At 73.5% G+C, this 454,535-nt stretch carries 398 protein-coding genes, 1 tRNA gene and 3 pseudogenes (2 of these 402 running past the window's edge); 186 read left to right on the top strand and 216 right to left on the bottom strand.

Features of this window, described 5'->3' with window-relative positions:
• Positions 1 to 705: the final stretch of an asparagine synthase (glutamine-hydrolyzing) gene (gene asnB / locus ACFPCY_RS20260; RefSeq protein ID WP_378257347.1), read on the top strand. 1,119 nt of this gene lie to the left of the window's left edge; only the last 705 of its 1,824 coding nucleotides appear in the window; its start codon lies off the left edge, out of view; it ends in the stop codon at positions 703 to 705.
• A 90-nt stretch (positions 706 to 795) separates the two neighbouring features.
• On the opposite strand, the gene ACFPCY_RS20255 is transcribed toward asnB, so the two are convergent.
• Positions 796 to 2,436 (bottom strand): AMP-binding protein, encoded by a 1,641-nt coding sequence (locus ACFPCY_RS20255; RefSeq protein WP_378257345.1) that lies wholly within the window; start codon positions 2,434 to 2,436, stop codon positions 796 to 798.
• A gap of 197 nt (positions 2,437 to 2,633) precedes the next feature.
• On the opposite strand from ACFPCY_RS20255, the gene ACFPCY_RS20250 reads away from it, so the two are divergent.
• The gene (locus tag ACFPCY_RS20250) at positions 2,634 to 4,064 is read left to right on the top strand and encodes an MFS transporter (protein ID WP_378257343.1); all 1,431 of its coding nucleotides are present in this window, start codon (positions 2,634 to 2,636) and stop codon (positions 4,062 to 4,064) included.
• On the opposite strand, the gene ACFPCY_RS20245 is transcribed toward ACFPCY_RS20250, so the two are convergent.
• Positions 4,037 to 6,397 (bottom strand): lantibiotic dehydratase, encoded by a 2,361-nt coding sequence (locus ACFPCY_RS20245; RefSeq protein WP_378257341.1) that lies wholly within the window; start codon positions 6,395 to 6,397, stop codon positions 4,037 to 4,039. The genes ACFPCY_RS20250 and ACFPCY_RS20245 overlap by 28 nt on opposite strands.
• A gap of 96 nt (positions 6,398 to 6,493) precedes the next feature.
• Between ACFPCY_RS20245 and ACFPCY_RS20240 the strand changes: the two genes are divergently transcribed.
• From ACFPCY_RS20240 to ACFPCY_RS20190, 11 genes are all read left to right on the top strand, one after another.
• Entirely contained in the window at positions 6,494 to 7,531 is a 1,038-nt protein-coding gene (locus ACFPCY_RS20240; RefSeq protein WP_378257339.1) for a ketoacyl-ACP synthase III family protein, read from the top strand.
• A 139-nt stretch (positions 7,532 to 7,670) separates the two neighbouring features.
• Positions 7,671 to 8,558, top strand: coding sequence for a sulfotransferase (locus tag ACFPCY_RS20235; RefSeq protein ID WP_378257337.1), 888 nt, complete (start codon positions 7,671 to 7,673; stop codon positions 8,556 to 8,558).
• A gap of 20 nt (positions 8,559 to 8,578) precedes the next feature.
• Complete coding sequence (locus ACFPCY_RS20230) at positions 8,579 to 9,352, top strand: SDR family NAD(P)-dependent oxidoreductase (protein ID WP_378257335.1); 774 nt, start codon at positions 8,579 to 8,581, stop codon at positions 9,350 to 9,352.
• Between the two features lie 3 nt (positions 9,353 to 9,355).
• On the top strand, positions 9,356 to 10,192 hold the full coding sequence (locus ACFPCY_RS20225; RefSeq protein ID WP_378257333.1) for a family 3 encapsulin nanocompartment shell protein: 837 nt from the start codon (positions 9,356 to 9,358) through the stop codon (positions 10,190 to 10,192).
• A complete protein-coding gene (locus ACFPCY_RS20220; RefSeq protein ID WP_378257332.1) occupies positions 10,192 to 11,037 on the top strand; it encodes a transketolase in 846 nt (281 codons plus the stop codon). The genes ACFPCY_RS20225 and ACFPCY_RS20220 overlap by 1 nt, the downstream gene beginning before the upstream one ends.
• Positions 11,034 to 12,131: a transketolase family protein gene (locus ACFPCY_RS20215; RefSeq protein ID WP_378257330.1), complete on the top strand. Its 1,098-nt coding sequence runs from the start codon at positions 11,034 to 11,036 to the stop codon at positions 12,129 to 12,131. The genes ACFPCY_RS20220 and ACFPCY_RS20215 overlap by 4 nt, the downstream gene beginning before the upstream one ends.
• Complete coding sequence (gene lysW / locus ACFPCY_RS20210; RefSeq protein ID WP_378257328.1) at positions 12,106 to 12,273, top strand: lysine biosynthesis protein LysW; 168 nt, start codon at positions 12,106 to 12,108, stop codon at positions 12,271 to 12,273. The genes ACFPCY_RS20215 and lysW overlap by 26 nt, the downstream gene beginning before the upstream one ends.
• Positions 12,270 to 13,241, top strand: a complete 972-nt coding sequence (lysX, locus tag ACFPCY_RS20205) for a lysine biosynthesis protein LysX (protein WP_378257326.1) — start codon at positions 12,270 to 12,272, stop codon at positions 13,239 to 13,241. The genes lysW and lysX overlap by 4 nt, the downstream gene beginning before the upstream one ends.
• Complete coding sequence (gene argC, locus ACFPCY_RS20200; RefSeq protein WP_378257325.1) at positions 13,238 to 14,245, top strand: N-acetyl-gamma-glutamyl-phosphate reductase; 1,008 nt, start codon at positions 13,238 to 13,240, stop codon at positions 14,243 to 14,245. The genes lysX and argC overlap by 4 nt, the downstream gene beginning before the upstream one ends.
• Entirely contained in the window at positions 14,245 to 15,045 is an 801-nt protein-coding gene (locus ACFPCY_RS20195) for a [LysW]-aminoadipate kinase (RefSeq protein ID WP_378257323.1), read from the top strand. Before argC ends, ACFPCY_RS20195 begins: the two co-directional genes overlap by 1 nt.
• Entirely contained in the window at positions 15,042 to 16,073 is a 1,032-nt protein-coding gene (locus ACFPCY_RS20190) for a M20/M25/M40 family metallo-hydrolase (protein ID WP_378257321.1), read from the top strand. The genes ACFPCY_RS20195 and ACFPCY_RS20190 overlap by 4 nt, the downstream gene beginning before the upstream one ends.
• Positions 16,074 to 16,085: 12 nt before the next feature.
• Here ACFPCY_RS20190 and ACFPCY_RS20185 read toward each other — a convergent pair whose 3' ends face one another.
• A complete protein-coding gene (locus ACFPCY_RS20185; RefSeq protein WP_378257319.1) occupies positions 16,086 to 18,509 on the bottom strand; it encodes an ATP-binding protein in 2,424 nt (807 codons plus the stop codon).
• Positions 18,510 to 18,764: 255 nt separating this feature from the next.
• A complete protein-coding gene (locus ACFPCY_RS20180; RefSeq protein WP_378257318.1) occupies positions 18,765 to 19,619 on the bottom strand; it encodes a dienelactone hydrolase family protein in 855 nt (284 codons plus the stop codon).
• Between the two features lie 265 nt (positions 19,620 to 19,884).
• Between ACFPCY_RS20180 and ACFPCY_RS20175 the strand changes: the two genes are divergently transcribed.
• A complete protein-coding gene (locus ACFPCY_RS20175) occupies positions 19,885 to 20,466 on the top strand; it encodes an RNA polymerase sigma factor (RefSeq protein ID WP_378257316.1) in 582 nt (193 codons plus the stop codon).
• Positions 20,467 to 20,515: 49 nt separating this feature from the next.
• Here ACFPCY_RS20175 and ACFPCY_RS20170 read toward each other — a convergent pair whose 3' ends face one another.
• Positions 20,516 to 21,094: a TetR/AcrR family transcriptional regulator gene (locus ACFPCY_RS20170; RefSeq protein ID WP_378257313.1), complete on the bottom strand. Its 579-nt coding sequence runs from the start codon at positions 21,092 to 21,094 to the stop codon at positions 20,516 to 20,518.
• Positions 21,095 to 21,166: 72 nt separating this feature from the next.
• On the opposite strand from ACFPCY_RS20170, the gene ACFPCY_RS20165 reads away from it, so the two are divergent.
• The gene (locus ACFPCY_RS20165; protein WP_378257311.1) at positions 21,167 to 21,664 is read left to right on the top strand and encodes an FBP domain-containing protein; all 498 of its coding nucleotides are present in this window, start codon (positions 21,167 to 21,169) and stop codon (positions 21,662 to 21,664) included.
• Between the two features lie 78 nt (positions 21,665 to 21,742).
• Here the strand turns inward: ACFPCY_RS20165 and ACFPCY_RS20160 are convergent, their stop codons facing one another.
• The 4 genes from ACFPCY_RS20160 to ACFPCY_RS20145 form a co-directional block, all read right to left on the bottom strand.
• Positions 21,743 to 23,335 (bottom strand): beta-N-acetylhexosaminidase, encoded by a 1,593-nt coding sequence (locus ACFPCY_RS20160; protein ID WP_378257309.1) that lies wholly within the window; start codon positions 23,333 to 23,335, stop codon positions 21,743 to 21,745.
• A gap of 275 nt (positions 23,336 to 23,610) precedes the next feature.
• Positions 23,611 to 24,165 carry a DUF5709 domain-containing protein gene (locus ACFPCY_RS20155; protein ID WP_378257307.1) on the bottom strand — a complete coding sequence of 185 codons (555 nt, stop codon included), beginning with the start codon at positions 24,163 to 24,165 and terminating at the stop codon, positions 23,611 to 23,613.
• 24 nt (positions 24,166 to 24,189) lie between these two features.
• Entirely contained in the window at positions 24,190 to 25,239 is a 1,050-nt protein-coding gene (locus ACFPCY_RS20150) for an NAD-dependent epimerase/dehydratase family protein (RefSeq protein ID WP_378257306.1), read from the bottom strand.
• 199 nt (positions 25,240 to 25,438) lie between these two features.
• The gene (locus tag ACFPCY_RS20145) at positions 25,439 to 25,999 is read right to left on the bottom strand and encodes a DUF4142 domain-containing protein (RefSeq protein ID WP_378257304.1); all 561 of its coding nucleotides are present in this window, start codon (positions 25,997 to 25,999) and stop codon (positions 25,439 to 25,441) included.
• Between the two features lie 187 nt (positions 26,000 to 26,186).
• Between ACFPCY_RS20145 and ACFPCY_RS20140 the strand changes: the two genes are divergently transcribed.
• Complete coding sequence (locus ACFPCY_RS20140; RefSeq protein WP_378257302.1) at positions 26,187 to 27,440, top strand: PP2C family protein-serine/threonine phosphatase; 1,254 nt, start codon at positions 26,187 to 26,189, stop codon at positions 27,438 to 27,440.
• 67 nt (positions 27,441 to 27,507) lie between these two features.
• On the top strand, positions 27,508 to 27,954 hold the full coding sequence (locus ACFPCY_RS20135; RefSeq protein ID WP_378257300.1) for a YybH family protein: 447 nt from the start codon (positions 27,508 to 27,510) through the stop codon (positions 27,952 to 27,954).
• Between the two features lie 36 nt (positions 27,955 to 27,990).
• Here the strand turns inward: ACFPCY_RS20135 and ACFPCY_RS20130 are convergent, their stop codons facing one another.
• On the bottom strand, positions 27,991 to 28,374 hold the full coding sequence (locus ACFPCY_RS20130) for a DUF2255 family protein (RefSeq protein WP_378257299.1): 384 nt from the start codon (positions 28,372 to 28,374) through the stop codon (positions 27,991 to 27,993).
• Positions 28,375 to 28,480: 106 nt separating this feature from the next.
• On the opposite strand from ACFPCY_RS20130, the pseudogene ACFPCY_RS20125 reads away from it, so the two are divergent.
• A pseudogene (locus ACFPCY_RS20125) lies at positions 28,481 to 28,666 on the top strand (TetR/AcrR family transcriptional regulator); the annotation flags it as partial.
• A gap of 372 nt (positions 28,667 to 29,038) precedes the next feature.
• Here ACFPCY_RS20125 and ACFPCY_RS20120 read toward each other — a convergent pair.
• A complete protein-coding gene (locus ACFPCY_RS20120) occupies positions 29,039 to 29,614 on the bottom strand; it encodes a TetR/AcrR family transcriptional regulator (protein WP_378257298.1) in 576 nt (191 codons plus the stop codon).
• A gap of 417 nt (positions 29,615 to 30,031) precedes the next feature.
• Between ACFPCY_RS20120 and ACFPCY_RS20115 the strand changes: the two genes are divergently transcribed.
• Complete coding sequence (locus ACFPCY_RS20115; protein ID WP_378257297.1) at positions 30,032 to 31,297, top strand: hypothetical protein; 1,266 nt, start codon at positions 30,032 to 30,034, stop codon at positions 31,295 to 31,297.
• A 10-nt stretch (positions 31,298 to 31,307) separates the two neighbouring features.
• A complete protein-coding gene (locus ACFPCY_RS20110; RefSeq protein ID WP_378257295.1) occupies positions 31,308 to 33,974 on the top strand; it encodes an AfsR/SARP family transcriptional regulator in 2,667 nt (888 codons plus the stop codon).
• A 24-nt stretch (positions 33,975 to 33,998) separates the two neighbouring features.
• On the opposite strand, the gene ACFPCY_RS20105 is transcribed toward ACFPCY_RS20110, so the two are convergent.
• From ACFPCY_RS20105 to ACFPCY_RS20070, 8 genes are all read right to left on the bottom strand, one after another.
• Positions 33,999 to 35,327, bottom strand: a complete 1,329-nt coding sequence (locus tag ACFPCY_RS20105) for a discoidin domain-containing protein (RefSeq protein ID WP_378257293.1) — start codon at positions 35,325 to 35,327, stop codon at positions 33,999 to 34,001.
• Complete coding sequence (locus ACFPCY_RS20100; protein ID WP_378257291.1) at positions 35,324 to 35,911, bottom strand: phage tail protein; 588 nt, start codon at positions 35,909 to 35,911, stop codon at positions 35,324 to 35,326. The genes ACFPCY_RS20105 and ACFPCY_RS20100 overlap by 4 nt, the downstream gene beginning before the upstream one ends.
• Before the next feature lie 8 nt (positions 35,912 to 35,919).
• Complete coding sequence (locus ACFPCY_RS20095) at positions 35,920 to 37,872, bottom strand: putative baseplate assembly protein (RefSeq protein ID WP_378257289.1); 1,953 nt, start codon at positions 37,870 to 37,872, stop codon at positions 35,920 to 35,922.
• Entirely contained in the window at positions 37,872 to 38,315 is a 444-nt protein-coding gene (locus tag ACFPCY_RS20090; protein WP_378257288.1) for a GPW/gp25 family protein, read from the bottom strand. The genes ACFPCY_RS20095 and ACFPCY_RS20090 overlap by 1 nt, the downstream gene beginning before the upstream one ends.
• Positions 38,316 to 38,407: 92 nt before the next feature.
• Entirely contained in the window at positions 38,408 to 40,186 is a 1,779-nt protein-coding gene (locus ACFPCY_RS20085) for a VgrG-related protein (protein ID WP_378257286.1), read from the bottom strand.
• A 12-nt stretch (positions 40,187 to 40,198) separates the two neighbouring features.
• Entirely contained in the window at positions 40,199 to 40,906 is a 708-nt protein-coding gene (locus ACFPCY_RS20080) for a CIS tube protein (RefSeq protein ID WP_378257285.1), read from the bottom strand.
• Positions 40,906 to 41,343, bottom strand: a complete 438-nt coding sequence (locus ACFPCY_RS20075) for a phage tail protein (RefSeq protein ID WP_378257284.1) — start codon at positions 41,341 to 41,343, stop codon at positions 40,906 to 40,908. Before ACFPCY_RS20075 ends, ACFPCY_RS20080 begins: the two co-directional genes overlap by 1 nt.
• A gap of 33 nt (positions 41,344 to 41,376) precedes the next feature.
• Positions 41,377 to 41,574: a hypothetical protein gene (locus ACFPCY_RS20070; protein WP_378257283.1), complete on the bottom strand. Its 198-nt coding sequence runs from the start codon at positions 41,572 to 41,574 to the stop codon at positions 41,377 to 41,379.
• Between the two features lie 187 nt (positions 41,575 to 41,761).
• Here ACFPCY_RS20070 and ACFPCY_RS20065 point away from each other — a divergent pair, with 187 nt between their 5' ends.
• Together ACFPCY_RS20065 and ACFPCY_RS20060 are read left to right on the top strand one after the other, a co-directional pair.
• Positions 41,762 to 42,136, top strand: coding sequence for a hypothetical protein (locus ACFPCY_RS20065; protein ID WP_378257281.1), 375 nt, complete (start codon positions 41,762 to 41,764; stop codon positions 42,134 to 42,136).
• Positions 42,137 to 42,196: 60 nt separating this feature from the next.
• A complete protein-coding gene (locus ACFPCY_RS20060; protein ID WP_378257279.1) occupies positions 42,197 to 42,334 on the top strand; it encodes a hypothetical protein in 138 nt (45 codons plus the stop codon).
• A 2,972-nt stretch (positions 42,335 to 45,306) separates the two neighbouring features.
• Here ACFPCY_RS20060 and ACFPCY_RS20055 read toward each other — a convergent pair.
• From ACFPCY_RS20055 to ACFPCY_RS20030, 6 genes are all read right to left on the bottom strand, one after another.
• Positions 45,307 to 45,477 carry a DUF6760 family protein gene (locus ACFPCY_RS20055; protein WP_378257277.1) on the bottom strand — a complete coding sequence of 57 codons (171 nt, stop codon included), beginning with the start codon at positions 45,475 to 45,477 and terminating at the stop codon, positions 45,307 to 45,309.
• A complete protein-coding gene (locus tag ACFPCY_RS20050; protein ID WP_378257275.1) occupies positions 45,474 to 45,971 on the bottom strand; it encodes a hypothetical protein in 498 nt (165 codons plus the stop codon). The genes ACFPCY_RS20055 and ACFPCY_RS20050 overlap by 4 nt, the downstream gene beginning before the upstream one ends.
• Positions 45,971 to 46,414, bottom strand: a complete 444-nt coding sequence (locus ACFPCY_RS20045) for a phage tail protein (RefSeq protein ID WP_253882524.1) — start codon at positions 46,412 to 46,414, stop codon at positions 45,971 to 45,973. Before ACFPCY_RS20045 ends, ACFPCY_RS20050 begins: the two co-directional genes overlap by 1 nt.
• A 66-nt stretch (positions 46,415 to 46,480) precedes the next feature.
• Positions 46,481 to 48,112 (bottom strand): phage tail sheath family protein, encoded by a 1,632-nt coding sequence (locus ACFPCY_RS20040; protein ID WP_378257272.1) that lies wholly within the window; start codon positions 48,110 to 48,112, stop codon positions 46,481 to 46,483.
• A gap of 198 nt (positions 48,113 to 48,310) precedes the next feature.
• On the bottom strand, positions 48,311 to 49,003 hold the full coding sequence (locus tag ACFPCY_RS20035; RefSeq protein ID WP_378257270.1) for a hypothetical protein: 693 nt from the start codon (positions 49,001 to 49,003) through the stop codon (positions 48,311 to 48,313).
• A gap of 207 nt (positions 49,004 to 49,210) precedes the next feature.
• The gene (locus tag ACFPCY_RS20030) at positions 49,211 to 51,454 is read right to left on the bottom strand and encodes an eCIS core domain-containing protein (protein WP_378257268.1); all 2,244 of its coding nucleotides are present in this window, start codon (positions 51,452 to 51,454) and stop codon (positions 49,211 to 49,213) included.
• Between the two features lie 271 nt (positions 51,455 to 51,725).
• On the opposite strand from ACFPCY_RS20030, the gene ACFPCY_RS20025 reads away from it, so the two are divergent.
• Positions 51,726 to 53,042, top strand: coding sequence for a ricin-type beta-trefoil lectin domain protein (locus ACFPCY_RS20025; RefSeq protein ID WP_378257266.1), 1,317 nt, complete (start codon positions 51,726 to 51,728; stop codon positions 53,040 to 53,042).
• Between the two features lie 64 nt (positions 53,043 to 53,106).
• Here the strand turns inward: ACFPCY_RS20025 and ACFPCY_RS20020 are convergent, their stop codons facing one another.
• From ACFPCY_RS20020 to ACFPCY_RS19995, 6 genes are all read right to left on the bottom strand, one after another.
• Complete coding sequence (locus ACFPCY_RS20020) at positions 53,107 to 55,509, bottom strand: ATP-binding protein (protein WP_378257264.1); 2,403 nt, start codon at positions 55,507 to 55,509, stop codon at positions 53,107 to 53,109.
• Positions 55,506 to 56,132 carry a Pvc16 family protein gene (locus tag ACFPCY_RS20015; RefSeq protein WP_378257262.1) on the bottom strand — a complete coding sequence of 209 codons (627 nt, stop codon included), beginning with the start codon at positions 56,130 to 56,132 and terminating at the stop codon, positions 55,506 to 55,508. Before ACFPCY_RS20015 ends, ACFPCY_RS20020 begins: the two co-directional genes overlap by 4 nt.
• Positions 56,133 to 56,759, bottom strand: coding sequence for a helix-turn-helix transcriptional regulator (locus ACFPCY_RS20010; RefSeq protein ID WP_378257260.1), 627 nt, complete (start codon positions 56,757 to 56,759; stop codon positions 56,133 to 56,135). It abuts the gene before it with no gap.
• A complete protein-coding gene (locus ACFPCY_RS20005; RefSeq protein ID WP_378257258.1) occupies positions 56,756 to 58,672 on the bottom strand; it encodes a peptidase inhibitor family I36 protein in 1,917 nt (638 codons plus the stop codon). Before ACFPCY_RS20005 ends, ACFPCY_RS20010 begins: the two co-directional genes overlap by 4 nt.
• A gap of 241 nt (positions 58,673 to 58,913) precedes the next feature.
• Positions 58,914 to 59,945, bottom strand: a complete 1,032-nt coding sequence (locus ACFPCY_RS20000) for a medium chain dehydrogenase/reductase family protein (protein ID WP_378257256.1) — start codon at positions 59,943 to 59,945, stop codon at positions 58,914 to 58,916.
• A 348-nt stretch (positions 59,946 to 60,293) separates the two neighbouring features.
• Positions 60,294 to 60,881, bottom strand: a complete 588-nt coding sequence (locus ACFPCY_RS19995) for a TetR/AcrR family transcriptional regulator (protein ID WP_378257254.1) — start codon at positions 60,879 to 60,881, stop codon at positions 60,294 to 60,296.
• A gap of 104 nt (positions 60,882 to 60,985) precedes the next feature.
• Here ACFPCY_RS19995 and ACFPCY_RS19990 point away from each other — a divergent pair, with 104 nt between their 5' ends.
• From ACFPCY_RS19990 to qcrB, 5 genes are all read left to right on the top strand, one after another.
• Positions 60,986 to 61,885: an alpha/beta fold hydrolase gene (locus ACFPCY_RS19990; protein ID WP_378257253.1), complete on the top strand. Its 900-nt coding sequence runs from the start codon at positions 60,986 to 60,988 to the stop codon at positions 61,883 to 61,885.
• A 131-nt stretch (positions 61,886 to 62,016) separates the two neighbouring features.
• Positions 62,017 to 65,280, top strand: a complete 3,264-nt coding sequence (gene fdh / locus ACFPCY_RS19985) for a formate dehydrogenase (protein ID WP_378257251.1) — start codon at positions 62,017 to 62,019, stop codon at positions 65,278 to 65,280.
• A gap of 86 nt (positions 65,281 to 65,366) precedes the next feature.
• A complete protein-coding gene (locus ACFPCY_RS19980) occupies positions 65,367 to 66,185 on the top strand; it encodes a 4Fe-4S dicluster domain-containing protein (RefSeq protein ID WP_378257523.1) in 819 nt (272 codons plus the stop codon).
• Entirely contained in the window at positions 66,182 to 67,276 is a 1,095-nt protein-coding gene (nrfD, locus tag ACFPCY_RS19975; RefSeq protein WP_378257249.1) for an NrfD/PsrC family molybdoenzyme membrane anchor subunit, read from the top strand. Before ACFPCY_RS19980 ends, nrfD begins: the two co-directional genes overlap by 4 nt.
• The gene (gene qcrB, locus ACFPCY_RS19970; protein ID WP_378257247.1) at positions 67,263 to 68,954 is read left to right on the top strand and encodes a cytochrome bc1 complex cytochrome b subunit; all 1,692 of its coding nucleotides are present in this window, start codon (positions 67,263 to 67,265) and stop codon (positions 68,952 to 68,954) included. Before nrfD ends, qcrB begins: the two co-directional genes overlap by 14 nt.
• A gap of 6 nt (positions 68,955 to 68,960) precedes the next feature.
• On the opposite strand, the gene ctaD is transcribed toward qcrB, so the two are convergent.
• From ctaD to ACFPCY_RS19935, 7 genes are all read right to left on the bottom strand, one after another.
• A complete protein-coding gene (ctaD, locus tag ACFPCY_RS19965; protein ID WP_378257246.1) occupies positions 68,961 to 70,652 on the bottom strand; it encodes an aa3-type cytochrome oxidase subunit I in 1,692 nt (563 codons plus the stop codon).
• 81 nt (positions 70,653 to 70,733) lie between these two features.
• Positions 70,734 to 71,294: a hypothetical protein gene (locus ACFPCY_RS19960; RefSeq protein ID WP_378257244.1), complete on the bottom strand. Its 561-nt coding sequence runs from the start codon at positions 71,292 to 71,294 to the stop codon at positions 70,734 to 70,736.
• On the bottom strand, positions 71,291 to 72,709 hold the full coding sequence (locus ACFPCY_RS19955; protein WP_378257242.1) for a sensor histidine kinase: 1,419 nt from the start codon (positions 72,707 to 72,709) through the stop codon (positions 71,291 to 71,293). Before ACFPCY_RS19955 ends, ACFPCY_RS19960 begins: the two co-directional genes overlap by 4 nt.
• An 86-nt stretch (positions 72,710 to 72,795) precedes the next feature.
• Positions 72,796 to 74,268 (bottom strand): pyridoxal phosphate-dependent decarboxylase family protein, encoded by a 1,473-nt coding sequence (locus tag ACFPCY_RS19950; RefSeq protein ID WP_378257240.1) that lies wholly within the window; start codon positions 74,266 to 74,268, stop codon positions 72,796 to 72,798.
• Positions 74,258 to 75,628 carry an MFS transporter gene (locus ACFPCY_RS19945; RefSeq protein ID WP_378257239.1) on the bottom strand — a complete coding sequence of 457 codons (1,371 nt, stop codon included), beginning with the start codon at positions 75,626 to 75,628 and terminating at the stop codon, positions 74,258 to 74,260. Before ACFPCY_RS19945 ends, ACFPCY_RS19950 begins: the two co-directional genes overlap by 11 nt.
• A complete protein-coding gene (locus ACFPCY_RS19940; RefSeq protein WP_378257237.1) occupies positions 75,625 to 76,218 on the bottom strand; it encodes a TetR/AcrR family transcriptional regulator in 594 nt (197 codons plus the stop codon). The genes ACFPCY_RS19945 and ACFPCY_RS19940 overlap by 4 nt, the downstream gene beginning before the upstream one ends.
• 92 nt (positions 76,219 to 76,310) lie before the next feature.
• Positions 76,311 to 77,174, bottom strand: a complete 864-nt coding sequence (locus ACFPCY_RS19935) for a helix-turn-helix transcriptional regulator (RefSeq protein WP_378257235.1) — start codon at positions 77,172 to 77,174, stop codon at positions 76,311 to 76,313.
• 138 nt (positions 77,175 to 77,312) lie between these two features.
• On the opposite strand from ACFPCY_RS19935, the gene ACFPCY_RS19930 reads away from it, so the two are divergent.
• The gene (locus tag ACFPCY_RS19930) at positions 77,313 to 78,221 is read left to right on the top strand and encodes an NADP-dependent oxidoreductase (protein WP_378257233.1); all 909 of its coding nucleotides are present in this window, start codon (positions 77,313 to 77,315) and stop codon (positions 78,219 to 78,221) included.
• A gap of 86 nt (positions 78,222 to 78,307) precedes the next feature.
• On the opposite strand, the gene ACFPCY_RS19925 is transcribed toward ACFPCY_RS19930, so the two are convergent.
• Positions 78,308 to 78,694 (bottom strand): VOC family protein, encoded by a 387-nt coding sequence (locus ACFPCY_RS19925; RefSeq protein ID WP_378257231.1) that lies wholly within the window; start codon positions 78,692 to 78,694, stop codon positions 78,308 to 78,310.
• 116 nt (positions 78,695 to 78,810) lie between these two features.
• On the opposite strand from ACFPCY_RS19925, the gene ACFPCY_RS19920 reads away from it, so the two are divergent.
• Positions 78,811 to 79,923 carry an FUSC family protein gene (locus tag ACFPCY_RS19920; protein WP_378257230.1) on the top strand — a complete coding sequence of 371 codons (1,113 nt, stop codon included), beginning with the start codon at positions 78,811 to 78,813 and terminating at the stop codon, positions 79,921 to 79,923.
• Positions 79,924 to 79,956: 33 nt separating this feature from the next.
• A complete protein-coding gene (locus ACFPCY_RS19915) occupies positions 79,957 to 80,556 on the top strand; it encodes a cation efflux transmembrane domain-containing protein (RefSeq protein WP_378257229.1) in 600 nt (199 codons plus the stop codon).
• 50 nt (positions 80,557 to 80,606) lie between these two features.
• Here ACFPCY_RS19915 and ACFPCY_RS19910 read toward each other — a convergent pair whose 3' ends face one another.
• Positions 80,607 to 81,353: an NADPH-dependent F420 reductase gene (locus ACFPCY_RS19910; protein WP_378257227.1), complete on the bottom strand. Its 747-nt coding sequence runs from the start codon at positions 81,351 to 81,353 to the stop codon at positions 80,607 to 80,609.
• 150 nt (positions 81,354 to 81,503) lie between these two features.
• Here ACFPCY_RS19910 and ACFPCY_RS19905 point away from each other — a divergent pair, with 150 nt between their 5' ends.
• Positions 81,504 to 82,334: a helix-turn-helix transcriptional regulator gene (locus ACFPCY_RS19905; RefSeq protein WP_378257225.1), complete on the top strand. Its 831-nt coding sequence runs from the start codon at positions 81,504 to 81,506 to the stop codon at positions 82,332 to 82,334.
• A 45-nt stretch (positions 82,335 to 82,379) separates the two neighbouring features.
• Here ACFPCY_RS19905 and ACFPCY_RS19900 read toward each other — a convergent pair whose 3' ends face one another.
• Both ACFPCY_RS19900 and ACFPCY_RS19895 read right to left on the bottom strand, forming a co-directional pair.
• Entirely contained in the window at positions 82,380 to 84,446 is a 2,067-nt protein-coding gene (locus ACFPCY_RS19900) for a hypothetical protein (RefSeq protein WP_378257223.1), read from the bottom strand.
• Positions 84,447 to 84,494: 48 nt separating this feature from the next.
• Entirely contained in the window at positions 84,495 to 84,908 is a 414-nt protein-coding gene (locus tag ACFPCY_RS19895; RefSeq protein ID WP_378257221.1) for a hypothetical protein, read from the bottom strand.
• Between the two features lie 235 nt (positions 84,909 to 85,143).
• Here ACFPCY_RS19895 and ACFPCY_RS19890 point away from each other — a divergent pair, with 235 nt between their 5' ends.
• A complete protein-coding gene (locus tag ACFPCY_RS19890) occupies positions 85,144 to 86,268 on the top strand; it encodes an SMI1/KNR4 family protein (RefSeq protein WP_378257219.1) in 1,125 nt (374 codons plus the stop codon).
• 22 nt (positions 86,269 to 86,290) lie between these two features.
• On the top strand, positions 86,291 to 87,100 hold the full coding sequence (locus tag ACFPCY_RS19885) for a hypothetical protein (protein WP_378257217.1): 810 nt from the start codon (positions 86,291 to 86,293) through the stop codon (positions 87,098 to 87,100).
• Between the two features lie 25 nt (positions 87,101 to 87,125).
• Here the strand turns inward: ACFPCY_RS19885 and ACFPCY_RS19880 are convergent, their stop codons facing one another.
• Complete coding sequence (locus tag ACFPCY_RS19880; protein ID WP_378257215.1) at positions 87,126 to 87,617, bottom strand: winged helix-turn-helix transcriptional regulator; 492 nt, start codon at positions 87,615 to 87,617, stop codon at positions 87,126 to 87,128.
• 92 nt (positions 87,618 to 87,709) lie between these two features.
• On the opposite strand from ACFPCY_RS19880, the gene ACFPCY_RS19875 reads away from it, so the two are divergent.
• From ACFPCY_RS19875 to ACFPCY_RS19865, 3 genes are all read left to right on the top strand, one after another.
• Positions 87,710 to 89,215 carry an MFS transporter gene (locus tag ACFPCY_RS19875; RefSeq protein ID WP_378257214.1) on the top strand — a complete coding sequence of 502 codons (1,506 nt, stop codon included), beginning with the start codon at positions 87,710 to 87,712 and terminating at the stop codon, positions 89,213 to 89,215.
• Positions 89,216 to 89,385: 170 nt separating this feature from the next.
• Positions 89,386 to 90,417 (top strand): hypothetical protein, encoded by a 1,032-nt coding sequence (locus tag ACFPCY_RS19870; protein WP_378257212.1) that lies wholly within the window; start codon positions 89,386 to 89,388, stop codon positions 90,415 to 90,417.
• A 415-nt stretch (positions 90,418 to 90,832) separates the two neighbouring features.
• Complete coding sequence (locus tag ACFPCY_RS19865; protein WP_378257209.1) at positions 90,833 to 92,110, top strand: cytochrome P450; 1,278 nt, start codon at positions 90,833 to 90,835, stop codon at positions 92,108 to 92,110.
• A 118-nt stretch (positions 92,111 to 92,228) separates the two neighbouring features.
• On the opposite strand, the gene ACFPCY_RS19860 is transcribed toward ACFPCY_RS19865, so the two are convergent.
• Both ACFPCY_RS19860 and ACFPCY_RS19855 read right to left on the bottom strand, forming a co-directional pair.
• Complete coding sequence (locus ACFPCY_RS19860) at positions 92,229 to 92,786, bottom strand: hypothetical protein (protein ID WP_378257208.1); 558 nt, start codon at positions 92,784 to 92,786, stop codon at positions 92,229 to 92,231.
• A gap of 130 nt (positions 92,787 to 92,916) precedes the next feature.
• Positions 92,917 to 94,080 carry a lipase gene (locus ACFPCY_RS19855; protein WP_378257206.1) on the bottom strand — a complete coding sequence of 388 codons (1,164 nt, stop codon included), beginning with the start codon at positions 94,078 to 94,080 and terminating at the stop codon, positions 92,917 to 92,919.
• Positions 94,081 to 94,193: 113 nt separating this feature from the next.
• Here ACFPCY_RS19855 and ACFPCY_RS19850 point away from each other — a divergent pair, with 113 nt between their 5' ends.
• Positions 94,194 to 94,817, top strand: coding sequence for a TetR/AcrR family transcriptional regulator (locus ACFPCY_RS19850; RefSeq protein WP_378257205.1), 624 nt, complete (start codon positions 94,194 to 94,196; stop codon positions 94,815 to 94,817).
• A gap of 57 nt (positions 94,818 to 94,874) precedes the next feature.
• Here ACFPCY_RS19850 and ACFPCY_RS19845 read toward each other — a convergent pair whose 3' ends face one another.
• Positions 94,875 to 95,888, bottom strand: a complete 1,014-nt coding sequence (locus ACFPCY_RS19845) for a phytanoyl-CoA dioxygenase family protein (RefSeq protein WP_378257203.1) — start codon at positions 95,886 to 95,888, stop codon at positions 94,875 to 94,877.
• Positions 95,889 to 96,065: 177 nt separating this feature from the next.
• Here ACFPCY_RS19845 and ACFPCY_RS19840 point away from each other — a divergent pair, with 177 nt between their 5' ends.
• Together ACFPCY_RS19840 and ACFPCY_RS19835 are read left to right on the top strand one after the other, a co-directional pair.
• Positions 96,066 to 96,938, top strand: a complete 873-nt coding sequence (locus ACFPCY_RS19840; protein ID WP_378257201.1) for a response regulator transcription factor — start codon at positions 96,066 to 96,068, stop codon at positions 96,936 to 96,938.
• Positions 96,939 to 96,941: 3 nt separating this feature from the next.
• Positions 96,942 to 98,690 carry a sensor histidine kinase gene (locus ACFPCY_RS19835; protein WP_378257200.1) on the top strand — a complete coding sequence of 583 codons (1,749 nt, stop codon included), beginning with the start codon at positions 96,942 to 96,944 and terminating at the stop codon, positions 98,688 to 98,690.
• A gap of 16 nt (positions 98,691 to 98,706) precedes the next feature.
• Here the strand turns inward: ACFPCY_RS19835 and ACFPCY_RS19830 are convergent, their stop codons facing one another.
• The 4 genes from ACFPCY_RS19830 to ACFPCY_RS19815 are packed head-to-tail and all read right to left on the bottom strand — an operon-like array spanning position 98,707 to position 102,248.
• Complete coding sequence (locus ACFPCY_RS19830; RefSeq protein ID WP_378257198.1) at positions 98,707 to 99,162, bottom strand: SRPBCC family protein; 456 nt, start codon at positions 99,160 to 99,162, stop codon at positions 98,707 to 98,709.
• Positions 99,162 to 100,397, bottom strand: coding sequence for an epoxide hydrolase family protein (locus tag ACFPCY_RS19825; protein ID WP_378257196.1), 1,236 nt, complete (start codon positions 100,395 to 100,397; stop codon positions 99,162 to 99,164). The genes ACFPCY_RS19830 and ACFPCY_RS19825 overlap by 1 nt, the downstream gene beginning before the upstream one ends.
• A 60-nt stretch (positions 100,398 to 100,457) precedes the next feature.
• Positions 100,458 to 101,348, bottom strand: coding sequence for a helix-turn-helix domain-containing protein (locus ACFPCY_RS19820; RefSeq protein WP_378257195.1), 891 nt, complete (start codon positions 101,346 to 101,348; stop codon positions 100,458 to 100,460).
• 39 nt (positions 101,349 to 101,387) lie between these two features.
• Positions 101,388 to 102,248, bottom strand: coding sequence for a class I SAM-dependent methyltransferase (locus tag ACFPCY_RS19815; protein WP_378257193.1), 861 nt, complete (start codon positions 102,246 to 102,248; stop codon positions 101,388 to 101,390).
• A 126-nt stretch (positions 102,249 to 102,374) separates the two neighbouring features.
• Here ACFPCY_RS19815 and ACFPCY_RS19810 point away from each other — a divergent pair, with 126 nt between their 5' ends.
• Positions 102,375 to 103,190, top strand: a complete 816-nt coding sequence (locus tag ACFPCY_RS19810; protein ID WP_378257191.1) for a DUF6544 family protein — start codon at positions 102,375 to 102,377, stop codon at positions 103,188 to 103,190.
• A gap of 138 nt (positions 103,191 to 103,328) precedes the next feature.
• Complete coding sequence (locus ACFPCY_RS19805) at positions 103,329 to 104,243, top strand: carbamate kinase (protein WP_378257190.1); 915 nt, start codon at positions 103,329 to 103,331, stop codon at positions 104,241 to 104,243.
• On the opposite strand, the gene ACFPCY_RS19800 is transcribed toward ACFPCY_RS19805, so the two are convergent.
• Complete coding sequence (locus ACFPCY_RS19800) at positions 104,240 to 106,303, bottom strand: heavy metal translocating P-type ATPase (RefSeq protein WP_378257189.1); 2,064 nt, start codon at positions 106,301 to 106,303, stop codon at positions 104,240 to 104,242. The two genes, ACFPCY_RS19805 and ACFPCY_RS19800, sit on opposite strands and share 4 nt — an antisense overlap.
• 111 nt (positions 106,304 to 106,414) lie before the next feature.
• Between ACFPCY_RS19800 and ACFPCY_RS19795 the strand changes: the two genes are divergently transcribed.
• From ACFPCY_RS19795 to ACFPCY_RS19785, 3 genes are all read left to right on the top strand, one after another.
• Complete coding sequence (locus ACFPCY_RS19795; RefSeq protein WP_378257188.1) at positions 106,415 to 106,858, top strand: ArsR/SmtB family transcription factor; 444 nt, start codon at positions 106,415 to 106,417, stop codon at positions 106,856 to 106,858.
• Positions 106,859 to 107,068: 210 nt separating this feature from the next.
• Positions 107,069 to 107,860, top strand: coding sequence for an SRPBCC family protein (locus tag ACFPCY_RS19790; protein WP_378257186.1), 792 nt, complete (start codon positions 107,069 to 107,071; stop codon positions 107,858 to 107,860).
• A gap of 38 nt (positions 107,861 to 107,898) precedes the next feature.
• Positions 107,899 to 108,978 (top strand): SRPBCC family protein, encoded by a 1,080-nt coding sequence (locus ACFPCY_RS19785; RefSeq protein WP_378257185.1) that lies wholly within the window; start codon positions 107,899 to 107,901, stop codon positions 108,976 to 108,978.
• Positions 108,979 to 109,090: 112 nt separating this feature from the next.
• Here the strand turns inward: ACFPCY_RS19785 and ACFPCY_RS19780 are convergent, their stop codons facing one another.
• A complete protein-coding gene (locus ACFPCY_RS19780; protein WP_378257183.1) occupies positions 109,091 to 109,564 on the bottom strand; it encodes an STAS domain-containing protein in 474 nt (157 codons plus the stop codon).
• A 475-nt stretch (positions 109,565 to 110,039) separates the two neighbouring features.
• Here ACFPCY_RS19780 and ACFPCY_RS19775 point away from each other — a divergent pair, with 475 nt between their 5' ends.
• Entirely contained in the window at positions 110,040 to 110,774 is a 735-nt protein-coding gene (locus ACFPCY_RS19775; RefSeq protein ID WP_378257181.1) for a serine/threonine-protein kinase, read from the top strand.
• A complete protein-coding gene (locus ACFPCY_RS19770; RefSeq protein WP_378257179.1) occupies positions 110,735 to 110,893 on the top strand; it encodes a hypothetical protein in 159 nt (52 codons plus the stop codon). The genes ACFPCY_RS19775 and ACFPCY_RS19770 overlap by 40 nt, the downstream gene beginning before the upstream one ends.
• A 213-nt stretch (positions 110,894 to 111,106) precedes the next feature.
• Here ACFPCY_RS19770 and ACFPCY_RS19765 read toward each other — a convergent pair whose 3' ends face one another.
• Positions 111,107 to 111,475: an STAS domain-containing protein gene (locus tag ACFPCY_RS19765; RefSeq protein WP_378257177.1), complete on the bottom strand. Its 369-nt coding sequence runs from the start codon at positions 111,473 to 111,475 to the stop codon at positions 111,107 to 111,109.
• A 635-nt stretch (positions 111,476 to 112,110) separates the two neighbouring features.
• Here ACFPCY_RS19765 and ACFPCY_RS19760 point away from each other — a divergent pair.
• Positions 112,111 to 112,845 (top strand): ANTAR domain-containing protein, encoded by a 735-nt coding sequence (locus tag ACFPCY_RS19760; protein WP_378257175.1) that lies wholly within the window; start codon positions 112,111 to 112,113, stop codon positions 112,843 to 112,845.
• Between the two features lie 218 nt (positions 112,846 to 113,063).
• On the opposite strand, the gene ACFPCY_RS19755 is transcribed toward ACFPCY_RS19760, so the two are convergent.
• The gene (locus ACFPCY_RS19755; RefSeq protein ID WP_378257174.1) at positions 113,064 to 113,681 is read right to left on the bottom strand and encodes a TetR/AcrR family transcriptional regulator; all 618 of its coding nucleotides are present in this window, start codon (positions 113,679 to 113,681) and stop codon (positions 113,064 to 113,066) included.
• Positions 113,682 to 113,795: 114 nt separating this feature from the next.
• On the opposite strand from ACFPCY_RS19755, the gene ACFPCY_RS19750 reads away from it, so the two are divergent.
• Complete coding sequence (locus ACFPCY_RS19750) at positions 113,796 to 115,274, top strand: carotenoid oxygenase family protein (RefSeq protein WP_378257172.1); 1,479 nt, start codon at positions 113,796 to 113,798, stop codon at positions 115,272 to 115,274.
• Positions 115,275 to 115,353: 79 nt separating this feature from the next.
• Here ACFPCY_RS19750 and ACFPCY_RS19745 read toward each other — a convergent pair whose 3' ends face one another.
• Complete coding sequence (locus ACFPCY_RS19745) at positions 115,354 to 116,340, bottom strand: hypothetical protein (RefSeq protein WP_378257170.1); 987 nt, start codon at positions 116,338 to 116,340, stop codon at positions 115,354 to 115,356.
• A 244-nt stretch (positions 116,341 to 116,584) separates the two neighbouring features.
• Between ACFPCY_RS19745 and ACFPCY_RS19740 the strand changes: the two genes are divergently transcribed.
• The 7 genes from ACFPCY_RS19740 to ACFPCY_RS19710 all read left to right on the top strand — a co-directional run bounded on the left by ACFPCY_RS19740 (position 116,585) and on the right by ACFPCY_RS19710 (position 128,933).
• On the top strand, positions 116,585 to 117,859 hold the full coding sequence (locus tag ACFPCY_RS19740) for a serine hydrolase domain-containing protein (RefSeq protein ID WP_378257168.1): 1,275 nt from the start codon (positions 116,585 to 116,587) through the stop codon (positions 117,857 to 117,859).
• 246 nt (positions 117,860 to 118,105) lie between these two features.
• Complete coding sequence (locus ACFPCY_RS19735; protein ID WP_378257167.1) at positions 118,106 to 118,936, top strand: fumarylacetoacetate hydrolase family protein; 831 nt, start codon at positions 118,106 to 118,108, stop codon at positions 118,934 to 118,936.
• Positions 118,933 to 120,495: a bifunctional 3-(3-hydroxy-phenyl)propionate/3-hydroxycinnamic acid hydroxylase gene (locus ACFPCY_RS19730; RefSeq protein ID WP_378257165.1), complete on the top strand. Its 1,563-nt coding sequence runs from the start codon at positions 118,933 to 118,935 to the stop codon at positions 120,493 to 120,495. Before ACFPCY_RS19735 ends, ACFPCY_RS19730 begins: the two co-directional genes overlap by 4 nt.
• Before the next feature lie 208 nt (positions 120,496 to 120,703).
• The gene (locus ACFPCY_RS19725; RefSeq protein WP_378257164.1) at positions 120,704 to 121,717 is read left to right on the top strand and encodes a poly(ethylene terephthalate) hydrolase family protein; all 1,014 of its coding nucleotides are present in this window, start codon (positions 120,704 to 120,706) and stop codon (positions 121,715 to 121,717) included.
• A 100-nt stretch (positions 121,718 to 121,817) separates the two neighbouring features.
• Entirely contained in the window at positions 121,818 to 124,163 is a 2,346-nt protein-coding gene (locus tag ACFPCY_RS19720) for a helix-turn-helix transcriptional regulator (RefSeq protein WP_378257163.1), read from the top strand.
• A gap of 225 nt (positions 124,164 to 124,388) precedes the next feature.
• Positions 124,389 to 126,305 carry a hypothetical protein gene (locus tag ACFPCY_RS19715; RefSeq protein WP_378257161.1) on the top strand — a complete coding sequence of 639 codons (1,917 nt, stop codon included), beginning with the start codon at positions 124,389 to 124,391 and terminating at the stop codon, positions 126,303 to 126,305.
• A gap of 498 nt (positions 126,306 to 126,803) precedes the next feature.
• Entirely contained in the window at positions 126,804 to 128,933 is a 2,130-nt protein-coding gene (locus tag ACFPCY_RS19710) for a prealbumin-like fold domain-containing protein (protein ID WP_378257159.1), read from the top strand.
• Positions 128,934 to 129,046: 113 nt separating this feature from the next.
• On the opposite strand, the gene ACFPCY_RS19705 is transcribed toward ACFPCY_RS19710, so the two are convergent.
• Both ACFPCY_RS19705 and ACFPCY_RS19700 read right to left on the bottom strand, forming a co-directional pair.
• On the bottom strand, positions 129,047 to 129,538 hold the full coding sequence (locus ACFPCY_RS19705; protein WP_378257157.1) for a CAP family protein: 492 nt from the start codon (positions 129,536 to 129,538) through the stop codon (positions 129,047 to 129,049).
• Between the two features lie 416 nt (positions 129,539 to 129,954).
• The gene (locus ACFPCY_RS19700) at positions 129,955 to 131,343 is read right to left on the bottom strand and encodes a phosphoribosyltransferase family protein (RefSeq protein ID WP_378257155.1); all 1,389 of its coding nucleotides are present in this window, start codon (positions 131,341 to 131,343) and stop codon (positions 129,955 to 129,957) included.
• Between the two features lie 416 nt (positions 131,344 to 131,759).
• Between ACFPCY_RS19700 and ACFPCY_RS19695 the strand changes: the two genes are divergently transcribed.
• The 3 genes from ACFPCY_RS19695 to ACFPCY_RS19685 all read left to right on the top strand — a co-directional run bounded on the left by ACFPCY_RS19695 (position 131,760) and on the right by ACFPCY_RS19685 (position 133,800).
• Entirely contained in the window at positions 131,760 to 132,152 is a 393-nt protein-coding gene (locus ACFPCY_RS19695) for a hypothetical protein (RefSeq protein ID WP_378257154.1), read from the top strand.
• A 210-nt stretch (positions 132,153 to 132,362) separates the two neighbouring features.
• The gene (locus tag ACFPCY_RS19690) at positions 132,363 to 133,457 is read left to right on the top strand and encodes a universal stress protein (protein WP_378257153.1); all 1,095 of its coding nucleotides are present in this window, start codon (positions 132,363 to 132,365) and stop codon (positions 133,455 to 133,457) included.
• A gap of 121 nt (positions 133,458 to 133,578) precedes the next feature.
• Positions 133,579 to 133,800 carry a hypothetical protein gene (locus tag ACFPCY_RS19685; protein ID WP_378257152.1) on the top strand — a complete coding sequence of 74 codons (222 nt, stop codon included), beginning with the start codon at positions 133,579 to 133,581 and terminating at the stop codon, positions 133,798 to 133,800.
• A gap of 270 nt (positions 133,801 to 134,070) precedes the next feature.
• On the opposite strand, the gene ACFPCY_RS19680 is transcribed toward ACFPCY_RS19685, so the two are convergent.
• The 3 genes from ACFPCY_RS19680 to ACFPCY_RS19670 all read right to left on the bottom strand — a co-directional run bounded on the left by ACFPCY_RS19680 (position 134,071) and on the right by ACFPCY_RS19670 (position 138,285).
• Entirely contained in the window at positions 134,071 to 134,367 is a 297-nt protein-coding gene (locus tag ACFPCY_RS19680) for a hypothetical protein (protein ID WP_378257150.1), read from the bottom strand.
• 219 nt (positions 134,368 to 134,586) lie between these two features.
• Positions 134,587 to 137,511, bottom strand: a complete 2,925-nt coding sequence (locus ACFPCY_RS19675; protein ID WP_378257149.1) for an ABC transporter permease — start codon at positions 137,509 to 137,511, stop codon at positions 134,587 to 134,589.
• A 9-nt stretch (positions 137,512 to 137,520) separates the two neighbouring features.
• On the bottom strand, positions 137,521 to 138,285 hold the full coding sequence (locus ACFPCY_RS19670) for an ABC transporter ATP-binding protein (protein WP_378257147.1): 765 nt from the start codon (positions 138,283 to 138,285) through the stop codon (positions 137,521 to 137,523).
• 263 nt (positions 138,286 to 138,548) lie between these two features.
• Between ACFPCY_RS19670 and ACFPCY_RS19665 the strand changes: the two genes are divergently transcribed.
• The 4 genes from ACFPCY_RS19665 to ACFPCY_RS19650 all read left to right on the top strand — a co-directional run bounded on the left by ACFPCY_RS19665 (position 138,549) and on the right by ACFPCY_RS19650 (position 144,973).
• The gene (locus ACFPCY_RS19665; protein WP_378257145.1) at positions 138,549 to 141,161 is read left to right on the top strand and encodes a glycoside hydrolase family 65 protein; all 2,613 of its coding nucleotides are present in this window, start codon (positions 138,549 to 138,551) and stop codon (positions 141,159 to 141,161) included.
• A gap of 190 nt (positions 141,162 to 141,351) precedes the next feature.
• Positions 141,352 to 142,446, top strand: coding sequence for a site-2 protease family protein (locus tag ACFPCY_RS19660; protein WP_378257143.1), 1,095 nt, complete (start codon positions 141,352 to 141,354; stop codon positions 142,444 to 142,446).
• Positions 142,447 to 142,663: 217 nt separating this feature from the next.
• Entirely contained in the window at positions 142,664 to 143,449 is a 786-nt protein-coding gene (locus ACFPCY_RS19655) for an ANTAR domain-containing protein (protein ID WP_378257142.1), read from the top strand.
• Positions 143,450 to 143,680: 231 nt separating this feature from the next.
• Positions 143,681 to 144,973: a chymotrypsin family serine protease gene (locus tag ACFPCY_RS19650; RefSeq protein ID WP_378257141.1), complete on the top strand. Its 1,293-nt coding sequence runs from the start codon at positions 143,681 to 143,683 to the stop codon at positions 144,971 to 144,973.
• A 16-nt stretch (positions 144,974 to 144,989) separates the two neighbouring features.
• Here the strand turns inward: ACFPCY_RS19650 and ACFPCY_RS19645 are convergent, their stop codons facing one another.
• The 3 genes from ACFPCY_RS19645 to ACFPCY_RS19635 all read right to left on the bottom strand — a co-directional run bounded on the left by ACFPCY_RS19645 (position 144,990) and on the right by ACFPCY_RS19635 (position 146,869).
• The gene (locus ACFPCY_RS19645) at positions 144,990 to 145,499 is read right to left on the bottom strand and encodes a hypothetical protein (protein WP_378257139.1); all 510 of its coding nucleotides are present in this window, start codon (positions 145,497 to 145,499) and stop codon (positions 144,990 to 144,992) included.
• Between the two features lie 105 nt (positions 145,500 to 145,604).
• Positions 145,605 to 146,054, bottom strand: a complete 450-nt coding sequence (locus ACFPCY_RS19640; RefSeq protein WP_378257137.1) for a nucleoside deaminase — start codon at positions 146,052 to 146,054, stop codon at positions 145,605 to 145,607.
• Complete coding sequence (locus ACFPCY_RS19635) at positions 146,051 to 146,869, bottom strand: LLM class flavin-dependent oxidoreductase (protein WP_378257135.1); 819 nt, start codon at positions 146,867 to 146,869, stop codon at positions 146,051 to 146,053. Before ACFPCY_RS19635 ends, ACFPCY_RS19640 begins: the two co-directional genes overlap by 4 nt.
• A gap of 93 nt (positions 146,870 to 146,962) precedes the next feature.
• Here ACFPCY_RS19635 and ACFPCY_RS19630 point away from each other — a divergent pair, with 93 nt between their 5' ends.
• Positions 146,963 to 147,409 (top strand): Lrp/AsnC family transcriptional regulator, encoded by a 447-nt coding sequence (locus ACFPCY_RS19630; RefSeq protein WP_378257133.1) that lies wholly within the window; start codon positions 146,963 to 146,965, stop codon positions 147,407 to 147,409.
• Positions 147,410 to 147,420: 11 nt separating this feature from the next.
• On the opposite strand, the gene ACFPCY_RS19625 is transcribed toward ACFPCY_RS19630, so the two are convergent.
• The 5 genes from ACFPCY_RS19625 to ACFPCY_RS19605 all read right to left on the bottom strand — a co-directional run bounded on the left by ACFPCY_RS19625 (position 147,421) and on the right by ACFPCY_RS19605 (position 153,109).
• Positions 147,421 to 148,260, bottom strand: coding sequence for a DUF1206 domain-containing protein (locus tag ACFPCY_RS19625; protein WP_378257131.1), 840 nt, complete (start codon positions 148,258 to 148,260; stop codon positions 147,421 to 147,423).
• 292 nt (positions 148,261 to 148,552) lie between these two features.
• The gene (locus ACFPCY_RS19620; protein ID WP_378257129.1) at positions 148,553 to 149,950 is read right to left on the bottom strand and encodes an MFS transporter; all 1,398 of its coding nucleotides are present in this window, start codon (positions 149,948 to 149,950) and stop codon (positions 148,553 to 148,555) included.
• Positions 149,943 to 151,919 carry a glycoside hydrolase family 15 protein gene (locus tag ACFPCY_RS19615; RefSeq protein ID WP_378257127.1) on the bottom strand — a complete coding sequence of 659 codons (1,977 nt, stop codon included), beginning with the start codon at positions 151,917 to 151,919 and terminating at the stop codon, positions 149,943 to 149,945. Before ACFPCY_RS19615 ends, ACFPCY_RS19620 begins: the two co-directional genes overlap by 8 nt.
• 165 nt (positions 151,920 to 152,084) lie before the next feature.
• A complete protein-coding gene (locus ACFPCY_RS19610) occupies positions 152,085 to 152,666 on the bottom strand; it encodes a DUF7144 family membrane protein (protein WP_378257125.1) in 582 nt (193 codons plus the stop codon).
• Positions 152,667 to 152,707: 41 nt separating this feature from the next.
• The gene (locus ACFPCY_RS19605; RefSeq protein WP_378257123.1) at positions 152,708 to 153,109 is read right to left on the bottom strand and encodes a DUF7144 family membrane protein; all 402 of its coding nucleotides are present in this window, start codon (positions 153,107 to 153,109) and stop codon (positions 152,708 to 152,710) included.
• A gap of 107 nt (positions 153,110 to 153,216) precedes the next feature.
• Here ACFPCY_RS19605 and ACFPCY_RS19600 point away from each other — a divergent pair, with 107 nt between their 5' ends.
• Genes ACFPCY_RS19600 through ACFPCY_RS19590 form a run of 3 tightly spaced genes read left to right on the top strand, consistent with a single transcriptional unit; the run spans position 153,217 to position 157,989 of the window.
• Positions 153,217 to 155,901, top strand: a complete 2,685-nt coding sequence (locus tag ACFPCY_RS19600; RefSeq protein ID WP_378257121.1) for an MGH1-like glycoside hydrolase domain-containing protein — start codon at positions 153,217 to 153,219, stop codon at positions 155,899 to 155,901.
• Positions 155,898 to 157,418, top strand: a complete 1,521-nt coding sequence (locus ACFPCY_RS19595; RefSeq protein WP_378257120.1) for an alpha-amylase family protein — start codon at positions 155,898 to 155,900, stop codon at positions 157,416 to 157,418. Before ACFPCY_RS19600 ends, ACFPCY_RS19595 begins: the two co-directional genes overlap by 4 nt.
• Before the next feature lie 16 nt (positions 157,419 to 157,434).
• Positions 157,435 to 157,989 (top strand): DUF6069 family protein, encoded by a 555-nt coding sequence (locus ACFPCY_RS19590; RefSeq protein WP_378257118.1) that lies wholly within the window; start codon positions 157,435 to 157,437, stop codon positions 157,987 to 157,989.
• 80 nt (positions 157,990 to 158,069) lie between these two features.
• Here the strand turns inward: ACFPCY_RS19590 and ACFPCY_RS19585 are convergent, their stop codons facing one another.
• The 5 genes from ACFPCY_RS19585 to ACFPCY_RS19565 all read right to left on the bottom strand — a co-directional run bounded on the left by ACFPCY_RS19585 (position 158,070) and on the right by ACFPCY_RS19565 (position 163,558).
• Entirely contained in the window at positions 158,070 to 158,504 is a 435-nt protein-coding gene (locus ACFPCY_RS19585) for a DUF7144 family membrane protein (protein WP_378257116.1), read from the bottom strand.
• Positions 158,505 to 158,644: 140 nt separating this feature from the next.
• Positions 158,645 to 159,307 carry a GAP family protein gene (locus ACFPCY_RS19580; protein WP_378257114.1) on the bottom strand — a complete coding sequence of 221 codons (663 nt, stop codon included), beginning with the start codon at positions 159,305 to 159,307 and terminating at the stop codon, positions 158,645 to 158,647.
• A gap of 51 nt (positions 159,308 to 159,358) precedes the next feature.
• Positions 159,359 to 161,083 carry a SulP family inorganic anion transporter gene (locus ACFPCY_RS19575; RefSeq protein WP_378257112.1) on the bottom strand — a complete coding sequence of 575 codons (1,725 nt, stop codon included), beginning with the start codon at positions 161,081 to 161,083 and terminating at the stop codon, positions 159,359 to 159,361.
• Positions 161,080 to 162,189: a polyphosphate kinase 2 family protein gene (locus tag ACFPCY_RS19570; RefSeq protein ID WP_378257110.1), complete on the bottom strand. Its 1,110-nt coding sequence runs from the start codon at positions 162,187 to 162,189 to the stop codon at positions 161,080 to 161,082. Before ACFPCY_RS19570 ends, ACFPCY_RS19575 begins: the two co-directional genes overlap by 4 nt.
• 25 nt (positions 162,190 to 162,214) lie before the next feature.
• A complete protein-coding gene (locus tag ACFPCY_RS19565; RefSeq protein ID WP_378257109.1) occupies positions 162,215 to 163,558 on the bottom strand; it encodes a diacylglycerol/lipid kinase family protein in 1,344 nt (447 codons plus the stop codon).
• A gap of 114 nt (positions 163,559 to 163,672) precedes the next feature.
• On the opposite strand from ACFPCY_RS19565, the gene ACFPCY_RS19560 reads away from it, so the two are divergent.
• Positions 163,673 to 165,139 (top strand): DUF2252 domain-containing protein, encoded by a 1,467-nt coding sequence (locus tag ACFPCY_RS19560; protein ID WP_378257107.1) that lies wholly within the window; start codon positions 163,673 to 163,675, stop codon positions 165,137 to 165,139.
• 37 nt (positions 165,140 to 165,176) lie between these two features.
• Here ACFPCY_RS19560 and ACFPCY_RS19555 read toward each other — a convergent pair whose 3' ends face one another.
• Complete coding sequence (locus tag ACFPCY_RS19555; protein WP_378257105.1) at positions 165,177 to 165,668, bottom strand: hypothetical protein; 492 nt, start codon at positions 165,666 to 165,668, stop codon at positions 165,177 to 165,179.
• 231 nt (positions 165,669 to 165,899) lie between these two features.
• Here ACFPCY_RS19555 and ACFPCY_RS19550 point away from each other — a divergent pair, with 231 nt between their 5' ends.
• Positions 165,900 to 167,435: a hypothetical protein gene (locus tag ACFPCY_RS19550; protein WP_378257103.1), complete on the top strand. Its 1,536-nt coding sequence runs from the start codon at positions 165,900 to 165,902 to the stop codon at positions 167,433 to 167,435.
• Positions 167,436 to 167,588: 153 nt separating this feature from the next.
• Positions 167,589 to 168,137, top strand: coding sequence for a hypothetical protein (locus ACFPCY_RS19545; protein ID WP_378257102.1), 549 nt, complete (start codon positions 167,589 to 167,591; stop codon positions 168,135 to 168,137).
• Positions 168,138 to 168,367: 230 nt separating this feature from the next.
• Here ACFPCY_RS19545 and ACFPCY_RS19540 read toward each other — a convergent pair whose 3' ends face one another.
• Positions 168,368 to 168,895, bottom strand: a complete 528-nt coding sequence (locus tag ACFPCY_RS19540) for a DUF1269 domain-containing protein (protein ID WP_378257100.1) — start codon at positions 168,893 to 168,895, stop codon at positions 168,368 to 168,370.
• Positions 168,896 to 169,173: 278 nt separating this feature from the next.
• The gene (locus ACFPCY_RS19535; RefSeq protein WP_378257098.1) at positions 169,174 to 169,614 is read right to left on the bottom strand and encodes a DUF7144 family membrane protein; all 441 of its coding nucleotides are present in this window, start codon (positions 169,612 to 169,614) and stop codon (positions 169,174 to 169,176) included.
• Positions 169,615 to 169,848: 234 nt separating this feature from the next.
• Here ACFPCY_RS19535 and ACFPCY_RS19530 point away from each other — a divergent pair, with 234 nt between their 5' ends.
• Both ACFPCY_RS19530 and ACFPCY_RS19525 read left to right on the top strand, forming a co-directional pair.
• The gene (locus tag ACFPCY_RS19530; protein WP_378257096.1) at positions 169,849 to 170,463 is read left to right on the top strand and encodes an HdeD family acid-resistance protein; all 615 of its coding nucleotides are present in this window, start codon (positions 169,849 to 169,851) and stop codon (positions 170,461 to 170,463) included.
• Between the two features lie 163 nt (positions 170,464 to 170,626).
• Entirely contained in the window at positions 170,627 to 172,858 is a 2,232-nt protein-coding gene (locus tag ACFPCY_RS19525) for a winged helix-turn-helix domain-containing protein (protein ID WP_378257095.1), read from the top strand.
• An 81-nt stretch (positions 172,859 to 172,939) separates the two neighbouring features.
• On the opposite strand, the gene ACFPCY_RS19520 is transcribed toward ACFPCY_RS19525, so the two are convergent.
• Together ACFPCY_RS19520 and ACFPCY_RS19515 are read right to left on the bottom strand one after the other, a co-directional pair.
• Positions 172,940 to 175,939, bottom strand: a complete 3,000-nt coding sequence (locus tag ACFPCY_RS19520) for a winged helix-turn-helix domain-containing protein (protein ID WP_378257094.1) — start codon at positions 175,937 to 175,939, stop codon at positions 172,940 to 172,942.
• An 80-nt stretch (positions 175,940 to 176,019) separates the two neighbouring features.
• Positions 176,020 to 177,006, bottom strand: coding sequence for a universal stress protein (locus ACFPCY_RS19515; protein WP_378257092.1), 987 nt, complete (start codon positions 177,004 to 177,006; stop codon positions 176,020 to 176,022).
• 788 nt (positions 177,007 to 177,794) lie between these two features.
• Between ACFPCY_RS19515 and ACFPCY_RS19510 the strand changes: the two genes are divergently transcribed.
• Both ACFPCY_RS19510 and ACFPCY_RS19505 read left to right on the top strand, forming a co-directional pair.
• Positions 177,795 to 178,586, top strand: coding sequence for a GAF and ANTAR domain-containing protein (locus ACFPCY_RS19510; protein ID WP_378257091.1), 792 nt, complete (start codon positions 177,795 to 177,797; stop codon positions 178,584 to 178,586).
• 14 nt (positions 178,587 to 178,600) lie between these two features.
• Positions 178,601 to 179,341, top strand: coding sequence for a GAF and ANTAR domain-containing protein (locus tag ACFPCY_RS19505; RefSeq protein WP_378257089.1), 741 nt, complete (start codon positions 178,601 to 178,603; stop codon positions 179,339 to 179,341).
• 116 nt (positions 179,342 to 179,457) lie between these two features.
• Here the strand turns inward: ACFPCY_RS19505 and ACFPCY_RS19500 are convergent, their stop codons facing one another.
• Entirely contained in the window at positions 179,458 to 179,778 is a 321-nt protein-coding gene (locus ACFPCY_RS19500) for an STAS domain-containing protein (RefSeq protein WP_378257087.1), read from the bottom strand.
• A gap of 419 nt (positions 179,779 to 180,197) precedes the next feature.
• Between ACFPCY_RS19500 and ACFPCY_RS19495 the strand changes: the two genes are divergently transcribed.
• Together ACFPCY_RS19495 and ACFPCY_RS19490 are read left to right on the top strand one after the other, a co-directional pair.
• The gene (locus ACFPCY_RS19495) at positions 180,198 to 180,923 is read left to right on the top strand and encodes a PAS domain-containing protein (RefSeq protein WP_378257086.1); all 726 of its coding nucleotides are present in this window, start codon (positions 180,198 to 180,200) and stop codon (positions 180,921 to 180,923) included.
• 103 nt (positions 180,924 to 181,026) lie between these two features.
• A complete protein-coding gene (locus ACFPCY_RS19490) occupies positions 181,027 to 181,935 on the top strand; it encodes an SMP-30/gluconolactonase/LRE family protein (protein ID WP_378257084.1) in 909 nt (302 codons plus the stop codon).
• A 146-nt stretch (positions 181,936 to 182,081) separates the two neighbouring features.
• Here the strand turns inward: ACFPCY_RS19490 and ACFPCY_RS19485 are convergent, their stop codons facing one another.
• On the bottom strand, positions 182,082 to 182,309 hold the full coding sequence (locus tag ACFPCY_RS19485) for a hypothetical protein (protein ID WP_378257083.1): 228 nt from the start codon (positions 182,307 to 182,309) through the stop codon (positions 182,082 to 182,084).
• Positions 182,310 to 182,562: 253 nt separating this feature from the next.
• Here ACFPCY_RS19485 and ACFPCY_RS19480 point away from each other — a divergent pair, with 253 nt between their 5' ends.
• Positions 182,563 to 182,766: a cold-shock protein gene (locus tag ACFPCY_RS19480; RefSeq protein WP_378257081.1), complete on the top strand. Its 204-nt coding sequence runs from the start codon at positions 182,563 to 182,565 to the stop codon at positions 182,764 to 182,766.
• Positions 182,767 to 182,932: 166 nt separating this feature from the next.
• On the opposite strand, the gene ACFPCY_RS19475 is transcribed toward ACFPCY_RS19480, so the two are convergent.
• Positions 182,933 to 184,162: an MFS transporter gene (locus ACFPCY_RS19475; RefSeq protein WP_378257079.1), complete on the bottom strand. Its 1,230-nt coding sequence runs from the start codon at positions 184,160 to 184,162 to the stop codon at positions 182,933 to 182,935.
• A gap of 72 nt (positions 184,163 to 184,234) precedes the next feature.
• Between ACFPCY_RS19475 and ACFPCY_RS19470 the strand changes: the two genes are divergently transcribed.
• Positions 184,235 to 185,077, top strand: coding sequence for a LysR family transcriptional regulator (locus ACFPCY_RS19470; RefSeq protein ID WP_378257077.1), 843 nt, complete (start codon positions 184,235 to 184,237; stop codon positions 185,075 to 185,077).
• A 178-nt stretch (positions 185,078 to 185,255) separates the two neighbouring features.
• On the opposite strand, the gene ACFPCY_RS19465 is transcribed toward ACFPCY_RS19470, so the two are convergent.
• Positions 185,256 to 186,035: an SGNH/GDSL hydrolase family protein gene (locus tag ACFPCY_RS19465; RefSeq protein ID WP_378257076.1), complete on the bottom strand. Its 780-nt coding sequence runs from the start codon at positions 186,033 to 186,035 to the stop codon at positions 185,256 to 185,258.
• Positions 186,036 to 186,088: 53 nt separating this feature from the next.
• On the bottom strand, positions 186,089 to 186,643 hold the full coding sequence (locus ACFPCY_RS19460) for a NuoB/complex I 20 kDa subunit family protein (RefSeq protein WP_378257073.1): 555 nt from the start codon (positions 186,641 to 186,643) through the stop codon (positions 186,089 to 186,091).
• Between the two features lie 84 nt (positions 186,644 to 186,727).
• Here ACFPCY_RS19460 and ACFPCY_RS19455 point away from each other — a divergent pair, with 84 nt between their 5' ends.
• On the top strand, positions 186,728 to 187,600 hold the full coding sequence (locus tag ACFPCY_RS19455) for a LysR family transcriptional regulator (RefSeq protein ID WP_378257071.1): 873 nt from the start codon (positions 186,728 to 186,730) through the stop codon (positions 187,598 to 187,600).
• A gap of 71 nt (positions 187,601 to 187,671) precedes the next feature.
• On the opposite strand, the gene ACFPCY_RS19450 is transcribed toward ACFPCY_RS19455, so the two are convergent.
• Together ACFPCY_RS19450 and ACFPCY_RS19445 are read right to left on the bottom strand one after the other, a co-directional pair.
• Positions 187,672 to 188,748: a DUF2207 domain-containing protein gene (locus ACFPCY_RS19450; RefSeq protein WP_378257069.1), complete on the bottom strand. Its 1,077-nt coding sequence runs from the start codon at positions 188,746 to 188,748 to the stop codon at positions 187,672 to 187,674.
• 134 nt (positions 188,749 to 188,882) lie between these two features.
• Entirely contained in the window at positions 188,883 to 190,697 is a 1,815-nt protein-coding gene (locus ACFPCY_RS19445) for an asparagine synthase-related protein (RefSeq protein WP_378257068.1), read from the bottom strand.
• A 243-nt stretch (positions 190,698 to 190,940) separates the two neighbouring features.
• On the opposite strand from ACFPCY_RS19445, the gene ACFPCY_RS19440 reads away from it, so the two are divergent.
• Positions 190,941 to 191,375, top strand: coding sequence for a hypothetical protein (locus ACFPCY_RS19440; protein ID WP_378257066.1), 435 nt, complete (start codon positions 190,941 to 190,943; stop codon positions 191,373 to 191,375).
• A gap of 30 nt (positions 191,376 to 191,405) precedes the next feature.
• On the opposite strand, the gene ACFPCY_RS19435 is transcribed toward ACFPCY_RS19440, so the two are convergent.
• Entirely contained in the window at positions 191,406 to 192,539 is a 1,134-nt protein-coding gene (locus tag ACFPCY_RS19435; RefSeq protein ID WP_378257064.1) for a beta propeller repeat protein, read from the bottom strand.
• 208 nt (positions 192,540 to 192,747) lie between these two features.
• Between ACFPCY_RS19435 and ACFPCY_RS19430 the strand changes: the two genes are divergently transcribed.
• Together ACFPCY_RS19430 and ACFPCY_RS19425 are read left to right on the top strand one after the other, a co-directional pair.
• Positions 192,748 to 193,797 (top strand): hypothetical protein, encoded by a 1,050-nt coding sequence (locus ACFPCY_RS19430; protein ID WP_378257062.1) that lies wholly within the window; start codon positions 192,748 to 192,750, stop codon positions 193,795 to 193,797.
• A gap of 155 nt (positions 193,798 to 193,952) precedes the next feature.
• Complete coding sequence (locus ACFPCY_RS19425; RefSeq protein WP_378257060.1) at positions 193,953 to 194,480, top strand: pyridoxamine 5'-phosphate oxidase family protein; 528 nt, start codon at positions 193,953 to 193,955, stop codon at positions 194,478 to 194,480.
• 101 nt (positions 194,481 to 194,581) lie between these two features.
• On the opposite strand, the gene ACFPCY_RS19420 is transcribed toward ACFPCY_RS19425, so the two are convergent.
• Complete coding sequence (locus ACFPCY_RS19420; protein WP_378257058.1) at positions 194,582 to 195,343, bottom strand: LysR family substrate-binding domain-containing protein; 762 nt, start codon at positions 195,341 to 195,343, stop codon at positions 194,582 to 194,584.
• Between the two features lie 55 nt (positions 195,344 to 195,398).
• Here ACFPCY_RS19420 and ACFPCY_RS19415 point away from each other — a divergent pair, with 55 nt between their 5' ends.
• Positions 195,399 to 195,782, top strand: coding sequence for a DUF5997 family protein (locus ACFPCY_RS19415; RefSeq protein WP_378257057.1), 384 nt, complete (start codon positions 195,399 to 195,401; stop codon positions 195,780 to 195,782).
• A gap of 137 nt (positions 195,783 to 195,919) precedes the next feature.
• Here ACFPCY_RS19415 and ACFPCY_RS19410 read toward each other — a convergent pair whose 3' ends face one another.
• Positions 195,920 to 196,342 (bottom strand): YdeI/OmpD-associated family protein, encoded by a 423-nt coding sequence (locus ACFPCY_RS19410; protein WP_378257055.1) that lies wholly within the window; start codon positions 196,340 to 196,342, stop codon positions 195,920 to 195,922.
• A 92-nt stretch (positions 196,343 to 196,434) separates the two neighbouring features.
• Here ACFPCY_RS19410 and ACFPCY_RS19405 point away from each other — a divergent pair, with 92 nt between their 5' ends.
• Positions 196,435 to 197,364, top strand: a complete 930-nt coding sequence (locus ACFPCY_RS19405) for a helix-turn-helix transcriptional regulator (RefSeq protein ID WP_378257053.1) — start codon at positions 196,435 to 196,437, stop codon at positions 197,362 to 197,364.
• A 391-nt stretch (positions 197,365 to 197,755) separates the two neighbouring features.
• Here the strand turns inward: ACFPCY_RS19405 and ACFPCY_RS19400 are convergent, their stop codons facing one another.
• Complete coding sequence (locus ACFPCY_RS19400; protein ID WP_378257052.1) at positions 197,756 to 199,201, bottom strand: MFS transporter; 1,446 nt, start codon at positions 199,199 to 199,201, stop codon at positions 197,756 to 197,758.
• Between the two features lie 26 nt (positions 199,202 to 199,227).
• Here ACFPCY_RS19400 and ACFPCY_RS19395 point away from each other — a divergent pair, with 26 nt between their 5' ends.
• Complete coding sequence (locus tag ACFPCY_RS19395; protein WP_378257051.1) at positions 199,228 to 199,764, top strand: CGNR zinc finger domain-containing protein; 537 nt, start codon at positions 199,228 to 199,230, stop codon at positions 199,762 to 199,764.
• 49 nt (positions 199,765 to 199,813) lie between these two features.
• Here ACFPCY_RS19395 and ACFPCY_RS19390 read toward each other — a convergent pair whose 3' ends face one another.
• Positions 199,814 to 200,758, bottom strand: coding sequence for an NADP-dependent oxidoreductase (locus ACFPCY_RS19390; RefSeq protein ID WP_378257049.1), 945 nt, complete (start codon positions 200,756 to 200,758; stop codon positions 199,814 to 199,816).
• 117 nt (positions 200,759 to 200,875) lie between these two features.
• On the opposite strand from ACFPCY_RS19390, the gene ACFPCY_RS19385 reads away from it, so the two are divergent.
• A complete protein-coding gene (locus ACFPCY_RS19385) occupies positions 200,876 to 201,490 on the top strand; it encodes a MarR family winged helix-turn-helix transcriptional regulator (RefSeq protein WP_378257047.1) in 615 nt (204 codons plus the stop codon).
• A gap of 706 nt (positions 201,491 to 202,196) precedes the next feature.
• Here the strand turns inward: ACFPCY_RS19385 and ACFPCY_RS19380 are convergent.
• Complete coding sequence (locus ACFPCY_RS19380; RefSeq protein WP_378257045.1) at positions 202,197 to 203,303, bottom strand: hypothetical protein; 1,107 nt, start codon at positions 203,301 to 203,303, stop codon at positions 202,197 to 202,199.
• On the opposite strand from ACFPCY_RS19380, the gene ACFPCY_RS19375 reads away from it, so the two are divergent.
• From ACFPCY_RS19375 to ACFPCY_RS19365, 3 genes are all read left to right on the top strand, one after another.
• Entirely contained in the window at positions 203,293 to 203,649 is a 357-nt protein-coding gene (locus ACFPCY_RS19375) for a hypothetical protein (protein ID WP_378257044.1), read from the top strand. The two genes, ACFPCY_RS19380 and ACFPCY_RS19375, sit on opposite strands and share 11 nt — an antisense overlap.
• 138 nt (positions 203,650 to 203,787) lie before the next feature.
• Positions 203,788 to 204,735: an ATP-dependent DNA ligase gene (locus tag ACFPCY_RS19370; protein ID WP_378257042.1), complete on the top strand. Its 948-nt coding sequence runs from the start codon at positions 203,788 to 203,790 to the stop codon at positions 204,733 to 204,735.
• A 117-nt stretch (positions 204,736 to 204,852) separates the two neighbouring features.
• A complete protein-coding gene (locus tag ACFPCY_RS19365; protein WP_378257040.1) occupies positions 204,853 to 205,224 on the top strand; it encodes an OsmC family protein in 372 nt (123 codons plus the stop codon).
• Positions 205,225 to 205,331: 107 nt separating this feature from the next.
• Here the strand turns inward: ACFPCY_RS19365 and ACFPCY_RS19360 are convergent, their stop codons facing one another.
• Positions 205,332 to 206,195, bottom strand: a complete 864-nt coding sequence (locus ACFPCY_RS19360; RefSeq protein ID WP_378257038.1) for an NAD(+)/NADH kinase — start codon at positions 206,193 to 206,195, stop codon at positions 205,332 to 205,334.
• A 375-nt stretch (positions 206,196 to 206,570) separates the two neighbouring features.
• On the opposite strand from ACFPCY_RS19360, the gene ACFPCY_RS19355 reads away from it, so the two are divergent.
• Positions 206,571 to 207,365 carry a hypothetical protein gene (locus tag ACFPCY_RS19355; RefSeq protein ID WP_378257036.1) on the top strand — a complete coding sequence of 265 codons (795 nt, stop codon included), beginning with the start codon at positions 206,571 to 206,573 and terminating at the stop codon, positions 207,363 to 207,365.
• A gap of 55 nt (positions 207,366 to 207,420) precedes the next feature.
• Here the strand turns inward: ACFPCY_RS19355 and ACFPCY_RS19350 are convergent, their stop codons facing one another.
• Positions 207,421 to 207,759 (bottom strand): YciI family protein, encoded by a 339-nt coding sequence (locus ACFPCY_RS19350; RefSeq protein ID WP_378257034.1) that lies wholly within the window; start codon positions 207,757 to 207,759, stop codon positions 207,421 to 207,423.
• Between the two features lie 211 nt (positions 207,760 to 207,970).
• Between ACFPCY_RS19350 and ACFPCY_RS19345 the strand changes: the two genes are divergently transcribed.
• Positions 207,971 to 208,381, top strand: a complete 411-nt coding sequence (locus ACFPCY_RS19345) for a hypothetical protein (RefSeq protein ID WP_378257033.1) — start codon at positions 207,971 to 207,973, stop codon at positions 208,379 to 208,381.
• A 211-nt stretch (positions 208,382 to 208,592) separates the two neighbouring features.
• On the opposite strand, the gene ACFPCY_RS19340 is transcribed toward ACFPCY_RS19345, so the two are convergent.
• Complete coding sequence (locus ACFPCY_RS19340) at positions 208,593 to 208,928, bottom strand: antibiotic biosynthesis monooxygenase family protein (protein ID WP_378257031.1); 336 nt, start codon at positions 208,926 to 208,928, stop codon at positions 208,593 to 208,595.
• Positions 208,929 to 209,118: 190 nt separating this feature from the next.
• On the opposite strand from ACFPCY_RS19340, the gene ACFPCY_RS19335 reads away from it, so the two are divergent.
• The 5 genes from ACFPCY_RS19335 to ACFPCY_RS19315 all read left to right on the top strand — a co-directional run bounded on the left by ACFPCY_RS19335 (position 209,119) and on the right by ACFPCY_RS19315 (position 213,960).
• Complete coding sequence (locus ACFPCY_RS19335) at positions 209,119 to 210,087, top strand: glycosyltransferase family 2 protein (RefSeq protein WP_378257030.1); 969 nt, start codon at positions 209,119 to 209,121, stop codon at positions 210,085 to 210,087.
• A 69-nt stretch (positions 210,088 to 210,156) separates the two neighbouring features.
• Complete coding sequence (locus tag ACFPCY_RS19330) at positions 210,157 to 211,179, top strand: SDR family oxidoreductase (RefSeq protein WP_378257029.1); 1,023 nt, start codon at positions 210,157 to 210,159, stop codon at positions 211,177 to 211,179.
• Between the two features lie 118 nt (positions 211,180 to 211,297).
• Positions 211,298 to 211,855 carry a vitamin K epoxide reductase family protein gene (locus ACFPCY_RS19325; RefSeq protein WP_378257027.1) on the top strand — a complete coding sequence of 186 codons (558 nt, stop codon included), beginning with the start codon at positions 211,298 to 211,300 and terminating at the stop codon, positions 211,853 to 211,855.
• A gap of 134 nt (positions 211,856 to 211,989) precedes the next feature.
• Complete coding sequence (locus ACFPCY_RS19320) at positions 211,990 to 212,814, top strand: SCO6745 family protein (protein ID WP_378257025.1); 825 nt, start codon at positions 211,990 to 211,992, stop codon at positions 212,812 to 212,814.
• 450 nt (positions 212,815 to 213,264) lie between these two features.
• Positions 213,265 to 213,960 (top strand): Crp/Fnr family transcriptional regulator, encoded by a 696-nt coding sequence (locus tag ACFPCY_RS19315; protein ID WP_378257023.1) that lies wholly within the window; start codon positions 213,265 to 213,267, stop codon positions 213,958 to 213,960.
• Between the two features lie 130 nt (positions 213,961 to 214,090).
• Here the strand turns inward: ACFPCY_RS19315 and ACFPCY_RS19310 are convergent, their stop codons facing one another.
• The 9 genes from ACFPCY_RS19310 to ACFPCY_RS19270 all read right to left on the bottom strand — a co-directional run bounded on the left by ACFPCY_RS19310 (position 214,091) and on the right by ACFPCY_RS19270 (position 223,160).
• Positions 214,091 to 214,744, bottom strand: a complete 654-nt coding sequence (locus ACFPCY_RS19310) for a biliverdin-producing heme oxygenase (protein ID WP_378257021.1) — start codon at positions 214,742 to 214,744, stop codon at positions 214,091 to 214,093.
• A 216-nt stretch (positions 214,745 to 214,960) separates the two neighbouring features.
• Positions 214,961 to 215,857 carry a COG4705 family protein gene (locus tag ACFPCY_RS19305; protein WP_378257019.1) on the bottom strand — a complete coding sequence of 299 codons (897 nt, stop codon included), beginning with the start codon at positions 215,855 to 215,857 and terminating at the stop codon, positions 214,961 to 214,963.
• 132 nt (positions 215,858 to 215,989) lie between these two features.
• Positions 215,990 to 216,253, bottom strand: a complete 264-nt coding sequence (locus ACFPCY_RS19300; protein ID WP_378257521.1) for a DUF2470 domain-containing protein — start codon at positions 216,251 to 216,253, stop codon at positions 215,990 to 215,992.
• 149 nt (positions 216,254 to 216,402) lie between these two features.
• Positions 216,403 to 219,168 (bottom strand): DEAD/DEAH box helicase, encoded by a 2,766-nt coding sequence (locus tag ACFPCY_RS19295; protein WP_378257018.1) that lies wholly within the window; start codon positions 219,166 to 219,168, stop codon positions 216,403 to 216,405.
• Positions 219,169 to 219,439: 271 nt separating this feature from the next.
• Positions 219,440 to 220,306, bottom strand: a complete 867-nt coding sequence (gene tatC / locus ACFPCY_RS19290) for a twin-arginine translocase subunit TatC (RefSeq protein WP_378257016.1) — start codon at positions 220,304 to 220,306, stop codon at positions 219,440 to 219,442.
• 69 nt (positions 220,307 to 220,375) lie between these two features.
• On the bottom strand, positions 220,376 to 220,756 hold the full coding sequence (tatA, locus tag ACFPCY_RS19285; RefSeq protein ID WP_378257014.1) for a Sec-independent protein translocase subunit TatA: 381 nt from the start codon (positions 220,754 to 220,756) through the stop codon (positions 220,376 to 220,378).
• A gap of 25 nt (positions 220,757 to 220,781) precedes the next feature.
• Complete coding sequence (locus ACFPCY_RS19280; protein ID WP_378257012.1) at positions 220,782 to 221,003, bottom strand: hypothetical protein; 222 nt, start codon at positions 221,001 to 221,003, stop codon at positions 220,782 to 220,784.
• A gap of 22 nt (positions 221,004 to 221,025) precedes the next feature.
• Positions 221,026 to 222,072: a helix-turn-helix transcriptional regulator gene (locus ACFPCY_RS19275; RefSeq protein ID WP_378257010.1), complete on the bottom strand. Its 1,047-nt coding sequence runs from the start codon at positions 222,070 to 222,072 to the stop codon at positions 221,026 to 221,028.
• Entirely contained in the window at positions 222,069 to 223,160 is a 1,092-nt protein-coding gene (locus ACFPCY_RS19270) for a helix-turn-helix transcriptional regulator (protein ID WP_378257008.1), read from the bottom strand. Before ACFPCY_RS19270 ends, ACFPCY_RS19275 begins: the two co-directional genes overlap by 4 nt.
• A 215-nt stretch (positions 223,161 to 223,375) precedes the next feature.
• Here ACFPCY_RS19270 and ACFPCY_RS19265 point away from each other — a divergent pair, with 215 nt between their 5' ends.
• Entirely contained in the window at positions 223,376 to 224,395 is a 1,020-nt protein-coding gene (locus ACFPCY_RS19265; protein WP_378257006.1) for a DUF3866 family protein, read from the top strand.
• A gap of 65 nt (positions 224,396 to 224,460) precedes the next feature.
• Here ACFPCY_RS19265 and ACFPCY_RS19260 read toward each other — a convergent pair whose 3' ends face one another.
• From ACFPCY_RS19260 to ACFPCY_RS19215, 10 genes are all read right to left on the bottom strand, one after another.
• On the bottom strand, positions 224,461 to 225,393 hold the full coding sequence (locus ACFPCY_RS19260; protein WP_378257004.1) for an FKBP-type peptidyl-prolyl cis-trans isomerase: 933 nt from the start codon (positions 225,391 to 225,393) through the stop codon (positions 224,461 to 224,463).
• 296 nt (positions 225,394 to 225,689) lie between these two features.
• The gene (gene pafA / locus ACFPCY_RS19255; RefSeq protein WP_026412979.1) at positions 225,690 to 227,048 is read right to left on the bottom strand and encodes a Pup--protein ligase; all 1,359 of its coding nucleotides are present in this window, start codon (positions 227,046 to 227,048) and stop codon (positions 225,690 to 225,692) included.
• Between the two features lie 239 nt (positions 227,049 to 227,287).
• A complete protein-coding gene (prcA, locus tag ACFPCY_RS19250) occupies positions 227,288 to 228,013 on the bottom strand; it encodes a proteasome subunit alpha (RefSeq protein ID WP_378257003.1) in 726 nt (241 codons plus the stop codon).
• A gap of 21 nt (positions 228,014 to 228,034) precedes the next feature.
• Complete coding sequence (gene prcB / locus ACFPCY_RS19245; protein WP_378257002.1) at positions 228,035 to 228,883, bottom strand: proteasome subunit beta; 849 nt, start codon at positions 228,881 to 228,883, stop codon at positions 228,035 to 228,037.
• A 73-nt stretch (positions 228,884 to 228,956) separates the two neighbouring features.
• The gene (locus ACFPCY_RS19240) at positions 228,957 to 229,943 is read right to left on the bottom strand and encodes an endonuclease VII domain-containing protein (protein ID WP_378257001.1); all 987 of its coding nucleotides are present in this window, start codon (positions 229,941 to 229,943) and stop codon (positions 228,957 to 228,959) included.
• A 375-nt stretch (positions 229,944 to 230,318) separates the two neighbouring features.
• Positions 230,319 to 230,528, bottom strand: coding sequence for a ubiquitin-like protein Pup (locus ACFPCY_RS19235; RefSeq protein ID WP_122198202.1), 210 nt, complete (start codon positions 230,526 to 230,528; stop codon positions 230,319 to 230,321).
• Positions 230,529 to 230,807: 279 nt separating this feature from the next.
• Positions 230,808 to 232,325, bottom strand: a complete 1,518-nt coding sequence (dop, locus tag ACFPCY_RS19230; protein WP_378256999.1) for a depupylase/deamidase Dop — start codon at positions 232,323 to 232,325, stop codon at positions 230,808 to 230,810.
• Positions 232,326 to 232,637: 312 nt separating this feature from the next.
• On the bottom strand, positions 232,638 to 234,401 hold the full coding sequence (gene arc, locus ACFPCY_RS19225; RefSeq protein ID WP_378256997.1) for a proteasome ATPase: 1,764 nt from the start codon (positions 234,399 to 234,401) through the stop codon (positions 232,638 to 232,640).
• A 281-nt stretch (positions 234,402 to 234,682) separates the two neighbouring features.
• Positions 234,683 to 235,687: a tRNA (adenine-N1)-methyltransferase gene (locus ACFPCY_RS19220; RefSeq protein ID WP_378256995.1), complete on the bottom strand. Its 1,005-nt coding sequence runs from the start codon at positions 235,685 to 235,687 to the stop codon at positions 234,683 to 234,685.
• Positions 235,688 to 236,272: 585 nt separating this feature from the next.
• Positions 236,273 to 237,355, bottom strand: coding sequence for a site-2 protease family protein (locus tag ACFPCY_RS19215; protein ID WP_378256994.1), 1,083 nt, complete (start codon positions 237,353 to 237,355; stop codon positions 236,273 to 236,275).
• Between the two features lie 540 nt (positions 237,356 to 237,895).
• Between ACFPCY_RS19215 and ACFPCY_RS19210 the strand changes: the two genes are divergently transcribed.
• The 5 genes from ACFPCY_RS19210 to ACFPCY_RS19190 all read left to right on the top strand — a co-directional run bounded on the left by ACFPCY_RS19210 (position 237,896) and on the right by ACFPCY_RS19190 (position 245,244).
• Positions 237,896 to 238,966 (top strand): RecB family exonuclease, encoded by a 1,071-nt coding sequence (locus ACFPCY_RS19210; RefSeq protein ID WP_378256992.1) that lies wholly within the window; start codon positions 237,896 to 237,898, stop codon positions 238,964 to 238,966.
• A gap of 328 nt (positions 238,967 to 239,294) precedes the next feature.
• Positions 239,295 to 240,473: a sensor histidine kinase gene (locus ACFPCY_RS19205; RefSeq protein ID WP_378256990.1), complete on the top strand. Its 1,179-nt coding sequence runs from the start codon at positions 239,295 to 239,297 to the stop codon at positions 240,471 to 240,473.
• 304 nt (positions 240,474 to 240,777) lie between these two features.
• Complete coding sequence (locus ACFPCY_RS19200) at positions 240,778 to 241,458, top strand: response regulator (RefSeq protein WP_378256988.1); 681 nt, start codon at positions 240,778 to 240,780, stop codon at positions 241,456 to 241,458.
• 484 nt (positions 241,459 to 241,942) lie between these two features.
• Positions 241,943 to 242,737: an ABC transporter ATP-binding protein gene (locus ACFPCY_RS19195; RefSeq protein WP_378256986.1), complete on the top strand. Its 795-nt coding sequence runs from the start codon at positions 241,943 to 241,945 to the stop codon at positions 242,735 to 242,737.
• Between the two features lie 11 nt (positions 242,738 to 242,748).
• A complete protein-coding gene (locus ACFPCY_RS19190) occupies positions 242,749 to 245,244 on the top strand; it encodes an ABC transporter permease (protein WP_378256984.1) in 2,496 nt (831 codons plus the stop codon).
• 356 nt (positions 245,245 to 245,600) lie between these two features.
• On the opposite strand, the gene ACFPCY_RS19185 is transcribed toward ACFPCY_RS19190, so the two are convergent.
• The 8 genes from ACFPCY_RS19185 to metH form a co-directional block, all read right to left on the bottom strand.
• Positions 245,601 to 246,668 (bottom strand): ABC transporter ATP-binding protein, encoded by a 1,068-nt coding sequence (locus ACFPCY_RS19185; protein ID WP_378257519.1) that lies wholly within the window; start codon positions 246,666 to 246,668, stop codon positions 245,601 to 245,603.
• A 148-nt stretch (positions 246,669 to 246,816) separates the two neighbouring features.
• Positions 246,817 to 247,908: an ABC transporter ATP-binding protein gene (locus ACFPCY_RS19180; protein ID WP_378256982.1), complete on the bottom strand. Its 1,092-nt coding sequence runs from the start codon at positions 247,906 to 247,908 to the stop codon at positions 246,817 to 246,819.
• Positions 247,908 to 248,921 (bottom strand): ABC transporter permease, encoded by a 1,014-nt coding sequence (locus tag ACFPCY_RS19175; protein WP_378256980.1) that lies wholly within the window; start codon positions 248,919 to 248,921, stop codon positions 247,908 to 247,910. The genes ACFPCY_RS19180 and ACFPCY_RS19175 overlap by 1 nt, the downstream gene beginning before the upstream one ends.
• A gap of 103 nt (positions 248,922 to 249,024) precedes the next feature.
• Complete coding sequence (locus tag ACFPCY_RS19170; RefSeq protein WP_378256978.1) at positions 249,025 to 250,791, bottom strand: ABC transporter substrate-binding protein; 1,767 nt, start codon at positions 250,789 to 250,791, stop codon at positions 249,025 to 249,027.
• Positions 250,792 to 250,830: 39 nt separating this feature from the next.
• On the bottom strand, positions 250,831 to 251,826 hold the full coding sequence (locus ACFPCY_RS19165) for an ABC transporter permease (RefSeq protein WP_378256976.1): 996 nt from the start codon (positions 251,824 to 251,826) through the stop codon (positions 250,831 to 250,833).
• 513 nt (positions 251,827 to 252,339) lie between these two features.
• On the bottom strand, positions 252,340 to 252,771 hold the full coding sequence (locus tag ACFPCY_RS19160) for a hypothetical protein (protein ID WP_378256974.1): 432 nt from the start codon (positions 252,769 to 252,771) through the stop codon (positions 252,340 to 252,342).
• A gap of 256 nt (positions 252,772 to 253,027) precedes the next feature.
• Positions 253,028 to 253,693, bottom strand: a complete 666-nt coding sequence (locus tag ACFPCY_RS19155) for an HAD family hydrolase (RefSeq protein WP_378256972.1) — start codon at positions 253,691 to 253,693, stop codon at positions 253,028 to 253,030.
• Positions 253,694 to 253,831: 138 nt separating this feature from the next.
• Positions 253,832 to 257,311, bottom strand: a complete 3,480-nt coding sequence (metH, locus tag ACFPCY_RS19150) for a methionine synthase (RefSeq protein WP_378256970.1) — start codon at positions 257,309 to 257,311, stop codon at positions 253,832 to 253,834.
• A 189-nt stretch (positions 257,312 to 257,500) separates the two neighbouring features.
• Here metH and ACFPCY_RS19145 point away from each other — a divergent pair, with 189 nt between their 5' ends.
• The 3 genes from ACFPCY_RS19145 (at position 257,501) to ACFPCY_RS19135 (ending at position 260,072) form a co-directional block, all read left to right on the top strand.
• On the top strand, positions 257,501 to 257,959 hold the full coding sequence (locus ACFPCY_RS19145; RefSeq protein WP_378256968.1) for a universal stress protein: 459 nt from the start codon (positions 257,501 to 257,503) through the stop codon (positions 257,957 to 257,959).
• Between the two features lie 181 nt (positions 257,960 to 258,140).
• Positions 258,141 to 258,983 carry a PAC2 family protein gene (locus tag ACFPCY_RS19140; protein ID WP_378256966.1) on the top strand — a complete coding sequence of 281 codons (843 nt, stop codon included), beginning with the start codon at positions 258,141 to 258,143 and terminating at the stop codon, positions 258,981 to 258,983.
• Positions 258,984 to 259,235: 252 nt separating this feature from the next.
• The gene (locus ACFPCY_RS19135; protein ID WP_378256964.1) at positions 259,236 to 260,072 is read left to right on the top strand and encodes an oxygenase MpaB family protein; all 837 of its coding nucleotides are present in this window, start codon (positions 259,236 to 259,238) and stop codon (positions 260,070 to 260,072) included.
• Positions 260,073 to 260,127: 55 nt separating this feature from the next.
• Here the strand turns inward: ACFPCY_RS19135 and mshC are convergent, their stop codons facing one another.
• Positions 260,128 to 261,369, bottom strand: coding sequence for a cysteine--1-D-myo-inosityl 2-amino-2-deoxy-alpha-D-glucopyranoside ligase (gene mshC / locus ACFPCY_RS19130; protein ID WP_378256962.1), 1,242 nt, complete (start codon positions 261,367 to 261,369; stop codon positions 260,128 to 260,130).
• A gap of 110 nt (positions 261,370 to 261,479) precedes the next feature.
• Here mshC and ACFPCY_RS19125 point away from each other — a divergent pair, with 110 nt between their 5' ends.
• Positions 261,480 to 262,433: an alpha/beta hydrolase gene (locus tag ACFPCY_RS19125; RefSeq protein ID WP_378256960.1), complete on the top strand. Its 954-nt coding sequence runs from the start codon at positions 261,480 to 261,482 to the stop codon at positions 262,431 to 262,433.
• Positions 262,434 to 262,484: 51 nt separating this feature from the next.
• Here the strand turns inward: ACFPCY_RS19125 and ACFPCY_RS19120 are convergent, their stop codons facing one another.
• From ACFPCY_RS19120 to ACFPCY_RS19075, 10 genes are all read right to left on the bottom strand, one after another.
• Positions 262,485 to 263,429, bottom strand: coding sequence for an ABC transporter permease (locus ACFPCY_RS19120; RefSeq protein WP_378256958.1), 945 nt, complete (start codon positions 263,427 to 263,429; stop codon positions 262,485 to 262,487).
• Positions 263,430 to 263,432: 3 nt separating this feature from the next.
• On the bottom strand, positions 263,433 to 264,398 hold the full coding sequence (locus ACFPCY_RS19115; protein WP_378256956.1) for an ABC transporter permease: 966 nt from the start codon (positions 264,396 to 264,398) through the stop codon (positions 263,433 to 263,435).
• A complete protein-coding gene (locus ACFPCY_RS19110) occupies positions 264,395 to 265,477 on the bottom strand; it encodes an ABC transporter ATP-binding protein (protein WP_417281566.1) in 1,083 nt (360 codons plus the stop codon). The genes ACFPCY_RS19115 and ACFPCY_RS19110 overlap by 4 nt, the downstream gene beginning before the upstream one ends.
• On the bottom strand, positions 265,474 to 266,859 hold the full coding sequence (locus tag ACFPCY_RS19105; RefSeq protein WP_378256954.1) for an ABC transporter ATP-binding protein: 1,386 nt from the start codon (positions 266,857 to 266,859) through the stop codon (positions 265,474 to 265,476). The genes ACFPCY_RS19110 and ACFPCY_RS19105 overlap by 4 nt, the downstream gene beginning before the upstream one ends.
• Positions 266,856 to 267,011: a hypothetical protein gene (locus ACFPCY_RS19100; RefSeq protein WP_378256952.1), complete on the bottom strand. Its 156-nt coding sequence runs from the start codon at positions 267,009 to 267,011 to the stop codon at positions 266,856 to 266,858. The genes ACFPCY_RS19105 and ACFPCY_RS19100 overlap by 4 nt, the downstream gene beginning before the upstream one ends.
• A complete protein-coding gene (locus ACFPCY_RS19095; protein WP_378256950.1) occupies positions 267,008 to 268,780 on the bottom strand; it encodes an ABC transporter substrate-binding protein in 1,773 nt (590 codons plus the stop codon). Before ACFPCY_RS19095 ends, ACFPCY_RS19100 begins: the two co-directional genes overlap by 4 nt.
• Positions 268,781 to 269,087: 307 nt before the next feature.
• A complete protein-coding gene (locus ACFPCY_RS19090; protein ID WP_378256948.1) occupies positions 269,088 to 269,849 on the bottom strand; it encodes an NRDE family protein in 762 nt (253 codons plus the stop codon).
• Positions 269,850 to 269,881: 32 nt separating this feature from the next.
• On the bottom strand, positions 269,882 to 270,658 hold the full coding sequence (locus tag ACFPCY_RS19085; RefSeq protein WP_378256946.1) for an SCO1664 family protein: 777 nt from the start codon (positions 270,656 to 270,658) through the stop codon (positions 269,882 to 269,884).
• Between the two features lie 136 nt (positions 270,659 to 270,794).
• On the bottom strand, positions 270,795 to 271,346 hold the full coding sequence (locus ACFPCY_RS19080) for a DUF3090 domain-containing protein (protein WP_378256945.1): 552 nt from the start codon (positions 271,344 to 271,346) through the stop codon (positions 270,795 to 270,797).
• A gap of 11 nt (positions 271,347 to 271,357) precedes the next feature.
• Positions 271,358 to 272,053: a histidine phosphatase family protein gene (locus ACFPCY_RS19075; protein ID WP_378256943.1), complete on the bottom strand. Its 696-nt coding sequence runs from the start codon at positions 272,051 to 272,053 to the stop codon at positions 271,358 to 271,360.
• Between the two features lie 75 nt (positions 272,054 to 272,128).
• On the opposite strand from ACFPCY_RS19075, the gene corA reads away from it, so the two are divergent.
• The 3 genes from corA (at position 272,129) to ACFPCY_RS19060 (ending at position 274,132) form a co-directional block, all read left to right on the top strand.
• Positions 272,129 to 273,100 carry a magnesium/cobalt transporter CorA gene (corA, locus tag ACFPCY_RS19070; protein ID WP_378256941.1) on the top strand — a complete coding sequence of 324 codons (972 nt, stop codon included), beginning with the start codon at positions 272,129 to 272,131 and terminating at the stop codon, positions 273,098 to 273,100.
• Positions 273,101 to 273,249: 149 nt separating this feature from the next.
• Positions 273,250 to 273,624: a hypothetical protein gene (locus tag ACFPCY_RS19065; RefSeq protein ID WP_378256939.1), complete on the top strand. Its 375-nt coding sequence runs from the start codon at positions 273,250 to 273,252 to the stop codon at positions 273,622 to 273,624.
• A gap of 100 nt (positions 273,625 to 273,724) precedes the next feature.
• Positions 273,725 to 274,132 (top strand): hypothetical protein, encoded by a 408-nt coding sequence (locus ACFPCY_RS19060; RefSeq protein WP_378256937.1) that lies wholly within the window; start codon positions 273,725 to 273,727, stop codon positions 274,130 to 274,132.
• 159 nt (positions 274,133 to 274,291) lie between these two features.
• Here ACFPCY_RS19060 and ACFPCY_RS19055 read toward each other — a convergent pair whose 3' ends face one another.
• Both ACFPCY_RS19055 and ACFPCY_RS19050 read right to left on the bottom strand, forming a co-directional pair.
• Complete coding sequence (locus ACFPCY_RS19055; protein WP_378256935.1) at positions 274,292 to 274,897, bottom strand: hypothetical protein; 606 nt, start codon at positions 274,895 to 274,897, stop codon at positions 274,292 to 274,294.
• Between the two features lie 190 nt (positions 274,898 to 275,087).
• Positions 275,088 to 275,906: an undecaprenyl-diphosphate phosphatase gene (locus ACFPCY_RS19050; RefSeq protein WP_378256933.1), complete on the bottom strand. Its 819-nt coding sequence runs from the start codon at positions 275,904 to 275,906 to the stop codon at positions 275,088 to 275,090.
• Positions 275,907 to 276,055: 149 nt separating this feature from the next.
• Between ACFPCY_RS19050 and ACFPCY_RS19045 the strand changes: the two genes are divergently transcribed.
• The 3 genes from ACFPCY_RS19045 to ACFPCY_RS19035 all read left to right on the top strand — a co-directional run bounded on the left by ACFPCY_RS19045 (position 276,056) and on the right by ACFPCY_RS19035 (position 279,998).
• The gene (locus ACFPCY_RS19045; protein WP_378256931.1) at positions 276,056 to 277,006 is read left to right on the top strand and encodes an aldo/keto reductase; all 951 of its coding nucleotides are present in this window, start codon (positions 276,056 to 276,058) and stop codon (positions 277,004 to 277,006) included.
• A 129-nt stretch (positions 277,007 to 277,135) separates the two neighbouring features.
• A complete protein-coding gene (locus tag ACFPCY_RS19040; RefSeq protein ID WP_378256929.1) occupies positions 277,136 to 278,923 on the top strand; it encodes a helix-hairpin-helix domain-containing protein in 1,788 nt (595 codons plus the stop codon).
• A gap of 382 nt (positions 278,924 to 279,305) precedes the next feature.
• The gene (locus ACFPCY_RS19035) at positions 279,306 to 279,998 is read left to right on the top strand and encodes a hypothetical protein (RefSeq protein WP_378256927.1); all 693 of its coding nucleotides are present in this window, start codon (positions 279,306 to 279,308) and stop codon (positions 279,996 to 279,998) included.
• An 85-nt stretch (positions 279,999 to 280,083) separates the two neighbouring features.
• Here the strand turns inward: ACFPCY_RS19035 and fabI are convergent, their stop codons facing one another.
• Positions 280,084 to 280,872 (bottom strand): enoyl-ACP reductase FabI, encoded by a 789-nt coding sequence (gene fabI / locus ACFPCY_RS19030; protein ID WP_378256925.1) that lies wholly within the window; start codon positions 280,870 to 280,872, stop codon positions 280,084 to 280,086.
• A gap of 5 nt (positions 280,873 to 280,877) precedes the next feature.
• Positions 280,878 to 281,582, bottom strand: a complete 705-nt coding sequence (fabG, locus tag ACFPCY_RS19025) for a 3-oxoacyl-[acyl-carrier-protein] reductase (protein ID WP_378256923.1) — start codon at positions 281,580 to 281,582, stop codon at positions 280,878 to 280,880.
• Positions 281,583 to 281,959: 377 nt separating this feature from the next.
• Here fabG and ACFPCY_RS19020 point away from each other — a divergent pair, with 377 nt between their 5' ends.
• The gene (locus ACFPCY_RS19020; RefSeq protein WP_378256921.1) at positions 281,960 to 283,459 is read left to right on the top strand and encodes a TldD/PmbA family protein; all 1,500 of its coding nucleotides are present in this window, start codon (positions 281,960 to 281,962) and stop codon (positions 283,457 to 283,459) included.
• On the top strand, positions 283,456 to 284,838 hold the full coding sequence (locus tag ACFPCY_RS19015) for a metallopeptidase TldD-related protein (protein WP_378256919.1): 1,383 nt from the start codon (positions 283,456 to 283,458) through the stop codon (positions 284,836 to 284,838). The genes ACFPCY_RS19020 and ACFPCY_RS19015 overlap by 4 nt, the downstream gene beginning before the upstream one ends.
• Positions 284,839 to 285,079: 241 nt before the next feature.
• Here the strand turns inward: ACFPCY_RS19015 and ACFPCY_RS19010 are convergent, their stop codons facing one another.
• A complete protein-coding gene (locus tag ACFPCY_RS19010; RefSeq protein WP_378256918.1) occupies positions 285,080 to 286,045 on the bottom strand; it encodes a LacI family DNA-binding transcriptional regulator in 966 nt (321 codons plus the stop codon).
• Positions 286,046 to 286,601: 556 nt separating this feature from the next.
• Here ACFPCY_RS19010 and ACFPCY_RS19005 point away from each other — a divergent pair.
• The 13 genes from ACFPCY_RS19005 (at position 286,602) to ACFPCY_RS18945 (ending at position 302,908) form a co-directional block, all read left to right on the top strand.
• Positions 286,602 to 288,200: a cellulase family glycosylhydrolase gene (locus ACFPCY_RS19005; RefSeq protein WP_378256916.1), complete on the top strand. Its 1,599-nt coding sequence runs from the start codon at positions 286,602 to 286,604 to the stop codon at positions 288,198 to 288,200.
• Positions 288,201 to 288,319: 119 nt separating this feature from the next.
• On the top strand, positions 288,320 to 290,026 hold the full coding sequence (locus ACFPCY_RS19000; protein ID WP_378256915.1) for a glycoside hydrolase family 6 protein: 1,707 nt from the start codon (positions 288,320 to 288,322) through the stop codon (positions 290,024 to 290,026).
• Positions 290,027 to 290,344: 318 nt separating this feature from the next.
• A complete protein-coding gene (locus tag ACFPCY_RS18995; RefSeq protein ID WP_378256914.1) occupies positions 290,345 to 291,403 on the top strand; it encodes a LacI family DNA-binding transcriptional regulator in 1,059 nt (352 codons plus the stop codon).
• A gap of 211 nt (positions 291,404 to 291,614) precedes the next feature.
• The gene (locus tag ACFPCY_RS18990) at positions 291,615 to 292,775 is read left to right on the top strand and encodes a mandelate racemase/muconate lactonizing enzyme family protein (protein ID WP_378256912.1); all 1,161 of its coding nucleotides are present in this window, start codon (positions 291,615 to 291,617) and stop codon (positions 292,773 to 292,775) included.
• Positions 292,772 to 294,043, top strand: a complete 1,272-nt coding sequence (locus ACFPCY_RS18985) for a zinc-dependent alcohol dehydrogenase (protein WP_378256910.1) — start codon at positions 292,772 to 292,774, stop codon at positions 294,041 to 294,043. Before ACFPCY_RS18990 ends, ACFPCY_RS18985 begins: the two co-directional genes overlap by 4 nt.
• Positions 294,040 to 295,053, top strand: coding sequence for a hypothetical protein (locus ACFPCY_RS18980; RefSeq protein WP_378256908.1), 1,014 nt, complete (start codon positions 294,040 to 294,042; stop codon positions 295,051 to 295,053). The genes ACFPCY_RS18985 and ACFPCY_RS18980 overlap by 4 nt, the downstream gene beginning before the upstream one ends.
• Before the next feature lie 30 nt (positions 295,054 to 295,083).
• Positions 295,084 to 296,214, top strand: coding sequence for a multiple monosaccharide ABC transporter substrate-binding protein (chvE, locus tag ACFPCY_RS18975; protein ID WP_378256907.1), 1,131 nt, complete (start codon positions 295,084 to 295,086; stop codon positions 296,212 to 296,214).
• A gap of 85 nt (positions 296,215 to 296,299) precedes the next feature.
• Positions 296,300 to 297,847, top strand: a complete 1,548-nt coding sequence (gene mmsA, locus ACFPCY_RS18970; protein WP_378257516.1) for a multiple monosaccharide ABC transporter ATP-binding protein — start codon at positions 296,300 to 296,302, stop codon at positions 297,845 to 297,847.
• On the top strand, positions 297,844 to 299,097 hold the full coding sequence (gene mmsB, locus ACFPCY_RS18965; protein WP_378256905.1) for a multiple monosaccharide ABC transporter permease: 1,254 nt from the start codon (positions 297,844 to 297,846) through the stop codon (positions 299,095 to 299,097). Before mmsA ends, mmsB begins: the two co-directional genes overlap by 4 nt.
• 55 nt (positions 299,098 to 299,152) lie before the next feature.
• A complete protein-coding gene (locus ACFPCY_RS18960) occupies positions 299,153 to 300,538 on the top strand; it encodes an aldehyde dehydrogenase (NADP(+)) (RefSeq protein ID WP_378256903.1) in 1,386 nt (461 codons plus the stop codon).
• Positions 300,535 to 301,371, top strand: coding sequence for an SMP-30/gluconolactonase/LRE family protein (locus ACFPCY_RS18955; protein WP_378256901.1), 837 nt, complete (start codon positions 300,535 to 300,537; stop codon positions 301,369 to 301,371). Before ACFPCY_RS18960 ends, ACFPCY_RS18955 begins: the two co-directional genes overlap by 4 nt.
• A 278-nt stretch (positions 301,372 to 301,649) precedes the next feature.
• On the top strand, positions 301,650 to 302,003 hold the full coding sequence (locus tag ACFPCY_RS18950; RefSeq protein ID WP_378256899.1) for a DUF3099 domain-containing protein: 354 nt from the start codon (positions 301,650 to 301,652) through the stop codon (positions 302,001 to 302,003).
• Between the two features lie 479 nt (positions 302,004 to 302,482).
• On the top strand, positions 302,483 to 302,908 hold the full coding sequence (locus ACFPCY_RS18945) for a DUF1003 domain-containing protein (protein WP_378256897.1): 426 nt from the start codon (positions 302,483 to 302,485) through the stop codon (positions 302,906 to 302,908).
• Here the strand turns inward: ACFPCY_RS18945 and ACFPCY_RS18940 are convergent.
• The 4 genes from ACFPCY_RS18940 to ACFPCY_RS18925 all read right to left on the bottom strand — a co-directional run bounded on the left by ACFPCY_RS18940 (position 302,898) and on the right by ACFPCY_RS18925 (position 307,232).
• The gene (locus ACFPCY_RS18940; RefSeq protein ID WP_378256895.1) at positions 302,898 to 303,998 is read right to left on the bottom strand and encodes a calcium:cation antiporter; all 1,101 of its coding nucleotides are present in this window, start codon (positions 303,996 to 303,998) and stop codon (positions 302,898 to 302,900) included. The two genes, ACFPCY_RS18945 and ACFPCY_RS18940, sit on opposite strands and share 11 nt — an antisense overlap.
• A 114-nt stretch (positions 303,999 to 304,112) precedes the next feature.
• Positions 304,113 to 304,886 carry an NAD-dependent epimerase/dehydratase family protein gene (locus ACFPCY_RS18935; RefSeq protein WP_378256893.1) on the bottom strand — a complete coding sequence of 258 codons (774 nt, stop codon included), beginning with the start codon at positions 304,884 to 304,886 and terminating at the stop codon, positions 304,113 to 304,115.
• Positions 304,887 to 304,959: 73 nt separating this feature from the next.
• Positions 304,960 to 306,228 carry a glucarate dehydratase family protein gene (locus ACFPCY_RS18930; RefSeq protein ID WP_378256891.1) on the bottom strand — a complete coding sequence of 423 codons (1,269 nt, stop codon included), beginning with the start codon at positions 306,226 to 306,228 and terminating at the stop codon, positions 304,960 to 304,962.
• Positions 306,225 to 307,232, bottom strand: a complete 1,008-nt coding sequence (locus ACFPCY_RS18925) for a 5-dehydro-4-deoxyglucarate dehydratase (RefSeq protein WP_378256889.1) — start codon at positions 307,230 to 307,232, stop codon at positions 306,225 to 306,227. The genes ACFPCY_RS18930 and ACFPCY_RS18925 overlap by 4 nt, the downstream gene beginning before the upstream one ends.
• 238 nt (positions 307,233 to 307,470) lie before the next feature.
• Between ACFPCY_RS18925 and ACFPCY_RS18920 the strand changes: the two genes are divergently transcribed.
• Positions 307,471 to 308,622: an acyl-CoA dehydrogenase family protein gene (locus ACFPCY_RS18920; RefSeq protein WP_378256887.1), complete on the top strand. Its 1,152-nt coding sequence runs from the start codon at positions 307,471 to 307,473 to the stop codon at positions 308,620 to 308,622.
• A 3-nt stretch (positions 308,623 to 308,625) separates the two neighbouring features.
• Complete coding sequence (locus tag ACFPCY_RS18915) at positions 308,626 to 309,351, top strand: TetR/AcrR family transcriptional regulator (protein WP_378256885.1); 726 nt, start codon at positions 308,626 to 308,628, stop codon at positions 309,349 to 309,351.
• 88 nt (positions 309,352 to 309,439) lie between these two features.
• On the opposite strand, the gene ACFPCY_RS18910 is transcribed toward ACFPCY_RS18915, so the two are convergent.
• Genes ACFPCY_RS18910 through icmF form a run of 3 tightly spaced genes read right to left on the bottom strand, consistent with a single transcriptional unit; the run spans position 309,440 to position 315,701 of the window.
• Complete coding sequence (locus ACFPCY_RS18910; protein WP_378256883.1) at positions 309,440 to 311,713, bottom strand: TerD family protein; 2,274 nt, start codon at positions 311,711 to 311,713, stop codon at positions 309,440 to 309,442.
• Positions 311,714 to 311,740: 27 nt separating this feature from the next.
• Positions 311,741 to 312,460: a helical backbone metal receptor gene (locus ACFPCY_RS18905; RefSeq protein WP_378256881.1), complete on the bottom strand. Its 720-nt coding sequence runs from the start codon at positions 312,458 to 312,460 to the stop codon at positions 311,741 to 311,743.
• Between the two features lie 28 nt (positions 312,461 to 312,488).
• Entirely contained in the window at positions 312,489 to 315,701 is a 3,213-nt protein-coding gene (icmF, locus tag ACFPCY_RS18900; protein WP_378256880.1) for a fused isobutyryl-CoA mutase/GTPase IcmF, read from the bottom strand.
• Between the two features lie 45 nt (positions 315,702 to 315,746).
• On the opposite strand from icmF, the gene ACFPCY_RS18895 reads away from it, so the two are divergent.
• Both ACFPCY_RS18895 and ACFPCY_RS18890 read left to right on the top strand, forming a co-directional pair.
• Positions 315,747 to 316,355 (top strand): MarR family transcriptional regulator, encoded by a 609-nt coding sequence (locus ACFPCY_RS18895; RefSeq protein WP_378256878.1) that lies wholly within the window; start codon positions 315,747 to 315,749, stop codon positions 316,353 to 316,355.
• Positions 316,356 to 316,374: 19 nt separating this feature from the next.
• Positions 316,375 to 317,151, top strand: a complete 777-nt coding sequence (locus ACFPCY_RS18890; protein WP_378256876.1) for a methylenetetrahydrofolate reductase — start codon at positions 316,375 to 316,377, stop codon at positions 317,149 to 317,151.
• Here ACFPCY_RS18890 and ACFPCY_RS18885 read toward each other — a convergent pair.
• The 4 genes from ACFPCY_RS18885 to ACFPCY_RS18870 form a co-directional block, all read right to left on the bottom strand.
• Positions 317,126 to 317,959, bottom strand: coding sequence for a phosphoribosylaminoimidazolesuccinocarboxamide synthase (locus ACFPCY_RS18885; protein WP_378256874.1), 834 nt, complete (start codon positions 317,957 to 317,959; stop codon positions 317,126 to 317,128). The genes ACFPCY_RS18890 and ACFPCY_RS18885 overlap by 26 nt on opposite strands.
• 158 nt (positions 317,960 to 318,117) lie before the next feature.
• Positions 318,118 to 318,609 (bottom strand): hypothetical protein, encoded by a 492-nt coding sequence (locus tag ACFPCY_RS18880; protein ID WP_378256872.1) that lies wholly within the window; start codon positions 318,607 to 318,609, stop codon positions 318,118 to 318,120.
• 141 nt (positions 318,610 to 318,750) lie between these two features.
• Positions 318,751 to 319,719, bottom strand: a complete 969-nt coding sequence (locus ACFPCY_RS18875) for a CU044_5270 family protein (protein WP_378256870.1) — start codon at positions 319,717 to 319,719, stop codon at positions 318,751 to 318,753.
• A complete protein-coding gene (locus ACFPCY_RS18870) occupies positions 319,712 to 320,320 on the bottom strand; it encodes an RNA polymerase sigma factor (RefSeq protein ID WP_378256868.1) in 609 nt (202 codons plus the stop codon). Before ACFPCY_RS18870 ends, ACFPCY_RS18875 begins: the two co-directional genes overlap by 8 nt.
• Before the next feature lie 320 nt (positions 320,321 to 320,640).
• Here ACFPCY_RS18870 and ACFPCY_RS18865 point away from each other — a divergent pair, with 320 nt between their 5' ends.
• Together ACFPCY_RS18865 and ACFPCY_RS18860 are read left to right on the top strand one after the other, a co-directional pair.
• On the top strand, positions 320,641 to 321,447 hold the full coding sequence (locus ACFPCY_RS18865; RefSeq protein WP_378256867.1) for a tryptophan 2,3-dioxygenase: 807 nt from the start codon (positions 320,641 to 320,643) through the stop codon (positions 321,445 to 321,447).
• Entirely contained in the window at positions 321,437 to 322,861 is a 1,425-nt protein-coding gene (locus ACFPCY_RS18860) for an FAD-dependent oxidoreductase (protein WP_378256865.1), read from the top strand. The genes ACFPCY_RS18865 and ACFPCY_RS18860 overlap by 11 nt, the downstream gene beginning before the upstream one ends.
• A gap of 102 nt (positions 322,862 to 322,963) precedes the next feature.
• On the opposite strand, the gene ACFPCY_RS18855 is transcribed toward ACFPCY_RS18860, so the two are convergent.
• Positions 322,964 to 324,409, bottom strand: coding sequence for an MFS transporter (locus ACFPCY_RS18855; RefSeq protein WP_378256864.1), 1,446 nt, complete (start codon positions 324,407 to 324,409; stop codon positions 322,964 to 322,966).
• Between the two features lie 130 nt (positions 324,410 to 324,539).
• Between ACFPCY_RS18855 and ACFPCY_RS18850 the strand changes: the two genes are divergently transcribed.
• Positions 324,540 to 324,779, top strand: a complete 240-nt coding sequence (locus tag ACFPCY_RS18850; protein ID WP_378256863.1) for a hypothetical protein — start codon at positions 324,540 to 324,542, stop codon at positions 324,777 to 324,779.
• Positions 324,780 to 325,025: 246 nt separating this feature from the next.
• Here the strand turns inward: ACFPCY_RS18850 and ACFPCY_RS18845 are convergent, their stop codons facing one another.
• The 3 genes from ACFPCY_RS18845 to moaA form a co-directional block, all read right to left on the bottom strand.
• Complete coding sequence (locus ACFPCY_RS18845) at positions 325,026 to 325,910, bottom strand: NTP transferase domain-containing protein (protein ID WP_378256861.1); 885 nt, start codon at positions 325,908 to 325,910, stop codon at positions 325,026 to 325,028.
• Positions 325,903 to 326,211, bottom strand: coding sequence for a DUF3467 domain-containing protein (locus tag ACFPCY_RS18840; RefSeq protein ID WP_378256859.1), 309 nt, complete (start codon positions 326,209 to 326,211; stop codon positions 325,903 to 325,905). The genes ACFPCY_RS18845 and ACFPCY_RS18840 overlap by 8 nt, the downstream gene beginning before the upstream one ends.
• A gap of 125 nt (positions 326,212 to 326,336) precedes the next feature.
• Positions 326,337 to 327,326, bottom strand: a complete 990-nt coding sequence (gene moaA, locus ACFPCY_RS18835; RefSeq protein WP_378256857.1) for a GTP 3',8-cyclase MoaA — start codon at positions 327,324 to 327,326, stop codon at positions 326,337 to 326,339.
• A 148-nt stretch (positions 327,327 to 327,474) separates the two neighbouring features.
• Here moaA and ACFPCY_RS18830 point away from each other — a divergent pair, with 148 nt between their 5' ends.
• Positions 327,475 to 328,425, top strand: coding sequence for an alpha/beta hydrolase (locus tag ACFPCY_RS18830; protein WP_378256855.1), 951 nt, complete (start codon positions 327,475 to 327,477; stop codon positions 328,423 to 328,425).
• A gap of 78 nt (positions 328,426 to 328,503) precedes the next feature.
• Positions 328,504 to 329,316 carry a MerR family transcriptional regulator gene (locus tag ACFPCY_RS18825; protein ID WP_378256853.1) on the top strand — a complete coding sequence of 271 codons (813 nt, stop codon included), beginning with the start codon at positions 328,504 to 328,506 and terminating at the stop codon, positions 329,314 to 329,316.
• Positions 329,317 to 329,380: 64 nt separating this feature from the next.
• Here ACFPCY_RS18825 and ACFPCY_RS18820 read toward each other — a convergent pair whose 3' ends face one another.
• Complete coding sequence (locus tag ACFPCY_RS18820) at positions 329,381 to 330,214, bottom strand: hypothetical protein (RefSeq protein WP_378256851.1); 834 nt, start codon at positions 330,212 to 330,214, stop codon at positions 329,381 to 329,383.
• Positions 330,215 to 330,216: 2 nt separating this feature from the next.
• Positions 330,217 to 331,410 carry an RtcB family protein gene (locus tag ACFPCY_RS18815; protein ID WP_378256850.1) on the bottom strand — a complete coding sequence of 398 codons (1,194 nt, stop codon included), beginning with the start codon at positions 331,408 to 331,410 and terminating at the stop codon, positions 330,217 to 330,219.
• 237 nt (positions 331,411 to 331,647) lie between these two features.
• On the opposite strand from ACFPCY_RS18815, the gene ACFPCY_RS18810 reads away from it, so the two are divergent.
• Complete coding sequence (locus ACFPCY_RS18810) at positions 331,648 to 332,619, top strand: LAGLIDADG family homing endonuclease (RefSeq protein WP_378256848.1); 972 nt, start codon at positions 331,648 to 331,650, stop codon at positions 332,617 to 332,619.
• Between the two features lie 21 nt (positions 332,620 to 332,640).
• On the opposite strand, the gene ACFPCY_RS18805 is transcribed toward ACFPCY_RS18810, so the two are convergent.
• From ACFPCY_RS18805 to ACFPCY_RS18785, 5 genes are all read right to left on the bottom strand, one after another.
• Entirely contained in the window at positions 332,641 to 333,027 is a 387-nt protein-coding gene (locus ACFPCY_RS18805) for a VOC family protein (protein WP_378256846.1), read from the bottom strand.
• Positions 333,024 to 333,317, bottom strand: coding sequence for an ArsR/SmtB family transcription factor (locus ACFPCY_RS18800; RefSeq protein WP_378256844.1), 294 nt, complete (start codon positions 333,315 to 333,317; stop codon positions 333,024 to 333,026). The genes ACFPCY_RS18805 and ACFPCY_RS18800 overlap by 4 nt, the downstream gene beginning before the upstream one ends.
• An 82-nt stretch (positions 333,318 to 333,399) precedes the next feature.
• Positions 333,400 to 335,166, bottom strand: a complete 1,767-nt coding sequence (gene selB / locus ACFPCY_RS18795; RefSeq protein WP_378256842.1) for a selenocysteine-specific translation elongation factor — start codon at positions 335,164 to 335,166, stop codon at positions 333,400 to 333,402.
• Entirely contained in the window at positions 335,166 to 336,842 is a 1,677-nt protein-coding gene (selA, locus tag ACFPCY_RS18790; protein WP_378256840.1) for an L-seryl-tRNA(Sec) selenium transferase, read from the bottom strand. Before selA ends, selB begins: the two co-directional genes overlap by 1 nt.
• 145 nt (positions 336,843 to 336,987) lie before the next feature.
• Positions 336,988 to 337,542 carry a MarR family winged helix-turn-helix transcriptional regulator gene (locus tag ACFPCY_RS18785; protein WP_378256838.1) on the bottom strand — a complete coding sequence of 185 codons (555 nt, stop codon included), beginning with the start codon at positions 337,540 to 337,542 and terminating at the stop codon, positions 336,988 to 336,990.
• A 284-nt stretch (positions 337,543 to 337,826) separates the two neighbouring features.
• On the opposite strand from ACFPCY_RS18785, the gene ACFPCY_RS18780 reads away from it, so the two are divergent.
• Together ACFPCY_RS18780 and ACFPCY_RS18775 are read left to right on the top strand one after the other, a co-directional pair.
• Entirely contained in the window at positions 337,827 to 339,308 is a 1,482-nt protein-coding gene (locus ACFPCY_RS18780; protein WP_378256836.1) for an MFS transporter, read from the top strand.
• 669 nt (positions 339,309 to 339,977) lie between these two features.
• The gene (locus ACFPCY_RS18775) at positions 339,978 to 341,873 is read left to right on the top strand and encodes a propionyl-CoA synthetase (RefSeq protein ID WP_378256834.1); all 1,896 of its coding nucleotides are present in this window, start codon (positions 339,978 to 339,980) and stop codon (positions 341,871 to 341,873) included.
• Positions 341,874 to 341,891: 18 nt separating this feature from the next.
• Here the strand turns inward: ACFPCY_RS18775 and ACFPCY_RS18770 are convergent, their stop codons facing one another.
• Both ACFPCY_RS18770 and ACFPCY_RS18765 read right to left on the bottom strand, forming a co-directional pair.
• Entirely contained in the window at positions 341,892 to 342,158 is a 267-nt protein-coding gene (locus tag ACFPCY_RS18770; protein WP_378256832.1) for a GlsB/YeaQ/YmgE family stress response membrane protein, read from the bottom strand.
• Positions 342,159 to 342,451: 293 nt separating this feature from the next.
• On the bottom strand, positions 342,452 to 343,954 hold the full coding sequence (locus ACFPCY_RS18765; RefSeq protein ID WP_378256830.1) for a peptide MFS transporter: 1,503 nt from the start codon (positions 343,952 to 343,954) through the stop codon (positions 342,452 to 342,454).
• Between the two features lie 181 nt (positions 343,955 to 344,135).
• Between ACFPCY_RS18765 and ACFPCY_RS18760 the strand changes: the two genes are divergently transcribed.
• Positions 344,136 to 345,932, top strand: a complete 1,797-nt coding sequence (locus ACFPCY_RS18760; RefSeq protein ID WP_378256829.1) for an AMP-dependent synthetase/ligase — start codon at positions 344,136 to 344,138, stop codon at positions 345,930 to 345,932.
• Positions 345,933 to 345,946: 14 nt separating this feature from the next.
• Positions 345,947 to 346,043 (top strand) — tRNA-Sec (locus ACFPCY_RS18755).
• A 251-nt stretch (positions 346,044 to 346,294) separates the two neighbouring features.
• Here ACFPCY_RS18755 and ACFPCY_RS18750 read toward each other — a convergent pair.
• From ACFPCY_RS18750 to ACFPCY_RS18730, 5 genes and pseudogenes are all read right to left on the bottom strand, one after another.
• A pseudogene (locus ACFPCY_RS18750) lies at positions 346,295 to 346,911 on the bottom strand (transposase).
• 228 nt (positions 346,912 to 347,139) lie between these two features.
• Positions 347,140 to 347,502, bottom strand: coding sequence for a hypothetical protein (locus ACFPCY_RS18745; RefSeq protein ID WP_378256827.1), 363 nt, complete (start codon positions 347,500 to 347,502; stop codon positions 347,140 to 347,142).
• Between the two features lie 293 nt (positions 347,503 to 347,795).
• The gene (locus ACFPCY_RS18740; RefSeq protein WP_378256825.1) at positions 347,796 to 347,942 is read right to left on the bottom strand and encodes a hypothetical protein; all 147 of its coding nucleotides are present in this window, start codon (positions 347,940 to 347,942) and stop codon (positions 347,796 to 347,798) included.
• Positions 347,943 to 348,273: 331 nt separating this feature from the next.
• Complete coding sequence (locus tag ACFPCY_RS18735; protein ID WP_378256823.1) at positions 348,274 to 348,447, bottom strand: helix-turn-helix domain-containing protein; 174 nt, start codon at positions 348,445 to 348,447, stop codon at positions 348,274 to 348,276.
• Positions 348,448 to 348,535: 88 nt separating this feature from the next.
• Complete coding sequence (locus ACFPCY_RS18730; protein ID WP_378257515.1) at positions 348,536 to 348,751, bottom strand: recombinase family protein; 216 nt, start codon at positions 348,749 to 348,751, stop codon at positions 348,536 to 348,538.
• Between the two features lie 376 nt (positions 348,752 to 349,127).
• Here ACFPCY_RS18730 and ACFPCY_RS18725 point away from each other — a divergent pair, with 376 nt between their 5' ends.
• Positions 349,128 to 350,783 carry a serine/threonine-protein kinase gene (locus ACFPCY_RS18725; protein WP_378256821.1) on the top strand — a complete coding sequence of 552 codons (1,656 nt, stop codon included), beginning with the start codon at positions 349,128 to 349,130 and terminating at the stop codon, positions 350,781 to 350,783.
• Positions 350,784 to 351,430: 647 nt separating this feature from the next.
• Here ACFPCY_RS18725 and ACFPCY_RS18720 read toward each other — a convergent pair.
• The 5 genes from ACFPCY_RS18720 to ACFPCY_RS18700 form a co-directional block, all read right to left on the bottom strand.
• Positions 351,431 to 351,886: a competence protein CoiA family protein gene (locus ACFPCY_RS18720; RefSeq protein ID WP_378256820.1), complete on the bottom strand. Its 456-nt coding sequence runs from the start codon at positions 351,884 to 351,886 to the stop codon at positions 351,431 to 351,433.
• 264 nt (positions 351,887 to 352,150) lie between these two features.
• Entirely contained in the window at positions 352,151 to 352,408 is a 258-nt protein-coding gene (locus ACFPCY_RS18715) for a hypothetical protein (protein ID WP_378256818.1), read from the bottom strand.
• Positions 352,409 to 352,634: 226 nt separating this feature from the next.
• Positions 352,635 to 353,744, bottom strand: coding sequence for a CHAP domain-containing protein (locus tag ACFPCY_RS18710; protein WP_378256817.1), 1,110 nt, complete (start codon positions 353,742 to 353,744; stop codon positions 352,635 to 352,637).
• A 275-nt stretch (positions 353,745 to 354,019) separates the two neighbouring features.
• The gene (locus ACFPCY_RS18705) at positions 354,020 to 354,205 is read right to left on the bottom strand and encodes a transposase (protein ID WP_378257512.1); all 186 of its coding nucleotides are present in this window, start codon (positions 354,203 to 354,205) and stop codon (positions 354,020 to 354,022) included.
• Between the two features lie 31 nt (positions 354,206 to 354,236).
• Complete coding sequence (locus ACFPCY_RS18700) at positions 354,237 to 354,380, bottom strand: hypothetical protein (RefSeq protein WP_378256815.1); 144 nt, start codon at positions 354,378 to 354,380, stop codon at positions 354,237 to 354,239.
• A 461-nt stretch (positions 354,381 to 354,841) separates the two neighbouring features.
• Between ACFPCY_RS18700 and ACFPCY_RS18695 the strand changes: the two genes are divergently transcribed.
• The 6 genes from ACFPCY_RS18695 (at position 354,842) to ACFPCY_RS18670 (ending at position 362,593) form a co-directional block, all read left to right on the top strand.
• Positions 354,842 to 356,866 (top strand): serine/threonine-protein kinase, encoded by a 2,025-nt coding sequence (locus ACFPCY_RS18695; protein ID WP_378256813.1) that lies wholly within the window; start codon positions 354,842 to 354,844, stop codon positions 356,864 to 356,866.
• Between the two features lie 139 nt (positions 356,867 to 357,005).
• The gene (locus tag ACFPCY_RS18690) at positions 357,006 to 358,517 is read left to right on the top strand and encodes a hypothetical protein (protein ID WP_378256811.1); all 1,512 of its coding nucleotides are present in this window, start codon (positions 357,006 to 357,008) and stop codon (positions 358,515 to 358,517) included.
• A gap of 304 nt (positions 358,518 to 358,821) precedes the next feature.
• On the top strand, positions 358,822 to 359,550 hold the full coding sequence (locus ACFPCY_RS18685; RefSeq protein ID WP_378256809.1) for a YwqG family protein: 729 nt from the start codon (positions 358,822 to 358,824) through the stop codon (positions 359,548 to 359,550).
• Positions 359,551 to 359,888: 338 nt separating this feature from the next.
• Positions 359,889 to 360,554, top strand: coding sequence for a CatB-related O-acetyltransferase (locus ACFPCY_RS18680; protein WP_378257510.1), 666 nt, complete (start codon positions 359,889 to 359,891; stop codon positions 360,552 to 360,554).
• A 138-nt stretch (positions 360,555 to 360,692) separates the two neighbouring features.
• Entirely contained in the window at positions 360,693 to 362,045 is a 1,353-nt protein-coding gene (locus tag ACFPCY_RS18675; RefSeq protein WP_378256807.1) for an SMI1/KNR4 family protein, read from the top strand.
• 125 nt (positions 362,046 to 362,170) lie between these two features.
• Positions 362,171 to 362,593 carry a hypothetical protein gene (locus tag ACFPCY_RS18670; protein ID WP_378256806.1) on the top strand — a complete coding sequence of 141 codons (423 nt, stop codon included), beginning with the start codon at positions 362,171 to 362,173 and terminating at the stop codon, positions 362,591 to 362,593.
• A gap of 692 nt (positions 362,594 to 363,285) precedes the next feature.
• Here ACFPCY_RS18670 and ACFPCY_RS18665 read toward each other — a convergent pair.
• Positions 363,286 to 364,029 (bottom strand): SDR family oxidoreductase, encoded by a 744-nt coding sequence (locus tag ACFPCY_RS18665; protein ID WP_378256804.1) that lies wholly within the window; start codon positions 364,027 to 364,029, stop codon positions 363,286 to 363,288.
• Between the two features lie 70 nt (positions 364,030 to 364,099).
• Here ACFPCY_RS18665 and ACFPCY_RS18660 point away from each other — a divergent pair, with 70 nt between their 5' ends.
• The gene (locus ACFPCY_RS18660; RefSeq protein WP_378256802.1) at positions 364,100 to 365,002 is read left to right on the top strand and encodes a LysR family transcriptional regulator; all 903 of its coding nucleotides are present in this window, start codon (positions 364,100 to 364,102) and stop codon (positions 365,000 to 365,002) included.
• Between the two features lie 199 nt (positions 365,003 to 365,201).
• Here the strand turns inward: ACFPCY_RS18660 and ACFPCY_RS18655 are convergent, their stop codons facing one another.
• Both ACFPCY_RS18655 and ACFPCY_RS18650 read right to left on the bottom strand, forming a co-directional pair.
• A complete protein-coding gene (locus ACFPCY_RS18655) occupies positions 365,202 to 368,030 on the bottom strand; it encodes a family 20 glycosylhydrolase (protein ID WP_378256800.1) in 2,829 nt (942 codons plus the stop codon).
• A gap of 78 nt (positions 368,031 to 368,108) precedes the next feature.
• Positions 368,109 to 368,600 (bottom strand): hypothetical protein, encoded by a 492-nt coding sequence (locus tag ACFPCY_RS18650; protein WP_378256798.1) that lies wholly within the window; start codon positions 368,598 to 368,600, stop codon positions 368,109 to 368,111.
• Positions 368,601 to 368,831: 231 nt separating this feature from the next.
• Between ACFPCY_RS18650 and ACFPCY_RS18645 the strand changes: the two genes are divergently transcribed.
• Positions 368,832 to 371,816, top strand: coding sequence for a glycoside hydrolase family 2 TIM barrel-domain containing protein (locus tag ACFPCY_RS18645; RefSeq protein ID WP_378256796.1), 2,985 nt, complete (start codon positions 368,832 to 368,834; stop codon positions 371,814 to 371,816).
• A 102-nt stretch (positions 371,817 to 371,918) separates the two neighbouring features.
• Positions 371,919 to 374,207, top strand: coding sequence for a galactose-binding domain-containing protein (locus ACFPCY_RS18640; RefSeq protein ID WP_378256794.1), 2,289 nt, complete (start codon positions 371,919 to 371,921; stop codon positions 374,205 to 374,207).
• Positions 374,208 to 374,414: 207 nt separating this feature from the next.
• On the opposite strand, the gene ACFPCY_RS18635 is transcribed toward ACFPCY_RS18640, so the two are convergent.
• Complete coding sequence (locus ACFPCY_RS18635) at positions 374,415 to 375,677, bottom strand: SGNH/GDSL hydrolase family protein (RefSeq protein WP_378256791.1); 1,263 nt, start codon at positions 375,675 to 375,677, stop codon at positions 374,415 to 374,417.
• 357 nt (positions 375,678 to 376,034) lie between these two features.
• Between ACFPCY_RS18635 and rdmE the strand changes: the two genes are divergently transcribed.
• The 5 genes from rdmE to ACFPCY_RS18610 all read left to right on the top strand — a co-directional run bounded on the left by rdmE (position 376,035) and on the right by ACFPCY_RS18610 (position 380,397).
• The gene (gene rdmE / locus ACFPCY_RS18630; RefSeq protein WP_378256789.1) at positions 376,035 to 377,663 is read left to right on the top strand and encodes an aklavinone 12-hydroxylase RdmE; all 1,629 of its coding nucleotides are present in this window, start codon (positions 376,035 to 376,037) and stop codon (positions 377,661 to 377,663) included.
• Between the two features lie 91 nt (positions 377,664 to 377,754).
• Entirely contained in the window at positions 377,755 to 378,549 is a 795-nt protein-coding gene (locus tag ACFPCY_RS18625) for an SDR family NAD(P)-dependent oxidoreductase (RefSeq protein WP_378256787.1), read from the top strand.
• Between the two features lie 127 nt (positions 378,550 to 378,676).
• Complete coding sequence (locus ACFPCY_RS18620) at positions 378,677 to 379,123, top strand: Hsp20/alpha crystallin family protein (RefSeq protein WP_378256785.1); 447 nt, start codon at positions 378,677 to 378,679, stop codon at positions 379,121 to 379,123.
• A gap of 154 nt (positions 379,124 to 379,277) precedes the next feature.
• Positions 379,278 to 379,601, top strand: coding sequence for a MerR family transcriptional regulator (locus ACFPCY_RS18615; protein WP_378256783.1), 324 nt, complete (start codon positions 379,278 to 379,280; stop codon positions 379,599 to 379,601).
• 268 nt (positions 379,602 to 379,869) lie between these two features.
• Complete coding sequence (locus ACFPCY_RS18610; RefSeq protein WP_378256781.1) at positions 379,870 to 380,397, top strand: hypothetical protein; 528 nt, start codon at positions 379,870 to 379,872, stop codon at positions 380,395 to 380,397.
• Positions 380,398 to 380,498: 101 nt separating this feature from the next.
• Here ACFPCY_RS18610 and ACFPCY_RS18605 read toward each other — a convergent pair whose 3' ends face one another.
• The 3 genes from ACFPCY_RS18605 to ACFPCY_RS18595 all read right to left on the bottom strand — a co-directional run bounded on the left by ACFPCY_RS18605 (position 380,499) and on the right by ACFPCY_RS18595 (position 383,486).
• Positions 380,499 to 380,693 (bottom strand): CsbD family protein, encoded by a 195-nt coding sequence (locus ACFPCY_RS18605; RefSeq protein WP_378256779.1) that lies wholly within the window; start codon positions 380,691 to 380,693, stop codon positions 380,499 to 380,501.
• A gap of 152 nt (positions 380,694 to 380,845) precedes the next feature.
• The gene (locus ACFPCY_RS18600; protein WP_378256776.1) at positions 380,846 to 382,159 is read right to left on the bottom strand and encodes an alkyl sulfatase dimerization domain-containing protein; all 1,314 of its coding nucleotides are present in this window, start codon (positions 382,157 to 382,159) and stop codon (positions 380,846 to 380,848) included.
• Positions 382,160 to 382,178: 19 nt separating this feature from the next.
• Positions 382,179 to 383,486, bottom strand: coding sequence for an MFS transporter (locus ACFPCY_RS18595; protein ID WP_378256774.1), 1,308 nt, complete (start codon positions 383,484 to 383,486; stop codon positions 382,179 to 382,181).
• Between the two features lie 119 nt (positions 383,487 to 383,605).
• Between ACFPCY_RS18595 and ACFPCY_RS18590 the strand changes: the two genes are divergently transcribed.
• The 6 genes from ACFPCY_RS18590 (at position 383,606) to ACFPCY_RS18565 (ending at position 389,904) form a co-directional block, all read left to right on the top strand.
• Positions 383,606 to 384,853, top strand: coding sequence for a PucR family transcriptional regulator (locus ACFPCY_RS18590; RefSeq protein ID WP_378256772.1), 1,248 nt, complete (start codon positions 383,606 to 383,608; stop codon positions 384,851 to 384,853).
• A 189-nt stretch (positions 384,854 to 385,042) separates the two neighbouring features.
• Positions 385,043 to 385,576 (top strand): PadR family transcriptional regulator, encoded by a 534-nt coding sequence (locus tag ACFPCY_RS18585; RefSeq protein WP_378256770.1) that lies wholly within the window; start codon positions 385,043 to 385,045, stop codon positions 385,574 to 385,576.
• Positions 385,573 to 386,313 (top strand): ABC transporter ATP-binding protein, encoded by a 741-nt coding sequence (locus tag ACFPCY_RS18580; protein WP_378256768.1) that lies wholly within the window; start codon positions 385,573 to 385,575, stop codon positions 386,311 to 386,313. Before ACFPCY_RS18585 ends, ACFPCY_RS18580 begins: the two co-directional genes overlap by 4 nt.
• Before the next feature lie 5 nt (positions 386,314 to 386,318).
• A complete protein-coding gene (locus ACFPCY_RS18575) occupies positions 386,319 to 388,133 on the top strand; it encodes an ABC transporter permease (protein WP_378256766.1) in 1,815 nt (604 codons plus the stop codon).
• 237 nt (positions 388,134 to 388,370) lie between these two features.
• Entirely contained in the window at positions 388,371 to 388,529 is a 159-nt protein-coding gene (locus tag ACFPCY_RS18570) for a hypothetical protein (protein ID WP_378256764.1), read from the top strand.
• Positions 388,519 to 389,904 (top strand): glycosyltransferase family 2 protein, encoded by a 1,386-nt coding sequence (locus tag ACFPCY_RS18565; RefSeq protein WP_378256762.1) that lies wholly within the window; start codon positions 388,519 to 388,521, stop codon positions 389,902 to 389,904. Before ACFPCY_RS18570 ends, ACFPCY_RS18565 begins: the two co-directional genes overlap by 11 nt.
• Before the next feature lie 305 nt (positions 389,905 to 390,209).
• Here ACFPCY_RS18565 and ACFPCY_RS18560 read toward each other — a convergent pair whose 3' ends face one another.
• On the bottom strand, positions 390,210 to 390,500 hold the full coding sequence (locus tag ACFPCY_RS18560) for a hypothetical protein (protein WP_378256759.1): 291 nt from the start codon (positions 390,498 to 390,500) through the stop codon (positions 390,210 to 390,212).
• A 386-nt stretch (positions 390,501 to 390,886) separates the two neighbouring features.
• Complete coding sequence (locus ACFPCY_RS18555) at positions 390,887 to 391,708, bottom strand: hypothetical protein (protein WP_378256757.1); 822 nt, start codon at positions 391,706 to 391,708, stop codon at positions 390,887 to 390,889.
• A 64-nt stretch (positions 391,709 to 391,772) separates the two neighbouring features.
• On the opposite strand from ACFPCY_RS18555, the gene ACFPCY_RS18550 reads away from it, so the two are divergent.
• Positions 391,773 to 392,255, top strand: coding sequence for a hypothetical protein (locus ACFPCY_RS18550; protein ID WP_378256755.1), 483 nt, complete (start codon positions 391,773 to 391,775; stop codon positions 392,253 to 392,255).
• Between the two features lie 326 nt (positions 392,256 to 392,581).
• Here ACFPCY_RS18550 and ACFPCY_RS18545 read toward each other — a convergent pair whose 3' ends face one another.
• The gene (locus tag ACFPCY_RS18545) at positions 392,582 to 393,754 is read right to left on the bottom strand and encodes an FAD-dependent monooxygenase (protein ID WP_378256753.1); all 1,173 of its coding nucleotides are present in this window, start codon (positions 393,752 to 393,754) and stop codon (positions 392,582 to 392,584) included.
• A 70-nt stretch (positions 393,755 to 393,824) separates the two neighbouring features.
• Between ACFPCY_RS18545 and ACFPCY_RS18540 the strand changes: the two genes are divergently transcribed.
• Together ACFPCY_RS18540 and ACFPCY_RS18535 are read left to right on the top strand one after the other, a co-directional pair.
• Positions 393,825 to 394,433 (top strand): TetR/AcrR family transcriptional regulator, encoded by a 609-nt coding sequence (locus tag ACFPCY_RS18540; RefSeq protein WP_378256751.1) that lies wholly within the window; start codon positions 393,825 to 393,827, stop codon positions 394,431 to 394,433.
• A 57-nt stretch (positions 394,434 to 394,490) separates the two neighbouring features.
• On the top strand, positions 394,491 to 395,513 hold the full coding sequence (locus tag ACFPCY_RS18535; protein WP_378256749.1) for an aminotransferase class V-fold PLP-dependent enzyme: 1,023 nt from the start codon (positions 394,491 to 394,493) through the stop codon (positions 395,511 to 395,513).
• A gap of 15 nt (positions 395,514 to 395,528) precedes the next feature.
• On the opposite strand, the gene ACFPCY_RS18530 is transcribed toward ACFPCY_RS18535, so the two are convergent.
• The gene (locus ACFPCY_RS18530) at positions 395,529 to 396,296 is read right to left on the bottom strand and encodes a hypothetical protein (RefSeq protein WP_378256747.1); all 768 of its coding nucleotides are present in this window, start codon (positions 396,294 to 396,296) and stop codon (positions 395,529 to 395,531) included.
• Between the two features lie 260 nt (positions 396,297 to 396,556).
• Positions 396,557 to 397,360, bottom strand: coding sequence for a hypothetical protein (locus tag ACFPCY_RS18525; protein WP_378256745.1), 804 nt, complete (start codon positions 397,358 to 397,360; stop codon positions 396,557 to 396,559).
• A gap of 343 nt (positions 397,361 to 397,703) precedes the next feature.
• On the opposite strand from ACFPCY_RS18525, the gene ACFPCY_RS18520 reads away from it, so the two are divergent.
• The 3 genes from ACFPCY_RS18520 (at position 397,704) to ACFPCY_RS18510 (ending at position 400,808) form a co-directional block, all read left to right on the top strand.
• Positions 397,704 to 398,936 carry a cytochrome P450 gene (locus ACFPCY_RS18520; RefSeq protein WP_378256743.1) on the top strand — a complete coding sequence of 411 codons (1,233 nt, stop codon included), beginning with the start codon at positions 397,704 to 397,706 and terminating at the stop codon, positions 398,934 to 398,936.
• A gap of 53 nt (positions 398,937 to 398,989) precedes the next feature.
• On the top strand, positions 398,990 to 399,628 hold the full coding sequence (locus ACFPCY_RS18515; RefSeq protein WP_378256740.1) for a GNAT family N-acetyltransferase: 639 nt from the start codon (positions 398,990 to 398,992) through the stop codon (positions 399,626 to 399,628).
• 163 nt (positions 399,629 to 399,791) lie between these two features.
• Positions 399,792 to 400,808 carry a hypothetical protein gene (locus ACFPCY_RS18510; protein ID WP_378256738.1) on the top strand — a complete coding sequence of 339 codons (1,017 nt, stop codon included), beginning with the start codon at positions 399,792 to 399,794 and terminating at the stop codon, positions 400,806 to 400,808.
• Between the two features lie 52 nt (positions 400,809 to 400,860).
• On the opposite strand, the gene ACFPCY_RS18505 is transcribed toward ACFPCY_RS18510, so the two are convergent.
• The 3 genes from ACFPCY_RS18505 to ACFPCY_RS18495 form a co-directional block, all read right to left on the bottom strand.
• The gene (locus ACFPCY_RS18505) at positions 400,861 to 401,319 is read right to left on the bottom strand and encodes a cupin domain-containing protein (RefSeq protein ID WP_378256736.1); all 459 of its coding nucleotides are present in this window, start codon (positions 401,317 to 401,319) and stop codon (positions 400,861 to 400,863) included.
• 172 nt (positions 401,320 to 401,491) lie between these two features.
• Positions 401,492 to 402,136: a DUF3159 domain-containing protein gene (locus ACFPCY_RS18500; protein ID WP_378256734.1), complete on the bottom strand. Its 645-nt coding sequence runs from the start codon at positions 402,134 to 402,136 to the stop codon at positions 401,492 to 401,494.
• A 25-nt stretch (positions 402,137 to 402,161) separates the two neighbouring features.
• A complete protein-coding gene (locus ACFPCY_RS18495; protein ID WP_378256732.1) occupies positions 402,162 to 402,830 on the bottom strand; it encodes a DJ-1/PfpI family protein in 669 nt (222 codons plus the stop codon).
• A 177-nt stretch (positions 402,831 to 403,007) separates the two neighbouring features.
• On the opposite strand from ACFPCY_RS18495, the gene ACFPCY_RS18490 reads away from it, so the two are divergent.
• The 4 genes from ACFPCY_RS18490 (at position 403,008) to ACFPCY_RS18475 (ending at position 406,480) form a co-directional block, all read left to right on the top strand.
• Positions 403,008 to 404,132 (top strand): GlxA family transcriptional regulator, encoded by a 1,125-nt coding sequence (locus ACFPCY_RS18490; RefSeq protein ID WP_378256730.1) that lies wholly within the window; start codon positions 403,008 to 403,010, stop codon positions 404,130 to 404,132.
• Entirely contained in the window at positions 404,095 to 404,817 is a 723-nt protein-coding gene (locus tag ACFPCY_RS18485; RefSeq protein ID WP_378256728.1) for a Crp/Fnr family transcriptional regulator, read from the top strand. Before ACFPCY_RS18490 ends, ACFPCY_RS18485 begins: the two co-directional genes overlap by 38 nt.
• Before the next feature lie 112 nt (positions 404,818 to 404,929).
• A complete protein-coding gene (locus ACFPCY_RS18480) occupies positions 404,930 to 406,117 on the top strand; it encodes a hypothetical protein (RefSeq protein WP_378256726.1) in 1,188 nt (395 codons plus the stop codon).
• A 138-nt stretch (positions 406,118 to 406,255) separates the two neighbouring features.
• The gene (locus ACFPCY_RS18475) at positions 406,256 to 406,480 is read left to right on the top strand and encodes a three-helix bundle dimerization domain-containing protein (protein ID WP_378256724.1); all 225 of its coding nucleotides are present in this window, start codon (positions 406,256 to 406,258) and stop codon (positions 406,478 to 406,480) included.
• Between the two features lie 115 nt (positions 406,481 to 406,595).
• Here ACFPCY_RS18475 and ACFPCY_RS18470 read toward each other — a convergent pair whose 3' ends face one another.
• The 5 genes from ACFPCY_RS18470 to ACFPCY_RS18450 all read right to left on the bottom strand — a co-directional run bounded on the left by ACFPCY_RS18470 (position 406,596) and on the right by ACFPCY_RS18450 (position 413,392).
• Positions 406,596 to 406,934, bottom strand: a complete 339-nt coding sequence (locus tag ACFPCY_RS18470) for a HEAT repeat domain-containing protein (RefSeq protein ID WP_378256722.1) — start codon at positions 406,932 to 406,934, stop codon at positions 406,596 to 406,598.
• A gap of 263 nt (positions 406,935 to 407,197) precedes the next feature.
• Positions 407,198 to 408,628, bottom strand: a complete 1,431-nt coding sequence (locus tag ACFPCY_RS18465) for a glutamate decarboxylase (RefSeq protein WP_378256720.1) — start codon at positions 408,626 to 408,628, stop codon at positions 407,198 to 407,200.
• 89 nt (positions 408,629 to 408,717) lie between these two features.
• Positions 408,718 to 409,668, bottom strand: a complete 951-nt coding sequence (locus ACFPCY_RS18460) for a hypothetical protein (RefSeq protein WP_378256718.1) — start codon at positions 409,666 to 409,668, stop codon at positions 408,718 to 408,720.
• A complete protein-coding gene (locus ACFPCY_RS18455; RefSeq protein WP_378256716.1) occupies positions 409,656 to 411,977 on the bottom strand; it encodes a terpene synthase family protein in 2,322 nt (773 codons plus the stop codon). Before ACFPCY_RS18455 ends, ACFPCY_RS18460 begins: the two co-directional genes overlap by 13 nt.
• A gap of 11 nt (positions 411,978 to 411,988) precedes the next feature.
• Entirely contained in the window at positions 411,989 to 413,392 is a 1,404-nt protein-coding gene (locus ACFPCY_RS18450) for a family 2B encapsulin nanocompartment shell protein (RefSeq protein ID WP_378256714.1), read from the bottom strand.
• Positions 413,393 to 413,650: 258 nt separating this feature from the next.
• Here ACFPCY_RS18450 and ACFPCY_RS18445 point away from each other — a divergent pair, with 258 nt between their 5' ends.
• Positions 413,651 to 414,787, top strand: a complete 1,137-nt coding sequence (locus ACFPCY_RS18445) for a polyprenyl synthetase family protein (protein ID WP_378256711.1) — start codon at positions 413,651 to 413,653, stop codon at positions 414,785 to 414,787.
• A 108-nt stretch (positions 414,788 to 414,895) separates the two neighbouring features.
• Here the strand turns inward: ACFPCY_RS18445 and ACFPCY_RS18440 are convergent, their stop codons facing one another.
• Positions 414,896 to 415,255, bottom strand: coding sequence for a PLAT/LH2 domain-containing protein (locus ACFPCY_RS18440; RefSeq protein ID WP_378256709.1), 360 nt, complete (start codon positions 415,253 to 415,255; stop codon positions 414,896 to 414,898).
• A 174-nt stretch (positions 415,256 to 415,429) separates the two neighbouring features.
• Between ACFPCY_RS18440 and ACFPCY_RS18435 the strand changes: the two are divergent.
• Positions 415,430 to 416,293: pseudogene (locus ACFPCY_RS18435) on the top strand (DMT family transporter); the annotation flags it as partial.
• A 24-nt stretch (positions 416,294 to 416,317) separates the two neighbouring features.
• Here ACFPCY_RS18435 and ACFPCY_RS18430 read toward each other — a convergent pair.
• The 11 genes from ACFPCY_RS18430 to ACFPCY_RS18380 form a co-directional block, all read right to left on the bottom strand.
• Entirely contained in the window at positions 416,318 to 418,453 is a 2,136-nt protein-coding gene (locus tag ACFPCY_RS18430) for an MMPL family transporter (RefSeq protein ID WP_378256707.1), read from the bottom strand.
• Between the two features lie 121 nt (positions 418,454 to 418,574).
• Positions 418,575 to 418,847, bottom strand: coding sequence for a hypothetical protein (locus ACFPCY_RS18425; RefSeq protein ID WP_378256705.1), 273 nt, complete (start codon positions 418,845 to 418,847; stop codon positions 418,575 to 418,577).
• Positions 418,844 to 419,188: an ArsR/SmtB family transcription factor gene (locus tag ACFPCY_RS18420; protein ID WP_378256703.1), complete on the bottom strand. Its 345-nt coding sequence runs from the start codon at positions 419,186 to 419,188 to the stop codon at positions 418,844 to 418,846. The genes ACFPCY_RS18425 and ACFPCY_RS18420 overlap by 4 nt, the downstream gene beginning before the upstream one ends.
• Positions 419,189 to 419,336: 148 nt before the next feature.
• A complete protein-coding gene (locus ACFPCY_RS18415) occupies positions 419,337 to 419,939 on the bottom strand; it encodes an isochorismatase family protein (protein WP_378256701.1) in 603 nt (200 codons plus the stop codon).
• Positions 419,940 to 420,036: 97 nt separating this feature from the next.
• The gene (locus ACFPCY_RS18410) at positions 420,037 to 421,014 is read right to left on the bottom strand and encodes a GlxA family transcriptional regulator (protein ID WP_378256699.1); all 978 of its coding nucleotides are present in this window, start codon (positions 421,012 to 421,014) and stop codon (positions 420,037 to 420,039) included.
• 98 nt (positions 421,015 to 421,112) lie between these two features.
• Positions 421,113 to 422,033: an NADP-dependent oxidoreductase gene (locus tag ACFPCY_RS18405; RefSeq protein ID WP_378256697.1), complete on the bottom strand. Its 921-nt coding sequence runs from the start codon at positions 422,031 to 422,033 to the stop codon at positions 421,113 to 421,115.
• 24 nt (positions 422,034 to 422,057) lie between these two features.
• Entirely contained in the window at positions 422,058 to 423,566 is a 1,509-nt protein-coding gene (locus tag ACFPCY_RS18400) for an MFS transporter (RefSeq protein WP_378256695.1), read from the bottom strand.
• 124 nt (positions 423,567 to 423,690) lie between these two features.
• Entirely contained in the window at positions 423,691 to 424,059 is a 369-nt protein-coding gene (gene crcB, locus ACFPCY_RS18395) for a fluoride efflux transporter CrcB (RefSeq protein WP_378256693.1), read from the bottom strand.
• Positions 424,056 to 424,589: a fluoride efflux transporter FluC gene (locus ACFPCY_RS18390; RefSeq protein ID WP_378256691.1), complete on the bottom strand. Its 534-nt coding sequence runs from the start codon at positions 424,587 to 424,589 to the stop codon at positions 424,056 to 424,058. Before ACFPCY_RS18390 ends, crcB begins: the two co-directional genes overlap by 4 nt.
• Before the next feature lie 289 nt (positions 424,590 to 424,878).
• Positions 424,879 to 426,447 carry a sialidase family protein gene (locus ACFPCY_RS18385; protein ID WP_378256689.1) on the bottom strand — a complete coding sequence of 523 codons (1,569 nt, stop codon included), beginning with the start codon at positions 426,445 to 426,447 and terminating at the stop codon, positions 424,879 to 424,881.
• 24 nt (positions 426,448 to 426,471) lie between these two features.
• Positions 426,472 to 428,361 carry a sialidase family protein gene (locus ACFPCY_RS18380; protein WP_378256687.1) on the bottom strand — a complete coding sequence of 630 codons (1,890 nt, stop codon included), beginning with the start codon at positions 428,359 to 428,361 and terminating at the stop codon, positions 426,472 to 426,474.
• A gap of 470 nt (positions 428,362 to 428,831) precedes the next feature.
• Here ACFPCY_RS18380 and ACFPCY_RS18375 point away from each other — a divergent pair, with 470 nt between their 5' ends.
• Positions 428,832 to 429,824 carry a LacI family DNA-binding transcriptional regulator gene (locus tag ACFPCY_RS18375; protein ID WP_378256685.1) on the top strand — a complete coding sequence of 331 codons (993 nt, stop codon included), beginning with the start codon at positions 428,832 to 428,834 and terminating at the stop codon, positions 429,822 to 429,824.
• Here ACFPCY_RS18375 and ACFPCY_RS18370 read toward each other — a convergent pair.
• The 3 genes from ACFPCY_RS18370 to ACFPCY_RS18360 all read right to left on the bottom strand — a co-directional run bounded on the left by ACFPCY_RS18370 (position 429,821) and on the right by ACFPCY_RS18360 (position 433,016).
• Positions 429,821 to 430,663 (bottom strand): sugar phosphate isomerase/epimerase family protein, encoded by an 843-nt coding sequence (locus tag ACFPCY_RS18370; RefSeq protein ID WP_378256683.1) that lies wholly within the window; start codon positions 430,661 to 430,663, stop codon positions 429,821 to 429,823. The genes ACFPCY_RS18375 and ACFPCY_RS18370 overlap by 4 nt on opposite strands.
• The gene (locus ACFPCY_RS18365) at positions 430,660 to 431,763 is read right to left on the bottom strand and encodes a DUF993 family protein (protein ID WP_378257508.1); all 1,104 of its coding nucleotides are present in this window, start codon (positions 431,761 to 431,763) and stop codon (positions 430,660 to 430,662) included. The genes ACFPCY_RS18370 and ACFPCY_RS18365 overlap by 4 nt, the downstream gene beginning before the upstream one ends.
• Positions 431,764 to 431,867: 104 nt before the next feature.
• Entirely contained in the window at positions 431,868 to 433,016 is a 1,149-nt protein-coding gene (locus tag ACFPCY_RS18360; protein ID WP_378256681.1) for a Gfo/Idh/MocA family protein, read from the bottom strand.
• Between the two features lie 188 nt (positions 433,017 to 433,204).
• Between ACFPCY_RS18360 and ACFPCY_RS18355 the strand changes: the two genes are divergently transcribed.
• The 6 genes from ACFPCY_RS18355 to ACFPCY_RS18330 all read left to right on the top strand — a co-directional run bounded on the left by ACFPCY_RS18355 (position 433,205) and on the right by ACFPCY_RS18330 (position 438,646).
• On the top strand, positions 433,205 to 433,387 hold the full coding sequence (locus ACFPCY_RS18355; protein WP_378256679.1) for a DUF3099 domain-containing protein: 183 nt from the start codon (positions 433,205 to 433,207) through the stop codon (positions 433,385 to 433,387).
• Between the two features lie 25 nt (positions 433,388 to 433,412).
• Entirely contained in the window at positions 433,413 to 434,039 is a 627-nt protein-coding gene (locus ACFPCY_RS18350) for a trimeric intracellular cation channel family protein (protein WP_378256677.1), read from the top strand.
• A 90-nt stretch (positions 434,040 to 434,129) separates the two neighbouring features.
• Positions 434,130 to 434,942 (top strand): formate dehydrogenase accessory sulfurtransferase FdhD, encoded by an 813-nt coding sequence (gene fdhD / locus ACFPCY_RS18345; protein ID WP_378256675.1) that lies wholly within the window; start codon positions 434,130 to 434,132, stop codon positions 434,940 to 434,942.
• Between the two features lie 82 nt (positions 434,943 to 435,024).
• Complete coding sequence (locus ACFPCY_RS18340; RefSeq protein ID WP_378256673.1) at positions 435,025 to 435,960, top strand: metal-dependent hydrolase; 936 nt, start codon at positions 435,025 to 435,027, stop codon at positions 435,958 to 435,960.
• Between the two features lie 83 nt (positions 435,961 to 436,043).
• Entirely contained in the window at positions 436,044 to 436,889 is an 846-nt protein-coding gene (locus ACFPCY_RS18335; RefSeq protein WP_378256672.1) for a M24 family metallopeptidase, read from the top strand.
• Entirely contained in the window at positions 436,886 to 438,646 is a 1,761-nt protein-coding gene (locus ACFPCY_RS18330) for an SDR family oxidoreductase (RefSeq protein WP_378256670.1), read from the top strand. The genes ACFPCY_RS18335 and ACFPCY_RS18330 overlap by 4 nt, the downstream gene beginning before the upstream one ends.
• A 60-nt stretch (positions 438,647 to 438,706) precedes the next feature.
• Here the strand turns inward: ACFPCY_RS18330 and ACFPCY_RS18325 are convergent, their stop codons facing one another.
• On the bottom strand, positions 438,707 to 440,020 hold the full coding sequence (locus ACFPCY_RS18325; RefSeq protein ID WP_378256668.1) for an NAD(P)/FAD-dependent oxidoreductase: 1,314 nt from the start codon (positions 440,018 to 440,020) through the stop codon (positions 438,707 to 438,709).
• A gap of 228 nt (positions 440,021 to 440,248) precedes the next feature.
• Between ACFPCY_RS18325 and ACFPCY_RS18320 the strand changes: the two genes are divergently transcribed.
• Positions 440,249 to 440,683 carry a CBS domain-containing protein gene (locus ACFPCY_RS18320; RefSeq protein WP_378256666.1) on the top strand — a complete coding sequence of 145 codons (435 nt, stop codon included), beginning with the start codon at positions 440,249 to 440,251 and terminating at the stop codon, positions 440,681 to 440,683.
• Between the two features lie 86 nt (positions 440,684 to 440,769).
• Here the strand turns inward: ACFPCY_RS18320 and yczR are convergent, their stop codons facing one another.
• Positions 440,770 to 442,269: a MocR-like transcription factor YczR gene (gene yczR / locus ACFPCY_RS18315; protein WP_378256665.1), complete on the bottom strand. Its 1,500-nt coding sequence runs from the start codon at positions 442,267 to 442,269 to the stop codon at positions 440,770 to 440,772.
• Between the two features lie 62 nt (positions 442,270 to 442,331).
• On the opposite strand from yczR, the gene yczE reads away from it, so the two are divergent.
• Positions 442,332 to 442,991, top strand: coding sequence for a membrane protein YczE (yczE, locus tag ACFPCY_RS18310; protein WP_378256663.1), 660 nt, complete (start codon positions 442,332 to 442,334; stop codon positions 442,989 to 442,991).
• A 37-nt stretch (positions 442,992 to 443,028) separates the two neighbouring features.
• On the opposite strand, the gene ACFPCY_RS18305 is transcribed toward yczE, so the two are convergent.
• The 4 genes from ACFPCY_RS18305 to ACFPCY_RS18290 form a co-directional block, all read right to left on the bottom strand.
• Positions 443,029 to 444,711: an alkaline phosphatase D family protein gene (locus tag ACFPCY_RS18305; RefSeq protein WP_378256662.1), complete on the bottom strand. Its 1,683-nt coding sequence runs from the start codon at positions 444,709 to 444,711 to the stop codon at positions 443,029 to 443,031.
• 143 nt (positions 444,712 to 444,854) lie between these two features.
• Entirely contained in the window at positions 444,855 to 445,763 is a 909-nt protein-coding gene (locus tag ACFPCY_RS18300; RefSeq protein ID WP_378256661.1) for a DUF1444 domain-containing protein, read from the bottom strand.
• A complete protein-coding gene (locus ACFPCY_RS18295; protein WP_378256659.1) occupies positions 445,760 to 446,677 on the bottom strand; it encodes a S66 peptidase family protein in 918 nt (305 codons plus the stop codon). The genes ACFPCY_RS18300 and ACFPCY_RS18295 overlap by 4 nt, the downstream gene beginning before the upstream one ends.
• A 216-nt stretch (positions 446,678 to 446,893) precedes the next feature.
• On the bottom strand, positions 446,894 to 447,781 hold the full coding sequence (locus ACFPCY_RS18290; RefSeq protein ID WP_378256657.1) for an SIR2 family NAD-dependent protein deacylase: 888 nt from the start codon (positions 447,779 to 447,781) through the stop codon (positions 446,894 to 446,896).
• A gap of 165 nt (positions 447,782 to 447,946) precedes the next feature.
• Here ACFPCY_RS18290 and ACFPCY_RS18285 point away from each other — a divergent pair, with 165 nt between their 5' ends.
• A complete protein-coding gene (locus ACFPCY_RS18285) occupies positions 447,947 to 448,924 on the top strand; it encodes a sulfotransferase (protein WP_378256655.1) in 978 nt (325 codons plus the stop codon).
• A 35-nt stretch (positions 448,925 to 448,959) separates the two neighbouring features.
• On the opposite strand, the gene ACFPCY_RS18280 is transcribed toward ACFPCY_RS18285, so the two are convergent.
• A complete protein-coding gene (locus tag ACFPCY_RS18280; RefSeq protein ID WP_378256653.1) occupies positions 448,960 to 449,112 on the bottom strand; it encodes a hypothetical protein in 153 nt (50 codons plus the stop codon).
• Between the two features lie 188 nt (positions 449,113 to 449,300).
• Positions 449,301 to 449,534: a hypothetical protein gene (locus ACFPCY_RS18275; protein ID WP_378256651.1), complete on the bottom strand. Its 234-nt coding sequence runs from the start codon at positions 449,532 to 449,534 to the stop codon at positions 449,301 to 449,303.
• Between the two features lie 22 nt (positions 449,535 to 449,556).
• Between ACFPCY_RS18275 and ACFPCY_RS18270 the strand changes: the two genes are divergently transcribed.
• Entirely contained in the window at positions 449,557 to 450,051 is a 495-nt protein-coding gene (locus ACFPCY_RS18270; RefSeq protein ID WP_378256649.1) for a hypothetical protein, read from the top strand.
• 68 nt (positions 450,052 to 450,119) lie between these two features.
• On the opposite strand, the gene ACFPCY_RS18265 is transcribed toward ACFPCY_RS18270, so the two are convergent.
• Entirely contained in the window at positions 450,120 to 452,033 is a 1,914-nt protein-coding gene (locus ACFPCY_RS18265) for an ABC transporter ATP-binding protein (RefSeq protein ID WP_378257506.1), read from the bottom strand.
• 280 nt (positions 452,034 to 452,313) lie between these two features.
• On the opposite strand from ACFPCY_RS18265, the gene ACFPCY_RS18260 reads away from it, so the two are divergent.
• Positions 452,314 to 454,239, top strand: a complete 1,926-nt coding sequence (locus ACFPCY_RS18260; protein WP_378256647.1) for a Xaa-Pro dipeptidyl-peptidase — start codon at positions 452,314 to 452,316, stop codon at positions 454,237 to 454,239.
• A 165-nt stretch (positions 454,240 to 454,404) separates the two neighbouring features.
• Here ACFPCY_RS18260 and ACFPCY_RS18255 read toward each other — a convergent pair whose 3' ends face one another.
• Positions 454,405 to 454,535, bottom strand: the final stretch of a protein-coding gene (locus ACFPCY_RS18255) for an enoyl-CoA hydratase/isomerase family protein (RefSeq protein WP_378257504.1). It continues 691 nt past the right edge of the window; only the last 131 of its 822 coding nucleotides appear in the window; its start codon lies off the right edge, out of view — the gene reads right to left on this strand; the stop codon is at positions 454,405 to 454,407.

Below are 454,535 nucleotides of genomic sequence, written 5' to 3'. Positions count from 1 at the left end.
GGCGAGTCCGCGGACGAGATGTTCGGCGGCTACGCCTGGCAGATCGACGAGCGGTTCGTCGGCCACCCGTCCTTCCCGTGGATGTACGGGCGCCGCCAGCCGCAGCACCTGCTGCGCGAGGAGGTCAGGCGCGCGATCGGGCCGGAGGAGTACGAGGCCGACCGCTACCGCGACGCGCTGGCCGAGGTCCCCCGGCTGGACGGCGAGGACGCCGCCCGGCGCAGGGAGCGCGAGGTCTTCCACCTCGGCCTCACCCGCTGGCTGGGCGCGCTGCTCGACCGCAAGGACCGGATGAGCATGGCCGTCGGCCTGGAGGTGCGCGTCCCGTTCGCCGACCACCGGCTCGCCGAGTACCTGTTCAACGTGCCGGCGGAGCTGAAGGCGGCCGGCGGGACGGAGAAGGCGCTGCTGCGGCGCGCCTGCGCCGACCTGCTGCCCGACGAGATCGTCAACCGCCCGAAGAGCGCCTACCCGGCCAGCCGGGACCCGGCCTACGTGAGCCGCCTGAAAGGCCTGGTCCTCGATCTCCTGGACGAACCGGACGCCCCGCTGTTCGACCTCATGGACCGGCGGAAGGTCCGCACGGCGGTGACGTCCGAGCTGGACACGCTGCCCGGGCCGATCACCGCCAGGACGTCCGCGATCGGCCTCTCCTACCTGCTGGAACTGAACCGCTGGCTGACCCGCGTCCGCGTCGTGACCTGACCCGCGCGCCCGCCTCGCCCGCCGCCGCGCGCCCGCCTCGCGCCTCGCCGCGCGCCCGCCTCGCCCCTCGCCCCCGCCTCGCTCCGCCGCTCAGGACGGCGGGGCGGGGAGGGCGTAGCGGCTGCGGAGGGCGGACTTGCGGATCTTGCCGGTGGCGGTGCGCGGCATGTCGTCCAGCAGTTCGAGGCGGCGGGGCCAGTAGGCCTTGGTCATGCCGGCCTCGTCCAGGGACCGCTGGAGCTCCTCCAGCGTCACCGCCGCGCCCGGACGGGCCGGGGTGACCACGGCGCAGATCGTCTCGTCCTCGCGCTCGTCGCGCAGGCCGATGACCGCGACGTCGCCGACGGCCGGGTGCCGTCCGATGATCGCCTCCAGGTCGGTGACCGGCGCGATGTTGGCGTTGCGCAGGATCATGTCCTTGGCGCGGCCGGTGATGCGGATGCCGCCCCGGCCGTCCGGACGGGCCAGGTCCCCAGTGTCGAACCAGCCGTCGCCGTCCAGCTCGGCGGCGTACAGGTCGTCCCGGCGGTAGTAGCCGAGGCACTGCGTCGGGCCCCTGATCCACAGCACGCCCTCGCCGTCGGTGCGCTCCGAGACCGGGTCGATGCGCAGCTCGGTGTCGGCGATCGGGCTGCCGTCGCTGTGCGCGGCCCAGTCCTCGGGGTCGGTCGCGCGGGTGATCGTCGCCGGGCCGTTCTCGGTCATCCCCCACAGCGAGTACAGCCGCAGCCCGAAGACCTCGCGGACGTCGTCGATGAAGTACGGCGGGATCGGGGCCGAGCCGCTGACGAGCCAGGTCAGCGACGGGACGGCGCGCGGCTCCGCCCGCTGCGTCTCGATCATGCTCAGCAGGTAGAACGGCGCGCAGTAGAAGAACGTGACGCCGTGCTCCGCGATCAGGTCGAGGGCGTCGCCGGGGTCCTTGGCGTCCTGGAAGGCCATCGTCCCACCGAGCATCAGCGGCATCAGCATGCCCTGCACGACGCCGGTGTAGTGGGTGTACAGCGCGGTGGTGTACATGACGAGCGAGGAGTCGAGCCCGAAGGCGTCGGCCTCGCCGCGCACGGCCGCGTAGAGCGTGTTCAGGCTGTGCAGGACGCCCTTGGGCTCGCTCGTCGTGCCCGAGGTGAACAGGACCAGGTACGGGTCGTCCGGGCCGAGCTCGCGGGCGTCGAGCTCGCGGCCGTGCCGCTCCTCCCAGGGCGTGCCGAAGAAGAACGACTCGAACTCCTCGGTGCCGTCCGGTCCGGGGCCGTCGGCGACGAAGACCCGCTCCAGGGACGGCAGCTCGGCGGCGAACTCCGCGCCGAGCTCGCCGAGCCGGTCGCCGTCGTCCTCGGCCATCGTGACCAGGACGCGGGCCTCGGTGACGCGCAGCATGACGTCCAGCTCGCGCCGCCGGTAGGTCTTCATGAGGGGGCAGTACACGACCCCGGCGCGCATGCAGGCGAGGGTGAGCGCGGCGAGCTCCCAGCGGTCGGTGAGCTGGGCCGCGATGACGTCGCCGGGCCGCAGCCCCAGCTCGACCAGGGCGCTCGCGCACCGGTCGGTGGCCGCCGCGAGCCGCGCGTAGTCGAGCCGGAACGTGCGGCCGTCGGACTGGCGCCGGGTGACGACGGCCGTCTTGCCCGGCGTGTCGCGCACGTGCCGCCGCAGGTCGTCGAGGAAGGTCTCGTCCCGCCACCAGCCGCGCTCGCGGAAGCCCGCGGACGTCTCGGAGGTCTCGGTCATCTCTGCTCTCCCGTTCTGTTCTCTCCGGTGAGAACCCGGTGTGGTCGAGCGGATCGTCGGTTCCGTCCTGGTGCGAAGATCCACGATCTTGCCCGGATTGTCCAGGCCCCCACCGGACCGGCCCTGGTATCGGCCGGTCCGGTCGGTTACCGTCCGGCCGAGCCCCTGGACGCGGCACCGGACCCGTGAGGACCCCCATGCTCCACGCGCGCACGGCCGAGGACGACCTCGACGACGACCGTCGCGGCGGCCGGCGCGGACGGCTCGCGCTGGGCGTGCTGGCGGCCTGCCAGCTCGTGCTCGTGGTGGACGCGTCGATCGTGAACATCGCGCTGCCCAGCGTCCAGCGGGGGCTGGGCTTCTCCGACGCCGGGCTGTCGTGGGTGGTCAACGCCTACACGCTCGCCTTCGGCGGGCTGCTCCTGCTCGGCGGACGCGCCGGGGACCTGCTCGGCCACCGGCGGACGTTCGTCGCGGGCGTCGCGCTGTTCACCGCCGCCTCGTTCGCCGGAGGGCTGGCCGGCGCGCCCGCCGCGCTGCTGGCGGCGCGGGCCGCGCAGGGCGCCAGCGCCGCGCTCGCCGGCCCCGGATCCCTCGCGCTGATCGCCACCACCTTCCCGGACGGGCCGCGCCGGAGCCGGGCGCTCGCGGTGTTCGCGATCGCGGCGAGCGGGGGCATGGTCGTCGGGCTCGTGCTCGGCGGGCTGCTGACGGCGTGGGCGTCCTGGCGGGCGGTGATGTTCGTGAACGTGCCGGTCGGGGCCGCGATCGTGCTCCTCGCGCCGCGGGCGCTGCGCGAGTCCCCGCGCCGCCGGGCGCGCTTCGACCTCGGCGGGGCGCTCACCTGCACGCTCGGCTCGGTGCTGCTGGTCTACGGGCTGATCCGCGCCGCCGGGCACGGCTGGGGCGAGGTCCGGACAGTCGGCGCGCTGTGCGCCGCCGCCGTCCTGCTCGGGCTGTTCCCCCTGGTCGAGGCGCGCGCCGCGCAGCCCGTGATGCCGTTGGGGTTGTGGAGCGAGCGCGACCGGGTCGGGGCGTTCGCGATGCGGCTGCTGCTCACGGCCGCGATGAGCGGGATGATGTTCTTCCTGACCCTCTTCGTGCAGGGCGTCCTCCGGTACGGGCCGCTGGCGACCGGATTCGGGTTCCTGCCGACGACGGTCGTGCTGGTCGCGGTCAGCCGGGCGGTGCCGCGCCTGCTGCCCCGGTACGGCGCGCGGCCGCTCATGGTGGCGGGGTCGGTCCTGTGCGTCGCCGGGATGGCGTGGCTGACGCAGGTCTCGGCGGACGGCTCCTACCTCTCGCTGATCCTCGGCCCGGTCCTGCTGTTCGGCGCGGGAAGCGGGATGGTGTCGGTGTCGGCCACGTTCGCGGCGATGGCGTCGGTGCCGTCCGGGGAGGCGGGCGCGGCGTCGGCGGTGTTGCAGAGCATGCAGCAGGTCGGCGGGTCGCTGGGCGTGGCCGTCCTGGTCACGGTGGACGACGCGACCCGCGGCGCCACCCCGGCGGACGGTATGCGCGGAGCGTTCACCGCCGGGCTCGTCCTCACCGTCGCGATGACGGCGGTCGCGGCGTTCGGGTTCCGGCGCGGCGCCGAGGATCAGGGACGCTCCGGGTCGCAGAACTGAAGCCGCAGTTCGGAGGAGTAGCGCCGGCCTCGCGCGTCCCGGAGCCAGGCGTCCTCGGGGCCGGGCAGCAACTCGCTGAACACCACCGGGACGTCCGGGCCGGACGACTCGCGCGCCGCGCGCAGCATCGCGGCGAACGCCGACACGTAGCGGGGACCGGTGAAGTCCACGTACACGGGCTTCACCTCGGTGCCGACCTTGGCGAACACGCGCTCGGGAAGCCCGAGAGAGGCGCGCAGGCGGCGCGCGGCCAGGTACTCCCGGACGGCCCCGGTCGCCGGGACGAGCCCGGTGCCGCCGACGGTCGTCCGCCAGGTCTCGCGGGTGACGACCAGGCGGTCCAGGGTGATGCGCGGGTGGTGCGGGCCCGCGCCGACGAGCTTGAACACCTCGGCCCCCACGAACCCGAACAGCAGGGCGAACACCTCGCGCACCGGACGGCGGAGACCGCCGGGCCCGGTGACCTCCAGCCTCCCGTCCCGCTCGGTCACGGTGAGCGCGACGGTCGGCAGGACCCGGCCGGGGTCGGCGCCCGACGCGGCCGTGAACGCGAGCTGCCGGTCGGTGACGCCCAGCACCGGGGCGATGCGCGCGGTGTACTGCGGCCACCAGGTCGGGTACAGCGGCCGGAACTGCGGGCCGATGTCGGCGGCAGCGGCGGCGCGCAGCCGCTCGGGGTCGGGATGCCGGTCGGCGAACACCGCGCAGTCGAGCGTGGGCCAGGCGGTGTGCATCTCGCCGAGCACCAGGGTGAAGTCGCCCGCGGCGAGCGCCTCGACGCTCGGCGCGCAGAGGTGGATGTCGGGGCTGTGGATGCGCCCGCCCGCCCAGCCCGGACGGTCGGCGGCGAACAGCTCGGCGGCCCGCCTGGCGAGATCGGCGCTGCGCAGGTCCAGGCGGCTCGCGGCCGCGGTGGCGGCGTCCAGGCCGAACAGCTCGCTCCAGCGGCGCGCGAACTCGGCGACGACGGCGTCCGCCGGACGGTCCGGACCCGCCAGCAGCGGCTGGGCCGCGCGCCAGAACACCGGCATCGGCACGCCACCGTCGCGCGGACCGCCCAACCGTCTGTACAGGGCCTTGAAACCGGCGTCGTAGGCGTCGGCCAAGGCCGCCGAGACCCACCGCGCGGCGGGTAGCAGGACGTTCCCGAACGGCTCGGAGAGGGCCTCCAGAATCGGACGGCCGAAGGTGAGGTCCAGGTCGCGGACGGTGTCCTCGTAGCAGACGCGGCGGCCCGCGTACATCTGGCCGTCCCGGCGCTGCGGCTCGGCCCCGGTCACGGCCGTGAACTCGGCGTCCAGCCCGGCCAGCGCCGCCGCGAGCGCGTCGGGATCGCCGGCCGCCGCGGCCACGGCGGCCAGCGCCAGGTCGAGGCGCTCAAGGCCGGCCAGAGCGCGCTTCCGGGCCTCCGGGTCGGGGATGTCGTTGAGGGCCTTGCGCAGGACGCTCTCGGCACGCGGGTTGTACGGCATGTCCACGCCCCGCCAGACGACACCGGCGTCCACCAGCCGCTCCAGCGCGGCGCTCTCGGGCGGTTCGGACGCGATCTGAACTACGGGAGTCACACCGTCGCAGCGTGCGAGGACGGCCTGTTCCGGTTCGTCCAGTGGGAGTGGTTCATCGCCGGGACGCAGGACGCGTCCGTCCTGGACGACCACGTGCGGCTGGACGCCGGCGGGCAGCCACGGAGCCACCTCCGGGTCGGCGAGCAGCGCGGTGACGTACGCCTCCAGCGCCCAGAACTCCAGGGCGACGTGCCGGTCCCGCACGAGCCCTTCACCAGGCCGGGCCACGACCGCCGGAGCGAGATCGGGATCGATCGTGCCCCACGCGACCGGCCCGAAGAACCCGACGGTGTCGTTCTTTCCGCAGTACCGCTGCCAGTACCGGACCAGCGTGTTCTCCCGCGCGCGCCACTTGTGCCCCGTCCGGCGGACCGGTGTCTCCGAGCCGGGCGGCGACGCGGACGCCAGCTCCGCGACGCGACGGGCCGCGGCGGGGTTCTGCCAGGTCAGCGCCTCGCGGAAGAGCGGATCGGCGGCCACCTCGGCGGCGGCTCGCGAGGCGTCCGCGAGCGCGGCGTCCAGGGCGCGGGTCAGCTCGTCCTCGCTCGCCCGGCCGTCCAGGAACGCGTCGGCGACGGCCGCGCAGCCGGGAGCGCCGAACAGCGCGAGGCCCTCCGCCGGGAACCCGGTCGAGCGCAGCACCACGTCCTTCCAGACCGACCACGCGGTCCCCGGAAGCCCGATCGCATGACCCTTCCGCTCGATCGAATGACCCCTCCGCTCGATCGAATGACCACTGCGCTCGATCGAATGACCACTGTCGCTCACCGCGGCCTCCCGCCGGCGCCGGAAACGCCGCTCGCCCCTCGACGGGGATCACCCTAATGTGGTGATCGTCCGCCGTCACCGGCCCCGGAGGTGCGCATGCGCTGCGACGGCCTGTTCCTCGCCGGCCTGGCCCACCACCTCCCGCCGCCCGTGGACGTCGCGGGCGCGGTCGCGGACGGCCGGTACGACGCGTCCGACCGGGCCGCCGACGAGTACCTCTCGGTCACCGTCGCGACCGGCGAGGCACCGCCGGAGATGGCCGTCGCCGCCGCGCGGCGCGCGCTGCGCCGGGCCGGGACGCCGCCCTCGGAGATCGCGCTGCTGCTGCACGCCTCGGCGTGGTTCCAGGGCGTCGACTACTGGCCGGCCGCGTCCTACGTCCACCGGGAGGTGCTCGGCGAGGCCGGACGGCACGCGCCCGCGATGGACGTCCAGCAGATGTGCGCGGGCGCCCTCGGCGCGCTGGAACTGGCGGCCTCGTACCTGGCGGCCGACGCGTCGCGCGGCTCCGCCCTGGTCACGACCGCCGACCGGTTCGGCGGGCCGGGCTTCGACCGCTGGCGCGCGGACCTGTCCGGCCTGGTCTACGGAGACGGCGCGGCGGCGGTCGTGCTCGCCCGCGCGGGGTTCGCCCGGTTGCTGGCGGTCTCGACGGTCGTGGACACCGAGCTGGAGGGCATGTACCGGGGCGACGAGCCGTTCGCCGCCGCCCCGGGCCGTCCGGTGGACGTGCGGACGCGCCGGGCCGCGTTCGCCGCGGGCGCGGGACGGCGGGTCGGGAGCGTCGCCGAGCGGACCACCGCGGGCCTGACCGAGGCCGTTGACCGGACGCTGGCCGACGCCGGGCTGAAGATCGGCGACATCGACCGGTTCGTCTTCCCGAACGTGGGCCTGCGCGTCCTGCGCACCCGCTACGCCGAACCGCTCGGCCTGGACGTCGCGCGCACCGCCTGGGAGTGGGGCCGCCGCACCGGGCACGTCGGCGCGGCCGACCAGCTCACCGGCCTGGCGTGGCTGGCCGAGTCCGGCGGCCTCGGTCCGGGCGGCCGGGCGCTGCTGGTCGGCATCGGCGCCGGGTTCGCCTGGACCTGCGCCGCCGTCGAGCTCACCGCCCGCCCCGACTGGCCGTCCTGACTTCGCCGGACGCGGCCGATCCGGAGCGCGGCGACCCGTTCGCAACCGGTCTCAGGCGGACGGTTCCCTTCTTCGGAAGATCATGTTTTCATGCAGACTGACCAACTCGCGCCGGTCATCCCGGGAGTCGTGGTTGTCGATGAGGGTGCTCTACATCACCGGTTGGTGCCGTAGCGGAAGCACGGTGCTCGGCAACGTCCTCGCCGAGGCCCCCGGCGTCGTCCACGTCGGCGAGCTGCGGTTCCTGTGGCGCAACGGCGTCCTCGGCACCGGCAGCAACGGGCGGTGCGGGTGCGGGGAGCCCCTTCGCGAGTGCCCGGTCTGGAGCCGGGTGCTGGAGGCCGTCCGGCCGGACGGGCGGTCCCTCGCCGACCACGCGGCCGAGGTCGTCGCCTGGCAGGACGCCTGCCGCACCCGCCACACCTGGCGGACGCTCCGCACCCCGCCCCGCAACGGCTGGCCCGCCACGCTCGCCGCCACCTACCGCGCGATCACCGACGTCTGCGGCGCCCACACGGTCGTCGACAGCTCCAAGTACGCGTCGGACGCCGCGCTGCTGGCGGGGATGCCGGGGATCGACGCGTCCTACGTGCACCTGATCCGCGATCCGCGCGCGGTCGCCTGGTCGTGGATGCAGCCGAAGGCGTACACGGGCCGCCGCTCCGCGCTCGACAGCACGCTGCACTGGACGGGCTTCAACCTCGCCGCCGAGGCCGTCGGGCGCGCCCACCGCGCGGACACGCTGCACCTGCGCTACGAGGACCTGGTGCGCCGGCCGCGGGCGGCGGTCGCGAGCATCCTGGAGCTGATCGGGCACGCCGGGCCCAACCCCGTCGCCCCGGACGGGACGGTCGAGCTGGGCGGCAACCACACCGTCACCGGCAACCCGAACCGGTTCGGACGCGGCCGGACGCCCATCGACGAGGACCGCAGGTGGCTCACCGGCCTGCCCCGCCCACACCGGGCCGCGACCACGCTGCTGGCGCTGCCCCTGCTGCGCCGGTACGGCTACGAGACGAGGGTGTGACGTGGAGACGAGGGTGTGACGTGGATCTGGGACTGGACGGCAAGGTCGCGCTGGTGTCGGGCGGCTCGGCGGGCATCGGGTTCGCGATCGCGCGCGAGCTGCTGCGCGAGGGCGCCACGGTGTCGATCGCGGGCCGCGATCCCGGCCGGCTCGCCGAGGCCCGCGACCGGCTCGCCGCCGAGTCCGGCACCGAGGTCGGCACCCGCGCCCTGGACCTGCGCGACACCGAGGCGGCGCGGGCCTGGGTGGACGACACCGCCGCCGAGCACGGCGCGGCGCACATCGTGGTCAGCAACGCGGGCGGGCCGCCCGCCGGGCCGACCGGCGCGTTCGGTCCCGACGGCTACCGCGCCGCCTTCGACCTGGCGATGGTCGCGCACGTCGGGCTCGTCCAGGCCGCGCTGCCGCACCTGCGCGAGGCCGGATGGGGACGGGTCCTGATCGTCGCCAGCGAGACGATCCGCGACCTCATCCCGAAGTACGCGCTGTCGGGGATCGCGCGGGCCGGGCTGGCCGCCTACGCCAAGACCCTCGTGCACGAGCTGGGACCGGGCGACATCACCGTCAACGTCCTCGCGCCCGGCTACACCGCCACCGACGCGCTGCTCGGCGGCCTCGAAGGGGACGTGGAGGCCGGGACCGCCCGCGTCGCGGCGGAGGCGGGCATCCCGCTCGGGCGGGTGGCCCGTCCCGAGGAGGTCGCGGCGGCCGGAACGTTCCTGCTGAGCGCCCGCGCGAGCTTCGTCACCGGAACCGTCCAGGTCGTCGACGGCGGCCGCTCCCTGGGGATGTGATCCATGTCCGACGTGCGCATGATGCTGGACGACCCGGAGCTGACCCACCGCAGCCCCGGCGAGGAGTTCGCGCTCGCCCACGCCCGGCACGGGCCGAAGGCGGCGGTGGAGCTGCGCGCCTCGATCAGCGACCTGTTCCCGCCCGCGAAGCGGCGGCCGAGGCTGACCGTCCGGCACCTGCTGCGCAAGGCGGTCGTGGACGCCGACGAGGTCACCGTGTTCACCGAGCGCGCCGAGAACGTCGCGGCGGACGACGCCGCGCCCGAGTGGGAGTTCCAGGTCGGGGCGCGGACCGTCCGGACCGAGACGATCCGCGCGGCCGTGCGGGTGCCCGCCGAGGTGCTCGCCGACCCGGCCGCGCTCGCCGCGTTCGTCGACTACCGGCTGCTCGTCCGGCTCGGGACGGCCGAGAACGACGCGCTGCTGAACGGCTCGGGCGGCATCGAGGGCCTGCTGCGCACGCCGGGCGTCCGGCGCCGCGAGCCCCGCGCCACCGACCGGACGGCCGCCTCGACGCTGCTGGCCACGGCCGCCCTGTGCGAGTGGTACGGCGGGTCCGCGGACGGGATCGTCCTGCATCCGGACGACTGGTGGCCGCTGGTCGAGGACGGCGCGTTCCTGGAGCGCCTCGCCACGCAGGGCGTCAAGGTCGGCCGCACCCGCATGGTCCCGCCCGGCACGGCCCTGGTCGGCGACTTCACCGCCGCGGCGACCCTGCTCGACCGGCGCTCGTCCACGATCCGCCTGGCCGGGGACGAGCTGGTCGCCGAGATCCGGGAGGGGCTCGCGGTCCACCTGCCGGGCCACTTCGTGCTCGCCACGCTCCCGGGCCGACGCTGATGGACCCCCACGGCCCGCCCCCGACCAGCGTGGACCTGGCGGCCACGGCGCACCGGGTGCGCGAGCACGTCGTCGGCATGTGCGCCGGGCCGGAGGGCGGCCACCTCGGCGGGTCGATGTCGCTGGTGGAGATCCTCACGCTGCTGTACTTCGACGTCCTGAACGTCGATCCGGCGCGGCCGGACGCGCCCGACCGGGACATCCTCGTCCTGAGCAAGGGGCACGGGGCGATCTGCCTGTACGCGGTGCTGGCCGAGCGCGGCTTCTTCCCGGTCGGGGAGCTCGCCGAGTACGCCCGTCCGGGCAGCCGGCTGATGGGGCATCCCGTGCGCGCCGTCCCGGGCGTGGAGATGCCGACCGGATCGCTCGGGCACGGGCTGGCGCTCGCCACCGGTTTCGCCGTCGCCTCCCCGGCGCGGCGCTGCTTCGCCGTGATGGGAGACGGCGAGTTGCAGGAGGGATCGGTCTGGGAGGCGGCGATGAGCGCCGCCTCGCTCGGGCTGGGCAACCTGACGGCCGTCATCGACCGCAACCGCTTGCAGCTCAACGGGCCCACCGAGGACACCGTCGCGCTCGAACCGCTCGCCGACCGCTGGCGCGGCTTCGGCTGGACGGTCCGGGAGGCCGACGGGCACGATTTCGGCGCGCTGCGCTCGGCGCTCACGCCTGGTGCGACGGGCCGTCCGACGGGCCGTCCGATGGTGGTGATCGCGCACACCGTGAAGGGACGCGGGCTGCCGTCGATCGAGGGGCGCGTTCGCTCCCATTACGCGACCCTGGGCGGGCGGCAGGCCGAACGCGCCCTGGCCGTCCTGCGCGCCCGGCACCGAAGGGCGACCTCGTGACCGCCGGCCCGGAACGCTCCGCAGAGCGGCGGCCGGCGCAGCGGTCGGCGCGGGAGGTCTATCGCGACCTGCTGCCGGAGCTGATGCTGGCCGACGAGCGGCTGTACTGCCTGGACAGCGACACCGGGCTGTTCGATCCGGACGCGTTCGCGGACTTCCCCGGCCGCTACCTGAACCTCGGCATCGCCGAGCAGGCGCTGATGGGGACGGCGGCGGGCCTGGCCGCGAGCGGCAAGATCCCCTTCGTCACGACCATGGCGACCTTCGCGACGACCCGCGCGCTGGAGGCCGTCAAGATCGACATCGTCTACAACGCGCTTCCCGTCCGGATCGTGGCGACGCACGGCGGGCTGGCCGCCGGGCACCTCGGCCCGACCCACCACGCCCTGGAGGACCTCGCGGTCACGCGGACGCTGCCGGGGCTCACCGTGGTCGTCCCCGCGGACGCCGCGCAGGCCGAGGCCGCGATCCGGCAGGCCGCGGCGCTGCCCGGCCCGCTCTACGTCCGGCTCGGCCGCAAGGCCACCCCGGACGTGGCGAGCGCCCTGAACGTGGCGGGCGGCGGCTCGAACGCGGACGGCGGCTCGAACGCGGGCGGCGGCGCGAACGCGGACGGCGGCTCGGACGCGGGCGGCGGCGCGTTCGAGATCGGCCGCGCGCAGCGGCTGCGCCCCGGCCGCGACCTCGCGATCATCGCGTGCGGCCCGCACCCGGTGCTGGCCGCGCTGGACGCCGCCGACCGCCTCGCCGAGCACGGTGTCCGGGCCGCCGTGCTCAACCTGCACACGCTGCGCCCGCTCGACGCGGACGCCGTCGTCGGCGCCGTCGCGGGCACCGCCGGCGCCGTCACGGTCGAGGAGCACTGGCGGTCGGGCGGGCTCGGCGGCGCGGTCGCCGAGACGCTCGCCGAGCACGCGCCCGCCCGCGTCGTCCGCGTGGGGATGCCCGACACGTTCGCCGAGCGGGCGGGCGGCCAGCGCGACCTGCTCGACCGGTACGGCATCACCGCGGACGCGGTCGTCGCGGCGGCGACCGACCTGATCGGCCGAATCCCTGGAGGTGGCACGGATGATCCCGACCTGTCCCGAGTGTGAGGCCCCCGTCGAGCTCGCCGAGCCGGTGCGGCTGAGCGAGATCGCGCAGTGCGCCGACTGCTCCAGCGAGCTGGAGGTGGTCGGCCTGGACCCGGTCGCGCTGGCGCTCGCCCCCGAGATCGAGGAGGACTGGGGCGAGTGAGGCCGCTGGCCGTACTCGCCTCCCGGGTGCGGTACGAGGAGAAGCGCGTCCTCGCCGCCCTGGAACGGCGCGGGGTGCCGTACGTCCACCTCGACACCCGCCGGTTCAGCGCCGAGCTGGGCGGCCGGGACCCCGGCGGCGCCGAGCCCGGCGGCGCGGCGGAGCCGCCCTGCGCGGAACCGCCCTACGCGGAACCGCCCTGCGCGGAACCGCCCTACGCGGCGGCGCTGAACCGGGAGATCTCGCAGAGCCGCGGCCTGTACGCGTCGCTGCTGCTGGAGGCGCGGGGCGTCCCGGCGGTCAACCGGTCCGAGGTGATCGGCGTGTGCGGCGACAAGCTGCGCACGTCGCTGGCGTTGGAACGTGCCGGAGTGCCCGCGCCGCGCACGGCGGTCGCGCTCGCCCCCGAGGAGGGCGCCGGCGCCGCCGAGCGGCTCGGCTACCCGGTGGTGATCAAGCCGCTCGCGGGCTCCTGGGGACGGCTCGTGGCGGTGGCCCGCGACCGCGCGGCCGCCGAGGCCCTGCTGGAGCACCGCGCGGCCCTGCCGTCCCCGCAGCAGCACATCGTCTACCTCCAGGAGTTCGTCGAGAAGCCGGGACGCGACATCCGCGTCATCGTCGCCGGGGACGAGGTCGTCGGCGCGACCTACCGCTACGCGGACGGCTGGCGCACCAACGCGGCCCGGGGCGCCCGGTCCGAGCCGTGCCCGCTCGTCCCGGAGGTGACGGACCTCGCGCTGGCCGCCGCCGAGGCCGTGGGCGGCGGCGTCCTGGGCGTCGATCTGATCGAGGGCCCGGATCGCCTGCTCGTGCTCGAAGTCAACCACGCCGTCGAGTTCCAGAGCTTCCAGACCGCCCACGGCGACTCCCTGGACGTGGCGGACGCGATCGTCTCCCATGCCCTCGCGGTGGCACGAAGTCATGAACGGCCGGCGCCGCCTCCGTCCGGACTGCGGGAGGCGCGATGATCCGCGTCGCGGTCATGGGAGCCGCCGGATACCTGGGCGGCGAGCTGCTGCGGCTGCTCCTCGGGCATCCCGGGGTCGAGATCGGCCAGGCGCTCTCCACGCGGTTCCCCGGCCGCCGGATCGACACCGTCCACCCCAACCTGCGCGCCCAGACCGACCTGGCGTTCAGGGCGCCGGACGACCTGGCCGACTGCGACGTCCTGTTCACCGCGACTCCGCACCGCACCACCATGACTCTGCTCCCCCGCGTGCGGGAGCGGGCCGGAACGGTCATCGATCTGTCGGGCGACTTCCGGCTCCCCGACCCCGAGGTCTACGAGCGGTACTACGGCGTCCCGCACGCCGCGCCCGAACTGCTCGGCTCGTTCGTCCCCGGCGTCCCCGAGCTGTTCCGGGACGAGCTGGCCACGGCCGACCTGATCAGCGTGCCGGGGTGCATGGCCACCGCCGCGATCCTCGCGCTGCGCCCGCTCGCCGGGCTGGTCGCGCCGGACGTCCAGATCGACGCCCGCACCGGCTCCAGCGGCTCCGGCGCGCTCGCCGGGGACGGCAACCTGCACGCCGAGCGCAGCGGCGCGATGCGGGTGTTCGCCCCGGTCCGGCACCGGCACGAGGCCGAGGTGTCCCGGCTGACCGGGCTGCGCGCGCGGATGACCGCGACCGGCGTCGAGGCCGTCCGCGGCGTGCAGGTCGTGTGCCACGCGACGGGCGACGCGGACGAGAAGGCCGTCCGGCGCGCCTACCGGGAGCACTACGCGGACGAGCCGTTCGTCCGGATCGTCGCGCACCGCCGGGGCACGCACCGGCTGCCCGACCCGAAGCTGCTGTCCGGTTCCAACTACTGCGACGTCGGGTTCGCGGCGGACGGCGGCCGGATCACCGCGATCGCCGCGCTGGACAACCTGGTCAAGGGCGGCGCGGGCGCGGCGGTGCAGTGCCTCAACGTCCGCACCGGCCAGCCCGAGCCCCTCGGCCTGGGGTTCCCCGGCCTGCACCCGATCTGATGGGGCTCACCGTGGTGAAGTGCGGCGGCGCGGTGCCGCCCGAGCCGGTCTGCGCCGACCTCGCCGGACGCGCCGGCGAGGTCGTCCTGGTCCACGGCGGCGCGCCGGAGATCGAGCGGCTGTCCGCCGAGCTGGGGGTGCCCGCGCGCACGCTCGTCTCCCCCAGCGGCGTGACCAGCCGCCACACCGACCCCGCGATGCTCGACGTGGTCACCCTCGCCCTCACCGGACGCGCCAAACCGCGGCTGCTGCGCGCCCTCGCCGCCCACGACGTCCCGGCCGTGGGACTGACCGGGCTGGACGGCGGCCTCCTGCGCGCCCGGCGCAAGACAGCGCAGCGCGCCGTCCGGGACGGCCGGACGGTCATCGTCCGCGACGACCACAGCGGGCGCGTCACGGGCGTCCGGCCCGAGCTGCTGCGCACCCTGCTCGGCGCCGGGTTCGTCCCGGTGCTGTCGCCGCCCGCCACCGGCGAGGACGGCGCGCCCGTCAACGTGGACGCCGACCGCGCCGCCGCGGCGGTGGCGGTCGCGCTCGGCGCCGCGCGGCTCGTCCTGCTGACCTCGGCGCCGGGCGTCCTGCGCGACGCGTCCGACGACGCCAGCCTGCTCGCCCGCTGCGCGCTGCCGCGCGAGGGGCCGGTGCCGCACGCGGCCAGCGGCGGCATGCACCGCAAGCTGATCGCCGCCCGCGAGGCGCTGCTCGGCGGCGTTCCGCGGGTGTCGGTCTCCGACGGGCGGCTCCCCCGTCCGGTCACCGCCGCCCTGGGCGGCGCAGGCACCACCCTGGAGATCACATGAGCACCCCGGTCGACCTGCTGCTCGGCATGCTCGCCATCCCCTCGCCGTCCGGGCGGGAGGGCGAGCTCGCGCGGTTCCTGGAGAAGGCCATGGACGACCTCGGCCTCGCCGCGCGCCGCGACGAGGCGGGCAACGTGATCGGCGACGTCGGCGCGGGCGGCGGCCCCGTCGTGATGCTCCTCAGCCACCTCGACACCGTGGACCGGCCGCTGCCGGTGCGCCGCGAGGCCGGCCGCCTGGTCGGGCGCGGCGCGGTCGACGCCAAGGGCCCGCTCGCCGCGATGATCAGCGCGGCGGCGGCCCGGCCGTCCTTCCCCGGCACGATCCGGGTGGTCGGCGCGGTGGAGGAGGAGCGGCTGTCGCGCGGCGGCGAGCACCTCGCCCGGACCGTCCCGGCGCCGGACGCGCTGCTGGTCGGCGAGCCGAGCGGCTGGTCGCGGGTGGTGCTCGGCTACAAGGGCAAGATCGACGTCGGTTACCGGGTGACCCGGCCCGCCACCCACTCCACCAACCCGGCCGCCAAGGCCACCGACGTCGCGCTCGGCTTCTGGCACGACCTGCTGGACGCGCTCGGTCCCGAACGCGACCACGCGGCGTTCGGCCGCCCCGCCGCCACGCTGCGCGGGATGCGCGGCGATCCGGTCGAGGCCGAACTCGACATCGACTGCCGGATCCCGGTCGGCTTCGACGTCACGGCGTTCGCGGCGCGCCTGGACGCCTGCGCGAACGGCGGCGAGGTCACGATCGTCCGGCACGTCCCGGCCGTGCGCAGCCCGCGCTCCGACCCGGTCGTGCGCGCGGTCTCGGCCGCGATCCGGCGGGAGGGCGGCGAGCCCCGGCCCACGCTGAAGACCGGCACGTCCGACATGAACACCGTCGCCCCGCACTGGACCATGCCCATGGCCGCCTACGGCCCCGGCGACGGCTCCCTGGACCACGGCGACGACGAGCACATCGAGATCGCCGAGTACCTGCGCGGCGTCGCCGTCCTCACCGGCGCGCTCGACGAACTCGCCGCCACCCTGTGACCGGCGGCGTCCTCACGGCTCGCGCGCGTCGCCGCGGACGACCCACGCGGCGATCTGCGCGCGGTTCGCGAACCCCATCTTCGTCAGGACGTTCTGGACGTGCGTGTCCACCGTCCGCGTGGAGATCGTCAGCTTCTCGGCGATGGCCCGGCTGGTGAGCCCCTCGGCCACGAGCGCGGCGATCTGCCGCTCGCGGCCGGTCAGCGGGCTCTCGACCGCTTCGGCCGCCGATCCGGGTCCGGGCCGGGGTCCTTGCCGGGGACCGGGTTCGGGTTCCGGATCGGCGAGGGCGAAGCGCAGGGCCTCTTCGCGGGACAGGGCGCGTCCGGCGGCGAACGCCGCGTCGAAACGGTCGTCGCCGAGCGCCGCGCGGGTGCGGCCGATGTGCGTCCGGTGCGGCAGGCCGGCGACGAGATCGGCGGTCGTTCCGATGCGGTCCCAGAAAGCGGCGGAGATCCCGAACAGCGTCGCGGCGCGCGCGTGCTCGCCCTGCCGGTCGGCGATCCAGGCCAGGGCGTCCACCCGGTAGGCGAGGCCGTGCTCGTCGCCGGTCCGCAGGTCGAGCCGGAGCGCGGCGACGGCGGCCTCCCGCGCGACCGCCGCATCACCGAACTCGACCTCGACGACGGCCCGCCCGAACAGCGACATCGCCTGGTAGAACAGCTCCCCGGCGTCCGCGCAGACCTGGTGCATCCGGGCCAGGGACCGGCGCGCGGCGACCGGCTCGCCGTCCCGGTAGGCGAGCGCGACCCCGTGGACGAACAGCGGATGCAGCTCGGCCCGCACCTCGCCGTGGGCGCGGAACGCCGCGCACGCCGCGGCGGCGAGATCGACCGCCCCGGGCTGCTGGGTCAGCAGCGCCGCGAACGCCCGCACGTGCGCGATCGTCGCGGTCAGGATGTCGCCACGGCCGTCCGAGGTGCCGTCCGCGTCGTCGGCGTCGGCGTCGTCAGGGCCGAGAGTTTCGGCCTGGGACAGCATGCGGGCCATCCCGTCGAGGTCGCCCAGCCAGAGGGCGTAGAGGGCGCACCTGGCCAGGGCGAGCGCGCGGTCCGGATGATCGGGCGGGGCCGCGGCCAGGGCACGCTCCAGCCAGGTCCGGGCCTCGCCCGCGAGGCCGCGCAGCGTCCAGTACTCGACGAGGCGGGTGGCCATGCGCAGCGCGGTCCCCGCCTCGCCGGGCCGCGAGAGCGACCAGTCCAGCGCGGCGCGCAGGTCGGCGTGCTCCTCGCGCAGGCGCCCGATCAGTTCGAGCTGGCGGTCGCTCACCCAGTCCCGCTCGGCCGCCTCGGTCAGCTCGTCGTACCACCGCCGGTGCCGGCGGGCCACGCGCTCGTGCTCGCCGTCGCGGCACGACCGCTCCCGCCCGTACTCGCGGACGGTCTGGAGCATCCGGTACCGCACCCCGCCCGCGTGCTCCCGGCGGACGAGGATCGACTTGTCCAGCAGGCTGTCGATGAGCCCCAGGACGTTCTCGACGGCGATCCTTCCGGGGACCTCGCCGTCGGAGGCGTCGTCGGCGTCGGCGTCGGCGTCGGCGTCGTCGGCGTAAGCGTCGTCGGCGCAGATCCGTTCGGCGGCTTCCAGGCCGAACGAGCCGGTGAACACCGAAAGCCGCGCCCAGGCGCGCTGCTCGGACGGCGTGCAGAGGTCGAAGCTCCAGTCCAGCGTCGCGCGCAGCGTGCGCTGACGCGGCGGCAGGGTGCGCGGGCCGGACGTCAGCAGACGGAAGCGGTCCGCCAGGCGCTCGACGATCTGCTCGGGCGACAGCGAGCGGACGCGGGCGGCGGCCAGCTCGATCGCGAGCGGCAGCCCGTCGAGCCGCCGGCAGAGCTCGACCAGCACGTCCCGGTCACCCGGGCCGTCCGCGCCGCCGAAGCCGTCGGGGTCGCCAGGGCCGTCCGCGGAGGCGGGGGCGTCCACCGAGCCGGGCCACACGGCCGCCGCCCGTTCGCGGAACAGCCGGACCGCGTCGTCCACCGGGAGCGGCTCGACCGGCAGCACCCACTCCCCCGGCACCCGCAGCGTCTGGCGGCCGGTGCACAGCAGCACGAGGCGGTGGCAGCCGGTGAGCAGCGCGGTCGCGAGCTCGGCGCAGGCGTCGACGAGGTGCTCGCAGTTGTCGAGCACGATCAGGGTCTCCCGGTCGCGCAGGTGCTCGACGAGCGCGCGGGTGATCGACGCGTCCGCCAGGTGGTGCAGCCCGAGCCGGTCGGCGACGAGGTGGGGCAGCAGCGCCGGGTCGCGCAGCTCGGCCAGCTCCACGAACGCCACGCCGCCCGGGAACGCGTCCGCCTGCCGGTGGGCGATCCGGGCGGCCAGGCGCGACTTGCCGACCCCGCCGGGGCCGGTGAGCGTGATCAGCCGCGCCCTGCCGAGCAGCCGCCGCGCCTCGGCGGTCTCCCGCTCGCGGCCGACGAAGCCCGTCACCGCCACCGGCGGCGCCGCGATCATGAAAGCGGGCCCGCCGCCGCGCCGGCCCGGCCGTTCCGCCTGTCCGTCCGCATCCACACCACCCGATCAGCACCGCCCGATCAGCACCGCCCGATCAGCACCACCAGCACGGTCGTGACGCGGGCTCACGCTAGTGGACGGCGCGAGGCCGCCGCCAGCCATGACGGCGGCCTCACCCGATCGGGAGGGGGCGCGGACGGGCGGCTCAGCCGGGAGCCGGGGGCGCCGCGCGTCCGGTCAGAGCGGGCAGGTGTCGGTGAAGGTGGCGACGGCCGGGTCGCCCGCCGGAGCCGGGCAGAGGAACCGGTCGTAGCGGGTGTCGTCGTCCACGAACCGCTTCAGCCAGGCGATCGAGTACTTCGCGACGGTGGTGTCGGGCCGGATGAAGGTGAGGTGGTCGCCTCCGTTCAGCTCGACCAGCGCCTTGTCGCGGCCCGCCGCGTTCCGGTAGAAGCGCTCGGCGAAGGAGCCGACCGACGCGACGCGGTCCCCGGTCGCGCCGATGATCATGGTCGGGGACGTCCCGGACGGGTTGCCCAGGTCCCACGGCGCGAGCGCGACCGCGGCCTTGAGCGACGGCTGCGCGGCCTCGGCCTCCAGGATCCCGCCGCCGCCCATCGAGTGGCCCATCACCGCCAGGCGGGCGGGGTCGACGCGCCCGCGCACGGCGGACGACCCCGTCAGGTACCGCAGCGCGGCCAGCAGTTGCCGGCCGCGCTGGGCGGGCTGGTCCCAGGGGGAGATGCTGTCCAGGGTCATGACCACGAACCCCTGCGACGCCAGGCGCGGCCCGTACCAGGCGACGGACGCCTGCGGCCCGTTGAAGCCCGGCATGACCGCGACCGCCCCGAACCTGCCCCGGGACGTGTCGGTCGGGTAGTAGATCGTCCCGTCGTTGAACCCGGCGCCGCTGCGGGACGGCACCTTGACCTGCGCGATCGCGAACGGCCCGCGCTCGGCGGTGATGCTCTCCTGCGTCGGGGCCGGGCCGCGCTCGTACGGATTGGCGCCGGCGTCGGCGGGCGCGGCCAGGCAGAACGCCGCGGCCAGCGCCGCTCCGGCGGCCGACGTCCTGGTCCAGGTCGGTTTCATGGCGGCTCCTAGGGCTCGGGGCGGGCGGAAGGAGCCTGCCGGAAGCGGGCGGTCCCGGCCATCGGACGAATCACGTATCCGCCGTCCCGGGCCCCGCCTGCGGAATTCTACGGATGCACCGGGGCGGCCCGCGTGCCTACCGTGCTCCGAGCCGCGGGCCCGGCATGGCGCAGGTCACGTCCGGCGCCGGGGGGACGTGCTCGCCGAGCGGGCCGGCCGCCTCCCGTCCGCACCGCGCTCGCGGCGGGAAGGATGGCGAGCACGAGTGGAGGAACGCGCGCGGGGCGTCCGGGGCCTACCGGACGCCGACTTGGTGGCCGCGGTGCGTGCGGGCGACGTGGACGCGTCGGGCGAGCTGTTCGCCCGGCACCATCGGTCGGTGCTGGCGTACGCGCGCGGCCTCGCCCACGACGAGCACACCGCCCAGGACCTGACCAGCGAGGCGTTCACGCGGACGCTCGCGGCGCTGCGGTCGGGCGGCGGCCCGGTCGCGGGTCCGCGCCCCTACCTGTACGCGGTCGTGCGGAACGCGGCGGTCGACTGGGCCAGGAAGGCCCGGCGGACGGTCGTCACCGACGAGCTCGCCGCCTGGGCCGAGCGGTCCGGCGACGCCGCCGGGACGGACGCCCTCGGCGACCCGGCCGAGAACGCGGCGGTGGCGCGGGCCTTCCGCTCGCTGCCGCGCCGCTGGCAGGTCGTCCTGTGGCACACCGTGGTCGAGGACGAGGCCGTCCGCGAGGTGGCGGGCGCGCTGGGCCTGAAACCGGGCGCGGTGACGCAGCTGTCGTTCCGCGCCCGCGAAGGGCTCCGCCGCGCTTACCTGAAGGCGGGCTCGGCCCCGCCGTGAACCCCGCCCGCCTCCGCGCGATCAGACCGCGCCGGGAGTCAGGCAGGGCTCAGGCGGGTGGTGCGGGCGTCGGCCAGTGGCGTAGGGCGACGTCCAGGGCGTCCAGGGTCCTGCGCCAGGAGGTCTCCGATTCGCCGGAGTGCTCGAAGCCGCCGGTCGCCTCCAGGCTGACGAAGCCGTGGAACGTGCTGCCCAGCAGCCGGACGGCGTGGGTCTGCTCCTCCTCCGGGACGCCGTAGCCGCGCAGGATCGCCCGCGCCATCGCCGAGTGGCGGGGGCCGGCGCTGCGGAGGGCCGTCTCCGTGTCGAGGCGCATCCTGGTGGCGGCGTAGCGGCCGGGATGCTCGCGCGCGTAGGCGCGGTAGGCGTCGGCGAACGCGACCAGGGCGTCCTTGCCGGCGCGTCCGGACACCGCGTCCGAGACCCGGTCGGCCAGCTCCGCGAGGGCGAGCAGCGCCACCCGGACGCGCAGGTCGTGGGCGTTGGCGACGTGGGAGTACAGGCTCGCCACCGTCACGTCGAACCTGCGCGCGACCGCCGAGGCGGTCACCTTGTCGAAGCCGACCTCGTCGGCCAGTTCCGCCCCCGCGCGCGCCAGGCGCTCGACGGTCACTCCGGCCCGTGCCATGAGCCCCCTCTCAGAAAACTAAAGGCTTTAATAATTTGCATGGTACTCCTAGGAGGACCTACCGTCGAGGTCATGAACCCGCTCACCGAACACGACATCCGCACGTCCTTCGTCAACTGCTCCAAGGGCGAGGCGAAGCGGCTGCACCTGCCCCGGGACTTCGCCGACCTGCCATGGGACGACCTGGACTTCCTCGGCTGGCGCGACCCGGCCGCGCCCGACCGCGCCTACCTGGTCGCCGAGCACGGCGGACGGCTCGTCGGCCTCGCGCTGCGCGCCACCGCCGGAGCGTCCCGCGGCTTCACCTCGCGCAGCATGTGCTCGCTCTGCCTCACCACCCGGACCGGCGGCGGCGTGGCGCTGCTGACCGCGCGCCGCACCGGCGAGGAGGGCCGCCAGGGCAACTCGGTCGGCCGCTACATGTGCTCCGACCTGGCCTGCTCCCTGTTCGTCCGGGGCCGGAAGGAGTCGGCCAGCGCCCGCGAGATGGACGAGACCCTCACCCTCGACGAGAAGATCGCCCGCACCCGCGCCAACCTGCGCGACCTGCTGGACACGGTCATCCGCTGACGCGGCGGATCCGCACGCACGTGGACACGGTCATCCGTTGGCGCGGCGGATCCGCGGACGAGGTTCCGTGAACGAGGGTCAGGACCAGGGGACCTTCGGCGAGCGGTAGTAGTCGATGCCGAGCGCCTCGAAGCGGGGGCCTTGGGCGGCGAGGCGCGTCCGGTAGGCGTTCCAGTCGTGCGTGGACGCCGGAGACCAGCCGAGCTCGGCGATCCCGGGCAGCCTCGGGAACGCCATGTACTCGATGTCCGCGCTGGTCTTCAGGGTCTCCGTCCAGATGGGGGCCTCGACGCCCAGGATCGCGGCCGGCGGCGCGCCGGGCAGGTAGGCGCCGGGGTTCCAGTCGTAGGAGCGGTCGACCTCCACGTATCCGGCCCAAGCCTGGCCGAGCGGCGTCCGGGCGTCGTACTTCATGTCCAGGTAGGCGCGGTCGGCGGGCGACAGCACCAGCTTCGCGCCATGGACGGCGGCGTCGGCGACCTGCTTCCGCTCGGCCTGCCCGGTGAAGTCGCCGCCCCAGTACTGGAGGACGGCCCCCGGCGCCGGATGGCCGCTCGCGAGCTGGTGCCAGGCCATCACCGTCCTGCCGTGCCGCGCCACGATGGGCTGCGCCTTGTCCATGTAGGTGACGTACTGGTCGTGCGGGGTCGAGTGCGCCTCGTCCCCGCCGATGTGGAAGTACCTGCTCGGCGACATCGCGGCGATCTCCCGCACCACGTCGTCCACGAACCGGTAGGTGATCTGCTTGGGCACGCACAGGGAGCTGAAGCCCACGTCGGTGCCCGTGTAGAGCGGCGGCGCGACGCCGTTGCAGTTGAGGTCGGCGTAGGACGCGAGCGCGGCGTTCGTGTGCCCCGGCGTGTCGATCTCGGGGACGACCTGCATGTACCGGGACGCCGCGTGCGCGACGATCTCCCGGAACTGCGCCTTGGTGTAGTGGCCGCCCTTGCCGCCGCCGACCTCGGTCGATCCGCCGTAGCTCGCCAGCCGGGGCCAGGAGTCGATCGCGATCCGCCAGCCCTGGTCGTCCGACAGGTGCAGGTGCAGCGTGTTGATCTTGTAGAGGGCGAGCTCGTCGATGTACCGCTCGACCTGCCGGACGGTGAAGAAGTGGCGGCTGACGTCGAGCATCGCGCCGCGGTAGGCGTAGCGCGGCGCGTCCCGGACCGTCCCGCCCGCGATCCGCCATGGCCCGCGCTGCCGGGACCGGCGCTCGACCGCGGCGGGCAGCAGCTGGCGCAGCGTCTGGACGCCGTGGAACAGCCCGGCGGGCCGCCGCGCGGTGATCGTGACCCCGCTCCGGCCCGCGCTGAGCCGGTAGCCCTCCTCGCCCAGCGCGCGGTCGGACGCGGCGAGCCGCAGCGCGATCGCGTTCCCGCCGTGCCCGGTGGTGACCGGCAGCCGGTACCCGGTGGACGGCCTCAGCACCCCCGCCAGGTACGCGCCGAGGGCCCGGACCTGCGGCGAGGCGTCCACGCGGATCGCCGTCCCGGCGTTCAGCGTGAACGGCGCGCCGCCGGGCGCGACCGACGCGGGAGCGGGCACGATCTGACCGAGCGGACGCGGCGGCGGCGCCGTCGCGCCGGTGGCGACCGGCGCGGCCGAGACGCTCGCCGCCGCGCCGAGCAGCAGCGTTCCGATGATCGCGGGCAGGGGCAGGTTCCGTCGCACGGGCGCGTCCTTCCGCCGGGGAGCTCGCGATCATCGTCGGCTCCCCGCCCCCTCCGGTCAACCGGCAATCATCGCCGAAATTCCGCCCCGGACGTCACTCCCGTGCCCCGGGCCGGCGGGTCGCACCCCGCGGCCGGAGCCCGGCGGGTCGCTTCCGCGCCCGAGCCCGGCGTGTCGCTTCCGCGCGGGAGCCCGGCGTGTCGCTTCCGCGCCGGAGGCCGGCGTGTCGCTTCCGCGCCGGAGGCTGGCGGGGCGCTTCCGCGCGGGAGCGCGGGTCATTCCGGCTCGACGTGCATGGCGTCCTCTTCGGCGGTGAAGCCGCCCGCGTCGGGGCCGACCTCGGTCGCGGTCTCGTCCGGGTCCCTTACCGGGTGGGCCCCTTCGTCCGGGGCCACGAGCCTGCCCGCCGGGCGCGGCTCGTCCCAGAACTCGCCGGACGGCTCCCCAGGCTGGGCCGGGTTCTCCTCGGGGAGGCCCTCGGACGGCTCGTGCCTGGTGTCCAGGTCCGCGCCGACGCCGAGACCGCCCTCGTCGGTCAGCGGCGGGCTCAGCACCTCGTCGTCGTCCTCGCGCGGGACCGGCTCGTCGGCGCCGAAGAACGCCTGCTCCTCGGGCTCCTCGCGCTGGAGCCGGAGCGCGGCCGGTTCGCCCTGCGCCTGCTCGTCGGCCGTGGTGCCGAACTCGTCCAGCGTGAGCGAGCGCTCGCCGGGCAGCGTCTCCTCCTGCGGGTCGACCGCCTGCTGCTGGCCGGGAGTGCCCTTCTGGAGGTCGGGGATCCCCTCGTCCTCCATCCGCGAGCGGGGGTCGGGTTCCGGAACGTGATGAGACATGGTTTCGCTCCCTTCTCGAAGTGGTCAGGGCCTGCCGCCGACGCCGGTGAGGAACTCGCGGATCCGCAGCGGCCCGCCGGTGGACGGGGACAGCGGCGGCGTCGGCAGCCCCGCGCCGTCGCGCAGCCCTTGGAGGAACTCCCCGATCGCCTCGACGGAGGTCCGGGTCGGGGTCCAGCCGAGCTTGGCGCGGGCCCGCGCGGTGTCCATGATCGGGACACGCAGGGCCAGGTCCAGAAGCTGCGGCGACGCGGGGACCATCCGCAGCGTCCAGGCCGCCGCCAGCGCGGCCCGCACCGCCGGGACCGGCAGCCGGACCTTGCGCGCGCCCAGCATCTCCGCCAGCACGTCGGGATCGACGACCGGGTCGGCCGCCAGGTTGAACGCGCCCCGGACGTCACGCAGGACGGCCAGCCGGAACGCCTCCCCCGCGTCCGCCGAGTGGAGCGCCTGGAAGCGCAGGCCCGGCAGGTCGGGGACGATCGGGATCAGGTCGGGCCGGGCGAGGCGCCCCGGCAGCAGCGGCCCGGCGAACAGGCGCCGCTGGCCGGACGCCGCCTCGCGCTCGAAGATGAAGCCGGGCCGCATCCGCACCACCCGGCAGCCGGGGTGCTCGGCCTCGAACGCGTCGAGCGTCCGCTCGACGTACGCCTTCTCGCGCCCGTAGGACGCCGTGGGCCAGCCGTGCGTGGGCCAGCTCTCGTCCACGGCCCGGTCCTGGGGGCCGGGCGAGTACGCGCCGACCGACGACGAGTAGACCAGCGCCGGCACCTTCGCCTCGGCCACGGCGCGGAACACCCGGGCGCTGCCGACCGCGTTGGCCCGCCAGGTCACCGTCGGGTCGTGCGTCGGCTGGAACAGCCAGGCCAGGTGGACGACCGCGTCGGCGCCGCGCAGGAGCGGGACCAGATCGGAACCGGCCACGTCCGCCTCCGCCCACTCCGTCTTGCCGATCGTCCATTCGGGCCGCCGGCGCGCCACCCCGAGGATCGACGTGACGTCCGGGTCCGCGCTGAGCGCCCGCACGGTGCTCGTGCCGACGTTGCCGGTGGCCCCGATGACGACAATCCGCATGCCTCTGCTCCCCCTCGGCCGCCCGTCCGGACGGGCGGACGGCCCTCAGTCGCCGGCGGGACGGGCCGTCACCGGCAGCACCCAGAAACGCCGGTCACGCCCCGGCCCGCCTCCCTCCGGGTTCGGAGAGGACAGGCCCTACCCCGCCACCGGGCGCCAAACGGCTGCGTCGGCGCCCCGAGGGAGGCGATATGCGTCACTAGTGCTGTTCCTGCTTCAGCATCGTCAGGTGCTTCTGCATGGTGGGCAGCGCCTGGCGGGCCATCCCGACCACGGTCGGGTCGGAGCCGTGGTCCACCTCGTACTGCGCCATCCCGATCGCCTGCTCGTGGTCGGTGATCAGCCCGGCGATCAGCTCGTTGTCGAACGCCGAGCCGGTGAGGCCGCCGATCTCCTGGCGCTGCGCGGCCTCCGCCGCGGTGGGGCCGGTCGGCAGGCCGACGTTCAGCCGGTGCGCCGTGTCGACGACCGCCTGGTCCATCCCCGTGTGGTCGCTCATCAGCGTCGCGCTCTCGGACTGGATCTGCCGGCTGCCGCTCTTGCCGCGCGCCAGCTCGCCCAGCTCGCCCTCGGCGACGTTGCCCTGGTGGGCCTGGCCGAGCCAGGTCCGGTCCTGGGCGCTGAGCCGCTCGGCGGGCGCCGGCGAGGCGGGCGGGGACGTGGGACGCGCGGCCGGGGAGGACGAGCCGTAGTGGCACCCCCCGGCCGCCAGCACGGTCGCGGCGGCCACCGCCGCCACCGGCCCTCGGATGATCGACATGATCAGGTCTCCTCACTCGCCGCCAAGCCGCTGCCGTCCCTCCTCTCCCGGCTTCCTGTCCCGCACGCGGGCGCTAAACCCGCGCCGCCCGCGGCGGGCCGCCACCGGGCCTTCGCGGGGTGTGACCAGGAGCCTCACGTGCGACGATCACGTAGTCTCACCTCCCGGCTGGCCTTACAGTTGGCGCGTGAACAATCCGACCAGCCGCCTGGACGACGCGACGCGGAAGCTCGAGAACATCCAGGCGTTCACCGACGAGGCGTTCGCCCACATGGACGTCGAGGAGTTTTTGGACACGCTGCTGGATCGGGTCCGCGACATCCTCGCGGTGGACACCGCCGTCGTGCTGCTCCTGGAGCGGCCGGGGCGGTTCCTCGTGGCGACGGCCGCGAAGGGGCTGGAAGAGGAGGTCGTCCAGGCCGCCCGCGTCCCCGTCGGGCAGGGCTTCGCCGGACGGGTCGCCGCCGAGCGGCGGCCGGTCTACATCGAGGACGTGCCCAGCGCCAACGTGTTCAACCCGCTGCTCGTCCAGCGGGGCCTGCGCGCGCTGCTCGGCGTCCCGCTCATCGCCGCGGGCTCCGTGCTCGGCGTCCTGCACGTCGGGACGACCACGCCGCGCCGGTTCACCACCGAGGAGGTGGAGCTGCTCCAGTTCGCGGCGAGCCGCGCGGCGAGCGCCGTGCAGGCCCTGCTCGGCCGCGCCGAGCGCGCGGGCGCCATGGAACTCCAGCGCAGCCTCGTCCCGGCCGCGCTCCCGGCGCTGCCGGGCATCGAGATGGCCGCCCGCTACCGGCCGGGCGCGGCCAGCGTCGGCGGCGACTGGTACGACGTGTTCACCCTGCCGTCCGGGCACGTCGGCATCGTCATGGGCGACGTGGCCGGGCACGGCCTCGGCGCCGCCGTGGTGATGGGCCGGATGCGCAGCGCCCTGCGCGCCTACGCGCTGGAGACGACCGACCCGGCCGAGGTGCTGGGCAAGCTCGACCGCAAGATCCAGCATTTCGAGCCGGCCGCGACCGCGACCGTGCTGTACGCGGTGTGCGATCCCGACCGGAACCGGCTGCGGATCTCCTCGGCCGGCCACTACCCGCCGGTCATGGCCGTCCCCGGGGAGCCCGCCCGCGCCGCCGGCGTGCCGAGCGACCTCCTGATCGGCCTGGACGACGACGTCCCCCGCCGCACCACGACCGTGGAGCTGCCGCCCGGCGCGGTGCTGTGCTTCTACACCGACGGCCTGGTCGAGCGCCGGGACGGCACGGTCGACACCGGCATCGCCCGCCTGTGCGAGGTGGCGTACGCGGGCCCGTCGGAGCAGGTCGGCGCGGCCGTGATGGCGGCGATGATCGGGCGGCACCAGGCCGAGGACGACGTCGCCCTGCTCGTCATGCGCCGCGTCCCCGCCGACGAGCCGGGCGACGGCGGGGACGGGACCGCCGCCTGACGTTCCGGCCGTCCGCGTCGTCGTAGGTGCGAGAGACCAAGGAATCGCACCTGCGGAGGGAACGACCATGACGACGACGACGCGGCGCGCCGGGGAAGAGACCGGGCTCCGGGCGCACATCGACAAGCTGATCGCGGGGATCGGGGCCAAGGACGTCGAGGCGCTGCGCGGCCTCTACGCGCCGGACGTGGTGTCGTTCGACGTCGAGCCGCCGCTCCAGCACGTCGGGGCGGACGCCAAGATGGCGAACTGGACCCGGGCGTTCGCGTTCTTCCGGGACCTGTCCTACGAGGTCCGCGACCTGGCCTTCACCGTGGGCGGCGACGTCGCGTTCGGCCACTGCTTCGGCCGCCTCGCCGGCACCCTGCCGGACGGCACGGCCACCGCGGGCATGTGGGTCCGCGCCACCTTCTGCTTCGAGCGGCGCGACGGCGCCTGGCTGATCGTCCACGACCAGGCGTCCGTGCCGTTCGACATCGCCACCGGCAAGGGCGTGAGCGACCTCGAACCGTGACCCGTCTCCCGTCCGCGGGCCGCGGGCCGCGGGCCGTCACGCCTCCGCGGTCGCGGGGAGGACGCGCAGGGTGGTGCCGCGCGGGCCGGGCCGGGTCATCGGCTCGGCCCACGGGGTGCTGCCGTACTTGGCCAGGTAGGCGGCGTCGATCTCGTCGTTGACGACGGGGTCGGTGGTGTTGACGAACGACACGTCCCGGGCCAGGCCGGCCGCCTCGATGCGGCCCCGGTGGGTGCTCTCGGCGGCGCGGTACCAGTGGCCCTCGGGGCCGTTGGCCGACCGGACGTACAGGTCGTCGCCGTTGCGGACGACCCAGATCGTGGTGGGGCGGCGCAGCGCGCCGTCCCGGTTCCGCGGCGCGATCCTGATCTCGGTCGCGTCGCCGATCGTGCTGAGGTCGTCGGAGTTCCAGGCGCTCATGCTGCGGTGATTCCCCGCCGGGACGGCGAGGCGCGCGGTTTGGCGGGAAGTTGACGCTGTCCAAAACCGCAGGAGGGGCGTCCGAGGGGGACGGTAGGTTGCCGTCATGGCGGGGAAGGCGCGGCGCGGGCCGTATTCGAAGGGGATCGCCCGGCGGGCGGAGATCCTCCGTGTGGCGCTGGAGGCGTACCAGGCGTCCGGACGGCCGGGGCCGTCGCTGAGGTCCATCGCCGACGCGGCCGGGCTCACCGAGGCGGGCGTCCTGCACTACTTCGGCAGCAAGGACGAGCTGCTCGTCGAGATCCTCGTCGCGCGGGACCGCGACTACGCCGAGAAGTACGACCTGTCGGCGCCGGGCGACGTCTGGGCGCTGCTCGCGCACACCGAGCGGACACCGGGGCTGGTCAAGCTGTTCGTGGACATGTCCGCGGCCTCGGCCGACCCGGCGCACCCGGCGCACGCGTTCATGCGGCGGCGGACGCGCTTCATCCTCGACCTGATCGAGAGCTGGGCCGGTCCGGGCCGGGAGTGGGAGGCGCGGGCGCTGCTCGCCGCCGCCGAGGGGCTCCAGATCCAGTGGCTGCGCGACCCGTCCGTCGACATCGTGGGCCATCTCCAGCGGCTGTCGGCGGTCCTCGGGCTGCTGCCGGCGGGCTCCGGGCCCCTACCGGACGCCGAGGTCGGCGAGGAAGCGCCGGGCGAGCCGCAGGACGTCGAGCCGGCCCGGGTCGCGTCCGCTGAGGACCCAGAAGAACGCCGGGCCGACGAGGGCGGCGGTCGCCTGGTCCATCGGGACGGGTAGCGCGGCCCGTCCGAGGACGCGTTCGATCACCGGCCGGGCGCTGTCGCCGAGCAGGTCACGCGAGGCGAGCAGCCGGGCGACGGCGGCGTCGTGCTGGGCCTCGCCGACCAGGGCGCGGTAGGCCGCCCCGGCCGGTGAGCGCACCAGGAACCGGACCAGCGCCTCCAGGTACGCCGCGACGTCGGCGACCGGCGCGCCGGTGGGACGGACGGCCAGCTCCTCCAGGGCGTCCTCGACGCAGGCCTCGAACAGGATCTCGGCCTTGGTCGCCCACCAGCGGTACACCGTCTGCCGGGAGACGCCGGCGCGCTCGGCGATGCCCTTCATGGTCATCGCCGCGTAGCCGACCTCCACGAGCAGATCGTCCACCGCGTGCAGGACGGCCGACCTGGCGAGTTCACTCCGCGGACGGCCGATCCGGCGAGTCTTGACGTCCATCGCCCGCACCCTACCGGGAGGCCGTCCCGCCGTCCGGCGCTCCGCCGGCCCCGCCGTCCGCTCCCCGGTTCCCGCCGCTCGGCCGGGGCGCGTCCCGTACCAGGGCACGTCATCCGCCGGACCGCTTCACTTATTGGACATCGTGCACCGTTTCTCACTACGGTTCCAGGGCACGCCGCCCGCGAGCCGCGTCGCTCCCCGCCGCCTTTACCCCGCGAGACCGCCGATCGTGACGGAGGTCTCGGCCGGACCATAAACCTAGCGTCGCAAGGTTTTTGATTTTAGGGTGAGCGGGCCGCGCCGCGAACCATCGGGCGCGTCGGTTCATCCCAGAAACGGGAGCCCCTTCCGCACCGGCGGCCGGGGCTCGCGCACGAACAGCGCATGTGGCCGGACGAGCAGGCTGGAAGTGGGCGTATGACGCGCAGCGACACCGAACGCCTCCGCGGTGCGGAGACCTCCCGGCGCCGGCTGCTCGCCGTGTCCGGGGGCGCCGCGCTGGCGGCTCTGGGCCTGGCGGGCTGCGGCACCGAGCACGACGGGGGCGGCGGCCGCCTCGCCTCCGCACGGGCGCAGGCGTCCGCACGGGCGCAGGGGAAGGTCAACGCGCCGCCCGCGCGGGGCGTCCTGGCCGCCAACGTCAACCAGGCCCTGGACAGGATCGACTTCGCCGAGCTGGCGGCGGTAGGCGGCACCTGGATCCGCGGTTTCTACGTCATGACGGACGCCGACCGAGGCGACCCGGCCTCCCAGGCGGGGCTGGCCAGGCTCCTCAACGCGTCCGCGCGCGGGTACGGCACCGTCCTGTCGACCAAGTTCCAGTACCGCGACCAGCCGATCCCCGCGCCGGGGAGTCCGGCCATGAAGACGGCCCTGGCGCGGCTGACCAAGGTGCTCGCCGCGACGCTCGGCAAGGTCGACATCCTGACGATCGGCAACGAGCCGTTCTTCGAGACGCGCCAGGCCGACCGGGCCACCGCCCGCATCAACGCCTTCTACGAGGCGCTCGCCGCGCACGCCGTCCAGTACCGGCAGGCGCATTTCGGGGCGCGCTGCAAGACCGAGCTCTACATGGGAGCGCTCAACGCGCTCGACCAGCCCGGTGGGCAGACCGCCCAGACCCGCCGCTGGATGACCTTCACCGCGCGCACTCCGGGCATCGCGGGCGTGGACGTCCACCCGCACGTGGCGAGCCTCGCGGCGGCGCAGAAGTACCTCGACTACGTGCTGCCGTTCCTCCGCGCCGACCAGCGGTTCCTCGCCACCGAGTTCTCGCTCGTCCAGCTCTGGAAGCAGCACATGACCGACCCGGTGAACCCGGCGTTCGCCCGCCGCCACGGCATCGCCGTGGGCACGCCGGTCTGGCAGGTCGTGAAGGGCGCGACGCAGCACCACATGGACGAGCAGACCTGGAACGACTTCCTGCTGTCCAACCAGTGGTTCGCCGCCGACCGGAACTTCCTGGCCGAGCAGATGCGGCGCTTCCGGGCGACCGGCAAGCTCGCGGTCGCCGGGTACGGCATCACCCAGGACGCGGCGATGGCGGCGAACGTCGGTCCGCACACCCCGCCCTGGCTGCTCAACAGCCTTTTCTGCCCCTACACCTGCAAGCCGGGACCGCAGGGCCTGCCGGGTCGCAACCGCACCTGGGCCGCCGAGTTCCGCGCCGCGCAGCAACGCTGAGAAACCCGTGATGTATCAAGTTCAGCTTCTCGGAGCCCTCCGGGTCACCCGCGACGGACGCGAGCTGCGTCCGGGCGGTCCGCTGCAGCAGGCCGTCCTCGCCATGCTGGCGCTGCGGGTCGGACGCCGCTGCGGCCCGGACGAGCTCGTGGACGGCCTGTGGGGCGAGGCTCCCCCGAACCACGCCGTCGGCACCCTGCGCAACTACGCCTACCGGCTCCGCGCCGCCCTCGGGAAGGACCAGGACGTCCTGGTCTCCGTCCAGGGCGGATACCTCCTGGACCTCCCGCCCGAGGCCGTGGACCTGGTCCGGTTCGAGCGTCTCGTCAAGGACGCCGAGCGCGCCCGCGCCGACGGGGCGATCGCCGAGGCCCGCCGGATCTACGACCAGGCGCTGCCGCTGTGGCGCGGCGTCCCGCTGGCCGGGGTGGCCGGTCCGCACGCCGAGCGCCAGCGCGACCGGCTCATGCACCTCCATCTGGACACCCGGCTCGCGGCGCTGCGCTGCATCGACGACCTGGGCGACCACGCCCGCGTCGCCGCCGACCTGGAACCGCTGATCGCCGCCCATCCGCTCCGCGAGGACCTGCGCGCCCTCCGCATGCGGGCGCTCTACCGCGCCGGGCGCACCGCCGACGCCCTGGCCGCCTACACCGAGGCGCGGAACGTGCTGACCGACGAGCTGGGGCTGGATCCGGGGCAGGAGCTCACCGAGCTGCGGGCCCAGATCCTCGCGGGCGAGAGCCTCGGCGACGGGACGCGGCAGGGCGCGGCGCCGCCGTCCGTCCGGGCCGGGAACGTCCCGCCGCCGCGCCAGCTCCCGCCGGTCCCGGCCGACCTCACCGGACGCGACAAGCTGCGCGAGGCGATCGTCGAGGCGCTCGCCCCGGACGAGGGCCACGTCCCGGTCGCGGTGCTGACCGGCATCGGCGGCGTCGGCAAGACCACGCTCGCCCTCGACGCGGGCCACCGGCGGCGCGCCGACTACCCCGACGGGCAGCTCTACGCCGACCTGCGCGGCGCGGGCCCGGACCCGGTCGCCCCCGAGACCGTCCTGCTGGACTTCCTGCTCGCTCTCGGGATGCCCGCCGCCGACATCCCGGCCTCGCTGCCGGCGCGCGCCGCGTCCTACCGCTCGCTGCTGGCGGACCGCAGGGTGCTGGTGGTGCTGGACAACGTCGCGGGCACCGCGCAGATCCAGCCGCTGCTGCCCGCCACGCCCGGCACCGCCGCGCTGGTGACCTCCCGCCGCCGCATCCTGCCCGTCGCGGGCGCGCGGCGGTTCGAGGTCGGGCTGCCGCCGCGGACCGAGGCGGTCGCGATGCTGTCCCGCTTCGCGGGCGCCGAGCAGGTCGCGGCGGCTCCCGAGCAGGCGGCCGCGCTGGCGCGGCTCTGCGGCTGGCTGCCGCTGGCGCTGCGCATCGTCGGGGCGCGGATCGCGGCCCGGCCCGAGCGCGGCCTCGCCGCCATGCTCGCCCGGATGGACGACGCCGGACGCAGGCTCGCCGAACTGCGGGCCGGTGACCTGTCGGTCGAGTCGTCGCTGAGCCTCGGCTACTCGGCGCTGGCGCCCGACCAGGCGCACGCGCTGCGCCGCTGCGCGCTGCTGCCCGGCTCGGGCTTCACCGTCCCGGTCGCCGCCGCCCTCCTCGACCTGCCCGAATGCCAGGCCGAGGACCTGCTGGAGCAGCTCGTGGACGCCGGCCTGCTCGAACCGCACGGCGCCGACCGGTTCCGCCTGCACGACCTCGTGCGGCTGTTCGCCCACCGGCGCGGCGAGCTGGAGGACAGCCCGGGCGACCGCGACGCGGCCCTGCTCCGGGTCGTCGCCTTCCTGCTGGACACCCTGGGGCGGGCGATGTCGGCGCCGACGAGCGGCTCGGCGGTCGTCGCGCGGCTGTTCGTCACCGTCCGTCCCGACCCCCGTCCCGGCCTGGTTCCCAGTGCCGGGCCGGGTCCGGGCGCCGGGCCGGGTGTGAGTGCCGGGCCGGGTGTGAGTGCCGGGCCGGGCGTGAGTGCCGGGCCGGGCGTGAGTGCCGGGCCGGGTGCGGGGGACGGGGCGGCGGCGCGGGCCTGGCTGCTCGCCGAGCACGACCTGCTCTGCTCGACGCTGGAGCTCGTGCTCAAGACCGTCCCGGCGGGGCTGCGGCAAGTCGTGGACGCGCTGGCGATGCTCGGCATCAGCGGCCTGTTCGAGGGACGCGCCCACCAGACGACCGTCGAGCAGCTCGTGGACCGGGCCGTCCAGGTGGCCCGGACCGCGGGCGACCCGACCGCCGAGTCCCGCGCGCTGCACACGCGGGCCTGGCTGTCCTACCTGAACCGCGACCTGACCGAGGCGGAGGCGGACCTGCGCGCCGCGCTGCGCCAGGCGACCGAGCACCGCGTCCCGCTCATCCCGCACGTCTCGGGCGTCCTGCTCACGGTGATGCTCGCGGAGCTCGGACGCGCGGACGAGGCGGGCCTGGCGTTCGCCGAGGCGTCCCGCCACACCTGCGCTCTCCCACCCGCTCCCGTCCCGGCGTCCGCCGCGCCGTCTCCCGGTCCCGCTTCCGCGCACGGTTCCGGCGCGTTCCGGCAGCCGGACCGCCGGTCCGCGCCGCCGGCGACGCTGCGCTGGTGGCCGCGCGGCTGCCGGGACGACACCGGCCCGCAGCCGTGCGGCACGCGGGTCTGAGCGCCCGCGCGCCGTCCGGACCGGTCACTGGCTCCGGGCCAGCGACCGGCCGAAGAACTCGACCTCGGTGATGCCCACCTGGACGGTCGGCCCCGCGCCGTAGGCCGCCTTCAGCGTCAGCCGGACGGTGACCACCTTGCGGCCCCGCAGCCGCAGCTTCTGCGGTCCGGGGGCGTCGTCCAGGTTCAGCGTCCGGATGACGCTCCTGCCGTCCGACGAGGTCAGCTTCGCCTCGATGACCTGCGGACGGGCCTGCTTGGCGTACTGGTCCGGCTGCTTCGACACGCCCGGCGTGATGATCACGTTGAGCAGGTCGCGGGGCTGGCCGAAGGACGCCTCCAGGTACTGGCCCGCGCCGTTGCCGCCGTACCCGTCGCCCCAGAACGTGTCGTTCAGCCCGTCGAACGCAAGCTGCGGGCCGTGCACGGGATCGGAGTGCGACGCCTTGGCGGAGCTCGCGGTGATCGGCGCGCGCTTGGCGAAGTGGGCCACCACGCCGTTCACGGCGTCGTCGGCGTAGGCGGCGCCGGTGCCGACCACGCCCACCCCCACCGCCCCGACGGTCACCATGCCGAGCGTGCGGTTGAGCCCGCGCCGGAGACGCGGCCGCTCCCCCGCCCACGGCGTCTCCCTGTCGCCGGGCTCCAGGATGCGCCGCCACCAGGAGCGCGTCCGCGAACCCGCGGGGTCGGCCGCGGCCAGGCTCATCGCGCACTTGCGGCAGAAGTGCCGGTCGCGCGGGTTGGGGGTGTCGCACCAGGGGCAGACGATGCCGCCGATGACGGGCTGGTCCTCGACCATCCGCACCTGCGGCCGGGCGGGTTCGGGCCGTCCGGGCAGGACGGGCGCGACGTGCGGGTCGCGCTGCGCGGCCGGACGCTGCTCCTCCAGCGGGATCAGCAACCGCCGCGCCCGCTCGGCGGCGTCCGATCCCGGCTGCGACTCCGCGCCGGGAACCTGCGCCGAGGCTCCAGCAGACGGCGCGCCGAACGACGCGCCGGACGGTGACCCGAACGACGCCGCGGGCGGCGCCGTGGGCAGCCGTTCCTGGCGAGTGGGGGCCGGGTCGCGGCTGCCTTGCGCCGCGTCCTGGCCGCCGGGTGCGGGGTGCTGGACGGCGGGTGCGGTCCTGGGCTGGTCGCCTCCGGAGAGCGCGCGGGCGATGGCCGATTCGCCGGGTGCGTGATCCTCGGACGGGCCCGGCAGCGTCGGGGCCTCGCTCTCCGGCCCGGCGAGGGACGGCTGCGGCGGGTCGGAACGGTCGCCCCAGTCCAGCACCGCGCCGCAGATGTCGCAGAACGACCCGGACTGCCGGGTCGCTCCGCACTCGGGGCAGATCTCCCTGGAACTCATCGGCCGTCCTCCTCGCCGGTCGGGCTCGCCTTCGGATCGCGTCGCGGGGTCGGGGCGTCCAGCGGGAGGACCCGGACGCGGTAGGGCACGTGCGCGGGCCGCGCGGCGGCCACCAGGTCCTCCAGCCGGCGGACGTCCACCGAGCCGGGGTCGGCCACCTTGAGGAAGACCTCCAGGCGCGGTTCCGGCTCGCCCGGGATGACCCCGAGCGGGCGGCCCGACCAGGCCGCCCCGCCGCTCTCGATGATCTCCGGCTCGACCCCGAACGCGAGCTGGATCGCGGCGGCCAGGCCGCGCCGGGTGCCGCGCAGCCGGTGCAGCCGGGCGGCCATCGCGACCGTCCCGCGCGCCTGGAGGTCCGGCTCGTCGCCCGACAGCTCGGCCCCGACCCAGCCGCCGAGCCAGGTGACGAAGTCGGGCGGCGCCAGGTGCGGCGAGAAGTACGCCTCCAGGCAGTCCAGCACCGACAGGACGGGCGCGAACACCTCGTCCAGCCCGGCGGTGAAGCGCTGCGCCAGGTCGTCCTCGGCGAACACGCCGGGCAGGTGCGCGGCCAGCGGCCAGGGCGTCTCCAGGCCGTCCACGCCCGCCCTCACTGCTTGCCCCCCAGCACGCGGACCTTGTGGTCGTGGGAGAACAGCAGCGCGGCGGGCGACAGGTCGATGCGGTCCACGGCCTCGCCGCGCTTGCCGGTCAGCGGGTCGGCGGCGTGCAGGCGCACCTCGTCCACCAGCTCGACGCCGGGGACGCGCTGCAGCGCCGCGAACACCTCCCCGGCCTGGAGCGGGCGCCCGAACGGCCAGCCGCGGCCGTCCGCGCCGCCGGTCAGCGGGTCGAGGTGGGCGTACAGGGCGGCGAGCGCGGCGGCGCGGACCTTCTCGGCCTCGGCGGCGGCGAACGCGTGCAGCGTGGCGACCACCGTGACGCCCTGGTAGAACGGCGGCCCGACGGCCAGCCGGACCCCGATCGGACGCCGGTCGTCCAGGTAGCGGGTGATGCGGGCGAGCAGGTCGTCCTCCGGGACGAGGTGCTCGAACCGCAGCCGTCCGCCGGAGTCGGGGACGGCCTGCGGCACGACCAGCACCCGCACCGCGCCGACGCCGGCCTCGTCCACCGGGAGGCAGCGCAGCCGGGCCGCCTCGGGCGCGGCGCGGCGGGCGAGCTCCTCGTAGTCGCGCGGGGTGACCGCGCGGTCCTGGGCGCGCAGCGTGATCGGGGCGCGGCGGCGCGCCTCGTCGAGGGTCTCGGCGTCCACGCCGCCGCGCGCCGCCTCCCGGTTGGTGACGCGGGCGACGTACGGGATGGAGCTGCGCAGCACGCACAGCGCTCCGCGCGCGACGTTGCCCGCGTGCCCGCCGCCGGTGCGGTAGGAGCGGGCGCGCAGCAGCGCGCCCTTCGGCGGGACGGCCCCGTACTGCCGCAGCCCGCCGTCCGGGAGCCGGACGGCCGGGCCGAACGCCACCTCGCCGGTCGCCGAGTCGAGGCGGACGTGCCGGTCGTCCGGGCCGGAAGCGGCGAAGTGGTCCACGACCTCCCAGGTGTCCCAGCCGTCCCCGGCCGACGACTCCAGGACGAGCGGCGGCGTGCCGTCCACGACGGGCGTGCGGGACAGCTCGAACCGCTGCCCCGGCACCCCGGCCGACTCGCCGAGCACCTCGTCGGTGATGAGCTCGGCGTGCACGGCGCCCGTCGTCCCGCCGATCGTGGCGGCCTCGGCCGACCGGACGGTCGGCGACACCGAGTAGAACGGCTGTCCGGGGCGCGGTTCGAGCACGCGGCAGCGGATCCAGGCGGCCTCGTGCGCGCCGAGCCGCGACGTCTGGTGCCCGGCGGGCACGTGCAGGACGATCTCGCCGGGCCGGTTCAGTCCGCCGGTTCCGTCGCCGTCCACCTCGCACTCGCGCCAGCCGGAACCGGTCCACGCCTCCCACACCAGCGGCGGCTGGCGCGGGTCGACGCCGACGCCGTCCACCCGGCTGTCGAGCCGCAGCAGCACCGCGCAGGACGGCACCGCCGCCGACAGCCCGAACGCCAGCACGTCGCCGGGACGCGGCGGCGAGCCGAAGCAGTCGACGTCCTTGCCCTCCAGCAGGTCGGCGGTGCGGTCGGCGAGCGGTCCGTCGTGCTGCTGCGCGCCGAGCCGCACCAGCTCGCACGGGACCACGTCCAGCGCGGTCTCGGTGGCGAACACCGTCGACTCCTCGGTCTCGGTGCGCGCGGTCGCGACCTCCGTGTGCGGCGGCAGGGTGACCGTGAGCTCCTGCGGCGCCGACAGCCAGAACGTCACGTCGGTGCGGGCCGCGGACGGCGGCAGCAGCGTGATGCCGAGCAGGTCCAGGAACGCCAGGTAGTTCTTGTCGGGGACGCGGTTCAGCCGGTACACGATCTGGTCGGCCATGTGCGCCACGGCCTCGATCAGCGTCACGCCCGGATCGGACACGTTGTGGTCGGTCCACTCCGGGGCGCGCCGCTGGATGTAGCGCTTGGCGTCGTCGACGAACTGCTGGAAGTGCCGGTCGTCGAGGTTGGGCGAGGGCAGCGCCATCAGCCGGCCGCCCTCTCCCCGGCGTCCCGCCGGTCGTCGCCGGGCTCGTCGTGCCGCGGGATCACGTAGAAGGGGAAGACCAGGTTGCGCGGGTTGTTGGTGCCGCGGATCCGGTACCGGACGTCGATGTAGAGGACGCCGGCGTCCTCGACGTCGGCGGTGACCTGGACGTCCTCGACGTCGATGCGCGGCTCCCAGCGGTCCAGGCTGGTCCGCACCTCGTACCCGATGCGGCCCGCCGTCTCCTCGTTGACCGGGGCGAACACCATGTCGTGGATGGCGCAGCCGAACTCCGGACGGGTGGGACGCTCGCCGGGCGCGGTCGCCAGCACCAGGCGCATCGCCTCCTCGATCTCCCGTTCCCCGGTCACCAGCGCGATGCCGCCCGAGGCGCTGACGCGCATCGGGAAGGCCCAACCCGCGCCGACGAACTGTTCCCCCATCGTTTCCTCTCGAATGGTCCCTGCCGTTCCGTCGTCCTACGCCGCGCGCCGCGTCCGGCCGCCCGGGGCGTCCGGACGCGGCGGGGGCGCGGTCACGCCGGAATCACCATGACCGGCATCTCGTTCTGCTGGAGCAGGCCGACGACGTTGACCTTGCCCTGGACCTCCACCATGCCGGTGATCTTGAGCATGGCGGCCTCCATGCCGATCTCCGCGCCCTTGATGTCGATCGCCGCGCCGTTCACCTGGACCGTCGCGCCGCCGTCCACGGTCACGCCGCGGGCGCCGTGGATCTCCACCGTGCCGTCGCTGTGCACCTTCACCCGGGTGCCGAGCTCGTTCAGCTCGACCGACATCCGGTCGTCGCCGCTCGACACCGTCACGCCCCGCTTGGCGGGCGCGTCCAGCAGCTCGATCCGCTGGCCGCTGCGGGACGCCAGCGCCCGCCAGTTCACCTTGCCGCCCGCGCCGACCAGCGGGCTGCGCTCGTAGCGGGGCAGCCGGTCGACGCCGTTGTACAGGCCGCCGAGCACGTACGGGTGGTCGAGCGCGCCGCGGTCGAACGCGACGAGCACCTCGTCGTTCACCTCGGGCATGATCAGCGAGCCGCCGCCGCGCCCGCCGAACTGGACGACCCGGGCCCAGTCGCTGACGTACTTGTCGTCCAGCCACGGGAAGCGCAGCCGGACGCGGCCCTGCCGCTGCGGGTCCTGCACGTCGGTGACGATCGCGATCGCCACGCCGTCCATCCGGGGCGCGGGCTGGCCGCCGCCCGAGGCGAGCCCGAACAGCGAGCGGTGCTGGCGTCCGGTCACCGTCACGTGCGACTCGTAGCGCTCCCCTCCGGCGAACACGTGCCGGACGGTCGTCACGGTGTACTTGCCCTCGAACGGCTTGCCGATCCCGTTCAGCGCCACCGGCAGCCCCGGCCGCAGCTTCGGGTCGCCGCGCACGACGGCCTCCAGCTCGGCGAACGCGGCGCTGACGTCGGCGGCGAGCGCGTCGGCCGCGCCCTTCACCTCGGCCTGCCGGTCGTAGGGGACCGAGGTCTCCACCAGCGTCGCCGGGCCGAACTTGCCGATCGCGGCGCCGCCGGTCGTGCCGATCTTCAGCTCGGGGTTGCTCGTCGCGGGCGACCGCGAGGTGAGCGGCTGCTTGCCCGCCACGTCCCAGCCCCGGACCTCGACCTCCTTGACCTGGTCGGACGCGGTCACGCCGGTCCGCACGCGCAGCAGGTTGACGCCGAACTCCAGGACGTAGTGGCTGTCCTTGGCGTGCGTGCCCGCGCCCGGCGCCGCGGCGGCGTCGGTCGGCTTGACGAACCGGAACTTCCCCTCGTCGTCGAACGACATCTCCACGTCGTTCTCCTGCGCGAGCCGGGTCAGGAAGTCCCAGTCGGTCACGTTCGGCTGCGTGATCAGCTCGTACACGGTCGTGGTCGAGTCGATCTTCCCGATCTTCAGGCCGTCCCGTCCGGCCAGCCGGCGCGCGATGTCGGAGGCGGTCATGTTGACGTACCCCTCGACGCGGCGCTGCCGCAGCAGCCGGTGGCCGGGGTCGTGGCCGCGGATCACGCTGTACTTGCCGGTGCCGTCGCAGTCGGCCTCCAGCGCGGTGACCTCGCCGGTGAACAGCGGCTTGCCGCCGTCCCGGCCGACCGCGAGCGCGCGCAGCACCACCTTGGAGCCGATCGTCACGCCGAGCCGGTTCAGCACCCGCTGGTGCGGGTCGCGGAAGGTCAGCTGGAACGCCGCCGGCACGTTCACCGACGCGTCCACCCAGCCCTCGACCAGCAGCGGCTTGATCGTCGCCGGGAGCGGCGCGCCGTCGATCGTGACGGCGAGCAGGTTGGTATAGGTTCCCTCGGACATGTGACCCCGGTTCTAGGCGTGGATCTCGTCGGCGGCGGGCAGCAGCAGTTCGCGGCCGGGCCGCAGCCGCATCGGGTCGTCGATGCCGTTGGCCTCGGCGATCACCCGCCAGGCGGTCGCGTCGCCGTACTCGCGCCAGGCCAGCGAGGCCAGCGTGTCCCCCGCCACCAGCCGGTGCACCCGGCGCGCCGACAGCGCCCCGGACGTCGGGTTCTGCCCGGCGGTCAGCTGCGGGATCTCCGCCAGGCTCACCCGGCAGGTCGCGCGGATCGGCTCGCCCGTCGCGTCGAACAACGTGTAGGACGCGCTGACCTGCTGCACATAGGCGACGAACCGGACCGTGTCGAACTTCCCCCACTCGAAGATCACCCAGGGCGGGGACGGCCGGTCCGGCAGACTGGACGGCGTCACCCGCAGGCAGGAGAACAGCGTCTCCACCGCCTTGCGGACCTTGGAGTCGCCCGGCTTGTCGGAGCTGTCGAGGAACATCTCCAGGTCCAGGCTCTGCTGGTCGGAGCCGAGGAACTCGGCCTTGCCCGCCACCCGGGACGCCACCGTCGGCGTGTAGCGCCACTGCGCGGACCGGGTGATCTCCAGCTGCGCCGGGTTGAACTGGAACGGGATCTTCTTGATCACGCCGCCCGGGGTGGTGGAGTCCCCCGCGGGCGGCTCGTGCACGCTGAGCGTCGCCTTGACGTGGCTGGTGCGCCCGCCGGCCATCAGGAACCCCCCGCCCCGGTGAAGCCGTGGTGCGCCAGCTCCAGCACCTCGGTCGCGACGGTGTTGGAACTCGGGTCGAGCGTCGGGCCCGTCCAGGTCACGGGCAGCACGTCGAGCAGGCCCCAGCGCGCGACGAGCTCGCCGTTGGCGCGCAGCGCCTCGATCTGCGCGGTCGGCCGCCGGATGCCGGTCGACACCGACGAGATCCAGGTCATCACCTTCACGGTGTCCTCGTTGATCGGGCGGGTCAGCCGGACGTTGGAGTGCCGCACGCGGGTGGGCAGCTGCCACACGTGGCCGTTGTTGCCGCCCTCCTCGCGCAGCTCCACGTCCACCTGCGCCGCCAGGCCGTCGCAGCCGTTCCAGTTCCCCAGCGACTCGCCGTCGATGGACAGCCGGAAATACAGGCTCGACCCCGGATCCTTGGTCGTGCTCATCGTTCCCTTCCCTCGGCCGACACGGCCGGGCCGTCAGCGCCGCGGATCACGCAGCCGCCCCATCCGCTCGCGGTCCAGCCGCAGTTCCGTGCGCAGCAGCCGGGACAGCGGCCCGACCAGGCGCCGCGCCAGCTCGTCCAGATCGGGCTCCCGCCCCTCACCCGGCGTCCGCGCCGGTTTGCTTCCGCCACCGTCGTTTCTCCGGTCCGGGGAGGACGCGACGTTCGTCACCGTCCGCGGTCCTGCCGTCCCTCCGCCTCCGCCTCCGCCGGGCGGGCGCACGACCGGCGCGGACGGCCGGACCGGCTCCTGCGCCGGGGCGGTGCGCTGAACGGTCACGGGCACGGGTGGGGGCGCACTCGGACCGCTGCTCGCGGTCTCCCGTCCTGCCGCTCGCTGCACCGGGAGGCCGGCGGAGGTGGGCACCGTCGGCAACGGCTGCGGCGCGTCGGACGTCCCGGCGTTTCCGGACGCGTCGGACCCCGCGCTCGCCAGCGGCAACGCGCCGACCGCCGGGACAGAACCGGTGGCCGCTCGCTGCACCGCCGTGCCGGGGCCGCTCGGCCGCAGCGGGACGACCGCCGGTGCCGCCGTCTTGGCCGCCTCCTTCGGACGCCGCAGCCGCACCGGCTGCGCGGATGCCTCAACACCGCCGGGCATGTCGCCGATGACCTGCGGAAATGCGGGCGAAGCGGGCGCCGCCGGTGCGTCGTTGTCGCGCAGTCTGGGCCGGACGACAGCCCTCTGGACCGGCGTTCCGGCCGCTGGCGGCGGGCTGGGAACGCTCGGCTGAGCGGTGTTCCCTCGGGCGACCTCGGCCGCGAGAGGCGCGCTCGCTTCGATCGTCCGCTGGATGGGCTGGCGTCGCGACGCGATGGGCACGACGCGAATGTCCTGCGAAGCCCTGTGGCCCGCGCCGCCGGACGGCGATGTCCCGCCGCCGGTCAGCGCACGTCCGGTGACCGGCCGCGCCGCGACGGTCGCCCGCTGAACGGGCACGGGCGCGTCCGCGACGTGGGCGTCCGCAGCGTTCGTCTGGGATGCCGCGCCGGCGCCCGAACTGCCGGGTTCTGGTGCAGCGGCACTCCGCTGGACGGGAAGCGCCGCACCGAGAGACGTCCCGGCGGACGAACCGGGCCGTACCTGTCCCAGCGGCTCCGCCGAAGGCGGCATGGAGCGCAGCGGCGCGCCGAGCCCTCCGCGTGCGGGCGCGGGACCCTCCGCCGGGCGCACACCAGCCGAGGGCTTGGCCGCGTCCCTCGCAGGCGCTACCCCCGAAGTGCCGCCGGCTTCCGCCGCCTCAGGCGCAGCCGCGCGTCCGGCGGTTACCCCGTGACCCGCGTGCGGACCAGACGGCGCAGCGGGCTCTCCCGCGCGCCTGACACCGGACGCGCCGTCCAGAGGCGCCCCCAGCCCGAGCCGTGGAGGCTTGGAGCCATCGCTTCCGCTTCGGGATCCGCGCGCGACCCGCTGCACGGGCAGCCCGCCTGCCACGCCGCCCTTGGCCGCGGAGCTCGGCGCGCCAGACGCAGGCGTCCCAGGGGCGGACGCGCTCGATCCACGCGCATCGGCCCCAGACGCGCCCGACGCGCGCGACCCGGATGCCGGACCGCCGGACGGGGGCGTACCCAGACCAGGAATCCCGGACGCAGACGTGCTGCTCCCAGACGTGCCCAGAGCCCCCGTGCCGGACGTAGGGGCACCGGGCGCGGAGCCACCAGCCGCAGGTCCGCTTGAACCTGGGGTAGCGGACGCGGATGCACCGGGCACAGGCGTGCTCGACGCGCGCGCACCCGCTCCGGAGGCTCCCGACGCAGGGCCGCCGGGCGCGGGCATTCCCGTACCGCGTGCGCCAACCCCGGACGCACCAGAAACGGGCGCTCCGGGCGTGGACTGCCTCGACGCGTGAGCACCGGGTGCGGAAGCGCTCGACGCAGACGCGCTTGACGTCCGCGCACCGGACGCCGATGTCCCAGACCCAGGACTACTGGACGCGGACGCGCCAGTCGCGGACGCCCCGGTCACGGGACTGCTCGGCGCGGGCGTGCCGGACGTGGATACTCCGGACGCGGGAATGCCTGGCACGGGTGTGCCCGACCGGGCCGCGCCAGAGGCAGGCGTTGCGGGCGTGGACTGCCTCGACGCCGAGCCGCCGGGCGCACCGCTGCTCGACGTGCGCGCACCGGGTCCGGACGCACCTGAAGTGCGTCCGTCCCGCGTAGGCGAACCCGAGTTGGACGTCCTGGCCCCAGGCGTGCCCGAAGGGAGCGCTCCGGCCGCAGGCGTGGCAGAGCTGGCCGTCCCGCGCCCCGGCGCGCCCGAGGAGTGCGCGCCAGGCGCAGGCGCGGCGGACTCGGGCGCGCCGCTCCCCCGCGTTCCCGACGTGTGCGCGCCAGGCGCAGGGACAGAAGGCTTGGGAGTGCCGTTCCCAGGCGTTCCCGTCGTGGGCGTGCCAGGCGCAGGCGCAGCAGGCCGGGGCGTGCCGCTTCCCCGCGTTGCCGACGTGTGCGCGCCCGGCGCAGGTGTTGCGGGCTTGGGCGTGCTGGTGTCGGGCGTCCCCGAAACGCGTGTGCCGGACGCGCCCGCGCCAGACGCAGGTGCGCCTGACGCGGGTCCGCTGGGGCTCTGCGGGCTCGACGCGGGACTGCCGGACGCGGAGGTGTTCCGCGCGGGCTTGCCGGACGCGGGAACGCTAGATCCTGGCGTGGTCGGCGCGGACGTGCCGGATGCGGGCTTTCCTGGAGTGGGCGTGCGGGAAGTTGGTGCGACGGGGGCGGGAGCCGTGCTGCTGCTGGTTTTGCGGGCAGCGCGTTGCACGGGCGTGTTGTCCGTCGCGCTGGGCGCGGGCGGGGTGGGCTTCAGCGGACGGCTCGGCGGGGTCGTCCCGCTGAGAGGCGCCCCCAGGGCGGGACGGGCGGGGGCGGTGAAGTCGGGCGCGTGCGTAGGCTGCGCGGCGTCGGCTTCGGGCGCCTGAGGCGTGGGAGTCGTCCCGCCTACGGGCGCACCGAGGCCAGGGCGTCGGGCAGGAGGTTGCGCGGTGTTGGACGTCGCCTTGCGTTGCACTGGCGCCGCGGTGCTCGGAGGTGGAGTGGCCGGTGCGGAGGCGGTTCGGCCGGATGACGAGGGCTCCGTAGCGCCCGTCGCGGAGCGGGGAGCAGGCGCGGCGGGCGCGGGGCCCGGTGAGACGCGAGGCGGGGTTGCCGGGCGGACGCGGCGCAGCGGAGGCTGGCTCACTCTCGCCGTGGTCAGAGGTGAGCCCGTCGCCCGCACCGGACGGGCCGGACCCGCAGAACGCCCCGAGGCCGCACCGTCAGGAGCAGCCGTCGGCGCGTCCAAGGGAGCGGGCGGTGTCATGCTGCGCGGAGCCGGAGCCGGAGCCGGGGCCGCGGCCGGACGGCTGGGAGACGTCCGAGCGGGCGAAGGCGCGGGGCTCGCGCCGCCCACGTGGCGCAGCGGAACGACCGCCGGGCGTGGCGCCCATGCGGCACCGCCCTCGGCCTCGCCCGTCGTCGCCTCGGGACGCGCCGGACGGACCACCGGCAGGGACGACCCCGGCGCGCCGAGCGCGATGGGGCCGCCGACCGGACGCGCCATGCCGCGCACCAGCCCGGACGGCGCCTCCGGCCGGACGAGATGGGTGAGTTCGCCCGACAGCATCGGACGCTGCCACGTGGACAGCGCCGAGCCGAAGCCCGGATCCGCCACCGGACGCAGCGGACGGACCGGAGCGGGCACCGGGAGCCCCGTCCAGCCCGGATCGTCCCCACGCCCAGAAGCCGCACCACCAGACGCCGCACCGGCGGACGCCGCGCCAGCAGACGCCCCGCCGGGCGACGCCGCACCCGGAGACCCGGCACCCGGAGATCCCGCGGCCGGGGTCCCGGGTGCGGCGGTCGGCGGAGTCGCGGGTTCGGCGCCGTCCGCGCCGGGCGAGCGGCGGAACAGGTCACGGATGGCCATGGGTCACCCGTCCGCCTGCGCCGCGGCATTCGCGCGGTTCACGAAGCCGACGATGTGCGACAGGTAGCGCCGCCGGTCGAGGTGCTCCAGGTCGAGGATCTCCGCGCGCGACCAGTGGAAGTGGTAGGCGATGTACGCGACCTCCTCGTGCAGCCGATCGGGCGCGTACGTCACGATTCCCCCAGGCGGCTCCCGCCGAGGTCCACCTCGAACGCCTCGTCGCAGGACGGGCAGGTCACCTCGGCGCGGGTGTGCCCCTCGGCGTTGATCTGCCGGTAGAAGTCCTGCAGGAACGCGAGGTCGGAGGCGAACATGTTCTCCACGATCCCGTCGTGCACCATCGGCAGCGTGCCCAGCCGGGTGATGACCCGGCCGAGCAGCACGACCGACAGGTACGGCGGGTTCTCGCGGACCCGCACGTCCTGCAGCGGGACGAGCTCGTCGCGGGCGGTGGCGAGCCGCATGGCGCCGTGCCGGTGCACGGCGCCGTTCTCGTCCACGTAGCCGCGGGGCAGCTCGAACTCGAACTCGGTGCGCATCGGCTCGTCCCGGCCCGGCGGCGCCGTCGCGGAGAGCGGGGGTGGCGCCACGCCGTCGGCCGGGGCGGGCCGGGACGAGGTCTGGCCGCCCGGAACGGCGTCCGGGACGACGGGGGCGGAGCGGCGCATCACTCGATCGTCAGCTCTTCGAAGGTGATGGTGACCGTCTCGGTGAGCGCGGCGTTGCCGCCCGCCTCGAGCTGGCTCGCCTCGATCTTGCTGCACCACGCGTTGCGCATGTGGTACCGCTTCACCGGGTTGTTCTGGTAGTCCATCACGATGATGCTGGCGTTCTTGCGCGCCGAGCCCATGTTGCCCTTGATGGAGTCCTTGATCCAGGTGGTGAACGCCTGGCTCTCGGTCTGGCCGCGGACCACGGTGCACTCGCCCGCCTGCGCGACGCCGGGCATCTTCTTGGTGACCGGCTTGCCCTGCGCCGAGTTCTGCTTGAACTCGATGACGTCCTGGGAGTAGGTCAGTCCCGTGACGCTCTGGAGGTACTCCACCATCACGCCGTCGATCTGCAGGCCGAAGTTGTGCGACGCGACGGCGTCGCCACCCTGGAAGCCCATCGTTCCTCTTTCAGGTCAGGAAGGTTCGAACGGGGAGGGGCCGCGCGGGCGCGCGCGGCCCGCGGGTCACTCCTCCAGTTCGCCGCCGCCGGAGATCTGCGCCAGCCGGAACACCACGAACTCGGCGGGCTTGACCGGCGCGACGCCGATCTCGCAGACGACGCGGCCGAGGTCCACCGACTCCGGCGGGTTGGTCTCGGCGTCGCACTTGACGTAGAACGCCTCCTCCGGGCTGGACCCGAACAGCGCGCCCGAGCGCCACTCGGTGACCAGGAACGCCGAGAGGTTGCGGCGGATCCGCGCCCACAGCGCCTCGTCGTTCGGCTCGAACACCACCCACTGGGTGCCGATCAGGATCGACTCCTCCAGGTAGTTGAAGTAGCGCCGGACGTTGAGGTAGCGCCACGCCGGGTCGGACGACAGCGTCCGCGCGCCCCAGACCCGCACGCCGCGGCCGGGGAAGGCCCGGATGCAGTTGACGCCGATCGGGTTGAGCAGGTCCTGCTCGCCCTTGGTGATCTGGAGGCCGAGGTCGACCGCGCCGCGCACGACCTCGTTCGCGGGGGCCTTGTGGACGCCGCGCTCGGAGTCGCTGCGCGCCCAGATCCCGGCCATGTGCCCGGACGGCGGCATCATCGAGGACTTGCCGGTGGACGGGTCGAACGCCTTGATCCACGGGTAGTACAGCGCGGCGTAGCGCGAGTCGTACCCGGCGGTCTCCATCCGCCACTCGCGGATCTGCTTGGCGTTCATGCCGGGCGGCGGGTCGATGATCGCCACCCGGTCGCCCATCAGCTCGCAGTGCGCGATCATGCCGAGCTGGACGGCCTTGACGCCCTCCATGTCGATCGCGCCGCGCTCGTAGGCGCTCATCAGGTCGGGGCAGGCCACCATCGTGACGGCGTCGAGGGCCTCCAGGCCGCCGAACCCGGTGCGGTCGGCGGTGTCGCCGAGGTAGTGCTCGGGGCTGACGGGCTCGCGTCCGGACACCGGCGCGGCGGGCGCGGCCGGGCGGGCGACCTCCAGCGTCTGGTTCTCCGGGCGGGCGAGCTGCCCGGCGCCGACGGCCTCGGTCACGGTGATGAGCTTGGACCGCTCCTTGACCTGCGTGACCAGGTAGGCGCGGGTGTTCTTGCGGGTGGAGACCAGGAAGCTCTCGACCGGGTCGCCGTCCACCTTGACGATCAGGCGGAAGCGGTCGTCGGAGCCCTTGTCGGCGGCCTTGTCCCCGGGCTTGTCCGGGCCGGCCTTGTCGCCGTCCTTCGCGTCGCCCTTGGCGTCCGCGGCGGGCCCGTCGGCGTCGGCGACCTCGACGGTGATCTCGCCGGCGACCGCGGCCGAGGGCAGCGCGGCGATGTGGAAGCCGCCGAGCCGCGCGGGCTCGGCGGAACCGAGGGCCTTGGGCGCGGCGCCGTCGCCGCCGTCACCGGCCGGGGCGCCGCCGACGCGCACCACGTAGCAGGTGGTGCCGCCGTTGTTGAAGAACCCGTAGACCGAGTGCGCCAGGTAGTAGCCGTCGGTGAAGTCGCCGAAGGAGGCGACGTACTGGGACCAGTTGGTCACGAGCACCGGCTCGTTCAGCGGCCCCTCGGGCGCGAACCCGACGAAGGCGGCGACGGAGGTGCCGACCCCCTCGATGGGACGTGACCCGCTGGCCACCTCCTCCACATAGACGCCCGGCGACAGGTACGAAGGCATGCTCGGCTACTCCCCCAACAGGACGGACCTTGTGACCCTTCGAGCCTCCCGCCCCCCGGTCCGCGCTCACACGTCCGAACGGACCGTCTGGCGGGCAGAGCACCCTGCCCCTTCGTCCCGGTCGTCCCTGCTGGGACGGGCGGAGGGCCGACGGCCCCCGGCTACCGGTGGATCCCCGCGCTCAGGGGATCTCGGCGCTCAGTGGATCTCGGCGGGGAAGCCCCGGGGCGCGCCGCCGACAAGGGTGGTCGTGCCGTCCGCCTTGTCCTTCTGGACGTAGTGGGCGGTGTACTCGAAGCCCTCGGCCACGACGCCCCGCGAGATCCGCGTGAAGTCCGCGCGGTCGGCGGGATCGGGAACCTCGTCGAAGACCCCGTCCTTGCGGACGTCGAAGCGGACGCCGTACCAGACCGGATGGCCGGGCTCGCTGCGGGCCTGCCGCGCGCAGGCGTCGAGCATGCGCTTGAGGGGCTCCTCGAAGTCGGAGTTGAACCTGCCGTTGGTGCGTCCGGTCATCGGGGTGAGGTTCTCGCTGACGCCCGGGCCGCCGAGGTTGTCGTTCCAGAGGTGGCCCTTGATCCAGCGCTCCCAGCCGCACTGGGCGTTCAGCTCGTCCACGATGGTGCAGGCGTCGCGCCGCGGCCTGCTGCCCGCGTAGGTCGAGCCGGGCGCCCGCATGCCGGGGCCGAGCGTGACGCGGACCGACGTGCCGCCCGTGCGGGGCGTGTGCGGGCCGTAGTCCGCGGGGGCCCAGATCTTCTGCCGCTCCCAGGAGCCGTGCGTGGCCAGGCGCGCCGGACGTTCGTCCTCGTCCACGGCGCGCTGGACGGCCGTCCCGGCCATTGCTCGCGCGACGGCCGCGTTGCCGGCGGTGCGTTGCAGAACGTCCACGGGCAGCGGAAGCGCCCCATGCCGCCCCTGCCCCTGCGCGTGTGGCTGGTTCGCCGCAGGCGTCCGCCGGGAGTGGGCCCGGCCGCGCTGCTGGTCCTTCTCCGCTTCCCTGGTGTGCGCGTGCACAGAGCCCCCCTGCCGGCGATGTCCGTGTGCTGATGCTCGGACGCCGGCCCCTCGTGGTCGTCGGTCGTCAGTCGTCGGTCGTCAGGACGCGAGCTTGGCGGCGATGAGTTCGACCGCCGCGTCGCGCCCGTTCTCGGCCTTCAGCTCCTTCCAGTCGAGCCCGAGGCCGTGCAGGATCCCCTTCGCGCTGAGGATCTCCTGGCCCTCCACGACCGGCGCGTTCTCGGCGTTCTCGGCCCTGCGCCCGGTGTCCTCCTCGCGGGCGAGGTCGAACAGCGTCCGGGCGACCACCTCGCGCTTGCTCGGGCCGAGCTTGCGGAAGACGTTGATCGTGAGCAGCAGCCGCTCGCCGGCCGGACGCTCGTTGCCCTCCTCGTCGACCTTCGCCGCCTTCCAGCGCTTGGTGAGGAACTTGCTGGTCTTGTAGGCGGCGAGCACCAGCCCGAGGCTCGCGGCGAGGCCCGCGAAGGCCCAGCCGACCGGCGTCGCGGCGAGGGCTCCGGCGCCGGCGACCGCGCCGGTCGCGACCGCGATCGACGCGGCCAGCCCGGCGGCCCCGCCCATGGCGGCGGAGAACGCGCTCGCCGCGGACAGGCCCTTCTTCCACACGCCGCGCCTGTTCTTCTTGTGCGCGTACTCGGCCATCGACTGCAGCAGCGCCTCGCGGCACTCCTCCTGCGTCCGCAGCGCCTCGGCGCGCTTGGTCTCGAACGCCTTCAGCTCCGCCTCGGCCTGGGTCAGCTCGTCGCGCAGCCGGAACAGCGCCTCGATCGTCTGCGCCGACTGCGGGTCCATGTCCAGGCCGGGACGCGGCGCGAAGTCCGGGGCGTCGACCAGCCTGTTCACCTTCGCGAGCAGGTCGGCGATCTCGTCGCGCGTCTTGATCTGCTGCTCGATGAGCTCCGCCAGCACGGCCGCGGTGTTCTTCGCGCCCTGGAGGATGTCGATGCGCTTGCGGATGTCGTCGGCGCCGGTGACGTCCCGGTCGCCGAGCAGCTTCGCCAGCGCGTCCGCGCGCCGGCGCGCCCTGTCCGCCTTGCGGCTGTCCCGGACGCCCTGGACGAGCGAGGCGACCAGCGTGAACGCGCCGCCGCCCGCCGCCGACTTCGCCACCACGGCGGACGAGACGCCCAGCAGGCTCTGGACCGCGCCCGCGAGGTTGGTCGCGTTGCCCACGGTGTTGGCGGCGTTCTGGCCGAACTCGCCCCCGGCCGCGTTCCGCTCGCGCCGGGCGCGGTGGTGCTGGGCGGTACCTTCGAGCGCTCCGGCCATGTCGCGGCGGGCGCCGTAGAGCTTCGATCCGCTGGAGACCGCTCCGGCGACGGCGCCGCCGAGGCTGAGCACCGCCCCGCCGACGGCGCCGTTCGTGCCGGCGACGGTGCTGGCGTCCGGGTCGCGGAAGTCCTGCGCGACGGTGGACGCGGTCGGCATCGTGGTGGCCTGGCCGGGCAGGTCCAGCATGTCCTTGGCGTTGCCACCGACGTCGCGCCAGTTCGTCCGAACCCCGGTCTTCGCCGCCCGCTGCACCGGCCGGGTGCGGGCCGTCGCCGCGACCCGCTGAACCGCACCGGCCCCGGCCGAGCCATGCGCCCGCGCCCCATGCGCCCCCGGCCCGTGCGCGTCCTGCGCTCCGTGCGCCGGCGCGCCGATCGTGTGCTGCGCGGTGGTGTCCTGGGCCGGCGCGTCGTGAACCGGCGCGTCGTGAACCGGCGCGTCCTGGACGGGCGTGGCCGACATCGCGCGGATCGCGTTGGCCTCGGCCTCGCGCTCGAACCGGTCGGACGGGTCGCTGACCTTGAGGCCGTCGCCCGAGTCCGTCCCCGCCACCGGGCCGGAGCGCTGCTGGATCACGTGCGTCAGCTCGTGCGCGAGCATCGTCCGTCCGGCGGACGAGGCGGTGTCGTAGCGGCCCTGCTGGAAGACGATGTGCGAGCCGGAGGTGAAGGCGTGCGCGTCCACCGCCGAGGCGGCGGCGTGCCCCACCGCGTCGGTGTGCACCCGCACGTCGGAGAAGTCGGCGCCGAGCCGGGACTCCATCTCGGTCCGGACGCCGGGGTCGAGGGCGCGGCCCGGACGCCGCAGCGCCTCGTCGACGGCGGCGCGCTGCACCTGGTGCCCGCATCCGGAGTCGTGGACGTGGGCGTCCTGCTCGCCGGTCTCGACGACGCGGGCGACCGCCCGGTTGCCCGCCGCGCGCTGCAACGCCAGGAGCCGCTCGGCCGCCGGGCCGCCGGTGCCCGCGCCGGAGGCCGCCTGGCGTGCCTGCGCCTGCGGCACCGCCCGGGGGCTGCGCTCGACGTTCTGCGGACGGCCGTGGTCGCGCACGATGTCGACTCCTCCGGATCTCAGACAGGTGGTCCCGCCATGCTGCGCGGCCGTGCCGGAGATTGTCCAGGGACGTCCGGATGCACGCGGGGGCAACGTTCGCTGCCCGCGCGTCCCCGCGTCCGGAAGGCCCGCCGGACCGCGGTCGGCGGGGTCACGGCCTCCCCGCCCGGACGGCCGCACCCGCGGGACCAAGGGGCACGGCGGTCTGCCCGCGCGTGTGCCCGGCGGGGCATTCCGGCCGCGTCCGGGCCTGCTTAGAGTGCGGGCGGTGAGTATTTGGACGTCCCTCGAACCCGCCTCGATCACCGTGGATCCCGGTGCGGCCGGTTCGGTCACGCTGCGCCTGCGCAACACCACCGACCTGGTGGAGGAGTACCGCATCACCGTCGCCGGCGAGACCGGACGGTGGGCCCGCGTGGAACCGGGAGTCGTCCGGCTCTACCCCGGCACGACCGGCACCGCGGAGATCACCTTCGCGCCGCCGCGCAGCCCGGACGCCGCGGCCGGGTCGCACCCGTTCGCGGTCGAGGTCACGCCCACCGAGCAGCACCAGCTCAAGACGGTGGTCGAGGGCACCCTGACGCTCACGCCGTTCACCGAGCTGCGGGCCGAGCTGCTCCCGCAGACCGTGCGCGGACGGTTCGGCGCGCGGCCCAGGTTCGCCGTGGACAACTTCGGCAACACCAAGGTCACCGCGTCGCTGCTCGGCAAGGACAACGGCGGGCAGCTCAGCTTCACGCTCCAGCCCGCCCACGTGCAGATCGAGCCGGGCCGCGCCGCCTGGGTGAAGGGCCGGGTCCGCCCGCCGCGCGTGTCGTGGTTCGGCTCGCGCGAGTCGCACCCCTACAGCATCGACGTCCAGCGGTCGGGCAGCGACCCGCTGTCGGTGCCGGGGACCTACGTCCAGCTGGCCGTCCTGCCGCGCTGGCTGCTGGGGCTGTTCTCGCTGCTGTTCGCCGGGGTGCTGGCGTTCGTCGCGGCCTGGTTCGCCTTCATCCCGCGCTTCGACTCGCGCGCCCGCGAGGGCTACCAGGCGCTCAACCCGACCGGCAACCAGGTCACCATGCCGACCCCGACGCCGAACACGCCGACGAACCAGCCGACCGACGAGCCGAAGGACAAGCCGTCCAGCAAGCCCTCGGACGACGACAAGGGCGGCGGGGGTGGTGGTGACGGAGGCGGCGGCAACAAGAAGCGCAAGCCCGCCGTCGCGTGGATCCACGTGGTGAACTCCCGCAACGGCGGCTGCCTGGACAACGCCAGCGACGGGCACTCGGTGTACGTCATGCAGTGCAACGACGGCGACAACCAGCGCTGGGCCTGGGTCAAGACCGGCGGCGACTGGCGGCTGCGCAACAAGAAGAACGGGCTGTGCCTCAGCACGTCCGACCAGACCGGCTACCTGAAGTACTCCTACGCCGCGATCATGGTCGAGTGCCGCGACTCCGACATCTGGACGCGCACGCCCGACTGCGTCCGCAACCCGAAGCGGAACGCCTGCCTCGACAACGCCGACGACGGCCACGCCGTCTACGTCTTCGTCCCGAACCAGGGCGACAACCAGAAGTGGCGCAACGTCAACTGACCCCGCCCCCGGCCCGTCCGGGCCGTCCGGCCCGTCCGCCGGACGCCCGGAGGCAGGGGCCGGGTCAGTACTCCATGTCACCGGGGAGAAGGCGGCCGATCTTGCGGTACTCGCGGCGCGCGCCGGCCAGGACGTCCTCCATCGAGACCGGACGGTCCGCGCCCGCCGCCAGGTAGGCGGCGGTGGTCGCGGCACCGCGGATCGAGCCGCCCGCCAGCTCGAACTCGCGGGCGCAGCGGTCCAGGTCGATGTCGTCGCCGCAGGGCACGGGCGGGGCCAGCGCGTGCTCCCACAGCGCCCGCCGCTGCCGCGCGTCCGGGAACGGGAAGTCGACGACGAGGTCGAGCCGCCGGGTGAACGCGTCGTCGATGTTGGCGCGCAGGTTCGTGGTGAGGATCGCGATCCCGTCGAACGATTCGAGGCGTTGCAGCAGGTAGGCGCTCTCCAGGTTGGCGTAGCGGTCGTGGGAGTCCTTGACCTCCGACCGCTTGCCGAACACCGCGTCGGCCTCGTCGAACAGCAGCACCGCGTCGAGGCGGCCCGCCTCGGTGAAGATCTTCTCCAGGTTCTTCTCGGTCTCGCCGACGTACTTGTCGACGACGGCCGACAGCTCCACCACGTACAGGTCGAGGCCGAGGTCGGCGGCGACGACCTCGCTCGACATGGTCTTGCCGGTGCCCGACTCGCCCGCGAACATCGCCACGACGCCGCGTCCGCGCCCGCCGCCCGCGCGCAGGCGCCAGTCCCCCAGCACCCGGTCCCGGTTCCGCGCCCGCGAGACGAGTTCGAGGAGCTGGCCGCGCTGCTCGTCCGGCAGGACGAGGTCGTCCCAGCCCACCGCCGGACGGATCCGGCGCGCGTGCTTCTGGAGCCCGGTGGCGTTCTGGAGCCGCGCGCCCCGGTGCAGGTGGACGGGCGCGAGCGGCACGTCCTCGACGACGGCGTAGTCGACCGCCGCGCGGACGGCGCCGCGGATCTGCGGCACGTCGAACCGGTACGTCGCGGTCGCGGCGGCGAGGTCGAAACCGAGGCCCTCGACGTCCACGCCCGCCCGCGCGAGCTCCGCCTCCCAGGCGCCCGCCGCCGTCCGCGCCGAGATCTCCAGCACCAGCGGCTGCGCCTGCGACCAGGACGGTTCGAACGGCTGAGCCCCCGCCAACACCACCGGCACCCGCCAACCCCCCACCGCCCCGGACGCGCGAACCGCGCCACCCGCGTCTTGCACGTCATCCGCGCCGTTCGCGAAACCCGCACCGCCGCGCACACCGAACGCCCCGCCCGCGCGACCCGCGCCACCCGCGTCTTCCGCGTCTTCCGCGCCGTTCGCGAAACCCGCACCGCCGCGCACACCGAACGCCCCGCCCGCGCGAACCGCGCCACCCGCGTCTTCCGCGTCTTCCGCGCCGTTCGCGAAGCCCGCGCCGCCGCGCCCACCGAACGCGCCGCCCGCGCGACCCGCGCTGAGCGTGTGGTCTGCGCCGAAGGCTCGGACGAGTGCGCCTGCGGCCGTCGAGCCGTCCAGGGGTCCGACGACCACGCCCGCGCCTCGGAGGCGGGCCTCGCGAAGGAGGACCGGGACCTTGTCCGCGTCCAGGCCGCCGGGCTCGGCGCGCAGCACCGGCGTGCCCGCGGCGCCCAGCGCACGACAGGCCGCCGTGACTCCCGCGCCCGGACGCTCCTCACGCAGGTAGACGAGCCCCGAGCCGTCGCCGGCCAGCCACCGGGTCAGGCCCGCCAGGTCGTCGCCGTCAACGCCGGTCCCACCAGAAGGCCCCCGCTCAGCGCCCGACTCGTCGGAACGCGGTCGGTCGGAGCCGGGTTGCGTGGGACGCCGCGGTTCAGAGGGCGCGGGTTCGAGGGTCGCCACTCCGACGAGGTCGCCGTCCAGGGTGTCGCCGCCGAGGAGGTGGTCGGTGACGCGGTCGGGGACGCGCAGGGAGCGGCCCAGGAACGGCCGTTCGGCCTCCTCCACGATCAGGAGGCGGCTCGCGACCAGCGGCGCGCCGGACGCGAACCGCGCCCGAGCGGCGGCCGACCCCGCCGGGCATCCGCACAGGTCGAGGACGAGCCCGACCGTCGCGCGCCGGCGGCTCACGTCGTCGTTCAGGTAGCCGTACAGCGACTCGAAGGAACGGTCGATGTCGGGGGCGGCGGCGACGAGCAGGATCTCGACGTCCAGTTCGTCCAGCCCGAAGGCGGCGGCCAGCTCGCGGAGCCGCCCGTCGCCTTCCCCGAGGTCCTCGACGGCCCGGTCGTGGACGGCGTCGCGGTACGGAAGCGGCGATCCCTGCTCGGCCAGCCACGCCGCCGTCTCCGGCGCGAGGTACAGCCCGCGGAACGGGTCCTCGGCGGTCGGGTCGCCGGCGCTGCGCCGCTCCACCAGCAGGCGCACCCGCTCGCGCAGCAGGCCGAGCCGCTGCTCGATGTAGGTCGCCGTCCGGTCGTCGTGGTCCAGTTGCACGGTCACTTGTCGAACCTGCTCGTCCGGAGCGGCGGGTCGGGCAGCCGTCCGTCGATGTCGCCGACCGTGACCGCGATGCTGTCGGTGACCGCCGGGCCGACCTCGTACTCGGGCGACACGGGCATCGGCGCGATGACCACCACGTCCAGGGACGGCTTCAGCTCGCCGCCGAGCGCCGACCAGATGTCGGCGATCGACCGCGACTCCGGCGGCGGGACGGCCGCGGTCACCGGCACCACGAGTCCGAGCTCGGCCAGCACCCCGCCGGGCGGCAGCGCGTCGGCGGGCAGGGTCTCGTGCCGCAGCAGGCACGCCAGCACCGCCGACAGCAGCCGGTGCTCGTCCTCGGGACGCTTCGTCCAGGCCGTGACCAGGTAGGACAGCCGGAAGTAGCGGGGCGGCTGGCGGCGCGCGACCACCCGCCCGTTCTCGCCGTACACCGGCACCGCGCCGCGCTCGCGCCGCGACACGTCCTCCCGGATGTCGTACAGGTAGGCGTTCACCGTCGGCGTGTTCCGCGCCGCCGCCCACTCGCGGTTGGGCGCCTCGAACGCGACCCGCACCTCGCCGGACGGCAGCGCCCGCTCGGTGATGACCGCGCGCAGCGCCTCGTCCACCTCGTGGATCATCTAGAGGTACCCCTCCCGGATCGCGTAGGCGACCGCGTGCGCCCGGTTCCGCAGGTGCAGCCTGCTCATCAACCCGTGCAGGACGTTCTTGACGGTGCGCTCGGAGTAGGACAGCTTCGCCGCGATCTCCGCGGTGTCCATGCCCTCGGCGACGAGCCCGAGCACCTCCAGCTCGCGCTCGGCGAGCCCGGCGGAGGTGAACCCCTGCGCGTGCAGGACGCCGCGCTGCAGCCGTCCGACCTGCTTGAGCAGCCGTCCGAGCAGGTCGGGCGGGAGGTCGGCGCCGCCGCGCGCGGCGGCCAGCACCGCGCGCGACAGCGCGTCCGCGCCCGCCTCGCGCCGCCAGAGGATCGCCACGACGCCCGCTTCCACGGCGTCCAGGAGCTGCGCCTCCTTGATGTCGGACACGACCAGGACGGTCCGCGCCTGCCCGGTCCGCGCGGCGCGGCGCAGCAGGCCGCGCGCCGTCTCGTCCATCGTGTCGGCGACGACGACCCGCACCTCGGCGTCGTCGTCCGCGGCGAGGTTCAGCTCGGGCCGCCCGCGCAGGCCGGAGGTCACCCCGGCCAGCGAGATCGGATCGGGCGCGTGCACCGCCACCCGTACCGCACTTACCGTCGTCGTCACTTGCCGCTCCCCTTCTCGGCCCCTGAGGGCCCCCCGTGCGCGGATGACTCTCCCCGCGCCGGCGGCTCGCCTTGCCCGGACGCCTTGCCCTGCCCGAAGGACACGTCGCCTGCCTCGAACGGCAGCTCTCGCGCGGCGCCCTTGCTCTCCTCGAACGGATCGACCCGCGCGGCCCCGCCGTCCTGCGCGAACGGATCTTCTGCCTTGGCGTCGGAAGCCGCCGCGCTCCGTCCGTTCGACGCGGAGGCGTCTCCTCGTCCGACCGGCTGAGCGCTTCCCGATCCCGACCGCTGACCATCCGCGACCGCAGACCGCTGCTCATCTACGACCGGAGATCCCTGACCGCCCGCGACCGAAGATCGCTGCTCATCCGTGACCGGAGTTCGCTGACCACCCGCGACTGGAGTTCGCTGATCGTTCGCGGCCGGAGTCGGCTGATCGCCCGGGAAGGCGGATTGCTGCTCGTTCGCGGACGCGTCGCCGGGCTCCGGGGCGCCTTCCGGTGTTCCGGCTTCGCGGCCGGAAAGGACGGGTTCGGCGTCCCGGACGGTGCCGTCGGCGCGGACGGACCAGCGCGTCCCCGAGCCGCTGACCTCGCCGAGCGCGACGATCGCGCCGCCGGGCGGGGCCTCGCGCGGGGCGCGCATGTCGTCGGCGATGAACACCACGCGGCCGTGTTCGGGCGTGCCGTCGCCGGTCCCGGTCTCCGGCTCGGCCGCGCTGCCGATGTCGACCGTCCCGACCGTCCGGATGCGCACGCCGGTGCTCCACGGGCCCTGGCGCAGGCCCTCGGCGAGGCCGCGGGCGCTCTTGCGGACGGCGGAGCGGGAACCGGCCAGCGACACCGGGCCGGGCACGGCGAGCAGGTTCACCCACGTCCCCGGCTCGACGGGCACCAGCAGCGGGAACGGCGCGGGCGCGTTGCGGACGTCGTCGGTCAGCTCGGTGATCTCGCTGACGGGCAGCCGCCAGGTCGTGCCGTCCGCGGCGGCCTTCCACGGGGTCGGGGCGTCGCTGCTCGGCTCGGCCGGGACCACGACGAGCTCGGCGTCGCGGAGGGCGACGGCGCGCACGCGCGGCAGCGGCTTGTTCAGGTCCGCGCAGTCCACGGCGAGGAGCCGCAGCCCGCGGTCGACGGCCCGCAGATCCTCCGGGCCGATGGCGACCCGGCGCGGACGGCTGACGGGCCCCCGCTTGCGCCGCGCCACCAGCAGGCCCGCGACCAGCAGCCCGAGCAGCACGACCGCCGCGCCAGCGCCGACGATCGCCACCACCGTGGCGGTGTTGTCCTTCTTCTCGTGGCTCTCCGGACCGGTCGCGGCCACCGGCACCTGGCCCTTGGCCTGGTCACCCTGGGCCACCTGCGGCAGCGGCAGGACGGACGCGCTGGGCTGGGTGCTCGGCGGGAGCGTCGGGCCGTCGCTCGGCACCTGAACCTTGTCGGTGTCCTTCGGCGACGGGCTCTTCGCCTGCTTGTCCTCGGTGGTCTTCTTGTGAGGGGTCGTCGGCGGGGCCTTGTGCGGCGTCTTCTTCGGCGCCGCCCCGCAGGCCGCGACCCGGCTCGGGTGGTACCGGATGCCGGTGACCACGCCGAACGGGATGTGGTAGTTCCGCGTCCCGGGCGGGAGGCACGCGACCAGCCCCTGGTACGGCGAGTCCCGGTAGAGGCCCATGTAGCCGCTGCCCCGGTTGACCGCCGACCGCGTCCGGTCGTTCCACGCCTCACCGGCCATGTCGTGGTCGTAGTCGCCGTTGTTGGTGGCCCACAACCCGTCCTGCTCGCCGTTGTCGCCGAACACGCAGGACCAGCCCGGCGAGCACACCGAGAACGCCTCGGCGGGCGGGCCGAGCATCCCCAACGCCACGGCGAGCGCGAGCACACACCCGACCGGCACCTTCCACGACCTGCTCAATCCCGCTCCCCGCTGGTTCACCCGGACAGTCTTGAGGGCAGTGATCAACAACCGATAAGCAACCGATCACCGGGCCGTCCGGCCTCTCTCACCTGCCCTGGAGGACACCCGGGAGGAGCGCGCGACCTGTGCCGACGTCCCGCGGCCCCCGTCCCCTCGCCGAGGAGCGGAGGCCCGCGACGTCCCCTTCGCCTGCTTTGGACGTCCGAAAAAGGTGATCGGTTGGGAGACCGCCACCGGTTCATCCCGTCAGGACGACCTTGCCGGTGACGGTGCCCGACTCGGCCAGGCGCAGGGCCTCGGCCGCGCTGGTGAGCGGCAGCTCGGCGCCGATGGGCGCCGAGAGGTCGCCGCGTTCCAGCGCGGCGAAGACCTCGGTGAGGTCAGCGCGCAGCCGAGCCCGGAACTGCTCCGTGCGCAGCTTCCGGCCGGCCCAGATGTTGAAGAAGTGCGCACGGCGTCCGTTGGGCAGCGCGTTCCACACCATGGTCCTCGCGAGGATCTTCAACACCGGCCACTGCTTGGAACCACTGTCGTCCCGCGTGGACGCCGTGCCATAGGACACCAGCGTGCCGCCGCGCGCGAGCAGGTGCCACGAGTCGATGACGCTGCGCCCGCCGACATGGTCGAACACGGCGTCCACTCCCCCGGGAGCCAGCTCGCGAACCCGCGCGGGCACGTCCCCGGCGCGGTAGTCCACCGGCGTGACGCCCAGCTCCCGCAACGCGTCGTGATGCCGAGCCGAGGCCGTCCCGATCACCTTCACACCCGCCGCGCGAGCGAGCTGCACCAGGATCAGCCCCACTCCGCCCCCGGCCCCGTGCACCAGGACGGTCCGCCCCGCCGTCACCCGAGCCGTGCGATGCAGCATCTGCCAGGCGGTGATGCCGTTGACGACGACGGTCTCGGCCTGCGCCGCGCTCACCCCGCCGGGCACCTCGACCACGTCCGCCGCGTCGACGACCACGTGGCTGGCCCACCCGCCGACCTTGACCAGCGCCGCGACCCGCCGTCCCACGAGCCCCGCGTCAACTCCCCGACCGGCCGAAGCAACGCGTCCGACCAGGTCATAACCGGGCACGAACGGGAACGGCGGCTGATCGTAGTACCGCCCCCTCCGCATCTGCTGCTCCGCGAACGACACCCCGGTCGCCTCCATGGCGATCACGACCTGCCCCTCCCCGGCCACCGGCACCGTCCCCCGCCGAACCTGAAGCCCTTCCGGCTCCACGACCCCCGGCAGAACGACCTCCACCAGCCCCTGACCGTTCATGGCGACTCTCCCGTTCACTAGCGTCCTTCGCTTCCGTTAGAAGCTATAACGCAATCGCGCGACAGTCAATCTCAAACGCAAGACCCTCTAACAAAACCAACCCCCTCTGCCTGGGACATGAACGCGCAGCCCAAGGCCCGCCCACGAGCCCTGACCAGCCCCCGAGCGCGCGTCGATCTGCTGAACGCAGCCGATGTCATGGCACGGGCCCTGGGCCGTCCACCTCGCGGACCAACCCGTGGTGCTGTGGTTCCTAACGAGGGCCGGGGTGACCGTGCCACCGTCGGCGGGACAGTCGCGGCCTACACGGGCCTGGCAGGTTCAGTACTCGATCGCGACCGGCGGTCGTCAGCCCAGTCCGAGGGCGCGGGTCAGGTGGGTGGTCCACCAGCGGAGTTGAGCGGAGGCGTCGTCGGGGAGGCCGGCGCTGCGGCGGAACTCGCGGCCGTAGAGGGGGTCCAGGGCGAGGGCCTGGTGGAGGGCGGCGACGGCCAGGCGGGTGTCCTCGACGGGGACGTGCGCGGCGTCGGGACGGAGGGCGTGGAGCGCTTCGACGACCGGGGTGAGCATGCCGCTCCCCTCGTCGCGCCACCCGGCGGCGTGCAGGGCCGCGGCCAGTTCGCCGTAGCCGCTGCGGTAGAAGGCCGCCAGGGTTTCGACGAGCTTGGCCAGGTCGGGAGGACCGTCCAGCCAGGAGTCGAGGAGTTCTCCCACCCCTGCGCGGAGTTTGCGGCCGCCGTGGCGCAGGAGGGCTTGGAGGAGGCCGTCGCGACCGCCGAAGTGGTGGTTGACGCCCGCGTCGGTCATGCCGGCGCGGGCGGCCACGGCCCGCACCTGGACGGCGGCCACCCCGCCCCTGAGCAGGAGTTCCTCGGCGGCTTCCAGGATCACGCGCCGCGCCTCGTCCGGACCGCGGCGCACACGTGGGCCCGTCACGCCGTCCAGTTTACCTTGACCGGCCAAGGCAAGATCCCTAGGTTTTACCTCGATGCCTCAAGGCAGGCCACGAGGGCCGTCGCCCGGCATCGCGAGGAGGCACGGTGACGGGTCAGGCACTCCCCCGGACGCGGCTCATCGCGCGGCCGGACGCTGTACTGCGGGGCCACGAGATCGGCGCCGGACCGGGAATCCTGCTGCTCCACGCCGGCGGAGAGCGCCGCCAAGTGTGGGATCCGGTCACCCGCGTCCTGGCCGACGCGGGTTTTCGGTGTGTCGCCTTCGATCAGCGTGGCCACGGTGAGAGCACCGGCTCGGCACGGACGCTGGACGCCGTCGCGGGCGACGTCCGCGCCATGCTGGACACCGAACCGGGCGCGTGCGTGGTGGTCGGCGCGTCCCTCGGCGGCCTCGCCGCCCTCGCCGCGCTGGAGAGTCGGCAAAGTCTGCCCGACCCACGCCGCCCGCCCAACGCGGACAGCACCCGCGGGACGGACGCCCCTCACGGCGCGGGCGGGCCGTATAGCGCGGAGGGGCGGGATGGCGCGGAGGGGCGGGATGGCGCTAGTTGTCCGGGTGTCGAAGGTGGGGTCGTCGGGCTGGTTCTTGTGGACGTCGTTCCCGACCCTGATCCCGAGCGGGTGCGGCGTTTCCTTGCCGCGCGCGACCCGCTCCAGGTCTTCAAGCCGCTCGTGGACGACATCCTCGACCAGGCGCCCCGGCTCCGGAAGGCGGCGGCCGAACTCGACGTGCCGGTTCTCCTCGTCCGCGGCGGCGAGCGGTCGGCGCTCAGCGGCGAGGACGTCCAGCGATTCTTAAGCCTTGTTCCTCATGCAACGACCGCTAGCGTTCCGGGCGCCGGGCATCTCATCGCGCGGGACGAGCCGGACGCCCTCGCCGCGATCATCGTCGCCGCCGCCACCGAATGGACGGGACGGCCGCACTCGTCCCACCCGACTTCGCGCCGGGCCGATGATCCCTCCGGAGTGCCGAAAACGCCCTGACCAGCGGCGTTCCGGCCACTCCCGCAGATCATCCGATTCCGATCACCGCGCCGGGACGAGGTGTAGGAGGCGTTTTTCCGGGGACGTGGCCGCGGTCACACCTTCATCCATCCGGAGGACGCGAGGTCGCCATGGGAGTGCGTGCCTGGTTCGAGGGCTGGCCGGTCTACCGCCAGCTCGCGGGGGACGATCCGCTCGACCGGGGGGCGGCGGCGATGTCGCCGCGCACGCGCGCGCTCGCGCCCCGGACGGCGACGGCCGACAAGGTCGTCAAGTCCGTCTGCCCGTACTGCGCGGTCGGCTGCGCGCAGAACGTCTACGTCAAGGACAACGAGATCGTCCAGATCGAGGGCGACCCGGACTCCCCGGTCAGCCGCGGTCGGCTGTGCCCCAAGGGCTCGGCGAGCCTCCAGCTCACCACGGGTGAGGCGCGGCGGCACGAGGTGCTGTACCGCCGCCCGTACGGCACCGAGTGGGAGCGGCTGGACCTCGACACCGCGATGGACATGGTCGCCGACCGGGTCCTCGCCACCCGGCGCGCGACCTGGCAGGACGAGCAGGACGGCATGCGCGTCAACCGGACGCTCGGGATCGCGAGCCTCGGCGGCGCGACGCTGGACAACGAGGAGAACTACCTCATCAAGAAGCTGTTCACCGCGCTCGGCGTCGTCCAGATCGAGAACCAGGCGCGGGTGTGCCACAGCTCCACGGTGGCCGGGCTCGGCACCTCGTTCGGGCGCGGCGGCGCGACGACCTTCCTCCAGGACATGCAGAACGCCGACTGCATCGTCATCGAGGGGTCGAACTTCGCCGAGTGCCATCCGGTGGGGTTCCAGTGGGCGATGGAGGCGAAGGCGCGCGGCGCGAAGATCATCCATGTGGACCCGCGGTTCACCCGGACGAGCGCGGTCGCCGACCTGCACGTGCCGATCCGGGCGGGCACCGACATCGCGTTCCTCGGCGGGATCGTCAACCACGTGCTGTCCACCGGGTCGGACTTCCGCGAGTACGTGCTCAACTACACCAACGCGGCCACGATCGTCGGCGAGGACTTCGAGGACACCGAGGACCTCGACGGCGTGTTCTCCGGCCTGGACGCCGACTCGCGCCACTACGACGTCACGACCTGGCAGTACGAGGGGACGGAGATCCAGGCCGCCTCGGGCGAGCGGGACGAGCTGTACGAGGAGCGCGCCGGCAACAAGTCCGACGTGGTGTCGTCCGGACGGTCGGAGTCGCACGGGTCGGGCGGCGCGGCCTACCACGGCGAGCCGAAGGCCGACCCGACGCTCCAGCATCCCCGCTGCGTCTACCAGGTCCTCAAGCGTCACTTCGCGCGCTACACCCCGGAGATGGTCGAGGAGACCTGCGGCATCTCCCAGGACGCCTTCCGCGCCGTGTGCGACGCGCTGGTGGAGAACTCCGGGCCCGACCGGACGAGCGAGTTCGTCTACGCGGTCGGCTGGACGCAGCACAGCACCGGCGCGCAGTACATCCGAACGGCGTGCATCCTGCAGCTCCTGCTGGGCAACATCGGCCGTCCGGGCGGCGGGATCCAGGCGCTGCGCGGGCACGCGTCCATCCAGGGGTCGAGCGACATCCCGACGCTTTTCAACCTTTTGCCCGGTTACATCCCGATGCCGCACGCGCACTCCCATGAGAGCCTCGACGACTTCATCGGGGCGGTGAGCACCGACAAGGGCTTCTGGGCGAACATGCGCTCCTACGTCGTCAGCCTCCTCAAGGCGTACTGGGGCGAGAACGCGACCGCCGACAACGACTTCTGCTTCGGCCACCTTCCGCGGCTGACCGGCTCGCACAGCACGTACGAGACCGTCCTGGCGCAGCTCGACGGCACCTGCAAGGGCTACTTCCTGCTCGGCGAGAACCCGGCGGTCGGCTCGGCCAACGCCCGGATGCAGCGCCTCGGCATGGCGAAGCTGGACTGGCTGGTCGTCCGCGACTTCTCGCTCATCGAGTCCGCCACCTGGTGGAAGGACGGCCCGGAGATCGAGACCGGCGAGCTGCGGACCGAGGACATCGGCACCGAGGTGTTCTTCTTCCCCGCCGCCGCGCACGTCGAGAAGGCCGGGTCGTTCACCAACACCAACCGCATGATCCAGTGGCACTTCGCCGCGAAGGAGCCGGACGGTGAGGCCCGCAGCGACCTGTGGTTCATGTACCACCTCGGACGGCGCGTCCGGCGGCGGCTGGCCGGCTCCGACGACCCGAGGGACCGGCCCGTCCTGGACCTCACCTGGGACTATCCGACCGAGGGGACGATCGAGGAGCCGAACGCCGAGGCCGTCCTCGCCGAGATCAACGGCCGCCGGGCCGGGGGCGGCCCGCTCAGCGCCTACACCGAGCTCAAGGACGACGGCTCCACCTCCTGCGGCTGCTGGATCTACTGCGGCGTCTACGCCGACGGCGTCAACCAGGCGGCCCGCCGCAAGCCCTACACCGAGCAGGAGTGGACGGCGCGGGAGTGGGCGTGGGCCTGGCCGGCCAACCGCCGCATCCTCTACAACCGGGCCTCGGCCGCGCCGGACGGGCAGCCGTGGAGCGACCGCAAGGCCCTGGTCTGGTGGGACGCCGAAAAAGGCACCTGGACCGGGCACGACGTCCCGGACTTCGTCGCCGACCGGCCGCCGTCCTACCGTCCGCCCGAGGGCGCGGAGGGCGTGGACGCCATCAGCGGCATCGACCCGTTCATCATGCAGGCCGACGGCAAGGGCTGGCTGTACGCCCCCGCGGGCCTGGTGGACGGGCCGCTGCCCACGCACTACGAGCCGCAGGACTCGCCCGTCCGCAACCCGCTGTACCGGGGGCAGCAGCGCAACCCGGTCCGGCAGGTGTTCTCCCGCGAGGACAACCGGTTCCATCCGGGGCCGGAGGAGTCCGGCGCGGACGTCTTCCCGTACGTCGTCACGACCTACCGGCTCACCGAGCACTTCACCGCGGGCGGCATGACCCGCTGGTCGCCCTACCTCGCCGAGCTCCAGCCGGAGTTCTTCTGCGAGGTGTCGCCCGCGCTGGCCGCCGAGCGCGGCCTGGAGCACGGCGGCTGGGCGCACCTGGTCAGCGCCCGCGGCGTGGTGGAGGCGCGGGTCCTGGTGACCGACCGGATCAGGCCGCTGACGGTCGGCGGGCACACCGTCCACCAGATCGGCGTGCCCTACCACTGGGGGCCGAACGGCTACACCACCGGCGACGCGGCCAACGACCTCACCGCGATCGCCCTGGACCCGAACGTGCACATCCAGGAGGTCAAGGCCCTCAGCGCCGACATCCGGCCGGGCCGCCGCCCGCGCGGACCGGCGGTGCCGCGGCTGCTGGCCGAGTACCGCCGCCGCGCGGGGATCACCGAGCGGACCGGGATGGAGGTCAGGGGATGACCGGCTCACTGGTGGGACGCAACCTGCTCGCGGGCGCCGAGCCGGACCCGGCGGGCGACGCCGGGCACCGCGACGCGCCGCCGCGGATGGGCTTCTTCACCGACACCTCGGTCTGCATCGGCTGCAAGGCGTGCGAGGTGGCGTGCAAGGAGTGGAACGCCGTCCCCGAGGACGGCCTGGACTTCACCGGCATGTCCTACGACAACACCCAGGGCCTCGGCGCCTCGACGTGGCGGCACGTCGCGTTCGTCGAGCAGAGCAAGCCGCTCGGCAACGCCGCGGCCGAGGGCGACGGCGACCTGCGCTGGCTGATGGCCTCGGACGTGTGCAAGCACTGCACGCACGCCGCCTGCCTGGACGTGTGCCCGACCGGCGCGCTGATCCGCACCGAGTTCGGGACGGTGGTCGTCCAGGAGGACGTCTGCAACGGCTGCGGCTACTGCGTGCCCGCCTGCCCGTACGGGGTCATCGACCAGCGTCCGGACGACGGGCGGGTGTGGAAGTGCACGCTCTGCTACGACCGGATCGGCGCCGGGCAGGAACCCGCCTGCGCCAAGGCGTGCCCGACCGACTCCATCCAGTACGGCCCGCTCGACGAGCTGCGCGAGCGGGCCGCCGCGCGGGTGGAGGAACTGCACGAGGTCGGCGTCGAGGACGCGCGCCTCTACGGCCACGACCCCGAGGACGGCGTCGGCGGCGACGGCGCGTTCTTCCTGCTGCTGGACGAGCCGGAGGTCTACGGCCTGCCGCCGGACCCGGTCGTCACCACCCGGGACCTGCCGTCCATGTGGCGGCACGCGGGACTGGCCGCGCTCACGGCGGCGAGCGCGGTGGTCGCGGTGTTCGCCGCGCACGGACGCACCGGATCGGGCCGGCGGGCCGGACGGCGAGGAGGTCGGCGATGAGCACATCGGACGTCACCAAGGACGGCATCGAGGGCGAACGGCAGGGCCGGTCCGCGCTGGTCGGCCAGGGACTGGACGGCCACCGCACCAGGCGCGGGCGGCGCAGCGGGCGCAACGGGCGCAACGGGCGCGGCGGGCGGCGCGGCGAGCGGCCGGTCGTGCCCGAGGCGGAGTTCACCTCCTACTACGGCAAGCCGATCCTCAACCAGATCACCTGGGAGCCGCGCGACATCGCGGGCTACTTCTTCCTCGGCGGCCTCGCCGGAGCCGGGTCGATGCTGGCCGCGGGCGCGCAGCTCACCGGACGCGCCCGGATGGCGCGCGCGATGAAGGTCTCCTCGCTCGTCGCGATCGCCGGGTCCACCGCCGCCCTGATCCACGACCTCGGACGGCCCGAACGCTTCCACCACATGCTGCGGGTCGCCAAGCTCACCTCGCCGATGAGCGTCGGCTCGTGGCTGCTCGCGGCGTACGGCCCGGCGGCGGGCGCCGCCGTCGTGGCGCAGGAGGCGCGGCGTCAGCGGTGGCTCGGACGGCGGCTCGTCTCGGCGGCGACCGTCCTGGACCGGGCCGCGACCGCGGCGGCGGCCGGGCTCGGGCCGGGCGTGCTCACCTACACCGCCGTCCTGGCCTGCGACACCGCCGTCCCGTCCTGGCACGAGGGATACCGGCAGATGCCGTTCCTGTTCGCCGGTTCGGGCCTCGCCGCCGCGTCCGGGATGGCCCTGGCCGTCTCCCCCACCGCCCAGAACGGCCCGGCGCGCTCGGCCGCGCTGGCGGGCGGGCTGCTCGAAATCGCCTCGGCGAAAGTGATGGAGCACCGGCTCGGGCTCGTCGGCGAACCGTACAGCGAAGGCCAGGCCGGACGGTACATGCGCGCCGCCGAGGCGCTCACCGTGGCGGGGACGGCCACGGCCGTCCTGCTCGCCGGACGCAGCCGTCCGGCCGCCGTGGCGAGCGGCGCGGCACTGCTGGCCGCCTCCGCCTGCACCCGCTTCGGCGTCTTCCACGCCGGACGCCAGTCCGCCGAGGACCCGCGCTACACGGTCATCCCCCAGCGACGCCGAGGCGAGAGCGATGCCGCACGATAAGACGGAGGACGAGCCCAAGCGAGCAGGAGGCGAAGCGAAACGGCCGAACGGACGGGCCGGACGCGCCGTCCTCACGACCGTGCGGGCGGCGGACGAGCGGCTCGGCACGGCCGCGTTCCTCGACCGGAACCTGGGCAAGGCGTTCCCCAAGCACTGGTCGTTCCTGCTCGGCGAGATCGCGCTGTACACCTTCGTCGTCCTGCTGCTGACCGGGACGTACCTGACGCTGTTCTTCCATCCCGGCGACGCCAAGGTGATCTACGACGGCTCGTACACGCCGCTGCGCGGCCTCCGGATGAGCGAGGCGTACGCCTCCACGCTCCGCATCTCGTTCGACGTGCGCGGCGGGCTGCTCATCCGGCAGATCCACCACTGGGCGGCGCTGGTGTTCATCGGGGCGATCTGCGCGCACCTGCTGCGGATCTTCTTCACCGGCGCGTTCCGCAAACCGCGCGAGCTGAACTGGCTGATCGGCGTGACGATGTTCGCCCTCGCCCTGGCCGAGGGGTTCGCCGGATACTCGCTGCCGGACGACCTGCTCTCCGGCACCGGCCTGCGGATCATGCAGGGCATCGTGCTGTCGATCCCGGTCGCCGGGACGTACCTCGCCATGTTCGTGTTCGGCGGCGAGTTCCCGGGCGAGGAGATCGTCTCCCGCCTGTTCCCGGTGCACGTCCTGCTGATCCCGGGGCTGCTGCTCGCGCTGGTCACCGCGCACCTGATGATCCTGTGGCACCAGACCCACACCCAGTGGCCCGGCCGCGGGCGGCGCGAGCCCCTGGTGTCGGGCGAACCGGCGTACCCGGCGTTCGCGGCCCAGAGCGGCGCGTTCTTCCTGACCGTGTTCGGCGTCCTGGCGGCCATGGGGGCGCTCCTCCAGATCAACCCGGTCTGGCTGTACGGGCCGTACGAGCCCGACCAGGACTCGATCGGCTCCCAGCCCGACTGGTACGTCGGGTTCCTGGAGGGCGCGCTGCGGATCATGCCCCGGCTGTCCACCACCCTGTGGGGCCACACGGTCTCGTGGAACGTGTTCGTGCCCGCCGTGGCGCTGCCGGGGGTCTTCCTGACCGTCCTGGCGCTGTACCCGTTCATCGAGCGCCTGGCGACCGGGGACCGGCGCGTCCACCACCTGCTCGACCGCCCGCGCAACGCCGCGACGCGCACCGCGCTCGGCGCCGCCGGGATCGCCTGGTACGGCAACCTGTGGGCGGCCGGAGGCGACGACGTGCTCGCCGACACCTTCCGGCTGCCGCTCTACACGACCGTGTGGTTCTTCCGCGTCGGGTTCTTCCTGTTCCCGATCCTGGCGTTCGTCATCACCCGCCGGATCTGCCTCAGCCTGCAACGCAGCGACCTGCGCAAGCGCCAGGAGGGCGTGGAGAGCGGCCTCATCACCCGGACGCCGGACGGCGGCTTCAGCGAGCGGCACGACGTGCCGTCCGCCGACACCGTCGCGCTGCTCCGCGCCCGCCAGCCGCGCGAACTGGTCCGCCCCTACCCCGACCACATCATCCCGCTGCCCACGCCCGGCCGGATCAGGGCGCAGATCCGCACCCGCACCAACCGCTTCTACCTCGACTACCAGAGCGAGGTCCACGGGGGCGGCCAGGGCAGGACGGACCGTCCGCCGTCCACGCCGTCCGCGCCGTCCACGACCGAGAAGCTCGACGACTGAGCGCCGTCAGTCCTCGCCGTCGCGCGCGGACGGCGTGGCGATCTCGGCCTTCTGCGGCGGCGCCTCGGTCGGGTAGCGCAGGTCGAAGGCCGGACGGTTCGACCGGATCGCGGGCATCGCCTCGAAGTTGTGCCGGGGCGGCGGGCACGAGGTGACCCACTCCAGGGAGTTGCCGCCCTCCCACGGGTCGGCGGCCTCGATCCGCTCGCCGTGCCGGTGCGTCCGCCAGATGTTCCACAGGAACGCGAACGTGGACGCGCCGAGCACGAACGACCCGATCGACGAGACGAGATTGAGCGTCGCGAGATGGTCGGGATAGTCGGCGATGCGGCGCGCCATCCCCTGGACGCCGAGCACGTGCTGGACCAGGAACGTGGTCTGGAAGCCGGCGAACAGCGTCCAGAAATGGATCCTGCCCCAGGTCTCGTCGAGCCGCCGGCCGGTCATCTTCGGCCACCAGAAGTAGAACCCGGCGAAGGTGGCGAACACGATCGTCCCGAACAGCACGTAGTGCAGGTGCCCGACCACGAAGTAGGTGTCGGTGAGGTCGAAGTCCAGCGGCGGGGACGCCAGGATCACGCCGGTCAGCCCGCCGAACAGGAACGTCACCAGGAATCCGACCGCGAACAGCATGGGCGTGTCGAGGCGGATCCGGCCGCGCCACATCGTGCCGATCCAGTTGAAGAACTTCACCCCGGTCGGCACCGCGATCATGAACGACATGAGGGAGAAGAACGGCAGCAGCACCCGTCCGGTGGCGAACATGTGGTGCGCCCACACCGTCATCGACAGGCCGGTGATGGCGATGGTCGCCGCCACCATCCCGAAGTAGCCGAAGACGGGCTTGCGGGAGAACACCGGGATGACCTCGGTGACGATCCCGAAGAAGGGCAGCGCGACGATGTAGACCTCCGGATGCCCGAAGAACCAGAACAGGTGCTGCCAGAGGATCGCGCCGCCGTGCGAGGCGTCGTAGACGTGCGCGCCGAGCTTGCGGTCGGCCTCCAGCGCCAGCAGCGCGGCGGTCAGGACCGGGAACGCCATCAGCACCATCACCGAGGTCAGCAGCACGTTCCAGGTGAAGATCGGCATCCGGAACATGATCATGCCGGGGGCGCGCATGGCGGCGATGGTGGTGATGAGGTTGACCGAGGTCAGGATCGTCCCGAAGCCGGACAGCACCAGCCCCATGATCCACAAGTCCGGGCCGGCGCCGGGCGAGTGCGCCGCCGACGACAGCGGCGCGTAGCCCGTCCAGCCGAACGCCGCCCCGCCGCCCGGCGCACCGAAGCCGCCGAGCACCAGCAGCGAGCCGAACAGGAAGAGGTAGTAACTGAGGGTGTTCAGGCGCGGGAACGCCACGTCCGGCGAGCCGATCTGGAGCGGGACGAGCACGTTCGCGAACCCCGCGAACGTCGGGGTCGCGAACAGCAGCAGCATGATCGTGCCGTGCATGGTGAGCAGCTGGTCGTACCGCTCGGCCGACACCACCTGGAGCCCCGGCCGGAGCAGCTCGGCGCGCATCACCATGGCCATCAGGCCCGCGATCAGGAACAGCGTGAACGCCGTCGCCAGGTACAGGTAGCCGACGACCTTGTGGTCGGTCGTCGCCAGGACGTCCCCGACCCGCGTCCCCTTGCGGTGCGACGCCAGCGCCCGCTCGACGCTGTCGTCGGCCCGGTCCTCCAGAGTGGTCATGCCGCCTCCGCCTGTGCGCACCCCCGCTCAGGCGTTAACCGGTGGAGCCGGTCCCAAACCTCTCATGATCGTTAACTGGCGCTATCCGGGACCGGAGTTGAGCAGGTCGCGGAAGTCGTCGCAGCGGACCACCAGCCCGGGACGCCCGTCGAAGATGTTCAGCTCGACCTTCCGGACACCGGGGATCGCCTCGGCGGTGCAGGCGATCTGGGCCTTCCACTCGCGCGGCCACCGCTCCGGGCGGATCGTGGTCTGGAGCGCCACGGTCACCGTGCCCGAATCCTGGTCGGCCGGGGGCGGCGCCTCGGGCGGGGCGTCCGGCGCGGGCACCTGGTGGAGGGACGAGTCGGGCAGTCCGGTCGCGATGCCCACGCCCGGCAGCGTGCTGGTGAACCCGGCCTTGCGCTCGTTGTCGGTGACCCCGTAGCCGAGCTGCCACAGCGGCATCAGCGGTGAGCCCGGCAGTCCGGGTCGCAGGACCGGCACCAGGCCGCCGCCCTTTACAAAGTAGATCTTATTTGTGACGACCGGTCCCTGGGCGGCGGGCAGCTGTGCCACTCCCGAGACGCCGGTGGGCTGGATGCCGCACCCGCCCAGGGCTATCAGGGCCGCCACCGGGGCGAGGAGGCGTGCCGGCCTCATTCCGCCGCCTCCAGCGGCAGCCACAGCGTGAACGTCGTGCCCTCCCCCGGTTCGGAGGCGGCCTCCAGCGTCCCGCCGTGCAACTGCGCGTTCTCCCGCGCGATCGCCAGCCCCAGTCCGCTCCCCTCGCTCCGCGAGCGGGCCGCCTCCGCCTTGACGAACCGGTCGAAGATCAGCGGCAGCAGCTCGGCGGGGATGCCCGGACCCTCGTCCGTGACCGACAGCTCGAACCCCGGAACGCCGCCGCGCGCCAGCCGCCGGGCCTCCAGGCGCACCGGCGGACGGCCGTGCCGCAGGGCGTTCCCGACCAGGTTCGCCACGATGACGTCGAACCGGCGCGGGTCGATGCGCGCCATCAGGTCGCCCGGCACGGCCACCTCCACCCGGCCGGTCCAGCCGCGCGCGCCGAGGCCGGCCGCGACCGCCTCGGCCACCGCCACGTCGTCGAGGACGAGCGCGGCGGCGCCCGCGTCGAACCGGCTGATCTCGATCAGGTGCTCCACCAGCGTGCCGAGCCGCCGCGTCTCGGCCACGACCAGGCGGGCCGCCGTCCCGTCCGGGTCCTCCTCCAGGACGCCCGTGAGCGCGGTCATCGAGGTGAGCGGCGTCCGCAGCTCGTGCGACACGTCCGCGACGAACCGGCGCGCGGCGGCCTCCATCGCGCGCAGCTCGGAGACGGTCGTGTCCAGGGCCTCGGCCGCCCGGTTGAACGTGCGGCCCAGGTCGGCCAGCTCGTCCCGGCCCCGGACGGGCACCCGCGTCGACAGGTCCCCTTCGGCCAGCGCCCGCGCGCCGCGGCCGAGCCGGCGCACCGGGCGCAGCACGCCGCGGGCGGCCAGCAGCGCCAGGAGGAGCGCGAACAGCAGCGCGGCGGCGTCGGCCAGGGCCATCGCCCGGGTGAACGAGCGCAGGTCGGCGGCCTCGCGGCCGAGGCTGACGCTGACCAGGACGATCGGCGGGGTCGTCCGCTGCGGGTCGGTCGCCGCCGTGACGTATCCGGTCACGAACGTGCCGACCAGCAGGTAGGGCCGTCCCCGGTACCGCACCCGCTGGGCGACCGTCTCGCGCGTGGCGCGGGTGACGAACGCGGCGGGCACCGGCACGTGCAGGCGTCCCGCCGGGACGGCCCGCACCGGCGTGGTCAGCGGCAGCGGGAAGGCGTAGGCGCGCTGCCGTCCGTCCGGCGTGCCGAGCGCCCGCTCCAGGTTCCCCGACAGCGTGCGGCCCGCGTCGGCGGGCATCTGGACGGGCACCTGCCGCGCGACGGCCTGCCGGACCTGCGTCACCACCGCGTCCTGCGTGCGTTCCAGCATGGCCCGGCGGACCAGGACGTACCCGACCCCGGACGCCAGGACGGACGCGAGCAGCGCGACGGCGGCGAACGCCGCCGCCATCCGCACGCGCAGGCCGGTCATCACCGGCCCAGTATGCAGCCAATGTCGATCATGTCGCCGTCACGTCACGAGATCCGGACATCTCCCCCGGACGGGGCGCCACCGGGTCACGGGGCGCCGGAGTACAGCACCGACAGGAACCGGATCAGCAGGCCCTCCCGGATCTCGGGCGGCAGAGCGTCCAGCACGGTGTTCACGAAGGCCATCTCCGGCTCGCCGCCGCCGTCCAGGTCGACGCCGACCGCCTGGAGCAGGCCCGCGAAGTCGGCGTCGGTCATGCCGTCCAGGTCGAGGGCCCGGAGCGCGTCCACCAGGTCGGACGGCACGTCGGGCGGACCCGCCTCGCGGGCGGCCTCGGCGGCGCCCGCGAGTGCCTCCAGCAGCGCCTCCACGTCGGTGACGCCGGTGAGCGTGAAGTGCAGGTTGGGCGGAATGCCCTGGTAGCTGAGCTGCGGCTGGAAGAACCAGCCGCGCGCGCGGGCCTCGTCGGCGAGGACGAAGACGTCCACCGCGGGATCGTCGGAGGCCACCGCGACGAGCGGGACGGCCGGGTCGCCGAGCACCCGCAGGCCGGGGATCCCCGCGACGCCCTCGCGCAGCCGGTCGGCCGCCGCCGTCGCGGTCGCGGCCAGCTCGCGGTAGCCGTCCGCGCCGAGCGCGCGCAGCGTCGCCCAGGCGGCGGCGAGCGGACCCGCGCTCCGGCTGCTCTGCACGGTCGCGTTGATCACCGTGTAGCCGGGCCATTCGGCGGACGCGTAGTAGGCGCGGCGGCGCAGCGCCTCGTCGGCGAACAGCACCACCGACGCGCCCTTCGGGGCGTACCCGTACTTGTGCAGGTCGCAGGAGAGCGACGTGACGCCCGGCACGGACAGGTCGAACGGCGGCACGTCCCGTCTCGCCTCGCGCAGCCACGGCAGCACCCAGCCGCCCACGCACGCGTCCACGTGGCAGAGCACGCCCGCCTCGGCGGCGACCGCGGCGATCTCCGCGACCGGGTCCATGACACCTTGCGGGTAGGACGGCGCGGAGCACACCACCAGGACGGTCCGCGGCGTGAGCGCGGCGCGGACGGCGTCCGGATCGGCGCGGTAGGTGTCCGGATCGACCGGAACGGTCACCGCCTCCACGCCCAGGTAGTGCGCGGCCTTGCGGAACGCGGGGTGCGCGGTCGCGGGCAGGACGAGCTGCGGCCGTCCATCGACCGGACGGGCGTCCCGCGCCGCCTTCACCGCCAGCATGATCGACTCGGTGCCGCCGCTGGTGAACACGCCGGGCGTGGCCGCGCCGCCCCCGAGCCGCTCCGCGACCGCCGCGACGACCGACCGCTCCAGCGCGACGATGCTGGGGAAGGCGGTCGGGTCGAGGCAGTTCACCTCCAGCAGCTCGCGGTGCGCGGTGGCGGCGAGGTCGTGCACGGCGTCGCGTCCGGTGTCGTACACGTACGCGGTGACCTTGCCGCCGCGCACGGGCAGGTCCCCTTCGCGCAGGCGCGCGAGCTCGGCGAGCACCTCGGCGGCCGGACGCCCGGTCTCGGGCAGCGCGCTTCGGGCGGTGGCGGGTGAGGCGGTTTCAGGCGGCATGGGGTTGCGGCTCTCCGGTGGGTCGGTGGGCGGCGGCCAGCCCGCGATAGGCCAGCAGCATCGGGACGCTCAGCAGCAGGAGCGCGGCCGGGACGAGCGTGTACCCGGCCGTCAGCCCGGTCAGCGCCGGGCCCGGCTGCCGGACGGGAACGTCCAGGTCGGACGAGCGGAACGAGGTGACCGCGAGGATCAGCGCGAACACGCCGGGCCCGAGGGCCATCGCGCCGGTCTCCGCGGCCGTCCAGATGCCGGTGAACGCGCCCGGCTGCGCCTGCCCGGTGCGTCCGGCGTCGGCGCGGACGGTCTCGGGCAGCAGCGACAGCGGCAGCAGTTGCAGCGCCGCGTAGCAGACGCCGACGAGCGCCGTCAGCGCCAGGACGATCCCGGTGGACCCGGCCGTGACGGCGGGCATCAGCGCCGCGTCCGCGACCGCGAACAGCACCACGGCGGCGAGGTAGCAGGCGACGTGGCCGTAGCGCGCGGCCAGCCGCCGCCACAGCGGGACGGCGACCGCGCTCGGCCCGACCATGCACACGAACATCACCGAGGTCAGGCCGTGGTCGTCCAGCCGGTACACCGCGACGTAGGGGGCGCCCGCCAGCATCACCGCGACGGCGAGCGACTGCAACGCGAACGCGCCGAGCAGCGCGAAGAACGGGCGGTTGCCGCGCGCGGCGCGCAGCGCGGCGGCCAGGCCGAGCGGGCGCGGGCCGGGCCGCGCGGGAATCCAGCGGGTCGCGAGCGCGCTGGCCAGCATCGCCGCGCCCATGATCAGCCCGACGGCTACGCCCATGACGGCGTGGCCGGCGCGGCCTCCCCCGGCGGCGTCCGACAGCGCGGGCGCGAGGCCGCCCGCGAGCAGGATCCCGGCCGTGAGGCAGACGATCCGCCACGCCATCGCGCGGCCGCGCTCGGCCGGGACCTCGGAGATCTCGGCCGGCAGCGCCACGTAGGGCACCTGGAAGCAGGCGAACGCGCTCGCCGCCAGCAGGAACGCCGCGCCGCACCAGACCGCCGCGAAGCCGGGCCGGTCCACCGGGACGGCGAACATCGCCGCGAACAGCACGGGCAGCGCGACCGCGCCGCTGACCAGCAGCCGGGTCCGCCGCCCGGTGCGGACGGCCTCCCGGTCGCTCGCCGCCCCGACGACCGGGTTGAGCAGGACGTCCCAGGCCTTCGGGACGACCAGCACCGCCCCGGCCACGCCCGCCGCGACGCCCATGACATCGGTCAGGTAGTACAGGAGCAGCAGGCCGGGCACGGCGGAGAACACGCCCGTCCCGACCGAGCCGATCCCGTAGCCGAGCAGCGCCCGCCGCGGCAGGCGCGACGGCCGCGACGGCCGCGACGGGGCGGTCACGTCGAGAGTCCGAGGGTGGCGGTCACCATCCGCCGCATGTGGGCGCGGAAGCGGATCAGCGCGCTCGGGTCGTCCATCCGGTGCCGCTCGCCGTCACCGCGCAGGACGCCGCCGCGCGCGAACCCGTGGGTGCACCAGATGACGCTCCACACCAGGTACTCGACGTCCACGTCGTCCCCGGCGGCCTTGGCGACGGCGTCCGCGACCATCTCCATCAGGGGCTGGACGTAGGCGTTCTCCAGGTGCGCGACGTCGGAGGCGTCCGACAGCCACCGGTGCACCCACAGCGCGGGGATGTCGGGGTTGGCCGCGCAGAAGTCGACGTAGCGGTCCAGGAGCCGCAGCACGCCCGCGGCGTCCGGGGTGAGGTCGGCCGTCGCCTCCTCCAGCGCGGCGCGCTCGCGCTGGTGCGCCCGTTCCATGACCGCCAGGTACAGGTCGCGCTTGTTGCCGACGTGGTAGGCGACCGTGGCGATGTTCAGCCCGGCCGCCTCGGCGATCAGCCGCGTGGACGTCCCGTCGTAGCCCAGCTCGGCGAAGAGCCGCGTGGCCACGTCGAGGATCCGCCCGCGCGGGGAGTCACCGCTCATGGCGCCGACCCTAGGGGCGTCCCGTCCTCTCCGTCAATCACTTGATGGAGACGGCCGGTCGCCGCCCGGCCGGACCTCCCCCGCCCGGGCGGTCAGCGCTGGGCGGGGGCGGCGGGGCCGAAGGCGTCGTGGCCGAGGACGCGCAGCAGGCTGAGGTGTTCGCCGGCCGGGGTCCCGGGCGCGGGGGTGAAGATGGTCAGGCGCTGGTCCTCGGCCGGGCTGAGCAGGACTTCGAGGTCCAGGTCGAGGGGGCCGACGGCCGGATGATCGACCCGCAGGCGGCCCGAGCGCCTCACCGCGACCTCGTGCAGCCGCCAGAGCTCGTCGAACTCCTCGCTGGCGGCCCGCAGCCGGGCGACCAGGCGGGTGGACGGCTCGTCCCCGCCGCGCCGGACGCACGCCGCGCGCAGGTCGGCCACGTGCGCGCGGCTGTGCTCGGCCCGCTGCTCCGGGTCGTACACCGCGCGGATCGTCGGGTCGGTGAACCAGCGCCAGACGTAGTTGCGGTCCTGCTCGCGGACCGAGCAGATGCACCCGAGCAGCGCCTCGGCCATGGTGTTGCGCGCCAGCAGGTCGCCGATGTCGTTGGTGATGTGCGCCGGGGTCTCGGTCAGCTGGTCCAGCAGGTGCAGCAGGCCGGGCCGGACGTGCGCGCCGGCGAAGCGCCCGGCGGGCGGGTGGTGCCCGGCCAGCAGGTACAGGTGGTCGCGCTCGTCCTCGGTGAGCCGCAGCGCGCGGGCCAGGGCCGCGAGGATCTGCACCGAGGGCTGCGGGCTGCGCGCCTGCTCCAGCCGCATGAAGTAGTCGGCCGACATCCCGGCGAGCTGCGCGACCTCCTCGCGGCGCAGGCCGGGCGTGCGGCGGCGCGGCCCGGCGGCGAGGCCGACCTCGTGCGGGCGCAGCCGCTCCCGGGACCGGCGCAGGAAGTCGGCCAGCTGGGCCCGATCCATGTCCATGGCCCCATCATCGCGGCATTCCGGCAGCGTCCGGACACCTCAGCCTGGGATCGCCGGTCCTAGGGACACCGGTCCGATTCCGCCCGCCGCCGCCCACCGGCACCGTGGACGGCAAAGCGAGCGAAACAGGAGGACGACATGCCGAAGGCAGTGCGTTTCGACGAGTACGGTCCGATCGACGTCCTGCGGGTGGCCGAGGTGGAGCGCCCGGTCGCCGGGCCCGGCCAGGTGCTGGTGAAGGTCGTGGCCGCCTCGATCAACCCCGGCGAGGCGCACATCCGGGTCGGTGCGCTGCACGACAGGTGGCCCGCGACCTTCCCGTCCGGCGAGGGCAGCGACCTGGCCGGGATCGTGGTCGAGGACGCCGCCGGGTTCACCGCGGGCGAGGAGGTGTACGGGTTCACCGACAACCGCGCCAGCCACGCCGAGTACGTCGTGGCCGAGGCGACCGAGCTGGCCCGCCGCCCGGCGGACCTGCCCTGGGAGCAGGCCGGGTCGCTGTACGTCGCGGGGACGACGGCCTACGCGGCGGTCCGGGCGGTGGACCCGCGTCCGGGCGACACGGTCGTCGTCTCCGGCGCGGCGGGCGGCGTCGGCTCGATCGCCGTCCAGCTCGCGCGGCGGGCCGGGGCGACGGTGATCGGCCTGGCGAGCGAGCACAACCACGCGTGGCTGCGGGACCACGGCGTGATCCCGGTCACCTACGGCGAGGGCGCGGCCGACCGGATCAAGGCCGCCGCGGGCCAGGTGGACGCCTTCATCGACACCCACGGCGACGGCTACGTGGACCTCGCGATCGACCTCGGCGTCGCCCCCGAGCGGATCAACACCTTCGTGGACTACGCGGCGGCGGCCAGGTACGGGACCAGGACCGCGGGGAACGCCGAGGCGGCGCGCATCGAGGTCGTCGTCGAGCTGGGCGACCTCGTCCGGGCCGGGGAGCTGGACATCCCGATCGCCGCGACCTACCCGCTGGACCGCGTCCGCGACGCCTACCGCGAGCTGGAGCGGGGCCACACCCGAGGCAAGATCGTCCTCAAGCCCTGACGCCCCCTCCTTCGACGGCCGGGACCGTGGCGGGCGGGGTGCGCCTGCCACGTCCCCGGTCCCGGTCCCGGCACCGCCTCCGGGGGTCAGCCGGAGCCGGTCAGGTAGTGGGCCCGCCCCTCGTCGTCGAGCTCGACCGGGCCCTTGGGGATGACGCAGAACTCGTTCCCCTCCGGATCGGCCATCACCAGGAAGCCGCCGGGGTCGTACTCGGTCAGCCGCCGTCCGCCCAGCGCCTCGATCCGCGCCTGCTCGGCCTCCGGGTCCTCGGATTCCAGATCGAGGTGGAGCCGGTTCTTCTTCGCCCCGGCGGCCTGGCCGGCGCGCTGGAAGCCGACGCCCAGGCCGTTCCGGCGTTCGAGCCACACGTACGGGCCGCCGCGTCCCACCACCGGACGCCTCAGCAGTTCGCTCCAGAACGCCGCCAACCGCTCCGGATCGGCCGCGTCGACGATCACGCAGTTGATGTCCATCCCTCCACGCTGCCAGGAACCGCTCCGCACCCGGAAGAGGCGGACATCACCTCCCGGGTCTCCGGAGACGGCATTTCCCTCTGCATAGTCTCAGCGGCCGGGGATACGACGGGTGAATGCTCAAAGCTCAGTGGCACGCGTTCCTCGTTTCCGGATGGGCGCGCCTGTCGCACCGTCCCCCCGAGCAGTGGCGGGAGCGGGCGCAGCTCATCGTGAAAGCGGTCGTCGCGGCCGTGCTGGCCTGGCTCGCCGCCCGGTTCCTGGTGGGACACCGCCAGCCGTACTTCGCGCCGCTGGCCGCGCTGCTGGGCGTCTACCCGACGGTGGCGCGCTCGTTCCGCGAGAGCTTCGCCTACGCCGCGAGTTTCGTCGTCGCCGCGCTGCTGGCCCTGGGCGTCGGCGCGTTCGCCGGTCCGGGGCCGCTCGGGATCGCCGCGGTGGTGAGCGTGGGACTCACGATCTCGGACGCGCGGTGGTTCGCCGCGCAGGGCTCGCAGATCCCGTTCATCGCGCTGTTCGCGCTGCTCATCGGCGGCGAGGACGTCCTCGGGTACGTGGAGCCGCGCATGTCGGACGTGGCGGTCGGCCTGGCCGTGGGACTCGCCGTCAACGCCCTGATCCTGCCCCCACTGCACCTTGGAACGGCGTACCGGGCCCTGCGCGAGCTGCAAGGCGAGATCGTCGCGGCCCTCGGCGCGCTGGCCGGGGCGCTGGACGACGACGCCACGCTTCCCGACGGATGGGACAGGCGGGAGCGGCGGCTCCTGGACGCCCAGGGGGACGCGCGCCGCGCCCAGCTCCGCGGCGAGGCGAGCCTGCGCTTCAACCCGCGCGTCGCCCTCCGCCGCTACCGGCGGCGCGAGGTGCTCACGTCCCGGACGAGCGGACGGCTGCTCACCTGCTTGGAGCAGGCGGCCGTCCACGTGCACGCGATCGCGAGCACCCTCCGCGACGCCGAGTCGGCGGACGCCGGTTCGGCGCTGTCCGACGGCCACCTCCGGGGCACCTACGCCGAGCACCTGCGCTGCGTCTCGGAGCTGATCGAGCAGCTGCCCGCCCCGGCGCGGCCGGAGGAGTTCGACAAGTGCCTGGCCCGGCAGGACGAGCTGGAGGCGCCCCACCAGCGGGCGGGCACCGACGTGCCCGGCATCTGGGACCCCCGGCAGGAACTGCTGAGGTTCAGCAGGTCGCTCCTCGACGACGTCCGCCCGCTCGTCGAGGAGGAGTGACCGCCGCGGCCCGCGTCTGGCAGGATCCGGAGGATGACCAGCCTGGACGGCGGCGCGCGGGCCGCGCTCCTGCGGCGGGGATTCGTCCTCGAAGGCCTCACCCTCGCCTGGAACGCGGCCGGGATCGTCGTGCTGGCGGTGACGGCGTGGACCGCCCGTTCGGTGGCGCTCGCGGGGTTCGGGCTGGACTCGGCGATCGAGATCGGCGCGTCCACCGTGGTGATCTGGGAGCTGTCGGGCACCGGGGAGCGGCGGCGCCGCCGGGCGCTGCGCCTGATCGGCGCGGCGTTCGCGGGACTCGCGGCGTATCTGCTGGTCCAGTCCACGTGGGTGCTGGCCGCGGGCCATCACCCGCGCCACTCGGCGGGCGGCATCGTGTGGACGGCGCTGACGGCGGCGGCCATGTTCGCGCTGGCGGCGGGCAAGGCCCGCACCGGCGCCGCCCTGGACGATCCCGTGCTCCGGACCGAGGGCCGGGTCACCCTGATCGACGGGCTGCTGGCCGCCGCCGTGCTGCTGGGGCTGGTGCTCAACGCCGCCCTCGCCTGGTGGTGGGCGGACCCGCTCGCCGGCTACGTGCTGGTCTACTACGCCCTCAAGGAAGCCAGAGAGATCTTCTTCGGCGCGCACTGAGCGGTTCGCTTCGTTCGGGCGGCGCGGCGGCGGGCCCTCGTCGCGCCTGGTCAGTTCTCGCTGGGAAGTCTCGTCTCGCCCGCGCGCTGGCGCTCGGCGGTCTCGACGAGCTTCGCGATCCGTGCTGCCGGGACGGGGATGCCGTTGATGGTGAACGTCCAGCGGAGGAAGTCCTCGACGTTCATGGCGAGCACCTCGCCGAGATACGGCAGGACGAACACCGGGGTGTTCGGTTCGCTGCGCCAGCTGTCGGCGAGCGTCCCGACGTCCACCGCGTCGTAGCCCAGGTCGTCCAGCAGGCGGACGGCCTCCGCCTTGGCAGAGGCGTCGTCGCCCGCGACGGGCAGCGCGCTGCGGTCGGGCGCGTTCGCCGGACGGGCCAGGGCGACGAGCTGGTGCGGCGTGATCGTGTTGAAGGCCTTCACCACCCGCGACGCCGGGAGACGGCGTTGCAGCAGCTCGCTGGAGGTCAGTTCGGCCTCGTCCAGCTCGGCGAGGTGCCCGTCCCGCTCGGGGTAGTAGTTCGCGGTGTCCAGCACGACCTTGCCGGCCAGCGCCTCGGCGGGCAGGTGCGGGAAGGCCGCCAGCGGGACGGCCGCGACCACGAGGTCCGCCGCCCGCGCCGCGCCGGCGGCGGTGGCCGCCCGCGCGCCCGCGCCGAGTTCGGCGACGAGGTCGAGGAGCGTCTCCGGGCCGCGCGAGTTGCTGAGCACGACCTCCATTCCGGCCGCGAGGGCCAGCCGGGCCACCGAGGTGCCGATCATTCCGCTGCCGATGAGTCCGAGAGTCCGGGACACGGCTTCTCCGTTCCACAAGGAGCGCGCGGGCGCGCTTCGTCCGTCGGTCCGCCTGACAGCCTGCGGTGGACGCGAGCGCCCGGCCAGGTCCGGGTCCCGGGTACGCACGGCATGATCACCCACGCCCCCGTCCGGACGTAGGGTGGGCGCGTGGACGACCGGACCGAGCTGAGCGAGTTCCTCAAGTCCCGCCGGGCCCGGCTGCGCCCGCACGACGTCGGCCTGCCCGACTACGGCCGCGTGCGCCGGGTCGCGGGCCTGCGGCGCGAGGAGCTGGCCCGCGTGGCGGGCGTGAGCATCGCCCACTACACCCGGCTGGAGCAGGGCCGGAGCGACAGCGTCTCGGACGAGATCCTGGACGCCGTCGGCACCGCCCTGCGCCTGGACGCCGACGAGCGGGCCTACCTGCACGAGATCGCCCGGCCGGCGCCGCGGTGCGAGCGCCCGGCCGCGTCGCCGCAGGTGCCCCCGAGCTTCCGGTACCTGCTGGAGTCGTTCGCGATGACCCCGGCGATGGCGGTCGGCCCGCACACCCAGATCATCGGCTGGAACCGGCTGGCCGTGGCGGTGTTCGGCGACTTCCCCGCGCTGCCGGACGACCGCCGCACCCTGTCGCACCTCGTGTTCACCGAGCCGTCCCTGCGCGCGCTGTACGGCGCGGGCTGGGAGGACGTGGCGCGCGAGCACGTGGCGCAGCTCCGCGTCCTGTTCGGACGGCACCGCGGCGATGCCGCCTTCCTCGCGCACTTGGACGGGATGCGCGAGCTGAGCGCGGACTTCGCGCGCATGTGGGACGAACGTCCGATCGGACGGATCCGCTCACGCGTCCACGTCCTCTACCACCCGGTCGTCGGCGAACTCACCCTGCACCGCGAACTGGTCACCCCGCCCGAGCAGCCGTCGTGCTGCGGCCTGGACCTCTTCGCGGCCGAACCGGGCTCCCCGTCCGAGAAGGCCCTCCGCCGGCTCGGCGAGCCGTAGCGCCCACCTGCCTCGCAGCGGGACCGCGCGCGGCGCCTCCCGGCGTCATCTCCGGGTCACCGTGACGGTCCAGGCCGCGTCTCCGGCCCGGCAGACGCCGAAGGCGGGAGACGAGGTCGTCAACCGCCCGGCGAGCGTGTTCGGCTGCCTGGTGTCGCCTCGGCCGGGCCGCCAGGACGTGACCGTGAGAGTGAGCGCGAGCCGGCCCGGACGATGCCTGCCCCCGCAGATGTTGAAGCGACCGTCGGGACCGGCGGCCGTCATCGTGTCGCCGTCCAGCGTGAGCGGGAGCCGCTCGATGCCGTCCCCGGTCAGCACGCAGTTGTCGCCCGCGCAGCCGATCCGGAGCGTGAGCGGCTCCTTGTAGCAGATCTCGAACGTGCAGGAGACCAGTCTGCGGCTCATCGTGTAGGTCCCGCGGACATCGGCCGCCGGGGGCGCGGGCGACGGGACGGGAGTCGGACTCGTCTCCGTGGGGGTGACGTCCGGCGGACTCGTGTCCGGAGGGCTCGAATCCGTGGGAGACGTGTCCGTGGGAGACGTCGGCGTGATCACCGGTGGGGGCTGCACGATCGTGATGGACGCCGACGTCGAACCCGCCGCCACCGGGTTCGACGGGGCGGGGTTGCCGGTGAGGACATAGCCGACGGCGCCGACCAGGCCCGCTATCGCGGCGGCCGCGGCCGTGCCGACGGCGGCCGGCGAGGTCAGGCAGCCCTTGGGGCCGGCGGACGTTCCCTTCTTCGCGCCCGCTGCTCCGGCCCGTCCCGCCCAGAAGGCCACCCCGGCGGCCGCACCGGCGAGAGCGCCCTTGCCGAGGGCCGCGCGGCGGTTCTTGTCTTCGTGTTCGAAGTACGCCCGGTCGTCCGCCGATCCGAGCGCGTGAGAAGCCTGTCCTCCCAGCGCCAGGGCCTGCCGCCAAGCGCCCCAGCGCAGCGTCAGGCACAGCGCCGGTGCGACGGCGCGGGCGAGGGTCCGCGTCTGAAGGTGGGCCTGGTCGGCGAGCGCGGCGGCCAGCACGCTGACGATCAGCGCGGCGACGGCGGCGATCCGCTCGGCCGGGGCGTCGGCGGCCCAGGCGGCCAGCCGTTGCGCGTAACCGCCGGGATCGGGCACCGGCTCGGCGGCCCTCGCGACGAGATGCCCGATCGGTTGCGCGACCCGGAAGCCCTCCGGCTCGCGCGTCACCACCCCGCTCCCCACGAGCTGGTCGAGGGCCTCCTCGGCGTCGGCCAGTTTCGCGACGTGCTCGCCGGGGACGGGCACGGGATCGACGGTCAGCAGCAGGGCCAGAACGGCACGCGCCCGCTCGTCCAGGCCGGTGGCCAGCGCGGTCGCGAGCGCCTGCCGGTCGGGGAGGACGGCGCGGTCGGCGGCGGACCGGATCGCCCGCGCCGCCTGGACCAGCGCGAGCGGGTGCCCCGCCGCGTCCCGGCGGAACGTCTCGACCAGGTCGCGCTCGTCCGCCGACAGGGACCGGCCCAGCTCCCGCCGCACCAGTGACAGCGCGTCCTCTTCCCCGAGCCCGGCCGGCTCGACGGTCCGTCCCTCGCCTCCCAGGCAGCCGCGGAGCGAGGCGATGAGCAGGCTCGATGACGGCACCGCGTCCAGGAGCACCGCGATCTCGTCCGGCGTGGCGAGGACGTCGTCGACGACGAGCACGGCGCGGACCGCCCCCATCAGGCGGCGCACATGCGCCGTGTCCGGCTTGTAGCCCTCGGTCTCGTAGCAGGCCTGGAAGAGCTCCTGCACGATGTCCTCGACCGGCAGCCCGGCCGCGGGCAGGAACACCACCTCGGTCCCGGCCGCGCCGCATTCGGCGGCCACGGCGCGCAGCAGCAGCGACTTGCCGATGCCGGGAGGGCCGACCACCTCGACTGGGACCCGTTGGTCGAGGGCGTCCCTGATCTCGCGCAGTTCCGCGTCCCGGCCGATCGGCTCCGGGCCGGGACGCGGCGACGCGAATCCGAGCGGCCGTCGCGGCACGGGCCTCGGTGGCGGCCCTTCGCGGGCCGCCACCTCCGAGAGGCCCGACCGGACGATGACGTTGTGGTCGCCGACGATGACCGTCCCCGAGACGGAACCGCCGACCGAGATGCCGACATCGGCCATGACCGCCCCCAGCAGGCGTCGCCTGTCCGCGTGATCGCGCGCAGGAGGTCAGGCGCCGAGGTGGCGCCGGGCTTCGGCGGCGAGATCGTCACCGGCGGCCGTCGCCAGCGTGGTCGCCAGCGGGCTCACAATGATCTTCCCTACCGCGCCCGCGAGCTCGGGCGCCCTCTCGCGGAACCAGTCGCGAACGCGCCGCATCCTTCCGGGATCGGGCCGTTCGGCCGAGAGGGCGTCCTCGAGGTCCGCCAGCCGCTCCGAGCCTTCCGCCGCCACGTCGCCGGGTTGCGCGGCCAGCGCCGCGCGCAGTTGCGCGATCAGCGCGCGCAGTTCGGCGGGATCCGAAACGTTCGCCGCGCGCTTCTCCAATCCCGCGACGAGCTTGTTGCGATCCCCGATCACCACCTGACCGGAAAGGTCTCCCCCGACTTCGACGTTGACGCGATCAATGGACTCATCGGCCATGACCCACCCCCGAGTCACTCTTCGGAATTCCCCCTCATCATGCGCCGCCTCGTAGCCGCTGTCATGAAGTCGCCGAAGTTTCGCAACACGACGGCACCGCATGGACTCGGCGTTCGAAAACGGCAGCTCATGACCGCTTGTGGCGGTGTCGGCCGGAGCGGGCAGGACGGTCAGGAGGGGGTCACGCTGGCAGGGGTGCCCGAGTTCTGTCCTAGGGGCTCGGGATAGTGCTCGCATGGACTGGAGACCGTGGCTTGAGCGGTGGAGCGAAGAGTGGATTCGCGCCGCCGACGAAACGGAAAAGCTCGAACCGGACGTCGTCCGCGACCGCTGGCTCGGTTACGCCCCGGCGACGCGGGCGACGGTCGAGGCGGCGGAGGAGCGGCTCGGTGTGCGGCTGCCGCCGTCCTACCGGGAGTTCCTGCTGACGACGGACGGCTGGCGTGACGCGGGCATCTTCGTCTGGCGCATGTCCCATGCCTCCGAGCTGGGATGGGTCCGCGATCTCCAGTCCTACTGGACGGAGTGGGACGACCTGACCGACGCCGAGGACGGTGAGACCGGCCCCGTGACGCGCGGGCTGCTGATCTCGGCGGAGGCCGACGCGGGCATTCTCTTCCTCGATCCGGGCGACATCGACGAGGACGGTGAATGGGCGGCCTACTCCCTGTTCTCCTGGCGCGCCGCGCCGCCCGTGCGCCATGCGTCCTTCCGCGCGTTGATGGAGAGCCTTTACGCCGAATTCCACCTCATGCGCCAGCCGGACGGTCCGACGCATGACGAGTGGGTGGCGAAGGTCGAGCAGGCTCGCATCGACGCTCTCGCCGGAGCCGTGGACGAGGCCGAAGCCGTTTTCAGGCGGGCCGAGGAGTTCGGCATCACCAGGGCTCGGCTGCTGCACGCGCAACTCCTGTGCTTCATGGGGCGGGACGGCGAGGCCGTGGGGGCTTTCGCCGGTCTTCTCGGGGAGGAGGGAGTGTCCGCACGGGCGCTTTTCGCCGAGGAATTCCTGCCGCTGATGTTCCTCGACCACGAACGCCGGTACCACACCTGGCGTTCGGCGCTTCAAAGCGTCGTCGCGGCGGACGACCCGGAGCTGGTCCTGCTCGTCGCCGAGCACCACGCGCGGCGCCGTCGGGGCGAGGCGGTCCTGTCGAGCTTCGGCAACGCCGCGTTCGACACGGCCGTCCACGACGCGCTCGACCGGCACGCAGGCGACCCGGCGGCGCTGCGGCGGGCCGTCCTCGACGCGCTTCCGTTGTGGACGCCGCGCACCCCCGACCACATCGCCCCCGTCGCGCTGCTCGCCGAACCCGCCCTGGCCGCCGCGTTCGAGGGGGACCACGGCGTGACCTGCTGACCCGTCCGCGAGGTGCCCGATGATGCCCTTCCCGACCCGGGAGGACGCCGCCGCCGACGCGATCGTCCGCGAGTGCGGGAACCGGCACGACTTCCCCGACACCGACCCGCTGACGCCCACCGGGACGGGAGTCCACCCGGACGGCCGGACGTTCAACGTGCGGCGGATCCCCTGCCGCAGATGCGGCACGGTCCAGGTGCGCAGCTGGACGCCGCCCGATACGCACGCGTCCGCTCAGACCATCCTGGCCCTCTCGACGCACGAGCCGCCGGAGCCGGGGGACGTGCCCGGCGTCGTGGAGCGCGCGGCACGCCTGACCGACGAGGAGTACGCCGCCCACCTCGCCGCACGCGGCTTCCCCGGCGGCGTCCCGGCCGGCTTCCCGCCCGACCGGCGGGCCACCGCGGCGCGCGAGACGCTCGACCTCGTGCTGCGGATCCGCGCCGGCCAGCTCGCCCTGCTCCGGCCCGGCCGGACGCTCGGCGACATCATCCCGGTCCCGGCCCGCGCCGACTCCGCGGGCGATCTGATCGACGCCGCCGACCAGGCGATCCTGTTCTGGCCGGACGTCCAGGACGGCGACCTCCGCCTGACCGTCGTCATCGACACCGCCGACCCCGGCCCGGACGCGTCCTACCGCCGCGTGGCCGAGGTGAGCCGCCGCTTCCACGGCGCCGTCGAGCTCCGCGAGGTCGCCGGACGCACCGTCGAGCTCCCGCCCCTGCCCGCCGGATACGCCGACTACCGGTTCCGGTTCCACTCCTCCGGCGACCGCGGCCTGCTCCAGATCTGGAACCATCCCCGCACCAGGCCGCGCGTCCTGGCGCCCTGAGCACGCCCCGGCGGTTTTTTGGGAGTCAGGACGCGGGGCGCCGCCAGGACGGGTTGCGCCGGACGCCGAGTTCCTCCAGTTCGACGGGTTCGCCCTCGTCGCTGCGCAGTCCGACCCGCACCGGGGAGCCGGTGCCGTGGTCGACGTACAGCAGCGGCGGCCCGCCGTCCTGGAGGTGCTTGTCGGCCCACTGCATGAGGCCGAGGACGACCGGGAGCAGGTCGCGGCCCATCTCGGTGAGCACGTACTCGTCGCGCGTCCGGCCGCCCTCGTCGCGGTAGGGCCGCTTCGCGAGCAGGCCGGCCTCGGTGAGGTGGCGCAGCTGGCGGGCGGCGACCGTCTCGGTGATGCCGATCCGCCGGGCGAAGGCGCTGAAGCGCGTCGTGCCGTAGTACGCCTCCCGCAGGATCAGCAGCGACGACTTCGTCCCGACGATCTCCAGGGCCTTGACGAGCGAGCAGTGCTCGGTCGTCCACGAGCTGAGGTCCGCGAGCGGACCCTCCATCACGGCGGGCATGCGCCCATGCTATCCGCCGGTGGCTACACCCCTGTATAGTCAGCCGCTGGCTACACAAATGTGTAGTCAGCCATCGACAGGGGAGTCTCCTCGTGCAGCAAGCGACACAGCCGGCCGGAACGCGACGAGCGCGGCGGGAGCGGCCGGCGGGGCCGGACCGTCCGACCGCGATCGTGGTGGTGCTCTGCCTGGCCGCGTTCATGGCCATGCTCGACGTCTTCGTGGTCAACGTCGCCTTCACCGACATCGGCGCGAGCTTCCACGGCCCCTCGCTGGCCGATCTGAGCTGGGTGCTCAACGCCTACACGATCGTCTACGCCGCGCTGCTCATCCCGGCCGGACGGCTGGCGGACCGGCACGGGCGCAGAGCCGGCTTCCTCGCCGGGCTCGCCGTGTTCACCCTGGCCAGCGCGGGCTGCGCGGCGGCGCCGGGGCTCTGGTGGCTGGTCGCGTTCCGCGTGCTCCAGGCCGCGGGCGCCGCGCTGCTCACGCCGACCAGCCTCGGCCTGCTGCTCACCGCGCTGCCCGCCGAACGGCGCGCGGGCGCGGTGAAGGTCTGGGCCACCACCAGCTCGTTCGCCGCCGCGCTCGGCCCGGTGGTCGGCGGCGCGCTGGTGCAGCTGTCCTGGCACTGGGTGTTCCTCATCAACCTGCCGGTCGGCGTCGTCGCCTTCGCCGCGGCGCTCCGGCTCGTCCCCGAGTCCCGGGACGGCTCGGTCTCGCGGGACGGCTCGGTCTCGCGGGGCGGCTCGGTCTCGCGGGACGGCTCGGTCTCGCCGGACGGGTCGGTCTCGCGGCTGCCCGATCCGGTCGGCACCCTCATGCTCACCGTCGCGATCGGCGCGCTCGCGCTCGGTCTGGTGAAGGGCGACGGGTGGGGCTGGACGAGCGCGACCACGCTGGGCGTCTTCGGGGCCGCGGTGCTCGGCGCCGCGGTCCTGGTCGTCCGGGTGCTGCGGCATCCCGCGCCCATCGTCGACCCGGCGCTGTGGCGGGTGCCGACGTTCGTCTGGGCCAACGTCACCGCCCTGGTGTTCTGCGCGGCGTTCGGGGCGCTGTTCCCGAGCGTCGTCCTGTGGCTGGAGAGCAGCGCCGGGTACAGCGCCCTCGCCACCGGCGTCGCGATCCTGCCCGGCCCGCTGATGGTCCCGGTCTTCGCGGTGGTGGGCCAGCGGCTGACCCGCCGCGTCCCGGTCGGCGCGCTCGTCGCCGCGGGCAACCTGGTGTTCTGCGCGGGCGCGGCGATGCTGGCCCTGAACGCCTCCGCGCACGCGCGGTTCGCCACCGACGTCCTGCCCGGATGGATCGTCACCGGCGTCGGCATCGGGCTCGCGCTGCCCAGCATGATCGCCGCCGCGACCGCGGACCTGCCGCCCGCGCGGGCCGCCACCGGCAGCGCCGTCGTCAACACCGGACGCCAGCTCGGCTACGTCCTCGGCGTGGCCGTCCTGGTCGCGGTCCTCGGCACGCTCGACACCTCGCCGCACGGGGCGGTCGCGGGCTACCGGCACGCCTGGTGGTTCATCGCCGCCGCCACCGCCCTCGCCGCGGTCACCTCCCTCGGCCTCACCCGCCGCAACGCGCCCGCCGACGCCTGACCGCCCGGACGCGCCCGGGCCTCCAGACGCGTCCGGGGGCGCGTCCGGGCGCGTCCGGGCGCGTCCGGGCGCGTCCGGGCGCGTCCGGCGAGGAGTTTCACCCGGCGGAGGGAGGCGGATCCCCCGGACGGTCGATGCCCCGCGGCGGCGTCCGGTGCGACGTTCGGACCATGAACGATCATGGACAGGCGCTGCGGACGAACTGGCATGCGTGGTGGCAGGGATGGCCGCACTGGGTGAGCCGCGCCGCGGTGCTCTGGGCGCTGGCCTACGGCGCCTTCGGCCTGGGCTCCGCCGTGAGGGGGACGCCGCTCTTCCACGGCGGGAGCGTCCGGGGACCCGTCGCGCTCGACTGGGCCGTGGTCGCGGTGGCCGCGCTCGCGGTCCCGGCCTGCGGGCGGGCGATGCGCCACCGGCCGGGCCCGGCGCTCCGGGCGCTGCTCCGGGCGCTCTGCGGCCTGACCGCGGTCGCCGCGTTCAGCCTGCTGATGGACGTGATCACCATGCTGACCGGCCAGGGCGTGGACGACGGACCGGCGGCGGCGCATCGCCTGCTGGCCGCCGTCGGCGCGCTGCTGCTCGGGGCGACCGCCCGCGCCGACCGCCGGCCGGCCGGCCACGCGATCGCCCCGGCGCCGTCCCGTGCCTCCGCGCGCACCCAGATCGCCGCCTGCGCCGGCACCGCGGCGTTCGTCCCGTACGTCGCGATGAAGATGGTCTGGGTGTCCGGTGGGACCTTCGCCGGGGTGAGCGGGGAGGAGATGCTGGCCATCTCCAAGCGCAACGGCGCCTCGGGGATCTGGCTCACGCTGGAGTCCTGGGGACTGGACGTCACGGTGCTGCTGGCGCTGATCGGCACGTTCCTGCTGTGGGGGCTGGTCCGCCCGTGGGGCCAGGTCTTCCCCAGGTGGACGCCGGCACTGCGGGGCCGCCGCGTTCCGCGCTGGCTCCCGCTGGCTCCGGCGCTGCTCGGCGCGGCCACCCTCGCCCCCTACGGACTGTTCGGGCTCGCGTACTGCGCCCTCGCGACGACCGGTGCCGTGACGATGCGGCAAGGGGACGTCTCCTCCGCCGACGAGTTGCTGATGGGATGGATCGGCATGGTCGCCTTTGCCGGCTACGGCGTCGCCCTGACCCTCGCGGCCCGCTCCTACTGGCTCCGGACCCGTCCGATCCACCGGACGCCCGTTCCCGCCGAATGACCCGCCCTCCGCTACCGGTTCCTCACAGCGGGACACTTTCGCGAATCGGCCGAGAGGCGAACTCATTCCAATTCAACCGGTAATGGTGCAGGTAGTGTCGCCGGAAGGCGAATAAGGTCCAGGCCGGCGACCAGAAAAGGACCCGGATGCCGTTGCCCGTTCCGGCGGCGTGTGTCTAGATGAGCGCACGCCTCCCGCATGAGCGGGAACCGCGCGATCCGAAAGGACGGTGGCCATGGCCAGGCTGGTCAAGCGTGCCCTCGGCATGCACAAGGCACAGATGAAGGGCCGTTACGTCATCTACCGCCTCCGCTAGCGGACACCGCGGCGCGGTGCCGGGCCAGACGGTTCGCCGAACCGGCACCGCGTCTTTTCGTGCGTGCCACCCGGCGGTGGCGGAAGGGCGGTGGTTCACGTGCCCCAGCGTGTGAAAGAGACGATTCCCGGGCCGCGCGGCGGCATTCTCGGGCGCCATCTGACGGCCTACGAGGCCGATCCGGCGGGCTTTCTCGAGGACTGCCGGCGCCGTTACGGCGACGTGTTCCGGTTCGACACCGGCGTGGTCGTGGTGACCGATCCGGAGCTGGTCGCCGAGGTGCTGGCGCGCACCAACCGCGACTCGGTGCCGAACGCCAACCCGCTCCAGGGCGGCCGGTTCCCGACCGCCGAGCAGACCCGCCGCTGGATGGACGCCCGGCAGCTCGCCGCGCCGATGTTCCGGTCGGCGGCGCTGCCCGCGCGGCTGCCCGTCGTCCGCGACGCGCTCGCCGCCGACCTGGACGCCCTCGCCGGCGCCTGGTTCGACCCGGCGGACGAGTGCTGGGCGATCTGCGTCCGGGCGCTGCTGCCGCTCTACCTCCCGGACGAGTCCCCCGCGCTGGTCGACGCCGTGCTCGGCGCGTTCGACGCGGCGCGCGGAGCGGCCGAGGCCGCCGTGCGCGTCCCGTCCTGGATGCCGTCGCGGCTGCGGCGCCGGGTACGCGACGCCGACCAGCGCGTCCGCGACACCATCGCCCCGATGCTCGACGCGGGCCCCGCGGGACGGCCCGACACCCTCCTCGAACACATCCGCGCGCAGTCCGGGGAGGTTCCCGGCGACATCGCCATGGGCGCGATGGGGTTCACGCTGCTCGGCGCCATCGGCACCATGGGCGCCGCGTGGTGCTGGGTCCTCTACCACCTGGCCGCCCACCCGGACATCGCGGACCGCGTCCGCGAGGAGACGGCCGCCGCGACCGGCATCACCGACGACCCGGCGCGAGCGCTCCCCTACACCTGGGCGTTCGCGCAGGAGGTGCTGCGCGTCCGGCCGCCCGCGTGGCTGCTCGGCCGGGACGCCGTCACCGCCGTCACGCTGGGCGACGTCGAGGTGCCCGCCGGGACCGCCATCATGTTCAGCCCCTACCTGCTGCACCACGACGAGCGCTGGTGGCCGCACGACCCGCGGCGCTTCGCGCCCGAACGCTGGCTCGACACCGCCCGTCCGCACGCGCCCGGCGCGTACCTGCCGTTCGCGTCCGGGCCGCGCGGCTGCCTCGGCGCGCACCTCGGCCTCGCCGTCCTCGCCCTCACCGCCGCCCACATCACCACGCGCCACCGCCTGGACGTCCCGGACCTCGACGCGATCACCACCTACTTCGGCCCGTCCACACTCACCCCGTCCGGAATGCGAGCCCGCCTCACACCGAGGTGAGCCGACCGTCGTCGGCGGTACGGCGGTCTGGACGTGCCCGAAGGATCCCGATCACTACACCCGTCCGATCCTGCCGTGACGGACCACAGCACGGCTGAAGTCGCGGGCCTTTCCGAGTTCAGCGGGTGGGGCGGCGGCGGTGGTGGTAGGCGGCGGCTAGGGCCAGGACGGTGGGGCCCCAGATGATCGTGGGGGCGGTGCAGACGAGGGCCAGCGTCCGCCAGGCTTGGTTGGCGTAGCCGACGTCGTGGACGGTGCCGAGCAGTGTCAGGCGGCGGCCGTCGCCGATCGGGACGGCGGTGAACAGCAGGGTGAGGATCGAGCCGCCCAGGACGGCCGGGACCACCGCCGCGAGGGGCCGAACCCGCCTGCCGCCGAGGAAGGGGACGCGGCCGGGGACGGTCTCGCCCCAGCCGCGCACCAGGCCGAGGCACAGGAACGCGATGACCTCGGAGAGGACGCTGAGCCCGAACACGTACGGGATGCTGATCCACCTTGAAGGCAGGCCGCCGGTGTCCACCTGGCCCATCTCGAACCCGAACGCGAAGGGCAGCCGCCACAGGCAGGAGGGCAGCAGGAGCAGCGGGAGCGCGTAGGCGGTACGCATCGCCCAGCGCGGGGCCGGACGCTCGGTGTCGCCGTGCTGCGGGGGCTTGTGGAAGACGCTGAGTGCCATGCCCACAGCCTGGCCGGACGGCGTGGACGAGAGATCACCCGCGGGGGTGGGGCCGCTCCCCCGCGAGGGCGAGACCGGGCCGGGCGCCGAGCTGGTCCTCGCGGGAGACCGGCGGCGCCCGGCCGGGGGATCAGCGGCCGAAGAGGCGGGCGACGAACGGGACGGTGTCGGCCTGGGACCTGATCAGGGTGCCGCTGTGGTCGCTCGGGTAGGTCTTGAAGGTCAGCGGCTGGTGGTTGGCGAGCAGGGCGGCCACGTAGGGCGCGGTCAGGGCGTACGGGACGTCGGTGTCGAGGAGCCCGTGGCCCATGAAGAACGGCTTGTCGAAGCCGCTTTCGGGCATCGCGAGGTAGTCCTGCGCGACGGCGGCGAAGCGCGGCAGCGTCATGACCGGCTTGCTGAAGAAGCCGGTGACGGAGACGCCCTTGAGGGCGGTCTCGAACTCGTCGACGCACGCGGTCTCGGCCATGGCGAGGTACTTGCGTCCGGTCGGGGTGAGGATGCGGTCGATGCCCAGTTCGGGGTGGACGGAGCGAAGCGCCGCGAAGATGTACGACAGGTAGGCGGTCGTGCCGGGGCCAAGGGACGGCGGGAACTGCGGCCCGACCAGGTCCACGATCTTCTCGATGTAGGCGGGCGTCCCGGTTCCGACGGCGCCCCGGTAGTTCAGCTCCCGGCCGCCGAACCGGGTGGCGTACCGCGCGGTGTAGATGGCGGCCCCGGCGCCCTGGGACTGGCCGATGACCGCCCAGTCGCGCGACAGCCGCTCGCGGACGGGCAGCTTCCGCGCCGCGAACCCGCGTCCGGCCTTGACCATGTCCACGACGTTGTGCGCGGTGGACCGTCCGTTGAGGTAGGCGGGCAGGCCCGGCGTGCCGAGCCCGGCGTAGTCGCTCGCCACGATCGCGTAGCCCTGCTTCATCCAGGTGGCGAGGTAGGGGAAGTCGCGCTCGGGCAGCGCGGGGCCCTTCACCGACGGCGCGCAGGAGTCGCCGAGCCCGGAGGTGCCGTGCGCCCAGGAGAGGACCGGCCAGCCGCCCGCCGGCGCGGTGCCCTTCGGGATGAAGACCTCGCCGGTGCTCCGCGCCGGACGGCCGTGGGCGTCGGTGGTCCGGTAGGTGAGGCGGAACGCCTTCGCGGTCGTGCCGGGCACCCACAGCTTGGCGGGCAGCGGCGCGGAGGCGAGGACGGTGCCGGGCGCGGGCGCGTCCGCCCGCGCCGAGACGGCCGGTGCGAGCGCGGCCGGAAGGGTGAGCGCGGCCAGCGCCGCGGCGCGGCGGCGGGTTCGTGACACGGGGGGCCTCCAGGGGGGTGGGAGGGATGATCGGCGGGCATTAGGTCTACCATTCGGTAGATCTAAACGCCAGAGTGGACCGGACGCCGGTCCTCCCCTACGATCCGGGCGCTATGGCCGAGCAGCGAGTCGACGGGCGCACCGTCCGCTACCAGCACCGACGCGGGGAGCTCCTCGCCGCGGTCATGGCCTACGTCCTGGAGCACGGCGTCACCGACCTGTCGTTCCGCCCGCTCGCGCAGGCGGTCGGGGTGTCCCACGTGACGCTCCGCCACCACTTCGGGTCCAAGGAGGAGCTGGTCGGCGAGATCTTCGGGGCGATCCGCCGGCAGGAGGCGCCGCCTCCGGGTCCCGTGGACGGCGACGGCGCCGAGGCGTTCATCCGGGAGCTGTGGTCGCGCTGGCTCACGCCGTCCGGCGAACGCACCTTCCGCCTGCTCTTTCAGGCCGTCGGCCAGGCGCTCATGCATCCCGACCGCTATCCGCGCCTCCTCTCCAGCGTCGTCACCGACTGGATCGACATCATCGCCCGCCTCGCCGTCGAGTCGGGCTGCCCGCCCGAGGACGCTCCCCGCTTCGCGACCCTCCTGCTCGCCCAGGTCCGCGGCCTCCAGCTCGACCTCCTCATCACCGGCGACCATGACCGTGTCGACGCCGCCCTCGACACGGCGCTGGACGCCCTCCGCGACCGCATCGACTCCTGGCCCCGCCGCGCGGAGACCACCGATCCCCGCTAGGCGCCCCGGCCGCGCGGGGCGCCCGGCCGGGGACGGCGGCTCAGGGATCGGACGGCGTCAGCGGAGGTAGTGGCGGCTCCGGTCGAGGAGGCCGCGCCGCTTGAGCTCGGCGCGCAGCGGGATGCCGTCGTCCCACACGCCCGATTCGAGGGTGAAGCCGAAGTGGCTGGCGGCCTCGTCGCCGTCGCCGAGGAGCTGGCGGCGCAGCGGGCTCAGCGAGCGCCACCACGGGCCGCGCCGGTCGACGGCGACGTCGTCCCGCCAGCGGATCCAGCGGTAGGTGTAGCAGAGGAAGACCATCTTGCGGGTGACGGTGGACTGGTTGGGCGAGCGCGAGTGCCACAGCCGACGGTCGAACAGGAAGGCGTCGCCGGGGTTCGCGGTGATCTCGACGGTTCCCGGCGGTCGCGGGTACACGCCGTCCGGGCCGGGCTCGGTGCGGTCCAAAGTGTTGCTGTACTGGCTGCCCGGCAGGACGAGGGTGCCCCCGCGCCCCTCCTCCGACAGGTCGCTCAGCACGTACGCCACCTTGATCGAGAACATCGGGCGCGGCTCCATGTCCAGGTCGGCGTTCTGCCGGTAGCCGTCCTGGTGCCAGGCCCACACCGGGGCCGGCGGTTCGAGCGCGGGCGGGTTGACGTCGATGTGGCTGTGGTGGACGTAGATGTTCCAGCCGAGATGGCCCCACAGGTGCGGGAACGTGGTGGGCAGGTCCAGCAGCTCGCCGAACGCCTCGTCGCGGAACACCGCCCCGAGCACGTGCATCGCGCCGTTGGGTCCGAGGCGTCCGGCGCGGCCCTCGGCGTCGTGGACGCGGTCGACGGCGGCCTCGATCCGGGTCCGCGCCGGCTCGTCCAGGGCGTTGCGGATCAGCAGGTACCCCTGCTCGGTGAAGGTGCGGCGGCTCTCGGCGTCGATGGGCGCGAACCGGGCGTCCGGCGCCTGGCCCGGCGCCGCGCCCTCCGGCTGGCCCTCCGGCTGGCCCGCCGTCTGTCTCGGTGCCTGGCTCAGCGCCTGGCTCGGCGCCTGGCCGTCCGTGTGGCTCGGCGCCTGGTTCAGGGTGTCGGGCATGAACGTCTCCCCGCGGACGGGTCGGTGGCGGCGTCCCCGTGACGCCGCCGGACGAGGCGTCACTCAAGCCGAGGGCCGTGAAGATCCTGTGAAGAACCCGTCCGGAAACGATCTTCTTCCGCCGGACGGCCGGGATGTCCGGGACGCCCGCTCCGTCCGGTCGGTATGTTTCCGATCATGTGGACGGCCGCCCGGATCCTGCTCGCCGAAGACGATCCCAAACAGGCCCGCCTCATCCGGGTCTACCTGGAGCGGGAGGGGCATCGCGTCACCGCGGTCGGCGACGGCCGCCAGGCGCTGGAGCAGGCCCGCGCGCTCCGTCCCGACCTGCTCGTCCTGGACGTGATGATGCCCGGCGTGGACGGCCTGGACGTCTGCCGCGTCCTGCGCGCCGAGTCGTCCGTCCCGATCCTGCTGCTGACGGCCCGCTCCACCGAGGACGACCAGCTCCTCGGCCTGGACCTCGGCGCCGACGACTACCTGACCAAGCCGTTCAGCCCCCGGGTGCTGACCGCCCGCGTCCGGGCGCTGCTGCGCCGCGCGGGCGTCGGCAGGGGGGCCGAGTCGCCCGGCGAGGTCCTGCGCGTCGGGGACCTGGAGATCGACCCCGACCGGTTCGAGGCGCGCGTCGCCGGACGCCGCGTGGAGCTGACCGCCAAGGAGTTCGGCATCCTCCAGACGCTCGCCGCCGAGCCGCAGCGGGTGTTCACCCGCGCGCACATCCTGGAGCGCGCGTTCGGGTTCGACCACCACGTCCTGGAGCGGACGGTCGACGCCCACGTGATGAACCTGCGCCGCAAGATCGAGACCGACCCGGCCGACCCGGTGTACGTCCAGACGGTCTACGGCCGCGGCTACCGCCTCGGCCCGCTCGCCCACCGGACCGCCCCGGAACCGGTCGGCGCGGGCCCGGAGCCGTCCGCCACCGCCGCCGAGCCGTCCGGCGCCGCCCCCGAGCCGTCCGCCTCCGACACGGAGCCGTCAGCCTCCGGCACGGCGCCGGGCGGTGCCGGCGTCGGGGGTGCGGACACGGGCGAGCGGTCGGGCTGAACCGTGCCCTGGCGCTTCCGCACGCGCGTCTTCGTCGTCGTCGCCCTGGTCGCCGCCGCGGCGGTGAGCGCGACGGCGTGGCTGACCGTCCGGGCGACCCGCGCGGAGTTCGCCGAGTCGGCGGCGGTCGAGAAGCGGGTGGTCGACGACATCTACGACACGCTGAACGGCTACGCGCTCCAGCACGGCACGTGGGAGGGCGTGGTGCGGCCGGTCGTGCGGCTCGGGCGGAGCACCGGCCAGCGGATCCGCCTGACCACCCTGACCGGCGAGGTGATCGTCGACACCGACACCGAGGCGGCCCGGACGGCGCGTCCGGTCACCCGGCGTCCCACCGGCGTGCTCGACGCCCGGCAGGTCATCGCGCGCACCGAGTCCGAGAGCGGATCTGAGAACGGGTCAGGGAACGGCCCCGATCCGGCGCGCAGCGGCGTTCCCCCGGCCGCCGACACGCCCGCGGCCCGCATCGACTTCTACCGGCGGTCGCTTCGGCTCCGCGCCTGCTTCACCCGCCGCGGCGTCGATCTGAACCCGACGCGGCCGGCCCGCTGGCCGAAGGACCCGCTGCCGGCGGAGCTGCGCGGCGTGCAGCGGGAACTGCTCGCCTTCTGCCTGGGCTCCGCCGCGAGCAGCACCACCGAGACCACCGGCGACCAGCGGGCGTGGCAGGACTGCCTCGCCCAGCTCAAGAAGGGGCGGGCGGGCGGCTCGCCGGTCTCCCGTCCCGCCGGAGAGCCGACCCCGTCGGTGCGCTCGTGCGCCGAGCAGACGCTGCAGCAGCGGCTCACGGACGTCGCGCCCGAACCCCTGCTGCTGTGGCTCGGCTACGGGCGCGGGACGGCCGACGCCCCGAGGTTCCAGCCGTTCCGCGTGATCACCGCCGCCGTCGTGGTCGCCGTCCTCGTGATCGGCTGCACGCTGCTGCTGAGCCGCCGGGTGCTCGCCCCGATCGGGGCGCTCGCCGCCGCCGCGCGCAGGCTCGGCGCGGGGAACCTGTCCGAACGCGTGGACGTGCGCGGCCGCGACGAGATCGCCGAGCTGGCCCGCAGCTTCAACCGGATGGCCGACTCCCTCCAGCGCAGCGAGGAGGCGCAGCACCGGATGGTCAGCGACATCGCGCACGAGCTGCGCACGCCGCTGGCCAACATCCGCGGCTACCTGGAGGCCCTCCACGACGGGGTGCTGGAGCCCGATCCCGAGCTGCTCTCGTCACTGCTGGAGGAGGCCGTCCTGCAGCAGCGCCTCATCGACGACCTCCAGGACCTCGCGCTGGCCGAGTCGGGCGCGCTGCGGATGCTGCGCACGCCCCTGGACGTCCGGGAACTGCTGGAGACCAGCCGCGTCGCGCACCGGGCGGTCGCCGAGTCGCACGGCGTCCGCCTGGACGTCGAGGCGGACGCCGTGCCGCCCCTCGACGCCGATCCCGACCGGCTGCGCCAGGTCATCGGCAACCTGGTGACCAACGCCCTGGCCGCGACCCCGCCCGGCGGGACGATCACGCTGCGCGCCGCCGCCGCGGGCGACGCCGTGCGGATCCAGGTCGCCGACACCGGCCGCGGCATCGCGCCCGACGAGCTCCGGAACGTGTTCGACCGCTTCTGGCGGGCCGACTCGTCCCGCACCCGCGCCACGGGCGGCCGCGGGCTCGGCCTGTCGATCGCCCAGGGCATCGTCCAGGCGCACGGCGGCGTCCTCACCGCCGAGAGCGAACCCGGGCGGGGCTCGACCTTCACCATCACCATCCCCCTCTGACCATCCTCCGCGGAGGTCAGTTCACGGTCCGGTCGTGGAGTGCGGCGGCGTGCGACGCCAGGCCCTGGGCCATCCTCGCCATGAACTTGCGCATGTAGCGCGGCAGGAACCAGCTCGCCGGCCAGGACGCCTCGTACTCGCCGTGCCAGCGGATGCGGGTGCCGCCGTCCGGTTCCCGGTGGAGCTCGATCCGGGCGCGGTAGTTGCGCAAGGCCGCGGCGTGGACGCCCTCGTAGGCGAAAAGGCGTTCCTCGCGGAGTTCGGTCAGGCGCTCGGTCGTCACCGTCCGGCCGGTGCGGTAGGCGCGGACGGTCCCGACGCCGTCGCGGCCGTCGGAGGAGAGGCCGAGCGAGCGTTCGCGGACGAGCGCGTCCACCGGTGACCAGGTCGGCCAGGTCCCGGCGTCGAGGAGAAGTTTCCAGACGACGTCCGGAGGGGCCGTCGTGGAGACGGTCACGTCGTAAGCGGGCATCAGTGGCTCCGATCGGAGGGCCGCGAGGCCTCGGGAGAGGACGCGGCGGGGCGGGTGCGGCGGAAGGCGTCGCGGATCTCCGACGCCAGGAGGGACGGTTGCTCCAGTCCCGGGAAGTGGCCGCCCCGGTCGAGCTCGTGCCACGAGCGCAGGTCGCGGTAGCGCCGCGCGGCCCAGCGGCGCGCGGTCGGCCAGGGGTCGGCCGGGAACAGCGAGCAGGCGGTGGGGACGGTCACGGGCAGGGCGTTCTCCTCCTCCGCGCTACGCGGCACCCACCGCATCGCCTCCCAGTACCAGCGGGACGACGACGCCCCGGTTCCGGTCAGCCAGTACAGGGCGATGCCGTCGATCTGCTGCGCCACGCTCACGCCGCCACCGGCCTCCGGCCGGGTGTCGGAGTAGGCGGCGAACTTCTTCCCCAGCCAGGCGGCCAGTCCCGCGGGCGAGTCGACGAGGGAGTAGCCGAGCGTCTGCGGACGGGTGCCCATCAGCAGGCCGAAGCCGTAGCCGTCCGCCATGTGGTGATCGCGGCGCTCCAGCATGCGCCGCTCCGCCGGATCGGCGGAGGCACGGTCCTCAGGCAGCGGAGAGGCCAGCGGCATCGTCAGGTGCAGACCGCGGACGCGGTCGGGTGCCAGCCGCGCCAGCTCGGTGCTGACGTAAGCACCCCAATCCCCGCCGTGCGCACCGAACCGGTCATATCCGAGAACGGTCATCAGCTCGGCCCAGGCCCGTGCGACGCGTCCCGGGTTCCAGCCCGGCTCGCGCGGACGGTCGCTGAAACCGAACCCCGGCAGCGACGGGACGACGACGTGGAACGCGTCGCGCGCCGATCCGCCGTGGGCGACCGGATCGGTGAGCGGTCCGATGACGTCCTCGAACTCCAGCATCGAGCCGGGCCAGCCGTGCGTGAGCAGCAGCGGCAGCGCGCCCGGCTCCGGCGAGCGGACGTGCCAGAACGCGATGCGCAGGCCGTCGAGAAGCACGCGGTACAGCGGGATCGCGTTCCACCGGGCCTCCCGCGCACGCCAGTCGTGCTCGCGCCACGCGTCCAGCAAGGCCGTCAGGCGCTCGCGCTCGATGCCCTGCGACGCGTCCGGCACGGTCTCGCGCTCGGGCAGCCGGACGCGCTCCAGGCGGGCGCGCAGATCTTCCAGGTCGTCCTCGGGGACGTGGACGGTGAACGGCTCGACTTCCGGGAGCTTCACCGCATCGTCCGTACGAACGTCGGTCATGACCGAAACCCTAGGAACGCGCCCGGCGCCGATCCCATGCGCGAGGTTGCGGCGTAGCGGTCAGGAATTGCGGTACGCGGACGGACGCATCCCGGTGTGCCGCACGAACGCGGTCGACAGGGCGCCCGGACTGCCGAAGCCGCAGCGCGCCGCGATCCGGGCGATCGGCAGGCCGGTGCCGCGCAGCAGGCGTTTCGCCTCCTCGATCCGCAGCCGGGTGAGGTGGCGGTACGGGGTCGTCCCCGTCGCGTCCCTGAAGACGCGGACGAGGTGGTAGACGCTGAGGTGCACCTCGTCCGCGATGTCGGCGAGGGTGATCGGGTCGGCCAGCCGCTCGCGCATCATCGCGACGGCGGCGCGGACGCGGGCGTCCTCGCGCGCCGGCGTCCGGGGGGCCGCCAGCCCGGCGTGCCGGGTGAGCAGGTGGACGGCCAGGAAGGCGGCCGCGGACTCGGCGTACAGGTCGTCGGCCGCGCCCATGGCGTCGATCGTCCGGACGGCCTCCTCGACCAGCGGGTCACCCGCGGCGAGGGACTCCGCCATGGCCTCGTAGTCGGGCGCGGTGCCGCCCAGCCGCCCGGCGGTCGCCTCGACGGTGCCGCGCGGGATGTGGACCTGCACGCTCCGCATGGCCCCGTCGGCGTGGTAGCCGCGGACGACCGGCTGGTCCGGGACGCCGAGCGCGAGCCGTCCCGGCTCCCACACGGTTCGGCTCGTCCGGCCCCCGCTGCGCGTCCGCAGGACCGCCCGTCCCCCGACCGGCAGCACCAGATGGAGGTCGGCCGTGCCGGGCAGGGCCATGTCCTCGACCACCGGCACGTGCTCGAACCGCTGGACCAGCAGGGACCGCCACCCGGCGTTCTCCCAGCTGCAATACGTCCGCCGGACGTACCGGTCCATGTCGAACCCCGCGTACGGCTGGAGGTCGAAGAGCGCGGAAGGGAAGACCACGTTCTTGAGGCTACCGACCGGAACGTCCGTTCAGGCGGGTCAGGGGCGACGGGCGGTGACGATCCAGGCGCGGGAGTCGAAGTACACGCCGTCGCCGGTGTCGTGCGCGGCGAGGACGGCGCGCAGGCGCGCACGCCTCTGCTCGGCCGTCGCGGCGTCGAGGCCGGTGAGCGACTCCTTGACCTGCCACAGATGGCCCACCGCGTCGAAGGCTGATGCGGCGTCCGGGCCGTAGTAGACGGGCTCGTGCACGTCGGTGAAGCCGACGTCCGTGAAGCCCGCCCCTGTCAGGACGCCTTCGGTGACGGCCGGATTCGCGAGCGAGAACGGATCCGGGCCGCTCGCCGGAGCGGTAGGCGCGGACGGCTCGGCGCTCAATGCCTGCTGGATCGCGGACGCCCATTCATTGCGGTCGGAGCTCTGCCACACCAACAGGACCAGCCGCGCTCCGGGACGCAGGGCCCGTCCGATGTTGCTGAACGCGGCGTGCGGATCGGCGAAGAACATCGTCCCGAACCTGCTGATGCACAGGTCGAAATGCGACGGCGGGAAGCGGTGCGCCTGGGCGTCCGCCTGCTCGTACGTGATGTTGGAGAATCCCAGCTCGTCAGTGATCCGGCGCGCTCGTTCGAGCATCCGCTCCGAGATGTCGACGCCCACCGCGTTTCCCTCGACGGCGACGGCCGCGGCCTCCCGCGTGGTCTGCCCGGTGCCGCAGCCGATGTCGAGCACCCGGTCGCGCGGCCCGACGCGGGCGGCGGCCCGGAAGTGTTCGTTGTGCAGCCGCAACTCGGCGTCATAGTCGAACGAACCGCCCGGCCCGTCCTCGTCCGCACCCGTGACCGTCCCGGCGCTGCCGCCCCCGGCCTGCTCCTCGCCAAGGGGAAGATGATCGCTCATGGAGGCGACGCTAGCCCGACCTTCCCGTCAGAGGCACGTCCGTTCCCGCATGGAATGGCCTAACGGCGGGCGCGGACGGGTCCTTCGCCTCTCTTCCGCCGGGCGTCGCCAGCGCAGGGTGGAGGTATGCGCGAAGCAGCGACGCGGCCTCTGGCGCCGTCCTCGGGCGAGGCTCCGTTCCGGACGCCTCGGCTCAGCGGGGACGCGCTGGACGACTGGGCTCGGCTCGCCGCGCCGAGCGGACCGGTCGGGTTGTTCACGCCGGAACACGCCCAGCGGCTCCCGACCGCAGCCCGGCGCTGGCTTCTGCACGCCATCGCTCCGGGGACGCCGTTGCTCAGCGCGGCGCACCTGGCGATGCACGGCCGGATCCGGATCGGCGGACGCTGGTGGCCGTTCGAGGCCGAGCAGGTCCTCAAGCCGTTCCAGGGGTTCGTCTGGACGGCGACCGCGCGGCTGGCGGGCCTGCCCGTCACCGGGTTCGACCGGTACCGGGACGGGCGAGGCGAGATGCGCTGGCGGATGCTCGGCCGGCTCCCGCTCCTCTCGGCGTCCGGCCCGGACGTGTCGCGCAGCGCGGCCGGGCGGCTCGCGGCCGAGTTCGTCCTCGCGCCGGCGGCGGCGCTGTCCCCGGCGATCCAGTGGGAAGAGGTCGACCAGCTACGGGCGATCGCGCACGTCTCGGTCGATCCGGGCGTCCATCCCGTGACGCTCACCGTGCATCCGTGCGGGACGCTGGTGTCGGTGACCACGCCGCGCTGGGGCGATCCCGGCGGGGACGGCTACGGCGAGCACGTGTTCGGGGTGCGCGTCCGGCAGGAACGCACCTTCGGCGGCTTCACCGTCCCGGCGCTGGCCCGAGCGGGCTGGGGCCATGGCACGACCGACTGGCACGACGGCGACTTCTTCCGCTTCTCCATCGACCACGCGCAGTACCGCTGAGCCGCCGCCGGACCGGGACGGGGAGCCGTGCCCGACGGTCGCGGCCGTCGGGGTGGTCGGGGCGAGGCGAGTAGAAAGGCATGAGCGGGCCCGGCCCAGGACGGTCGGGCGGGTTCCGGTGAGATTCCGGGAGGACGGATGAGACTCGTCATCGCGCTCGGCGGCAACGCGCTGCTGCGCCGGACCGAACGGCCGGACGCGCGGATCCAGGCGTCCCACGTGCGCGAGGCGGTGTCGTCGCTCGCCCCGCTGCTCGACGCGCACGAGGTCCTCGTCGCGCACGGCAACGGGCCGCAGGTCGGGCTGCTGGCGGTCGAGAGCGCCGAGGACCCGCAGCTGGCCGAGCCCTACCCGCTCGACGTCCTCGGCGCCGAGACGCAGGGCATGATCGGTTACTGGCTGGTCCGGGAGCTGCGGCACGCCCGGCCGCGGCGGGAGGTGGCCGGTCTGCTGACCGAGATCGTCGTGGACGCCGATGATCCGGCGTTCGACCGTCCGACCAAGTTCGTCGGACGCGGGTACGGCGAGCGCGACGCCGCGGGCCTGCGCGACGAGCGCGGCTGGACGCTGTGCCCGGACGGCTCGGCCTGGCGGCGGGTGGTGCCCTCCCCCGAACCGCGCGACGTGCCCGAGCTCCCGACGCTCCGGCGGCTGCTCGGCGACGGCTGCGTGGTGGTCGCGGCGGGCGGCGGCGGCACGCCGGTCGTGATGACGCCGGACGGCCCGTCCGGCGTCGAGGCGGTCGTGGACAAGGACCTGACCGCCGCGCTGCTGGCCGAGCGGCTCGACGCGGACGCGCTGCTGATGCTCACCGACGTGTCCGCGGTGATGCGCGGCTTCGGCACCCCGCGGGCCGCTCCGGTGCGGCGGGCGACACCCGCCGAGCTGCGCGCCCTGGACCTGCCCGCCGGTTCCATGGCTCCCAAGGCCGAGGCCGCCTGCCGCTTCGCCGAGCACCGGCCCGGCGCCTTCGCCGCGATCGGCGCCCTGAGCGATGCGGTCGCCCTCGTGGACGGGCGCGCCGGAACCCGAGTGCAGGCGAAGTTCGATTAGACGCGGGCGTCCGCGCGGGTGCCGGATGGTGCGGCCTCCACCGCTCGCGGGGCGGCGCGGCGCCAGGCTCCTTCGGCAAGGAGGCGCAGGCCGTTGAGGCCGACGATGACGGTGGAGCCCTCGTGCCCGGCGACGCCGAGCGGGAGCGGCAGCGTGCCCACCAGGTCCCAGATGACCAGGACGGTGATGAACGCGGCGGCGATGGCCAGGTTCTGGACGACCAGGCGGCGCGCCCGGCGCGACAGGCCGACGACGGCCGGGACGGTGGCCAGCTCGTCGCGGACGATGACCGCGTCGGCGGTCTCCAGCGCCAGGTCGGATCCGGCGCGTCCCATGGCCAGGCCGGTGTGGGCGGCGGCGAGCGCGGGCGCGTCGTTCACGCCGTCCCCGACGACCAGGACCCGGTGACCGGAGCGTTCCAGCTCCCGGACGGCCGCGACCTTGTCGTGCGGCAGCAGGCCCGCGCGGACGTCGCCGATGCCCGTCTCGGCGGCCAGCCGCGCGGCGGCGCGCGGGTTGTCGCCGGTGACCAGGATCGGACGGGTTCCGGTCAGGACGGTCAGCGCGGCGACGGTCGCGGCGGCGTCCGGACGCAGCCGGTCGGTGATGCCGAGCACGCCGGCCGGAGTTCCGTCGATCTCGACCAGCACGGCGGTTCGGCCCTGCTCTTCCAGCCGTCCCGCCAACTCAGCAGCGGCAGCGACGGCCTCGGCCTCGGCGGCGGCATCGCCAGCGAAAGCCTCGGCCTCGGCGGCGGCGGGGGCGGTGGTGTGCAGGCGGGTGGGGCTGCCGACCGCGACGCGGTGTCCGCCGACGCTGGCGATGACGCCGACGCCGGGAGTGGAGGCGAAGCCGGACGCGACCGGGACGCGCAGACCACGGGAGCGGGCCGCCTCCACGACGGCGCGCGCCAGCGGGTGCTCGCTCGGATGCTCGGCCGCCGCCGCGAGCGCCAGCAGGTCGTCCTCCGACAGCCCCGATGATTCGAGCGGGACGATGTCGGCGACCTGCGGGACGCCTTCGGTAAGCGTGCCGGTCTTGTCGAGGGCGACCCGGTCGGCCTGCCCGAGCCGCTCCATCACCACCGCCGACTTGACGAGCACGCCGTGGCGTCCGGCGTTGGCGATGGCCGACAGCAGCGGCGGCATGGTGGCCAGGACGACCGCGCACGGCGAGGCGACGATCATGAAGGTCATCGCGCGCAGCAGCGAGGCGGTCAGGTCCGCGCCGAAGGCGAGCGGGACGGCGAACACCGCGAGCGTCGCCGCGACCATCCCGACGCTGTAGCGCTGCTCGACCTTCTCGATGAACAGCTGGGTCGGGGCCTTGGTCTCCGACGCCTCCTCCACCATCGCCACGATGCGCGCGATGACCGAGTCGGACGGGTCGCGCTCGACCTTCACCCGCAGCGCGCCGGTGCCGTTGAGCGTCCCGGCGAACACCTCGTCGCCGGGCCCCTTGGCGACCGGCAGCGGCTCGCCGGTGATGGTCGCCTGGTCGACCTCGCCCGCCCCGGACAGGACGCGGCCGTCGGCGCCGACCCGCTCGCCGGGCCGCACGAGGATCACGTCGCCGACGGCCAGCCGGTCGGTGGGGACGGCGTCCTCGGTCCCGTCGTCGGCCAGGCGGGTGGCGGTCGCGGGGGCCAGGTCGAGCAGGCCGCGCACCGAGTCGGCGGTACGGGCGGTGGCGACGGCCTCCAGCGCGCCGGACGTGGCGAAGATGACGATGAGCAGCGCGCCGTCCAGGACCTGGCCGATCGCCGCCGCGCCCAGCGCCGCGACGACCATCAGCAGGTCCACGTCCAGGGTGCGGTCCTTGAGCGCCTTCACCCCCTCCCAGCCCGGCTCCCATCCGCCGGTGGCGTAGGTGGCGGCGAACAGCGCGCCCCAGGCCCAGGCCGGGCCGTCCAGCAGGTAGACCGGCAGGCCGATGGCGAACAGCAGCAGCGCGACCGCCGCCCACCGGGCCTCGGGCAGCGCCAGGATCCGGGTACGACGCCGCGGCGCCACGGCCTCGGCCGCGGCGGGCGGCGCCGGACGGGTCAGGGTCGAAGACATCGGGCGCGGTCCTCCACATAAGGGCGGTCGGGGATGAATGCGGGAGTCCGCCACGATAGCAGGAATACATGAACATGAATTCATGCGTCCGTCCCGGCGTAGCATGGCCGCATGGGTCATGGAGCGCCGCAACCGTCCGGTGGGACGCCGCGCACGCGGCTGGACGCCGCGGGCGCCGCCCGGGTGGCCACCACGCTCCAGGCGCTGGCCACCCCGTCCCGGCTGCTGATCCTCGCCCGGCTGCGCGAGGGCCCGCTGCCCGCCACCGAGCTGGCCGCCGAGGTCGGCATGGAGCAGTCCGCCTGCTCCCACCAGCTCCGGCTGCTGCGCAACCTCGGCCTGGTCGTGGGCACCCGCCGGGGCCGCTCGGTGGTGTACGCCCTGTACGACGACCACGTCGCCGCGCTGCTCGACCAGGCGCTGTACCACGTCGAGCACCTCAACCTCGGGTTGAGCGACGCCGTCCCGGCGGCGTCCGTGCCGTCCGAACCCGTGCCGTCCGAACCCGTGCCGGCGGACGCGTCCGGCCTCGACACCGCCGGCCAGTCGTCCTGACGACGCGTCCCCACTGAGAACACCGGGCTGACGGCGCCTCCGGATCGGCGGGGCTTCCGCCGTCGGTAGCCGCGGCACGGGAGTGCCCTGCCGGGCCGCGTCGGCGGGAGCGGCGGGGCGTCCGTCCGGCCTGGCCTGCGGTCTGTTTTGTCCGTTCTTATGCGGGTAGCCCGCCGCGCGACTCCAAGTGGACGGCGAGGTGACGAGGACATGAACTTCCGGACGGGACTGGCCGTCGGCGCGGCGGGTCTCCTCGCCGCGCACGCCGCCGGCCGCGCCGCCCGCCGGATCACCGGCCGGGTCGTCGCCCGGTACGAGGCGAAGCTCGACCGCTCCGTCCGGCGGCTGACGGTGCGGGCCGAGAACGGCGGCCCCATGGTCAAGGCGGCGCTCGCCGGAGCGCGGGCGCTGTACGACGGGAAGTCCGCGGCGCGGGCGGTGCTCAGCGCCGGGTGGACGGCGCTGAAGGAGACGCTCAAGCGGCTGTTCGGCGGCGGTGGCGGGCGCGGGAAGATGACCAACATCGTCGAGCAGATCGACGTCGGCGCGCCCTGCCGGCTGGTCTACGACCAGTGGACGCGGTTCGAGGACTTCCCGTCCTTCATGAAGAAGGTCGAGAGCGTCGTCCAGGAGTCCGACGAGAAGCTGAACTGGCAGGCGAAGATCTTCTGGTCCCGGCGGAGCTGGCGGTCGACGATCGTCGAGCAGGTCCCGGACCGGCACATCGCCTGGCGGTCGCAGGCCGCGAAGGGACGGGTGGACGGGACGGTCAGCTTCCACGAGCTGGCCCCGGACCTCACCCGCGTCCTGCTCGTCCTGGAATACCGCCCCGGCGGGCTGTTCGAGCGGACCGGCAACCTGTGGCGCGCGCAGGGCCGCCGGGTCCGGCTGGAGCTCAAGCACTTCCGGCGGCACGTCATGTCCCGCGCGCTGACCGCCCCCGAGGGGGTCGAGGGCTGGCGCGGCGAGATCCATGACGGCGAGGTCGTCCGGGCCTCGTGATCCGAACCCCACCATCGACACGTGCGGAGGAACGCACCATGCGAAGCGGAACCAAGGTGGGCCCGGTGCCCATCGGCAAGATCGGCAAGCGGCTCCCGATCGGCGGGCGCAGGCGCGGCGGGCTGGGCGGCGTCGTCCAGAACCTGCCGAGCGGCGTCCCCGGCGGCAAGGCGCTCGGCACGGCGGGCGGCCTGCTGCTCGGCGCGGGCGCGGCGGCAGCCGCCGGACGCGCGCTCAGCCGCCGCAACGGCCGCGGCGAGGACGAGTCCAACGAGCAGCAGGCCGGCGGCGGCCGCTCCGGCGGCGGTACCTCCGGCGAGAAGCAGAACGCCAAGGCCACCGACGCCGCCAAGGGCGAGAAGAAGGACGGCGGCGACTCCGGCAAGCCGGCCGAGCAGGCCAAGGGCGTGTTCGGGCGGCTCAAGGACTCCGTCGGCGGCCTGCTGAAGAAGGGCGGCGGCAAGGGCGGCGGCGGCAAGAAGGTGAAGGTCACCAGCATCATCGAGCACGTCGACATCGGTGCGCCGCGCCGCCTGGTCTACGACCAGTTCACGCAGTTCCAGGAGTTCCCGTCCTTCATGAAGAAGGTCATCAGCGTGGACCAGGCGGACGACGAGAAGCTGAACTGGCAGGCGAAGATCTTCTGGTCCAAGCGGAGCTGGGAGGCGACGATCGTCGAGCAGGTCCCGGACGAGCACATCGTCTGGCGCTCGAAGGGCGCGAAGGGCCACGTGGACGGCACCATCAGCTTCCACGAGCTCGCGCCGAACCTGACCCGCGTCCTGGTCGTCCTCGAGTACCACCCGCAGGGCCTGTTCGAGCGGACCGGCAACATCTGGCGCGCGCAGGGACGCCGCGTCCGGCTGGAGCTCAAGCACTTCCGCCGCCACGTGATGACGCAGACGCTGACCCATCCGGACGACGTCGAGGGCTGGCGCGGCGAGATCCGCGACAGCGAGGTCGTCAAGACCCACGAGGAGGCGCTGAAGGAGGAGGGCAGGTCCGGCGACGGCGAGAAGGCCAAGCGGGACTCGGGTTCCGGTTCCGGCTCCGGCTCCAAGAACTCGCGGGGCGCCAAGCACGGCAAGGACAAGGAGTACGAGAAGGCCTCCCGGTAACCGGGCGACCCGCGAACCGGGACCGTCCGGGAGAGGCGCTGCGACGCCGGGCACGCACGCTCGCCCGGACGGGCTGGCACGCTGTGTCCGCGGCCCGTTCAGGACCGAGGGGTCAGCGGACGGGTTCGGGCGGCCCTTCGGCCGCGCTGGAGTCCGGGTCGGGCGGCGGAAGGGTGGCGTGGGCGAGGGCCTCGGGCAGGGTCTCGACGACGGGGATGCGCCGGTCGACGCCGGTGATCTTCAGGACGTGGCGGCAGCGGCCCGTGGCCCGGGCGATCACCAGCCGTCCGCCCTGGAGCTGCGCCGCCTTCCAGACCGCGACCAGCGTGCCCAGCCCGGACGAGTCGAAGAAGTCGACGCGGTCGAGATCGACGACCATGCACCGCGGCCGGTCGTCCCGCACCGCCTGGAGCAGGCTCTCGCGGACGCCGGGGGCGGTGCGGTAGTCGATCTCGCCCTCCACCCGGGCGACCGTGCAGCCGTCCCGCCGCTCGACCTCGACGCGGGCGCGGGGGTCGGCTCCGTCCCGACGTCCGCCCGCGCCCCCCGCGGGGTCGGGGAGATCACGGAACGCGCCGCCACTCACGACATCCACCCTGCCTTTCCGAAGCCGCCTCATTCACTCTAGCCCTGCGCCACCCCGCGTCCCAGCGACGGCCGGCCGACGGCGGGCAAAAGATGAGACGGCATCGCCGCGCCCGGCGAAATGGAGCCGTCCTCGAATACCGGAAAGTTCCACGCCGATGGACGCTCGGTCACCGTTCGCGCAGCGGTGCGGGCCACCGGCCGATACCGGCCCGCTCCCTGCGGTTCACCTGCAACGTCGCAGGTGAGCCGCGGCCGGCGCGGCGACGCCGGATTTTCCCGGCTCGTCGCGCCCGGACGAGGTTGAGATCGCGTTCGCCCCGGGGCGCCTTCGCCGCGAGGACGGCGCGGTCGAGGGATAAACGGGGTCATTGGCGCAGCGTCCGCGTTCTTGTCAGGATTGTCCCGCCGGATCCGTCGAGGCCGTTGTGGCCCATGGGAACAGCGGTCCCGGTATGGCGGTCGAGGAGGCGGGGATGCGTCCCGGAGAAGTGATCGCGGACCGGCTGGTCCTGCGCGAGCCGCTCGGCGCGGGCGGGTTCGGCGAGGTGTGGCGGGCGACCGACACCGTCCTCGGCCGGGACGTCGCGGTGAAGCTCATGCTGCCCGCCCGCACCGGCCCGGCGGACCGCGCCCGGTTCGTCCGCGAGGCCCGCACCGCCGGGGCGCTGCGGCACCGGCACATCGTCGTCGTGCACGACCTCGGGCAGGCGGTGCACGAGCGGCGTCCCGTCCTCTATCTGGTGATGGAACTGCTGGAAGGCCGGACGCTCGGCGCTGTGCTGGCCGAGGGGCCGCCGCCGCTGCCGCTCGCGCTCCGCTGGGCCGTCCAGACCTGCGACGCGCTCGCCGCCGCGCACCGCGCGGGCGTGGTCCACCGCGACGTCAAGCCGGACAACATCATGGTCACGCCGGACGGCGAGGTGAAGGTCGTCGACTTCGGCATCGCCAAGGCCGCCGCCGAACTGGGCGCCCCCGCGACCTCGCAGGTGATCGGCTCGCCGCCCTACGTCGCCCCCCGAGGACGGCGGGACTCCGCGCACCAGGTGGCGGCCCGTCGCCGCGCCGGCCGGCGCGCGACCCCTCGACCGGCAGGGAGGGCGCCGCCGCACGGTTCCCCTACACCGTGGGCGCGGACGACCCCGACGACTTCCTCCTGCACCTCACCGGCGTGCCCGCCTGGGGGACGGTCCACTTCGCGCTCGTCCTGAGCCGGCTCGCGGACGGACGTCCCGGCACGACCCGCCAGGACGTCGACTTCGTCACCGCGCTCGGCCCCGGCGTCCAGCCCTACCTGGAACAGAACGGCCGCCTCACTCCCGGCTCCTGACGCGTCCCACCGCACCTGCGACGACCCCGCTCCGCGGCCACGCGGACGTGACCACGACAGTGCTCCACGCCCCGTAGTCACTGCTGTGAACCCAGACCCCACGAGGCGGAACACCCTGAACCGGCCCGCTCTCCCCACCAGACCCAGATCCCACCAACCCCGCCAAATCACCCCGCACCGCTCGCCTCGCGCGCGTGGCTGACGGGTGGGCGGTCAGGGTTGGGGGGCGGGGGGCTTCGGAGGGTCGGCGGACAGGGCGGCGGTCAGGGCGTCCTCGACCGTGGGGTGCAGCGGCATTCGGGCTTCCGCCGGGACGCCGTCCAGCGCCTCGGCGATCCCGCTTCCCACCGCGGCGAGGCGCACGGCGGCGTGGTGGGAGAGCGCGTCCAGGTGGGCGTCGATGAGCACGCGCAGGCCGCTGCCGTCGATGCGGGTGACCTCGGTCAGGTCCAGCACGAGCTGCTCCTCCGGGCTGCGCCGGACGCCGTGGAGGTAGCGGGCCAGGTGCCCGGCGTTGCGCGAGTCGCACACGCCGGCCACCGCGATCAGAGTGACCCCGTCCGGCAGGTGCCGGTGCGTCAACCACAATCCCGACACGCCTACCGACCTCATGAGGCGGCTGCTCGCCTCACTCGAAGGGCTCGGGGCCGCCGTTGCGGCCCCCGGGCCGACACGACTCGCAGTTTAGCCCTGGCCAGCCGTTTTCGCACCGGGTGTCCGCGTCGGGGCCGGATCCACGGCCCGAGCCGGCGGCTTCTCCCGCACCTCGACTTCACCAATTCTGCCTTCCCTGCGGCTTTACCACAGCCGCACCATCCCGCGACCCGCCGACCGAAGCCGCCGAGCGCGACGCCTCCTTTAGAGGAGCGTCCGTAACCCCCGTAATGTCACAGAGGCCGGCCGGTTTTCCGGCGAGCACCAATCGAAAGATCGGGCCGGGGTCTCCGTCCGTCGCCGCCGAGCCCGCCTCGGCCTTGCGCATTGCGCAAAGCCGCACGTCAAAGCATCACAGCGCGGCGTCCGGCAGAGTGAATCCCTCTCTCGCACCCTCGCTACGCGGAGCTGGAGCGCGGGGTTTTGAAAGGCCCGTTTTCCACCTGCGGTCGACCGGCCGCGCCGGATCCTTCTAGGCTGGATAACCCCGGGTCGGATCAAGTTCGTCGTGCAGATGTCAATCGCCGAGTCAGCTGACGTGCCGCCGCGTTCGGAGGTGCCGCATGAACTCGATTCTCAAAGAACACCGGCGCGCCGAGGCATTCCGGGTTTCGGACGCGCCGTTGCTGGTCATCGACACCGACGTGGTGATCCGCGATGTGAACCCCGCGTATCTGAAGGCCACTTCCCGCAGCTACGAAGAGCTGGTCGGAACCCCGCTGTTCGAGGCGTTCCCCGACAATCCCGACGATCCCCGCGCCGATGGCGTGGCGACGCTCAGCGCGTCGTTCGAACGGGTCTTCCGCGAAGGCGGACGCGACCAGTTGCCGCTCCAGCGCTACGACATCCCCGCCGGTGACATCCTCACCAGCGGCACCCGCAAGGAGTTCGTCCCGCGCGTGTGGCTCCCGGTCACCACGGCGCTGCGCGACGAGGCCGGACGCGTCGTCGGCGCGCTGCACCACGCCGAGGACGTCACGGCCATCACCCGCGCCGTCCAGGATCTCGGGACGCCGTCCTCGACCGACCTGAGCCGCGACCAGCGCGCCTGGACCGCGCTCGTCCTCGCCCTCGCCCGCGAGACCCACGGCCACCAGCAGGCCCGCATGACCGTCGCGCAACTCCAGCACGCGCTGGACTCGCGCATCGTCATCGAGCAGGCCAAAGGGGTCGTGGCCGCCCGCGAAGGCATCGGGATCGACGCTGCCTTCGACCGCCTGCGCCGCTACAGCCGCAACCACTGCCGGCGCCTCCACGAGGTCGCCCGCGCCGTGGTCGAGGACGGCCTCACGGTGTGACGCCCCCTCCCCAGTTCCAGACGGCCGGAGTTCGACCGCGGGCTCAGCACCGGGCCGCCACCGGCGCATTCCACGTACTCGCTTCGGCGCGGCGCCAGCCGCAGGTCGCCCTGCGCATCGATGACGAACGTGACACCACCCCGCGAACGTAACCCGTCCAGCCGTCCGGTCGCCTCGGGATTGGTTCCGTCCGGACGGACGGGTGGAGCCTTCGGCGCTCATGCGTCGGTGGTCGCGTCCGGGGCGGTCGGGTTTCGGGGGCGGAGGCCGTCGAAGAGGAGGTCCAGGATGGTCTCGACCTGGTCGGGCGTGACGGGGCGGGTGCCCAGGAGCAGGCGGTAGTAGAGGGGGGCGTAGAGGAGTTCGACGACGTCGTCCAGCGCGGCGTCGGGCCGGATCTCGCCCTGCTGCCGTGCGCGCTCCAGCCGCCGCCGGCAGCCCTCGACGCGGGGGCCGACCAGCGTGGCGAGGATCGCCTGCGCGGTGTTCGGATCGGACTGCGCGGCTCCGATGATCTCCCGGTAGGTCGAGGACTGGTCCGTCCCGAAGTACCGCGCGACGGCGACCATGTGGTGGCGCAGATCGGCGAGGACGTCGCCGGTCTCGGGGAAGTCGACGGACGGCGCGCTCGCCCGGTCGATCGCCTCCACGAGCACCGCGGCCTTGGACGGCCACCACCGGTAGATCGTCTGCTTGCCCACGCCCGCCTCCTTGGCGATGGCGTCGACGCTCGTCTTCGCGAACCCCTGCTCCAGGCACAGTTTCAGCGCGGCGTCGAGGATCGCCTGGTGGGAGCGCTCACTCCGGTAGCGCGGGTTCGCCGATTCGGTGGTCATGGCCAGCGATGATACCTGGAACGAGACGACTCGTCTTGACCGGGACGCCCGCTCGCGCCTAGCCTCGCGTGGAACGAGACGTCTTGTCTCGTCCCCCTACGGAGGTGTTGAACGATGTTCCAGCAGTTCTCCCGCCGGCACGCACTGGCCGCGGGCCTCGCCGCCGGCACGGCGGTCGCGGTCGGCACGGCGGCGCGGGCGGGCGCGGCCCCGCCGGCGGCCGCCGCACCGCGCGGATCCAGCGGCGGCGATCCCTTCCTCGAAGGCGAGTTCGCGCCGGTGCCCTTCGAGGTGACCGCGTTCGACCTGCCGGTCAGCGGCACGATTCCCCGGGACCTGACCGGACGCCTGCTCCGCAACGGCCCGAACGTGCTGGGACTGGAGGACCCGGTCGCCCATCACTGGCTCGCCGGCGACGGGATGGTTCACGGCGTCCAGCTACGCGACGGCAAGGCCGAGTGGTACCGCAGCCGCTGGGTCCGCGCCAAGGGGACCGCCGAGAAGCTCGGCGAACCGGTGCGCGGAGTCCCCGCCGAGACCGACTTCCCCTCGAACATCAACGTGATCGGGTTTCGCGGCAAGACCCTCGCGCTCCAGGAGGGCACCGCCCGCCCGCAGGAACTCACCAACGAGCTGTACACCGTCGGGCCGTGCGACTTCGACGGCACGTGGGCCGGGACGATGTCGGCGCACACCAAGCTCGACCCGGACACCGGAGAGCTGCACTCGGTGAGCTACGACGAGAGCACCGACTACGTGCAGTACGTCGTGGTCAGCGCGGCCGGCAAGGTGAAGGCGAGCCGCAAGATCCCCATGGGCGGGACGCTGCTGATGCACGACTTCGGCCTCACCGAGAAGTACGTCGTGCTGTACGACCAGCCGATCCTGTTCGACCTGGACGCGATGAAGCACGGGCAGAAGATCCCGTGGGTGTGGGACGAGAAGCGCCCCAACCGGGTCGGCTGCTTCCCGCGGGCGGGCGGCCCGGTCACCTGGATCACGGTGCCGGCGTCCTACATCTCGCACACGCTCAACGCCTACGACGACGGCGGCGACATCGTGGTCGACTTCGTGGAGTTCCCCGCGCCGTTCAGCGCCGACCGGCTGTCGACGAGCGCGCCGCCCTCGCTGGTGCGCTGGACGATCGACCGGGCCCGCGGCACCGTCCGGCGCACCCGGCTGGACGACCGTCCGCAGGAGTTCCCCCGCGTTCCGGACGCGCGGGTCGGCCGCAAGCACAGGTACGGCTACACCGCCGCGACCGCCGACTTCCTGAAGGCGTACGGGCACGGCTCGACGCCGGACTCGGCGTTCAGCAACGGCCTGGTCAAGCACGACCTCGGTACCGGCCGCTCGCAGTTCCACCAGTTCCCGCGGCACGCCAGCGCGAGCGAGCCCGTTTTCGTCCCGCGCGGCGACGCCCGCGGCGAAGACGACGGCTACGTGATGTCGTACGTGCACAACCCCGACCGCAACGCCTCGGACCTGGTGATCCTCTCGGCGCAGGACTTCACCGGGAAGCCGATCGCCCGGATCCACCTGCCGAGCCGGATTCCGCTCGGCCTGCACGGAAGCTGGATCGCGGGCACCTGACCCGTCCCGCGTGTGGTGGCCTCCCGCCGGTCACCACACGGCTCGCGGCCCGGCGGTCAGGACCTCGCCGGGGCCGTCCCTAAGCCTTCTTGGAGACGACGTTCTTCGCGAGGAGCTTGTTCATCTCGTCGTAGGCGCGGGAGGACTTCGCGTTGGCGGTGTCGTGGAACCGCAGGAGGTACTGGTACATCACGCCGACGCACTTGTCCCGGCTGGTGTACGGGGCGTCCTCGACCAGGGTGAAGTCGGCGGCGATTTCCTTGATCTTGTTGTCCGGGGTCGTGTAGAGCGGGTGCCAGACGAGCCTCACGTCCGGGTTCAGGCGCTGGACGATCCGGAGCTGCGGAATCTCCTGCGCCATCAGGACGCTCTCCGGGTCGTACGCGCGCAGGTAGATGTGCACCGGGACGGTGGCGCGCTGCACGAACGCGGTGGACAGGACGTTCCACAGCGGGGCCTGGAGCTTCCAGTTCGAGTTCAGCTCCAGCTGATCGCAGATCCTGCCGAGCCGGGTGGCCTCCAGCGGCGTGTGGCCCTTGCCCTCGGCGTACCGGCTGACGTCGATGCCGCCCGACCACAGGGCCATCGACGGCTTGCCGGCGCGCAGGCTGTCGCCCAGGAGCGCGATGAACTCCCGGTACCAGGTGTTGGACGAGCGGTGAGCGCGGCGACCGGCGTCGTCGAGGCCGCTCGCGGCGGCCTCCCGGTTCAGCCTCCCCTGCTCGGAGAGGCCGCCCATGAGCAACTGCCAGGCGATCTCCGTGATGTCGGACGGGAAGCCGCTGGACCGCATCAGCCCCTCGAACCTCGCCCATTCCGGATGGTCCGCCGGCCGGTCGGCGAACAGCTCACTCGGGGCCGTCCCGGACGGCATCGCCCGCTGCACCACCCGGGTCGTCGCCGCGTTGCCCGCGGTGCGCTGGAGCGCGAGGAAGTCGGTCGGCCGGAGGTCGGCAGAGCGGTTGAGCGCGGCCTCGGCACCAGGCGCTTCCTGCTTCTTCCGCGAAGCGGCTCCCGTGGCCCCGGCTTGTGGACCCTTCCGGACAGCCTTCTTCAGCTCGGCCACGGATGAACCACTCCTCAGGGGCGTCCGGCCACAACGTGATCATCCTAGGGCTCCAGGCCCCACGCGCGAGGCCATGTCCCTGCCCCGCACTCCCCCAGAGTCGCGGGACATTCGAACGCTCACCTGTATCGCGGGCGTATCGAAAAACGCATACGTCGGCGCAACCGCCTGTCGTCTTCGGTGAACGGACGGAGTTCAGCGCATCGACGGCCGGATCGCCGCCGATGGGAGAAGGACGGTGGGCATGGTCTCGGAGTTCGCAGAGGGTGTCGGACGGCGGCGGCTGCTCGGGTGGGGCGGCCTGGCGGTCGTCGGCGCGGCGACCGCCGGCATGCAGCCGGCGGGCGTCCGTCCCGCTCGCGCCGACGAGGAACGTGCCGACGGGGATCCGACCGGTTCCGGCGAGATTCCGCCGGACACTCGGCCCGGCGGGGCCTACGACCGGTACGTGGCCGAGCTGGCCGCGGACGGGAGGTTCTCCGGCGTGGTGCTGCTGTCGCACCGGGGCCGGACGGTGTTGTCGCGCAGTTACGGCATGGCCGACGAGGCGAGAGGAATCCGCAACGGCGAGGACGTGGCGTTCAGCCTCAGTTCCGCGGGCAAGCCGTTCGGCGCGGTGGCGATCCTGCAACTGGCGCAGCAGGGCGGGCTGAAGCTGACGGACACGGTGGGCACGCACCTGACGGGGTTCGGCAAGGAGATCGCCGAGCAGGTGACCATCCATCACATGCTCTCCGGCACGTCCGGGATGAACACTCCGGACGAGGACGTGCAACACGTCTTCCAGAGCCGGGAAGAGGTGCGGGAGTACTACGCGAAGTGGGCGCGGCAGTCGAAGCTCGTGGCCGCTCCCGGCACGCCCACCACGTGGCACTCCGGCGCCGAGGTCGCCATCACCGCCCTGATCGTGGAGGCGGTGGCCGGCACGACGTACTGGGACCACGTCCAGAAGAACGTGTTCGACCGCTGCGGCATGAGCGGCTCCGGCTTCTTCGCGCGGCCGCAGTGGCTCACCGATCAGCACATCGCCCACCCGTACATGACGCTCGCCGACGGCAGCCAGGTGGACGCCGTCCGCAACCTGGACAAGGGCAGCCCGCACCCGTACGAGTTCGGCAAGAATCCCGGACGGAGTTTCATCGACGCGCCCGGCGACGGCGGTTTCGCCACCGCGCCGGATCTCGTCCGGTTCGCGCACGCGCTGAACGACGGGACGCTGCTGCAGCGCCCCTACGCCGATCTGCTCACCGCACCCAAGTTCCCTCTCGTCCCCCAAGGGGGCGGATTCGCCGAAGAGACCGTCGCCGCCGACGCGTCGTTCGCCGCGTACATGCTGCCGGTCTCCATCACCAACGGGCAGTGGGTGTGGAACCGCGCCGGCGCGAATCCCGGCGTCGGCGCCAGCTGGACCATTTTCCCGAACACCGGATGGGTCGGCGTCATCCTCGCCAACCGCGACGGCGCCGACCTGCAGGATCTCGTCATGCGGCAGATCCGGGCCGTCACCGGCCGACGCTGACGCTACGCGTCAGCCGGACGCGCGCGCCCCGGGTACGGCGGTCAGGGCTCAGGCACGCGGGGCGAGGGCCCCTTGTGAACCGACCTGGTGACTTGCATAATTCAGGACTAGCTTCCTACAAAATAGGACGCCGACGGGTAGAGGGGGCGGGGTGACGCTTCGCCTTCACGGCTTGGGGGGTTGTCCACCGCGGTGCCGCTGCTCGGCGCATGACATGACGAACGACGTGGACACCAGGAGGATGCGATGAGGCTCGTCGCCTACAGGGACGGGAACGGCGCGGAGGCGCTCGGCCGGGTCGAGGACGGGACGGTCCGCCGTCTCAAGGGTGTCGACCGGATCGACCGGACGGTCGCGTCCGCCGCCGTGCTGGACGCCGAGGCGGAGACCGGCGGCGTCGCGCTGGACGATCTGACGCTGCTGCCCGTCGCCCGGCCCGAGAAGATCTTCTGCGTCGGGCTGAACTACCGGTCCCACGTGGCGGAGACCGAGCGGGAGCTGCCGAGCTATCCGGTGCTGTTCCCGAAGTTCGCCTCGAACCTGATCGGGGCGGGGGCGGACATCGTCCTGCCGCCGGAGTCGAAGCAGGTCGACTACGAGGCGGAGCTGGCCGTGGTCATCGGCCGGTCCGGCCGCCGGATCGACCGGAAGAACGCGCTCGGCCACGTGCTGGGCTACACGATCTGCAACGACGTGACCATGCGCGACTTCCAGTACAAGTCCCACCAGTGGATGCAGGGCAAGGCGTGGGACGACTCGACTCCCCTCGGCCCCGTGCTGGTCACCGCCGACGAGATCGATCCGGGCGCGCTCGACATCGGCCTGCGGCTGAACGGCGCGGAGATGCAGTCGTCCAGCACCGACCGCATGATCTTCGACGTCGCCGAGCTGATCGCCGTGACCTCGCAGTTCACGCGGCTGGAGGTGGGGGACGTCATCCTCACCGGCACGCCCGGCGGGGTCGGGTTCCGCCGCGACCCGCAGGTGTTCCTCGCCGACGGCGACGTCGTCGAGGTGGAGATCGGCGGGATCGGGACGCTCCGCAACACCGTCCGGGCCGAGGGCGAGGCGCGGTGACCCACCCGCCCGTCCTCGTCGTGGGCGCCGGGCCGGTCGGCCTCACCACCGCGAACCTGCTCGCGGCGCGCGGCGTCCCGGTCGTCCTCGTCGAGCGCAACGCCACCACCAGCGACGAGGCCAAGGCCATCAGCCTGGACGACGAGTCGCTCCGCACCTTCCAGGCCGCCGGCCTCGCCGACGCGATCCTCGGCGTCGTCGTCCCCGGCACCGGCACCCGCTACTACGACCGCAAGGGGCGTCCGCTCTTCCATGCCCGCGGACCCGAGCCCTACCGGCTCGGGTACCCGTTCAAGAACCAGTTCGCCCAGCCCGAGCTGGAGCACGTCCTGCTCGAAGCGCTCAAGGGCAGGGACGTGGACGTCCGCTTCTCCACCGAGCTGGTCGGGATCGACGACACCGGCGACGCGGTGACCGTCCGGCTGCGGTCGGGCGGGCGGGAGGTGCCGCTGACGGCGAGCTGGGTGCTGGGCTGCGACGGCGGGCGCAGCACCGTGCGGGAGCTGCGGGGCATCGGCATGACCGGCGTCAGCCACAGGGACGTCTGGCTCGTCGCCGACACCCTCGGCGACCATCACGACGAGCGGTACGGCATGCACCTGGGACGGCCCGACCGTCCCACCGTCATCGTCGCCGGGCGCGACGGCCGCTGCCGGTACGAGTTCCGGCTCAGGCCCGGCGAGGGCACGGCGGGGACCAAACCCGACTTCGCGACGATCGAGCGGCTCGTCGGCCGCTACCGGAGCATCGAGCCCGGCCAGGTCGAGCGGTGCACGAACTACACCTTCAACGGCGTCATCGCCGACGCCTGGCGCGACGGGCGCTGCTTCCTGCTCGGCGACGCCGCGCACATGATGCCGCCCTTCGCCGGCCAGGGCCTCAACTCCGGCGTCCGCGACGCCGTCAACCTCGCCTGGAAGATCGCCGAGGTGTGGCACGGCCGGATGCGTCCCGGCCTGCTGGACACCTACGAGGCCGAGCGGCGCCCGCACGCCACCGCCATGGTCCGCTTCTCCGAGCGGCTCGGCGAGATCGTCATGACGACCGATCCCGCGCGGGCCCTCGTCAGGGACGCCGTGGTGAGGGCGCTGCTGCTGACGCCCGCCGGACGCCGCTACCTCAGCGAGATGCGGTTCCGGCCGCGCGCCGTCCACTCCGCCGGCCTCCGCGCGGGCGACCACCCCCTGACCGGAACGCAGCTCCCGCAGCCGCGCGTCCTCGTCCCGCCGAGCCTGCATCCCCGGCTCCTGGACGACGTGCTCGGCCAAGGGCTCGTCCTGCTGGGGGTGAACGTCCGTCCGGACGACTGGGCGAGAGTTCCGTCGCTGCCGCTGACGCGGATCGACGTCGCGCTGGGCGACCGGCTTCCGTCATCCCGCGCCGAACGCCAGGCCGTCGCCGACGCCGACGGACGGCTGGAGGCGGCGCTGGCTCCGGCCGACGGCTGCTTCGTCCTAGTGAAACCGGACCGGTACATCGGAGCCGTCGTCCCGCCCGCGCGGGCCGGTCTCCTCGACGCCCTGCTGAGCCGTCACCTGACCGTCGAGGTCACGCATTAGCGGATGAAGCGGTGGCCCGCCGATCCCGGTCGGCGGGCCACGGCCGGGTGACGGGCTCCGGTCGCCGCCGGGGCGGAGACGAAACCTTCTCGCGTTGTCAGTTCCGGGCAAGAGAACGCCGCTTCTTCGTCGCCGACTGCATTGGGTTCGCACGTCGCCCCTGCCACTGTGTCGTGCGCCGAAGCGTCCCCCGTGGAAAGGCCGTCCGATGAACGACGTACTGCGCAGATGTTGTCGAGGATCGGCCTTGGCCATCGGGATGGCGGCGGCGCTGGTGGCGACCGCCGTTCCGGGGCGCGCGGCCCCCGGCGCCTCCCCCGCCACCGGCCGCGCTCCGGTCGCCGGCCGCGCATCGGTCGCCGACCGCGCGTCGGTCGCCGAGGGCGCTTCGGTGGCCGGCCGCGCTCCTGGCGCCGGGCAGGCGCGGACGTTCACGAATCCGTATCAGCGCGGGCCCGACCCGACCGAGGCGTCCGTCACCGCAGAGACCGGGCCCTTCAGGACCGCCTCGGTCGTCGTGCCCGCCAACGCCGACCCCGGGTTCGGCGGCGGCACGATCTACTACCCGACCGACGGCGGCCAGGGCACGTTCGCGCCGATCGTCATCACCCCCGGCTTCACCGGCCCGCAGTTCTCGGTCGCCTGGTACGGCCCGCGGCTGGCGTCCCAGGGCTTCGTGGTGATGACGATCGACACCCTCAACCCGTTCGACGTCGTGGACCAGCGCGGCGAGGAGATGCTGGCCGCGCTCGACTACCTCACGAAGCAGAGCAGCGTGAAGGACCGGATCGACCCGGCCAGGCCCGGACTGATCGGGCACTCGATGGGCGGCGGAGGAGTCGTCCGGGCGGCGGCGGAGCGGCCCGGCATCAAGGCCGTCATCCCGCTCGCCCCGTGGGACCCCAACTCCGGCTTCGCCTGGAACGTGAAGGCCGACACCCTCGTCGTGGGCGCCGACAACGACCTCATCGCCCCGGTCGCCACGTTCGCCGAGCCCATCTACAAGGACCTGCGCAGCGCGCCGGAGAAGGCCTATCTGGAACTCGGCAACGCCGAGCACGTCTTCTCGTTCGTCCTTCCCAACACCCTCATCGCCAAGTACTCCATTTCCTGGATGAAGCGTTTCCTCGACGACGACACGCGCTATGACCGGTTCCTCTGCCCGCCGCCCGCGCCCGGCGGCGGCATCAAGCAGTACTGGGACACCTGCCCCGACTCCTGAGCCCGCCTCGCCGGTCCGCAGGGGCAGCGGTTCGGTCGAAGGGGGTGCCGAGGGGCGGGCGAGGTGAGACGCTGCGTGCGTGACGCGATGGAGCGGTGACGTGACGCAGTGGGGTTGGGTTCGGGCCGGCGCGCGGCACGAGCCGACCGAGTTCATCGGACGCGGCGCGGAGCTGGCGGCCGTCCGCCGGGCCGTGACGCAGGGACGCGTCGTCACGCTCACCGGTCCGGGCGGGGTCGGCAAGACGCGGATCGCGCTGCGCGCCGCGCAGCAGGTGCGGGGCGACTTCCCCGACGGCGTGAGCCTCACCGAGCTGAGCGGCCTGCGCGACGGCGAGTTCCTGCCGAACGCCGTGGCGGCGGCGGTGGGATTACCCGAGGCCGCCGCGCGGCAGCCGATGGACCAGCTCATCGAGTACTTCGCCGGCCGGCGGGCGCTGCTGGTGCTGGACACCTGCGAGCACCTGATCAACGCGATGGCGATGTTCGCCGACATCCTGGTGCGCAACTCGGCCCACCTGGTGCTGATGCTGACCAGCCGCCAGCCGCTGGCGCTGCCCGGCGAGCACGTCCTGCCGGTGCCGCCGATGCCCGCGCCGGCCACCGGCGCGGGCGCGGCGGCCAACGACAGCCTGGCCCTGTTCACCGCCCGCGCCCGGGCCGCCGAGGCGTCGTTCGCGCTGACCGGCGACAACCGGGCCGAGGTGATCGCGCTGTGCCGGCGGCTGGACGGCATCCCGCTGGCGATCGAGCTGGCCGCCGTCCACCTGCGGACGATGCCCCTGGAGCAGATCCTGCGCCGCGTCGACGACCGGTTCCGGCTGCTGGCGGGCGCGCGGTCGGCGCAGGCCCGCCACCAGACGCTGCACGCCACGATCGGCTGGAGCCACGAGCTGTGCTCGCCGCCCGAGCGCGAGCTGTGGGCGCGGCTGTCGGTGTTCGCCGGGGGCTTCACCCCGGAGGCCGTGGAGGAGGTCTGCTCCGGCGGCGAGCTGGACGGCCTGGACGTGATCGGCCTGCTCATCTCGCTGGTGGACAAGTCCGTGGTGCGGCGCGTCCCGGGGGTGGAGGAGCAGCGCTACCGGATGCTCGACACGATCCGCGAGTACGGCGCGGAGCAGTTGCAGGCCGCCGGGCGCACCGAGCTGTACGCGCGGCGGCACCAGGACTTCTTCCTGCGGACGGCGACCCGGGCGGGCCAGGAGTGGCTCGGCGACGACCAGGTCCGCTGGAGCATGCGCCTGGCCGACGACCTGGACGACTTCCGCGTCGCGCTGGACTGCGCCACCGCGCATCCCGGCGAGGAGGCCGCGCTGCGGCTGGTGAACGGCCTGTGGGGGCTGTGGCTGGGCCGCAACCGGCTCACCGAGGCCCGCCGCTGGATCGACAAGGCGCTCGCCGCCGAGCCCGTGCTGACCCCGGAGCACGGCAGGGCCCTGTGGTCCGGCGCCTACTACGGGCTGCTGCAGGCCGACCCGACCGCACGGGAGATGGTCGCGCGCTGCCGGACGGCCGCCGAACGGCTCGACGACGACTTCCTGCGCGCCCGCGCCGCCTACCTGGAGGGCTTCGAGCTGACCATCTGGGGCGAGGATCCACCGCGCGCGCTGGCGGCGATCACGCGGGCGCGCGCGCAGGCGATCGAGACCGAGGACCTCTACGTTCGGGCCACCAGCCGCCTCCAGGCCGCCGCGCTGCTCACCGGCGGCGGCGACCCGGCCGGTGCCGTGACCGAGGTGGAGGAGGGCCTGCGGGAGCTGGCGCACATCCCGCGCGAGCGGTTCGTGCGCAACTACCTGCTGACGTTCCAGGTGCCGTCCCTGTGGGCGCTGGGCGACCTGGACCGCAGCCGCGAGCTGGGCCGCGCCTCGCTGGCCTGCGCCCTGGAGCAGGGCGAGACGATGTGCGCCGCCGCCGCGGTCGAGTACCTGTCCTGGACGGCGTGCGGCCTGAAGGAGCACGACCTCGCCGCGACGCTGCTGGGCGGCGCCGGGATGCTCTGGGGCAAGGTCGGCCGGCCCCTGTGGGGCGTCCGGGGCCTGGTCGATCTGCACACCGGCGTCGAGAAGACCCTGATGCTCGGCCTCGGCGCGGAGCGTTTCACCGCGGCGTACGGCCGCGGCGCGCAGCTCGCCACCGCCGAGCTGATCGCCCTGGCCAACGGGCTCGTCGCCGACGGGGAGCAGGGCGCGCCGCTCCCGGACGCCGGGGAGGGCAGCCCGCTCGGTCCCCTCACGCCGCGCGAGCGCGAGGTCGCCCACCTCATCGCCGAAGGGCTGTCCAACCGACAGGTCGCCGAACGCCTGGTCATCTCCAAGCGCACGGCCGACGCCCACGTCGAGCACATCTTCACCAAGCTCGGTTTCAACTCCCGCACCCAGGTCGCCGCCATGATCTGCACGCTCAAGCAGGAGCCTCCGGCGGACCGAGCCGCGTCCGCGTCCTGAGAGAGCGCTCTGCCGCCGCGCCTCCGCCGCCGCATTCCTGCCGCCGCGCCTCGACCGCCGCGCCTCTGCCGGGTTTCCGCCGGTGGGTAAAGAATATGTGACTCTGAGTGACTGTGGGGTGCTCGGGTCGCCAGCCACCTGCCACTACTCCGCATCGTTACTGATCCTCACCGAGGGTAGTCAGGGAGGGATCGGACATTCCCCCGATGCAGAGGAGAACCCCCCATGGCGGCACCGCAGAACCCCACCAAGGACAGGCGTCCCAAGCAGGTGAAGCTGGTCAACGGCAGCTTCGAGGAACCGCGGATCGACCCCAAGGACATCGACTTCCGGCCGGACGCCACCAGCACCGACGAGAAGAAGAGGGTGCCGGGCTGGATCGCCCAACCCGTCAAGTCGGGCGACACGCCCGACCACCTCATCGAGCTCTGGCCCAGCGGGCACGAGGGCGTCACCGCCCGCGCGGACGCCGGCACCCAGTTCGCCGAGCTCAACGCCAAGCAGGAGTCCACCCTGTACCAGGACCTGGACACCGAGAACGCGGGCACCCTGTACTGGAGCCTGCTGCACCGCGGCCGCAACGGCGAGGACGCGATGGCCGTGGACATCGGCCCGCCGGACAAGGTGGTCGAGCAGCGCGTCCTGCGGGACGGCAAGGAGTGGGGCGCGCACAAGGGCGTCTACACCGTCCCGGCCGACCAGAAGGTGACCCGGTTCGCCTTCCGGTCCGTGTCGGCCTACGGCGGCAACAAGACCATCGGCAACTTCCTGGACCAGATCGAGTTCGGCACCCCGCCGTACGTGGTGCTGGAGAAGTCCGCCACCCCGGGCGGCCAGTCCGGGATCGGCAAGACCATCACCTACCAGGTGAACGCCACCAACTACGGCGGCGTCGCGGCCGAGGACTTCGTGCTGTCGGACCCGGTCCCCGCGGGGACCAAGTACGTGCCCGGCAGCGCGAAGATCGTCAAGGGGCCGGGCGCGGGCACCGCGCTGCCGGACGTCCAGGCCGACATCGCGGCGGGCACGCTGCGGTTCTACCTGGGCGCCGGCGCCAAGGCCGACGGCAGGAAGGGCGGCCGGCTGGAGCACACCGGCGTGACCGGCAGCGCCGAGGGGCTCACCGTCGAGTTCCAGGTCACCGTGACCGGGGCCGGGGCGGGTCCCGGCGGCCAGATCGAGAACCAGGCCACCGCCGCCTACACCAACCCCATGGCGACGCCGGCCGCGGCGATGACGTCCACGTCCAACGCGGTGACCACGCCGGTCGCCGTCACGGCGAAGCTCGGGCTGCTCAAGGCGGCCGACCGCGTCCAGCTCACCGTCGGCGAGCTGGTCTCCTTCACCCTGCGGGTCACCAACGCGGGGCCCAGCGGCGCCACCGGCGTCAAGGTCACCGACAGGCTCCCCAAGGAGCTGGAACCGGTCTCCGCGCGCGCCTCCGCCGGCGCCTACAACGCCGCCACCGGCCTGTGGACGATCGACAATCTCGCCGTCCGCGCGAGCGAGACCCTCACCGTCCAGGCCAAGGTCACCCGGCCCGGCGTCATCCGCAACATCGCCACCGCGACCGCCAACGAGTCCGGGACGTCCACTCCAGGCGGGCCGCCCGCCGGTCCCGCGGCCAAGGCGTGGGTGACGCTGTGCGCCTCCCGCCTCGCCTGCCCGCCCGGAGGCGGCGGGTCCGGCGGCGGCTGGCCGGGCGGCTGGCCGGGCGGCGGCGGCTGGCCGGGCGGCTGGCCCGGCGGCGGCTGGCCCGGCGGCTATGACGGGTGCGACTGCGAACCCGAGCCCGAACCCGACCCGCGGCCGTCCTGCCCGGACGCCGCCGCCTGCGGCCTGACCGGCTCCGGCGGCACCGCGCCCGGCGCCGGCTGGGAGCGGCACGACGACGGCACCATCAAGATCTGGGTCGACACCTCGGCCGCCGGGTTCACCGCCACGCCGTCCTACACGGCCTCGGTGCGCAGCACCACCGGCGACCACTTCAAGGTGCTCGGCGCCCAGGACGTCCACCAGGCCTCGGCCAAGTGGTTCCTGCTCTACCTGTACTGGCCGGACGGCAGGCCCCTCACGCCCGACACCGCCAAGGACCAGGGTTGGTACGTGACGTGGATCGGGCACCAGCCGCCCACGTCCTGAGTCCGACCGTCCGCGCAGGCGGGGAGAGAACGAGAGGCCCTCGCCACCTTGACGGTGGCGAGGGCCTCGTGTCCCTGCGACAGCCTTCCGGTCTCCCGGGCTTCGGCGGTCGCCCGGTCGCGGGCGTCACCGCCGGCGCGCCTTCTCCTTGGCCTTGGCCGCACGCCGCGCGGCCCTGGCCTCCGAGCGACGGGCGGATACGCGCTGCTGAGCGATTCCCTGGGCGAACGAGTGGTGGTACATGGTGCCTGGCTCCCTTTTCGGTCCGTCGGCCGGGTTCCCTGCCGACACCTAAAGGTTCGTCCTAAGACCCCACCCGGCACATGGGGACGACGCCTTATTCGCAGGCCCTAAGCACGTCCTAGTACGCGCCGCGTCTCAGCCATACCGATGCGCACGTTCCCGAGTACGCGACGCCCGAGCGGTTCCCGGCCAGAGTTGATCATGACTTGAACCGGGCTTGGCCGTGGAGCGCGCGGCGGCGGGAACGGCATGATCATGACTTGGAGGCTGGGCGCCGCGCTGGGCGGCGCGGTGACGTCGCTGATGTTGCTGGCGGGTCTGACGTCGGGAGTGCACGCGGCGGCGCGGCCGGCCGGCGCGAACGCTCGGGCGGCGTCCGGAGCGACCGCGGGTTCGCGGGCGGCGGACGGGCCGTTGAAGGTGACGCTGGCGGCGCGGCAGTGCCCGGAGTACACCGACATCATGGCCAACCTGGCCCGCAACAACATCCAGGAGTCGCTCCGCGACCTCGGCAAGAACACCGTGTACACGCAGGGCGAGCCGATCGACCCGGCGATCGACGATCCCAATGATCCCGACTGCGAGCCGCTCGTCGGCTGGAAGTTCACCTGGGGCGACGGCGTGGACGGCAAGACCGACCTGCTCAGCACGGTGAGCGGGCCGGCGGGAGAGACCCCCGCCACCAAGGCCTCGACGCCGTGGCTGGACCCCCGGGGCAACCCGACCGGGAGGTCCCTGCCGGGCGCGGTCACGGTCACCCTGGATCAGAAGCAGCTGGACCTGCTCCGGCGCGGCCGGCTCTGGGTGCAGGGCGGCACGCCGTCCGACCCGCTGATGAACGGGGTCTTCGGACGCGGCAAGTACGGCTTCGGCGCGCTGCGGTGCTCCGTCGACAACCTCAACGGCGACAACGTCGAGACCGTCGCGTTCCCCTCCGGCCGGACGCACGTCTTCTGCTACTACTACGCCGTCACACCGCCGCCGGGAGCGGGCAAGATCATCGTCCGCAAGCAGCTGGAGGGCGGCGGCGACCAGTCCTACACCTTCGGCTTCAACGGGAACGTCTCCTACGTCCCCGGCGGCGACTTCCAGGTCGAGGCCCGGCCGGGGCGGCCGGGCGAGATGTCCTTCGACCGCGGCGAGACCCGCGCGGGCGACGAACCGTGGAACTTCACCGAGAACGTCCCGGACGGGTGGCGTCTGGACTCGCTGAAATGCGACTCCGACACCGGTGAGAGCAGCACCGACATCAGCGGGGCGAGCGTCCAGGTGACGCTCGCGGCGGGCGACACCGTCACCTGCACCTACGTGGACGAGCGGGTGTTCGCCAGGGGCGTCTCCATCTACAAGCGGACCATCGGCGGCACCGGAGGGCCGTTCGACTTCAGCGTGTCGCCCAGGCCGATCAGCGCCGGCGGCGGCTCGGTGACCACCGATCAGGAGGGCGTCCCCGAGTTCGTGGGCGTCGTCGAGGACGCCCCGGCCGGCACCTACACCATCAGCGAGAACCTGCCCGCGCCGACCGCCGCCGGACGCTGGCGCCCGGTGGGCGCCGAGTGCGTCGAGGAGGACGGCGCCGTCCGCCGGGTACGCGGCCGCCTCACCCGCGCCGGGGACGTCGAGCACGTCGTCACGCTCACCGACAGGCCCACGCAGTGCGTCTTCACCAACCGCTGGGAGCCCGCCGGGGAGCTGACGATCCAGAAGCGCACGATCGGCGGGTACGGTCGCGCCGACTTCCAGATCCGCTCCACGCCGTCGCGCGGCGCCGTCCCCGCCCCGGGGCGCGGACCGGACCGGCTGAGCGTGACCACCTCTCCCGGCCACGACCCGGCGTCGGTCACCCTCGCGCCGCTGCCGCACGGCTCCTACTTCATCACCGAGCTCGCCGGCCCCGGCGCCCCCGGCGAGTGGAAGCTGACCGGCATCGTCTGCGACGGCGTCGCCATCGACCCGGGGTCGGCCACCGCGGCGTTCTTCGTCACCGACAGCAGGCCCAAGCACACCTGCACCTTCACCGACGAACGCGTCCGCCGCGGCGAGCTGCGCGTGGAGAAGCTCATCCGCGACCCGAGGGGGTTGCGCACCGGCCCGGTCACCATCGACGTCACCTGCCGGGACGGGCAGCGCGCCCACTACCGGATCAAGCGCCACCGCACCGGCCTGATCAGGTTGCCCGGGCCCCTGACGTTCACCCGCCCGACCCGCTGCCGGATCCGGGAGACGTCGAGCGGAGCGGAAGGTCCGGTGAGAGTCACGACCCAGCACACCGTCGACGGCGGCCGGCCGGCCGGAGGCGGCACGTTCGAGGTGGCCGTCTCCGGCACGCGCACCACCACGGTCCGCCTCATCGACACCTACACCACCAAGGCGCCCATGAAGTGACGGCGGGCCGGAGCGCGCCGAGCCGCGTCATCGCCCGGCGGCCCCGCCCCCCGAGGAGGGACGGGACCGCCGGGCGATGGGGCTTGCCGGGCGCTCTGTCGCGCCTCTCGTGTCTAGATGCGCAGGACGTTGTCGGCGAACTCGCCCTCCATGTTCCCCGGCGGCTCGAAGACGAAGACGATGTAGGTCTCGTAGAACTCCGGGCCCTGGCCGGAGACGCGGCCGATGCCGACCCTGGTGCTGCTCTTCCAGACGAGCTGGGTGAAATGGCCCGCGTTCGGGCTGAACTGCGCCTTGTCGAAGTCGTAGTTGCCGATCTCGTCGTACCAGGACTTCACCGCGTCCGAGCCGGGCCGGGGTTCGCCGGACGAACCGCCCCAGAAGATGTTCTCGCCCGTGCCGTCGCGCAGGCCGCTGTGCCCGGCGCTGAGCTTCTCGGACTGCGAGCGGGAGGCGGCCCGCTCCATGGCGTACTTGCTGAGGTCGGAGTCCAGGACCAGCGCGGGCGCGTGGTGCCTGGCCCGGTCGGCGTTGGCGGCGGCGAGCGCCTCGGCCTGGAACGCGTCGGTCGTGCTGTCGGGCAGGGCAGCGCGGGTCGTGCTCATGGAACACCTTCTCGGGGGTGGGGACGAGGCTCCCTCCGGCCGTCCCGGGTGCGCCAAGGCTTCATCCGGGACGGGGGCGCCGCAAGGACGGGGAACCTCGACCGGGTCGGGAGGACCGGACTGAAATGGTTCCGGGCGGTGGCGTGCGCGCAGGACGGCCGCTCCGATTCCCGTTCCGGACGGAACGCGAGGTGCCGCCGCGCGATCCCCTGGCCTGAGGAAGGCGAGGGACGGGAACCGGACCGGAGTCGGCCAGGCCGCACGTCGCCGGCCCGAAACGGTCCATCCGATCCCCCGGCCGCCGGGGCCTTCCGACCCGAGGGGAAGCGTTGTTCTTTCGCGGTTCCTTCGCGGTTCCTTCGCGGTCCCTCGCAGTCCCTCGCAGTCCGTTGCGGTCCCTCGCGGTCCCTCGCGGGTCAGTCGGCGGAGCGGCCCGGTTCTCCGGACGGGAGCCGCTGGTCGCCGAGCGTGTCCCGGAGCGCGCGGTCCAGGTGGATGAGGAACCAGTCGCGGGCGTGCTCGGCGGCGCGCCGGAGCGTGCCGGGCTCCTCGAACAGGTGGCCCGCGCCGGGGACGACGAGCAGCTCGCGCTCGCAGTTCATGCGGCGCAGGGCGGTGCGGTTCAGTTCGAGGACGGTCTCGTCCCGGCCGCCGACGATCAGCAGCGTCGGCGGGCGGACCCGCGCCAGGCGCACCCCGGCGAGGTCGGGCCGTCCGCCGCGGGACACGACCGCGGCGACCTCGGCCGCCCCCTCCGCCGCCGCCCACAGCGCGGCGGCGGCCCCGGTGCTGGCGCCGAAGTAGCCGACCGGCAGGCCGTCCAGTTCGGGCCGCGCGCGCGACCAGGACGTCGCGGCGGTCAGCCGGTTCGCGAGCGTCCGGATGTCGAACACGTAGGTGCGGTCGCGCTCCTCCTCGGCGGTGAGCAGGTCGAACAGGAGCGTGGCGAGACCGGCCTCGTTCAGGAGCCGCGCGACGTACCGGTTGCGCGGGCTGTGGCGGCCGCTGCCGCTGCCGTGGACGAACAGCACGACGCCGGTGGCGTTCTCGGGGACGGTCAGCCGCCCGGCCAGCTCCGTCCGGCCGCCGTCCACCCGGACGTCCCCGTCCACGAGCGGCGGATCGTCCGCCGCGGCCTCCGGCGGGCCGGAACCGGGCGGGCGGGTGGCGGGCGCGCGGGTCAGGAGATCGCTCACCTCGGTGTCCGGGACGGGCGAGAAGTCGAGGTAGTAGCCGCCGATCGCCTCGAAGTAGCCCGGGGACAGCGGGCAGACCACGGCGTCGACGCCGGGATCGGCGCGCAGCGCCTCCACCGCGCCGGGCGCGCCCACCGGGACGGCGAGGACGACCTTGCGCGCGCCCCGGGCCCGGGCCACCCGGCAGGCGGCGCGGGCCGTCGCGCCGGTGGCGATGCCGTCGTCCACCACGATCGCGGTCCGGCCGTCCAGCGGCACCGGCGCGCGGCCGGACCGCAGCCGCCCGAGCCGCTCCTCCAGCTCCGCGCGCTCGCGCCGCTCGACCGCCGCCACGTCCGCGTCCCCGACGCGGCCCCGGCGGATGACGTCCTCGTTCAGCACCCGCACGCCGTCCTCGCCGACCGCGCCCATGGCCAGCTCCGGCTGGAACGGCACGCCCAGCTTGCGCACCACCAGCACGTCCAGCGGCGCCCGCAGCCCGCGGGCCACCTCGGCGGCGACCGGGACGCCGCCGCGCGGCAGCCCGAGCACCACCGTGTCCGGGCCCGCCCAGCACGCCAGCACCGCCGCCAGCCGCGCTCCCGCCTCCGTCCGGTCGGTGTACACCATCACCGGCCTCCCTCCTGGTCGAGCCCGCGTCCCTCGCGAGATCCGTTCCGCGACGGCGCCAGCGCCTCGCCACGGGACGATCCGGTCGCCGCTCCGCACGACGCCGGCGGGGCCGGCCCGCTGCCTGCACGCTCCCTCGGCGCCCCGGTGGCCGAGGGCGGCGGGTGATCCGGCGGGTCGGCGTGACCCGCCGCCGTGTCGCGGAGTGCGTCCTCCCGAGGGCACCTCGCGCGACGGCGGGTCCGCCTCCCAGCATCGGCCGGACGGCAGCGCTCCGGCAGGGACCTTCGGCCCGGATGCGCAGGCCGGTGGCCCTTTCGCGGACGGGGCGGAACGCGGGGCTTTCGGCGGTGCCGCGGCCGCCCGCCCCGTCCCAGCATGGAGGGGAGGAAACCACTCACCAGGAGGTGAGGGTCATGACCTGGGTGAGCGCCGTCACGACCGGCCGGGCGCCGGCCGCGATGATGCGGGACGTCGAGCTCTCGCTGAAGACCACCCTCTCCGAGATCGATCCCGCCGGGCACCTGACGGCGGTCGTCTCGGTCGTGACGCGGTCCGAGGCGGACCTGTCGCGGTTCACCGCCGGGACGCCCGGCTACCGGGCCGCCGGCCCGCGGCGCGGCGGGCGCGCGGGCCCGGACGGCGAACCGTCCGGCTCGCGGGTGGAGAGCGTCACCGTCGGCGTGTCCGGCTGGGTGAGGGGCGAGTCCTTCGCCGCTTCGGGCACCGGTCCGACCGTCGGCACCGCGCTGGTCCCGATCAGGCGGGCGCTGTGGCGCCGGAGCCTGCTCTCGCCCCTCGGCCGGTGATCCGGGCGACGGGCGCCGGGTGCCGGGCGCGGACGCCGGGCGCCGGGCGCCGGGAGGACCAACGTCCTTTTCGGCGGGCACTGCGTCCCTTCCCCGGCCGGTGGGCTCGTGCTGCGCTGGATGGCGCACGTGGTCCCCGCCTCGCGGGAGCCCGGCCCCGGAGCCGGGCTCCCGGCGCCGGCGGGCGTCGAGCGGCTGAGGAGTCAGGACATGGCCGGATCAGTTGAGCACGGGCCGGTTCAGCACGGCCCGGACGAGCACGCGCCGGTCGAGCAAGCGCCGGCCGAGCCCGGACCGGCCGAGCCCGGACCGGTTCGGCGCGCGTCGGTCGAGCCCGGACCGGTCGAGCACGGGCCGGTTCGGCGCGCGTCGGTCGAGCCCGGACCGGTCGAGCGCGGGCCGGTTCGGCGCGCGTCGGTCGAGCCTGCGCCGGTCGAGCACGCGCCGGTCGAGCCCGGCTCGGTCGAGCCCGTCCTCGTCGGCACGGACGGTTCGCCCGCGGCCGACCGCGCGGTCCGCTGGGCCGCCGACGACGCGGCCCGGCACCGGCGGCCGCTGCTCGTCGCCCACGTGGTCGAACCCTGGCTGCACGACTGGCCGTCCGCCGGGCCGCCCGGGCGGGACGACGTCGCCGCCGAGCGGGGGCGCGCCCTGCTGGCGCGCGCCCGCGACCTGGCCCGCGAGCGCCACCCGGAGCTCGCCGTGGACGTCCGGCTGGTCCGCGAGAGCAGCGCCCATCACGGGATCCGCTCGCTGGCGGACGGCACCTACGAGGTCGTCCTCGGGCATCGCGGGCTGGGCGGGTTCGCCGGGCTCGTGCTCGGCTCCACCAGCCTGCACCTGGCCGGGGACCTGCGCGGGCCGGTCGTGGTCGTCCGCGGCGCCGCCGACCCGGGGGCGGACGAGATCGTCGCGGGCCTCGGGCTCCGCGAGTCCCCGATGTCGGTGCTGGCGTACGCGTTCGAGGCCGCCGCGGCGCGCCGGGCCCGGCTCCGGGTCGTCCACGCGTGGTGGCCGACGCGTCCGGACCTGGAGGCGGGCGCCGACCTGGACGGCGCGCAGGCGGCCTTCCGCGACCACGTGACCGCCGCGCTGGAACCGTGGCGGAACCGCCGTCCCGAGGTGAAGGTCGTCGAGGACGTCTTCCGCGGCCATCCGGTCGAGGCGCTCCTCACCCGGTCCGCCGAGGCCGACCTCGTGGTGGTCGGCCGCCGGACCCGCACCGGCCCGCATCTCGGCTCGGTGAGCCACGGCCTGATCCAGCAGGCCCGCTGCCCGGTCGCCGTCGTCCGCCCGCGCCGCTGAGCCCGCCCTTGCGGCCGTCCTCGCCGAGGACCAAAGCCCTCCGTGACAGAGGACTGCGCCTCTGCGCCCGGACGCCGACGCGGGCTGTACTGAGGGCAGGACGAGTCTCCGGGAGGGCGTCATGAGCAGACAGTTCGGCATCGGTCAGCAACCGCTGTCCGTCCCGGCGCTGGAGGATCGGATCCGGGCCCTCGAAATGCGGCTCGCCCTGCTGAGCGAGGCCGTCGGAGTGATGGCCGCCGGGCTGGAGGGCACACCGCTGGACGAGCCCGGCGACGAGGCGATGGCCCGCGCCGCTCGGCGCGCCCACGAGCTGGCGATCAACGCGCGCACCCGGTCATGACCTCCGCGCCCGCGGCCCGGGCGTCACGGAGCGCCGCCGGCCCTCCGGTCGGCGGCGAGCAGCCGGCGCCCGGGCGCCGGCACGCCGAGCCGCGAACCCGCACGCCGAGCCACGAACCGCACGATGAGCCGCGAACCGCACGATGAGCCGCGGGAATCGCACGGTGAATTCGCCGGTATTTGACCATTGAACTGAGACGTTCGCCGACGCGTTGCCGAACTCTCGCGCGGAATTCGCCGGTTCGGCGCGCGGTTCGACGCGCCCGGGAAGTCAATTCCGGCGGGATCGGGCGGCCTCGTCCCAGCGGGTCCGGTACAGGAGGCGCCGGATCTCGGCGATCGAGTCGTCGAGTTCGGCGAGGGCGTGTTCGAGGTGGGCGGCGTCCGCCGTGCCGTCGGTCGGCGTCCGCAGGGCCGCCAGGTCGAGGCCGACCGCGTACAGGCGGCAGATGACCGCCTGCCCCATCGCGACCGCGGTGCCGGACGGCCCGAACTCTCCTCCCAGGGAGCGCCACGCGGCCTCCGGCTCGGTGGTCGCGTCGTACGGAACGCCACGCTCATCGCCCATGACCGGCCTCTCCCACGCCTGTGCGCGACACGCCGGGGGCCGGGGCGCGGGGCTCACCACCAGAGGAATTCACCGAGTCTATGTCGCCCCGGCCGCCGGTCAACCCCGCCGCCCGGAATGGACGTCTGCAAACGCTCGGAAAACAGGTCGGCACGGCCTCCGGTGTCCGAAATCCACCGCCCGCGCCCGCATTCCCGCCCCGGATTTCCGGGGTGGCCGTCAATCCGCGATGCGGAGGGCGACGGCGGGGCGGATGCGGGCCGCGCGTCGGGCGGGGCCGACGGTGGCCAGCAGCGACGCGACCAGCGTCGCGCCGACGGTGAGGAGCACCTGCGTCCACGCGATCGGGTAGGGGGCGTCCAGGCTGCCGAACGTCGGGCTGTTGAGGTACAGGAGCCAGGTCGTCAGCACGCCCAGGACCGTGCCGATGACCACGCCCTCCAGCGCCACGAACGTGCTCTCCGCGTAGAACGCGCGCCGGACGACGCGGGACTGGACGCCCAGGGCGCGCAGCACCGCGACGGTGCGGCGGCGCTCCCGGACGGCGCGGATCATCACCACGCCGAGGCCGACGACGCCGACCAGCAGGCCGAGCGCGAGGTAGCCGCGCATGAGCGTGAAGAACTGCCGGCTCGCCGTCCAGTTGTCGCGGACGGTCTGCTGCAGGTCGGAGACGACGAGGCCGCGTGTCAGGTGCCGGGCCTGGAGGCCGGCGCGCACGGCGGCGCTGTCGGCGCCGGGCGCCAGCCGCAGCATCACGCTGGAGGGCCGCGCCTGGACGCCGAACAGACGCGTGGCGGCGGGCCGGCTCATAAGCACCGGGAACCGCGCCTCGCCGCCGACGTAGTAGAAGGCGATGCCGTCGGCCAGCACTCCGGCGACGGTCAGCGCGGTGCGGCGTCCGGTGAGCGGGTCGGCGACCGACAGCTTCGAGCCCGCACCGGGCGGCTTGCCCTGCGGTCCGCCGACGGCGCCGTAGTTCGCGTCGATCAGCACGTAGGACGGGTCGCGCAGGACGAGCCGCCAGGCCGCGGCGTCGTCGGGCAGGCCGGCCAGCCGGCGGGTGAGCGCCGGAGGGCGCGCGCCCAGCTCGGGCGGGATCCCGATGGCGCGGACGGGCAGGTCCTTGGTGGTGCGCCGCAGCGGGTCGTCCGCCGTGGCGGAGGTGGTGGTCAGGACGGCGGCCTCGGCCACCGGACCGCCCGCCAGGTCGCGCGCCGGATCGGCCCAGGCCGCGTCGGGGTTGTAGTCGGCGCGCAGCTGCCAGCCCGCGGTGGCCTTGACCACCTCGTGCGACACGCCCGCGCTGATGATCGCCTGGATCTGCGTCAGCAGCACGATGACGAACACGACGATGCAGTACATCGCCAGCGTCGCGCCCGTCTGGAAGCGCTTGGCGGACGGGTAGGCGATCGCCAGGCGGGTCGCCAGGCCGTTGCCGGTGGGACGCCGCAGCAGCGGCCGGAGCGGGCGCAGCAGCAGGTCCTGCTGCTGGGTGACCAGCAGCACGGCCGCGAAGGTCAGCATGGCGCCCATGACGATGAACGCCCCGGTGGAGGCGCTGTCGAACAGGCGGGGACGGACCAGGTGCGCGCCCAGCCCCCACGCCGTCAGGGCCAGGCCGACGCCGGTGTGGACCGTCCGGGACGACCAGAACCGGCGCAGCAGCGGCACGGCGGCAAGGACGGTCAGCGCCGGCAGCAGGTAGACGTTCATGCCGACACCGCGCGCGAGCACGGGCACGCTCGCGGCGGCGAGCAGGACGGTCGCGACCGCCGACACCACGACCAGCCGGCGGCGCGCGCCGCGCCGCGGCGGGGCGTCGAGGTCGCGGATGGCGGCGATGATGTTGGTCCGGGCGATCCGGACGCTGGTCACCGCCACCGCCGCCAGCGCCATCAGGAACCCGGCGGCCATGCCGTTGACGACGCTGACGGGTGTCACGGCGAACACCACCGAGAACCGGTTGCCCGCCGTGTTCGCGCCGTTGAAGATCCGCATCGCGAGGATCACGACCACCCGTCCGACGCCGACGCCCACCAGGCCGCCGGCCAGCGTGGCCCCCGCGGTGTAGAGCGCGCCCTCGACGACCAGCTCGTGCGAGACGCGGCGGCGGCGCATGCCGATCGCGCGGAGCACCCCGAGCTGGCCCCGGCGCTCCTGGATGAGCATGACGAAGATGTTCACGATCAGCAGCAGCCCGGCGATGATGCCGAAACTGGCGATGAACAGGAACAGCGAGCCCAGCGAGTCGCCGGTCTTGCGGGCCTGGTCCAGCACGTCGCGCTTGGGCGTGTCCACGCCGCCGCCGTGCGCGGCGGTCAGCGACCCGAGCAGCGCCCGCATCCGCCCCGCGACCTGGTCGGTGCGTCCGGCGCCCTGCTCGACGCCGCCCCGGTTGGAGACGTAGGTCGTGGACGTGACGTCCTGCCGGGCCGAGGCGGCCATCGCCCGCAGCGTGCCGGACGGGAAGAACGCGTCGGGGTTGACGAGCATGCCGAGCCCGATCCCGGCCAGCCCGCGCGCCGGGACGACCCTCGCGACGGTCGCGGTCACCCGGCCGCCGTACGCGTGGAAGGTCACGCGGTCACCGGGCCGGACGCCGAGCGACCGAGCGAGGTGCTCGTTCACCACCACGTGCCCGGGGCCCGGATCCGGCACCGCCAGCCCGGACGGGTGCGGGGCCCCGAACCGCGCGGCGGAGGCGAAGTCGACGTCCCAGGCCAGCACCCGCGGCTCGGCCCTCGGCGCGCCGCGGCCGTCGAACGTGGCGGCGGCGTACCCGCCGTCCATGGTGAGCACGCCGTCCACGTCCGGGTCCTGGCGCAGCGCCGACAGCCGGAACGCGGCCTCGTCGCCGAGGGACGCCGTGGGCGAGCGGACGTACTCGTCCACCGGGCCGAGCGTGTCGTAGGCCGCCTGCCGCACCGAGCGGTTCAGCGAGTCCCCGACGGTCAGGCTCGCCACGATCAGCGCCGTCCCCAGCAGCGAGCCGACCACGACCAGCACCAGCTCGGCGGGCCTGCGGGTGACCTGCCGCACCGCCAGCCGCCGCAGCACCGGCCGGAACACCACCAGGTACAGGACGAACGCGACGGCGAGCACGAGGGCGACGACCAGCGGGAAGGTCAGCTCGGGATACACGGCGCCCGCCTAACCGGCCGGACGCGCCGCCGGCGCGCCGCCCCCGCCGCCGCCCGGCGCGGGCACGCCGGTCGGGGCGTCCTCGACGAGCCGGCCGTCCCGCATGCGGATCAGCCGGCCGGCCGAGGCGCCGATCGCCGGGTCGTGGGTGACCAGCACGATCGTCTGCCCGTCCGTGCGGTTGAGCTCCCGCAGGAGGTCCATGATCTGGACGGCCATCGCGGTGTCGAGGTTGCCGGTGGGCTCGTCGGCCCACACGATCGCGGGCCGCGCGACCAGCGCCCGCGCGACCGTGACCCGCTGCTGCTCGCCGCCCGACATCTGGTTGGGACGGTGCGCCGCGCGCTCGCCGAGCCCGACGCGGCCGAGCATCTCCAGCGCCCGCTCGCGCGCCTCCGCCGGGTCCGTCCCGACGAGCAGCAGCGGCAGCTCCACGTTCTCCACCGCGCTGAACACCGGGATCAGGTTGTAGGACTGGAAGACGAACCCCATCGTCCGCGCCCGGTGCTCGGTGCGCTCGTGGTCGCTCATGGCGAACAGGTCGCGGCCGCCGACCAGCACCCGGCCGCCGTCGATGTCGTCCAGCCCCGACAGGCAGTTGAGCAGCGTGGTCTTGCCGGACCCGGACGGCCCCATCACCGCCACCAGCTCGCCCGCCCGCACCGTCAGGTCCAGGTCGTCGAGCGCCAGGACGCTCACCTCCCCGCTGCGGTACACCTTGCGGACGCCCTCGGCGACCAGCAGCGGGGCGCGTGGATCGCTCGCGTTCGTCACGGCTTTCCCCTCACCTGAGCTGTCCGGCCATCATCGGAGCCCCGCCCGCCGCGGAGAAGGTGGCGAACGTCCCCTTCGGCCCGGACCAAGGCCCCTCCGTGGCCAAGGTCCCGGCGGACGGGGCCTTTCGACCCGATGCCGGGACCCGGTCGCGCGGCGACGATGGGCCGGGTCGGAGCAGGCTCGCGTCGGAGGCGCGTCATGACCGTGGAGTCGCCCACCGCACCGGCCCCGCTCGTCCTCGCGGAGGGGGGCACGGCGCCATGAGCCGCTGGACTCTGGTCTACGACGGTCACGATCCCGCGACCGAGGGGACCCGGGAAGCGCTCTGCACGCTCGGGAACGGCTACTTCGCCACGCGCGGCGCCGACCCGGAGTCGTCCGCCGACGGCGTGCACTATCCGGGGACGTACGTCGCCGGGTGCTACGACCGGCTGACCTCGCACGTCGCGGGGCGCGACGTCGACAACGAGGACCTGGTCAACGCGCCCAACTGGCTTCCGCTGCGGTTCCGGATCGGCGACGGGCCGTGGCTGGACGCCGGGGCGCTCGTGTCCTGCCGCCGCGAACTCGACCTGCACCGGGGCGTGCTGACCCGCATGGCCCGCTTCGCCGACCCCGGCGGACGCGTCCTGGCGATGACGCAGCGGCGGCTCGTCTCGATGGACGATCCGCACGTCGCCGCGCTGGAGACGACGTTCACGGCGGAGAACTGGTCCGGCCCGCTGCTGGTGCGCTCGGCGCTGGACGGCACGGTCGCCAACACCGGCGTCGCGCGGTACCGCGACCTGGCCGGCGGCCACCTCGTCCCCGGCGCGGTCGGCGAGGACCACGCGAACGGCGCCGTCAGCGCGGCCAGCGGCCTCAGCGCGGCCAGCGGAGTCAGCGCGGCCAGCGGCGTCAGCGCGGCCGGACAAGCCGGCGCGGACGGCCAAGCCGGCGCGGACGGCGAAGCGTGCGAAGGGGGCGCAGGCGGCGAAGGCAGCGCGGAGGGCGAGGGCGGCGCGGGTCAAGCGGACGTCGTCTGGCTGTCGTGCTCGACCGTCTCGTCCCGCATCGGGATCGCCCTGGCCGCGCGGACACGCGTACGCGACGGAAGCCCGGCACGGCGGACGACCCGCAGCGAACCGGCGTGGATCGCCCACGACCTGCTGCTGGACGCCGAGGAGGGCGTGCCGGTGACGGTCGAGAAGGTGGTCACGCTGTTCACCTCGCGGGACCGCGCCGTCGAGGAGCCCCTGGCCGCGGCGCGGTCCCGGCTGCGCCGGACCGCCGGGTTCGACGGGCTGCTGGAGCGGCACGTCCTGGTCTGGAACCGGCTGTGGCGGCGCTGCCAGCTCAGCGTGGACCGCGAGGACGTCCAGCGCGTGCTGAACCTGCACATGTTCCACCTGCTCCAGACGGTGTCCGAGCACACGGTGGACCTCGACGCCGGCGTCCCGGCACGCGGCCTGCACGGCGAGGCCTACCGGGGGCACGTGTTCTGGGACGAGCTGTTCGTCCTGCCGTTCCTGAGCCTGCGGTTCCCCGAGATCGCGCGGGCGCTGCTGATGTACCGGTGGCGGCGGCTGCCCGAGGCGCGCTGGGCCGCGCGCGCCGCCGGGCACCGGGGCGCGATGTTCCCCTGGCAGAGCGGCGCCGACGGGCGGGAGGACGCCCAGCGGCTGCACCTGAACCCGCGCTCGGGCCACTGGACGGAGGACCGCACCCACCTCCAGCGGCACGTGGGGCTGGCCGTCGCGTACAACGTCTGGCGGTTCTACGAGGCCGGCGGCGACGAGGACTTCCTCGCCGAGTACGGCGCGGAGCTGATCCTGGAGGTCGCCCGGTTCTTCACCGGCCTCGCCCGCTACGACCGCGCCACCGACCGGTACCGCATCCGCGGCGTCATGGGCCCGGACGAGTACCACGACGGCTACCTCGGCCGCGCCGGACCGGGACTGGACGACAACGCCTACACCAACGTCCTCACGGCCTGGGTGCTGTGCCGGGCCCTGGAGACGCTCGCCGTCCTCCCCCGCACGCGCGCCGAGGAGCTGCGCGACCGGCTCGGGCTGGACGGCGAGGAGCTGAGCCGCATGGAGGACGTCAGCCGCAGGCTGCGGGTCCCCCTCCACGACGGGGTGATCAGCCAGTTCGAGGGCTACGGCGACCTCGCGGAGCTCGACTGGGCCGGCTACCGCGAGCGCTACGGCGACATCCGGCGGCTGGACCGGATCCTGGAGGCCGAGGGGGACACCGTCAACCGCTACAAGGCGTCCAAGCAGGCGGACGTCCTCATGCTGGCCTACCTGCTGTCCCCGTCGGAGCTGCGGGACGTGCTGGCGCGGCTCGGCCTGTCCGGCGACCCGGACCTGCTCCCGCGCACGATCGCCTACTACCTCCCGCGCACCTGCAACGGCTCCACGCTCAGCTCGCTCGTGCACGCCTGGCTCCTGGCCCGGACGGACGGCGAGGCGGCGTGGGGCGCGTTCCTGGAGACGCTGCGCGGCGACCTCGACGACGTCCAGCGCGGCACCACCGCCGAGGGCGTCCACCTCGGGGCGATGGCCGGAAGCGTCGACCTCGTCCAGCGGTGCTACGCGGGCGTCTCCACCCACGGCGGCACGCTCCGGCTGGAACCGCGGCTGCCGTCCGGCATCACCGAGCTGCGCCTCGGCCTGCGCTACCGCGGGCACTGGGGCGCCGACCTGACGGTGCGCCGCGACCGGCTGCGCGTCGCGCTCCGTCCGGGCGCCGCCTCGCCCGTCGAGGTGGTCTTCCAGGGCCGCTCCGTCATCGTGGAGGCGGGCGGCTCGTGGTCGACGCCGCTGGCCGACGGGCGGCCACCGGCCCGTCCGAGCCCCGCGTCCCCGGCCGAGGCCGCGCGCCGCTGACGGCCGCGCCGCTGACGGCCGCGCCGCGGCGTGCGCCGTTGGTCCCTTTGACGACGGGACGTCGGCCTCTGGCCCGGCGGCGGCCACCGCGCGACGGTCGAAGCGACATGGTCGGGAGCGAGGCGGTTCCGATGAGGCGTGGTTCGCGATGAGGCAGAGCATCCGCTTGGGGAGGATCGCCGGCGTTCCGGTGGGTCTACACTGGTCGGTGCTGGTGATCCTGGCGCTGGTCACGGTGGAGCTGGCCTACGGCGTGCTGCCCGCGGCCCGCCCGGGGCTCACGGCCGGGGTCTACCTGCTGGCCGCCCTGCCCGTCGCCGTGGCGTTCTTCGCGTGCCTGCTGGCGCACGAGCTGGCCCACTGCGTCCTCGCGCGGCGCGCCGGCCTGCGCGTCAAGGCCGTCACGCTGTGGATGCTGGGCGGCGTCTCCGAGCTCGGCGGCGAGGCGCCCACCCCGCGGGACGACCTGCGGATCGCCGTCGCGGGTCCCGCGACCAGCCTGCTGCTCGGCCTGGTCACCGGCGCGGTCGCCGCGTCCGCCGCGGACGCGCCCCGGCTGCTCTCCTACGACCTGAGCTGGCTCGCGTGGATGAACGTGTTCCTCGCCGCCTTCAACCTGCTGCCGGGCGCGCCGCTGGACGGCGGCCGGGTGCTGCGCGCCCTGCTGTGGCGGCGCCACGGCGACCGCGCCCGCGCGGATCGCGCCGCCACCACCACGGGCCGCGTCATCGGCACGGTGGTGATGGGCGCGGGCCTGGCCGAGGTGCTGCTCGGGAGCGCCGCCGGGATCTGGCTGCTGCTGCTCGGCTGGTTCCTGACGCAGGCGTCCCGGACGGAGTCGATGGCCCGCGAGTTCGGCGCGCTGCTCCAGGGCGTCCGGGCCGGCGACGTGATGACGGCGGGCCCCGAGACGGCCGCCGCCTGGACGACGGTGGCCGACTTCGCCCGCGACGTGCTGAGCACCTCGCACCAGACCGTCTTCCCCGTGGTGGACGCGGACGCCCGTCCGGTCGGCGCGGTCGACCTGGCGCTGCTCGACCGGCTCCTCGCGCTCCGCCGCGCGTCCTCGCGCCTGGACGCGGTCGCCACGCCGGTCCCCTCGGAGTACCAGGTCTCCGCCGCCGTCCCGGCCCGCGCCCTGCTGGAGCGCCGTCCCCTCGCCGGCGGCCTGCTGGCCCTGGTCGTCAGCGACGGCCGCCTCGTCGGCATGGTCACCGTCGAGGACGTCAACCGCGCGCTGCGCCGCCGGCGCCTCAGCACCGCGCTCCCCCAGCCGACCCCCTGACGGGCCGGACCGCAGGCCCGACGGTTTTCCGCTCCTCCGTCCCGGCATTCAGGGGGAATAGAGAATCGTCCACCCGCCGAACGCCCGCCCGCTCCAATAGGGGCGTCCATTACCCCGGTTATGTCGCGTGGTGCTCCGGTGTCCGGTGAGGTGCGAACTGCGAGTTCTCGGCGATTTCGCACTGCCACTGACTCGCCGACCATATCCCTCTAGGCTGATGGCGGACGTCAAGCCATCTCGCCGGGCGACGACATTCGGAGGTGCCCCGATCAGTTCGGTCTTCAAAGAGCGCGAGCGCGCCGAAGCGTTCCACGCGACGGACGCGCCCCTCCTGGTCGTCGACACCGACCTGGTGATCCGCGACGTCAACCCCGCCTATCTCCACGCCACGTTCCGCAGCTACGACGAGCTGGTCGGAACGCCCCTGTTCGAGGCGTTCCCCCGCAACCCGAACGATCCGACGTCCGCCGACGCCGTCGCGGACCTCACCGCCTCCTTCGAGCGCGTCTTCCGCAGCGGCGGCCGGGACCACCTGCCCCTGCAGCGCTACGACATCCCCTCCGGCGACATCTTCGCCGGGAACGCCGCGACGACTTACGTGCGCAAGGTGTGGCTTCCGGTCAACACCGCGCTGCACGACGAGACCGGACGCGTCGTCGGCGCGCTCCACCACGCCAGGGACGTCACCCCCGTCGCCGACGCCGTCCACGCCTTCGGGACGTCCTCCGCCGAGGCGGGCGGCGACGAGCGCGCCTGGGCCTCGCTCATCATGGCCCTGGCCCACGAGACGCACGGCCACCAGGAGGCCCGCACCACCATCGGGCAACTCCAGAGCGCGCTGAACTCCCGCATCATCATCGAACAGGCCAAAGGCGTGATCGCCAGCCGCGCGGGCGTCACCATGGACGAGGCGTTCGCCCGCCTGCGCCACTACAGCCGGAGCCACAACCTCCGCATCCACGACGTCGCCCACGACGTCGTCGAAAAGGGCCTCCCGGTCTGATCCGCCCGATCAGTTCTCCTGACCGAAAAGCCACCCGATCCCCGCGCCGCAAGCTGCGCGGAAAAGCTCGTCGAATACACCTTTCTTCCGTAACTGGGCGGTGGGGGCGGCCATGTGTGGTCGTGCGGGCGGGGTGGCATTGTCAGGGCGGGAGGGGCGGCGTAGAACCGGGTGGGCGATCAGCGCTCCCGGGACGCCGCCTTCGTCCCCACTGATCGCGCGCGGAGCGGCATGATGATCCGACGTTGGACAGTGATGGTGGCCGCCGTCGCGGCGGCGCTGGCGGTGGCGGGCCTTCCGGTGGGCCGGGCGACGGCGGGGCCGTCCGCGGTGGCCGTCCCCGCCGATGTCAGGGAGTCGGTCGCCTACCTCACCCGCACCTACCACGTGCCGGCCGCCGAGGCGCTGCGCAGGCTGGACCTCCAGCGCACGTCGGCGGACCTGGCGCCCGCGCTGGCGCGGCGCGACCCGGCGTACGCGGGGATGTGGCTCGACCAGGACCACGGCGGCGTCCTCGTGGTCGGCTCCGTCGATCCCGAGCGGACGGCGCGGGCGCTCGCCGGGACGGCCGACCGAGGCCACATCCGGATCGCGCGGGTGGCCCACAGCCGTGCCGAGCTCGTCCGGGCGGCGGACGCGGTCGCCGCGACCATGCCCGCCGACCCGCAGGCGGTCACCATCGACGACGTCCACGACCAGGTCTCCGTGTCGCCGGCGGAGACCGCGCCGCTGACGGCACAGACGAACACCGCGATCGGACGGTTCCCCGGACTCGTCCAGGTGCATCGCGCCCCGCGCGGCACGCCGGGGTCCTGCTCCATGTCGGCCTGCCCGCCGCCGCTGCGCGGCGGGCTGAAGCTCGACCTGTACAACAACGCGAACCAGGGCGTGGGGAACTGCACGCTCGGCTTCAACGTCCGGGGCAGCAACGGCTGGCTCTACACCATCACCGCCGGCCACTGCCTGTCCCAGAACGGCGCGCACATGACCGCGCACAACTACTCGTGGGTCGGGTACGACACCGGTTCGACCTTCGTCCTGGCGACCGCCTACGGCAACGACTTCACCCTGATGCCGTTCGCCGTGCTGGGCGGCACCAACTACGCGGCGTACTGGAACCCCGCGCCCTGGGTCTTCTCCGGCTGCTTCCACTCGCCGCAGCCCTGCACCGACAACACCGCGTTCCCGATCACGTACGGGAGCAACGGCGGGATCCGCACCTACGGGGAGATCCAGGTGGGGTGGGTCGCCTGCGCCGGGGGCTGGACCGACGACACGCAGTGCGGGCACGTCACCGGCAAGAGCAACGGCATCATCATGGACATCTGCCGTTACCACGGTGACAGCGGCGGGCCGCTGTACAGCCAGGTCGACCACTCCGGGTACGGCATCTTCGACAACTTCTTCCAGCCCGACGGGAGCCCCTGCCCGTACGCCGGCGCGTCCTCGGAGTACACGGCGCTCAGCTCCGCGTTCACCTGGGCGAACCACTTTACGGGCCTGACCTACGCCGTGAAGTTCTGAGGGCCGCCCCCCTCCGTCAGGCGCGGGGGAAGGCGGTCTTCAGGGCACGGCTCCGGGTGAGGACGGCGACACCCGCCAGGGCCAGGGCCGAAAGCCCCTGGAGCACGGCGTACCACGGCGGGCAGAGGCCGGGCACGAGGTCGACGGCGACGATCGCGATCGGCAGGACGGTGGACAGCGTCCGCACGCGCTCGAACGCCTTGGCCGCCCCCTCCGACGCGCGGACGGCCAGCCGGTGGATCAGCGGGGCGGCCGCGAGCAGGACCGCTCCCCTGATCCACATGAACGGGCTCGCCTCGTGCCCGGTGGACGCCATCACGGCGACCGTCCCGAGGACGACGCCGCCGACGACCCCGAACAACGTCACGCACTTCCGCACCGTCGCGAAGATCTCCTGCACGCGGGCGTCCCCGGCCCGGCCCGGCGCCGCGGTGCCGCCGTCCGCCGTCGTGCTGTCATCCGCCGTGGTGCTGTCGTGCGCCGTCGTGCTGTCGTCCGCTGCGGTGATGTCGCTGGTGTTCGGCATGATCCCTCGCTTCGTTCCGTTGGGATCTCCAAGCTAGGAAGCGCCGGCGAGGGCCGGTATGGGTCTGGCCGCACGACCGGGTGGGTCTGGCCCCACCCCTCGCCCTCAGCCTCCCGCCTGCGTCGGCCGGTAGTAGGTCTCGATGGGGACGCGCGCCTCGTCGAACAGCGCCGGGCCGTCCTGCGGGACGGTGGGCCAGGCGCCCGAGGACGGGTTGAGCTCGACGAGCTGCTCGGTGGCCAGCGCGTAGACGACCCGGCCGAGACCGGAGCGGACGATGCCCCCGGCGCACATGCCGCAGGGCTGGCAGCTCGTGTACATGGTGGTGCGCGCGGCGGTGCCGGGGTCGAGTTCGCGGGCGGCCCAGCGGGCGAGCTTCAGCTCGGGATGCGCGGTGATGTCGTCGTCGCGCCGGACGGTGTTGTGGGCCTCGACGAGGACCGCGCCGTCCGGACCGGCGAGCAGGGAGCCGTAGGGCGCGTCGCCCAGGGTGACGGCGCGGGCCGCGACGGCGATCGCGCGCCGCAGCAGGATCTCGTCGGCGGGGGTGATCATGATGCGGTCCTCCAGTGCGTCGCGACGGCCGTGAGCGCCTGCCACGCGGCCCGCGGCCGGCGCGTCTCCTCCGGGTCCCCGTGGTAGGGGTCGAGCAGGACGGTCCCGGCGCCGAGCTCGCGGAGCCGGTCGAGGTCGTCGAGGATCTGCTCCAGGGTGCCCGTCCCGGCGAGCCGGTCCGGGGAGTCGATCGGCGCGGTGGTCATCCGCAGCGCGATCCGGGGCGCGAACCCCGGGGTGGAGTGCTCGGCCAGCGTCGAGCGCAGCCAGGGCAGGGTGCCGCGCAGGGGATGCCAGGCGTCGCCGTACTCGGCGGCCCTCCTGATCGCGGCGGCGCTGTTGCCGCCGACCCAGATCGGCGGCGGTGCCACGCCGTCCGGCGGGTCCTCGCGCCAGACGGTCCGCAGGGTCTTCAGGGCCTCGTCGGTGAGCCTGCCGCGCGCGGAGAACGGGACGCCGAGCGCGTCGTACTCCCGGCGCGACCAGCCGACCCCGACGCCGAGGACGAGACGCCCGCCGCTGAGCTGCTGGAGGTTGGCGGCCATGCGCGCCACCAGCAGCGGATGCCGGTAGGGCAGCACGAGCACCGTGGTGCCCAGCCGCAAGCGCGTCGTCACGCCCGCCAGCCAGGACAGGGTGGTGAACGGCTCGTAGAACGGTTCGGGGTACCGTTCGGCCACGTCCGGGGTGACGGCCACGTGGTCCGACACCATGAGAAGGTCGTAGCCGAGCCCCTCGGTGATCCCCGCCCATTCGCGGAGCACGCCCGGGTCGGTCCCGGGGCCGAAGTTCGGCACGTTGACGCCAAGTCGCATGCGCCGAGGCTATCGGGGAGATCGGGACGGACTGAACCCATTCTTCCTGGTCGTCGCCGCCTTTTGCCAAGAAATCGCCGGTAGTATCGCCGAGTGTCCGTGAATCTCGACGACATCGACTGGGCGATCATCGAGCAGCTCCAGCAGGAGGCCCGCATCTCGCTCAGCGAGCTGGGACGGCGGGTCAAGCTCAGCCCGTCGGCCACCACCGAACGCGTGCGGAACCTGGAGTCGCTCGGCGTCATCACCGGCTACCGGGCCGTGGTCGACCTGGCCAAGGTCGGGTATCCGGTGCTGGCCGTCGTCCGGCTGAAGTACCCCGGCAACCGGCACCAGCCGCTGCGCCGCCTGCTCGACGAGCGGCGGGAGATCCTGGAGTGCCTGCGCACCACCGGCGACGACTGCTACACGCTGAAGGTCGCCGCGACCTCCATGGAGCATCTGGAGACGCTCATGGACGAGCTGGCCGGTCTCGGAAGCACGACGACCAACGTCGTCTACAGCCAGACGCTCCCCTACCGCGGCCCCGAGCGCCCCTGACCCCGTTGCGGTCAGCTTCCCGTGCCGGGGACGCGCGGCCGGTACCAGCGGGCCTGGCAGCAGGAGAACAGGCCGAAGGTGACCAGGCCGGACGCGACGCCGAGCAGGATCCAGGAGCCGTGCGGCGCGGTGGCCAGCTTGCGCAGCGTCCCGTCCAGGCCCTCCGCCTTGCCGGGGTCGAACGTCGCGGCCGCGGTGACGAGGAAGAAGCCGACCGCGCCGAAGACGACGCCCCGCGCGATCTCGCCGACCACGCCCAGCGTCAGCACCGCCCGGCGGGCGCCGGTGCGCAGGCCGCCGAGGTCCATGTCGTCGTCGGGTCCGCCGCGCACCGCCCGGACGATGATGACGACGGCCGCCACGGCGACGGCGACGCCGACCGCGCCGACCAGGAACCTGCCTCCGACGTGGCTCATCGCCCGCGCCGTGAGGCCCTTGGACTGGGCGTTGTCGTTGCCGTGCGCCGCGCCGTGCAGGATGAAGGTGACGGTCGCGACGCTCGTCGCGGCGCAGGCCACCGCGCCGAGCAGCGCGGGTCCCCGCTCGCCGATCGCCCACCCGTCCGAGCGCGGCACCGCCGTCTCCACCAGACGGCCCACGGCCAGCGCCGCGAAGCCGGCCGCAAGCAGCCACAGCACGGCGGCCCCGCCCGCGTGCCGGGACACCGCGCGCAGCGCCCCGGACCGGTCGGCCTCCTCCTGCCGGTCCCCCAGCGCGACCTGGACCGCGAGGATCCCGACCAGCGCGTAGTTGAAGCCGCGCGCCACCAGGCCGATGCGGGTGAGCTGCCCGAGCCGGCGGCCGACGCGCTCGGCGTCCCACCGCCCGGGCCGGCACGCGTTCCTCGCCATGACTCTCCATGCGAACGACACGCCGAGCCAGTGCCCTCCCAGCCGCGACCTATGCGGGCCGCGCGGGGTGACGCGCGTCCCCGGCAAGTCGCGCGGAGTGACGCGCGTCCCCGGCGGGCCACGCGGGGTGACGCGCATCCCCGGCGGGACGGGGAGCCCGGACCACGCAAGGGGCGGGTGGGGACCGCCCCTGGGAGGGGGGTCGAAGGGCGGTCCCCGGCGAGCCGGGCTCCCCGCCGCGCGATCTCTGCCCTGCGCACGGTGACCAAACGGCGGCGAGGTTTTCGGTCAGTTACGGACCGGCGGATCCGGCGACGGCGCGCGGCAGCCGCGCGGCGGCGGCGAGACCGACGAGGCCGATGACCGCCAGGGTGGTCATGGCGGCGGCGTAGCCGCCCCTGGACAGGCCGGCGACGAGGATGGTCCCGGCGATGGCCGTGCCGAAGGAGGAGCCGAGGTTGGAGACGCTGCGCGACAGGCCGGAGATCTCGCCCTGCTGCTCCTCGGGGAAGCTGGACTGGACGACGTTGACCGACGGCGTCAGCCCGAGCCCGAGCCCGAGGCCCATCAGCAGCAGGCCGGGAACGTAGGCCCACGCCGTCTTGTAGGCGGCGCCCAGGGCGATCAGCACGACGATGCCGGCGATGGCGAGCGCGAAGCCGACGACGATCAGCCTGCGCTGGGGGTGCCGCCGGGTGAAGCGTCCGGCGAACAGCGACGTGACGAGCAGCCCGGCGGTGGCGGCGGTGAAGATCGCCCCGGTCTGGATCGCGTTGTAGTGGCGGACGACCTGGAGGTACGCCGCCACCGTGAACGAGGACCCCATGAGCAGCAGCCACTGCACGTTCTGGGTGACGAGTCCCAGATTGGACGTGCGGTTGCGGAACAGCTCGATCGGCAGGAGCGGCTCCCGCCCCGCCCGCTCCATGGCGCGGCTCCGCAGGAAGAACCACAGCAGCACCAGCGCGCCCAGCCCCAGCAGGAGGGCCATCAGCCACAGGTGGTTGTCGGCGGCCAGGATGCCCATCACCACCAGGACGAGGCCGGCCGACGACAGGATCGCCCCGATGACGTCGAAGCTCCGGGTGGGGTCGGGCGGCAGCGGGTCGTCGAGGCGCCGGCTGAGCAGCACGATCATCCCGACCACCACGGCCTGGAACACGAACGCGGCCCGCCAGCTGATCGCCTCGGTGATGAGGCCGCCGATCAGCGGGCCCGCCGCCGCGCCGATGCCGCCGAGCGCCATGACGACGCCGAACGCGCGGGCCCTGGACGTGACGTCCTGGAAGAGCAGCGTGGTGAGGATGTAGACCGGCGGGATGAGCAGCGCGGTGCCGATGCCCTCCAGGATCGAGTTGCCCAGGATGAGCACGCCGAGGCCGGGGGCGGCGGCGCTGAGCAGCGCCCCGGCGGCGTAGACGATCAGGCCGCCGAGGAAGCAGCGCTTGCGCCCGTACCGCTCGGTGAGCTTCCCGCACGGGATCATCAGGGCCGCCATGACCAGCAGGAACACGGTGATGGCGACCTGGACGCCCTGCACCGTGGTGTGCAGGTCGCGGCTGATGTCGTTGATCATCACGTTCATGTTGGAGCCGGCGAAGCTGCAGATGAACTGCGCGAGGGCGAGGGCCGCGAGGACGCGCCGGTGGGACGCCGGCGGCGCCTGCGCGGCCGCCTCGGTCTCAGCCACGTGACTCGCCCCCGTCGTCCCCGTCGTCCCCGTCGCCCCCGTCGCCCCCGTCGTCCGCGTTGGCCCCGGACGGCGCGGTCAGCCCGTGGGCGGCGGCCCGCGGACGGTCGCCCGCCACCGGCGTGCCGTCCTGCGCCCGGTGCTCCGCCGGTTCCTCGGCCAGCTTCTCGTCCAGGGCCATGGCGGCGGCGACCAGCGCGAGGTGCGTGAACGCCTGCGGAAAGTTGCCGAGCTGCTCCCCGGTCGGGCCGATCTCCTCGGCGAACAGGCCGACGTGGTTGGCGTAGGTGAGCATCTTGTCGAAGGCGTACCGGGCCTGGCCCAGCCGTCCGCTGCGGGCGAGCGCCTCGACGTAGAGGAAGCTGCACAGGTTGAAGGTGCCCTCGGAGCCGCGCAGGCCGTCGGGCGAGGCCTGCGGGTCGTAGCGGTAGACGAGGCTGTCGCTGACCAGCTCGCCGTCCATGGCGTCCAGGGTGCTCAGCCAGTCCTCGTCGTGCGGGGACAGGAAGCCGACGCGGGGCATGAGCAGCAGCGAGGCGTCCAGCACGTCGGTGTCGTAGTGCTGCACGAAGGCGCGCCGCTTGTCGTGCCAGCCGCGCTCGACGATCTGGCGGAAGACCGTGTCACGGACGGCCGTCCAGCGCGCGACGTCGGCGGGCCGCGAGAAGGCGTTCGCCGCGTGGACGCCGCGGTCGAACGCCACCCAGGTCATCAGGCGGCTGTAGGTGAAGTCCCGGCGCCCGCCGCGGGTCTCCCAGATGCCCTCGTCCGGCCGGTCCCAGTGGTCGGCGAGCCAGTCCAGGACGCCGGCCAGCGCCTTCCAGCCCCGGATCGCGCCGACGTCCCCGCCCACGATGAGGGCGTCGGACGCCTCGCCGTAGATGTCGAGCTGGAGCTGGTCGGCGGCGGCGTTCCCGGCCCGGACGGGGCGCGAGCCCCGGTAGCCCTCCAGGTGGTCGAGAATCTCTTCGGTCAGGTAGGGGTCGCCGTCGATCCGGTACATGATCTGCAGCGGATCGCCCGAGGCGGCCCCTCCCCGCTCGATGCGGTCGCGCAGCCAGCGGCGGAAGGCGTGCGCCTCGTCCCGGAAGCCGAGGTCGATCAGGGTGCGGACGGACAGCGCCGCGTCCCGGATCCAGGTGTAGCGGTAGTCCCAGTTGCGCTCGCCGCCGACCTGCTCCGGCAGGCCCATCGTCGCCGCGGCGATGGGCGCGCCCGTGGGGGCGTAGGTGAGCAGCTTCAGCGTGATCGCCGACCGGTTCACGATGTCCTGCCAGCGCCCGCGGTAGGTGCAGGTGCGCAGCCAGCGGTGCCAGAAGGCCCGGCACCCCTCCAGCCGCTCGGCGACCTCGTCCAGCGACGGGACGGGCGGGGCGGTGTCGCCGCCCGCGGTGCTGGTCAGCACGACGGCGACGGCCTGGCCCGCCGACAGGGTGAACCGGGCGGTGACGTCGTCGCCGTCCGCCCGCAGGACGGCGCCGGCCGTGGCCTGGACGTGCAGGTCGGTGCCGGGCCCGCGCAGCACCATGGCGCGGTCGCCGGTCCGGGTGAGGGTGTGGGACGCGCGCCCGTAGTCGAACCGCGGACGGCAGGCGAAGGCGAACGGCAGGCTCCCCCGGACGACCCGGGCGACCCTGACGAGGCTGTGCCGGTCCGTCGCGGCGGCCCCGCCGAGCGGGACCATGAAGTCGGCCACCTCGCCGACCCCGCCCGGCGCCATGAACCGGGTGACGAGGACGGCGGTGTCCGACAGGTAGAGCTGCCGCACCGTCATCCCGTCCCCGGCGCCGAGGTCGGCGGCCAGGCGGCAGTGCCCGCCGCGCTCGGCGTCCAGGAGCGAGGCGAACAGGCTGGGAGAGTCGAAGCGCGGTGTGCACCACCAGTCGACGGTTCCCTCGGACGACACCAGCGCGGCGGTCTGGAGGTCCCCGACCATGCCGTGCTCCGCGATCGGCGGGTACTGGTTCACGCGCACTCCTCCCACGCTCCGGCGCCGACCGGCGGGAACGGGCGGACCCGCCGCCGATCGGCGCCCCCGGCCTCCGCCGGGACCATCACCCTTCGCCGGAACCGGCACCGGCTCTTCCCCCGCCGCGGGTGAGAGCCGGCCGGGGACGCGCCGGGCCGGGACGGCTCAGGAGGCGCGCTCGCGCTCGACCTCGGCCCGCCCGCGCACGCACAGCGCCCAGATCACCGCGACCTGCAACCCGATCATCAGGACGCTCCAGATCGGGTAGTGCGGCAGGTACAGGAACTGGTCGACGACGCTGACCACCGCCAGGGCGATGCCGATCACCCGGCCCCACAGGCGGCCGGCGAACACGCCGAAGCCGGCCGCCGCGATCGCGGCCCCGAGGACGATGTGCACCCACCCCCACGCCGTGACGTCGAAGGAGTACAGGTAGTGGCGGGTGGTGACGTAGAACTCGTCCTTGGCGACGGCGGCCACGCCCTGGACGATCTGGAAGCCGCCGACCAGCAGCATCATCACCCCCGCGAAGTAGGCGAGGCCGAGCACCCAGCGGTAGGTGGCGTTCTCGTCGATCGGTCCGGGCTCGGACCGCCAGGCGCGGCCCGGCGCCGTCCGCTCCGACGCCTCCGGCTCTTCCGCTTCCCGCCGCGGCGCCTCCGCCTCCCCGGCTTCCTGCCGCGGCGCCTCCTGCTCCGGTGCCCGCGGCGCTGCGGTCCGCTCTTCCGGCGCGTGCTTCTCCACCATGGCGAATCTCCCTCGCGGACCGGCGCGACCGCCGGCCCGGATCAGTCCTTGTAGGGGTTCATGTAGACCGCGAGCGCCCAGATGACCACGGCGTCCAGCGCGATGATGAGGACGGACCAGACCGGGTAGTTGGGGATGTCGAGGAAGTTGACGAAGGCGCTCAGCCCGGCCGTGACCATGCCGACGACACGCGCCCAGGTCAGCCCGCCGAGGACGCCGAAGGCGGCGGCCGCCACGACGATCCCCGCGATCAGGTGCACCCAGCCCCAGGCGGTGGCGTCCCAGGTGAACAGGTAGTGGGGCGTCGCCACGTAGAACTCGTTCCGCAGGATCGCCGCGAAGCCGGCGACCGCGTGCAGGATGCCGACCAGCATCATCATGATCCCGGCGAAGACGGCCATCCCTAGCGCGAAGCTCTCCTTGCCGTGCCGTTCGGTGGCCATGCGCGCGCTCCTCTCGTCCGGGGAGTCCAGGGTCACCGCTGGCCGCGGGCCTGGAATCACCCGTCAGGGATGACCGCGGGACCCGCGCGCGGGCGCATGCTGCGCGCATGGACGCCGAACGAGAGCGGCTGCGCCGGGCGCGGGCCGCGGAGGCCCCGTGGCGCATGTGGGGCCCGTACCTGAGCGAGCGGCAGTGGGGAACGGTCCGCGAGGACTACAGCGGGGACGGCGAGGCGTGGACCTACCTCCCCCATGACCACGCCCGCTCGCGCGCCTACCGCTGGGGCGAGGACGGCCTCGGCGGCATCTGCGACGACCGCCAGCTGCTGTGCCTGTCGGTGGCGCTGTGGAACGGCCGCGACCCGATCCTCAAGGAGCGGCCGTTCGGGCTCACCAACGGCGAGGGCAACCACGGCGAGGACGTCAAGGAGTACTACTTCTACCTCGACAACACGCCGACGCACTCGTCCATGCGGTTCCTGTACAAGTATCCGCAGGCCGAGTTCCCCTACGGCCGCCTGGTGGCCGAGAACGGCGCCCGCGACCGGCGCGCCTTCGAGTACGAGCTGCTCGACACCGGGATCTTCGACGACGACCGGTACTTCGACGTCCTCGTCGAGTACGCGAAGGCCGATCCGACCGACCTCGCCGTCCGGGTGACGGTGTCCAACCGGGGGCCGGACGAGGCGGTGCTGCACGTGCTGCCGACGCTGTGGTTCCGCAACACCTGGTCGTGGCCCGGCGGGACGGCCAAGCCCGCGATGCGCGCGGCGGCGGCCGGGTGCGTGGAGGCCGAGCATCCCGAGCTCGGCACCTACCGGCTCTACTGCGAGGACGCCGACGGCGGCGCGCCTCCCCTGCTGTTCACCGAGAACGAGACGAACAACCGGCGGCTGTTCGGCTCGGACAACGCGTCCCCCTACGTGAAGGACGGCATCGACCGGTACGTCGTCCAGGGCGAGCAGGACGCCGTCAACCCGGACGGCACCGGCACCAAGGCCGCGGCGCACTGCGTCGTGACGGTGCCCGCCGGAGGCGAGCGGACGGTGTCGTGCCGCCTCACCGCCGCCCCGGCGCGCTCGCCGTTCGGGCGGTCCTTCGACAAGGCGCTGCGCGACCGCCGGTCCGAGGCCGACGCGTTCTACGCCGGGATCACCCCGGCCGGCGCGACCGAGGACGAGGCGCTGGTGCTCCGGCAGGCGCTCGCGGGCCTGCTGTGGAGCAAGCAGTACTACCGCTTCGACGTCGAACGCTGGCTCACCGAGCACGGCCTCGAACCGTGGAGCGGCTCGGACCGGCGCGACCACGGCTGGTTCGACCTGACGGCCGAGGACGTCATCCTCATGCCGGACAAGTGGGAGTACCCGTGGTTCGCCGCCTGGGACCTGGCGTTCCACGCGGTCGCGCTCGCGGTGGTCGACCCGGACCTCGCCAAGCAGCAGGTCGAGCTGCTGCTCGGCGAGCGCTACCTGCACGCCAGCGGCCAGATCCCCGCCTACGAGTGGGACTTCAGCGACGTCAACCCGCCCGTGCACGCCTGGGCCGCGCACTTCGTCCACCTGCTCGAACAGCGGCTGACCGGGGTCGACGACCGGGACTTCCTGGAGCGCGTCTTCCAGAAGCTGCTGCTGAACTACACCTGGTGGGTCAACCGCAAGGACCCCGACGGGCGCAACGTCTTCCAGGGCGGCTTCCTCGGCCTGGACAACATCGGCGTGTTCGACCGCAGCGCGGCCCTGCCGACCGGCGGCACGCTGGACCAGGCCGACGGCACGGCGTGGATGGCGTTCTACGCCCAGACGATGCTGCAGATCGCGGCGACCCTGTCGGAGCGCGACCCGGCCTACGAGGACCTGGCCGTCCGGTTCGCCCAGCACTTCCTGCGCGTCTCGGCGTCGATGGACCGGGTCGGCGACGTCAAGGACGAGATGTGGGACGAGGAGGACGGCTTCTTCTACGACGTGCTCCGCCTGCCCGACGGCGACGCCACCCGGCTGAAGGTCCGCTCGCTGGTCGGGCTGCTGCCGCTGATCGCCTCGTCGGTGTTCGTCCCGCGCGCCGAGGGCGACGACCCGCGGCTGCTCAACCGGGTCCGCGAGTTCGCCCGCCGCCACCCGCAGGTGGCTCAGGGCATGTCGGCGGCCGACACCGCCGGCGTCGGCGGACGCCGCCTGCTGTCCCTGCTGGACGAGCACAAGCTGCGGCGCGTCCTGGAGCGGATGCTGGACGAGACCGAGTTCCTCAGCCCGCACGGCGTCCGCGCGCTGTCGCGGTTCCACGCCGAGCACCCCTACGAGTTCTGGGTCAACGGGCAGCGCTACCAGGTCGGCTACCTGCCCGCCGAGTCCGACAGCGGCATGTTCGGAGGCAACTCCAACTGGCGCGGCCCGGTGTGGTTCCCCATGAACGCGCTGATCGTCCGCGCGCTGCTGAACCTCTACGCCTTCCACGGCGACGACTTCACCGTCGAGTGCCCCACCGGGTCGGGCGAGCGGATGAACCTGTACGAGGTGGGCGAGGAGCTCGTGCGCCGGCTGACCCGCCTGTTCCTGCGCGACGGCGAGGGGCGGCGGCCGGTCTACGGCGGGCTGGACAAGTTCCAGCACGACCCGCACTGGCGCGACCTCGTCAGCTTCCACGAGTACTTCCACGGCGACAACGGGGCCGGGATCGGCGCGGCCCACCAGACCGGCTGGACGGCCCTGGTCGCCCCTCTGATGATCCTGTACGGCAACCTCTCGTCCGCCGACGTGCTCGCCGGTGGCGGAGTCGCGGAAAGGGCGAGGCCATGAGCGGCAGCGAACCGGCGCACGGCACCGGGCGGACGGCCGCCGGATGCCGGCCCGAGCCGGTCGTCTACGAGGTCAACACCCTCGTCTGGCTGGGCGAGATGGAACGCCGGTACGGCCGCCGGATGCGGCTCCAGGACCTGCCCAAGGACGCCTGGGACGACCTCGCCGTCCCGGGGGCCGACGTCGTGTGGCTGATGGGCGTCTGGCGGCGCAGCCCGGCCGGGCTGGAGATCGCGCTGCGCTCGCGCGGCCTGGTCGGCTCGTTCACCGAGGCCCTGCCCGGCCTGTCGATGACCGAGGACGTCGCCGGATCCCCGTACTGCGTGCGCGAGTACGTGGCCGACGACCGGCTCGGCGGCCCCGAGGGGATCGCCGTCGCCCGCGCCGAGCTGGACCGCCGCGGCCTCGGGCTGTTCCTGGACTACGTCCCCAACCACGTCGCCCCGGACCATCCCTGGCTGCGCGAGCGGCCCGGCTGCTTCGTCCGCGGGACGCGGCGGGACCTCGACCGCGACCCGGCCGCCTTCGTGGAGCTCGACGGCCGGATCTACGCGCGCGGCCGCGACCCCAACTTCCCGCCGTGGCCGGACGTCGTCCAGCTCGACGCCTTCGCCCCCGAGACCCGCGCGGCCACCGCCGAGGTGCTGTCGGTGATCGGCGAGCAGTGCGACGGCGTGCGCTGCGACATGGCGATGCTGCTGATGAACGACGTGTTCGCGCGCACCTGGGGCGAGTTCGCCGGGGCGCCGCCCACCGAGGAGTTCTGGCCGGACGTCCTCGCCCGGGTCCGCGACCGGCATCCGGCGATGGTCTTCGTCGCCGAGGCGTACTGGGACCTCGAATGGTCGCTCCAGCGGCAGGGCTTCGACTACTGCTACGACAAGCGGCTGTACGACCGGATCGTCCACGGGGACGCCGAGTCGGTCCGCGCGCACCTGCGCGCCGACCCCGGCTACCAGCGCGGGCTCGTCCGCTTCCTGGAGAACCACGACGAGGCGCGGGCGGCGCGCGCCCTCGGCCCGGGCAAGGAGCGCGCCGCCGCGGTGATGATCGCGACCCTGCCGGGGGCGACGCTGTGGCACGAGGGCCAGTTCGAGGGCCGCGAGGTGCGGGTGCCGGTCTTCCTGGCCCGGCGTCCCGACGAGCCGTCCGACGCCGGGACGCGCCGGTTCCACGAGCGCCTGCTGGCCGCGGTGCGCGACAGCGGCCTGCGCGAGGGCGACTGGCGGCTGCTCGACTGCCGCGGCTGGCCGGACAACCTGTCCTCGCTCGACCTGGTGGCCTGGTCCCGGTCGGCGGGCCGGCGGCGGCACGTCGTGGTCGTCAACCTCAGCGGACGTCCGGCGCAGGCCCGCGTCCCGCTCCCCTGGACCGACCTGGCGGGCCGCGAGCACGACCTGCACGACCTGCTGACCGGCGCGTCCTACCGGCACCCGGGCGCGGAGCTGCGCGACCCCGGCCTGTACGTCGCGCTCCCCGCGTGGGGCGCGCACCTGCTCGCACTGGACGAGCGATGACCCGAGGAAGGACATGATGTCCGAACCAGCACGGTACCCCGCCCGGGGCGGGAACGGCCCGGCCTACGACCGCGGCCCCGGTCACGACGGCGGCCCGGCCTACGACCGCGGGTCGCCGCCGCCCGTCCCGCCCGCGGCCCCGCCCGCTTCGGTGTCCCTGGACGCCGGGCGGCTGTGGCGGGGCGGCCTGGCGACCATGGCGGTGGCGGCCCTGGTGGCCTTCGTCGGGGTCCTCATCGCCCGCGGGGTGTTCGGCGTCGAGCTGCTCGCCCCGAAGCGGGCCGGGACGATCGGGGACTCGGAGGTCGGCGGGTACGTGTTCCTCGCGGGCGCCGGGGCGCTCGTCGCCACGCTGATCCTCCAGGTCCTGGCCCTGCTGACGCCGGAGCCGCTGTCCTTCTTCTCGTGGATCGTCGGCCTGATCACGCTGATCTTCGCCGTCGCGCCGTTCACCACCGACGCCGCGCTGTCCAGCCAGTTCGCCACCGGCCTGATCAACCTGTGCGTGGGGCTGACGATCCTGAGCCTGCTGCCGCGCAGCGGCTACGCCTCGCGCGCGCCGTCCGGCTGAGAGGCACCGGCGGACGCCTCCGGCCGGGCCCCGGGCCGGAGGCGTCCGCCGGGTCGGTCCCCCTCGAACCGGATCGCGGGTCAGTACCGCTCGGAGTGGCGCTCGGCGACGTCCCGCGAGTACAGGCACAGGCCCCAGATCGCCAGCAGGTCGGCGCCGATGATCAGCAGCGCCCAGACCGGGTAGTACGGGATGAACATGAAGTTGATCAGGGCGCTGGCGAACAGCATGACGATGCCGACGATCCGGGCCCACAGGGAGCCGGTGAGCGCGACGAACCCGGCGACCATGACGACGAGCCCGACGATCAGGTGGACCCAGCCCCACCCGGTCGCGTCGGTCGCGAACGCGTAGTGCGAGGACGGCACGTAGAACGCGTGCCGCACCACCGCGACGAAGCCCTCCAGGGCCTGGAACCCGCCGCCGATGATCATCATGACGGCGCCGAAGACCGCCGCCCCGACGGCCCACCGGCCGGGGTCGGACGAGGCGCGCCCCACCTGCTGATCGGTCATCTCCGCCACTCCTTCCCTGGAGGCGTCACCGGGGCGTCCGCGCCGGTCGCGGCCGTGTCGCCCCGCACCGTCCAGGGAAGCCGACGGCGCGCGCGGCGGGATCACCCGTCAGGGATGAGCCGGGCAGGGCGCCGGACGCGTCATCCGACGACCAGCCCCAGCAGGCCCTTGGCGACGAGCAGCGCGGCGATGAGGGCGGTCATGGAGTAGCCGAGCGCGCGCCGGTTGGCGAGCAGCCACTCCCGCCACCGCTCGGTGATCGCCGCCGCGTCGTCCGGCCGGACGAGGGGCAGCACCACCGGCAGCGCCACCCCGGCGGACGCCACCACCACGAACAGCAGCATCACCACCACCTTGCCCGCGCCGCTCCACCCGGTGAGCAGCAGCTGGTTCACGGCCGCGGCGATCAGCAGGTAGCTCGGCATGAAGACGCCCAGCACGAACGCGACCAGCGCCGACATCGAGTCGATCTTGCGCACCCAGCCGGGCGTCCGCTCGGACTCGGCGCGCGGACGGCGCCAGCCCCACGCCATCGCGAACGCGAGCACCAGGCCGAGGGCGAGGTCCATCCCGGCGTAGGGAGTGATCGTCGACCGGTGGCGCGTCGAGTGGTAGGCGGGCAGCATCTGGACGGCCAGCGCGCCCACCAGCGCCAGCGCCGTCACCCACCCGGCGAGGAACGCCGTGGCCTTCAGCCGTCCGCGCCGGGCGGCGGCGAGCAGGATCCCGGTCAGGATCGGCCACGGCTTCAGCGTGAGCGCGAGCGCCAGCAGCGCCAGCACGACCAACGCCTCGAACTCCATTGGGCTCCCCCTCCTAGGTGGCCACGGCCCTGAGGATGTCCATCGGTCCTCCTAGGGGAAGGCGCTCCAGCGGGCGCCGGTCAGCGTCCGGTAGGTGTCGACCGCGGCGTCCAGGGTGGGGAACAGGCGCCGGGCGTCGAGGCGGTCGAGGAGCCCGTAGCGTTCGAGCCTGTCGCGCACCGGGTCCTTGAGCTCGGCGAACGCGAGGGTGACGCCCTTGGCGTCCAGTTCCCCGTGGAGCTGCCGGAGCATGTCCGCGGCGGTGGTGTCCACGTCGGTCATCGGCTCGGCGGCGATGACGATCCAGGCGGGCGGCGGGGGACCGCTCGCGAGCCGGGTGACCGCCGCCCGGAACGTCCGGGCGTTGGCGAAGAACAGCGGCGCGTCGAAGCGGTAGATCACCAGGCCGGGGAGCTGCTCGGCGGCGGGATGCGAGCGGACGTCGTGGTAGCCCGGCAGCCCCTCGGTGCGTCCGAGCACGGTCTCGTACGGCCACCAGGCGCGGCGGAAGACGTTGAGGATCGACAGGCCCACGGCGACGGCGATCCCGGGCAGCACGCCGAGCAGGGCCACGCCGAGGAAGGCCGCGAGCGAGAGCGCGAACTCGGTGCGGCGCAGGCGGAACAGCCGCGCCGTCGCGGGGAGGTCGGCCAGCGACCAGGCCGCGGTGATGACCACCGCCGCCAGCGCGGGCTGCGGCAGGTTCCGGAACAGCCCCGGCAGCAGCACGATCATCAGTATGATCAGGATCGCGCCGACGAGCCCGGTGAGCTGCGTCCGGGCTCCCGACCGCGCCGCGACGGCGGTGCGCGACCCGCTGGTGCTGACCGGGAACCCCTGGAACAGCCCCGCCGCCAGGTTCGCCGCCCCGATGCCGACCATCTCCCGGTCCCCGCGCACCTCCTGCCCGGTGCGGGCGCCGAACGCCAGCGCGGTGGAGATCGTGTCGGCGAGCGAGACCAGGGCGATGCCGAGGGCGCCGGCGAACAGCGTGCCGAGGTCGTCCAGCCGGACGTGCGGGAACGTCAGCGGCGGGAAACCGCGCGGCAGGCGGCCTACCAGCGAGACCCCGTGCTCCCCCAGGTCCAGGACGGCCGTCGCGGCGATCGCCAGCACCACCATCGTCAGCACGGCCGGGACCTTGGGCAGCCACCGCTGGAGCACCACGATGAGCACGATCCCCGTGACCCCCACGGCCGCCGCGGCGAGGACGGCCTCGCCCTCGGCCAGCCCGCGGACCAGGGCCGCGCACTCGGCGAGCAGTCCGTCCGCCTCGACCTTGAAGCCGAGCAGCTTCGGCAGCTGCCCGACGACGATCGTCAGCGCCAGCCCGTTCAGGTAGCCGACCATCGTCGGCTTGGAGATCAGGTCGGCGACGAAGCCCAGCCCCGCGACCGCCGCGAGGATCATGACGGCGCCGACCATGAGCGCGAGCATCGACGCCAGCGCGACCGCCCGCGCCGGGTCGCCGCCCGCCAGCGGCACGACCGCCGCGGCGATCATCGGCCCGAGCGAGGAGTCCGGCCCCAGCACGAGGACGCGCGAGGGCCCGAACGCGGCGTACCCGAGCAGGCACATGATCGTGGCGTACAGGCCAGTGATCGGCGGCAGCCCCGCCAGCTCGGCGTAGGCCATGCCCTGGGGCACGAGCAGCGTGGTGAGCACCGTCCCGGCGACCAGGTCCCGGACGAGCCACGCCCGCCGGTACGAGGCGGCCTGCCCGACCCCCGGCACCAGGCGCGGCAGGGCGCGCATCCCGCGCCCGACCGCCGTCATCGCGCGCGGCCCTCGCCCCGGCGGGCCGCCGCGGGCCGGCCGGGGCCCGGCGCCTGCCGCTCCAGCTCGCGCCGCGCCCTGGCCAGCTCGCGGCGGGCCGCCACGCTCACCCGCGGGTACCGGGGGTCGATCTCGATCAGGGTGTGCGCGAGCACCGCGCCCGCGCAGATGCGCGCGAACCACTTCCGGTCGGCCGGGACGACGTACCAGGGCGCCCACGGAGTGCTCGTCGCCGACAGCATCTCGGAGAACGCGTCCTGGTAGGCGTCCCAGTAGGCGCGCTCGCGGGCGTCGGCGGCCGAGAACTTCCAGTTCCGCTCCGGCACGTCGATGCGCTTCAGGAACCGCCGGCGCTGCTCCTCCGCCGACAGGTTGAGCAGAAGCTTCACGATCCGGAAGCCGTTGCCCGCCAGGTAGCGCTCCCAGTCGTTGATCTCCCGGTACCGGCGCTCCCAGACGTCCCCGTCGGTCCCCGCCACGGCGTCGCCGGGCAGCCGCTGGCGCGCGAGGACCTCGGGGTGCACCCGGACGACCAGGACCTCCTCGTAGTGCGACCGGTTGAAGATCGCGATCTCGCCGCGCGCGGGCAGCCGCCGCGCGTACCGCCACAGGTAGTCGTGGCCCAGCTCCTCCGCGGACGGCACCTTGAAGTTGTGCACCCGCACGCCCTGCGGGTTGACGCCGCTCATGACGTGCCGGATCGTGCCGTCCTTGCCGCCCGCGTCCATCGCCTGGAGGCACACGAGCACCCCGTGCGTGGCCTGCGCCGCCAGCCGGCGCTGGTAGTCGGCGAGCAGTTCCACGCCGGTGCGGAGCAGTTCCACGCCGTCGCGCTTGCGGTCGATGCCCGACCTGGAGGCGGGGTCGAAGTCCTCGGGCAGGTTCACCTTCGTCCCGGGCACGACCCGCAACTGCTCGATGAACGCCTCGATCCGGGCGGCCCGCGCGGCCATGCCACCACCGGTCGCGCCGTCGGCCATGCCGTCGGCCATGCCACCGCCGCCTGTACCGCCATCGGCTGTGCCGCCGGCGGTTCCGGCGCCGGCGGTTCTGGCGTCGGCGGTTCTGGCGTCGGCGGTTCTGCCGCCGGTCTCGTCAGCGGGCATCGTGCACTCCCTTCCCGCCCCACCGTCAGGAGCGCGCCGTGCGGGTGAAGGCGAGGCGGAGCAGGCGGCCCGGATCCAGCGACGGCCTGGCCCAGGGAGCCTCGCGGCGGTGGCGGGGGACGCGGATCCGCAGCGCGCCCGGACGGATCCGGCAGCGGACCGGGGTCGGCAGGACGAGCGCCTCGCCGTCCACGCCGACCGGGATCTCGGGACGGTCGGCCTCGACGACGACCTCCTCGGCCGTCAGCGCCGTGAGCCCGGAACCGTGGCGTCCCCGCAGCATCCCGGCCGCCTGGACGGCGCTGTCCACCTTCACGCCGAGCACGCCGAGCCGCCCCGAGTCGAGCCGCTCCCGCCGTCCCAGCCCGGCCGGGTCGCCGCCCTGGTAGGGGTTGTTGCTCACCAGGACGGCCTGCGGGGAGCTGATCACGGTGTCCCCGGCGCGGACGGTCAGCCGCGCGCCGCTCTGGTGCGTCAGCAGGTCCGGCAGCATCCGCAGCGTGGTGCGGGCCTTGTCGGCGCGGTAGGCGGGGCTCTGCACCACGGCCGCGTACGCGCCGAAGGAGGCGTTGTTCACGAACACCCGGTCGCCGACGAGGCCGAGGTCGCCGCGCACCTCGACGCCGTCGGTCAGCGCGTCCAGGCAGCGGGACGGGTCGTCGCGGTCCAGGCCGAGGTCGAGCGCGAAGTGGTTGCGGGTGCCCGCCGAGATGACCATGAACGGCACGTCGTGGCGCGCGGCGACGTCCGCGACCAGGGCCTGGGTGCCGTCGCCGCCCGCGACGCCGAGCAGGTCCGCGCCGCAGGCGAGGGCCTCGCGCGCCAGCTCGGCGATGTCGCGCGGATGGGCGGGGTCGAGCACCACGACGTCCGCGCCGAGAGCGCGCGCCTTCCGCTCCAGCCCGAACCGGCCGACCTTGCCGCCGCCCGAGCGCGGATTCATGATCAGGAACGGGTGCCGCGGCGGCGGGACGGGACTCCCCTCCCGGGCGTCCGGACGGTCCTCGGGGGCCAGCGCGAACCGCGCGGCCCACAGCGCCAGGAACACGAGCGCCAGGAACACGAGCACCGCCCACAGCAGGCCGACCATCATGTAGCGCACCAGCACGGCCAGCGGGGCGAGGACGGCCAGCGCGACGGCGAGGACGCGCAGCACGCCCCGGCGGGTCAGCGCCCACCAGAGGCCGGCCGCCGAGACGGCGAGCCCGGCGATCCCGAGCGCCAGCAGCGTGATGCTCCGCAGGCCGGCGAACAGCAGGAGCGGCAGCGCGCCCGCCACCAGGGCGGCGATGGACAGGCGCGCGAGGCCGTGCCGTCCCGGACGGCCGTGCCCGCGGCCCGCCCCGGGGACGTTGAGAGATCTCGACACGCGTCCATCGCAGTACACGGGCGCGGACGCCACATCACCTCGTCCGGGTGATGCCGCCCGGCGGGCCGGCCGCCGACAGTGGGGCGACGCGAGGTGGACGGCGAGGAGGCCGTGATGGCGAAGGCACGTGCCGCCGCGAGCGAGAGGACGCGCCTCTCGGCCGGCGGCGGACACCCGACCCCGGACGAACGCGCGGAGCTCGGCCGGGCGGCGCGCGCCGCGGTGCCGCGCTCCGAGCACGCGGTGTACGAACCGGACGCCAAGCGGCCCGACCCCGTGGACGTCCTGGAGGCGCAGTCCGCGACCCGCGTGCCCGAGCTGGTGCCGATCCGCTACGGCCGGATGCTGGAGTCGCCCTTCCGGTTCTACCGGGGAGCCGCCGCGATCATGGCCGCCGACCTCGGCACCGCGCCGCACACCGGGATCGCCGCGCAGCTCTGCGGGGACGCGCACCTGCTGAACTTCCGGCTGCTCGCCTCGCCCGAGCGGCACCTGATCTTCGACATCAACGACTTCGACGAGACGCTGCCCGGCCCCTGGGAGTGGGACGTCAAGCGGCTCGCCACCAGCCTGGTGATCGCCGGGCGGGCCAACGGCTTCCCCCGGCGGACGCGCCGGACGATCGTCCGGGCGGCGGTCGCCGGGTACCGGGAGCGGACGCACGAGCTCGCGGCCATGCGCACGCTGGACGTCTGGTACGCCATGGACGACGCCGGACGGCTGGACGCGATCCGCTCCGACCGGCTCGGCCGCGCCGCCCGGCGCCGCGCGTCGCAGGCGGCGTCGCAGGCGCGCCGCCGCACGAGCATGCAGGCGTACCGCAAGCTCACCGTCGTGGACGGCGGCAGACGGCGGATCGCCCCCGACCCGCCGCTGATCGTGCCGATCCGCGACCTGCTCCCCGGCACGGCCGAGGCCGAGCTGGAGCAGTCCCTGCGGCGGCTGGTGGACACCTACGCCGAGAGCCTCACCCTCGACCACCGCCGCCTGCTGCGGCGCTTCCAGATCGTGGACATGGCGCGCAAGGTCGTCGGCGTCGGCAGCGTGGGCACCCGGTGCTGGATCATCCTCCTGCTGGGCCGGGACGGCGACGACCCGCTGCTGCTCCAGGCCAAGGAGGCCGGCGAGTCGGTCCTGGCCCCGTTCACCACCGCGTTCGCCGGAGCCGGACGGGAGGAGAACGGACGGGAGGAGAACCAGGGCCGGCGGGTGGTCGCCGGGCAGCGGCTGATGCAGGCGGCCAGCGACATCTTCCTGGGCTGGGAGCGGGCCGAGGGCTTCGACGGGCGGCGGCGCGACTTCTACGTGCGGCAGCTCCGCGACTGGAAGGGCATCGCCCAGCCGGAGAGCATGTCCCCCGCGCTCATGACGGCGTTCGGGCGGCTGTGCGGCGCGTCCCTGGCCCGCGCGCACGCCCGGTCCGGCGACGCGATCGCCGTCGCGGCCTACCTCGGCCGCGCCGACGTCTTCGACCGCGCCTGCGCCGAGTTCGCCGAGGCGTACGCCGACCAGAACGAGCGCGACCACCGCGCGCTGCGCACCGCCGTCCTGGAGGGCCGCGTCATCGCCGAATCCGCCTGACGGATCGCCCGGGGCGGCTGCCCTCTCGGCGCGTGCCTCAGCAGGTGTTGGAGGCGGCCGTGCGCAGCGAGTCGAGCGACGCGCCCAGCCGCTTGATGGACGACCCGACCGACGCGAGCGATCCGCGGGTCCGCGCCGTCCGGGCGGACGAGATGCTCGCCTTCACCTGGTCGTACGCCTGGTTCACCGCGTCGAGCTGGGGACGGAGCTGCTGCCCGGCGGTGCTCTGGACCGCCTTCAGGTCGCTCCCCACCTTGGACAGCTGGGCGGAGAGCTGGTCGAGCGTGTCCGTGCTCAGCCTGATGTTCCTCAGCTCGCCGACCGAGGTTTGGAGGCGGGTGAGGTCGGCGCAGACCGGGGGCTTGCTCGACGCGCTCGACGTGCTCGATGCGCTCGACGTGGCCTTGCCGCTGGACGTGGACTTGCCGCTCGACCCGTTCGAGCCGCACGAGGACGGGAGAAGCGTCACCGCGACCGCGAGGGCCAGCGCGAAGGCGGTCCGTGAAGCCGCCGCACGGGAATCTCTCATGCCGTCAGACTTCGGCCGTCCGTCGCCGATCACATCACCCGTCCGGGAGGAGAACCGGCCGCGCACAGTGGCGGGCGCGCAGTGGCGGGGGCGCAGTGGCGACGCGCGGTGTTCACCTTTGCCGGGTGAGGAGGGCGGACGGCGCGCGCTCTTATGCTGCTCGGCCCACCGGCATCACCGAAGGCTCCGGAGCACCGGTGCGTCCCGTCCCGGCCGGTGGTGGGAGGGCCCATGAACGCGTCCGGCCCGTCCGGCAACTCCGACAACACTGACAACACCGGCGTCCCTGACGCCGGTGCCCCCGACACCGGCGCCGCCGAACTGGAGCGGCTGCGGGCCGAGGTGGCGGACCTGCGGGCCCGGCTCGCCGAACGCCCCGCCGCTCGGGCCGGGCCCGCCGCGCCGCGCGCGCGAGGCGGGAACTGGGTGCTCGGCCTGCGCAAGGCCGTCGCCATCGTGCTGATCTCGCTGGCCGCCTTCGGCGCGGTCGCGTCCGTCATCGGCGTCTGGGGCGCGCGCACCGCGCTGAACACCGACCGGTGGGTGGCCACCGTCGCGCCGCTGCCCAACCACCCCGAGGTCAACGCGGCGATGGCCACCTACCTCACCGGCCAGGTCTTCCAGGAGCTGAACGTGCAGCAGCGGCTGACCGAGGCGCTGCCGCCGAAGGCCGCGTTCCTGGCGGGGCCGACGACCGACGCCGTCCAGACCTTCGTGCGCGAGCGCATCCAGAGGTTCATGGCGACCGAGGAGTTCCGGACGCTGTGGGAGAACGCCAACCGGAACGCGCACACGGCGATCGTCGCCGTCCTGGAGAACCGCAGCGCGACCGTCGCCGTCCAGAACGGGACGGTGACGCTCAACCTGCTGCCGATCGTCAACAACGTCCTGGTGACCGTGGAGCGGCAGCTCCCCACCCTGTTCGGCAAGAAGCTCGATCTGCCGGAACTGACGTCCGGCCAGATCCCGCCCGGGCTGCAACAGCGGATCCAGAACGCGCTGGGCATCACGCTCCCCGCCGACTTCGCGCAGATCAAGCTGTACCACCACGACCAGCTCGGCCAGGTGCAGCGCGCGGTGGTCCTGTTCAAGCGCTCGGTCGTGCTGCTCGTGGTCTCGACGCTCCTGTGCCTGGTGCTGGCGGTGGCGGTCTCCCCCAACCGGCGGCGGACGCTGCTGCAGTTCGGCGTGGGCCTGGCGATCGCGGTGGTCGTGCTGACCGTGGCGCTCCGGGCCGTCCGCGACCGGCTGCTCGAACAGGTCCCCGACGGGCTGTACCGGCAGGCCGCCACGGTCACGGTGCACGAGGTGTTCCGGACGCTCCGCACGCGCGGCGACCAGCTCCTGTGGCTCGGGCTCGTCATCGCCGTGGTCGCCTACCTGGCGGGACCGGGACGCGTCCCCCGCTGGCTCCGGCACATGACCGTCGCCGGCAGCAGGCAGGCCGTCCGGGCGACCCGCGAAGCCTGGCGTAACGACGCGATCCGCGAGTGGCTCGCGCGGAACCAGGACCCGGTGCGGATCGGCGCCGCCGCGGTCGCCGTCCTGGCGGCCCTGCTCGTCTCCTCCTGGCTCGCGCTCCTGATCATCGCCGTGCTGCTCATCGGGTTCGAGGTGCTGGTCACCCTGGTCGGACGCCAGGTCCGCAGCCGTGCCGCGTCCGGACCGGCGACGGCGCCGCCGCCCGCGCCCCCGCCGTCCGCGACCCCGCCGTCCGGGCCGTCCGCGACCCCGCCGTCCGCTCCGGGGACCGCGGCGCCGGTCTGAGCGCCGGACGCCGCCCCGGACCGGACGCCGGACGACGTTCCCCGGAGCATGTCACCCAGAGAAGGTGATACGCCGACCGGCCCGGAGCGCGCACGCTGCGCGGACAGGGAACCGCACGAGGCCGGTCCGCGCGACCGGCCGGAAGGGGCCGTCATGGCGATCGGACCTGTCCAGCTCATCGTCCTGGGCTTCGACCACCCGGACTTCCGCGGCGAGATCATCGCCGAGCTGGAGCGGTTGCGGCGGAGCGACACGGTGCGCGTCATCGACTCGCTCGCCGTGTACAAGGACAAGCACGGAGAGATGGAGGTGGAGCACCTCAGCAACCTGACGCGCGAGGAGGCCGTCGAGCTCGGCAGCAAGGTCGGCGCGCTCATCGGCCTCGGCATCGAGGGCGACAAGGGCATGCGCGAGGGCGCCGAGGCGGGTGCCGCCGCAGCGGCCTCGGGCGCGCGCGTCTTCGACGAGGACGAGGCGTGGGACGTGCTGGCCGAGCTGCCCGCCGACTCCGCCGCCGCGCTCATCCTGGTGGAGCACCACTGGGCGGTCCCGCTGCGCGACGCGATCATGCGCGCCAACGGCTACCGGATCGGCGACGCCTTCATCAGCCCGTTCGACCTCGTCGAGATCGGGCTGTGCACCGCCGAGGAGGCCAGGCGGATGGCGGCCATGGAGAGCGCCGGCAAGCCCCGCCGCAAGTGACCGCGGCACCGCGGGTGACCGCGACCGGGAGACGACCGACCGGAGGACAGGAGAGACCACGATGTTCGGCAGCCGCAGAGTAGCCCGCCGCACCGCACGCCGGACCGCGCGCCGCGTGGCCCGCCGCAGGGGCTAGCCCCCGGAACCGTCCGGCCCACGACTGAGGCCCCGGCAGCTCGACCGGCCTGCCGGGGCCTCTCCTTGCGCTTCCGCTTATCCTTCGTGCTCGGTCAGCGCCTGGACGACCTGCCCTGCGACGACTCGCCCTGGGGCTTCTGGCCGTGCAGGGCCTCCTGGAGCTCCCGCTCCGTCGACTCCGACAGCGACGTCTTCAGGACCGTCCCGCCGTACCGGCTCAGCGCCGACACGGCCTTGTCCGGCGTCACCTTGTGGACGACCAGGAACAGCGCCGAGGTGCCTGGCTTGAGCATCCCCCGCACCTGCTCCTGGAACTGCTTGTCGATGCCGCCCTTCTCGATCTTGCCCATCAGCGCGCCGAGCCCGGCGCCGATCGCCATCCCGAAGAACGGGACGAAGAACAGCAGCCCGAACAGGAAGCCCCAGAACATGCCCCAGGTCGCCCCGCCGCCGACGGCGTGGTGGTTGGTCTTGACCTGGAACTTGCCCTCCTCGTCGCGCACGATGACCGCCACCGCGTCGGGCTCGATGACCAGGTCGCGGGCGAGCCGCTTGACCTCGGCCTCGGCCTCCGCCGCGGTCGTCTCGTCCGGGTAGCCGATCGCGATCAGTTCCGCCATGTCTTCCTCCTGCGTGCTCGGGGCCGCACCGGGCGGGGGCGGCGTGGCGCCCCGGCCCCGGCGCGGTCGTGGTCGGTTCCGCCGCCGTCAGGATCGGGCCGGCGGGCCGCGCGGGGCTCACCCGCGACGGATGAACCGCGCGCGCCGCGGCGCGCGTGCGCGGCCACCTCGGCCCCACCCGCACGGGTCTCACTCACACCGGTCTCACGCTCACCGGTCTCACGCTCACCGGTCTCACGCTCACCGGTCTCACGCTCACCGGTCTCACGCTCACCGCCTCACTCGCGCCAGCCGCTCTCGGCGGCCTGCCGCGAGTAGACCGCCAGCGCCCAGATCACCGCCGCGTCCAGCGCGACGATCGTCAGGGACCAGACGGGGTAGTAGGGGATGAAGGCGAAGTTCACGATGCCGCTGACGACCGCGCAGGCGATGCCGATGACGCGCGCCCACAGCCGCCCGTAGAGCACGTAGAACCCGGCCACCGCGACCAGGATCCCGATGACCATGTGGATCCAGCCCCACGCGGTGACGTCGAACTTGAACACGTAGTCGCCGCGCAGCACGTAGACGTCGTCGTTGAGGATGGCCGCCAGGCCCTGGATCGCCCCGAACGTGCCGGTCATCACCATCATGATCCCGGCGAACAGGGCCAGCCCCCGGGCCCACTTGACCGCCGCTCCTCCGCTGCCCCGTCCTCGGGGATGCGTTCCCTCTGCCATGTCGGCCGCTCCTGTCACCTCACGATGCGTACTGGTCGGGCCCACCTTCGGTCCGCGAGGACGGGACGGGATCACCCCCAGCGGATGAGAAACCCGGCCCCGCGCGCCGCGCCGCAGGGAATCGGCGGGTCACTCGCCGGGGAGGATGCGGCGCCCGTCCGGACGCGGTGCCATCGGCCGGACGGAACGCCGCCGGCCCGCCGGCGGTGTGCGGACACCGGGAGGCAGAGCGGCATGAGCACGACAACTCCGGGATCGGCCGGGGCGACCGGCCACCCTCCCGAGGAGACCTTCGTGGCGCGGTACGCCAAGGAGTCCTGGCGCGTCGGGACGGCGGCCGGGGTCCTCACCACGGTGCTGGGCGTGGTCCTCGTGGCGTGGCCGAAGGCGACCGTGTCCGTCGTCGCGGTCGTCTTCGGCATCCTGCTGCTGGTGAACGGCGTCCTGCAGCTCGTGCGGGCCGTCGCGGCCGACGAGGCCGCCGCCGGGGCGCGGGTGCTGTACACGCTGCTGGGCATCCTCTCGATCATCGTGGGACTGCTCGCGCTGCGCTCGCCGTTCCAGACCGTCACGGTCCTCGCCGTGCTCGCCGGGCTGTTCTGGCTCGTCGGCGGGATCATCGAGCTGATGGTGGTCGTCTCGGACCGGAACCGGCCGCACCGCGGCTGGGCCGCCGCGCTCGCCGGGCTGTCGGCGCTCGCGGGGCTGGTCGTGCTGGCCTATCCCGACATCACCCTGGTCGCGCTGACCTGGCTGCTGGGACTGTGGCTGATCACCTGGGGCCTGCTCAGCACCGCGCTCATCCTGTGGATCCGGCACCGCGTCAAGGCCGAAGGTCACCTCTCCTAGCCGCGTCCGGCGCACCGGACGCCCCGGCGCGGCCCCCCGTTGACTCGTCCCCGTCCGCGACGAACAATCTCGGCACGCGACGAGAGGCACGGCCATGCCACGAGATCGCTGGAGAAGGCGGAAGGGCGGGACGGCCGGCGGCGCGTCACCCGACGGCATCGCGGTGACGAAGGTACGGGCGCCCGAGCCCCGCGACGAATGGATCAGCCGGTCCCGGCTCGTGCACCGCCTGATCGACGCCCGGTCGCAGCGGCTGGTGGTCGTCGCGGCCCCCGCCGGTTACGGCAAGACCGCCCTCGCCACGCTGTGGCGCACCGATCCGGACGAGACCCGCCGGTGCGCCTGGGTCACCCTGGACGCCGGCGACAACGACCCGCCCCTGCTCTGGGCGTCGATCCTGCGGGCGCTGGCCCAGAGCGCGGCCGTCACCGGGACCGAGGCCGCCGCGCACGCCCTGGAGGACCGGACGGCCGAGATCGGCGACGCGTTCCTCGGGGAGATCGTCAACCGGCTCGCCGAGCACGGCGACGGCGTGGTGCTCGTCCTGGACGACTGCCACCGGGTGCGCGACGCCGACTGCGTCCGGCAGCTCGAGGCGCTCATCACCCGGCTGCCGGCGGACTCGCAGGTCATCCTGCTGACCCGGACGGCGCCGCCGCTGCCGCTGGCCCGCTTCCGCGCGTCCGGCGACCTGGTGGAGCTCGGCCCGGACGACCTGCGGTTCACCGCCGAGGAGACCGGCCGGTCCGTCCGGCGGATCGGCAACGCCCAGCTGTGCGACGACGTGCTGGACGTCCTCGTCGAGCGGACCGAGGGCTGGCCCGCCGGCGTCCAGTTCGCGGCGCGGGGCATGCGCGGACACCGGGACCCGGCCGCGTTCGTCCGCGCCTTCGACGGTTCGCACCGCTACGTCATGGACTACTTCTGCGAGGAGGTCCTCGCCCCGCTGCCCGACGAGCTGTACCGCTTCGCCGTGCGGCTGTCGGTGCTGGACTCGTTCTGCGCCCCGCTGGCCGCGGCCGTGACGCACGACGCGTCCGCCGGGGCGCTGATCGCCGAGATGACGCAGGCGAACCTGTTCGTCGTCCCGCTGGACGACACGCGCCGCTGGTACCGCTACCACCGGCTGTTCCGGGACGTCCTGCACCGGCTGCTGACGTCCGACGAGCCTCCCGTCGCGCCGCTGCTGCACCGGCGCGCGAGCGGCTGGCACGAACAGCACGGGCGGATCGGCGCCGCGGTCGAGCACGCCCTCGCGGCGGGCGACCCCGATCGCGCCGTCGGCGCGGTCACCGCCCACTGGGCGACCCTGGCCTTCGCCACGGACGCCCCCGCGCCGGACGGCGACGGGAGCACGACGCTCGAACGCTGGGCCGCCTCGGTCGGCCCCGAACGGCTGGCGGAGGATCCGGTCGCCGCCCTCTGCGCGGCCTGGATCGCGGCGCTGGCGGGCGACCACGCGCTGAGCGCGCGCCGGCTGGAGACGGCGCGCGGGCTCGGGCACACCGGCCCGCTGCCGGACGGCGCGGCGACGCTGGAGTCGTCGGCGGCGATGCTGGAGAGCACGCTGGGCACCGCGGGCGCGCACGGCATGCTCGCCTCGGCGCGCACCGCGGTGGCCCTCGAACGCGATCCCGCCACGCCCTGGTACGCGATGGCGCGCTGCAACCTCGGCTGCGCGCACTACCTCGCCGGGGCGTACGCCGAGGCCGCCGACCCGCTCCGGGAGGCCGCCGCGAGCAGCACCGCCTTCGCGGTCACCCGCGTGCGCGCGCTCGCGACGCACTCCATGGTGGCCGCCGAGGTCGGCTGGGAGGCGCAGGCCGCCGACCTCGCCGAGGCGGCGACGGCCCTCGCGGACCGGCACTGGCCCGCCGGATCACCGCACGCCGCCCCCGCCGGCACGGCCAAGGGCGCGCTGCTCATGCGGCTGGGCCGTCCCGCGGAGGCGAGCGAGCTGCTGGCCCGCGTCCAGAGCTCCTACCGGCGCTCCCCGCTGCTCGCGGGCTGGCCGGTGCTGGAGAACCTGCAGCTGCTCGTCGGCGCCCTGCTCGACCTCGGCCGCGAGCAGGAGGCGCAGGCGCTGGCCGCCGAGGCCGCCGACCTGCTGGCGTCGCTGCCCGCCGACACCGACCGGCTGCGGGTGCGGCACGCGCGGATCCAGCGGCAGCTGAGCACCCTCACCGACACGACCGTGCCGCTGGAGCCGCTGACCGCGCGCGAGGTCGCCGTGCTGCGGCTGCTGCGCAGCGACCTGTCGCTGCGCGAGGTCGGCGCGCGGCTGTACGTCTCGCAGAACACCGTCAAGACGCACACGCGGGCCATCTACCGCAAGCTGGAGGTCGGCTCGCGCGAGGAGGCGCTGCGCCGCGCCCAGGAGGTCGGGCTCCTCTGAGCCGTCCGCGCCGCTCCGCACGTCGTCCAGGCGTGCCGCTCAGGCGCATGTTCACGCGCACGTCGTTCAGGCAGGCGTCGTTCAGGCGCGTTCGGCGAGGAGGCCGAGGCTTCGGGCGCGGCGCACCGCCTCGCCCCTGCGGGTCACTCCCAGCTTCCGGTAGATGCTCTTCAGGTGCGTCTTGATGGTGTTGACCGACAGGCAGAGGTCGTCGGCGACCTCCTCGGTCGTCATCATCCGCGCCACCCGGGACAGGACGTCCAGCTCGCGCGGGCTCAGCTCGCCGACCGCGGGCGCCTCCCCCGCGTCCGGCGGACGCGCCGGCGGCGCGAGCCGCAGCGGCCCGAGCAGCCGCCCGTGCGACCGCGCCAGCTCCGGCTCGCGGAACAGGACGGGCCGGAGCCAGGGCGCGGCCAGCGCGAACGGCAGCCTGATCTGGTCCCGGTTCGCGAGCCGCAGCGCGCGGTACAGGCCCCGGCGTCCCTCCGACGCGTTCCCGGCCCCGTAGGCGAACCGGGCCGCCAGCAGCCACGCCGCGACGCGCAGCCCCACCGCGCCTCCCGCGGACGCCACCAGTGCCCGGCGGACGGACTCGGCCGCGACGGCGGCCACGGCCGGGTCGTCACCGCACGCCTCGGCGCACGCCAGCGCGAGGGCCGAGGCCGGAGTGCCCGCCCCGCCCGCCCGTTCCGCCGCGTCCCGCGCGGCGGCGGACGCACCGGACATCACGTGCGCCTCGGCCGCCGCCAGCCGCAACCGGCGTTCCAGCCAGGGCACGCGCGCCGCCGGGCCGCGTCCGTCCGATGCCGCGAGCAGTTCCAGCGCGCGGCCGGGCCGTCCTTCCGCCGTCTCCCAGCGCGCCTCGGCGAGCCGGTGCACCAGCGACAGCAGCGCGTCCGGGCGGGCGCGCAGGGCGGCGCCGGCCGCGTCCAGCTCCTCCCGCATCGCCGGAAGCGCCCAGCGTTCCAGGTGCACCAGGGCCGCCGCGAGGTGGACGGCCGCGACGCGCCGTCCGGGCGGTCGCACCGAGACCTCGGGGAACTGCGAGGCCCGCGCGACGAGCGCGGACGCGACGCCGACGCGGCCGAGCAGCACCGCGCAGAGCGCCTGGTAGCCGACCGCGAGCCGCCGCTGGTGGTCGCCTCCCGCCCGGTCGGCGGCGGCGCGGGCCTTCTCGAACGACCGCGCGGCCTCGGCCAGCCGCCCGCCGCGCAGGTGCGCGGCGGCCTGGACCGAGGTGAACAGCGCCCGCAGCTCCGGGTTGTCCTCCAGCGCGCGGTCCCGGCTGCCGAACGGAAGCGCGTCCGGGTCGCCGGCGGCCCTCCCCGCCCCCGTCACGAGCGAGTCGAGGGAGCGGTCGCGGGCGAGGCGGACCGCCTCCGCGCAGAACCGCGCCGCCCGTCCCTCCCCGGCCGGCAGGGACGCCAGCACGCGCCCGGCGTGCTGCAACGTCACCGCGCAGCGGCGCTCGTCACCGTCCGCCACGGCCACCGCCGCGGCGACCACCGCGGGTTCCGGCTCGGCGCGGGAGAACGCCAGATCCCTCGGCATCCCGCGGAACAGGCCGGTGAGCGGATCGTCGGGGCGCAGCCCGATCACCCGGCCGACGGCGAGCCGGTCGACCGCGATCCACGCCGCGTAGCGCCAGTCCCCGGCCAGTCCGGCGTGGCGGACGGCCTCGGCCAGGTGTCCCGCGCGGTCGAACCAGGCCGCCGCGCGCCGGTGCAGCACGGCGTACCTGCCCGGCGACTCCTGGAGCAGCATCGTCCGGAACGCCTCGCGGAACACCCGGTGCGGCCGGAACCAGCCGTCCCCCGCGGGCCGGAAGAAGCAGTTGCGGCGCACCCGCTCGGCGAAGACCGCGCCGAAGGCCTTCCCGTCCCCCGCCTCGCCCGGGGCGGCCGTGTCCTCGCCGAGCAGGACGGCCGCCAGCTCGGCGTTCACCTGGTCCAGGACGCTCGTCCCGAGCAGGAACCGCCGGACGTCGGCCGGTTGCGCGTCCAGGACCTCGTCGTCCAGGAACTCCACGATCGCCGGGTCGCCGCCGCCGTACCGCTCGGCGAACGAGTCCGGATCGGGGTGGCCGCGCATCGCGAACGCGGCGAACCGCACCGCGGCGGCCCATCCCCCGGTGCGTTCGGTGAGAGCGCGCAGCGCGGACGGCCCGAGCGACACCCCGTGCTGGGCCAGCACCGCGGCGACCTCGCGCTCCCCGAACGCCAGGTCCGCCATGCCGACCTCCGTCAGGCGGCCGGCGAGGGCGAGGCGGCGCAGCGGCAGCGGCGGGGCCGCCGAGCAGACGACGATGACGCCGAGGGTGTCGCGCGCGTGGTCCAGCAGGTACGTCACGCACCGCGCGGTCACCGAGTCCCGCTCCGGCGGGAAGTCCTCCAGGACCAGCGTCACCGGCGCCTCCAGACCGGCCAGGACGGCGGCCAGCGCGCTCAGCGCGTCGACCCGCCGCAGGTCCCGGCGGGTCTCCCGCCGGAGCTCCCACCCGGTTTCGCGCCGCAGCTCCCGCCCGGGCTCACGCCGCAGCTCCCGTCCGGCCTCCCGCCGCAGGTCACGTCCGGGCTCACGACGCAGATCGCGCCCGGATTCCCGCCGCAGATCGCGACCGGGCTCACGACGCAGATCGCGCCCGGATTCCCGCCGCAGATCGCGTCCGGGCTCACGTCGCAGTTCGCGGCCGGATTCCCGCCGCGGCTCCCGTCCGGGCTCGCGACGCACTTCACGCCGGGGCCGCCATCGGGCGACGCCGCCCGGTTTGACGCCCGCGTCCGCCAGCTCCGCCGCGAAGCCCGCGCAGAACTCCCCGACCGTCCGCGCCGGGCGTCCCGGCCGCATCCACACGACGGGCCGGTCCCGCCGGACGGCGGCCCACGACTCCACGGCCGCGCTCTTGCCCGAGCCCGGAGGCGCGGCGACGACGGTGAGCGTGCCGGCGGCCGCGCCGCCGATCCGCTCGATCAGGCGGGGCCGCGCCAGGATCTCGTCCGGTGCGGGCGAGGCCGCGGCGTCCCTCGTCGGCACCCGGCGAACCGGTGCCTTCGGGACCTCCAGTTCCGAAGGAGCGCTCACGATCGCCTCCGTCCGCGAGAGGACTCGGTGCCCAGGTCTCCTACGCAGGGAGGCGACCCGGCAACCCTCGGTGCCCCGCCTCATCCGGGTGAGAACGCCTCACCCGGATGAGGCGGACCGTGCCCGCCGACGTCCGCCGGCGTCCAGCGGGCGGCGGGAACGAGCGCGACCGGGCACGGGAGGGCCTGGAGCATCGCCTGGCTCGTCGAGCCGATCCGCCGCGGCGGCGCCCCTCCGGGCGTCCGGTCGCCCAGCACCAGCAGCTGGGCGCCCTCGGCGGTGCGGGGCAGGAACCGGCGAGGCGGCTCGTCGAGGAGCGTGGTCCGCACGGCGACGGTGGGGTGCCGTTCGCGGCAGTGCTCGACGGCCTCGATCACGCCCACGTGCCCGAGCACGTTCCGTTGGGCGAGCTCTGCCGCGAGCTCTCCCGCGAGCACTCCCGCGACCTTTCCCGCAGGCTCTTCCGCGAAGTCTCCGGGGAGGCCTCCGGCGCGGTCCTCCGCGAGCTCCTCGACCGTCGCTGCCGCGCCGTTGCCGTGCACCACGTGCACGCGCCATCCCTGCAACGCCGCCTCCTCGAATCCGAACTCCAGCGCGGCCGTCCCGGCCGCCGAGCCGTCGAACCCGACGACCACCCGCCCGTCCCCGGCGGGCGCCTCGCGGACGACGATCACGGGACGGTGCGCGCGGGCGGCCATGCGGAGGGCCGTCCCGCCGAGCGGCGGGTCGTCGTGCCCGTTCGCGCCCACCACCACCAGCGCGGCCCAGAGCGACTCGCGCAGCAGTTCCACCGCGACCGGCCCCTCCAGCAGCCGGCCCTCGACCTCGGTCCTCGGGGCCAGCTCCCGCGCGATCTCGACACCGCGGTCCAGCGCCTGCCGGGCGGTGTCGCGGAGGGCGTCCAGGACCTCCGGCTCGGCCTTGAGATCGGGATACGGCCACTGCCAGACATGGCAGACGAGCAGCCCGCCACGGCGGCGGCGGGCCTCGTCCACCGCCCACCGCAACGCGCGTTCCCCTTCGCGCAGGCCGTCATAACCGACCAGGACGTACGGAGCCGTGACCATTCCAACTCCTTTGCCGACTCCCTTTCCATGACATGCCGGGCCTCGGGCGAGAGCAAGGGACCTTCGTCTCCCCACCCGTTCGCCGCGCCCGCCCTCCACCACCCGGCCCTGCCACGCCTCACCCCGAGGGGGCCCGCTGAGCTGGGTGAACGGTCACCGCTCCGCGCGTCCACCCGCGCCGGCGCCCGGTCGGCGACGGCGCCGAGAAACGGTCCGGCGGGATTTCGGCCGCACTTTCGGCGGCCCTTCCGGAGCCGGGCCGGAACACCGCAGCCCGCTTCATCTGCTCTTTCCCGCTCACCTCCGGGACCGTTCGATAGGAGATTGAACGCCGTCCGATCGCCCATTCGGCCGAAAAAGGGACGAAAGTCCTCCCATCCGGCTCCCGCCTCACCGGCCGTGGCCGTCACGGAAGGGTCGGCTTCGCGGCCAAGTCGCACCGGGGGGTCTAGACTCGGAGACAACCGATACCGTGCGGCCATGCGCCACGGTGGACGGTGACGCCGCTCCAGACCCCGGCGGCTCGCGGAGATGTCCGAGCCTCGGGAGCGATCGTCATGACCACCATGACACGGCGCCGTTCCCGGCCGCCCGGCACGCGCTCGCCCGTCCCCTCCGGGATCCTCGCGTCGTGCCCGCCGCCGACCGGACCCCCGGCGCGCCGCACGTCCGGCGGCGACACGGTCCCGCGGCGCCCCGAGACGCGCGGGAGCCCGACGGCTCCGGCGGAAGCGGCCCCCCGCCCTGCGGCGGCCGAGCCGGCAGGGCCCGAGCAGGGACGGTGCACCGTGGACGACCAGCACAGCGGCCGGGTGTGGGCGGCGATCAACGCCGTCGCGCGCCAGCACGACGCGCCGGTGTCGGTGCTGCACGCGGTGATCGCGTGTGCCCGGGAGCTGGCGGCGCTGGGCGCCGGGCTGTCGATGAACCGCGACGGCCAGCCGCGCGAGCCGGTGCTGGCCACCGGCCCGCGCGCCGAGCAACTGGAAGAGCTCCAGTTCACCCTGGGAGAGGGCCCGTGCAGCGACACCGTGGTGCAGCACGGTCCGATCCTGGTCTCCGACCTGACCGCGCCCGAGGCCGAGGTCCGCTGGCCCGCTTTCGCGCCCGCCGCCGCAGGCCAGGGCGCGCGGGGCATGTTCTGCTTCCCCGTCGCCGCCGGCGCCGCCCAGCTCGGCGTCCTGGACCTGTACCGGTCGGCGCCCGGCCCGCTGGAGCGGCACGAGCTGCTGCAGGCGCTGCTGTTCGCCGACGCCGTCCTGGTGCTGGCCCTGGACGAGCGCGGCGGCCTGCACCCCGACCTGGAGCGCGTGATCGACGGCGCGTTCGCCAGCCGCCGCGCCGAGGTCCACCAGGCGACCGGGATGGTCGCGGTCGACCTCGGCGTGGACATCACCGACGCGCTGACCGCGCTGCGCGCGCACGCCTACGCCACCGGACGGCGCCTGAACGACGTCGCCGCCGACATCCTCGCCGGCCGCCTGCGCCTGGGCGGAGGCCCCGGGCCCGCCCGCGGGCGCCGGCCCTCCCGCCCGCCGCCGCGCGACGGCCAGTCCCCTCCCCCCGACACCGACCAGTAGCAGGAGCACCAGCGATGGCCGCGTCCGAGCACCGGGTGCAAGAGGTCTTCATCGAACTGACCGACACCCTCGTCGCCGATTTCGACATCATCGAGTACCTCGACCGGCTCGCCGCCCGCTGCGTCGAGATCCTGGGCGTCGACGCCTGCGGCATCCTGCTGGTCGACCACCACGGCGCCCTCAACCTGGTCGCCGCCTCCACCGAGGCCGCCCGCCTGGTCGAGCTGACCCAGCTGCAGAACTCCGAAGGCCCCTGCCTGGACGCCTTCCGCACCGGCCGTCCCGTCCAGGGACCCGGCCTCGACGGGCCCGCCTCCCCCTGGCCCCGGTTCGCCGCCGCCGCCGTGGCCGCCGGATACACCTCCGTCCAGGCCCTGCCCATGCGGCTGCGCCAGACCATGCTCGGCGCGCTCAACCTGTTCAGCGTCACCTCCGGCCCGGTCTCCCCGGCCACCGTCGCGCTCGGCCAGGCCCTCGCCGACACCGCCACCATCGGCCTGGTCCACCAGCGCGCCCTGGCGCGCCAGGAGGTCATCACCGAGCAGCTCCAGACCGCCCTCAACAGCCGCGTCATCATCGAGCAGGCCAAGGGCTACCTCGCCCGCCACCACGACATCAGCGTCCAGGACGCCTTCCTCGCCCTGCGCCGCCACGCCCGCACCACCGGCCGCCTGCTCACCGTCGTCGCCGCCGACGTCGTCCACGGCAACCTGGACATCGCCGTGCCTCCGGCCGACCCGTCGGCCACGATCTGACCGCCCGGCCACCCGACCGGCGATCACGCCGCCCGGCGACCGCGCCGCCCGGCGTCCGTGCCGCCCGGCGTCCGTGCCGCCCGGCGTCCGTGCCGGCCGTCCGCTCCGGGGCCGCGTCAGCGGCGCGGGCGGGGCGCGAACAGCTCCTCGGTGTCCGTCAGCCGCAGCAGGCGCCGGACCGGGGGTGCGGGCGCGCGCAGGGACAGGGTCCGGCCGCGGGCGCGGGCCACGCGCCGGACGTGCAGCAGGACGGCCAGCCCGCAGCAGTCGATGAACTCCACCGACGACAGATCCAGGACGACCCGCCCGCCGGGAGCGTCCACGATCTCCCGCAGCCGGTGTTTCAGGACGGGCGCGGAGAGCAGGTCCAGGTCCCCCGCGATGGTGACCAGCCGGTCGGTCCGCTCTTCCATGACGTCCACGTCGAACCGCTTCACGAGACCCCTTTCGGCGGCGCGGCAGTTGACGAGCCCGTTCCGCGAGCGGGGGCTCCTGCTGTCCGGGCCGGAACACCACACCGCCGGGGTCTGGAGCAGCACGGCCGCGCGCCGGCTCGGCGGAGCCGATCCGGGGGGCCGGGAGAGCGTGTCCCGAACAATCCCTCCGTAGTCTAGTGACCACGCTCCGGGATCGACAGTGGCTTTCTTTCATTCGGCACCGGCCCTCGCCGGCCGCCGCCCGATGGCAGACTGGAAGAGGGGGGATCGGCGGCGCGTGGCCGAACGAGTCGTCTCATGCCGTGAAGTGCTCTCATGGCGTGAAGCGTTCGCCGCCATGGCGTCCGGCGCGGATCCCGACATCTGTGGGTCGCGAGGGGCGGGCCGACGCGCACGCCCGCGCTTTCGGAGGTGCCACGATGGGACCGTTGCTGGGGGATGACGAGCGCGCCGCGGCCTTCTGCGCGGCGGACACGCCGCTTCTGATCGTGGACACCGGCCTGGTGATCCGCGACGTGAACCGGGCCTATCTGACCGCCACCGGACGCGACCATGACGAGCTGGTCGGCACTCCGATGTTCGAGGCGTTCCCCGACAATCCCGCCGACCCGGCGGCCGACGGCGTCGCCAAGGTCAGCGCCTCGTTCGAGCGGGTGTTCCGGCACGGCCGCCGCGACCACATGGTCCTTCAGCGCTACGACATCCCGCCCCGCGGAGACGGGGACGCCTTCCTGCGCCGGTACTGGACGCGGGTGAACAGTCCCCTGCGCGACCGCGACGGGCGCCTCATCGGCGCGATCCATCACGTCGAGGACGTCACCGGCGTCGTGGACGCCGTCCGGGGGCTGGACCCGTCCGCCGAGCCCGAGGGCGAGCCGCCGCTGGACGCCCGCGCCTGGACGGCCCTGATCAGAGCCCTGGCCCGCGAGACGCACATGCTCCGGCGGGACGGCTCGGACCGCGACCGGATCGGACGCGCGCTCGGAACCCACGTCCTGGTCGAGCAGGCCCGGGGCGTCATCGCGGGCCGCGACGACATCAGCGTCGACCAGGCCCTGAGCCGCCTGCGCCAGTACGCGCGCCGCGAGGGCCTCCCCCTCGGCGCGGTCGCCCGAGCCGTGGTCGAGGACGGCCTGGCGATCTGACCCGCCGCCCTCTCCGGCGGGCGGCGTCACCCCTTCCCGGGAGAGTTTCGGCCCGCGCCGCCTGGAGATCCTCACTGAGGGTGATCACTCGGGAGGAACGACGGTGTGGAACGAACTGCTGGCTTTGCGAGCCGTGCCGGGGCAGGTGCTGAGGGTGAGCATCCCCGACGGGCGGGTGTCGACGCTCGTCGAGGACGCGGGTCCCTTCCCGGACGGCCTGATCGTCGAGTCAGGCACCGTGTGCTGGACGACCATGGGCGCCCCGGAGACCGATCCCGCCAAGGGCAGGTCCGAGGCCGCCCTGGACTTCTCCGCCCGCAACGGCGGCGTCCACGCGGTCTCCCTGGACGGGAGCGGCAGGCGTGACGTCGTCCCCGCAGGATCGGTCACGACCGGCAAGCAGCTCGCCTCGGACGGCCGCGGCACCCTGTACTGGGGGGACCGCGAGGGCTGCCGGGTCAGCCGCGCGCGGACGGACGGCACCGGACTGACCGACCTGGTCGTCAACGACCCCGGCGAGGGGATCGCGGCCCAGTGCGTCGGCGTCGCGGTGGACCCGGCGCGCGGGCACCTGTACTGGACGCAGAAAGGCCCGGCCAAGGGCGGCAAGGGCCGGATCTTCCGCGCCGGGCTGGACCTTCCCCCGGGTGAGAGCGCCGAGCGGCGCTCCGACGTCGAACTGCTCTGGGACGGCCTTCCCGAGCCGATCGACCTGGACGTCCACGAGGGACGGCTCTACTGGACGGACCGGGGCGCGCCGCCCGGCGGCAACACGCTCAACCGCGCGCCGCTGCCCCCGTCCGGCCGGACGGGCGACGCGCCCGAGATCCTCGCGTCCGGTTTCGCCGAGGCCATCGGCCTCGCCCTGGACGCCGGGGCGGGCGTCGCCTACGTCTCCGATCTCGGCGGCCATGTCCGCGCGGTGCCGCTCCCCGGCGGCCCGGCCTCCGGGGAGGGGGAACGGGAGATCGCCGCCCTGCCCTTCCCCGTGAACGGCATCACCGGCCTCTGACCCGGCGGGACGTCCCGACCCGGCGAGAGGTGGATTTCACGGCGCGCCGCCCGGTATCGGCCGTCCGGCAAATTTCCGGTCAACAATCCGGGACGGCCGGACGAACCGGCGATTCGGCGCCGTCCGGCGCGGTCCGCGCGCGGTTTTCAGAGTTTCGAGAGCTTCGGGTAGGGCGAGAGGATCTTGACCTTCTCGGTACCGAAATCGATCAGGACGGCGCGGCCCGGCTCGACCCCGACGACCTGCCCGAGCCCGTACTTGTCGTGCGTGACCCGGTCGTCGAGCGCGAACTCCTGGACCGGCGGAGCGGCGGGCGGAGGCGGGAAAGGGCTGGTGGGCAGGTGCCGCCGCCCGGCGGGTTTAGAGGATTTCACTCTTGCAGTATGCGCCCCGGACCCGCCGTGACGGGACCCCTCCCCGACACCTGATGCCAAAATCACAGGTCACCGGGCCGGAACTCGTTCATGTGCTACTGTGCGAAGAGTTGCGGTTCCCATAGACATGTGCACGCGCCTGTTGGATGTGACGTCAGGCGCGTTTTTTGTTGTTCTGGATCTTCCGGATGGGCCATCGCGGCATCCTCGCCCGCGCACGGTGTGCGGGCGGGACCGACCAGAGGAGACCAGTATGGCCACCGGCACCGTCAAGTGGTTCAACGCGGAGAAGGGCTTCGGCTTCATCGAGCAGGACGGCGGCGGCTCCGACGTCTTCGCCCACTTCTCCAACATCGCCGGGCAGGGATTCCGCGAGCTCCAGGAGGGCCAGAAGGTGTCCTTCGACGTCACGCAGGGCCAGAAGGGCCTGCAGGCGGAGAACATCATCCCGGCCTGACCGCCGACCCCGCTGCGGGGCGCCCTCCCGGGCGCCCCGCAGCACCCCCGCGCCGGGGCCCGCCGAGCCGATCGGCGGGCCCCGGCGCGCGTCCGCCCTCTCGGGTCGAGCAGGCGCTTCTTCGGCGGCGTCGACGCCCGGCACCTCCTCGACGGCCCCGACGCGGTCATCCGGGGCGACCGGGTGCTGCACCTGAAGTACAGGGTGCGGCGCTGACCCGCCGGGGCGGGCGCGGACGGGCCGGTGCGCGCCGGGACAGCAGGTAGCCGGTCAGCGCGGTGGCGACTCCGGCCAGGCCGGCGGCCGCGAAGCCGCCGCCCGGCAGCGAGGCGTCGATCGCGGCTCCGACGACCGGGGTCCCGAGCGCGAAGCCCGCGCTGAGCGCCGACGACTGCAGGCCCGTCGCCTCCCCGCGGACGCCGACCGGCGCCAGGCGGCTCACGCCGTCGGCGATCGCCGAGAGGGTCGGCGCGGTGAGCAGTCCCGCGCCGGCGCCGGCCACGCACAGCCACTGCCAGCCGTCCGCCAGCCCGGCCGGGACGGTCGCCAGCCCGAGCAGGCCGAGCAGCAGCCACGTCGGCAGCGGACGGCGGAACGTGCCGTACACCAGCCCGCCGGTGATGGACGCGATCCCGTACACCGCGACGACCCCGGCAGCCCAGGACACCTGGCCGGCCTCCTTGAGGGTGGCGACGATCGCGAGATCCGTACCACCGAGCAGCATCGTGGCGCCGAACGCCATCAGCAGCAGCGCGACCATGCGCGGGCCCAGCCACTCGCGGCGGCGGGGGCGGACGGCCTGCGCGGCGTCCGCCTCGTGCTCGGCGCGCAGCGGCGGGTCCAGCAGCGCGAGGCCCGCCCCGCCCGCCACGATCGCGGCGCCGAGGCCCCACGCGACGAGGTTCGGGGACGTCTTCGCCGCGAGCAGGATCACGATCGGCGGGCCGGTCATGTAGGAGAGCTCGCCCTGCACCGATTCCAGCGCGAACGCGGTTCGGCGCTGCGCCGCCGTCGTCATCGCGGCGATCGCCTGCCGCGTCACCAGCGGGACGGGCACCATCCCCAGCCCCGCCGCGAACGCCGCGCCGAGCAGGACCGCGTACGGCAGCACCGGGACGCTCAGCCAGAACACCGCCTGCAGGACGACCGTGCCCACCAGGACGCCGCGCGCGCCCCGTCCGTCGATCAGGCGGCCGAGCAGCGGCCCGCCGAGCGCCATCCCGGTGGCCATGGCCGCCGAGACGCCGCCCGCGGCCGCGTAGTTCATGCGCAGGCCGAGCACGACGTACATCGTCAGCGCGGTCACGTCGGCCGTGATCGCGGCGCGGGCGAGCAGCGAGACGCCGAGCAGCGGCGCCATCCCCGGCACCGCGAGGACCTGTCGATAGCGGAACACCCGGACGACGCTAGATCGTCCGTCCGGCCATAGCTAGTGGTTAATTCGTTGCCCCCGGCATAATGAACGCTTATGGCCAGGGATCTGGAGACCGCGCTGCTGCGGTCGTTCGTCACCGCCGTGCGGGCGGGCAGCATCAGCCGCGCCGCCACCGCGCTCGGCCAGACCCAGCCCGCGCTCAGCCAGCAGCTGCGCAGGCTGGAGGGCACCGTCGGACGGCCGCTGCTGCACCGGTCGCCGTCCGGCGTGGCGCCGACCCGGGCGGGCGAGGAACTGCTGCCGTACGCCGAGCGCATCCTGTCGCTGTCGGCGCAGGCGCTCAGCGAGTCCGGACGCGCGCTCACCGGCCACTGCGGCGTCGGGATGCTGGAGGACCTCGCCGCGTCCCAGCTCCCGCAGGCCCTCGCCGACCTCGCCCGGCTGCATCCGGGCGCGACGCTGGAGGTGCTCAGCCTCTCCACGGCCGGGATGCGCGACGCCTACCGGGCGGGCCGCGTGCAGCTCGTCCTGGACGCGGTGCCGGACCTGCCCGCGCCGCCGCGCTGGACGGTCCGCCGCCCGCTCGCCTGGGCGGTCGGGCAGGGCGTGGACGTGACCGCCGACCCGCTGCCGGTGGTGCTGTTCTCGAGCCCGTGCGTCTGGCGGACGTCCCTGCTGGAAGCGCTGGAGCGCGCCGGCCGGCGCTGGCGGGTGGCGTTCGAGAGCAACAGCCTGGCGGGCGTGCTCGCCGCGCTCCGGGCCGGGCTCGGCGTCGCCGCGCTCATGCCCGCGAACCTCGAACCGGCCATGGCCTGCCACGACGCGGGCGCCCTGCCCGCCATGGCGGACGTCGAGCTCGGCCTCGTCCGGCACCCGCCGACCGAGGGCGATCCCCTCGTCGACGCCGTGGAGACCGCCCTGCGCCGCATGACCTGAGGCCGCGAGCGGCCCCTCGAACACGCAGGGGCCGTCGAACGTGCGGGGTCCGTCGGATGTGCGGGGTCCGTCGGGCGTGCAGGGTCCGTCGGACGTGCGGGGTCCGTCGAACGTGCGGGGTCCGTCGAACGTTCAGGGTCCGTCGGACGTGCGGGGTCGATCGGATGTGCGGGGTCCGTCAGATGTGCAGGGTCTTGCGGACGACGTCGACCGTGGCGGCGGAGATCTGCTGATGCCCGGCGGCGTTCGGATGGTCGCCGTCGTCGGAGAGGTAGTGGGTCTCGTCGTAGGCGTAGTCCGGGCCCTTGAACGCCTCGCGCAGGTCCACGTACGCCGAGCCGCTGTCGGTCGCGGTCTTCCGGATGATCTCGTTGACCTGCGCGGTCATCGCGGTCGCGGCGTCGGCGTAGGGCTTGCCCTGCTCCGCGGCGTACCGTCCGCCCAGCCACACGCTCCAGTAGTCCAGCAGGACGACCAGTACCTTGCGCCCGGCCGTCAGCTCGTGCACCCGCCGGACGATCTCCGACAGGTTCTGCTGCAGGCCGGGGATCCGCTTCTCGTAGCAGGCGGTCGAGGTGCCGCACGACTCGTCGAAGGACACGTCGTTGGCGCCGACCTCGATGTCCACCGCGTCGGCCTTCTCGACGCTCCTACTGGCCTTGGACGTGCTCGCGCGCAGCTGCGCGAGCACGTCCGCGCTCGTGTAGCCGCCGACGGCCTCGTTGGTCGTCGTCACCTGCCGGGTGCCCGGCACGGTCAGCGCCTTGGCGCTCAGCTCGGGGTAGGGATCGCAGCCGCAGTTGGCGCCCTCCGGCACCGAGTCGCCCAGGGCCACCACCGACCGGTCCACCTCGTGGCTCGGCGCGGCGGACTGCGAACCGCCGGAACCGCTCGAGCAGCCCGCGGTCACGACCGCGCACGCGACCGCGACCAGCGCGGCGCGTGGACTCACGCCCATGGCCCCAGACTACGCCCTGCAACGAGATTCCGACTGACCGCATCCGGAAACGCTCACTCGGCGCCGGAACGGAGGTCGATCAGCGGCAGCCGCGTGCGGCGGGCCTTCTCCTCCGCGGCGATCTCGGCGCGGCGGTGCGCGCCGAGCTTGGTCTGCCGGACCTTGTCGTGCAGCTTGACGATGGCGTCGAGCAGCATCTCCGGACGGGGCGGGCAGCCGGGCAGGTAGACGTCCACCGGGACGATGTGGTCCACGCCCTGGACGACGGCGTAGTTGTTGAACATGCCGCCGGACGAGGCGCACACGCCCATCGCGATGACCCATTTCGGCTCGGCCATCTGGTCGTAGAGCCGGCGCAGGGCCGGGGCCATCTTCTGGCTCACCCGTCCGGCCACGATCATCAGGTCCGCCTGCCGGGGCGTCGCCGAGGCGCGCTCCATGCCGAACCGCGCGAAGTCGTGCCGCGGGTCGCCGACCGCCATCAGCTCCATGCCGCAGCAGGCCAGCCCGAACGTCATCGGCCACATCGACGAGCTGCGCGCCAGGCCGGCCATCGTCTCGACGGTCGTGAGCAGGAAGTCGCCGGGGAGGTGTTCTTCGAGTCCCATAGTCCTTCCAGGCTGGCCGGGCCCGGGAGGGTGATCAATCGCCGATCCCGCCATGATCGTTAAGGCGCGCGACACAATGGGCGCATGGAGATGCGCGAGATCGAGGCGTTCCTGGAGGTCGCCCGCGAGCTGCACTTCGGCCGCGCGGCGCGGCGGCTGCGCACGTCCACGCCGCGCGTCAGCCAGGCGGTGCGCGCGCTCGAACGCCGGGTCGGGGCGCCGCTGTTCGAGCGGACGACCCGGCGGGTGCGGCTGACTCCGCTCGGCGAGCGGCTGCGCGCGGAGCTCGAGCCCGCGCACGACCGGATGGAACGGGCGCTCGCCGAGGCGCGCGGCAGCGCCGCCACCACCGTGCTGCGCGTCGGCGTCGCGACCAGCCTGCCCGCCGCGGCGGTCGAGGGCAGGATCCGGGAGTTCGAACGGTCGCGCCCGGACTGCGCGGTGGTCCGTTCCGCGCATCCGAACACCGAACCGTCCCGCTGGGCGGACGACTGGCCGGTGGACGTCTTCGTCGGCTGGCTGCCCGGCGACCCCGCGCCGATGGAGGCCAACGGCTTCCGCGTGGGGCGGGCGTGGCGCCGCGAGGACCGGGCCGTCCTGGTGGCGGCGGGGCACCCGCTCGGACGCCGCGCCGCGATCGACGCCGAGGAGCTCGCCGGCCACGACGTCCTGTACCCGAGCAGCATGCCGCCGGACCTCGCCGACCTGTGGATCCCGCCCGCCACGCCCGGCGGCGCGCCGCTGCGCCGGGTGGCCCGGCACCGGTCCGCGTCGCTCGAGGAGGCGGTCATGCTGGTCGCCCGGGGCGACGTGATCCACCTGACGGTCGCCTCGGTGCGCCCGGACGACCCGCGCGTCGTCACGGTGCCGGTGTCCGGCCTGCCGCCGATGGTCTGCGCGCCGGTCTGGCCCGCCGGCACGGGCGGCGACGCCCTCCGCGACTTCGTGGGCCGCTGACCGTTCCCGCCGTCCGGCCGGGGAAGGCGTCACCGGGAGCCGCCTACCAGAAGCCGCCTGCAAGGAGCCGTTTACCAGGAGCCGCCGTGACCGCCGCCGTCCGCTCCCCCGCCGTGGCCGCCGCCGTGGCCATGACCGCCGCCGCTGTCGAAGCCGCCGCCGCCGTCGCCGTGGCCGCCGCCCGCGAACCCGCCCGACGTCGCGCGGCTACGGGCCGGACGGCCCGACGGCGAGCGGACGTACGCCGGACGCGGATAACCGCCCTTGAACATCCCGCCCAGCGCGACGAAGCGTTCCTTCAGCGCTTCGTCCGCTCCGCCGAACGAGTACCAGCCGGCGTCCCGGACGTGCTCGCCGGCGTACCACTCCAGCCAGTGGTACTGGTTGAGCGAGAAGGCGTACGGCAGGTTCTCGTGCGGTCGCTTCCGGACGGCCGCCGAGTAGCCGAACATCCCGGTGTAGTCGTCGATCACCCGGTCGAGCGTGCCGTGGCACAGCTCGTCCAGCCGCAGTCGCCGCGCCAGCGCCACGAGCCCGAGAGCGAACACCGCCACACCGGCCATCGCGAGACTGCCGAACGTCTCCCGGACGAGCAGATCGACGGCCGCGAGCAGCACGCCGGCGGCGCCCAGGCAGGCGGCGGCGAACGAGTGCGTGCCGCAGGCGTCCCGGTAGGACGAGTCGGGCCAGACCGGGTGCATGTACGTCCGCACCCAGGGCAGCTTTCTCACTTCCTCGTGCGTCGCCAGGTACACGAGCCGGTGAAGCCGGTCGCCGAGTTCCTCGGACGGAACCGCCTCGTCCCCGAGAACCTCCAGGAACTCCGCCTCGTACGGGCGCAGGTCCGCCGGATCGGCGTCGCGGACGCGCCGGATCACCACCGGCTCGTCCTTCCCGCCCGGATCGTGGATGCGCAGATGCCCCCGGACGGCCAGCTCGATCGTGATGACGGCCGCCGGGTCGTGCATGAACGTTCCGCGCAGCCGGTCCAGCTGGTAGGGGCCGAGGTCGCGGTTCGGAGGACGGCCTGGAAGGGTGTCCCAGATCCGCCGGTCGTGCCTGCGCACGGCCGCGTCGACGGCGGCGACCGCGACGGCCACCGCGAGGCAGCACCAGCCCCACCATCCGACCGACCACCAAGCGTGCATCCGCACCCGTCCCTTCCCCACCGGATGCCGCTATGAAAGCACCCCGCGCGCCCCTTTCGCCGCCCCGCGTCGGCTGAGCGGACACCGGCGTCCTGATGCGAGAGTTCGGCGCGGCCGGCGCGACGGGCTGCGGGTCAGCCCGGGATCGGGATGCTGACCTGAGGGAGCTCCGGGAGCGGCTTCCGCCATTCCCCCGAGATCAGGACGCTCAGCGTGTAGACGTGCCAGATCTGCTTGGCCCACCGTCCGGGAGCGTCCCGCAGCGCGTCCCGGACGGCGGCCCGGTCGACGATGCCGAACAGCTCCTGCGGGCCGTCCATGATCTGTTCCTGGAGGAGGTCGCGGAACGCCGGGTCGTAGGAGACCCGCCAGTTGAAACCCGCCGTGCGTCCCTCGGGCACCAGCGCCTCGCGGGCCTTCCACGCCCTTCGTCCGATCAGCCGGGGCGGACGGTCGCGGTCGAAGCGCCAGCGCTTGCCCTCGGGCGGGATGGACGCGAGGGCCGGAGCCAAGGTCTCCAGCAGATGGAAGAGCGGGTACTCGCTGCATCGCCACTTGGGCGACAGCGCCACCGCCTCGCGCACGACCCGATTGTCGAAGAAGGGGTGGTAATAGGGCGAGTTCATGAGGGTCGCGGTGTGGGAGCCGACGATCCACCGTCCGGTGCGGAAGTACAGGTAGAGCTTGTCGAGGACGTCGAACCCGTCCACGTCCGCCCGCTCGGCCCACGGACGGTGGTCGGCCGCCGCGCGCTCGTCGGCCTCCGGCGTCATGATCCGCTCGGCGGCGTGGAAGATCAGGCGGACGCGCCCGCGCATCCCGTCGGGCGTGATGTCGTCCTGGTCGTAGAGGAAGCCCCCGCGCAGCGTCTCGCCGCCCGAGCCCGACGTCTTCGGGACCACCTCGAACGGCCGGTAGCGGTTGACGCTCTCGTAGGCGGAGTTCATCCCCTCGCACATGCGGATGAGGTCGTGCGCGCGGGCGAACGGATGCTGGACGGCCACGGCGTCGCGCCCGCGGTCCGGAACGGTGAGATCGACGGTGTGCTCGATCCCCAGCGCCGCCGCCACCCGCTCGGCTAGGACGACGTCCGGATCGTCGGCGAAACCGTGCGTGGTGGCGGTGAACGGGACCCCGGCGGCCTTGAGCACGGCGGCCATCAACCGGCTGTCGCGTCCGCCGGACAGCGCCAGGTTCACCGGGACGCCGTGACGCGCCAGCGGCGCCGCGGCGGCGACGAGCGCGCCGGCCAGCGGCTTGATCAGCTCCACGCCGTCCTTGCCGCGGCCCTCGCGCGGGTCCGGCTCGGGTGGCCGCCGGACGACCGTGCCGTCCCCGCGCGTCGCACGCAGCACCGAACCCGCCGGCAGCGCGCGCACGCCCCTGAACGGGGTGTCGTCGTTGGTGAAGAAGCCGTGCCGGACGAGCGGGTGGAGCGCCTCCAGATCCAGGTCGACCGCCGGATCGGCCCGCCCGGTCAGGGCGGCGCGCGCCACCAGGTGCACGAGCAGGGCGCGGCTGCCCACGATCCGGACGCCACCGGCCTCGGCGTGGTAGACCGGGCAGACGCGTGCCATCGCGGTGGCCGCCTCGACGCCGTCGGCGTCCGCTCGGAAGACGGAGAAGACGCCGCCGAGCCCGGCCGTGGTGGCCAGGAGGTCGTCCTTGGCGAGCAGCGGTTCCTCGTCCTCGCGGTCGGCGAGATATCCGCAGTAGCCGGCGTGCCGTCCTTCGCGCGCCTGCATGACGGGCGGCAGCAGCGGCGCTTTCGGCTCGTTCGACCAGCCCAGCAGCGCGACCCCACCGTCCGGTGCGACCCATTCCACCGCTTCGAGCGCCTCGGGGGGAACGGGCACGGCCTCCTCGACCGCCCGGCGCGCGACGGCCAGGACGAGCGGGTCGATGCGTCCACGACGCTCCTTGCCGGCCATCGCGAGATAGACGCGCACGCGCGCTCCACTGATTGAGGAAACGTGGCGGATGCGACAGATCACCAGTGGCCGCGGGCGTTGCCCTGACACCCGAATGAACGCCGCGGGTCAGGAAGGAGAACTCCGCCTGCTTCTACCACTGGGAAAGCGCGATTACGCCATCGCGCTGGGCGGTCTCAACGCCGACTCGACGTCCAACTGAGTTCGGCTCGGCTTCTACACGTTCGCCACCGACGGGACGGTCTCGGAACGGTATTGGCAATGGTCCCAGCGGACGCGCGTACGAAGGACCGACACGCGTCGTGGAACTCCCGAATCCCCGCCTCGACCATCGCGTCCGCCGACCGGTCGCAATTCGTGCACACCTACTTCCTGTGGAAGACGAACCGCGACGCGACCGGCTACCACGGCTACATCGACCGCGGCGACGGAACCATTCGGACTGCCTACTACGTCGCCCCGGCGAGTTCGCCCCCCACCCACCGCCGGGACACCCTCTGGCATTGGCACACCGATCTCGCCGACGCCCGCAACGAGACCTGCTACACCGGCAACTCGCACGTCAAGCCCATGATCCAGGTCGTGGACGACAACGGCGCCTTCCGCGGCTGGGTCGGCGTCGAGGTGTCCCTCAACGAGACGACCCCGGCCGGCGCTTACGACGACGACATCGGCGTCTTCCGCATCACGAGCTGAACCCGCACGTCCTCCGATCCCCGGCGACGGTCAGGGTCGGTTCGGCGGCTGGTAGGTCAGGACCGCACCGCGCCTGGCGCTCTCGCCGGCGGCGAGGAGGCGGGTCGTTCCGGGCAGCCGGGCCAGCGTCCTCAGCTCGGCGACAGGACTGATCTTGCTGCGCGTCCACGAGCCGGTGGACGAGCGGTGCACGAGGGCGGACTCGTAGCCGTTCACGTCGGTGGAGCCGAGGAACCACAGGCCGCCCTTGCCGTCGGGTACGGGCGGCACGTCCTCGCCCCAGCGGCCCACCTTGGACCAGAGCCGCTCGGTGTGCCAGCGGCCCTTGGGGTCGAGGTGGAGCAGGACCGAGTCGGTGACGGGCCTGCGGACGCCGTTCACCGAGTCGGTGATCCAGACGCCCCGCGCGTCGGCCGTGACGCCCATCAGGGCATGGAGTTCGTCCGGCCCCGCAGGTTCGGGCAGGGGGACGGTGCGCCAGGTCCTGCCGTCGTAGTGCGCCAGGATCGGACGGGAGGAGAAGCCGCCGGTCCCGGTGGCGAAACCGATCGCCCACATGTCGCGCGGCGAGCGCGCACTCGCCTGGAGGACGTTGAACGGGAGGACGGCCTTGCTCCAGCCCCGGCTTGTGTGACGCCAGGCCACGCTGGTGCGGCCGGCGGCGGTGCTGGTGAAGGTCCAGACGTCGCCGGGTCCGGCGGCCTCGACGTCGGTGACGAAGGCGGACCGGGGCAGGCGCTTGGCGACGTCCCACCTGCCGCCGTTCCAGCGCATCACCAGCGCCGGGGACGACGGGCTGCCGCCGGTTCCGGCCCACACGTCCTTCGCGGAGGCGACGGCCACACCGTTGACCGGTCCGCCGCGCGGCGCCGGGAAGGCGACGCGCTGCCAGCGTCCGCGCTCCCAGCGGAAAGCGGTGGGGGCCACGGTGCCGCCGGCGACGGTGACGCCGCCGAAGGCCCACGCGCTGTCGCGGTCCACCACCGCGAGGTGGCCGAAGAAGCGCATGGACGGCGCGTTCAGCACCGGTCGCCACGTGATCGCACCGGAAGCGGCCCCTGCTGGACCGGCCGCCGCCGGGCCGGCCACTGCCGGACCGGCCGCCGTCACCAGCGCGGCGGCGGCCGAGGCCGCGCACCAGATCGTCTGCTGTCGTCGTTTCATGATCGACGATTCTGGCGGACGGTCGGCCGCGCGTTCGTGGGGTGAAGTACTCAGGCCGGAGTGAGTACCTTCCGCTCGCGTCCCCCGGGGGCGTCCGCACCTGGCCGGGGATTCGGGCCTGAACCGGACGCCGGAGTCGCGGGAATCGCGGTACACAGGGGAGGCGGACCTGCCGGTCCCGGCTCGGTGGCGGCGGGAGGAGCGGGGCATGGTGGCGGTGGAGCTCGCGGTCGCCCTGACCGCGATCGGGGCCAAGGCGGCCGTGACGGAGCTCGTCCGGGGCGGGGCGTGGAGCGGCTCGGACTGGGCGCTGGTCGCCACGCAGGTGGTGGACGCCGTCGTCGCGTCCCCGAACCGTCCCGACCCGGCGCTCCAGCGGATCGAGCAGGGGATCGGGCGGATCGAGCTGCGGCTGGACGTCCTGGGCGAGAAGATCGACGCCCTGCCGGCGCGGAGCAGGGCGCAGGAGTTCGAGATCCACATGGCGGCGGGCCGCCGGTACATGCGGGACCTGCGGGACGAGTGGCGCGGCGACCGGGACCGGCGCCGGCTCGTCGAGCAGGCGCAGCACGAGTTCGTCCGGGCGTTCGGGATCGCCGAGACGATGGCGGACCCGTTGCGGCAGGCGGTCGCGGACGTCGCGATCGCGGCGTGCTGGCTGTGGGTGCCGTCCCTGCGGGACGTGCAGAAGACGATCGGGGCCGCCCGGACCGTCCTCGAACGCGAGCTGCTCTTCGGCACGACGCGGCCCGTCGACGCCTATGTCAGCGTGGTCAGGCTCTGCAAGGCGTACGGGGAGCGTCCGAAACACACCCGCGTCCCCGGACCGCAGACCCCCGGCGCGCGGCTGGCCGTGCAGGCCAAGTACGGCAAGTGGGTCGAGTGCGCCGGCATCGAGGTCCGCGTCGCGCGCGCGAAGGCGGGCGGCGAGGACGATGACCGGAAGCCCGTCACGGCGGTCCCCGATCCCAGGGGAGGCATCATCCTGGTGCGCACGCTCGCCGCCCTCGGGGAGCAAGGGGCTTCCGGGCATCCGGTGAAGGTCACGGTCCGCAACCGGCGGGCCGAATGGGTCTCGGTGTCGAGGACGTGGCCGGCCGTGATCGTCGAGCTTCCGCTGCACGACCGGCTGCCGAGTGAGAACCGGATCGCGCCCGGCGCGGCGGCCACCCTCGACCTGCCCGCCCCGACGCAGCCGGTCCCCGCCTCGGCCACGGGGGCGAGGCCCACGATCGGGTTCGTCCTGCCTCAGCCGTAGGCCCCGGCCGGCATCTCGCAGCGGCGGCGCTGCTGCTGTTCGCATTGCCGCGGTGCCTGACGCAGGGTGTCAGTTATTCGCGCGAGCATGAGCGGCACAGGTCGGCGCCGACGGCAAGGGCGTGCGCCGGCTCCTACGGACGACAAGGACCGCGAATGCGCGAAACACGAGAAGACCTCGAAGAGCTCCAGGCGCTGCTGGACGCCTCGCTCTCCCGTTCCGGGTCGCACCTCCGCTCGATCATCACCACCGAGCGCACGCTCACCGCGGAGCAGCTCACCGGCGTCCTCACGGGGATGTGCACGCTGGCGCTCTCCACCGTGACGGCCAAGGGCGAGCCGCGGATCAGCGGCGCGGACGGTCACTTCCTGCGCGGCAAGTGGCATTTCGGGACGGCCCGGAACGCCGTCAAGGCCCGCCATCTGGCCGCCCGTCCCGCCGCGAGCGCCGCGCACCTGCGCGGCGAGGATCTGGGCGTGTTCACCCACGGCACCGTCGAGATCCTCAACCCCGCGGACGGCGAACCGGCGGCCGACTGGCCGGAGCTGCTCGCGTACTTCAAGGACTTCTACGGCGACGACGCCTTCGACTGGGACGACGACGTCGTCTTCTACCGGCTGCATCCGCACTGGATGAGCGTCTTCGCCCCCGACCTGGCGAAGCTGGAGGGCGCGCACCGCTGAGGCGCCGACGGCCGATCCGTCCGGGTCCGCCCCTTCCGTACCGGCAGGCAGTCGAAGATGATCATGCCGTTGATGATCATCTCCCCGCTGAAGGAGACCGGTCAGCGGCGGCGGCGTTTGGAGTTGGGGTGTTTCTGCTGGGTCTTCTTGCGCGCGGGCTTCTTGGGCGCGCGACCGCCGGACTTCGCGGATTTGGCCGTGTTGGTGGCCTTGGCGGTGTTGGTGGCCTTGGCGGTTTCGGCGGTTTTGGCGGGGTTGGCGGGGTTGCGGCCTCGGGAGCTGTTGGCGGTACGGCCGCGGACGATGCCGATGAGCTCCTCCATGAGGTCGGAGGTCTCGCCGTCCAGCCAGGCCAGGCCGATCTGGGACTGGGGGGCGTCGGTCACGGGCCGGTAGGTGAGGTCCTTGCGGTGGTGCAGGCGGGCCAGCGACTGCGGGACGAGCAGCACGCCCGCCTCCGACGCCACCAGCTCGACCGCGCCCGCCGTGGTCCCGGGACGGGTGAAAGCCGGTTCGCCGGGCCGCTCGTCCCAGGTCAGGACGTCGTCCAGCGGCTCGAACACGTCCTCTTCGGCCAGATCGGCGAGGGTCATCTCGTCGGCCGCAGCCACCGGGTGCTCCTTGGGCACGACCACGACGGTCGCCTCCACGTACAGCGGGATGACGTGCAGGCCCTCGCGATCGACGGGCAGGCGCACGAACGCGGCGTCGGCTCCGCCGTCCCGCAGGAGGGGGACGGCCTCGGCGGCGGGCACCTGGATCAGCCGGAGCGGCGTGTCCCGCACGCGCTCGCCCCAGACTCCGGCCCATTTCGCCGGCGTCACTCCCGGCGCGTACGCCAGCCGGAACTCCCCCTCGTCCACCTTCCCAGCCTAGTGGCGTCCGGACGGCTCCCTTCCGCTGGCTACCCTTGAGGCCATGAGCCCGTCCAAGACGAAGACCCCCCAGACCATGAAGCCCGCGACCGCGGCCCGGAAGCTGGGGATCCTGCTGTCGGCGGCGCCCGCCGAGTTCCAGGAGGGCGTCGTCTCCCGGGACGAGCTGAACGCCCTCCAGGCCGACCCGCCGGCCTGGCTCGCCGAGCTGCGCCGCGAGGGGCCGCACCCGAAGCAGGTGGTCGCCGTCAAGCTCCGCGTCTCCACCTCGGGCCTGGCCCGCGGCGGCATCGACGGGCCGCTCACCACCGCCCAGATCGAGGCGCTGAAGGCCGAGCGGCCCGAATGGCTGGAGCGCGAGCAGGCCGTCCAGGCCGAGGTCCGCAGGGAGGCCCTGCGCCTCAAGCAGCAGCGCGCCAAGTCCTGACCCACGGCGCCCGGACCACCTGACCCACGGCGCCCGGACGGCCTGACCCACGGCGCCCGGACGGGCTGACTCCGGCCGTGCGGACGGCCTGTCCCACGGCGTGCGACGACCTGACCCATGGCGTGCGACGGCCTGATTCACGGCGCGTGACGGCCTGATTCACGGTGTACGGACGGCCCGCATGGGGTGGGCCAGCGGCCGTCCCCCTTCGCGGCCTCGATCGCGGCACGGCCCGCCGGACGCATCCGTCCGGCGGCGGTCAGCGCCTCGGCCTTCGCGGCGTTGATCGCCGACCATGGGCTCCGGCGGGTGCGCGGCGAGTAGCGCTGGAGGTAGTGGTCGCCGTCGAACGCCCTGCGGTGGCTGTCGATCCAGCCGTGGCACAGCGCCTCGTCCAGGGCCTCGGCGATCGTCACGGTCCTCGCCCCGCCGTTCTTCGTGGCGATCAGCAGCCAGACCTCGCGGGCCGTCCCGTGGTGCTCGGCGAGCCAGGCCCGCCAGGCGGCGGCGTCTTCGAAGATCAGCGCGTTCCCGGTCGTCGTGGTGAGTCCGCTCGGCATGTCGGTCCGCCTTCCGTTCGGTGGCCCTGCGGATTCGATGCTTCCAGCCAAAGTGCTCACCGAATGAGCACTTTTCCTGGCATCGTCGGGACATGAGAGCGGATCGCCTGGTGGCCGTCCTGCTGCTGATGCAGTCGCGCGGCCGGGTCACGGCGGCGGAGATCGCCGCCGAGTTGGAGGTCTCGGTCGCCACGGCCCGCCGCGACCTGGAGGCCCTGTCGGCCGCGGGCGTCCCGGTCTACCCGCAGCCGGGACGCGGCGGCGGCTGGTCGCTGGTCGGCGGCGCCCGCACCGACCTGTCCGGGCTCAGCTCGTCCGAGGCGAGGGCGCTGTTCCTGCTGCTCGGACCGGCCGCCGCGCTCGCACCGGAGGCGAGGACGGCGCTGCGCAAGCTCCTTCGCGCCCTGCCCTCGACGTTCCGGCCGGAGGCCGAGGCGGCGGCGGACGCGGTCGTGGTCGACCCGTCCCGCTGGGGCGGGCACCGGCGCGCGCGGCCCGTCCTCGTGGACCTGCTGGAGGTGGCGGTGGTCCGGCGCCGGAAGGTGCGGTTCACCTACTCGGGCCGGGAGCGCCTCGCCGCCCCGCTCGGCCTCGTCAGCAAGGACGGCGTCTGGTACCTGATCGCCGGAACCTCCGGCGGGCGGCGGACCTTCCGGGTCGACCGGATGGCCGACGCGGAGGTCACCGCGGAACCGTCCGAGCGTCCGGCGGGCTTCGACCTCGCCGCGGCCTGGGACGAGGTCGTCACCGCCATGGAGGCGCGGCGCGCGACGACGACGGCCGTCGCCACCCTCGACGTCCGGTACCTGCCCGTCCTGCGGGACCGCTTCGGCCGCCACTGCGAGGTGATCGCCCACGGCGACCGCGTCCGGGTCGCGCTCACCGCGCCGACCGCCCTCGACCTCGCCCGTCAGCTCGCGGGCTGGGGCGATCTCGTCATCGTGGAGGAGCCGCGGACCGTCCGGGACGAGCTGGCGAAGCTGGCCGCCCAGCTCACCACCGTGTACGGCCGGCCGGACTAGGACTCCGAGCCGCGATTTCCACCTTGCCACCCGCCCGGCTCGGCTCAGGACCTCCTCCAGTGTGCGGGCGAAGCAGTCGCCGGTGCACTGTCCTGCCAGGAGATCATCGCGATGAACGCGGCCATGCCCGCGTTCCAGCGACCGGTCCCGCGCCCAGCGCCCCGATGACGGCGTGGACGTCGGCCGCCTGCCACTCGGGCGGTGCTCGGTGCGCCCGTCCTTGCGGACGCCGCGTCCCAGACCGCGCGGGTCGTAGGTGACCACGGTCCGGTCAGGGGGACGCCAGGGCGCGGAAGCCGCCCGCGCACATCGGCTGGCCGATCATGAACAGCGGCGGGTGAGAACTCATCGTTCCCGTCGCGGGCCCGAACCAAGCCTCCGGCGCATGGGATCAATGTTCGGCGAGCTGAGAGGGGGCGGTCGTGCGGTGGCGAAGGAGGAGCACGGCGATGGCCCCCGTCAGCGTCGCGAGCAGGCCGCACAGGACGAGCGCCGACCGGACGCCCGCGGCGTGGACGGTATGGGTGAAGATGCCGCAGATCGCCACGCCGAGGGTGAGGCCGAACTGCCGGGCGGCGTTGGCCGCGGCGCCGGCCGTTCCCGCGTAGCGGGCGGGGACGGACGCCATGGCGACGGCGGGGAGGACCGGGGAGACGATCCCCGCCCCGACGCCGCTGAGGACGAGGAAGGGCAGGAGCGCCGGCCAGCCCGATCCCGCGTCGAGGGCGATGCCGGTCAGCGCGCCGGCGCCGATCACGACGGTGCCGGCGCCCAGCGTCCAGTGCGGGCTCAGCCGCTGGAGCCGGTTGCTGACCAGCCCGGAGACGGCGATGAAGACCAGCAGTTGGGCCACGAGCACGAGCGAGGTGGCGAGCGCGCCGAGGCCGGCGTCCGCCTGGAGCCAGGCCGACAGGCTCGGCAACGCGCCGAAGGCGGCGAAGTAGTACCCGAACGCCACCAGCAGGACGCCGACGAAGCCGGGGGTGGTGAACAGGGCGGGCGGCAGGATCGGGCGGGCGGTGGCGCGCTCGAACAGGACGAACGCGGTGAGCGCGGCGCCCGCGGCGAGCCCGCCGGCGATCGTGCCCGGCGCCGTCCAGCCGGACTCGCCCGCGGCGATGACGGCGTAGGTCGACGCGGTCACCGCCACCGTGATCGTCGCGATGCCCGGCCAGTCGAGCCCCCTCGCCCCCCGGTCCCCCCGCGAGCCGCGGTCCGCTGGTGGGAGGAAGCGCGCGGCGATGGCCAGCGCGAGCGCGCACAGCGGCACCGCGCCGAGGAAGATCCATCGCCATCCGGCGTACTCGGCCAGCACTCCCCCGCCGACCGTGCCGACCGCGGACGCCGCGCCCGCGACCGCGCCCCAGATCGCGAACGCGGTCGCCTTGTCTCGGCCGGCGTAGGCCGATCCGATCAGCGGGAGGATGGAGGCGAACATGGCGGCCCCGGCCGTCCCCTGGACGGCGCGGGCGGCGATCAGCCAGGACGGGGACGCCGCCGCCCCGCAGGCCAGCGTCGCCAGGGTGAACAGCGCCAGCCCGGCCAGGTAGAGGCGGCGGGCGCCCAGCGCGTCGCTGAGCGCCCCGGCGCCGAGCAGCAGCCCGGCCAGCGCCAGCGTGTACACGTCGATGATCCATTGCCGGGCTCCGAACGCCGCGCCCAGGTCGGCGCCCAGGCTCGGCAGGGCGACGGTGACGACCGAGGTGTAGAGCAGCAGCAGGAAGGTGCCGAGGCAGCACGCGGCCAGCGGCAGCCAGCGCGCCGGCCGGCGCCCCGCGTCGCCGCTCCGCTCGGACGGGACGAAGGACGAAGTGTTCGCGACAGAGTTCGTGGTCACGCCCATCACGGTGATGTAATGAGCTTGTGCCTGTAAATCCTTACGGCAGGACGCTGCTGTGCGCCGTCATCGACCTGCTCAACCGCCCGCCGGACAGCCCCGGCGAGCTCGCCGACCGGTGGGCCGCCACCGGCATGCCGCTGGAGAGCGATCCGGGCCCGGACGACCTCGCGACCGTGCGCGGTTACCTCGCCGCGTGGTCCCGGCTGGTCGGCGCCACGACCGACACCGAGCGGGTCGCCCTGCTCAACGAGATGCTCGCCCGCTACGCGACGCCGCCGACGATCACCGACCACGACGGCAGCGGATGGCACATCCACTACCGCCGGGACGACGCGAGCTTCGGCGGCATCCTCACCGCCGCCACCACCGTCGCCGCCGCCCAGCACCTCACCGGCAACGGCATGCACCGGCTCGGCTTCTGCGCTCTGCCCGAATGCACCAACGCCTACGTCGACTTCAGCCGTCCGGGGCGGCAGCGCTACTGCTCGCATCCCTGTTCCAACCGGGACGCCGTCCGGCGGCACCGCACCGCGCGAAAGGCGCGGACGGGCGGCCGATGACTCCGCCGCCCGTCCGCGCCTTCGCGGTCTGATCCGCCCGGCCGGCAGGTCATTCGGCGGTCGGCAGGATGACGACCTTGCCCGCGAGCGTCCCTTCGGCCGCGCGGGCGTGCACCGACGCCAGGTCGGCCAGCGGGACGCGCTCCGCGACGTCCACGGTCAGCTCGCCGCGGTCGACCCGCGCCACCAGTTCGGCCAGTTGCCCGGCGTCGCTGCGGACGAAGATGTCGATGCCCCGCACGCCACGAGCCTCGTCGGACGGCGCGGTCATCCACACGGTGGTGCTGACCACGACGCCTCCGTCGCGGACGAGACCGGCCAGCGCGGCGAACTCGTCGGGGTCGATCGGCGCGAGGTTCAGCAGGACGTCCACCGGCTCCGTCACCGCGCCGGTCACCGGCGTGGCGGAGTGGTCGATCACCTCGTCGGCACCGGCCGCCCTGACCTGCTCGATGCTGCGCGGGCTGCCGGTGGCGATCACGTAGGCGCCCGCCGCTCCGGCCAGCTGGACCGCGTAACCGCCGACGGCGCCACCGGCGCCGTTGATCAGGATCCGTTGCCCGGCCTTCAGACCGGCGTGGTCGAAGAGCGCCTGCCAGGCGGTGAGCCCGACCAACGGCAGCGCCGCCGCGTCGGCGAGCGGGATGGAGGTCGGTGCCGCCGCCAGGCTCTCGGCGGGCGCGAGGACGTACTCCGCCGAGGCGCCGTCCACGACGAACGGCAGGAACCCGACGACCCGGTCACCGACCGCGAAACCGGTCACGCCCTCGCCGAGAGCGTCGATCGTCCCCGCGACGTCCAGGCCGGGGATGTGCGGCAGCGTCAGAGGCATCGGGCCCTGCATCAGCCCCGCGCGGATGTTGCCGTCGACGCCGTTGAACGTCGTGGCGGCGACGCGCACCCGCACCTGCCCGGCGCCCGGCACCGGCTGCTCGACGTCCTCGTAGCGCAGGACGCCGGGGGTGCCGTACTCGTGGAATCGCACTGCCTTCATGGTGGCCTCACTCCGCTCTCCAACGTGCTTCGAATTTGAAGCACATGGAGGATCGTAGCTCTGTTTCGAATTTGAAGCAAGTGCTTCGAAGATGAAGCATCCGCTAGGCTGGGGCACATGGTCGACACGCCCGCCGAGCCCCGCACGCCCGCCGAGCCCCGCACGCCCGCCGAGCCACGGTCGCCCGCCGAGCCCGAGGGAGCGCCGCCCCTGGACGCCGTCCAGCTGGGCGCGTACTTCGCCCTCATGGAGGTGGCGGGCCTGCTCCGGCACGCGGTCGAGCAGCAGCTGCGCGAGGCGGGCGACCTCAGTTACGTGCAGTTCCAGCTCCTGGCCCGCCTCGGCCTCGACTCGCCGAGCGGCAGCGAGCGCATGACCGACCTCGCCGACGGCGTGGTGTACAGCCGCAGCGGCCTCACCTACCAGGCCGGGCTGCTGGAGAAGGCGGGCCTGGTCACGCGGACGCGCTCCGCGGACGACGACCGGGGCGTCGTGGTCACGATCACCGACGCCGGACGGGCGCTGCTCGCCAAGGTGCTCCCCGGCCACACCGAGGTCGTCGGCCGGCAGCTCTTCCAGCCGCTGTCGCGCAGCGACACCAAAACCCTGGCCGACCTGCTGTCCCCGGTGCGCGACCACATGCGCGCGGCACCACCTCGCTCCGCGGCGCCACGCTCCGCGACCTCCCGCTCCGCTACCTCCCGCTCCGCGACGCCCCGCCGCGAGCGATAACACCGCACTCGCGCTCGGGGTGGCACGTCCATAGCTCGGTGCTGCCGGACGGGCGCTGAGGCCCTTAAGCAGTTGTCAAGCGGTTGCGGTTGCTGACACGCGTCTAAGGGGTGCGCGCCTAACGTCACCGGCGTCCAGCATTTCCGGTGGCTCCCCCGCGCGGCGGCATCGGCCGGGAATGCGCCTGTGTCCGGCGTGGCGCGCCGCATTCGTCGACCGAGCTATGGAGGTCGTCATCAACAGCGATTCGGGGCGTCCGGGGGCAGCGGCGCAGCCGCCGGAGAACGGGCCTCGACGGTTCGCCCCGGTGGAAGCGGCGGCGCGGGCCGTCCGGAGGCGGGCGGCGGCGCGGGCGGTAACGCAGGCAACGGCGTCGGCGCTAACGCAGGCAGCGGCGTCGGTAGTAAGGCGGGCGGTGGGGCGGGCCGTCCGGGAGCGGCCGTCACCTGGCCGTGCGAGTTCTGCCGCCGGCCGTCTTCGATGAGCAACACACTCGCCGCGCGCCCAGCATAAGCCGTCCAGATGGGTCCTTACTGCGCAAACGAGCAGCTAAGCCCTTAAGCCGGTGTTAAGGCGTTCCTGACGCGAACCTAAGGGGTCCGCACGTAGTGTCACCGCCATTCAGCAATTCCGGAGAATTTCCGAACGGGCGCGGTGTCGGCGCGGGGATATGGCCTGTTCTGCGCGCCTCGTCCTGTTCGCTGCTTCATTTTTGGAGGTCGTCATCAACGCTGATGCGGGTATTGCGGGGCCGGTACCGTCCGCCCGCTGGATGAAGCGCTCCGGCATCGCGCTCGCCGGAGGGGCCGCCCTGCTGGGTGCGGCGTTCGTTCCGGCCGGGTCCGCGATCGCCGACACCGCTCCGGCGGCCGGGACGCCCGCGACGATGAGCGCGGACCCGCTGCCGACCTGGCAGGTGAACGGCGTGGTGTGGAGCATGGCGACCGTGGGCGACACGGTGTATGCGACCGGCAGTTTCACCAAGGCGCGTCCGCCGGGCACCAAGCCGGGCGACAAGAAGGAGGTGGCGCGGCAGAACCTGCTGGCGTTCAGCCTCAGCACCGGCAACCTGGTCGCCTCCTTCAACCACAAGCTGAACGGGCAGGGGCTGCGGGTGGTGGCCTCGCCGGACGGCAAGCGGGTCTATGTGGGCGGCGAGTTCACCACGGTGGACGGCAAGCCGCACACGCGGCTGGCGGCGTTCGACGCCAAGACCGGCAAGCTGGTGGACGCGTTCAAGCCGGTGGTGTCCAACAAGGTCCGCGCGATCGCCGCGACCAACAACACCGTCTACTTCGGCGGCAACTTCTTCAATGTCAACGGCAAGCCGCGCACCCGGCTCGCCGCGGTCAGGGCGTCCGACGGCTCGAACCTGCCGTGGGCGCCGCAGGCCGATGACGACGAGGTGTTCGCGCTGGCCGTCGCGCCGAAGGGCGGAGTGCTGGTCGGCGGGCGGTTCCAGACGATCAACGGCGAGCCGCAGGCGGGCGTCGGTGAGGTCGATCCGACCTCCGGCGCGACCCTGCCGTTCGAGGCGCGTCCCGTTCTGGCGAGGCAGGGTTCGGACTTTTCCTACGTCACCGACCTTCAGGTGCAGGGCGACACGGTGTTCGGCGCGGCGGACGGCGAGGGCCGCCACTGGTTCGACGGCCGTTTCGCGGCGAAGGCCGACGACGGCAAGCTGGTCTGGCTGGACAACTGCTACGGCGCGACCTACTCGATCCTGCCGCTGGGCAAGGCGGTCTACAGCGTGTCGCACCGGCAACGCCGACTGCATCGCGCTCGGCGGCGAGTTCCCCTCGGTGAACGGCAAGGCGCAGCAGGGCCTGGTCCGCTTCGCCGCGAAGGCCAAGGCGCCGAACAAGTCGGGCCCCCTCAACCTCGCGGCACCACGCGCGACCGTGTCCGCGGGGAAGGTGACCGTCCGCTGGACGTCCACCTGGGACATGGACAACGCCAACCTCACCTACGAGGTCCTGCGCGACAACCGGACGAAGGCGATCGGCACGCTGACCAAGCCGTCCACCTTCTGGAGCACCCCGGCGCTCACCTACACCGATACGTCCGCGCCCAAGGGGCGGCACACCTACAAGATCCGGGTCAAGGACCCGCTGAAGAACACCGTCACCTCCCCGGCGTCCACCGCCGTCTCCCGCTGACGGCCACGATTAGGTGGGTTGAGCTGGGGGTATTCGAGGGGTCATGGGGGCGGTGGCCGGTCTGCGCCGGTCGGCGGACGGCGGCTCGCGCGGGGTGCGCGGGCCGTCGCGGTGATCCTCTCCTGGCCGATTCCCCCGATGCTGGCCCAATCCACCGATCACCTGCCCGCCCCGGCGCCGAAGCGGGAACTGCGGTACGAGCCGAAATGGGACGGCTTCCGCTGCCTGGCCTTCCGCGCCGACGGCGGGCAGGTGCGGTTGCAGTCGCGGCAGCTCCGGCCACTGGACGCCGCGTTCCCCGAGGTGGTCAAGGCGGTCGCGGCGACGGTTCCGCCCGGGACGATCCTGGACGGGGAGATCGTCCGCTGGCACGACGGGCGGCTGGACTTCGACGCGTTGCAGCGCCGGAACACCGGCCCGCGCCGCAACGCCGAGCTGGCGCGGCGCGAGCCGTGCCATCTGATCGTCTGGGACGTGCTGGAGACCGGCGGAACGGCGCTGCTGTCCCGGCCGCTGAGCGAGCGCCGCCTCGTCCTGGCCGAGGTCCTGGCGGACGCGCCGCCCGCCGGGCTGGTCGTGCTGTGCCCGCAGATCGGCGACGTCGGCGAGGCGCGGCTGTGGGCGGAGGTGCTCGCGCCCCAGGGCGTGGAGGGCATGGTGGCCAAGAGCGCGTCCGGGGCGTACCGTCCCGGCCGTCGCGGCTGGTGGAAGTGGAAGCGCCGCCGGACGACCGAGGCGATCGTCGGCGGGATCACCGGGACGCTCGCCCGTCCGGGCGCGCTGATCCTCGGCCGGATGGACGCTGAGGGGGAACTGCATGTCGTGGGCCGGACGGTGCCGGTCACCGCGCCCGCGCGCGAGCGGATCGCCCGCCTGCTGCGCCCGCCGGCCGGCCCCCACCCCTGGCCGCCGCGCCTGCCGGTCGGCTGGCGCGGCGGCACTGCCGAGTACGTCCAGGTCGAACCGGAACTGGTGGTCGAGGTCGAGGTGGACGCCGCGGTCTGGCGGCACCCGGCCCGCATCGTCCGCCCGCGTCCCGACCTGACGATCGAGGACGTCGCCCGCGGCCGAGCGATCGACGACTAGCCCCCGCGCATGGCCGCCGACCCCGCCATCATGTCCATTATCTGGACACTATTTCTCACATTATGAGCTGAGCGCTACGATCCGCGCAGATGAGTTCTGGTAGAGGCGGGTGAGAGCATGGTCGAGGCTGCGGCGCTTCCGGCGCCTTGGCAGGTCAGGTTCCAGGCGGACGGCAACGAGGGAGTCGCGGACACGCGCAAGGGCGGCGTCGGTGGTTCGGCGGGAATGCGACCACACGAACTCCTCGAAGCCTCCCTGGCCGCTTGCATGACCATTTCGGCGCGAATGGCGCTGGCCGACCTCGGCGTTCCCGACGCCGAGGTGAGAGTGCGGGTCGGCCTTGAGCGCGAGGAGTCGGCGACGCGGTTCCGGTACGAACTCCTGCTCGCTCCGGAGCTCGAGATTCACCGTCCCGCGATCGCCGAGCGCATCGCCTGCTCGCCGGTGCTTTCCACGCTGAGCAAACCGTTGGATTTCGTCCCGGCCTGACGGCGAAACCAATCTGGCGCTTTTCCCTCCCGATTTACCGGGGGGCCGATCCCGGAATCGTTTGACGGGTCGGCGCGAGAACACGCCGCCGTCGTCGGCGGGACGGGTCAGTCGGCTTCGGCACTGCCGCTGACGCGCAGCTTGCGGCGGGCGCGTTCGTAGAAGGTGGTGCCGCCGAGCCGGACGACCCGCGCGGCGGCGCGGGCCGCCGTCACCGTGATCCGGTCGCCCGGTTCGAGCTGGGCGGCGACCGCGCCGTCCACCTCCACCGCGAGCGTGCCGCAGGTCGGCAGCAGTTCCAGCGTGACGGTCTCGTCCGCGGAGAGCATGAGGGCGCGGTTGAACGTCGAGTGCGCCGCGGCCGGGATCACGAGGAACCCCTCCACCGCGGGTGACACGATCGGGCCGCCGGCCGAGTAGCTGTAGGCCGTCGAGCCGGTCGAGGTGGCGACGATCACCGCGTCCCCGGCGTACCGGACGAACGGCTGGCCCTCCACGATGACCTGGACGGCCGCGAGCCCGTCCCCCGGGACGCGCACCAGCGCGACGTCGTTGAACGCGGTGACGGCCTGCCCGCCCGGCAGCAGGGCCGTCACCGACATGCGCGGCTCGACCTCGTAGCGGTGCGCGTCGATGCTGGACAGCGCGCCGGGCAGGTCGTCGACGTCGATCTCGGCCAGGAACCCGAGGCGGCCCAGGTTCACCCCCAGCACCGGAGTGGCGCCCCCGGACGCCAGCCGCATGCAGCGCAGCATCGTGCCGTCGCCGCCGAGGCTGACCAGCAGGTCGGCGCGCTCGACCAGGGCCTCGGCCGGCACCGGGACCGCGCTGCAGTCGATGCGCCCGATCTCGTCCGGCAGCCCGAGGACGGTCCCGCTGCGGCCCGCCGCCCAGCCGATGATCGTGTCCACCGCGACCCTGGAGTCGCGCTGCGGATGCAGGACCAGCCCGACCGTGTCCACCATGCCCATCCCCGCACGCTACTGCCCCGAGCCCACCCCCGGCACCTGCCGCCCGCTCCCCGGAACCGCCTTTTCTTCCTTTGTGAAGTGTGAGAGACAGGAGTACGAGCGTTGCGGACGGTGCATGATGCGAGGACTTCGAGCATTCGCTTTTCGTGACCGAGAGACCACGGAAGGAACGCTGTGCGCGTTGGAAGCCGGCTCAGGCCGCCGGTCCGCGGCCTTGTCGCATTCTCGCTGCTTTTCACCGCGGTATCGGCCGTCCCCCAGGCGGCGTCGGCGCGGGCCGCGACCGGCATCACCGGCGGAGGGCACGGATACCTGCGGGAGCCCGACGGCCGGTTCACCGCAGTCGACGTGCCGGGATCGACCGGGACCATGCCCATGAGCATCAACGACCGGGAGGAGATCGTCGGCACCTACGACGACGCCTCTGGACGCAGCCACGGATTCCTGCGGTCGAACGGCCGATATTCGACGATCGACCACCCGAAGGCCACCGGCGAGGCGAACTCCGAGGGCCTTTCCGGCACTTTCGCCTCGGGCGTCAACGATCGCGGTGAGATCGTCGGAAGCTATGTCGGCGCCCACGGCGTCATCCATGGATTCCGCTACGCGCGGGGCGGGTTCACTGCCGTCGACGTCGCCGGCGCCCGGGAGACCTGGCCGTTCGGGATCGACGATCGTGGGCGGATGACCGTCCAGACCGTCCGCCCGGACGGCTCCCAGCCCCAGTACCTGCTGGACGGCGGCGAGTACACCCCGGTCGCCTTTCCGGGAGCCGGCCTTTCCATCGTGCACCGCCTCACCGACCATGGGGTGATCGTCGGCGTCTACCTGGACAGTCCCGAAGCGACCCGGCAGCACGCCTTCCTGCTGGACCGCGGCGCCTACACGCGCTTCGACGTCCCCGGCGCGCAGTACACCGGCCTCAACGCGGCCACCGACGGCGGCGTCCTGACCGGCTACTACGTTCCCGAGGGCTCGACGACCGGCCACGGATTCCTCACCCGCGGCGGAAGGATCACCTCCTTCGACGCCCCCGGCGCCGCCGGCACCACCGCCTACGACATCAATGACCACGGCCAGATCGTCGGCAGCGGCTTCCCGCCCACCGGCGACGGCCCGCGCTCATCGTCCCTGCGGATTCCGGCGGGCCATGCCGTCAGAGCCTCATAGCCGCGGGAGAGACGGCGGCCGTATAGCCGACCTGCCGCCCCCCACCTGCCACCGGTCAGGTGGGGAGGGCGTCGCCTGGGAAGCTGCGGACCGGATGGACCTCGAAGGTGAACAGCCCCGCGCGGACGCCGGGGTCGTCCTGCATGAGCTCACGGGTCCGCTCGACCGACGCGTTGAAGATGCCCACGCCGCACAGGTCGGTGTCGTCCAGCACCGGGCAGACGATCGGCAGGAGGCCCTCGGCGCGGAGCTGGAAGTTGCGCCGTCCGTGCTCCCAGACGACAGGATCGGCGCGGTCTAACGCCTGCCCTTCGGCCGCCTTCAGCAGGACGACCGAGTACTCGCGGGTCCGGGACATCAGCGCGCGCATCTGCTCGTCTGTGATGTCGGGCATGTCGGGCATATCAATACCTCCGCGGCCGCTGGGTCCGATGCTATCCGCCCGCCTGCGTCCGGACGGGCGGGCTCCGCCGCACGCGATCGGCACCGTGTCCGGGACGTCATCGAAGGGCGGCTCGCGGCGGCGCGGGCGTCGACCAAAGTCGAGGGCGGACCCGTCCTTGGCAGGCTGCGACGTGCCGGTGACGGTGGGCAGGGTGGGCGTCATGAGCGAGATCGACGCGCCGCTGGCGCAGGCACCGTACATCGGATGCACGACCGTGGAGCTGCGGAGCCGCCGGAGGGGCGACCGGATCGCCGCCGGCGTGGACCAGAGCGTGCTCTTCCCCCGGCGCGGCGAGGTGGAGCTCCACGCGGACCGGCTCGTCCTGCGGGGGTGGGGGGACGGCGGCGCGCTGGTGCTGCGGCCGTCGGACGTGACCTCCGTGGCCAACGAGTACACCGAGCTGTACGGCCGGTTCGTCGGCGGGCTCCTCAACGCGGGCAGGCCGCTGATCCTCGGGACCGTCCCGGCCGGCGAGATCTACCTGATGATCGATCACCGGACGTTCATGGAGACCACCGACAACCGCCGATGGGCGAAGCTGATCAGGAAGTGGCTCGACGACGCCGCGTGAAAGGACGCGGTGACCGGTTCGCGCAAGGGAGGCGTGCCGCGCACGCCTCGCGATGCGCGCCGGTGGTGACCGGTGACGTCTTCGGGACGGATCCCTCCGGCAGGACCTGCGGCATGTGCAGCTGGGCGATCTGCCTGGATCGTCCATGGGCTCGACGCTAGGGACCGGCCCACCCGTCCCGCAGCCCGCCGAAGACGGCTCCGGCACCGACTTAGGTAGCGAACCTGTGGGCGCGCTCGACCTTGGCGACGTGCAGTGCGTACGAGGCATACCAGTGCTCGCGGCCGTACTCGCGCGCCAGGGCGTGCTCCGCGTGGTCCCGCCAGGCGGCGATCGACTCCTCGTCCTTCCAGTACGACACCACGATCCCGAGGCCGTCGGCGCCGGCGGCCGCATCGACGCCGAGGAATCCGGGCTGCTCGGCGGCCAGTTTCATCAGCCGCTCGTCGGTCTCCTGGAAGCCGTCGTCTCCGGCGGTCCGGACGGAGGTGAACACCACGGCGTAGTAGGGCGGCGAGGGCAGCGCGGCGGGCGCGGGATCGGTCACGCGGGTCCTCCAACGGACGGCACCGGCAGGATCGTCCTCAACGATCTCGCGCGATCCCGGAACTCACAACCTTCCCCCCGCGCTCCCCAAACATTTCCCAGGCGATGCATGGCCGCGTTCCAGCGGGTAGCGGGAGCGTGAGCCCCCCCAGAGGCCAGTGGCGCGAAGAAGATCGAGGAGGCCCTCAGAGGTGGCTGACGGGGACCGGGGATCGGCTCGGGCCGGGGACGGACGGAACGCGTCCGGCCTCGTCCGTGCGACGGCTCCGCTGAACGGCGGCCGGCCGGGACGGGAGCGCGCCGACGTGACGGTGGTCATCGCCACGCGGGACCGGCGCGACCAGTTGCTCCGGACGCTCGGGCGCCTTTGCGAGCTGCCCGAACGTCCGCCGATCATCGTGGTGGACAACGCGTCGCGGGACGGCGGCCCGGACGCGGTCCGCCGCCGCTTCCCCGAGGTGCGGGTGGTCGAGCTGCCCGCCAACCGCGGGGCCTGCGCGCGCAACGTCGGCGTCCGCCGCGCCGGAACGCCGTACGTGGCCTTCAGCGACGACGACTCGTGGTGGGAGGCCGGCGCGCTGGACACCGCCGCCCGCGCCCTGGACGCCCATCCCCGGCTCGCCCTGCTCGTCGGCCGGATCCGCCTCGCGCCCGACGGCCGTCCGGATCCGGTCTCCCGGAAGATGGGCACCGCGCCGCTCGGGCGCGAGGACGATCTGCCCGGGCCGTCGGTCCTGGGTTTCCCGGCCTGCGGGGCGGTCGTGCGGCGCGACGCGTTCCTGGCCGTGGGCGGTTTCGACGACCTGCTGTTCTTCGGCGGCGAGGAGACGCTCCTCGCCCTCGACCTCGCCGCGGGAGACCGCGGCCTGGCCTATCTGGACACCGTCCACGCCTGGCACGACCCGCACGGCGCCGGGCACCAGTCACCCGAACGCTGGGCGTTGCAGCAGCGCAACGACGTCCTCGTCACCTGGATGCGCCTGTCGCCCGGGCGGACCGCCGCCCGCACGTGGCGCCTGGCGCGTGCCGCCGTGACCGATCCCGCCGCCCGCGGCGCGCTGACCGCTCTCCTGCGCCGCCTCCCCGCCGCCCTGGCACGCAGGCGGAGGGTCCCCCGGGCCCTGGAGAAGCAGATCGCGGTCCTCCACGAGCTCCAGTGACCGCGGCATGAAATCCGCTGTGGGGGTACTGCGCGAGAGCGCCCGGTCCCATCAGGGAGGAGAGTCGCGGTGGAGCAGAAGATCGGCAAGGACACCGTCGTCGTCGTGACGGGAGCCAGCGGCGGGATCGGCCGCGCCACGGCGGTGGCGTTCGCGCGGCGCGGCGCCCGCGTCGCGCTCGTCGCGCGCGGGGAGAAGGGCCTGGACGGCGCGGCGCGCGACGTCGAGAAGGCGGGCGGCAGGCCGCTGGTCGTCGCCGCCGACATGGCCGACCACGCGAGCGTGGAAGCAGCGGCCGACCGGATCGAACGGGAGCTGGGGCCGATCGATGCGTGGGTGAACGTCGCCTTCACCTCCGTGTTCGCGCCGTTCACGCAGATCGAGCCGGACGAGTTCGAGCGCGTCACCCAGGTCACCTATCTGGGCTTCGTTCACGGCACCAGGGCGGCGCTGAAGCGGATGCTGCCGCGCGACAAGGGCGTCATCGTGCAGACCGGCTCCGCCCTGGCCTACCGGGGCATCCCCCTGCAGAGCGCCTACTCCGGAGCCAAGCACGCGATCCAGGGCTTCACCGAGTCGCTGCGCTGCGAGCTGATGCACGACCGCAGCAACGTCAAGATCACCATGGTGCAGATGCCGGCGGTGAACACCCCGCAGTTCGACTGGGTGCTGTCCCGGCTCCCCCGGCACGCGCAGCCGGTCCCGCCCATCTACCAGCCGGAGGTGGCGGCGGAGGCCCTGGTGTTCGCCGCGGAGCATCCGGCGCGGCGGGAGTACTGGGTCGGGGAGACGACCGCGGCGACGCTGCTGGCCAACAAGGTCGCGCCCGGGCTGCTGGACCGGTACCTGGCCAGAACGGGCTACGGCTCGCAGCAGACCGAGCAGCTCCGCGATCCCGACCAGCCCGCCAACCTCTGGGAACCCGCCGACGACCCGGGCGGCCGCGACTTCGGCGCGCACGGGGACTTCGACCGGCAGGCGCACGGCGCCAGCCCCCAGCTGTGGGCGTCCCAGCACGAGCGTCCGCTGCTCGTCGCCGCGGGCGCGACCGCCGCGCTCGCGCTGGGCGCGTTCCTGCTGCGCCGCCGGTGACGGCCGCCCGGACACGCTGGTGCAGGTCAACACGGCCTTGGACGTGGAGCAACGGGACGGCCCCTCGGGACGGCATCCGGCGACGGCGATCCGGAACGGGAGCGGGAGGTGAACCATCGTGACCGGGCGTGATCGAAATCCGTCCGCTCCCGCGCAGCGCCTGCCCGTGGTCGTGCTCGCGCTGGCGGGCTGCGCCGTCTCCACCTATCTGGCGCTCTACCAGTACGAGGTCCTCGGCTCGGTCTGGGACCCGTTCTTCGGCGACGGCAGCCGGAAGGTGCTCACCTCGGCGCTCTCTCGCAGCCTCCCGGTCCGGGACGCGGCCCTGGGCGCCGCCGCCTACCTGTTCGAGGCGGTGCTCGAAGCCTCCGGAGGACGCCATCGCCGGCGGGAACGCCCGTGGCTCGTCCTGCTCGTCGGCGCCGTGGCCGCCGCGCTGGCCGTGACCGGAATCGTCCTGACGGTCGCCCAGCCCGTGCTGACCGGCACGTTCTGCACGCTGTGCCTGAGCTCCGCCGCGATCTCGATTCTCGTCGCGGTCCTGGTCGGCCGCGAAGCCGGCCCGACCCTGCACCTGACGCTGCGGCAGATGCGCGACGGCACCCCGCTCCGCCAAGCGGTCCAAGGCCCGGGACGGGCGTCCGCCGGCAGGTCCGGCGACGCGGTGCCGCGCTGAGCGGGGTCCCGCCCGTCCCGGCCCGGCCGCCCGGAAAAAAGATTTGAGCGGTGTTGTCGGATCGGGGGCGGACGGTTCGTAGCCATGGTGAGAGGCCGCCCACCGGGGCGCCGCAACCACAGGAGAAGCCGACCATGTCGCACCCGCAGGCGAAGATCCACCGCATGTCCGAGCTCGTCGAGCCGATCGGCACGATCACGTTCTCCGAGGGGCCGAATGAAGCGTTCCTCGCCCTCGGCATGCGGAACTACTGGGACGGGTACTTCGCGGGCCGGGCCGCGCCGCTCGGGCTCGCGCCGGCCGAGGTGGTGCACGCGGTCTTCTACAACTTCGCCGAGGGCGAGGTGGCGCGCCACATCCCGTGGGTCTGGGGGAAGACCACCCCGCAGGAGGCGATCGCCGTGCGCGAGCGGAGCAGCGCCGCCGCGCTGCGGCGGCTGATCGGTGATCTGGCCGACTCCTCCGGCCTCGCGCGCGTCGCCGACCTCGCCACCCGGGCGGCGGTCAGCGCGCCGACCGAGGGCCGCGCGCTGTACGCCGGGCTCCGGGCGCTCGACGTCCCCGAGGAGCCGGTGGCCAGGCTCTGGCACGCGGCGACGCTGCTGCGCGAGCACCGCGGGGACGGCCACAACGCCGTCCTCCTCGCCCACGGCGTCGGCGGCACCGAGGCGCACGTCCTGGTCGCCCTCTCCCTCGGGATGAAGGCGGAGCAGTTCGGCCGCGTCCACCACCTGCCCGAGGCGCGGCTCGCCGCCGTCATCGACGGACTGCGCGACCGCGGCCTCGTGGACGCCGACGGCGGGTTCACCGAGGCCGGCCGCAGGACCAGGGAGCAGATCGAGTCCCGCACCGACGAACTGGCGGCCCCCGCCTACGACGTCCTCAGCCCCGCCGAACTCGACGAGCTGATCGCAGGGCTCGAACCCGTCGCCGCCGCCCTCCAGGCCGCCGACCACTGACCCCCGGCCACCTCGCGTCGGCAGCCTGACGGACGGGCCGCACAAGGCGTCGGCGCCGTGCGGCGCGTCCGTCAACGGAGCGGCTTGACGGAAAGTAGCGGCCGCTGTGAGTCAGAGGACGCAGACGGGATGGGTCGCGGGGTGCAGCATGGCAGAGGGGCGGAGTGTCTGCTGGAGGGAGCGGACGTCCCGGAAGGGGCGCCCCGTGGTCGCCGAGGGTCGCGTGGGAGGTCGGCTGGCAGTCGCGAGGAGCGCGCAGTGGCGCGGCACGCAGGGTCACCGGCGGCGCCGCGGCGACCGGCAGAAGCGACCGGCGCCCGCGGCTCGGGCCTCATCGCCCCACTCCCCCCATCCGCCGCGGGCGCCGGTCTCCCCGTCCCGACACCGCGAGCCCCCTTCCCCGGGGAGGCTCGGAGAACGGAACCCCCGTTGATCGAGAGGAAACTTCCGGTGCGTCCCGACGACTTCTGGGGCGCGTTGACGGCCGCCGAGCGGGACGCGCTGCGGGCGGTGGCACGGCCGCGGACGTTCGCCGCCCGCACCCCGCTGTGCCTGCAGGGCGACGAGTCGGACCACATCATCGTGATCGAGTCCGGGTGGGTGAAGGTCGCCTCGTCCACCGAGGACGGGACGGCCGTGGTGCTCGCCGTGCGGGGGCCCGGCGACCTGGTGTGCGAGAGCGCGGTGCTGGGCGCCCGGCACCGGTCGGCGACGATCACGGCGCTGTCGGCGGTGCGGGCGCGGGTGGTGCCGGCGGCCCGGTTCACGGCGTTCCTGGACGCCAACCCGCGGGTGTGGCGGCTGGTGAGCGGCACCTTCGTGCGGCGGCTGGACGACGCCGACCAGCGGGCCCGCGCGCACGTGGCGGTGCGCGGGGACCAGCGGCTGGCGCTGCTGCTGGCGCACCTGGCGGAGCTGTCGGCCCGGCACGCGCCCCCTGCGCCGGACGGCGGCGTCGACATCGCCCCGCCCCTGTCGCAGCAGGAGCTGGGGTCGTGGATGGACGCCTCGCGCGAGACGGTCGCGCGCGGGCTGAACCGGCTGCGCCAGGAGGGCCTGGTCCGGACGGGCTGGCGGCGCATCACGGTGGTGGACCTGCCGGGCCTGATCGAGTTCGCGCACCGCCCGGCGGACGAGGAGGAGTGACCGGCGGCCGAGCCTCGCGGCAGCGCTCAGCCGCCGGGGCTCGCGGTGGAAAGCAGTCGCCGAGCCTCGCGACAGCGCTCAGGCGCAGAGGCTTCCGGTGGAGCTCGTCCGCCGAACCTCGCGGTAATGCTCAGGCGCCGAGGCTGGCGCTGAGGTCGGCGTTGAGGCGGTAGGCGCGCCGGACCTCGGCGACGACGCGGGCGCGTTCGGCGGCGCTCCACGGAGCGCGGTCGAGCAGCGTCCGGTAACGGTCCTTGTAGGACTTCGGCTTGTGGGGGAAGGCGTAGAACAGCACGCCCGGCTCCCCCGCCGCGAGGTGGAACGCCTTGCGGACCTGGAGGCCGATGTACTGACCGCCCGACAGGTCGCCGAGGTAGCGGGTGTAGTGGTGGGCGACGAACCCGCCCGGACGGTCGTTTCCGGCGGACCGGATCGCCGCGACGTAGCGGCGGGTCGCGGGGGTCGGGGCACACGGCTCGGCGTGCCCCTGGAAGTGCGCGAGGTCGGCGCGCAGCGCCTCGCGGCGGCGCAGGCCCGGCAGGTCGAACGCGGCGGCGACCGGGTCGTCCGCCCAGCGGTCGGCGACGGTCTCCAGGGCGTCGTAGACGTGGAGGAGCTGCCCGAGGAACCGGACGTAGCCGGCGCGGTCGATCCGTCCCTCGGCGAGGTCGGTCATGAACGCCGAGCTCTCGTTCTCGCCGTGGCCGCTCCAGGTCGCGGCGCGCAGCTCGGCGGCGAACCCGACCTGCTCGGCCTTGCGGGCGGTCGCGTGGTCGGTGCCCATGTCGTCCCCTTCCGGCGTGGCCGTCCCACCATGACTGAGGCTAGCCTTACCTAACTCACTCGTGAAGGGGACGGACGCATCTTCCCGACGTGACGTAGGCTACTTTCCCTACGTCCCGTCGGCATACACCTGATGCGTCCACCACGTCCCCGCGCCGCCTTCACTCGCACGAGACGCCCCGAGCGAGACGCATCGCCGTTCCGGGACGGGCGTTCCCTACGAGGTGTAGGCGGAGTGGTCGGCGGGCGGGGCGATGAGCGCCCCGTTGGGGGTCTGCGGCCGTCCGGTGCGGCGGTCGATCGGGAGGGGCAGCGGCGCGAGTGGACGGCGGCGGAGGTCCCGCGCCTGGTGGGCGGCCAGCGCGACGAGCAGGCCGAGCAGCGCGGCCGAGCCGCCGAGGGTTCCCCAACCGAGGCCGCCCTCGCCGGCCGGCTTGGTCAGCGCGTCCCCGCCCGCGGCGCCGAGCGGACGGGTGAGGACGAACGCCGTCCAGAACAGCAGCGTCCCGCTGACGCCGGTGAGGTAGTGCGCGGCGACGAGGACGACCATGGCGGCGGCGATGATCAGGAACGCGGCGCGGAAGCCGAGCCCGGTGTCGTCGGAGAGCCAGTCGCCGCTCGCGGTGCCCAGCGTGTTGGACACCAGGATCGCCGCCCAGTACAGCGCCTCGCCGCTGCGGCTGGAGATGCGCTCGACGTCGCGGCTCTGCCCGGTGCGCCACCACGCCGCGAACACGGCCGCGAGCAGCGCCGAGAGGACCAGCGCGCCCCACCCGTAGCCGAGACCGTCGGCGGCGGCGCCGTGCCCGGGACCGCGGTCGAGGAAGTCCGACACCTCCGTGCCGACCATGCTCGTGCCGAGCACGACGGCCCAGAACAGCCACGGGCGGAACCGGGACGCGAGCAGCTGGAGCGCCAGGACGGCCAGGAAGAACCCCAGGAACACCAGCCCGGTGGCGACGTACCCGACGCCGAGGGTGATCCCGAACAGGTCGCCGGCCGTCTCGCCCAGCGTGACGGCGACGATCTTGAGTAGCCAGAACAGCGCCGTGACGTGCGGCAGCTTCCGGGCCACCAGCAGCTCGGCCGGGGCACCGGCGGTCCTCGCGGGCATGCGCACTCCGATCGGGGACGTGTTCACGCCTCGCGCCGAGACGACTACGTACCGCAACCGAAGCTAACAGGCCGGAACGCCTCCGGCCTCGAATTCTCTACATGCCTGTAGAAGAATTCTGGGCGCCGGAGGTCAGGAGGGGTGGGCGCGGGGCGGTTCCAGGCCGAGGCGGGCGCGGGCCTCCTCGGCCATGCGGACGGCCTCGGCGCGCAGCTGCGCCCGCTCGGTCGGCGGCGCGGCGAACGGGACGCGGACCGGGACCTCGGCGCCGGCGACCGTCGCGGCGAACTCGAACGCCTCCCCGGTCAGCCCGGTCATCCGCGCGGCGGTGGCGGACGGGACGCCGCCGAGCGCCCGGCAGATCGCCAGGCAGTCGGCGGCGTGGTCGTCGTTCATGTGCCGCGTGACCGCCTCCACCACGTCCTGCGGGAACGGCCCGTCCGGCGACGACGAGCCGGTCGGAGAGGACGAGCCGGCCGGGGAGGGCGTGTCGGGCGGGGTGGACGGCTCGTCCGGCATGGTCGGTCCCTTCGGTCGGCTCCGGGTCAGGCGACGGAGGTGTAGGCGACCACGCCGCGGCGCATGGCGTCCATGGCGCGGCGGGCGGTCTTGCGGATGTGGCTGTTGGGTTCGGCGGCGTCGGCGACCTGGCCGAGCAGGTCCAGGAGCTGCTTGACGGCCCGGACGAAGTCGCCGGCGGTCATGTCGCCGTCCATGAGGACCTCGTCCAGCTCGTCGCCCTTGGCCCAGCGGTAGGCGGTCCAGGCGAACCCGAGGTCGGGTTCGCGGAGGAACGCGACCTGGTTGTCCTTCTCGACGCCGTCCAGCTCGCCCCACAGCCGGATCATGCGGGCCAGCGCGTCCTGCGCGGCGCCGCCCGGGACGCGGGGCGCGGACGCGTCGTCCGGCTGCCGCGACTCGTACACCAGCGCCGACACGCACGCGGCCAGCTCGGCCGGGTCGAGCCTCTCCCACAGGCCCTCGCGCAGCGACTCGGCGGTCAGCAGGTCCAGCTCGTTGTAGATGCGGCCGAGGCGGCGGCCCTCGTCGGTGACCTCCCCGCCGTCGAGGTAGCCGAGCTGCTGCAGGACGGCGCAGACCCGGTCGAACGTGCGGGCGATCACCTGCGAGCGGCCCTCGACGCGGCGGCGGAGCTGCTCGGTCTCGCGCTCCAGCCGGAAGAACCGCTCGGCCCAGCGGGCGTGGTCCTCGCGCTGGTCGCAGCCGTGCACCGGGTGCGCGCGCAGCTCGGCGCGCAGCCGCGCGATCTCCGCGTCGTCCCCGGTGGGCGTGTCACGCACGCGCTTGCGGTCGCGGACGTCCCCGGCGACCTTGTTCCGCAGCGTGGACGCCAGGTCGCGGCGCATCTGCGGGTTGCGGGGGCTGAACGACTTCGGCACGCGGATCCGGTCGACCGGCTCCACCGGGCGCGGGAAGTCGTGGATCGACAGGCGCTGCACCGACGCCCCCGCGGTCAGCACCAGCGGCGCGGCACCGTCCGAGCGGCGTCCGAGGCCCGGATCCAGCACGACGGCGAGGCCCGAGCGGCGTCCGGACGGCACGAGGATCACGTCACCGGGACGCAGGTGCTCCAGCGACCGGGCCGCCTCGGCGCGCCGCGACGCCGACCGCTCCCGCGACAGCTCGGCCTCCCGGTCCGACAGGCGGCGGCGCAGCGCCGCGTACTCCATGAAGTCGCCGAGATGGCACTCGGCGGCCTTGGCGTACCCGCGCAGCGCCTCCTCGTTCTTGCGGACCTGCCGGGCCAGCCCGACCACGGCCCGGTCGGCCTGGAACTGAGCGAACGACTGCTCCAGCAGGTTCCGGGCGCGTTCGATGCCGACCGCGCCGACCAGGTTCACCGCCATGTTGTAGGACGGCCGGAAGCTGGAGTTCAGCGGGTAGGTGCGGGCGCCGGCGAGGCCCGCGACCGACGCGGGCTCCACGTTCGGACCCCAGATCACCACCGCGTGGCCCTCCACGTCGATGCCTCGCCGCCCGGCGCGCCCGGTGAGCTGGGTGTACTCGCCGGGGGTGAGGTCGACGTGCGCCTCGCCGTTCCACTTGTCCAGCTTCTCGATCACCACGGTGCGGGCGGGCATGTTGATGCCGAGCGCCAGCGTCTCGGTCGCGAACACCGCCTTGATCAGCCCGCGGGTGAACAGCTCCTCGACGATCTCCTTGAACGTCGGCAGCATCCCGGCGTGGTGCGCGGCGATGCCCCGCTCCAACGCCGACAGGAAGTCGTGGTAGCCGAGGACGTGCAGGTCGGCGGGGTCGAGGTCGGCGGTGCGCAGCTCCACGTGCGCCCGGATCTCCTCGGCCTCCTCGCGGGAGGTCAGCCGCAGCCCCGCGTGCAGGCACTGCAGGACGGCCGTGTCGCAGCCGTTGCGGGAGAAGATGAACGTGATCGCGGGCAGCAGCCCGGCGCGTTCCAGCCGCTCCACGACGTCCGGGCGCAGCGGCGGACGGTACCGCTGCGGGCGCGGCGCGCGGCGGCGGCCCGTGCGGCGGCCCTGGTTGACCTTGGCGCGCCGGACCTCCTCCACCGCCATCCGCGTGAGCTGCGGGTTCAGCTTCGCCTTGCGGCCCTCGCCCCGGCCCTGCTCGACGAACAGGTCGTACAGGCGGGTGCCGACCATCATGTGCTGGAACAGCGGGACGGGCCGGTGCTCGTCGACGATCACGGCCGTGTCGCCGCGGACCTCCTGCAGCCACTCGCCGAACTCCTCGGCGTTGGACACCGTCGCCGACAGCGCCACGATCCGCACCGAGTCCGGCACGTGGATGATCACTTCCTCCCAGACCGCGCCGCGGAACCGGTCGGCGAGGTAGTGCACCTCGTCCATCACCACGAACGCCAGCCCGGCGAGGGTCTGCGACCCCGCGTACAGCATGTTGCGGAGCACCTCGGTGGTCATCACCACGATCGGCGCCTCGCCGTTGACGCTGTTGTCGCCGGTCAGCAGCCCGACCTTCTCGGGCCCGTAGCGGCGGACGAGGTCGGCGTACTTCTGGTTCGACAGCGCCTTGATCGGCGTGGTGTAGAAGCACTTGCCGCCGCCGAGCAGCGCCAGGTGCACCGCGAACTCACCGACGAGGGTCTTGCCGGATCCGGTGGGCGCGGCGACCAGGACGGCGCTGCCGCCCTCCAGCGCCCGGCACGCCTCGATCTGGAACGCGTCCAGCTCGAAGTCGTACAGGGTCTGGAAGTCCAGCAGCGCGGGCCCGTTCCCCGCGGTCCGGGACCGGTAGGCGCGGTACCGTTCCGCCGGGGACGGCTCGACCGACTGCGTGTCGGGGGTGCTCATGCCTCCGAGCCTACGGTTTCGCCCGCCCGGATTCCCAATTCGGGGCCGATGACTTTCCCGGACGGTCGATCCGGCGCGTCCGGGACGGATCGGCTGGACAAGGACGGGTCACGGCCCGCTCAGGAGCGGCCTCGGAAGTACCCGGGCGGCTTCGGAAGGGCCCGGGCGGCCCCGAAAGGACCGGGCGGCCCCGGCAGGGACCGGGCGGGCCGGTAAGCGGACGGGCAGGTCCGGAAGGGGGCGGGCTGGTCCGGAAGGAGGCGGGGGCGGGTCAGCGGTTGCGGCCTCGGCCGCCGCCTTCGAGCTCGGCGTCGATGCGGTCCAGGTCGAGCGGGGCGGCCTCGTCGTCCGACAGGCCCTCGTACGGGTCGGGCGCGCTCGCCCGCCGCCGGTCGTTCAGGTACGCCAGCACCTCGGCCACCTCGAAGAGCACCACCGTGGGGATCGCGAGGGCCAGCATGGTGAACGGGTCCTGGCTGGGGGTGGCGACCGCCGCGAACACGAAGATCCCGAAGATCATCATGCGCCGGAACCGGCGGATCGCGCTGTGCGGCAGCACCCCGGCCATGTTCAGGATCACCACGAACAGCGGCAGCTCGAACGCCAGGCCGAAGATCAGCAGCATCGCCTGCGCGTAGCCGAGGTAGGACTCCACGCCCACCAGCACCGTGGAGCTGCCCGGCGCGAGCCCGATCAGGATCTTCAGGCCCTTGTCCATCGTCACGTACGCCAGGGCCGCGCCCGCCACGAACAGCGGCACCGCCGCGACGATGAAGGTGTAGGTCCAGCGCTTCTCCCGCCGGTACAGCCCAGGCGCGACGAACGCCCACAGCTGGTACAGCCAGACCGGCGAGGAGATCACCGCGCCCGCCAGCAGCGCGACCTTCATGTGGATGAAGAACCCGTCGAAGATCCCGTGGACGACCAGGTCGCACTTGTGGTTGATGCAGTGCTCGGGCGGGATCCGCGTGAACGGCTCGGTCACGAACCGCCAGATCGGATTGAAGAACAGCCAGCCGACGCCGGTGCCGACCGCCAGGCCGAGCATCGCCTTGATCAGGCGATTGCGCAGCTCGCGGAGGTGGTCCATGAGCGGCATCCGGCCCTCGGGGTCGACGGGCCGCCTCTTCATCTTCATGGTGGGCAATCAGGGGTCGGGGAGCGGCGCGCGGCCGGTCCGTGCGGAAAGCCTCGGGGGGACGGGCCGTCAGCCGTTGGCGCGGTACTGGCCGCGCTCGACCGGCACGCCCTCGATCGCCTCACCCGACGCCAGCGCTCCGGGACGCCGGTCGGCCGCCGCGGCCTCACGCTCCAGCCGCGCGGCCTCCTCGCGCAGCCGCGCCGCGCGCTCGCGGGCGTCCTCGCCCCCGGACGGCGCCGGAGCCGCGGCCGGAGCCGGAGCGGCCTGCGCCTGCGCGGCCGTCTGCGGCTTGTCGTCGTCGTCCTCGACCAGGCCCTTGGTCTCGGCCTTCAGGATCCGCGCGGACTTGCCGAGGGACCGCGCCAGCTGCGGCAGCTTCGCCGAGCCGAAGATCAGCACGACGATCAGCAGCAGGATCAGAATTTCGGAGGTGCCCAGTCCAGCCATGTCAGTCCTTCTCAGCAGGTGGTACTCACGTCGATCGTACGCCCTCACCGGGCTCGGCAGGGGCGCGGCCGTCCCGCAGATCCCTGACTTCATCACGCAGCGCGGACTGTTTCGGTTCGAGTCTCCGGCGCGTCCGCTCCAGTTCACGCGCCAGCCCGCGCACGCCCAGCCACACCCGGAAGGAGCACCAGGCCAGCACCGCCACTCCGGCGAACCCGAGGGTCACCGCCACCACCGGCCACGTCATGCCCGCCACGGTAGCCGACCCCTCACGCCACGTCGTACAGGGCCAGCGCCCGCGCCGCGTCGTCCCGGACGGCCCCGGCCAGCGCCGCGGGCGACACGACCCGCCCCTGGTCGCCCAGGCGCAGCGCCAGCGCCCGCACCCACCGGGTGTCCGGTGTGCGCAGCACCACCCGCAGCCGCCCCTCGCCCAGCTCGGTCACCGACTCGCACGGGTAGGAGTCGGCGACCCACCGGCCGCGCGGCGTCAGCTCCAGCGTGACCGCCTCGTCCTGCGGGGACGGCCGGAACAGGCCCGCGTCCACGTCGATCGGCTCGGCGCCGTCCGGCACGTCGGCGGGGACGTCCAGCACCGCCAGGTCGGTGATCCGGTCCAGCCGGAACAGCCGCACCGCCTCGGCCCGGCGGCACCAGCCCTCCAGGTAGGTCGTGCCCTCCACCACCAGCAGGCGCATCGGATCCACGTCCCGCTCGGTGTTCTCGTCCCGCGTCGGCACGTAGTACGTCAGGTGGACGCGCCGCCGCCCGTCCACCGCCGCGCGCAGCCGCGCCAGGGTGTCGCCGCGGGTCTCCACGACCTCCACCGCGACCTTCCCCGCCGCCTGCGCCGCCGCGCCCGCCGCGGCCTCCAGCTTCGCGATCAGCCGGGACAGCGCGTCCCGGTCGTGCAGCTCCGGCAGGCCCGCCAGCATCCGCAGCGCCACCAGCAGCGCCGCCGCCTCGTCCGCCTTCAGCCGCAGCGGCCGCGCGATCGACTCGGCCTCGGTGACCGTGATCTCCCCGCCCTCGTAGGACAGGTCGATCGGGCAGTACGGGTCGGGCGCGCGCAGCTCCACGCACCACAGCATGTTCAGGTCGTCGATCAGCTGCTTCTCGGTCACCCCGAACGCCGCGGCCGCCTCGTCCAGCGCCACCGCGTCCCGGTTCACCACGTACGGCACCAGCGCCAGCAGCCGGGCCAGCCGCCCGGTCGAGGTCGCGCCGGGCTTCTTCGCCGCGTCCCTACCCGCGTCCCTACCGGGGTCGCGTCCCGCGTCGCGGCCGGGTTCGGTCGCCGTGTCCATGTCGCTCATCGCGTCTCCCCCGTCCCGTCGCCCACCGGCACGCCGCCCGCGGCGGCCGGGGCCGTGCCGGACGCGGCCGCACCTGCCGCGTCGCTGGCGTCGTTGGCGTCGTTGGCGTCGTTGGCGTCGTTGGCGTCGTTGGCGGCGAGGACGGCCTTCAGGTGGCCGATCACCGCGTCCCGCAGGTCCGGCGGGTCGAGGACGACCACGTCCCCCGCGAACCGCGCCAGGTACGGCGCGAACCGGTCCACGCCGCGGAACGTCAGCACCGCCTCGTCCCAGCCGTCGCCGACCGGCCGCACGTCGCGCGCCCACCGGCGCGGGCCCTGCGCCGCCCCGGCCCGCAGCCGCACCGTCGCGGGACGCGGCTCGGCCGACGGATCGTCCAGCCCGAACGCGATCGCCCGCACGTCCGCGCCCTCCGGCACGGTCACGCTGCCCGCCGGCCCGTCCGGACGGACCGCGCCCGTGATCCGCGACAGCCGGAACACCCGCGGCTCGCCGCGGTCCCGGTCGTGCCCGACCACGTACCAGCGGCCCCGGCGGCTCACCACGCCCCACGGCTCCAGATGCCGCCGCGCGCCGTGCGTGCGGCCCACGCCCTGGTACTCGAACGTCACCGGACGCCCGTCGCGCACCGCCTCCCACAGCGGCGCGAACGCCGGATCGCCGGTGTCCACGCGCGGCTCCACGCCGACCGCGGTCGGCACGTCCGTCTCGACGCCGGCCGCGCGCAGCTTCAGCAGCGCCCCCGACGCCGCGTCGGCCATGCTCGCCCGCTGCCACACCCGCGCCGCCAGGCCCAGCACCGCCGCCTCGTCCGGCGACAGGTGGATCTCCGGCAGCTCGTAGGCCTGCGGCGGGATCCGGTACCCGATCTCCTCGCCGCCCCCGCCGGACGCGTCGCTGCCGACCTCCAGGGGCACGCCGAGCTCGCGCAGCTCCTCCTTGTCGCGCTCGAACATCCGCTTGAACGCCTCGTCGCCGTCCGGGTACCCCGGCACGGCCCGCCGGATCTGCTCGGCCGTCAGGTAGCGCCGCGTGGCCAGCAGGCAGACCACCAGGTTGAGCAGGCGCTCGGTCTTGCGCCGCGACACTTCGCCACCACCTCTTCCGCGTCCGAACCCGTCGGCGTCCGACATTCCGCACCGGCCGGGGCGCGGTCCGCCCGCGCCGCCGGCGGCCCGATCGCCCGCCGTGGAGCGCGCCGCCTCGTCGCCGCCCCCAGGAGGACGCTACCGTCTCCCGTGTGATCCGATGGCGCGAAGGCACAGTACGAGGCATCCGGCGCGAATGGTCCGGAGCGGTCGAATTGGACGTCACGATCGGGGACGACGGCGACCGCCGCGCCCTCGCCTACCCCGCGCTGGTGGGCAGGCCCGAACCGGGCGACACCGTCCTGCTCAACACTACGGCCTTGGCGATGGGTCTGGGCACCGGAGGCTACGCGATGGTCGTGGCCGTCCCCGACCGCCTCCCCCCCGACCCGACCGGACCCGGCCACCTCGTCAAGGCCCGCTACTCGCCGCTCCAGGCCACCGTCCTCGGCGTGGACGAGCAGGACTCGCCCCACCACGCCCTGCTCGCCGACGCCGACTCCCTCACCGGCATGCCGGTGATCATCGCCGACCTGCACTCCGCGCTCCCGCCGATCCTCGCCGGCCTGCTCGGCGACCGGCCCGGCACCCGCGTCGTCTACGTCATGCCCGACGGCGGCGCCCTGCCCGCCTGGTTCTCCCGGACCGCCGCCCGCCTCCGCGAGGCCGACGCGCTCGCCGCCACCATCACCGTCGGGCAGGCGTTCGGCGGCGACCTGGAGGCCGTCACCCTCCACACCGGCCTGCTCGCCGCCCGCCTCGTCCTCGGCGCCGAGGTCGCCATCGTCGCCCAGGGCCCCGGCAACCTCGGCACCGGCACGCGCTGGGGCTTCTCCGGCGTCGGCGCCGGCGAGGCCGTCAACGCCGTCTCCGTCCTGTCCGGACGGCCCGTCGCGTCCCTGCGCGTCAGCGAGGGCGACGAGCGCGGACGCCACCACGGCGTCTCCCACCACAGCCTCACCGCCTACGGCCGCGTCGCGCTCGCCCGCGCCGAGGTGCCCGTCCCCGAACTCGGCGGCCCCTTCGGGGAGCGCGTCGCCGCCCAGGCCGCCGCCCTCGGCGACCGGCACGACCTCGTCCCCGTCGGCGTCACCGGGCTCCAGGACGTCCTCACCGCCGCCGAGCAGGACTGGTGCGTCCGCATGTCCACCATGGGCCGCAGCCTCGACGAGGACCTCGCCTACTTCCTCACGGCCGCCGCCGCCGGACGCCACACCGCGACCCTGCTGGCCTGACCGGGTCCCCCCCTTCCCCTCCGGACCGTTCCGGAGGGGAAGGAGCAGGCCTCCGGTCGGGCCGCTCAGAACGCGCCGAGGATGTCCACGACGAACACCAGGCTGTCGTCGGCGCGGATCCCCGCCTGCGGCAGGCCCCCCAGCGGCTTGTACGCCAGCTCCGGCGGGACGACCAGCAGCATCCGGCTGCCCACTTTCTGCCCCACCAGCGCCTGGTCCCAGCCCTTGATCACCTGACCGGTGCCGATCGTCGCCGCGTGCGGGTGCTTCGCCGTCCAGGACGAGTCGAACTCCTGCCCGTTCCGCCAGAACACGCCCTTGTACTGGAGCGCCAGCAGCTGCCCCTTGCGGACCTGCGGACCGTCCCCCTGCACCAGCGTCCGCACCTGGAGCGTCTTCGGCGCCGGACGCTTCGGCACCGTGATCGACGGCGCCTGACCCGCGCCGCCGTCCCCCACCTGCGGCAGCGCCGGATCGCTCACCGGCTGGCTCCGGCCCCGCGCCATCGCCGACGGCCCGAACACCCCCCGCACGTCCAGCACGTACACCAGCGTGTCGTCCGGGCCGATCTGACGGCCCGCGTCCCCGGCGTCCCCGTACCCCTGCTTCGGCGGGATCTTCGCCACGACCCGCGCGCCCGGCCGCGCCCCCTCGAACGCCTTCGCCAGCCCCGGCACCACGTCCCACGTCGGGAACGCCTCCGGCTGCCCCGTCATGTAGCTCGACGCCAGCAGCTTGCTGCCGTCCTTGCTCCACCGGTACCCCACATAGTCGGCGACCACCAGATCGCCCTTCCGCGCGCCCTGCCCCTTGCCCTTGGCCAGCGTCCTCGTCGCGAACCCGTCCTTCGGCGCCCCCTTCGGGATCTTCACCTCGGGACGCTGCCCCGCCGCGCCCTTCACCGACACCTGCACGTCGGAACCGCCGCACCCGGCGGCGAGGAACAGCGGGACGGCCAGCACGAAAGCCGCGGACGCGGCGGAAACACGACGGCGCATACAGGGGGTCCTTCACGGGGGCGTCACGACATCCTGACTGGGCGCTCACCCTACCGGCCGGTCACCCCCCGGCAAGCGCCGCCGCACCGCTCCGACTTCCCGAAACACCGCCGAAGCCCGCCCAACCCACCACGAACCCCCGCCCGGTGACGGCACGACCGCCCTTCCAGGACGGCACCAAAGACGCTTGGAGCACAGTGCGTAAAGCGAACGCAGGGCCGCTCCGCTCCAGACGGCGGCAAACGGCCCGCGGCCCCGCTTCCGCAGCGGAACCGCGGGCCGTCACACGCCCGGCATCACATCCCGGCGATGAGCTTGTCCACGCGCTCGTCCACCGAACGGAACGGGTCCTTGCACAGCACCGTCCGCTGCGCCTGGTCGTTCAGCTTCAGATGCACCCAGTCGACCGTGAAGTCGCGCCGCTTCTCCTGCGCCCGCCGGATGAACTCCCCGCGCAACCGCGCCCGCGTCGTCTGCGGCGGCACCGACTTCGCCTCGAAGATCTCCACGTCCCGCGCCACCCGCGCCACCGACCCCCGCTTCTCCAGCAGGTAGTACAGCCCGCGCTCCCGATGCACGTCGTGGTACGCCAGATCGAGCTGCGCCACCCGCGGCGAACTCAACGGCAGATCGTACTTGCGCCGGTACCGCTCGATCAGCTTGTACTTCGTCACCCAGTCGATCTCCCGGCCGACCAGATCCAGATCGCCCGTCTCCACCGCCCGCAGCGTCCGCTCCCACAGGTCCAGCACCCGCTTGGCCACCGGATCGCCGCCACGCCGGTCCACGAAGTCCTTCGCCTTGCCGAAGTACTCCTTCTGGATCTCCAGCGAACTCGCCTCCCGGCCGTTCGCCAGCCGCACCTTCCGCCGCCCCGTCATGTCATGGCTGACCTCGCGGATCGCCCGGATCGGGTTCTCCAGCGTCAGATCGCGCATCACCACACCGGCCTCGACCATCCGCAGCACCAGATCGGTCGCGCCGACCTTCAGCAGCATCGTCGACTCCGACATGTTCGAGTCACCGACGATCACGTGCAGCCGCCGGAACCGCTCCGCGTCCGCGTGCGGCTCGTCCCGCGTGTTGATGATCGGACGCGACCGCGTCGTCGCCGACGACACGCCCTCCCAGATGTGCTCGGCCCGCTGCGACACGCAGTACACCGCACCCCGCGGCGTCTGCAGCACCTTCCCCGCGCCGCAGATGATCTGCCGCGTCACCAGGTACGGGATCAGGACGTCCGCCAGCCGCCCGAACTCCCCGTGCCGTCCCACCAGATAGTTCTCGTGGCACCCGTAGGAGTTCCCGGCCGAATCGGTGTTGTTCTTGAACAGGTAGATGTCGCCGGCGATGCCCTCCTCGCGCAGCCGCCGCTCGGCGTCCACGAGGAGCTCCTCGAGGATCCGCTCACCGGCCTTGTCGTGCGTCACCAGATCGACGACGCTGTCGCACTCCGGCGTGGCGTACTCGGGGTGGCTGCCCACATCGAGGTAGAGCCGCGCGCCGTTGCGCAGGAACACGTTGCTGCTGCGGCCCCACGACACGACCCTGCGGAACAGGTAGCGGGCCACCTCATCGGGTGACAACCGCCGCTGACCGCGGAACGTGCAGGTGACGCCGTACTCGTTCTCAAGCCCGAAGATGCGCCTGTCCACACCAGGAGCCTATGCGTCCGGACGCCGACTTGGCAGTCTCCGCCGCCTCCAGTTTCCTCGGACCGCGCGCGGCTCCGCGGTCATCCCGGCACGCGCCTTCACCTTGTAGATCACCAAGAACGGGCAGAAAAGGGGCCCGCCACGACATGCCGCAGCGGACCCCTTCACACCCCTCAACGCCCCAGGTCAGAAACCCCGCAGGCCACCAACCTTCAGAGCGCGCACACCAGCCGGCTCCCTCAGGACTCGGACGACTCCTCGCCATCCCCACCCGACGCCGCCGGCTCCTCCGACAGCAGCGACGACACCCGCGCCTCCGGCAACCGCTTGAACAGCCGATGCTCCCGGTTACGGTCCAGCACCGCCACCTCCAGCGACCGAGCCTCCAACCGCCGCTCGCTGTCCTGCGCCTCCAGACTCCGCACCGCCACCCGCAGCGCCTCCGCCAGCGGCAACCCCTCCCGGAACCGCTCCTTCAACGCCTGCGACACCGCGTCCGCCTGACCGCCCATCGCCAGATAACCGTGCTCATCGGCCACCGAACCGTCGAACGTCAACCGGTAGATCTGGTCCAGCTCGGCCGTCTCACCGACCTCCGCCACCACCAGCTCCACCTCGTACGGCTTGTTCGTCTCGGTGAAGATCGTCCCCAGCGACTGCGCGTACACGTTCGCCAGCCCCCGCGCCGTCACATCCCGGCGGTCGTACTGGTACCCGTTCACATCCGCGTACCGGACACCGCCCAGCCGCAGATTCTCGAACTCGTTGTACTTCCCCACCGCCGCGAACGCGATCCGGTCATAGATCTCACTGATCTTGTGCAGCGCCCGCGACGGATTGTCCGCCACGAACAGAATCCCCTCCGCGTACTGAAGGACCACCACACTGCGACCCCGCGCGATACCCTTCCGCGCGTAGTCCGCCTTGTCCTTCATCTGCTGTTCGGGCGACACGTAGAACGGCATGGACACCGGTCTGCATCCCTTCTATCGCAGCGGGGCGGTCGGACCGCCCGGCGCCTCGTAACGACCCTCGACGACGCTGCGCGCGATCGCGCCCACCTCGTCCTCGCCCAGCCTCCGGAACCCGTCCGCCGTCACCGACGCCACCACCGGGAAGATCCCGCGCGTCAGATCCGGACCACCCGTCGCCGAATCATCGTCCGCCGCGTCGTACAACGCCTGCACGCACACCAGCGCCGCGTCCTCCGCCGACAGATCCGCCCGGAACAGCTTCTTCAACGACCCCCGCGCGAACGGCGACCCCGACCCGATCGTGTGGAACTCCCGCTCCTCGTACCGGCCACCCGCCGGGTCATAGGAGAAGATCCGCCCCCGATCCTCCACCTCGTCATAACCCGCGAACAACGGCACCACCGCGAGACCCTGCATCGCCATGCCCAGGTTCCCGCGCACCATCGACGCCAACCGGTTCGCCTTACCCTCGATCGAGAGCGTCCGCCCCTCACGCTTCTCGTAATGCTCCAGCTCCACCTGGAACAACCGGGTCAGCTCGATGCCGATCCCCGCCGTCCCCGCGATCGCGATCGCCGAGAACTCGTCCGCCCGGAACACCTTCTCGATGTCCCGCTGCGCGATCACGTGCCCCGCGGTCGCCCGCCGGTCCCCCGCCATCACCACACCACCGGGGAACGTCACCGCCACGATCGTCGTCCCGTGCGGAATCTCCTCCGCACTCACGCCCACCTGCGGCAGCACCCGCCGCCCCGGCAGCGCGTCCGGCGCGTACCCGGCCAGGAACTCCGTGAACGACGAGGTGTCCGGACTCCCGAACAACCCGGGCAGACGCCCGCCATGCGCATCCTGCGACGCCACGCGACTCCTTCCCTCCAGCACGGCACCGGCTCAAGCCCCGCTAAACGACCTCACCGGCGCGGACACTAAGACCCTACTGTTCACCCCGCGCCCACCGCATACCGTGCACGCCCCCACCCGCTCCGCCCATGGCGAACCCGTCCACCACGGCACGCGCGAACGGATCGGCGAAAGGCCCGCCGAAACACCACTCCGCCTCCCACGCCGCATCACGCAGCGCCTTCCGATGCCGCACGTCCTCGCCCCGCACCCGCTCCCACCCGTCCCCACCCACCGACGCGGGATCGACGTCCGGAACCGTGAACGACAACCGCGTCCCTCCCCCGGCCACCGGAACGGCGGTCACCAGCGAACCGTCCAGATACGCGGCCGCGCGACGAAGCGTGCCCGCATCATCACCGAGCAGCCCCATCCCCGAGTTGCACCCCACGCACAACGCACCCCGCACCGCCTGCGACTCGTGACAGTGATCGATGTGCTCCGGCTCCCGATCCCCGCAGACCGCGCACAGCCCGCCCTGGATCTCCGCCAACGCGTCCGCCTCGGCTTCGGTGAGGCCGTAACGCTCACGAAGCTTGTAGTGGCGCAGCGAACCCAGCCCCGACGCGCGCCGTACCCCGCGCAGCGTCTCCAAGTGACGCCGCGAGCGTCCTGGGATGGTCGGGGTGTCGAACTCCAGCCACAGGCTCCGCGAGTGCGAACTGCGCCCCTCCAGGTAGTCGGCCGCCTCTTCCAGCCGCCACACCTCGTCCCCGAACTGCCCCAGGCCGTTGTTGCACTTGAAGCAGAGCATTCCCCGGACCAGTCCGGTGTCGTGATCGTGGTCCACATGCGACGCGGGAGCGCGGAGGCAGATCACACACATCCCGCCCTGCGCCGCCAAGAGCCGGTCGGCCTGCTGCTCGGTGATGCCGTAACGCAACTTCAGCCGATAGTTCCGGGCGCTGCCGTGGTTACGCGCCCGGTTCTCAGCGCACACCGCGGCGTGACAGGGCTTGCAGTAGGTCGAGACGCCCGACTTCCTGGATCGATTGCGCGCGAACTCCTCCAGCGGCTTCACCTCGCCGCAGCGAGGACAGTGCTTCGTGCCGGGGGGATCGGAACGGCGCTGACTGTAAGGCCGGGCCTCCTCCCCCCGGACCGCCTTCCTGCCCCTGTAGCACTCCGCGTTCCGGAGTCCGAAACACTCCCTGCAGTAGAGCGCGAGTCCGTCGGGCGAAGCCGTCCGCTTCCAGAAGTCGCCCCTGGGCGTCCTCTGCCCACAGTCACGACATTCCTTGAAATTTTGCACCACACCCACCCACCCCCGGGAACGCTCCCGGCATCGAAGGCGCGAGCCGCTTCATTCTCGATTCAAAGAATAACGACTCGAGCGTTCGACGACATCGGTTTCGCTGTTCGAATGGCCAGCGGTTCGCGATGTCCGATTTGCCCCTTATTGTCCGCCTTTCTGCACGAACCCACGGACGAATTCCTCTGCGTTCTCTTCGAGAACTTCGTCAATTTCATCCAGAATTGCGTCGACGTCGTCGGAAAGCTTTTCCTGCCTTTCCTGGACGTCGGATTCCGGGGCCGCCTGGGTCTCCTCGACCTCTTCGGTCCGGTGGGTGGTCTGCTTCTGACCGCCCGTGTCCTTCGTGGCCATGTCCCGTACCTCCACTCTGCCGGTACCCCCAACCCTATCCCCGATCACTGGCGGCGAGCGGGCACCGACGCCCAGGTCAGCCGGGCGGACGGCGCGGGGGGCCTGGTGGGGTTATCGCCCGTCCGTCAACCCCTGAAACGGGCATTGCGGTCACGAATGCGCGACCGCGGGGAGCGTTCGGTGACGGCGCGCGCAGTGCGGGACGAAACGCCTGACAGAGGGCGTGGAAAGGCCCTCCCGGGAATTCCCGGGAGGGCCGGTGAAGCGGGTGCGGCGGGGTCAGCGCTGGCCGGTGAGGGTCGCCACGAGGTCGGAGGCGGTGCGGCAGCGGTCGAGCAGGGCGCCGACGTGCTGCCGGGTGCCGCGCAGGGGTTCCAGGGTGGGGACGCGCTGGAGGGACTCGCGGCCGGGGACGTCGAAGATGACCGAGTCCCAGGAGGCGGCGGCGACGGAGTCGGCGTACTGGCGGAGGCAGCGTCCGCGGAAGTAGGCGCGGGTGTCCTCCGGGGGCTCCTCGACGGCGTGCTGGACGCGTTCCTCGGTGAGGAGGCGTTCGACGCGTCCGCGGCCGGCGAGGCGGTTGTAGAGGCCCTTGCCGGGGCGGATGTCGGTGTACTGGAGGTCGACGAGCTGGAGGCGGGGGTGGGACCAGTCGAGGCCGTCGCGGTTGCGGTAGCCCTCGAGGAGTTCGAGTTTGGCGACCCAGTCGAGTTCGCGGGAGAGCTGCATGGGGTCGTCGCCGAGGCGGTGGAGGACCGATTCCCAGCGGTCGAGGACGTCCTTGGTCATGTCGTCGACGTCGGCGCCGAAGCGGTCCTCGACGTACTTGCGGGACTGTTCGAGGTATTCCATCTGGAGCTGGACGGCGGTCATCTTGCGTCCGTCCCGCAGGGTGAGCAGGTGTTTGCAGGACGGGTCGTGGGAGACGGCGCGGAGGGCGGCGACGGGCATGTCGACGGAGAGGTCGACGGTGAGGAAGCCGTCCTCGATCATGGCGAGGACGAGCGCGGTGGTGCCGAGCTTGAGGTAGGTGGAGATCTCGCTCATGTTGGCGTCGCCGATGATGACGTGGAGGCGCCGGTATTTCTCGGGGTCGGCGTGGGGTTCGTCGCGGGTGTTGATGATGGGGCGCTTGAGGGTGGTCTCGAGGCCGACCTCGACTTCGAAGAAGTCGGCGCGCTGGCTGATCTGGAAGCCGTCGCCGCGGCCGTCGACGCCGATGCCGACGCGGCCGGCGCCGGTGACGACCTGGCGGGAGACGAAGAAGGGGGTGAGGTGCCGGACGATGTCGGCGAAGGGGGTCTCCCGCTTCATGAGGTAGTTCTCGTGGCAGCCGTAGGAGGCGCCCTTGTTGTCGGTGTTGTTCTTGTAGAGCTGGATGGGGTGGGTGCCGGGGATCATGGCGGCGCGCTGGGCGGCGTCGGCCATGACGCGTTCGCCGGCCTTGTCCCAGAGGACGGCGTCGAGGGGGTTGGTGGTCTCGGGCGCGGAGTACTCGGGGTGGGCGTGGTCGACGTAGAGCCGGGCGCCGTTGGTGAGGATGACGTTGGCGAGGCCGAGGTCCTCGTCGGTGAGCTGGGTGGGGTCGGCGACCTCGCGGGCGAGGTCGAAGCCGCGGGCGTCGCGGAGGGGGTTCTCCTCTTCGAAGTCCCAGCGCGCTCTTCTGGCGCGTGCCGCCGATGCCGCGAGGTAGGCGTTGACGACCTGGCTGGAGGTCACCATCGCGTTGGCCCCTGGTTGGCCGGGTACGGAGATGCCGTACTCGGTCTCGATGCCCATCACCCGCCGAACACTCATATCGTCGAGCCTATCGGGGCGGGCGGGGTGGAGCCATGGGGCCCGGGTCCGGTGTTGCGGTGTGGTGGGTTTCGGTCGGCCCAAGTGTGGTGGTCGGGTCATGGCCCGGGTGGGGTCGTCCTCGGTCGGGGCGGGTCGGTCCGGGGCGGACGCGGGCGCGAACGCGTCGACGGGGCGGGCGTGGACGGGGACGCGCCGACGGGGCGGGGCGTCGACGGGGCGGGCGTCGACGGGGCGGGCGTGGACGTGGACGCGCCGACGGCGCGGTCCCGGTGGGTCCGCGCCGTCGGTGGGTGGTGCGTGGTGCCGTGGTTACAGGTATTGGCCGGTGTTGGCGACGGTGTCGATGGAGCGTCCGGCCTCGGCGCCCTGCTTCCCGGAGACGAGGGTGCGGATGTAGACGATCCGCTCGCCCTTCTTTCCGGAGATGCGGGCCCAGTCGTCGGGGTTGGTGGTGTTGGGCAGGTCCTCGTTCTCGCTGAACTCGTCGACGCAGGCGGCGAGGAGGTGGGCGACGCGGAGGCCCTTCTGGCCGGTGTCGAGGAACTGCTTGATGGCCATCTTCTTGGCCCGGTCCACGATGTTCTGGATCATGGCGCCGGAGTTGAAGTCCTTGAAGTAGAGGACTTCCTTGTCGCCGTTGGCGTAGGTCACCTCGAGGAAGCGGTTCTCCTCGCTCTCGGTGTACATCCGCTCGACGACGCGCTGGATCATGGCGGCGACGGTGGCCTCGGGGCTGTCGTCGTGTTCGGCCCGGTCGTCGGGGTGCAGGGGCAGGGTCGGCAGGATGTACTTGGAGAAGATGTCCTTGGCGGCCTCGGCGTCGGGCCGTTCGATCTTGATCTTGACGTCCAGGCGGCCGGGCCGCAGGATCGCGGGGTCGATCATGTCCTCGCGGTTGGAGGCGCCGATGACGATGACGTTCTCCAGGCCCTCGACGCCGTCGATCTCGCTGAGGAGCTGGGGGACGATGGTGTTCTCGACGTCGGACGAGACGCCGGATCCGCGGGTGCGGAAGATGGAGTCCATCTCGTCGAAGAAGACGATGACGGGGGTTCCGGCGGAGGCCTTCTCGCGCGCTCGCTGGAAGACGAGGCGGATGTGGCGTTCGGTTTCTCCGACGTACTTGTTGAGGAGTTCGGGGCCCTTGATGTTGAGGAAGAAGCTCTTGCCCTCCTGGCCGGTCTTCTCGGCGACCTGTTTGGCCAGCGAGTTGGCGACGGCCTTGGCGATGAGGGTCTTTCCGCAGCCGGGGGGGCCGTAGAGCAGGACTCCCTTGGGGGGCCGCAGGTGGTGTTCGCGGAAGAGGTCGGCGTGCAGGTAGGGCAGTTCCACGGCGTCGCGGATCTGCTCGATCTGGGGGCCGAGCCCGCCGATCTCCTCGTAGGAGATGTCGGGGACCTCTTCGAGGACGAGTTCTTCGACCTCGGCCTTGTGGATCTTCTCGTAGGCGTATCCGCTGCGGGACTCGAGCATGAGCGAGTCGCCCGGGCGCAGGGGGACGCCGCGGAGGGGTTCGGCGAGTTTGATGACGCGTTCCTCGTCGGCGTGCGCGATGACGAGGGCGCGTTCTCCGTCGTCGAACAGTTCCTTGAGCATGACGACTTCGCCCTGCTCTTCGAATTCGAGGGCCTCGACGACGTTGAGGGCCTCGTTGAGCATCACTTCCTGGCCGCGCTGGAGTTCGTCGACCTCCACCGCGGGACTGACGTTGACACGGAGTTTGCGTCCGCCGGTGAAGATGTCGACGGTTCCGTCGTCGCGGGCTTCGAGGAAGACGCCGAATCCGGACGGTGGTTGTGCGAGCCGGTCGACCTCCTCCTTGAGCGCCACGATCTGTTCGCGGGCTTCCTTGAGGGTCGCCACGAGCCGTTCGTTCTGGCCTGTCACTGCGGCCAGGTTCGCCTGTGCCTCGTGGAGACGTTCTTCCAGTACCCGTACTTGGCGCGGGGATTCCGCGAGCTTGCGGCGCAGCACGGAGATCTCCTCCTCCAGGAAGGACACCTGCGTTTGGAGGTCTCTAACCTCCTTGTCGTGCTGCGCCCTGCGCGCCCCAGCATCGTCACGAGCGGCCACGCCCCGTCACCTCCTCACGAAGAGCCGACGACCTACTGAGACCCTACCTATCTGGAGGGCTTCCGTAACCTGCCCATTCGGTGTTCGTGTCGTGCGGGGGTCTTCCGGGCGGCGGGGCGGGGCCGCGGGGCGGGGTGCGGCGGGGCGCCGGGCGGGCCGGCGGGGCGGGTGTTGCGGGGGCCGGTGCGGGTGTTTGCCGAGTTCGGCGGGTGTGCGGGTGGGATGGGGCGGGAGAGGTGGGGTGCGGGTGGCGAATGGGGCGCCGGTGATCTGATTGTGATCTAGGACTCGCCGTCGCCCGGCGCGTCGGGGGCGGGCGTGTCGCCGGTGCCGTCGGGTCCGTCGGGGGCGGGGGTGCCGGCGGCGAGGGCGGCGGCGTCGAGCTGGGCGCCCTTGGCGGGACGGCGGCGGCGGAGCGGCGGGGTGACGCCGTCGGCGAGGCGGCGGGCGGTGACGAGGAAGCCGGTGTGGCCGACCATGCGGTGGTCGGGGCGGACGGCGAGGCCCTCGACGTGCCAGGAGCGCAGGAGCGTCTCGAAGGCGTAGGGCTCGGCGAAGGCGCCGTGGCCGCGGAGTTCCTCGACGACGCGGGACATCTGGGTGGTGGTGGCGACGTAGGCGCAGACGAGGCCGCCGGGGATGAGGGCCTTGGCGACGGCGTCGACGGTCTCCCAGGGGGCGAGCATGTCGAGGACGACGCGGTCGACCTCGGTCTCGGCGAGGGAGTCCTCCAGGGAGCCGACGGTGAGCTTCCAGGAGGGGTGGGGGCCGCCGAAGAACTTCTCGACGTTGGCGCGGGCGATGTCGGCGAAGTCGGGGCGGCGCTCGTAGGAGGAGACGAGGCCGTGCTCGCCGACGGCGCGCAGGAGGAAGCAGCTGAGGGCGCCGGATCCGGCGCCGGCCTCGACGACGCGGGCGCCGGGGAAGATGTCGGCCTGGGCGACGATCTGGGCGGCGTCCTTGGGGTAGACGACGGCGGCGCCGCGCGGCATGCGGACGGCGAAGTCGGACAGCAGGGGGCGGAAGGCGAGGTACTCGGTGCCGCCGCTGGAGCGGAAGACGGTGCCTTCGGGGCTGCCGATGACGGTGTCGTGCTCGATGCTGCCCTTGTGGGAGTGGTACTGCTTGCCGGGCTGCAGGGTGATGGTGTTGATGCGGCCCTTGGGGTCGGTGAGCTGAACCTGGTCGCCGGGGCGGAAGGGGCCGTGCGGGATCCGGCCGGTCGCCGGGGCCTGCGCGGGGGTGGTGCTGGTGTCGCCGGCGGTCGGCGGCGTGGGTTCGCTCATGGGGGTCAAGGTTATCGGGCTCGCGGGACCGCTCGGGGCGTCCGGTGGGCTGCCCGTCCGGCGGCGCCGAGGCCGACCCGGCAGGCAGCGCTCTGCGCGACGACGCGCGGCGCGCGGGCGCGTTACGGGCATGCGCGCCGTGCGACGGCGGGCGGGCGCGTTGGAGACAGGCGCGCGGGGCGACGGCCCGCAGCGGGCGCGCGCGGCGGGCAGGCGCACCGGACGACGGCGCGCGGCAGGCGGGGCGCGTTGCGGGCAGGCGCACGGGACGACGCGCGGCGCGCGGGCGCGTTACGGGCATGCGCGCCGTGCGACGGCGCGCGGGCGCGTTGGAGACAGGCGCGCGAGGCGACGGCGCGCGGCAGGCGGGGCGCGCGGCGCGCGGGCGCGTTACGGGCATGCGCGCCGTGCGACGGCGCGCGGGCGCGTTGGAGACAGGCGCGCGAGGCGACGGCGCGCGGCAGGCGGGGCGCGTTGCGGGCAGGCGCACGGGACGAGGGGCGCGTTGCGGCATGCGTGCGGGGCGACGGCGGGCGGGCGGGCGCCGCGGCGGCGCGCAGGGGGCGGGCGCGGGTTGGGGGCGGGTCAGATGCCGGCGAAGGCGCGGTCGACGTCGGAGATGGCGAGGACGCCGAAGACGCCGCCGTCCGGTTCTACGAGGAGGTACTCGGTGGCGGGGGCGCGGCGCAGGGCGTTGAGGAGGTCCTCGCCGGTGAGGTCGGCGGGGAGGGCGAGGTCGGGTTCGAGGCCGCGGGAGAGGTCGCCGACGCTGACCCAGGGGCGGCGCTGTTCGGGGGTGGCGGTGACGGCCTTCTCGCTGACGAGGCCGAGGGGGCGGCCGTCGTGGTCGGTGACGACGAGCGCGCCGGAGCGGGCCTCGTGCGCGCGGCGGACGGCTTCGGCGAGGGGGGTGTCGGCGGTGACGAGGGTGGCGCGGCGGGCGAGACGGCGGGCGGACAGCAGCGGGATGCGGTCGCGGACGCGTTCGGCGCGCAGGGCGTGGGTGGCGCCGATCCAGATGGTGGAGGCGACCATGGCGGACCAGAGGAGGGCGAGCCAGCCGAAGCCGCGTCCGGGCAGGGTCGCGAGCCAGACGCCGGTGAGCAGGCACGCGACGGCGACGCCGCGGCCGATCCAGGCGGCGGCGACCGCGCCGCTGCGGGAGTGGCCGGTGATCTTCCAGACGGCGGCGCGGACGAGGCGCCCGCCGTCCAGGGGCAGGCCGGGCAGCAGGTTGAACACGCCGACCAGGAGGTTGGCGATGGTGAGGGCGTCGATGAGCAGGCTCGCGACGGGCGGCGTCGGGAGCAGGTAGTGGGCGGCGATGCCGGCGGCGGCGAGGACGAAGTTGACGAGCGGCCCGGCGAAGGCGATGAGGAACTCGCGGCCGGGGGTGGGGGCCTCGCGTTCGATGGAGGTCTCGCCGCCGAGGATGTTGAGGGTGACCGACCGGACGGGCAGGCCGAGGCGGCGGGCGGTGACGGCGTGGCTGAGTTCGTGGACGAACACCGATCCGTACAGCAGCAGCGCGTAGGTGAACGCGACGAGGTAGCTGGCGGGGCGTCCGATGGCGTCGTTGACCTGGCCTTCGAACATGATGGTGACGAGCAGGGCGATGGGGAACCAGCTCGGCGAGACGAAGACGGGCACGCCGAACGGGCGTCCCATGGGGATTCCGGGCGGTCGCGTCCCGGACGGCCCGCCCGGGGACCCGCCCTGAGTGCCGCTCGAGGACCCGCCGGGGGAAGCGCCCGAAGTCCCGCTCGGAGATCCGCTCGGAGATCCGCTCGAGGTCCCGCTCGGGGATGCGCCCAGAGTTCCGCTCGGGGACTCGCCGGACGGTTCGCCTCCCGAGGGGCCGGGGCCGTCCGAGGGGCCGGGGCCGTCCGAGGGGCCGGGGCCGTCCGAGGGGCCGGTGGGGGTGGGGTGGCCGGAAGGGGTGGACGGCGCGTCCGCGGGCTCGGGGCCGCCGGACGGCTCGGGGTTGCCGCCTGACGTGGCGCCGGTGGGGCGGCCGTCGGGGCGTCCGGAGCCGGTGGGGCCGTCGGTCACGGGTGCGCTGTCTGTCACGTTGTCGATGCTACGGCCCCGAGGTGGGGGTTTCGCTCTCCCGGCCCGTCCGGGAGGTGCCGGGGAGCGACGGCCTGGGGCGGGGGGCGCGGTGGCGGGTGCGGGATTTCGTCGGCGGGGTCGCCTACCCTGCTGGGCATGACGACGACCGGGACCGGCAGTGATGCGGCGAACGCGGCGGGGGCGGTGAGCGCGGCGGAACCGGCGGAGATGGCAGGGCGGACCGATCCGAAGGCGGCGGCCGGGCCGATCGACGCGAAGGCGGCCGGGCCGGTCGAGCCGAAGGCAGGCGGGTCGGTCGAGCCGAAGGCGGCCGGGCCGACCGAGGCGAAGGCGGCCGGGGCGGTCGATCCGGAGGTGACCGGGTCGCTGTCGCCGTCGCGGGCGGGAGATTTCATGACCTGTCCGCTGCTGTACCGCTTCCGGGTGATCGACCGGATTCCGGAGAAGCCGAGTCCGGCGGCGGTGCGCGGGACGCTGGTGCACGCGGTGCTGGAGCGGCTGTACGACATTCCGACGGCGGAGCGGACGCCGGCGGCGGCGTTGCGGCTGCTGGGGCCGGAGTGGGAGCGGCTGTGCGCCGAGGAGCCGGAGCTGGCGAAGCTGTTCGAGGCCGACGCGGCGGGTGACGCCGAGCGGGAGGGCTGGCTGGCCGAGGCGCGGCGGATGGTGGAGTCGTACTTCTCGCTGGAGGATCCGCGCCGGCTGGAGCCCGCCGAGCGGGAGCTGTTCGTGGAGACGGTGCTCGAGTCGGGGCTGCGGTTGCGCGGGTACATCGACCGGGTGGACGTCGCGCCGACCGGTGAGGTCCGGATCGTGGACTACAAGACGGGGTCGGCGCCGCGCGCGGACTTCGAGGCGCGGGCGCTTTTCCAGATGAAGTTCTACGCGCTGGTGATGTGGCGGTTGCGGGGTGAGGTGCCGCGGCTGCTGCAGCTGATGTACCTGGGGAACGGCGAGGTGCTGCGGTACGCGCCGGACGAGGCGGATCTGCGGGCGACGCAGCGAAAGGTCGAGGCGTTGTGGCTGGCGATCCGGCGGGCGACGGAGTCGGGTGAGTGGCGTCCGCGTCCGTCGCGGCTGTGCGACTGGTGCGATCACAAGCAGCGGTGTCCGGAGTTCGGCGGGACGCCGCCGCCGCTGCCGACGGTGCCGGTGAGGCGGGACGCGGTCGTCCCCGAGCCCGCTCCGGGACTCGACGACCTCTAGGCCCGCAAGGCCGCGGCCAGGACCGGTAGGCCCGCGAGGCCGGGGCCAGGGCCCGGCCAGAGCCGGACCGAGGCCGAGCCAGGGCCGGACCGGGGCCGGACCGGGGCCAGGGCCGACCTTGCTCTGAGGACGACGGCTGGTCCGGTTCGTGGTGGTTCGGGGCGGGCGCGCCGAGGCGGTGCGCCCGGACGGTGTAGGCGCGGGACGAGGCCCTCCTTCTTGGGGAGGAGTGCGTTTCCCCGCTCAGGAGGGCATCGCACCTGGCGCGACCTCCTAGGGTTGAGGCGTGTCACCCCGCATCCGTGGTCTTCGCACGTTCCGTGCCTGGTTGGCGGCGCGGCCGCAGGCGGCCGACGCCGTGCTGGCGCTCGCGCTGCTGGCGGTGGGGTTGCCGGAGCTGTTCCTGTCGCACCGGTCGGCGGAGGAGGTGCGGTACTTCGCCGCTCCGGACGTCCGGCAGGCGGTGCTGGTGTCGGCGGTGACGTTGACTCTGGCGCTGCGGCAGCGGTTCCCGCTGGCGACGCTGTGGATCGTGCTGGCCGGGGAGTGCCTGCTGTCGGCGTGGAAGTACGTGCCGTCGATCCCGGATCTGGTGGCGTTCCTGGTCGCGGTGTACAGCGTGGCGGCGCACCGGGCGCTGGCGCACAGCGCGCTCGGCGGGATGGTGGCGCTGGCGGGTTTCAACGCGCTGATGATCGTCTTCCCGATCCGTCCGACGCTGCTGAACTTCCTGACCAACAACGCGCTGGTCGTCGGGGTGTGGGTGCTGGGCCGCAACCTGCGGATGCGGCGGGCGTACTTCGCCGAGCTGGAGGACCGGGCGGCGCGGCTGGAGCGGGCGCGGGGGTCGGACGCGCGGGCGGCGCGGATCGAGGAGCGGTCGCGGATCGCGCGGGAGCTGCACGATGTGGTGGCGCACCACGTGAGCGTGATGACGGTGCAGGCGGGCGCGGCGCGGCGGATCATCGACCGGGATCCGGGGGGCGCGCGGGAGGCGATGTCCACGATCGAGGAGGTCGGCCGGACGGCGCTGAGCGAGATGCGGCGGATCGTCGGCGTCCTGCGGACCGACCGGGACGAGCAGGCGGCGCGGGGCGAGCTGGCGCCGCAGCCGGGCCTCGGCGACCTGGGCGAGCTGCTGGATCATGTGCGCGAGACGGGACTGTCGGTGCAGCTGTGGATCGAGGGCGAGGCGCGGACGCCGTCGCCGGGGGTGGACGTGGCGGCGTTCCGGCTGATCCAGGAGGCGCTGACGAACACGCTGAAGCACGCGGGCCCGCAGGCGCGGGCGTGGGTGCGGCTGCGGTACACCGCCGAGGACCTGACGGTCGAGATCGAGGACGACGGGCGGGGCACCGCGACGATCGTGGCGGACAACGGGGACAAGCCGGGGCACGGCCTGGTCGGGATGTACGAGCGGGTGGCGCTGTACGGGGGCGAGCTGCGGATCGGGCCGCGGGTCGGCGGCGGCTTCGGGGTGCGGGCCCGGTTTCCGCTCTCGGCCTGAGGCCGAGCAGGACGAGCGGGCCGAGCGGGCCGAGCGGGCCAAGCGGAACGGGCGGGTGAACGGGACAAGCAAGGCGAGCGGGCCGAGCAGGACGAGCGGGCCGAGCAGGGCTGGACAGGCAGGTCGATGGTGGAGGGGCAGGGGCGATGAGCGGCGCGGTGGCGTGCCCGGCGGGCGGTCCGGTCCGGGCGGCGGTGAGCTGGGCGGACGGCCCGGCCCGGACGGTCGTGGCCGTCCGGTGCGGGGAGCGGCGTAGGGTGGCCGGTGGATCGTGGAATGCGTGGACGGACGGGACGGTGGCGGCTTGAGCACGGTGCGGGTGCTGCTGGTGGACGACCAGCCGCTGCTGCGGACGGGGTTCCGGCTCATCCTGGAGGCCGAGCCCGACCTGGCGGTGGTCGGCGAGGCGGGCGACGGCGCGGCGGCGGTGGAGCTGACGCGGTCGCTGCTGCCGGACGTGGTGCTGATGGACATCCGGATGCCGGGTGTGGACGGGATCGAGGCGACCCGGCGGATCATCCGGGACGGGGCGGCGTCGCACGACCCGAAGGTGCTGATCCTGACGACGTTCGATCTCGACGAGTACGTGATCGAGGCGGTGCGGGCCGGGGCGAGCGGGTTCCTGCTGAAGGACTCGCCGCCGGAGGACCTGGTGCAGGCGATCCGGATCGTCGCGGCCGGGGACGCGATCGTCGCGCCGAGCGTGACGCGGCGGCTGCTGGACCGGTTCGCGACGCGGCTGCCGGCGGTGCGGGACGCGGCTCCCCCGCCGGGCCTGGACACGCTGACGGAGCGGGAGCGCGAGGTGCTGGCGCACGTGGCGCGGGGGCAGTCGAACGCAGAGATCGCCGCCGACCTGGTGGTGAGCGAGACGACGGTGAAGACGCACGTGGGGAACGTGCTGGCGAAGCTCGGGCTGCGGGACCGGGTGCAGGCGGTGGTGTACGCCTACGAGACGGGGCTGAGCCGTCCGGGCCAGCAGTAGCCGAACCGCTCCCCCGATCCGACTGCCGCCACCGGCCGCGCGCACCAACCGCGCCACCAACCAAGTGCCACCCACCAAGCGCCACCGGCCGGACGTGGCGGTCGGCTGCCTGCTGCGATCTACCGCGTGCCGGCGGCTGCGTGCTACCGGTCGTACCGGAGTGGTAGCGGTGGGTGGTGGACCGAGGTGGTAGCCCGTCCGGGGCGGCCGCGGTGGTTCGCGCTTCCGGCAGGTGTCCTTTTCGTCCGGCTGTGGCGTCCCTGATCGGTTTCCCGGAGAGGGCGTCAGGGGTGGCCTACTCCCAGCGGACGACGGCGCGCCGGGCTCTCCTGCCGTGGGTGGAGTCGAAAGTCCGTTCCCACGGGTCATCCGTCGCGACGCGCGGTCTTTTACTGTTTCGTGTGGGCCGGATCACCGTCGCCGGCGCCGGCCAGCGCAGACCGCAGAGGACCGCCTCCGCCGTCCGACTCAGAGGGAGTGTCACGTGACTGATTCCGCCCGCTCGACAAGCGACGCGGCACCCGCGCCCGGGGCGGGCGACTTCGCCGCGCGCGCCCACCGGATCTCGAAGGTGTACGGGTCGGGCGACGCCCGCGTGATCGCGCTGGACGGGGTGACGGTCGGGATCCCGCGCGGCCGGTTCACCGCGGTGATGGGTCCGTCGGGGTCGGGGAAGTCGACGCTGATGCACTGCATGGCGGGGCTGGACTCGGTGACCGACGGGGAGGTGTTCATCGGCGACACCGACCTGACGAAGCTGAAGGACAAGGCGCTGACGCGGCTGCGCCGCGACCAGATCGGGTTCATCTTCCAGGCGTTCAACCTGGTGCCGACGCTGACGGCGCTGGAGAACATCACGCTGCCGATGGACATCGCGGGCCGCCGTCCGGATCCGGACTGGCTGGACCGGGTGATCGACACGGTCGGGCTGCGGTCGCGGCTGAAGCACCGGCCGAGCGAGCTGTCGGGCGGCCAGCAGCAGCGGGTGGCGTGCGCGCGGGCGCTGGCGTCCCGCCCGGCGATCATCTTCGCGGACGAGCCGACCGGGAACCTGGACTCGCGGTCCGGCGCGGAGGTGCTGGGGTTCCTGCGCGACTCGGTGCGGGAGATGGGGCAGACGATCGTGATGGTGACCCATGACCCGTCCGCGGCGGCGTACGCCGACCAGGTGCTGTTCCTGAGCGACGGGCAGATCGTCGACACGATGCAGCAGCCGACGGCCGAGCGGGTCCTGGAGCGGATGAAGGGCTTCGAGCTGCCGGGGGTCTCGGCGCGATGAGTGCGGTTCCGATGGCACGGGTCACCCTGCGCAACCTCGCCGCGCACAAGATCCGGCTGGTGCTGACGGCGGTCGCGGTGATCCTCGGCGTGGCGTTCGTCGCGGGGACGCTGGTGTTCACCGACACGATGAACAAGCGGTTCGACGACCTGTTCGACCGGGTCGGGCAGAACGTGGCGGTGGACGTCCGGTCGGTGAAGGTCGTGGACTCCGGCGGTCCGGACGACTCGGCGCGGCCCCCCTTGCGGGAGTCGGTGCTGGCGACGGTGAAGAACGTCCCCGGCGTGAAGGACCCGGTCGGCACGGTCGACGGGTACGCGGCGCTGGTCGGCAAGAACGGGAAGGTCGTCGGGACGGGCCAGAACGGTCCCCCGCAGCTCGGCACGAACTGGACCGGCGACGGGATCGCGCGGCTGGCGTCGGGGCGTGCTCCGGCCGCGCCGGGCGAGGTCGTGGTCGACAAGGCGTCGGCGAAGAAGGCCGGGTACGCCATCGGTGACGGCGTGACGGTGCTGGTGAAGTCGGGGCCGCAGCGCGCGACGCTCGTCGGCACCGCCGACATCGGCGACATGATGGGCGCGACGCTGGTCGCGTTCGACACGACGACGGCGCAGCGGCTGCTGCTGAAGCCCGGCTACTACAGCGAGATCCGGATGGGCTCGACCGGCCCGGACGAGGCGACGCTGCGCGACCGGGTCGCCAAGGCGCTGCCGTCCGGGACGGAGGCGGTGACCGGCGCGAAGCTGCGCGACGAGAACAAGTCCGCGATCGCGTCGATCATGAGCTTCTTCCGGACGTTCCTGCTGGTGTTCGCGCTCATCTCGATCTTCGTCGGGGCGTTCATCATCTTCAACACGTTCTCGATGCTGGTCGCGCAGCGCACCCGCGAGCTGGCGCTGCTGCGCGCGATCGGCGCGGCCCGGGCGCAGGTGACGCGGGCGGTGATCGGCGAGGCGGTCGCGGTCGGGTTCGTCGGGTCGACGCTCGGGCTGCTCGCCGGGATCGGCCTGGCCGAGCTGCTCCAGTCGACGACCGGTTCGGGCGGGTCGCTGACGTTCACCGCGACGCCGGTGATCTGGTCGTACGCGGTCGGGATCGTCGTGACGGTCGTGTCGGCGTACTTCCCGGCGCGGCGCGCGGCGAAGGTCCCGCCGGTCGCGGCGATGCGCGACGACGTGGCGCTGCCGCAGCGGTCGATGCGGATCCGGCTGGGCGTCGGGTCGCTGCTGACGCTGGCGGGCGCGGCGCTGATGGGCCTCGGCCTGTTCGGGCACGTGTCGAACCCGGCGGTGCCGGTCGGCGCGGGCGCGTTCGCGGTGTTCCTCGGCGTGGCGCTGCTCGCCCCGGTGATCAGCAAGCCGGTGGTGCGGGTGCTGGGCTGGCCGTTCGCGCGGCTGCTGCGCACGCCGGGCCGGCTCGCGCGGCAGAACGCGCTGCGCAACCCGCGCCGGACCGCGGCGACGGCGTCCGCGCTGATGATCGGCCTGGCGCTGATCACGGCGGTGAACGTGCTCGGTTCGTCGATGCGGTCGTCGGTGGAGTCGCAGGTCGACAAGCAGTTCGGCGCCGACTACGTGATCGAGCCGACCGGCGGGGGCGGCCTGTCGCCCGAGCTGGTCGCGAAGGTGAAGAAGACCGACGGGGTCACGGCCGCGGGCGCGGTGTACGCGGGGAACGGGAAGGTCTCCGGCAAGCGCGTGGCGTACTCGGCGGGCGACACCGCCGAGATGCTGTCGGGCACCCGCGCGAAGGTCGTGGCCGGGTCGGCGGCGCTCCCCCGCGACGGCATGCTGGTGGACGAGGACACCGCCAAGCACAACGCCTGGTCGGTGGGGTCATCCGTGCCGATGCTCTTCCCGGACGGCAGGACCGAGACCCTGAAGATCGCGGGGATCTACGCCAAGAACGACTTCCTCGGCCCGCGCGTGATCTCCGAGGGCGCCTACCTGGCGCACACCGCGAACCCGTCCGTCGAGGTCATCATCGTGACCGCGCACAAGGCGGACGCGGCGACCAAGCACGCCCTGGAGCAGAGCCTGTCGGCGCGTCCCGACGTCAAGGTGCAGGACCAGGCGGGCCTCAAGGCCGACGCCCGCAAGCAGGTGGACGGGTTCGTCACGTTCCTGACGATCCTGCTGGTGATGTCGGTGATCATCGCGGCGGTCGGCGTCATCAACACCCTCGCCCTGTCGGTGATCGAGCGGACCCGCGAGATCGGGCTGCTCCGCGCGATCGGCATCAGCCGCCGGCAGCTGCGCCGCATGATCCGCGCCGAGTCGGTGGTGATCGCGGTGTTCGGCGCCGTCCTCGGGATCGGCATCGGCGTCGCGTTCGGCGCGGCGCTCCAGCACGCGCTGCGCAAGGAGGGCCTGAACGTGCTGAGCATCCCGGTCGGCACGCTGGTGACCTACCTGGTCGTCGCCGCGGTCATCGGCGTCCTCGCCGCCCTCTGGCCCGCCTGGCGCGCCGGCCGCATGGACGTCCTCAAGGCCATCTCCACCGAGTGACCCCCGACCCGACGACCGGATGACCCGCCCCGCCAACTGACGGCGGATAACGCACACGGCGGACGGCCCGGGAGGATCTCCTCCCGGGCCGTCCGCCGTCGCGCAACCCCGCGCCACTCCCCCGTAACCGCTGTTTCCCCCGTAACCGCTGCATCCCGCGCAGCCAATGCATCCGCCGTAATGCTGCTTCCCGTAGGCGCTGGTCTCTGGAGGTGTGCTTCCGGGGAGTGACGTCCTGCCCGGGGAGTTCGGGAAGGCGAACGGCCCGCGCGGACGGGGTCCGTGCGGGCCGTTCGGTCAGCGGCGCGTGCTCGGCGGGACGGGACGAGCTCCCGGTCGTCCCGTCCCGGCCGGGCTCAGTCGACCTCCGGGGAGACCGCGGCCTTGGCGACCACGTCGGTCTCCGACACCGTGGTGTTCTCCGGGAAGTGGCAGGCGGCCATGTGGCCGGGCGACAGCTCGACCAGCGGCGGCTCGACCTGCTTGCAGATGTCCTGCGCCTTCCAGCAGCGGGTGTGGAAGCGGCAGGCGGGCGGCGGGTCGAGCGGGCTCGGCACGTCGCCCTGCAGGCGGATCCGCTCCCGGCCCTCGCGCTGGGCGGGGTCGGGGATCGGCACCGCCGACAGCAGCGCGTTGGTGTAGGGGTGCATGGGACGCTCGTACAGGTCGTCCCGGTCGGCGATCTCGACGAGCTTGCCGAGGTACATGACCGCGACCCGGTCGGAGATGTGCCGGACGACCGACAGGTCGTGCGCGATCACCACGTAGGTGAGGTCGAGCTCGTCCTGGAGGTCCTCCAGCAGGTTCACGACCTGGGCCTGCACCGACACGTCCAGCGCCGACACCGGCTCGTCCGCGACGATCAGCTTCGGCTTGAGCGCCAGCGTGCGGGCGATGCCGATGCGCTGCCGCTGGCCGCCGGAGAACTCGTGCGGGTAGCGGTTGTAGTGCTCGGGGTTGAGCCCGACCAGCTCCAGCAGCTCCTGGACGGCCTTCTTGACGCCGTTCTCGGTCTGGATGTTCTGCAGCCGGAACGGGGCCCCGACGATCGCGCCGACCGTCTTGCGGGGGTTCAGCGACGAGTACGGGTCCTGGAAGATCATCTGGATGTCCCGCCGCAGCGGGCGCATCCGGCCCTGGGAGTACTTGGTGATGTCCTGGCCCTCGAACGTGATCTTGCCCGACGTCGAGTCCAGCAACTTCATGATCATCCGGCCGGTGGTGGTCTTGCCGCAGCCGGACTCCCCCACCAGGCCGAGCGTCTCGCCCTTGCGGACCGAGAAGCTCACCCCGTCGACCGCCTTGACGGTCGCGACCTGCCGGCGCAGCAGCCCGGCGGTCACCGGGAAGTGCTTGCGCAGGTCGGTCACTTCCAGGAGGGTCTCACCCGTCCGCCCGGCGCCGCCGGCGGAGGGCGAGGCCACGGTGTCCTCGGCGCCCGCCGGGCTCTGCGATGTGCTCACGATGTCTCCGCGATCTTGCTAGGGGGGAGCGGGTCCCCCGGGTGTGCGCCGGTCTCCACGGGCAGGGCACGCCGGGCCGGTCCGGCCACGGCGTGCGGCACGCGCGCGGTCACAGCTTCGGCCGGATCTCGTCGGTGAAGATCTGCCGCCGCCGGTCCGCGGGCAGGTGGCAGGCCACCAGGTGCCCGGCCGTGGTCTCCCGCAGCTCCGGACGCTCGGTGTTGCTGCGCCCGTCGGTCTGGTCGGCGTACGGGCAGCGCGGGTTGAACGCGCATCCCGACGGCAGGTTGATCAGGCTCGGCGGGGATCCGGGGATCGGCTGCAGCCGCTCGCTGCGGAGCCGGTCCAGCCGCGGCATGGAACCGAGCAGGCCCCAGGTGTAGGGGTGCTCGGGCGAGTGGAACACCTCGTTCGCGGTGCCCCGCTCGATGCAGCGGCCGCCGTACATGACCAGCACGTCGTCGCTCAGCTCCGCGGTCACGCCCAGGTCGTGGGTGATCATGATGATCGCGGAGTTGAACTCCTGCTGCAGGTCCCGGATGAGGTCCAGGATCTGCGCCTGCACGGTCACGTCCAGGGCGGTGGTCGGCTCGTCGGCGATGAGCAGCTCCGGGTCGCAGGACAGCGCCATCGCGATCATGGCGCGCTGCCGCATGCCGCCGGAGAACTGGTGCGGGTAGTCGTCCACCCGCTTGTCCGGCTTCGGGATGCCGACGCGGCCGAGCATGTCGATGGCGTGCTTGCGCGCCACCGACTTCGACACGTCGTTGTGCACCCGGTACGCCTCGATGATCTGCGCGCCGACGGTGTAGAAGGGGTGCATCGCCGACAGCGGATCCTGGAAGATCATCGCCATGTTCCGGCCGCGCAGCCGGCGCACCTGCTCCTCCGACGCCGACACCAGCTCGGTGCCGTCCAGCCAGATCTCGCCCGACACCCTGGCGTTGCGCCGGTTGTGCAGGCCGAGGATGCCGAGGCTGGTGACCGACTTGCCGGAGCCGGACTCGCCGACGATGCCGAGGGTCTTGCCCCGCTCCAGCTTGAACGACAGTCCGTCCACGGACTTGACCAGGCCGTCGTCGGTCGGGAAGTGGATCTTCAGGTCGCGCAGCTCGAGGAACGCCGTCGAGGGGGCGGACCCGGCCTGCACCTCCGCCGGGCCGCCGTTCAGGGTCTCGGCAGGACGCTTGGCGTCACTCATCAGCCCAGCCTCACTCTCGGGTCGATGACCGCGTACAGCAGGTCCACGACAAGGTTCGCCACCACGATGAACAGCGCGGCGACCAGGGTCACGCCGAGCACCACGGGCAGGTCGTTGCCGGTGATGCCGTCGATGGACAGCTGGCCGAGGCCCGGGATGCCGAAGGTGTGCTCGGTCAGCACCGCGCCGCCGAGCAGCAGGCCCAGGTCCATGCCGAAGATCGTGAGGATGGGGGTCAGGGTGGAGCGCAGCGCGTGCTTGGCGATGACCGTCCGCTCCGCCAGGCCCTTGGCGCGCGCGGTGCGGATGTAGTCCTCACCGAGGGTCTCGAGCATGCCGGCGCGGGTGAGCCGCGCGTACGTCGCCGCGTACAGGAACGCCAGCGTGATCCACGGGAGGACCAGCGAGCGGAACCACGTCGCGGGGTCCTGGGAGAACGGCACGTAGCTGCCGCCGCCCGGGAGCATGTCGAGCTTGTAGGAGAAGATCTGCATGGAGAGCAGGCCGGTGAAGTAGATCGGCAGCGACACGCCCGCCAGCGCGATCACCATCGCCGCGCGGTCCCAGATGCTGCCGCGCTTCAGCGCCGACAGCACGCCGGTCGCGACGCCCGACAGCAGCCAGATGATCGCGGCCCCGGCCGCCAGCGACAGGGTGGCGGGGGCGCGGTCCTCCAGCTGGGGCAGGACGGCCTGGTTGTTCTTGAACGAATAGCCGAAGCACGGCGCGGAGCAGTGCTCCTTGGACGGGCCGTTGTTGAAGTCCTGGCCCGCGACGACGCTCTGGACCCACTTGCCGTACTGCACCCAGATCGGCTTGTCCAGGTTGAGCCGGTGCTTGGTCTGCGCGATGGCCTCGGCCGTCGGGGCCTTGCCGACGAAGGAGGCGGCCAACTGGTCGTTGGTCTGCCCGACGAGCTTCGGGATGCCGAAGAAGATGCCGAACACCACCACGCTGACGATCACCAGCATGATGACGGCCCCGATGAGGCGCCTGATGAGATATGCGAACACTATGCGCGGCATCGCCCGCCGACCGGAGTTGACCGGTGGGTCTCCTCCGGTCGGCGGGCGTCGCCTTCACCTGCCTTCAGGACTTCGAGTAGCGGGGCCGCTACTACTTCTTGACACCCATGTTCAGGTAGTCGTACATGCCGCCGTAGCCCTGGGTGATGCCGACGTTGGTGACGTTCGGCGGACGGTAGAGCAGCGCCTTGGCGTAGATGATCGGCACGTCGACGGCGTCGTCCATGGCGATCTGGTCGATCTGGCCGTAGATCTTGGCGCGGGCGTCCTTGTCGGTGTTCCCGATCGCCTGGTCGAACAGCTGGTTGATCTGCTTGTTGTCCTCTTCCGGCAGGTTGTTGCCGCCGGACGGCTTGATCGCGCGGCCGTCGAGGATCTGCGACAGGAAGCCGTAGCCCGTGGGCCAGTCGGCGGACCACGCCATCAGCATGATGCCGATGCCGTTGTCGTGCACGAACTTCGGAGCGCCGACGTACTTGTTGAAGTAGTCACCGGCCGGGTACTGCACGATCTCGGTGTTGATGCCGACCTGCTTCAGGCCCTGCTGCATGGCCTGCGCCATGGCGACTTCCTTCGGCCGGTCGGACCGGGCCGAGATCTTGGTCTTGAAGCCCTGCGGCTGGCCGCACTGCTGCAGCTCGGACTTGGCCTTGGCGAGCGTGGCCTCGTCCAGGCCGCCGCCCTGCTTGTAGGTCTGCGGGTACTTGTCGAACTTCTGGTACCCGACGATGCCCGGGGGCAGGATGGTCGTGGCGACCTCGCCGCCGGCCAGCGGACCGCCGTAGGCGGACTGCATGGCGACCTTGTCGGTGGCGTACTGCACCGCGCGGCGGCAGTGGACGTTGTCCAGCGGCTTGACGTGGAGGTTCATCGACGCGAACCGCAGGTAGCCCTGCAGCGGGTTGTCGGTGTTGGCCTTCTTGGTCTGGTCGCTGAGCAGCTTGCCCTGGGTGCCGGACTGGACGCCGACGCCCGCGGCGTCCATGTCGACGGAACCGGCGAGCAGGCGGTTGTCGATGTCGTCACCGGACTGCTTGAGCTGCAGCTCGATCCGGTCCGGCAGCGCCTTGCGGATCGGGTCGGTGCTCTGGTCCCAGTTCGGGTTGCGGGACAGGATCATCGACTTGCCGCGCTCGTAGGAGTCGACCTTGTACGGGCCGGACGAGACGATCTTCTGCTCGTACTTCAGGCCGGTGTCCTTGGCCTGCGGCACGGGGATCGTCTGCGCCATCGCGACCAGGTAGTCGAACTCCGCGAACGGCTTGGACAGGTGGAAGACGATGGTGCTGTCGTCCGGGGTCTCGATGGACTTCAGGCCCTGCGGGCTCTTGTCCTTGTAGGGACCCTTGTAGGCCGGGGTGTTGTCCTGGAGGTAGGCCTTGAAGTACTTCGGGCCGAGCTGGAGCTCGTCGGTGAAGTTCGAACGCTCGACGGCGTACTTGACGTCCTTGGACGTGACGGGCGTGCCGTCGTCGAACTTCACCCCCGAACGCAGCTTGTAGGTCCAGGTCTTGCCGTTGTCGTTGGTCTGGCCGGGGCCCTGCGCGAGGTCCGGGATGACCTGGTTGCTGTCCGGGCCGGCGGCCGGCTTGAAGGTCAGCAGGCCGCGGCCGTACAGGCGGACGAAGTTCTGCGACCAGGCGTAGTAGGTGTTGCCCGGGTCCGGCGAGTCGAAGTCGTCGGAGATGGCGAAACGGAGCGTCCCGCCCTTCTTGTCCGACTGGTTGATGACCTTGTCGACGGCCGCGTTGTACCCGGCTCCCTTGGAGGAGCCCCCGGAACCGCCACCGCATGCGGCCAGGCCGGTGGTGGCGACCAGGCCGGCAGCCAGTGCCGCTAGTGGTCTGATCTTTTTCATGTGCAGGCGCACCCCTTCACTTGAGGGTAAAACCCGAGGTCACTTAGCCCGGGGGTCGAGAGCGTCCCGGAGCCCGTCACCCAGGAGGTTGAAGGCCAGGACGGTGATGAAGATGGCCATGCCGGGCACGACCATGAACCACGGGTCCGCGGTGTAGATCGGCACCGCGTCGGACAGCATGTGGCCCCACGAGGCGGTCGGCGGGTTGATGCCGACGCCGAGGAACGACAGCGCCGCCTCGAACAGGATGTTGGTCGGGATCAGCAGGGTCGAGTAGACCAGGATCGGCGCGACCAGGTTGGGCAGCAGCTCCTTGAACAGGATGTAGCCCGGCTTGGCGCCCATGCTGCGCGCCGCGTCGACGAACTCCCGCTCGCGCAGCGACAGCGTCTGCCCGCGGATGATGCGGCCGATGTACGGCCAGTTGAAGAAGCCGATCACGAAGATCAGCACGCCGATGCGCAGGTCGTTGCCCTCGAGCCCGAACGCCGAGCCGGTGCCGACGACGCCGACCAGGGCGATCGCGAACAGCAGCAGCGGGAAGGCGAGGAAGATGTCCATCGCCCGGCTGATGAGGGTGTCGACCCAGCCGCCGAAGTAGCCGGCGGTGACGCCGAGGATCGTGCCGATCACCACCGACAGGACGGTGGCGAGGAACGCGACCAGCAGCGAGATGCGCGCCCCGTACACGATGCGGGACAGCATGTCGCGGCCGTTGCCCGGCTCGACGCCGAGCCAGTGGTCGGCGCTGATGCCGGAGTGCCAGATGCCGCCCTTGGGGCGGTTGTACGTCGGGTCGACCAGTCCCTGGTGGTAGGCCAGGGGGTCCTGCACCAGGAAGGGCCCGAAGATCGCGATCAGGATGAGCAGGACGATGACGACCCCGCCCGCCAGTGCGACCTTGTCTCGCTTGAGCCGCAGCCAGGCGATCTGCCCGAGCGAGCGACCCTGGATCGCCTTGCCTTCGACGCCGGCGAGGACGGCATCCGGCTGGGCCTCCTGTTGCGCCCCGGTCGCCTCGATCGGTGCGGTCACGCTCCGTACCTCCTACTTTTGGGCCACACGCCTGCGGCGGGCGCCGCTCGGCAGCGGAGATCGTCCGCTGTTCGTGCCCGTTACACCGCGTTTGCTGGAGGGAAAACTAGTGCTTCGGCCACGACTGTCCATCCGTGAAGCCGCCGATGCCAGTACCCGTATCTGACTTGTGATCTCGTCGTCATCTAGGGCACACGTGAGATGGACAACACATCGGACAAAGTGCCCAGATCGTACGATTCTCCACACCGGGGCAGGCAAGCGGAACGCGGCTCCGACCGGCAAGCTTTATCGGACCGAGTCCGTTTTGAGATGAATCGTCCGCGCCCTCGGGCGCCGGGACGCGAAAACGGCGGGGCGCGCTCCCCTCGGAGCGCGCCCCGCCGCGAACCCGCAGGTCACTCGGGTAACGGCCGCCACGAACGGCACGGCCGCCGGATCACCGCGCGACCGGACGCCGGGGACGCCCCCGGACCCGGCGGCACGCCCCCCGGACTCGGCGGCGCGCGCCGGCTACTTGATGCCGCGGTTGCGGAGGATGTCCTCGATCTCGGCGAGATCCGGGTCCACCGCCGTCGGCGCGGGACCCCCGACCGCGCCCTTCGGGGCCTTGCCCGGCCCCGCCTGCTTGGCCTTGGGCGCCTTGCGCGCGGCCCTGGAGTCCTCACCCTCGGTGACCGAGCGGCGGCTCAAGGCCGCGCCGGACGCCAGGTAGAGCACGACGGCCAGCCCCGCGACCGCCACGCCCGCCCACTTCATCGGACTGAACACCAGGTCGGTGAGGAACCTGGTCACCCCGGTCATCGCCGCGGCCAGCGGGATCAGCGACAGCGCCGCCCCGCGCGCTCCCGACGCCGCGCCGCGCCGTCGGTACACCCCCCAGCTGGCGACCAGGCCGACGAGCGTCACCCCCAGGCTGATCGCGAAGATTGCTGCGTCGCTCATGACGGCCCCCAGGCTCGGTCGTGCTGCTCTCGGCTCCCATATTCACACGCCGGACGGCGCATGGGTCTCCTCCGCTCGGACGGTTTGCCCCCGTCCGCCCCTCCTCCTCGGGCGTGATCCGTCCCCGAGCCCGGTCAGGGATCTCCCCCAGCTCTCCGAGCTCCCGAGCCCACGGCGCGGAGGGGCTGAGAGCGGCGCTCGCGGCGTGGACGGCGGTCAGGCGAACTCGGGGACAAGTCCGGGTGAAAGACGCGTGTCAGGCGAACAGGGCGCGCAGGAAGGGCACGTCCACGTCGCCGAGGGACGACACGACCGTGCGGCCCGGGGCGTCGCCGAGCGAGACGACGCAGGGGACGGCGATCGTCCGGCAGCCCGCCGCCTCCGCCGAGGCGAGCCCGTTCGGCGAGTCCTCCAGCACGACGCACCGCGCCGGGTCCGCGCCGAGCCGCGCGCACGCGGTCAGGTAGGGCTCCGGGTCGGGCTTGGTGCGCCCCACCTCGTCCCCGGCGAGGGTCAGGTCGAAATGGTCCCGGCCGATGCCGTCGAGGGCGGGCTCCAGCAGCGCACGGTGGGTGGAGGTGACCAGCGCGGTCGGGAAGCCCGCCGCGCGGACCTCGGTGAGCAGCTCCTTCGCGCCCGGCAGCAGCGGCACGTTGGTCCGCATCCGCTCGATCATGCCGGCCATCAGCCACCGCCCGACCTGCTCGGCCGGGACGTCGGAACCGGCGCGGCGGACCATGTAGTCCGAGGCGACCGCCAGGTTCCCGCCGACGAGCTTCTCCTGGTCGGCGGGCGACCACTTACCGCCGAGGCGCGCCATCACCTCGTTCTCGGCCTCGAACCACAACCGCTCGGAATCGATGAGGGTGCCGTCCATGTCGAACAGCACCGCCTGCGGATCACCCTGCACGCCGCGCGTCACGCCGCCTGACCTCCCCTTCGGACCGATCGTCCAGGTTAGGCCAGGCGGCGCGGCGCGCCGAACCGCGCAGGCGCCGACCGGCGCCGACCGCGGCCGACCGGGCGGCGGAGCGCACCGGTCGGGCGCCGGAAGCGCCGATCAGGTGTTGAAGTACTTCGCCTCGGGGTGGTGGACGACCAGCGCGTCCGCCGACTGCTCGGGGACGAGCTGGAGCTCCTCCGACAGCGACACGCCGATCCGCTCCGGCCGGAGCAGGCGGACGAGCTTGGCGCGGTCCTCCAGGTCGGGGCAGGCGGCGTAGCCGAAGGAGTAGCGGGCGCCCCGGTAGCCGAGCTTGAAGAAGTCCTCGATGTCGCCGGAGTCCTCGCCGCCGAAGCCCATCTCGGCCCGGATCCGCGCGTGCCAGTACTCCATCAGCGCCTCGGTGAGCTGCACCGACAGGCCGTGCAGCTCCAGGTAGTCGCGGTAGGCGTTCTTGGCGAACAGCTCCGCGGTCGCCTCGGCGATCTTCGAGCCGACGGTGACGAGCTGGAACGCCGCCACGTCGGTCTCGCCCGACTCGCGGGAGCGGAAGAAGTCGGCCAGGCACAGGTGCCGGTCGCGGCGCTGGCGCGGGAAGGTGAACCGCTCGCGGTCCGAGCCGTCCTCGTTGAGGATGACCAGGTCGTTGCCCTCGGACACGGCCGGGAAGTACCCGTACACGACTGCGGCCTCGATCAGGCCCTCGGTCTGGATCCGGTCGAGCCACATCCGCAGCCGCGGCCGGCCCTCGGTCTCGACGAGCTCCTCGTAGGACGGCCCGTCCCCGCCGCGCGCGGGCTTCAGGCCCCACTGGCCCATGAAGGTGGCGCGCTCGTCGAGGAACGCCGCGTAGTCGGCGAGGGCGATGCCCTTGACGATGCGGTCTCCGCCGAACGGCGGCTTCGGCAGCGGGTTGTCGGCGGCGACGTCGGACCGGGAGGGCATGTCCTCCGGCTCGGTGACCTGGAGCGTCGCGCCCTTCTTCACCCGGCGCTCGCGCAGCGGCGGCAGGGTAGCGCCCTCCTCGCCGCGCTTGACCGCCATGAACGCGTCCATGAGCCGGAGCCCCTCGAACGCGTCGCGGGCGTAGCGGACCTGCCCGTCGAACAGCTCGGCGAGGTCCTGCTCGACGTAGGCGCGGGTGAGCGCCGCGCCGCCGAGCAGCACCGGCCAGTTCTGCGCCAGGCCGCGGCTGTTCAGCTCCTGCAGGTTCTCCTTCATGATCACCGTGGACTTGACCAGCAGGCCGGACATGCCGATCACGTCGGCGCGGTGCTCGCGCGCGGCGTCGAGGATCGCCGACATCGGCTGCTTGATGCCGATGTTCACCACCTCGTAGCCGTTGTTCGACAGGATGATGTCGACGAGGTTCTTGCCGATGTCGTGGACGTCGCCCTTGACGGTCGCGAGCACGATGCGGCCCTTGCCGCCGTCGCCCTCGACCTTCTCCATGTGCGGTTCGAGGTAGGCGACCGCGGTCTTCATCACCTCGGCGGACTGGAGCACGAACGGCAGCTGCATCTGGCCGGAGCCGAACAGCTCGCCGACGGTCTTCATGCCGTCCAGCAGGACGTCGTTGACGATCTCCAGGGCGGGCCGCTGGGTGAGCGCCTCGTCCAGGTCGGCGTTCAGGCCGTCGAGCTCGCCGTCGACGATGCGGCGCTTGAGCCGCTCCCACAGCGGCAGCGCGAGCAGCTCGGCGGCGCGGTCGGCCTTCATCGCGGCGGTGTCGACGCCCTCGAACAGCTCCATGAACCGGTGCAGCGGGTCGTAGCCCTCCGAGCGCCGGTCGTAGATCAGGTCGAGCGCGACCTTGCGCTGCTCCTCCGGGATCCGGTTCATCGGCAGGATCTTGGAGGCGTGCACGATCGCCGAGTCGAGCCCGGCGTCGACGCACTCGTGCAGGAACACCGAGTTCAGCACGATGCGGGCGGCCGGGTTCAGGCCGAACGACACGTTCGACAGGCCGAGGGTGGTCTGGACGTCGGGGTAGCGGCGCTTCAGCTCCCGGATCGCCTCGATGGTCTCCACCGCGTCGCGGCGGGACTCCTCCTGGCCGGTGCCGATCGTGAAGGTCAGCGCGTCGATGATGATGTCGCCGACGTCCATGCCCCACCGCGACGTCAGGTACTCGATCAGCCGGACGGCGATCTCGACCTTCTTGTCGGCGGTGCGGGCCTGGCCCTGCTCGTCGATGGTGAGGGCGACGACGCTCGCGCCGTGCTCGCGGACCGACGGCATGAGCCGCGCCATCCGCGAGTCGGGGCCGTCGCCGTCCTCGAAGTTCACCGAGTTGATCACGGCGCGGCCGCCGAGCATCTCCAGCCCGGCGATGATCACGTCGACCTCGGTGGAGTCGAGCACGATCGGCAGGGTGGAGGCGGTGGCGAACCGGAACGCCAGCTCCTTCATGTCCGCGACGCCGTCCCGGCCGACGTAGTCGACGCACAGGTCGAGCATGTGCGCGCCGTCGCGGGCCTGGTCGCGGGCGATCTTCACGCAGTCGTCCCAGCGGCGCTCCAGCATCGCCTCGCGGAACGCCTTGGAGCCGTTGGCGTTGGTGCGCTCGCCGATCGCGAGGTAGGAGGTGTCCTGGCGGAACGGGACGTGCTGGTACAGCGACGCCGCGCCCGCCTCGTGCCGGGGGCGGCGCGCGGCGACCTCGCGGCCCCGGACCCGCTCGACGACCCGGGCGAGGTGCTCGGGGGTGGTGCCGCAGCAGCCGCCGACCAGCGACAGGCCGAACTCGCGGGTGAAGGTGTCGTGCGCGTCGGCGAGCTCGTCCGGGCTCAGCGGGTAGCGGGCGCCGTCGGACGTCAGCTCCGGCAGGCCCGCGTTCGGCATGCAGCTCACCCCGATCCGCGCGTGGCGGGCCAGGTAGCGCAGGTGCTCGCTCATCTCGGCGGGGCCGGTCGCGCAGTTCAGGCCGATCAGGTCCAGCTCCATCGGCTCCAGCGCCGTGAGCGCCGCGCCGATCTCCGAGCCCATCAGCATCGCGCCGTTCTGCTCGATGGTGACCTGGCCGATGAGGACGGTGTCGGTGCCGGCGGCGGCGATGGCGCGCTTGGCGCCGATGAGGGCGGCCTTGGCCTGGAGGAGGTCCTGGCAGGTCTCGACGAGGATGGCGTCCGCGCCGCCCTCGATGAGGCCGGCGGCGTTGAGCTGGTAGGCGTCGCGCAGCTCGCCGAACGACACGTGCCCGAGGGTGGGCAGCTTGGTGCCGGGGCCGACCGAGCCGATCACCCAGCGGGGGCGGTCGGGGGTGCTGTAGGAGTCGGCGACCTCGCGGGCGAGCCGCGCGCCGGCCTCGGCCAGCTCGTGGATGCGCTCGGTGATGCCGTACTCGCCGAGGTTGCCGAGGTTCGCGCCGAAGGTGTTGGTCTCGACGCAGTCGACGCCCGCCTCGAAGTAGGCGCTGTGGACCGACCGGACGATGTCGGGACGGGTCACGTTGAGGATCTCGTTGCAACCCTCGTGCCCCTGGAAGTCGTCCAGCGTGGGACCGGCGTCCTGGAGCATCGTCCCCATGCCCCCGTCGGCCACGACGACGCGTTCTTTCAGGGCCTGGCGCAGGGAAGCCGCGGTGGGAGTGCTCATGGGGACCCACTCTATCGGGCGGGCGCCCGGTGCCCACCGGCCGTCCCCGTGACGGATGGGTGATCGGAACGCTAACGTTCGGCCAGCGCCTACCAACGGGTAACGCGCGCCCCGGACGCCCGGGGCCGCGCGCCCGGACGACCACCGCCCGGACGACGCGCGTGCGGGCCACGACAACAGGGAGCGGCCGTGAGCGCCTACCGCACCATCCTCGTCGGCACCGACGGGTCGGACTCCTCGTTCCGCGCGGTCGACCGCGCCGCGCAGCTCGCCGCCGCCACCGGCGCGACGCTGCTGCTCGCGACCGCCTACACGCCGATGCCCGAGCGGGAGCGGCTGTCGGCGGCCGACCAGCTCGGCGACCTGGCCTACAAGGTGCAGGGCTCCACCCCCGCCGACGACGCGCTGCGCGCCGCCCGGGAGCGGGCCGTCGCGCAGGGCGCCACCGACATCGACCAGGCCGCGGTCGAGGGCGACGCGGTCGACGTGATCTCGCGGCTCGCCCGGGACCGCGAGGCCGACCTGGTCGTGGTCGGCAACCGCGGGCTCAACAGCCTGGCCGGGCGGCTGCTCGGATCGGTGCCGGCGAACCTGTCGCACCGCTCCCCCGTGGACGTGCTGATCGTGCACACCACCGACGGGAAGTGATCCGATCGTGACCCGGCCGGACCCGCCGGGCGACCCCCGGCGAGGTCTGGACCGTCGAGGGGTGGGGTAGTTCTCGGTCAGGACGTAGGCTGACAGCCCACCGATCATGATCGGGGCCCCCGACCCCGGGAATGGACGGTCCCCCGGTGACGCTGTACCGGGCGTCGGAAGGAGGCATCGCGTGATCGAGCTTGAAGGCGTGCCGGAACTGGTCGATCCGGTCGTCGTGGCCGCCTTTGAGGGGTGGAACGACGCCGGGGAGGCGGCCAGCGGGGTGATCACCCACCTGGAGGGCGTCTGGGACGCGGCACCGATCGCCGAACTCGACCCCGACGACTACTACGACTTCCAGGTCACCCGTCCGATGGTCGAGATGATCGACGGCGAGACCCGCGGCATCTCCTGGCCCACCACCCGCGTCTCCCGCGCCCGGCTGCCGTCCGGGCGGGACGTGGTGCTGATCCACGGGATCGAGCCGAACATGCGGTGGCGGTCGTTCTGCCGCGAGATCGTCGACAAGATCGGCGAGCTGGGCGCGCGGCAGGTGGTGCTGCTCGGCGCGCTGCTGGCCGACGCGCCGCACACCCGGCCCGTCCCGGTGACGGGCGCCGCGAACGACTCGGCGACGGTCGAGCGGCTCAACCTGGAGCCCGCCCGCTACGAGGGCCCGACCGGGATCCTCGGCGTGCTCCAGGACGCCTGCGCCAAGGCCGAGCTGCCGACGGTGTCGCTGTGGGCGGCCGTGCCGCACTACGTGGCGCAACCCCCGTCGCCGAAGGCCACGCTGGCGCTGCTGCGCCGCGTCGAGGACCTGCTGGACGTGGCCGTCCCGCTGGGTGAGCTGCCCGAGGAGGCGCGCGCCTGGGAGAACGGGGTGAACGAGCTGGCCGAGGAGGACTCCGAGGTCGCCGAGTACGTCCGGACGCTGGAGGAGCAGAAGGACGCCACCGAGCTGCCCGAGGCCAGCGGCGACGCGATCGCCCGCGAGTTTGAGCGCTACCTGCGCCGTCGAGACGCGGGCTGACCTCATCGGGCGGCGAGAGCGCGGACCGCGCGGATGACGCGGACCGCGCGGATGACGCGGACCGCGCGGATGACGCGGCTCAGGGGGCGGAAAACGGGGGCGTAGGGAGCGCGGGGGCCCTTGCCGGCGGGATGCCGGCAAGGGCTTGCCAGCCGCCGCCGAAGTGCGCAAGCATTCACTTACCGGCCGTCCGGACGCCGTGCCCGGACGGGCCGCCCGCCCCGCCCCGCTCCCTCGGCGGAAGGAACCCGCGTGACCCCCCAGGCCCCCGCCGGCGTCCGCGACCGCACCGCGCTGCGGCTGCTCGCCGCCGAACCCGCCGTGATGCTCGCCGCCGGCCGCGCCCTGCTCCTCCAGGTCGCCCACCCGAAGATCGCGCAGGGCGTCGCCGACCACAGCGACCTGCGGGAACGTCCCCTCGACCGGCTGTTCGGCACGCTGGACTTCCTCACCATCGTCGCGTTCGGCACCGACGAGGAGGCCCGGCGCCTCGGCGACGGGCTGCGCCGCCTGCACGACCGGATCACCGGGCCCGGCTACTCCGGCAACGACCCCGAACTCCAGGCCTGGGTGAACGCCACCCTCACCGACGCCGCCCTGTACGTGTACGAGGAGATCCTCCGCCGCCCCAGCGGCGATCTCGGCGCGGCCTACGTGGACCAGGCCCGGTACGTCGCCGAGGTGCTCGGCTGCCCGGCGGACGCGCAGCCCGCCGACCGCGAGGAGTTCCGCCGCTACTTCGACGGCATGGTCGCCTCGCTGGAGGTGTCCGACGCGGGCCGCGAGGTCATGCGCGAGGTGCTCTGGTCGCGGAAGCTGCGCTGGCTGTGGCCGGCGATGTGGCTCAACCGGTTCATCACCGCCGGGCTGCTGCCCGAGCCGGTCCGCGTCCAGTACGGGCTGCCGTGGGGGCCGCGCCGCGACCGGGTGCTGTGGTTCCTGCTCCGCACCGGCGCGTTCTCCTACCGGCTCGTCCCCGGACGGCTCCGCCGCGCGGGCGTCCCCCTGGTGCTCTGGCGCTCCCGCCGCCGCATCGCCCGCAAAGCCGAACGGGCCCGGCGAACGCGTCCGCAGCCCTCGAGTGAATGAGCGAAGCCCCGTCCGGGTGAGGACGGGGCTTCGGCGGGTTCAGGCTTTCGCGGCCTTACAGCTCGACGCCCAGCAGGGCGTCGGCGACGGCGCGGACCTGCGCCGGGGCCTTGGCGTCGTCGCCGTTCCCGGCGAGCGCGGCGTCGGCCCAGGCGTCGATCGCGGCGAGCGCGCCCGGCGCGTCCAGGTCGTCGTCGAGACGCGCCCGGACGGTCTCCAGCACGCCGTCCGCGGACGGCCCGGCGGGCGCGGCGACCGCGGCGCGCCAGCGCTCCAGCCGCGCGGTCGCGGCGTCGAGCTGCCCGGCCGTCCACTCCCAGTCGGCGCGGTAGTGGTGCGCGAGCAGCGCCAGCCGGATCGCCATCGGGTCGGCGCCGGCCCGGCGCAGCTTCGACACGAACACGAGGTTGCCGCGCGACTTGGACATCTTCTCGCCGTCCAGGCCGACCATGCCCGCGTGCACGTACGCCCGGGCGTGCGGGCGCTCGCCGGTCGCGACCTGGGCGTGCGACGCGCCCATCTCGTGGTGCGGGAACGCCAGGTCCGACCCGCCGCCCTCCACGTCGAACGCCATGCCGAGATGCTCGACGGAGATCGCCGCGCACTCGATGTGCCAGCCCGGACGTCCCTTGCCGAACGGCGAGTCCCAGCCCGGCTCGCCCGGCCGCTGGGCCAGCCACAGCAGCGCGTCCAGCGGGTCGCGCTTGCCCGGCCGGTCCGGGTCGCCGCCGCGCTCGGCGAACAGCGGCCGCATCTCGTCCCGGCCGAGCCGGCTGACCTCCCCGAACGACGCGTCGGCGGCGACGGGGAAGTACAGGTCGCCGTCCACCTCGTACACCGCGTCCCGGGCCCGCAGCTCCTCGATCATCTTCACCACGAGCGGGATCGCCTCGACCGCGCCGACGTACTGGTCCGGCGGGAGGATCCGCAGCGCGGCCATGTCCTCGCGGAACAGCTCGATCTCCCGGTCGGCCAGCTCGCGCCAGTCCACCCCGTCCCGCTCGGCGCGTTCCAGGAGCGGATCGTCGACGTCGGTGGCATTCTGCACGTAGTGGACCCGGCGGCCCTGGTCGCGCCAGACCCGGTTCACCAGGTCGAACGCGAGGTAGGTGTTGGCGTGGCCCAGGTGCGTGGCGTCGTAGGGCGTGATCCCGCAGACGTAGATCCGCGCGGTCGGCCCCGGATCGGTGGGCCGCGCCTCCCCCGCGCCGGTGTCGTGCAGGCGCAGCGGCCCGGACGCGCCGGCCAGGCCGAGATCGGGGAGACTGGGTACTTCTGGAGCGGGCCACGATCGCATGATTGAACCTTATCCGTGCGCTCCGGATAGCTTGACACCGAGATCGTCCCGACCGTCCCGCACGTCCCGAACGACCCCAGCCCCGGGTGGAACGGAGTCCGACCGAGTCCATGGCACGCCATCGCAAGTCGCGTGATCGGCGCGGGCTGCCCCGCGCGGCGCACGGCGGCCTCGCCGTCCTGGTCGCGCTGCTGCTCACCGCCACGATCATGATCGGGATCGTCCGGGTCCGGCACGGCCTCGCCACCGGCGGGCACAGCGCCGCCGAGCCCGCCGAGCCGCCGCCCGCCCTGCCCGCGCACGTCGGCGCCTACACCTCCAAGGTGCGGCTGCCCGGCGAGAAGTCCTCCCACGACCTGGTGGTGTACCGGCCGAACGTGCCCGACTCCTCCAGGCTCCCGGTGGTGTACTTCCTGCACGGCGTGCCCGGCGACCCCAAGTCGCTCGTGGACGACGGGCTGCTGGACGAGGTGAAGAAGTACCTCGCCAAGGGCGGGCAGCCGTTCGTGCTGGCCGTCCCGGACGGCAACGGCGACCACCACGACGACACCGAGTGGGCCGACGCCGCCGACGGGTCGGACATGGTCGAGAGCCGCCTGCTGAAGGCCGTCATCCCGGCCGTCGAGGGGGACCGCCCCCGCGACGCCGCGCACCGCGCCATCGCCGGGTTCTCCATGGGCGGGTTCGGCGCGCTGAACCTCGGGCTGCGCCACCCCGACCTGTTCGGGCAGGTCGTCTCCCTCGCCGGGTACTACGGCGTGGACGACCCGGACCACATGTTCGCCGGCCGCGAGGACCTGGAGGCCGCCAACAGCCCCGACCGGCACCTCGACGCCGCCCGCCAGGTGCGGATCTTCATGGCCGTCGGGCAGGACGACGGGAACCCCGTCGTCGAGGGCAGCTCCCAGCAGTTCAAGAAGATCCTCGACGCCGCGCACGTGCCCGCGACCCTCCAGGTGCTGCCCGGGGAGCACGACTGGGACTTCGTCACCCGCGCGCTCCCCGCCGGGTTCGACTTCCTGCGGCAGGGCTGGGCGCAGAACGGCGCCGCGTCCGGCCGCTGACGCGAACCGGCCCGGGACGGCCGGACGCGCCGTGCGCCGGTGCGGACCGGGTCAGGAGAGCCGGACGCGCGGGTCGAGGAGCGAGTAGCCGAGGTCCACGATCAGGTTCGCGATCACCACGAACAGCGTCACCATCAGCGTCACGCCGATGATGACCGGGGTGTCGCCGAGGTTGATCGACTGGTACACCAGCTGCCCGACGCCCTGCAGGCCGAACACCCGCTCGATCACGATCGTCGAGCCGATCAGCGCGCCGACGTCGATGCCGAACTGGGTCACCACCGGCGTCAGCGCCGACCGCAGCCCGTGCCGGAACACCACTCGGCGCTCGGTGACGCCTTTGGACCGCGCGGTGCGGATGTAGTCCTCGCCCATCACGTCCAGCATCGAGCCGCGGGTCAAGCGCGTGTAGGTCGCGACCATCAGGAACGCCAGGCCGATCCACGGCAGCAGCATCCGCTGGAAGAAGTGCTCCTGGAGCGGCGGTCCCGCCTCGAAGTAGCGGAAGCCCGCCTCGCCCAGCTTGGTCGAGAAGACGTACAGCAGCACCAGCGCCATGACGAACGACGGCAGCGACAGCCCGACCAGCACGATCACCGTGATGACCCGGTCGGCTACCGACCGCGGGTGCGTCGCGGAGTACACGCCCGACGCGACGCCCCCGATGAACCAGATGACCGCCGCGCCCGCCACCAGCCACAGCGTCGTCGGCAGCCGGTTCTCGATGATGGACGCCACCGACGTCCCGTTCAGGTAGGACTGGCCGAGGTCGCCGCGGACCAGCTTCCCCAGCCAGGAGAAGTACTGGACCAGCACCGGCCTGTCCAGGCCGAGGTTCTGCCGGATCTGGTTCAGCGTCTCGGTGCTGGCGCGCGGGCCGCCGATCGTCCGCTCGACCGACGTCGGCGACAGGTGCAGGAACGCGAACACCAGCGTCGACACCAGCCACAGCACGAGGACCGCGTACAGCAGGCGGCGGATGACGTAGCGGACCATGGCTCACTTCCCCCCGGACTGCCGGTCGCCGCGCGGATCCATCGCGTCCCGGACCGCGTCGCCGAGCAGGTTGAACGACAGGGTGGTCAGCAGCAGCAGGACGGCCGGGACCACCAGCAGCCACCACGCGGTCTGGAACACCTCGCTGCCCTCGCCGAGCATCGCGCCCCAGCTCGGCATCGGCGGGCGCACCCCGACGCCGAGGAACGACAGCGTCGACTCGAACACGATCGAGGTCGGGATCAGCAGCGAGGTCAGCACCGTGATCTGCGCGACCAGGTTCGGCAGCACGTCCACGAACATGATCCGCCAGCGGTTCGCGCCGAGCGACCGGGCCGCCTCGATGAACTCCTTCTGCTTGATCGACATGACCTGGCCGCGGATGATCCGGCCGAACGCGGCGAACGAGAAGAACGCGATCACCACGATCGTCATCGTCAGGCTCGCCGCGACCGACTGCACCTGGAACGTCACCGCCAGCGTGATCGCGATCAGCAGGTACGGCAGCGCGAGCGTGATGTCCATCACCCGGGCGAGGACCGTGTCCAGGACGCCGCCGACGTACCCGGCGAGGGTGCCGACCACCACGCCGACCACCGACGCCAGCACCGCCGCGGCGATGCCGACCAGCAGCGAGATCCGCGCGCCGTAGGCGGAGCGGACCAGCACGTCCCGGCCGAGCTGGTCGGCGCCGAGCCAGAAGTCCCCGGACGGCCCGATCGGCTGCCCGTTCTCGTCCAGGCCCGTCTTGGGGAAGGTCGCCGAGTACGGGTGGCCCGTCCAGGACGCCCACAGCGGCGCGGTCAGCGCGAACACCACGATCAGCAGCAGGACGACCAGGAACACCAGCGCGACCTTGTCGCGCCGGAACCGGGCCCAGGCGAGCTGCAGCGGCGTGCGGCCCTTCACCCGCGGGTTCTCGGCGTCCGGCGGGACGGTCTCCGGCTGGAGTTCGGACAGGCTGGTCACGTGCTCGCCTCCGGCAGGTCCGGTTCGGTGGAGACCTGGGCGATGGCGGCGGACTCGCGCGCCAGGTTCTCGCCGCGCTCCACCGGGAAGTGACAGGCGGTCAGATGGTCGGGGGCGTCGCCCGGGCGGACGATCAGCGGCGGGTCGTCCACGGTGCAGCGGTCCCGCGCCTTCGGGCAGCGCGGATGGAACCGGCAGCCGCTCGGCGGGTCGATCGGGGACGGCACGTCCCCCGACAGGACGATCCGCTCGGCGCGCTCGGCCTCGTCCGGGTCGGCGATCGACGCCGCCGACAGCAGCGCCGCCGCGTACGGGTGCCGCGGGCCCGCGTACAGCTCGTCCTCGGTGGCGCTCTCCACCACCCGGCCGAGGTACATCACCGCGACCCGGTCCGACACGTACCGCACGACCGACAGGTCGTGGGCGATGAACACGTAGGTCAGGCCCATCTCGTCCTGCAGGTCCTTCAGCAGGTTGATGACCTGGGCCTGGATCGACACGTCCAGCGCCGACACCGGCTCGTCGCAGATGATCATCTTGGGTCTGAGCGCGAGCGCGCGGGCGATGCCGATGCGCTGCCGCTGCCCGCCGGAGAACTCGGCGGGGAACCGGTTGAAGTGCTCGGGGTTCAGCCCGACCAGCTCCATCAGCTCCTGCACGCGCCGCTTGCGCTCGGCGCCGCCCGCGATGCCGTGGATCGCGAACGGGTCGCCGATGATCGACCCGACCCGGCGGCGCGGGTTCAGCGACCCGTACGGGTCCTGGAAGATCATCTGGACGTCCCGGCGGAACGCCTTCAGGCCCGCCCCCGACAGTTTGGTGACGTCCTGGCCCTCGAACACGATCCGGCCCCGCGTGACCGGGTGCAGCGCGGCCAGGCAGCGCGCCAGCGTCGACTTGCCGCAGCCCGACTCGCCGACGACGCCGAGCGTCTCCCCGCGCCGGACGGTCAGGTCCACGCCGTCCACCGCGTGGACGCGCGCGATCTCCTTCTTGAAGACGATGCCCTGCCGGATCGGGAAGTGCTTGAAGACGCCCTCCACCGACATCAGCACGTCCCGGTCGCCGGTCGCCGTCACGCGTTCCCCCCGTCCGCCGTGCCCGGACCGTCACCCGTGCCCGGACCGTCACCCGTGCCCGTGCCATCAGCCGTGCCCGGACCGTCACCCGTGCCCGTGCCATCAGCCGTGCCCGTGCCCGTGCCGCCAGCCGTGCCCGGGCCGTCGGCCGTGCCCGGCCTCGGGCCGTCAGCCATGCGTGGGCCGTCGGCCATGCCCGGGCCGTCCGCCGGTCCCGGCCTCGGGGCCGGCTCCGGCCCTGGTCCCGGTCCCGGTCCCGGTTCGGGTCGTCGGCCGGGCTCTTCCTCCGGGGGTCGCGCGTGCCCGGAGGGCTTGCCGCGGCCCCGGCGGCCCGCCTCGCGGGCGGCCTCGGCGGCGGCGAGGCGGCGGGCCTGCGCGTCCTCGCCGAGGCCGACGGCGTCGAGCGGGAGCCAGCAGGCCGACACGTGCGACGGGTCGTGGCCGTCCGCGCCCGGCGGCGGCCCGGCGTGCTCCAGGACCGGCTCGTCGGTGCGGCAGTGCGGCATCGCGAACTCGCAGCGGGGGTGGAACACGCAGCCGGACGGCAGGTTGATCAGGCTCGGCGGCTGGCCCGGGATCGGCCGCAGCCGGTCCGCGCCGCCCGCCGCCGTCGGCACCGACCGCAGCAGCCCCATCGTGTAGGGGTGGTGGCCGCGGTAGTACAGGGTGCGGCGCGCGGCCCGCTCGGCGGGCTTGCCGCCGTACATCACCAGCACGTCGTCGGCCATGTCCGCGATCACGCCGAGGTCGTGGGTGATCATGATGAGCGCGGTGTCGAACTCGGCCTGGAGCCGCCGCATCAGGTCCAGGATCTGCGCCTGGACGGTCGCGTCGAGCGCGGTCGTCGGCTCGTCGGCGATGATCAGCTTGGGGTTCAGCGCCAGCGCCATCGCGATCATCACGCGCTGCCGCATGCCGCCGGAGAACTGGTGCGGGTAGTCGTCCACCCGGCGGTCCGGTTTCGGGATGCCGACCAGCCCGAGCATCTCGACCGCGCGCTTGCGCGCCTGGTCCCTGCCGACCTGCCGGTCGTGCGCGCGGATCATCTCCTCGATCTGCCAGCCGACCTTGTACAGCGGGTGCAGGCTGGACAGCGGGTCCTGGAAGATCATCGCGATCTCGGCGCCGCGCAGCTCGCGCATCCGGTCGTCGCTCGCGGTCAGCAGGTCCCGCCCCTCGAACAGGGCCCGGCCCGACACCCGCGCGCCGGGGGTCAGCCGCATCAGCGTCTGCGTGGACACGCTCTTGCCCGACCCGGACTCCCCCACGATGCCGAGGGTGCGGCCGCGGTCCACGCTGAACGACATCCCGCGCACGGCGTGGACCTCGCCGTCGGCGGTGTGGAAGGAGACCTGGAGGTCGGTCACCTCGAGAAGACTCATCGACGCCCCTTCGCGCCCGTGCCGCGCCGGACCGGACGGTCCGCCCGGACGCCGCGCCCCGTCCCGGACGCCTCGCGCCGTCCCGGGCGGCCCGCCGCGCCCGCGTCCCGGCCGGGCCCGCGCGGCGCGGCCCCGGCCGGGACGGCGGTCACGAGAGCTTGATCAGGTTGTAGTCGTAGCCCTGGTACTGCGGCAGGTACTTGGCGTTCTTCACCCGGGACGAGTGGAAGATCGGATACTTCTGGTTCATCAGCGGCACGACCGCGGCGTCCTGCATGATCTGCTTGTCGGCCTGCGCCCAGAAGCCGGCGGCGGCGTTGGCGTCCTTGGCCTCCAGCGCCTGGTCGATGAGCTTGTTCACGGCCGGGTTGTTGTAGCCGCCGTAGTTGGTGGAGTTCGGGCCGTAGTGCCGCCCGTCGAACAGCGGGACGATGTTGGTGCGGCCGTTGTTGCCGTACCAGTCCGGCACCCAGCCCGGACCGGCGATGTCCCACTTGCCGGCCTTGGCGTCCTCGGGGGTCACCAGCGTTTTGGCGTAGAAGGTGCCGTTGGTGTCCGGGGTGAGGTTCGCCTTGATGCCGCACTTGGCCAGGTTCGCCTGCACCGACTGGGCGATCTTGGGGTGGTTGCTGGAGACCCGGTAGGGGAACTTCAGCGTCAGCCCGGACGGGTACCCCGCGGCGCTCAGCATCTGCTTGCACTTGTTCGGGTCGCCGCTGTTGCCCGGCGTCGGGTACAGGTTGAACTGCTGGTAGCCGACGCTGCGCGGCGGGATCACCTGGTTCAGCACCTCGCTGACGTCCGGGCCGCCGTAGATCTGCACGGTCGCGGTCTTGTCGATCGCGTACTCGATCGCCTGCCGCACCGCCACCTTGCCCAGCGCCCCGCCGTTGTTCGGGCTGAGGGTGTTGAACACGATGTAGGGGTTGCTGGTCGAGCCGTCCATGATCTTGAAGTTCGGGTTCGACTTCAGGCTCGGGATCTGCCCGGTCGGGACGGTCTGGTCCCAGGACAGGTCCGCCGCGCCCGACTCCATCTGCTGCTGGACGGTCTCCGGCGAGTCCTGCCCCATCGTGATCTGGATCCCGTCGGGGTTCTGCTCGCGGACCGGGTCCGACTCGGCCTTCCAGGCGGCGTTCTTCGCCAGCGTGATCGACTTGTTCGCCTGGTAGCTGGTGATCTTGTACGGGCCGTCGGAGAGGGTGTGGGTGCGGAACTCGGGGCTGTCGGGGACGTACCTGTCGTACTCCGCCGGGGCCGCCGCCGAGAAGCTCAGGCCGAGGATGTTGGTGAAGTCGCTGGCCGGCCGGTTCAGCTTGATGACGAGCGTCTTGTCGTCCTTGGCCTGGAGGCCGGGCACCTGGTGCCCGTTCTGGTAGGCCGCGATCGCCCCGGCGTTCGTCGCGCTCACCTTGCCGAAGCCGTCGCAGAACGCGCTGAAGCCCTGGATCGTGTCGGTGTAGTACCCGAGGCCGCCGGACGGCTTGGCCGGGTTGCAGATCCGCTTGATGCCGCGCACGAAGTCGCCCGCGACGACCGGGCGCACCGGGTTGGTGTCCCACTGCATCCCGTCGCGCAGCTTGATCGTGTAGGTCTTGCCGTCCTTGCTGATCCCGCCGTTCTCGGTGGTCGGGACCTCGGCGGCGGCGTCGGCGACGACCTTGACGGCCTCGTCGAAGCCGTCCGCGGCCTTGACGTTGAACAGCGTGCGCGCGAACTGCCGTGCGAGCAGGTTGCCCCAGGTGGTGTAGACGCTGGAGGTGTCGAGGTGGTCCACGTCGGACGAGCCGACCACCTTCAGCGTCCCGCCGGCGGACCCTCCTCCGCCGCCGCCACCGCTCCCGCCGCCGCACGCGGCCAGTGCGAGGGCGGCCGCGCCGAGCCCCGCGGCGACCACCGTCCCCCGTCGTCGTGCTGCCATCTGCACTTCCCCCGCTCTGCGTGATGCCCTGAGCGCGTCCCCGCACGGCGGCGGCGCCGGGCGCGCCCGACGAAGATCGCGCTAGGTAGCGAAGTTAGCACCCAGAGTCATACGGCCGCGCGCACGACCCCCGAAAAGGTCACGCGCGCCGCCGAGCGCGCCACGGAACGCGACGACCGGCGCGACGGTGGCGGCGTATCGGCCGGGACCGCAGCGCGACCGCGGCGGGCCGGCGGCGGAGGAACGGCGAGAAGGCGACGGCCCGGAAGACGGGAGAGTCGCGGGGCGAGGGGCGCGAAGGCGGCGGTCAGAGGACGGTCGTCCAGGCGGACGGGTCGCCGGGGCGCGCGGAGAAGTCGTAGCGGACGGTGTCCGGGCCGAGCGCGACGAGGCTGACCGAGGTGGTGCCCCAGACGCGGCCGGGCTCGAACTCGTGCAGCGGCAGCAGCGTGCGCCGGTCGGAGCGGTCCAGGCCGCCGCCCTCCAGCTCGGCGAGCCAGGACGACCAGTCGCGCACGTCCCCGCCGGGGCGCGGCTCGGGGCGCGGCGCGGCGGCGAGCAGGGGCCGCAGGTGGGCCAGGCGGGCGGCCATGAAGGCGTCCTCGACGACGCCCTCGCGGTGGCCCTCGCCGTTCAGGCCGTTGTTGACGACGATGTGCAGGCCGGGGCCGAGCTCGCGGTCGGCGAGGTCCGCGCCGTCCCAGCTCCACATGCGGGCGCCGTCCGGCCGGACGCCGAGCAGGAAGAACGGGTCGTAGTCCTTGACGTCCAGCGCGGCGGGGGCACCGCCGGAGGCGACCAGGAGCGGGAGCTCGCCGCGGGAGCGCCGCCGGTCCTCGGGGACGAGCGGGCCGCGCCCGTTCAGCACCGTCGCGGCGCGGCGGGCGGCGGGGTCGACGGCGAGCCAGGTGCCGCCCGCCCGCAGGTCGCGCCCGCCGACCAGCGCGGGACGGTCCGGCCAGTGTCGTCCGGGCGGCTCCCAGGAGCGGGCGAGGAACTCGTCCCGGACGCCCACCAGGAGCACCGGGACCGGGGAGGCGGGGTCCACGCTGACGATCGCCGTACACATGGCGCTATTGCAGCATTCGCGGCAAACCCGGATTAAAGCGGGGGCCACGGAATCGCGGGCCAGTCCTCCGGCGGGTACGGGTGGATGCGGTGCTTCAGCATCAGCTCGACGCGGCGGCGCGTGGCGTCCACCTCCTCGGCGGTGAGCAGCGCGCCGAGCCGGTCGCGCAGCCGCCCGGACCGCAGCGACGCCTCCACCCGGCCGAGCGCCTCCAGCGCCTCGGCGGTCAGCGGCTTGCCGCGCCACTGCCACAGCACCGTGCGCAGCTTGTAGTCGACCGAGAAGCACACGCCGTGGTCGCAGCCGTAGACGTGGCCGTCGCCCGGCGGCAGCAGGTGGCCGATCTTGCGGTCGGCGTTGTTGACGACCGCGTCGAACACCGCCATCCGGCGGATCGCCTCGGCGTCGGAGCGGGACAGCGCCACGGCGTCGACGTCCGGGTCCGGCTCGACCCACAGCTGCACCATGCCGACCCCGTACGGGCCGTCGCGGTGCACCGTCGGCGGGACGATGCGCCACCCCATCGCCTGCGACACCTCGTAGGCGGCGACCTCGCGCTCGGCGAGCGTGCCGTCCGGGAAGTCCCACAGCGGACGCTCCCCCGCGACCGGCTTGTAGACGCACGCGGCGCGCACCCCGTCCCGCTCGACCGTGCAGTACAGGGTCGCGTTGGACGCCTGGACGAGCCGTCCCTCGACGGTCAGCTCGCCCTCGGTGAGCAGCCGCTCGGCCGCCGCGGTGTCGCGCGGGGACACGCCCTGCTCGCGCCCGTCGTCGGCCGGGATGCGCCCCCGTGAAGCCTGCGTCATGCGCCCATTCTCCCGTCCCCGGCCGCCATGATCCAGCAGGGGCTCCGCCGGGGCCGCCGCCGGCCCCCGGCGGGGACGCCGAGCCGGGCGGGAGCGGGGGCGGAGGCGGAGGCGGGGGCGGAGGCGGGGGTTCCGGTCATCCGAGGTAGCCGTTCTGGCGAGGGCACACGTGGCCTTCGGCCGACAGCGGCAGGCCGCACAGCGGGCACGGCGGACGGCCCGCGGCGACGACCTTCAGCGCGCGCTCGGCGAACGCGCGGGCCTGCGCGGCGGTGACCCGCACCCGCAGCACCGCGATCGCCGGGTCGCGCTCGCCGACCTCGGCCGCCTCGTCCTCGTCCTCGGTGGCCTCCTGGGCCTCGATCACGACGCGCTCGTCGTCCGGATCCCAGGCGAGCGCCATCGTGCCGACCCGGAACTCCTCCTCGACCGGCTCGTCCAGCGGCTCGTCGTCGCGGAGCTCGGCGGGGGTGACGGCGGGCACGTGCGCCGCGCCGCCGCTGCGCCGCAGCACCTCGTCCAGCAGCTCCGAGAGCCGCTCGGCGAGCAGGCTGACCTGGAACTTCTCCAGCGCGACGCTGGTGAGGCGGCGGCCCTCGCGGGCCTGGAGGTAGAACGCGCGCTCGCCGGGCTCGCCGACCGTCCCGGCGACGAAGCGGTCCGGCAGTTCGTAGGAGATGACCGGCATGACACCAGACCCTACGCGCCACCGCCGACCGGCGCGTCACCCTCCCTGCCTGGCGCGTCGTCCGCGGGCTCCGGCAGCAGCGAGGCGACCTCCCCGCCGCTGTCGTTGAGGCGCACCAGGAACGGCCGCAGCTCGGTGTAGCGGATGGCGGTCAGCGACGCGGGATCGGCCTGGATCCGCTGGAACTGGTCCAGGTGCAGGCCGAGCGCGTCGGCGACGATCGCCTTGATGATGTCGCCGTGGCTGCACACCAGGTACAGCGCGTCCGGGCCGTGCTCGGCGGCGACGCGCGCGTTCCAGTCGCGGACGGCCGCGACCGCGCGGCGCTGCGCGTCGGCGAGCGCCTCGCCCGCCTCGCCCGGGAACACCGCCGCGCTCGGATGCGCCTGGACGACCCGCCACAGCGGCTCCTCGGCCAGCTCCTTCAGCGGACGGCCCGTCCAGTCGCCGTACCGGACCTCGCCGAACCGGTCGTCCACCTCGATCTTCTCGGTCCCGGTGCGCGCGGCGACGGCCTCGGCGGTCTGGAGGCAGCGGTCGAGCGGGCTGGAGACCACGGCCGCCAGCGGCGTCCCCTCCAGCCGTCCGGCCAGGTCACGGGCCTGCGCGCGGCCGTGCTCGTCCAGCCCGAGCCCGGGCGTCCATCCGGCCAGCACCGGTCCGGTCAGCGCGGTGCGGCCGTGCCGCACGAGCAGAAGCGTCGTCACAGCCAGCACTCTACGAGAGGCGGGTTTTCCGGCGAAGACCGCATATTCTTCAGCGATTGCGCAACAATGCCCGGCATGATTGTGGACAAGGCCATCTACGCCGACGGCATTCGGACCGACATCGACGGCGACATCAGCGACGCGTTCGACGCCGCCCGCGCCCGCGGCCACTGCTTCGTCTGGATCGGCCTGTTCGAGCCGAGCGCCGAGGAGTTCGAGCTCGTCCGGGACGAGCTGAAGCTGCACCCCCTCGCCGCCGAGGACGCGGTGTCGGCGCACCAGCGCCCCAAGCTGGAGCGCTACGACGACACCCTCTTCGTCGTCGTGAAGACGCTCTCCTACACCGAGGCGACCTCCGACATCGACGTCGGCGAGATCATGCTGTTCATCGGCCACGACTTCGTGGTGACCGTCCGGCACGGCGCGGGCAACCCGCTGGGGCCGGTGCGCAAGCGCCTGGAGTCCACGCCCGAGATGCTCGACCACGGCCCGACCGCCGTGCTGTACGCCGTCTGCGACGAGATCGTCGACCGCTACGGCATCGTCGCCCACGAGGTCGAGCGCGACATCATCGACCTCGAACGCGCCGTGTTCGACCCGCAGGCCGACGACGTCACCGAGGACATCTACCGCCTCAAGCGCGAGGTCCTGGAGTTCCGCAGCGCCGAGGACCCGCTCGTCCCCGTCATGCAGGAGATCAGCCGCGGCCGCGTCACCGAGTGCCACGGCGTCCAGGAGTACTTCCGCGACGTCCTGGACCACCTGCTGCGCGTCGACGCCCAGGTGGACGCGCACAACGAACTGCTCAACAGCGTCCTGAACGCCCACCTCGCCCTGCTCGGCCAGCGCCAGAACGACGACATGCGGAAGATCTCCGCGTGGGCCGCCATCGTCGCCGTCCCGACGGCCATCGCCGGCATCTACGGCATGAACTTCGACCACATGTGGGAGCTGCACACGCGCTGGGGGTACCCGATCGCCCTCGCGGTGATGGCGATCATCTGCCTGGTCCTCTTCCGGATCCTGCGCCGCAACCGCTGGCTCTGACCGTCCTGGGCGGGCTCCCCCGGCCTGACCGTTCCAGGACTTTTCCGACGGCCGGACGCCGGGTAAGGATTGTTGTTTCCGCTCTCCGCGCCGCGTGTCCGGGCGGACGCGGACGGGGACCATTGCTGTAGGCGCACCGAGGAGTGGCCATGGCGGGTCCTGTGGAGACCAAGGTGACGGCGGCGACGGGCGCGAGCCTGCTGGCCGGATTCGTGGTGGGGTGGCTGGTTCTCAAGCTGCCCGCCCTCTCGTCGATGGCGGCGCCGCTGCAGGCGTTCGTCACGGCGCTCATCACGGCGGGGTTCACGTTCGCGGCGGGATGGATCGCGAAGCACACGCCGAGGGTCGCGGACCCCGCGCCGGCCGGGACGCCGTCCCCGGCCGCGGGAACGCAGTCCCCGGCGGGCACGCAGCCGCAGGCGGGTACGCAGCCGCAGGCGGGTACGCAGCCGCAGGCGCAGGCGGGCGCACAGCCGCCCGCTGCGGGCACGCAGCCGCCGTCGGCGGCTCCGCCCGCGGGATGAGGACCGCATCGGGAGCGGTGGCCGGAAGTGGCCACACAAAGTGATCACCTGACTACGCTTGGTAGGAACGCTCCGTCCAACCTTTCACAGGAGGAGCGTCATGCTCACCAAGCTCATAGTCACCACGGCCGCGGCGGGCGCGCTGGTCGGCGGTCTCACCGCCGGTCCGGCGCTCGCCACGGCCGGGCCGGTGCCCGCGTCCGAGCACACGTTCAAGCACACGGCCGAGCACGCGTCCAAGCACGCGTTCAAGCACACGGCCGAGCACGCGCACCTGCCCGGACGGCCGGCGCACCACGTGCCGGCGCACGTGGTGGCCCACAGGCCCGGGCGGCTCGCCGCCTGCCGGCCGCACAAGGCGCTCGGGCACGGGTACTGGTCGTGCGTGGTCCCGGCCGCGGCCTGCCCGGTGATCGCGCACGGGCACCTGGGCTACGGCGGCAAGGGGACGACGCGGTTCCGCTGCGTCCGGGACGTCCGGGGCCTATGGCACTGGAAGCGCGTCTGAGCCGGTGAAGTGCGCCCCGCCCTTCCCAGGGGTCGGCTTCGGGGAGGGGCGGGGCTCTCAGGCGCGGCGCTTCAGGTGCGGCGCACCACGCAGCGCTTCCCGCGGCGCTTACGCGGCGGCTCAGGCGCGGCGCACCAGGCGGGGTTCAAGCGCAACGCTTCAAGGGCGGCGGGGCGGGGCGAGCAGCGCGGTCCACAGGAAGGACGGCGCGCCGCCGGACTCCAGGCGGCGGCGGACCGCCTCGATCCGGGCCGTGGTCGGAACGGTCAGCCACACCAGGATCGGGTAGCCGACGGCGAACGCGAAGACGAAGATCCAGACGCTGCGTCCGACCATCGCCAGCGGCAGGCCCACCAGGATGGTCGCCTCCGACAGGGCGTACCGGAACATGATCGCCTGCCGGAACAGCAGGCCGGCCCGGCGGACCGCCGCCTCGCCCGTCCCGCCCGGCGGCAGCGGGCGCGGCGCGCGCGGGCCGAACACCAGCGCGGCGGCGCCCAGCGCGAGGACCGGGAGGCACAGCAGCGGGCCGAGCCCGTCCAGCCTGCCCTGCCCGGCCGGGACGATCAGCGGGCTGATCGCCAGGATCAGCACCGGCGCCGCGACCAGAGCCGCCACCGTCGTCCGCAACTGCCCGAGCACCGTCGAGGACGAGCGGACGGACGCCAGGTAACCGGGATCGTCGGCCGCGGACGCCTCGTAGAGATCGGACGGCCCGGACGGGCCGTCGTCCGGGCCGGACAGGGGGAACTGCACGCTCGCCATGGCCAGGCACTCTAGCCCCGGGAACCCCCGGAGGACCGCCCTCGCGGCGAACAAAAACCGGCGCCGGACGGCGCGTCCGCGCGCACAGACACGCGCAGGGGCGCGAACGAGGGCGGCAGGAGCGCGGGCAGGGATGCGGCAGAAGCGCGAGCAGGGGCGCGGACAAGGGCCGCAGGAGCGCGGGCAGGGATCAGGTGGCGGAGATCGAGCCGGCGGCGAGCAGGCCGATGAGGATGCCGCCGAGCGCCACCCGGTAGTACACGAAGATCATCATCGAGTGCCGGGTGAGGTACTTGAGCAGCCAGGCGATGCAGGCGTAGCCGACCACGAACGAGACCACCGTCGCGATGATCGTCGGCCCCCAGGAGAGCCCGCCGTCGAACGCCTTGCGCAGCTCGAACAGGCCGGACAGCACCACCGCCGGGATGGACAGCAGGAACGAGTAGCGGGCCGCGGCCTCGCGGGTGTAGCCGAGGAACAGCGCGCCGGTCATCGTCGAGCCCGAGCGGGACGAGCCCGGGATCAGCGACAGGCATTGGAACGCTCCGATGAGCAGTCCGTCGCGCAGGTTGAGGTCGGCGACCTCGCGCTTGCGCGCCCCCGCCCACTCGGCGACCATCAGCAGCAGGCCCATGATGATCAGCGACGACGCGTTCAGCCAGAGGTTGCGCGCGCCCTTCTCCACGAAGTCCTTGGAGGCCAGGCCGATCACCGAGATCGGGATGGTGCCGAGGCCGATGTACCAGCCCATCCGCGCGTCCATCGTGGGCCGCAGGTCCGGCGTCCAGAGGCTCTTGGTCCAGGTGGTGACGATGTTCACCAGGTCGCGCCAGAAGTAGATGATGACCGCGGCCATGGTGCCGAGCTGGATCACCGCGGTGAAGGCCGCGCCCGGGTCCCCCCAGCCGAGCAGCTTGGGGACGATCAGCAGGTGGCCGGAGCTGGAGATCGGCAGGAACTCCGTCAGGCCCTGGACGATGCCGAGCACGGTCGCTTCGACGACGTTCACGGTCGGTGGTTTCCCCTCGGGACGAGCGCGGGATGGCGGGATTCCGGGTCCCCGCGGGACCCCGGGCCCGTGGTCGGGCCCCACCGAAGGTTAGCGGTCGTCCGGGCCGGGACGGCCGGTGCGCCGCCGAACGGCTACTCTCACCCAACATGAAGGAGCGTCACGTCGGGCGGAGCGGTCTGGTCGTCTCCCGCCTCGGGCTGGGCACCATGACCTGGGGGCAGGACACCGAGCCCGACGACGCGGCGGCGCAGCTGACCGCGTTCGCGGACGCCGGGGGGAGCCTCGTCGACACCGCCGACGTCTACAGCGACGGCGACGCCGAGCGGATCCTCGGGCACCTCATGCGCGAGACGGTGGACCGCGACGAGCTGGTCGTCTCGACCAAGGCCGCGATCCGCCCGGACGGGCGCTACGACGGTTCCCGGCGGCACCTGCTGTCCGCGCTCGACGCGTCCCTCGACCGGCTCGGCGTCGAGTACGTGGACCTGTGGCAGCTGCACGTGTACGACCCGGCCACGCCGCTGGAGGAGACCCTCACCGCGCTGGACGAGGCCGTCGCGTCCGGCCGCGCCCGCTACGTCGGGGTGGCGAACTTCACCGGCTGGCAGACGGCCAAGGCCGCCGCCTGGCAGCGCGCGTGGCCGGGCCGCGCGCCGGTCGTGGCCGTCCAGGCCGAGTACTCGCTGCTGAGCCGCGACCCGGAGCGCGAGCTGCTCCCGGCGCTGCGCGACGCCGAGGCCGGGCTGCTGCCGTGGTCGCCGCTCGGGCGCGGGGTGCTGACCGGCAAGTACCGCACCGGCATCCCCGCCGACTCCCGCGCCGCGACGCCGCACTTCGCCGAGTTCGTCCAGCCGTTCCTGGACGAGGAGTGCGCCCGGATCGTCGAGTCGGTGGTGACCGCCGCCGAGGGGCTCGGCACCACGCCGCTCGCGGTCGCGCTGAGCTGGGTCCGGGACCGTCCGGGCGTCGCCGCGCCGATCGTCGGCGCCCGCACCGTCGCCCAGCTCACCCAGGCCCTGGCGAGCGAGGCCCTCACCCTCCCCCGGGAGATCCGCCGCGCCCTGGACGACGTCTCCGACATGACCGCCCCCCACTGACCCACCCACCCGGTTCGGGTGGTCGGTTCGGCGTGGGTCGGTTCGCGCGGACGGGGCCGTCGTGGCACGCTCGGGTGCGGCCGCAAAACGCGGCGGTGAGAACACGCTGACCAGCCATCCGGGAAGACCGTGACCGAGAGCTCCGCCGAGACGACCGAGACCGCCGGATCCGCCGCGCCCGACGCGCCGGACGAGATCGCGGCCCTGACCGCCCTGTTCGAGGAGGCGGGCGTCCCCGCCTCGCTCGCGCCGCGCGCCGCCGCGCGCCTCGGCGCCGGAGCCGCCGCGCGGCTGCGCGAGGACCCGTGGCGGCTGCTGCGGGTGCCGGGCGTCCGGCCCCGGCAGGCCGACCACTTCGCGCGGCGGGTGCTCGGCGACGCCGCCCGCCCGGACGACCCGAGGCGCGGCCGGGCGATCGTCGTGGCGCTGCTGGCGGAGGCGGCCGTGCGCGGCCACACCGTCACGCCGCTGCCGGACGTCCTGACGGCGCTGGAGAAGGAGCGCGTCGCCGAGCCCCGGCGGGCCGTGGAGGGCGCGCTCGACGAGGGCGAGGTGCTCGGCCTCAGCGAGGAACCGGAGTTCGACGAGGAGTCCTTCGACGAGGACGCCGACCTTCCCGAGCCCGAGGAGACGCTCGGGCTGGCGCGCTGGGCGCTGAGCGAGGAGGCGGCGGCCGAGGGGTTCCAGCGGCTGAACGCGACCGCCGTGCCGCTGCTGGACGATCCGGCCGTCAAGGAGCTGCGTTCCGGCCTGCCCGAAGACCGCTCGCTCGCGTTCACCGCCGCGCTGCGCACCGGCGTGACGCTGTGGCGCGGCTCCGCGAACGACCTGGCGGACACGGCCGCCGCGCTCGTCACCGCCGCCGCGTCCAGGGGCGTGCGGGCCGCGCTGGTGACGCCGACCGACCGCGCCGCGGCCGACCTCGCCGCCGCGCATCCCGAGCTGCCCGAGGGCGCGGCGGTCGGCCTGCACCGGCTGCTCGACCCGGCCGACGAGCCCGGCACCGCGCCCGGCTCGGTGCTGTACCGGCGCGGCGAGCAGCGCCCGTTCGAGCTGGACCTGCTCGTCCTGCCGGACGCGTCGGGCCTGGACGTCGAGCTGTCCGCGGTCCTGGTCGAGGCGTGCCCCGACGGCGCGCACCTGGTGCTCGGCGGTGAGCCCGGCGCGGCCCCGCCCGCCGCGCCCGGACGCGTCCTGGAGGACCTGGAGGCGTCCGAGACCGTCCCGGTGGTGGAGCTGGAGCCGCAGGCGCCCGGCGGGCCGCTGGACGAGCTGACGGCCGCGGTCCGGGGCGGCGAGCTGACCTCGGTCGCCGCGCCGAACAAGGAGGTCGTGATCGTCCCTGCGATGGGCGAGGAGGAGGCGGTGCACCGCGCGGTGCAGCTCGTCACCGACTCGATCCCGCGCGTGCTGGACATCCCGGCCGGCGAGGTGCAGGTCGTGGCGCTCGCCCCGGCGGGCGCGGCGGCCGCGGGCGCGCTCAACACGGCGCTCAAGGCGAAGCTGAACCCCGGCCCCGGACGGTTCGGCGGCTTCGACGTCGGCGACCGGGTCGTGGTCGCCGCGCCGCTCCCCCAGGCCGCCGTCGGCGAGACCGGCACGGTCGAGGGCGCGGGTCCCGAAGGGCTGAGCATCGCGTTCGCGGGCGGGACGGCCGTGGTCCCGCCCTCGTCGGCGGCGCGGCTGCGGCACGGCTGGGCGCTGCCGCTCGCGCTCGCGCGCGGCGCCCGCCGGGACGCCGTCGTCGCCGTCGTCGCCGGATCGGCCCTGTCCCGGCCCGCCGTCGCGACCGCGTTCGGCCTCGCGCGCCGCCACCTCTCGGTCGTGCAGGCGGCCGGGCCCGGACTGGCCCGCGCCGTCCGCGAGACCGGCGCGCCCGAACGCCGCACCCGCCTGGCCCGCCTGGTCCTCGGCTGACCCGCCCGCCTCCTGGCTGATCCGCCCGCGTCCCGGGTGGGTCCGCCCGTGTCCCGGATGGTCCGCCCGCGCCCTGAGTGGTCCGCCCGCGGCCGGGTGATCCGCCCGCGTCCCGGGCGGTCCGCCCGCGTCCCGGGTGGTCCGGCCGCGTCCGGTTATCCGCCCGCCTCCGGGGCGGTCCGACTGCGTCCGGGTGAGCCGGGCGGGCGGGGTGGGTCGGGCGGGCGGGTGGGGGCCGCGGGTTCGCGGGGACGGGGGAAACCGTCGTGTCGGTGTTTACCGGAGGGGCGCGGTACGGCACGATTTGATCACGAAGGCGCGAACCCGGCGCGATCGTCCCGGCCGGCCTCACCGGACGGGACGTCGACAGCGAAGGAGGGACATGCCCCAGCAGCAACGCTTCCTGCGGCTCGGGTCCGCGGCGACGGCGGTCTCCGCCACCGCCCTGGTCATGGCCGCGTTCGGCGCTCCGGCGGCGTCCGCGGAGACGGCGGGCGCGACGAGCGCCAAGCCGTGCAAGAAGGGCACCGACCCGAAGAGCACGATCGACAACTGGAAGTGCCAGCTCGACAACCTGCGCGACCACTTCGACCACCACAACACGCCGTCCCCGACGCCGACCAAGTCGCATGACAAGGACGGCGACGCTCCCGGCGGCGACGGGAACGGCAGCGGAGGCGGCAAGAAGGACGACGGCGGCGGAGGCAAGGCGCCCAAGGGCGGCGGGAACGGCAACGGCGGCGGGCCGCGCACGAGCGTCCCCACCGGCAACGGGCCCACGCTCATGGACGATCAGGCTCCGCGCCCCTTCTCGTCCAGCACGCCGACCGGACAGCAGCAGAACTTCACCGGGCTGCTGCCGGCGCCGCAGGTGGCCGGGCCCAACGGCGTGCCGCAGGCGGGCGGGCAGCCCGTCCCGCAGACGCACCTGGTGTCGCCGGTCGCCGCGTCCGAGCGGACCGGGGACGGCCAGATGCTGTGGGTCGCGGGAGCCGCCGCGGTCGTCGGCGCCGCCGCCGCGCTGAACCTCAGCCACATCGGACGGCAGATCCGCCGCCGTCCCGGCCGCCGCTGACCGACCGCGCGAACGTCGAGAAACGCCGGACGGCGGACGGCACCGAATCCCGGTGCCGTCCGCCGTCCGGCGTTCTGGAAGCGCGTTACGCGGGCGGCGCGCCGACGGCGTGCAGGCCGCCGTCCACGTGCAGGATCTCGCCCGTCGTCGCGGGGAACCAGTCCGACAGCAGCGCAACGATCGCCTTCGCGGTCGGCTCGCTGTCCTTGATGTCCCAGCCGAGCGGCGCGGTGCGGGGCCACAGGTCGGTCATGGCCTGGAAGCCGGGGATGCTCTTGGCCGCCATCGTCCCGAGCGGCCCGGCCGCGACGAGGTTCACCCGCACGTTCTGCGGGCCGAGGTACTTGGCGAGGTAGCGGCAGGTGGACTCCAGGCCCGCCTTCGCCACGCCCATCCAGTCGTAGACCGGCCACGCCTTCGTCGCGTCGAAGTCGAGGCCGACGACCGAGCCGCCGTCCTTCATCAGCGGCAGGCACGCCATCGTCAGCGACTTCAGCGAGTACGCCGAGGAGTGCACGGCGACCGCGACGTCCTCCCACGGCGTGTCGAGGAAGTTGCCGCCGAGCGCGGTCTGCGGCGCGAACCCGATGGAGTGGACGACCCCGTCGAGCCGGTCGAAGCCCGCGTCGGTGAGGTTCCCGGCGAGCGCGTCGAGCTGCTCGGCGTTGGTGACGTCCAGCTCGATGACCGGCGGGACGTCGTCCGGGCCGGACGGCAGCCGCTTGGCGGTCCGCGTCGTCAGCGTCGGGCGCGGGTAGGCGGTCAGCGCGACGCGCGCGCCCTCCTGCTGCGCGACCCGCGCGACGTGGAAGCCGATCGAGGCGTCGGTGAGGACGCCGGTGACCAGGATGTTCTTGCCCTCGAGGATGCCCATCGCGCTCAGTGCCCCATTCCCAGGCCGCCGTCCACCGGGATGACCGCGCCGGTGATGTAGGCGGCGTCGTCCGACGCCAGGAACCCGACGGCCTTGGCGATCTCCTCGGGCCGGGCGGTGCGGCCGAGCGGGATGACGCCCTTGATGGCCTTCTGCTGGTCCTCCGACAGCGCGGCGGTCATGTCGGTGTCGACGAAACCGGGCGCGACGACGTTCACGGTGATCCCGCGCGAGCCGAGCTCGCGGGCCAGCGACCGGGCGAACCCGACCATCCCGGCCTTGGACGCGGCGTAGTTGGCCTGACCGGCCGACCCGAGCATCCCGACCACCGAGGAGACCAGGACGATGCGTCCCTTCCGGGCGCGCATCATGCTCTTCACCGACCGCTTGGCGACCCGGAACGCGCCGGTGAGGTTGGTGTCCAGGACGGAGGTGAACGCCTCCTCGCTCATGATGGCGAGGAGCGTGTCCTTGGTGATCCCGGCGTTGGCGACCAGCACCTCGACCGGTCCCTGCTCCGCCTCGACCTTCCCGAACGCGGCGTCCACGTCCTCCGTGCTGGTCACGTCGCAGCGCACGCCGAACAGCCCCTCCGGGGGCTCGCCGGAGCGGTAGGTGACGGCGACCTTGTCACCGGCGGCGGCCAGCTCGCGCGCGATCGCCAGGCCGATGCCCCGGTTCCCGCCCGTCACCAGGACAGAGCGACTCATCTCATGCCTTCCGTTGTCCGCATCACATCGGGGTCGAGCGTATCGACCGGCGGCCCGCCGGGGAGATGTGCCTTCCCGACAAGATCCGGCAACGACCTTTGTTCCGCGCGCCCCCTCACACCACCGTTCCGCCCGGCCCGTCACGGCGCTCGCGTCCGGTCCCTCACGGCACACGCATCCGTCCCTCACGGCGCACGCGTCCGTCCCTCACGGCGCTCGCGTCTGGTCCCTTACGGCGCACGCGTCCGTATCTCACGGCGCTCGCGTCCGGTCGCCCGCGCCGTCGTCCGCGCCGTCGTCCCGCCCGTCGCCTCCGTCCCGCGACACCCGCGCCGTCGGCATGATCGACGGGACCGCGGCGGGGTAGGTTGGGCAGGGTGCATGACATTGATCCCGCCTTCACCGCACTGCCGCTGCGGGCGCTCGCCGACGCCGCGCTGAGCCGGGCTCGCGAGCTCGGGGCCGAGCACGCCGACGTCCGGGTGGAGCGCATCCGCACCCAGAGCCTCCGGCTGCGCGACGCCGTCCTGGAGACCGCCGCCGACGGCAGCGACCTCGGCCTGTCGGTCCGGGTCGTCGCCGGGGGCACCTGGGGCTTCGCCGCCGGAATCGACCTCACCCCGGACGGCGCGGCCGCGCTCGCCGAGCGGGCGGTCGAGGTCGCGCACGTCGCCGCCCCGGTCAACCGCGAGCCGATCGAGCTGGCGCCCGAGCCGTCGCACGGCGACGTGACCTGGGTGTCGTCCTACGAGATCGACCCGTTCACCGTGTCCACGCAGGACAAGGTCGGGCTGCTGGCCGACTGGAGCCGCCGGCTGCTCGGCGACCCCCGCGTCGACCACGTGGACGCCGCGCTGCTCCAGGTGCGCGAGAACAAGTTCTACGCCGACCTGAACGGGACGATCACCACGCAGCAGCGCGTCCGGGTGCACCCCGTCGTGAACGCGACCGGCATCACCGAGTCTGCGTTCGACACGATGCGCACGCTGGCGCCGCCGGTCGGGCGCGGCTGGGAGTTCCTGGTCGGCGACGTCTACGACTGGGACGGCGAGCTCGGCCGCATCCCCGAACTGCTCGCCGAGAAGCTCGCCGCGCCGTCGGTCGAGGCCGGACGGTACGACCTGGTGGTCGACCCGTCCAACCTGTGGCTGACGATCCACGAGTCGATCGGGCACGCGACCGAGCTGGACCGGGCGCTCGGCTACGAGGCCGCCTACGCGGGCACCTCGTTCGCCACGCCGGACAAGCTCGGCACGCTGCGGTACGGCTCGAAGGTCATGAACGTGACCGGCGACCGCACCGCCGAGCACGGCCTCGCCACGATCGGGTACGACGACGAGGGCGTCGAGACGCAGTCGTTCGACATCATCACCGGCGGCCTGTTCACCGGCTACCAGCTCGACCGGCGCATCGCGCGGCTGACCGGGGCCGAGCGGTCCAACGGCTGCGCGTTCGCCGACTCCGCGCACAGCACGCCCATCCAGCGGATGGCGAACGTGTCGCTCCAGGCCGACCCGGACGGCCCCGGCACCGAGGGTCTCATCGCGGGCGTCGAGGACGGCGTGTACGTCGTCGGCGACAAGTCCTGGTCGATCGACATGCAGCGGCACAACTTCCAGTTCACCGGGCAGCGCTTCTACCGGATCCGCAACGGGCGCCTGGCCGGGCAGCTCCGGGACGTCGCCTACCAGGCCAGCACCACCGAGTTCTGGAACTCGATGGAGGCGGTGGGCGGGCCGTCCACCTACGTGCTCGGCGGCGCGTTCAACTGCGGCAAGGGCCAGCCGGGGCAGGTCGCGCCGGTCAGCCACGGCTGCCCGGCCGCGGTGTTCCGCGGCGTCAACATCCTCAACACGCGCAAGGAGGCGGGCCAGTGAGCGCACTCTCCCCGCAGGACGCCGTGGAGCGGGCGCTCGCGCTGTCCCGCGCCGACGACTGCGTCGTCATCGCGGACGAGTCCAGCACCGCGAACCTCCGGTGGGCGGGCAACACCCTCACCACCAACGGCGTGACCCGCTCGAACCAGCTCACCGTGATCGCGCTGCGCCGGTCCGGCGACGGCGTCGCCGCGGGCGTGGTGTCGCGCTCAGCCGTGGGGCCGGACGACGTCGAGGACCTGGTGCGCGCCGCCGAGGCCGACGCCGCGTCCAACGAGCCCGCCGAGGACGCCGCGCCGCTGCTGTCCGGGGAGTTCGGCGACTGGGCCGCCGCGCCCGCCGACACGGGCATCGGCGTCTACCGGGACGTCGCGCCCGCGCTCGGCGCGGCGTTCGCCGAGGCGGCGGCGCGCGACCAGAAGCTGTACGGGTTCGCCAACCACATGGTCACCTCCACCTACGTCGGGTCGTCGGCGGGGCTGCGCGCCCGGCACGACCAGCCGACCGGGCTGCTGGAGCTGAACGCCAAGGGCGCGGGCGGCTCGGCCTGGACCGGCGTCGGCACCCGCGACTTCGCCGACGTGGACGTCCCGGCCATGGCCGCCGACCTGACCCGGCGGCTGGCCTGGGGCGAGCGCCGGATCGACCTGCCCGCCGGACGGTACGAGACCGTCCTGCCGCCGTCCGCGGTGGCCGACCTGATGATCTACCTGTACTGGTCGGCGGGCGCGCGGGACGCGGCCGACGGCGCGACCGTGTTCAGCGCGCCCGGCGGCGGCACCCGCGTCGGGGAGAAGCTCGCGAGCCTGCCGGTGCGGCTGTTCAGCGACCCGTCCGCGGCCGGGATCGAGTCCGCGCCGTTCGTCGTCGCGCACGCCTCGGGCCGCACCCAGTCGGTGTTCGACAACGGGCTGCCGCTCGGCGCGACCGACTGGATCTCGGACGGAACGCTGACCGCGCTGACGCAGACGCGGCGCTCGGCGGAGGTCACCGGCCTGCCGGTCACCCCAGCGATCGACAACCTGCTCATGACCGGCCCGGAGGGCGCGGACGCCACGCTGGACGACATGGTCGCCCGCACCGGCCGCGGCCTGCTGCTGACCTGCCTCTGGTACATCCGCGAGGTGGACCCGCAGTCGCTGCTGCTGACCGGCCTCACCCGCGACGGCGTCTACCTCGTCGAGGACGGCGAGGTCGTCGGCGCGGTGAACAACTTCCGGTTCAACGAGAGCCCGGTGGACCTCCTCGGCCGCCTCACCGAGGTCGGCGCGACGCGTCCGACGCTGGCCCGCGAATGGTCGGACTACTTCCAGCGTTCGGCGATGCCGCCCGTTCGCGTGCCGGACTTCAACATGTCCACGGTGTCTCAGGCGTCCTGAGCACCCCGCCGCCGGGTGCCGGACACCGTCCCGGCCCCGGCGGCACCCAGCGGCGCGCGGCCAACCACACGCGCACGATCAACCGCAAGCGCACGGCCAACCGCAAGCGCACGGCCAGCCGCAAGCGCGCGGCCAACCGCAGGCCCGCGGCCAACCGCAAGCGCACGGCCAACCGCAAGCGCACGGCCAACCGCAGGCCCGCGGCCAACCGCAAGCGCGCGGGGAGCCGTCAGGCGCGCGGTCAGCCGGAGGCGCGGACGACGAGCCGCGTGCGGAGGAGGACGGCGCGGTCGGTGGACGTCCGGCCGTCCATGCGGGCGCGCAGTTCGCGGGCGAGGCGGACGCCCAGCTCCTCGGCGGGCCGCCGGACGGTCGTCAGCGGCGGCCGGGTGCGGCGCGCGATCGGCGCGTCGTCGAAGCCGACGACCGCCACGTCGTCCGGCACCCGGCGGCCCGCGCGGCGCAGGGCCCGCAGCGCGCCCGCCGCCATCGCGTCGGACGCGGCGAGCACGGCGTCGGCGTCCGGCCTGCGCGCCAGCAGCGCCCGCATCGCCAGCTCGCCGGAGCGCGCGCCGAAGTCGCCGCGCCCGACCAGGCCGCTGGTGTCCATCCCGGCCGCCCCGGCGGCCTCGCGGTAGCCGTCCAGGCGGTCCGCGCCGGACGCCCGGTCGGCCGGGCCCGCGATGGTGGCGACCCGGCGGCGGCCCGACTCCAGCAGGTGCCGGGTCGCGTCGCGCGCGCCGCCCCGGTCGTCCACGCCCACATACGGCAGCGCGGTCCCGGCGGGCGGACGCTCGGCCAGCACGACCGGCGCGCCGCACACGGCCCTCGCGATCTCCCCCGGCCCTTCGTGCGCGCCGACCAGCAGGACGCCCTCGACGCGTCCGCCGCGCAGGTACTCGGCGGCGGCGTGCAGCTCGTCCGGCGACGACGTCATGAGGACGAGCACGGGCGCGACGCCGGACAGTTCGCGCCTCACGCCCCACAGCATCCGCGCGTGGAACGCGTCGCCGACGAGGCGGGCGCCGTCCTCCCGGATCACGACCGCCACCGCCCCCGGCAGGGGCCGCGCGGCGGAGTTTCGACGGACGTATCCGAGCTGCTCCACGGCGTCCTCGACCCGGCGGCGGGCCGCGCGGCTGACCCGCGCCGATCCCGTGAGCACGCGGGACGCCGTCGCCGGTGACACCCCGGCGAGCCGCCCCACCTCCGCAAGCGTCGGCGCGCGCCGGACGTCTGCCGGAGCGGACGCCGGAGCGGGTGCAGGAATGGGCGCCGGAGTGGACGCCCGGGCGGGCGGAGCGGACGCCGGGGAGGGCGCGGGAACGGGTGGCGGAGCGGACGCGGGAACGGGGGGCGGAGCGGACGCTGGGGTGGGCGCGGGAACGGGGAACGGGGCGGAGTCGTGCTCGCGGGGAGGTTCGGGGCTTGCGGGGGGCGGGGGCTGGGAGGGGGACGGCATGCTTGCACTCCCTTCGGGGGAACCCGGCGAGTCGGGGGCAGGCCGGGACGGGAGTAGTGGGAGCGCTCCCAAGAATCGGAGCCGCGTTCCCCTCTGTCAAGGTCTCCGCGGTCACCAGTTGCGGGGGCCGTCAACTTCGCCCCGGCGGCTGCCGCGAGTCGCGCCGAGCCGAGTTCCGAGGCCGTGCCGCTGATGCGTGAAAAGCGTGGAAGGAGGGTTCCCAGGGGCACGACGCCGGGTTACGTTCCTCGCGATCAGGAGTGGGAGCGCTCCCATCACCTCTCGTCCGTCCGGAGGTCCCATGTCTCACTTCACCTCGCGGCTTCGACGCGCGGCCCGCCCCCGTCCTCCCGACCGCGTTCCCCGTTCGGACGGGCGGCTCCGGGACTCGCGCGGCGGGGTGCCGTCCGGCCGGCTCCTGGCGTGGAGCGCCGCCGCGGCCGTGTGCCTCGGCGCGGCCTGGGGCGGGGTCGGGGTCGTCGCTCCGGTGGGAGCGCACGCCGCCTCGTCCTGCCAGGTCGCGTACGCCGAGAACGACTGGGGCACGGGCTTCACGGCGACCGTCACGCTCACCGACCGCGGCGCGGCGTGGAGCGGCTGGAAGCTGGAGTTCGCGTTCAGCGGCGACCAGAGGCTCGGCAACGGCTGGAACGGCCGGTGGTCGCAGTCCGGCAGGACGGTCACGGTCGTGAACGAGAGCTGGAACGGGAACGTCGCGTCCGGCGCGTCGGTGCAGGTCGGCGCCAACTTCGGCTACAGCGGCGCCAACACCGGTCCGAGCGCGTTCAGCGTGAACGGCGTCGCGTGCGACACTCCCGGCGGGCCCACGACACCGCCCACGACACCGCCCACGACACCGCCGACGACGCCGCCCGCTGGTGCCGCGCCGTCGCTGAAGGTGTCGGGGAACCGGCTGGTGGACGCGTCGGGCGCCACCGTCCGGCTGCGCGGCGTCAACCGCTCCGGCGGCGAGTTCTCGTGCATGCAGCAGAAGGGCATGTGGGACGGCCCGATGGACGCGGCGTCCGTCGAGGCCATCCGTGGATGGAACGCCAACGCCGTCCGGGTGCCGCTGAACGAGGACTGCTGGCTCGGCCTGCCCGACGCGGACGCCGGCGCGCGCGGCGCCGCCTACCAGGCCGCCGTGAAGGACTATGTCGCGCTGCTCGTGCAGCACGGCCTGACGCCCGTCCTCGATCTGCACTGGTCGAACGGGTTGTGGGCGGGAAGCGACTCGCACTGCCAGACGGCCGACGCGAAATGCCAGAAGCCGATGCCGGACGCGCAGTACGCCGTCCCGTTCTGGACGCAGGTCGCCGGCGCGTTCAAGGACGACCCGGCCGTGGTGTTCGACCTGTTCAACGAGCCGTACCCGAACAACCTCCAGGTCATGGACTACGCGCAGTCCTGGAAGTGCTGGCGGGACGGCGGCGCGGCGTGCCCGGGCCTGACCTACCGGGCCGCCGGGATGCAGACGCTCGTGGACGCGGTGCGCGGCGCCGGCGCGGCCAACGTGATCCTCGCCGGCGGCGACAGCTACTCCAACGACCTGTCGGGCTGGCTCGCGAACGAGCCGGACGACCCGTCCGGCAACCTCGCCGCCGCCTGGCACTCCTACAACTTCAACTGGTGCGCGTCCACGTCGTGCTGGGACCAGCAGCTCGGACCGGTCGCGGCCAGGGTCCCGCTGGTCGCCGGGGAGATCGGCGAGAACGACTGCGCGCACGGCTACCTCGACCAGGTGACGGGCTGGCTGGACGCGCACGGCGCGTCCTACCTCGGCTGGACCTGGAACACCTGGGACTGCTCGTCCGGGCCATCCCTGATCAGCGCCTACGACGGCACGCCGACCGCGTTCGGCGCGGGCCTGCGCGACCACCTGCGCGCCACCGCCCCCTGACCGTCCCCGCACCCCTGACCGTCCCCGCCCCCTGGCCGTCCGGACCCCGCTCACCCGCAGGGAGCGGGCGCGGGCCCTTCCCACCCCCACCCCCACCCCCACCTCCGAGGAGGACGTCCATGAGGAACACTCCGCTACGCCGGGGAGCCGCCGCCGGCACCGCCGCGCTGCTGCTCGCCGGAGGCGCGGTCGCCCTGGCGCAGGCGCAGGCGCGGGCCGCCGCGGGCTGCAAGGTCGACTACGCCGTCAACCAGTGGAACAGCGGGTTCACCGCGACCGTCAACGTCACCAACCTCGGTGACGCGCTCAACGGCTGGACGCTCGAATGGGACTTCGCGGGCGACCAGAAGGTCACGAGCGGCTGGAACGGCTCGTTCGGCCAGGGCGGCACGCACGTCACCGTCAAGAACGCCGACTGGAACGGCTCGCTGGCGTCCGGCGCGACGGTCTCCCCCGGATTCCAGGCGACCTACTCGGGGACGAACGCGAAGCCGGCCGTGTTCAAGCTGAACGGCGTCGTCTGCGACGGGACGACCGGCGGCGGCACGACCCCGCCCACCACACCGCCCACGACGCCGCCGGGCGGACGCGTCGACAACCCGTACGCGGGCGTCAAGGCGTACGTGAACCCCGAGTGGTCGGCGCACGCCGCCGCCGAGCCGGGCGGTTCGGCGGTCGCGAACCAGCCGACCGGGGTGTGGCTCGACCGGATCGCCGCCATCAACGGCGCGAACGGCGGCATGGGCCTGCGCGACCACCTCGACAAGGCGGTCGCGCAGGGCGCGGGCCTCGTCCAGCTCGTCGTGTACGACCTGCCCGGACGGGACTGTGCGGCGCTCGCGTCCAACGGGGAGCTCGGTCCGACCGAGATCGACAAGTACAAGACGCAGTTCATCGACCCGATCGCGGACATCCTGAAGGACCCGAAGTACGCGGGCCTGCGGATCGTCACGGTCGTCGAGATCGACTCGCTGCCGAACCTGGTCACCAACACCAGCGGGCGCTCGACCGACGTCCCGGCCTGCGACACCATGAAGGCGAACGGGAACTACGTCAACGGCATCGCCTACGCGCTGAACAGGTTCGGCGCGATCCCGAACGTCTACAACTACCTGGACCTCGGCCACCACGGGTGGCTCGGCTGGGACACCAACATGGACCCGGCCGTCCAGCTGCTGGCGCAGACCGCGCAGGCGTCCGGGTCGATGTCCAACGTGCACGGGTTCATCACCAACACCGCCAACTACGGGGCCACGAAGGAGCCCTACTTCGCCATCGGCGACAGCGTGAACGGCACGTCGGTGCGGCAGTCCAAGTGGGTGGACTGGAACTGGTACGTGGACGAGACGACCTACGCGCAGGCGATGCGGCAGAAGCTCGTCGCCGCCGGGTTCGACGCGAACATCGGCATTCTGATCGACACCAGCCGCAACGGGTGGGGCGGCGCGAACCGGCCGTCCGGTCCGGGGCCGAAGACCAGCGTGGACGACTACGTCAACGGCGGCCGGATCGACCGGCGCATCCACCTCGGCAACTGGTGCAACCAGTCCGGAGCGGGCCTCGGGGAACGCCCGAAGGCCGCGCCGGAGGCGGGCATCGACGCCTACGTGTGGATGAAGCCGCCGGGTGAGTCGGACGGCTCCAGCACCGAGATCCCCAACGACGAGGGCAAGGGCTTCGACCGGATGTGCGACCCGACCTACGGCGGGAACGCGCGCAACGGCAACAACCCGTCCGGCGCGCTGCCCAACGCGCCGCTGGCCGGTCACTGGTTCTCGGCGCAGTTCCAGGAGCTGCTGAAGAACGCCTACCCGCCCGTCCAGTGACCGACCCGTCCGCCCAGTGACGGACGCGGCGAAGCGCCGCGTCCGGGCGCCGCGTCTCGCGGCGTCGCCGAGGCCGAGCCCGTGAAGCCCGCCGCTTCACGGGCTCGGCTGTGGTCGCGGTCCCGAGACGTCCGGCCGTAGGGTTCCGTTGCGGACGGGCCTGGCCTCACCGGGGTCTTTCCGGCGCTGGCCTGGAAGTTTCGCGTCACGGGCGGCCGACGGTGAATGTTTGCGCTAACACGGCCGGGCGCAGGGTCTTGACACCCGGAAGTGTTAGCGCAAACATCTTCTGCACCACCCCGATGTGCAGGAGATCACATGACCCCGGTCACACCCGCGTCCCCGTCCGGTCCGCCGGACGAGCGGCCGCGTCCGGCCGTGATGGGGGACGTGGCCGCGCGCGCCGGGGTCTCGCAGATGACGGTGTCGCGGGTGCTCAACGCGCCCGAGAAGGTCCGCGCGGCGACCCGCGCGCGCGTGCTCGCCGCCATGCGCGAGCTGGACTACCGGCCGAACAGCGCGGCCCGCGTGCTGGCGTCCGGACGGTCCGGTGTGCTGGGCGTGGTCAGCTTCGACACGACGCTGTACGGCCCGGCGTCCACGCTCTACGGCATCGAGGTCGCGGCGCGGGCGGCCGGGTACGGCGTGACGATCGCCAGCCTCGGCCTGCTCACCAGGCACTCGATCGAGGAGGGCGTGGAGCGGCTGCGCGGCCAGTCGGTGGACGGCATCATCATCATCGCGCCGCACGCGTCCGCCGCCGGGAGCCTGCGCGGGCTGCCGCCCGACCTGCCGGTCGTCGCGGTCGGGGTGCACGAGCCGGTGCCCGTCCCGGTCGCGACCGTGGACCACCGCGCGGGCGCGGTCCGGGTGACCCGGCACCTGCTGAGCCTCGGCCACCGCACCGTCCACCACATCTCCGGCCCTGCCGACTGGGTGGACTCCACCGCGCGCGTGGACGGCTGGCGCGCGACGCTGGAGTCGGCCGGATGCGCCGTCCACGAGCCGCTCGCGGGCGACTGGAGCGCGCGGTCCGGCTACGAGCAGGGCCGCCGCCTGGCGCTCGACCCCCGCGTCACCGCCGTCTTCGCCGCCAACGACCCGATGGCGCTCGGCCTGCTGCGCGCGCTGCGCGAGGCGGGCCGCCGCGTCCCCGAGGACGTGAGCGTGGCGGGCTTCGACGACATCCCCGAGGCCCCCTACCTCGCGCCGCCCCTGACCAGCGTCCGCCAGCCGTTCGACGCGGTGGGCCGCGAGGCGTTCCGCCTGCTGCTCGACCGCGTGGACGGCGCGGACGGCCCGCCTCCACGCCGCGTCGTCGAACCCGAGCTCGTCGTCCGGGAGAGCACCGCCGCTCCCCCGCCGGCCCGTCCCTGACCCGCTTGTCCCTGACCCGCACGCCCTGAACCGACCCGTTCCACAACTGACCCGACCCGCCCCTGACCTTCCCTGAGCCGTGCCGGCTCCGGCGGACCCCGCCGGGACCGGCCCGCTCCCACCGTCCGTCCGAACCCTGCCGGGAGCGCTCCCAGCAGCCGAATGTTAGCGCTACCACAAGCAAGCAATAGCTTGGCAAAGGAAGCTTCACGTGCGCATCAGCAAGATCGAGACCCATGTGGTGGGGACGCCCTGGCGCAACCTCACCTTCGTCACCGTCCACACCGACGAGGGCCTGACCGGCGTCGGCGAGACGCGGATGCTCGGGCACACCGACGCGCTGCTCGGCTACCTCGCCGAGGCCGCGCGGCGGCACATCGTGGGCACCGACCCGTTCGACATGGAGGACCTCGTCCACCGGATGAAGTACGGCGACTACGGCCGCGCGGGCGAGATCGTGATGTCCGGGATCGCGTGCGTCGAGATGGCGTGCTGGGACATCGTGGGCAAGGCGCTCGGCCAGCCGGTGTGGCGGCTGCTCGGCGGCCGCACGCGCGACCGCGTGAAGGCCTACGCCAATGGCTGGTACACCGTGGACCGCACGCCCGAGGAGTTCCACGCCGCCGCCCGCCGGGTCGTCGCCGCCGGATACGACGCGCTGAAGCTCGACCCGTTCGGCACCGGCCGCTTCGAGCTGGACCACGCCGAGACGGTGCGGTCGATCTCGCTGGTGGAGGCCGTCCGCGACGCGATCGGCCCCGAGCGGGAGCTGATGGTCGAGATGCACGGCCGCTTCTCCCCCGCCACCGCGATCCGGCTGGCCAGGCTGCTGGAGCCGTACGACCCGGCGTGGCTGGAGGAGCCCGTCCCGCCGGAGAACCTGAAGGCGCTGGCGAAGGTGTCGCAGCACACCGGGCTGCCGATCGCGACCGGCGAGCGCATCCACGACCGCATCGAGTTCCGCGAGCTGTTCGAGTCGCAGGCGGCGGACATCCTCCAGGCGGACGTCGGGCACTTCGGCGGCATCGGCGAGTTCCGCAAGCTCGCCGCGACGGCCGAGACGCACTACATGCTCGTCGCCCCGCACAACGTCGGCGGCCCGGTGCTCACCGCCGCGAGCCTGCACCTGGGCGTCGCGGTGCCCAACTTCAAGATCCTGGAGCACTTCAACGACTTCGCCGACGCCGGCGTCAAGGCGGTCGCCCCCGGCGTCCCCGAGGTGGTGGACGGCCACTTCGCCGCCCCGACCGCCCCCGGCCTCGGCGTCGAGCTGGACCTGGACGCGATCGCCGACTTCCCGCAGCAGAACGCCGACTTCGACCTCTTCGCCGAGGACTGGCACTTCCGGCGCGGAACGGGCGTCCACCGGTGACCGACCAGTTCCGGCGTCCCGCCTCCACGGCGTCCGCCGAAGCCCCCGCCGGCACGGACGCGACCGTCCTCGGCGAACCGATCGCGACCGCCGGGACGGCCGTCACCCGCGCGCCCGGAGCCGCCGGTTCGGCGGGCGTCTCCCGGGCGCTGGTGCTGGAACGGCCCGGGACGATCCGGCTCCAGGACATGCCGATTCCCGTGCCGGGGCATGGCGAGGTGCTCGTCCAGGTCGCCGCGGCCGGCGTCTGCGGAAGCGACCGGGAGCTGTACGAGGGCGCGCGGCCCGACGGGTTCGCCTCGTACCCGGTGGTGCCGGGGCACGAGTGGTCGGGGACGGTCGCGGCGGTCGGCGACGGCGTGGACGCGGCGCTGGTCGGCGCGTCCGTCGTCGGCGAGGGCTACCGGGGCTGCGGGACGTGCGCCGCGTGCCGGGACGGGATGCCGAACCTCTGCGCGTCCGGTTACGACGAGACCGGGTTCACCCGGCCCGGCGCGTTCGCCGAGCACCTCGTGGTCCCGGCGCGGCTGCTGCACGTGCTCGCGCCGGACGCCGACCTGCGGGCGGCGGCGCTGCTGGAGCCCGCGGCCGTGGTCGCCGCCGCCGTCCGGCGGGCCGCGCCGCGTCCGGGCGAGTCCGCGGCCGTGGTCGGCGCGGGGACGCTGGGCGTCCTGGCGCTGCAACTGCTCGCCGCCGCGTCGCCGGGACGGCTGGCCGCGATCGACGCGCGGCCGGAACGGGCGGGCGCGGCGTTCGCGGCCGGCGCGGGCGCGTTCCACCCGCCGGGCGAGGCGCCCGAGGCGTCCTTCGACGTGGTCGTGGAGACGGCCGGGGCACCGGGGACCGCGCGCGGCGCCGTCGCGCTCGCCCGGCGCGGCGGACGCGTCGTCCTCACCGGCATCCCCGGAGACCCCGCCGACGCCGTCCCGACCGGGCTGCTCGTCACGCGCGCGCTGACGCTCGCGACGGTGTTCGGGGCGGGGCCCGCCGACTGGGCGTACGCCGTCCGGGCGTTCACCGCGGGCCTGCTGCGCCCCGGCGACCTCGTGACGCACGAGCTGCCGCTGACCGCGTCCGCGTTCGAGACCGCGGTCGGCCTCGGCGCCTCTCCCGGAGCGGGCAAGGTCCTGCTCCGTCCGTCCACCACCGGCCCGACCGCCGGCCCGACCACCACTGGCCCGACCGCCGCCGGCCCGATCCTCACCGGCCCGACCACCACCGATCCGACCACTAGCGACCCGAGCACTGACGAGCGGAGAAGTCGATGAGCGAGTACCCGGGCGAGCGGGCGCTGGCCGCCCTGGGGTTCCCGGAACGGGACCGCGGCCCGGCGGGTTCGGCGCACCGGTTCCCCGACGGCGGGACGTGGCGCACCGAGCTGCCGTCCTGCGAGGGGCCCGCCGTCCTCGAGGCCGTCCTGGCGGAGAGCGAGCGGCTGGAGGTGCCGCTGCACCGGATCAGCCAGGGCAGCGGCGTGTGGATGCTGACCGACGCCGAGATCGGCGAGATGGTCGCGGCGTGCGCGGAGCGCGGCGTCGAGCTGTGCCTGTTCCTCGGGCCGCGCGGCACCTGGGAGCCGGGCGGCGGGGCGCGCACGTACGCGGGTTCGGGCCCCCGGGCGCGCGGGCGCGACCAGCTCGCGCAGTGCGTCGCGGAGGCCGAGCGCGCGGTCGCGCTGGGCGTCCGGTCGCTGCTGGTCGCCGACGAGGGCGTGCTGTGGACGCTGCACCGGATGCGGACGGCCGGCGCGCTCCCGCGGGACGTGACGTTCAAGGTGTCCGCGCTGGTCGGGCCGGTCAACCCCGCGTCGTTCGCGGTGTGGGAGGGGCTCGGCGCGGACTCGGTCAACGTGCCGTCCGACCTGACCCTGCACCAGTACGCCGAGATCCGGGCGGTCAGCGGCACCGCGCTGGACCTGTACGTCGAGGCCCCCGACGACCTCGGCGGGCACGTGCGCATGTACGAGGCGGCCGAGCTGGTCCGCTGCGCCGCGCCGCTCTACCTGAAGTTCGGGCTCCGCAACGCCGCGCCGATCTACCCGGTCGGCGCGCACCTGCGGGCCCTGGCCGTCGAGTCGGGCCGCGAGCGGGTCCGGCGCGGACGGCTCGTCCTCGACATGCTCGCCCGCCTGGACGCGGCGGACGGCATGTCGCCCCTCGGTTCCCGCGTCCTGCCCCCGCCGCGCCGCTTCCCCGCACCGGAGGCCGCGGCGGGCACCCCCGACGCCGCCGGCGCCGCCCCGGCGGCGACGGCCGGCGACCTCGCGTCGACGTCCTGAACCACCCCCCCACCCCTTGAGGAAACGACCATGAAGATCGGACGCCTCGTCCCCGCCCTGTCCGCCGCCGCGCTCGCGGTGTCGCTGTCGGCGTGCGGGTCCAGCCAGAAGACCATCGACAAGCAGGCCGGTTCCGGCGACGTGAAGGGCGCGCTGGTCGGCGTGACGATGCCGACCAAGCAGTCCGAGCGCTGGATCCGGGACGGCCAGAACGTCAAGGCCGGCCTGGAGAAGCTCGGCTACAAGGTGGACCTCCAGTACGCCGAGAACGACATCCCCACCCAGGTCAGCCAGATCGAGAACCAGATCACCAAGGGCGCGCGGCTGCTGGTGGTGGCGTCCATCGACGGGACGGCGCTGACCACGCAGCTCCAGGAGGCCGCCGACAAGCACATCCCGGTGATCTCCTACGACCGGTTGCTGCGCAACTCCAAGAACGTCGACTACTACGCGACGTTCGACAACTACAAGGTCGGCGTCCAGCAGGCGACGTCGCTGCTCGTCGGGCTCAAGGTGAAGAGCGCCGACGGGACGGGCGAGGGCACGGCGAAGGGCCCGTTCAACATCGAGCTGTTCGCGGGCTCCCCCGACGACAACAACGCGACGTTCTTCTACAACGGCGCGATGTCGGTGCTGAAGCCGTACATCGAGAAGGGCGTGCTGAAGGTCGTCAGCGGCCAGACGGACTTCAAGACGATCGCGATCCTGCGGTGGGAGCCGTCCACGGCGCAGAAGCGCATGGAGGACCTGCTGACGAAGTACTACAAGGGCGGGACGAAGGTCCAGGGCGTCCTGTCGCCCTACGACGGGCTGTCGATCGGCATCCTGTCGGCGCTGAAGAGCAACGGCTACGGCACGCCGGGCCAGCCCTACCCGGTGGTGACCGGCCAGGACGCCGAGGTCGCGTCGGTCAAGTCGATCCTGGCGGGCGAGCAGTACTCGACCATCTTCAAGGACACCCGCAAGCTCGCCGCCGAGACGGTGACGATGGCCGACGACGTGCTGCACAAGAAGCAGCCGCAGGTGAACAACACCACCGACTACAACAACGGCGCGAAGGTCGTCCCGTCGGAGCTGCTGCAGCCGGTGATCGTGGTGAAGGACAACGTCAAGTCCTCGCTCGTCGACTCGGGCTACTACAACCAGTCGCAGCTGGGGTAGCGCGATGACGGCAGCAGACGACATGACGGCGGCAGACGACACGACGGCAGCAGACGACACGACGGCGGCAGACGACATCCTGACGATGCGCGGCATCGGCAAGTCGTTCCCCGGCGTGCACGCGCTCAGCGACGTCCACCTGGGCGTGCGGCGCGGCGAGATCCACGCGATCTGCGGGGAGAACGGCGCGGGCAAGTCGACGCTGATGAAGGTGCTGTCCGGCGTGTACCCGCACGGCTCCTACGAGGGCGAGTTCGCCTTCGACGGGGAGCCGTGCCGGTTCACCGGCGTCCGGGACAGCGAGCGGCGCGGCATCGTGATCATCCACCAGGAGCTGGCGCTGTGCCCGCAGCTGTCGATCGCCGAGAACGTGTTCCTCGGCAACGAGCGGGCGGCGCGCGGCTGGGTGGACTGGAACCGCACCAACCACGAGGCGGGGCGGCTGCTGGAGCGGGTCGGCCTGGCCGAGAACCCGGTCACGCCGGTCGCCGCGCTCGGCGTCGGCAAGCAGCAGCTCGTCGAGATCGCCAAGGCGCTGGCCAAGCGCGTGCGGCTGCTCATCCTGGACGAGCCGACCGCCGCGCTGAACGACGCCGACTCCGCGCACCTGCTGGAGCTGATGCGCGGGCTCCGCGACGACGGCATCACCTGCGTGATCATCTCGCACAAGCTGAACGAGGTGACGGCGATCGCCGACCGCATCTCCATCCTGCGGGACGGCCGGCTCGTCGAGACGATGGACCCGGCCGAGACCGAGGTCACCGAGGACCGCATCATCGCGGGCATGGTCGGCCGCGACCTGGAGCACCGGTACCCGCCGCGCGAGCCGGACATCGGCGAGGAGGTGCTGCGGATCGAGGACTGGACGGTGCACAGCCCGACCCAGCCCGACCGGGCCGTGGTGTCCGGCGCGAACCTCACCCTGCGGCGCGGCGAGATCGTCGGGCTGGCCGGGCTGATGGGCGCGGGCCGCACCGAGCTGGCGATGAGCGTGTTCGGCCGCTCCTACGGCGTCGGGATCTCCGGACGCGTCGTCAAGGACGGCCGCCCGATCCGGGTCCGGAGCGTCCGGGAGACGGTCCGGCACGGCATCGCCTACGCCACCGAGGACCGCAAGCGGTACGGGCTGAACCTCATCGACGACGTCCGGCGCAACGTGTCGGCGGCGGCGCTCGGGAAGCTCTCGCGGCGCGGCTGGGTGAACGGGCACGAGGAGATCCGGGTCGCCGAGTCCTACCGCGCCGACCTGAACATCAAGGCGCCGAGCGTGCTCGCCGCGACCGGCGGGCTGAGCGGCGGCAACCAGCAGAAGGTCGTGCTGGCCAAGTGGATCCACACCGACCCGGACGTCCTGATCCTGGACGAGCCGACGCGCGGGATCGACGTCGGCGCCAAGTACGAGATCTACACGATCGTGAACCGGCTCGCGGCGCGCGGGACGGCGATCCTGCTGATCTCGTCGGAGCTGCCGGAGCTGCTCGGCATGTGCGACCGGATCTACACGATGGCGGCGGGCCGGATCACCGCCGAGGTCCCGCGCGCCGAGGCGACCCAGGAGACGTTGATGCGGCACATGACCCGCGTCGTCCCGGACGGCCGGGCCGGCGGCGGACGGAAGGAGCAGGCGGGATGAGCCAGACGACCTCCCCGGCGGCGGCGTCGGCCGCGCCGGAGGCGGCCCGCCGGACCGGCCTGCGGGCCGCCGGGCTGCCGTTCAACCTGCGGCAGAGCGGCATCTACGTCGCGCTGGCGCTGATCGTGGCGCTGTTCTCGGTGCTGACCGGCGGCGACCTGCTGCAACCGCAGAACATCTCGAACATCGTCGTGCAGAACTCCTACGTGCTGATCCTCGCGATCGGCATGATCCTGATCATCATCTCCGGGCACATCGACCTGTCGGTCGGGTCGGTGGTCGGCGTGACCGGCGCGGTCGCGGCGGTGCTGATGGTGAACCACCACGTCCCCTGGCCGCTGGCGCTGCTGGTGACGCTGGTGGTCGGCGCGGTGATCGGCGCGTGGCAGGGGTACTGGACGGCGTTCTTCGGGCTGCCGTCGTTCATCGTGACGCTCGCCGGGATGCTGATCTTCCGGGCGCTCACCATGACCGTCCTCGGCAACCAGGGCATCGGCCCGTTCCCGGACGCGGTGCGGACCCTGTCCAACGGGTTCACCTCCGGCTACCTCGGCAACGTCGGGCTCGGCGCGCTCGGGGGCGCGGACCTGTTCAGCCTGCTCGCCGGGGTCGCGACGGTCGCCGCGCTCGCGCTGTCGCAGTGGCGGACGCGGGTCGCGCGGCTCGGCTACGGCCAGGCCGTGGACCCGCTGCCGGTGTTCGGCGCGCGGATCCTGGCGGCGGGCGCGCTGATCATGGCGATCACGGTGCAGCTCGCCCGGTTCCACAACCTGCCGTGGGTGCTGGTGCTGCTGGCCGCGCTCGTCCTCGGCTACTCGCTGCTCACCGGCCGGACCGTGTTCGGACGGCACGTCTACGCGGTCGGCGGGAACCTCCAGGCGGCGATGCTGTCCGGCGTCCGGGCGCGCGCGGTGGTGTTCTGGCTGTTCGTCAACATGGGCGTGCTCGCCGCGCTGGCCGGGGTGATCTTCGCCGGGCGGCTGAACCAGGCCGGGCCGACGGCGGGCAACCAGTTCGAGCTGGACGCCATCGCCGCCGCGTTCATCGGCGGCGCGGCCGTGCAGGGCGGCGTCGGCAAGGTGGTCGGCGCGATCACCGGCGGCCTCATCATGGCTGTGATCAACAACGGCATGTCGCTCATCGGCGCGCCGAGCGAACGCGTCATGCTCGTCAAGGGACTGGTGCTGCTGGCCGCCGTCGCGTTCGACGTGTGGACCAAGCGCCGCGCCGGGGCACCGCTCCTGCGCTGACGCCGGCCGCTCCGGTCCCGTGCCCCTCGACGCCCCTTCGGAAAGGAAGCCCTCCATGGTCGACACCCCCTCCGCCGAGGTCGCCGCGCGCTGCGCGGCGGCCGGAGCCGCCGCCGTCCGCCTCGCCGATCCGGAGGCGTTCCCGCTGGCGACGCGGGCGCGGTGGCTGCGCGCGATCGCGGACGCGCTGGACGCCGACGGCGAGGGACTGGTCGCGCTCGCCGCCGACGAGACCGGCCTCGCCGAGGCGCGGCTGACCGCCGAGCTGGCCCGCACCACCGGCCAGCTCCGGCTGTTCGCGGAGGTCGCCGGACGCGGCGACTTCCTGGACGTCGTGATCGAGCCCGCCACCGGCGCCACGCCCGAGGTCCGGCGGATGAACGTGCCGATCGGGCCGGTCGCGATGTACGCGGCGAGCAACTTCCCGTTCGCGATCTCGGTCGCGGGCGGGGACACCGCCGCCGCGCTCGCCGCGGGCTGCCCGGTCGTGGCGAAGGCGCATCCGGGCCATCCCCGGCTGTCCCGGCGGACCGCCGGGCTGGTCGCCGAGGCCCTCGCGGACGCGCCGGACGGCACGTTCGCCCTGGTGGAGGGGTTCGAGGCAGGCAAGGCGCTGGTCACCGCGCCGGAGATCCGCGCGGCGGCGTTCACCGGCTCCGCGCGCGGCGGGCGGGCGCTGTACGACCTGGCCGCCTCGCGTCCCGACCCGATCCCGTTCTACGGCGAGCTCGGCAGCGTGAACCCGGTGTTCGTGACCCGCGCGGCGGTGGCGGCGCGCGGCGCGGAGATCGCCGCCGGGTTCGCGGCGTCGTTCACCGGGTCGGCGGGCCAGCTGTGCACCAAGCCCGGCCTGCTGTTCCTGCCGGCCGGGCACGGACTCGGCGAGCCGCTGGCGCGGGCGGTCGCCGCCGTGGGGCCGCATCCGCTGCTGACGCCGGGCATCGGTGAGGCGTACGCGAAGGAGCTGGCGCGGCGGGCGTCGGCGCTGACCGTCCTCGCCGGGCCCGCCGACGCCGGCGGCGGCGAGGCCGCGCCGACGCTGCTCGCCGTCCGCGCGGACCAGCTGACCGCCGACCTGTGGGACGAGCTGTTCGGGCCGTCCGCGATCGTCGTGGAGTACGACTCGGAGGACGAGCTGCGCACCGCCGCCGAGGCGATGCCCGGTTCGCTCACCGCGTCCGTGCACGCCGAGGAGGACGACGACGCGCTCGTCCGGGACCTGCTGGCGCTGGCGGCGCGGCGGGCCGGGCGGCTCGTCGTCAACGGCTGGCCGACCGGCGTCGCGATCAACACCGCGACGCACCACGGCGGCCCGTGGCCCGCGACGACGTTCGCCGGGGCGACCTCGATGGGCACCGCCGCGATCCGCCGGTTCCTCGTCCCGGTCGCCTACCAGAACGTGCCCGAGCGGCTGCTTCCGCCGCCGCTGCGCAGCGCATGACGCCCGAGATCGCGCTCCGTGCAGCCGCCCTGCTCGGCGAGGGACCCACGTGGGACCCCGCGGCGGGGCGGCTGCTGTGGGTGGACATCCTGCGGTCCGAGATCCACCGGTACGACCCGTCCGGCGGACGGGACGAGGTGCTGGACGTCCCGCAGCACGTCGGCGCGGCCAAGCCGTGCCGCGGCGGCGGGCTCGTCCTCAACCTGCGGGACGGCGTCGCGCTGCGCTCCCCCGCCGGCGACCTGACGTGGCTGTCCCGCTTCCCGGACGACCCGGACGTCCGGGGGAACGACGCGACCGTGGGCCCGGACGGCGCCTTCTGGGCGGGCACGATGCGCTACGACGAGGCGGCCGGCGGCGGCGCGCTCCGCCGCGTCACCCCGGACGGCGCGACCACCACGGTCTTCCCGGACGTGACCGTCAGCAACGGCCTCGCGTGGAGCCCCGACCGGACCCTCGCCTACTACGTGGACTCGCCGACCGGCCGCGTCGACGTGTTCCCGGCCGAAGCGCCCGAACGCCGCGCGCCGTTCGTCCGGATCCCGCCGCCGGGCTTCCCGGACGGCCTGACCGTGGACGCGGACGGCTGCGTCTGGGTCGCCATGTGGAGCGGCGGCCGGGTGCACCGCTTCACGCCCGACGCGCGCCTGGACCGTACGATCGAGCTGCCCGCCGCGCAGACCACGTCCTGCGCGTTCGGCGGCGAGGGGCTGCGTGATCTCTACGTCACGTCCGCCACGGCGAAGGCCCCGCCGGGCGACGCCCTGGCGGGCTCGCTGTTCGTGATCCCGGACGCCGGCCAGGGACTTCCTCCGCTTCCCTTCCCCGCCTGACGACGGCAGGGCCGCGGTGCGGCGCCCGGGCGGTCGAGGCCGCTCAGGCGCCCTACCGCGGCCCGAAGCTCCTCAAGACGTCTCGGGACACTTCCGGGCACCTTCCGGACGTCTCAGGACGCTTCGGGACGCTCTCAGGACGTCCCGGGAGCCTGGAAGCCGTCCCGCCGGCACGGCCGGCGCGTCTCCGGAACGCCATCCGCCCCCTCCGGTAGCGGCCACGTGGTTCGGTCCGACCTGGTGTCGCCGATCGGCCCCCGGGGGACTACCGTTAAGTTGTGAAGGTCAAGCACCAGCGCGGGCACGCCGGGCGCGAGCACGGTGATCACGTGGTGTACACGGTCACCAACGCCCCCCGGCCCCTGTCGGAGGACATCAGCCGGCGGCAGAAGCGGTACCTGCTGTCGATGGGCATCCGCACGGTCTGCTTCCTCGGCGCGGTCTTCAGCGGCATGGGCGGGGCCCCGCTGTGGGTGGTGGGCCTGTTCGTCGTGGGCGCGGTGTTCCTGCCCTACATCAGCGTGGTGGTCGCCAACGGCGGCCGCGAACCGGTGTCCCGGGCGCGGTTCGACGGCCCGGAAGGCCCAGACCGGAAAGAGATTTCCGGACATCGACCAGAAATCGGGTCGTGACATTCTCTTGACTCGGGCCGGGGGGTTTCGGTGTACGATTTGTACCGGCGCTCTGGTCCCCCGTCGGGGCGCCCGTGCCGGTGTTCCGGGCCCCCGTCGGAACACCGATGATGCGACGCCGGGTGGATTGCCCCCGTATCCACCCGGCGTCGCTTTTACTTTCTCCGGGCCCCACAGCGCCGTGGCCGTGGCTTCTCCTTGACGAACGAGCAGGCCTTCCCCGTGCCCTTCCGCGTGCTCTTCCGCGTCCCGGACGGCCTCAGCAGGTCGGGCCGTTTCCGTAGCCGCCGCCGGGCCTGATCGCAAGGCCCGGGCGTGGCCGGATGCGGCCAGGGACCGAAACCCCCTCCGCCCGAACTTCCCGCGCGCCCGGGTCGTCCTGCTCCGTCCCGAGACGGCCGGTACCCATTGCCCGCCGGCGGCCGGGACCCTAGCGTGAGGGGCTGACCGACGCCGTCGCGAGAGAGGCCGGGCCGTCGATGGGAACCAAGCGCGCACCGTCCGGGCACCCCGCCCGGCTCGCCGTCGAGAGGGAGCGGGCCGAGGACCTGCAGCTGCGGGTCGCCGACGGGATCACCCGGTTCGCGGGCTCGATGGCGTTCGTCTACCTCCACGCGGCGCTGTTCGCCGTCTGGATGGTCTTCTTCGAGAAGAGCCCCTGGCAGACGCTGACGCTCATCGTCTCGCTCGAAGCGATCTTCCTGTCCACGTTCGTGATGATCGGCCAGAACCGGCAGGCGGAGTTCGCCCGCCGCAAGGCCGACCACGACTACGAGGCGCAGGAACTCGAACTGCACCACAACACCGAGGTGACCGAGCTGATCCACACGCTGACCCGGGAGATCCACGCGGCCGTCCGGGACGGCCGGCCGGACGGGTGGCGGGACGGCCGGGTCAGGGGCTGACGACGAGGAACAGGAAGCTGACGAAGACCACCAGGTGCAGCCCGGCCTGGAGGAGGGTCGCCCGGCCCGGGACCACGGTCAGGATGGAGACCGCGACCGTGATCGCGAGGAGCACCGTGTGCACCGGCTCCAGCCCCAGCTTCAGCGGCCCGGACAGCCAGACCGACGCGACCGCGATCGCCGGGATGGTGAGGCCGATGCTCGCCATCGCCGAGCCGAGCGCGAGGTTCAGGCTGGTCTGGAGCCGGTCGCGGGCGGCGGCGCGGACGGCCGCGATCGTCTCGGGCAGCAGCACCAGCAGCGCGATCACCACGCCGACGACGGCCTGCGGCAGGTCCGCCGAGGCGACCGCGGACTCGATGGTCGGCGACTCGACCTTCGCGAGCCCGACCACGCCGACCAGCGCGACCAGCAGGAACGCCAGGCTGAGCAGCGCCGTGCGCAGGGACGGCCGCTCCGCGTGCCCGTCCTCGTCGATGACGCCGCCGCTGCGGTCCACCGGCAGGAAGTAGTCGCGGTGCCGGACGGTCTGGGTCAGCACGAACAGCCCGTACAGCACCAGCGAGGCGATCGCGGCGAACGCCAGCTGCGCCGGGCTGAACTCGTGCCGCGGGCGGCTCGTGGTGAAGGTCGGCAGCACCAGGCTGAGGGTGGCGAGCGTCGCGACGGTGGCGAGGGCGCCGCCCGCGCCCTCGGCGTTGAAGACCGTCGTCCGCCGCCGGAGCGCCCCGACCAGCAGCGAGATCCCGATGATCCCGGTCGTGGTGATCATCACGGCGGCGAACACGGTGTCCCGGGCGAGGGTGGCGGCCTTGGCCCCGCCGCCGGAGATCATCATGCTGACGATCAGCGCCACCTCGATGACCGTGACCGCGACGGCGAGCACCAGGGAGCCGAACGGCTCGCCGACCCGGTGCGCGACCACCTCAGCGTGGTGGACGGCGGCGAGCACGGCGCCGCAGAGCACCAGGGCCACCAGCGCCGCGAGCAGGCCCGGCAGCTCGCGGCCCCAGGTGGCGGCCAGCGCCGCGAGGGCCAGCCAGGGCGTCAGCCCCGCCCAGGTGATCTTGCGGCCGGCGAGAGCGATCATGTACGCATCGTGCCCGCTGCCGGGTCCGTCCAACGACGTCCGCGCAGGTGAGCGGCGTCTTTGCCGGTTTCGTCCGGTAAATTTTCGGCCCGCCGCGCCCGCGCGGGAGACGGGTCAGCGCGGGAGCGGGTCGGTCGTCCACGCACCGCCGGGCCGGGAGTTCTCCGGATGGTCCGGCGGGAACTCGCCGTACTCGGCGATCACCTCGGCGGCGAAGACCTCCGCGTCGTCCTGCGGCTCGTAGCCGAGCTTGCGGGCCGGTTCGAGGTCCCACCAGCCGCGCGTGTTGGCCGAGATCCCGTAGACGACCTCGTAGTGGACGGGCGCGGTCAGCGCGGCGTGGAACAGCCGGTTCGCGTCGCCCGGGCTGAGCCAGGTCGCCAGCATCCGGACGGACGTGGGCCGCTCGAAGCACGACCCGATCCGGATCGCCACGACCTGCATGCCTTCCTTGTCGGCGTAGAGGCTGCAGAGCCCCTCGCCGAAGACCTTGGACAGGCCGTAGTAGCCGTCCGGGCGCGGGACGGCGTCCACCGGCAGCAGGCCGGAGCGGGGCGTGGCGCCGACGGCGTGGTTGGAGCTGGCGAACACGACCCGCCGCACCCCGGCCCGGCGCGCGGCCTCGAAGACCTGGTAGGTGCCGTCCATGTTCACCGACAGGACGTCCGGGAACGGCGCCTCGATCGACCGCGCGGCCAGGTGGACCACGGCGTCCACGCCGGCGCAGGCGGTGTCGAGCGCGGCGGGGTCGCGGACGTCCCCGACCACCCAGTCGCCCTCGCCGGGCGCGACGTCGAAGCCGCGCAGCTCCCAGCCGAGGGCGGGCAGCCCGGCGCGCAGGATGCGGCCCACTCCCCCGGCGGCTCCGGTGATCAGCGCTTTCGGCATGCGGTGCTCCTTCTGGGACGTGGCCCGACGGGGGCGAAGCGCGTCGTGGCCGGTCGGTGTCTCGCGAGGTCGCTCAGAAGCGCGGCCGGTGGCCGGTCCAGCCGGGGACGGCGACGCGCATGGCGGCGACGTCGTCGCGGTCGCGGAAGCCGCAGCGCAGGTACTGCTCGTGCAGCCGCGCGAGGGCGTCGCGGTCCAGCTCGACGCCGAGGCCGGGACCGCCGGGCACCGCGATGCTCCCGTCCCGGATGGCGATCGCGCCGGGCTCGACCACGTCCTCGCTCTGCCACGGCGAGTGGGTGTCGCACGCGTAGGTGAGGTTCGGGGTGGCGGCGGCCAGGTGCGTCATCGCGGCGAGGCTGATCCCCAGATGGCTGTTGGAGTGCATGGACAGGCCGAGGCCGAACGTCTCGCAGATCCCGGCGAGCTTCTGGGAGGCGCGCAGCCCGCCCCAGTAGTGGTGGTCGCCGAGGACGACCCGCACCGAGCCGAGCGCGACCGCCTCGGGGATCTCCTCGAAGGCGGTCACGCACATGTTGGTGGCGAGCGGCAGCCCGGTGCGGGCGGCGATCGCCGCCATCCCGTCCCGGCCCGGAACCGGATCCTCGAGGTACTCCAGGCGGCCCTCCAGGGCGGGCAGCACGCGCAGCGCGGTCTCGATCGTCCAGTTGGCGTTCGGGTCGAGCCGCAGCGGATGGCCGGGGAAGGCGTCGCGCAGCGCCTGGACCGCCTCGGCCTCCTCCTCGGGCCGCCGCACCCCGCCCTTGAGCTTGAGGGACGCGAAGCCGTACTCGTCCACGAGCCGCCGCGCCTGCGCGACGATGCCGTCGGGGTCGAGCGCCTCGCCCCAGCCGTCGGGGGCGTAGCCGGGGTCCCGCGGATGCTCGGCCCAGCGGTAGAACAGGTAGGCGCTGAACGGGACCGCGTCGCGGACGCGCCCGCCGAGCAGGTCCGCGACCGGACGGCCCAGCAGCCGTCCCTGCGCGTCGTAGCAGGCGACCTCCAGCGGCGCGACGACCGACGCGACGGCCTTGGCGACGCTCGCCTCCCCCGCCAGCTCGGTCGGCGTGGCCGCGCCGACCCCGGCGAGCGCGGCGGCGACCCGCGCGGCCAGGCCGTTGAGGTCGAAGACGTCCAGGCCGGGGAGCGCGGCGGCGGCCGTCCGCAGCCGGTGCAGCGTCGTGTCGTCGCCGTAGGCCTCGCCGAGGCCGGTGATCCCGTCGCCGGTGCGGACCTCGACGATCGAGCGCAGCGCGTAGGGCTGGTGGACGCCGATCGACGTCAGCAGCGGCGCGTCCTTGACGGCGACCGGCGTGACGGTGACGTCCGCGATCCGGCTCACGGCGCGACCCCCTCGGGAGCGGGGCCGGCGAGGAGCGCGCGGCCCGCGGTGACGATCTCCGCCAGGCGGTCGAGGTGCGCGGGCGGTGGTTCGGTCAGCGGCGGACGGACCGGGCCGACGTCCACGCCGTCCAGGCGGACGCCCGCCTTGACCAGCGAGACCGCGTAGCCGCGGCCGAGGTCGCGCAGCTCGGCCAGCGGCCGGTAGAAGCCGTCGAGCAGCCGCGCCGCCGTCGTCTCGTCGCCCGCCCGGAAGGCGCGGTGGAACGCCATGGCGATGTCGGGGGCGAAGGCGTACGCGGCGCTGGAGTAGCGCTCGACCCCGGCCGCGCGGTAGGCGGGCGCGCTCAGCTCGGCGGTCGGCATGCCGTTGAAGTAGGCCAGCGCGCCGTCGCCGTGCCGGTCGCGGACGGCGCCGACGATGCGGCGGACGAGTTCCAGGTCGCCGCGGCCGTCCTTGAAGCCGACGATGTCCGGGACGGCGGCGAGGTCGGCGACCAGGCCGGGCGGGAAGCGCACGCCGTCCCGCTGGTAGAGGATCACGGGCAGCCCGGCGTCGGCGGCGAGGGCCGTGTAGTGGGCGCGCAGGCCCTCGGGGCCGCCGTCGGCGACGTACGGCGGGAACGCGAGCAGGCCGTCGGCCCCCGCCTCGCGGGCGGCACGGGCGAACCGGCGGGCGAGCGCGCCGCCGTAGCCGGTCCCGGCGACGACCGGGAGCGGCCCGTTCGCGGCGCGCGCGGCCTCCTCGACCGCGGCGCGGACGACGGCCGCGTACTCGTCGGGGTCGAGGGAGAAGAACTCGCCGGTGCCGCAGGCGGCGAAGACCGCGACCGCTCCCGCGTCCACCCGCGACCGCAGGTGCTCGCGGTAGGCGGGCAGGTCGATGCCGCCGTCGCGGCCGAACGCGGTGACGGGGAAGAACAGCAGCCCGTCGAGGCGGTCGCGCAGGGCCTGGCCCGGGGCCGGGGCCGCGGTGCCGGACGGGACGGAGGGAGGCGGCGCCATCAAGTCTCCCTTCCCGTGCACGAACAGCAGCCAGGTACCCGAACGGCCCTGTCGGGGACCGTAAGTCGCGCCCCCGCCGACCGTCAACCCGCGCGGCCCTCCGGAGGCCGAGGACCCGCGGGGACCCCGGATGACTGAGGACTCCCGGGCCGAACTAGAATCGCCTTCGAGACGAGTTAGCGTTCCGCTAAGTCGGCCCGGCAGCCGGGCCGCTGGCGGCCGTCGAGAGGGGCTGGACGTGCGCCGCACGCTGTACAACGAGGACCACGAGGCGTTCCGGGAGACCATCCGGGACTTCATCGACGCCGAGGTCGCGCCGCACTACGAGGAGTGGGAGCGCGCGGGCCACCCGCCGCGCGGGTTCTACAACCAGCTCGGCGAGCTGGGCGTGTTCGGCATCCAGGTCCCCGAGGAGTACGGCGGCGCGGGCGAGACCAGCTTCAAGTACCAGGCCGTCATCGCCGAGGAGTGCGCCCGGCGCGCGGTGAGCTTCGGCGGCTACAGCGTGCACGTCAACCTGTGCCTGCCGTACCTGCTGAAGTACGCGAACGAGGAGCAGAAGAAGCGCTGGCTGCCGTCGTTCGTGTCCGGCGACACGATGTTCGCCATCGCGATGACCGAGCCGGGCACCGGCTCCGACCTCGCGGGCATCGCCACCACCGCGCGGCGCGACGGCGACCACTACATCCTCAACGGCGCCAAGACGTTCATCACCGGCGGCGTGCTCGCCGACCGGGTGCTGATCGTCGCGCGCACCTCCCCCGCCACCCCGGAGAACCGGCGCGCGGGCCTGTCGATCCTGGTCGTGGACACCAAGAGCGAGGGCTACTCGGTCGGCCGCAAGCTGGAGAAGATCGGGCTGCGCTCGTCCGACACCGCCGAGCTGTCGTTCACCGACGTCCGCGTCCCGGTGGAGGACCTGCTCGGCGAGGAGGGCCGCGGCTTCGAGTACCTCACCCACAACCTCGCCGAGGAGCGGCTCGGCATCGCGCTCAGCTCCTACGCGCAGGCCGCCGCCGCCGTGGAGTTCGCCAAGGAGTACGTGCAGCAGCGGCAGGTGTTCGGCAAGAACGTGTCGTCCTTCCAGAACACCAAGTTCGTGCTGGCCGAGTGCCAGACCGACGTCGAGGCGGCGCGCTCGCTGGTGGACCGCTGCATCGAGGCGCTCGACGCCGGGGAGCTCACCCCCGCCGACGCGGCCGTCGCCAAGCTGTTCTGCACCGAGGCGCAGGCCCGCGTGGTCGACAAGTGCCTCCAGCTGCACGGCGGCTACGGCTACATCCTGGAGTACCCGATCGCGCGGCTGTACACCGACGCGCGCGTGACGCGCATCTACGGCGGCACCAGCGAGGTCCTGAAGACCATCATCGCCAAGGACATGAAGGTCTGAGCCGTGGCCGCCGAGAACGGTCCCGGCCGGCGGCCCGCCGAGGGCAGGCCCGCCGGCCGGGACCGGGGCGCCACCGAGGACGCGCTGCGCGCCGCCGCGATCGCGCGGCTGCGCGCGGGCGGCGTGCTGGCGGGCCTCAACCTGCGGGAGGTCGCCGACGAGGCGGGCGTCAACCGGGGCCTGGTGTACCAGTACTTCGGGTCGCGCCGGGCGCTGCTGCGCTCGGCGCTGCGCGGCGAGGCCCGGCGGAACGCGGCCGACGCGGCGGCGGCCTCGGCCGGGCCGATGCCCGAGCGGCTGGCGCGGCTGCTGGCGTCCAACATCGACGCGCCGGAGGCGATCCGGCTCGTCACGCTGCTGGTGCTGGACGGCGACGACCGGCCGCGCATTCTGCCGAACCGGGGCGCGGGCCGCGCGGCCCTCGCCGCCGACGCCGAGCGCGGCGACCTCGCGACCACCGACGTGGACGCCGCGCACGCCGCGCTCGCGTCGGTCATCTACGGGTACACGCTGTTCCGCGAGCATCTCGCGCGGGAGATGAACGTCCCGGTGGACGAGCTGGACGAGCGCATGGGCCCCTGCCTGGAGGCGCTGTTCTCCGCGCGTCCGGGTCCGGAAGGCGGGCTTGAGGCGGAAGGCGGACCGGGCGCGGGAGGCGAACCGGGGGCAGACGAGCCGAAGGCGGAAAGCGGACCGGGCGCGCCCGTTGCGGACGCGCCCGGTTCCTGAAGGCAGGTGGCGAGGAGAGCGAGGGGACTAGGTTCATAGAAAGTGAGAAGGAAGCCCCCTCATGGCCTCGCCGCGATCACGCTAACACTCACGACGGGATCAGGTCACGCAGGTTTTCCGGCGTGATGACCACGGTGCCGTCCGGCAGCCCGTCGGGACGCTCCAGCCCCAGGTAGAGGACCTGCCGGCCGTCCCCACCGGACGCTTCGGCCTCGGACGCGCCGTCTCCGCCGGCCTCGGACGCGCCGTCTCCGCCGGCCTCGGACGCGCCGTCCCAGCGCACGACCTCGGCGCCGCGTCCGGCCATGAGGTCGACCAGGTGCGCGACGGTCAGGTAGCGGCGGTCCGCGAAGGCGCGCAGCAGCGCGGTGACCGTCACCCGGTTGCCCTCGACCTGGTTGTAGAGCGGGTTGCCCTGGAGGTACAGGTGCAGCCAGAGGGCGGTCCAGGCGCCGTCCTCGCGGCGCTGGAACACCATCGGCAGCGCGACGCGTCCCGGACCGCGCAGGTCGGACTTCATCCGGACGGTGCGCGGCTCGAACGGGCGTCCCGCCTGGGCGAGGTCGCGCGTCATGAACCCGAAGAACGACTCCTCGACCTGGTCGAACCCCTCGCCGGAGTAGATGTTCACCTGCGGCGCGAGGTAGGTGCGCGTGAACCGTCCGAGCCGCATGTTGATGAACTCGCTCGCGCCGTCGGGGGCGCTGGTGATGTCGCCGGAGTGCTCGCCCGCGCCGTCCCGCAGGTTGGTGTAGGAGATCCACGCCGGGTCGGTGAAGCCGTCGCCGAGCATGAGCGCCGACAGGTCGTAGTCGGTCCTCGACCGGTGCTCCTTCCAGTACACGAAGAAGCGCAGCACCTCGCCCTCGACCCGCGACCGCGTCCCGCGCGGCAGCACGCCGAGGCCCGCCGCGGCGGCGCGTCCGCTGAGCGGGAGCGCGACGTCCAGCATGTCCGGGTCGACCAGGATCCGGCCGGGGACGGGCAGCCGCCGCGCGACCTCCGCGTCCAGCAGGACGGCCAGCCGCTCCCGGACCGGAGCGGGAATCGCCTCGCGCGTCTCCGGCGTCGTCCACGCCCGCCCCCGCCGATTGACGAACACCCGATACGTCCCCTTCCCGCCACGCTTACCGCGCTTCTCCCGCTCCCCCACGCCGTCCGCGCGGTTGTCCAGGTGGTCGCGGACGGACAGGAGGACGCGGGCCGAGACGTCCTTGGCGGTGCGCTCGGCGGCGGCGAGGACGGCCTCCTGCTCGGCGGGGAGCAGGGGGAGGCGCAGCAGGCGGTCGAGGGCGCGGAACAGGCGGCCGGGCATGGTCGCGAGCAGGTCGAGCGCGCCGTGGACGTCGCCGGCCGCGAGGAGCGCCTCGATCCGCGCGTCCGCCGTCGGGGCGGACTTGTCGCCGCGGGCGACGGCGAACGCGTCGGCGGCGCGCGGGAAGCGCGGGTACTCGTGCGGGTGCAGGCGCTCGCCGAGGCGCTTCCAGCGCTCGCGGTGGACGCCGACGTCGGCGAGCTTGGCCGGGCTGCCCGCGATGACGGCGTCGAGGGCGCCGAGCAGCACGCGGCGGAGGCGGCGCGGGAAGGCCGGGAAGCGCGTCGGCTCCTGGAGCGTCACGTCGCCGTCGCCGAGCGCGCAGGCGAGGCGGAGGACGTCGGTGACGGTGTCGAGCAGCGGCTCGCCGCCCGCCTCGACCCGCGCGCGGTTGATGACGGCGCGGATCTCCCGGACCGGGATCGCCTCCGGCTGCGGGCCGTGCACGCAGTGCGCGGCGAGCACGGCGAGGTCGCGCGCGTCGTCCTCGTTCAGCGGGGTGGCGCTGCCGCCGAGGGCGAGGTACAGCGCGCGGGCCTCGGCGTCCACGTCGCGGCCGAGGTGCAGGACGGCCACGCGGTCCCGGGCGGACGCGATCAGCTCGTCGTGGACGGCCAGCATCTGCTCGTAGGTGTGCTGGTAGTCCCCGTACGTGGCGAGCGTGAGCAGGTCGAGCGCGCCGTAGCTGAGCGCGGCCTCGGCCTTCTCCAGGTCGGCGGCGTCGGAGAACGTCGCGCGGACGCAGTCCATCCAGAACTCGAAGGTGTCCGGGACCCGGTCCGGGAAGGAGATGAAGTAGGAGTTGTGCCGGACGTGGTCGCCGACCATGCCCCGGACGGTCGCGAGGGTGCGGACGGCGAGGCTCACCACGGTCCGCTCGTCCAGCCGGGACAGCGCGGCGAGCAGTTCGCCGGACAGCTTGAACCCGGCCTCCATCAGCGCGGCGTCGAGGCGGCGCGCCATGCCCGCGCCGTCCCCGGCGGGTCCGTCCGGCACCGGGACGCGCCGGGTGTGGCGGAGGACGAGCGCCTCCAGGTCGGTCTTCATCCGGCCATGGTGGCAAAGCGGGATCGGCTAGGTCATTCCGTTTTCGAGCTGCCGGCGCAGCACGGCCGGGGCCTCGGCGAGCGACGGACCGTACCAGGTGAGGTGACGGCCGCTGACCAGCGCGGACGGCACGCCGGGGAACGCCTCCGGGCCGTCCTCGGCGGTGAAGGCGTACGGCTCGTCGGGCAGGACGACCAGGTCCGGCCGCGCCGCGTTCAGCTCCTCGACCGGAATCTTCGGATACCGCTCGGGATGGCCGGCGTAGAGGTTCTCGACGCCGAGGCGGCGCAGCACGTCGCCGGTGAAGGTGTCGCGGCCGACGACCATCCACGGACGCCGCCAGACCGGGATGACCGCGCGGCGCGGCGGCGCCAGCGGCTCGACGGCGGCCCAGGCGCGTTCAGCCTCGTCCAGCCAGGCGGGCGCGGGCAGCCCGCAGCCCTCGACGAGCATCGCGCGGAGCTGCGGGAACGCGTCGTCCACGGTGCGGATGTCGGTCATCCAGACGCGGATCCCCGCCGCCCGCAGCAGCGTGATGTCGGGCGGACGGTTCTCCTCGGCGTTGGCGAGCACCACGTCCGGCTTGAGGGCCTTGACGGCCTCCAGGTCCGGGTTCTTGGTGCCGCGCACCCGCGTGACGACCAGGTCGGCGGGATGGCTGCACCAGTCCGTCGCGCCGACCAGGACGTCCGGCGCCGTCGCCGCGACCGACTCGGTCAGCGACGGCACCAGCGACACGACCCGCACGTCCGCGTCCCCCTTCCGCGCTCCGGCCTCAGACGTTACGCCGGTACTGGCCGCCGACCTCGAAGAACGCGTCGGTGATCTGCTGGAGGCTGCACACCCGGGCCGCGTCCATCAGCACCGCGAACACGTTCTCGCCGGAGCGGGCGGCCTCCTTCAGCGCGGCCAGCGCCGCGTCGGACTCGCCGCGGTGCGCGTCCTGGAAGGCGCGGACGCGCTCCAGCTGCGACCGCTTCTCGTCCTCGGTCGCGCGGGCCAGCTCCAGCGACGCGCCCGCCTCGTGGTCGCCGCCGGGGTTGCGGAAGGTGTTGACGCCGACGATCGGCAGCGACCCGTCGTGCTTGCGCTGCTCGTACAGCATCGACTCGTCCTGGATGCGGCCGCGCTGGTAGCCGGTCTCCATCGCGCCGAGCACGCCGCCGCGCTCGCTGATCCGGTCGAACTCGGCGAGGACGGCCTCCTCCACGAGGTCGGTCAGCTCGTCGATGACGAACGACCCCTGGAGCGGGTTCTCGTTCATCGCGAGGCCCCACTCCTTGTTGATGATGAGCTGGATCGCCAGGGCCCGCCGGACGGAGTCCGCGGTCGGGGTCGTGACGGCCTCGTCGTAGGCGTTGGTGTGCAGGCTGTTGCAGTTGTCGTAGATGGCGATGAGCGCCTGGAGCGTCGTCCGGATGTCGTTGAAGTTCATCTCCTGCGCGTGCAGGGACCGTCCGGACGTCTGGACGTGGTACTTCAGCTTCTGGCTGCGCTCGTTGGCGCCGTAGCGCTCGCGCATCGCCACGGCCCAGATGCGGCGGGCGACGCGTCCGATGACGCTGTACTCCGGGTCCATGCCGTTGGAGAAGAAGAACGACAGGTTCGGCGCGAAGTCGTCGATGTCCATCCCGCGCGCGAGGTAGGACTCCACGTAGGTGAAGCCGTTGGCGAGCGTGAAGGCGAGCTGGCTGATGGGGTTCGCGCCGGCCTCGGCGATGTGGTAGCCGGAGATCGACACCGAGTAGAAGTTGCGGACGCCGTGGGCGATGAACCACTCCTGGATGTCGCCCATCATCCGCAGGCTGAACTCGGTGGAGAAGATGCAGGTGTTCTGGCCCTGGTCCTCCTTGAGGATGTCGGCCTGGACGGTCCCGCGGACGGTCGCGAGCACCCGCGCGCGGATCTCGGCGGCCTCGTCCTGCGACGGCTCGCGGCCGTGCTCGGCGCGGAACGCGTCCATGCCCTGGTCGATCGCGGTGTTCAGGAAGAACGCCAGGATCGTCGGGGCCGGGCCGTTGATCGTCATCGACACCGAGGTGGTCGGCGACGACAGGTCGAACCCGTCGTAGAGCGCCTTCATGTCGTCCAGCGTCGCGATCGACACGCCGGACGTGCCGACCTTGCCGTACACGTCGGGACGCTCGTCCGGGTCGCGCCCGTACAGCGTCACCGAGTCGAACGCGGTGGACAGCCGCGTCGCCGGCTGGCCCTCGCTGAGCAGCTTGAAGCGGCGGTTCGTGCGGAACGGGTCGCCCTCGCCCGCGAACATGCGCGCCGGGTCCTCGTTGTCGCGCTTGAACGGGAACACCCCGGCGGTGAACGGGAACCGGCCGGGCAGGTTCTCGCGGCGCAGGAAGCGCAGCAGCTCGCCGTGGTCCTCGTAGCGGGGCAGCGCGACGCGCGGGATGCGGCTGCCCGACAGCGACTCGCGGGTCAGCCTCGTCCGGATCTCCCTGTCCCGGACGCGGACGACCTGCTCGTCCCCGGAGTACGCCTCGACGGTCGCGGGCCACTGCGCGACGAGCCCGGCCGCCTCGGGCGCGACGGCGCGGCGCGCCTCGTCCAGCCGGGCGTCGATCTCGGCGGTGTCGGTCAGCTCGTCCCGGACGAGCTCCAGCCGCTGCGCGCGCCGGACGGCCGCGACCTGCTCCTCGGTCTCGGCGTGGTAGCCCCGGACGGTCTCGGCGATGTCCGACAGGTACCGGACGCGGTTCGGCGGGATGATCTGGGCCGCGCCGGTCGAGACCTTCGTGTCCGCCTTCGGCAGCGTGCCCTCCTCCAGCCGCAGGCCGTGCTCGGCGAGCGAGGCGGCGAGGTGCTGGTAGAGGGCGGTGACGCCGTCGTCGTTGAACGTCGCGGCGCTGGTGCCGAAGACGGGCATGTCCTCGGGCCGCGCGCCGAACGCCTCGCGGTTGCGGACGAGCTGCCGGGACACGTCGCGCAGCGCGTCGGCCGCGCCGCGCCGCTCGAACTTGTTGATCGCCACGACGTCCGCGAAGTCCAGCATGTCGATCTTCTCGAGCTGGGACGCGGCGCCGAACTCGGGCGTCATCACGTACAGCGACACGTCCACCAGCGGGACGACCGCGGCGTCGCCCTGCCCGATCCCCGGCGTCTCCAGGACGACCAGGTCGTACCCGGCGGCCTTCACCGCGGTGATCATGTCCTCGGCGTGCTCGGGCAGCTCGCGCGCGCCGCGGGTGGCCAGGGACCGGAAGAACACGCGGTCGCCGTCCAGGGAGTTCATCCGGATCCGGTCGCCGAGCAGCGCGCCGCCGCCGCGCCGCCGGGTCGGGTCGACCGCGATCACCGCGACGCGCAGCTTGTCCTGCTGGTCGGCGCGCAGCCGCCGGACGAGCTCGTCGGTGAGCGACGACTTGCCGGAGCCGCCGGTGCCGGTGATGCCGAGCACCGGGACGCGCCGGGAGGCCGCCGCCTCGCGCAGCGCGCCGAGGCCCGGGTAGCGGCCGGCCTGGAGGCAGGTGATCGCGCGGGCGAGGGCGCGGCGGTCGCCGGACAGCACCTCGTCCACGCCGGACGGCTCGGCGGCCAGGTCCACGTCGGCGTCCCGGACCAGCTCGTTGATCATGCCGGGCAGGCCGAGGCGCTGGCCGTCCTCGGGCGAGAAGATCCGCACCCCGGCGTCCGCGAGCCGCGCGATCTCCTCGGGGACGATCACTCCGCCGCCGCCGCCGAACACCCGCACGTGCTCGGCCCCGGCCTCCTTCAGGCTCCGCGCGAGGTACTCGAAGTACTCCACGTGGCCGCCCTGGTAGGAGCTGATCGCCACGCCCTGGGCGTCCTCCTCCAGCACCGCGTCCACGACCTCGCGGACCGACCGGTCGTGCCCGAGGTGGACGACCTCGGCCCCCTGCGACTGGAGGATGCGCCGCATGATGTTGATCGCCGCGTCGTGCCCGTCGAACAGGGCGGCCGCCGTCACGAACCGCACCGGGTGCACCGGCACGTGCAGCTCTCCCGACATCACAACTCCTTGGACATCCAATATTTGGGAGTTAAAATAATAACCGTGAGCGAATCGGTCAAGGGCGGCGGGGTGCCGTACGGTAGCCCCGTGACCGGCCAGAAACCCCTCGACCCCATCGCCGAGGCGCACCGCCAGTGGAGCGCCCGGTGGCCCGGGCACGCCGACCAGATGGCCGCCGTGACCTCGGTGATGCGCGCCCAGCAGCTGCTGCTCAGCCGGGTCGAGGCGGTGCTGAAGCCGTTCGGGCTGACCTTCGCCGCCTACGAGGCGCTGCGGCTGCTCGCCTTCACCCGCACCGGCACGCTCCCCATGGGCAAGATGGGCGAGCGGCTCATGGTGCACGCCGCCTCGGTCACCAACGTCATCGGACGGCTGGAGGCGCGCGGGCTGGTCGGCCGCCGCCCCTCCACCGGGGACCGGCGGGTCGTCCTCGCGACGATCACCGACGCCGGACGCGAGCTGGCCGAGGCCGCCACCGCCGCCCTGCACGACGCCGACTTCGGCCTGCCCGGCCTCTCCCCCGCCCGGGCCGCCGCGATCACCGCGGCCCTGCGCGCCGTCCGCGCCTCGGCCGGCGACCTCCCCCCGGACGGCGCGGAGGCGACCGGTGCCCACGTGAGTGGCGTCCGGGCCGCAGACGACGGCGGGTGACCCGGCCTACCGTCGGGGCATGGCCTTCGAGCTGCTCTGCGAGATCGAGCCCCCGACCCGTCCCGACCTCACCCGCGTGCGGCACCAGATCGAGCTCCTCGCCCCGGTCGCGGACGCGTTCCTCGTCCCCGACACCCGCGTCGGCCGGCCCACCGTCTCCAGCCTGACCGTCGCGCACGAGATCGCCGCGCTCGGCGCGGACCCCGTCGCCTGCCTCAACTCCCGCGACCGCAACCTGCTCGGGCTGCGCCGCGACCTGCTGACCGCCGCGACCTACGGCGTCCGGCGGCTGCTGTTCGTGTACGGGGACCGGCCGAGCGCGGGCGGCCGCGCCGGGGACCTGACCGTCCGCACGATGATCGAGGAGGCGCGCGCGTTCGAGGACGCGCCGCCCTTCGAGGTCGGCGTCGCCACCGGCCTGCGCCCGGTGCCGGACTGGAAGCGCGCCGCCGACTTCGTCCTGACGCAGGTCACCTTCGCGCTGGACGACCTGCTGCGCTGGCGGGACGCCACCGACCTCGCCGGGCCGGTCTACGCGGGCGTGCTGGTGCTGGCCAGCGGCCGGATGGCCCGCCGCGTCGCCGCCGCCATGCCCGACATCGCCGTCCCGGACGCGCTCGCGGACGCCGTGGACCGCGACCCCGACGCCGGGGTGGACGCCGCCTGCGCGCAGATCGAGGCCGTCCGGGCGTCGGGCGCGTTCGACGGCGTCCACCTGGTGCCGGTGTCGCGGTACCCCGACGTCGCGGCGCGGCTCGGCGCGCGGGGGTTCAGCCGGTCCAGCGGTCGCCGGTGAGGCGCTCGTAGACGTCGACGTAGCGGGCGCGCGTGGCCTCGACGATCTCGGCGGGGATCTCGGGGCCGGGCGGCGTGCGGTCCCAGTCGAGCGTCGCCGACCAGTCGCGGACGAACTGCTTGTCCAGCGAGTTCTGCGGACGGCCCGGCGCGTACTCGTCGGCGGGCCAGAAGCGGGACGAGTCGGGCGTCAGGACCTCGTCGCCGAGGACGAGCGTCCCGTCGGCGGCGCGGCCGAACTCCAGCTTGGTGTCGGCGATGATGATCCCGCGGTCGAGCGCGAGGGCCGCGCCGCGCCGGTACACCTCCAGGGTGGTCTCGCGGAGCCGCGCGGCGGTGTCCGCGCCGATCTCCTCGGCCATCTCCTCGTAGGTGATGAACTCGTCGTGGCCCTCGGTGGCCTTGGTGGTCGGCGTGAAGATCGGCTCGGGCAGCCGGTCGCACTCGACGAGGCCCGGCGGGAGCTCGACGCCGGAGACCGCGCCGTCCTTCTGGTACTGCTTCAGGCCGAGGCCGGTGAGGTAGCCGCGCGCGATCCACTCGACGGGCAGCATCGTCAGGCGCTGCACGCGGAGCGCGCGCCCGGCGAACTCGGCGGGCACGTCGGTCGCGGAGATCACATGGTTGGGCACGACGTCCGCGAGCTGCTCGAACCACCACAGCGACAGCCGCGTGAGGATCTTCCCCTTGTCCGGAACCTCGGTCGGCAGCACCACGTCGTACACGCTCACCCGGTCGGTGGCGACCAGGACCAGGTCGTCCCCGTCCGCGTAGACGTCGCGGACCTTGCCCGAGTGGATCAGTTCCATGCGGATCGTTGCCTCAGCTCTCGTTTCCCCGGGTCGCCGGCGGCGGGCGACGCCGCCGGCGTCCGGCGGCGGTGGCACCGCCCGCGACCAGGAGTGTACTGGGACGCCCCGGCCGGGAACGGCCGGGGCGTCCCGGTCACGGCCCCGGCCGGCGGCGGTCACCGGTGGCCGGCCCGCTCGCGTTCGGGCCACGCGCCGTCGTAGACGTTCACGCCGCGCGCCCGCCCGGCGCGCGTCCGTCCGGCCGGTGTCCGCGCCGCGGGCCCGATCGGGCCTCCGGTCGGGCGACCGAGCACGTGCCGCAGGGTCGCGGCCGCCCACAGCGCCGTCACCGCGGCGAACATCATCGCCAGCAGCGCCTCGTCGCCGGTGACGAGCGCGATCAGCCCCGCGCCGAAGGCGACGAACCCGAGCACGGTCGTGACCGCCAGGTAGGCGCGGCCCGCCCGGCCCGGCCGTCCCTCGTTCAGGTCCTGCGCCCGGCCGAGGGCGCAGCCGCCCACGACGCCGAGGACCAGCACGAAGGCGGTGGTCCAGCGCACGCCGGCCAGCAGCGGCAGGCCCGCCCCTCCGTTCAGGAACGCCACGTAGACACCGGCGTTGACGGCCATCACCAGGGTGGCCACACCGTCTCTCCAGGTCGGTCTCATGGCCCGCACCTCCCCGGTGCGCCCCCGCCCAGAAGGAGGGCGGGCGGGGGCCGCACCTTCAGGATGCCCGCGGGAGGGCCGCCGCGCAGGTGCCGAACGTCCCGCCGGCGGCGGCATCGGTCACGTCCGCGGCGGCAGCGGTCACTTCCTCGGGCCGGTGATCTTGGGCAGGGTGTCGGTCCACTCGGCCGTGATGCTGACCGTCCTCCCGTCGCCCATGGTGATCAGGCCGCCCTGCCAGTCGACGTAGCTGCGGGAGTCGCGCAGCCTGCCGGTGGTGGGATCGAGCGTCACGTCCAGCCCCTGCGGGTCGTTCCACACCGGGATGTTCAGCCGCACCCCGCCCCCGGACCGGCCGAGGCTCTTGACCTCCGGCGCCGCCGCGAGGGCCCGGAACGCCGCCGCCCGGACCCGCTCGGTGACCGGGGACTGCGTCGCCAGCACGAACAGGTCGTTCAGCACCTCGACGCGCCGCCCGGCGGCGTCCAGCTCGCCCGCGCTGGTGCGGATGTGCGCGGCCTGGACCAGCTCGGTCAGCCGCGCGACCAGGGCGGACGGTTCGGACGGCAGCGAGCGGAGCGCGGCGAAGCCGAGCACCGGCCCGCCGATGCGGAACCCGGGCTCCTGCTTCGGGTCGAACCACGGCTTCCAGTCGCTCTTCAGGCCGCTGCTGTAGTGCCGCCCGTCGTGCCGGAACCACTGCTCGAACCCGTCGTCCGGCACCGGCCTGCCCTGCGCGTCCTTCGTGATCATGGTGAGGTGCCAGTAGGTCCCGACGCGCTCGGGCTCGCGCGCGGCGGTCTCGGCGGCGGTGAGGAAGACCTGGCGGGCGCTCGCCGGCGCGGCGGCCGTGGCGGTGGGCGGGTCGCGGTGGGTGGACGTGCCCGGCGTCCCCGACGTCCCGGCCACCAGCGCGACGGCCACTCCGGCGGCGGCGACCCCGGTCAGGCCCGCGCTGCCGAGCATCCAGCCGACGCGGCGGTGCCTCGGCCGCACGGCCGCGCCGCCGCGCATGGCGTTCTGCAGCTGGTGGCGGCGGCGGTCCACGACGTCCTGCGCCGGGTCGGGCTTGGTGAGCGCGTCGGCGACGAGCCGCAGGTCGTCATCCATGGAACTTCTCCTTGTCGATGGCCTTGTCGAGCTTGCGGCGGGCGCGGCTGAGGCGGGAGCCGACGGTGCCGTAGGAGATGCCGAGCGCCTCGGCGATCTCCTCGTGGGTGAGCTGCGCCAGCGCCACCAGCAGCAGGACGTCGCGTTCACCCTGGTTGAGGGAGGCGAGGCCGCGCGCCAGCTCCGGCCGCATCCGGCGGGCGGCGACGGCCGTCACCACGCCGCTCTCGTGGCTGCCCTCGGCGGGGTCCGCCGCGCTGCGGGCCAGCGCCTTGTAGTGCCGCGCCTCGCGGCGGCGATGCCGGGCGATGAGGTTGGTGGCGATGCCGTACAGCCAGGGGCGCAGGCCGCCGCGCTCGGGGTCGAAGCGGTCCCGCGAGGCGAACGCCGTGCAGAACGTCTCGGCGGCGATGTCCTCGCCGGCCTGGGTGTCCAGGCGTCCGGCCGCGTACAGGTAGATGTCGCGGAAGTACCGGTCGTAGACGGCGGTGAACAGCTCCGGGTCGCGCCGGAAGTCCGCCGCCAGCCGCCGGTCGTCCGGCGCGCCGCGGCCGGACGGCGCGGGTTCCGCCTCGGCGGGCGGTGCCAGGTCGGCGGTCACGCGATCAGATCCATCATGGGCGTCTCCGCGAAGGGGGTCGGTGATCGGTCACCCATGCTTCACCGATCGCGCGGATCGCTTTCCCGCGCCCCGCTGCGCGGTCCGGCGATCCGGACGCGCGGTCCGGAGACGGCTCTGGGGCCCTGTCATAACGGGATGGATATAGCTGGAGGAGAAAAGGGTTGAGCTCCTCCCCTGACATGGCATCCGTCCGCCTTCATAGAGTCTGCGGTATATCCACCCGTTTGGTGCCGTTCTGCGGCATCTTCGCCCGGCACACCGGCGTACCGGCGCGGGACGGGGACGAAGGAGGACAGGCGATGGGCGAACCGGCTCCACAAGCCCTCACCTACGGCGGCTACCTGCGGCTGGACCGGCTGCTGGACTGCCAGGAGCCGCGCACCGGCGCGCACGACGAGCTGCTGTTCGTGATCATCCACCAGGTGTACGAGCTGTGGTTCAAGCAGATCCTGCACGAGGCGGACCTGCTGCAGCGGCGGCTGGAGGACGGCGACAGCGCCGGCGCGCTCAGCACCGGACGCCGGATCACCAAGATCCTCAAGACCGTGGTGGGCCAGCTGGACGTGCTGGAGACCATGACCCCGCGCCAGTTCGCCTCCTTCCGGGACGCCCTCGGCACGTCCAGCGGGTTCCAGTCGGCGCAGTTCCGGCAGATCGAGGCGAGGCTCGGCCGCCGCACGTTCCCGGCGTCCGACCTGCGCGACGACGAGGGACTGAAGGCCGCCGTCGCGCGCCGCTCGCTCATGGACTCGCTGCTGCGGTACCTGGCGGCGCACGGCTACCCGGTCCCGGCGGCGGCGCTGGAGCGCGACCCGTCCGCGCCGTGGCGGGCCGACGCGGGCGTCCAGGAGGCGCTGCTGAAGGTCTACGCCGACGAGAGCGCGCCCGCCGTCGAGGTGTGCGAGATGCTCGTGGACCTCGACGAGGGCGTCCAGGAGTGGCGGTACCGGCACGTCAAGATGGTCGAGCGGACCATCGGGGCCAAGCTCGGCACCGGCGGCTCGGCCGGGGCCGACTACCTGCGCTCGACCCTGTTCGTCCCGGCCTTCCCGGACCTGTGGGAGGTCCGGTCGCAGATCGAGGAGACCGTCACCCATGGCAGCTGAACCGTCCGGCGCGTCCCGGCGGGACGAGGCACCGCGAGGCGACGCGCGGCGAGGGGATGCGGGACGAGGCGAGGCGCCGCGAGGCGAGGCGCGGCGCGTCGCCGTCGTGGGCGCGGGCCTCGCCGGGGCGCTGCTCGCCACCCTGCTCGCCCGGCGCGGCGTCGCGGTGACGGTGTACGAGCGGCGTCCGGACCCGCGGGTCGCGGGCGCCGAGCGCGGCCGGTCGATCAACCTGGCGATCTCCGCGCGCGGCCTCGCCGCGCTGGAGCAGGTCGGCCTGCGCGAGCTCGCGCTGTCGCGGGCGCTGCCGATGCACGGCCGCATGGTCCACCCGAGCGGCGCGGCGACCAACTTCCAGTCCTACAGCGCGGACGGCACGCGCGCGATCAACTCGATCAGCCGCGCCGAGCTGAACGCCGCGCTGCTCGACACCGCCGAGGCCACGCCCGGCGTGACGCTGCGGTTCGAGCACCGCGTGACCGCCGTGGACACCGCGTCCGGCAAGCTCACCCTGGACGGCCCGGACGGCACCGTCACCGAGCCCGCCGACGTCGTCCTCGCCGGGGACGGCGCGTACAGCGCGGTCCGGCGCGGGACCGGCCCGGGCGGCGCGTTCGACGCCGACACCGACTTCCTGGAGCACGGCTACAAGGAGCTGACGATCCCGCCGCGCGGCGGCGACTTCGCGCTCGACCCGGACGCGCTGCACATCTGGCCGCGCGGCACGTCCATGATGATCGCGCTGCCGAACCTGGACCGCTCGTTCACCTGCACGCTGTTCTGGCCCAAGGACGACTTCGCCGCGCTGGACACGCCCGAGGCCGTCACGGCGCACTTCCGGCGGCACTATCCCGACGCCGCCGAGCTGATGCCCGACCTCGCCGACGACTTCGCGCAGAACCCCGTCGGGTCGCTGGTGACCGTCCGGGCGTGGCCGTGGGTGCGGATCGGCGAGGGCGCCTCGGTCGCGCTGCTCGGCGACGCCGCGCACGCGATCGTGCCGTTCTTCGGGCAGGGCGCGAACTGCGCGTTCGAGGACTGCCTGGAGATCGACCGCTGCCTGGACGAGACCGGCGGCGACTGGACCGCCGCGCTGCCCCTCTACCAGGAGCGCCGCAAGGCCAACACCGACGCGATCGCCGAGATGGCGCTGGACAACTTCGTGGAGATGCGCGACCGGGTCGCCTCCCCGGTGTTCCGCGCGAAGCAGGCGGCCGTGCACGCGCTGGAGCGGCGGCTCGCCGGTCGCTACGTCTCGCGGTACGAGCTGGTGTCGTTCTCGACCCTGCCGTACGCCGAGATCCCCGCCCGGATCAGGAAGCAGAACCTCGCCGTCGCGGGCGTGGCCGCCGCCGGGACGCTGCTCGCCGCCGGCGCCGTCCGGGTGCTGCGCGGCCGGTCACGGCCCAGCTGAGGTCTCACTGACGAAACGGCTCGGCGATCCGGCCGCCGTTCGTCCCGCCGCCGCTCGTCCCGCCGCCGCTCGTCCCGCCGCCGTTCGTCCCGCCGCCGCTGCTCAGGCCATGCGGCGGCGGATCGGCTTCAGGCCGCCGCCGAACAGGTCGAACAGGCTGAGCACCAGGGCGGCCAGGACGAACGCGAACACCACGAGCAGGCCGTGCCGGAACGCCACCGCCCAGTCGCCATGGCTGTTCGCGACGGTCGCGAAGAACACCGCGCCGACGCACGCGATGCCGACCGCCGTCCCGACGCGCTGCCCGGTCTGGAGCACGCCCGCCGCGCTGCCGCCCTCCTGGAACGGCACCTCCGACAGGGTGATGGTCTGGTTCGGCGAGATCACCAGGCCGCTGCCGACGCCCGCGACCAGCAGCGGCAGCGCCGTCCACCAGGCCACGCCGTTGTCCGGGTGCAGTTCCACCGCCAGCCAGGTCAGCAGCAGCCCGACCACGACCAGCCCGAGGCCGGCGCAGACCAGCGGACGGCCGAGCCGTCCGACCAGGCGTCCGCCGACCGCCGAAGCGATGCCGGAGCCGAGCGCGAACGGCGTGATCGCGACGCCCGCCGACAGCGCGCTGTAGCCGAGGCCGTTCTGCAGGTACAGCGTGAAGATGAAGAAGATCGAGGTGAACCCGGCGAAGTACAGCAGCGCGATCCCCGAGCCCAGCGAGTACGAGCGCAGCCGGAACAGCCCGAGGTTCACCATCGGCGCGCCGGTGCGCCGCTCCCAGGCGACGAACGCGCCGAGCAGGACGACCCCGGCCACGACCAGCAGCCACTTGGCGCCGCCGTGCCACGTCCGCTCCTGGAGGAACGGCAGCATGATCGCGATGACGGCCGCGCCGAGCAGCACCACGCCGACCGGGTCCAGGCCCTGGCTCCGGCCGTACACCGGGTCGGGCAGCAGCCGCCGCGCGAGCACCAGCGCGACCAGCCCGATCGGGATGTTGATCAGGAAGATCCAGCGCCAGCCCGCCTCGTTCCCCGCGATCTGGATGAGGATGCCGCCGAGCACCGGCCCGACCGCCGTCGCGATCCCGATCACCGCGCCGAGCGCGCCGAAGGCCCGGCCCCGCTCCGCGCCCTGGAACAGCTGCTGGATCAGCCCCGCCACCTGCGGGTTCAGCACGCCGCCCGCGACGCCCTGGACGAGCCGGGCGATCACCAGCCAGAGCAGTGTCGGCGCGAGCCCGCACGCCGCGCTCGCCAGCGTGAACAGCGCCAGCCCGAACATGAACGTCGCCCGGCGGCTGCGCGCGTCCCCGATCCGGCCGGACGCGACCAGCACCAGCCCGAACGTCAGCGCGTAGCCGGACAGGATCCACTGCAGGCCGCTCTCGGACGCGTGCAGCCCGCTGCGGATCGAGGGCAGCGCCACGTTCACGATGCTGACGTCCAGCAGCGTCATGAACGCCGCGACGAGGCACACCGACAGGGCCCGCCACGGGTGGACGCATGACGTGGACGTCGCCGGCCCCGCCGACGTCTCCGGTTCGGAGCTCACGCGACGATCTTCACCGGCCAGGAAGCGGGCAAACACGACACGCGCGTCGCGCGACCAATCCCGGTCCCGTCCTTGGCCCCCGCTTTAGTCCGCCGACCGGCGCGCCGGCCCGGTTGACTACCCTGGCAACGTGACCGAATCCCACCCCGACGGCACGCCGGACGGCGAGCTCATCTGCTCGTCGAAGGGCTGCCGGGCCACCGCCGCCTGGGCGCTGCGCTGGAACAACCCCAAGATCCACACGCCGGAGCGGCGCAAGGTGTGGCTCGCCTGCGACGACCACCGCGACCAGCTCTCGCGGTTCCTCGACCGCCGCGACTTCCTGCGCGACGTGATCCCCGTGGGCGACCTGTCACCGTCCGACGGCTAGAACGCCCGACCGCTGAAGCCGCCGCCGACGCTCAGCCCCCGGACGCCGGTGCTCAACCTCAGACGCGGGCGCCCAGGCGCGGGCGCGGACGCTCAAGCGCGGGCGCGGACGCTCAAGCGCGGGCGCGGGCGCTCAGGCGCGGGCGCGGACGCTCAAGCGCGGGCGCGGGCGCTCAGGCGCGGGCGCGGACGCTCAGGCGCGGGCGCGGGCGCGGACGCTCAGGCGCGGGCGCTCGGGCGCGGGCGCTCAGGCGCGGGTGGCGTCGTCGGCCTTTTCGCCCTCGTCGCCCTTGTCGCCCTTCCAGGACGCGGCCATCCCGCTGACGCGGGCGGCGGCGTCCCGCGCGGGCGCGCCGCGCCCCACCGCGAGGCCGAGCAGGTAGGCGGTCAGCGGCGCGGCGGGCCGGGCCACGCCGTGCGCGACGTCCCGCGCCAGGTCCAGGACGAGGTCCCGGTCCACGTCGGCGCGGTCGATGCCCAGTTCGAGGCAGACCGCCTCGATCCAATCCTCCAGCACGGTCGTCTCCCCCTTCGCCGGATGCCCGCCCCGATCGTACGGCCCGGACGCGGCGCGGTCTGCGGCGGCCAGCGCCTGCGGGGTGTCGCAGTCGAACCAGGGCGGCCGGTCCCCCGCGTCCCGCATCGCCACCCCGGCCGGACGCAGCTCCCGCAGCACCTCGCGCAGGCGCGCGCCCTCGTAGCGGTCGAGCACGCGCCGCAGCGGCGCCGTCCGCCACACGCCGGTCAGCCACTGGATGCGGCCCTCGTCGTCCACGAACACCGCGCCGTCCGCCTCGGCCCGCAGCGCCACCTCCATCAGGACCTCCACGTGCTCGGACGTCAGGAACGGCAGGTCGGCCGCCAGCAGGACCGTCCAGGGCGCGGCGACCTCGGCGAGACCGGCGCGCAGGGCCGGGACGGGCCCGGACCCCGGCGGGTCCTCGCGCACGTACGTCGCGTCCGGCAGATCCGGATGCGGCGGGCCGACGACCACCAGGCGCCCGGCCGCCCCGACCGCCCGGGCCGTCCGCACGAGCAGCGGCGTCCCGCCGACCTCCAGCGCGGGCTTGTGCGCGCCGCCCAGCCGCCGCGCCGCCCCGCCCGCCAGCAGCACCGCGTCGAACTCAGTCACCGTGCGTGCTCGTCCCGGTCTCGCGCTCGTAGGCGCTGAGGTTCTGCTCCAGCGCCCGCATCAGCTCCCAGACCTGCCCCGGCGGGATCCGGACGCGCGCGACCACCCGCGCGGGCACGTGCACGTACCGCTCGCCGGTCGCCCGGTCCTCGGCGACCTCCGGCGGACGCACCTCGGTCGCGAAGTCCAGCACGAAACTGTCCCTGGACCGCCACACCGAGGCGAACGCGGCGAACGCGCCGACCTCGGCCTCCGGCGGGACGGTGATCTCGACACGGGTCTCCAGCGGCTCGTCCGTCACCCCGCCATCGTCGCACGCCGCCCCCTCCCGCGAAGCCCCCCGCCCGGGACAGCACCCCACCACCCCGAGCCCCCGCCCGGGGACGCTCCGCCCGGCATGTGGAACGGTCCCACCAGGACGGGCGATCAGCCGCCGATCGCGGACATCGGACGCGCCGGTTGCAGGAAGGCCGGGTCGTCGATGCCGTGGCCCGCGCGCTTGCGCGCCACCGCCGCCCGCCAGCGGTCGGCCAGGTCGTCGTCGGACGCGCCCGCCCGCATCGCGTCCCGCAGGTTCGACTCCTCGGTCGCGAACAGGCAGTTGCGGACCTGGCCGTCCGCGGTGAGCCGCACCCGGTCGCACGCCCCGCAGAACGGGCGGGTCACCGAGCCGATCACCCCGACCGTCTCCGGACCGCCGTCCACCAGGAACGTCTCGGCGGGGGCGCTGCCGCGCTCGTCCGCGCCCACCGGGGTCAGCGCGAACGCCGCGCCGAGCCGGGCGAGGACCTCGTCCGCCGTGATCATGTTCTCGCGGCTCCAGCCGTGCTGGGCGTCCAGCGGCATCTGCTCGATGAACCGCAGCCGGTACCCCTGCTCCAGGCACCAGCGCAGTAGCGGCACCGCCTCGTGGTCGTTGACGCCGCGCATCAGCACCGCGTTCACCTTCACCGGCAGCAGGCCCGCGTCCCGCGCCGCGGCCAGGCCCGCGAGGACGTCCGGGAGCCGGTCCCGGTGCGCGAGCCGCTTGAACGTCTCGCGGTCGAGGGTGTCGAGCGAGACGTTGACCCGGTCGAGGCCCGCGTCCGCCAGCGGCCCGGCGAGCCGCGCCAGGCCGATCGCGTTGGTCGTCAGCGACACGCGCGGACGCGGCTCCAGCTCCACCGTCCGCCGCACCAGGTCCGGCAGCCCGCGGCGCAGCAGCGGCTCGCCGCCCGTGTACCGGACCTCCCGGATCCCGAGCCGCTCCACCCCGATCCGGACGAGCCGGACCACCTCGTCGTCGGTCAGCAGCTCGGGTCGGGGCAGCCACTCCAGCCCCTCCGGCGGCATGCAGTACGAGCACCGCAGGTTGCACCGGTCCGTGAGGGAGACCCGCAGGTCCGTCGCGGTCCGACCGAAGCTGTCGACCAGCACGGGCGCCCCTTCCTGCCGTTCGAACGTCTGGACGGTCCAGCCTATTGCCCGGCTTGACGATCCGGCGCACCGCGGGAGACGGTATCCGCGCGATCACCGCTCCCCGCGTTCGGAGGTTCCTCCAAACGCCCGCCACCCGGAGGTGCCCATGCCCGCCGCCCGCCAGTGGGAGTTCGCCGGAACCGGCGGCGCCGTCACCGCCCGGATCTGGCCGCCCACCGCCCCGTCCGACGCTGCGTCCGGCGCCGCGCCTGTCGCCACGTCCGACGCTGCGCCTGTCGCCGAGCCTGTCGCCACGTCCGCCGCCGCGGCCGACGCCCTGGGCGAGGCTTCGGACGGAGCCGCGCTCGGCGCTCCGCGCTACGTCGCCGTCCTCGTGCACGGCTACGGCGAGCACCTCGGCCGCTACGAGCACGTCGCCGCCTTCCTGAACCGGCACGGCGCGCTCGTCTGCGGCCCCGACCACGCCGGGCACGGCCTGTCGGCGGGCGAGCGGGTCCTCATCACCGACGTGGACGACCTGGTCGCCGACGTGCGCACCGTCGTCGAGTCCGCCCGCGACGACCTGCCCGGCGTCCCGGTGATCATGATCGGGCACTCCATGGGCGGCCTCATCGCCACCCGGTACGCCCAGCTGCACGGCTCCGAGCTCACCGCGCTCGTCCTGTCCGGGCCCGTCCTCGGCCGGTGGGACGCCCTGTCCGCGCTGCTGGAACTGCCGGAGATCCCCGACATTCCGATCGACCCGGACACGCTCTCCCGCGACCCGGAGGTCGGTAGGGCCTACGCCGCCGACCCGCTCGTCTGGCACGGCCCCTTCAAGCGGCCGACCCTCCAGGCCCTGGACGCCGCCATCCGCGCCGTCAGCGAGCACGGCACCCTCGGCGACCTCCCCGTCCTGTGGCTGCACGGCGAGGACGACCGGCTCGTCCCGGTCGAGGGCACCCGCGCCGGCATCGAGGCGATCCGCGGACCGGGTCTCACCTCGAAGATCTACCCCGCCGCCCGCCACGAGATCTTCAACGAGACCAACCGCGACGAGGTCCTCACCGACGTCACCACCGCCATCGACGCCGCCCTCGACGCGCGCCGGCACTGAACGACCGACCCACCCGCCTCGTGCCGCCGGCACCGTGCTTGACCCTCACACCGTGTCAGGCGCTGAGCTGGAGCCACCATGTTCACCATCGGAGAGTTCGCCCGGCACGGGCGCGTGTCGGTCCGCATGCTGCGGCACTACGACGCCATCGGGCTCCTGCGCCCCGCACAGGTCGACCGGGCCAGCGGGTACCGGTACTACACCGCCGCCCAGCTCGCCCGGCTCAACCGCGTCATCGCGCTCAAGGATCTCGGCTTCACCCTCCAGCAGGTGCGCGAGATCCTCGACGACGAGGTCACCACCGAGGAACTGCGCGCCATGCTCCGGCTCCGGCGCGCCGAACTCGAGGCCGCGATGACGGCCGCCGCCGCCCGGCTCGTCCAGGTCGAGGCGCGCCTCCGATCGATCGAAAGCGAGGGGCGGATGCCCAGCGAAGACGTCGTGGTCAAGAGCCTGCCGTCCGTGCGGGTCGCCGAAGTGTCCGGCGTGGCGCCCGGATTCGACGGCATCGGACCGGTGATCCAGCCGCTGTACGACGAACTGTTCCAGCTCCTCGGCAAGGCGGGCATCGCCCCGTCCGGTCCGGGGATCTCCTACTACGAGGACGCGCCGGACGGCGGCGTCCTCATCCACGCCTGCGTCGAGGTCGACGCGCCGCTCTCCGACGACGGCCGGCTGCGCGTGGTGGACCTGCCGCCCGTCGAGCAGGCCGCCACCCTCGTCCACCACGGCTCCATGGCCGCGATCCTGCCGTCCGTCCAGGCCCTCGGGCGCTGGATCGACGCCAACGGCTACCGCTCGACCGGCTACCCGCGCGAGGTCAACCTCGAATGTCCCGCGGACCAGGAGGACTGGGTGACCGAACTCCAGGAGCCGGTCACGCGGGCCTGACCACCGCCCCGCTCACGTCCGCGCGCCCGCCGCCCTGCTCACGTCCGCACGCCCAGCGCCCCGCTCACGTCCGCGTGCCTACCGCCCGGTCCGGTCGGCGCTTGAGGAGATCGGCCCGGTCCCAGACCAGGGGCCGCAGGTCGGCCGGGGCGACGGGCTCCGCCAGGCGTGCGACGACGTCGGCGCGGGCGCGGCGGGCCACCGAGACGTCCCGGTGGAAGTCCCGGAACACCTGGACCTCACCGGAGGCGTAAAAGCACATTCCCTCCCCCAGATACGAATAATCCATCCCGTACCGGTTGTGAGGATCGAGCATCCCGGACAGGACGGCCCACTCGCGCATCTCATGCGGCGTGTGCACGCGCAGCACGACCAGGCCGTTCAGGTTCTCGACCCGGCCGCGCAGCGGATCGTCCGGGTCGTCGTGCTTCCGGAACCACGCCCGCGGATCGGCCAGCGCCGCGTCCAGGCCGTGCGTGCGCCAGCGGACCGTCCCGTCCGGCGCGGACGCCCGCGGAAGGCGCGCCTTCAGCGCACGCGCGTGCCGGACGGTGAACGGCGTGTCCCACGCCGGGACCAGCACGATCGGATCCGCCGGATCACCGTCGAAGGGCGTGGTGGTGACGAACTCGCGGTCGATCACCACCACCGTCCCCGGCCGCGACTGGTACGACAGGCCCCACAGCAGCCGTCCGAGAAGCCGCGCCCCGTGCCGGTCGGACAGCACGTGCCACGTCCCGTGGAACAGGTTCGTGCTGAACCGCACCGCCGTGCCCGGCCGCAACGTGACGACCGTGCGCGGACGGCCCGCCAGGACCATCGAACGGCGATGCAGCTTCATGCCGTCCACGGCGGCCCGCGCCGCACCGGGACGCTGCCTCCGGCGGACCGTCCTCACCGTCATCCCTTCACGCAGATCAGCTGGCGCAGGTGCGCGACGACCTCCACGAGGTCCGTCTGCGCCTCCATCACGGTCTCCAGGTCCTTGTACGCGCCGGGGATCTCGTCGAGCACGCCCCCGTCCTTGCGGCACTCGACACCCCGCGTCTGCTCCTCCAGGTCCCGGACAGTGAACGTCTTGCGCGCCTTGTTCCGGCTCATCCGCCGTCCCGCGCCGTGCGACGCGGAGTTGTAGGCGAGCGGGTTCCCGAGTCCCCGCACGATGTACGTCCCGGTCGCCATCGAGCCGGGGATGATCCCGAGGTCGCCCTTCCCGGCGCGGATCGCGCCCTTCCGGGTCACCAGCAGCTCGACGCCGTCGTAGGTCTCCTCCGCCACGTAGTTGTGATGGCACGAGATGACCTCGCCCCACTTGCAGCGCTTCTCCCCGAACCGCCGCGTGACGACGTTCTGCGCGAGCGCCATCATGACCGCGCGGTTGCGCCGCGCGTACTCCTGCGCCCAGAACAGATCGTGCCGGTAGGCCTCCATCTGCTCCGTCCCCGCGAGGAAGACGGCGAGATCGGGGTCCGGCAGATCCTGGTTGTGCGGCAGCCGCCGAGCCGCCGCGACATGCCGCTCAGCCAGTTCCTTCCCGATGTTCCGAGACCCGGAATGCAGAACAATCCAGATGGAACCATTATCATCTGCGCACAGTTCACAAAAATGATTACCGCCGCCCAAAGTGCCAAGTTGTGCGCGAGCACGACCAAATCGGGCACCAACCCCGGGATGGAGATCCTCGAACCCCTTCCAGAATTCGTACCATCCGCGCTCGTTCAGGCCGGGGATCCCCGAGGGGTCGACCGGATCCTTGTGCGCGGCGAACCCCGTGGGGATCGCCTTCTCCATGCGGCTCCGGAGGGCGGACAGATCATCCGGCAGGTCCTCGACGGTCAGCGACGACTTCACCGCGGTCATGCCGCAGCCGATGTCGACCCCGACGGCGGCCGGGGAGACCGCGTCCCGCATGGCGATCACGGAACCGACGGTCGCGCCCTTGCCGTAGTGGACGTCGGGCATCACGGCCATGCCCTCGATCCACGGCAGCCGCGACACGTTCTGCAACTGGTCGAGCGCCTGGTCCTCGACCGTCGCCGGATCGGTCCAGATGCGGATCGGAACGCGACCGCCCTTCAGCTTCTGGTACGGCACCACTTGCTCCTCTCCGAACTCGACAGTGATCCGAACCAGAACTATGACGCCAGATCACCGCAATCCAGTTCAACTTAATTTCCGGCCCGCCGAAGACGCCACAAGGCCGTTACTTCGAGCAAGAACATGCTCACTCATCGTTATGGCCCTTTGGGCTCGACCACTCCGGATCCAGGGCGAGAATTTGACCCGAGGCCTCGAACAGAGACTCGAAGCCGATCCTTCGAAAGGAAGACGATGAGCGAGAGCGAATGCTCGGAGCGCAATTGCGACAAAGCCGCCCGAACTCGAGGAATGTGCGCCCTGCATTACGGCCGCTGGATCCGCGCCACACCCAGGAGGCTGCGGCCTCCCTCGATCCGCGAGGAGCGGTCCCGGCGACCCGACATCACCCACGCGCTCGGGGTCTTCGATCCGACCCGGCCCGAGATGGCCTACCTCCTCGGCTTCCTTCAGGCGGACGGCAACCACCGCCGCGCCGGCCCCGGGAAGGGGCTCGTCAGCGTCGAGCTGACGGCCCGGGACATCGACCTCCTCAAGGCGTTCCAGCGCCTCGTTCCGTACCGGTCGTCGATCAGCACGAGGTCTCGGGAGACCAACTTCTCCAACGGCGTTCACACCAGCGCCGTCTGGTCGTTCGGAGCGGCGGAGGCCCGCCATGCCCTCGAAGCGCTCGGGCTGCCGCCGGGGAAGAAGTCGGCCGTGATCGGGCCGCCGAAGGTGCCGTTCAGCGAGCCGGACTACGTGCGCGCGCTCGTCGACGCCGACGGGTCGGTCGGGTTCACGGGAAGGGGGTATCCGTTCGTCAGTTTCACGACGGCCAGTCCCGTCATGAGCGGCTACGTGTGCGACAAGGTGTTCGAGGTGACCGGCGTGCGGCGCACGGTCCGGCCGAACGGGCGCGACGGCGTCTACAACCTCCTGGTCACCTCCGATCCGGCCGCCGAACTCGCGCGCTGGCTGTACTACGAGGGCTGCCTCGCCCTCGAGCGCAAGTACGCGAAGGCGGTGGAGGTCGCCGGGTGGGTCCGTCCGGAAGGGATGCGGGCGCGTTCCAGCCCTCGCCGGTGGACGCCGCAGGAGGACGAGGTCGTTCTGGCGATGACGACGCCCGAAGCGGCCGAGGTCTTGGGCCGCACCGAGAAGAGCGTGGCCATCAGGCGGGTGCGTTTGAGGAAGGGCGTCACCGCCCGCGTCCCCTACCGCTGACTCCTCTTGTCAGAGGTCCCGCTAGTGCATCTGGACGATCTGGAGGAGGTTGCCGCAGGTGTCGTCGAGGACGGCGGTGGTGACGTTGCCCATCTGGAGCGGGTCCTGGGTGAAGCGGACGCCGAGGCCCTTGAGGCGCTGGTGTTCGGCCTCGATGTCGTCGACGGCGAAGGAGGTGGCGGGGATGCCGTCGGCGACGAGGGCGTCCTTGTAGGCCTTGGCGGCGGGGTGGGCGTCGGGTTCGAGGAGGAGTTCGGTGCCGTCGGGGTTCTCGGGTGAGACGACGGTGAGCCAGCGCGCGCCGCCGACGGGGATGTCGTTCTTCTTCTGGAAGCCGAGGGTGTCGGTGTAGAAGGTCAGGGCCTTGGCCTGGTCGTCGACGAAGACCTGGGTGACGTAGATCCTCACGGGTTGTCCTCCGGTGGTCGGTGGGCGAGCCATCGGGTGGCGATGCGCTCGAGCGGTTCGGTGTTCAGGTCGTGGAACTTGTAGCGGCCCTCGCGGCGGGTCCGGACGAGGTCGGCGGCTTCGAGGACGGCGAGGTGCTGGCTGATGGCCTGCCGCGAGAGGCCGACCCCGTGCTTGCCGATCAGGCGGGTGCAGATCTCGAAGAGGGACTGGCCGTCGCGTTCGGCCAGCTCGTCCAGGATCAGCCGCCGGGTCGGGTCGGCGAGGGCCTTGAAGAGGTCGTCCTCCACTACCCCATGTTAGGCAAGCCGACACTTGCCTATCAAGGGGTGTAGAGGTGCGTGGGGAGCGCCGGGCGAGCGTCGAGGCAGGTCAGCCGCTCGCGTTCTCTTCCGCGGGTACGCGGTGGCCGTCGGGAAGGCGCTCGGTGCGTCCCTGGCGATGGAGGTGTTCGAGGAGGGCGATGGTGACGCGGCGTGGTGCGTCGAGGGCTTCGCGGGCCTGGCCGACGGTGAAGGGTTGCGGCAGGTCGTGCAGGACGCGGAGCGCCGCGCGGTCGGCGCCGGGAAGCAGGACGATGTCGCCGGGGAGGCGGAGGACGACCCCGGCGCGTTCGGCGACGGCGAGGATCGGCGGGGTGAGGCCGAGTTCGGTGAGGCGGTCGGCGGTCGGGGCGTGGAAGGGCTTCTCGGCGAGGTCGGCGCGCAGTGCCTCGACGGCGGCGACGACCGGGGGCGGGAGTCCGGGTCCGTGGACGCGTCCGGCGTCGAGGCGGAGCGGCGGGCGGACCAGGGCGGTGACGAGGCGGCGGGCGGGCAGGGCGAGCCGCAGCCGCGCGGTCTCGACGGGCAGGCCGGGCGCGTGGGGCCGGTCGGCGGCGTGCCGGGCGACCTCCTCGGCGAGGCGCCGGTGGAGGGACTCCCAGTGGGCGGGGTCGGCGAGCCAGTCGCCGTCGAGGGCGACGGCGCCGGACGGCGGCCGGCAGCCCATGACGGTGAGGTCGTCGCGGCGCAGGACGCCGTGGCGGCGCAGGACGTGCGCGCCGTCGGGGCGGTCGGGCCAGGTGGCGAGTTCGCGGGCGCGGGCGGCTCCGGCTCCGCGCCGGACGAGGGTGGGCGGCCGGACGTCGAGGACGCTGACTCCGGCGACGGCGCGGCGTCCGGGGTCGCGGAGGAGGGCGGTGTCGCCGACGTGCAGGGGGAGGCGGTGGTTGAGGGTGAGGCGGGCGGTGTCGGGGCCGAGCGGCCGGAGCCGGACGGGGACGGCGGCGGATCCGATGTGGAGGGTCATCTGCCGGGCGAGGCGTCCGGAGGCTTCGCCGAAGTGGGTGCGGACGTCGAGGGTGGTGGCGGTGGTCCAGTCGCCGGGGCTGACGAGGGCCATGCCGCGCGTGATCTCGTCGCGGGCGACGCCGCGCAGGTTGAGGGCGACGCGGGCGACTCCGCTCGCGTGGTCGACGCGGTTCTTGGTGGTCTCGACGGCGCGGACGCGGACGCGCCGTCCGGCGGGCATGAGCAGCAGCTCGTCGCCGGTGCGGACGGTCCCGGCGGGGAGGGTGCCGGTGACGACGGTGCCGCTGCCGGCGACGGTGAAGGCGCGGTCGATCCAGAGCCGGACGGGCGCGGCGGGGTCGGGGACGGGGAGCCGCGCGGCGAGCCGGTCGAGCGCGGCGACGAGTTCGGGCAGGCCCTCGCCGGTGGTGGCGCTGACGGTGACGGCCTCGGAACCCTTGAGCCGGGTGGTGGCGAGGCGGGCGCGGGCCTGGCGGAGGGCGTGCCGGGGGTCGGCGAGGTCGGAGCGGGTGACGGCGAGGACGCCGTGCCGGACGCCGAGCGCGTCGAGGGCGGCGAGGTGCTCCTCGGTCTGCGGCATCCAGCCCTCGTCGGCGGCGACGGCGAGCAGGACGGCCGGGACGGGCCCGACTCCGGCGAGCATGGTCGTGACGAACCGCTCGTGCCCGGGCACGTCGACGAAGGCGAGGCGCACGCCGGACGGAAGGTCCGTCCAGGCGAAGCCGAGGTCGAGGGTGAGGCCGCGGCGGCGCTCCTCGGCGAACCGGTCGGGTTCCATGCCGGTCAGGGCACGGACGAGCGCCGACTTGCCGTGGTCGACATGGCCGGCGGTGGCGACGACCTGCATCAGTTCCCTTCCGTCGCAGCACCGGGCCCGGCGGACGCCCCGGCGCCCCTGCCGGCTTCCGCGGCAGACGCACCGGAGGCGGGGATCGCCGGCTCCTCGTCCGAGACATCGGACGCAACCGACGAATCCGCGCCGCCGGCGGCCGAACCAGCGGCCCCTCTGTCAGAGGCGGCAAGCGCCCCAGCGGAAGCAGCAGGTGACCCGGGAGGAATGGCGGGCGGGTCGGCGGGAAGGGCGGGCGGGTCGGCGGGCGGGTCCGCAAAAGCGGCGGGTGGGGTGGTTGGGGGTGTCGTGGGGGTTGGGGGTGGCGTCGTGGCGGGGGTGGCCGGGGCGGGGGCCGGGGTCAGGGCTTGGCGCACGGTGATGTGAAGGATCTCGTCGTCGGCGGGGTTGATGGATCGAAGGTCGAGGAGGAGGCGGTCGTGGTCGAGGCGTCCGATGACGCGGGCGGCGCGGAGGGCGGGTTCGGTGGCGGCGGGCAGGGACACCGCGAAGCTGGGCAGGGGGACGCCGGGGGCGCCGCCTCCGCCGACGACGGCGGTGGTGGCGGTGACCTGGACGTCCGGGACGGGCAGGGCGGCGGCGAGGGTTTCGGCGCGGCGCCGGAGGTCGTCCGGGCGGGCGTCGAGCATGGCGCGGACGGGCGGGGCGGGGCCGCGCAGGGTCGCTTCGAGGGCGGCGAGGGTGAGCTTGTCGACGCGCAGGGCGCGGTAGAGGGGGTGGCGGCGCAGGCGCGCCAGCAGGTCGGGGTCGCCGAGGAGCAGGCCCGCCTGGGGGCCGCCGAGGAGCTTGTCGGCGGACGCGGTGACCAGGTGGGCGCCGTCCTTGAGCGTGGTGAGGGCGTCGGGTTCGTCGGGGAGGGCGGGGTGCGGGGCGAGCAGGCCGGAGCCGATGTCCACGATCAGGGGGACGCCGAGCCCGGTCAGCGCGTTGACGGGCGGGGCATAGGTGAAACCCTCGATCGTGAAGTTGGACGGGTGGACCTTGAGGACGAATCCCGTGTCCGGGCCGATGGCGTCGGCGTAGTCGGCCGCGGTGGTGCGGTTGGTGGTGCCGACCTCGCGGAGCCGCGCGCCGGTGGCGGTGAGCAGGTCGGGCAGCCGGAAGCCGTCGCCGATCTCGACGAGTTCGCCGCGGCTGACGATGATCTCGCGTCCGGCGGCGAGGGCGGTGGCGGCGAGCGTGAGCGCGGCGGCGTTGTTGTTGACGATCTGGACGCCGATGCCGGGCGGGCAGGCGTCGCGGAGGGCGGCGAGGGTTCCGGCGCCGCGGGGTCCGCGCCGTCCGGTGGCGAGGTCGTATTCGACGTCGGCGTGGCCGGCGGCGGCGGTGAGGGCGTCGCGGGCGGCGGCGGAGAGCGGGGCCCGCCCGAGGTTGGTGTGCAGCAGGACGCCGGTCGCGTTGAGGACGGGCCGCAGCGTGGTGGCGTGTTCGGGCAGGCTCGCGAGGACGGCCGTGATCAGGTCTTCGGGGGGCAGCTCCCCCGCGCGGACGCGTTCCTGCGCCTGCGCGACGGCCGCCTTGACGAGCCGTCGCCCGAGTCTCGTCCGCGCGTCGCGCAGCGCGGGGTCGGCGAGGACGGCGTCGGTGCGCGGCACGGCCCGCCGCGGATCGCCATCGGGCGGTGCGGTGCGTCCGGGGCCGTCGGCGCTGGGGGTGTGCGGCCGGGGGTCCACCGGCATCACCCTAGGCAGGCGGGACCACTCTAGGAAGTCAGCCGCGCCCACACTGTGAGGCGAATGACATCACCCGAACCTCTGTCGCGCCGCGCGCCGAGCCGTCCGCCGGACGTGAGCGGAAGGCGGCGAGCGGGAAGCGGGCCTAGGCCGGGGACGGGGCTGAGGCGGCGGAGGTGGTTTCGGGGTCGGCTGGTAGTGGGTGGGGGAAGCGGGGGGTCGTTGTTTCGGAGTGGGCCACGAAGTCGTCGACCATGCGGTGGACGAGGCGGGCCAGTTGGCGGAGTTCGTCGGGGGACCAGTCGGCGAGGGCGTCGTCCATCCAGGCGCGGCCCACGGCGCGGATGCATTCGACGGCGTCGCGTCCGGCGTCGCTGAGGCGGACGCGTTGCGCGCGGCGGTCGTCCGGGTCGGGGACGCGGTCGACGTAGCCCGCGCGTTCGAGCCGCTGGACCTGCCGGGTGACGTGCGGGGCCTCGACGACGAGCCGGGCGGCGATCTCGCTGGGACGCATCGGCTCGCCGTTCTCGGCGAGCAGCCGGAGCAGCGGGACGGCGGCGCGGTCGACGGCGACGCCGGACGCGGCGACGACGCGGTCGTGCTGGCGCGCGCGGGTGAGCAGGTGCGCCATGCGGGTGAGCGCCCGCTCGATCTCCATGATCTCGCCGGACGAGGGGTCGGGGCGCTTCGGGGACGTCATGTGACTCACCTTACGACGTATTTGCTTAACTTAAGTAAGTATAATCGGCGGGTCGCGCCCTCCGGCGCGATCCCCCGACCGACGAAGAGCCTCCGACTCACGAAGAGCTTGAGAACCACGAAGAGCTTCCGACAGACGAAGAGCTCCCGACCGACGAAAAGCTTCCGGCCGCGGTCCCCGGCGCAACCCCCGGACCGCGGTCACCGACCACCCCTCGAACCACTCCCCCGGACCGCGTCCCCCCGGACCCGCGTCCCCCCGAGCACGGAAGGCCGACGACGCCCATGACCCGCGCCACCGCGGCGCCGCCCAGCACCCCCGGGCAGTCCGCACCCGCCGCCCACACCGGGCTCGTGCTGTTCGCCCTCGCCATCGCCGGGATGGTGGTGTCGGTGCAGCAGACCCTCGTCATCCCCCTGCTGCCCCGGCTGATGCAGCACTTCCACACCTCGGTCACGACCGTGACCTGGGTGTTCACCGCGTCCCTGCTCGCCGGCGCGGTCGCCACGCCGCTGCTGTCGCGGTTCGGCGACATGTACGGCAAGAAAACGATGATCATGCTGGCGATGGCGCTGCTCACCGCCGGCTCGGTGGTGAGCGCGCTGTCGTCCTCGCTCGGCGTGCTGGTCGCGGGCCGGGCGCTGCAGGGCGTGTCCTCGGCGATGATCCCGCTGGCGATCGGGATGATCCGCGACACCTTCCCGCGGGAGAAGGTGACGACCGCGATCGGCCTGGTCAGTGCCACGATGGGCGTCGGCGGCACCGCGGGCATGATCGTCACCGGCCTGATCGCCGACCACACCGACAGCTACCGACCGGTGTTCTGGATCGCGGCCGGGCTCGCCGCCGCCGGGATGGTGCTGGTCGCGGTCAGCGCCCGCGACCTCGGCGCGCGCGGCGGCGGACGCCCCGACCTCGTCGGCGCCGTCCTGCTCGCCGGGTTCCTGGTCAGCCTGCTGCTCGGCATCAGCGAGGGCAACGCCTGGGGCTGGACGTCCGGGCGGGTGCTCGCGCTGTTCGCCGCCGCGGCCGTGCTGTGCGCGGTGTGGGTCGCGGTGGAGCTGCGCGTCCGCGAGCCGCTGGTGCGGTTGAACCTGCTCGTCGGGCCGAAGTCGCTGACCGCGAACCTCGCCTCGGTGCTGCTCGGCTTCTCGATGTTCGCCGCGTTCACCCTGATCTCCAACTTCGTCCAGGCGCCGAAGGACAAGATCGGGTACGGGCTGAGCGGCTCGGTGCTGGACGTCGGCCTCTACATGCTGCCGAGCACCGTCACGATGCTGGTCTTCTCCGCGCTCGCCGGACGGATCGCCGCGCGCCTCGGCCCGGCGTTCACGCTGGCGGTCGGGTCGGTGTTCGCGGGCCTCAGCTACGTCTGGCTGGCGCTGTCGAACGGGCACGTGTACGACGTCCTGGCGTTCAGCGCGATCCAGGGGATCGGGTTCGGCGTCGCGTACGCGGCGCTCGGCACGCTGGCCGTGCAGCACGTCCCGATGACCCAGAGCGGCATCGCGTCCGGCATCAACTCGCTGGTCCGGACGGCGGGCGGCAGCATCGCGGGCGCGGTCACCGCGTCCGTGCTGACCAGCCGCGTCATCCCGCACACGCCGGTGCCGACGCTGCACGCCTACGTGCTGTGCTTCTGGATCGTCGCGGCGGGCGCCGGCCTGGCCGCCCTGGTCGCGCTCTACCACGGCCTCCGCCACGGCGCGCACCACCACCCGGCCGACGAGACCGCCCCCTCGGTCGTCGTCGAACCCGCCGACTGAGCCCCGGGGCGCGGACGTCCCCCAAACGCCCGCGCCCCACCCTCCACGCCCCGGCGCGAGAGTGTCCCACCGCCCGCGCGTCCCGCACCCGCGCGCGGACGCCCTGCATCCCCGCGCTCCCACGCCCGCAGCGGCGCGGACGTCTCGCACGCCCGCGCCGCCGCGCCGGCGTCGGCGCGCGCGGACGCCCTGCATGCCCGCGTTCCCGCGTCGGCGCGCGGACGCCTCGCACTCCCGTACGCCCACCCCCGCATCGGAGCACGGACGTCTTGCACGCCCACGCCTCCGGCGCGTTCGTCGGCGCGCGGGAAGGTCTTGCGCGTCCGCGCCGCCGCGCCCGCGTCGGCGTCGGCGTGCGGGTGTTTTGTATTTCGTGGAGGCGCGCGGCTCGCATGTTGCGGCCCGCGGGCTGTAGCTCGTGAACGTTTGTGCTTAGGCGCGAGCGTCCGCTCGCGTTGCCCGGGAACTCGGCAGGTGGCCAGGCAGGCGGGTTGACGGATGGTGGACGGGGCCGGCGGGGGCGCTCCGGGGCGGATCTAGCTGCGGCGTGGGTGGTTGATGGCCCTGGCGGGAGGGTGCGGGGCCCTTGACGGGAGGCGTCCGGGCCGTCCCTTATAGGGGTGCGCCCCGAAACAGGGATTGGGGCCGGGGAGCCGACCGGAGGACGACATGGGCGCCTACGCCGCGGCGTACGAACGCAGCATCTCCGACCCCACGCGCTTCTGGGGGCTGGCGGCGCGCGACATCCGCTGGCTGGTGCCGCCCGACCGGGTCCTGGACGACGGCGCGCCGCCGTTCTACCGGTGGTTCACCGGCGGTGAGCTGAACACCTGCGACAACGCCCTCGACCGGCACGTCGAGGAGGGGCGCGGCGACCAGGCCGCGCTGGTCTACGACTCCCCCGTCACCGGGACCGTCCGGACCTACTCCTACCGGGAGCTGACCGAGCTGGTCGCGCGGTTCGCCGGGGCGCTGCGGGCGCAGGGCGTCGACCGCGGCGACCGTGTCGTGATCTACCTGCCGATGATCCCTGAGGCGGTCGTGGCGATGCTCGCGTGCGCGCGCCTCGGGGCGGTCCATTCGGTGGTGTTCGGCGGGTTCGCGGCGCCGGAGCTGGCCGCGCGGATCGACCACGCCCGTCCCAAGGCCGTGGTGTCGGCGTCGTGCGGCATCGAGGGGTCCCGGCTCGTCGCGTACAAGCCGCTCCTGGACGAGGCGCTGGAGCTCGCGTCCCACAAGGTGGAACGCTGCGTGATCCGGCAGCGGCCGCAACTGCACGCCGATCTCACGCGCCCGCGCGACGTCGACTGGGACGAGGCGGTCGCGGCGGCCGAACCGGCCGGGTGCGTGCCCGTCGCCGCGACCGATCCGCTGTACATCCTGTACACGTCCGGGACGACGGGCCGTCCGAAGGGCGTGGTGCGCGACAACGGCGGGCACGCGGTCGCGCTGCGCTGGTCGATGGAGAACCTGTTCGGGGTCGGCGCGGGCGACGTGTTCTGGGCGGCGTCCGACGTCGGATGGGTCGTCGGGCACTCCTACATCGTGTACGCGCCGCTGCTGACGGGCTGCACGACCGTCCTGTACGAGGGCAAACCGGTCGGGACGCCGGACGCGGGCGCGTTCTGGCGGGTGGCGTCGGAGCACCGGGTGAAGGTGCTGTTCACCGCGCCGACCGCGATCCGCGCGATCAAGAAGGAGGACCCGGACGGGCGGCTGCTCGCCGAGCACGACCTGACGGCACTGGACACGCTGTTCCTGGCGGGCGAGCGGCTGGACCCCGACACCTACCACTGGGCGGCGCGGATGCTGGACCGGCCCGTCGTGGACCACTGGTGGCAGACCGAGACCGGCTGGCCGATCGTGTGCAACCCGCGCGGGCTGGAGCCGCTGCCGGTCAAGCCGGGGTCGCCGTCGGTGCCGGTGCCCGGGTACGACGTGCGGGTGCTGCGTCCGGACGGGTCGGCCGCCGCGCCCGGCGAGGAGGGCGACATCGTCGTCCGGCTGCCGCTGCCGCCGGGCACGCTGCCGACGCTGTGGAAGGACGACGCGCGGTTCGTCGAGTCGTACCTGACCCGCTTCCCCGGCCACTACCTCAGCGGCGACGGCGGGCGGATCGACGAGGACGGCTACGTGTGGGTCATGGGCCGCACCGACGACGTCGTGAACGTCGCCGGGCACCGGCTCTCGACGGGCGTGATGGAGGAGGTCATGGCCGCGCACCCGGCCGTCGCCGAGTGCGCGGTGATCGGCGTCCGGGACGCGGTGAAGGGCCAGGTCCCGCGCGGCCTGGTGGTGCTGAAGAGCGGCGTGCGGGACGCGCCGGAGGCCGTGTGCGCCGAGCTGGTCGCGATGGTCCGCGAGCAGGTCGGGCCGGTGGCGGCGCTGAAGGAGGTCGCGGTCGTCGGCGCGCTGCCGAAGACCCGCTCCGGGAAGATCCTGCGGGGCGCGATGCGCGGGATCGCCGACGGCCGGGACGTCCCGGTGCCGTCGACGATCGAGGACCCCGCGGTGCTGGAGAGCCTGCGCCCCGTCCTGCGGGGCGATACCGGCGAACCGGCGTGAACCGGCCGGCCCGCCTCGCTAGTAGGACTTCTTCGGCCAGAAGGCGGCCACCAGGTAGACGCCGATGACGGCGAACGCGATCTGGAAGAGCGTCTCCCAGAAGTTCCAGCCCTTCGTGTGAAGGCCGAACAGGTGCGCCAGGCCGGTTCCGAGGAACGCGGCGACGATGCCGACGACCACGGTGAGCCAGATCGACATGTTCTGCTTGCCCGGCACGATGAGACGGCCCAGGGCGCCGATGATCGCGCCGAAGACGATGGCGGTGATGATGCCCCCGATGGTCATGTCCGCTCCTTCGGTAGGGAAAGGGCCCCGCTCGGTCACGGAACCGTCACCGGTCAGATACCCCATGAAGGATCATTGACACGACCCGCGATCATCCTGTCATGGAGCGGACAGACCTCCCGACCTGCGAACCCGTCCGTCCGAGGCGTCGGCGAGGGCCTCGGCAAGCGCCTCGGCGAGGCGTCCGCGAGGGCCTTGTCGAGGCGTCGGCAGGGGCCTCGGCGAGGCCTCGGCAGGGCTCTCGGAGGGAGCGGCGGCGAGGGCGGCGGCGAGGGCGGCGACAGGAGGAGGCGTCAGGTGCGGCTGGGCGCCAGTTCCTCGCCCTCGCCCATGATCCGCCGCAGGGCCCGGACGAACAGGAACAGCACCAGGCCCGCGGCGACCGAGAACAGCCCGAGGACGAGGAAGTACCGGACGTCCCCGAAGCGGTGCTGGAGCCGCGCGACCTGCCCGCCGACGGCGTCGCCCGCGGCGGTGGCAAGGAACCAGACGCCCATCATCTGGCTGGCGAAGGCGGTCGGCGCGAGCCGCGTCGTCACCGACAGCCCGACCGGTGACAGCGACAGCTCGCCGAGCGTCTGCAGCAGGTAGACCGCGATCAGCCACAGCAGCGACACCTTGACCGTCCCGCCGTGCGTGGCGTGCGAGGCGACCGACATGAGCACGAACGACAGGCCGCTCATGATCAGCGCGAACCCGAACTTCAGGCCGGTGGAGACGCGGTCGCCGAGGCGCAGCCAGAGCCAGGCGAACACGGCCGAGAAGCAGATCACGATGATCGGGTTGATGTTCTGCGTCCAGGACGCGGGCATGTGCCAGCCGAGGACGTTCAGGTCGACGTTGTCCTGGGCGAAGATGTTCAGCGGGCCGGCCGCCTGGTCGAAGATCATCCAGAAGAGGGCGGCGGCGAGGAACAGCCACGCGTAGGCGCGCAGCTTGACCCGCTCCCCCGCGCTGACCTCGTGGCTGCGGAACATGTACCCGAAGTAGCCGACCGGCACGGCGATCGCCAGGACGGTCAGCGCGACGGTGACGCCGTCCACGGTGAGGTGCCCCGTGGCGGCGGCGACCGCGACGACCACGAGCGCGGCGGCCACGACCGCACCGGTGATCTTCAGGAAGCGGGCGCGCTCGGCGGGGGTGAGCCGGTGGCCGGGCTGGTCGCCGACGCCGCGCAGGTGCCGTCCGCCGAGGACGTACTGGACGAGCCCGACCGCCATGCCGACCGCCGCCGCGCCGAACCCGAGGTGCCAGTTGACGTCCTGCCCGAGGTATCCGACCACGAACGGCGCGAGCGAGCCGATGTTGATGCCCATGTAGAACAGGGAGAACGCCGAGTCGCGGCGGGCGTCGTCCTCCCCCGCGTAGAGCTTGCCGACCATCGTGGAGATGTTCGGTTTCAGCAGCCCGGTGCCGAGGATGATCAGTACGAGGCCCAGGTAGACGAACCCGGCGCCGCCGGGGATCGCCATCGCCAGGTGCCCGAGCATGATCACGAACCCGCCGAGCAGGACGGCCCGGCGCGCGCCGAGGATCCGGTCGGCGACCCACCCGCCGGGCAGCGCGACGAAGTACACCATCGACATGTACACGCCGAGCAGCGCCTTCGCCGTGCCCTCGGCCATGCCGAGGCCCGACTCGGACGGCGGCGCGATCAGGAACAGCACCAGGATCGCGCGCAGCCCGTAGAAGCTGAACCGCTCCCACATCTCGGTGAAGAACAGCGTGGCCAGCCCCCACGGGTGGCCGAAGAACGTGCGTCCCCCGGACGCACGGTCCGACGTCGTCGTCGCCATGCGGTCTGAAGCCCCCCAGCCGTCGTCCGCGCCACCGGCCCCCTGCCGGCTTCTCGCGGAACGTACCCGCGTGATCGCGGATAAAAGTCCGGACGCGACCGCCCGGGTGGATCTTGCCGAGCGCCCGCGCCCCGTGGTGCGATGCATGTCTGCAAGTGCTTACTGACATCGGGAGGGCGCGATGACGACCATCTGCACGGCGCTGGCCGAGACCGCGGGACGGCACGGCGACAGGCCCGCCTACTCCGACCGCGCCGACGGCGGATGGCGGACGCGCGGCTGGTCGGCCTTCCGCGACGCCGCCCTGGAGGCCGCCGCCGGGTTCGCCGCGCTCGGCCTCGAACGCGGCGACGTCGTCGCGCTGATGATGCCGAACCAGTCCGAGCACGTCCTCGCCGATCTCGGCGCGGTGCACGCGGGCGGGGTCCCCACGACCGTCTACGCCACGCTCGCCGCCGACCAGATCGGGTTCGTCGCCGCCGACTGCGAGGCCCGCTACGCCGTGCTCGACGGCCGCGACCAGCTCGACCGCTGGCTGCCCGTCCTCGACCGGCTGCCCGGGCTGCGCCGCGTCATCGTCGTGGACGCCGCCGCCTGCCCGACCGGCGACCGCTTCCTCACCTGGGACGCCTTCCTCGGCCTCGGCCGCGCGCACCTCGCCGCGCACCCCGCCGACGTGGAGGCCCGCTGGCGCGCGGTCGCGCCGTCCGACGTGCTGACCCTGCTCTACACCTCCGGCACCACCGGGCGGCCCAAGGGCGTGCTGATCACGCACGAGATGGCGCTCGCCGAGGCCGAGCTGGTGGAGAACGCCTCGGACCTGCCCGACCACAACGACGCGATCTCCTACCTGCCGTTCGCGCACATCGCCGACCGCGTCCTCAGCTACTACCTGCCGATCCGGCGCGCCGCGCACGTCCACTTCTGCCCGGACCCGGCGCAGCTCACGACCGTCCTGCGCGAGGTCCGCCCGCACGGCTTCTTCGGCGTCCCGCGCGTCTGGGAGAAGATCATGGCGGGCGTCCAGGCCGTCCTCGCCGCCGAGCGGGACGAAGCGAAGAAGCAGGCCGTCGAATCGGCCCTGGAGGCGGGCCGCGCCTACATCGCGGCCCAGGAGTTCGGCAACACCCTGACGCCCGAGGTCGAAGCCGCCTTCACCCGGGCGGACGCCGCCGTCCTCGCGCCGATGCGCGCGCTGCTCGGCCTCGACCGCGTCCGCCAGGCGTCCAGCGCCGCCGCGCCGCTGCCCGTCGAGGTCGCCCGCTTCTTCGCCGGCCTCGGCCTGAAGATCTTCGACGCCTACGGGATGACCGAGACCACCGGCGCCGTCACCGCCAACCTCGGCGACTGCTTCAAGCTCGGCACCGTCGGGCGCGCCTTCCCCGGCGTCGACCTCGAGCTCGACGCCGACGGCGAGATCCTCGTCCGCGGCGCCACGATCACCCCCGGCTACCTGAACCGTCCCGAGGCGACCGCCGACCTGTTCACCCCCGACGGCTACCTGCGCACCGGCGACATCGGCGCCCTGGACGCCGACGGCTTCCTCCGCGTCGTCGACCGCAAGAAGGAGATCATCATCACCGCGGGCGGCGAGAACATCGCCCCGTCCCTGCTGGAGAACCACCTCAAGGAGCACCCGCTCGTCGGCCAGGCCCTCGCCTTCGGCGACCGCCGCCCCTACGTCGTCGCCCTGATCACCCTGGACGGCGAGGTCGCCCCCGTCTGGGCCGCCGCCCACGGCATCGACACCACCGACCTCGCCGCCCTCGCCGAGCACCCCCTCGTCCTGGAGGAGATCGCCCACGCCGTCGAGGACGCCAACACCCGCCTGGCCCGCGTCCAGCAGGTCAAGAGATGGCGCCTCCTCCCCGCCGAGTGGACCGCCGAGTCCGAGGAGCTCACCCCGACCCTGAAACTCCGCCGCCGCGTCGTCCACGCCAAGTACGCCGACGCCCTGGCCGCCCTCTACACCCCCTGACTAGACTCCCGCCCGGAGGCGGAAGAGCGCCTGGTGGCCTCCCCTGTCTTCAAAACAGGTGGTCCCGAGCACCTCGGGACGGCGGGTTCGATCCCCGCCCGCCTCCGACCAGCACGAACGCCCCCGCCACCCGCCCGCCTCACCCCCGAGACGATCCCCGAGCCCCCGTTCTGAGAACCAAACGAGAACACACGGCTAGGAACCCGTCCCGGTGTCTCCCCCCGGCAGCAGCGTGAGGATCTTCTCCGCCGCGGCGTCGTGCACCGCTTCGCGGACGCGCGTGTAGTAGCAGCTTATGGGGTTACATAGAAGGAGACCTACCCTGATGAGTATTAAGTATTAAGTTGCTCCGCTCGACCGGCTCACAAGAAGTGGCGACCACTCAGGAATTCCCGAACACGACCGCGCAGGCTCACCAAGGGGTGGGTGCCAGGCACCGGACGAACTTTCTCGGGTAACCCGCTTGGGTGAGCCGGGGGGCGAAGCGCGGCTCCGCCCCTCATCCAGCATCTCCACCGCAACTGCCACCTGGGCCGGTGGGGCACCTCGGGCGGGACGCGGCAGCGCCGGTGCCGCTCGGCGGCACCAGGCCTGTCCCAGCTCTCAAGCAGAAACAACCGCCAGGCCAGGGGGCAGGACGCGGGATCGGTGGCCGCGTGCACACTCACCGCCACCTGGCAATTGGCGGTCTTGCCCAGCGGCGGACAGTGCTGCCCGGCCACCGCAGGCGACAGGTCACCGTCCGTGGGGAAACGGTCTCATCCACCACCCACACCTGCGGCCGGACCACAGCCAACACCCGGCGCGCCGGCCGCTGCCCCACCGCGACCACCGGCCCGGCCGAGGAGATGACGAACTGCTGCAGCCGCCGGTAACCGACACCGACCCGGCAGGCCATCGGCTGCACCGACGTGCGCCGCCCGCCCAGGAGCAGACCCCGCAGATACAGCCCACCCGTAACCCGCTGACCCGACCGCACCAGCGGCACGAACACCTCCGCCGTGAAACCCCCCGGCCGCTCACCACACCCAGCAAGCTCCTCCGGAGACACACCCCGGCGAACCACCAGACCCCGAACCCAACCAACCACCTACAAAGTCCTCCTAGAGTCCCGCCGCCGACGGCGCCGTGCCTCTTGCCGACCAGTGGGCAAGAAGCACGGCCGGGCCTTCACGTCACGGGCGCAACCTGATCGAGTTGATCGGGGTCATGTCGTACCAGACGAGGTCACCGGCGACCGGGCCGGGAAGCAGTTGCTGCCCCCCGTAGCCGTAGCAAAGATCGACGTGAGCGTTTCCCGACTAGTCATTGTCCACAAACCACCACCCGTTCCGTGATGCAAGTTATAGGTGCCGTAGTAGTAGTACTTGCGCCAGGAAGCGCCGTCTTCGGTGAACAGGCACACATCGCCGTACGGGCAGCCGTAATCGTCATCCAGTGCGGCTGCGGTCGGCTTTGGTTTGCCGGGTGCGTGGTCTGCGGCGTTCGCGGTCGACGTTCCGCCGGCGAACAGGGTCGTCATGGTGGTCGCGGCGGCGACCGCCATGAGCAAGGTGCGCGGCTGACGCATTCCGCCTCCTAGGGGTTGGTGAACCGGAGCGGACGGCGACCGAGGGGGCTGAGATGTGGCCGCCGGTTCCCCGCATCCGCCAATCCGAGGCCGACTGCCGTCGCGACGGTTGCTGTCCTGCTCGACATGATGCTCGCGTGGGTCGCCCGTCAGAGAATCGTCCGGTTTCGGTCGTGCCGAACAAGCGGGGCGGACGTGGCGACCAGGCGGTGCTTTGCTCCCGGTGGCCGGTGCATGGGTGTAGGGGAAGGCCGAACGCTCGTCGCCGGCGAGCGTTCGGTTTACAGACCTTGTCAGTCCCCTTGCTCCTCGGCGGCTGCGAGGTCGAGCAGGAGAGCGGCCAGAGCCTGGTCGTATTGTGCTCGGTCGAACAGGAACGGCCCGAACGCCGTGTAGTCGCGAGTACGGCGATGGATCTGCTCGAAATCGTTCCACACCACCAGGTTCCCCCCGGTGTGATCCGGGTCATGAGCGGCCAGCAGCCGACCTCGCCACACTCGCAGGCCAGTACGGCCGTCTTGGGGCCGAGCCCGGGGTTGTCCTTCCCCAGGAAGTACTCATCGAGTGGTCCGTATCGGTAGGAGGCGGGGATCAGGCCTTCGTAGGCGCCACCGGCCGGCCGCATACCCGAGTCGATCTCGAATCCGTCGATCAGCTCAAGCAGTGGCCGACCGTCCAGGATGGGAACCACCTCGTGGACCTGTCGTTCAGGCCGCTGCCGGATGGCGAACTCGATCGTGCGCAGGCCCGTGGTCATGACGCGCTCGTGCTCTAGGGCTGCTCGGCGACCGCCGTGCGGTTCAGGACCCGGTAGACGGTGGCGCGGCCGACGCAGAAGACCTCCATGAGTTCAGCGATGGTGTCGTCGCCGGTGGCGTGCATCCGCACCAGCTCGGCTTGCTGACGGTGGCCAGCTTGGACGCGCGGCCTTTGAGTCCGCCGCAAGAGCGGGCGATGACCATACCTTCGCGGCCGCGCATCAGGTCAGCCTCGAACTCCGCGAATACGGCCGACATGGTAAAGAACATCTTGCTCACGGGGTCGGCTGGGGCGTAGATGCCGCCGCCCAGCGACAGGCGGACGCCGCGATTGACCAGAGTGCCGCCGATGTCGCGGGCATCGGCACCGACCAGGCCAGTCGGCCCAGTCTCGGGACGACCAGGGTGTCACCGGCGCGGACGGCCGCCAGCGTCTGGTCCAGGCCGGGCTGTTCCCGCTTGGTGCCGGTGAGCCCGTTATCGCGATGGATCCGGTCTTCGGGCGCCCCCGAGGCCGGTGAGGATCTCGCCCATGGCGGCGGCGTAGCCCGTCGGCATGATCACCGCCTCAAGCGAGCCGGGCCCACCGAGCACCGACGTCGTGATCAACCGCTGATCCACCGGCCTTCCGCAGACACTCCATCGCGGTCGAGGAGCGCACACCATCCACCGAGATCATTCTCGGCGCCAATGCTGTCCGCAGGTACTTTCCCCCCCCCGAGGAGGCCTTGCCAGGACCGTCCCCTCTTCGCAGGACCACGCAGAACATACCGGGCCCGGCCCCGAAATACGCTTATGTTCCCTTGAGTGCCCGGTTCCTGAAAAGATCTCACCCGAAAGCTTGATCCTCGAAGGGGGCCGTGTGGGATGGAACCGCTGCGGGACACCGATCCCCGGCGGGCGGGCCGCTACCGGCTCGCCGCCCGGCTTGGCGGCGGCGGGATGGGCGAGGTCTACCTCGGTGCGTCCCCCGGCGGGATGACCGTCGCGGTCAAGATTGTCCGTGCGCACCTGCTGCAGGGCGACCCGTCCTTCCGGGCCCGGTTCGCACGCGAGGTCGCCGCCGCCCGCAGCGTCGGAGGCTTCTACACCGCGCAGGTCGTGGACGCCGACACCGACGCCGAGCAGCCTTGGCTCGCGACCGCCTACATCCCCGGCCCGTCCCTGTACGACGCCGTGCGCGCACGCCGCGAACCGCTTCCCGAACACGCCGTCCGGGTGCTCGGCGCGGGCCTCGCCGAGGGCCTGGCCGCCATCCACGGATGCGGCGTCGTCCACCGCGATTTGACCCCGCGCAACATCATCCTCGCCGACGGCGGACCGCGCATCATCGACTTCGGTATCGCCCGCGCCCTGGACTCCGCGCCCAACCCCGCCAGCGGCGTCTTCGGCACCCCGGAGTACATGTCGCCCGAGCACGCCAAGGGCCGCGCGACCGGGCCGTCCAGCGACGTGTTCTCACTAGGCTCGGTACTGACCTTCGCCGCGACCGGACGCAGCCCCTTCGCGGCCGAGTCGCCGCTGGCCGCGCTGCACCGCGTCATCGACGACGCGCCCGACCTGCACGACGTGCCCTCCAGGCTGGTCTCCGTGATCGCCGCCTGCCTTGCCAAGTCCCCGGACACGCGCCCGGACGTGGAGGACGTCCTCGAACGCCTCGCCTCACCGGCCGAAGCCGTCACCGAGTGGCTCCCTCAGGACGTCATGGACATGGTCACCGGCTACCGCACGCGCAGCCGGAACGCCCTTCACCGGACCCGCCGCACCGTCGAACAGACAGACCCGCCGCTCGCGGCGAAGCCCGACTCGGTGGACGGGCCTGCGGAACCGGGCGCTCCCCGGCCGACGGGAGAGCCGATGTCGGCGCCGATCCCACGAGTGATCCCGCCGAAACCCGATACGGCTCTGTGGACTCCGCCCGCGAACCAGTCGGCCGCCCAGAATCAGGCGTCCTCGACCGCTGCGAAGACGCGACTCACCGCAACACACGGCCCACAGCCGACACCCGCGGTGCCGGGCCGACGACCGGCGAACAAGCTGAAGCGCACGCTGTCCTCCATTTTCGCGCCAGCCAAGCCGGCCGCCGGAAGGAGTTCGTCGCCCAAACCGTCCGGCCCGGCACAAAGTGGCAGGGCAACGTCGGCCTGGACCTCGTCATGGTCCAGGTCGCCTGTCCACCGCACCAACTTCGTCCGCCGCACCAGCTTCGTGATGGGTCCCGCGCTCATGGCGGCGCTGGCCATCGGATGGGTGATCCTGCATTTTTATGTGGGTGGCGCGCGCCAGGCGAGAATCGGTGACTGCCTCTACCTGTGGAACAGCAGGGTGTGGAACAAGGAACCCTGCAAGCACCCGATGATCGGCGAGCCCGCCTTCAAGGTCGTGGGTCGCCGCACCACCGACCCGGCCAACCCCGTACCCATCGACCCACCCTGCGCTCCAGACGATCGGGAGGTGCACTTCCTTACGTCGAAAAAGCAGGCCGGTGTGACACTGTGCCTACGCCCTTTGGTGGAGAACTAGTCGGCTTGTCTTAAGCGAGAACGGTCGATGTCCAGGGTTGAGCTCTACGCGGCCGTCCGGAACGCTCGGTAGTCGAGTCCTGCCGGACGGCTACGACATTTCGAGTCGAGAGCGCCGGCCCCAGACACCTCGCCGGTCGGCATACGGTTGCTCTGGGCGCGGCCCGCACGGGCGTCACCTAAAGGCGCCGGTGATGTCTGCCCTGATTGCCCAGCCAGGTGGTGTGCAGCTGGAAGCGGTGTGGAAGCCCCCCTCCATCCGCAGATGCAGACCGCCTGGCCGCCAGAGGCCTTCTGGCGCTTCGCCCGTGAGGTGCTCGGCTCGGCCGGGCGACCGGGCTCCGCTGCCGGTGCCGGTGCCGGTGCCTGAACTCTTCCTCGTTCGGCAGGCGGGGCGCCCTTGCTATGCGTCTGAAGGAACCTCTTCAGGTCCTTGCGTTCGGCGGCGAACCCAAGCGGCGGAAAGCGCCCCAGCACCCATCTCACATCGCGCAGGAGCCCGGGTTGGGGCGTTCGGTCTTGGTGCGATTCAGGATGATCTCCACCCAGTCCGCCACCCAGGCTACGTCGCGGACAGCCGTATTCGCCTGGATTTCGGCGATGCGGGCAGGCGCCGGCGCATGAGGGGTGAGCGTTCGGTGGTCGCCTTCACTGCCCTGCTGGCATCTTCGGATCGTCGTCGTCGAGCACCACCGCGACCTTCTTGCGGCCGTCGGAGGATTCGAGCAGCAGGCCAGCACACCCTCCTGCTGCGGCAGCAGACTCCTGAAGGAATTCAGGAGTCCTGGCGGGCGCCCCTTGGCGGGCGAGCCACGCCTGCAGATCACGGTCGATGAACGGGTGATCCGCGCTGTCTTCTCCCAACCTGGTCCGCCTGCACCAGTCTTCCGCGTCCGGGAAGTGAGCGAAATGCGGGACTCTCTTCTTTCCGATCCGCGTCGTGATGCGGCGGCCGCATCCACCCAGCCGGGTGCCGCACCAGAAGGTGGCGCCTTTGTGGGTCAGCCGCAGGCCCATGGCGGTGGCGTAGTCCGTCGGCATGATCACCGGCTCCAGCGAGTCGGGCCCACCGAGCACCGCCGTCTTGATCAGCCGCTGATCCACCGGCCCTCCACAGACGTTCCATCGCGGTCGAGGAGCCGACGAGGCCCGGCGCCCTGGGGCAAATCTTCGTGGCACAAATAGCCCGTGAACGCTTCAGCCGATCAGGCTCCGCAGCCCTTCCTGCGGTCTTCTCGTGTTGATGCTCGCCGAGCGCGGTACGCCACACAAGCCCACCCGGTCGAGACCGAGTGGACGTGCGGGCCAGGACACCACCCCGGGGGCTGCTCCGCTCAGACCGCTGACACTGGCGGGGTCTGCGACGGGTCACCGAGTGGGCGTAGACACGCAGCCATGGCGGTCGAGTAGTTGGTCGAAGAACGTGTTGAGGTGGGATTTGGCCGTCTCGGGGTCGGCGAACTCAGCGGTGCCGAACCGATAGACCTCATAGCCGCTGAGGGTCAGAGCCCGGTCCTCAGCCATCATCGCGGCGTAGCGCTGCGGGTCGGCCCGGCCGTTCTGGTCGGCGTAGAGCAGCCGGCCGTCGACCTCCAGGACGACGCGGGCGTGCTCGGACAGTAGCACTAGGAAGTCCATCCGGGCCTGGCCAGGCGCAGACGGTCCAGCGATGACCACAACCGGCGGACTAAAGGACGATCGGGGCTTGCTGGCAGCTCACCTGGGCCGTTGGTGGGGCCGAGTTCGCATGGCTGGATGCCCTCACCCGGGAGCCGGGTGAGGGCATCGCGGTTGCCGGGGGCCGACGGGTTCGGCTGCACCCTGGACGCTCGGGCGGATTGTCGTGGCGGGATCAGAAGCCCTTGATATGGATGAAGTGGTCGGGCCAGGGCACCGTCCAGGCGTTGTGGCCGTTGGAGGTGTCCACTGCCCCCTGCCCCGCACGGAAGTACAGGGTGGAGAACCGGCCGTCTTCCCGCAGGTTGTATCCGGCGATGGTGATGCCGCCGTCCGGGAACACCGCGGTCACCTCGGCGACGTGCCCGACCTTCATTTGGCCATTGTCGGCGTTGTTGTCCCACTGCGCGATCGAGCCGACGCTGGGTGTCCTGTTGCCGGTCGCTCCATTGCCCGCGGCGTTGGCCGACCAGTCTCCGGCGTTGCCCCAGTTATCCACGACGTCGATGGACCTACGCCAGTCAGAGGGAAGATTTCTGTCTCTGGGAACCTGTGTGCCTCCAGAGTTCTCATAAATTTTCCACGCGGCGAAGGACACGCATTCCTGGTTCCAGCCCCAGAGGTTGCGGAACGTGTCCTTGCCCGCTTTCCATGCGGCCGGATAGTCGTCGTAGCCGGAGACGAACCGGTTGGTGAACACGAACCTCTCCCACGGCCCGATCGAACTGGCGGAGGTGCGGGCGCGTAGCGTCCCCTTGCTGTTGCCGCTCCAGCTTTCCTCGGCCGCGACGACGTAGTAGGTGCCGTGACCGTCGTAGGCACCGAAGCTGATCGTGCCGTCGGAGTTGGCCCGGTAGTAGAAGGTCTCCCACAGGCCCGGCGTGGTCGAACCCGACCGGACGTCGAGGATCCCGTACTGGCTGGTTCCCGGCTGGCCGCCGAACTCGGCCGACACATAGTTCTTGGCCTGGTTGGACCACAGGTAGAACGAGTTGTCGCCGTCACCGGTCGGGACGAACTTCCAGTGCTCCCAGGGACCGGGGGCGGCGCTGCGGGACCTGATGTTGCCCCCGGCGCCGGTGTCGGTGGCCACGAACTGATGGTCGTAATTGGAGACGAGCAAGGTGTCGGTCCCGGACGGGGCAGCCTGCCCGGACCGGGCTGACGGGGCCGCCTGGGCGGACGGGCCGGCGGCTACCAGCGCGCTGACAGCCAGGGGGATTACAGCGAACGCGGCGACGATGCGGATGAAGCGGAGCGGGCTATGGCCGCTTTTCGTTGACATAGGGCATTTATACAAATCGTTGCGATCGATGGGGAGTCGCTTTTGTTTGGTCATTGATTGATTGGTGGAATCGGTGTCTGCCGGGCAGGGCCACGTGGGAAAACGCCTTGAAGTTCCTGCGTCGAACGGCTACGGCAAGGACGTCTCGCGGCCGGCCGGGCCGGACTGCATGCCGTCCTCGGCCGATCTCGACCTTCGAGCCCAGGTCGCGGACGTTGCCAAAACAAAAAGGCGCGCGCGAGCAGCGGCCTACCAGGCCGCCTACCCGGGGTCTATCAAGGCCCGCAGAACCGCCGTAATGATGCGCGCACTGGGCTGGGGCCGGTGCCCTTCCCGTTTACGGACCAGGCCCGAAGCAACCCGGTGAGCCGGGCGAACACCCCGTCGTGCCCCCACCGGGCGAAGTAGGCGTAGACAGTCTGGAAGGGCGGGCAGTCGTGCGGCAGGTAGCGCCACGGGATCCGGTGCGGTTGAGGTCGAGGACCGCGTTCATCATGGCACGCAGGTCATGTTCGGGTGGACGCCGAAGTCCAGCACGGCGGCGCGGCGCTGCTCGGGCCAGGCGGCCAGGGTCGGCTCGATCAGCTTCCACCGGGCATCGGACAGATCACTGGGACAACGACGAGCTGCCCTCATGTTGGGTGGTGGAGCGCACGTTCGGCCGGCTGATGTTGCACCGCCGCCCGGTCCGCGACTACGGGGACGCTGCCTGCCCGCTCCGGAGCCGTGATCCACATCGCGATGATCGACTTGATGACCCGCCATCTCACCGGCGAATCCACCCCAACCTGGCGTGATCCCTGAGCCAGCAGATGCAGAACGAAACTCCCCTTCAAGACGACGCCGTCCTGGTGGAACACCGGCCTGCGCGACGGCGGCGCCACCGTCGCAGAGGACCATCCCAAAAGGGGATTCGCGTATCGCTTTCTGCTCGGACCGAACGCGGCCGACACCCGACCGGGAGGCGAACGGACCGTCCGGGACGGGTTCGGACCGCGGCGCGCCGCGTCCGGAAAGGCCAACATTGACCCTTGCCGTCCGGCAGCGAAAACATGGTCATGCGAAGTGGCACGGGGGCCGACTGAGGAGAGGCGGTCATGGGCAGACGCGAGGCGCCGGTCCCCGAAGGGCCTTTGCACGACTTCGCCCTGGGGCTGCGCGCCCTGCGAGCGAAGGCGCCGGGAAGTCCGGCCTACCGCCAGCTGGCGAAGACGGCCTGCTACTCGGCGTCCGTGCTCTCGATGGCCGCTTCGGGGCGGGCCCTGCCCACCTGGGACGTCACTCGCGCCTACGTCCAGGCGTGCGGCGGAGACACCGAAGAGTGGCACGCGATCTGGACGCGGCTCAACGACACCCTGCGTTCCACCCATCCCGAGTTGGTCACCGCGCAGGTCGCCGACAAGGCACGCGAGGGGACGCGGGAGACCACGCGGAATGCCGCACAGGAGACCGCGCGAGACGCCGCCGCACCACGGCCGGACGGTACCGCACCGCAGCACGGCCGCGTCCCGCTGTCCGAGAGCGGCACGGTCTCCGCGGACGACCGCACGGGTTCTTCCGGCCGGACGGACCGTCCCGATCGGAGCGCGGCGCGGCGGACGGCCACGGCCGATGACCGCACCGCGGCCGTCGCCCCGCTGATGCGCTCCGACCCGGCCAGCATCGGGCCGTTCCGGCTGCTCGGACGGCTGGGAAGCGGCTCGATGGGCGTCGTCTACCTGGGCGCGACCAGGACCGGACGGCCGGTCGCGGTGAAAGTCGTCCGCGCGCATGTCGCCGAGGACTCGCATTTCCGGCGCCGGTTCGCCGCCGAGGTCGCCGCCGCGCGGCGCGTCCAGGGCCCCTGCACGCCCGCCGTCACCGACGCGGATCCGGACGCCGAACCGCCGTGGATGGCCACCGCGTACGTGCGCGGTCCGGCGCTCAGCGACGTCGTCGAGGAGCGCGGGCCGCTGCCCGCCGAGGCGGTGCTCGCCCTGGCGGCCGGGACCGCCGAGGCGCTCGGTTCCATCCACGCCGCCGGGGTGCTGCACCGCGACCTCAAACCCTCCAACGTGCTGCTGGACGGCGACGGCCCCAAGGTCATCGACTTCGGTGTCGCGGCCACCGCCGACGCCTCGCGGCTCACCCAGACCGGCGCCCGCGTCGGTACCGTCCCCTTCATGGCGCCCGAGCAGGCGGAGGGGCGCCCGCTCACCGGCGCGGCCGACGTGTTCGCCCTCGGCTCGCTGCTCGCCTACGCCGCCACCGGGCACCCGCCGTTCGGGGACGGCGGCGCGGGCGAGGTGCTGTACCGCGTCGTCCACGCCGACCCGGACCTGTCCGGGCTGGACGGCGGCGGCGAAGCGGACCGTCGGCTGCGGGAGCTGATCCTGCGCTGCCTGGCCAAGGATCCGGACCGCCGTCCCACGCCGCAGGAGGTCGTCGACGCCGCGACCGCCGCGCTGCCGGACGGCGTCCCTGCGTCACTGCCGCATCCGGGCACCACCGCCCGCGACGAGCAGGTCGCCGCGCTCCTCTCCCCGGCCCACCGGCGGAACCGGGTACCAGCGCGGCGCCTGCTCGTCGCCGCGGCCGCCGTCATCGCGCTGGGCATCGCGGCGGGCATCGCCGTCCTGCTGCTCGGCGGCCCCCGGCACACGCACGACCGCGGGACGCCGACCAGCAGGACCGCCACGCCGAGCAGCGGCCTGGCGCACGCTCGCTCCTCCTACGCCCCGGTCTACCGGGACCGGCGCCTGGAACTCCCCGACTACAACTTCTACATCGACCTCGACGCCGGCACGGTCGTCGAGGGCCACGGCGGCTGGACGATGAGCAGCAACGCAGGCGGCGACGGGCACGGGGCCTTCGAGCTTCCCGCCGCCACCGACGCCTACGTCCCCGCACCCGGCGGCGCATCGCTGACGGCCGACGCCTGCGCGGCCGGCCTCGCCAGCGCCCCGACGCGGCTGCCGACACTCGACGGCGACACGATCCTGCGCTTCCCGCGCGTGCCGCCCGGAAGCAGCTTCTGCCTGCGCTCCCGCCCGACCGGCCGGCTCGCCGTGATCAGGGTCATCGACACCGACGACGGCGACTACGGCGCCAAACTCGCCATCGACGCCTACGAGCGGTCCTGACGACCGACCCCACATGCGGAGACCCGCAGCGCTTTGATGCGGTTTTGATTGTTTGACCGGAATCCCGGGATCGGCGTTGCCGCAGGTCGCGTGCGGCGCGCAACCTTGCCGCACACCCACCGACTCCCGGGAGGAGCCCATGCCCGCACCATGGTCCGCCGGTCCGCGCCCGCGGCGGGCGGCAGGCGCGTGCGCCGCCGCAGCACTGACGGCCACCGCCGTCTGCCTGTCGGCGAGCCCGCCGGGCCCCGCCGCGGCCACCGCTCCGACAGCCGCGATTGCCCGACCGGCGACCGCGACCGCCGACCCCCTCTTCGGCGCCAACATGTCCTTCTACAACGCCAACGACTCCCTGGCGACCAACGCCGACACCCAGGCGCTGTTCCGCAGCTGGGGCCTGCCGTTCATCCGGGTGCCGCTGCGGGCCGCGTTCGACGGCGGCGCGACCGTGACCGACGCGCAGCTGCTCACCGCCCTGAAAGCCGTGAGAACGGTCGGCGCGACTCCGGTGCTGATCCTGCGGGGTCCGGGCGGCGGACGAACCACCGGCGCCATCACCGCGACCGACACGCACCTGCTCGACCTCGTCCACCAGGTCTTCGGCGACGGAACCGCGTATTTGGAGTTCGGCAACGAGCCGGACCTGGCCGCCAACCCGCCCGTCACCGCCGACGCCTACACGGCGGCATGGAACGCGGTGATCCCCACATTGAAGGCCAGATACCCCTCGGCCGGATACAAGTACGTCGGGCCGGTCACCTCGCGCGTCGACCACTCCTACGTCGACTACCTCGCCACGTTCGTGGCCGGAGCCGTTCCCAAGCCCGACCTGCTGTCCTGGCACGAGTATGTCTGCGACTCCAAGGCCGCCGGCTGGCAGGACACCTGCACCGGCAACCTGCCGCACTGGCAGACCCACGTCACCAACGTCGAGGACGCCGTCACCGCGAAGCTGGGCCACCCGCTCGACTACATCGTCTCGGAGTGGAACATCGACCCGAACGCCACGGGTCCGGTCTACACCGACGGCGCCAACGCCCCCTACCTCGCCAAATGGACCACCACGGCGCTGGCCACCCTACGCGCGCTGACCCCGGCGCCGAAGGCGACGATGATCTACACCGCCACCGACCACGGCGACTTCGCGCTCGTCAAGGGCTCGACCACCCTCACCGCGCAGGGCCCGGCCTTCCACGACGCGATGACCTCGTCCCCGCCCACGACCCCGCCTACGACCCCGCCGGGGGCGGTCACGGTCGGGTTCGAGGACGGCACCACCCAGGGCTGGAGTGGCTACTACGGCAACGCCGGCCCCGCAGTCACCACCGACCTGGCCTACGAAGGCACCCACGCCCTGCACTTCACCCAAAACACCAACGGCCACACCGCCGTCGGCACCACCACCAACCTCACCCCAGGAGCCACGATCACCTACCACGTCCACGCCACCCAACCCACCACCGTCACACCGTTCACCCGCGACCCCAACTACACCCCCACCCTCACCACACCCACCACCCTGACCCCCAACCAATGGACCACCATCACCTGGCACACACCCACCACAACCACCACCAAAGCCATCGGCCTAGACGCCGACCCCGGCACCGGCACCATCACCATCGACGCCCTCACCTGGCCCACCTCCTGACGACGTAGGCGGCATCCTGGAACCGGCGCCTTCTCCGGTCCGCGGCCGATCACCCCGGCCGCGGACCGGTCGCGCCTGGGCCTGTTCAGCCGACGACGGGCCGCGGAAGCTGGCCGAGGATCCCGCCGAACGTGCGCAACCACCACCGGCCGGCCTGCTCCACGCCCTTCTGAGTCCACCCGGTCGACAGACGACGACGCCACATCCCGTCCACACACCGTTCGTGCAGCTGCTCCCAGTGGGGCCGCCAACCTGATCCCAGGCGACCTGCCCCACGCCTGCACCTGCTCGCCGCTGACCTGGCATGCACGCGGCGGGGCCGGACGACCGGGTCGTCGGGCGCCTCGGAGGCGAACCGCGTCTGCCGCCCGACACCCGGTGGCCGTCCTGCGACGGCCACGGCCCGCTGTCGTTCGTCGCCTCGCTCGACTGCGCCCGGCTGCCGGGAACGGGCCTGCCCGAGGGCGGTGAGCTGCTGTTCTTCTACTTCGACGGGCAGCTCGACGACTACGCGTCCTTCGTGAGCGCAGCGGACCCGCAGACCCGCGCCGCCTCGCGCGTCCTGTACGTGCCGGAGGGCGTCGAGACCGCGCCGCGTCCGGCTCCGCAGCCGTTGGAACCGTTCCGCCAGGTGTCCCTGCGGGCCGAGCCGGCGGTGCCGCCGCTCCGGATCACCGATCCCGAGGTGTGGGAGTCACTCGGCATCCCACCGGACGGCCTGGACGAGCTGGAGGCGTTCAAGTACGTCCTCATCGACAACGACGAACCAGGGCACCAGGTCGCCGGGCGCCCGTGGATCGTCCAGCACGAACCCGCCTACGAGATCGCCTGGAGCGTCCTCGGCACGTCGGACTACGGCGACCCGCGCCTTGAGCGCGAAGCTGCGAGATGGGAACTGCTGGCCCAGTTCGCATCCGACGACGACGCGGGGATGACATGGGGAGACGGCGGAACGCTGTTCTGGCTGATCACTCCCGACGACCTCGCCGCCTCGCGATTCGACCGGGCCCGCTTCACCTGGCAGAGCCATTGACCCACGGCCGACCGCCATGGCGTCGCCGGGCCGTGCCACGCGCTGCGGCCCGGCGTCGCCGTACCGACGGCGGCGATCGGGCCGGTGCCCCCGGAAGCGGCTCGGGTCCCGGGATCGAGGTCTCCCGGGACAGGTCTAGGACAGGGCAGTGCCGCGACGGCCGCCGTGACGGCACCCCGCTCGCGGGGCCACCCGGCGAGAAGGAACGCCTCGCAGCCAGGACCGCCGAGTTCGGCGCGCGCCGTGCCGAGCAGTGGATCAACGGGCTGAACTGTGAAAACATACTAAAGCGACGCCTGTCGCAATAGCGTCGCCTGCCGACCAGACCGAGAGGAACCATCTCCACGATGCCCCCCGTACCGGCCGACCCGACCGTCCTGCATCCCATGCCGGAACAGCCCCGCGTGGTGCTGCTCAAGCCGCTGGTGAAGTCCCCGCTGATCGAGGTCGGTGAGTTCTCGTACTACGACGACCCGGACGACCCGACCGCGTTCGAGACCCGCAACGTGCTCTATCACTACGGGCCCGAGCGGCTCGTCCTCGGGAAGTTCTGCGCCCTGGGCACGGGCACGCGTTTCATCATGAACGGCGCCAACCACCGCATGGACGGCCCGTCCACGTTCCCCTTCCCCACCATGGGCGGCTCCTGGGCCGAGCACTTCGACCTGCTCACCGGACTGCCGAACCCCGGCGACACCGTGGTGGGCAACGACGTGTGGTTCGGCAACGGCGCGACCGTGATGCCCGGCGTCCGGATCGGGCACGGGGCCATCATCGCGACCGGCGCGGTGGTCACGCGTGATGTGCCCGACTACGGCATCGTCGGCGGCAACCCGGCCAAGCTCCTGCGCCGCCGCTACCCCGACGAGGACATCGACCGCCTCCTGGCCTTGGCGTGGTGGGACTGGCCCCTGCCGCACATCACCGAGCATCTGCGCACGATCATGTCCGGCAGCATCGAGGACCTGGAGAAGGCGGCTCCCACACCGCCCCGCGTGCGCTGACCCGTCCTCCCACCCATCCGGCACGCCACAATCGAGCTTTCAAGATCCTCGCCGGGCACTGATCCGAACGAAAAGGTCGGACGATTCTGGCACAATCGCCCCTCCAAATGATCTTCGAGACCGCACCGGAGGCCGACCATGCCCGCGCTCGACGACTTCGCCACCTGGGAGCCCCTGCTGAAGCTCATGCGTGCGGCCCTCGACGCCCCCGAAGGCCGGGCTGCCGGGTCGATCGCGCCGGGAGTCTGGAGCGTCCCGGTGAAACGGCCGCCCATGACTCCCGGCCGGGCCATGCGGATCGAGGACATGCAGGAAGAAAGGGATGCCGTGCGGCGCGTCCAGGAGGCGCTCGGCGGCAGGGACGAGATCTCGTTCATCGCCGACTTCGAGGCGTCCGGACGGATCGTCCTGCGCCTGATTCATCAGACGACCACCGCGCGACCGGGCATGGGGACCAACGGACCGGGCTCGGTCGTCCTCGTGGACGGCGCCGTCCCGGAGCCCTGGCGCCGCCTCCCCGAACCGGCCCCGGACGCCGCACCCTCCCCCACGGCGGACGCGGCGCTGCTGGAGCGGACGCTCCGCGAACGGCTCCCCGACGCGATCGGCGCGACGGACGAGGAGATCGCCGCCGCCGAGGCGCGGCTCGGCATCGCCCTACCCGAGGAGCTCAAGGCGATCTACCGCGTCACCCGGTCGCGGTGGAGCGACTTCGACGGCGACGAGGCGATGAACAGCCACGCGAGCGCCGTCCGCGCGAAGCTCTATCCGCTGGACTCGCTGTACATCGCGGACGCCGCGTCCCGTCCGGCTTTCTCTCCGCCTCTGTGGGAGTACGCCGCTACTGAGGCGGTCGTCACGCGGCCGGACTCGGCGGTGCAGGGGCTGGTCGGATCGCCGGGCTGGATCGCGTTCGGAGAGGACCGCGGCGGTGACGTCTACGCGATCGACCTCACGCCCGGCCCGGCGGGGTACACGGGACAGGTGATCTTCCTGAGCCGTAGCGCGCGCATCGGCGCGGAGCCGGTCGCCGACTCGCTCACCGACATGATCGTCCACGGGCGGGAGACCTGGGGGCGGACGCCGGACGCGACGCCGGAGGTCGCCTACGTGAACGTCGGGAACCGTTCGAGTGTGAAGGCCGCTGCGCATCCTGACCTGGAGGTGCTGCACCTCGGCGTCTGGGAGGACGAACCGCACAGCCTCGCCCCGGTCTTCGGCTGCCCGAAACTGCGGACGCTGGCCGCCTACCCCGACACGCTCGCCGACCCGCTGGAGATCACCCGCCTGGCCGGCCTGGAGTACCTGGGGCTGTCCGCAGCGTACTGGCGCGTCCTGCTCGACGCGGACGCGGTGCCGCGGAGCCTGCTCGCGGCGGGCTTCGAGGGCCACGATGACGACCCGCTGGAACGGGTGGAGAACGCCAACCGGCTGCTCGCGCTGTTCGGCAGGCCGCAGATCACTCAGACCGTCGTCGAAGGCGTCCTCTAACGCCCCGCCCGCCGCGCCCGCCGGAGCCGCGTTCGCCGGAGCCGCCGCGCGTCCGGTCGTCGCCGGCACCGCAGCGGGCGCGGTCGCCTCGGGGGTTCAGCCGGGCGCGGGCACGGTCCCGCAGGGTGCGCTTAGGAGCGCGGGCGGACACCGAACCGAAGATCATCGTGCCCGCGATCTCCACGGTCGGGCCGTCCGCCTCCGGACGGGTCCGCAGGTCGCGGGTGCTCAGCGCGCTGCGGCCGCATCCCCGTCCCGACGCCACCGCGTCGTTCGGCTCCTCTGAGGACGAGGTCCTGGAAGACCGCATCCAAATCCTCTTCATTCCCGGGAATCCGGACGCGGCCCTCGCCTACCTCGAACCCGAGCTCGCGATCCGCAGGAACGCCGGCGCATCCAGCAGACGCCGCCTCCTGCTCGCCGACTGGCAGGCGAACTTCCCAAGCACCCCGCGGTGTTCCCGACCGAAGCCCGACCCGTCTGCTCAACGTTCTCAACCTCCCACCCCACCGCCCCCGTGCCACGAGGAAGAGCAGGACCACGCCTGACATCTCCGGGCGCAGCCCGCTGCAGTCCGGTTCCCGCAAAGCGGCACCACGTTGATCATGAGAAGGCGGGAACCTGTCCTTCCGCCATGGACCCAGTGACCAGGAGGAGAGACGCGGATATCGTCGCCGCGCCGGCCGTCCCGGCGAACTCCAGGGTTGGAAAGGGCCCGAGCGACTGGAGCATTTCCAACTCATCAGCGAGAAACTGCTGAGCTACGTCACCGCCCAGTTCCTCACCAAGGACCCCCGATTCGAAAGCCACGATACCTGGGAGGCCGCTCAGCGGACCGCACCTTCCCGACCACATCGCCTGGAGCTCCGTGGCGCTGGCCGCACTCGCTCACGACAGCGGCATGCCCGTCGAGGCGCGCTCGGACCATCTCCCCGCGCGCCTGGTCACCGGAGAGAGACCGAAAGAGGCCACTCCCGCGACCCGAATCTCTCGCGCGCCGTTCGCCGTGGAAGACCTCAACGCCCGAGGCACTCCCCGCCCTTCGCCACGTGAGCGACCAGGTACTCCCACCCGGCCGCACATCAACGCGGGATTGGTGACGCCCGACGAGGGCGTACTGTCGGCCTGCCTGTTGCGCCCGCCCCTGCTCATGCTGGTCGCGGTCGAAGTTCTTGGCGGGAGGGCGCGATGACCGATGATCGGATCGGTCAGCCGAATACGCGGGCCTGCATACGAGCGATCACCACGGCACCACGCCGTCGTCGTCGAAGAACCCTCCGGTCGGGCCGTCCGCGCCCAGGGTGGCCAGTCGCACCACGATCGCGGCGCCGTCGTCGGCCGTGCGGGTGACGGGGAGGCCGAGGTGCCGGGTGAAGTCCGTCGCGCAGGGACCAGGGGTACAGGCGTTGATCAGGATGCCCCGCTCCCGAAGGTCCTTGGCGTACTGCACGGTCAAGGAGTTGAGCGCCGTCTTCGAAGGCGGGTACGCCGCGTGCCCCGGCAACCGGGACATGTAGTGGTCCGGATCGGTCATGTAGGCGAGCGACCCGATACCGCTGGACACGTTGACGATGCGGGCCGCCGCCGAGCGCGACAGCAGCGGCAGCATGGCGTTGGTCACCGCGATCACACCGAAGACGTTGGTCTCGAACACCCGCCTGACCAGGTCCAGGTCGGCGGTCGCCGGCTCCGTCTGTCCGGGGCTGCCGGAGATTCCGGCGTTGTTGACCAGCACGTCGAGCCGACCGAAGCGTTCGTCGATCTGTCCGGCGGCCGACTCGATCGTCGCCGCGTCGGTGACGTCGAGCTTGAGGGCGCGTACGTCACCGCCGCCGGACCTGAGCGCCTCGGCAGCCTCCTCGCCGCGTCCCAGGTCCCGGGAGCCGAGAAGGACCGTCGCGCCGCGATCCGCGAGCCGGCGGGCGACGGCACGCCCCACTCCTCTGTTCGCTCCCGTGATCAGGGCGATCGTCTCGTCAGTCATGACGATGACCTCACCACCGGGGCCGCAGCAGGACAATGCCCGGCTGAGTCTCGGCCGATACCCTCAGGGTATGGATCGACTGCAGACCCGCGAGCTCGCGTACTTCGTGGCGGTCGCCGAAGAACTGCACTTCGGCCGGGCGGCCGAGCGTCTGGGCATCGCGCAGCCGCCGCTGTCCAGGGCCATCAGCCGGCTCGAACGCCGGATGGGCGTGCCGCTGCTGGAACGCAACAGCCGAAAGGTCACGCTCACCCCGGCCGGCGAGGTGTTCCTCACCGAGAGCCGCCGGGCCCTGGACGCGGTCGACGCGGCCGTGCGACGCGCCCAGCGCGCGGGCCGGCCCGCCTCACGGCTGGTCCTGGTGATGAAAGCCGGTGGTGACTGCGGCCTGCTGCCCGACATCCTGGCCGCCTACCGGACCGTCCCGGACGCGATCCCGGTCGACATCGTCCTGTGCTCGGCCCACGAACGCGCCCAGATGATCCGCGACGGTCGCGCCGACGTCGGCCTCCTGCACCGCTCGAACGCCGACCTGACCGGTCTGGACACCGAGGACCTCCTGACCGAAGACCAGGTCGTCGTCCTCCCCCACAACCACCACCTGGCCGACCGGGCGAGCGTACGTCTCGCCGACTTGGAGGGCGAAACAATGCCCCACTGGTCGGCCGATCCCCCCAACTCCCCCGACAGGCTGTCGGTACGAGACGTCGGCCAACTCATGCAGCTCATCGCGCTCGGCCGCGCGGTCGCCGTGGTGCCCGCATCCGTACGCGGCCAACTCCGCGACGACCTGACCTGCGTCCCCGTCACCGACGCCCCGCCCACCACCCTCCTCCTCGCCTGGCCACAAGGGCACCGCGCATCCGCACTCGCGGCATTCGTCCGCACCGCGACCACCATCGCGGCCCACCGGCAGCAGACTCCCAGCCGGATCAAGCGAAGGAGAATGCACGCCACCCAGCCATCGACCTGAACCAGCGCAGTCAGCGGGACCTCCTCCCCCACGTCGAACCCCGAGGTTGGGGAACCTGCGGGCACGGCCAGTTCAGCGCAAGCTGGACGCCCCGGCCCTTCACCAGGCGGGCCGGTATGCAACGCGCGTCCTGATCTTGTAGCGCTTACGTCACGGGATCAGGACGTGGGCCGAACCCGGGCGGCGGGGCCGGCGCGGCTCATGTGCTGACGGCGAAGACATGGAGGGCGGGAGCCTTGCCCGTCACCCATTCGGGGCCGGAGGGCAGGCTGATCGAGGCCAGTTGCTTGGTGGGATCCGATGCGATGGCGAGGGAGTAGACGTTGGCCGTGCGGGTCAGCTGCGCTCGGCCGAACCCGTTGACCTTCGTGCCGTGGACGGCGACCACGGCTCCCGTCGGGGAGGCTGCGCTCCAGTCGGGGACGCTGATCGTGAAGGGTGTGGTCGTGCCGTCCGTGTAGGTGAGCTTGCCGGTGCCGGTGAGGTTGCCGGACGGCGCGTAGGTGGCGGTGGCCAGCAGTCCGACGCGGTCGGTTCGGCCGCTCAGCGGGATGGTCTGGCCGTGCGCAAGGGTGTTGTCGGGCTCGCCTGCGGGGGTGTCGGGCCAGATGTAGCGGAATCCGTCAGCGGTTACCGGCTTGCCGGGTGCTGCTCCAGCAGCGGCCAGGTCTTGGCGCGAGAAGCTGCTCATCGCGCCGTCGACGTTGCCGCGTTGCGGGTTCGTGTCATCGGTGGTGGCGATGTCGTCGAAGGCTTGGGTGAGTGAGACGACCGGAACCGTGCTCAAGGCCGTGGCGCGGGTGGTGAGTCGTTCGGCGCTTCCCGGGTTCTGCCGATAGGTGAGATCCGCGGTGATGCGGTAGTCGCCTGCCGCCGCGTGTCCGGTGGGGAGCGTTACCGGGATCGCGATGGTTCGCCTGGGGCCTATGGCTCCGGGCAGCGGGTTCTGCGCGCCGTCCAGTCGTCCCTGGTCGGCTCGCCCGTTGGCGGTGACCTTCAGGGACAGGTGGTCGGCCGGGCGGTCTGAGGTGTTCGTGAGCGTCACCGTCACCGTGGTCGGGGCGGATGGGGAGAGGCGTGGCGGTGCCTGAACCCGCACCTGGAGCGGGCTCGCCGGCGGGGTGAGGAACTGGATTTCGGCGACCGCGCCGGTGGAGCCCGGTGGGCTGACGTAGCGCAGCCACCGGTAGCGGGCGGCGTCGTCCACGGGCAGGGTCAGCCAGTCCATCGTGGGTGTCCAGCGCACTTTCGCCAGGTCGTGGCAGCCGGTGTCCGGGCCGTCGCCGCATCCCTGGATCCGGCCGCCGACCAGGGCGGCCAGGTCGGCGGTCCGGTTGCTCCGGGGAAGCAGGCGCACCTCGCTGACCTGCGCGGCCTGGCCGACGTCCATGCCCGCGGACGTGCCGGTGAACGCCGTGGCCGGGTCTCCGTCGAAGGCGGCGGCAGCGTTGTCGGCTCCGTTGGGAGTGCCGTGCAGCACGGTCGCGGTGGGGTCGCCGGTTTCGGCGACTCCCGGGGCGTTGCCGATCCGGTCTGCGGTCAGTTCGTAGTCGAGGTGACTACCGCTCCGGGGTCCGTTCCACGCGCTCGACGCGAGGATCTGCATCGGACGGCGCAGGTAGTGCGCGAAGTACGCGGCGGGCATGGGGTAGGCGTTGTCTCCCCATTCCGCCACCTGCACGCCATCGACCTGCGACGACGCCGGAGGTGCGTAGGAGCCGTACAGCGCCGCGTCGTCCGGGATGTAGTTGCCGTTGCCCGTTCCCGGCGGGTCCTTGGGGACGACGTACAGGCGGGAGTGCTCGTTGCTGACCAGCACGTGGTAGCCCTGCGCGAGGAACGTGGCCTCGTCGCCCAGCCACGCCTGGATATGGACGTCCTTGTCGACCGCTATCGATCCGCCCCCGCCGACCTGCGGCCACCAACCCCAGATCTCCAGAGTGCGGTGGTGGCCGCGGACCAGGTCGTCGAGGTGGTTCTCGTAGGCGAGGAACACATCCTCGGTCTTCGCATAGCCCTGGCTTTTCGCGTAGGCGCCGAGTTCTGGGCACTGGCCCTGCAGCGTCGCGTCCGGGGTCTCGTCGCCGCCCAGGTGCACGACCGGCGAGTGGAACACCGACAGGAACGACTCGACCAGACCGTCCAGCCACGCGACGTTGGCCTGCTTGGTGATGTCCACGGTGAATCCGGGATCGACGCGTCCGGCGTGGATGATCTGGTTCATCGACGGACAGTCCCAGCGGAGGGACGGCCGGAACGCCGTGAGCGAGGTGGCGTGGCCCGGGATGTCCAACTCGGGGACGACCGACACGTGGTAGCGGCGGGCGTACGCCTCGATCGTCCGCACGTCGTCGGGCGAGTAGGAGCGGGCGGCGGCCAGCCCTTCGTAGCCGGGCAGGCGGAGGCGGAACGCCTCGCTGTCGGTGACGTGCCAGTGGAAGGTGTTCAGCTTCATCCAGGCCATCTGGCGGATGGTGTCCAGCAGCGTGGCGACGGGCCAGTACTCGCGCGCGGTGTCGATCATGACGCCGCGTTCGGGCCGGACGGGCCGTTCGTGGGCGGTGCCGACGGGGAGGGTGGCGTGGCCGGGAGTGGACTTCAGGATCTGCTCGACGGTCTGCTCGCCGTAGAAAACGCCGGTCGGGCCGCCGCTGATCGTCACATGGGACGCGTCGACGGTCAGGTCGTAGGCCTCGGCCGCCTCCCCGGGACGCGAGGTGAGGAAGATGTCACCTCGTCCGGGGCGCCTGCCGGTGACCACGGGGAGCCGGGTCGTGCCCAGGTCGGCGGCGAAGGTTCGGGCGTCGTCCAGCAGGTCGGTGGCGTGCGCGGCGTCGACCACGATGCGTGATCCCGGGCGCAGCGAGAACGTGCCCGTGCCGCCGTTCCAGGACCGCAACGCCGGGACGACCTCCGGTGCGGCCGCGGGCGCGGCGGACGCCCTGGTCGGCGCGACGGTCAGTGCGGCGAGGACGGCCAGGGCGGCGAGGACGGCCAGGGCGGTCGGCATCGACATCAGGCGGCGCATGCGCTCTCCAGTGCACGTCTCACCTGCCCCGGAGCACGGGTGGCGTTCCGGGGCAGAAGCGGGTCGGGAATCGCTCGGTCAGGATCCGGCGCGGACGTTGACGAGGGCTCCGCTGCCACTGGTCGCGAATCCCTGCTCGCCGGTGCAGGGTCCGCCTTCACGGGCGGCGCTGAGGGTGCCGTTGTACTGGGTTCCGGTGCTGGACCAGCCGATCGGTGACCGGTAGTCCACGTTGAAGTAGGGGATCTGGCTGAGGGTGCAGTTGTAGCCGTCGAGGTACCGCTCGGCCCACGCGACATGGGACGGGGACAGCAGTGACGGTTCGGCCAGCGTCCAGGTGCCGATGTGGAGGACGGTGTCGGTGGCCATGTCGGAGACGGCGCCCTCCCACGTGCCGCCCCCGCGGTGCAGGCCGGCGGCGGGCGCGTCGGTGATGGACCAGTTCAGGCTTCCGGTCGGGGAGGCGAACGCGGCGGACGGGGTGACCAGGACGAGGGCGAGAGCCGACAGGACCGCGAGGACGGAGTGCTTGCGCGACCATCGGTGCCGGCGGTTCGTGGAGGGATTCACGTGTTCTCCGCTCGGTGTCGAGACCACGGGGACGCCAGAGGGGGGTTGGCGTCCCCGGACGATACATCACCGATTCCCGCGTGAAAATGCGCACTTCTGTTGACTCGTATCGACTTTCGACCTAATTTGCGCATCATTGAGCATCAACGTTCAGGTCTCGTCCCCTCCCGCGCATGACCGAGCCCAGGCCGTCTCCGACCAGCCCTGACCTCCCACCGCCCCGGAGCTCCCATGGCCCGCCCCGCCTCCCCGACCTGGCGACCAGCGGTCGCGTATTGCGCCGCCCTGCTGGTCGTCCTCGCCCTGTCCATGCCGGGCTCGCGTCCGGCCGCTGCCGCTGACGGGCTGCGCTTCGTCCAGCCCACCGCGTATGACCTGCGCGGCGTCACCGATGTCGCGGTGGCCGCACCGGCGGGCACCACCGCCGTGCGCTTCTCGATCGACGGCATCGCGTTCGCCGAGCTCACCGACCAGTACGCGAAGGGCACGGGCCTGCCACCGACCTGGCGGACCGCCACCGACGCCGCCTGGTTCCCGTCCGGCGCACATGTGCTGCGCGCCGAGGCCGACACCCCGAACGGCCACGTCTCCGCGACACTGAGCGTCGTCACTCACCGGACCGATGCGACGTCCCTCGACGGCGGATGGGCCTTCGCCTCCGCAGCGCAACTCCCCGGCGGCGCACTGGACGGCGACAGCCCTCCGGCGGTGCGGCCCGGGTTCGACGATCCGGCGCTGACCACCGTTCTGGTGCCCGACTCGTTCGGCGCGGTTCGAGCGCGATGGAACGACGACGACGGCCTGGTCGGCGTCTACCGGCGCACGGTCGAGGCGCCACCCGGCCAGGACGGCCGACAGACGACGCTCGTTTTCGACTCCTGCTACTGGACCTGCCGGATGTTCGTGAACGGCACACAGGTCGGGACGACGACCGGCGGCTATCTGCCCGCGCGGTTCGATGTCACCGGGCACCTGCACGCCGGGACGAACACGATCGCGGTCCTGGTGGACAACAGGGCCACCGAAGAGTTCGCGGTCAATCCGCAGCTGTACTGGAACTGGGGCGGCATCTTCGGGGACGTCCACCTGGAGACGAGCCCGAGGGTGGCGCTGACCGGGTTCACGGCGCAGGGCGCCGGAAACGGCACGCTGACGCTGCGCCCTAGCGGGATCAACGCGTCCGGCCGGGCGCAGAACGTCGAGGCCGTGGTGAGCGTGCACGGCCCCGACGGGCGCGTCGCGCTGCCCGCCCGGCGGGTCACCACGACGCTTCCGTCCGGAGCCCCGCAGGTCGATGGCGCACCGATCGTGCTGCACGTCGCCGAACCCCGGCTCTGGGACCTGGACCACCCGCAGCTGTACACCATCGACCTTCAGCCGTTGCAGGGCGCGGGACGGGCGCTGTCCGAGAAGACCGGGTTCCGCGATGTCGCCACCCGCGGGCTGGACGTGCTGCTGAACGGGAAGCCGGTCGAGAACCTGCACGGCTTCAACCGGCACACCGACTATCCGGGGCTGGGCCGCGCGCAGCCCGACGGGCTCGCCTACCGGGAGTTGAAGCAGCTGCGCGACAAGGGGTTCCGGATCTTCCGCCCGGCGCACTACCCGACCACGCCGGGCGAGCTCGCCGCCGCCGACCGTCTGGGCCTGTTGGTGATCGAGGAGGTGAACGTCACCCAGCGCTTCGACCCGGCCGTGCTGTCCAGCGCGAAGATGGTGGCGTTCGGCGACGCGCAGCTGGACGGGATGATCCACCGGGACCGTGGCCATCCGAGCGTCATCGCCTGGTCGGTGGGCAACGAGAACGGCACCGACTCCGTCCAGGGCGCGCAGTACGTCCGGCAGACCATCGCCCACGGTAAGGCTCTGGACGGCAGCCGCCTGTTCACCCACGTCACGGCGTGGCACACCGCCGACAAGGGCTACGCCTACGACGACCTGGTCAGCGTCAACGACTACGACGGCTGGTACTACGGCGCGATCGGCGACGTCGCCGCAACCCTGGACTCGATCGCCGCGATGGACGGCGGCAAGCCCATGGTGCTGAGCGAGTACGGCGCCGACGCGGTGAAGGGGCACCCCGGCTACGGCAAGGGCACCGAGTACTACCAGGCCCTGCTCATCGACGGGTACAACCAGCTGCTCGACCACCGGCCGCACCTGCTCGGCCAGATGTACTGGACGTCCAGCGAGTTCATGCTCAACCCGGCCGGAAGCTCACCGGTCCCGGTCCCCGGCTTCCACACCAAGGGGCTGCAGACCTACTGGCGGGAACCGAAACTGGGCTGGCGCGTCATGTTCGCGCCGATCCGCATCCGTCCGCTCCCGGCGCTGCAACTCGACTCGCCGGACGCCACGGACCTCCATCTGCCCGTGACCATCGACGACACCGGCCACCACGGCGCGAGCGGACGCGTGACCGTCACCCCGCCGGACGGTTTCACCATCGTCGGCGGCGACACCCCGTTCACCGTCCCGGCGGACGGCTCCACCACCGTCGACCTCACGCTGCGCGGGCATCTCGACGGCCCGGCGGCCACGCGGCCGGGGCTCGTCCGAGCGACCATCGACGGCGAGACCGAGGCGCAGCCGCGCACCTTCCAGGTGCTCGCCGCGCCACCGACCGCGCCCTGGCGGACGTTCGACTCCACCGGCACGGCCCCGAGGGCGCGTTTCATGCAGTCCGGCGACCGGCTCGGCATCCTCGCCGCCGGCGCCGACACCTGGCAGGGCGACCACGCCGACGAGTACGGCACCGTCTACCGACCCGGCGCGTTCGCCGACCACGGGCAGGCGACCGTCCGCGTCGACCAGCAGGAGCCGGTGGACGCCTTCGCCAAGGCCGGGCTCATGATCCGGAACGACCTGACCGCCGCCGGGTCCTCCCCCGGCTACGTCGAGCTCGACCTCACCCCCGGCAACGGCGTCTCGTTCGGCTGGGACGGCGACGGGGACGGCTACATCGACCACACGGTCAAGAGCGGATCCGGCACCGCCCGGGCACCGGTCCGGCTCAGGTTGACGCGCGACGGCTCGTCCTTCACCGCCGCCTACTCCACCGACGCGGTCACCTGGACCCGGCTCGGCACCGCCACGGTCCCGAAGGTCGCCGCGCGTCAGGACGTCGGCGTGTTCGACTGCGCCCGCGCCGCGGGAACACCCGGCCTGGCCGAGTTCAGCGCCTTCTCAGTGGCGACCGCAGTGGCGACTCACTAGCGACCAGCCCGTTCTCACCCGCGACCAGCCCGTTCTCACCGGCGACCAGCCCGTTCTCACCGGCGACGAGCCCGTTCGAACAGCACCCGGATTGGATGGTTCATGAAGACAGGCGTCAGAAAGACAGGCGTCAGAGCTCTGGCCGTCGCGTGCGGACTGCTCGCGGCGGGGGCCGTCGCGTCGCCCGCCTCGGCGGAGCCGGGCCCGAAGATCTACCACGTCGCGTCCGGGGCAAGCGGCGCGGCGTGCAGTGCGGCGCGTCCGTGCTCGCCCGCCGTCGCCAGGGACAAGGTCCGCCAGGTGCTCGCCGGAGGCATGGACCGCGACATCGAGGTGCGGCTGGCGGACGGCGACTACCCGCTGGACGCGCCGCTGACGTTGGGCGCGGCCGACTCCGGACGCGCCGGGCACACCGTGACGTGGACCGCCGAGCCGGGGGCGCGTCCGGTGCTGTCCGGGGGCCGGCGCATCGGCGGCTGGGAACCGTCCACGGGTGGACGCTGGACGGCCAGGGTCCCGGACGGCCTGAGCCCGCGCCAGCTGTTCGTCGACGGTGACCGCGCGGTGCGTGCGCGCGGTGACGCGTGCCCCGCGTCGGTGTGCCGCACCAGCAAAGACGGCATGACGGGCGCGACCGCGACCGGCGTCGCGTCCTGGACGGAGCCGACGGCGGCCGAGGCCGTCATCCGCGTCCGGTGGCGGAACTACCACTGCCGCATCGCCGGGGTGAGCGGCGACGTCCTGACGTTCGTGCGGCCCTGCTGGACGAACTCGTCGAGCGGGACCGACCGCACCGGCCCCGCCTGGGACTCCACCGCGGTCGACTCCAGCCGCTACACGGGCGTCGCCTACTTCGAGAACGCCGTCGAGTTGCTCGACACGCCGGGTGAGTTCGCCTGGGACCCGGCCGCCAGAACGATCACGTACCTGCCCCGTCCGGGTCAGGACATGCGGCGCGCCGTCGCCGTCGTCCCGGCGACCGAGCGTCTGGTCGTGCTGGACGGCGCGCACGACCTGCGGCTGTCCGGGCTGGGATTCTCCTACGCGGCCTACCACCAGCCCGGCACCGACGAAGGCTATGCGGGAACGCAGGCGGGCCTGACGCTGACCGGTGCCACCGGCCCGGTCGATCACGCGGGCCGGTACTACACCAAGCCGTCCGCCGCCGTGACGGTACGCGGCGGGTCCGGCGTCGTCATCGACCAGGCGACGTTCACCCGGCTCGGCGGCGCCGGAGCGGTGTTCGAGGCGGGCACCAAAAACTCGCGCATCACGCGTTCGACCTTCACCGACCTGTCCTCCGGGGCGGTCTACGTCGGCGACACCGAGCCGAACCCGCCGGCCGCGCTGGCGGGCGAGCACAACACCGTCTCCTTCAACACCATCAGCCGGACGGGCGTCGAGTACACCGACTCGGTCGGCATCTGGGCCGGTTACGAGGCCGGCCTGACGATCGACCACAACTCCCTCGACCAGCTGCCCTACTCGGGCATCTCGGTCGGCTGGGGCTGGAACCAGCCGGCGGCGCAGAAGTCGGTGCTGCGCGACAACGCGATCACCGGCAACCGGATCACCAACGTGATGCTCGTCCAGTACGGGCAGCACGACGGCGGCGCGATCTACACGCAGGGCGCGCAACCCGGCAGCGTGATCAGCGGCAACTACATCGACCGGTCCGCCTACGGCAACACCGAACGCGACGGCAACGGCGTGTACCTGGACGAGCAGTCCTCCTACATCCTCGTGGAACGCAACGTGCTCACCCGCGTCGGGTACAAGTGGGTGTCGAACTGGGCGGGCTACGGCATCCAGAACACCGTCCGGGGCAACTGGACCGACACCGACGCCCCGCCCCTGGCGGGCCAGGGCTCGACCAAGGCGGACAACGCCACCAAGCTCGACGTCCTCCCGGACGACGCGCTCAGGGTCGCCGCCGCGGCGGGATCCCGTCCCGGCACCGAGCGGGTCGAGCGGTTGCGGCCCGACCTCGCGCGGCACGGCATCGTCAGCCAGTCCTCGACCGCCGGAACCGCCACCGCCTCGCTCGCCGTCGACGGCGACACGACCACCGACAGCAGGACCCTGGCCGAGGCCGGGGCCTGGTGGCAGGTCGATCTGGGATCCGCCCGGCACATCGGCCAGATCGAGGTCTGGAACGACGCGTCCATGACCAGGGCCGACTTCGACGTCCAGATCTCCGGCACCCTCGACTTCGCGGACGCCACCACCGTGCACGTCACCGGTAAGGCGGCGCGGCCGACGCTTCTCGACACCGATGCCCGGGGACGTTACGTCCGGATCCGCCTGACCGGCACCGGACGCATCGGGCTCGCGCAGGTCGCCGTACACCCCATGAACGAGCAGGCAGACCCGGGGCGGGTCAGCGCTTGACCTGGTTGCGGCTGGCGAGGATGGCCAGGCCCAGCAGCATCGGCCCCAGGAGTCGGACGGCGATGTCCGAGGAATCGACGCATGCACGAAACTACGTTCCCGGACGTTCGTCCGGAGCGGTTGAGCCATGTCTACTGGATCGGCGGGGGCAGCGGGTCCGGGAAGGGGCGGCTAGTGCCCGGGTGCGATGCGGCGCTGGGCGGGTCGTCAGTGGGTGGTTGCCGCCGGGACGGTTCGGGTGAGCCAGTGCAACGGGACCTGGTCGGCCATGGCCCGGTAACCGGCGTCGTTGGGGTGGAGGGAGTCGCCGCTGTCGAACTCCGGCCGGATCCGGCTCGGGTGCCGGGGGTCGCGCACCACGGCGTCGAAGTCGATCAGTGCGTCGAAGTCGCGGCTGTGCCGCAGGTAGGTGTTGACCTGCCGGCGCACCGCCTCCCGCTGCGGCGTGTAGGTGCCGTAGGCGTTGTTCTCGAACGGGGTCACGGTGGCGACGGCGATCGGCATCCCCCGCCGGTGGCTGCGCGCCGCGATGTCGCGTAGCCCGGCGATCAGGTCGGCAGCACTCGAACCCGGCGGGATGTGGATGTCGTTGACCCCCAGGGCCAGGATCGTCTTGCGCACGCCGGTCTGCCCGGCCACGTCGCGCGCGAAGCGGTCCAGGCCGCTCTCGCCCCACTCGGGGTATCCCAGTTCGCCACCGGGCTTCAGCACCCTGTTGCTCGCGATCCCCGCGTTGAGCACCGCGGGCCGGCGCGCCCCGTACGAGCGCGCGAGCCGCTCGTTCAGCCGGTCGGTCCAGCGGCGATGGGCGTTCGGGGTCGAGCCGACCCCGTCGGTGATCGAGTCGCCCAGCACGACCACCGAGCCGCGCGCCCCGCGGCTGAGGACGTCCAGCCCGGTCAGGAAGAACCACGAGTCGACCCGCCCGCCGAAGGCCCCGCCGTCCCGGTCGGTGGAGTGGTCGCCCGCCTCCGAGACGTACGAGGTCTGGCGGGATTCCCAGTGCCAGGTGGCCGGGCCCGTCGCCGCCGGAAGATAGACCGACACCACGACGTCCTCGGACGCCTTCACCGCGAACCGCACGGGGTCGCTGTACAGCTCTCGTCCCGGAGGAATCGTCACCTGGCGGCGTCCCCCGAAGGTCAATTCGCGCTGCGGTCCGGACGCCGCGCCCTTCCCCGCCTGTGCCAGCGCCGCGTGCCCCACCCGCAGCGGCCGGTCCCCGTACAGGTTCGACAGCCGGACCCGCGCCCGCTCCCCGGCCAGCGAGGAGTGGACGACCATCCGCACCGTCCGGTTCGCGAACCCCTCCCGCGAAGGGCCTGACAGCGCCGCCGGCTCCGGAGCCCCGGCCCAGCTTCCCACCCAGCTCCGAGGTTCCGGCGAGGCCTCGGCCGTGCTCCCGGGGAGCGCTCCGGCACCGAGAACCAGGCCGGCCAGCACGCCGGACACCACCCGTGAACGTCGCACGGCTTCCTCCCTGAATCGGGACCACCGCCCGTTGCGATGATCACTCGGACACCGTAGCAGCTTTATGAAGCGATCACTAAAAAAATACGTTCCGGCCGGGGCGGGCGGTGCCCTCCTCGGGGTCGGCCGTGCGCCGCCGCCCGTGCACCACCGGGTTCACCCTGACCGGGCTACCAGGATCAGCGGCTTCGCTCGCGTCCGGTGCCCGGGCGCTGCGAACCAGGCCGGAGGCAACGAGCCTCTACGGGAACCAATTCCTTACCTCCGACCCGAGGCATCGATGGCCCGTCGGCCGGGAATCGGCCGGGCTCAATCGGCTGCGGGGAGCGGGTGGGCTGGGTTACGTTGGCCCGGGCGGTGATCAACTTCGGGGAGTTGACGGTGCGGGACCGGGTGTCGGTGCTGGTGGTGGGCGCGGGGCTGGCCGGGTTGGCCGGTGCGGCGTTCCTGGCGGGGCGCGGGGTGGACGTTCTCCTGGTCGAGCGGCGTTCGGGGACGTCGCCGTTCCCCAGGGCGGTCGGGCAGAACCAGCGCACGATGGAGCTGCTGGGCTTCGCCGGCATCGCCGAGGACGTGCCGGCCCTCGCTCCCGGGCAGGGCGGCGGCTTCCGCGTCAGGGTGGCGGGCAGCCTGCCGGGGCCGACCTTCCACGAGGAGGTCACCGACGCCGACACGTCCGACGTCGGCGTGCTGTCGCCCGCGGCGCCGGGTACCGCCGGTCAGGACGTGCTGGAGCCGATCCTGCGGCGGCACGCCGAAACGCTGGGCGCCGAGCTGCTCTTCGACACCGAACTCGTGTCGTTCGAGCAGGATGAGCACGGCGTGACCGCGCAGGTCCGCGGGCGTGACGGGCGAACCCACCGGGTGCGCGCCGACTACCTCGTCGCCGCCGACGGCCACCGCAGTGGCGTGCGCGATGCATTGGGCGTCGAGCGGCACGGCCCCGGCGGCCTCGGGCACAACGTCAGCATCATCTTCGACGCGGACCTCGGCGCGCTGTCCAGCCCGGACCGTCCGACGCTGCACGTGATCCACGGCGAGCAGGTGAAGGGCGTCTTCATCACGATCGACCACGCCGCCGGCCGGCACCTGCTCAGCGTCGCCTACGAGCCGTCCACGGGGCAGTCGCCGGCGGACTTCACCACCGAGCGCTGCGCCGAGCTGATCCGCCTGGTCACCGAGATGCCCGAGCTGCGGCCGGAGATCCAGGCCGTCCAGCCGTGGGAGATGGCGGGCGCGGTCGCCGACCGGTTCCGCGTGGGACGGGTCCTGCTGGCGGGGGACGCCGCCAAGGTCACCCCGCCCAGCGGCGGCTTCGGCGGCAACACGGCGGTCGGTGACGCCTACGACCTGGCCTGGAAGCTCGCCGCCGTGCTGGACGGGACGGCGGGCCCGGCCCTGCTGGACACCTACGACGCCGAACGACGCCCGATCGCCGAGCGGGTCGTCGCCGAGGCCCTGCGCCTGGTCGCCGCCCGCACCCCCGGCGCGGACGCCCCGGAGCCCGGCGCCGAGCAGGTCTCCGACCAGCAGCGCGCCGCCGAACTCACCCTCGGGTTCCGGTACTGCTCGTCCTCGGTGCTCACCGATGACGACCCCGCCGACACGGGCACCGAGGATCCCTACCGGCCGTCCGGCCGACCCGGATTCCGCGCGCCGCACGTCTGGCTTCACCGCGACGGCGAGAAGCTGTCCAGCGTGGACCTGTTCGGGCGCGGTTTCGTCCTGCTCGCCGGACCGGACGGCGGCCGGTGGCGGTCCGCAGCCGACGAAATCGCCGCCCGCCTGGGGCTCATCCTGCACGGCCATCAGATCGGCGCCGACCTCGCCGACCCGGACGACGCCTTCCTCTCCCGTTACGGGATCGGTCCGGCGGGCGCGAGCCTGATCCGTCCGGACGGCGTCGTCGCCTGGCGCGCCACGGACATGCCGGACGATCCGGCCCGCACGCTGCACGCCGTCCTCACCGCGATCCTCGCGCGATGACGTCCGGCCCTTTCGTTCGGACGAACCGGTCGTGACGCGCTAGCCGACCGCTCGGATTTCGTCCGGGGCCGGGGTGGGAACGATCACCGCCATGGACATCGATCTCACCGGGCGGACCGCGCTGGTCACCGGATCCACCAAGGGCATCGGCCTCGCCATCGCCGCGGGACTGGCACGGGCCGGAGCGGCCACCGTCGTCAACGGACGCTCGGAGGCGAGCGTCAGCGGCGCCTTGGACACGCTGCGTTCGGAGGCGCCGGGAGCGGACCTGCGGGGTGTGGCCGCCGACGTCGCCACCGCGGAGGGCGCCGAGACCGTGTACGGCCAGGTGCCCGACGTCGACATCCTCGTCAACAATCTCGGCATCTTCGAGGCCCGCGCCGTCCTGGACGTCGACGACGACGAGTGGCGGCGCTACTTCGAGGTCAACGTCCTGTCCGGTGTGCGGCTCACGCGCATGTACCTGCCGGGCATGACCGGGCGGGGCTGGGGACGGGTGCAGTTCATCGCCAGCGACTCGGCGGTGGCCATCCCCGAGGAGATGGTGCACTACGGCATGTCGAAGACGGCGCTGCTCGCGGTCTCGCGCGGTTACGCCAAGGCCGCCGCCGGGACGGGCGTCACCGTCAACACCGTCCTCGCGGGGCCGACCCACACGGGAGGCGTGGAGGACTTCGTCGCCGAACTGGTCGGCGGCGACCTGCCGTGGGCGGACGCACAGCGCCGGTTCATGGCCGAGCATCGCCCGAACTCCCTGCTCAAGCGCCTGATCGAGCCCGAGGAGATCGCCAACATGGTCGTCTACCTCAGTTCGGAGCGGGCCTCGGCCACCACCGGCGGCGCGGTGCGCGTCGACGGCGGTTACGTCGACGCGATCCTGCCGTGAGCGAGCGCGGGGTCCGGGCCGGACTTGACACTCGGCCGCCGGAAACCTACAACTGTGTTAGGAGGTTTCCTAGCGGACCGGTTCCGGGGGCCGGACGGCTTCCGGGGATCTTCGGAGGTGAAGCACGATGCTGCTGACGTCGATCGACCCGTTCGTGCAGGAGTTCGAGCGGCAGTTCGACCGGGTGGCGCGGCAGGCCTTCGGGCAGGCGGCCGGCCAGGGCAACGGGGCGACGATGGCCATGGACGGGCTGCGGCGCCGGGACGACGTGCTGCTGCGGTTCGACGTGCCCGGCATCGACCCGGACTCGATCGAGGTCACCGTGGACCGCGGCGTGCTGAGCGTCAGCGCGCGGCGCGAGGAGGAGTACGGCGAGGGCGACCGGCTCTTCGTCCGGGAACGGGTGATGGGCACCTTCACCCGGCGCGTCTACCTGTCGGAGCACCTGGACGCCGACGCCATCGAGGCCGCCTACAACAACGGCGTGCTCGCGGTGCGCATCCCCGTCCTGGAGAAGGCCAAGCCGCGCAAGGTCGAGGTTCAGCGCAGCGACACCAAGGCGATCAAGGCCTGACCGGGGCCGATCGTCGGGTGCCGTGACCACCGGGGACGAGACCGTCCCGGGCAAGTGTTCCGGAAGGACCGGCCGGGGCCGGGCAGCGATGGGATGCCCGGCCCCGGCCGGCGGCGTTTCCGCCCACGGGCGCGGAAGGAAGGAGGCTGCGAGCGTGGACGTGTCGTGGCTGGACGACGAGCACGCGCCGCTGTTCACCGTCGGCCAGGTCGCCGACATGCTGGCCGTCCAGCGGGCCTTTCTGCGCCGCATCGACGAGTTGCAGGTGGTGTCGCCGCGCCGCTCGCCCGGCGGCCAGCGCCGCTACAGCCGCCACGAGATCGGCCGCGTGCAGCGGGTGGTCGGCATGATGGACGAGGGCATGACCCTGCCGGCGATCCGCCGCATCATCGAGCTCGAGCACCAGCTGGCCGAGCTCACCCGCGAACGCGACGAGCTGGCCCGGCGCCTGGCCGAACAGAACCGCCGCCCGCGCTAGGGCCGTCCAGAGTCGTTCAGAGCCGTTCAGCGCCGTTCAGCGCCGTTCAGAGCCGTTCAGAGCCGTTCAGAGCCGATCAAGGTCACGATCGTCCGCGACATCGGCGCGGTCGCCGTCCACCCCGCGGTGGAACAGGCCCTCGACAGGGCCGCCGCCTGCCTGGCAGCGGGCGGGTGAGAGATCGAGGACGCGGAGATCGTTCCGATCCTCGCCGAGGACGCGCGCAGGACGCCCCGTTTAGCGGTGCGCCTCCGGGTACGGGGCGGTGATGGCGACTACCGACTCCCGGGAACTCCTGGGCATCTACTTGAACGATCACCTGGCCGGCGCGGCGGGCGGAGTGGCGCTGGCGCGCCGCGTCGCGCAGGCGCACGGCGACTCCGCCGACGCCGACCGGCTGGCGCGGCTGGCCGACGACATCGCCGCCGACCGGGGCGCGGCGCTGTCCATCGTCCGGTCGCTCGGCCTGCCGGTGCGCCGGTACAAGAGCGTGGCGGCGTGGGCCGCCGAGAGAGTGGGGCGCCTGAAGTTCAACGGGCGGCTGCGCAGCCGCTCACCGCTGAGCGACCTGGTGGAGTTCGAAGGTCTGCGCGTGGCGGTGGAGGGGAAGGCCGCCGGATGGCGCACGCTGCTCGCGATCGCCGACCGGGAACCGGCTCTGGACGCTGAGACCCTTCGCTTCCTGCTCGAACGCGCCGAGGCGCAGATGACCTTCCTCGAAGAACTCCGCGTGAAGGCGGTCGAGGAGGTGTTCGGCGGAAGGGACGTCCGCGCCGTCGTCGGCGCATCCCGCTAGGACGGGCTTGCAGCGCCTCGGTGGCTGCGCGCTCACCGCCGAAGGGGAAGCAAGGCCGGTGGCCGGGACTCGTCAGGCGTCCCGGCCACCGGCTCGGGGGCTCACTTCCTGGTGCTCTTGCGGATCTCGCGGGCGGCGTCCTTGGCCTGCTCGCCCACCTGCTTCACACCGCCGGCCATGCGGTCCCTGCGTCCCTCGGCCTCCAGGTAGGGGTCGTCGGCGGCCCGTCCGGCCGCCTCCTTGCCACGCCCCTTGTTGCGCTGCGTCTTGTTCTTCAGCTTGTCGAGGAAACCCATGATTCCTTCCTCCGATTCGCCGTACGCGCCTGCCCTTGCCCGGTCGGCACCGAACTATGCGGACAAATCCATGCATTCAGTCACTCGCGCGCGTAGCGGAGCAGGAGCCGAAGCAGTGCGGGCGCAGCCGCCGGAGGCCGGCGAGGGGGCGGTCAGACGAGGTCTTCGAAGGTGGGGCCGGTGGACTCGGGGGCGGTCGGGGTGGTGGCGCGGGCGCGGGACTCGTTGGCGGCCCAGGTGTAGACGCCCCGGGCCATCAGGGAGGATTCGGCCGCGGCGCGGGCGGCGTAGACCTCGGCGCGGACGGCGTGCAGGTCGGCGTCGTCCGGGTCGGACTGGACGGCCATCTCGGCGAGGTGGCAGGCGAGCCGCAGGTCGCCGTCCTCGACGGCCCGGCGGGACGCGTCGGCGAGGCGCGCGGTGCCGCCCGCGAGGGCGGCGACGGCGCGGGCCAGGTCGGCGTCGCGGGCGGGCTTGAGGCGCGCGGGGTTGCCGTCGTACCAGCCGCCGTACATGCGCCACAGGTTCCGGACGATGAACTCCGGCTCGTCGTACTTGGCCTGGAGGTAGACGCGGTCGGCGAGCCGCGCGGGCGGGCGGACGGCGTGCACGACGTCGTCCAGCCGGGCGCCCTCGTTGAGCAGCGCGAGGGTCTGCTCGACGATGCTCTCCAGCCATTCGGCGGTCTCGGTGAGCGCCTGCTCGATCCGGTCCGCGCCGAAGATCGGCGCGCCGTGCGAGGGGATCATCAGCTCCGCGCCGAGCGCGGCCATCCGGCGCAGCGCGTGCGCCCACTCGCGCGGGTACCGCTGCACCTTCTGCGGGTTGCCGCAGTTGGGCGTGAGCCAGATGAACAGGTCGCCGGGCAGCAGCAGCCGGTGCTCCGGGACGTAGGCCACGGCCGCGTCGTCCGTCTCGCCCTTGGCGTGGAACAGCTCGAACGTGAGGCCGCCGCGCGTGACGGTCAGGCCGTCGGCGAAGGTGACGTCGGGGTGGCGGTACTCGCTCGGCCAGGTGAGGTCCGGGGACTGGAACTGGCGCCGGTTGATGACCGCGTTGTAGCCGTTCGTCAGGACGTACCGGTCGAACCGGTCGCGGACGGCCTCGTGCGCGACGACCTGCGGCCGCGCCCAGCCGCGCTCGCGCGCCTCCGCGTCGAACGGCCCGACGCCGAAGACGTGGTCGATGTGCCCGTGCGAGTAGAACGCCGTCGACAGCGGGTGCGGCGACCAGGCGCGGACGTGCCGGTGCAGGCGGTCGGCGGTGAGCGGGTTGCCGGTGTCGAACAGGACGACCTCGTCGCCGTCCGTCCGGAAGGTGATGACGTTGCCGAATCCGGGCGCCCAGCCGACGCCGTCGGCGACGTCCACGACGCCGGTGCCGTGCAGCCCGCTGTGCGCGATGCTGTCGTCGGCCTCGCCGCGCCAGATCCGGTCGGCGTAGTCCCTGATGTCGAGGTCGGTCACGAGGTGGTCCTTTCGGTGATCACGGAGTTCCGGACGGCGCCGTGCCCGCGTTCCGCACGCTCGGTGCGCGGGAGGCGTCGCGTTCGGGGTTGACGAAGGCGACGGCGAGCAGGCCGCCGGCGATGAGGAGGGCGCCGGCCAGGTCGAACGCATCGCGGAAGCCGGCGAGGTCGTCGCCCGCGCGGTCCACGAGCGCGCCGGTGACGGCGGGGCCGATCGCGCCCGCGGTGGACGCGACGGCCGTGACGACGCCGAGCGCGGCGGCGCGCTGCCGGGTCGGCGCGATCTGCGCGACGGCCGCCTGGACGAAGCCGAAGAACGGGTTCGCGAACGTGAACGCGGCCATCAGCGTGAGGACCAGCGGCGCTCCCCCGCCGATCCGGCTGACCAGCAGCACGGCCGCCCCGGAGACCAGGACGGCGACGCCGCCGAGCACGCCGAGCGCGACCCGTCCGGTCCCGCCGCGCCGGAGGATCCGCTGGGACGCGGTGGCGAACGCGAGGATCACGACGATGCCGACGATTTGCGTCCCGGCGGCGAGCAGTCCGGCGCTCTGCAGCGTGTAGCCGTGGACGCGCTGCATGAACTGCGGCATCCACGTGATCGCGACGGCCATCAGCCAGAACCCGGCGAAGCCGCACGCGAGCCCGGCGAGGACGGTCGGCCGCGTCAGCAGCCGCCGGTAGGGGACGCGCGGGCCGGCGTCCTCGTGCGCGCGCACGTTGTACGGGCCCTCGGCACCGAGCCTCGTCCACGCGACCAGCCACAGCAGGCCGAGGACGCCGGTGAGCGCGAAGGCCGTCCGCCAGCCCGGCCCGGAGATGACGGCGGCGAGCAGCGGCCCGCCGACCGCGACGCCGCCCGCCGCGCCGACCGTCAGCAGGTTCCCGGGCAGGCCGCGCCGCCGGCCCGGGAACCAGCCGAACGCGGTGTGGCTCGCCAGCCCGAACGCCGGGCCCTCCGCCGCGCCGAGCGTCACCCGCGTCCCGAGCAGCACCGCGAGGCCCGCTCCGGGCACCGCGACCGCGAGCTGGGACGCGCTCCACAGCGCGACCAGCACGCCGACCAGCCGCCGCGCCCCGAACCGGTCGGTCACGAACCCGACCGCGATCCCGGACACGCTGAACAGCAGGAAGAACGCGCTCCCGATCGCGCCGAACGCGGTGTCGGTCAGTCCGAGGTCGTGCCGCACGCGCTCGCCGGCGAGGCCGAGCACGGTCTTGTCCATGAAGTTGATCGCCATGAACAGCACGAGCAGCGCGACGACCGTCCAGGCACGCCGATCGTGTGCCGTCCGCTCGGGTGCGACGGGACCCGCTGACGCCATACGCGCCTCCATTCGGCGGGGATTGGTTCCGATCACTCTTCCGACCGCCTCCGTCCTGGGACAACCGCGTGATGGACCAGCGTTTCGCGCCTGCGACTGTGAGATGTCACAATCGGCGGGTGACGGACGACTCCGGAGAAGAGGCGGCCAGCGCCCGCCGTCCAGCGAAGGACGGCCCGGACGCGGAGACCCGGAAGGCCGCCGCCGCCCTGGCCGGACGATGCGAGCGGCAGGTGAACCGGCTCGCCCGGGAGCTGACCGAGCGGCGCTTCACCGCCCTGCCCGAGTACGCGGCGCTGCCCGAGGACATGCGGACGCTGGAGATCGCCGACACCGCGCGGCAGGGCATCCGGCGGTTCCTGCGCGAGGCCGCGGGACGCCGGACCCCGGACGCCGACCTGCGGGTCTTCACCGAGCGCGCCGCGCAGCGGGCCGAGGAGGGGCTCGAACTCTCCTCGCTGCTGGAGACGTACTTCATCGCCGCCGAGGCGGTGTGGGACATGCTCTGCGACACCGCCCTGCCCGGCGAGGAGGCGGCGCTGCGGCTGCTGGCGCGCCGGCAGCTTCGCGGCCTCGGCCAGGTGGTGACCGCCGTGACCGACGCCTACCAGGCCGAACGCGAGGCGATCCGGGCCGAGCACCGCGAGACGCTGCGGGAGATCGCTCGCGCGCTGCTCACCGGCGAGCCGGTGGGACGCTTCGGGATCGCGGCGTCCGCGAGCCACCTCGTCCTGACCGTGCGGACGCTCGAATCGTCCTCGGCCGAGGGCGGCGTGCGCCCGCTCCAGGGGATCGCCGAGCGGCGCACGCTCCGCCGCATCCGGACGCGCCTGGAGAACCTGGTGGACGGCGCCGTCCTCATGCACCGGGACGAGCGCGGCGGTCACATCCTGCTGCCCTCGACCGTCCGGACGTCGGACCTGACCGAACCGCTGGTCGGCGCGGCGGCGGGCGGGGAGCGGATCATCGTCGGCGCGGCCCGGTCCGCCGACGTCGCCGACGTCCCGCGCACCGCCGCCCGATCCGCCCGGATCGCCCGCATCGCGGACGCGACGGGCCGCCCGTCCGGGGTGTACGAGCTGGACGACGTCCTGCTCGACTACCACCTCAGCGGCCCCGCCGACAGCGCCCCGCTGCTCGCCGCCCTGCTGGACCCGCTCGCCGACCGTCCCGAACTCGTCGCGACCGTCCGCGCCTACCTCGACCACGACATGGACCGCCGCCGGACGGCCCGCGCCCTGGCCGTCCACCCCAACACCGTCGACAACCGGCTCGCGACCGCGGCGCGCCTCACCGGCGTGGACCCGCGCACCGCCCGCGGCCTGCTCCGCTACGCGGCCGCCCTCACCCTGCGCCAGCTCGGCTGAGCCGAACCGCCGCCCGAGGCGGCGGATGCCCAGCGCCCGGATGAATCGGCTGGTGGCCTGGGCCGACGCTCGCCCGCGTTCCCGGCGGCAGCGGAACCTTCCTTTCGGCCGAACGCTCCTTCGGGACGCTTCTGCTTGACGGGTCTGATCGCTAACCGCTATCTATTGGCTAGCCGTTAGGGGTGGTGCATGCAGGACGCGGTTCTGGCGATGCTCGCGAAGGAGCCGTCGCACGGTTACCGGCTGCGCGAGCGGCTCCGGAGGGCTCTCGGGCCGCTCGGGGAGTCGATGAACGCGGGGCAGGTCTACGTCACCCTGGCCCGGCTGGAGAAGGCGGGGCTGGTCGCGTCCGAACGCGCCGACGGGCTGCCCGACCGGCCGGACCGCAAGGTGTACGCGCTGACGCCGGCCGGGCAGCGGCGGGTGGCCGCCTGGCTCGGCGAGGTGAGCTGGCCGAAGCCGAACCTGGCGGAGTTCCATCTCAAGCTCGCCGCCGCGGCCGCGGGCCGGCTCGCCGATCCGGTCGAGCTGGTGGACGCGCAGCGCCGCGAGCTGCTGCGCCGGCTCGGCGAGGCGCAGCGCGCGCTGCTGGCGGAGGCGGACGGCTCGACCGCCGGCCTGCTGCTGGAGGGCGTCGCGCTGCGGCTGCAGGCCGACCTGCGCTGGTTGGAGGCCTGCGAGCGGGTCTGGTCGAGGATCGCCGACGAATCCGAGGACGCATGAACGAGTTCGGCGCGGTGCTGCGGGTCCGCGGCCTGTGCAAGGAGCACGGGCAGGGGCAGGGGCTGGTCCGGGCGGTCGACGAGGCCGATCTGGACGTCCCGTCCGGGCAGCTGCTGGCGGTGACGGGACCGAGCGGCTGCGGGAAGTCCACGCTGCTGCACCTGCTGGGCGGCCTGGAGCGGCCCAGCCGCGGGGAGGTGTGGCTCGCCGGCCGGCGCATCGACACGCTGAGCGAGCGGGCGCTGGCCCGCCTCCGCCGGCGGTCGGTCGGTTTCGTCTTCCAGGCCTTCCACCTCGTGGAGGAGCTGTCGGCGCGGGAGAACGTGGAACTGCCGGTGCTGCTGGCCGGCGGTTCGCCGCGCGCGGCCCGGCGCCGCGCCGCCCTGCTGCTGGAACGGGTCGGGCTCGCCGACCGCGCCCGGCACCTGCCGCCGGAGCTGTCGGGAGGGCAGCGGCAGCGGGTGGCGATCGCCCGCGCCATGGCGAACGAGCCGCTGGTGCTGCTGGCCGACGAGCCGACCGGGAACCTGGACACCGCGGCGACGCGCGAGGTGCTGAGGCTCTTCGCCGGGCTGCGGGCCGCCGGGCAGACGGTCGTGATGGTCACGCACGACGAGCGGGTCGCGGCCACCGCGGACCGGGTCGTCTCCATGCGCGACGGGACGTTCGTCGACGACACCCGGCTGGCGGGCCGGGCCGCCGGAGGGCTCGGGGACCTGCTCGGGCTCGGGGACTGAGCCGCGTGGGCCGCCTCCTGCTGCTGAGCCGCGTGGGCCACCTCCTGCTGGTGATCCGCCTCGTCCTGGCCGACGTGCGCCGCCATCCCGCGCAGGCCGCGATGATGCTGCTGGCGATCACCGCCGCCACCGCCACCCTGTCCCTCGGCCTGTCGCTGCGCGGCGCGACCGACACGCTGTTCCGGCAGACCCGCGCCGCCACGGCCGGGCCGGACGTGGTCGCGATCGCCCCCGGCGGCGACCGGACCACGGCCTCGGCCCTGGCGTCGCTGGCACGGGCGTCCGAGGTCAGCGCCCACAGCGGGCCGTACCGCGAGTACTCCACGACCGTGACCGCGCACGGTCTGACGTCGGCCGCGGTGGTGCAGCGCGCCGCCGCGGTACCGGGGCCGGTCGATCGCCCGCTGGTCACCTCGGGCACCTGGGTGCGTCCCGGCGGCGTGGTGGTCGAGCGCGGCTTCGCCACCGCCCTGGGCATCCGGGTCGGCGACCGCGTCACCGTCGCCGGACGCTCGCTTCCCGCCGCCGGGATCGCCGTGACCACGTCGCACAGCATCTATCCGTGGGCGCAGACGCCGGGCCCGGGCGGCGGCCCGAGCGACTACGGCGGCCTGGTCTGGATGAGCGAGGCCGACGCCGGGACGCTGCGCACCGCCGACCTTCCGGTGACCTCCCTGCTCTTCCTGAAACTGAGGAACCCCGCCACCGCGCCGGAGTTCGTCGAGTCCCGGCGTCACTACAGCGAAGAGCATCCGACGAACTTCGTCACCTGGCAGTCCATGGACAGGGAGAGCGCGCACATACTCCGGCAGAGCCAGCCGGTGCTGGTCATCGGCAGCTGGCTGCTCGCCCTGCTGGCCGTCGGCGGGGTGGCCACGCTCGCGGCGGGACGCGCCACCAGGCAGACCCGGCGGGTGGGGCTGCTCAAGGCGGTCGGCGCCACGCCCGGGCTCATCGCCGCCGTCCTGCTCGGCGAGTACCTGGCGCTCGCGCTGGCCGCCGACGCGCTGGGGCTGACGATCGCCCGGCTCGCCGCGCCCGGCCTCGCCAACCCGACCGCGAGCCTGCTGTCCGGCGCGGCGGGCCCGTCCGGCGACACCATCGCCGCCACCACGGTCCTCGCCCTGGCCGTGGCGGTCCTGACCACCCTCGGCCCCACCCGGCGCGCCCTGCGCGCCGAGACCGTGACCGCGCTCGCCGACGCCGCCCGCCGGCCCGGCCACCGGCCCCGGCTGAACGCCCTGTCGGCGCTGCTGCCGCCCTCGCTGCTGCTCGCGCTCCGCCTGATCGCCCGCCGGCCCGGCCGCGCCGTCCTGCACGCGTGGAGCATCGCGGTCATGGTGATCGGCGCCACGGCGCTGCTGGTCGCCCGCGTCGAACCCCGGTACGACTACGGCCTCGGCTCGTCCCGTCTGGGCAACGTCCAGGCCGAGCAGGGCCACCGCCTGCTGCTCGCGGTCACCGCCGCGCTGGCCGTGCTCGCCGCGGTGAACATCGTCACGATCACCTGGACCACCGCGCTGGAGGCCCGGCCCGTCATCGCCATCGCCCGGACGCTCGGCGCGACGCCGGGGCAGATCACGGCCGGACTGTCCGCCGCGCAGCTCCTCCCGACCGTGCCCGGTGCGGTCGCCGGCGTCCCGTTGGGACTGTTCCTGGTGCTGGTGTTCTCCCCTCCGAACGTCGTCGTCCCCTCCCTGTGGTCGCTGCTCGTCCCCGCGGTCGCCGCCCCGTTGGCGACGGCCGCGCTCACCGCCCTGCCCGCCCGCCTCGCGGCCCGCCGGTCCATCGCCCGAACCCTCACGACCGACGCAACCTGAGCCCCCACGCCGCGCCGCACCGCGCCGGGCGAACCGGCACAGGCGTGACACGGTACGGCCGTGACGCGGTACGGCCGTGGCGCGGGGGCGGGGCGGGGGGAAACTGGCGGGATTCGCCCTTAGCGGGGCGGAGCCGGCGGCGGGGGGAAGGCTTTACGGAGCGGGGGTGATCGTTTACACGGGGGCCGGGTAGACGCAGGAAGTCGATGATCATCAACTTCTTGCGGAGGTGTCTCCATGCCTTACGGATCGGCCGCCACCGGCGGGACGCTCGCCTACACCGGCCTGGCGATGGGCCATGTCTGGCTGGCCGCGTCCGGCCTCGGGCTGGTGCTGTTCGGCGCGGCCCTGGTCAGGTTCGGGTTCCGGCGCGGGCAGGGGCCGCTTGAACGCTGAGTTCCGGGCGCCGCGGGCGCGGTACGCCCCGCCGCGGGCCTCCATCATGCTCGCGGCGCTGCCGCTCGCCGCGTTCGCCGCCTGGGGGCTGACCCATCTCGTCGCGGCCATCACCACCTTCACGACGTCGTTCGGTGCGACCTGCGTGGCCTGGACCGCGTCCTTCCTGGCGCTGTGGTGGGTCCCGGTGTCCTGGCTGGAACGCCCGTTCAAGGCCTCCGGCGAGCAGCGGGCCGCCCTCGACGAGCTGACCGTCACCGTCCAGGTCCCCGTCTACAACGAGGATCCGGCGGCGCTGCGCGCCTGCCTGCGCTCGGTCCTGGACCAGAGCCGCCGCGTCGACCGCGTCCACGTCGTCGACGACGGATCGGCGGACGCCGCCGGAAAGCCCGTCACCTACGACGACGTGCGCCGCGACTTCCAGGCCGCCGCGGCCGAACTCGGCATCGGCACCACCTGGCAGCGCACCCCTAACCGGGGCAAGCGGTTCGCGCAGATGCGCGCCCTCGCCGACGATGACGCCGACGTCTTCGTCACTCTCGACAGCGACTCCGTCCTGGACCGGCATGCCGTCCGCGAAGGGCTGCTGCCCTTCGCCGACCCGCGCGTGCAGTCGGTCGGCGGCCACGTCCTGGTCCTCAACCGGACGGCGAGCCTGCTGACGCGCATGACGTGCGTGCTGTACCTGCCGTTCACCCGCGGGGTGCGCAGCGCCCAGTCGGTGCTGCGCCGCGTCACCATCAACTCCGGCACGCTCGCCTTCTACCGGGGCGACGTGGTGCGCCGCGCCGCCGGCGTGTACGAGCACGAACGGTTCGCCGGACGCCCGATGCAGATGAACGACGACTCGATGCTCACCTTCTACGCCCTGCTCGCCGGCGACACCGTCCACCAGCCCAGCTCCATCGCCTTCACCCTCGTCCCGCAGCACGTGAACCACTACGTCAACCAGCAGCTGCGCTGGATGCGCGGGACCACCGTCCGGCACCTGTGGTGGCTGCGCTACATGCCCGTCACCGGCGCCGTGTTCTGGATGACGGTCAGCGAGTACCTGCACCTCGTCCTGGCGCTGCTGCTCCCGGCGGTGCTCCTGTTCGACCCGGCCTACCGGACGCACCTGGACTCGATCGCGGTCGCGGGAGCGCAGGCCGGGATCATGATGAACTACCTGACCGCCCTGCGGATCTTCACCGTCCGGCGCAGCGACGAGCCGCCGTGGGCGCGGGCGGCGCTGTTCGCCTGCGCGCCGCTCATCGCGCTGTGGCGGCTGCTGGTCCTGCGGCCGCTCTACCTGTACGCGATGTGCACCTGCCGCCGGGTCGGCCACTGGGGAACCCGCCAGTCCGTCGAGGTCTCCCTCGCAGAAGCGCGGTGACCCGGGGACGCGCGGCCGGAACGCGACCGCGACGCGACCGGAACGCGACCGGGACCCGGCCGGGGCACGGCCGGGACGCGACCGGGACGCGGGCGGAGCGCGACCGGAGCGCGGCCGGAGGGCGGCCGGGACACGGCCGGGGCGCGGGCGGAGCGCGGCCGGAGCACGACCGGAGGGCGGCCGGAGCACGACCGGAGGGCGGCCGGGACGCGGCTGGAGGGCGGCCGGGCGCGTGGAAGACGGCAGCCGTCCCCGGCCCGCACGGCGGGCCGGGGACGGCGGTATCACGTCAGGTCGGCGTCACCCTAGACGCGGTGACACCCCAAGCCGCGCAGGCCGCCCTCGTGGGCCCGGACGATCATGCACTGGTGGCGGTCGTGGCGCGAGCCCTTCTGGTCGATGACGACGAAGCGGAGGCGGCCCTCCTCGCGGGGTCCGCAGCCGGTGGCGACGATACGGCTGTGGTCCTCGCTCATCTTCACCTCGTCGCAGAGGAAGTGATGGCCGGCCCGGGCGGCGTGCGCCGAGGCGGGAAGGGCGGTCAGGGCCAGGGCCGCGGCCGCGACGGCCGTCGTGACGGTGAGCTGTCTGCGCATGGTGTCTCTCCTTTGAGTTCTCATCCGGGCGCAACCCCCTACCTTCCCCTCTGTAGTCGTGACGACACTCAGAGTAATCACGCGTGCCCAGACGAGCCGGGAACGCTGATCAGCACGGTCTCCACCGTCCAGTACGGCGGGACTTCGCCGACCAGACAGTCCTCCGGAGTGCGTCATGGACGCGGGGGCGGGCGAAGAGATGGACCGGGTACTGACGGCCGACTCCCTCCGGGTCCCTCGTGAGGCGCTGCAACCGGAGCAGAAACCGAGAACGCAAATAACAGCTGAGACCCCGGACGTCCTGTTAGAGCCTATAACGCGAGCTTGAAGAAGACACGAAAAGACTGCCGTCGAGGCGCTGGAACGGGGAAGAACGACCTTCAGGCTCAGTCGCGAAGGGCCAGTCTTACGCAGACCTCGCCTAGCTCGGAGACGAAGTTCGCGGGTATGGCCTGCCATCGCATCGGCCCGTCCCACGAATCGGTGACGGTTCTTGAGGCGACCGGCTCGACCAGGTCGCCGTAGCGTTCCGGATGCTCGCCGGGGAGTCCGAGCGCGACGGCCATCCACGGCAGGAGGTTCTCCAGGTCGAGGTATTGCCACCACTCGGCGTCGTCCCAGCCGCGTCGGCGATGGACCTCGACGGCCTCGTGCCATGCGTCGAGGCACAGTCGCGTCACCACCTCACGCACACGGTCGATCGGTGGCCGACCCTCGACCGGGACGGTCGCGATCGCGGCGTGCACGTCGCGGATGCGACGGACCACAACATCGAACCGGTTCGTGGCGCTGGACAGGGCATCGCGCAGGGACCGCCGCACCGGAAGTTCGCCACCCCACCGAGCCGGCCTGGGGAGGGACGGCGGACGGAAACCCTCATCGGCCGTCGTGCGGGCCGGCGCGCCCCACAACCCGTGCGGGCCGCCGTAGGGCCGTCCGACGACCGTCTCGTATCCGTGATCGGCGAGCGTCCGGCCCAGCAAGGCGTTGCGCCAGCCGAGCGAGCACGCCTCCTCCAGAGCACGCAGCACCGAGATCTCCTCATCGGTGATCAACGCGTCGAGTTCTTCCTCGGAGGTGTCCCCCTGCCACATCAGCCACGCCTGGAACACGGCTTCGGCGAACTCACGGCGCGTCTCGTCCACCGGCCGGAGGACCTGCGGGAGCAGAATTCGGTACGTCTCGTCCCAATGCGCGCGTGCACCCACGAAAGCCATCCTGTCAGTCACCGAAACGACGACGTCCGACCCCTACGCGATCCAACGGAGAGCCATGAGCGACGGCAACACGAACTACTGCCAGGCGGTGTTTCCCCCACCCCCACTGGACGACGCCGCGCCCTGCGCCGTGTGCGGCGGCCTCGGCCTCACCCACGAGCGCGTGTCCACCAATTGGAGCCCCGACCCGCTCACGGGCCGGGCGCGGCTGCTGCTCCTCCCGGTCTTCTGCCCCGCGTGCGGCGGCTGCGGACGCAGCGGACACGACGGGTGCGCGTGGGAGTCGCACGGCTACCCGTCCGGCGCGCTCGACGAGCTCACCGACGGACCGCCCCCGAAGCCCGAGGAGGACGACGCCTTCCCGGATGGGCGCTCCGCCCGCGACCGCGAACGGCGGTGCCCCTGGTGTGACGACCGCGGCTGGCGGCACATCCAGGCGTTCCGTGAAACCTCGGACGGCGCCAGGATCTTCGCGCGCACACCGTGCGGCTGCACCGAGCCCCTCATCGAGCCCGTCCCCGCCGAGGACGTCGAATGACCCTCCCCAGCGACCGCCCGAACAGCCCGCCGAGTGAGGCGAAACCGAGCGAGGTCACGCGGAATCCAGCGAGGTCAGCCCACGCCGGACGGGGCAGGCGGGGTCGGGCCGAGAGCAGGCGCGGGGAACGCAGGGTCACGCGGGGTAACGCGGGCCAGGCGGGGGCACGCGGGCCAGGCGGGGTCAGGCCCGGTCAGGCGGAGTTACGGGGGTGAGGCGGGGGCAGGCGGGTCACGCGGGTCAGGCGGGGCCACGCGGGTCACGCGGGGCCACGCGGGTCACGCGGGCCAGGCGGGGTCAGGCCCGGTCACGCGGGTCAGGCCCGGTCAGGCGGCGCGGTGGTAGTTGGGGAGCGGGCGGGCGGTGCGGGCCCGCAAGCGGCGCTCGACCGCTTCGGCCGTCTTCAGCAGCGGCAGTCGCACCAGCGTGTCGCGGACGCACCGGCCGCCGTCCGTCTTGGGGACCATGAGGCGGACGTTCGGGCCGATCTGCTGCTTGCGGTCGACCAGCGGACGGTGCGCGGCGTCGTAGCGGGCGAACGCGACCCGGTGGTCGCCGCCGGCGGCGGCCAGCTCCCCCGCGAGCCGGTACGCGCCGACCAGGGCCAGTTCCGCGCCCGCGCCCGAGGCCGGGGAGGCGCACCAGGCGGCGTCGCCGGCCAGCGCGACGCGTCCGTTGGACCAGGAGTCCATGTGCACCTGGGCCAGGGCGTCGAAGTAGAAGCCGGGGTCGGCCAGGGCGGCGTCCAGCAGGCCGCGGGCCGGCGCCCAGGGCTGGTCGGCGAACGCCTCGCCGACCAGGCGCTTGTGCTCGGCGACGTCGCGGTGGTCGTAGTCGAGCCGCGCCGAGCGGAAGACGAAGTAGGCCTTGGCCTGGGCGTGGTTGCCGGAGCGGTAGATCCCGGCCATCTTGCCCGGGGTGTTGAACATCGTCACCCAGCGGTCCTCGCCGAGCGCGGCGTCCGCGTCGGCGAAGGCGAAGTAGTGGTCCTTGTGCCGGATGAACCCGTCCTCCGGGCCGAAGGCCAGCCGTCGCACGTTGGAGTGCATCCCGTCGGCGCCGATCACGAGGTCGAAGCGGCGGGCGGGCGCGTGCTCGAAGGAGACGGTCACGCCGTCGTCGTCCTGTTCCAGGGCGCGGATCGAGTCGCCGAACAGGAACTCGGCGTCGCCGGCCGCCTCGCGCAGCAGCGCGACGAGGTCGCCGCGCATGATCTCGACCGAGCCGGCGTCGCGGGTGTCGATGCGGGCGACGGCGCGGTCGGCGGCGTCGACGAACTTCATGCCGTGGACGTCGGCGGCCAGCTCCCGCGCCCGGGACATCAGGCCCATCCGCTCCATGACGGTGACCGCGTCGTCTCGGATGTCCACGCCGTTGCCGCCGGCGCGCGGGGCGGGGTCGCGTTCGACGACGGTGGGCCGGAAGCCGTGGCGGGCCAGCCAGTGGGCCAGGGTGAGGCCGGCGATGCTCGCTCCGGAGATCAGGATCCGCTCGTTCATGGGGGGCTCCCTCGCGCTAGACTTAACTGAAACGTGCGTTCCAGATGAGTATGTGGAAGGGGAATTCCAGTTGTCAACACCCGCGCCGAAACCGGCCCCCGCCCCGAAACGCCGCGCCGACGCCGTGCGCAACCGGCAGCTCGCCCTGGACGCCGCGATGGCGCTGCTCGCCGAACCGGACCGGGCCCTGACCGTCGAGGCCATCGCCGCACGGGCCGGCCTGGGTGCCGCGACCGTCGTGCGCGCCTTCGGCGGCAAGGACGCCCTGCTGGACGCCGCCATCGCCCGGTTGCTGGAACCCGTCGTCCGGCGCGCCCGCGACCTGCTCGCCGAAGCCGCGCCCTACGACGCCCTGTGCACCTTCCTGCGCGAGCTGGTCGCCTTCCAGACCGCGCACCACGCCGCGAGCGACCAGCTCGGCGGCCTCGACCTGCCCGCCACCACCGCGCTGCGCGCCGATCTGGTGGCCGCCGTCGAGGAGATGCTCGACGGCGCGCGCCGCGACGGCCGGATCCGCTCCGACCTCGACCCCGCGCTCGCCACGTCCCTCATCGGCGCCACCGCCCTGGCCGTGGCCCGCGCCGAGCCGTCCTCACCCGGCCTCACGGACGCTTACCTCACCGTCCTGCTGGACGGGCTGCGCTCTCCGGCGGCATCTCCGTCCGCCCGCGGAACGTGAAGCGGCGGAACCCGGTCGGCGCCGGCCGGGTTCCGCCGCTTCGCTAGGCTCACGAGAGTGGATCTTGACGAGGCGGTCCGGCTCTGGGACCCGGAACCGGGATGGCTGAACTCGGCGAGTTACGGCATTCCCCCTGCCCCGGCGTTCGAGGCGCTGCAGAGGGCGCTGGCCGAGTGGCGGCACGGCACGACCGGCTGGGACGCGTGGGACCGTTCCACCGACCGGGCGCGCGCCGCGTTCGCGCGCCTCGTCGCAGTCGCGGCCGAGGACGTGGCCGTGGGCGCCTCCGCCTCGCAGCTGCTGGCGCCGGTCGCGGCGTCGCTGCCGGCCGGCTCGCGCGTCGTCGTCCCCGACGTCGAGCAGACGTCGAACCTGTTCCCCTGGCTCGTCCAGGATCTCGACGTGGTGACCGTGCCTCCCGCCGACCTCCCCGGCGCGATCGACGACCGGACGGACGCCGTCGCCTTCAGCGTCGTCCAGTCCGCGACGGGCGAGGTCGCCGCCACGGACGACGTGGTCGCGGCGGCGAGGGCGCACGGCGCGCTGGTCGTCGCCGACGCCACGCAGGCGGTCGGATGGCTCCCGGTCGACGCGTCCGCCTTCGACGTCATGGCCGTGTCGGCGTACAAGTGGCTGATGTGCCCGCGCGGCACCGCCTTCTGCTACGTGAGCCCGGACGTGCGCGGCCGCATCCGGCCGGTCGCGGCCAACTGGTACGCCGGTGAGGGCGACGCCTCGTACGGTCCGCCGCTGCGGCTGGCGAAGGACGCCCGGCGCTTCGACATCGCCGTCCCGTGGTTCTCGTATGTCGCGGCCGCCCCCACGCTGGAGCTGCTCCTGGAGATCGGCATCGGCCCGATCCATGCGCACGACGTCGGGCTGGCCAACCGTTTCCGGGACGGGCTGGGCATGCCGCCCGGCGACAGCGCGATCGTCACCGTCGCCCGTCCGGACGCGTCGAAGCGGCTGGAGGCGGCGGGGATCCGGGCGTCCGTCCGCAAGGGCGCCGCGCGCCTGGCCTTCCACCTCTACACGACCGAGGACGACGTGGACGCCGCCATCGCCGCACTGACCTCCTGACCCGCGGGGGCCTGGTCAGCCGGTGGGCGAAGGAGACGCCTCGGGCATCTGCGGAGGCGAGCCGTCCGGCGACGACGGCCCCGACGACCGGACGACCCGGACGTAGCTGGGCTTGCCCGGAAGGTTCTGGTGGATCACCACGCGGGTCGGCGGCCCCTCGGCGATCAGCCATATCGACACGGTGCAACTCGCGTCCCGGGCCAGTGACCGATGCGCGCACTCCCCCGCGGCGACCCGCACGCCCTCACTTTCGGACAGCACGTTGCCGATGCGCAGCGGCGCCTTCCCGGTACTTCTGACGGTCACCGTCTTCAAGCAGCCCTGGCCGCGTCCGACGCAGGTGAGCTCGACGCTGTCCGGGTTCACCTCGATGCCCGGACCCGCGCCGCTCTCGGTGAGCACCGGCCCGCCCGAACCGCCGGACGCACGGCCGGACGCACGGCCGGTGCTCTTCGCCGCGCCGCCCGGCAGCGGCAGGTTCCCGGGCTTGTCGCCCGAGACGCCGTAGGTGAGCGAGAAGCCACCGTAGGCGATGGCCAGCCCGATCGCCGCGGCCAGCACGGCGACGCTGAGCCGTAGCGCGTGGAACGGTCCGGCAGTGGCGATCAGCGGCGGGATCGCCGCCCCCGCGACGGTCGCGACGAGCGTCCCCACGGGCGGCGCGCCCGCCCCGCTCGCCAGCAGCGTGGTCAGGACCGAGCCGGCCACCGCCGTGAGCACCGCCACCACCAGCGGACGCGCGCTCTGCCCGCCGGCCGCCGCTCCCTGCCGCGAGTCGTGCACCTGCTTCTCCCCTGAGGACGCTTCCGAGTCCCCCGGTTCGACGGCCGCTCACCGTCCGGTGGTTCGTGATCGACCGAGCGCCACCCCGTCCACTTCCGGCCGCCACGCGGAGGCCCGCCCTCCACCGGGATCGCGCCGCCGCTCAGAGGCGCGCCCTCCACCGGGATCGCGCTTGCCGGTCGGGCCGTCGCGGTCGGTGGAGGGCGCCGCCTCGCCGGGGGGCCGGCTGAGGTCGCGGGCGGTGCGCCGCCGGTGGCGGATCAGCTGTCGTCGACGACGGGAGTGGTGTCGGCCGGGTCCAGGAAGGGGAGCAGGCCGCCGGGAAGGGTGAGCGGGTCGGCCTCGAAGGGGGCCGGGACGGCGCCGCACCACTGGTTCTTCTCGGTCTGGGTCATGGCGCGGTCCTTGCTCACCATGGCGCCCTTGGGGCGTCCGTCGGTGGCGGGTCCGGTGATGCCGCCGTTGCCGTAGAAGGCGAGGCGGACGTCGCCGAAGAGCGCGTAGAAGATCCAGATCTCGCCGGTGAGGATGTGCAGGGCGGCGCTGCGCTCCAGCCAGCCGACGTGCTTGGAGGCCACCGGGAGGGTGTGGCCGCGGGAGACGCTGTCGGTCTGCTGCCAGGACAGCCCGAACGACGCGGTCAGCGAGGCGTTGACCACGCCGTAGAAGGACGCCCCGACCGCGGCGCTGACCGCGAAGGTCGCGGTCGAGCCGACCGTGTGGTTCCAGGTGAGGTCGTAGTCGGCCTGGTCGGGGGTGCAGTTGAAGTGCAGGTCGGTGACGGCCTCGAACGGGCCGGGCGTGTAGGTCAGCTCGCTGCCGCGCACCAGCACGACGTAGTTGGTCGGGTCGCTGAGCGCGTCGCGCAGGACCTTCTCCCCGGCGGCGGAGGACAGGTCGATGGAGGTGGCCAGGAACTCCGAGCCGATCTTCTTCTTGGTGTCGGGGTCGTAGCCCAGCTCGCGGATCTGCTGGTCGATCCGGGTGTTGTCGGGAGTCCGCCGGTCCGGCCACCGGTTCGCGGGGAACGCCGGGGTCGGAGGGATGATCAGAGGCGTGGTCATCGGGGGGTTTCCCTTCCGTCGAGGTGGGGCAGCGCAGAAGGTCCCATTCCCGCGATAACGGTAAGTAGTCAAAAGACTTCGTAAAGTATCGGACTGTCCCCGGCGATCGGTATGTCCCAGCCGGACAGGCCGCGGCCATGCACGCGCCATGAGCCGAAAACTCGTTTTCGGACGCGCGCGGCACGAGATCGTCCGCGAGTGGATTTCGACCCCGCGGGGCAGACAGTAAGCGATCGAACGCTGTCCGTGACCAGGGCGTTCAGGTACGCCTCTGCACGCCCGTCCCGGGTCCGCGTCCCACGGCTGGCCCCGCAGGCAGCCCAAGCCAAAAAGGAGGTTCGTCATGTCGGCGGTGTACAGCGGGGAGTCCGAAAGGCACGTGCCACCGGAGGCCGACGTGGAGTGGCCGCTCTCCCGGCGCGGTGACGTGGTGCCGGAGGTCTGCGCGTGGCTGCGCGAGAACAAGCCCGTCGCGCGCGTCCGCACGCTGACCGGCGCACCGGCGTGGCTGGTCTCCACGCACGAGCTGGCCACCCGCGTCCTGCAGGACGAGGTCTTCAGCATGTCGGCCATGGCCGAGCCCGGAGCGCGCCTCCAGTACGCGCCGGTCTTCCCGGCGACCAGCCGCAGCAGTGTGCAGGACATCGGGAACGCGGGGCTGCGCGAGGCGGTGATGCGGGCCCTGTCGCCCCACGCGGTCAAGCAGGCCGCCGGCGGCTTCCGGCGGCGGGCCGACGCGCTGCTGGACGAGCTGGTGGACGAAGGTCCCCCGGCCGACCTGCGGGCGCGCTTCACCGATCCCTACACCGTGTCCGTGATGTCCGCGGTGCTGGGCCTGTCCGACGATCACGGACGGCTGCTGATGGACGGCCTGGACATCGCCATCATGACCGTCCCGCGCTCGTTCGAGGGCGCGCAGGTCAACTGGGACAAGGGCATGGCGCTCACCCGGGACCGCCTGCGGGCGCCCGGCGCCGCCGAAGCCCCCGGACTGCTCGGGGCGCTCGCCCGCATCCGCGCCGGCAAGGGCGATCAGGACGTCACCGACGACGACCTGGCCTCGGCCCTCAACGGGCTGTTCACGGCGGGCGCCCTGAGCACCGCGGCGTTCCTCCTGCTGGCCGTCCTCCAGCTCATGCGCCATCCCGACCAGATGGAGTGGCTGCGCGCCCACCCCGAGGCCATGGACGACGCGGTGGAGGAACTGCTGCGCTGCAACCTCGCCATCGGGGACGGCCTGCCGAGGATCGCCACCCGGGACACCGAACTGGGCGGGACGGCCATCGCCGAGGGCGACCTCGTCCTCGTCCTGGTCGAAGGCGCCAACCACGATCCCGCCGTCTTCCCGCGCCCGCACGAGCTGGACCTGACCCGCCGTCCCGGCTCGCATCTCGCCTTCGGCGCCGGACGGCACTACTGCGCGGCCACCTTCCTCGCCCGCACGCACGCGTCCGTGGCCCTGTCGGCCGTCCTCGACCGGATGCCGGGCCTGCGCCTGGCGATCCCGGTCGAGGAGATCAGCTGGCGCTCGGGGTGGATCAAACGCACCGCCGAACGCCTCCCGGTCCTGTGGTGACCCCGCGACCGCCTCGCACCGTCGCGCAGCACCGGGCCGACTGGAGAGAGACGATGACGTCCGAGTACTGGCCGCTCGACGACCTGTGCGTCCGGTCCGGTTCGATCGAACTGCGGCCGCCCCTCCCAGCGGAGTACGAGGCACTCGCGGACGCGGCCGCCCGCGAAACGCACGTGCACCCGCTCATCCCCTTCCTGGAACACGCGTCCGACACCCCGATGGAGCGCGGTCGGCGCACACTGCAATGGCTGTGGCGCAACTACGGCACCTGGCGTCCGGACGAATGGTCGCTGGCGCTGGCCGTCCTCGACCGGGGCCGCCTGGTCGGCGTGCAGAACGTCCGCGCGAGGGATTTCGCTCGCGACCGCGTGACCCAAAGCGGGGTTTGGGTCTTCCGGGACGAACGCGGGCAGGGAATCGGCAAGCACTCCCGGCACGCCCTGCTGCATCTCATCTTCGACGGCCTCGGTGCGGAGCGATCTCGTTTCCGTGCCGCGGCCGACAACCGGGCTTCTCTCGCACTGGCGCGCTCCCTCGGCTACGTCGAAGACCCACCACCCGCTACCGGCCGGGGCGGCGCCCGGCACTTCTCGCTGACCGCCGACCGCTGGCGCGCCCGCCCGCACCCGGTGCCCGCGCACATCGAGGGCCTGGACCGCGCCCTGTTCATGTTCGGCATCGGCCACGAATGACACGACGCGCGGGGCGCAGAGCGGGACGGGTTTATCGATCACCTCGAGAGAGTAGATCACCTTCGGTAGTCAAGTGCGCACATAGTGCGATCGCGCCGAGCGGAGGGGCTCGTCCTCGCGCTTCGTCGAGACGGGCCGGAGAGCGATCTTGAGGGGGCGTTCGGTGAAGAGGTCCAGGAGTCTGGCCGTGCTGGTCGGCGGGGCGGTCGCGTGTGCGGCGGTCGGCGTGAGTGCTCCTTCGGCGTACTCGTTCGGCACGCTCGACGGGAGGCTCGGGCAGCGGGCCGAGCACGAGCACATCACGCGCGCCGCGCTGGCGTGTCCGCCGGGGCAGCCGAGCGACGACTACTGCTTCGAGCCGGCGTCGCTGAGCGAGCTGGCCGGCGCCCACCACAAGGGCGGGGCGATCGGCGCGCCGGATCTGGGCACGGAGGCGGTCAGGCAGGAGGCGCACTGCGACAACGCCGACTACCTCGCGGAGAGCGGGTATCCGCAGAGCCGGGCGGAGGCGAGCAGGAACCTGCTGGGATGCGTCGACCACGCCGCCCAGCGGATGAACAACGCGGTGAAGGAGGCCGGGCGCCTGCTGAGCAACGGCAAGATCGTCGGGTGGCATGTCAGCCTGCTCGTCCGCTGCGGGAACAACCAGGTCGGCGGGCGCGCCAAGTGCGGCGTCATCGAGCAGTTCGGACGGGGGCTGCACGCCGTCCAGGACTTCTACTCGCACAGCAACTGGGCCGACGATCCGAAACCCGGGCCCTTCGGGGTGACCAACCCGCCCGGGCTCGGGCACGTCGAGCTCTTCCCCCTGTTCGAGCTGTTCGCGCCCCGGCCGCCCACCGCGGAGGAGATCCCCGAGCACCTCAGCACCGGGTGCTTCGACCTCGCGGCGGCCGGGTCGGGCGAGAGGCTCGGCTGCTCGGGCGGCAAGCGGATCAGGCACCGCTCGCTCAACAAGGACACGGGGATGATCGACCCGTCGACCGGCGAGACCTCCGATCCGACCACCGAACGGGGCCGGGTCGGCGCCAACTTCGCGCGCGTGGTCAAGCTGGCCATCGCCGAGACCCGGCGCCAGTGGCGGGACGTGGTGACCGCCCTGGAGCAGCGCTACCCCGGCCAGGGCGCCCGCATGGCCTGCGCCGTCACCCACGACCATCCCACCAAGTCCTGCCGCTGACGCCGGACGAGGCGGGAAGGCCCGGTCCGCTCAGCCGCAGGACGTCAGGACGTCAGGACGGCCGGGTGTGGTGGCGGGCGCGGAACTCGGCCAGGAGCTCGTCGGTGACCGTCGCGCCCGCGGCGACCGCCGCGTGCACTTCGCGGAAGTAGTTCTCGTAGCCGGCGGGCGTGTAGAGGCAGAGGGCCCGGACGGGCGCGGTCCCGGCGTTCCGGAAGCCGTGCGGCGTTCCGCGCAGCGCGGCCAGCAGGTTCCCCGGCCCGGCGCTGAACTCGCCGTCGCCGTTGTGGAGGGTGAGCTCGCCGTCCAGGACGTAGAAGTACTCGTCGTGCCGTTCGTGCACGTGCGGACGGGCCCCGACGATGCCCGGGGCGAGCCGGAACTCCTCGAAGGCGAAGCGTCCGCCGGTCTGCTCCCCGGTCAGCCGGAACAGGTGCGCGACCCCGGCCACGTCGATCAGTTCGCCCTGGCCGGGCGCGCTCAGCAGCGCCCGCTCGCTCGTGTCGGCCATGGAAAGGATCATGCTCGGCCGGACCGCCCCGCGTCCAGCCGAACCCCCCGAGACCAACCGGACCGCCCGCCTCCAGCTGGCCCCCCGGACCAACCGGATCCCCCCGGACCAACCGGGCCGCCCTGCGTCCAGCCGGGCCGCCGCCGGGACGGGCCGGCCGGAAGGCGGGCTCTCAGCTCCGGGGAGCCGGACGGGCCTCGGCGGCGGCCGGGCACGTCGTGCGGTGGCGCGCCACCGCCTTGCGGGACAGGACGACCGACACGGCGGTGACGGCCGTCCACAGCGGGGCCATCAGGACGTGCAGCACGCCCAGCCAGGCGACGGCGGAGAACCGGTAGAGGACCGCCTGCGCCGCCAGGCTCGCGCAGCTCACCAGGCCGATGACCAGGGTCGTCCGCGAGTAGAAGCGCTGGAGCGGGCGGTGCGCGCGCCAGTCCGGCGGGCCGCCCGCGATCCGGTTCGCGACCAGGCCCGCCAGCGGCGCGCCGGTCAGGACGGTGAGCAGGCACGCCGCCGTCGCCACCGCCGGGACGAGCATCGGCAGCAGGAAGAAGCCCCGCGCCTGCCCGGTGCCCGCCGCGACCGCGGCGCAGACCGTGGCGAGGAGCGCGCCGACGAGCGCGTGCGCGACGTGGTGCCGGGCGCGCAGCCGCCAGGCCAGGACCAGCAGGGCGCTGGTGACGGTGGCGACCAGGGCGGTCCGCAGGCCGCCGAGGCCGACCGCCGCGAGGAAGACGAGCGTGGGCGCGGCCGTGGCCGTCAGCGAGGCGACCTGGTCCCTGGTTCCCGGCCGCCGTCTCTCGTGTGCTGGATTCATCGGCATTCCCGGTGGAGGGAGAGGGTCAGACGGTCTTCGGGGCGGGGCCGTGGTCGCGCCAGGCGACGCCCCGGCGCTCGTGCTCGAAGAGGGTCTCGACGGCGTGCGCGATCCGCGGGCCCACCTCCCGTTCGACCAGGTGGAGGCCGAGGTCCAGGCCGGACGTCACGCCGCCGCCGGTGACGAGGTCGCCGTCGTCGACGACGCGGGCCCGGATCACCTCGACGCCGCCCATGCCGAGCACGTCCAGGCCCTGGTGGTGGGTGGTGGCGCGGCGGCCCTCGATGAGCCCGGCCATCGACAGGACCAGCGAGCCGCCGCAGACCGTGGCGACCGTCGTGCCGGGCGCGGCCAGGGCCTTCCCCAGCAGGCCGGGCAGGTCGGTGCCGAGGGCCCGGCCGAGGATGTCGGGGACCGTCTCCGGCCGGTCGGCGTTCGGGTCGTCCTCGTCCGGGGGCTGGGTCCGTCCGGCCGCGCCGGGGACGACGACCAGGTCCGCGCGGTCCGGGTCGAGGCGGGCGGTGGCGGTCAGCGAGATCGCGGCGAGCGCGCTGGGGACCTCGCGCGGCCCCTCGGCGGAGACCAGCTCGCAGGCGACCTGCCCGCTGAACAGGCCCGCGGCGCTGAAGACCTCGAACGGGGCGATCACGTCCAGGGGGTCGAAACCGTCGAAGAGAACGAACTGGGCGAGCATCGGTGCCTCACTAACGTCGTGCCGTCGTTGTGACGATCACGCTAGGAGCCGCGCCGGAACTCGAACACGGGCTGGAACGACAGTTTCCAACGGGTTCTCGCCAACTCGTCCGAGCTGGGCGATCGGACGTCCGGCGCAGGTCTGTGCCGTGGCGGGAACCCGGCGTACGCTGCGATCGTGCATACAGTGGCGATCCTTGCGCTGGACGAGACGGTGGCGTTCGACATGGCCGTGCCCATCGAGGTGTTCAACCGCGTCCGGCTCCCGGACGGGCGGCGCCCGTACCGGGTGCGGGTGTGCGGGACGCGGCCGGAGGTGCCGACCGAGACCTTCACGGTGCACGTCCCCTGGGGGCTGGAGGCGCTGGCGGACGCCGACACCGTCGTCGTGCCGGGCCGCGCGGAGCACGCCGGGCCGCCGCCCGCCGAGGCCCTGGAGGCGCTGCGCGACGCCGCCGCGCGCGGCACGCGCATCGCGTCGATCTGCGGCGGCGCGTTCACCCTCGCGGCCACCGGCCTCCTGGACGGCCTGGCCGCGACGACCCACTGGACCGCCGCGCGGCGCTTCGCCGAGATGTTCCCGAAGGTGGAGGTGCGGCCCGACGTCCTGTACGTGGACAACGGGCAGCTGCTCACCTCGGCCGGGGCGTCCGCGGGGCTGGACCTGTGCCTGCACCTGGTCCGCCGGGACCTCGGTTCGGCCGTCGCGGCGGACGCCGCCCGGCTGGCCGTCACCCCGCTGGAGCGCGAGGGCGGGCAGGCGCAGTACATCGTGCACGACCGTCCGCCGCTGCCGCGCGGGTCGCTGCTCGAACCGACGCTCGCCTGGATCGAGGACCACCTCGCGCGGGACCTCACCCTGGAGGACATGGCCGCGCACTGCGGCGTGAGCCCGCGCACGTTCAACCGGCGCTTCCGCGAGCACACCGGCACGACGCCGCTGCAGTGGCTGCTCCGCGTCCGGGTCACGCGGGCCCAGTTCCTGCTCGAACACACCGACCATCCGGTGGAGCGGATCGCGCTCCAGGCCGGTTTCGGGTCGGCGACGGCCTTCCGCGAACGCTTCAAGCGCGTCACCGGCACCACGCCGAACGCCTACCGGGCCGCCTTCCGCGGCTCGCACGGCCCTACCCATCGCGGCGCGGCCGGGATACCGTCCAGTCACCTCGCCTCCCACGGTCCCGGCCGGAGCACGCCGCCCCCACCCGCCCTCCCCGACGGCCCGGTGCCGCCGGGGGACGCACGCGACGGACGAGAGGAACGCCATGGCCGGCAGAGGAGCGTCCGCTCCGCCGTCCGGTGAGGCGGACTCCAGCTTCCTGGCCGCCCTGGACGACGAGCAGCGGGAGGCGCTGCTCGCGGCCGGGCGGCGGCGCGCGTTCCGGCCGCCCGCCGCGCTGGTGCACCAGGGCGAGGACTCCGACCACGTGTTCCTCGTCCGGTCCGGGTGGGTGAAGGTCGTCTCGACGACCCCGGCCGGGCACACCGTCACCCTCGCGGTGCGCGGGCCCGGCGACATCCTCGGCGAGTCGGCCGCGCTCTCGGGACGGCTGCGGTCGGCGACCGTGATCGCGCTGACCCCGGTCGACACGCTGGTGGTCCCGGCCAGCCGGTTCGCGGAGATCCTCGACACCCACCCGATGATCTGGCGGGTGCTGTCGGGGACGCTGGCCCGGCGGCTGGACGACGCGAACGGGCGGGTCCGCGCGCAGGCGACGCTGCGCGGCGAGCAGTGCCTGGCGCTCCTGCTCGTCCACCTGGCGGAGCTGTCGGCGCGCGAGGCCCCGCCGAACCCGGACGGCAGCATCGACATCGCTCCCCCGCTGTCCCAGACCGACCTCGGCTCCTGGTTGAGCCTGTCCCGCGAGACGGTCGCGCGCGGCCTGCTGCGCCTCCGCCGCAACGGCCTCGTCCGGACGGGCTGGCGGAGGATCACCGTCACCGACCTCGACGCCCTGCTGGCCTTCGCCACCACCCCGCTGGACTGACGCAGCCCCCGCGGCGCACGCGCGCGCGGGAGGCTGCGCCAGGACGCGGGAACCGGGGACGGCGGGCCCACGTCGATATCGGCGGAAGATCCGTGATCATTCAGGAGCGGCAGTGCTGACCGAGCATCCCGAGGAGCTGTGGAACGAGGCGGCGGCGCACGCGCTGCTGGGCGCGGCGCTCCCGGACCAGGCGATCATCACGTTCGAGGAGGACGGCGGCGGGCTGCGGCGCCGGGAGTTCGGCTGCGGGAGCTGGGGCGTCGCGTGGGTCGAGGGCGGGCGGGCCGTCACCTTCGGCTACGACCTCGACCACAGCATCGCGCGGCACCAGCTCCCGCCCGTGGACCTGCTCGCGGGCGCGCCCGACTGGTTCCCCTGGGACTACGTCCACGCCGCCCAGGAGGAGATGCACCTCGTCTCCTGGGTCTACTGGTGGGACGGGCGGCAGTGGGCGCGCGCGGAGTATCCGGGCGAGATGGACGGAGGCCCCGACTCGGGGAACGAGTGGTCCTTCGAGTCGTACGCGGACGGCGCGGAGGACTGGGACGCGGCGCGCGAGCCCTACGAGGCGCTGGTGGCGGCGGTCGAGGCCCGCACCGTGGACGCGGCGGTGATCGAGGCCCTGTACGTCCCGCTGGAGGAGGACGTGCGGCCGGCCGACCCGGCGGCGACCGTCGAGGACGTGCTGGCGCTGGCGCGGCGGCTCGGGGTGACGCCCGGTTCGGCGCGGCCCGAGCTTCCCGCCGGGTCCGGGGAGCCCGCCGGGCGGCGCGTGCACGTCCTGGACCCCGAGCAGGTCGCGGGGTCGATCGCGAAGGCGATGCGGAACGCGTCCGAGCTGGACCGCCCCGTCCCGGCGGGCGAGCCGGACGAGGTGGCCGCGTGGGTGCGCGCGAGCCTCGGCGTCACGTCCATCGAGGTCGCGCACACGGGCACGGACCGTCCGGGGCGGAACTACAAGCTCGGCCCGGAGTGGGGGCGGACGGCCGACCCGGAGCTGTCCGCGCTGCTCGACGCGTGGCGCGAGCGGGAGGCCGACCCGGAGCGCGGCCGGTGGACGCACGCGCGGGTGGTCGTGACCGCCGACGGGTTCACCGCCGAGCGCGCGTACGACCATCTCCCCGAGTGGTGGCCGGGGTTCCAGCCGTACCTGTCCGGGTTGCGGGCGGAGATGGCCTCGCGCGCGCCCCGGTGGCGCCCGTCCTGGGCCGGGCTGCTGGACCAGGACCTCGCGTTCGAGGGCGTGCCGCCGGAGCTGGCCTGGAAGCCCGGCGAGCCGTTCGAGTCGACGGCCCCCTGACTGCCCGTCCGGCCGGGCGCCGGCGACTGGGCCGACGCGCGCCGCACACCGTCTCGATCCGCGGCGGAACGGGGGTTGCCGGGTGCGGCCGGTGGCGCGCACAGTGGTAGGTGAAGCGTCAAGCGGAGGGGGAAGCCCGTGTCCTCGGAGGTCGAGAAGCGGGAGCGAGCCGCGATGGAGGCGCTGACCGACAGGCTGGTCAGGGAGTTCGCCTCCCAACGGGACATCGCCGAGATCAACCGCGTGATCGGGGCCGTGTACGGGCGGTACGCCACGGTGCCCATCCGCGACTTCGTGCCCATCCTCGTCGAACGCCGGGTGCGCGAGGAGCTCGCGCCCCGGGAGCTGGAGACCACGCCCTGAGCAGCGGCCCGGCGGCTCCCGGCGAGCACGGCGCCGGGAGCTCCGGTGCCGCCCCGGCGGGCGCCCCCGGCCGCCGGCCACTCGATCCCGCGCCGGCTAATCGATCCCGCGCCGGCTACTCGATCCAGCCGTTGGCGCGCGCTCGGTCGAGGGCCTCGCGGGACTCGCGGGTGTCGAGCATCTCCAGCCCCCGGACGGCCCAGAACCGCAGGGACTCGTCGTCGGCGCCCAGCTGGACGGCCAGGACGGGCAGCGCGTCCGGCGACCGGGCCTCGGCGAGCAGCTCCAGCAGCCAGCAGCGCAGCCCGTGGTCGGTCTCCCCGTCGAACTCGGCCGCCAGCTCCGCCACGTAGGCGTCGGCGTGCTCGCGCAGGAAGTCGAAGCCGCCCTCGCGGAGCCCCGGATCGGACGCCCGCATCATCGTCATCGCCTTCTCGAACCGTCGCAGCGACATCCTCAACCCCCTCCCGCCCGTTTCTAGCGTCCGGCAGTGACATTCGCGAACCCCGCGCCTTCGCGAGCGCGGGGTTCACGGACGCGGGGTTCGCGAGCGGGGGTTGGCGGGCGCGGGGTTCGCGAGCGCGGGGTTGCCGAGCGCGGGGTTGCCGAGCGCGGGGTTGCCGAGCGCGGGGTTGCCGAGCGCGGGGTTCGCGGACGCGGGGTTCGCGAGCGCGGGGTTCGCGGGCGCGGGGTTGGCGGGCGCGGGGTGGGGGCGGGTCAGTGGTGGAAGGACGGGTGGGCGGGCGCGCCGGTGGTGCCGCCGGAGAGGCGATCCAGGCAGCGCTTCATGTCGTCCACCAGAAGGGACGCCTCGTCGCGGCCGATGCCGTGCCGGATCAGGACCCGCTGGATCACCGTGCCGTCGCGGTGGGCGGGCAGCGGGTAGGACGGCACCTGCCAGCCGCGGACGCGCAGCTGCTCGGTCAGGTCGTACAGGGTGAAGCCGCTGTGGTCGTCCTTGAGCTTGTAGGAGACGGCGGGCAGGGCGCCGCGGCCGTCGTAGAGCAGCTCGAACGGGCCGAGCGAGGCGATCTGCTCGCCGAGCCAGCGGGCGGTGTCGGCGCACGCCTGCTGGACGCGCCGGTAGCCCTCGCGTCCGAGCCGCTGGAACAGGTAGTACTGCGCGACGACCTCGCCGCCGGGCCGGGAGAAGTTGAGCGCGAACGTGGGCATGTCGCCGCCCAGGTAGTCGACGTCGAAGACGAGGTCCTCGGGCAGTTCCGCGGCGTCGCGCCAGATCGCCCAGCCGACGCCCAGCGGCGCCAGCCCGTACTTGTGCCCGGACGCGTTGATCGACACGACGCGCTCGACGCGGAAGTCCCAGACGAGGTCCGGCTGGAGGAACGGCGCGACGAACCCGCCGCTGGCGGCGTCCACGTGGATCGGGACGTCCAGGCCGGTGTCGGCCTGGATCCGGTCGAGCGCGGCCGACAGCTCGGCGACGGGCTCGTAGTCGCAGGTGAACGTCACGCCGAGGATCGCGACGACGCCGATCGTGTTCTCGTCCACGTGGTCGGCGAGCTGGTGGGGACGCAGCCCGGTCGCGCCGTCCTCCAGGGGGATCTGGCGGAGCTCGACGTCGAAGTAGCGCGCGAACTTCTCCCAGCAGATCTGCACCGGCCCGCAGACCAGGTTCGGCTTGCCGGCGGGCCTGCCCTCGGCCTCGCGGCGCTTGCGCCAGCGCCACTTCATCGCGAGGCCGCCCAGCATCGCCGCCTCGCTGGACCCGGTCGTCGAGCAGCCGACCGTGGCCGCCTCGGCGGGCGAGTTCCACAGGTCGGCGAGGATCCGGACGCAGCGCGCCTCGATCTCGGCGGTCTGCGGGTACTCGTCCTTGTCGATCATGTTCTTGTCGAGGCAGACGTCCATCAGCCGGCGGACCTCGTCCTCGGCCCAGGTCGTGCAGAACGTCGCCAGGTTCTGCGAGGCGTTGCCGTCCAGCAGCAGCTCGGACCTGACCAGCTGGAAGACCGCCCGCGGGTCGGCCATGCGGTCCGGCATCCGGGCCTTGGTGAGGACGCCGTTGCCGGACGGCTCGGCGAACAGGTCGTCGTACGCCGAGGGCGCGTCCCGCCACTCCCCCGCTCCCGCCTGGACGCCGTTCTGGTCCCGCTCGGACTTGTCCCACTCGCTCCTGTGCAGCGCCACGCCAACCCCCAAACCCAGCATCCACCTACAAGAGGCACATTCCGGAAGTCGCCCCTCCCAAACCTGGAGAGGCGCGCGACCGGAGGCCGTCAGTGGCCGAGTTCGACGCCGTCCAGGGCGCAGACGGCGTTCGGGATGGGCACGGCGAGGGAGTAGTAGGAAGTCACCAGGTGGCTCTCGACGGCGTGGGCGTCGGTGCCCGCGCGCTGGACGGTGACGCCGGGCTCGTGCTGGCCGGGAAGGTCGGCGGGACGCAGGCCGACGACGCCCTGCCGGTCCTCGCCCGGCCGGACGACCAGGATGGTGGTCGTCGTCCCGTTGATGGGGATCTTGTCGCAGGGAAGCATCGGCAGGCCGCGCCAGCCGAGGAGGCGGTGCCCCGACACATCGATCGTGTCGGGCATGAGGCCGCGGCGGGTGCACTGGTGGCCGAACGCGGCGATGGCCCGCGGGTGGGCCAGCAGGTAGCGGGGGCTCGTCTGCTTGCAGATCAAGGCGTCCAGATCGGCCGGGGTGGGCGGACCGGTGCGGGCGGCGACGCGATGCCGGGGCGGCGGCGCGTGCAGGAGACCGAAACCGGGATGGTTGACCAGGTCGTGCTCCTGGCGCTCGCGCAGGGCCTCCAGGGCCAGGCGGAGCTGCTCGTCGAACTGGTCGAGCGGCTCGTTGTGGACGTCCCGGACGCGCGTGTGCACGCGCAGCACCGTCTGCGCGAGGCTCAGCGGGTACTCGCGCGGAGGCAGGCCGTAGGTGATGCCCATGCCGGGCAGTCTCGGCTCGCCGGTGTGCCCCGCGGCGAGGATCACTCCGGGCTGGTCGCTGCCGGGACGCGCGAGCGTCCGGCGTTCGGTGCGGGTGAGGCGGTAGGTGCCGCCGGGGACGTCCCGCCAGGGCAGGATGCGCAGGAGCCAGCGCGGCGTGATCGCGGCGGCCTGCGGCGGCGTCTTGGTGGTCGTCGCGAGCCGGCGCGCCGCCCCCGTGGAGAGTGCGGTCGCCGGGCCGTCCGGCGGCTGGACGGGTGGCTCGATCAGCGTGGGCATGCGGATCCTCGCAGGTCCGGGGAGTGTCGCGGGCGGGGCACGGCCCGCTCGTAGCGGCGGGTCCGGCTTCCCCAGAGCCGGTCGCCCGCCAGCCAGTCGCGCAGCGCGTCGGCCGTGCGCAGCGCGTCGGCCGTGCCGAGGGCGTCGGCCGTGCGCAGCGCGTCGGCCGTGCGCAGGGCGTCGGCCGTGCGCAGGGAGCGGGCGGCGGCGAGGCGGTCGAACTGGGCCGCGCGGGCGGCGGCCAGGTCGGCGGTGATGTCGGCGGCGCGCTGCAGGTCGCAGCCGAGCAGGCGCTGGACGACCAGGACGCCGTTGCAGGTCTCGCCGGGCGTCCCGATCTCCTTGGCGTACGAGCGCAGGTCGTTGGCGATCGTGGCCTGGTCGGAGAAGGCGTCGAGGAGCGCGCGCGGGACGTCCGCGTCGAGGTCCAGGGCGTATCCGAGCAGGTCGCAGGCCAGCGCCGTGGCGCCGGTGCGGCGCCGCATCTCCAGGTAGTCGACCGCGTCGGGGACGCGCTGCTGGGCGGCGGCGGCCATCTCCCAGAGGCAGCCGTCCAGGAACTCGCCGAAGTGGCGGGACAGCCGGGCGCGGGCGGGCTCGTCCAGCTCGGCGGCGGTGACGGGCCAGAGGTCGGCGAGGCCGCGCTCCACCGCGCCGGCGGGCGGGGGCGGGTCCTCGGCGAGGAACGCGGGCAGCCGGGACAGGAACGCCTTCGCGCCGGGCAGGTCGCCGCGCGGTTTGAACGCCCGGTCGAGGAGGTCGTCCAGGTGGGCGAGCAGGACGCCCCAGCGGGCGACGACGCGCAGCCGCGCGGGCGGGGCGTCCGGGACGGTCATCGCGGCACGGCCGCCGAAGTCGGACGCCGCGAAGGTCGCGGCGTCCCAGATCGTGCCGTCCAGCATGCCGAGCCCGGCGGCCCACGCCGACACGTCGCGCCGGACCTCGGCGACGTGCGGGCTGACGCGGGCCGGACGCGCCGCGCGCTCGTCGCGGACGTCGAACCGGCGGGGCAGGCGCAGCACCGGACGGTGGGCCGCCCACAGCCGCGCCGCCGAGGTCCCCAGCCCGGACGGGCCGCGCCACACCGGCACGCGCGGATCCGCGTCCCGCGTGGCGGCGTTGCTGTAGCGCGCCGACCGCAGGTGCCACTCGTGCGCGCCGGCGTCGGCGTCCCGAACGCAGCGGACGAACGTGAACAGGTCGCGGCGGACGCGCGCGTCGAGGCCCCGCTCGTCCATCATGGCCGGCAGTTCGGTCAGCGCCGTGTTCTCCAGCTGCAGGAGCCGGGACGCGTGCAGGTCGGCGACGGTGTCGGCGGCCCGCTGCGGGTCCGCGCCGAGGAAGTCGCCCAGGATCAGGGCGAGGTTGTGCACCTCGCCCTCCTCCTCGACCTCCCGCTCGTAGGAGAAGAGGTCGTTCATCAGGAACTGCGCGTCGGTGAACGCCTCGCGGACGACCCGCACCGGCCGCGTCGCGACGACCTCCTCCGGCAGGTCCAGGCCCATCGCCAGCTCGATGAGGTCGGCGGCGAAGTGCCCGGCGCCGACGCCGCGCTTGTGTTCGAGGTAGTCGATCGGGTTCGGCGTCCGGCACTCGGCGAGGTTGTCCAGCTCCCACAGCGCGTCGGTGATCTGCGCGAGGGTGCTGGTGGCGAAGCGGGCGCGCCACGCCGCCGTGCTCAGCGGGACCGTCCGCGTCCAGAGGTCGTGCAGGGCGCGCTGCACGGGATCCTCCGGCTCCGGGCCCGTTCCGGACGCGTCGGACGACATGAAGCGGCGCGTCCGCTCCAGCCAGGCCGCCGCCCCCGCGGTGTCCCGGCCGCCCTTGAACGTCCGCAGGAACCAGTCGTCCAGGTAGAAGCCCCAGACGAACCAGTCGGTGATCAGCAGCAGGACGGGCTCGTCGGCGTCCGGGTAGCAGTACGCGGCGAGCAGCGGCAGGTCGATCGCGTCGAGCACGGAGCCGTCCCACACCGGGCCCGCCGTGAAGCCCTGCTCGCGCGACCAGGCGCGGTTGTGCTCGCGGGCCGCGTCCAGATGCGGGTTCAGGCGGGGCGGCCAGGGCCGGTACAACTCCGGCATCCGATACGCGAGGCCCGCCCCGGAGGCGGATGCGGATGCGGCGCGAGGCGGCACGGGCCGCGCGGGCGGCACAGGCTGCGCGAGCGGCACAGGCTGCGCGAGCGGCACAGGCTGCGCGAGCGGCACAGGCTGCGCGAGCGGCACGGGCTGCGCGGGCGGCGCGGGCCGCGCGGGCGGCACGGGCTGCGCGGGCGGCACGGGCTGCGCGGGTCGCGCGGGGGGCGTCATCTCGGGTCGCCTCAGCCCTCGTGGCCGAGCTCGACGTTCTCCAGCACGCCCAGCGCGTCCGGCACGAGGACGGCCGCCGAGTAGTAGGCGCTGACCAGGTAGGAGATGACCGCCTGGTCGTCGATGCCCATGAACCGGGCGTTGAGGCCGGGCTCGTACTCGTCGGGCAGGCCGGTCTGGCGCAGCCCGACCACGCCCTGCGCGTCCTCCCCGGTGCGCATCAGCAGCACCGACGAGGTGCGCGTCCCGCTGATCGGCAGCTTGTTGCAGGTCAGGATCGGGACGCCGCGCCAGGCCGGCACCTGGCGGCCGAGCATCTCGACCGTGCTCGGGTACAGGCCCCGGCGGCTGCACTCGCGGCCGAACGCGGCGATGGCCTGCGGGTGCGCCAGGAACACCGCCGGGTCCTTCCAGACGGCCGCGAGCAGGTCGTCCATGTCGTCCGGGGTCGGCGGACCGGACCGGGTGGTGAGCCGCTGCGCCGGGTCGGCGTTGTGCAGCAGGCCGAAGTCGCGGTTGTTGACGAGCTCGTACTCCTGCCGCTCGCGCAGCGCCTCGACGGTCAGCCGCAACTGCTGCTCGACCTGGTTCATCGGCTCGTTGTACAGGTCGGCCACGCGGGTGTGGACGCGCAGCACGGTCTGGGCCACGCTCAGCTCGTACTCGCGCGGCGCGGTGTCGTAGGCGACGAACGTGGACGGCAGCACCGGCTCGCCCTCGTGCCCGGACGCCACCTCGATCGCGGCCTCGCCGCCCGGGTCGGTGGCGGGGGCGGCGGCGCTCAGCGCGTCCTCGACGTGCTCGCGCAGCGCGGTGTCCCGCTGGAGCGCCTCGCGGAAGTCGCGCCGCATCAGGACCAGGGCCGTGCAGCCGGTGACGGCGCGCACGCCGTGCTCCCAGACCGCGTCGTCGTCCACGAGGGCGGTCTCGCCGAGGTACCCGCCGTCGCCGACGATGCCGTGCGAGACCTGCTCGCCGTACTCGCCGGTCCCGACGCGCTCGACCTTGCCGTGGACGATCACGATCAGGCGGTCGGCCGCGACGCCGGGCTCGGCGATGGTCTGGCCCGCCGTCCACTCGGTCTGGGTGAACCGGTCGGCCAGGGCCGTCAGCGACACCTCGTCGTCGAAGCCGCGCAGGTACCGCAGCTCCCCCAGGTCACCGGGGATCACCCGCGCGGACGCGCCGGTGGACATGCACTCGATCAGGCCGTCCCCGACCGTGTAGGACAGCCGCCGGTTCACCCGGTACGCGCCGCCCGCGACCTCCACCCACGGCAGCACGCGCAGCAGCCAGCGCGTCGAGATGCCCTGCATCTGCGGGACGGACTTGGTGGTCGTCGCCAGGTTCCGCGCCGCCGCCGTCCCGAGGCTGGACGCGGTCTGCTGCTCGGGTTCCGGAACGGTGGTGGTCATCGGGTCCGCCCTCTCGATCGGCCGGGACGCCCAGCGCGCCCTCGCACGGCGCACCACAGTGCCGACGCCCGGCCGCAGCCCCTCCCGTCTTGGCGAACGCTTTGCCGCCTCCACACCAGCCCCGCCCCGAACGCCGCGGGGACGCGCGGCGGTGGCGAGATCACCGGCAAAGGATTGACGCCCGCGCGGCAAAGTCCGCCGGGGGACGTCCCGGTGGTGGCGAGACTGCGGAGGACGTCCGTTCGTAAGGAGCCCCGCATGACCGCCAGCCTCCCGACCGCGACCACCTCCGCCCCCGCGCCGTCCGCGCGGGCGCTGCTGGACCGGTCCCGCGAGGTGGTCGAACCCGCTTACCGGCGCGCCGTGGGGCTCCTGCCGTCCCCGGTCGACCGGGTCGCGGGCTACCACGCGGGCTGGTGGGACGCCTCCGGCCGTCCGTCCGACGCGAGCGGCAAGGCGATCCGTCCCGCGCTCGTCCTCGCCGCCGCCTCCGCCGCCTCCGCCGCCTCCGCCGCCTCCGCCGCCTCCGCCGCCTCCGCCGCCTCCGCCGCCTCGGCCGCCGGGTTCGGCTGGGAGGGCGAGACGTGCGCGGCGATCCGGGCCGCCGGTGTCGCGGTCGAGATGGTCCACGACTTCTCGCTGCTGCACGACGACGTCATGGACGGCGACACCACCCGCCGGCACCGTCCGGCGGCGTGGACGGTGTTCGGCACCGGTCAGGCGATCGTCGCCGGGGACCTCCTGCTCACCACGGCCCTGGACCTGGTGCCCGGCCCCGATCCCGTGCCCGCCGCGTTCGCCCGCGAAGCGCGCTCCGTCCTGTCCGGCGCCGTGGCCCGCCTCTGCGCGGGCCAGGCCCACGACCTGCGCTTCGAGCAGTGCACCACGGTCACCCTCGACGAGTGCCTGGCGATGGCGGACGGCAAGACCGCAGCGCTGCTGGAGGCGTCCTGCCGGCTGGGCGCGCTGGCCGCCGGGGCCGACGGTCGCGCGGCGGACGCGCTGGCGACGTTCGGCCGCCAGCTCGGCATCGCCTTCCAGCTCGTGGACGACCTGCTCGGCATCTGGGGCGACCCGTCCGTCACGGGCAAGCCGGCCGGGTCGGACCTGGCGTCCCGCAAGAAGTCCCTGCCGGTCGTGGCGGCCCTCAACGCGCGGACGAAGGCCTCCGCCGAGCTGGCCGCCCTCTACGCGACGTCCCGGCCCCTGACGGCGGACGAGATCACGCGCGCCGCCGCGCTGGTGGACCGCGCCGGCGGCCGCGGCTGGGCCCGGAACGAGGCGGATCGGCGGCTGGCCGCCGCCTTCACCGCCCTGGAAGCCGCCTCCATCCCCGCCGGACGCCAGTCCGGCCTCCGCGCCCTCGCCGCGCTTCTCGCCACCCGCGACCACTGACCGCCCTTCAGGCGCCGTCCAGTGGGCGAGGGTTCTCGGTGCGGGCGGAGGCCGCCGCCTTCCGGGGCGGGGTGCGGGTCGTCCGGCAGGCGGCGGCCGGTGCGGCGATCAGCCGCGCGGGCGGGTGAGCGTCACTTCGGTCTGGCCGTCGTTCTCCTCCGTGGAGAGCCAGCGGTAGGCCGGGAAGTCGACCGTTTCGCGGCCGTCGTCGACGACCACGCGGTTGAGGAACCAGCCGGGTCTCGCTCCGCCGTTGTCGTGGGCGATGTGGACGCAGTCGAGCCGTCCGATCCGGGCGAGGTCGAGTTTGAAGCGGTCGACGTCGTCGCGTTCGAAGTTGTCCCGCCCGTCGTTCAGGCGTATGGGACCCGCCGTCCCGTCCTCGCCGTAGAGGGTGATGTACACGTCGGCGTTGGTGCCCGCGCCTTCCATGTCGCCGGTCTCGACGGTGATCTCGTAGCTCGCCATGCGGGGTTCCTTCCACTCCTCCTACACGTAGCCGAGACCGTTGCCGGTCCCCATGGTCACTAAAAGCGACGTGACGAACGCTCTGAGTAACCGTACGGTGACGTTGGGCTTCCAGGGGAGGCGAGGCGCTCCAGCGTTCAAGAGATCCGGAGAGGACGCGTCCACGCTGGGACGATGGCGAGTGACAAGCGTCCTTATCTCTTCCTGTCGGCCACGATGCTGCTGTGGGGCGGCGCCTTCTCCAGTTCCAAGTCCGTGGTGGGGCACATGCCGCACACCGTGGCGGCGCTGCTGCGGTTCGGCGGGGCGGCGGTCGCGCTGCTCGTCGCGGTCGGGCTGTTCGGGGCGGCCCGCGACCGGCCCCCGGTGCGCGCCGCGGGACGCGCGGCCGCCGCCGGGGTGCTCGGCGTCTTCGCCTACAACGGCTTCTTCTTCTGGGGACTGGCCCTGGCCCCCTCGGTGGACGGCGGGATCCTGATCCCGGTGCTCAGCCCGGTCCTGACCACGGCGTTCCGCACGGTCGCCGGGCGCGAGCGGGCCTCGCGGGCGCGCCTGGCGGGGCTCGCGCTCGGGCTCGCCGGGGCGGTGGTCTTCTTCTGCGGGACGGGCGGCAGCGGGCACGGCGGCGCGGACCGGCTCGCCGGGGACGGCCTGTTCGCGCTCGCCGCCGTGTGCTGGGCCGCCTTCACGCTGGCCGGGCCGAAGGTGATGGCCGGTGTCGAGCCGCTGCGCGCGACCGCCTACGCGACCTGCGCGGGGGCGGTACTGCTGGGCGTCCTCGCCGTCCCGGACCTGGGGAAGGTGGAGTGGGGCGCGCTTCCGGCGGGCGTCTGGCTGAACGTGGTGTACCTCGCCGTCGGCGCCGCCGCGATCGCGAACCTGCTCTACTACCGGGGCGTGGCGCAGGTCGGGCCGTCCTCGGCGTCCCTGATGATGTTCCTGGTGCCGGTGGTCAACACCGCCCTCGGGACGCTCCTGCTCGGCGAGTCCTTCACGTCCCTCCAGGCGGTGGGCGCCGTGGTCCTGCTGGCGGGCGCCGTGCTGGCGGTCGCGAGCAGGCGGTCAGGGGGCGGAGCGGGCCAGGTGCGGGACGCCCGTAGCCGGAGCGGACGGCCACAGGCGACCGCCGAGGACGGCCAGTGCCGCGGGCAGCAGGACGCCCCGGACGAGCGTCGCGTCGATCAGGACCGCGGCGGCGAGGCCGACGCCCATCATCTTGTACTCGATCGCTGACAGCATCACGAAAACGCTGAACGCGCAGGTCATGATGGCCGCCGCGCTGGTGACGACGCCCGAGGTCGCGCCGACCCCGGCGACGACGGCGGCGCGCGCGGTCATGCCGCCGGCCCGGTGCTCGCGGATCCGGCTCAGGATGAAGAGGTGGTAGTCCATGCTGAGCCCGAACAGGATGACGAACATGAACAGCGGGAGCCAGCCGATCACGCCGCCGTAGGCGGTGAAGCCGAGCGGGCCGCCGAGACGGCCGTCCTGGAAACCGAGGACCAGCACGCCGTAGGCGGCGCCGATCGACAGCAGGTTCAGCAGGATCGAGACCACCGCGACGGCGGCGGAGCGGAACGCGACCGCCAGCAGGACGAACGCCAGCGCCAGGACGGCGACGACGACCGGCGCCGAGCGGTTCTCGACGACTTTGGTGAAGTCGTAGGCGAAGGCGGTCTTGCCCGCGACGGCGTGCCCGACGCCGTCCAGGCCGCCGAACACGGCGTCGCTCCGGCGCCGCAGGTCGAGCAGCGAGCGGTCGGCGTCGGGACCGGTGCCGAAGTGCGCCAGCGGCACGCGCGCGACCAGCACTCCCCCGCTCCGCGCCGTGACGGTCGGGCGGAGGCCGGCGACGGCCGCGTCGACCTCCGGGCCGTCCAGCGCGCCGGGGCGCTTCTCCCACAGCACGACCGACGCGGGCGACGGGCTGCCGGGGAACGCCCGCTGCATGCGGATCGCCGCGTCCACGACGGGGACGGACCGGGGAAGGCTGTCGGTGACCGCCGCGTCCTGGAGGCGCATGCCGAGCGCGGGCAGCGCCGTCACGACCAGCGCGAGAACGGCGAGCCCGCCCCACAGCAGCGGACGCCGGACGACCCGCCGCGCCACGGCCGTCCAGAACCGGGACGGCCCGGCGGCGGTGCGGCGGCGGCCGATCCACGGCAGGCGCAGGCCGTCCGCGCGGGGGCCGAGGGCCGCGAGCAGCGCGGGCAGGAAGGTGACCGAGCCCGCCATGGCGAGCCCCACGACCAGGACGGTCCCGGCGGTCAGGCCCTTGAAGTTGTCGAGGCCGGTGAACAGCAGCCCGGCGAGGCAGAGCATCACGGTCAGGCCGGAGACGACCACGACGTGCCCGGACGTGCGGGTCGCGACGCGCAGCGCCTCGTCCGCCGGCCGGCCCGCCGCCCGCTCCTCGCGCGTCCGCCGCAGGTAGAACAGCGAGTAGTCGACACCGACCGCGACCCCGACGAGCAGCACGATCGAGGACGCGGCGCTGTTCACCGGCACCCAGTGCCCGGCGAGCCGCAGCAGCCCGAACGTCCCGGCGACCGTCGTGACCGCCAGCAGCAGGGGGATCCCGGCGGCGACGAGCGACCCGAACACCACCAGCAGGATCAGCACGGTCAGCGGCAGCGAGACGTACTCGGCGCGCTTCATGTCGTCCTTGATGCCGCCGTTCACGGCGTCGGAGAGGCTCTTGTCGCCCGCCTGCGCCAGCCGGAGGTCCGGGTGCCGCGCCGCCGCGTCCCGGACGGCCGCCACGATCCCGGCGTAGTGCGCGCGGAACCGCTCGTGCGGTCCGGCGATCTGCACGGTCACCAGGCCGGACCGTCCGTCCCGGGAGACGAGGGCGGGGTCGTCGAGGGGCGAGCGCACGGTCCCGTACGGGCGCAGGGCCGAGGCCAGTTCGCGGGCGGCGGCGCGCTTCACGCCGTCCTGCTCGAACGGCGTCGTTCCGGACCTGCTCTCGACCAGCACGTTCTCCAGCAGCGGCAGGTAGCCGGTGTGCGCGTCGAGGACGCGGTCGGCGCGTCCGGACTCGCCGGGATCGGTGCTGTTCTTCTGGTCGAGGCCGAGCGAGGCGGCGGCGAACAGGGCCGCGACGACCAGGGCGAGCCAGCCGGTGATCGCGAGGGCGCGGTGCCGTATCGACCAGCCCGCGACGCGCTCGGTGATCGGTTTGCGTTCAGGCAGCATGAAGTGCTGTCCTTTCGGTGAAGGAAGGCTGCGATGAGAACCCGCCCGGAAACGGGCGGGGTGTGGTGTTTCTTCATGCCGGGTCGTCGAGTGGCCGCTCGACGGCCCGGCGCTCGTCCGCTCACTCCACGGTGAGCAGGACCTTCTCCAGGGAGTCCATCCTCTTCTCCATCTCGCCGAGGCTCCGGGCGGTCTCGGCGAGCCGCCGCTCGATCCGCCGCTGCGTCTCCAGCCCCGCCTCGGCGATCCGCCGGTACTCCTCCTCGCGGGCCAGCGCCGCCCGCGCCCGCACGGTCGCGCCCACCTGCACGATGATCACTGTGATCACGGTGGTGACCAGGGCGAAGATGCCGATCGCCCCGGCCACCTCCGCCAGCTCGTGACCGTCCATCATCCGTCCACCTTCCTGTCCTCCGCCCCGCCGGCGCCGGCGGCGGGGGCGCTCAGCGTCCGCGCCGCCCGCCTGACGACCTCGGGCGTCAGCTCGAACCGGAACGGGGCGATCTCGTAGTACTTCATCGCCCGACCGTCCGGCGAGACCTCGGCGCGTCCCTCCACCAGCCCGGCCGCGACCAGCTTGCGCAGGTGGACCTGGAGCAGCGGCCGGCTGATGCCCAGCTCGCGCGCGAGGTTGCTGACGTAGTCGCGCTCGTCGGCCAGCGCCGCGAGGATCCGCAGCCGGTGCGGGTTGTCCAGCGCCGCGAGCACGCGGAGCAGCTCGTCCCCGGTCGTCACGCCGCCTCCTCCCCTACCTGCAAAAGAAAATTAGCAGGTGCTCACAGAAGTTGCCAGGCCGAAACCGCGAGAGACGGCCCGGAGTCCGGGCCGTCTCTGGTGAGCGTGCTGGTCAGGCGGTGTCACACCCGCCGGACGATCGAGATCGTCAGACGGGGAGGTCGGCGACGCGGGGGGCGACGCGGCCGAAGATGTCGCCGATCGTGGTGAGGGCGGCGGCGTGCAGGACGTCCGCGGGGATCGGGGCGCCGTCCGGGCCCGCCAGCGGACGCGTCGCGCACGCCTCGGCGACCACGGTCGGGCTGTAGCCGAGGTTGAACGCGCCCTGCGCGGTGAACTGGACGCACATGTGCGTCATGAACCCGGCGAGGACGAGGTCGGGTCCGGCGCCGAGGTCGCGCAGGACGTCCAGCAGGTCGGTCTGGTGGAAGGAGTTCGGGAACCCCTTCACCACGACCGGCTCGCCGTCGCGGGGCTCGACGCGGGACTCGATCTGGCCGACCTCGGCGCGGATGTCGTACGGCGTGCCCTCGCCGCCGTCGTTGATGACGTGCACGACCGGCGTCCCGGCGGCGCGGGCGGCGTCGAGCAGCCGGGCGGCCGCGTCGAGGGCCGCGTCCGCGCCGGTCAGCTCCATCACGCCCTTGGTGTAGGTGTTCTGGTAGTCGATGAGGACGAGGGTGCTGGACGACAGCGCGGGCAGCGCGCCGTCCAGGCCGATCACGTCGCGCAGGGTGGTCGAGACGGTCATGGTGGTCTCCTGTTTCTGGACCGGTTCTCGGGCAGGGGGGACCACCGGCCTGGCGGGCCGGGGGCGGAAAACGGAATCGGGGTCGAGGGGGAAAGGGTCAGGCGGCGGTGCGAAAACGCCGCCGGTAGGCCGCCGGGGTCGTGCCGAGGCGGCGGCGGAAGGCGCGGTGCAGCGTCTCCGGCGAGCCCAGCCCGGACGCCTCGGCGACCCGGTCGAGCGGCTCGTCGGTGCCCTCCAGCAGCCGCCGGGCCGCCTCCACGCGGGCGGCCTCGACGAACGCGGCGGGCGTCGCGCCGGTCTCCTTGCGGAAGACGCGGCTGAAGTGCCGCTCGCTCAGGCACATGCGGTCGGCGAGCGCCGCCGCCGACAGGTCGGCGGTGAGGTTAGCGGTGATCCAGGCGCGCAGCTCGTCGATGTCCCGGCGCTCGGCCGGGGCCTGCCACAGCGGAACGCTGAACTGGCTCTGGCCGCCCTGCCGCTTGAGGTACATGACGAGCTGCCGGGCGACGTCCAGGGCCACCCGCTCGCCGTGGTCCTCGGCGACGAGGGCGAGCGAGAGGTCCATGCACGCGCTGATGCCCGCGCCGGTCCAGACGTTCCCGGACCGGACGTAGATCGGGTCCGGGTCCACGGTGACGTCCGGGTGGTCGGCGGCGAGCCGGTCGGCGGTCGCCCAGTGCGTGGTGGCCGTCCGGCCGGTGAGCAGCCCCGCGGCGGCGAGCAGGTGCGCGCCGACGCACACCGAGGCGACCCGGCGGGCGTGCCGGGACGTCGCGGCGATCCACGCGACCAGGTCCGGGTCGATCACGGGCGCGCCCGCGCCGTCCACCGCGCCGGGGACGATCAGGGTGTCCACGCTCCCGCCGACCTCGGCGAAGCTCAGGTCGGTGGCGAGCCGGACGCCGGCGCTCGTCCGGACGAGCCCGCCGTCCGGCCCGGCGAGCCGGACGTCGTAGCGCGCGCCGCCGTCCGGCAGCGCCCGGCCGACGAGCGCGAACACCTCGGCGGGCCCGGTGACGTCGAGGAGGTCGACGTCCGGGAACACGGCGATGACGACACGGTGCGGAGCTGGCATGACTCCATTCTGCGACCTGACGGGCATGTCCGCCATGACGAGCTTCTGTCATATCCGGCCATCCGGCCCTCCGGGCCGAGACGCCGGGCCGCCCCGCGCTACGGGATCAGGACGAGTTTTCCTCGCGTGTGGCCGGTGCGGCTGGCGTCGAAGGCGTCGCCCACCTCGGCCAGCGGGAAGGTCTTCGCGATCTCGACGGTCAGGGCGCCCTGGTCGGCGAGCGCGGCCAGTTCGGTCAGCCCCGCGGCGTCCGGGCGGGCCCAGACCCACATGCCGCCGTGCTCGCCCACGCCGGGATCGGCGATCGAGGCGTGGCGTCCGCCGGGGGCCAGGACGGCGAGCGTCGTCTCCAGCTGCCCGCCCACGCAGTCGGCCACGGCGGTCACGCCGTTGGGAGCCAGCTCGCGGATCCGGTCGGCCTGGCCGTCGCCGTACGCGACGGGTTCGCCGCCCAGGCCGCGCACGTAGTCGTGGTTGCGGGGCGACGCCGTCCCGATGACGCGGGCGCCGCGCTCGCGTCCCAGCTGGACGGCCGTGCCGCCCACTCCCCCGGACGCGTTGTAGACGAGCAGGACGTCGTCCGGCCCCACCTCCAAGCGGTTCAGCATCCGCCACGCGGTGACGCCGACGAGCGGCAGCCCGGCCGACTGCGCCCAGTCGAGCGCGACCGGCCGCCGCGCGACGAACTCGGCCGGGACGGCGACGTACTCGGCGAACGTCCCGTGCCGGACGATCGGCATGCGCGCGTACGAGAACACCTCGTCGCCGACGCCGAACTCGGGCGTGTCCGGGCCGGTCGCGGTGACGACGCCCGCGACGTCCCAGCCGGGGACGACCGGGAAGATCGCCTCGATCATCGCGTCGAGGCCGCCCGCCATGAGCTTCCAGTCGACCGGGTTCACCCCGGCGGCGCGGACCTCGATCAGAACCTGCCCCGGCCCGACGCGCGGATCCGGCACGTCCCCGTACCGCAGTCGCGAGTTGTCCTCGGCGTAGGCGTCGTAGCTGGCTGCCTTCATCGTGATCGGTCCTTCCGGACGGGGTCAGTGGGCGTTCTCGGTGGGGCGGAAGTCGGGCGGGACGATCCGGTACCCGACGTATCCGGAGGCGAGCAGGAGGATCGCGGCGGCGAGGAACGCGACGCCGAGGGCGTGGGTGAAGGAGGCGGACGCGGCCGACAGGATCCGGTCGCCGGCCGCGCCGCCCTGCTGCCCGGCGACGACGGCGGCCTCGCCGATGGAGTCGCGGACGCGAGCGAGCTGGGCGTCCGGGAGGCCGAGGCGGGGCACGTCGCCGCGGTACAGGACGGCGGCGAGGCTGCCGATCGCGGCGACGCCCATCGCGCCGCCGAGCTCGTAGGAGATCTCCTCCACGGCCGCGGCGCCGCCCGCCTCCTCCTGCGGCGAGGACGACAGCAGCGCCACGGACGCGGCCGTCGCGGCGACGCCGAAGCCGGTGCCGAGGCAGAGCAGCGCGACGGCGATCTCGACGTACTCCAGGTGCCCGGCGAGGTCGGCGATCCACGGGACGGCCATGCCCAGCGCGGCGAGGGCCATGCCGGCGCCGAGCACGACCCGGACGCCGAACCGCTCCATCAGGCGGGGCGTGAACAAGGGCGCGACGATCAGCGCGGCCGGGGCGGGCAGCAGCCGGAGCCCGGCGGCGAACGGCTCCAGGCCGCGCGCGTACTGGAACCACTGGGTGATCAGGAACAGCACCGCGCCGAGCGCCATCATGCCGAGGAAGATCGACACGGCCGCGACGCTGAAGACCCGGTTGCAGAACATGCGGACCTGGAGCAGCGGGTCGGCGATCCGCAGCTCGCGCCGGACGAACAGGGTCAGCGTGACCGCCGCGACCGCCAGCAGGACGATCCCGACCGGCACGTCGTGGCCGCCGACCAGCTTGATTCCCCCGGCGAGCGTGACCATCCCGACGACGGACAGCGCCACGCCCCACCAGTCCCAGCGGCCCTCGCGCGGATGGGACGACTCGGGCACCAGCCACAGCGCGAGCGCGACGCAGGCCACCGCGACCGGGACGTTCAGCAGGAACGCCGCCTTCCAGCCGTGCGCCTGCACGACGAGGCCGCCGATCAGCGGGCCGAACGCCATGCCCGCGCCGATCACGGCCGTCCAGACGCTGTAGGCGACGGCGCGCTCGCGCGGGTCGGTGAACACCACCCGCAGGATCGAGATGGTGGACGGCATGATCGCCGCGCCGCCGACGCCGAGCAGCGCCCGCGCCGCGATCACCACCCACGGCGCGGTCGCGGCGACGGCGAGCAGCGACGCCGCGGCGAACACGGCGAACCCGCCGAGCAGCAGCCGGCGGCGCCCCCACCGGTCGCCGAGCGCGCCGGCGGTGATGAGCAGGCCGGACAGCACCAGCGCGTACGCGTCGATGATCCACAGCTGCTCGACCGAGGTGGGCCGCAGGTCCGCCACCAGCGACGGGAACGCCACGTTCAGGATGGTGGCGTCCATGGCGATGATCAGCAGGCTGCCGGACAGCACCGCGAGGACGGCCCAGCGCCGCCGCGCTCCCGTCACTCCGGGTCCTCCGACACGTCCGGTCCCTCCTTCACCGCCCGTCAGTGGACCCGTAGCCGCAACCCCTCAGCGGGAAGCCCAAAACGGGCCCCGGGTTGGGCAAAGGGTGAGGGAGGGGAGCAGGTCAGGCGGTGCCGGTGACGGCGTGCGCGACGACCATCCCGATCCAGGCCGCGCCGAGCCCGGCGCCGAGGGACGCGACGGCGTTGAGGACGGCGTAGGGCCGCGCGCCGGTCTCGGCCAGCCGCAGGGTCTCGTAGCCGAACGTCGAGTAGGTGGTGAGGGCGCCGCAGAAGCCCGTCCCGGCGAGCGCCGTCACGCCGTCCCCCGCGGGGTAGGCGATGAGGAAGCCGAGCAGCAGGCAGCCGGCGACGTTCACGGTGAACGTCCCCCACGGGAACACCGAGTCGTGCCGGGACTGGACGGCGCGGTCGGTCAGGTAGCGCAGGGGCGCGCCGACGGCCGCGCCGAGCGCGACGAGGAGCAGCGTCATCGGGGGTCCCCTTCGGTCGCGGCGACGCGGTCCTGCTCTCCGGCGTCCGGGGCGGGCTCGGACGCCGCCCGGTCCCCCGCGATCGCGCGGGTCAGGTGGACGCCCGTCCAGACGGCGGCGAGGGCCGAGGCGAGCGTCGCGGCGAGGTAGAGCAGCGCGGTGCGGGACGAGCCGTCCTCGACCGCCTTCTGGACGTCCGCCATCGCGGTGGAGAACGTGGTGTACCCGCCGAGGACGCCGACGCCGAGGAAGGGCCGCAGCAGGTGGTGCGGGCGCAGCACCTCGGTGATCACGACCATGAGCACGCCGATGAGCAGGCAGCCGGAGACGTTGATCCCGAACGTCGCCCAGTCGAACGCGCCGGGTTCGTGCGGGAAGGCGGTGGACAGGCCGTAGCGGGCGAGCGCGCCGAGCGCCCCGCCCGCCGAGATCGCGCCGAGCGTCGTCCACGGGGCGCCGGCCAGCTCGCGGCGCTGCTCCGGGACGCGCAGCTCCACGTCGGGATCGACGGGCAGCCGGGGGTCGTGCATCGGTTCCTCCCACCAGGGCATGGCTGACTACGCTGGCAGGGACCGTTGGCAAGGGTTCGCGGTTGCCCCGCGTCCGCCCGTCCGGCCGGTCGCGGGGGCGGCGGGCCCCACCGCCGCGGCCTCGTCCTCACGAGGACCAGGAGCCATTCTAGCCGTCCCTCTGCGACCTCTGTCACAGGCGGAGGCCCGGACGCGGAGGCGCCCGCCCCGGACAGCGGCCGGGACGGGCGCGGATCTGGAGAAGGTCAGTGCCGGATCGACAGGAGCCGAGTGCCGAGCCGGACGAAGGTCAGTGCTGGCGCGGGTGCGCGTTCAGGTGCGCCGGAGCGACCCGCTGCGGCGCCGGACGCGCGGTCGGCGGGCCGGAGCGGAGCGGGTTCGGCCCGAAGACGCCGGTGTAGACGTCCGTCGGGTCGGACGCGTCGCCGGTCGTCGCGACCAGCACCGGCCGGAACGCCGTGCCGCCGCTGACCGCGACCGACTCGTAGTCGCCGAGGAAGTGGCCCCAGCCGGCGTAGGGCGCGAGGAGCCAGTCGAACACCGGGGTGATCCGCCGCTCGGACGGGTAGTTCTCGCCGCCGCGCGGGAACGTCGCCAGCCACATGGCCGTGGGCAGCGTCGTGGTGTCCCCCGGCTGGAGGTATCGCACGTCGTAGTAGGTGACCGCGACGACGCCCCGGTCGTTCACCGCGATGGACGGCGTGAACGCGGGCGAGCCGGGCGCCTGGTTGATCCGGACGGGCGCGGACCAGGTCCGCCCGCCGTCGGTGGAGTGGACGAGCTCCACGTCGTCGTACTTGCCGCCGGTGAACGACGAGCCCTCGAACGCGGCGTACAGCTCGCCGGTCCGCGGGTCGATCGCCGCGCTGATCAGGTTCGCGCCCGCGCGCAGCGCCTTGGTCGGGTCGTTCGGCGCGTTCGGGTGCACCTCGGGCACGGACGTGTCGTTCGCGATCTTGGTGGGCGCGCTCCACGTCCGCCCCTGGTCGCGGGAGGTGACGAACGCGAAGTGCAGGTCGGTCGCGCTGGTCGCGGTCGGGTCGCTGTAGGTCTGCCACTCGAAGAAGTCGTAGAGCGTGCCGGTGCGCGGGTCGGCGACGATGACGTTCCCGATGGTCTGCGAGTTCGGGATCACGCTGGTGTCCACGAACTGGTGCGCCGGGCCCCAGGTGCGTCCGTGGTCGCGGGTGATCGAGATGTAGGACGGCCCGTCGTAGTGCGCGCCCGGCCCGGACGCGACCTGGTCGATGCGGTCCCACACCTGGTAGGCGGTGCCGGGGTGGCGCGGGTCGGCGGTCACCGAGTTCTTGTCGTCCACGATCGCCGGGTCGTTGTCGTCGATGAGCTGCGTGACGTGCGTCCAGGTCCGGCCGCCGTCGTAGGACGTGGCCGCGCCGACGCCGTTGCGCGGCGTGGTGGCGTCGAAGTCCAGGCCGCTGGCGTAGGCGACGCCGTCCGGGCCGAAGTCGACCCAGGCGTCCGAGGCGCGCTCGTAGTTCAGGCCGCCCGGGGCGCACTTGCTGAACGGCAGTGGCGTCTTGGTGAAGTGGCGTCCGTCGGTGCTGTAGGACGCGGCGAGCCCGTGCGCGCCGCCGTTGGACCAGCGGTCCTGCTGGTAGACCGAGATGACGTGGCCGGGGCGGTGCCGGTCCACCGCGACCCACGGCTCCTCTTCGGCGCCGGGCGTGACGGTCGCGCCCGGTGTGGCGCCCGCCGTGCAGGAGGCGTACGGGTTCCCCGGCGAGATGTTCCGGACGGGCGACCCCCCGTCGGCGGACGCGGCGGCCGACGAAGCGGCGGTGAGCGCTCCGCCGAGCACCAGGGCGAGCCCGGCCGCGGTCAGACTTCGTCGTCTCATTCGATGCTCCTCATTCGGTGTTCCTCAGTGGACGGCAACGGCCGAGGTGTGGACGTCCTCGTCGTTGGCGGGCGAGGCGTTGGCCGCCGGAGCCGTGCACAGCTCGGGCGGACGCCCTGGGGTTCCGGTGCCGGGGCAGAGGAACAGCGCCGGAGATCGGGTGTCGGACCACACCGGGTGGGCGGTGGCCGCGGACGCGTCGACCATGATGTAGTCGCCGTAGAACCGGCCGTTGAACTGGCTCGGCGGCGGCATGCTCGACGAGGTGGCCCGGCCGCCGGTGAAGCGGGCGAGGTCGCGGCTGGTGGCCAGGGTCACGTCGGAGAACCCGGTCGTCTCGTCCGAGCCGTAGCCGCGGTCGTAGTAGGCGATGACGAGCGTCCCGCGCGGGGTGAAGACCGTGCCCTGCCAGAACCGGTCGGCGCGGGCCGGCCGGACGCTTCCCCCGATGACCGGCAGCTTCCGGACGTCCGTGGCGGTGCCGGTGAAGGACGCGCCGCCGTCCGACGACACCGACAGCACGATGTCGTTGGCGCAGCCGCCGTTCTTGACGCCGTCGTAGAGGCTGCCGAGCCCGGAGTCGAACGAGGTGAGCCCGGCGGGCGCGCAACCGCCGGCCTCGTTGGAGTTCCGGTTCACGTACGAGCCGGTCGTCACGACGAGCCGCTTCGGGTTCGCCGGGTCCACGGCCAGGTTCGGGTAGTTGGTCGCGCGGAAGATCGAATTCGTGCTCGCGCCCTTCTCGGGCACGCAGTCGCGGCCGGGGTTCTTCCCCGTCCCCTGGTAGGTGTCGCAGTCCGGGAGGTCGTAGTAGTCGGCGGCCTTGACCGGCGCCGAGAACGTCGCGCCGCCGTCGGTCGAGCGCGCCACGAACACCTGGAACCGGTTGTCCCTGCCGGTCTGGGCCACGTTGTAGTTCGACCAGGTCACGTAGAGCGTGCCGTCGGGAGCGGCCACCGGCTGCGAGTTCTGGTTGTCGTTGCAGCGGCCGTGCGGCGTCGGGATCCCGTAGGTCTGCGCGCACAGCGCCGAGTCCGAGCTGATCAAAACCGGGGCGGAGAAGTGCTCGCCGTAGTCGGCCGAGCGGGCGCCGTAGACGTAGGCGGTCCCGTCGTCGGCGAAGGTCGTCCAGGTGACGTAGACGCGGTCGCGGTAGGGGCTGCGGGCGTGCGCGTCCACGGTCATGAGCGGTTTGTCGAGCAGGAACGTCCCCGCCCCGGCGGTGTCGTCGTGCTCGGCGACGGGCCGTCCGGGGAAGTCGAACGACGCGCCGCCGCTGCCGGTGGACCGGTACACGTAGATGCCGGACGACTGGTCGGCGTCCGGGGACACCGCGTTGCCGCGCTTGAACTCCTGGCAGGCCAGGTAGGCGTTGCCGCGGGTGTCCCAGGCGACCGACGTGTCCCCGGCCGCCTGCATGTACTGGCGCGGCTTGCCGCCGAACGCCGCGCCGGACACGAAGCCGTTGGGCGTCGTGGAGTCGGTCCAGGTGCGTCCGTTGTCGGAGGAGTAGTCCACGCCGCAGGTGCCGTCGCCGCGCCGGTAGTCGTTGTACGACGCGAGGATCCGGCGCGGGTCGTTCGGGTTGACCGACACCCACGTCTCGTTCTGGGCCTGCCCGCGTCCGGCGAGCGGCTGGTCGGTGACGGTCTGGCAGTTCTGGTTGACCTTCACGTCGGCGCCGCGCCGTCCGTCGCAGCCGGGCGCGGAGGTCCGGCTCGCCCCGGGGAGCGCCTTCGGCGCGGCGCGCTGCGGGCCGAGCGCTTCGGCGAGGGCACCGGACACGTGCCGCTTCTGAACCGGAGTCAGCTTGTCGTACCCGAACCCCTGCGCGTGCGCGCCCGGCGCGGCCAGGCTCAGCGTCCCCCCGAGCACCAGGACGATTCCGGAGGCGGTCAAGCTGCGCCTTCTCATGCGGGGACTCCTCGGTGAGCTGTCGCTACAGAGGTGTAGATGTTCACGGCCTTCGCGGGGAACGTAGATCTGCGCTCAGGCCCCTACAAGCCCCATTGGCCGACCCCGGTCAGTCCCGTCCGTCCGGAAACGGCCGCCTGACCGGGGTCGGCCACGGCGTCCTCAGGTCACCCGCGTCCCGCGTGGGCGGTCCGGTTCCGCCGCACCCGCAAGGCGACCGCGAGCGCGGCCGACAGGACGGCGATCTGGAGGTGCGCCAGGCGGCGTCGGGTCATGGTCCGAGCCTGGCCGCCCGGGCGGGGCCGGCGGGGCCGGCGGGATACTCGGAGCCGGGCGCGCCGGTACTCATCCGGCCGGACGCTACGATCGACGCGTGCCCGCGCTCCCGCTCCCGTCCCTGCTCGTCGTCGCCGTCCTGGCCCGGATGGCGCTGGAGCTCGGCTGAGCCCGGACGGAGCGGGGATGGGGCGATGGTGACGCTGGAGGAGGTCGCGCGGCGCGCCGGGGTGTCCCTGGCCACCGCGTCCCGGGTGCTGAACGGCAGCACCCGCCGGGTCGGGGACGCGCTGCGCGAGCGGGTCGAGCGCGCCGCGGCCGACCTCGGCTACCGGCCGGACGTCACGGCGCAGGCCCTCGCGCGCGGCTCGGCGGACGTCGTCGGGCTCGTCGTGCACTCGCTCACCGACCCCTACTTCGCGGCGCTCGCCGAGGGCGCGATGGCCGCCGCCGAGCGGCGCGGGCTGACCGTGATGATCGGCGCGACGCACCGCGATCCGGCGCGCGAGGTCGCGCTCGTCGCGACGCTGCGGGCGCAGCGGGTCCGCGCGATCGTCCTCGCCGGGTCCCGCACGGCCCGGTCGCGGTCCGAGCTGACCGCCGAGCTGGACCTGTTCCGTGCGAAGGGCGGCCGGGTCGCGCTGGTCGGGCAGGAGCTGGCGGGCCTGCCCGTCGTCGCGCCCGCGAACCGGGACGGCGCGGCGGCGCTCGCCCGCGCGCTCGCGGGCCTCGGGCACCGCCGCTTCGCCGTCCTCGGCGGCCCGCCCGACCTGCTGACCGCGCGGCACCGGACGGCCGGGTTCACCGCCGCGCTGCGCGACCTCGGCCTGCCCGGGCCGCGGGTGCTGCCCGGCGGGTTCGACCGGGACGGCGGCCACGCCGCCGCCCGCGCCCTCCTGGACGCCGGGCTCCGCGACGTGACCTGCGTGTTCGCCGTCAACGACGTGATGGCGGTCGGCGCGCTCGCGGCGCTGCGCGAGCGCGGTGTGGCCGTCCCGGACGAGCTGTCCCTGGCCGGTTTCGACGACATCGCGACGCTGCGCGACCACGTCCCGGCGCTGACGACCGTCCGGCTGCCGCTGGCCGAGATGGGCGGGCGCGCCGTGGACCTCGCCCTCGGCGACGGTCCCGGCGTGGTGACCGTGCCGGGCGAGGTCGTCCTGCGCGCCAGCGCCCGTGCCCTCTAGAGGTGCGGCTCGACGAGGGCGGCGTAGCGGGCGCGGACGGTGGCGAGCACCTCGTCCGGGTCGGCGGCCCAGACGTCGGCGTTGAAGACCTCGACCTCGACGTCCCCGGCGTACCCGGCGGCGGCGACCGCGGCCGTGAGCGGGCCGAAGTCGATCACGCCGTCGCCGGGGACGGCGCGGGCGAGCAGCACGTCCGGCGGGAGCGGCGAGAGCTGGTCGCAGACCTGGTAGCTCGCGATCCGGTCGCCCGCGCGGGCGATCTGCCCGAACACGTCCGGGTCCCACCACTGGTGGAAGGTGTCCACGACGACGCCGACCTGCTCGGACGGGTGGCGCTCGGCCAGGTCGAGCGCCTGCTTCAGGGTCGAGACGACGGCCCGGTCCGCGCAGTAGATCGGGTGCAGCGCCTCCAGCGCCAGCCGGACGCCCCGCTCCCCCGCGTAGGGCGCGAGGACGTCCAGCGCGTCGGCGACGCGGGCGCGCGCGCCCGCGAGGTCGCGGGAGAAGCCGGGCGCGGGCGGCTCGCCGGGCGCCACGCCCGGCAGGCCGCCGACGACGAGGACGAGGCAGGCCGCGCCGAGCTCGGCGGCCTCGTCGATCGCGGCGCGGTTGTCGTCCAGCCACGTCCCGCCGGTGAGGAAGCCGCCCCGGCAGAGGGACGACACGCGCACGCCCGCGTCCCGGACGAGCCTGGCCGTCGCGGCGAGCCCGTGGCCCGCGACGTGCTCGCGCCAGAGCCCCACGGCCTCGACGCCGTGCCGGGCGCAGCCGTCCACCGCCTCGGCGACCGACCAGCTCCGGGTCGTCCACTGGTTCAGCGACAGTCGTCCCGCGCTCATCCCGTCACCCCGAACGTGGCGAGGAGGGCGCGCATCCGGGCGGCGGCGAGGTCGGGGTCGGGCAGCAGCCGGGCGCGGTCGGCCAGCCGGAACACCTCGGCGAGGTGGACCGCCGAGCGGGCGCTCTGCGCGCCGTTGACCATGGTGAACGCGTCCTGGTGGCCGGCCAGCCAGGCCACCAGGACCAGGCCGGTCTTGTAGTGGTAGGTCGGCGCCTCGAAGATCTTGCGGGCGAGCGGGACGGTCGGCCCGAACGCCTCCTCGTAGGCGGCGGTGTCGCCCGCGTCCAGGGCGTGCAGCGCGGTGGCGGCAGCAGGCGCGATCGCGTCGAAGATCCCGAGCAGCGCGTCGCTGCCCCCGGCGATCAGCTCCGGATAGTTGAAGTCGTCGCCGGTGTAGAGGCGGACGCCGTCCGGCAGCGCCTCGCGCAGCGCCACCTCGCGCGCGGCGTCCAGCAGCGAGACCTTCACGCCGTCGATCCGGTCCGCGTGCTCGCGGACGAGCGCGAGGAAGCTCTCCGACGCCTCGTCGAGGTCGGACGAGCCCCAGTAGCCCGCGAGGTTCGGGTCGAACATCTCCCCGAGCCAGTGCAGGATGACGGGGCGGTCGGCCGCGCCCAGCAGCGTCCCGTAAACGCGGTGGTAGTCCTCGGGGCCGCGCGCGAGCCGCGCGAGCTGCCGGCTCGCCATCACGATCACGCCCGCGCCCGCGTCCCGGACGGTCGCGATCTGTTCGGTGTAGGCGGCGACGACCTCGTCCAGGGACGCGGCGTCCGGCGCGTGGTCGGTGCCCGCGCCGCACGCGATCAGCGCGGACGGGTCGCCGAAGTCGCGGGCCTCGGCGGCGCTGCGCCGGATCAGCTCGCGGGTCGCGGCCCAGTCCAGGCCCATGTTCCGCTGCGCGGTGTCCATGGCGTCGGCGACCCGCATCCCGTGCGACCACAGGTGGCGGCGGAACCGCAGCGCGGCGTCCCAGTCCACCGCCGCCGGACGGCCCGGGCCGTTGTCCGCGCGCGGGTCGGCGACGACGTGCGCGGCGGCGTACGCGACGCGCGTCTCGGGCATGCCGCCGGGGAACGCCCACTCGGGCGGCTCGCACATCGCGTAGCGCTCCAGCCCGCCGTCCGCGGTCGGCAGCGTGACGACCGGCCCACCGGCGGGGGCGACCGGGCCGCCCGCCCGGGTCGGCGGCGCGTCCGGCGCGGTCACCGGGTCTCCTCGAGGACGATCCGGCGGCCCTCGGCCGAGGAGCGCAGGCCCGCCTCGGCCAGCGCGACGCCGCGCGCGCCGGACGCCAGGTCGTGCGGGAACGGGCCGTCCTCCAGGACGTGCCGCAGGAACAGCTCCCACTGCGCCTTGAAGCCGTTGTCGAACTCGGCGTTGTCCGGGACCTCCTGCCACTGGTCGCGGAACGGCTCGGTGGCGGGCAGGTCCGGGTTCCACACCGGCTTGGGCGTGCCCGCGCGGTGCTGGAAGCGGCAGCGGCGCAGGCCCGCGACCGCGCTGCCCTCCGTGCCGTCCACGTGGAACTCGACCAGCTCGTCGCGGAACACCCGCGTCGTCCAGGACGAGTTGATCTGCGCGACGATCCCGCCCGCCAGCTCGAAGATGCCGTAGGCGGCGTCGTCGGCGGTGGCGTCGTACCGCTCGCCGCGCTCGTCCCAGCGCTCCGGGACGTGCGTGACGGCCCGCGCCGTGACCGCCTCGACGCGGCCGAACAGGTGCTCCAGCACGTAGTGCCAGTGCGGGAACATGTCGAGCACGATGCCGCCGCCGTCGGCCGTCCGGTAGTTCCAGCTCGGCCGCTGCGCGTCCTGCCAGTCGCCCTCGAACACCCAGTAGCCGAACTCGCCGCGCACCGACAGGATCCGCCCGAAGAACCCGCCCTCGATCAGCCGCCGCAGCTTGAGCAGGCCGGGCAGGAACAGCTTGTCCTGGACGACGCCGTGCCTGACCCCGGCCGCGTCGGCCGCCTTCGCGAGCGCCATCGCGTCGGCGTACGACTCGGCGGACGGCTTCTCGACGTAGACGTGCTTGCCCGCCTCGATCGCGGCGGTCACGGCGGGCACGCGGGCCGAGGTGACCTGCGCGTCGAAGTAGATCTGGTTGGCCGGGTCGGCGAGGGCGGCGGACAGGTCGGTCGTCCAGTCCGCGATGTCGTGCCGCGCGGCGAGGTCGGCCAGCTTGCGCTCGCTGCGGCCGACCAGCACCGGGCGCAGCCGGACCCGCTCGCCGTCCGCCAGCGGCAGGCCGCCGCCCGCGTTGATCGCCAGCACCGACCGGACGAGGTGCTGGCGGTAGCCCATCCGCCCGGTCACCCCGTTCATCACCACGCCGAGGACGCGTTCACTCACCTGGGTACTCCCCTGCTCAGCCGCTTGGAAAGCGCTTTCCGAACTTCCCGGCGACCCTACTCGCCCGCGCCCGCGCCCACAACGCCCCCGGCGTCCCGGCGCCCGCCCGGCCGCGTCCCGGCGACCACAACGCGCGGCCACGCCCGGCGCCCGGCCGGACGCGGCGGGCCGCGCAGTAGCCTGGAGGGATGAGGCGCCGCAAGGTGGCGTACGGGATCATGATGGGCACCTGCCTCACGCTGTTCGTGCTGGCGTGGGCGGTCGTCAGCCGGTTCAGCCCGCCGGTCGCGATCGTCATGTCGATCGTGGCCATGGTGATCCCGCCGTTCGCGGCGATCGTCGCCAACTGGGGCATCGACCGCCGCGACTGACCGGCCGTCCTGAGAAGATCACCGTATGAGCGACCTGGGGATCCCCGGCGTGCTCGACCTCGCGGGGATCTTCGTGTTCGCGGTGTCAGGCGCGCTCGCGGCCGTGCAGAAGCGGCTGGACGTGGTCGGCATGGTCGTGCTGGCCGAGATCACCGCGCTCGGCGGCGGGATCCTGCGCGACCTGGTGATCGGCGCGGTGCCGCCCGCCGCCTTCACCAGCGTGAGCTACGTGCTGGTCCCGCTGGGCGCGACCGTGCTGGTCTTCTTCTGGCATCCCCAGGTCACCCGGATCATGCCGGCGGTGACGATGTTCGACGCGGCCGGCCTCGGGCTGTTCTGCGTCACCGGCGCGATCAAGGCCCTCGACTACCGGCTGTCCCCGCTGCACGCGGTGCTGCTCGGCGTCATCACCGCGGTCGGCGGCGGCATCCTGCGCGACATGCTGAGCGGGCAGATCCCCGGCGTGCTGCACGACCGGCAGCTGTACGCGCTGCCCGCGCTCGTCGGCGCGATGGTCGCGACCCTGCTGTGGCACTCGGGCCTGCACGGGGTGGTCGTGTCGGCGGGCTCGGCGCTGCTCGCGTTCGGCCTGCGCGTCGCGGCGGTGCGCTGGGGCTGGCGCACCCCGCGCGCCCGAGGCGTCCGCGACTGAACGTGAGCCGCCGACGGCGCGCGGACGGGACTCGGTCGGCGGTGGGTCGGGCGCCGGATGGACGGCGCGGGAAGGGGTAGTTTTGGGGGCATGGGGCGGATCACGGTGCGCAGGCCGGTCGAGCGGCTGGCGGTGGGCGGCGCGCGGAACCGGCGGGCCGACACGCTCGCGGTCGAGGAGCCGCTGGAGATCCGGGTGGCGGGCGCGCCGCTCACGATCACGATGCGGACGCCGGGCGACGACTTCGACCTGGTGGCGGGGTTCCTGTCGGCGGAGGGGATCATCGGGTCGGCCGGCGACATCGCGGCCATGCGGTACTGCGCCGACACCCGCGAGCAGAACAACCTGGAGGTCGTGCTCGCGCCGGGCGTCCGGCCGCCGGACGCGTCGCTCGTCCGCGCGTTCGCCACGACGAGCGCGTGCGGGGTCTGCGGCAAGTCGAGCATCGAGGCGCTGCGGGCCGAGCGGCGCTACGACGTGGCGTCCGACCCGCTGGAGCTGGACGCCAAGGTGCTCGCGGAGCTGCCGGAGTCGCTGCGGGCCGCGCAGCGGGTGTTCGACCGGACGGGCGGCCTGCACGCGGCGGGCCTGTTCGACGCGGACGGCACGCTGCTCGCGCTGCGCGAGGACGTCGGACGGCACAACGCGGTGGACAAGGTCGTCGGCTGGGCGCTGCGCGACGGCCGCCTCCCGCTGACCGGGACCGTCCTCATGGTGAGCGGGCGGGCGTCGTTCGAGCTGACGCAGAAGGCGATGAGCGCCGGCATCCCGGTGCTGGCGGCGGTGTCGGCGCCGTCCTCGCTGGCGGTGGAGCTGGCCGAGGACGCCGGGATGACGCTGGTCGGCTTCCTGCGCGGCGAGACCATGAACATCTACAGTCGTGGCGGCCGAATTCGCGCGTGATGTGACTACTCACCGGTAAGTCACTTCTGTAGCCTGCTCCCCGTTCCACTTGTGCGGAAGTGGCGGACGTGAAGGAGCGGACATGACAGGGTCCCTGACACCTCCGGGAGCGGAGTTCAAGATCGACGAACGGCATCCCCCGATCCGGCCGCGCCGGGTGACCTTCGACTGGTCGTCCACCCCGCTGCACTGGATCCCCGGGGACCCGGTCGCCACCCACATCATCAACTCCTTCCACATCGTCCTGCCCGAGGGCGAGAAGTGGTTCATCCAGGCCGTCAAGGACGCCCGGCCGTACCTGCGCGACGAGAAGCTCCAGGAGGAGATCCGCGGCTTCATCGGCCAGGAGATGGTGCACGCCCGCTCGCACCAGGGCGTCCTGGACCAGATCCTGGAGGCCAACGGGATCGACACGGCCAAGATCACCGACCAGATGGCGGCGGGCAACGCGCGGCGCCCGGCGGAGATGGCCGAGCTCAAGGCGAAGTCGCCGCGCGCCTGGCGGCGCCGGCTCCGGTTCGAGCTGGCCGCGGTCTCCTCGATCGAGCACTACACCGCCGTGCTCGGCCAGTGGATCATGGACAACCGGAAGCTGGACGAGGCGGGCGTCGACCCCACCATGCTGGACCTGCTGCGCTGGCACGGCGCGGAGGAGGTCGAGCACCGGTCGGTCGTGTTCGACACCTACCAGGCGATGGGCGGGCGCTACCCGATGCGCGTCGCCGCCTGGGTGGTCTCCCTGTTCTTCCTGTACTGGGCGCTCATCGGCGGCTCGCTGTACCTGCTCCGGCAGGACCCGACGATCAAGGGGCGGGTCACGCTGCCGCGCGTCTGGTTCGCCTACCGCCGCTCGGTGCGCAAGGGGCACGTCCCCGGCATCTTCAAGCTGCTGCTCGGCGAGGCCCCGGTCTACCTGCGCCCGTCCCACCACCCGTCGCAGGTCTGCTCGACGCCCCGGGCGCTCGACTACCTCATGAACTCCCCCGCGGCGAAGGCCGGTGGCTACACGCCCTACTAGCCGGCCGCGGCGGGCGGCGGGGTGGCGCGCGTCACTGCGCGCCCGGCTTGACCGCCGGCCCGTCCGCGCGGTTAATTAACATCGTGTCCAATAAAGTCGCGCTCGCCCGCACCGACAACGCGGCGGAGCTGGAGCGCTTCCGCGAGATCCAGCGGCTGTGCTACGCCTGCGCGGACGAGGTGGCCGCGACGCTCGAACCCGGCGTCACCGAACGCGAGGCCTGCCGCCGGATGCGGCGCTGGCTGCGCGACCGCGGCGTGGACGACTGGCTGCACACCCCCTTCGCCTGGTTCGGCGACCGCACCGCCTTCCAGGGGTTCAAGGTGCCCACCCAGTTCCTGCCGAGCGGGAAGCGGCTGGAGGAGGGGATGCCGTACATCCTCGACATGGCCCCGGTGAAGAAGGGCTACTCGGCCGACATCGGGTACGGCGGCGTCCTCGGGGAGAACCGCGTCTGGCGTCGTCTCGACACCGACCTCGCCGAGTACCGGACGCTGATCCTGGATCTCGTCCGCGAACGGCGGACGTTCGCCGACATCTACGCCGAGGTGGACGCGCTGATCGAGCGCCAGGGCTACCAGAACCGGCACAAGAAGTATCCGGGACGCGTCATCGGCCATCAGGTCGGCGTCATCGGCGGGCCGCTGCCGAAGGGCGTCGGATTCCCGTTCGGGGTACGGTTCCTCCAGACCCTCGGCCGCGAGCTGGTGAAGGAGCGGCTGGAGGGCCGCTCGCCGCTGTGGAACGGCGCGAGGCAGTCCCAGCACCCGCCGACGCCCGGGCTCTGGGCGGTCGAGCCCCACATCGGCTTCCGCGGCGTCGGGGTGAAGTTCGAGGAGCTCCTCGTGGTCACCGCGGACGACGCGTACTGGCTCGACGACGACCTGCCCCACGTCCACCGCTGGGCCGCGCGAAAGGCTGACGCATGACCACCGAAGTACGGCGCCGCCGGGTCCGCGGCGACGGTGTCGACCTGGCCGTCTACGAGCAGGGCGACCCCGCGCGGCCGACCGTCCTGCTGATGCACGGCTACCCGGACACGCACGCCGTCTGGGACGAGGTGGCCGGACGGCTCGCCGAGCGGTACCACGTCGTCCGGTACGACGTGCGCGGCGCTGGCGCGTCGTCGCGGCCGTTCGGGAAGCGGAACTACACCTTCTCCTACCTCATGGCGGACATGCGGGCCGTGCTGGACGCGACCGCCCCGGACCGCAAGGTCCACCTCGTCGGGCACGACTGGGGGTCCATCCAGGCGTGGGAGGCCGCCTGCACGATGCCGGAGCGGTTCGCCTCGTTCACCTCGATCTCCGGGCCGTGCCTGGACCACGTCGCGGAATGGACGCGCCGCAACCTGCGCCGTCCGACGCCGCGCAACGTCCGCGCCGGTCTCGGGCAGGCCGTCCGGTCCTGGTACATCTACTTCTTCCAGACGCCGCTGCTGCCGGAGATCGTGTGGCGCGCGGGCATGGGCGGGCCGTTCGCGAAGGCGCTGGAGATCGGCGAGGGCGTGCCGTCCCGGCCGGGGCACCCGGCCCGCACGCTGCCGCGCGACGGCGCGGCCGGGGTCGGCCTGTACCGGGCGAACATGCTGCGCCGGATGCGCAACCCGCTCCCCCGCCGCACCGACGTGCCCACGCAGGTGATCGTCCCGACGCGGGACCTGTTCCTCTCGCCGCACCTGGTCGGCGGGCTCGGCGAGCGCGTCCCGAACCTGTCGCTGCGGACGATCCCGGCCGGGCACTGGGTCGTGCGCAGCCACCCCGAGGTGATCGCGCGCTGGATCGGCGAGCACGTCACCGGCACGACCGGCGGGCCGCTGACGGCCGCCGAGTCACGCGCGCTGCGCCGCGCGAAGGTCTCCCCGGACCGGCGTCCGTTCGAGGGCTCGCTCGTCGTCGTGACCGGGGCGGGCAGCGGCATCGGCCGGGCGACGGCGCTGGCGTTCGCCGAGCGCGGCGCGGAGGTCGTCGCCGCCGACCTGGACCTGGCGTCCGCGCAGCGCACCGCCGAGCTCGCGCACCTGCTCGGCCCCGCCGCGCACGCCGTCCAGGTGGACGTGTCGGACGCCGCCGCCATGGAGGACTTCGCCAAGACCGTCCTGCACGAGCACGGCGTCCCCGAGGTCGTCGTCAACAACGCCGGGATCGGCATGGCGGGCGGCTTCCTCGACCACACGCCGGACGACTGGAAGCGCGTCCTGGACGTCAACCTCTGGGGCGTCGTCCACGGCTCGCGGCTGTTCGCGGCGCAGATGGCCGAGCGCGGGCAGGGCGGCCACATCGTGAACACGGCCTCGGCCGCCGCGTTCACGCCGTCCCGGACGCTGCCCGCCTACGCCACCAGCAAGGCGGCGGTGCTCATGCTCAGCGAGTGCCTGCGCGCCGAGCTCGCGGGCCGGGGCATCGGCGTCACGGCGATCTGCCCCGGCGTGGTCAACACCAACATCACCAGGACGTCCCGGTTCGTCGGGCGGAACTCGGCCGAGCAGCAGCGGGACCGCGAGCGCGCCTCGCGCGCCTACGCCCTGCGCAACTACGGTCCGGACCGGGTGGCCGAGCAGGTCGTCCGGGCGGTGCTGCGCAACCGCGCCGTCGTCCCGGTGACGCCCGAGGCGCATGCGGGACGGTTCCTGTCGCGGCTGTCACCGGGCGCGATGCGCCTGCTCGCCCGCCTCGACCTGCGCTAGCCCGCGGGCCGCCGGGTCGGAGGGTGCGGGCGTGTCCAGCGGAGTCGCGCGGGGTTCGCGTCAGACCGGGGTGGCGACGGTGTGGTCCAGGTCGACGGCCGCGCCGGTGCGCGGGTCCAGGAAGCCGAGGCGGATCAGGTCGTCCCCGGCGACGGCGTGCAGGCCCCAGTCGCCCAGCACCCGCGCCTTGGCCCGGAACCCCGGGACGGTCGACAGGTGGTAGCCGCGGGTCACGGCCTGCGCCAGCGGACCGGTGAGGCTCATCCCGAGCGGGCGCGCGACCGCCTGCGTGCCGCCGAGGTCCACGACCATGCCGAGGTCGCGGTGCCGGTACAGCCGCGGCTGGTGGCCGCGCAGGCCCGCCGCGACGTTCGCGGCGGCGACCCGTGCCTGCCGGGTGGCGTGCTGGGCGGTCGGCGGGCAGACCGAGCCGCCGCCCTTCGCCAGGTCCGGGACGGCGGCGGCGTCGCCGAGCGCGATCACCTCCGGGAACCCGGCCAGCCGCAGGTCCGCGCCGACCACCAGGCGGCCCTTCTCGGTCGGCGCGTCCAGCGTCGCGACGACCGGCGCGGGCTTGACCCCGGCGGTCCAGATCGCGGTGCGGCACGGCAGCGTCCGTCCGTCGGTGAGGGTCGCCGAGTCGGCCGCGAGCCGGTCGATGCTGACGCCGAGCCGGACGTCCACGCCGCGCCGGCGCAGCGTGCGCATCGCGACGTCGCCGAGCCGCTCGCCCAGCTCGGGCAGCAGCCGGGGCGCGACGTCCAGCAGCGTCCAGGACAGCATCGCCGGGTCGAGCCACGCGAAGCGCCGCAGCGCCTTGGCGGTCAGCAGCTGCAGGTTCGCGGCGGTCTCGACGCCGGAGTAGCCGCCGCCGACCACGATGAAGCCCATCCGCGCGGCGCGCTCGCGCGGGTCGTGCGTCGCCGCCGCCAGCTCCAGCTGCGCGATCACGTGGTCGCGCAGGTAGACGGCCTCGGCGAGGTTCTTCATCCCGTGCCCGTACTCCTTCAGGCCGGGGATGTCGAAGGTGCGGGTGACGCTGCCCGGGCACAGGACCAGCCGGTCGTAGCGCAGCGTCGTCCGCTCGCCGTCGATCTTGTCGACGGTGACGGCGCGCTCGCGCAGGTCCACTCCCGCGGCGGTGCCGGGGACGAGCCGGGTGCGGTCCAGCAGCCGGTGCAGCGGCCCGGCGATCGACCGCGGGTCGAGCGTCCCGGACGCGACCTCGGGCAGCAGCGGCTGGTAGAGCGTGTACCCGGACGGCGCGACGAGCGAGATCGCCGCCTCGCCCGGCCGGAGCGTCCGCTCCAGGCGGCGCGCGGTGCCGTACCCGGCGAACCCGGCGCCCACGATCACGACGTGGGGAACGGCCACGGCGACTCCTCTCCAACGCGCGGACGGTGACTGATCACTCACTGTAGGTAACCGCTCCCGGCGGGGATACACCGGGGGCGCGCCACGGGTCTTCGCCCTTATCCACGACATTTGTCGTTGCCGGAGCGCCAGCCTTTGCGGTTCAGGGGTTTCCTGCGCGCGCCGGGCGTGCGACCTTGGCAGATGACCCTCACCGCAACCCTGCACCGAACCCCCGGAGCGTGTGAGATGCGCATTCGCGACATCCTGCGAAGGAAAGGCAGCACGGTGGCCACCGTCGAGCCCGGCGCCACCGTGCGCGAGCTGCTGGCGGTCCTGGCCCGGCACAACATCGGCGCGGTGGTCGTGTCGCCGGACGGCACGAGCATCGCCGGCATCGCGTCCGAGCGCGACGTCGTGCGCCGCCTGCACGAGCACGGCGCCGACCTGCTCGGCCGGCCGGTCTCGGAGATCATGACCGAGCGGGTGCGCACCGTCGCGCCGGACGCGTCCGTCGAGGACCTCCGGCAGACGATGACCGAGCATCGCATCCGGCACGTCCCGGTCGTCGAGGACGGCCGCCTGACGGGCATCGTCAGCATCGGCGACGTCGTCAAGAGCGCCATCGACACGCTGGAGAGCGAGCGCGAGCACCTGGTCGACTACATCCAGCGCGCCCCCTGACCCGGCCGCCCTCGAAACCGTCCTCCCAGCCCGGCCCGCGTCCCAGCCCGAACCGGCACGCGTTCCGGGCCAGGGCGGGGCGGGTTCTAGACCAGGACCTGGACGGGGCGGACGGGCGGGGCGTCGCGGAGGTCCTCGCGGGCCAGGGCGAGCCGCTCGACCGCCTCGCGCAGCGTCGCGGGCGGCAGCACGAACGGCAGGCGCAGCCGGTCCTCCAGGACGCCGTCCGCGCCGAACACCGGCCCGGCGACCACCCGGACGCCGCGCCGCGCGGCGACCTCGGCGAACCGCGCCGCGACCGGGCCGCCGACGCTCACCCACAGCGACATGCCGCCGGCCGGGACCTGGAACGTCCAGTCGGGCAGCCGCTCGTGCAGGGCCTCGACCAGCGCGTCCCGGCTCGCGGCCAGCGCGGCGACCCGTTCGGCGCGCAGCTCCCCGGCGCGCAGCAGCAGCTCCCGGACGATCATCTGGTCCAGCACCGGGCTGGCCATGTCCATCGACTCGCGGGCCAGCGTGATCCGCCGGGCGACCGGGGCGCTGGCCCGGATCCAGCCGATCCGCAGCCCGCCCCACGCCAGCTTGGACACCGAGCCGATGCTGATCACTCTCCCGTCCCGGTCGTGCGCGGCGACCGGGACGGGCTCGGGGGCGCCGGGGTCGAGGGCGAGCCCCGCGAACGTCTCGTCCACCACGAGGAGCGCGTCGGCCGAGCGGGCGGCGGCGACGAGCGCGGCGCGGTCGGCGTCGCCCATCAGGTGGCCGGTGGGGTTCTGGAAGTCGGGGATGAGGTAGCCGAGCCGGACGGCGGCCTGCCGCATCGCCTGGCCGAGCAGCTCCAGGTCCCAGCCCGCGCCGACGCCGACCGGGACGAGCCGGGCGCCCCGGCGGCGCAGCGCGTCCAGCGCGTTCGGGTAGGTGGGCCGCTCGACCAGCACGCCGTCGCCGGGCGTCAGGAACATCTCGGCCAGCATGGCGAGGGCGTGCTGCGCGCCGTTCGTCACGATGATCTGGTCGGCGTGGGTGGGGACGCCGCGCGCCGCGTACCCGTCGGCGATCACCTCGCGCAGCTCGCCGAGCCCGGCGGGCTCGTAGCCGGGTCCGCCGTAGTGCCGGGGCAGCGCCGCGACCGCGTTCTGCACCGCTTGGTGGAAAATCGACGGGACGGTCGGCGCGGCGCAGCCGAGGTCGATGAACCCGGCCCCGGAGTCGGGCGCGTGCGCCATCCCGTACCGGGCCACCACTCCGCCGGACGCGCCGAGGCCGGGACCGGGCCCGGCGCCGGGCCTGGGCAGCGCGGTCGAGCCGTCGGCCGGCAGGGTCGTCCAGCTTCCCGCGCCCTGCCTGCTCTCCACGTAGCCCTCGGCGCGCAGCCGGTCGTAGGCGGCGGTCACCGTGGTGCGGCTGACGCCGAGCGCCGAGGCGAGGTCCCGTTCGGCGGGCAGCCGGGTGCGCAGCGCGAGCCGCCCGTCCTGGACGAGGCCGCGCACCGCCCGCGCGAGCCCCGCGTAGAGGGGCCGTTCGCGCGGCACGTCGCCGAGGAGCCGGGCCAGTTGCAGTCCACTCACGTACCGCGTACCGCTCATGAAGGCCACTTTCGCACATTGGCCCTACAATCGCCAGGCCACTTGCACCAGCATTGGCTGACATGAACGGACTGGCCCTGATGTTTCGCCGACTCCTCCAGCTCTACGCCGGACTGGCCCTCTACGGCTTCGGAATCTCGCTCCAGGTGGCCTCGGCCCTGGGCAACGACCCGTGGGACGTGTTCCACCAGGGCCTCGCCCGCCGGTTCGGGCTGTCCCTCGGCACCTGGATCATCATCGCCGGCGCCGTGGTCATGCTCGGCTGGATCCCGCTGCGGCAGCGGCCCGGCCTCGGGACGATCAGCAACGTGGTGCTCGTCGGGGTCTTCGCCGACCTCGGCCTGTGGATCCTGCCCCACCCCGACGGCCTCGCCCTGCGCTGGGGCTACCTGATCGCCGCGATCCTGGTCGGCGGCTTCGCCACCGGCTGCTACATCGGCGCGGGCCACGGACCGGGCCCGCGCGACGGCCTGATGACCGGCCTCGCCGCCAAGGGCGTCCCGATCCGGGTCGCCCGGACCGGGATCGAGCTGACCGTCCTGCTGGTGGGCTGGCTGCTCGGCGGCACGGTCGGCCTCGGGACCGTCCTGTACGCGGTGCTGATCGGCCCGATCTGCCACTGGACGGTCCCGGCCCTCGCGATCAAGCTCCCCGACCGCGCCCGCTCCGAACGGCCCGGGCAGGCCGCCGACCCCGTCGAACCCGAGCCCGTCACCGCCTGAGCCGACTCCGGCCGAGGCGCACGCCGCGGAGGCGGGGTCAGCCCTCGATGCCGTCGCTCGTGGTGGCGGGGTCCACGCTGGGGACGTCCGGCAGCGGGGTGTCGGACAGCTTCTCCAGGCCGGGCCGTCCGGCCGTCACGCGGAACACCGCGCGGACGTGCTCGGGCGCGCCCGGCTCGTGCACGTAGGGGACGACCCGGAACTCGGCCCGGAGCGCGTCCGGCGTGATCGTGCAGCGCGTGTGGCCGCGCAGGTCGTTCCAGAACCGGATGTGCGGGTTCGCGGCGAGCACCGCGTCGCCGTCCCGCCGCAGGTCGCCGCCGTCGCCGCGGGACGTCACCGAGGTGGCGACCAGCTCCGAGCCGAGCGTGCCGGACGCCGGGTCGCCGAAGTCCGCCTTCAGGTCGGCGGCGATCGCGGTGTGCGCGTCCCCGGTGAGCACCACCAGGTTCGGCACGTTCCGCTCGGCGATGGCGCGCAGCAGGCGTGCCCGGGCCACCGGGAAGCCGTCCCAGGTGTCCAGCCGGAACTTCTCCGGACGGCCCGGCGCGGCCAGGTTCCGCTGCGCGAGGACGACCTGCTGCGCGACCAGCCGCCACCGCCCCGAGCCCCCGGACAGGCCGTCCAGCAGCCAGCGCTCCTGCTCGTCACCCAGCATCGAGCGGCGCGGATCCAGCCGGTCGCCGGCGAGCCGGTCGTTGGCCTCGGGCTCGGGCGTCAGGTCCGCGTCGGGCGGGTTCGCGATCCGGTACTGGCGCGTGTCCAGGACGAACAGGTCGGCGAGCCTCCCGAACGCGAGCCGCCGGTACAGTCGCATGCCCGTCCCGGACGGCGCGGCGGACGCCCGCAGCGGCATGTGCTCGTAGTACGCCTTGTAGGCGCCGGCGCGGCGCTCCGCGAACTCCTCGCGCGTCATGCCGCGCGCCTCGTCCCCCGAGTAGTTGTTGACCACCTCGTGGTCGTCCCAGGTCACGATCCACGGCGCGGCGGCGTGCGCGGCCTGGAGGTCGGGGTCGGTCCGGTACTGGGCGTGCCGCAGCCGGTAACCCGCCAGGTCCACCGGGTCGGGCGTGGTGTGCCGCCGCGCGCGCGGCTCGCCGCCGGCCTCGTAGATGTAGTCGCCGAGGTGGACGATCGCCTGCGGCGGGTCGTCGGCGAGGTGCCGGTACACGGTGTAGTAGCCGTGCTCGAACTGCTGGCACGAGACGACGGCGAGGTCCAGCCGGGACGGGTCGCCCGCCGGGGCCGTCCGGGTGCGGCCGGCCGGGCTGAGCTCCCCCATCGCGCGGAACCGGTAGAAGTACTCCCGTCCCGGCCGCAGCCCGCCGACCTCGACGTGGACCGAGTGCGCGAGCTCGGGCGTGGCCGTCGCCGTCCCGGACCGGACGATCCGGGCGAAACCCGAGTCCTCCGCGACCTGCCACTCGACCGGGCGCGGCTCGGACGGCATCCCGCCGGGCCGCTCCGGATCGTCGTTCAGCGGGTCGGGCGCCAGGCGCGTCCAGAGGACGACGCCGTCCTCGGCCGGGTCGCCGGACGCCACGCCCAGCGTGAACGGATTGCCGGGCGCGCTGCCGCCCCGGCGCGTCCGGGCCGGCGCGGGCGCGGGCGTGGCCGGCGCGGACGCGGCGAGCGCGGGCGTCGCCAGCGCGGGCGCGGCGAGGACGAGCCCCGCCGCGCTCAGGAACGTCCGGCGGCCAGGATCGTACGGGGTCGGCACAGGAACGGGACCGTAGCCGCGCGATCTCCGGCCGGCACGCGACCGCGCCTCCCTTGATCATCCTTTGAGCCGGGCGTGGTCCAGCCCGTCCGGTCCGCCCTTGAGCAGGGCGTGGCGCAGCCCGTCCCCGAAGCGTCCGGAGGTCAGAGGGGTTCGGCGCGCTCGCTGCGGGACGCCGAGCCGACGACCACGGCGGCGAACTCCTCGGGCAGGACGACCGCGTCGTCCTGGTAGCGGAGGTCGAGGCGGGCCATCCTGCCCGCGCGCCACCAGTAGACGTGCGGGCTGAGCGAGCCCGGGCCCTCCTCGTAGGCGTGCCGGGCGTGCGAGTGCAGCTCGTGCGCGGCGGTCGCGGCGGACCGGTACCGGTTGCGCGGGGACGGGTCGGACGACAGCAGCGGGTGGACGACCACCAGGCTCCGGTTCGGGACGGTCACCAGCGCGCCGTGCGAGCCGATGTGGAGGTACTCCTCCAGCCAGGCCAGGTGGGTCGCGGTGTAGGCCGTCCAGCCGGACAGCACCGCCACCCGGACGCGGCCGAGGTCGTGCTCGTCCAGCCGCAGCGGGCCGTCCGCGCGGACGTTGGCGCGGCCCAGCATGAACAGGGCGTCGCCGGAGACCGGCCAGCCGGCCGCCTCCTGCGTGGTGACCGTCCGCACGGCGGTCGGGGTGTCGACGACCACGGCCTCCAGCAGGCCCGGCGCGAACGGCCGGGCGGCGAGCCCGCCGATGTCGGCCTCGCTCTGGTAGAGCCGGGTCCGCAGCAGGTGCTGGGCGAGGTCGAAGTCCGACAGGTCGAGCGGTTCCTCCAGCGCCGTGGTGAGCGTGGTGATGTGGTCGGACACCAGCGCGGGCCAGTCGTCGCGCGGGACGAGCCGGGCGATCTGCCGCAGGTCCCGCATCCCGACGTGCAGCCGGGTCGGGCCCTCCAGCAGGATCACGTCGCCGGCCACCGCGCGGCAGGCGTAGCCGAGGCTCTCGGCGACCAGCACCACCAGCGAGTCGAGCGTGCCGTCGGCCGCGGGGTCGGGCCGGGCGTGCCGTCCGGTCATCCGGTACCTCCGAGGAGGTGGCGGGCGCCGGTGTCGAGGACGGCCGGCGCGCCGAGTTCGAGGGTGAGCTGGCGCGGGCCGTGCCCGGCGGGCAGCCCCGCCAGCACCGGCACGCCCAGCGGGGCGAGGCGGGCCGCCAGCACGGCCAGCGCCTCGGCGGGGTCGCCGCAGTCGTGGAAGGAGCCGAGCGCGACACCGGCCGCGCCGTCCAGCCAGCCGGACTGCAACAGCTGGGTGAGCATGCGGTCGATCCGGTAGGGCTCCTCGGTGACGTCCTCCAGGAAGACGATCTTCCCGGCGGCGGGGGGCGGGGCGTGCGGGGTGCCGAGCAGCGCGGTCAGCAGCGCGAGCGTGCCGCCGGTCAGCGGTCCCTCGGCGCGCCCGGCGCGGATAACCGACGTTCCGGGCACTTCGATCGTTCCACTCCCGAACAGCGCGGAGCGCAGCCCCGCCAGCGCCTGCGCGCCGTCCTCGGCCGGGTCCGGCGAGGCGATGATCTGGGAGGCGACCATGGGGCCGAAGGACGTGGTGACGCCGAGGCGCGCGCCGAACGCGGCGTGCAGCGCGGTGACGTCGCTGGAGCCGTGCAGGATCTTCGGCTCCGGGCCGGTCGCGGCGGCCAGGGCCGTCCAGTCGAGGTGGTCGAGCAGGCGCGTCGCGCCGTAGCCGCCCCGCGCGCAGAACACGGCCCGGACGGACGGGTCGCACCAGGCGTCGGTGAGGTCGGCGGCGCGGTCGGCGTCGGTGCCGGCGAGCCGGTACCAGTCACTCCGGGCCGGACGGCCCCCGTCCAGGCCGACCTGGTCGAGGACGTGCTTGCCGAGGGCCACGTCCAGGCCCATCCCGCGCAGCAGCGCCGTCCCGGCCGCGAGGCGGTCCGGATCCACCGGGCCGCTGGGGGCGATGACCGCCACCCGGTCCCCCGGACGGAGCCTGACGTGCCTGCGGGGCCGGGAGTCAGGCAGGCCGTCACAGCCGTCCCGCTCCGTCTCGCGAGCGCCCCCGCTGCTCAACCCGTTCCCTCCTCGCACCGCGATCCCTAGAGCTTGTCAGGAGATGTCCTCCGATGGAAGGGGCGCGTGGTCACGACGTGCCAACGGTTCATGACCGGGCGCCCGCGAAGCCGCCGCTCAGCCGGGCGGACCGTCCGGCGCCTCCCCGGGCCGGGCGTCCGGCCCGCCGCCGGACGGACCGGCGGGCGGGGTGGCGCCCGGCGGGGTGGCGCGCGGCGGGGTGGCGAGGGCTGCGGCGACCAGGCGCGGCAGAGCCTCGCCGATGGGGTCGCGGACGATCGCGTCCGCCATCGGGTCGTACGGCGTCGGCTCGGCGTTCACGATCACCAGCCGGGCGCCGTTCTCCACCGCCTCGTCGCACAGCCCGGCGGCCGGGTGGACGGTCAGCGAGGTGCCCACCGCCAGCATCAGGTCGCAGGACCGGGCGGCGGCGACCGAGGCGTCCAGGACGTCCTGGCGCAGCGCCTGCCCGAACGAGATCGTCGCCGACTTCTGGATGCCGCCGCACTCGGGGCAGGGCGGGTCCTCCTCGCCGGCCTCGACCCGCGCGAGCACCTCCGGCATCGGGGTGCGCAGGCCGCAGGACAGGCACTCGGCCTCCCGCATGGTGCCGTGGATCTCCAGCACCAGCGCCGGGTCGGACCCGGCCGCCTGGTGCAGGCCGTCGATGTTCTGGGTGACCAGGCCGTGCAGCCGTCCGGCGCGCTCCAGCTCGACGAGCGCGGCGTGCCCGCGGTTGGGCCCGGCGCCCCAGGCCGGGTGGGCGAGCCGGTGCCGCCAGGCGCGGCGGCGCACCTCCGGGTCGGAGATGTAGGCCCCGATGGTGGACATCGCGGCGGCGGCCGGGTCCTTCGTCCAGACGCCCTGCGGGCCCCGGAAATCCGGGATTCCGCTGTCGGTGCTGATCCCGGCGCCGGTCAGCGCGGTGATCCGCCGGGCGGCGGACATCAGCGCCGCGGCGCGCGCCGCGCCGTCGGGCCGGCGCTCGGGGGGTGCTGCTGCCATGCCCCCAGCGTAGGGCCGGACCGCCGTGCTTCCGACCGCCCGCGGACCCGGCCGTCCCGCCGCCCGCCCCGGGGGCGCGAGAATCCTCCCACCGGGCGAAACGCTGAGGTCGGGACGGCGTGGCGGCCCGGCCCGCGGCCGCGGGATGTCAGACTGGGGGTACGTATGAGGTCGACGCCGCACATCCTGGTGATCAACGGGACCAAGGTCCGCCGTCCCGTCTTCCTGCTGGGATCCCCCCACTCCGGCGCGGACGTGCTCGCCCGCGCCGTCAAGCGGTCCGCCGGGTTCCACCTGACGGCGGGCCGCCCGAGCGTGCTGCGCCTCGTCTACGCCTACGCGCGGCGGCCGTCGATCGCGACCGGCAGCGGCGTCGGGGCCGCGCGGGTGCTGCGCGACGCCTACGCCGAGGCCTGGCAGATCACGCCCGGCGGCTGCCTGGCCTGCTCCGGCGAGTGCCGGGCGCTGGCGGGCCTGCCGCCCGCGCCGCCGCGCGCCGCCGCGGGGCCGCCCGCCGCGCCGGGCCGTCCGGCGGAGGAGCCGTGCGTCGAGCCGCGCGGCGTGGAGCGGTTCGCCGACGCCACGCCCGACCTGCTCTACAGCGCGGACGTGCTGCTGGACGCCTTCCCCGACGCCCAGCTCGTCCAGGTGATCAGGGACGGCCGGGACGTGGTCGCCGAGATGCTCGCCGACGACGGCTGCCTCGGCTGGTTCCGGCCGGGCCTGTCGAACCTGGACGAGGTGTTCCCGAACCCGTTCCTCGGCGTCGAGGACCTCGGCGAGCGGCGGCGCTGGCCGGACGCGGCCCTCGCGGTGAAGTGCGCGCTGCGCTGGCGCGGCTCGGTGCGGCTGTCCGCGCGGCTGCGCGCCCAGACCCCCGAGGACCAGCTGTTCACCGTCCGCTTCGAGGACCTGGCCGCCAGCCCCGGACGGGTCGCCCGGGACGTCTCGGAGTACCTCGGCACGCCGCTGTCGCCGGGCGTGCTCGCCGGGCTCGTCCGGCCGGGGGAGCCCGCCGACCCGTCCGCGCCCGAGCGGCGCGTCGGGATCTGGCGCGACCGGCTCACCCCGCGCCAGGTCGCGCAGGTGGAGCGGGTCGCGGGCAACGAGCTCGGCCGGCTCGGCTACCGGCTCGGCGACTGATCCGGTCCCGCCTCAGCGACCGGCCCGATCCCGGCTCAGCGGCCGGTACCGGCGCGGCGGGCGTCGCGGCGCAGCTCGGGGCCGAGCCAGCCGATCGCCACGCCGGCCGCGCCGAGCCCCACCAGCAGCACGGTGACCCGGCCGGTGCCGCTGCGGACGAGCCGTTCCGGACGGATCGCTGCGCGCATGATCATCTCCTCGGACCTCGCGGGCTCCGACTCCCACTGTGACGCGCGGACGTGGCCGCCGGGTTGCCGTACCGGCGCACCGAAGGGAAGACCAGGAAACCGCACCGACACCCGGTACGTCCGAAATTCCGGAAATCCGGGCAACGCGACCGTGCCGGGATCCGCCGGTCGGCGCCCCGGCCGCGCGCTCACTGCTGCTGCCAGCGCGCCTTCCCGCCGCCGGACGCCTTGGCGCAGGTGTAGGCCGCGCCCTGCGCGGTCTTGCCCTTCGCCTCCTGCGGCGCGCAGTACGCCCCGGGACGGACGGCACCGGGCACGCTCACCGTGCCGGTCCGCGCCTCGCCCCAGCGGGCGCGGCTCTCGCCCTCCGGCTTGACGCAGGCGGCCTCCTTGCGGTCCTCGGTCTGGTCGATCGCGCCCACGTCCGAGCAGGCGTCGCCGACCTTGACCGAGCCGGTGACCGCCGGCGCGGCGCCCTTCGTGGCCGCCGTCCAGCGCCCTTCCCTCCCGCCGTGGCTCCTGTTGCAGGTGGCGGGCTCGCCGTCGGACGACCGGGCCACCGAGCCGACGTCCGAGCAGGCGCTCCCCACCCGGACGGACGCCTGCTGCGCGGCCACGCCGGTCAGCCCGCGCGTCGCGTTCCCGCCACCGGACGACCCCGACGCCGACGGCGACATCGACGACGACATCGACTGGGACGTCGAAGGCGACATCGACGGCGACGAGCCGCCCGACGACGTCCCCGACGCCTTGGACGTGGCGCTCGCGGCCCATTTGGAGACCTTCCCCGCGCCGCTGGAGATCGCGCCGCTGGCCCCGGACTTCACCGCGTTCTTGCCGTCCCCGCCGCACGCCGAGCCCGCCAGAGCCACGGCCGCCAGCGTCAGCACGGCCCCCGCCGTGCGCATCCTCGTCATCGCGTGCCCCCCGTTGTCGTGACGCTTTGACAACAGATCACTGTACGTAACGCGATGGCGCCGCCCCGTCAGCGGGGTCGGGCGGGACGGTCAGTCGGCGGCCAGCGCGGGGGTCCCGTCGCGGGACTCCTGGCGGGCGAACTGGGTGCGGTAGAGCTCGGCGTAGAGGCCGCCTTCGGCCAGCAGCTCGTCGTGCCGTCCGCGCTCGACGATGCGGCCGCCGTCCACCACGAGGATCTGGTCGGCCTCGCGGATCGTGGAGAGCCGGTGCGCGATCACCAGGGACGTCCGGCCCGCGAGCGCGGTCGCCAGCGCGCGCTGCACGGCCGCCTCCGACTCCGAGTCCAGGTGCGCGGTCGCCTCGTCCAGGACGACCACCGAGGGCGCCTTGAGCAGCAGCCGCGCGATCGCGAGGCGCTGCTTCTCGCCGCCGGACAGGCGGTAGCCGCGGTCGCCGACGACGGTGTCCAGGCCGTCCGGCATGTCCGCGATCAGCTCGCCTACCTGCGCGGCCTCCAGGGCAGCGACGATCTGCTCGTCGGTGGCGTCCGGGGCGGCGTAGCGCATGTTCTCGCGGATGGAGTCGTGGAACAGGTGCGCGTCCTGGCTGACGACCCCCACCTGGGCGCGCAGCGAGTCGAGCGTGACGTCGCGGACGTCCTGCCCGCCGATCCGCACCGCGCCGCCGGACACGTCGTACAGCCGCGACACGAGGTGGGTGATCGTGGACTTGCCCGCCCCGGACGGCCCGACCAGCGCGACGAGCTGCCCCGGCGCGGCGGTGAAGTCGACGTCGAACAGCACGTCCCGGCCGGGCGCGGTGTCGCTGCGGGCGATCGACTCCAGCGAGGCCAGCGAGACCTCCTCGGCGGACGGATAGCGGAACGAGACGTGGTCGAAGCGGATCGCGGGAGCCTCGTCCCGGTCGATCTCCAGCGGCTCGGCGTCCGGCTTGTCGTCGATGAGCGGCTTGAGGTCGAGCACCTCGAAGACGCGGTCGAAGCTGACCAGCGCGGTCATCACGTCCACGTGGACGTTGGACAGCGCGGTCAGCGGCCCGTACATGCGGGTCAGCAGGGTCGCGAGCGCGACCAGCGTGCCGAGCTGGAACTGGCCGTCCACGACCAGGAAGCCGCCGACGCCGTAGACCATCGCGGTCGCGAGCGCCGCCACCAGGGTCAGCGCGGTGAAGAACACCCGGCCGTACATGGCCGAGACAACGCCGATGTCCCGGACGCGGGCGGCCCGTCCGGCGAAGGTCTCCTCCTCCTCGGCGGGACGGCCGTACAGCTTGGCGAGCATCGCCCCGGCGACGTTGAACCGCTCGGTCATCAGCGAGCTCATCTCGGCGTCCAGCTGCATCTGCTCGCGGCTGACGGCCTGCAGGCGCTTGCCGACCCACTTGGCGGGCAGCACGAAGATCGGGAGCAGCAGCAGCGCGATCAGGGTGACCTGCCAGGACAGCACCAGCATCGTGACCAGGACCAGGACCAGGCTGATCACGTTGGACACCACCGACGACAGGGTGGTGGTGAGGGCCCGCTGCGCGCCGATCACGTCGCTGTTCAGGCGGCTGATCAGCGAGCCGGTCTGGGCCCGCATGAAGAAGGCGACGGGCTGCCGCTGGACGTGCCCGAACACCTGCGTCCGCAGGTCGTAGATCAGCCCCTCGCCGATCTTCGCCGAGTACCAGCGCTGCGCGAGCCCGAGCACCGCCTCCAGCAGCGCGAGGCCCGCGACGGTCGCCGCCAGCGCCACCACGACGCCCTGCTCGTGCGGGATGATGCCGCGGTCGATGATGCCCTTCAGCAGCAGCGGGTTCGCCACCACGATCACCGCGCCGAGCGCGTTCAGCGCCAGGAACAGCACCAGCTCGCGGATGTAGGGCCGCGCGTACCCGGAGATCCGCTTCACGGTCCCCTTCGCCAGCTTCTTCTGGGTGACCGAGCTGTCCCGCCGGAACGAGGCCATGACCTGCCACCCGTTCCCCGGCATCCCGGGCATTCCCATACGGCCCCTCCAAGGCTCCTCGCGCGCACATCCCGCCGGACGCCGCTCCAGGGCGGCGCCGCCAAGCGAACGTAATCAAGTAAGCATCTCAGTTCGCATCGAGCACAACGCCCGGAAGCAGCCCCGGCTTCCCGAGCGGTGCCTCCGAGCCGCTCCGGCGCTCCGGCGCTCCGGGCCGGAGGGGACGCCCGGCCCTTCCCAAATGCGATCTTGTGGGGTTCACTCCCATGTGACATTTCAGTCACAACCAGGCTCTACTCCCCCAGGAGCCCCCATGAAGCGTTTCATCACGGCGGGCGCGGCCGCCGTCGCGGTCGCGACGCTCACCGCGCTCGCGCCGGACGCCGGCGCCGCGACGCCCGACCGCCCGTCCGGCCCGAGCGGCAAGCCGTCGATCCAGGTCCGGGGCGGCGAGACCCAGCCGGTCTTCTCGCGCGCGGACGCGGTGACCCAGACGGTCAACATCGAGACGGCGGTGGACAGCGACCACGACGGGAAGCGGGACACCGTCCAGCTGCGGATCATGCGGCCGAAGGAGACCGACCAGGGTCTCCGGGTACCGACGATCATGGAGCCCAGCCCGTACTGGGCGGGCATCCTGGACGTCCCGAACCACCCGGTCGACATCGGCGGCGTCCGCGGCCTCGCCACGACGCGGTTCCAGCGGAACCTCGCGGAGATCTTCCCCGGCTACTACGACAACTACTTCCTGCCCCGCGGTTACGCCGTCGCCGACCTGGACAGCCTCGGCACCGGCGGCTCGACCGGCTGCCCGACGTCCGGCGCGCGCAACGAGCAGGCGGGCGCGAAGGCCGCGGTGGACTGGCTGAACGGCCGGGCGCGCGGCTGGGCGCCGGACGGCACGCCGGTGAAGGCGGACTGGTCCACCGGCAACGTCGGCATGATCGGCCAGTCCTACGACGGGACGCTGCCGAACATGGCCGCCGCGACCGGCGTGGAGGGCCTGAAGGCGATCGTCCCGATCGCGGGCATCTCCAACTGGTACGACTACTACCGCGACAACGGCGGGGTGATCGCTCCGGGCGGGTTCCAGGGCGAGGACCTCGACGTGCTCGCCAAGGCCGTCCTGACCCGGAAGGACCCCGAGGTCTGCAAGAAGGTCATCGACGACATCGAGGCCCGCCAGGACCGGGAGACCGGCGACTACAGCCGCTTCTGGGACGAGCGGAACTACGTCAAGGACGCCCGGAAGGTCAGGGCGGCCGTGATGGTGGTGCACGGCCTGAACGACTGGAACGTCAAGACCGAGCAGTCGGTCCGGTGGTGGAACGCCCTGAAGCAGGCGGGCGTGCCGCGCAAGCTGTGGCTGCACCAGGCCAACCACGCCACGCCGTTCCGCTGGCGGATCGACGAGTGGCTGCGGCAGACGCACCACTGGTTCGACCGGTACCTGTACGGCATCCGCAACGGCATCGAGAACGAGCCGAAGGTGGACATCGAGCGTCCGGACGGCTCGTGGGAGACCGCCAAAGACTGGCCGCTGCCCGGCACCCGCACGGTGCCGATCAGCCTGAACGCCGGGTCCGGCGGTTCGGGCGGCCAGCCGGGCGTGCTGTCGCCGCTGCCCCGTCCGGGCGCGGCGCAGTCGTTCGTGGACGCGGGCCGCACCCGCACGGCCGAGCAGCTTCTCGTCGGGGAGGACAAGGCCGACCCGAACCGGCTGGCCTACCTCACGGGTCCGCTCAGCAGGCCGCTGCGGCTGGACGGCATCGCGAAGGCCGACATCCGGGCGTCGCTGAGCGGCCAGTCGCCGTTCCTGACCGCGCTGCTGGTCGACTACGGCACCGACACGCGGCCGACGGGCGACCGGATCACCACGACCGACAAGGTCTGCTACGGCCAGGGCGTGCCCGGCGACGACGGCTGCACGTTCCGGCAGGAGCTCGCCACCCAGACGGCGCCTTACAAGATCATTACGCGCGGCTGGCTGGACGCCCGCAACCGCACCTCGATCAGCCGCAGCGAGCCGCTGAAGCCCGGCAAGACCTACACCTTCCGCTGGGACATGCAGCCGACCGACTACACGGTCAAGGCCGGCCACCGGCTCGGCGTGATCGTCCTGTCCACCGACTACGACTACACGCTCCGCTACCCGGCGGGCACGACGGTCGCGGTCCAGCCCGGCGTGAGCCGGGTGTGGCTGCCGGTCGCGCCGGGCGGAGATGCGGCGCTCAAATAGCCCGAAACTCTGGAATTTCCGAAGGCGATAGCCTTCCGGAATCCCGGGTTAGGGGAGAATGACTCCGCCGTGCGGACGGGCGCGCCGTCCGCACGGCGGGTTTTCTCTCCTTGACCGAATGGGAAGTGGAACGTTCCCTTCCCGTTCGGCCGACAAATCTTCCGGTCAGCCGCGCAGGGCCGCGGAGAGTTCCCGCAACCGGCCCAGTTGTTCGCGGCGCTCGGCCGCGCACTGCTCGGCCAGAGTGTTCTGCGGCGCCTCCAGGAGCAGCCGCTTGGTGGCGACCGCCGCGCCCG

The sequence above is a fragment of the Actinomadura gamaensis genome, from assembly GCF_042652125.1.
GTDB classification, from domain to species: domain Bacteria; phylum Actinomycetota; class Actinomycetes; order Streptosporangiales; family Streptosporangiaceae; genus Spirillospora; species Spirillospora gamaensis.
This window is presented reverse-complemented; position numbering and strand designations above follow the sequence as displayed.

Coding starts and splice junctions, on each gene's coding strand:
- ACFPCY_RS20255 (WP_378257345.1), bottom strand. CDS start 2,436: ATGACCGAGACCTCCGAGACGTCCGCGGGCTTCCGCGAGCGCGGCTGG.
- ACFPCY_RS20250 (WP_378257343.1), top strand. CDS start 2,634: ATGCTCCACGCGCGCACGGCCGAGGACGACCTCGACGACGACCGTCGC.
- ACFPCY_RS20240 (WP_378257339.1), top strand. CDS start 6,494: ATGCGCTGCGACGGCCTGTTCCTCGCCGGCCTGGCCCACCACCTCCCG.
- ACFPCY_RS20235 (WP_378257337.1), top strand. CDS start 7,671: ATGAGGGTGCTCTACATCACCGGTTGGTGCCGTAGCGGAAGCACGGTG.
- ACFPCY_RS20225 (WP_378257333.1), top strand. CDS start 9,356: ATGTCCGACGTGCGCATGATGCTGGACGACCCGGAGCTGACCCACCGC.
- ACFPCY_RS20220 (WP_378257332.1), top strand. CDS start 10,192: ATGGACCCCCACGGCCCGCCCCCGACCAGCGTGGACCTGGCGGCCACG.
- lysW (WP_378257328.1), top strand. CDS start 12,106: ATGATCCCGACCTGTCCCGAGTGTGAGGCCCCCGTCGAGCTCGCCGAG.
- argC (WP_378257325.1), top strand. CDS start 13,238: ATGATCCGCGTCGCGGTCATGGGAGCCGCCGGATACCTGGGCGGCGAG.
- ACFPCY_RS20195 (WP_378257323.1), top strand. CDS start 14,245: ATGGGGCTCACCGTGGTGAAGTGCGGCGGCGCGGTGCCGCCCGAGCCG.
- ACFPCY_RS20190 (WP_378257321.1), top strand. CDS start 15,042: ATGAGCACCCCGGTCGACCTGCTGCTCGGCATGCTCGCCATCCCCTCG.
- ACFPCY_RS20180 (WP_378257318.1), bottom strand. CDS start 19,619: ATGAAACCGACCTGGACCAGGACGTCGGCCGCCGGAGCGGCGCTGGCC.
- ACFPCY_RS20170 (WP_378257313.1), bottom strand. CDS start 21,094: ATGGCACGGGCCGGAGTGACCGTCGAGCGCCTGGCGCGCGCGGGGGCG.
- ACFPCY_RS20165 (WP_378257311.1), top strand. CDS start 21,167: ATGAACCCGCTCACCGAACACGACATCCGCACGTCCTTCGTCAACTGC.
- ACFPCY_RS20155 (WP_378257307.1), bottom strand. CDS start 24,165: ATGTCTCATCACGTTCCGGAACCCGACCCCCGCTCGCGGATGGAGGAC.
- ACFPCY_RS20150 (WP_378257306.1), bottom strand. CDS start 25,239: ATGCGGATTGTCGTCATCGGGGCCACCGGCAACGTCGGCACGAGCACC.
- ACFPCY_RS20145 (WP_378257304.1), bottom strand. CDS start 25,999: ATGTCGATCATCCGAGGGCCGGTGGCGGCGGTGGCCGCCGCGACCGTG.
- ACFPCY_RS20135 (WP_378257300.1), top strand. CDS start 27,508: ATGACGACGACGACGCGGCGCGCCGGGGAAGAGACCGGGCTCCGGGCG.
- ACFPCY_RS20130 (WP_378257299.1), bottom strand. CDS start 28,374: ATGAGCGCCTGGAACTCCGACGACCTCAGCACGATCGGCGACGCGACC.
- ACFPCY_RS20120 (WP_378257298.1), bottom strand. CDS start 29,614: ATGGACGTCAAGACTCGCCGGATCGGCCGTCCGCGGAGTGAACTCGCC.
- ACFPCY_RS20115 (WP_378257297.1), top strand. CDS start 30,032: ATGACGCGCAGCGACACCGAACGCCTCCGCGGTGCGGAGACCTCCCGG.
- ACFPCY_RS20110 (WP_378257295.1), top strand. CDS start 31,308: ATGTATCAAGTTCAGCTTCTCGGAGCCCTCCGGGTCACCCGCGACGGA.
- ACFPCY_RS20105 (WP_378257293.1), bottom strand. CDS start 35,327: ATGAGTTCCAGGGAGATCTGCCCCGAGTGCGGAGCGACCCGGCAGTCC.
- ACFPCY_RS20095 (WP_378257289.1), bottom strand. CDS start 37,872: ATGGCGCTGCCCTCGCCCAACCTCGACGACCGGCACTTCCAGCAGTTC.
- ACFPCY_RS20090 (WP_378257288.1), bottom strand. CDS start 38,315: ATGGGGGAACAGTTCGTCGGCGCGGGTTGGGCCTTCCCGATGCGCGTC.
- ACFPCY_RS20085 (WP_378257286.1), bottom strand. CDS start 40,186: ATGTCCGAGGGAACCTATACCAACCTGCTCGCCGTCACGATCGACGGC.
- ACFPCY_RS20080 (WP_378257285.1), bottom strand. CDS start 40,906: ATGGCCGGCGGGCGCACCAGCCACGTCAAGGCGACGCTCAGCGTGCAC.
- ACFPCY_RS20075 (WP_378257284.1), bottom strand. CDS start 41,343: ATGAGCACGACCAAGGATCCGGGGTCGAGCCTGTATTTCCGGCTGTCC.
- ACFPCY_RS20060 (WP_378257279.1), top strand. CDS start 42,197: ATGGGCTGGCGTCGCGACGCGATGGGCACGACGCGAATGTCCTGCGAA.
- ACFPCY_RS20050 (WP_378257275.1), bottom strand. CDS start 45,971: ATGCGCCGCTCCGCCCCCGTCGTCCCGGACGCCGTTCCGGGCGGCCAG.
- ACFPCY_RS20045 (WP_253882524.1), bottom strand. CDS start 46,414: ATGGGCTTCCAGGGTGGCGACGCCGTCGCGTCGCACAACTTCGGCCTG.
- ACFPCY_RS20040 (WP_378257272.1), bottom strand. CDS start 48,112: ATGCCTTCGTACCTGTCGCCGGGCGTCTATGTGGAGGAGGTGGCCAGC.
- ACFPCY_RS20015 (WP_378257262.1), bottom strand. CDS start 56,132: ATGATCCACGAGGTGGACGAGGCGCTGCGCGCGGTCATCACCGAGCGG.
- ACFPCY_RS20000 (WP_378257256.1), bottom strand. CDS start 59,945: ATGAACGGTCAGGGGCTGGTGGAGGTCGTTCTGCCGGGGGTCGTGGAG.
- fdh (WP_378257251.1), top strand. CDS start 62,017: ATGGGAGTGCGTGCCTGGTTCGAGGGCTGGCCGGTCTACCGCCAGCTC.
- ACFPCY_RS19980 (WP_378257523.1), top strand. CDS start 65,367: ATGGGCTTCTTCACCGACACCTCGGTCTGCATCGGCTGCAAGGCGTGC.
- nrfD (WP_378257249.1), top strand. CDS start 66,182: ATGAGCACATCGGACGTCACCAAGGACGGCATCGAGGGCGAACGGCAG.
- qcrB (WP_378257247.1), top strand. CDS start 67,263: ATGCCGCACGATAAGACGGAGGACGAGCCCAAGCGAGCAGGAGGCGAA.
- ctaD (WP_378257246.1), bottom strand. CDS start 70,652: ATGACCACTCTGGAGGACCGGGCCGACGACAGCGTCGAGCGGGCGCTG.
- ACFPCY_RS19960 (WP_378257244.1), bottom strand. CDS start 71,294: ATGAGGCCGGCACGCCTCCTCGCCCCGGTGGCGGCCCTGATAGCCCTG.
- ACFPCY_RS19955 (WP_378257242.1), bottom strand. CDS start 72,709: ATGACCGGCCTGCGCGTGCGGATGGCGGCGGCGTTCGCCGCCGTCGCG.
- ACFPCY_RS19950 (WP_378257240.1), bottom strand. CDS start 74,268: ATGCCGCCTGAAACCGCCTCACCCGCCACCGCCCGAAGCGCGCTGCCC.
- ACFPCY_RS19940 (WP_378257237.1), bottom strand. CDS start 76,218: ATGAGCGGTGACTCCCCGCGCGGGCGGATCCTCGACGTGGCCACGCGG.
- ACFPCY_RS19935 (WP_378257235.1), bottom strand. CDS start 77,174: ATGGACATGGATCGGGCCCAGCTGGCCGACTTCCTGCGCCGGTCCCGG.
- ACFPCY_RS19930 (WP_378257233.1), top strand. CDS start 77,313: ATGCCGAAGGCAGTGCGTTTCGACGAGTACGGTCCGATCGACGTCCTG.
- ACFPCY_RS19925 (WP_378257231.1), bottom strand. CDS start 78,694: ATGGACATCAACTGCGTGATCGTCGACGCGGCCGATCCGGAGCGGTTG.
- ACFPCY_RS19920 (WP_378257230.1), top strand. CDS start 78,811: ATGCTCAAAGCTCAGTGGCACGCGTTCCTCGTTTCCGGATGGGCGCGC.
- ACFPCY_RS19915 (WP_378257229.1), top strand. CDS start 79,957: ATGACCAGCCTGGACGGCGGCGCGCGGGCCGCGCTCCTGCGGCGGGGA.
- ACFPCY_RS19900 (WP_378257223.1), bottom strand. CDS start 84,446: ATGGCCGATGTCGGCATCTCGGTCGGCGGTTCCGTCTCGGGGACGGTC.
- ACFPCY_RS19895 (WP_378257221.1), bottom strand. CDS start 84,908: ATGGCCGATGAGTCCATTGATCGCGTCAACGTCGAAGTCGGGGGAGAC.
- ACFPCY_RS19890 (WP_378257219.1), top strand. CDS start 85,144: ATGGACTGGAGACCGTGGCTTGAGCGGTGGAGCGAAGAGTGGATTCGC.
- ACFPCY_RS19885 (WP_378257217.1), top strand. CDS start 86,291: ATGCCCTTCCCGACCCGGGAGGACGCCGCCGCCGACGCGATCGTCCGC.
- ACFPCY_RS19880 (WP_378257215.1), bottom strand. CDS start 87,617: ATGCCCGCCGTGATGGAGGGTCCGCTCGCGGACCTCAGCTCGTGGACG.
- ACFPCY_RS19870 (WP_378257212.1), top strand. CDS start 89,386: ATGAACGATCATGGACAGGCGCTGCGGACGAACTGGCATGCGTGGTGG.
- ACFPCY_RS19860 (WP_378257208.1), bottom strand. CDS start 92,786: ATGGCACTCAGCGTCTTCCACAAGCCCCCGCAGCACGGCGACACCGAG.
- ACFPCY_RS19850 (WP_378257205.1), top strand. CDS start 94,194: ATGGCCGAGCAGCGAGTCGACGGGCGCACCGTCCGCTACCAGCACCGA.
- ACFPCY_RS19845 (WP_378257203.1), bottom strand. CDS start 95,888: ATGCCCGACACCCTGAACCAGGCGCCGAGCCACACGGACGGCCAGGCG.
- ACFPCY_RS19840 (WP_378257201.1), top strand. CDS start 96,066: ATGTGGACGGCCGCCCGGATCCTGCTCGCCGAAGACGATCCCAAACAG.
- ACFPCY_RS19830 (WP_378257198.1), bottom strand. CDS start 99,162: ATGCCCGCTTACGACGTGACCGTCTCCACGACGGCCCCTCCGGACGTC.
- ACFPCY_RS19825 (WP_378257196.1), bottom strand. CDS start 100,397: ATGACCGACGTTCGTACGGACGATGCGGTGAAGCTCCCGGAAGTCGAG.
- ACFPCY_RS19815 (WP_378257193.1), bottom strand. CDS start 102,248: ATGAGCGATCATCTTCCCCTTGGCGAGGAGCAGGCCGGGGGCGGCAGC.
- ACFPCY_RS19810 (WP_378257191.1), top strand. CDS start 102,375: ATGCGCGAAGCAGCGACGCGGCCTCTGGCGCCGTCCTCGGGCGAGGCT.
- ACFPCY_RS19805 (WP_378257190.1), top strand. CDS start 103,329: ATGAGACTCGTCATCGCGCTCGGCGGCAACGCGCTGCTGCGCCGGACC.
- ACFPCY_RS19800 (WP_378257189.1), bottom strand. CDS start 106,303: ATGTCTTCGACCCTGACCCGTCCGGCGCCGCCCGCCGCGGCCGAGGCC.
- ACFPCY_RS19795 (WP_378257188.1), top strand. CDS start 106,415: ATGGGTCATGGAGCGCCGCAACCGTCCGGTGGGACGCCGCGCACGCGG.
- ACFPCY_RS19790 (WP_378257186.1), top strand. CDS start 107,069: ATGAACTTCCGGACGGGACTGGCCGTCGGCGCGGCGGGTCTCCTCGCC.
- ACFPCY_RS19785 (WP_378257185.1), top strand. CDS start 107,899: ATGCGAAGCGGAACCAAGGTGGGCCCGGTGCCCATCGGCAAGATCGGC.
- ACFPCY_RS19775 (WP_378257181.1), top strand. CDS start 110,040: ATGCGTCCCGGAGAAGTGATCGCGGACCGGCTGGTCCTGCGCGAGCCG.
- ACFPCY_RS19760 (WP_378257175.1), top strand. CDS start 112,111: ATGAACTCGATTCTCAAAGAACACCGGCGCGCCGAGGCATTCCGGGTT.
- ACFPCY_RS19755 (WP_378257174.1), bottom strand. CDS start 113,681: ATGACCACCGAATCGGCGAACCCGCGCTACCGGAGTGAGCGCTCCCAC.
- ACFPCY_RS19750 (WP_378257172.1), top strand. CDS start 113,796: ATGTTCCAGCAGTTCTCCCGCCGGCACGCACTGGCCGCGGGCCTCGCC.
- ACFPCY_RS19740 (WP_378257168.1), top strand. CDS start 116,585: ATGGTCTCGGAGTTCGCAGAGGGTGTCGGACGGCGGCGGCTGCTCGGG.
- ACFPCY_RS19735 (WP_378257167.1), top strand. CDS start 118,106: ATGAGGCTCGTCGCCTACAGGGACGGGAACGGCGCGGAGGCGCTCGGC.
- ACFPCY_RS19725 (WP_378257164.1), top strand. CDS start 120,704: ATGAACGACGTACTGCGCAGATGTTGTCGAGGATCGGCCTTGGCCATC.
- ACFPCY_RS19715 (WP_378257161.1), top strand. CDS start 124,389: ATGGCGGCACCGCAGAACCCCACCAAGGACAGGCGTCCCAAGCAGGTG.
- ACFPCY_RS19710 (WP_378257159.1), top strand. CDS start 126,804: ATGACTTGGAGGCTGGGCGCCGCGCTGGGCGGCGCGGTGACGTCGCTG.
- ACFPCY_RS19705 (WP_378257157.1), bottom strand. CDS start 129,538: ATGAGCACGACCCGCGCTGCCCTGCCCGACAGCACGACCGACGCGTTC.
- ACFPCY_RS19700 (WP_378257155.1), bottom strand. CDS start 131,343: ATGGTGTACACCGACCGGACGGAGGCGGGAGCGCGGCTGGCGGCGGTG.
- ACFPCY_RS19695 (WP_378257154.1), top strand. CDS start 131,760: ATGACCTGGGTGAGCGCCGTCACGACCGGCCGGGCGCCGGCCGCGATG.
- ACFPCY_RS19690 (WP_378257153.1), top strand. CDS start 132,363: ATGGCCGGATCAGTTGAGCACGGGCCGGTTCAGCACGGCCCGGACGAG.
- ACFPCY_RS19685 (WP_378257152.1), top strand. CDS start 133,579: ATGAGCAGACAGTTCGGCATCGGTCAGCAACCGCTGTCCGTCCCGGCG.
- ACFPCY_RS19680 (WP_378257150.1), bottom strand. CDS start 134,367: ATGGGCGATGAGCGTGGCGTTCCGTACGACGCGACCACCGAGCCGGAG.
- ACFPCY_RS19665 (WP_378257145.1), top strand. CDS start 138,549: ATGAGCCGCTGGACTCTGGTCTACGACGGTCACGATCCCGCGACCGAG.
- ACFPCY_RS19655 (WP_378257142.1), top strand. CDS start 142,664: ATGGCGGACGTCAAGCCATCTCGCCGGGCGACGACATTCGGAGGTGCC.
- ACFPCY_RS19650 (WP_378257141.1), top strand. CDS start 143,681: ATGATGATCCGACGTTGGACAGTGATGGTGGCCGCCGTCGCGGCGGCG.
- ACFPCY_RS19645 (WP_378257139.1), bottom strand. CDS start 145,499: ATGCCGAACACCAGCGACATCACCGCAGCGGACGACAGCACGACGGCG.
- ACFPCY_RS19640 (WP_378257137.1), bottom strand. CDS start 146,054: ATGATCACCCCCGCCGACGAGATCCTGCTGCGGCGCGCGATCGCCGTC.
- ACFPCY_RS19635 (WP_378257135.1), bottom strand. CDS start 146,869: ATGCGACTTGGCGTCAACGTGCCGAACTTCGGCCCCGGGACCGACCCG.
- ACFPCY_RS19625 (WP_378257131.1), bottom strand. CDS start 148,260: ATGGCGAGGAACGCGTGCCGGCCCGGGCGGTGGGACGCCGAGCGCGTC.
- ACFPCY_RS19610 (WP_378257125.1), bottom strand. CDS start 152,666: ATGGTGGAGAAGCACGCGCCGGAAGAGCGGACCGCAGCGCCGCGGGCA.
- ACFPCY_RS19605 (WP_378257123.1), bottom strand. CDS start 153,109: ATGGCCACCGAACGGCACGGCAAGGAGAGCTTCGCGCTAGGGATGGCC.
- ACFPCY_RS19600 (WP_378257121.1), top strand. CDS start 153,217: ATGGACGCCGAACGAGAGCGGCTGCGCCGGGCGCGGGCCGCGGAGGCC.
- ACFPCY_RS19595 (WP_378257120.1), top strand. CDS start 155,898: ATGAGCGGCAGCGAACCGGCGCACGGCACCGGGCGGACGGCCGCCGGA.
- ACFPCY_RS19590 (WP_378257118.1), top strand. CDS start 157,435: ATGTCCGAACCAGCACGGTACCCCGCCCGGGGCGGGAACGGCCCGGCC.
- ACFPCY_RS19585 (WP_378257116.1), bottom strand. CDS start 158,504: ATGACCGATCAGCAGGTGGGGCGCGCCTCGTCCGACCCCGGCCGGTGG.
- ACFPCY_RS19580 (WP_378257114.1), bottom strand. CDS start 159,307: ATGGAGTTCGAGGCGTTGGTCGTGCTGGCGCTGCTGGCGCTCGCGCTC.
- ACFPCY_RS19575 (WP_378257112.1), bottom strand. CDS start 161,083: ATGACGGCGGTCGGGCGCGGGATGCGCGCCCTGCCGCGCCTGGTGCCG.
- ACFPCY_RS19570 (WP_378257110.1), bottom strand. CDS start 162,189: ATGCCCGCTGACGAGACCGGCGGCAGAACCGCCGACGCCAGAACCGCC.
- ACFPCY_RS19560 (WP_378257107.1), top strand. CDS start 163,673: ATGGCGAAGGCACGTGCCGCCGCGAGCGAGAGGACGCGCCTCTCGGCC.
- ACFPCY_RS19555 (WP_378257105.1), bottom strand. CDS start 165,668: ATGAGAGATTCCCGTGCGGCGGCTTCACGGACCGCCTTCGCGCTGGCC.
- ACFPCY_RS19550 (WP_378257103.1), top strand. CDS start 165,900: ATGAACGCGTCCGGCCCGTCCGGCAACTCCGACAACACTGACAACACC.
- ACFPCY_RS19545 (WP_378257102.1), top strand. CDS start 167,589: ATGGCGATCGGACCTGTCCAGCTCATCGTCCTGGGCTTCGACCACCCG.
- ACFPCY_RS19540 (WP_378257100.1), bottom strand. CDS start 168,895: ATGGCGGAACTGATCGCGATCGGCTACCCGGACGAGACGACCGCGGCG.
- ACFPCY_RS19535 (WP_378257098.1), bottom strand. CDS start 169,614: ATGGCAGAGGGAACGCATCCCCGAGGACGGGGCAGCGGAGGAGCGGCG.
- ACFPCY_RS19530 (WP_378257096.1), top strand. CDS start 169,849: ATGAGCACGACAACTCCGGGATCGGCCGGGGCGACCGGCCACCCTCCC.
- ACFPCY_RS19515 (WP_378257092.1), bottom strand. CDS start 177,006: ATGGTCACGGCTCCGTACGTCCTGGTCGGTTATGACGGCCTGCGCGAA.
- ACFPCY_RS19505 (WP_378257089.1), top strand. CDS start 178,601: ATGGCCGCGTCCGAGCACCGGGTGCAAGAGGTCTTCATCGAACTGACC.
- ACFPCY_RS19495 (WP_378257086.1), top strand. CDS start 180,198: ATGGGACCGTTGCTGGGGGATGACGAGCGCGCCGCGGCCTTCTGCGCG.
- ACFPCY_RS19480 (WP_378257081.1), top strand. CDS start 182,563: ATGGCCACCGGCACCGTCAAGTGGTTCAACGCGGAGAAGGGCTTCGGC.
- ACFPCY_RS19470 (WP_378257077.1), top strand. CDS start 184,235: ATGGCCAGGGATCTGGAGACCGCGCTGCTGCGGTCGTTCGTCACCGCC.
- ACFPCY_RS19465 (WP_378257076.1), bottom strand. CDS start 186,035: ATGGGCGTGAGTCCACGCGCCGCGCTGGTCGCGGTCGCGTGCGCGGTC.
- ACFPCY_RS19460 (WP_378257073.1), bottom strand. CDS start 186,643: ATGGGACTCGAAGAACACCTCCCCGGCGACTTCCTGCTCACGACCGTC.
- ACFPCY_RS19455 (WP_378257071.1), top strand. CDS start 186,728: ATGGAGATGCGCGAGATCGAGGCGTTCCTGGAGGTCGCCCGCGAGCTG.
- ACFPCY_RS19450 (WP_378257069.1), bottom strand. CDS start 188,748: ATGCACGCTTGGTGGTCGGTCGGATGGTGGGGCTGGTGCTGCCTCGCG.
- ACFPCY_RS19440 (WP_378257066.1), top strand. CDS start 190,941: ATGGTCCCAGCGGACGCGCGTACGAAGGACCGACACGCGTCGTGGAAC.
- ACFPCY_RS19435 (WP_378257064.1), bottom strand. CDS start 192,539: ATGAAACGACGACAGCAGACGATCTGGTGCGCGGCCTCGGCCGCCGCC.
- ACFPCY_RS19430 (WP_378257062.1), top strand. CDS start 192,748: ATGGTGGCGGTGGAGCTCGCGGTCGCCCTGACCGCGATCGGGGCCAAG.
- ACFPCY_RS19425 (WP_378257060.1), top strand. CDS start 193,953: ATGCGCGAAACACGAGAAGACCTCGAAGAGCTCCAGGCGCTGCTGGAC.
- ACFPCY_RS19415 (WP_378257057.1), top strand. CDS start 195,399: ATGAGCCCGTCCAAGACGAAGACCCCCCAGACCATGAAGCCCGCGACC.
- ACFPCY_RS19410 (WP_378257055.1), bottom strand. CDS start 196,342: ATGCCGAGCGGACTCACCACGACGACCGGGAACGCGCTGATCTTCGAA.
- ACFPCY_RS19405 (WP_378257053.1), top strand. CDS start 196,435: ATGAGAGCGGATCGCCTGGTGGCCGTCCTGCTGCTGATGCAGTCGCGC.
- ACFPCY_RS19390 (WP_378257049.1), bottom strand. CDS start 200,758: ATGAAGGCAGTGCGATTCCACGAGTACGGCACCCCCGGCGTCCTGCGC.
- ACFPCY_RS19385 (WP_378257047.1), top strand. CDS start 200,876: ATGGTCGACACGCCCGCCGAGCCCCGCACGCCCGCCGAGCCCCGCACG.
- ACFPCY_RS19370 (WP_378257042.1), top strand. CDS start 203,788: ATGCTGGCCCAATCCACCGATCACCTGCCCGCCCCGGCGCCGAAGCGG.
- ACFPCY_RS19365 (WP_378257040.1), top strand. CDS start 204,853: ATGGTCGAGGCTGCGGCGCTTCCGGCGCCTTGGCAGGTCAGGTTCCAG.
- ACFPCY_RS19360 (WP_378257038.1), bottom strand. CDS start 206,195: ATGGGCATGGTGGACACGGTCGGGCTGGTCCTGCATCCGCAGCGCGAC.
- ACFPCY_RS19355 (WP_378257036.1), top strand. CDS start 206,571: ATGAGCATCAACGACCGGGAGGAGATCGTCGGCACCTACGACGACGCC.
- ACFPCY_RS19350 (WP_378257034.1), bottom strand. CDS start 207,759: ATGCCCGACATCACAGACGAGCAGATGCGCGCGCTGATGTCCCGGACC.
- ACFPCY_RS19345 (WP_378257033.1), top strand. CDS start 207,971: ATGAGCGAGATCGACGCGCCGCTGGCGCAGGCACCGTACATCGGATGC.
- ACFPCY_RS19320 (WP_378257025.1), top strand. CDS start 211,990: ATGTCGCACCCGCAGGCGAAGATCCACCGCATGTCCGAGCTCGTCGAG.
- ACFPCY_RS19310 (WP_378257021.1), bottom strand. CDS start 214,744: ATGGGCACCGACCACGCGACCGCCCGCAAGGCCGAGCAGGTCGGGTTC.
- ACFPCY_RS19305 (WP_378257019.1), bottom strand. CDS start 215,857: ATGCCCGCGAGGACCGCCGGTGCCCCGGCCGAGCTGCTGGTGGCCCGG.
- ACFPCY_RS19300 (WP_378257521.1), bottom strand. CDS start 216,253: ATGAACGACGACCACGCCGCCGACTGCCTGGCGATCTGCCGGGCGCTC.
- ACFPCY_RS19295 (WP_378257018.1), bottom strand. CDS start 219,168: ATGAGCACCCCCGACACGCAGTCGGTCGAGCCGTCCCCGGCGGAACGG.
- tatC (WP_378257016.1), bottom strand. CDS start 220,306: ATGAAGATGAAGAGGCGGCCCGTCGACCCCGAGGGCCGGATGCCGCTC.
- tatA (WP_378257014.1), bottom strand. CDS start 220,756: ATGGCTGGACTGGGCACCTCCGAAATTCTGATCCTGCTGCTGATCGTC.
- ACFPCY_RS19280 (WP_378257012.1), bottom strand. CDS start 221,003: ATGACGTGGCCGGTGGTGGCGGTGACCCTCGGGTTCGCCGGAGTGGCG.
- ACFPCY_RS19275 (WP_378257010.1), bottom strand. CDS start 222,072: ATGAGCGACATGGACACGGCGACCGAACCCGGCCGCGACGCGGGACGC.
- ACFPCY_RS19260 (WP_378257004.1), bottom strand. CDS start 225,393: ATGCGCCGTCGTGTTTCCGCCGCGTCCGCGGCTTTCGTGCTGGCCGTC.
- prcA (WP_378257003.1), bottom strand. CDS start 228,013: ATGCCGTTCTACGTGTCGCCCGAACAGCAGATGAAGGACAAGGCGGAC.
- ACFPCY_RS19235 (WP_122198202.1), bottom strand. CDS start 230,528: ATGGCCACGAAGGACACGGGCGGTCAGAAGCAGACCACCCACCGGACC.
- dop (WP_378256999.1), bottom strand. CDS start 232,325: ATGAGTGTTCGGCGGGTGATGGGCATCGAGACCGAGTACGGCATCTCC.
- ACFPCY_RS19220 (WP_378256995.1), bottom strand. CDS start 235,687: ATGAGCGAACCCACGCCGCCGACCGCCGGCGACACCAGCACCACCCCC.
- ACFPCY_RS19215 (WP_378256994.1), bottom strand. CDS start 237,355: ATGGGACGCCCGTTCGGCGTGCCCGTCTTCGTCTCGCCGAGCTGGTTC.
- ACFPCY_RS19210 (WP_378256992.1), top strand. CDS start 237,896: ATGACGACGACCGGGACCGGCAGTGATGCGGCGAACGCGGCGGGGGCG.
- ACFPCY_RS19190 (WP_378256984.1), top strand. CDS start 242,749: ATGGCACGGGTCACCCTGCGCAACCTCGCCGCGCACAAGATCCGGCTG.
- ACFPCY_RS19180 (WP_378256982.1), bottom strand. CDS start 247,908: ATGAGTGACGCCAAGCGTCCTGCCGAGACCCTGAACGGCGGCCCGGCG.
- ACFPCY_RS19170 (WP_378256978.1), bottom strand. CDS start 250,791: ATGAAAAAGATCAGACCACTAGCGGCACTGGCTGCCGGCCTGGTCGCC.
- ACFPCY_RS19160 (WP_378256974.1), bottom strand. CDS start 252,771: ATGAGCGACGCAGCAATCTTCGCGATCAGCCTGGGGGTGACGCTCGTC.
- metH (WP_378256970.1), bottom strand. CDS start 257,311: ATGAGCACTCCCACCGCGGCTTCCCTGCGCCAGGCCCTGAAAGAACGC.
- mshC (WP_378256962.1), bottom strand. CDS start 261,369: ATGCGATCGTGGCCCGCTCCAGAAGTACCCAGTCTCCCCGATCTCGGC.
- ACFPCY_RS19125 (WP_378256960.1), top strand. CDS start 261,480: ATGGCACGCCATCGCAAGTCGCGTGATCGGCGCGGGCTGCCCCGCGCG.
- ACFPCY_RS19120 (WP_378256958.1), bottom strand. CDS start 263,429: ATGGTCCGCTACGTCATCCGCCGCCTGCTGTACGCGGTCCTCGTGCTG.
- ACFPCY_RS19105 (WP_378256954.1), bottom strand. CDS start 266,859: ATGAGTCTTCTCGAGGTGACCGACCTCCAGGTCTCCTTCCACACCGCC.
- ACFPCY_RS19095 (WP_378256950.1), bottom strand. CDS start 268,780: ATGGCAGCACGACGACGGGGGACGGTGGTCGCCGCGGGGCTCGGCGCG.
- ACFPCY_RS19090 (WP_378256948.1), bottom strand. CDS start 269,849: ATGTGTACGGCGATCGTCAGCGTGGACCCCGCCTCCCCGGTCCCGGTG.
- ACFPCY_RS19085 (WP_378256946.1), bottom strand. CDS start 270,658: ATGACGCAGGCTTCACGGGGGCGCATCCCGGCCGACGACGGGCGCGAG.
- ACFPCY_RS19080 (WP_378256945.1), bottom strand. CDS start 271,346: ATGCCGGTCATCTCCTACGAACTGCCGGACCGCTTCGTCGCCGGGACG.
- corA (WP_378256941.1), top strand. CDS start 272,129: ATGATTGTGGACAAGGCCATCTACGCCGACGGCATTCGGACCGACATC.
- ACFPCY_RS19065 (WP_378256939.1), top strand. CDS start 273,250: ATGGCGGGTCCTGTGGAGACCAAGGTGACGGCGGCGACGGGCGCGAGC.
- ACFPCY_RS19060 (WP_378256937.1), top strand. CDS start 273,725: ATGCTCACCAAGCTCATAGTCACCACGGCCGCGGCGGGCGCGCTGGTC.
- ACFPCY_RS19055 (WP_378256935.1), bottom strand. CDS start 274,897: ATGGCGAGCGTGCAGTTCCCCCTGTCCGGCCCGGACGACGGCCCGTCC.
- ACFPCY_RS19045 (WP_378256931.1), top strand. CDS start 276,056: ATGAAGGAGCGTCACGTCGGGCGGAGCGGTCTGGTCGTCTCCCGCCTC.
- ACFPCY_RS19035 (WP_378256927.1), top strand. CDS start 279,306: ATGCCCCAGCAGCAACGCTTCCTGCGGCTCGGGTCCGCGGCGACGGCG.
- fabI (WP_378256925.1), bottom strand. CDS start 280,872: ATGGGCATCCTCGAGGGCAAGAACATCCTGGTCACCGGCGTCCTCACC.
- fabG (WP_378256923.1), bottom strand. CDS start 281,582: ATGAGTCGCTCTGTCCTGGTGACGGGCGGGAACCGGGGCATCGGCCTG.
- ACFPCY_RS19005 (WP_378256916.1), top strand. CDS start 286,602: ATGTCTCACTTCACCTCGCGGCTTCGACGCGCGGCCCGCCCCCGTCCT.
- ACFPCY_RS19000 (WP_378256915.1), top strand. CDS start 288,320: ATGAGGAACACTCCGCTACGCCGGGGAGCCGCCGCCGGCACCGCCGCG.
- ACFPCY_RS18995 (WP_378256914.1), top strand. CDS start 290,345: ATGACCCCGGTCACACCCGCGTCCCCGTCCGGTCCGCCGGACGAGCGG.
- ACFPCY_RS18980 (WP_378256908.1), top strand. CDS start 294,040: ATGAGCGAGTACCCGGGCGAGCGGGCGCTGGCCGCCCTGGGGTTCCCG.
- chvE (WP_378256907.1), top strand. CDS start 295,084: ATGAAGATCGGACGCCTCGTCCCCGCCCTGTCCGCCGCCGCGCTCGCG.
- mmsA (WP_378257516.1), top strand. CDS start 296,300: ATGCGCGGCATCGGCAAGTCGTTCCCCGGCGTGCACGCGCTCAGCGAC.
- mmsB (WP_378256905.1), top strand. CDS start 297,844: ATGAGCCAGACGACCTCCCCGGCGGCGGCGTCGGCCGCGCCGGAGGCG.
- ACFPCY_RS18960 (WP_378256903.1), top strand. CDS start 299,153: ATGGTCGACACCCCCTCCGCCGAGGTCGCCGCGCGCTGCGCGGCGGCC.
- ACFPCY_RS18955 (WP_378256901.1), top strand. CDS start 300,535: ATGACGCCCGAGATCGCGCTCCGTGCAGCCGCCCTGCTCGGCGAGGGA.
- ACFPCY_RS18945 (WP_378256897.1), top strand. CDS start 302,483: ATGGGAACCAAGCGCGCACCGTCCGGGCACCCCGCCCGGCTCGCCGTC.
- ACFPCY_RS18940 (WP_378256895.1), bottom strand. CDS start 303,998: ATGATCGCTCTCGCCGGCCGCAAGATCACCTGGGCGGGGCTGACGCCC.
- ACFPCY_RS18935 (WP_378256893.1), bottom strand. CDS start 304,886: ATGCCGAAAGCGCTGATCACCGGAGCCGCCGGGGGAGTGGGCCGCATC.
- ACFPCY_RS18925 (WP_378256889.1), bottom strand. CDS start 307,232: ATGGCGCCGCCTCCCTCCGTCCCGTCCGGCACCGCGGCCCCGGCCCCG.
- ACFPCY_RS18910 (WP_378256883.1), bottom strand. CDS start 311,713: ATGAAGACCGACCTGGAGGCGCTCGTCCTCCGCCACACCCGGCGCGTC.
- icmF (WP_378256880.1), bottom strand. CDS start 315,701: ATGTCGGGAGAGCTGCACGTGCCGGTGCACCCGGTGCGGTTCGTGACG.
- ACFPCY_RS18890 (WP_378256876.1), top strand. CDS start 316,375: ATGGCCTTCGAGCTGCTCTGCGAGATCGAGCCCCCGACCCGTCCCGAC.
- ACFPCY_RS18885 (WP_378256874.1), bottom strand. CDS start 317,959: ATGGAACTGATCCACTCGGGCAAGGTCCGCGACGTCTACGCGGACGGG.
- ACFPCY_RS18880 (WP_378256872.1), bottom strand. CDS start 318,609: ATGAGACCGACCTGGAGAGACGGTGTGGCCACCCTGGTGATGGCCGTC.
- ACFPCY_RS18875 (WP_378256870.1), bottom strand. CDS start 319,719: ATGGATGACGACCTGCGGCTCGTCGCCGACGCGCTCACCAAGCCCGAC.
- ACFPCY_RS18865 (WP_378256867.1), top strand. CDS start 320,641: ATGGGCGAACCGGCTCCACAAGCCCTCACCTACGGCGGCTACCTGCGG.
- ACFPCY_RS18860 (WP_378256865.1), top strand. CDS start 321,437: ATGGCAGCTGAACCGTCCGGCGCGTCCCGGCGGGACGAGGCACCGCGA.
- ACFPCY_RS18830 (WP_378256855.1), top strand. CDS start 327,475: ATGCCCGCCGCCCGCCAGTGGGAGTTCGCCGGAACCGGCGGCGCCGTC.
- ACFPCY_RS18825 (WP_378256853.1), top strand. CDS start 328,504: ATGTTCACCATCGGAGAGTTCGCCCGGCACGGGCGCGTGTCGGTCCGC.
- ACFPCY_RS18810 (WP_378256848.1), top strand. CDS start 331,648: ATGAGCGAGAGCGAATGCTCGGAGCGCAATTGCGACAAAGCCGCCCGA.
- selB (WP_378256842.1), bottom strand. CDS start 335,166: ATGCAGGTCGTCGCCACCGCCGGCCATGTCGACCACGGCAAGTCGGCG.
- ACFPCY_RS18785 (WP_378256838.1), bottom strand. CDS start 337,542: ATGACGTCCCCGAAGCGCCCCGACCCCTCGTCCGGCGAGATCATGGAG.
- ACFPCY_RS18780 (WP_378256836.1), top strand. CDS start 337,827: ATGACCCGCGCCACCGCGGCGCCGCCCAGCACCCCCGGGCAGTCCGCA.
- ACFPCY_RS18775 (WP_378256834.1), top strand. CDS start 339,978: ATGGGCGCCTACGCCGCGGCGTACGAACGCAGCATCTCCGACCCCACG.
- ACFPCY_RS18770 (WP_378256832.1), bottom strand. CDS start 342,158: ATGACCATCGGGGGCATCATCACCGCCATCGTCTTCGGCGCGATCATC.
- ACFPCY_RS18765 (WP_378256830.1), bottom strand. CDS start 343,954: ATGGCGACGACGACGTCGGACCGTGCGTCCGGGGGACGCACGTTCTTC.
- ACFPCY_RS18760 (WP_378256829.1), top strand. CDS start 344,136: ATGACGACCATCTGCACGGCGCTGGCCGAGACCGCGGGACGGCACGGC.
- ACFPCY_RS18745 (WP_378256827.1), bottom strand. CDS start 347,502: ATGCGTCAGCCGCGCACCTTGCTCATGGCGGTCGCCGCCGCGACCACC.
- ACFPCY_RS18725 (WP_378256821.1), top strand. CDS start 349,128: ATGGAACCGCTGCGGGACACCGATCCCCGGCGGGCGGGCCGCTACCGG.
- ACFPCY_RS18710 (WP_378256817.1), bottom strand. CDS start 353,744: ATGTCAACGAAAAGCGGCCATAGCCCGCTCCGCTTCATCCGCATCGTC.
- ACFPCY_RS18700 (WP_378256815.1), bottom strand. CDS start 354,380: ATGAGGGCAGCTCGTCGTTGTCCCAGTGATCTGTCCGATGCCCGGTGG.
- ACFPCY_RS18695 (WP_378256813.1), top strand. CDS start 354,842: ATGGGCAGACGCGAGGCGCCGGTCCCCGAAGGGCCTTTGCACGACTTC.
- ACFPCY_RS18690 (WP_378256811.1), top strand. CDS start 357,006: ATGCCCGCACCATGGTCCGCCGGTCCGCGCCCGCGGCGGGCGGCAGGC.
- ACFPCY_RS18685 (WP_378256809.1), top strand. CDS start 358,822: ATGCACGCGGCGGGGCCGGACGACCGGGTCGTCGGGCGCCTCGGAGGC.
- ACFPCY_RS18675 (WP_378256807.1), top strand. CDS start 360,693: ATGCCCGCGCTCGACGACTTCGCCACCTGGGAGCCCCTGCTGAAGCTC.
- ACFPCY_RS18665 (WP_378256804.1), bottom strand. CDS start 364,029: ATGACTGACGAGACGATCGCCCTGATCACGGGAGCGAACAGAGGAGTG.
- ACFPCY_RS18660 (WP_378256802.1), top strand. CDS start 364,100: ATGGATCGACTGCAGACCCGCGAGCTCGCGTACTTCGTGGCGGTCGCC.
- ACFPCY_RS18655 (WP_378256800.1), bottom strand. CDS start 368,030: ATGCGCCGCCTGATGTCGATGCCGACCGCCCTGGCCGTCCTCGCCGCC.
- ACFPCY_RS18645 (WP_378256796.1), top strand. CDS start 368,832: ATGGCCCGCCCCGCCTCCCCGACCTGGCGACCAGCGGTCGCGTATTGC.
- ACFPCY_RS18640 (WP_378256794.1), top strand. CDS start 371,919: ATGAAGACAGGCGTCAGAAAGACAGGCGTCAGAGCTCTGGCCGTCGCG.
- ACFPCY_RS18625 (WP_378256787.1), top strand. CDS start 377,755: ATGGACATCGATCTCACCGGGCGGACCGCGCTGGTCACCGGATCCACC.
- ACFPCY_RS18620 (WP_378256785.1), top strand. CDS start 378,677: ATGCTGCTGACGTCGATCGACCCGTTCGTGCAGGAGTTCGAGCGGCAG.
- ACFPCY_RS18610 (WP_378256781.1), top strand. CDS start 379,870: ATGGCGACTACCGACTCCCGGGAACTCCTGGGCATCTACTTGAACGAT.
- ACFPCY_RS18605 (WP_378256779.1), bottom strand. CDS start 380,693: ATGGGTTTCCTCGACAAGCTGAAGAACAAGACGCAGCGCAACAAGGGG.
- ACFPCY_RS18595 (WP_378256774.1), bottom strand. CDS start 383,486: ATGGCGTCAGCGGGTCCCGTCGCACCCGAGCGGACGGCACACGATCGG.
- ACFPCY_RS18585 (WP_378256770.1), top strand. CDS start 385,043: ATGCAGGACGCGGTTCTGGCGATGCTCGCGAAGGAGCCGTCGCACGGT.
- ACFPCY_RS18580 (WP_378256768.1), top strand. CDS start 385,573: ATGAACGAGTTCGGCGCGGTGCTGCGGGTCCGCGGCCTGTGCAAGGAG.
- ACFPCY_RS18570 (WP_378256764.1), top strand. CDS start 388,371: ATGCCTTACGGATCGGCCGCCACCGGCGGGACGCTCGCCTACACCGGC.
- ACFPCY_RS18560 (WP_378256759.1), bottom strand. CDS start 390,500: ATGCGCAGACAGCTCACCGTCACGACGGCCGTCGCGGCCGCGGCCCTG.
- ACFPCY_RS18550 (WP_378256755.1), top strand. CDS start 391,773: ATGAGCGACGGCAACACGAACTACTGCCAGGCGGTGTTTCCCCCACCC.
- ACFPCY_RS18545 (WP_378256753.1), bottom strand. CDS start 393,754: ATGAACGAGCGGATCCTGATCTCCGGAGCGAGCATCGCCGGCCTCACC.
- ACFPCY_RS18525 (WP_378256745.1), bottom strand. CDS start 397,360: ATGACCACGCCTCTGATCATCCCTCCGACCCCGGCGTTCCCCGCGAAC.
- ACFPCY_RS18520 (WP_378256743.1), top strand. CDS start 397,704: ATGTCGGCGGTGTACAGCGGGGAGTCCGAAAGGCACGTGCCACCGGAG.
- ACFPCY_RS18515 (WP_378256740.1), top strand. CDS start 398,990: ATGACGTCCGAGTACTGGCCGCTCGACGACCTGTGCGTCCGGTCCGGT.
- ACFPCY_RS18505 (WP_378256736.1), bottom strand. CDS start 401,319: ATGGCCGACACGAGCGAGCGGGCGCTGCTGAGCGCGCCCGGCCAGGGC.
- ACFPCY_RS18500 (WP_378256734.1), bottom strand. CDS start 402,136: ATGAATCCAGCACACGAGAGACGGCGGCCGGGAACCAGGGACCAGGTC.
- ACFPCY_RS18495 (WP_378256732.1), bottom strand. CDS start 402,830: ATGCTCGCCCAGTTCGTTCTCTTCGACGGTTTCGACCCCCTGGACGTG.
- ACFPCY_RS18485 (WP_378256728.1), top strand. CDS start 404,095: ATGGCCGGCAGAGGAGCGTCCGCTCCGCCGTCCGGTGAGGCGGACTCC.
- ACFPCY_RS18470 (WP_378256722.1), bottom strand. CDS start 406,934: ATGTCGCTGCGACGGTTCGAGAAGGCGATGACGATGATGCGGGCGTCC.
- ACFPCY_RS18460 (WP_378256718.1), bottom strand. CDS start 409,668: ATGCCCACGCTGATCGAGCCACCCGTCCAGCCGCCGGACGGCCCGGCG.
- ACFPCY_RS18455 (WP_378256716.1), bottom strand. CDS start 411,977: ATGACGCCCCCCGCGCGACCCGCGCAGCCCGTGCCGCCCGCGCAGCCC.
- ACFPCY_RS18450 (WP_378256714.1), bottom strand. CDS start 413,392: ATGACCACCACCGTTCCGGAACCCGAGCAGCAGACCGCGTCCAGCCTC.
- ACFPCY_RS18445 (WP_378256711.1), top strand. CDS start 413,651: ATGACCGCCAGCCTCCCGACCGCGACCACCTCCGCCCCCGCGCCGTCC.
- ACFPCY_RS18440 (WP_378256709.1), bottom strand. CDS start 415,255: ATGGCGAGCTACGAGATCACCGTCGAGACCGGCGACATGGAAGGCGCG.
- ACFPCY_RS18430 (WP_378256707.1), bottom strand. CDS start 418,453: ATGCTGCCTGAACGCAAACCGATCACCGAGCGCGTCGCGGGCTGGTCG.
- ACFPCY_RS18425 (WP_378256705.1), bottom strand. CDS start 418,847: ATGATGGACGGTCACGAGCTGGCGGAGGTGGCCGGGGCGATCGGCATC.
- ACFPCY_RS18415 (WP_378256701.1), bottom strand. CDS start 419,939: ATGACCGTCTCGACCACCCTGCGCGACGTGATCGGCCTGGACGGCGCG.
- ACFPCY_RS18410 (WP_378256699.1), bottom strand. CDS start 421,014: ATGCCAGCTCCGCACCGTGTCGTCATCGCCGTGTTCCCGGACGTCGAC.
- ACFPCY_RS18405 (WP_378256697.1), bottom strand. CDS start 422,033: ATGAAGGCAGCCAGCTACGACGCCTACGCCGAGGACAACTCGCGACTG.
- crcB (WP_378256693.1), bottom strand. CDS start 424,059: ATGACGCTGCTCCTCGTCGCGCTCGGCGCGGCCGTCGGCGCGCCCCTG.
- ACFPCY_RS18390 (WP_378256691.1), bottom strand. CDS start 424,589: ATGCACGACCCCCGGCTGCCCGTCGATCCCGACGTGGAGCTGCGCGTC.
- ACFPCY_RS18385 (WP_378256689.1), bottom strand. CDS start 426,447: ATGAGACGACGAAGTCTGACCGCGGCCGGGCTCGCCCTGGTGCTCGGC.
- ACFPCY_RS18380 (WP_378256687.1), bottom strand. CDS start 428,361: ATGAGAAGGCGCAGCTTGACCGCCTCCGGAATCGTCCTGGTGCTCGGG.
- ACFPCY_RS18375 (WP_378256685.1), top strand. CDS start 428,832: ATGGTGACGCTGGAGGAGGTCGCGCGGCGCGCCGGGGTGTCCCTGGCC.
- ACFPCY_RS18370 (WP_378256683.1), bottom strand. CDS start 430,663: ATGAGCGCGGGACGACTGTCGCTGAACCAGTGGACGACCCGGAGCTGG.
- ACFPCY_RS18365 (WP_378257508.1), bottom strand. CDS start 431,763: ATGTGCGAGCCGCCCGAGTGGGCGTTCCCCGGCGGCATGCCCGAGACG.
- ACFPCY_RS18355 (WP_378256679.1), top strand. CDS start 433,205: ATGAGGCGCCGCAAGGTGGCGTACGGGATCATGATGGGCACCTGCCTC.
- ACFPCY_RS18350 (WP_378256677.1), top strand. CDS start 433,413: ATGAGCGACCTGGGGATCCCCGGCGTGCTCGACCTCGCGGGGATCTTC.
- fdhD (WP_378256675.1), top strand. CDS start 434,130: ATGGGGCGGATCACGGTGCGCAGGCCGGTCGAGCGGCTGGCGGTGGGC.
- ACFPCY_RS18340 (WP_378256673.1), top strand. CDS start 435,025: ATGACAGGGTCCCTGACACCTCCGGGAGCGGAGTTCAAGATCGACGAA.
- ACFPCY_RS18330 (WP_378256670.1), top strand. CDS start 436,886: ATGACCACCGAAGTACGGCGCCGCCGGGTCCGCGGCGACGGTGTCGAC.
- ACFPCY_RS18320 (WP_378256666.1), top strand. CDS start 440,249: ATGCGCATTCGCGACATCCTGCGAAGGAAAGGCAGCACGGTGGCCACC.
- yczR (WP_378256665.1), bottom strand. CDS start 442,269: ATGAGCGGTACGCGGTACGTGAGTGGACTGCAACTGGCCCGGCTCCTC.
- yczE (WP_378256663.1), top strand. CDS start 442,332: ATGAACGGACTGGCCCTGATGTTTCGCCGACTCCTCCAGCTCTACGCC.
- ACFPCY_RS18300 (WP_378256661.1), bottom strand. CDS start 445,763: ATGACCGGACGGCACGCCCGGCCCGACCCCGCGGCCGACGGCACGCTC.
- ACFPCY_RS18290 (WP_378256657.1), bottom strand. CDS start 447,781: ATGGCAGCAGCACCCCCCGAGCGCCGGCCCGACGGCGCGGCGCGCGCC.
- ACFPCY_RS18285 (WP_378256655.1), top strand. CDS start 447,947: ATGAGGTCGACGCCGCACATCCTGGTGATCAACGGGACCAAGGTCCGC.
- ACFPCY_RS18280 (WP_378256653.1), bottom strand. CDS start 449,112: ATGCGCGCAGCGATCCGTCCGGAACGGCTCGTCCGCAGCGGCACCGGC.
- ACFPCY_RS18265 (WP_378257506.1), bottom strand. CDS start 452,033: ATGCCCGGGATGCCGGGGAACGGGTGGCAGGTCATGGCCTCGTTCCGG.
- ACFPCY_RS18260 (WP_378256647.1), top strand. CDS start 452,314: ATGAAGCGTTTCATCACGGCGGGCGCGGCCGCCGTCGCGGTCGCGACG.